This is a genomic window from Ewingella sp. CoE-038-23 (assembly GCF_040419245.1).
Classification (GTDB): Bacteria; Pseudomonadota; Gammaproteobacteria; order Enterobacterales; family Enterobacteriaceae; genus Ewingella; species Ewingella allii.
The window spans coordinates 3279337-3732924 of record NZ_JAZHOH010000001.1; the positions used below are offsets into that span (position 1 = coordinate 3279337).

Here is a 453588-nt window from a genome sequence, read left to right on the forward strand (position 1 = left end):
CCTCCCCTTCGTCATCTTCCTGAATCGGGAACATGTCCCATTTCGACGCCAGCGCCCCCGCGCCGTGTGAGGAAACGCTAACCTGCTTGGCCTGCCCGGCGGCCGTCTGGCTGCTGGCCTTGGCGGTGCCCGAGCTAGGGCCGGGTTTCGAAATATTCAGCGGCGCAACTGACGCCAGCTTGGGCATAGAATTAATGGCAGAGCTCATAACAAACCTCCCGCATACGGCTGGTGCTGGCTTCAACGAAAAACATCACAGTGTGGATCATAAAAGTGCCTGCGCATCTTCGGCCGCAAAGGCGTTCATCATCTCCAGCAGGGTGTCGGCGGCGTCGGTGTCCGACGGCGCGCGGAAAGAACCGGAGGAAGATGAGGAGGAAACTGAGCCGGGTGACTGCGTGCCCAACAGCGGATTTCCGCCGCCGGAAGATGAACTGGTCGGCGACGAAGAGAGGAAAGAGGCATCCGGAATAAACGGCGGAATGGCCGCCGAGGTGGCGTGGGAGCCCATTGGGAATTCTTCGTCAGAGCTGTCGTCATAGCTAAAGGGCGCGGCGCTGCCATAGGTGGGCAGGTCATAATCACTGAGCAGGCTCTCCTCATCACTTTCGGAGTCGCTGTCGGAGTCTGCCGCATCCAGATAGGAAGTCAGCAAGGCGTCGAGCGCACCGGCATCCACCGCCGCCGAGCGAATATTTTCCACCTCGCTGATATCGGTCGGCTTGCCGACAAACATACGCGGCACCAGCACCTGCGGGCGGAACAGGCCGTTGATCAGGGCGTTAATGTCCTCTTTCTCCAGAATGCTGGCCCGCAGCCCTTCTGGCAGTGCGCGGGTTCGGTCGATGATCGCCAACCCGAGGCCGCGCTTCATATCCTTGCCTTGAAACAGACTGCCCTTCGGGTCCATGCCATAGCGCGAATGCTCGTGCTTATCCAACATGTGCGCGGTCTGCATCTGGTCGCGGTGGGGTAAGCTTTTCAATGTGTTGAGATGTTTGACCGCCTCGGGGAAACCGTTGAGCACGTCAAACAGGTGCAGCGTGGCGTGCTGCTGCACCGCCGGTGAATCCAGGTCAAAGCGCATCACGCTTTTGCCGAAACGGCTGGACGGCTTCTGAAGTTTTTCCCCCGATTCCAGCGCAAAAAACACGTTGTCGTCGTTGGCCAGCGCCTGAATATCCATTTTCGAGGTGTTATCTTTCGGGAAGGGCACGCCGTCGCGCACCAGCTTTTGCCGCGAGGAGAGCGACACCACGCCGGTGTCGGTATTTTGCACTTTATCCAGCGCATTGGTGGCGTGGGTAATGCTGAGCGGCGACTCCAGCAGTCGCTTCATAAAGGCTTTTTCATAAGGGGCCAGCGGCTTATCCAAGGCTGGCCCCTGCAAGCGAATGTGCAGGCCTTTGATGTTTTCGCGCGACAGAGATTTGACGGTGGTTTCTGGCGTCAAATCATCCCAACGCGCCCCTTCCGCCAGCATCTGTTTATGGATTTTCTGCCCCATATTGCGGCGCATGGCGTAAGTGACCAGCCGCGCCGCCTGATCCTCACCCTCCGCGCCGACAAAAGCTTTGCCCTCACGCGAGCGCGGCGTGACGCTTTTCAGCCCGCCCGCGTCCTGCGCCGAAGCTTTGCCCTGCTCATCCGAGGCAGACATTTTCCACTCCGACGCCATCGCGCCAGAACCTTTGGAAGAAACGCTCACCTGTTTCGCTTGCCCGGCGGCGGTAAATCCGCTGGCCTTGGTGCTGCCGCTCGGCCCCGAGCTGGAGCCGGCCCCGGAGGTTTTCACCATGGATGGAAGAGGTACAGAACTGATGGCTGAATTCATAAATGCCTCCGGACAAAACGCAGAAGGCGCGAGGCACAAAGCAGAGCCATGCCGCGCGCGCGGGTCTTGGTTATGTGGAGGTCTGGGCGGAAAAGTTCCCCCTTGGCTCAGCGAATCAATCGCGCGAAAGCCAAGGGGAAGAAGCAAGAGAGGCGGGGTTAAGGTTTATTCCAGACCGGGGATGTTCACCCCAAAAATTTGCAGCAGCAGGATGATATTCAGCGCCACAATCACCACGGTGCCAAGAATGGAGATCCCCGCAGTCAGGCGGCTGTTGACGAACTCGCCCATAATGTCGCGACGGCGGGTGAACATCACCAGCGCAATCATCGGCGCGGGCAGCGCCAGACTGAGCACCACTTGGCTGTATACCAAAGCATCGGTGGCATTCACCCCCAGCGCCACCACCACAAAGGCCGGGATCATCGTTACCAGACGCCGCAGCCAGATAGGAATACGGAAGCCCACAAAGCCCTGCATGATCATCTGCCCGGCCATTGTACCGACCACCGAACTGGAAATACCGGAGGCGATCAGCGAGAGCAGGAAGAAGCCCGCCGCGCCAATCCCCAGCAACGGTGTCAGAGTATGGTAAGCCGTTTCGATTTCCGCCACGTCGCTGTGCCCGGCGTGGAAAGCGCTGGAGGCCATGATCACCATGGCGATATTCACCAAACCGGCGATACTCAGGGCAATCACCACTTCGATATTAGAAAAGCGCAGCAGTTTGCGGCGTTCGCCCTGATTCTTGGCGTGGGTGCGATGCTGGGTCAGCCCCGAATGCAGGAAAATGGCGTGCGGCATGACGGTCGCGCCGATGATCCCCACTGAAATGGTCAGCGCCTGCGCGTCCGGCAGCTGTGGGGTGATCATTCCCAGCCCGGCGGCGGCCCAATCGACCGGCACGATAAACATTTCCACCAAATAACACAGGGCGATGATGGCGACCAGCCCGCCAATCATCAGCTCAATCGGCCGGAAACCGCGTTTTTCCACCATCAGCAAGGCATAGGTAATGATCGCCGTAATGCCCATGCCGACCAGCAGCGGCATATGGAATAGCAGAGAGAGCGCCAGCGCGCCGCCGAGGAATTCGGCGAGATCCGTCGCCATGGCCGCCACTTCGCTGACGCCCCACATGCCCCACACCACAGGTTTGGGGAACTGGTCGCGGCACATTTCGGCTAAGTTTTTGTTGGTGACGATCCCAAGCTTGGCGGAGAGCGCCTGAAACAGCATGGCGATGATATTCGCCATCACCACTACCCACAGCAGCGTATAGCCGTAGCGCGATCCGGCCTGAATATTGGTCGCAAAATTCCCCGGATCCATATAAGCGATCGAGGCGATCACCGCCGGACCGGCGAACAGCAACGGCGTCATCAAACCGCTTTTGCGGCCCGACAGCGCGTTATCGATCGCGGCGTTGGTTCTTTCAGTTAAGGAAGAACTCTGGCTTGTTCCACTCATCCTGCACCTACCCTGTTCTTGCTTGTTATTTTTTTGTGTAGTTTTCACCCGGCTGTAACGAATATAGCATTGGCTATACTCTATGGCGCAAGCTTAGTTTGGTGGTTATTAGGGACATTATGTTTCAAAATATGAAAATCCAGAAAATGCGCGAGATTATGAAAATGGAATGATTTTTTTTACCGATGAAATCGATAGGCAATATTTTAAATATGACAGTTAAAAGACAGCGAATAGAATTAAAAAGCCGTTTAGGCGAATCATTTGAATTAAGTCAGCGGGAATATCGGCCTTAAAATGCCAAATCCAACCTGTTCAAATCTTCAATAATTATAGATATTTAGTGATTTTTTGAGTGAAATGATTAGACGCAAAATCTTCACCTTTTCTTAATTGACACCCTTTCACCTCGCAGTTTATTTTCTGCCACCCCATGGCTTATTTATACAGAAAATAACTGCCATCAGGTTTTATAAAGCTTCGCAGAATTACGCTACTTCATTGCATCTATCCCGCTAAAACATGAGGGAGGATGACCAATAACAATAATTTTTTAGTGCTCTTTAGTGATTATTTTCCACTCAGCTACAGAGCGCCTTTTTTACTCACCCGGGAGTACCCTGCCATGCAATTAAAAGACCTTTCGTCACCCGAATTTATCGCAAACCCCTACCCGTTTTACCAAAAGCTGCGCGCCAGCGGGCCGCTGCTGCAGGTTGGGCCAAATACCTTCCTCGCCACCCAATTCGCCACGGTCGACGCCCTGTTCAGCGACAAGCGAATTGGTAAAAGCTATATGGATACCGTGCGTATTCGCTATGGAGACAAAGCCGACAGCATCCCGCTGTTTAGCGCCTTTAGCCGCATGTTCCTGATGCTGAATCCGCCGGATCACAGCCGCATTCGCGGGCTAATGATGAAGGCGTTCAACGTGCGAAAAATCGACTCACTGCGCGAAATGGCGCTCGCAATCGCCCATGAGCTGATTGACCAGATTGAAGACCAAGGCACTTTGGATCTGACCAAGGACTTCGCCTTCCCCCTGCCGGTGCGCATCATCTGTAAAATGCTCGACGTGCCGGTGAGTGACGCCACCAAGCTCGGCCTTGCCACCGGCCTGCTGGTGAAAGCCTTCGATCCCTCAATCAGTGAAGAGGAGATCATGCAGGCCAACGAAGCCTTTAGCGTGCTGGATGAGTACTTCTCGGCGGTGATCCACCAGCGCCGCGAGCAGCCGGGTGATGATCTGATCTCCCTGTTGGTGCATATCAATGACGGCGGCGAAACCCTGACCCACGATGAGATTGTCTCCAACGTGGTGCTGCTGTTCCTGGCCGGGCATGAAACCACCACCAATATGATCAGCAACTCGCTGATTGCCCTGTTCCGCCACCCCGAGCAGTTGGCGCAGATTAAGCACAACCCAGAGCTGCTGACGAATGCCGTGCTGGAGTGTCTGCGCTACGACAGTTCGGTACAAATGACCATGCGCACCGCGCTGGAAGAGGTGGAGATCGACGGAGTTAAAGTGCCGAAAGGGGCGATGATTCTGCTACTGATCGGCGCCGCCAACCGCGATGCCGGGCAATTCGATCAGCCGGAGCAGCTCGACATTACTCGTCGCCTTGGGCGCTCACTGGCTTTTGGCGCGGGCATTCATCACTGCATGGGGCATCGCTTGGCACTGATTGAGCTGGAATCGGCACTCAGCGTCTTGCTGACTCGCCTGCCTAATCTGCAATTGCAGGATCTGGATAATCTGGAGTGGATCCCGCGCGCTAACCTGCGTGGCGTCAGTAAGTTGATCGCCAGCTTCTAATCTTCGAAACCTGTCTTTAAATCATAAAAAAATCCCCCGCAGGCGCTAGCCCTCGGGGGATTTTTATTGAGTAAGCCACCGCTAAGTGGCTTAATTTTATTAGAATTTGATGGAGGCCTGCATGAAGTAAGTGCGAGGTTCACCAACATATTTGCCGCTGTTGTTGTCGGTGGAGCGAGTGAAATAGCGCTCATCAAACAGGTTTTTAATCCCTGCGCCGACGGTCAGGTGCGACCAGCGTGGTCCGAAGTCATACTCGCCGCGAGCATTCCAGGTCATGTAGCCCATGATGTCGCCATATTGGCCATCGGCAGATTCGTCGGTGATATAGCCGTTGCCGGAGTCAGCAGAGCCAGGTGAACGCTGCTTGGACTGCGCGAAGCCGTCCACATTCCACACCCAGCTCCCCACTTCATAACGGGTCCCCACGGTGAAAACCTGGCGGGAGTAGAACGGCAAGTCTTTACCGGCAAACTCACCGTTGACCGAGGTCGCTTTGGTGTAAGTGTATGAACTGTAGACGCTTGCGCCATCCAGTGCATGGCTCAGTTCGCTCAGATCATAGCTCAGCGCCAGTTCCACACCTTTGTGTTTGGTCGCGCCGAGAGAGGTCCAGCCGATGGTGTTGTTGATGTACTGAAGCTGGTTGTCGAAGTCGATGTAGAACGCCGTCAGCTCAGCTTTAACCACGGTATCATCATAGTGAGTACCGATTTCGTAGGTCTTGGCTTTCTCTGGCTCGAGGCCCGGCGCTGGCTGGCCGCCGCTGCCACCACGAGTCAGCTGGAAGTATTGTAAGCTGCCGAAGGAGGTGTTGGCGTTCGCAAACAGCTTCCACGAATCGGTCAGGTGGTACATCACATTGACGGAAGGCAGCGGCTCGCTGTACTGCTTCTCACGCGAGATTTGCAGGAAGCCATCATCAACGTGAGTTTTGATACTTTCATAGCGCAGGCCCGGCGTTACGGTCCAGTTGCCGAAGTTCATCGCATCATCAATGTAGGCCGCGTGAGCTTCGCTGCCGCCGGAAGAGTGCTGGTAGTAAGTGGCGCGTGAATCCGGCGCGGAGTAAGTGGTGCTTGGATCATACCAGCCGGAGCGATAGCCCTTCTCGTCAGAGGTTTCGTTCAAGTAGCGATAGCCGATGGTCACTTCGTGCGCCATATCCCAGAAGCGGAACAGCTGCGAGTAAGTTGGCTCGATAGCGTAAGTGGTGTAGTTACGCGGCGCGGCGCTGAAACGGCTCAGGCCAGCGTTGGCCCCTGCGCCGGTAGAGCCGATGTCGCTGCTACGGAAGCTTTTGGTGAAGTAAGTCAGCAATTCGAACTGGCTGTTGTCTTCCTGATGACGGTATTTGAAGGACATATCCTGACGACGCCCTTCGAACTGGTCAAAACGGCGCACCGACTGGAACGGGTTGTCTTTATACTGCTGCGCGGTCAGGCCGCCCGGCATACCGGCGCTGGCGTTGTAGTAATGGAAATTAGCCAACAACTCATCTTTTTCAGTGAAGTTGTATTTGGTTTTGAACATGAAATCATCGATGTCGGTGTTATCGTTATTTTCGCGATAACCCTGACCATGCAGGCCGGAATAGAGCAACTCCGCGCCTAAGCCGTTATCAGCCGTGCCGCCCACCGAGGCGCTGGTTAAGGTTTTCAAGCCGCCGTGCGCCGCGCCTTCAGTTTGGGTGCTGACATCGCCGCCGAAGGTTTTAGGAATGTCTTTGGAAACGAAGTTAATCACCCCGCCGACGTTCTGCGGCCCGTAGCGCACCGCCGCGCCGCCGCGAATCACATCAATCGACTGGATGTTGCCCATAGACAGAGGTGCCATGGAGAGCTGTGGCTGACCATAAGGCGCCACCGCCAAAGGTACGCCGTCCATCATGATGGTGGAACGCGGGGAGAGGCGAGAGGTTAAGCCACGCACGCCGATGTTCAGAGATATGTCACTACCGCCGGTGCCGTTGTTTTCCTGTACCTGAACGCCCGGCGTGCCGCGCAACGCTTCGCCAATGGTTTCAGCCCCTTTTTCACGGATCTGCTTTTGGTCGATAATAGTCCGCGCGCCAGGGTGATCGAGCACCGCCGTTTCATTGTCGCCGCTGTCTAACCAGTTACCTACCACGGTCACAGAATCCGTTCTGTCTTCCGGCGTGGCGGTTGTCGATGGCGTTGCTGTGGTTGGCGTTTTGGTGTCGGCTGCTGATGCGTAATAAGGAAGTGCGATGGCCACGGCCGTGGCAAGGACTGAAAGGCGGTAACGCGCTGACATATCTTGTTTTTTCCTGTTATAAAAAGTGTTAACTTTAGGTAAAGAACGTATGTTTAATGCTAATTGTAATGAGAATTGTTTGCATTATAATCAGGAGTGTAAGTATTAGTAAATACTGTGTTTTTTGAAGATTTATCCCCATTCAAGCCGCCTTTCAGGAAGACCTCTTATGCTCGCGAAAACATTGCCGGCCCTGCTGTTATTAGGACTGAGTAGTCTGGTGTCTTTTGTTGCTCAGGCTGACCCCATTACGCTGACCGATGTCACCGGCCGGCAAGTGGTCTTACCAAAGCCTGCTGAACGCGTCATCTTGGCCGACTCACGCGCGATACAAGCTCTTCAGCTTGTTCATCCGACTAAGCCGTTCGAGTCAATCATCGCCTGGGACAACGCGCTAAAAGCCAAGGCCCCGGATCTGTTCACGCTTTACCAGAACGACTACCCGGAACTGGCAAAATTGCCGATGCTGGAGAACGCCTACTACAGCGATTTCAGCGTGGAGAAGACCGTTGGTTTGAAGCCTGACTTAATTATTTTTGATGCGGGCGTAAAGAAGAAACTGGAAGAGAGCCGGGTTCTTGAGCAGTTAACCAAGATTGGCGTGCCGGTGGTGTTTATCGATTTCCGCCTGCATCCGCTGACCAATACCGTGCCGAGCATTCGCCTGTTAGGTCAGGCGCTGGGCAATGAGCAGCAAACCGAAGGCTTTTTACACTTCTACCAGTCGCGCATCGACATGATTAACCAGCGCGTAGCGACCCTGACCGACCAGCAGAAGCCAAAAGTGTTTATCGAACGTCACGCGGGCATGACCGGCGAAGAGTGCTGTTTTACCTATGGAAAAGGCAGCTTTGGGGAGTTTATTCAAACCGCGGGCGGGGTGAATCTGGGCAGCGCGCTGTTTGCGGGCAAAAGCGGCACCATTAATCTGGAGCAGCTGATCACCAGCAAGCCGGATGCTTACCTGATGACCGGCGCGGACTGGAGCAGCAGCTTTAAAGAGAGCATCGGCGTGCCTTTGGGCTACAACGCTGACGCCGCGCTTTCGGCGCAACGTCTGGACAAGCTGATGGCGCGCAACGGCGTCAACGTGCTGGATTCCATCAAGCAGCATCGGGTGCTGGCGGTTTATCATCAGTATTACGATAGCCCGCTGAACATCTTTGCTATTGAAGCTATCGCCAAGTTCCTGCATCCGGAGCTGTTCAAAGATCTCGACCCGCAGGCCGATTTGGATATGGTGCATAAAGAGTTCTTGCACCAGCCGTCGAAAGGGCTGTTCTGGCTGGCAGCTAAGCCTCAGTAACTGATTTTAGTGAGCAGAGAGGATTCGGCGAATCCTCTCTTCACATCATCCCTTCGCACTTCTCCACCACAAATTGCACAAACTTATCCAGCTTGGGCACGTCGTTTTTCTTCGGCGCGTAGAGCAAATGAACGGGGCGCGGCTTAGGTAGAAAGTCCTCTAACAGCGTAACCAATTTGCCACTGGCTATTTCATCCTGCACCAGAAAATGCGGCTGCATCAGAATGCCATTACTGGCCAGCGCCGCGTCGCGCAGGGCATAGCCGTCGTTGGATTTCATCACCCAATTATTCGGCCAGGCGATGTCACTCTCCCCTTCGCGCAGGTTCCAGGCAAAGCGCGAATTCCACGTCGAATGGATCAGCAGGCGATGCTGACTAAGCCCCTCGGGCGCGGTGGGCGTGCCGTGCTGGCGCAGGTATTCCGGCGTGGCGCAAATAATCATCCGATAGAGAAACAGCGGCTTGGCCACCAAAGCGTAATCTTTCAAATCGCCGATGCGAAAGGCGCAGTCATAGCTTTCGGCAATCAGGTCCGCCACGCTGTTATTGAGCACCAGTTCAACTCGAACTTTGGGGTAAAGCTGCATGAATTCCGCCACAATCGGCCCGACAATCTCTTTTCCGACGGTCATCGGCGCGCTGATGCGTAATAAGCCCTGCGGCTCATTGTTCAGCCCTTCCATCGCCTCATAGGCTTGGTTGACGTTGGCGATAATCCCCTGCGCTGACTCATAAAACAGCTGCCCGGCGGAGGTCACCATCATGCTACGGGTGGTTCTTTGCAATAAATCCGTTTTTAAAGTCTTTTCGAGGTTATTGATATATTTCGCCACCATCACCACGGACATATCTTCTTTTTTGGCCGCGCCGGTAAAGCTCCCCTCTTCAACAACAGAGATAAATACCTCCATAGCTTTTAGCTTATTCATACTAAACCTCAAGTTAATACTGTTTAAACCTCAGCAGGGTTCACTCAGTTAAATATTTCCTATACCTTGCTGGTCCTAAGACTAATACAGAGTACCGGCCAAGTGGAAATAAGATGTCAATTATTCATGGAGAGAGAAAGAATAATCACGGAGTGAAAAAAACCAAATTACTCAGCATGTTACTCCTCACACTGTGTTGCAGCCTGTACTCTTCTTCTATTTACGCAATGCAGCAATACGCCCTTAATTGTCCGGGCAGAGGGGATATGACGGTCAGTATTACAGATTATGTGATAACGACCCTACTCTGGAGTGAGGGATTTATTGTCGCGCCGCGCCCGGCCAGCTACACGGATAAAAGCGGGGATGTGTTGACGGTGTATCAATTTAGAAATAATGACATGTTGTTGGTCAATAAAATAAAAAACCGCTACTTCTTTATATATCGCGATGAAAATAAAAATCAAAAAGAGGTGGAATGTATAAAAGGCCCCAACCAGCGGATAGTGGTCAAATGGGCCAGCAGTTAACGGCGAGGCTCAATCAAGCCGCCTCGCCCTAGCCTGACTATCCGCGTTTACGCCTCACCGTAATGGTTTCACCCGCCACGCCCCAGTTGTCGGTATCCACTTCGTCAATGATCACAAAGGTGGTTTGCGGATCTTTGTTCAGCACTTTCACCAGCAAATCTGTCGCCCCGGCGATCAGCGCGGCTTTCTGCTCGGCGGTCACCCCTTCGCGGGTAACTTGTATATTAATGAATGGCATAGCCTATCTCCTGTTACCAAACGCCAGCGGTCGAGCCGCCATCGACCGGCAACACCACGCCGGAGGTGAATTTCGCATCCACCAGATACAACACCGCATCGACCACGTCGTCGGTACTTCCGGTGCGCCCGGCGGGTGACAACGAGCGCAGGAATACGCCGTCGCCGCCGCTGTGCAGCGGAGTTTCAATCACGCCCGGCGCCACGGCATTGACCTGCACGTTTTTATCCGCCAGCTCCAGCGCCAGTGACTGCGTCGCCGCGTTCAGACCCCCTTTCACCATTACCGGCAGCAGTGACGGCACTTTACGCAGTGGCTGCACCCCAAGGCTGGCAGTGATGTTGATGATGTGGCCGCTGCGCTGGTTGCTCATCAACTCCGCCGCGCGCTGGGCCGGGAAGAAGAAGCCTTTCAGGTTGGTCGCCAGCAGCGAGTCCAAATCATTGGCGGTGTACATCTGCACCGGCTTGGCGATGAAAATACCGGCGTTGTTGATCAAGATATCCACTCGCCCGAACTGATCCAGGGCGGTGTCAAACAGGCGCTTGGTGGTGTCCGGCAAGGCAATATCCCCTGCCACGCCGAGGAAGTTTTTCGGGTTACCGAGTTTTTGTGCCGCCTCTGCCAAACGCTCGCTGGTGCGGGCATTGCCCACCACATTGTCGCCACGCTTTAAGAACGCTTCAGCCAGTGCAAAACCAATACCACTTGATGCGCCGGTGATCACCACAGTTTGTTGACTCATAACACACTCCTTTAAACGCTAAGTTGGCACTCGGATAAATGCCGCTGTTGACTCACTGCGGCCACTTTACTTATGCGTTCAGGTGCGATAAATAAGGCTAAATGACATTCATTTATTACTTCATGTAATCAATAAGGTGTAACTCACCCATGCAACGCGACTTCGACGACATCATGCTTGGCAGTCTGGAACTGTTCTGTCTGGCGGCGGAAACCGGCGGGTTCAGCAAGGCGGCGACGCAGGCGGGCGTGACCCCGGCGGCGGTGAGCCGGGCAGTATCGCGTTTGGAAGAGCGCCTTGGCGTACGGCTGTTTGTGCGCACCACCCGGCAAATCCGGCTGACCGAGGCGGGCGAGCAGTATCGGGCGCAGTGTTTAGCAGCCCTGACTCTGTTGAAAGACGCCGAAATGTCGCTCAGCGGGCAGCAGTCACAGCCTGCGGGAAAAGTGCGCCTCAGCATGCCGACGGCCTATGCCCATTGGCGAGTCTTGCCTTTGCTGGCGCGTTTTCAGGCACTCTATCCCCAGTTGGCCGTCGACACGCATATCAGCAATCGCAATATCGATTTTTTCGACGAGGGTTTTGATCTGGCGATTCGCGGCAGAGCACCCGCCGAGTCCAATATGATTGCCCGTAAAATCGAGGATGCCGAGCTGATTGTGGTGGCCTCGCCGCACTATCTGGCGAGCGCGCCCGCGCTGAATACCCCGGACGATTTAACTCATCATCACTGTATTGGTTATGAACTTTCCAGCAGCGGCCGCTCCCTGCCGTGGTTGTTCCGCCAGCAAGGGGGAATCAGTGAAAGGGTGATGAATCATCACATCAACTGCTCTGAAGATTATATCGGCGGCCTGACTCTGGCTCGCCACGGCGCGGGGCTGTTCCAAATTTATCGCTTCGTGGCGCAAGAAGATCTCAACAGCGGGCAACTGGTGGAAGTGCTCAAAGAGTTCGGCGGCACCCACCGCCCTTTTTACCTGCTCTACCCTCATGCCCGCTTCCTGCCTCTGCGCACCCGCACTATGGTTGATTTTCTGCTCGCCGCGCTGCGCCACTAATCCCCTTCCCCTCGCCAAACTTCTCTCCCCTGGTGGAGAGAATACCCACATAGTTTATGAATTTTTACCTGTCAAAAAATAACCCATCTATTCCCTGCGCTTTTTGAAGATTTGAGAAGTCCCTCACAAAACATAAATCCCTCTAAAGTTTGTGGAACTGGTGAAAATTTCTTCTCACTCATTGAAGGAAGTCGAACAGCACAAGAAGGCCGTCTGCACCGTTCGACTGGGATCGTTACCGGAGAAAAAGACATAAAGACAAAATGATATTAAATACATGAATTAAATGGAAATAGTCTGAGGTGTGCAATGCGACATAGCCAAGATAAGTGTGCAATGTTTGTTTCGTTCGATGCTGTCGCGGTATCAGGGATCACGGTCGAGGCAATGAAAATTGCCAAGAAGCTGCAAGATCGGGGGTTCCGGTCGTATCTGGATTTGGGATACGACATCAAGATTGATAAGGGAAACTTTAATAAGCCCTATGACGTGGAGCTTTCGATCTATCGCGACGTCTTCACGCTGGTGCGCATCGACGACATCACGTCGATCCCCAATTACGATCTGGATTTTATTGAATACGCCCACAGTGCGCTGATCAGCCAAAAAAGCCCGATCGGTGACAATGAAAAGACCGCGCTGTTACAGACCATCGACCAGACGGCGCGGCTGCTTGCCCAGCGCATCGTGGCGCTCTGGCAGCAGCTGGGTATCAGTAATCTGGTGGTTGAAAACGGCACCCTGCCGGAAAATATCATTTATACCAAGGCGTTATATCTGGCGATTGAACAATACGGCCAGCAGCAAGATTTAGGGAATTTTGTTATCTGGCGCGACCACGACCTGATGTGGAACAGCGAAAAGACGGTGATGAAATATGGCCCTGCGCCCTACTCTCACGCCATTAAGCCGGTAAAATCCAAACACATCACTTATGTCACGCTCAATGATCACCTGAAGCAGAAACTTGAAGCCTGGTGTAATTACGACGTAGACGTCAAAGTGAAGAAAAATACCTATGACTTTTCGCCGCAGAAGGCGCGTTGCAATATTAGAGACCGGTTAAGCGTTCGCGCCGATGATATTTTAATTGCCCGCACCACCCGTATTATTCCGCAAAAACGTTTAGACCGCGATGTCATGCTGGTAAGCCATCTCAATACATTATTCCATAATAGCAACAGCGATCGGCGAGTCTATTTAGCGGTTGCCGGCAATGAAAATGAAAATCACGGTTATTTCCAAGAGCTGGATAAACTGTCTGAAAAACTGAATGTAAAACCCTATATTAAATTTATCGGCGCGCTGCCCCATGAGTGTATGCAGTCAGAAAGCGACGCCATCGCCATAGAAGACTTATATCACTCCTGTGATCTTGTCTCTTTCCTCACCTCTTATGACTACGACAGCTACGGCAACCCAATTGGCGAGGCGGTGAGCCACCGGCGCTGCTACATCACCACCAGCTATGAGTATTACCACGAAGTGTACGGCCAGCACGGCTTCGAAGCCCCGGTCATGGCCATATCCGAGCAGCAGGACGGTTTACCCAACCCTGAGTTTATTCATGATTTATATCAGTTTCTTAACAATAAGGAATATATGGCGCACGTGGCGGATAAAAACTTCGCCTTGGGGCAGCAGGTGCTCTCCAATAATGTGATCGACATTTTAAATGTGAATTAATTTAAAAACCTAACCCATTTCATTCTGGATATTACTCTATTCTGGAGAACTTATGCGCGGCTCAATTTTCGTGTCAGTAGTGCTACCCGTATATAATGAAAGCGACCGTATTGATGAAGTATTAATTTCACTCTTCAATCAGAAAACCAAAGATAACCTGATCACTCACGACAGCTATGAGTTAATTATCGTGGATAATAATTCCACCGATGATTCCGTGGCAAAAATAAACGCATTTAGCGCCAAGAACCCCTCAATGGATATTCATGTCATTGATGAGAAAGTTCAGGGAGTTTCTTCTGCCAGAAAGCGCGGCATGGATTACGCCTCGCTGCGATCTAAAGCCCGCGACAGCCGCCTCGGGCAGAAGCGAAAACACTATATTGTCTCCGCCGACGCCGACTGCACCGTGGACACCTACTGGCTGTATGAGCTGATTAACACCATGGTCAGCCAGCAGGGCGATTTAGGCACCTGTAACTACTATTACAACGCCGAAGATTTCGAAAAACGCCCTAACCTGTTCAACGAAATTAAGAAAACCCTACGCCTGCGCGAATACTCTTTCTCGCTGTTTGGCGGCTTCCCCGACGGTAAAGGCTTTGGGGTCGAGCGCGGCCTGTACGACGCCATTGGCGGCATTGAAATCTTCTACCAGCTCAACAAAGGCCGCTTTGTAGAGCACCTGTCCGACGACTGGGACTTCGGCATCAAAATCATCGCCTACGGCGGCAAGCCGGTCTACGCCAGAAATTCCTATGTCGAAATCAACAGCCGCCGGGTCGATACCATTCTGGATGAAGTGATCACCGGCGTTGCTTACGGCAGCGACGGCATCATTATCATGAAAGACGTGCGCCCGGACGTTGAGCAGCAAAAGCCGACGCTGGTTGACACCACCCCGGCCGAATCCAAACAGGCGTGGGACTATTCGGTGAAGGACTATACGCCGAAAAACATCATTCTGCCCGCCCTGCTCAACCCTTATATCTTGTTAGAAAACAGCGAAGTGCGCGATTTCTTCTCCGGCCCGCTGGCTGACAACCTCTACCGCCGCATTCACGAGTTAAAACATGAAATGCGTATTATCGATTTCAAACCGATCCACGCCTATAAGACCCCGGCCTATCGCCTCTATTTCGAATTCCGCGATGAGATCTTTGCCGCCATGCGCCGCGCGGTCGGCGACGACATTGGCTATCCGCCTGCCCTGCCCGCCTGTTTCGACCAGGTGAAAGCCGAAGACTTCACGCGCTTTGTTTACTACTTCTGCGAAGACCGCGAGTCCGGTGAAGCCCACAACTATTTTGCCAATGGAGGCGTATTCTGATGAACAACGAAGCCCTGAACTCCCTGCTGGATATTGACGAAAACTACCCCGTTCCCTTAGTGAATGAATTTCTGGCCCAGCCGGAAAACCGCGCATTTCTGGAGTATGTCTACAAAGATCCCTTTGGCTGTCACGTCTTCCCCGGCGACATCACCGACTACCCGCTGCCGTCGTTCTTTGCCGATATGGACAGCGACATTAAGAAAGCGGGCAAAATCCACCTCTGGGCCTATATCCCCACCTGCCGCTATCGCTGCCATTTCTGCCAGTACCCGACGGTGATCCTCAACCCGAAAGCCGCCTCCTCGCAGGAGGTATTCCGCGATCTGGTGGACTTCAATATCAAAGAAGCCCTGATGTGGCTGGAGCGCGTGCCGAGCCTCGCCACGGTGGAAGTCGGCGAATTCAATATCTTCGGCGGCACCCCGTCGCTGCTGCCAGAGCCAGAACTGCGCCGCATGATGGCCTTCTACAAAAGCCACTTTAACTTCTCCACCGCCACCATGCGTTTCGAGGGCGAGCCGGGCACGCTGAACAAAGCGTATTTGGCGATCTTAAAAGATCTCGGTTTTAGCAAGATCAGCTTCGGCACCCAGTCCTTCAACGACGAAATCATCACCGCCTGCGGGCGTATGCACTCGGCGGACGAGTGCGTGGAAACCATCTATCAGGCGCGGGAAATCGACATCGACTGGGTCAGCGTCGACCTGATTTACGGCATGCTCGGCCAGACGGTGGATGACGTGAAATATGACATGGAGAAAACCCTCGAGCTGGGGCTGTCCCACGTGGTCTGCACCAAGCTGCACATGGATGAATTCATCAAAAACCGCACCGGCGTCTCCGGCGAGCGCGAAAGCCTGTGGCAGAAAAAGGGGCTGATCAACATTAACAACATGAGCTTCCCCGGCCTCGGCAAGCAGTACCAGATGCGCGAACTGGTGGAGAAATATCTGGCCGATGGCTATACCGAGCACCCGACCATGTACTTCCACCGCAATGATCAGCAGCCGGAAAAATGGAAAGCGCTTATCACCGACCTCGATAAACAGTACCCGGAAGTGGCGATTGGGCTGGGCGGCAGCTCTAAGTCGACCCGATCCGAGGCGATCAACATCACCGGCTATAAGAAGTACAAAGAAGCGCTGAACGAAGACCGGCTGCCCATCGAAGAGAGCCGCGGCTTCTCACCCGCTCAGCGCGAGGTCAACGCCTTCAAGATGGCGCTTTCCACACTAATCCCGGTGGATGACAAGGTGTTCAAGCAGCGTTTCGACGGCAATAGCTTCTTCGAAAACCCGCTGATTAATCGCACCTTGGACAAACTGGTGCAGAAGAAGCTGGTGACGGTTTCTGGCGAAGTCGTGACCCTGACGCCCATCGGTATCACGCTGGTCGAGGCGATTATCAATACCCAATTCACCACCGACGCGGAATAAGGAGCTTCACCATGGCAACACCTTCATCCGCCACCCAGCCGGTTTTCAGCCTCTACTACATTGGCATTGATACCGAGGCGGGCGTCTCCAACGAGCAGTTTGAAGCCTTTGTCCGTGAGCAGGGGGTGAAAATCCCCTGCTATCCCGGCTGGCGCTGGACCCTGCTGCGCGGCCTGCGCGGCGAGCGCGTCGGGCAATATCTGATGCTGTATGAGATGGAGAGTCTGGCGCACCGCGACCGCTATGTCACCGCCACTGGACAGAAAACCGAGGCAGCAAAAGCCTTTTGGCAGCAGCATCCCGAGGCGCTGGAGATTCTGGCGCAGTGGCGCAAGCTCGGCACCTTCAGCCAGTTGCCGACGCTGTTCACCGACTACCAACTGCTGGCAGAAAACGCCAAAAGTGATGTCCCCTACGGCCCCCGCTATCGGGACCAGCCCGGCGAGGAGCCGATTGCGCGCATCATCGGCATTCACAATCTGGCCCTGCGCGAAGGGGTGATGCCGGAGCAGTTCGAGCAGTTTATTGCCGACAATCATCACCGCATTGAAGATTATCCCGACTGGAAGTTCCATTTGCTGAAAGGCGAACGCGGCAACCGGCTCGACCAGTACGTGGTGATGATGGAGATAGCCAGCATGGCCGCGCTGGACGTCTTCTACCCTGAGCCGGACATCGCCACCGACGAGGCGGCGAAGTTCGCCAAGGCGCATCGCGACACCAAGCAGATGTATGAAGAGTGGAAACAGCTGGCCTCTTTTTCCGGCTCGCCGCAAATCTACACCGACTATCTGTGCGTCGCGGAAAGCCTGCCCGCCGAGGAGAGCCGGTCGCTATGACAATCAATCTGCTGAGTCGAGGTGCCACGGAGAATGTCCGTCAGCAAATCGCCACCCGGATGATCTTCTTTCTGGCGGGATTAGGCATGTCAGCATGGGCTCCGTTAATTCCCTTCGTGAAGTCGCGCATTGGCATTGACGCAGGCTCGCTGGGGCTGCTGCTGTTTTGTATTGGCGCCGGCTCGATGCTGATTATGCCGTTTACCGGGCATCTGATTGGCAAATTGGGCTGTCGTAAAATCATTCTGGCCGCCGGTTTGCTGTTAGTGCTGGATTTGCCGCTGCTGACCTTACTCGACGCCCCGCTGCTGATGGGGGCGGCCTTACTGGTGTTCGGCGCGATCAACGGCATCATGGACGTGGCGATGAACTCGCAGGCGATCATTGTCGAACGGGAAAGCGGGCAGGCCAAAATGTCCGGTTTTCACGGCTTCTACAGCATTGGCAGCATCTTCGGCGCGGGCAGCGTCAGCCTGTTGCTGTGGGCGGGCGTTTCCCCTGCGACCGCCATCGGGCTGATTGCGGCACTGATCGCCCTGCTGCTAGTGATCGCTTCGGCAGATTTATTAGCTAAAAGCGAGATCGGCGGCGAGCAGAAAGGCGGCACGCTGTTCGCCCTCTCCCACGGCAAGATCCTGTTTATCGCGCTGCTGTGCTTCTTTGTTTTCCTTACCGAAGGGGCGATGCTCGACTGGTCATCCCTGTTGCTCAATGCCGAGCGCGGCGTGGCGAAATCCCAGGCCGGACTGGGTTACACCCTCTACGCCATCGCCGTGACCCTCGCGCGGCTGTATGGCGACCGGCTGATCAACGCCATTGGCCGCTATCGCATGCTGCTGCTCGGCAGCCTCTGCGCGGTGCTCGGCCTACTGCTGGTGACCACGGTCAATCTGGCGTGGGTGGCTTTCGCCGGGCTGATTTTGGTCGGCCTCGGCATCGCCAACGTGGTGCCCGTTCTGTTCAACGCGGCGGGTAATCAAGAGCATGTGCCCCCCAATCTGGCCTTCCCGGCGGTCACGCTCGTCGGCTATGTCGGCTTGCTGGCAGGCCCCGCGCTGATTGGCTTTATCGCTAAATACTCCAACCTTACGCTGGCCTTCGGCTGCACTATTTTCTGCCTGTTGCTGGTCAGTCTCAGCGCCCGCGCCTTAACGCGCTAATTCAGCCATTTCATCTCAAGAGGACGTTTTTATGAATGAAGCATCTAGCCCGGTTTTCTCCCTGCACTATGTGGGTATCAACCTGAAAAGAGGCGTGGCCTCGGACCAGTTCGAAGCGTTCGTGCGCCAAAAAGGGGTGAACATTCCGGCCTATCCGGGCTGGCAGTGGACGCTGTTGCGCGGGCTGCGCGGCGAGCGCGAGAACCAATATTTGATGGTTTATCAGGCCAAGGATGCCGCCACCTATGCCCGCTATGTCGACAGCAATGGCGAGCAAACGGCGGAAGCCCGCGCCTTCTGGCAGCAGCATCCCGAGGCCGCCAAGCTGATTGCCGAGTGGAAAACCTTCGGCACCTTCGCCGAGCTGCCGACCATTTACACCTACTACAGTCTGGTGGCGGAAAACCAAAACAGCTCGCTGCCCGCTGGCCCGAACTACCGCAACGTGCCGGGGCAGGAGAAAATCGAGCGCATTGTCGGTATTCACAACCTGGCCTTAAAGCCGGGCGTGTCGCCACAGCAGTTTGAGCAGTTCATCAGCGACAACATTCATCGCGTCGAGGACTATCCGGGCTGGAAATTCCATATGCTGAAGGGCCAGAGCGGCAACCGTTTGGATCAATACGCGGTGATGTTGATCATCGAGAGCCTCGAGTCGCTCAACTCGTTCCACCCGGATTTGGACGTTTCCACCGAGAAAGCCCTGAACTTCGTGGCCGAGCATCAGGACACCGAGCAGATGTACACCGAGTGGAAGGAGCTGGCGTCGTTCTCCGGCGCGCCGCAGATTTACACCGATTACATCACCGTCGGCGGCAATCAGGGTTAAGCTTTCAACATACTCGTCGCATAAAAAAGGGCAGCCCCTGGCTGCCCTAATTGCATCTTAAACCTTACGCTTCCAGCCACGCCTTGTAGCGCGCAGGCCACTCCACGGTTGGCGTGCCCGGCTTACCCATGCCAAAACCGTGACCGCCGGAGGAGTAGCGGTGCATATCCACCGGCACGTGCTCGCGCTCGCAGGCGGCAGCCATAATCAGCGTGTTATGCGGGTCAGAAATGGGATCATCCTCAGCCTGCACCAAAAACATTGGCGGCGTGCGCGGAGTAACAAAATTCTGTACCGACCACTCGGCGTTCTCTTGATCCGTGGCCCGCGGCCCGACCAAAATCTTGTGGGTTGAAGTGTGGGTGTAAGGCTTCTCAAGAGTGATAATCGGGTAAATCAGCGCCGCGCGATCGGCATAGGCCGGGGTTCTATCCAGCGCGTCCTGCTCCGGGTATGAGCGGAAATCCGGGCGCGTCGCCGCCAAGCCGAGCAGGTGTCCGCCCGCAGAGAAGCCGAGCACGCTGACGTGCTTTTCGCGGCTGCGCACGATACGCAGCGCGCGCTGGGCGTCCTGCAAAGCCACCACGCTGCCATCATTCCAGCCTTCGCTGGGCAGGCGATAAGTCAGCACGTAGGCGGTGTAGCCGAGTTGGGTCAGCCAGTCCGCCGCGGGCCACGCCTCCTGCCCCATCTCCATACGCTTATAGCCCCCGCCGGACGCCACCAGCACCGCCATCCCGTTCGGGCGTGACGGTTGAAACACGCGCAGCGACGGATGAGTCACATTACTCAGCGCGCCCTTAGCCGACAGAATTTCACTGCCAGACGGCCCACCGCCACCCGGCGGCGTCCCTTTCCATAAAGCAATTTCGGTGTACTGCCCCGACGGCGGCGCGGCCAGAGCGCCCTCTTCCGACGCCGGGTGTTTACGCGCCAGCGCTGACCCCGTGCGTATCGCCACCATCGCAGCGGCGGAACCTACAATAAACTGACGACGATCCATGGATTTCCTAATGAGTGAGGGCAGATATTGACTCTATAACAGCATAGAAAATGGCAGAGATCTTGAAGACTTTATTTCACAGGATCGGGTTATTGTAAGCAGAGCTTTCGGCGGAATAAACGCCAGGAAAAAAGAGAATTAGACAAAGGTTGTTACTAACAAATAGCGCTAAATGCCGGGCGAATGGTGTTCGTTTAATAAGCCAGTGCTTTACTGATTCAAGTACCAGAACCCACCAGATAAGCATGATTGATGAGGGCGAGTTATGACGGTAAAAATGCAGTGGAAGATTCAGCGTAAAAGCACCCTATTCAGCGCCCTGCTGCTGGCACTGAGCAGCGCCAACGCCTTGGCCGAGGACGGGCAAAATACCCCCGGTAAAAATTTCCCGATACTGCAAGACGCCTATATTTTGCAGGCTTTCGACAGCAATAAAAAACCCAATGAAGAGCCAATCACCAGCAGCCTGAAAAACAGCTATTTCTACAGCAACTGTGCCGACGCCGAGCGCTGCGACTCCGCCATTCCGCAGGGCGCGACCATGTTCAGAGCGCCGTCAGGCTTTGGCTCAACGCCGAACAGCGAGTTCCCTCGAGTCGAACTCAGAGCCAAGAGAAACTTCCTCAACGGCGATGAGTTCACTAATACCCAGACCGGCTCGGTGTATATCGTCAAAAACCCCGACACCAAATCTATCATTTTTGCCCAGATCCACGGCGACAAACCGGGCGGCTCGGAGCTGCTGAAACTGCGCTGGCAGAACGGCGACATCGTCGCGGGCGTAAAACCGCATTACGGCGATGCAGAGCAACGCACCACCCTGCTCTCCGGCGTCGTACTCAAGGACAAAATCGATTATAAAATCGAGGCCAAAGGCACTAAAAGCGAGATAAAAGTCACCGTCGAAGCCACGGCAGACGGCAAGACCAGCAAGAAGACCTTCAGCTATCCAAAAGAGAGCTGGCAGGGCATCGAGCTATATTTCAAGGCGGGGAATTATAATCAGGATTCCAGCAGCGACGGCTCCGAAGCCGTGGTCGCTTATGGCGCGCTGGATGTGAGTTATCGTTGATAGCAAATCGAGGGGCAATACTGCCCCTCATACTATTTCGAGTGGCTCCTATTTCACTTCAGCCGTCTTCACATTGTTATCCGTGGTCCAGACGCGGTACTTCACTTCCACATCTTTTGGGGTGTAGACCACGATTGGCAGCTTACTATTGTAGCGAGCGAGGGTCTGGTCGCCGAGGTTCGCGGCGATGAACTTCTTGGTTTTAGTCTGATTCGGGCAGGCCATCATGGTAGAGGCCGGAGAAGAGAGCTGCTCCAGCACCAGATAGTCATAGCCCCAGCCTTGCAGCGTTTTGCTGGTCAGCTTGCCACCCATCATGTGGCGGTTGCAGTCCACTTCTAGGGTTTTGCCAATCAGCAGTTCAACCTTGAAATTATCCTCATTTTCCAGCTTCGGCAGGTAAATCACCTGACGAACCATCCCCTTTTCTGCCTGCGGGTAAGGCGCGACTTTCTCCAGCGGCAGCTTGCTGATATCAGCAGAATCCCCCGTCGCCGCCGCCATCGAATTAGCAGAGAGAGCCATCATCATTCCAGACAGTGCCAAGGCCATGAGTTTCATATTCAATCCCTATGTTTGTGTTCTCTGAGAACCTTTCTCAGATGAAAGAATTACTTTGGTAAGTTTTTTTAGCATAAATGATTGGTTATATCAAAATTCATAGTAGTAATTTTACATAAAGCATTAACCATCGGGATCATGTAAAACCCTTTACCACTTTTTCCCTGTTTCTTTCGCCGGCAAGCACGGTTTTGCTCTAAAACCTCGGGGCCGCAGGCTATCCCGACTATTCTCCCGCCCTCGCCGTCTGTGCAGCAGTAAGCCAAGCCGAAGTCTCGTCGAGTAATAATTCACCACGAAAAAAGTGGGAAAAAGGATAAGAAATGGCAGTAAATGACGCAGCCGATGCAGGGTAAAAAGATGGCCTAATGCCCGTCTGGCGTAATCGATGAATATCAGCGTCATAACGCGGTTCCTGAATGGCGATGACGCTATTCAACTCAAGCCGTGTCCAGAGTTACGCGATGTTTCATCAAGGATGTATCAAGACGGGCAATTATTGTTGCCCGTCTTGGCTCTCAGGGCGATAAGGGTAATAAAGAAGGCAAAAAGATCGAGATAAGCAATCCCCCGGCTTCCAGCTGTCTGGCGTGAATGGTGCCGCCATGCGCCTGACATATCGCGCGGGCAATGGAAAGTCCGAGGCCGCAGCCGCCAGAGTGACGCGCCCAATTGGCACTTTTAGCCTGTTCTACATCCTGCAACCCATCAGTGATACATCACAACTGATAAGTTTGACGCCCCAAGATTACCTCCTGCATCACCCTGTCACAGCTAGTCATCGGTCATATTCTCGTCGTGATAAAACACCAGTACCTGGTCAAACCACTGCCGCATCGCATACATTGGTAACAGACGTTTTTTCGAGAGCGTTCTTGTAGCTCTCTCCACGGCGGGTTATTAGCCTCACGCTGCCTGCAAAAATTGCCGATATGGACGTAGTTATACTTAATGACGAACAAGCTAAAACCTTGCTTAATATTAACTTGTCATCTCAGCCTTAATTCATCCAGACTATCATCAAAAACATCTATCTTTTTTTGTTGTCAGCCAAAGCCATTGAGTACTTTATTTCTTCCCTAAGCTAAATAACCCACTCAAATGTAAACTGGATGAAGTTTCACATACTTAGTCAGACCAATACCTATATGCGACTCGAAATACAGGTTATATATACAGTATAATCATGAGATTTCGCGGGGCGCAAACCCAACGTGCTGGTACCAGGGGCATGAAGATTATCTGTAAAAGAAGAAATTTTAGATACACGGAGACGCTGTTTCTTTTGCTGGTTCGACTCACCTATTCAAGCTTGGCGAAGCTTAGATTTACCTTGTCACAAGCCTTATTATTATCGATAATTATTTATCTTGAGCAGTAGTACTGGAAGGTTGGCATGCTAGACATAAATAAAAGTGATAGAATCGAATATATAGACGGAATTAGGGGTGCAGCTTCACTATCAGTTGTAACTTTTCATTTTTTTTGGGAAAGTTTGGGAGGTTACATTCCTGGGCTTAGAAGTCATTACACTGCTTTATTTCTAAATGGAACGGTAGCAGTGATGATATTTTTCATATTATCCGGCGACTCTCTATCCATATCTTTCTTCAAGGATAGGGATGAAAAGAAATTAGCCCCAATATTATTAAAGAGATATTTTAGACTTACTTTCATTATACTTCTTACAGCTTTAATTGTTTACCTAACAATGAAACTAGGGCTTACGTTCAACAAGCAGGCTGGGGCTATTTTAAATTCTAAAGAATGGTTAGGTAGCTTTTTAAACTTCACGCCCAACATCAACACTGTATTTAGCTACTCTCTTAGCAACGTATATATAAGGCAAGGTGATAATTACAACCCTTTCTTCTGGACAATGAGTGTTGAATTGATTGGGTCCTACTTTCTCCTTCTTTATTTATTTTGCTATAATCACATCAAAAATGCCAACTTAATTTGCTTTGGTATTTATATTTTCCTTGCGATTATTGGCTCTTATATTTCCCTATTCTTCGTAGGCATGTTACTTTGCAGTTTAAGAAGGGATGGATTCCTTAAAACACTTGAGCAAAGAATTGGAACATTGCTGAACTTATCTCTCTTAGCCATATTATTCATCATTTCATCAATAGTTTTCATTAAATATTATTTACAAGGCCATAGCGAGTTGGAGGATCTTTACTTTGTTATATGCCCAGCGATGCTCCTTTTAGTTTACTCGAATAAACCACTCAAAAATATATTGTCGATGAGGTTTTTCAACTTCCTCGGTAAAATATCTTACCCTCTTTATGCAATACATTTTGTCGTGTTAACCACCGTATTTTCAGGCATAATATCCACATATCCTTTAAGTAAATTTCAAATAATGATGCTTGCAGTTTGTTGCATAGTACTTGCCATAATTTTGGCTATCTTTATAGAAATGTGGGAGTATTTATATCTTAAAAGACTATCCGAAGTTATTAAGAAATTGATAAAATAATTTTTTCAGTTTAAAGGGTCGTTGGCAGATTGTGGTCACCAGCGACTGCTGAAAACATCCAATTATTTCATTGGCTATTTGTAAAATAGCATTGGTGACATTTAAAGTATACGCAGGAAAGCCGACCACGGAATTAAACGCAGTATCGACATAAAACAACCATCAGCCATACTTCAATACCCCACACTGACGAAGGTGAGTACTAAAAATAATATCCGTTTAATGTAATAGTCTTATCAGTCGCGATAACCTTATTAGCTAAATCCATATTGTCTTCAATCGTCGCGCATATTGATACGGCAATTGTGGATGTCTCTTTATATAAATTGCTCGGTTGCCGCTTGGATAGGTAGCCTCCCAAATGGAATCATATTTTCCGTCGCCTCCGTACTAATGCCTTGACCCAACAAACTATGCTACGTTGATTTGGACTACGCTCAACCTTGCCCTAAGGAAGTCACTATTGCGCACTGCGTAACGAGATTGAAAACAGCTACAAAAAGCGCAAGTGATAAAATTCCTGCAAGCAAAAAATGAGAGAGTCAGACGGCTCGAATCCAATAATGCACAGTATCAAGTTGATAAATGTTCATAACCGTTAAAGCCAACAGTGATTTTTGCTGAGGTTACCATCCCGCACAAATCCCAATATCGCAAATCTCGAATGGCAAAAGATAGACATGCCACGATAGGTTACATGTATAAATCAAGAGAATACCTAAGTAAGCATGGCTATTGGCGTCGCTCTAAATGACATTGCATGCAGGGTGTCGTGAGAACAAATGGGAAATGGGAAAGCATAGAAAGGGTTCGTCGCTGTGCTCAGCTTTCACCGAATCTTCTTTCCGAGCACGCCAATAAATTGAATTCACAAGCTAGTGATCACGGCACGAATAAGACACTTGGGTTAAAACAGGTTGGAATGAAGCTGACGTAACACTTTGATTTGAAATGGTACGCCCTACAGGGCTCGAACCTGTGACCTACGGCTTAGAAGTTCTAAGAACTATGCACTAAATCATTAACTTACCGCATGAAACCTCGCTCACACGTCCCATCATGCAAAAAGATGACAAACGTTATTAACCTTTGTCATTTCTTATGCGTCCCATCCCTGTCTCACTCCCCTCTGCCTACTTTCTCGATCTGTATTCCAAGAACAAAAACCCACGCTTCACACCCAGTTCATCAAAGCGTACCTTCTCTCTGCGGCGGACAGAACGCCGTGATGTCCTTTTAACGGATGCGCACCCACTTTTTACATGAATGGACTATCGTCAAACTCTTCGGTGGTCGTGTCATTGATCACATGTGTCACCACACCGAAAATCATCGTCTCTTCCCCTTCCCAGTCCCCGCCGTCAATTAGCGTAACCTCATCCGACTGATCTAATGACTCGAGGCACAAAGTAGGGTGGAACCGCATACGCTTCAGAATGAACTCGCCGCAAACCTCAGCAACTACAATACTGCCGTCACAAGGCTTGCGGGCTGAGTCGATTATCAACAATGCGTCCTTTTTAATTCCTACGCGCCAACTGGAAACAGCAGCGCGCATGAGATATTGGCCCGGACTGTCGGACCAGTGACAGGCATCGTTCGGTGTTAATCGCTTGGTTGCATAGTCTGCTGCTGGAGATGGGAAGCCCATGTCAAAGACCTCCGTTTGGATTATAAAGCATGAAAATGCGGTGCTCTCCGTCTCTTTCCGATACATCACGGAATGCGCTGACATATATTTCAATCCACTGGTTCGCCTCCTTCAATTCCCAGCGACAATTCACTTTCTCCAATTCGGCACAGAAATCCTCAGTAGCGACCGTGCGCCGCCCCTTCTCACTGATCTTGATTGCAGCTTTGAATGCTGCGTCAATTTCGTATCGTCTACCCATAATCCACTCCCACAAAATACTGTTTATGCATACAGTATAATCATGAGTTTTTTGGGTTGAAAAGCTCGATTTTGTTTACGACTGGTATGCTGCTGATCGGGAAGGAAAGAAAATTATTTAGGCTGAGCAGGGAAAGTCACCGGCAACTGGGTCACATCAACAGCCCTTACAGCCTTAATGTATTGCATCCATGCTGTTAAAGATGCCTTGTCATCATCGCTGATAATTCCCAGTGATAGTTCAGTTCTCCAATCGGAAGTAACTTTGTTCGCATGCGATATTAACTGTTGGCGAACACTCTCCGCTTGCTGAGCTAGTTGCTCTGGCGTGGGCTTTGGCGCATCATCCCAGCATGGAAGTCCTTGCTCTGTTGAGGAAAGAACCTTTCCCTTTGGAGGCTGAGCGGTAAATTCATCGAATACACTCTCATCGACCTCGGCCCCTTCGTCTGGCCACGTCCCTGCCGCCTCATAAGCATCCTTGAGGGATGTCGGATAAAAGGCCTTTTGTGCTGCATTAAATAAATATGTCATTTTAAATTCCCACCGCTATCCATGAAACGTTTGTCGCCGTGCGGTTCACGCTACCCGCAGTTGCAAGCCATGCTGATGCAAAAAAACTGGTTCGGTCTATAATTTGGCACCCACTGATATTTGCTGCACTTGCATCCGTGCCTGAGCTTGTAATTCCGTAGCACTGTGATGGGAATGGGATTGGGAAACTAGCAACAACGGAGCTTGAGGTGCTAGTTTGCAAATATCCATATTGGATTATTTTCCCATTTGGATATTTTATCCATCCCGCCCCAGCGGTGAAATATGACATGTCAGGAAGTTGTCCGGAGCCATTACCCACATTGGCCAAAGCAGCAGTACCCAGCCCCAATTCCGCCCTTCCCCCTGCTGGAGTTGTTGCTCCTAGGCCGCCGCTGGAAAGTGGGATTGTGTCTGCTGATGTGAACACCTGCCTTACATTAAAAGTCCTAGCCCCTTTCCCTCCGCTACCTCTTATCTTATAAACCATGTAATTGGGATTAGATGATGTATTTGGAAGCACGGTCACCCCGAAATCACCACCATTTAAAAGATAGTCCACCGTAATTGAGATAAAGCTTCCTGAAGGGTAGGTAACGCCTGCTGGTTGGTTCACCCACGAGCTAAAGAGCGAGGCGTAATTCGCCCCAGCCACAAAATCGAACTGCTGCCAATCTAGCGATGGCAGTGCCTGCAGGGGGGCGACTCCAATGCCCATTCCCGTCAATCCAATGCTTTCCCTCGCCTGTAGCTGGGCTGCCCCACCCGATGCTGCAATCTCTGATAGGTTGTTTCCATTTCCTAGGTATTGAGAACTATTTGCTAACTTCAATTTAGTAATGAAATTAGCGACACTTCCGTCATCAAGAACGTCCCGCCCTGATGAATCAGCCACAAACTGTGCAATAGCGGACGCGATAAAAGTGGCCTGCCGCATTGCTTTGTTAACTTCCGTAGACTTAGCAACGCCGCTCTGCCATCCGGTTAAGACGGCAGTCAGCGCGTTATAATCAGCTTGGCTAAGAACGTTCGCGCCTGGGGATGTAGCGAAAGGTTTAAAATCATTGGTTGGCATTCTAACTCCAATAGCCGGCATCAAATCCGGACGTTGCTATGCTGTTAATATCGAAACCGAAAACAGGGTGTTGCGGGTCTACAATATTCAGACTCTTAACGCGTACCCCAGCGGCTTTTACCGTTAACTCACCAGATTTAATGACTTCTATTAATTCTGCTGAGGTGTTTTGTAATCCATTAATGGCGATGGCGTTTATCGTTATCGACATATCCTGATTGTCTATCACCTGCACTTCGATCCCCGTTCCCGCGAAGATGGACTCCATTAAATCCTCAAGCCCCCCCACAGTTCCATCCCACCGATTGATCGCTATCTGGGCTTTTAGCACTAAGCGATAGGTATCATCACTCAGCGAAGTAAAACCGTTATCAGGGTCAAAAGGCCCTTGCCAGCTCCCTTGATCAAATCCCAGCCCTTCCGTATCTAGCGAAAAATAGACATTGGTGATCGGTGTTGAGACTGTTCTCTTTCGTCCTATCCAAATCCCAAGAATATCCAGCTGCTGGCTGGCGGCCTTATCCAAATCAAATTGATCAAGCATGCCTTTTGCAGCGCTTGAGATGTTGGTAAATGGCCGTGTGATTAAATCGATGTGCTGAAAATAGAGGGGCTTTAAAGCGTGATAATTAGTGATCAGGTCAGTGTATTTACTCATCATGCCACCGTGATATTTATATTGGCTATATCACTGCTCGCCGCCTCGTTATAGGCAATGGAGATATTTGACGCTGCCGTTGTGCTTGCGCTCCTGCCGATTGTCAGCGAGTTGATATCGTAATAGCGACTATCACCACCCGACATCACTCCGAGGTTGGCTGGGGAATAGATGCGACTTACCAGTACGTCATCGCCAATTTGGAGAGAATTGATATATTTTTTGACTTCGGCCTTAATAGAATCCCCCACCAATGATGTGTAACCGGCATAAACTGAAAGGCTGATATTGACGAATATGCCAACGTCGGATGGACGAGCAAACCTTATTACTTTTGGTTCCCCATACTTCCCAATAATGCCGATCGCCGTGGTGCCAAAGGTAAAAGTCCCTTGGTCTTTTTTCTTGGCGATCACGGTCGCAATAGCTGTTGAATCTCCTCCACCTACAACGCAACTTATTGAGTGGGGCGGGAGTCCATTTCCATCAGTGACATCAGTGTCGTTCTCGTAGATGCGAACACGCGTTACGCCATTCACTTCAAATAACGCGCCGTCGATACCATCAAGGGTTGTCTGTGAAGGCAGGGCCGTACTCCTCTCCTGCCGTTGCCGCAGCTGTAGGTCTGTTTCAGCGTTGCTGCCGGGCGTGGCTGCCAACGGGTTAATAGCCGTATACCACCCGCGCGTCGGCGTCGCTATCTGATTTATAGTTCCTGCCAGCGCCGCAACATTGCCGCTTTGGCGGCTGATTGCCGTCACCGTCATTGTTCCAGACACATCAATATTGACGTTGACTGGCAGGTCCCATAAGCCGCTATTGGCATCACGTACAGCACCGGCCGTTATGAGCGTGCCTGGTTCCCCTGTAATGACTAAATCAGCCGTGGATTTCGTCGCCGCCTGGCGCGTGATACCGTTGATTTTAACGTTGCTGCTCAATGCCCCGCTTTGCGCCGTTGCCGGGGAAAACGAGTTGTATACGGTGATCATGGCATTATTGGCGTCATGAATTCCCAAGGCGTAAAGGGCGATCATCTGGCCGTCTTTGCTGTCTGGGTCGATATAAGCGTCAGTACCGTAAATCTGTTGGAAGTAACTGGTGATGGTCGAGAGGATTGTCTGGTAATCGGGCGCACTGATCCCGGAGGCGGTCACGGTGGCGGACAGCCCCAGCGTATCGAGATTAAGCATTATGCCTCGCTTGTGAAGGTCGTTGCTCCGTAGATAGTGTCTATGGTTGCCGTGAATGAAACGCGCCGCGTTTTGCCGTCTACAGAGGTGTCAAAGCTGATAATAGAACTGACGCCCTGCGTTTGAAGGATGCGCTGGCGAATAGCCAGGTTGTAGACGTCCGGCGGCTGCTTGCCGAGAACCGATTGTATCCACGGCGTGCCGCTGGTCTGGTCAAGAAACCACTGTCCACGCCAAAGCATAAATCGCGTTTTGACGGCCTGCGCCACTGTGTCCGGCGAGTTAACCAAAAAGGTGTTATCACCCTGCCCGAACGTATAATCACCGTCAGCATCTTCGCGTCGATATCTCATACCGGTTCCCCCGTCTGGCCACCGCCCGTCTGCACGCCGCCGTGAACGTGATTCTGGAGGCTCTTGCCCGCTGCGGTCACGTCGTTGGTTACGCTGATTGGCCCCAGCATCGTCGCGCCGCCACCACTTGCGCCCATGCCTTGGCTAAGCGTGCCGTTTATCGTCACAGCGCCGTTAAACACGATGGTCGGCGAAGTGATTTCGGTACCGCCTTCCGCGCTGGCGGTCAGCTTGCCGGGCGTTTTAACTGTTATGTCATGGCCCGCTGACACTTCAACGAACGCCGCGCCGTCATCGGTACGCAGCTGCGCGGCGGTCATGCTAATGCCGCTGATCTTCTTTGCCTGCGACTGAGGGCCGACAATGGCGAACGCATCCGATAAGGCATGCTGGCGAGAATCAACCGGCTCTTGCACGCCGCCGTTCTGCCACCAGAAATCGATGCAACGGTCAGCGAAAATGACTAGGCACTCATCGCCTGCCTTAACCGGAAAAGTCAGCGTGACGCCGCCGCCGCGCTGGAACACCACAGGCACGTCAACCAGCAGCGCCAAATCGAGTGACACTGGGTTCCCGGCACTGTCAGTATCCGATCCCTTTAGAGCTGGCTGAACGACGCACGTCACCGTATCAGGGTCGAATGATTGAATGATACCGGGCATCGCGACGCGCAGAGTACCCATGATTTCTTTAGCCAAAGCGGTATCAAGGTGCTGCTCGCTACCAAGCTGCGAATTAAGCGGTACTGGCATACTTTTCTCCGGGCATAAAAAAACCCGCTCAAGGCGGGTTTGATTGGTCTTAAATGCATAAACCCACCGAAGCGGGTTAAACTGTATGCAAATTGCTATGTTGTTCTAAAAGTTTCACGGCGATCATTTCAACTTCTTCAACATCATAAATGCTACTGATAGCTGAAACGCGGTTAATTTTTTCTTTCAGCTTGTAGTCGGCCGAAACTCTTAGATAATGATTAGTCTTTAACTTCAGTCCGAGTTTCTTAGTAAGAACAGGATCGAGATTGTGGTCTTTGGAGGCAACCCCATCACAAAGATAATCATAAAACCGCTGGTGAGAACCGCCAGGTAGCTTGGTACCATTTTCGTCATGAGTTGGTATCTTTCCATCGACTACTCGTAACGCTGAATGATACATAGCATAGTAAGCTCTACTGATGGCGTTTCTGGTCCACTGCTCACCAGTATTCTCTAGTGAGCCTTTAGCCAACTCTATAAAACATTCGTAATTTACAGGCATTTATTCGTCGTCCGGTTCGAAATATCCAATGCAATTACTAGACTCAAGACCGTGCTTGATCATCTCATCAATTAGTTCATTGTTTAGGTCGGCTAAAAACTTTGGGTCCTCAGTTTTGACTACAAAACTGAACCCCAGTAGACCGTCACCATCGTCATCCACTAAACTCTTATAAGCAGGCAAATCGTGCCTCTCAGCGATTTCCATTACAAGTTTAGCGACTTCATTGGCAGCTGAAATTTCGTCACCATATTCATGTAAGCGCTCATAAGTTTTTAAAGCATGAGTCGCAGCTTCTGATAGTTGAATTTCCATAGCTTGCGCCATAGCTACCACCTTATCCAACAATTCTAAATCGAGCCAAAATGCAGCAACAACGATAGTATCGCTAATCAAAATTGGGTCTCTAACAACCAAGGCTCTTCTTAATACTTCGAGCTGCTTTGAGTGAAGATTTTTATTACCCACTGAACGCGCATAATTCCCCCACGAGACAACATCAAAAGGAGCTAGTTTCAGTGCTCTCTCAAGAAGCTCGTATCCTTCTTCAAGGTCGCCAGAGACAATTTTAGCTAACCCTTCAATCGAAAGACCCTGATAACGATCAGGAAGTTTTCTGGATTCTGAAACTATCCTTCTGATCTCAAACTCACTAAGCAAGTTCTCACCTTTGATCAAAGATGGGCTTAGCAAATCTATCAACTCGCCAGATTTTGGTTGAGGTGCAATCATTTGATTATCTTAGCTTTCCGTTGCGCGTATCACATAACATCTATGATGTTACGATCTCAAAGTAGGAAGTTGTTTTTTGAATATTGCTAAAAAGTGTATTACCTAAAGGGTAACTCTTCAACTCTGAAATGAATTTACCTGACGTAAAACACATCTAAAACCCTCTCAAAAATGCGCCAAATTGACACATACCACCACACAGTTTCGAAATGCGCCTCTCCACGAGCTTCCTATCGCGCATAAAGGGCATTCAAAAACGTTCACTTTTCGCATGAGTAGTAAAATTAATCGAATCGCTCATTAGCTGAGCACGAAAAGTTCAAGCTTTCCGCGTTCATTCAGCATGGCAGAATCGATTTTTTCTAAAAGCTAAGGCGGGAGTGGCGCGGTTGGCACAACGAGAGAACTTACTTCACCTTCACGCAGTCATAAGACCAGAATTCGCGCGGTTGGTTCATGTTGGTGCGGACGACTTCGACGTTGAGAATGGCTTTGTTGTTTTGCTTGACGTAATCCAGCCCAAGCCAGCGGCCTACCTTCGGATCAGGTAGCATCCACTGATACATGATGTTGGTATAATCATCTTTTGCTTTTAGGAAGGTAAACTTTTGCGTTTCCGGCCTAACGTTGTTGATATGCATGAAACCATCATAACTTGAGGAAAGTGTGAACGGGCCACATTTCATCAATGGTTTTGCTATGTCATCAGCTGCGGCATTTGCAGATAAAGCCAACATAGCCAACAAAATAAATTTTTTCATTACACCCCTGCACTCTTATTCAACGTGCTCGTTGACTGCAATTCAGCAGCTCCTTTAGCGATACAAAGCAGGTCCATATACCAAGCTTGCCCGCGAGTGTCCCCAGTATAGTTGATGCTGCCTACAATGTAATCACCGTCTGTATTAATCGAGGCAGGCTGTGCGCCTGTGATGCCATCCACATAGAAGTTGCCGTTCGTGTCCGTTTCGCGTAGTCGCCCACCGCTTCCCTGCGTGCCAGCGATTTGCTCATTCGACAGCGCAGCGCGATACACAGAGTGCTGGTCGAGGCGGATCAGGCCGCCAAGCTTAATGTTTGGGTTAATCAGGCAGCGCACGTTAACGCCCGCGCCCATCGTCTGCTGGGGCATACCGACAAGGCCGGTATTCGCGTTTAGCACGACAGCCTCGTGGATGTACTTCGTGTGCGGCACGATGTTCACCTGATTGTTTTCGTACCACCAGTTCGCCCTGCACTGCTCTGCAATGTCGTTCATCAGCACGCTAGTTGAGCGAAACACCACGCGGCCACGCGGGAAAACGGTATCGGGCATTTCCGGTATGCTGCCGGCTGTGATGCCGTAGGGTTCGAAAGATTTCATCCCTACAGCAAACAGGTCGGCAAACGTCCAACCGGCGGCCAGCGTCGTTGTAACGCTGGCGTTAAGGTGGCCTTCCCAACTGTCGAGGCATTGAAGCAACACCCACGAGTCGGTGATGTTCTCTTTCCCGGCTATCGTGAAGCGGATATCGCCGTTGAAAATCAGGCCAATATTTTGGTCAGGGTGATCACCGGCGGCATCCTTCAGGCCGTCGTAACCCGCGATAACGCGAACGCGCTTAAACTCCTTCCCCATGATCCGGTTTTGCGTCTCCGGGGAAAGGTTGTAAATTTTGAAGTTGCCGACAAAACCGTTGAAGATGGTGTTCGGCATTTTTTCAATCTCAAACGTCACCTTCAGGTCGGACAGCGAAATGCCGTCGCCATTCTCATCGAGCAGCTGCAACTCAAAGTGGCGCATCCAGTTAAGGCTCATAATTACTCCGTCAGAACGTACAAGTGACTGTTGATACCGAGATCGGTTTTCGTTGGGTATTCCTGAGCAGCATCATCGCAGCCGACCACCAGTTTAAAGCCCAGTTGCAAGTGACTGTATTGCGCGAGCAAATCAACGCCGCTCACCAGCGCAATGCCGGTGACTATTCCGGCATCGTTGTTGTCGAGCAAGTCCAGCACCCAGCCCACGCCCTCGCGCCACACAAGGCGCATGGTGAGGGTTAATCCCGCGAGTGTGGTGCTAAACGTCTGGTTGTCGGGGGACAGTGGAATTTCATTAATATTCACTCACCCTCCGAAGAGACTATTCAGGATGGAAGAATTTGCAGGCTTGGGCGTTTTAACGCCCGAATTCTGCACCGCCGAGGTGCTTACGCCCTCCTTCATGTTGCCCTTGTCGGCAACGCTAATGGATTGCGTTCTGGTGGTGATCACCTCGCGAAGCGTTACCACTGCCATTAAGACGTTTTCGCTGGTCTTATCCGTCGTGACATCCAAGTTTCGGATAAGCATGTTTTGGTATTGCCGCTTCCCGGTGACGACATCAAACGGCTGCCGACTTTGCTGTAAATCGAGGATGTTCTGGTAAGCCTCTTTTGGGCTTAACCCCAAAGAAAGCCCGATAGATGTCGTGTCCAGAAAGCTCGCATCCAGCAGGGATCCACCACCAGAGAATCCTACCTCCATCACCAGCTCCGAAGGGCGACGGTAAGCGTGGTCAGAAATAAACCCCGCCCCCGCCGCGCTGTCGCCGGTATTCGTCGGCACCTCAACCGGATGCTCGGTGATTTCTAGCGCGTCCGAGTGTTTTTCCGAAATCACAACGTCAGGAATGATGATGCCGATACGCCGAGAGCGCTGATGAAAAAGTACGGAAAGAATATCCATTAGCCCGGCCCTTTATACAGTTGCTGATTCGCACGCGAATTAACTATCGTCTGGTGCTGACCTATCTCATTGGCCGTAGCTCGCGGATCGGTCGCACCATAAACCGTGATGTGAGTTTCTTGGTTCAGCGTGCTGCCCGGAAGATTGCTCTTCACTTTTGGCACGTACTGGCGTGTTTCCTTGGGTGCCAGCGCCATGCCGTACTTCTGCACGTTGCCAATTCCCCAGTTATAAGACGCCAGCGTTTTATCCAAATCCCCGCCGTTCTGCTTCATCAGCTGAGCAAGGTATTTGGCTGCCGCCTGCGCTGACTTAACCGGGTCAAAGGCATCGTTGCCACGCAGCCCCAAATCCTTACCTGTCTTCGGCATGATTTGGAACAAACCCTGAGCGCCAGCGCCAGACACGGCGTTAGGGTCGCCAGCCGATTCAGTGATAGCCACGCTTTTCAGTAGCCCCTCTGGCAGCTTATACAGCGCCTCGAGCTTGCTGAATGTTGGCTGAAGCCATCCCAGCAGCGCAGCACCGGCCGTTGTCGGTTTTGGCGCGGTGACGCCTTCGGGCATGGAGTAGTCAGTGCTTGAGTTATTGGCCTGAGCGGCGGCCATGTTCACCAAGCGCAGCAGCGCATCGGTAAAACTATCAGCGAATTTCTGGCTTTTTATCCGGTCAACGGTTTGATTGAACTGGCTGGCAACCGTACCAGACAGGTCGGCGTTTTTAATCTTTCGGGCTGACTGAGCGTGCTGATCTGGCTCCCCGTTCTGCTGCTGGTATTCATACCAACCGCCAGCTTTGAAGCGGCTTTTAATGTCCTGCCAAAGGCCAATCGCCTTCTCGCGCATCTCTTGCGCATTTTTCTCGACGCCCGGCATGGCTGACGGATTATCTTTGCCTTGGGTAAAGAGGTCTTTTCCCAGTTTGGCAACGTCAGACCAGCGACCTTCCTGAATGGCATTAAGCAACTTCCCGATGGTGTCCAGCATTTTCGCCAGCTCACCAAACTGGTGGGTCAGGCTGTCCAACTCCCACTTCGCCGTCCACGTTTTTGGATCGATGCCAAACAGCGCACTAACCTCTTTCGCCAGACCTTTGACGCTTTGCAGTAGCTGATCAATGCCCTTTAGCGCGGCGGTAATGCCCGGCTCCCACTCCGCCCAGTTAATCAGGCTTTTGCCGCCCTCCTTCCACGTTTTATAGTCATCGTAGAGCAGACCCAGCGAGCCAATAAGCAAGGTGATCATGCCAATTGGCGAGGTCAGAAAAGCGCTATTCAGCAGCTTCCACGCCACCAGCAACCCACCGAATGCAGCTATCAGTTTCTGCGTGCCACTGTCGAGGTTGTTAAACCACTGGCGAATATCACCGGCCGCCTGAATCAGCCGGAAGACTACCCGCCCGATGGCGTCGGCCAGCCAGAGGATGCCCTTCACGCCGCGGGTGATGGTGTCTTCTATTTTCGGGAAGTTGTCGAGGATTTGCTTGCGCAGGTTGTCAATTGAACCCGCTAGCCCGTCAGCGAGGTTAGAGCCGATTTTATCCCGCGCCATGCTCGCCATCGCGCTGAAATCGCGCAGCGAGGTCATGAAGTGGTTAGAACTCACGGCAGCCTGATCGGCGTTGAAGCCAATCGCCTTTGCCATGGCAGAGTATTCAGCAGTGAATCCGGTCAGCCCACGACGCATCGCCATCAACGTATTTTCATCAATGCCGAGCATCTGCGCGTACTGATTGGCGCGGTAGTACGGCATCTTGCTAAGCTGCTGGCCAACGCTGGAGAATACGGCGGACATGTCGCGCATATTCCCGCTGGCGTCCCGCGTTTGGACGCCCAAACGATTCAAGAATCCTTCGGCGCCGGGATTGTTGCGCATAAAGCGGGAGAGGCTTTCTAACGAGCCTTGCGCAGCTGCCGCGCTGGATCCGGCTTGCGATGCTGCATACCCGATTGCCTTGATGCCTGCGACCGTTGCGCCAGTGCGCTGCGACGCCCAGTACAAGTCATCCAGACCAGAGGCAATCTTGGCGGTGAACGCCGTCACCGTCAGCGCGGCACCCTCGACCACGGCAGCCATTTTAAAAACGTTCGCCGTTACGCCAGCAATTACGCTGTCGAACTTCTTGGCACCAGCATCATCGATTTGGAAACCGAGGCTGATCAGGAAGTCCTTAATAGTTTCAGCATCCATCGTTATCAGCTCTCCACTGCTCTATCAGCGCCTCGTTGTCAGCGTCCAAATCAAGGCAGTCATTCATAAAGGCGATGTCAGCGAGATCGACCGTGCCGTCCTTCAGGTTTGGGTAAGTGATGTACCCCGCCTTAACGGGGCGCATCAGCCAGTCCTCACCGCCGGGCAGCGCCTCAAGGGTTAATCCGCTGGCGCTTCCTCCGCGCCTTTCGCGGGGAGTTCTCGCAAAAAATTTCCCAGCGAATCACCCACCACGCGCCCCACGATTTGCAGCATGCCGAGCATGTCCAGATCGTCAAACGCCAGCTCGCCGCCTGCAAAAACTGGTACCCAGCCTTTTTGATGTTTGCGCGAAGCCACGGCCAAGCAGGGGTAGATCACCGCGTTGGCGTCGTCGTCGCTCAAATCAGAAAGCGACTGGGCAATTTTCGGCAGCACCTTTTCCATGATGCTAGCCGCATCACCTTTTGCGGCCAGACCTTTGATCGCCTGAAAATCAGAGAGCATGCCGGATAGCACCGGCAGCAATTTACGGGAGACTTTGAACTGGTCGAAAACGCTCAGCTTAGTGATGCGGTATTGCACGCCCTTAATTTCGAATTCCATCGGTTAGAACTCCCCTAACAGTTCGTCAACTTTGCCGCCGTCAAACACCCATGCGACCGTCCCAGCTACTTTCGGGTTATTCCAGTCGGGTTGTTTTTGGAAGGCTGCTGAGCGAATGGTCACTAAGTCACCGGATGCTGAGTTGCGGATAACAAAAACGTTATTGCCCCAAAGCGCGGAAGACTGGCTTTGCGCGTTATAGGCCAAAGACAGTTTTTTATTGACCGGAGAGGTTTTGAGCAGCGTGATGGTCACCGTCCCGGCCTTTCCAGCATGCAGACTGTGCATGACTTCGCCGTCAGAGCCGATAGTCATGGTGTTCTTCGCTTCGGCCATCGCAACGGTGATCCCCTCTTCGGCGTTCTGCGCACCGTAGCCCAAATCAATAATGCCGGTCGGACCGGACATAGATGCCGAAACATCAATAAATGAATAAGTTGGCATTTTTTATCCTTATCGAACGACGTTGATTTGAACGTCTGCGAAGTGAACAGCGCCAGCCAGCTTGCAGGCCACCTGAATAACCGGGGCTTTGCGCTTCTCGCGGTCTGCCTGCGCCTGCGTTGCCAACGGGTTGGCGTAAACGTAATAACCCTTGGTCAGCGTATCGCCCGGACTAACCTGCCCAATCGGTCCACCGTTCCAAACACCCGGCGCAACCAGCCCGTTAGAAACAGCCTGATCCATCGACTGCTCGACGTTGGTCAGCAATCGAGTGACGCCTGATTCGGTCTGAGGGATCTTGGTGGTGCTGGTATAAAGCAGGTTAAAGAGGTTGGTTTGGACGAAGTTTTGCAGCCAGTCGAGGCCATGGCGCTCATCGAAGAAATCGCCGTTAGACATCACGCCCTGCTGAATGATTGCCGTGTCGTTCTGGTAGTAAACGAAGACGTTGGCATCCTTCGCGTCAATGGCATCAGCCTGTGCGACGGTCAGCGTTTCGTAGGTTACCGTCGGCTCTTGCTTGAATTTCAGCGTGATGGTGGTGTTGTTGCCGTTGAAATTCACGGTAAATGCCCGACCGAACGCCGACAACGCCGCATACTTGCTGGAGGATGAATACTGGCAGAACGTGCGCCCATAACTGCCTGCTTTCAGCTTCGACGCAAGATCGGTCGTTGTCGCAGTCACCAGCGTGTCTGGATCCTGAGTGGTCACCGCAAGGATGCGGGAAACGCTCGCTGATTCGATGGCGGTAGCCACAGACAATACGTCGGCGTCCACCAGCGCGTCGGAGTGTGCAATGCCCAAGCCGTACCAGTTGGTAAACTGCAAGACAGCGTTAACAGCCTGCAACAGAGTTTCCGGTGTGCCAGTTTCCGCTGTAGCGATCGTCTTCGCCCAGCGCCCTACGTAAACCTGAGTCGGTGCGGGTGATTGAGAAAAAAATACCGTGGCGGCTTTGTATTCTTCGCTGGTCACGCCAAAGTCGGTACCGATATCTTCGGCACCGCTGTACAGGCGGATGCGCTCGGTGATCGGAATAACCTCGGATGGGCCGAGAATGAGCAAAGCGCCAAAATTGCGCCCCGTTGCCGCCGTCGGCGACATGATGACGTCAACGTTGACGACATTAGAAACAGGTAAGCCCTGTGGCATGGTTTAATCTCCGAAGAAGGAAACAGGTGCTGATAGGAAGGTTTTGATTCCATAGGTGCGGATCAATTTGCGGCGCAAGTAGATGGTCATGTCATAGCGCCGCACCCACTGGTTATTGATCAGCTCGGGTGCCGAGGTGAATTTGGTGTATGACCCCAGCGACAGACCGAGCGCATTGAGCTGCGCGTTGTTTTGGGAAACCTTAAGGCCATCGCGGAACTGTGAGCCGACGCCTTGGCTGCCAGGACCGTAGAACGAAGCCATGCATTCGATTTGCTCATGCTTCCACATCTCGGCGGAATCATCGGTCTGGTTTTTAAAGGCCGGGTTGGCATCGTCAGAAATATCGATAATCCCGAACCCGCACCAGTTTGTTCCCTGAGGAAGTAATGGAGCCTGCGTCGGCGTCCAGCGAGGGCGAACCATTTGGGCTGGTAACCCGGACAAGCCTCGCAACCACTGACTGAGTTTTCGCTCTAATGCCTCGTCGTCATCCGGCGGCTCACCGGTCGGCGTCAACCATCCGGCAGTAGTGGTGTCATTGCTCAATTGGCGTTCCCCCATCAAACGGAAGCAGCTCGCAATGCGCCTGAACAAAACCAGTACCATAAGCTGTATAAGGATCAACAAACGTTACGCGGTAGTCCCGGTTCTGGTACGTCACGATATCCGCATCAATGCCCGTCTGCCCCTGTGTGAGCCGCTCCGTGGTGATAATGAGAATTGCACCTGTTACCACCTGCCCTACCTGCATGCGCCTCGCCTCAAGCGAGCGATCAACGGTCACGACTCCGGTAAAGGTTGACGTTGTCGGCGCATTGGTCGCAAAACCGTCATCGTCAACAGACTGAGCGTTGCGTGTCACGACCAGTGAGAAGTCTGCAAAATCAGGATCGAAGAGGATTTCAGTCACATCAAGATTCGGCATTTTTATTCCTCACGACATAGGTAATGGTGCGGCGATACTGCCCTTGGTCTATCAGCGGCCTGGCGTTCGCGTTGTCTGCAGCATTACCGGCTGCGCGGCTGGCAAGTTCTTTTGCGGCACCTTTTCGCCCCCGAGCGGCACGTGCTTTAAGCGTGCTCTCTGCCAGAGGGGTGAAACCGGTGATGGTCATGTATCGTTTAACGCCATCGGCAGCGATCATCCCGGCTGCATTTAACGCCCGGTCAGCTGCAGCTGCATCTCCCTCAAGAGCTGCAGTCGCGGCCAACTTTAGTTTGTCCACAGTGCGTTCCTGTACTGACTGAACGCCGGGAGTCAGATGAGGGCGCGCCGGTATATTCTGTGCGGGCGAGCCTTTTTCGTTGATATACCCGATCGCTGCGTTCCCGATGCCAGGTTTCTCTCCATCCTCCGGTTCCCGTGTATCAGCCGCCTGAGGAATACCCACCAGAACATCCCGTTTAGTTAATTTCAGAAGCGCAGACAAAATGTCCTGACTCCTGTCAGCTCTCACCGTTAGCCCACTTTTCATAGCTGGATCCCGCCAAAGCCAAACATCGAGATGTATTGCCAGAACTCCGAGCCGTAGCGCGTGTTATTCCAAAAGCCCGCGTCGGGATTTAAAGTGGCGCTGGTGTCATACCCCATGCTCACCTTATCCACAGACTTTGAAGTGAGAACACCGCTGTTGCTTCCTCCTGCACCGCCGACTGCTGCAGATTTGCTGTCGCTCGAGTAGAGCGCCAGATAATGTGCAACGAAGAGCTCGACGATGTAGGGGAACAATTCCGCCATCGCAGAACCATCAATAAGCAGATCTGCAAGGTTGAGGCGGAACTGAATAACAGTCTCAGGGTATTTTGTTGCATCGGAGAACTGGGGAAAGTCGCGTCGAAAATCACTTACTGTCGGTAGATTTCGATTTCTTGCCATCGTTGGCTTCCTCAACAACTGGCGCTTGTAAAGCCGCCAACTGAGCAGTCAGGCTGTCGATCTGCTGGGTCTTTTCTTCGCTGACCGTCTGGAGTTCGACGATGGTTTTATCCTTCTCGGCCAAATGAGCAGTCAGGCTGTCGATTTGAGACTGAAACTCTTTCGTGTCAGCAGCCGACTTTGCTTTACCAGTAATGTCGGCGTGCGCCTTAACGAACCAGTGATCCGCCACAAGATCATCAACAGTATGCTCGCCAGTTTCAAAGCGCTGACTGGCGCCATCTTCAAAATTGAAGTTGAACGGCGTATGAACTCGGATAGTTTTTTTAGCCATGAAATGTTCCTTTAAGCCCCTGACGGGGCTTGGTTTGGGAGTTTAAATGCCGTCCAGATAGGCCATGGTTTCAGGGTATGGCGATTCCACCGCACCCAACTTGCCGTAGTAGGTTGTCAGCTGGTAGATACCGCGATACTGAATCGGTACGTTTTGCAGCGGAACCATCGGGAAGCGGACATATTTCTTATCATTGGTGTAAGCCACCATACGATCGGTACCCCCTACGCCTGCGCCTTCAAGCCATTTCACCGCGTAGATATTTAGCGGTACACCGTTCTGATGGAAGGCGATGGTATTTTGTTGCAGATAGGTCAGGAGCGACTGATTACCGGCATCGGATACGATGCGCTGTGACAGAAGCGCGAACGCCTTTGGTGGAAGGCGCAGATCACGCGGGACCAGGGTATAACCCGAAGCCATCCATGCATCGGTCAGGATCTTGTTGATTGAATCCAAGATTTCCTGATTAGTGGATGATGCCCAGGTCTTTGTTGCATTACCCAGAGAAACGCCGGTGTAGTTGAAGAGACCTTTCACACCCAGCTGGCTGTCGCCCCGATAAACCTGTTCGTCGGTATCCATGTTCCACTTCAGTTGCATGCCATCGAACTTCTGCGTATCTACCGGACGGCCTACTTGGGCAGCGGCGGCCAGTTCGACAACGGTCCAGCCCAGCTCCATCCCCCAGAGAGTCAGTGGGAAACCAGTTTTGGCAATGTCGAGATTCACACCCGCGATAGCGGTGGAGTTCTTACCAATCCAGTTTTTACCATTAGGATTTGGCGTACCCGCTGCGGCAAACGAGCTGTTGGTGAATGAGCTGATGTCATCAGCAATAGAGACGTCTTCGCGCAGTTGAATATCGCGCGACCAGGTGTACCCCGCCAGAGGCATGTTCAGAGTCTGATCGAGGCGCTCAAGTTCGCCGATCAGGAACGCGCCGGTACCGTCTACGGTGGCTTGGTCAAAAGTAAACATAGTTAGCGGTTCCCTTAGATGTTGTAAGCGATTTCGGCATTGCCGGTAGCATCGCCAGCGCCAGTAAATGTTGCGTTTGGCAGTACTAATGTTTCATCGGTGATTGCTGCCCCCAGAATTGCGCCCAGCGGGCTGGCGGCCGTCGGATTGGCATTGCGCACGTAAACCGGTGAGCCTTTAGTCAGATTCACAGCGGTGCTGCCGATGTTCACGGTCATATAGCCGCGCTTCATCACATCACCGCTGAAGTTGCTGGTGTTACCAACCTGACGAACCAGATCCGGCGTCGATGTGGTTGGGTACGGGCGGACGTAAAGCCCGGTAATCACGGTGGCAGGATCTGATGCCACAAGCGGGATAAATTTGCCATCCGCGCTGTCTTTACCGGCGAGACCGTAAAAGCTGAAAGTATTCGCAGCATTCAGGATTACCGGCTCGGTGGTCAGGTCTTGCGGGCGTGAGATAGCCCCGGCGATGCCTACTGGCATCCGGTAGAGGTATGCGGTCATTGATTTACCTTATTTTTTCCAGTGAGCTGCGTAAGCCGCGTTAAGGGCAGCCGGAGAGTTTTTATTAGAGGCGTCAAAGGCGCTGATACGCCCTGAGTTAACAACAGCGTTATTCCGCGCCTTTGCAATTTCGCTGGCGGAAATGAATGTGGCGTCCAGGGTCGCTTTCGGCATTTTGGCAAAGTCTGGCGCAGCGCCAACCAAAGGCATCAGAAGCGCGTGTCCTTCAGTCGTTTTGAATGCAGCATCCATTACTGAACGCTTGAACGATGCCAGCTTGCCACCTTCAGGCAGTTTAACGCCTGGCATGATCAGGTCGGCACGCGAAATGACACCCTGCTGATAAGCCGCATCGGTGGTCATTTTCTTCTTTTCTTCCAATTCGTCAGGATCGTCTGAGTCAGTGGTAGCCGTGCCCGGATTAATCAGCTGCTGCACCAGAAGCGCAAGCGCATCGACTTTCTTCTCAAGCTCGCCTACCGCTGTGCTGCCGCCTTCTCCGTTCTCGTCAGTAGTCAATCCGCCAAGCTCTTTCTCTGGTGGCAGGGGCTGCGCTGGGTTAATAGTAATATTTACTGCCCGAGCCAAATCAAGGCTTGGCTCGATCAGCTCTGCTGGCGCGTTATCAACCAGTTCAGCCAGGCCATCGGCATCCTTGGTTTTAATCGCTCGTTTCAGCTGGCTTAACCAGCCCTGATTTTTGGTTGTCATGAATCTGCTATCTCCGATTGAACAACGAATACCTGCACGCCCGTTGGGTACGCTCGCGCAGTGGTTACCGATAATGGTGTGTTGCCGTGCTTTGCCGGGTCCGCTTTGCTCGTACTCGGCGTCGTAGCCCATGGAGATCTGGTCCTGACCATCCATCACTTTTTGAATGCCCTCGGCGGTTTTGATATGGATATCGCCGAGCATCAAATCTGCCTGATCGCCAGTGCCGCGCCGGACGTTTTGAATATGGCCGTGAGCGTAGTCTTTCCAGTTGCCCGGATTAACCATGTCCTTAGGGTGACCGAGGGTGAATGCCATACCTTCGAATGAGGCCAGCGTTTCTGGACGAAAGACTTCGTCAGCGTCTCGAGTGACGACGATCTCGCCATCCTCGTCGCCGATCAGGCCTTCCAATTCGCTTTCGTCGTATGCCTGCATACCGGTGCGCGCAATGGGTACGTCTTTGCAGAGCAGCGAACCGTCTGCCATTTCGAACCGGCTGTTGCCGATCCGGGAGGTGTAGAAATATTGCATCGTTAATTCTCCGGTATAACCACCTCGCAGTAGCATCTGCAATTGGGGAACTGGCCAGCGTGTCCGGTCATCCCATCAAGCGTGGGGGGATTTGCCCAGTCGACATACTTTCCTTCCATTTTTCTGTGAGACTCACGAACGTCGCCATCATGAGCGGTTCGCCACACATAACCAGGAGAGCCAATTGCAGTTGAGCGAGCCTGCGTCAGAGAGGTTGATGCGCGTCCGACTTCCGTACGGGCAATCAGGCGCGCGCGCGCTTCAGTGACTTCGCCCGTTCGCATGATTTCTTTCGCCAAATCAGCAGAACGTCCCCCAGACACAACAGCCTCAATGGCTTTGTTATGGATTTCGTAGACACGGTCTGCGGCGTTTATAGGGAGGGATTTGAAGAGTTTGATTTGCTCGGACATCATGCTGCGGGTGACCGACCCCGTACTGCTATCCATAATGTCGCGCAGCCCAGCTGAAATAGAGAGTGACCGGTCACGCCACATTGCGTCATCGGAAATTTTCAGCGTTTCAATCAGGCGTTCTGATACCGACTGCGCCCATGGTTCTATCAAATCAGCGTAGCGATCCAAGCGGTCCATGATGTCGGTGACGCTATCATTAGAACCATCGTAAGAACCCTCGACGATGGCTCCGACTGCCTGGGCTATCTGTCGTAATTGCGTTCTTAGCTGCCGCTCCGCCCGCTTCAGGTTCGGTGGTTTCGATGTTATCGAGGTCTTTCTCGCTCGGCGGCGGGAGATCGCTGGCATTATCAATATCCTCGTCGCTTATAGTTCCGCCCAACCCGGTTACACGTGACGTCTCCTGCAGATGTTGTGCACCGGCCTTCTCAGTCATAAGCCCGGCATCAACTGCTTTAACCGTCGCATCAACCACCTTGCCGGCCGTTTCCGCGCGCTCGCCGTCAGGCGTCTGCCACAGCTCATTGAACTCGAAGGAGAAGTCATCGGGCAGTGGCGTTGAGTACATGCTCATGTGCAGCACGGCAAAAAGCTTGCGCACAGGACGGCGCAGCTTTCTTTCCTGCTGAGTGGACACGTTGTCGTAGTAGTTGGCGAGATCAGTGTCGCCGGTTGAGAATCCGGCCGGCGATTGGCCGAACAGCCGGACAAGAGGAATGCCGAACGCGCCGGATACCTGCTGGCCGAACTGCGCCAGCACGTCGCTTAGCCCGGCGAAGGCATACGAATGGGCCTCGAACTTATCCTTGGCGTCCATGATCGTCATGCCTTCGCTGCTCTGGTACTGGCGAATCATGTCCATATGCGCCATCAGCGCTTTAAATGCTGGGTTGTCTTTACCCATCGCCAGCAGGCCGCGAAGCCCTTCAATGCTGTACGTGCGAAGGTGGGCTTTGTAAATCAGCTGGGCCACGCCAGTCGTCGCGGAGTCGAACGCCAGAAGGCGATCAAAACAGCGCTCGATAACTGACATCCCCCAGTCGTTTTCGGTCAGGCGCTGCTGATATGGCAGTGGGACCCCATCAAAACGAATTAGCCGCGAGTGGTGGATCTTCCACGGCGGGATGCCGGTTGCAGACGTCACTACGCGGTAAAACTCAGGCATGCCAAAGTCCGGCCCGATCTCTTTGACGCGCTGCTCGGTCGCTGCGTTGAGCATCCAGCGGTCCATCACCATGATGCCTTTGAAGGAGTCCTTCGCGATTGCCTCGATGCGCAGCGGCGTCGAATAGTTCTGCCCGTCAATCAGGATCACCCCGACCGCGCCGCCGTATAACCGCGCCCATTTCAGCGTGTCGTTCAGTGCCTCCCACAGCCCCATTTCATCCCAAGCGTTGTCGAGCTGCTTCTTGCGGCCGTCTTCCAGCTTTGAGGTGATGGTGATGCCCTTGCGGGTCATGTCGTCAGGAACGGCATCAACGCCAACGCCGACGAGCCATGATGAACGGTAAGCCTGCTCGACCAGCAGCCGGTTACGCGACGTCCAGTTGTTCTTGTAGGTGCTGGCGCCAGACTGGTTCGACTCGTTCAGGCCCAGTCGGGCAACAAAGTTTTCGTAGCTGTCGTGGGTCGGGATGCTTATCGACTCGACAGATTGTGTTTGTGACATGTTCAGCCTCTGCCAAGTTTCGCCCACGTGCCAAGGCCATCCGCGCTTGTGATGTAGCCATCAAGGCCATATCGCACGGCATCCCAGCAGTGGTTGTGTTTATCGACGATGATCGGGAGGATTTCCCCGGTCAGCCGGTCGGTTTTGTAGGAGTAGAGGCGCGCCTCGTCGATCATGTGCTTACAGCGCTCATGGATGACTATCGTTTCGAAGCTGCGAAGGTAAGTGATGCCGTCTTCCACGCTGCCGGGCCATTTCGACGCGGCGTCGATGTTGAAGCCTTGCTGTCCGATGTAGCTGATTGTCTCCGGTCGGCTGTTATCGCCATGAATGGGCCACTTGCGCGCTTCGGGGATTGAGTCGTAGAACTGGGCCATTTGGACCAGCTCGACGCCCACGCCGTAAGCCTCGTACTCGATATACAGTGAGTTATCGAGCATGAAGCAGCGTATGAGCGTGGATGGGTCTTGCGAGAAACCGAAGTCAGCGCCAAAGAAGAGTCGATCTGCCTGAAGGTACAAATCATCGGGAAATGCTTCAACGCGATACTTGCCGGAGAAGATAACCGCCTCGCTAATCGCGCGCGGCAAACCGAGCCAAATATGCTCGTATGCCTCGTAATCGATGCGCTTGCAGTACTCCATTTCCTGCCGCAGAACGTCAGGGAAGAAGGCATTATCCGGATAGTTAACCTGGCGGATGATAGCTCCACCGTCCGGCGGGTCTTCTTCGTGGCGCTTCATCAACATGTACGTTGGATCGGTCGCCTCGCGCGGGTTATAGGAAACCCAAACTTCTGACTTGTTGGCGCGAACGGTCGGGCCGAGGGTGTCCCAGCTGTCTTGCGATACCGTCTGCGCCTCTTCCACCCAGCAAATCTTGATGCCGTACATCGACTTGATGCTCTGGATGTTGTTACGCAAGCCTTTAAACGCAAAACGGGTGCCGTTACGCCCCTCGATTTCGTTGTTTTTTACCTTATAGAAGTGAGCGAGACCGAGCGCATGGATCTCAGCGTCCAGCAGTGCCAGCACCGAATCGTTAATAGAGTTTTGGAACTCACGCGCGCAGAGGATGATCATCGGCTCAATCGCGCCCTGAATAACCAGAGAGCGAGCTATTTCAACCGATTTACCGCCACCGCGACCGCCGTACATCCAGCGCCAGCGCACGGAACCTATCGGCGCGTCGTAAAGTACATCTGTCGCCCAGTCACTACTAAAGGCGTACAGAACACCGTCAATTATGACTGGGCTATCGTTTTTCCCGCGCGCAGCTTCTCCATGTGGGAAGCCCACACGTCGCTCGGGCAATTAGCCGGGGTAACGATGCAAACTTTGCCGTAGCTCAGGCCAGCTAAATCGACGTTGACCTCAGTCTTACTGGCCGCCATATCGATGCCGGTAAGCTGCGCGGCGTTCTTAACGTTGGGCGCGACCTGTCCAAACCTCTTATCGAGTAATGCCTGCTGGGCCGATTTATAAGAAAGCTCCGCCAGATCCTTCGCGTCGAACGTTACGAGCAATGCAGCTTCCTGTCTCAGCTCGCGGATACGGCGGCGAACGTCTGGCCGCTTGAGCAGAGTCGGGGCTTGAGTGTCAGCTCGCGTCGGTGAGTAGCCCGCGCAGATTGCGGCTTCTTTTTGGGTCATGCCGCGCGCAATGTTCTGCGCAAATTGTTCGTGCTGCGGCTTTAGAACACCCTCGTTTTCCGACGGTTCTTCCTGCGCAGCGCTGGCGCTTACTGCGCGGTCGTCATCTAGTGGCGTCTGCTTTTGCGCAGTTTTGCGCAATTCTTTGTGCGCAGTTTTTTGCGCAGAAGGTTTTTTGATGTACCTGCGCGCAGAGGTGTAATTTAGACCTTGCGCTTCACACCATTCTTTAGGGGATATTCCAGTGCTGGCATGATCGGCGAGGTACTGGTTTTGCAGTGTTCCCCAGTCCGGTTTTGCCATGATCGGTACCCTTACTTAATGAACGTCACTTTCGTATTGATTAAGCGGCGAATAAGTCGAGCAGCCTCACGCTCCATATCAGCTATGGTTTCCGGCGTGGCGACCTTGCCTCGATACTTGCGCTCCACTTCTGAAAAAACAGCGTTTACGTCTGCCGTGGACGGCGGTGTAACTTCTAAATTTAGCTTTGCCATTGCAGCCCCCTTTGTTGATAAACCATTATCAGGAGCGTCGCGAAACACGATGCCCCTTGTAATGCGCTATCAGGCTTAGAAATACTTGGCTTTCAACGCCACCAGTTCGGCCTCAGCCTCTTCGCCGAGAACGGCCAAGCCGTGCACCACGAAATTCACAAACTCATCATCGCGCGCCTTGAGCGCTTCCAGCGGAGATAGTGGTTTGACTGTTTCTGCCACAGCGATTGGCGCTGCTGGAGCAGGCTGCTGCTGATTCACATCTGGAATGGTTGAGGTAACAGGCGTGTGATTGATTGGCTGGTCTTGCAGTGGTTCGGACATGGTTACTACCTCTGGTGTTTTGATGTCGGCGGCTGCCGGTTTGAAATAGATGCTTTTCAGCCATGCGAGAAAGCGCTTAATCATTTCTGTCTGGCCTCTTCAATTTGACGAATTCCAGCGAGCTGGCTGTTCGCCTGGTCAATCAAGGTAAGCAGCGGGTCAATCCACAAAACCGCCTGACAGTAAGTTATTCGGCGGGAGGTAGTGGCACTAACAGCGGCTGCAATAGGCTGGCCGGTATTGGCGTGCATTGCGCTGGCACGTAAACGGTCCGCGTAGCCGTACAAGCTGTTAGCAATGTCAGCAGGGATAGGCAGAGCACAAGTCGGCTCGCTCTTGAGAATCGTTCGATATTCAATTTCACGCTCCTGACTCTTTCCCGTTATCTGAACGGCGTATTGCTGCGCGGCGCTGGCTATCTGGTTTGAGCGCTGGAAGTTAAACGCCTGCGTGGCCACTGTCTGCGCCTGCAAGGCGTTATCGCTTTGCAGCTGGCTAACCTTGCCTTTCGCCTCTACAGAAACGCCATAAAAATGGAATGCCAGCGCCAGCAGCAGGCCAATCAGCAAAAAGATAATCAACGTGGCTATCACTGCCGCTTTGTTAACCATCAAGCCCCCAGCATGTCAGCTCGCTCTCTTGGTCGCGGCGCTCGATCTGGCCGAAACAGTTATTCGCGCGGATGTTGCAGTCTTTGCCGCCATCCCGCACCCAGCGCTTTATCTCGGCGCATGCCCCACGACGATCGCCAGCATTAAGCTTGCGATAGAACGTGGAGGGGAAGCATTTGCCGGGGCCGATGTTGTACGGGCAGAACGAGGCAATTCCGGCAATTTGTGGCTGAGTCAGCGGTACGTGGACATTCTTCTTAACCCACGCGATCGCCGCTTCCTGCTCAATCTGGTTCACCTGGTCGCATTTTTGCGCGGTAAGGCGCATACCCTGCGCTACTGGCTTCCCGTCAACGCGCGTGGCGCCGCGACAGATTGTCCAGATGCCTTTTCCGTCCTGATAGGAGTTGAGGCGATTGCCTTCTTTCTCATCGAGGAACTGGCTGAGTATCGCCGAGGCGCTAGCGCCAGAAATTATTAGAGCGATCACAGCCTTGCTGAGCTTGCTTTTAACACCAGGCGAAACGGCCATTACTCACCGCCTAGCGCGCGGGCGCGCCTGCGGTCTTCTTTGATTTTGAAATAGAGGTTGGTCATATACGTCAGCACCGCAACGCTGATGCCTGCCAGCACGCCGATAGCATTCCACTGATCCGGACTAAATGTGTTTAACAGGCCGTTCAGGACGCTACCCGCCGATGCTCCGTATGCAACGACAGTAGTTAATTTGTCCATTTTCATAGTCTCCCCCTCCGGGTTTCCGGTTGGGTGCGTAGTCGGTAGGTATTTAGCGCCGCAGTCGATTTGCGGGAATGGTGAGATAGGTGCTGATTGACTGGGCGCTAAAACGAGAAAAGGCCGCCAATTTGGCAGCCCTAGAAACGCGAAAGCCCCGGCGAGTGCCGAGGCTTAAATGTGTTGTGGGTATTAATATCCCATCGTTAAGCGAAATCTATAACACTTTTGGCAACTTTGCAAGCATCGTGAATGCAAAATAACCGATAAACACACATCAAGCGGCTATCGTGCTACCACTGGTTATTTTTATAAACTGCCAGTCTGCGTGTGACTCTTCCGCATCGCAGTGGCTAATGAGCTGGTCATAAAAAGGTTTCCAGTTAAGCGACCATGTCCGCTGTGGTAAATCGGGAAGCAGCGCATTAATGGCGCGATAGGTGCGCGAAGATGGTGATGCTTTCAGGCCGGTACCATGGCAGCGCGGGCAATCCCTTTCGCCAGGCTCGCTTATCTGCCCCTCAGCCTTGCCCATGAGCGCATAATCGCAAATCAATCCTCCGCCATTAGCGAGAGCAATTGGAGCCACTTTTCGGCGCCCTTTGCATTGAGGGCATCGTGCGTGAGGATCGTCAGCGGTGCGGCAGTAAACATCAACTGCTTGCCCGCACATGATCAGCATGGCTTTTGCCATCTGCCGCCCAGCCACTTTCCCGATTGACTTCGGCGCTATCCGTAATGCCACAACAGCAAGAAGCTTGATTGCCTTATCCCTGCTCTCTTGGTCCTTCATGTGCTTGGCAAAGAACAGCGCAAACCCAAGCTCTGCTCGGGACTGGGCCATTCCCAGTGCAGCCATTACATCGGTACCTGTCAGCGCCGCAGATGCTGTCGCGCGAGATGAATCGCTAATCATCAGGCTTTTCGGGGAAAAATGTTTAACAGCTGCTTCAAGATTCATCTAATTTCTCCAATGATTATCTGACCGGATTCACCCCAAACCTTTGTTACTCGACCGTCCCAAATTCGGCAGTCGTCCACGAAAATCGCATCGAGCAACGCTTTTTCCAGATTGTCTTTATCGGGCTTTTGCTGATGCGGCTTGCCCGCCATGTCAGCCTTTTTCTTTTTGCTCCAACTGGCGGGCATCGGCAAAACAAACGTGACGTGCCAGCCACTCTCAGGCAATGAGATCCCCTTGAGCCGCACCTCATCGCAAAACGCACGGTACCGGAGCACTGGCGGGCGCTGCGCCCAGCGGTCACGCTGTGTCATGCGAGGCTTCGGGATAGGCGTGATCACGTATGTTTTCATCATGCTTCCTTTTTGCGCAGTAGCTGTTTAAGCCAGTTAGCGCCCATAGGGACAACCACCAGGAGGCCGCCGGCGCATGCAACAAAGCCCACCACGGCAAAGAATCGAATTAGCGTCTCTAGCATTTATGCCACCTGCTGATTTCTGAGTTGTTGGTATTCGCAGCGCGCGGGGATTGTCAGGCGAAAGTTGCGCTGATGTGCCCACGCATCGACTTGCTCGAGATACAAGGTCATTTCTCCTGTATCGAGCAGCTTGGTGGACTTCACGTAGCGCGTTTCGCCCATGACGGTTATCGCCTTTGGCGGGCAATACAGGTCTTTGAGGTATTCATGCAGTTGCTCGGCAGTGAACTTGCCTTTTCCGGCCCGCGCCACTTGGCTGGCGATCTCACCGTTCCATTTCCACAGGAGCGCGTTCTGGCTCAGCGAGCGCTTATCGCGCCACTCAACGATGCTGACGCGGTAGCGCTTGCCCGACGCAACCAGCTCTTTGAGAACAGGCCAGAGCTGTGCTTTCGTCGTTTCGTGCAGGCAGAAGTCATCCATCAGATATCCCTCTTCGCGTAAGTGCGTTGTGACGCCGCCGGCTGCGGGCGAACCTTGCAGATTTCGGCTGCGCGGACCTGGTCGGTCGGCATGAAGTGGCCGTTTCTGAATTCTTGGTAAACGGTACCGAGTTCACCAAAGCGGTTTTTGGTCACGATGATTTCAGCGAATGGTGCGGCCGGGCTGTCCGGCTCGTAAACGCCGTCGCGGTAGAGCATGTAAATCCCGTCCGCATCCTGCTCGATTGAGCCGCCGTCACGCAGGTCTGAGTTAACCGGGCGTTTTTGCCCCTTTGGTCGGCTCTCAACGTCACGGTTGAGCTGGCTCAGGGAGATAACGGGCGTTTTCAGCTCTTTCGCCATACGCTTCAGGCTGCCGGAGATATGGGCGATAGCGAGGTCGTTGCGCTCAGCGCGCGGCTTTTTAATCAGGCCAAGGTAGTCGGCCATGATCAGCGAAAGGTTTGGATGCTTACGCTTGAGGCGCTCGGCAATGGCCCTCATCTGCTCAACCGTAAGGTTTGACGCATCAACAACCCAAACTTGCAGCCCTTGCAGGCGGCTAATGCCCATGGAGATCCGCGCCCAGTCCTCATCGTTCATGCGGGAAGGCTTGCGCAGTGAAGATACTGGCATGTTGGACGCACCAGCTAACTGGCGTTCGATAACCTGCTGGGCGCTCATTTCCATGGAGAAAATCAGAACACCGCGCGGGAGGTCTTCCTCGCCAATGCGAACCTTGCTTTCAGCGACGCCCTCGGCAACCTTCAGCGCAAACTCGGTTTTGCCCATGCCCGGACGCGCGGCCACCACGATCAAATCCTCGTTGTTCAGGCCGCCAGTAATTTCGTCCAGCTCGGCAATGCCCGTTTTCAGCGTGTCGGACTCTTCGCCGTTCAGCAGACGGTGTTCAAGTAACTCGCCATACGAGCCGAGCAGCTCATCGATGTGAACTGGCTGTATCTCATCGTGCGAGCGGTTGATGTTCATCACCTGGCTGACGAATTCCTGAATCGTGTCGATCGCTCGTTCGTGGTTGTTCGACGTGGTGATCTGGTCGTAATAGGTTTCCATGAGCCGCTGGAACTGGCGGATCTGCGAGAACTCGCTCACGATGCGCGCATAGCCTTTAAGGTTCGCCGCCGACGGGCATTTGCGCATGGTTTCCATGACGTTTGCGAAGTGCTCTTCCCCCATTGCTTCGGCAATCATTAGCGCGTCGATCAGGCCACGGTTATTCGCTTGCCGCTTAATCTCTTTGAACGTCTCACGGTAGAACGGCACGCTGAACGAATCAGCCTCGAGCGTTGCCAGAACATCGCCAGCGTCGGGGGTGAGTCCGCTCACCATCAGGCCACCGATCACACTCGCTTCGATTTCTTGATTGATCACAGTGTCCCTTCCTTCACGTTGCGCAGCGTCTCAGGCTTCATCAGATAATCGAAATTAGCGCGCCAGCCGAGGCCGTCAGGGCCACCGAAGTGGAATTCCCGTGCATCGGTCAGGAATGCCTCGAAGTAAGCTCTAAAGCCGTCTACGGTCTGTTTAGCGAGGTGGCAGGCTAATTCGCGGATCGCCAGCTCACGGTCGCGGTAAAGCTCGGCTGGCGCCATGCGTCCGTCGGTTACCGCGTTGTAGGTGTCAATCACCGCTTGGCAGTCGATATCAACGCAGGTTTTCTGCCAGGCTTCTGCGTCGGACAGGTAACCGTCGAAGCGATTGACACGGCAGATGTTCATCGGCTTGGCCACGGTGTTATTTCGGCGCTTCCAAGTGCGAACTACCCAGCGAACGACCAACTGCAAGTCTTGCAGGGTGTAGGCGCTGCGAGACTTGGTTTCAGTCAGCAGCACGGCGAACGGTTCTGCAGAACGGCAACTGCCGTCTGTGATCTCGTTGTAATACTCCAGAGCCTGTTTTGCTTCTGCCAGAACTTGCTCTGAAAATTCCTTTCCGTTCTGCCCCTCGGGGGCTTTAGGGGGATCTTGTCTTTCTGTCTTTTGAATAGTGTCTTTTGTGTTTGACTGATTCGGTAAAGACCCCTTTACTGATTCGGTAAAACTTTTCTTTACTGATTCGGTAAAGGTTTTACCAAATCCGTTAACCTTGGTTTTCCAGTCAGAAATGTTCTTGTTCATGCCTACATGACGACCACGTTGAGTGAGCACCTGCATGCGTATAAGCTGATTTTTAGCGGTAGAACATTTTGTCCGGTCCTTGGTTGTCATACGCTCAAACTCTTCGTTGCTGATCCAGTCCATTTTTTTGTTCCAGCCGTAGGTTTTACGCCACACGGCCACCACAATGTGAAGCTGAATCTCGGTTAACCCTGAAGCAAGAACAGCGTCCAGCAGCTCATTAGCAACACGGGTAAACCCATCATCAAGATCGGCCACGCGAGGCTCCTCGCGCTCTTCTTTAGCGCGAAATTGAAGTATTTCAGCAGTGCTATTCATCTGCCTTTTCCTCATGCTGCGCCTGCACCTTGCGCCATTCGGCGGCAAAGCGTTGCTGGAAAGCTTTTGGCGAAGCGCCGATAGGATCGGCAGGCCGGACAAAGTCATAGCGGGTATATTCTCGGGGTTGCGCTGGGCGCTTGTTCTTGTGCATAATGGTTAAAACCTCAGTGGTTTTGAGAAGTGACGGCCGTACTGTTGGCGCAGTGCGGCTTTTTTTTGGCTTAATGAAACCATCCCCCACCTCAATTGAATCCTATTGGCTCAGGCCGCATGCGCTCAGCCTTCATACCTATTTCCGCCAGTGTCTCCATCGAGAACAGATAATCCCGGCGCACCAAGACAGCCTCGGGTGGCGCGAGCTGCAAACCGAGCGCTGCAAGTAACTTGCAGAACTGCTCAATGTGGCCAGTCTTCCAGCGACTCAACGTCGATTCGTCCATCCCAATTTCATCAGCGATAGGCTTTTACCCATGCAGTTGAAGCTGGCGAAGAACTAGCTGTTCCATGTCACGCGGCTTGAGTTTTGGCAGCTCTGAATTGCGCGTTATTGCGTTTGTTTCCACTTATCATCTCCTTGTTAATTAGGGTTATGCGGCATTAGCTGTCTTCCGATGAACGGCGCCACCTCTTGCCAGTTCAGGCCAGATCTTTTGCCAGTCGGTTGGGTGCAGGTTTTGCCGGCTCACCGCCCCCTGAGAGGCTGATTCGATGAGCACGCAAAGTGCGGCACCAAGTTCCTGATTTTTACTAATTGCTTTGCGTAGATAGCCGATGGAAGTTGCGCATTTCACTGCGAACTCTCTTTGCTGCTCTTGAGACAAGGCATTTAGAAAAATGCGTAGCTCTTCCATATTCATTCCTTAGGTAAGGGTTCAATGTGAAATATACCCGTGGGTAATCTTTTTGTCTATACCCACAGGTTATTTACCCATTGGTAATTTTAAGTACGATGTGCACATGACTAGAGAAGACAGAAAAATGATGTACGAAAATCGGCGGGTAAAACTTGCTGAGTACATAGATAGCTTGGGCGTGGGCGGACAAAAAAAGGTCGCTGATGCCATTGGAAAAGATGCAAGCTACGTTTCGCGAATGCTCTACCCTGACGATAAAGCGGGGAGAAAGCGCATTGGTGAAGAGTCTGTTCTGCTTCTTGAAACCAAACTAAACCTTCCTCGAGGATGGTTTGATGGTATTGCTGAAACTCACACAACAATCCCAGATACGATCGAATATGCAGGCGCAGTACGATTGGGTGCTGTGCCTGTCATAGGCGAAGCAATATTGGGAGTTGATGGCATGATTGATATGGTTGAAGTCAGGGCTGGATGGCTTCAAATATATAGCCCTGATCGAGATGCATATGGGCTAAAGGTTAAAGGTGACAGCATGCACCCAAGAATTCAGTCTGGCGAGTTTGTGGTTATTGAGCCAAACACTCAAGTTCACTCTGGTGATGAGGTCTTTGTAAGGACAAGTGACGGCCATAACATGATTAAAATCATGACCAAAACCAGAGATGGTAATTACCAATTATCAAGCATAAATAACGACCACAAACCGATTACATTAGAAAGCCATCAGATCGATAAAATGCACTTCGTTTCAGCCATTGTTAAGGCAACACGTTATATGGACAATGACGAAATGCCTCCCCAGCTCTAGCAATAACTCCTCTCAAATATAAAAAAGCGCCCATATGTGGCGCTTTTTTTATGCCTTTTTAAAAATAAATTACCTGAATTTTCAAAAACATTACCTGTAAACCCCAATTTTGTTTACCTTTGGGTATAGACATAAATATTACCCGTAGGTATATTCACCTCATCGAAACGGCAGGACGCCAACTAAGCAGCACGCGATGAGGTGAGCGATGTAATCACTTCCGGCCCCGAGAGGGATCGACCGCAAATTAGCTCTTTAAGGGAGAAATGATTAAACACTGCCGCCGTCCGCATGAGGCGGCAGTCAATCAGAAGTGGATTTCGGGATGGTGTGAAATGCAGCGTGAGAAAGCGCAACCGCGAGGATCAGCAGCGCGGCACGCCATCGCCCAAAACTACTTATCCATTTAGTTGTGAGGTGAATTTTGAAAAATAAAACTACATTGATTCGGCTGAAAGAGGTCATAGAAAGAACGGGATATAGCAAAGCTTGGATTTATAGACTTATTTCAAATGGGAGTTTTCCAACATCTATAAAGGTAGGAGTTCGTTCGATTGCATTTGTTGAGAGTGAAATTGATGAATGGATATTAGAAAGAATAAAAAAAACAAAGCCTTCTTTTATAGAAAGCCTTGTACCAGAAAGAAGCAAGGATGCTTGGATATCCTGCGTTGATGCGCCACCTAAAAAGTTTCAAACGGTTCTGGTTTACACGCCAAAATTCGAAGAGTTCACGGTTGCCAAATATATGGGAGACATGACATATCGCTGGCATGTAGACAAGTATGGGAAATCGTTTTACTGCCAACCGTCCCACTGGATGATTCTTCCAGAAAGACCTGTCAATTGAAATTGCACACATTAGCGGCACTAAATCTTAAGGCAAGAGATGGTAGGAGAATAGATTGAAAAACATACTTTTCATCGATGATGATACCACGAACGAATTATTGGTAATTCCATATTCATCAATCAGTTACCTTGTAGATAAGGAAAACGACCAGCAAGGAAAATTCACCTTACTGGTATTAAATAGTGGGAAAACGCAAATGCTCGATATGCCAATAAAAGAAGCTACTGAATTGTTCTTCAAGCATAGTTAAATATCACTTCTTGGTTGTTTCTTATTTCCTTTCAGTCCGTACCGATTGCTTACTAACCAGTAAAATTCTGGGTAAATATCATCGTATTTCTTGAAAAATAACTCAGGCGTATCAAGTCCTTTTTGATTGCTCAGAAATGCGAACGTCAATTCTTGGGCAAGCTTCTGGTGCGGATCGTGATTTTCCATCGAGGTTTCCATGTACGAAGTTAAAAACGTAACCATCATTTTTCTTGATGACGATGACTTCCAAGATCCGAATCTTACGATCGGTTCCGGCGCTTTAAAAGCTGAAGTCGATAAGGCATCTCTTTATGCAGAGGTCATGATTTACAAAAACGTCATGATCAAGAACCGTTACGGCAAAGCCGCAAAATTCCCGTTTACTCCTTCTCTGCCGCAGTAAAACAGCAGTAAAGCCCGGAGTACCGCAGCAGTTCGTTGGGCTTAAAAGTAAAGGCGGTGGATAGCTGGGCATCATCCCAGCACACAACGGCATGCCTACTCATTCCCTTACTCATTGTTCGTGCGTATCCGTGGATGCAGATGAGTGGGCATGGCCGTTGTGTCGGTAGCATAAATGGCAATGCGCGGGGTTCCCTACCCCGGATCTGGTTCGACTCCAGCCGCACGACTCTCTAACAACTCTCCATGCTGTGTGTTTGCCCTCGCGCCCCGAGGGCTTTTTTTTTCCATCGCAAAGAAGCCTGCCATTAGCCGCGGGCGTTTTGTCATGGGCCAAAAAGGAGCTGCTATGCAGATCATCCCCAAATTATCCAGAGAACGCCTCGCGGTTTTGCCTGTGGGTACGCCGCTGCGCATTGGCCGCCAGTTGGTGACCTTTACCGGATGCAAAGCTGGCGCCGTGTTCTACAGCGATCAGGCGGGCGTCGAACAGTCATTCACTGAGCAGATGGTCTGCTCGGTGGCAACCGAGGATGTCAGCGCGCAGATGTGCGACTACTGCGGCAAGTTCCGCGCGCCAGCTGATCTGAAAGTCATCCTCGTTGAGCTGTATCGAGGTTCAAAGTCTCACACGGTCTGCAAAGAGGGCTATTGCGCCTACATGTTGCAGATGCAGAAACGCACTAAGCCAGCGCCAGCCGCGCGCGGCGCCAGAGGTAAAACATCATGGAAATGAATGCAGCGAAAAAAGTGCAGTATCGCCACAAGCTGACTGGCGAAGACGTTCGTGTCTGGCAGCGCGATACATCCGGGTGCGGGGTTTTTATTGCTGTTCTGCTGGCGCTGGCCGCCTGCGTCATGATGCTGGTGAATGCGCCATGGCAGTAACTACAGACCCGAAGGTCACAGAAGACCTGATCCTCTCGCTGTGCATCGCACGCCGAATCTCTCCCGCAGACCTTGAGCGCCTGGCTCTCCGGCTTGCACATCTTGAAGCGTATTTAGACGCACAAACCGAAACGGTGAACCAGCATGACTACCTTTCGTGTCATTGATACCGAGACGACATCCCTTGAGGGCGAGGTTGTAGAGATCGCCAGCGTGGATATCGTCAACGGTCAAATCTGCAACCCGCTGAGCGACTTCGTAAAGCCTTCTGAGCGCATCAGCTTTGAAGCCATGGCGCTGCACCATATTACCGAGAAAATGGTCGCAGACGCCCCGCCGCTCAGCGCAGTGATTGATAAGTACCTCGGCGCTGACATCTACGTGGCGCACAACGCCGCCTTCGACCGCGAGATGCTGCCAATGATTATGGCGCCATGGGTTTGCACGCTGAAACTGGCGCGCAAGCTCTGGCCGGAAGAGCCATCCCACGACAACCAGTATCTCCGGTACCGGTTCGGCTTAGAGCCGGACGTACCAGAAGGACTTTATGCGCACCGCGCTCTTTATGACTGCTACGTTACGGCTACCACCCTGCTTTACATGAACAGCCTAGCGAAGTGGAAAATCTCCGAGATGCGGGATATCACGAACAGCCCTTCTCTGCTGCACATCATGAAATTCGGTAAATACAAAAATAAGACCTTTGCTGATATCGCTGCGAAGGACTCGAGCTATTTCCGCTGGTGTTTATCAAATCTGGAACTCAATGAGGACCAGCAATTTACGATGCGCCACCACATGGGAGCGATGTTCTGATGGGTACTCCAGTACTAATCCTCGGCGACTCAGGCGCGGGCAAGTCCTACAGCCTGCGAAACTTTGATCCGGAAGAATGCCTGTTAATCCAGTGCATACCCAAGCTGCTGCCGTTTCGCTCTAAGGGATGGCGTATCAACGGCCAGCCTGATAGCGATGGCGTGCCTCAGCGCGGGAATGTATTCAGAACCGACGACTGGAACGATGTGCAGGACAAGATCCAGCGCATGGTTCTCTCGAAAACTCGCAAGGTGCTCATCATCGATGACTTTCAGGTCGTCATGCAACACGAAAACATGATGCGCGCCTACCAGACTGGCTACACCAAATTCACTGAGATGGCGGATCACGTCTGGCGAATAATCACGGCAGCCACGCAGCTGCCGGATGACGTGCGGGTTTACTTTCTGGCTCACACGGAAGAGAGCGAAGGCAAAATCCGCATGAAGACCGCCGGGAAGATGCTCAACGAAAAGCTGACGCCGGAGGGTTACTTCTCAATCGTTCTGCGCGCCATCAAGAAGGACGGCAAGCACGTCTTTCTAATCAAGGGTGACGACAACGACACCGCCAAGGCACCACCCGACTTATTCCCTGATCTGTCCGAAATGGACAATGACCTCAAAGCTGTGGACGTCGCGATCTGCGACTTCATGTCTGATTCTTTAGGAGCAACAATCTGATGCAACCAATGAGCTTTAAATTCGACGCAGAAGCCGCCAAGAAAGCAGGCGCTGGCATGGGTATTTCTGAGAATGGCGCTTATGAGGGCGTCATTACCTCAGCTATCTATACCTTCGGTAAAGACGGCAGCCAGTCGCAGGGGCTTGAAATCAGCTTTGATTCGCACGGTGCGAAGGCTAACTATCTGCGTATTAACTTCCTCGGGCGCGACGGCGAGCCAACCTTTGGTATGGGCCTAATCTCCGCCTTGCTGTGGTCGGCAGGCATTAAAGAAGCCGCGGCGGTACAAGTTCAGGGGTCTGACGGCCTTGAATGGCATAACCAGGCGCTGGAGGGCAAAAGCGCCGGACTCGTTCTGCAAAAAACTCTCTACACCAAAACCGACGGCGGCGATGGCTACAAGATGGAAATCCGCCAGGTGTTCAAATGCGGCACGCGCAAGACCTACGCAGAGCACGCGGAAAACTCACCGGCCGAGGCCGTGGATAAGCTGGTCGCCCAGCTGAAAGACCGTGACGAACGTGATCCGAACGCTGCCCCAGCGGGCCAGCGAGCCACAAGCGGGCAGGCTCCATCCAACCCATACGCACAGCAGGCCAACCAATCCACGACGTCACGGTTGCAACAGGCGGCAGCTAACCGCCAAAACCAGGCACCTCAGCAGCAAGTTCCTGACTTCGACGACGACATTCCCTTCTGACCGACCCGCCCATCCGGGCGTAAGCGCTGGCAATGAGAAAATACGCTGACAACCACCAATGCAAAACTGCTGCGGAGGCCGTCGAGTACGCCATCGCGCAGTTCGAAGGGTTGAAAGCAGGCAAGCCAGTCCGGCGTTTGGGCTGGCTTTACCTCGATACGCTCGACGAGATGGAGCGGCGGACGGAACTCGATCAGGAATCGAATAAATCAGGCGGTGACCCATGAACGGAGAGAAAGTGTACTGGGACGGCCGGCAGGTTACCTGCCGCTGCCCTGCTTATGATTTTCCGCACCGGTTCAGCGGCGGCCAATGCAACGGCTTCCATATGGCAAAGCACTGTTTCGACAATAGACTGAGCTGCGCCAGCTGTAACTGCCTTCACGCTGGCGGGTGCGACGTGGTCAACGAAACCGAAAGCCCCGCCGAGTGCCTCTACGTGCTCGACTTCTGCGCCGATTACCAAATCAAGTTACCCCACTGATTCATCAAAAAGATGATCGATCACTTAATTTCGCTCAAATAACGAACAGACCGTTACGGCCTGTATTTTCAGGAAATCATCAATGAAAATTTACATTGCCGGGCCGATGACAGGCTTGCCGCAGTTCAACCGACCAGCCTTCCTCCAAGCCGCACTTAATTTGTCATTCCAGAAACATACCCCGCTGAATCCGGCGATGCTACCGGATGGTATGACCGAAGCCGATTACATGGCTATCGGCTTAACCATGCTTCAGCGCGCCGATGCCATCTACCTACTGAACGGCTGGAAGTTCAGCGCAGGCGCCAGAGCTGAACACGCGCTGGCGATGAAATTGGGTTTACAGGTAATCGAGCAGAAGGAAGAACACTTGAGCGCAGGGAGGAAGGGGTGAAGATTGAAAAAACAAAAGACGGCGAAATCATCATTGGGCCAATTGATGATCAGCGGCTCACGCCCGGCCTATACCGTTCCAGAAGCGGTAGTACGCAGCAATTTGGCGATCGCATTGTTCGAGGCGGAAAGGTTATTCAGGAGTGCGATTTCTCACTGACTCCGCCCGAGAAGCACCTTTATGCTTTGGAAATTTCTGGTGTTTGGTTGTGGGTTAATGGCTGCGGTCACTGCAATGACAACGGCGATAAAATGTCTTATCAGGTTTGTGAAGAACATGACCGCTGCCAAGGCTGCAACAAAAAAAGAGCAGATTGCACCGGCATTCCACCGCGAAACGAGCATGACCATGGCGGCGGGATGTGGGGATCCCATGACGATTGTGGTGTCTGGGGTTGGACTTGTCATCCATGCCATGAGCGACAAGAGGCGATAACTCGCGAAGCTGCATTGTCCCGCATCGTTCCGGATGATGAATTCGATGAAAATGACTACGAGTACGAAGATGAGGCCAAGTGCCCTTACTGCAACGCAGAGGTATGCACTGACGAATCTTATGATGCAGACGGCGAAGAGCTGGAATGTGGTGAGTGCGGCCACGCGTTTACCCTTACCGCAAATCACAGCGTTACTTGGACAACATCACGTATCGCGCCGGTGAAGGAGCAACCTCATGACTGAGCCAACCAAAACTCACAGTGAGCTTTGTGTAATTGCGGAGCGTTTCCTCAGGAATAATGGTTTCAAGGTTGCGTTTCATGATCGGTTTATTGCTGGTGTTTCAACGGGAGAACAACCTGACGCAATCGGATTCCGCAATCTCTCCTCCTGTCTAATCGAGGCAAAGTGCTCTCGCGCTGATTTCCTCGCAGATAGGAAAAAACGGTTCCGAGTTAACCCTGAATTAGGCATGGGTGACTGGCGATTTTTCATCTGCGAACCGGGCCTGATCAGCATTGAGGAACTACCAGAAGGCTGGGGGCTGCTAAACGTAAAAAATGACCGTGTCTATAAAATTTGGGGCTGGCCGGGCAATGCGGTTTGGTTTTCGCGGAAACCGTTTCAGGCCAACAAGCAGGCTGAGTGCGATTACATGTACAGCGCGCTTCGCCGCCTGCAAATCCGTGGCCATTTACCAGAAGTCTATGCCGGATTGCCGGTGAAGGAGGCTGTATGACTGAGACAACCAAAATTAGCGTGCCGTTTGTTGTGCAGCTCCTGAAGAGTGACGACAGCAAAACATTAATGGCCAAAGGAGAGCACTCTAAAGAGGCAGTTATTGCCGCTGCGGTTGAGCAGGAAGAAATTGCCCCTGATGACGCAGAGAAATATGCAGCAGGTAAACATGAGGTTAATTGGTATCACACCACCCCGCGCGATGGCTATACAGCTTGGTATAGCCCGAGCAAAGAAGGGGTGCGCGGCTCTTTTAAAGCCACTGTCGTTTACATTTTATGGTGAGCAAAATGACTGAGAAAACTGATATCGAGGCGCTGCGGGATAAGCTCGAACTTGCGCTAAAGGATCTAACCGAGCGCCTGACCGATTGCCACCGGCTAAATTTCTGCATGGATGAGCTAAGCGCATTTACCGCTTTCTCCAGCACTGTTATTGACCAGCTAGAAGAAGAACGCCAGCAGCGAGAAGCGGCAGAAGCAGAACTCGCCGCGGTTCGGGGCCAGAAAGGCCAAATAGCTTTTCGCTACCGGTGGGTGGCAGATGAAGAACATGAAGCGTCACGATGGATGTACGAAGATAGGCCGGAAGAGTTTGATTCCATCATGAAGCTAGAAGGTGCGGAGTGGGAAGAGTTTCGCATTACGCCTGCGAGCAAGCTAACCATAAAGGAAGCTGTTTCTGCCTATATTTCTAAGTCCGCTGGCATCGTCGTTAAGGATGGTGAGTGATATGGCGAAATCAGCAGCAGAGCGCAAAGCCGCGCAGCGGGCGCGCCAGAGTGACGCCGGGGTGCAAAAGGTCGAGGTGGCGCTCGACCGACAAGAAGTCGATATGCTTCGCGAGAACTGCGCACTGCGCCGCCCGGCGCGGGAGCCATACGACATGGACGAGTACATCACCATGCTGATCCGCAAAGACAACGCCGAGTTAAAGGCGCAGCTCGCAGAGCAAGCGAAGCGCAGTTGCAAGAAGTGCGGCGACGCGTTGCCCGGCGATAAACAGGGCTGCGCATTCGTCGGCGAGGGTGCGTGCTGGCAGACGATGGGCTGGCATGAGACAAAACTAACAGCGTGACATGTCACGCAGACATCAGCGAAAAGAAATGACCGCCTTCGAGCGGTTTTTTTTTCGCCCGGAGAAAGTCATGCGACACATCATTCGCGGACAGCCGACGCCAGCAGAACGGCGCGCAGCTCAGGCAGCCTTGCACTGCCACCAGCAGAAATATGGTGAATATGCCCGGCGCAAGAACAGCGAAACCTATCGCGTGGAAGTCGATCACCAAATCATTTCAGTCGAGGTGATGAACCGTAAAGCGTCATACGTGGCTACGGTCATGAATCACCATCGCTCACTATCAAAAATATGCGGGGTACCGGCCTGATGTATCAACTCATTTATGCAGACCCGCCGTGGCGCTATGACAACGCGATCAGCAACGGTGCGGCGGGGAATCATTACAGCACCATGACCTTAACCGACTTAATGCGGCTGCCGATCTGGTCCATCGCTGCCGAAAATGCCGTGCTGGCAATGTGGTACACCGGCACCCACAACGCCGAGGCGGTAAAGCTAGCTGAAGCATGGGGCTTTCAGGTCCGCACTATGAAGGGATTCACTTGGGTGAAGCTAAATCAACTGGCGGAGCAGCATATCAATAAAGCGCTGGCCGCCGGACAGGTCGAAGATTTTTATGACTTCCTAGAGCTGCTGAATACCCAAACGCGCATGAACGGCGGGAACTACACCCGCGCCAACAGCGAGGATCTGCTGATTGCCGTGCGCGGCACGGGATTGGAGCGTGCCAGCGCCAGCGTCAAGCAAGCCTTTTACTCTCCCCTCAGCGAGCATAGCGAAAAACCTGCTGAGGTGCGTTTTCGTCTTGAGCAACTGTATGGCGACGTGGCCCGCATTGAGCTGTTCAGCCGCGGCGATGCGCCGGGCTGGCACCACTGGGGCAACGAATGCCCATTCCCCGACGTGGAGCTGATACCAGCAAGCTCTCGGCCCCTGCCAAACTCTCGCATTTCGTTGGTTAAGGCGCAGGCCGGACATTATCAGGCTGTACAGTCCGGCACACTACGACAAGTCCAGCAGCACCAAATCGACCCTGATATTTTACCGGAAACGACAAACAACGTTTGGCCTGCCGAGGTCCATCAGCTATTTGACCAAGTTACCGAGTCCTCAAGTCTTGACGCGCACCTACAGAACAAGCTGCGCCACCACATCAACCGTTTAAAAATCGATGGCCTATCAATGGCCCAAATCGTTCAAACCGCTGGAACGCTGGCGCGCGCAATGGGAGCGAGATCATGAGAGAAATCATCGTAGATAATTTTGCCGGGGGCGGTGGTGCCAGCACCGGCATTGAAATGGCAATTGGCCGAAGTGTAGATATAGCGATTAATCACGACGAAAACGCAATCGCGATGCACAGCACCAATCACCCTGAAACGTTGCATTACTGCGAATCGGTGTTCGATGTTGATCCGGTTGCAGCGACTGCCGGCCGCCCAGTTGGTTTAGCCTGGTTCAGCCCAGACTGCCGACATTTCAGCAAGGCCAAGGGCAGCGCCCCGGTTAAGAAGGAAATTCGCGGTCTGGCTTGGGTTGTTATTTGCTGGGCCTTGGCTAAGCGTCCACGCGTCATGATGCTGGAGAACGTCGAAGAGTTTAAAACTTGGGGGCCGTTGCTTACAGACGAAAATGGCATGAATCACCCTGACCGATCACGTTCTGGCGAAACTTTTGCTGCATTCATCGCAATGCTAACCAGCGGCGTCGAAGCAGGTCACCCCGCCTTAGAAGAGTGCTGCGAGGTATTGGGGATCAGCACCGATAGTGATGATGCCCGCCGCCTGATTGCTGGCTTAGGTTATGTTGTTGACCACCGCGAACTGCGCGCATGCGATTACGGCGCCCCGACAATCCGCCGCCGTTTCTTCATGGTGATGCGTTGCGATGGTGTGCCAGTTGTCTGGCCGGATGCCAGCCACGCGGATCCGAAGTCGCTGGACGTCCAAAGCGGCAAGTTAGCGCCGTGGCGCACAGCTGCTGAATGCATCGACTGGTCAATCCCATGTCCGAGCATTTTCGAACGTAAGCGGCCGCTGGCAGAGAATACTCTCAAGCGCATTGCGCGGGGCATTCAGCGTTTCGTTATCGACAACGCCACGCCGTTCATCGTGAAGTGCAACCACACCAGCAGCAAGACGTCCTATGACTGCTTCCGTGGACAGCCGTTAGACGAGCCACTACAAACCATCACCAAGAAACACGGTTACGCAGTAGTTACACCACACATCACCAAGTTCCGCACCGGCGCGACTGGGCAGGAATGTGATGAACCGCTGCCAACGATCACGGCTGGCACGTCGGAAAGACCAGGCGGGAATGGTCACGCGTTGGGAATGGTTGAAACGACGCTATCACCTTTCATTGCTGGTGCAGGCGGATCCGAGTATCAGGGCAAGCCGCGTGCCGCTGACGTTCCACTTCACACTGTGATGAAAGAATCACATTCTGCCTTAATCACCCCAACCTTAGTGCAGATGGGTTATGGCGAACGTGAAGGACAGGCACCTCGCGCGCTAGATATTGAAAAGCCAGTTGGCACGGTGACAGCTGGCGGCAACAAATTTGCTGTAGTAGCGCCAGTTATTGCCCGCATCGGACAGACCGGATTTGGCGGCGACCGCATGGCTTATGACGTATGCAAGCCGCTGACCACCGTAACCAGCAAAATTGAGCACCTTCTTGTTGCGCCAGTGATTACGCGGCAATTCGGGAACAGCGTAGGCCATGCTGCCGATGAGCCTAACGGGACAATTACGGCGGGCGGTGGGGGCAAAAGCCAGTTATGCGCGGCTTTCCTCGCGAAGCACTTCGGCGGGAACTACACCGGCCCCGGTGTCGAGCTGAATACCCCAGCACGCAGCGTTACCACGGTAGATCACCATGCTTTGGTAACTTCTAACCTGATCAAGCTGCGCGGTACCTGCAAAGACGGCCAGCCAGTTACGGAGCCAGCACCGACAATTACTGCCGGCGGCCTGCATATTGGCGAGGTCCGGGCTTTCCTACTCAAATATTACGGTAACGAGAAACAAGGCGTCGGCCTTGATGAGTCGCTACACACGGTGACCACCAACGACCGCTTCGGTCTGGTGACGGTAGAAGGCGTCGATTACCAAATCGTGGATATTGGCATGCGCATGCTGCAACCGCATGAGCTATACGCCGCGCAGGGCTTCCCGAGCTGGTACGTCATCGATCAGGATTATCGCGGTACGAAGTATGCCAAAGATAAGCAGGTCGCGCGCTGCGGCAATGCGGTACCGCCGCCGTTCGCTGAAGCGCTGGTCCGGGCAAACCTTCCTGAAATGTGCGCGGGTGCCAAGGAGGTGGCTGCGTGAACGAACTACAACAAGTCTGGCTCGAAGCCTACCGCGGCTATCTCAACGCCGCGTCACCGTTCGGCGAACAGAATACCGGCGAATACAAAGAGGCGCGCGAGCATGCCGATGCTGTTATCTCCAGCCTAAAAGCTCTCAGCGAACCTTCATAACCCCAAATCTGATGGCACGGACACCCATAACTCCGGTCTTTCGACTGGTCTATTTTCCATGGGCGATCGACGTGCTTAACGGTCAATTAGAAGAGAAATATGCCATGGATAAATACCCTCTCAGTATGCAGGAGGCATGCGCATTTATGGGTGTTTCACGGCCCACGCTTGCTCAAATGATACGCACAGGGAGACTTGCCGCCTCACGCAAAGACCCCAGCAAACCTAAGTCACCTTACTTAATCACTCGGCAGGCATGTATTGCTGCCCTTAACAATCCGATCCACACTGTCGCCGTGAGCGAGGGTGGCATGCTAGAGGATAAAACATGTCTATCTTCCGTAGAGGTAAAATCTGGTACGCGAGTTTCTCGCTCCCGGGTGGGCAAAGACTTAAAGAGTCTCTTGGAACAGAGAACAAGAGGGAAGCACAGGAACTCCATGACAAACGAAAATCAGAACTATGGCGAATAGATCGCCTTGGTGATTTTCCAGATGTGAGTTTCGAAGAGGCTTGCTTGAGGTGGTTAGAAGAGCGGGCTGAGAAAAAATCTTTGGATGATGACAAAAGCCGGATGGGATTCTGGCTGATGCATTTTGAAGGAGTGAAATTAAAGGATATTACTGAAGCCAAAATTTACACGGCGATCAGTAAAATGGTTAACCGCCGGGCGGCGGAGAACCATAGACTGCATTCACAGTCATTGGCGAAGAAAGGGATCGAGGCACCAAAACATGAGCGTCAGGCCGTCAGTACGGCGACTAAGGCAAAACACCTTGCCCTGATGAAGTCGCTATTGCGCGCGGCAGAGCGAGATTGGAAGTGGCTAGAAAAAGCGCCAGTGATAAAAGTGCCGCAGGCAAAAAATAAGCGCGTCAGATGGCTCGAACCAAATGAAGCGCAGCGCCTGGTCAATGAATGTCCTGAACCTTTAAAGTCGACGGTGATTTTTGCTCTGGTTACTGGCCTGCGCAGATCCAACATCGTTAATCTGGAATGGCAACAGATTGACATGCAACGCAAGGTCGCATGGATACACCCGGAAGAAAGTAAATCAGGCAAAGCTATTGGCGTAGCCTTGAATGATACCGCCTGCAAAGTGTTACGTGAACAGATTGGAAATCATCAAAAATGGGTTTTTGTTCACACTACGGCGAGTAAACGTTCTGACGGGTCAGCGACTGCTGCGATTAGAAAATTGCGTGTCGATTCGAATACGGCATGGCGATTGGCATTAAAACGCGCCGGAATCGAGAACTTTCGTTTTCATGACCTTAGACATACATGGGCAAGCTGGCTTATTCAGGCTGGTGTCCCGCTGTCAGTTCTTCAAGAAATGGGCGGTTGGGAATCGATAGAAATGGTACGGAGATATGCGCATTTAGCCCCAAACCATTTAACTGAACATGCGAAGCAGATAGATGCCATTTTTGGGGTTTCTGTCCCAAATCTGTCCCACTCGCAAATTTCGGAGGGAACGACTGACAGCTAAGTGATTGTTTTTGAATGGTACGCCCTACAGGGCTCGAACCTGTGACCTACGGCTTAGAAGGCCGTTGCTCTATCCAACTGAGCTAAGGGCGCATTGCAGTCCCGGAAGGGAGCGTTGCGGACTCGGATTATACGGGCAGACCGCGGTGAGTCAATGGCTTTCGAACTCACTGCTTAATGACTGAACAATTTGCCATAACTTATCGATCATTCAGCGCTCTGCCCGTTTTTTAGCTGCAAAATCAATCAGTACTATTTTTCTGAATTGATGGCGGCGGAAATCACGCGGGATGAGGCGTGGTAGGCGATATTTTCATAGGCCGTGAGTTCTGGCATCAACGTTTGCACTATGCCGCGTTTGCCGATAACCGCCGGCTGGCCGATATACACCTTGAGGTTCTCATCCCACGCCGACACGGGATAGACGCTGTTGGCATCCGACAGTATGACGTCCACCAGCCGTGCCGTGGCGGTGGCGATGCCAAAGCTGGTCCAGCCTTTGCCTTGGAGAATATCCCAACCGCCGCCGCGCACTCTATCGTCCATTTGCGCCCAATCTACGTCGCGATCCCCTGCCAGTTCGGCTACCGGGCGGCCGCCGAGGCGTACGGTGCTCCAGGCGACAAACTGCGATTCGCCGTGTTCGCCCAGCACGTAGCCGGTCACGCTTTTTGGGTCGAAGCCGAAGAACTCCCCCACCACGCGCTTCATGCGAGCGGTGTCCAGCGAGGTGCCGGTGCCAAATACCTGACTGTGCGGCAAGCCGCTGGTCTGTTGGATGATTTGCGTAATGACGTCGCACGGATTGGTGATGTTGAGGATGACACCACCAAAGCCGCTGGCAATCACCTGCGGAATGACTTGTCGAACTGCCGCACGCGTCTCGGCCAGCTCTTCCAGCCGGTCTTCGCGCAGCAGGGTTTTCGGCCCGACGGCGATCACCAGCACGTCGGCGTCGTGCAGCTCGGCATAGTCATTCGCCACGACTTTTACCCGCGAAGAGACCAGCGAGGCCATATCACGCAGCTCTAATGCCTGACTCGCGGCCTTGGGCTGGTTTTCATCGAGCAGGACGATGACGTCACACAATCCTTGTGTAACCAGTGAAAAAGCGACATCGGCGCCGACATGGCCCGCACCAACAATACCTACTTTACGTACCATCTTGTTTTATCCTTATTATTTTGATGTTGTGCCCTCTTAAAATAGCTATTTTTTAGCCACAAGTCGTAGCAAAACTGCGGCTATTTTATCGATGAAGATCATTCAACGCCTGACAGCGCCCCTCGCTTCTGCCAAAATAGCGCCATCCCCCTGCATTTACTCATTGATGGATTTACTCCCTAATGTCAGCAAAGATTATTGACGGTAAAACGATTGCGCAGCAGGTCAGAAGCGAAGTTGCGGAAAAAGTAAAACAACGACTGGCTGCCGGAAAACGTGTACCTGGCTTAGCCGTTGTTCTGGTGGGTGAGAACCCCGCCTCGCAAATTTATGTCGCCAACAAGCGTCGCTCTTGCGAAGAAGTGGGCTTCCTGTCGCGCTCTTATGATTTGCCGATGACCACCACCGAAGGTGAGTTGCTCAAATTGATTGATGAGCTGAATAACGACAGCGATATTGATGGCATTTTGGTGCAACTGCCGCTGCCAGCGGGCATCGATAACGTCAAAGTGTTGGAAAGTATTCGTCCAGACAAAGACGTGGATGGCTTCCACCCTTATAACGTTGGCCGCCTGTGCCAGCGCGCGCCGACCCTGCGCCCATGCACCCCGCGCGGTATTGTGACTCTGCTCGAGCGTTACGGCATCGACACTTACGGCCTGAACGCCGTGGTGATTGGCGCATCCAACATCGTGGGCCGTCCAATGAGCATGGAGTTACTGCTGGCGGGCTGCACCACCACCGTCACCCATCGCTTCACCAGAAACCTGCGTCATCACGTTGAACACGCCGATCTGGTGGTGGTTGCCGTCGGTAAACCGGGCTTTATTCCGGGTGAATGGATAAAACCGGGCGCAATCGTGGTGGATGTCGGTATTAACCGGCTGGAAAATGGTAAAGTTGTCGGCGATGTGGAATTTGATGCCGCCGCCGAGCGCGCTTCATTTATTACACCGGTGCCGGGCGGCGTAGGCCCGATGACGGTCGCGACGCTGATTCAAAATACCTTGCAGGCTTGTGAGGAATACCACGACATCAGCGCCAACTAAAAATCTGTAATTGATAAGTCAGGAATACATGGAAACTTTTTATCTCGAAAAACACCCGCACGTTGAACTGTGCGACCTGCTCAAGTTTATGGGCTGGTGTGAAAGCGGTGCCGCGGCCAAAGCCGTGATCGCCGAAGGTCAGGTGAAGGTCAACGGGCAGGTGGAAACCCGTAAACGTTGCAAAATTCTCGCCGACCAACAGGTCGAGTTCGCCAGCAGCAAGCTGGTAGTCAAAGCCTCTGCTGAATAAGCTCGGCTAAGGCAATAAAAAAGCGCGGTGGAGAAATCCAACCGCGCTTTTTTTGATTTTGAGCATTGCCCAGGGGCAAAATGACAAGTAAATAGCCTATTTGCGGCGCCAGGTGGTTCCGGCTGGGCCATCTTCCAACACAATACCCATCTCATTAAGACGATCGCGAGCCTTGTCCGCCATCCCCCAATCTTTGCTGGCGCGGGCGTCGTTACGCTGTTTGATCAGAGCTTCAATCTCAGCCACTTCGTCACCATTGTCTGCCTGAGCGCCAGATTGCAGGAACTGCTCTGGGTCTTTCTCAAGCAGGCCCAGCACGCCAGCCAGCTGCCGCAGTTCAGCCGCTAAGCCATTGGCTGCATTGATATCTTCCGCTTTCAGACGGTTAATGTCGCGCGCCATGTCGAACAGCACGGAGTAGGCTTCTGGGGTGTTGAAGTCGTCATCCATCGCATCACGGAAGCGCGCCACAAAGGCTTCTCCACCGGCAGGTTTTGCAGCAGCGTCAGTGCCGCGCAGTGCGGTGTAGAGACGCTCCAGCGAGGTACGCGCCAGTTTGAGGTTATCTTCGCTGTAGTTCAGCTGGCTGCGATAGTGCGCAGACATCAGGAAGTAGCGCACGCTTTCGGCGTCGTAATATTTCAGCACGTCGCGCACGGTGAAGAAGTTATCCAGCGATTTCGACATCTTTTCGCGGTCAATCATCACCATGCCGGAGTGCATCCATGTGTTCACATACGGGCCGTCGTGAGCACAGGTAGACTGGGCGATTTCGTTTTCATGGTGCGGGAACATCAGGTCAGAACCGCCACCGTGAATGTCAAAATGCTCGCCCAACTGTTTGCAGTTCATGGCTGAACACTCAATGTGCCAGCCCGGACGGCCTTCGCCCCACGGAGAAGTCCAGCTCGGTTCGCCCGGCTTGGACATCTTCCACAGCACGAAATCCATTGGGTTGCGTTTGACGTTGGCTTCAACTTCCACCCGCGCACCGGCCTGCAGCTGCTCGAGATCCTGACGGGAAAGCGCGCCGTAATCAGCATCGCTTTCCACCCAGAACATCACATCGCCATTAGAAGCCACGTAGGCGTGGTTGCGGTCGATAAGCTTCTGCACGATGTCGATGATTTCAGCAATATGGCCCGTGGCGCGCGGCTCTGCATCTGGAGGCAGGATACCCAGCGCGGCGAAATCGGCGTGCATCTCGGCGATCATGCGGTCGGTCAGCGCGGTGAAGCTCTCGCCGTTCTCCGCAGCACGTTTGATAATTTTGTCGTCGATATCGGTGATATTACGCACGTACTTCAGCGAATATCCGGCATAACGCAGGTAACGCGCTACCACGTCAAATGATACGAAAGTACGACCATGACCAATATGACAGAGGTCGTAAACAGTTATCCCACACACGTACATACCGACTTTACCGGCATGAATTGGCTTGAATTCCTCTTTTTGGCGACTCATGGTATTAAAAATCTTAAGCATCAGGCTATTCCGTGTGTTGGGCATAGAAAACGTCAATTGGGGTCATAATATAACGAAAATGATTTCACCGAAACGGCATAAGCCGCCGCAGAGCGGCTTTCTCTGGTCATATTGTTATAAAGTAACACTTAATGTTAGAGAGAAGGCGATTATCCGGCAACCCTTGTTTGTAAAGCGAGCAACTAAAACCCGCGGCTGACGCCTGCTTTTGAGTTGTGGTATAAGAAAAGGCTATATTGGGGGCTCACACTGAGAGCACACATCAACATAAGCAGGATGATTATTATGGTTACCTTTCACACCAACCACGGCGACATTGTTATCAACACCTTCGCGGATAAAGCGCCGGTTACCGTTGAAAACTTCCTGAACTATTGCCGTAAAGGCTTCTATAACAACACCATTTTCCACCGTGTCATCGACGGTTTCATGATCCAGGGCGGCGGTTTTGAGCCAGGCATGAACCAGAAAAACACCGATGCGCCGATTAAAAACGAAGCGAATAACGGTCTGAAAAACACCAAAGGCACGCTGGCTATGGCCCGTACCAATGACCCACATTCAGCTACCGCGCAGTTCTTCATCAACGTCACTGACAACGACTTCCTAAACTTCCGTGGCGAAAACGCACAGGGTTGGGGTTACTGCGTGTTCGCAGAAGTCACCGACGGTCTGGACGTGGTTGAGAAAATCAAAAAAGTAAAAACTGGCCGCAGCGGCATGCACCAGGACGTTCCGCAAGAAGACGTGATCATCACTAGCGTTACCGTTAGCGAATAATCGTCGTCTTAATGGCAACGTTTTTTATTGCAGATATCCATCTGTGCGCACAAGAACCGGCAATTACTGCCGGTTTTCTGCGTTTTTTACGTGAAGATGCGCCGCAGGCCGACGCACTTTACATCCTCGGCGACCTGTTTGAAGCCTGGATAGGCGACGACGATCCCGAACCGCTTCACGCCGAAATCGCCTCCGCGCTCAACGAGTTACATCAGCAAGGCGTGCCCTGTTTCTTCATCCACGGTAATCGCGATTTTCTGCTCGGACGCCGCTTTGCCCGCGCCAGCCTGATGCAGCTATTGCCGGAGAAGAAAGTGCTGGAGCTGTACGGCCGCCGGGTGCTTATTCTGCACGGCGACACCCTGTGCACCGACGACGTGGGTTACCAGAAATTCCGCAAAAAAGTGCATAACCCGCTGATTCAGAAGTTGTTCCTCGCCCTGCCCCTCAAGTGGCGTTTAGCCATTGCCGCCAAAATGCGCGCCAACAGCAAAGCATCCAATAGCGGAAAATCGTTAGAAGTGATGGACGTCAACCCGCAAGCGGTGATCTCCGAAATGGAAAGCCACGGCGTTGAGTGGATGATCCACGGCCACACGCACCGCCCCGCCGTCCACGATGTGCCGCTAGACGGTAAAACCGGGCATCGCGCGGTATTAGGCGCATGGCACGAAGAGGGGTCGATGATCAAAGTCAGCGCCGAGGGCGTCGAGCTTATCACCTTCCCATTCTGAATAAACTGATGAGTAGAGGTTAGACCGGCACGCCGCTGTGGAAGCGGAACTGCTCGTCTGGCGACAGAATTAACTCCGCCTCAACGCGCCCGAAAGACTGCACCCGCTCGCTAATATCTTCCCCCGCATACTGCTGAGCCAGTTCCAGATAATCCGTGAAATGGCGCGCCTCGGAGCGCAACAGCGACGTGTAGAAGCGCGACAGCGTCTCATCGAGATGCGGCGCGATTTTGGCAAAACGCTCGCATGAACGCGCTTCGATATAAGCCCCGATAATCAATCTATCCACCAAAATGTTCAGCTCATCGTGATGGCGCGAATGCTTGATCATGCCGCTGGCGTAGCGCGACGGCGACAGCACGGTATAGGGAATATTGCGCTGCTGCATGATCTCCACCACCTGCTCGAAGTGGTGCAGCTCCTCACGCGCCAGACGGGCGGCGCAGAACAGCAGCTCGGTGCGCTCGACGTATTTGGTCATCAGGCTCATGGCGGTGGCCGCCGCCTTCTTTTCACAGTTGGCGTGGTCAATCAGCATGATCTCTTGATTCTCCAGCGCCACGTCCACCCAGCGCGCCGGGGTTTCGCAATGCAAAAAATCATAAATCGGAGCCAACAAAGCCTGTGTCATAAATCAGTTTCCAGTTCATTTATTTAGGATCGTATCGATACGGATTATACAAATCCCGCGCTGACTTCTCACCATAAAACCAACTGTTTCCGGCGACGCAACCGTTTTCCTTGCCAGTTGAGCGTGATATGATTTGCGGCCTCTGCGCGTTACTTACTGATTATCACAGGAGCATTACCGACATGTCATCCAACGTTACCCCAGCCAAAATCGCGATTGTTATGGGGTCAAAAAGTGACTGGGCGACCATGCAGTTCGCCGCCGAGATCCTCACGACGCTGAATATTCCTTTCCATGTCGAAGTTGTTTCTGCTCACCGCACGCCAGACAAGCTGTTTAGCTTTGCTGAACAGGCGTCTGCCAACGGTTTTGATGTGATTATCGCCGGAGCCGGTGGCGCGGCTCACCTGCCGGGTATGCTGGCAGCTAAAACGCTGGTGCCAGTGCTTGGCGTGCCGGTGCAAAGCGCCGCGCTGAGTGGCGTCGACAGCCTCTATTCTATTGTGCAGATGCCGCGCGGTATCCCTGTGGGTACGCTGGCTATAGGCAAAGCCGGAGCCGCCAACGCCGCGCTGCTAGCCGCGCAAATTCTGGCGCTGCACGACGCGCAGATTGGTAAAGATATCGCCGCATGGCGTCAGGCGCAGACTGACGAAGTGCTGAACAATCCCGATCCTCGGGAGGAAGCATGAAGCCGGTTTGCGTACTCGGAAATGGCCAACTCGGCCGCATGCTGCGTCAGGCCGGTGAACCTTTAGGCATCGCCGTCTATCCCGTCGGGCTGGACGCCGAGCCGGAAGCCGTGCCTTTTCAGCAGAGCGTGATCACCGCTGAAATCGAGCGCTGGCCTGAAACCGCCTTAACTCGCGAGTTGGCAACCCACAGCGCCTTCGTGAACCGCGATATTTTCCCGCGTTTGGCCGACCGCCTGACGCAAAAACAGTTACTCGACCAACTCGGTTTAGCCACCGCCCCTTGGCAGTTGCTGGCTGACGCCGCCGAATGGCCACAGGTATTTTCCCAGCTTGGCGAATTAGCCATCGTCAAACGCCGCGTCGGCGGCTATGACGGTCGCGGCCAGTGGCGCTTGCGTGCCGGGGAAGAGCAGACCCTGCCCGCCGACTGCTACGGTGAGTGCATTGTCGAGCAAGGCATTAACTTTTCTGGTGAAGTGTCACTGGTAGGCGCACGCGGCCACGATGGCAAAACCGTCTTCTACCCCCTAACTCACAACCTGCATCAGGACGGCATTCTGCGCACCAGCGTCGCTCTGCCTACCCCTGACGCCGCGCTGCAACAGCAAGCTGAAAGCATGCTGGCCGCCATCCTCAACGAGCTGAACTATGTCGGCGTGATGGCGATGGAGTGCTTCGTGGTGAGCGAAGGTTTGCTGATCAACGAGCTGGCTCCGCGCGTGCACAACAGCGGCCACTGGACGCAAAACGGCGCGTCCTACAGCCAATTCGAAATGCATTTACGCGCCATTCTCGGCCTGCCGCTGCCTAAGCCGGTGGTCAGCACGCCGTCGGTGATGGTCAATCTGATTGGTACGGATGTCTCCAACGAGTGGCTGAGCCTGCCGCTGGTGAACCTGCATTGGTATGAGAAGGAAGTGCGCGCCGGGCGCAAAGTCGGGCATCTCAACCTCAATGATGCCAGCGCAGAGTTGTTGAAAGATAACCTGAAATCGCTTATTCCGCTGTTACCGGCGGAATACGCCAGCGGCATTGACTGGGCCTTGGCGAAGCTCTGATTGGCACGGCTCCCGCAAGACTGAGGGAGCCGTTTTTATTTCTCGTAAGTCAGTTGCGGTAAATCAGTTGCCGTAAGCTCTGAACAGCGCCCTTCCCCGCAGTAATCTCACGCCCATCCAACCGCCACACAGTGACAGCAAAATCGCGCTGATGAGCGGCACCGACCACCACAGCACCATGTTCGGCTCCCAAGGGAAATCAAACACTTTGCGCGTCAGCAGCCACAGAGCGGCTTCGGCGCCCACGGCGGCGGCAATCCCCGCGACCAGTCCCAACACCGCGAATTCACACCACAGGGTGCCGCGCAGCAGCTTCTTACTGGCTCCCAGCGTGCGGTACACGATCAGCTCCTGACGGCGCTGGCGCATGCCAACCTGAATCTGCGCCAGCAGCAGCAATCCGCCGCACAGCATTACCAGAATCACCATCACTTCCAACGCGCGGCTCACCTGCTGAAGTACCTGCCCCACCTGTTTCAGAATCGAGCCGATATCCAGCAGGCTGAGGGTCGGGAACTGGCGATTAAGCTGGGTGATCGCCTTGGCGTCCCCTTCGTAGCGGAAGCTGGTCAGCCAGCTTTGTGGCTGAGCATCCAGCGCGCCCGGCGGGAAGATAAAGTAGAAGTTCGGCCGCAGGCTGTCCCAGTCCACTTTGCGCAGGCTGGTGATTTTGGCGCTGAAGTCCTGCGTGTCGCCGCTGAAGGTCAGCGTATCGCCAAGCTTCACGCCCAGACGCCCCGCCAGCCCTTCATCTATCGACACTTCGCCAGCCTTCGGCGGCCCGTCTCCGGCCACCAGCGGGTTGTGATCCGGCAAGCCTTGCATCCACGTCAGGTTAAGCTCGCGGTTGACCGCCTCACCGGCGGCATCGTCCGGTTTGATGATATCCGTCGACACCTGCTGGTTAATCTTGGTCAGCCGCACGCGCACGATCGGGTAGAACTCCTCCGGCTTGGTCTGATGCTGGTTGAGGAATTCCGTCACCTGCGGGATCTGATCCTTAGTGATGTTCAGCAGGAAGTAGTTAGGGCTATCCGGCGGCAACTGCTGCTCCCAGCGGTCGAGCAGGTCGCCGCGCAGCACCAGCAACAGCGCCAGCAGCATAAAGGACATGGAGAAAGCCGCCAGCTGGCTGAGCGTCACCCACGGCTGGCGCACCAGACGGTTGATAGCCAGCCGCAGCGGCAGCTTGCCGACGGTGACGCGGCGCAGCAGCAGCAGGCTGCCCCAGCCAATCGCGCCGAGCAGCAGCGACAGAACCACCACGCCGGCCAGCAGTGACCACAGCAAGGTGCTGCCGCCAACCAGCGCCGCCAACAGGCCGACCACAATCAGCAGCATCACAGGAATAAACCAGCGCAGCGGCCAGACATTGGCGACGACGTCATTGCGCAGTACGCGCAGCGGCTGGGTCGCCAGCAGCTGTTTGTAAGGGCGCGCCCCCACTAGCAGGGAGATCACCAACAAAGAGCCCATCGACCAGATCCACGGCCAAACGCCCGACGGCGGCAAGGCGGTAGGCAGTACAGGCGTCAGCATCTTCATCAGCAAGGCTTCGAACAGCAAACCAATCACGCTGCCAGACACCGCCGCCAGCAGCAACACCGCCACCCACTGGCCGATAATCAGTTTTTGCAGCGAACGGCGGCCCGCTCCGAGGGTTTTCAACACCGCCACCAAGTCATAGCGGCTGCGGCAGTAATGGCCCATGGCGACGGCCACGGCGGCAATCGACAGCATCAGCGTCAGCAGCGCCGACAGCAGCAAGAACTGCTGAGAACGCTGCAAGGATTTGCCCAGCGCGCCCTCAGACTCTTCCATGCCGTACCAGCGCTGGTCGGGCTTCAGCAGGCCCTTGATGGCATCGCCGTAGGTCTGAATGTCCTGCGGCGAACCGGCAAACATATAGCGATAGGTCAATCGGCTGCCCGGCTGCACCGCGCCGGTTTTAGGCACGTCCGCCAGATTCATTATCAGGCGTGGCGCAGTCTGAAACGGGTTGAAGCCGGAATCCGGCTCCTGAACAATTTCTCCGGCAATTTTAAAAGTCGAATCGCCGACTTCTAAATTGTCGCCCACTTTCACATTGAGCAGCGCCATCAGGCGCGGCGCGGCCAGCACGGTGCCCGGCTCAGGCTTCACGCCCGGCGGCTGAGTTTGCAAATCGCCATATAGCGGATAGGCAAGGTCGGTCGCTTTGACATCCGCCAGCTGCGGCGTGTCTCCGGCGAAGGTCATGGTCATGAAGCTGAGCTGGCGGCTGACTTTCAGCCCCTGCTTCTCGGCGTCCTGCAACCAGGCTTCGGTAATGGGCCGGGCGGAACGCAGCACGCGGTCGGCGGCGATAAAATCACGGCTTTGCTGACTCAGCCCCTTTTCCATGCGGTCGCTGATGCTGCCCAAGGCCAGCACGCAGGCCACCGCCAGCGTCAGGGCCAGCCAGACGATTAATAGCGAAGGCGAGCGCCACTCTCGCCAAAACCAGCGCCAAATCATGCTTCCTCCCACAATTTTCCGTCACGCAGGCGCAAACGACGCTGGCAGCGCGCCGCCAGTTGCTCGTCGTGAGTCACCAGAATCAGCGTGGTTGCCGCGTCGCGGTTGAGTGAGAAGAGTAAGTCGACGATGCGCTCGCCGGTGGCGCGGTCGAGGTTGCCGGTCGGTTCGTCGGCAAACAGCAGTTTAGGTTTGCCAATAAATGCGCGGGCCAGCGCCACGCGCTGCTGCTCGCCGCCGGAAAGCTGGGCCGGAAGATGGTGCTGGCGTTCGCCCAGGCCCAACTGCTGCAAAAGCTGCACCGCCTGCGCGCGGCTATTGGCGTCAGACTCACCGCGCAGCAGGGCCGGAAGCTGGACGTTTTCCAGCGCGTTGAGCGTCGGCACCAACATAAAAGATTGAAACACAAAGCCGACGTTTTTGGCGCGCAGCGCGGCGCGGCCCTCTTCATTCATGTCGGTCAGAGACTGGCCGAGCAGCTTCACATCGCCCCCGGTACCATCATCCAGCCCGGCTAAAATACCCAGCAAGGTAGATTTACCTGACCCCGACTCGCCGATCAGCGCAATGGTCTGCGCCGGTTTGACAACCAGCTCCACACCGGACAGGATGGTTAACTGACTTTCACCCTGACCGACGTGTTTACTAAGATGATGAACTTCAAGAACGTTTCCCGCTGGCATCTTCCTTTCCTTTTACTTGTATCAATGCTGGTCGCTGCAACGCTGAGTGCTCGCGCCACCGCAGCTGATAAGTTACTGATTGTTGGAGACAGTTTAAGCGCGGTTTATCGCCTTCCGGTTGCCCAATCCTGGCCAACCCTGCTAAATAACAAGTGGCAGAGAGAAGAAGGTAAACCCACCATTATTAATGCCAGTATTAGTGGCGATACTGCGGCACAAGGGCTGGCTCGCCTTCCCGCGCTGTTGAAACAGCATCAGCCGCGCTGGGTGCTGATTGAGCTGGGGGCTAACGACGGTCTGCGTGGTTTTGCGCCACCGGCAATCTCCCAGACGCTGAACCAAATTATCGGCTTGGTGAAACAGGCCAACGCCGAGCCGCTGCTGATGCAAATCCTCCTGCCGCCGAACTACGGACGCCGTTATACTGACGCCTTCTATGGCATTTACCCGGCGTTGGCGAAGCAGAACGACATCCCGCTGGTGCCTTTCTTTATGGAACAGGTCGCCGTGAAGCCAGAGTGGATGCAGGATGACGGTTTGCACCCGGCTCAGGTGGCTCAGCCATTTATCGCTGACTGGATGGCGGACAAACTCGCGCCGCTGGTCAAATAGGCCGAAACCCTAAGTAAACCACAGTCCTGAAAAATAGGGGCTTCTGACAGGTAAAGTTATGCAAAAAGCAGTATTGATCACCGGCTGCTCAAGCGGCATTGGGTTGGCTGCCGCGCACGATTTGCGTCAGCGCGGCTATCGCGTGCTGGCGGCTTGTCGCAAAGCGCAGGATCTTGAGAATCTCCAGCTGCAGGGTTTCGAAACCGTTCAGCTGGATTTGGACGATAAGCAGAGCGTCGAGCGCGCCGCCGCGGAAGTCATCGCCCTGACCGGCAATCGCCTGTATGGCCTCTTCAATAACGCTGGTTACGGGGTTTACGGGCAGCTAAGCGGCATCAGCCGGGAGCAGTTCGAGCAGCAGTTTTCCACCAATTTGTTCGGCACCCATCAGCTCACTCAACTGCTGCTGCCCGCCATGCTGGCCCATGGCGAGGGACGCATTATTCAGACCAGCTCGGTGATGGGCTTGATCAGCACGCCGGGGCGCGGGGTCTACGCCGCCAGTAAATACGCGCTGGAGGCGTGGTCCGACGCCCTGCGCATGGAGCTGCACGGCACGGGGGTACAGGTCAGCCTGATTGAACCCGGCCCGCTGACCAGCAACTTCACGCAGAACGTTAATCAGTCGCAGGCCGATAAACCGGTGAATAATCCGGGCATCGCCAAGCGTTTTACCCTGACGCCAGAGGCAGTTTTGCCGAAATTGCGCCATGCTTTAGAGAGCCCGAAGGCGCGTTTGCGCTATCCGGTGACGCTGCTGGCGCACGGCATCACCGTGCTGCGCCGCCTGTTACCCGGCCGCGTGCTGGATAAAATCCTGCGCGGTAATAGCTAGCGGCAGGGGTTGAAGCTGGCACAAGTGCCCCCATTTAGCTTTTAACATCTTATTATTTATCACAATCTCGGCGCGGCATTGTTTCAACTAGGGACAGGGCTTCACCAAGATAAGAGAGACTGATTTATGCTGGCACAACCTTCGATCATTACTATCAACGAAACCAACCTGCACCAGACGTTGGAACAGTCCATGTCGGTTCCGGTGATGTTTTACTTCTGGTCCGAACGCAGCCAGCACTGTCTGGTGCTGGGGCCGATCCTCGACAAACTGGCCGCCGAGTACGCCGGTCAGCTGATTCTGGCAAAGGTCGACTGTGACGCCGAACAGATGATTGCTCAGCAGTTCGGTCTGCGCTCCATCCCGGCGGTTTATCTGTTCAAAGATGGTCAGCCGGTAGACGGTTTCCAAGGCCCTCAGCCGGAAGAGGTGATCCGCGAACTGCTGCAAAAAGTGTTGCCGAAAGAAGAAGAGTTGAAAGTGGCGCAGGCCCAAGATTTGCTGCAAGCCGGTGATCTGACAGGCGCCCTGCCGCTGCTAAAAGAGGCCTGGCAGCTCAGCCAGCAGCGCAGTGATATCGGCCTGATGCTGGCTGAAGTGCAAATTCAGCTCAACCGCAGTGAAGATGCCGAAGCCGTGCTGGCGACTATTCCGCTGCAAGATAAAGACTCGCGCTATCAGGGGCTTATCGCGCAAATCGAGCTGCTAAAACAAGCTGCTGACACCCCTGAAATCCAGCAATTGCAGCAGCAACTTCAGCAAGAGCCGGGCAACGTTGAGCTGGCGGTTAAGCTCAGCCTGCAACTGCACGCGGTGGGCCGAAATGAAGAGGCGCTGGAACTGCTGATGGCACCGCTGAAGAAAGATCTCGGCGCGGCCAATGGTTCTGCGCGTAAAACGCTGATGGACATTCTGGCTGCACTCGGCACCGGCGATGCGCTGGCCGCCAAGTACCGCCGCCAGCTCTATTCCCTGCTTTACTGATCCCCGCAGAACGCATCACAGCGTCCCCCAGCGCGGCACCCGCCGCGCTGCTTTCCCCTCTATTTAGTTATTCGCCTAAGCTGAATCAATACGACTTCTGAATGTTTTGTGCGACAATCCCCAGTGAGCAAAATATATGCGCTCTGCTCACATGAATTTGTTTTTTCTGGAAAATCTCCAGAAAACAATAGGACACGCAGCCATACCCCAAATAGTTCCAGTTGCAGGAAAGCAACTCACGCCTCCGTAGCTTGAAATATCAAAGGTATTACAGGAGTTCAAACTATGTTGACCGTTATCCCGATTATTGTCGTTCTCGCGCTACTGGTGGTTTTCGCCGGTGTTAAAATTGTTCCCCAAGGCTATCAGTGGACCGTCGAGCGTTTTGGCCGTTATACCAAAACCCTGATGCCCGGCCTGAATCTGGTCGTGCCCTTCGTCGACCGCGTCGGCCGCAAAATCAATATGATGGAACAAGTGCTGGATATTCCTTCTCAGGAAGTGATCTCCCGCGATAACGCCAATGTGGCTATCGACGCCGTTTGCTTTATTCAGGTGATTGACCCGGCGCGCGCCGCCTATGAAGTCAGCAACCTTGAGCAGGCGATTGTTAACCTGACCATGACCAACTTCCGTACCGTGCTGGGCTCGATGGAACTGGACGAGATGCTGTCACAACGCGACAATATCAACGCGCGTTTGCTGCATATCGTCGACGAAGCCACCAACCCGTGGGGCGTAAAAATCACCCGTATCGAAATTCGCGACGTGCGCCCACCGGCAGAGCTTATCTCGGCGATGAACGCCCAGATGAAAGCCGAACGTACCAAACGCGCCGATATCCTTGAAGCCGAGGGTGTACGCCAGTCAGCCATTCTGCGCGCCGAAGGTGAAAAACAGTCTCAGATCCTGAAAGCCGAGGGTGAGCGCCAGTCGGCCTTCCTGCAAGCTGAAGCCCGTGAACGTGCGGCAGAAGCAGAAGCTCAGGCCACTAAAATGGTGTCTGAGGCAATCGCCGCCGGCAGCGTGCAGGCCATCAACTACTTCGTGGCACAGAAATACACCGACGCGCTGACCAAAATCGGCTCAGCCAATAACAGTAAAGTGATCATGATGCCGCTGGACGCCAGCAGCCTGATGGGCTCGATTGGCGGGATCGCGGAACTGTTGAAAGAAACCAAAGGCGGAAAATAATGCTGCAACAGCTTATAGCAAGCCCGCACCTGTTTTGGCTGTCACTCGGCGGCCTGTTGCTGGCAGCAGAACTGCTCGGTGCGAGCGGTTATTTGCTGTGGAGTGGCATTGCGGCGGCGCTGGTAGGGTTACTGACGTGGCTGCTGCCGCTGTCGTGGGAATGGCAGGGTATCAGCTTCGCCGTGCTGACGATGGTCGCCGCGTGGCTGTGGTGGAAGTGGCTCAGCACGCGCCAGAGGCCGGACCGGCAGAATGGCTCGCTGAATCAGCGCGGCCAGCAGCTGGTCGGCATGCATGCTACCGTCCTCGAACCCATGAGTAACGGCTACAGCCGCGTGCGCATCGGCGATAGCACTTGGCGCATCACCAGCACCGCGCAGCTTAGCGTGGGTGACGACGTGGTCATCACCCAGGTCGAAGGCATTACGCTGAGGGTTGAGCCGAGCAACAGCCGTCTCTAAGCTCTCTCAAAGCCATTGGTGCTGCAGCAAGGCGGCAAAAGAGGGAATCCCGATGAGCTGACATCAGTCAGTGATTCGGGTGACCGAAAGCGGCTAACGCAGCTGCGGTGCCAAGGTCGAAGGCATTACGCTGAGGGTTGAGCCGAGCAACAGCCGTCTCTAAGCTCTCTCAAAGCCATTGGTGCTGCAGCAAGGCAGCAAAAGAGGGAATCCCGATGAGCTGACATCAGTCAGTGATTCGGGTGACCGAAAGCGGCTAACGCAGCTGCGGTGCCAAGGTCGAGGGCATTACGCTGAAAGTTGAGCCGAGCAACAGCCGTCTCTAAGCTCTCTCAAAGCCATTGGTGCTGCAGCAAGGCAGCAAAAGAGGGAATCCCGATGAGCTGACATCAGTCAGTGATTCGGGTGACCGAAAGCGGCTAACGCAGCTGCGGTGCCAAGGGCGAAGAGAGATTGTCGATGATTGGGCACGCCGCTCCTTCATCGCCCGGACAGGACTCTGCCATCGCCAGCAGCCGCTGGCGCATCTCGGTTAACTCTTCAATATGTCGACCAATCTCTGCGGCTTTCTCAAGCGTTCGCGCTTTCACATCGGCACTGTGGCGGTCGGGATTGTGGAACAGCGCCACCAGCTCCTGACACTCATCCAGAGTGAAACCCACCTGCCGCGCCTGACGCAGTAGCGTAAGCTCCTCAATATGCTTTTGAGCGTAAGTACGATAGCCGTTATCACTGCGCATCGGCGCCGTCACCAGCCCCTTCTCTTCGTAGAAGCGAATCGCTTTGCTGGTCAAACCGGTTTTCTTTGCCACATCGCTGATATTCATTTTGCCCCCTTGACCTTCACCTTGCTGGAAGGTTTATCCTACCCCTGAATCGAACAAAGGCCAACCAACAGTATCCAGAGGAACTCCCTATGACGACGACCGTTTTACACCTTGAAGGTTTGACCTGCGGACACTGCGTGGCGTCTACGCGCAAAGCGCTGGAAGCCGTGTCAGGCACCACCAAAGTGGACGTTGAGTTGAACAAAGCCGTGGTTGAAGGCTCTGCGCCAACCCAAGAGCTGATCGACGCTGTCGAAGAAGCGGGCTATCAGGCGACAGTCGCTTAACGTCCTGCGCCATCGCCGCTGGTAACTCTGCCCGCGGCGATAAACGTGACTTTCATGCTTTTAATTCGCCTTCCCCCCGAAAATCAAGACTTTCCCCCTGTTCGCTACGTCAGCGACGCGCTAGCATGCCCCTTCACCCTTGCAAGGAGACAACGCCATATGGGCCATATCTTTTACCAGCTTGCCCGCTGGCTCGGTCTGCTTTCTCCCGCGGAATATCACTATCCGGCGATGGATATCCAGCTTCCCGGCGACCGTCATTTGCACCTGGTTGGCAGCATCCACATGGGCACCATGAATATGCAGCCCCTGCCAGATATCTTGCTGAAACGGCTGTCGCAGGCCGACGCGTTGGTTGTCGAAGCCGACATCAGCGAGGCGGAATCGCCTTTCGGCATCGCGGAAGATCTCTCGCCACTTAGCGAGAGGCTGACTGAGCAGCAATATTTGCAGGTGGAGAGACTCTGCGAGGAGTTGGGGACATCTATCTATAGCCTGAATCACCTGCCCTGCTGGCAGGTCGCGCTGATGCTACAAGCCGGTCAGGCCCAGCGCCTTGGGCTGCGCGGCGAATACGGCATTGACTATCAGCTATTGAAAGCCGCACGGCGCGAGCAGAAGAAAATCATCGAGCTGGAAGGCCCGCAGGAGCAGCTCACCCTGCTTCAGCAACTGCCGGACGACGGCCGTTCGCTGCTGGAAGACACCCTGACTCACTGGCACACCAACGCGCGGCTGCTGCAAACCATGATCAGCTGGTGGCTGGAATCCCAGCCCAGCCAAAGCATGGAGCCGCTGCCCAACACCTTCAGCAATGACCTGTACGACGTGCTGATGAATCAACGCAACCTACGCTGGAAGCAGCAACTCAACGCCCTGCCGCCCGGTAAATACGTGGTCGCCGTCGGCGCGCTGCATCTGTATGGCGAAGGCAACCTGCCGGATATGCTGACAGCGGATCGGCGCTGAGTTGGGTTTGTGCCTGAACAAGAACAAAACTCGAGATCCTCAAAATCATTCGAGTCAGATCAAGGCGGCAACTGAGGGAGCCCCTGGGAGCTTACACAAGTAAGTGTCTAGGGCGAGCGAAGGAAGCCAACGCAGAGCTGGCTTGAAGGATAAAGAGGATCAAAAAAGTGGCCAATATTGCTATTGGCCAGTCAAAGAGGAATTTCATTTTATTAGTTATAGCTTCAGCATTTGTCTCTTGCGGGACAGAACACTGGCAGTAGTAGGTTAGCAATCTGTATTGGGTCTTGGCAACAGACATTCGCTAGACTAATATTTAACATTCGTTCAAGAAATACTCTTTATGCTTTACAATCAAAAGATTGAGCAGAGTTATTATTTTTCCGCTAATTAAGTCATCGTGAACGTCTGAGGCATTTTTACCCTCATAGACCCGGTGACTTTTTTTATTGGGATCTTTTGTCGGGGATGGATATGACGCCAGCAGTCAAATTATTGGAAAAAAATAAGGTGGTTTTTACCCTCCACCCTTATGAACACAGCAGTGATGAGACCCACTTCGGTGACGAAGCCGTGCAGAAACTCGGGCTGGATGCTAATCAGGTCTATAAAACCCTGCTGGTTTCACTCAACGGTGACGCAAAAAATTTGGCCGTGGCCGTCACGCCAGTCGCCTCAATGTTAGACCTCAAGAAAGTCGCCAAAGCCCTTGGCGCGAAGAAGGCCGATATGGCTGACCCGCAGATTGCCCAGCGCGTGACCGGCTATCTGGTTGGTGGAATTAGCCCTCTGGGGCAGAAAAAGCTGCTGCCCACGGTTATCGATAGCCCGGCGCAAAGTTATGCCACCATTTTTGTCTCTGGAGGTAAACGCGGGCTTGATATTGAACTGGCTGCGGGCGATCTTTGTACCCTGCTGCGCGGAAAATTTGCCGACATCGCTAAAGTTGACTGACTGTTTCCGCTACTTACTACAAGAATAAAGGCTTAGATAGAGATGACCGACCGTACCGACCTCCCTACCCAACCCGTAGCCAGCGCCGCCAAGCGCACCGCCTTCGGGATACTCGGCGCAATCAGCGTTTCCCACCTGCTCAATGACATGATCCAGTCGCTGATTTTGGCGATTTATCCCCTGCTGCAAAACGAGTTTTCCCTCAGCTTTACCCAGATAGGCATGATAACCCTGACTTATCAGATAACCGCCTCGCTGCTACAACCTATTATTGGTTATTACACGGACAAGCATCCGCAGCCTTATTCGCTGCCGATTGGCATGGGCTTTACCCTCTCCGGCCTGCTGCTGTTGGCGGTGGCGCAGACCTTCCCGGTGGTGCTGTTAGCCGCCGCGCTGGTGGGCACCGGCTCCTCAGTCTTCCACCCGGAGTCCTCTCGCGTTGCACGCATGGCGTCCGGTGGCCGTCACGGTCTGGCGCAGTCGGTGTTCCAGGTGGGTGGCAACTTGGGAAGCTCGCTGGGGCCATTGCTGGCCGCACTGATTATCGCCCCTTATGGCAAAGGCAATGTGGCCTGGTTCTCACTGGCGGCCCTGCTGGGTATCGTGGTACTGCTGCAAATCAGTAAGTGGTATCGCCAACAGCAGCAGATCATCAAGAAGCGCGGTCCCGTGGCGGGCAATATCACCGTGCTGCCGCGCCGCACGGTGGCGATGTCGATGGGTATTCTGCTGGTGCTGGTGTTCTCCAAGTACTTCTACCTGACCAGCTTGAGTAGCTACTACACCTTCTACTTGATTCACAAGTTTGGCGTGTCGATTCAAAACGCGCAGATCCACCTGTTTGTGTTCCTGTTCGCCGTGGCGGCGGGCACCATTATTGGCGGGCCGATTGGCGATAAGATTGGACGTAAATATGTGATTTGGGCTTCGATCCTCGGCGTCGCACCTTTCACCCTGCTGCTGCCCCACGCCAACCTGATGTGGACCAGCATTCTGAGCGTGATCATCGGCGTGGTATTGGCTTCGGCGTTCTCGGCAATTTTGGTGTTTGCGCAGGAGTTGATTCCGGGCAAAGTGGGCATGGTTTCTGGCCTGTTCTTTGGTTTGGCCTTCGGCATGGGCGGCCTTGGGGCGGCGGTGCTGGGCTACGTTGCCGACCGCACCAGCATCGAACTGGTGTATCAGATTTGCGCCTTCCTGCCGCTATTGGGGATTCTCACCGCATTCTTACCGAATATTGAACAAAAGCAGTCCTAAACTTCTGCCTTTATGCTGCCGATACTCCGTTATCGGCAGCACACTCACCTTGCCCACTGAAACATCGCTGTCCAAAACCCTGTGAAATGTCACTTTCATCTCGATTTACATCAAAATCGTTATTTTTTGACATTCAAGGCACATTTTTTTACACATCGGTCGCCGATATGCCATAAAATCATTAACACTCTCTTACACTTTGCACTGACGCATAACTAGAAGGAGTATGGATGCACAACTCTACGCCCTTGATAACCACCATCGTCGGCGGTTTGGTACTGGCCTTCCTGTTCGGGATGCTCGCCAATCGCCTTAAAATTTCCCCTCTTGTCGGCTATCTTGCCGCTGGCGTGCTTGCTGGCCCTTTTACTCCGGGCTTTGTCGCCGATACTTCTCTTGCTCCTGAGCTGGCGGAAATTGGCGTCATCCTTCTGATGTTCGGCGTAGGTTTACACTTCTCTCTCAAAGACTTATTGGCAGTAAAATCCATCGCTATCCCCGGCGCAGTGCTGCAAATCGCGGTCGCGACGCTGCTGGGTATCGGCCTGTCACGCCTGCTGGACTGGGACTTGGCTGCCGGTCTGGTCTTCGGCCTCTGTCTTTCCACCGCCAGTACCGTGGTGCTGCTGCGGGCGCTGGAAGAAAGGCAACTGATTGACAGCCAGCGCGGGCAAATTGCCATAGGCTGGCTGATAGTCGAAGACTTAGTGATGGTGCTGACGCTGGTTTTACTGCCCGCCTTTAGCAGCATGATGGAGAGTGAGCATTCAAGCTTTGGCGCGCTGGGTATGGAACTGGCGATAACCATCGGCAAAGTGATCGCCTTTATGGTGCTAATGATGGTGGTCGGCCGCCGCCTGGTGCCGTGGATCCTCGCCCGCACCGCCAGTACCGGCTCGCGTGAGCTGTTTACGCTGGCAGTTCTGGCGCTGGCGCTGGGCATTGCTTATGGCGCGGTGGAGCTGTTCGACGTCTCCTTTGCGCTGGGTGCGTTCTTCGCGGGCATGGTGCTAAACGAGTCCGAACTGAGCCAACGCGCGGCGCACGACACCCTGCCGCTGCGCGACGCCTTCGCGGTGCTGTTCTTTGTCTCTGTCGGCATGCTGTTCGACCCGCTGATCATCATCCGCGAGCCTCTGGCGGTGCTGGCGACGCTGGGCATTATCGTCTTCGGTAAATCGATCGCCGCCTTCCTGCTAGTGAAAACCTTCGGCCACTCGCGGCGCACCGCGCTGACGATCTCTGTCAGTTTGGCGCAGATTGGTGAGTTCGCCTTTATCCTCGCGGGTCTGGGTATCACGCTCGGCATGCTGTCTGAGCATGGGCGCAATCTGGTGCTGGCGGGCGCGATCCTGTCGATTATGCTCAACCCGCTGCTGTTCACTTTGCTGGAAAAATATCTGGCGAAGACCGAAACAATCGACGATCAGAGCGTGGAAGAAGCTGTCGAAGACGAGAAGCAGATCCCCTTCGACCTGTGCAATCACGCCCTGCTGGTGGGCTATGGTCGCGTGGGTAGCCTGCTGGGCGAGAAGCTTCAGGCCGCGGGCATTCCACTGGTGGTAATTGAGAACTCCCGGCCACGGGTCGAAGCGCTGCGCGAGCAAGGTATCAGCACGGTATTGGGTAACGCCGCCAATCAGGAAGTGATGGATTTGGCCCGTCTGGACTGCGCCCGCTGGCTGCTGGTGACCATTCCCAATGGCTACGAAGCCGGTGAGATTGTCGCCTCGGCAAGAACCAAACGCCCGAATATCGAGATCATCGCCCGCGCCCACTATGACGACGAAGTGCGTTACATCATGGAGCGCGGGGCAAACGAAGTGGTGATGGGTGAACGTGAAATCGCCAACAGCATGCTGAATATGCTGCATGTTGACGTAATGAAAGAAGACGAAAAGCGGCCTTACTGCCCGATTTAACGCCTTTTCGACTAGCAAAAAGCCTCCCATATGGGAGGCTTTTTTATTTCACTCAGCGATAAACCACCACCTGAAACCCTTCGTCTTCCGTCGGCGGGACAAAGTGGCTGGTGATGAAATCAAACTGCTGGTCGGTGGCGGCGAAGTCGTGCTCACCGGCCTGATTGCGGGCGCGGAGCCGGGCTTTGCACACCTCGTCGGGCACGTCGAGATAGTGCAGCTGGTTGTCAGCGCCGGACGCCTCGACAATCCCCTTCATCCATTGGCGGTTTGCTAGCGTATTGGCCGGGAAGTCGAGCACCACTGATATACCGGCTTGCAGCAAGACAATCAGGTGCGGGGCCATGGCGTCCCGTAGCTTGGCCGAGCAGCGCACGTAGTCGGCCACGCTATGCATCTCCTCGGCGTAAAGCCGCGCCAGCCACTGGTCTTCGCTAATAATCACCGTTAACGGGCGGGCAGCAAGCCGGGCAGACAGCGTAGATTTGCCCGAGGCAATTTTACCGCAGAGCAGGTGAAGAGTGGGAGTTTCCGTGGCGGTCTGGGACATGCTTTCCTCGCTTTGCTGCTAGTAAATGAATCAAAAGAGTAGCACGCGCTGGGGCGAAGAGAGCTGAAAAATAAGGCCAGCAAGAGGGCTGGCCTTATTGAGTCAAATCAAGAGCTAAAGCTGCGAAAAGCCACCGTCGACTACCACTTCAGCCCCCAGCATGTAGCGAGATTCATCGCTGGCGAGGAACACCACCGCGTTGGCGATATCTTCGGCCTCCCCCAAGTGCCCGAGGGGAATTCGCGCCGCAATGCGCTGTTTGCCAGCGTCAACTTCAGCCTCTGTACCGCCGCTGCGCCCGTGGATAGGCGTATTCATCGCCCCCGGACTGACGGCGTTGACGCGGATTTTGCGCTCTAATAGCTCTGCCGACCAACTCCGCGCCAGCGATCGCACCGCCGCTTTGGAGGCCGAAAGCAGAGACAGGCCCGGCGTGCCGACCTGATTCAGCCACGAGGTGTTGAGAATTACCGACGCGCCCGGCTGCAACAGCGGCGAAATCGCCTGCATGGAAAAGAACACGCCCTTGACGTTGATATCCATCAGCTCGTCGTAACGCGCCTCGCTGGTACTCGCCAGCGGCGAGCCGAAGGCCACACCGGCGTTGGCAAAAAACGCGTCCAGTCCGCCAAACTCAGCGGATACTTGGTCGTGGATACGGCGCAGATCCTCTGGCGCCAGCACGTCAGCCTGAATCGCCAGAACATCCCCTACCAGCTGCTGTTTAATCTGTTGCAACTTCCCGGCATCGCGCCCGGTGATCGCCACCCGCGCCCCTTCGCGCAGCATTAATTTGGCCGTAGCTAAGCCAATGCCGCTGGTGCCACCGGTGATCAATACGCGTTTATTTTTCAATCTCATACTGTGCTCCCTGAGTGGGTTGGTTTGATTGAGTTGTGAAAGTCGTAAAGCCCCGTGTCGCGGCGTCTATTGCCCCGGCGATATAACCCGGAAAGGCCGCCGACCACTCGCTAGCGATGCCCTGTAATCTCCCCTGCCAGGCGCCCTCGCGGATAAAAGCCTGAGGGATCGAATGACCCGGTTCCACGGTCAGATCGCTCGCCGTGGCGGTCAGCGGATCCTCGGCCCAGTCTTTGAAAAACTCAGCAACCGGATGCGACGCCTGCTCGCCAAACAGCCTGACCAACTGCGCACGGCAGAGATCTTTCAGGTTGCTTTCACTGGTGGTCCAGCGCGTTTTCGCCGGCATTCCCAGAAAGCCGAACAGTGCCGCAGCCTGCTCTGACGCCGAGGCATCGTGAATCTCAGCCATAGGGCCGACGGCTCTGCGTGCTTCCCCTGACAGCCCTTGCTGCCGCCAAAAAGGTCGGGAGTAAACTGCCACGTATTTGGCGTGCGGCGCCATCCAAGTGCCGGTATTGGCCCACTCTCTGGCGACGGATGCTGGCAGCGCGGGGGTGAAACGTAACCAGGATGTCGCGAAATAGGCCGGTGCAGGCCGCGCTCCAGCAGCATGTCGCCCTGCTCTTCTTGCGCGATAAGCTCAATATCAAGCTGTTGTAAAAGCTGTGCCAACTGGGTCTGAAAGGCTGGCCAGACCCACGTAGCGCCGAGATCAAAACGCTGAGTTTCATCTGCGGCGTGCAGCGACTGAATGCGCCCACCGGCCTGATCGCGCCCTTCAATCAGCAGATAATCCACGCCCGCCTGCTCCAAAAGCGCGGCGGCATACATTCCGCTCAGGCCGCCGCCAACAATGGCAACTTGCACCTGTCTCATTGCTTCACCGCCAATGTTTTCTGCCCGGGCAAATGGCCGGTTTTGATGTACAACAGCGCCCCGGCCTTGCCGGACACTAATTCAGGAAAGGTGCCAGCAGGAAGCCGCAGCCAACTGCCCGTGGAATAGGCGCTAGCGCCCTCTGTTATCTCTCCGCCCAGCACCAACAGCTCGGCCCCGGCCACCGGCTCACCGCTAAAAATCGGCTCTCCGGCGGCTAAGCTTTCCAGCCGCACCAGCTCATGCGCACTCTGGTACAGCGGGCAAATTTCACGGCCCTGCCGTTGCTGCCAGCGGCTTGCTTCCAAGGTATTGATGCGCACTCGCTGGGTATCCGCGGCGGCCATCTGCCGCAGTTTGACGAAAATCGTCGCCCCCGTTTTGCTGGAAGGCTGATGGGAAGAACCCGGCGGATTACGCAGATACCAGCCCGCCGGATAGTGCTGCTCCCCTTCGGAAAACACCCCTTCCAGCACCAAAATTTCCTCGCCGTCAGGGTGCGAATGTGTGGGGAAATCTGAGCCCGCGTCATAGCGAACAATGCTGGTGGCCCGCGCCTGTTCTGCGCCAATGCGGTCTAGCATGACGCGGTGAACGCTGGACTGCGGCGAGCTTACCCACTCATATTCATCTGCCGTGACCAGCGCGCGCAGAGAGAGGTCGTGATTGACTAACATGATGCGTTTCCGATAAGAGAGCAGACCGGCGCAGCTAAGCGCCGGAAAAAATTATGCTTTTGGCAATGAGTCGAAGGCGTCCAGCACGTGGGCGGTGTAGGTCAGCGCCGCGCCGGTATTGAGGGAAATCGCCACGGCCAGCGCTTCGACAATCTCTTCGCGCGTCGCGCCGTGTTTGGCGGCGGCTTTAACGTGAACGGAGATACAGCCGTCGCAGCGGGTGGTCACCGCCACCGCCACCGCAATCAGCTCATGGATTTTCGGGTCCAAATGGCCAGTCGCGGAAGCGCCCGCATCCATCTTGACCAGCCCGCGCATAAATTCCGGCGTCAGCTTGGCGAACTCATTCACTTTCCCCAGCAGTTCATCGCGATGTTCATTCCAGTTCAGCAACATAGAAAATCTCTTCTTCAATCAGGCGACGTGACCCATCACGTCCCTTTCGTCGCAGGCATTATTGAAATGTTAAGAGTGTTAAACAAATGAGATAAACTTGCCTTATGGCAAAGAAAAACTATCTTGCTGAAAAAGCTGAAAGCAGAGGATAGCCAGCCGTGGCTTGGCTATTTTCTGAAGAGAGAGTTAGGCGGGGGTGTTTGAGCTTAGTGAGTGCTGATATTCCAGCATCCAGTCATGGAAAATCTGCACTTCGGGGCGACTCAGCGCATGCTCCGACCGCACCATGTAATAGGACCACGTCAGTGACCATTTAAATGATGGGTAGAGCTGAATCAGCTGGCCGCTATCAATGGATTGCTGCACCAGCGCGCGGCGCACGATAGCCACGCCACGCCCGCCGAGCGCCGCCAGAATCACCGCCGAGGTAGAGTTGATATGCAGGCTATTCTGGCTTACATGGCCATAGCCGATGGTGTCCAGTACACCGCTCCACGACGGCATATTGGCGCCGGGATGCGGGGTGTCATCGTAGATAAGCTTCTGTTTATTCAGCCAATCGCAGTCGGCTTCTTGCCCAGCTTTTAAAATCAGCGGGCTGCACACCACCACTGCCTCTTCATCCATGATCCAGGTCGCGTGCAGCCCCGGCCAGTTGCCCGGCCCGCAGCGAATGCCGATATCCGCCTCGCCGTGAGCCAAATCGATATGCTTATCCGAGACGTCGAGGCGTAGGTCGATATCCTCATGGTGTTCGGCAAACAGGTTCAGGCGCGACATCAGCCAGTTCATCACCAGCACCTGCGACGCGGTAACCACAATCACCGAGCGCGCGCGGCGTCCGCGCAACTTCTTCAGGCCGCTTTCGAGCTTATCCAACCCGTCGGTGATCTCTTTCAGCGCGTCTTGCGCCTCAGCTACTACCATCAGCCGCTTTTTGCCAGAACGCGTACGAGTCAGCAGCGGATGCCCTACCCACTCCTCGAGCGAACGCACCAGCTGCCCAACCGCCGCGGGCGTCACGCCCAGCTCTTCCGCCGCCCCGGTAAAGCTGCCGTGTCGGGCCGCCGCTTCAAAGGCGTGTAGCCATTTAAGTCTATTTAAGGAGCGCATCGCAAAATCACCTGCTGATTAGTTATGCCTTCATCCTAGCCCAGAAAACGGCTAACGACATAGATTTTCTTTGTCATCAGGCAATATCTTCTGATTCGTCAGCCTGCTCGCCCCGTGGCAATCTGGGTTCATCGCCGGGCAGCTGAATCTGACAGATGCCTTGTTAATAACTGATTGATAAATAGGAATTCGAGGTCAATATGTCAGCATCATTTGCAGGTAAAAAACTATTAGTCGTCGGCGGCACCAGCGGCATGGGTCTGGAAACGGCGCGCATTGTGTTAGAAAACGGCGGCAGCGTGGTGCTGGTGGGCAATCGTCAGGCCAAAGCAGAAGAAGCGCGCCAAGCCCTGTCATCCCTTGGTCCGGTATCCATTATCGTCGCCGATCTAATGAAAGAAGCCGGTATGAAGGACGTGATGGCGGAAATTAACCGCGACCATCGCGATATCAGCCTGTTAGTCAACGCCGCTGGCGTGTTCTTCCCGAAAGCCTTCGTCGAAAACGAAGAAGCCGACTATGACATGTATATGAACATCAACCGTGCGACCTTCTTCATCACTCGCGACGTGGCAAGAAACATGGTGGCAGCGGGCATCAAAGGCTCAATTGTGAACATCGGCTCCATGTGGGCGCAGCAGGCCATCGGCGCGACGCCATCCTCGGCCTATTCCATGGCAAAAGCGGGCCTGCACGCCCTGACCAAAAATCTGGCACTGGAGCTGGGTCAGAGCGGCATCCGCGTGAATGCCGTTTCGCCAGCCGTGGTTCACACGCCGATCTATGAAGGCTTTATTCCGAAAGAGGACGTGGGCGGCGTAATGAACAGCTTCGACAGCTTCCACCCAATCGGCCGCGTCGGTACGCCGCGCGATATCGCCGACACCGTGGCTTTCTTGCTGTCTGATAAAACGACGTGGGTCACCGGCGCCATCTGGGACATCGACGGTGGCGTTATGGCGGGACGTAACGCTTAAGGTTTAAAAGCAAAAACGCGGCGAGCGCCGCGTTTTTTGTGTGCTTATTGACGCCCTAGCATCAACGCTCCCAGTACGACTCCTCGAGGCTATCTTCGCGCTCCGGCAGGCCACGCGTCAGGCGCGGGGAGTGCTGGTTGAGGACCTGATAGCTTACGCGGTTGGCGTATTTACAGACCTGAGACAGTGAGGAGTAGGTCAGATAGTCGCGGGCGTGCTTGCTGGAGTTTGGCACGCTGGTGCGGTGGAAGCCGTTGGCGGCGATGTCGTGCAGCAGGGCAGACAGCGCGCCGTCTCCAGCACCGTTGGTGTTCATGATCTTCTCCGGCCCGCCCATGTATGGCGCGATGTGGGAGTAAATTTTCAGCGGGTTCTGGCAGCTGTCGCGGCGCATGGCGCGGCTGAATTCATACTGGTTGAACTCGGCAATCGCCCCCGGCAACAGCGGGTGATTCGTCGCGCGCTTGTACTCTTCTTCGGTGTAACTGGCCATAAACAGGCCGTTCGGACCGGCCGTGCAGAGCACCAGATCCACCCACTCCAGCGCCTTATCGGCCGCCATCAGCGGGTCTTTCAAGCCCGTTAGTGCAAAACCTTCATCTTCGTTCATCGCCAAAATAGAGACATTTTCAGCGATGAAGTCGCGCCACGCCTGCGGGTTCTCAGCAATCACAAACTGGGTACCCAAGGTCAGCACCACTGGCACCTGATACTTCTTGGCATAAGCGATAGCCTGCATCGTGGCTTCTGGCATAGGTTCGCCTTCGCTACTGCGCAGCAGGTAGGAAGTCAGCACCAGCGCCGAAGCCCCGGCAATCACGTCCTCCGGCACGCTTTCCTGACGCAAATTGTTCATATGCCCAGGGCTAATCGCAAAGGTACGCTCGCCGCTGTCGCTGATCAGGGTAAAGCAGCGGCCAATGGCGCCATCCACACCTTGCAGGTAGTTCAGATCCACGCGGCTCGAGGTGTTGCACAGGTAGCGATAGGCGTAGCTGCCAATCTGCACGTGGCTGCACATCACGCCGAGCAGCACAGAGCGGTCATCGGCCAGCACCGAGTAGTTGTGCAAAGTGTTGCCGATGGTGCCACCGGCAAACTGATGGGTGATCAGCGCCTGACTCATTAATTCCTGATACAACGCCTCGGCGGTCGCATCGTCGATAACGCTGGACTCGCCGGCCTTCAGGCCATAACGAGCAACGAAGTCTTCGTCTACACGCGCTTCAATATCTACCATCGTCTGATCGATACCGACGATATAAGAAGCCCCTACTTCGCTGTCAGGCATCATGCTCTGCAACATTGAATCACGCAGTAAAGGATCGCGCGCGCTGACAGGGAAATAGTGTTTAGACTTACGTTTACCAGGAAATTTCATTGATGCTCTCTGTGGATCAAAAAACGTTAAAAATGTTGAGTCACTAACTGCTGAAGCAGATCGATATGCTCAGGCTGATCGTTAAGGGCGTCAATATAATGGAATTGCTCGCCGCCTGCGTGCATAAAGATCTCACGGTTCTCTTCTTTAATCTCTTCCAGCGTCTCCAGACAGTCTGCCGCAAAGCCTGGACACATGATCTGAATGTTCTTCACGCCCTGCGCCGGCAAGCCTTTCAGCGTCTCGTCGGTATAAGGCGTCAGCCATGGTTCACGGCCAAAGCGCGACTGGAAGGTCAGCATGATTTTTCCCGTCGGCAGGCCCAGTGCCTGAATCAGCGCCTGAGTGGTGTCGCGGCAACGCTGTTCATAATCGTCGCCCAAGGCCACAAAGCGCTTCGGAATACCGTGGAAGGAGAGCATCAGGCGATCCGGCTCGCCGTGCTCGGCGAAGGAGCGCAAAACGGTGGTTTTCAGCGCGGAAATATAGGCCGGATGCTCGGCGTAGTCGCGAATAAAGCTCAGTGACGGCAGGCGGCGCTTCTCTTTTAACACGCGCGCTACGCCGTCAAATACCGCGGCGCTGGTGGAGCAGGAGTATTGCGGGTAAAGCGGCAGAACCACCATTTTGGTGACGCCCTGCTCCAGCAGTTTGTCGATGGCATCTTCCATGCTTGGCTTGCCATAGCTCATTGCCAGTTCTACCGGAGTGCCCGGCAGGCGCTCGGCCAGTGCCTTTTGTTGGCGGCGGCTAAACACCATCAGCGGCGAGCCCTCTTCCATCCACACGCCTTTATACAGTTTGGAGACGCGCGGAGATCGCAGAGGCAGGATCACGCCGTAAAGGATCGGCAGCCAAATCAAACGATTAGTATCAACAACCCGTGGATCACCTAAAAACTCAGCCAGATACTTTTTTACGGCCTGCGGCGTTGGTGCTTCGGGCGTACCGAGATTGACCAGTAACACACCGAATTTCGTCTGCATCATGCTGAATTTCCTAAATTATTACGGCTCTTGAGCCTGGGTGACTGGAAGCCAAAAATGCGGGCTTCGACTTAACTTTGCACATTGTAACCAAAAAGACGGGGAGCGGAACCGATAACAGCTAATGGCAGAAGTAATCAATACCATTCATTTGATGAATAAAAGTGCGGGAAGCAGAAATAACAAAAGCGACCGGAGTCGCTTTTGTTGCTTCTATTATTTACGACAACGACATTAACCGAGGATAGAAGCCAGCTCTTGGCGCACTTCGTCCACTTTCTGAGTACCGTCGATACGAACGTATTGAGTGTTGCCCGCTTCAGCTTCTTTGCTGTAGTAAGACACCAATGGCTCGGTCAGATCGTGATATTCAACCAGGCGCTTACGCACGGTTTCTTCCTGATCGTCCTTACGGGTGATCAACTCTTCGCCGGTCACATCATCTTTGTTTTCCACTTTTGGCGGATTGAATTTGATGTGATAAACGCGGCCTGAGCCTGGATGAACGCGGCGACCTACGATGCGATCAACGATCAGTTCGTCAGGTACGTCGAATTCCAGCACGTAGTCCACTTTGATCCCAGCGTCTTTCATGGCATCAGCCTGAGGGATGGTGCGTGGGAAGCCGTCGAGCAAGAAACCATTGCGGCAGTCTTCCTGCTGAATGCGTTCTTTAACCAGTGCAATCACTAATTCGTCGGTCACCAGTTTACCGGCATCCATGATTTCTTTTGCTTTCTTGCCGAGCTCACTTCCAGCTTTAACAGCTGCGCGCAACATGTCACCGGTAGAAATCTGCGGAATGCCATATTTCTCCATGATGAATTGCGCTTGAGTTCCTTTACCAGCGCCCGGAGCGCCCAGCAGAATGATACGCATTGCGTAAATCCCCTTGCATGTAATTTTTATTAAAACGTACAAAACGACCAACCATATCATTCTGCTCGCCCTTCCTCAAGGAACAGGCTGCGCGCAATCAAGGTTAAGCCAGCGCCTCCTGGCGTTTAATTCGCAAGGTCTGGGAGATAACGGCCAGCACAATAATGCACCCACCAACAACGGCTTGCAGCGTTGGGGCCTCATTAAGAAACAGGAAAATCCACAGCGGCGCGAGGGCGGTTTCGAGCAGTAAAAATAGTCCGGCGTTAACCGGAGAAACAAAGCGCGTGGAGAGAGAAATCAGCCCCATCGCCAGCGGCATAATCACCGCGCCTTCGACGAACAGCCACAGCCACTGCGAACCGCTGAGCAGCGGAACAGCGTGCAGCACGCCACCGCCAGTGAAGCCCACCACGCAAACCGAGGCCAGCACGCCGCCGATTGAAGGCAAGCCCACGGTGCCGTTTTCCACTTTTGAAGCAAAGATAAAGGCTAGCGCCATAGACACTGCCGTCGCCAGCGCGAAGTAGTTGGCCAGCGGGTCATAGCCCGTCGCGCGACCGGTCATCACGATAGCTACGCCGAGCATGCCCGCGATGGCGGCCATCAGCAGCGATTTATCGATTTTGGTGCCAAAGAACAGGCGCGAAATGATCGCGGAAACAAACGGCGTCGAGGAGATGATCACCAGCACGGTGGCGATGCTGCCGCGATTTAACGCATTAACGAAGCAGGCCGACGCGATACAGAAAAACAGCGTCGACAACGCGTTTTGACGGGTGATCCACGGCATGCCGAGCACCGAGCGGCTCTTCGGCCACAGCAGGTAAACCAGCACCACCAGCCCCCACATAAACAGGCCGCGCAGCATCACAATCATCCATGAGTTATCGATACTCATGAGTCGGATAAACACGGAATCGGTACTCAGAATTATGCCGCCGAGAATACCGATCAGGTTGCCGTTAACTGGGGTAGATTTACTCATTTTTGACTCCAAAGTCGGGCTAAATCGTCGATAACACTGCCAGTGCTATCCACTTGCTGAAAGCGATTGCCCCGCGCCCAGCGGGAAATACGCAAAGTTTGGGTATGCTCGAAATAGCTGCCATTGATCTGTTTGACCTTACGCAGCTGGTCTTCAGACAGCGTCGCCACGGGGAAGCAGGCGAAAGGCAGGCCAGACGCGCTGAGCGAGGTCAGGCGTAGGCCGTTAGCCAGCGGCAGGTCGATTTTCTCGACGCTGGCCACGTTGTAAGGCTGCCAATCCGGGGCCTCCATCGCGGCAATCGCCTCCTGCAATGGCCGCTGAGAGACGGTTGATCCTTCGTACAGGCGCAGTTCGCTGCGGAACAAACAGCTGTAGTGCTCAGGGCGCACGGCAATCAGCGTCAGACCCACGGCCACCGACGCGTGTTTATGCAGCGGCGCGAGGAAAATCGAGCTGTTATTCACCAACTCATCATGCAGACCGGTGGCGAAACTATGCGAACCGTCGACCACGGTTTTATGATTCAAACCATCAAGATCGTTAATGGCCCCGGTATAAGGGTTAACGTGCGTGACCATGTTGACGCCGCTGTTTTGCCCCGGCGCGTCAATCGGCGCGGGTTTGGAGAACAGCAGTTCAATCGGCTGATAGTGGCGATGGGCGGCCAGATTCAGCGACATATTATGTTTATGCAGCAAGTGGGAGAGCATGGCTAAGCCCACACGCACCGACTGCACCAGAAAAATGTCATAATCGCCAAGACGATAGACCGTCGTCAGCTTGTCGCGCAGCACTTCCCGCAGCCGGTTTACTTCCCTGTAATAGTGATCACCGTGCTGTTGCTGCAAGGCGGGAGAGAGAGATGAAGGGTCCATCAGTCGATCAACTCACGCTGGTACAGTAACGGCAGGACGTTGTCGCGAAACACGGATCCCACTCCCACTTCGCAAGGCGGCTTGCGGTAATTCACCCAGGCGATTTCAGCGATCTCCGCGCTGGCGACGGGCTGCCCCACCACTTCCACCTGATAAACATGATTTTCAATCGCCACTTTTTCGAACTCCGCCACGCCGTGGAATAAGCCCAGTGGCGTGATTTTGGCTGTATCAACGTTAAGTTCTTCTTTTAACTCACGACGCAAACAGCTGATGTGGTCTTCTCCGGTCAGCGGCTTACCGCCGGGAGAGATAAAGATGTCAGTTCCGCGCTTGCGCGTTAGTAATAACGCGCGGTCACGGATGATCACTGCCGAACATTTGACGATAGTTTTCATCGGGTTGTCCTTCATTACGCCGCAGCGTGAGTCGCCGTTTTTAACCCCAGACTCAGGGTTTCACCGGAGAGGAATTTAATGATGTTGCGCGCCAGCGGCGTTTTCTCATTCAGATAAGCCAGAATGGTTTCGTCATTCGGCGTCGAGAAGCTGTCACCGAAAATACTCACCCCTTCCAGCGATTTAGTGGAAATACCTAATTGCAGCAGGCGATATTTCACGTCGTCAGAAGATTGAGCGAATTCATAAATTGGCGAGTGGTATTGAATGTCGTATTCATTCATCAGGTTGACCAAGAACTCTTTGGCAACCAGACGCTGCTCGGGGAATTCTTGCTGGTAGTGGGTAATACCGTCGTTAATCACGCTAATATCGTTGCGGCGGCAGAAATCCACTAAATGGGCGTGAATCGCTAATTTCTCGCCGAGTAACACCAGATTTTTACGATGACGCAAAATATCGCTTTCGATATTTTCAATGGCGATGGAGCGGAAAGTCCCGCTGATATCCTCGACGGTGTGTTCCACCACTAAATCGCCAAAGCGATTACGCAGTTCGTCTACACGGTGGGCGAGAATGCCGCGGTGCAGGGAGCAACCGCTGTTGGCAGAGTAAAGATGCACAGGAATACCCTGTAACATTAAATAACATGCGGCCAGCGTGCTATCGCGGCCACCTGTGAACATAACTAACTGCGTTCGTGGAGTCGTATTTGCTGTGGAAGTCGTTGTACCAGAAAGTGAGTTGTTCATAGTCATCCTTATTTTTTATACAGACTTAACCAGCGCGCAAGGCGCAGACTGGCGCACTTACTGAATTATCTTCAGTAGAATTACAGCGCCTGTTAGAGAGATGTGCTTCGGAACGAGGTTGAGACTAATGGGTTTTTTCGGCACAAGAAAATGATATAAACAGACAGTTGAGTTGAATTTTTCTAACAAGGTGTTGATATGGCAAACCTGCCTTCCCTGCGCGCCCTGCACTATTTCAAGCAGGCTGCGACCTTTGAAAGCTTCAGTCTGGCGGCGGAATCGCTGAACGTGACTCACAGCGCGGTGAGTCATCAAATTAAGAATTTAGAGGGCTGGCTGGGCACGCCGTTATTTAAACGCGCGGCGGGCCGGGTCTATTTAACCCGCGACGGTGAGAAATTAAAAAAATGCTGCGATCAGGTATTTGTCGAAATAGAAAATACCTGCCGTGACATTAAAGCCCGGCAGGAAAATAATTTAATTATCTCCTGCGCGCCAAGTTTTTTAGCCCAGTGGCTTATTCCGCGGATTAGCCGCTTTTCGGAACGTCATGAAAATATTGTCCTGACTTTCCAAACGCATACCGATGTTCAGCAAGTCCATGAACAGCGAACAGATATTCTAATTAAGAGTAATGAGAACCAGCTGACCAGCGATATTGAATCAACGCTGATCACCGTCGATTATATCGGCCCGGTCTGTTCGCCGAATTTCCGGTGATGCTGCCAACTTACTGATTTAGTGTATGATGGTGTTTTTGAGGTGCTCCAGTGGCTTCTGTTTCTATCAGCTGTCCCTCCTGTTCAGCTACTGACGGGGTGGTGCGTAACGGCAAAAGCACCGCCGGACATCAGCGCTATCTCTGCTCTCACTGCCGTAAAACATGGCAACTGCAGTTCACTTACACCGCTTCTCAACCCGGCACGCACCAGAAAATCATTGATATGGCCATGAATGGCGTTGGATGCCGGGCAACTGCCCGCATTATGGGCGTTGGCCTCAACACGATTTTACGTCACTTAAAAAACTCAGGCCGCAGTCGGTAACCTCGCGCATACAGCCGGGCAGTGACGTCATCGTCTGCGCGGAAATGGACGAACAGTGGGGCTATGTCGGGGCTAAATCGCGCCAGCGCTGGCTGTTTTACGCGTATGACAGGCTCCGGAAGACGGTTGTTGCGCACGTATTCGGTGAACGCACTATGGCGACGCTGGGGCGTCTTATGAGCCTGCTGTCACCCTTTGACGTGGTGATATGGATGACGGATGGCTGGCCGCTGTATGAATCCCGCCTGAAGGGAAAGCTGCACGTAATCAGCAAGCGATATACGCAGCGAATTGAGCGGCATAACCTGAATCTGAGGCAGCACCTGGCACGGCTGGGACGGAAGTCGCTGTCGTTCTCAAAATCGGTGGAGCTGCATGACAAAGTCATCGGGCATTATCTGAACATAAAACACTATCAATAAGTTGGAGTCATTACCGAATTTCCGCCACCGATTTACTTATCAGACGGACTTCTCCACCCTGCCATTGCTGCACGCCGACACCAAAATTAATGCCTGGCAGGAGTGGGCTAAGAAAACCAATGCCAAAGGCGATTTTATTGCGGGCAAGCATTTCGACAACCTGACGCTGGCGATTCAGGCGGCAAAAAACGGGCTGGGGATCATCATGACGCCGCAGATTCTGGTGAAGAAGGAGCTACAGGATGGCACGGTGATCGCGCCGCTGGGCTTCGCCGAGGTGGATCGCGCCACCTATATGCTGGTGAAAAGCGATCGCAGCCATGAGCCGGAGATCACTGCATTTCGCGGCTGGTTGCTGGAAGAAGCCAGCGGAGGCTAAGCCGTTTTCCTGCATTTAAGAGCAAAAAAAAAGCCCCGTCGCGATGACAGGGCTTTTTATGAGCATCTGAACCTTATGCTTGCAGCAGTTGGTTCATACGGCGGATAAACAGGTTTGGATCTTCCAGCGTGCCGCGCTCGGCAAACAGCGCCTGATCCAGCAGCAGTTCAACCCACTCGCTAAACTGCGCGTCATCGGCCACGTCGGAAGCACGTTTCACCAGCGCGTGGTCTGGGTTCAGCTCGAAGATGTATTTCACTTCTGGCGCTTCCTGACCGGCAGCGGCGAACAGCTTCGCCATCTGGGTAGTCATTTCATCAGCGCCGGTAGTGACAATCGCTGGCGTATCAGTCAGACGGTGGGTCAGACGCACTTCTTTCACACGGTCGCCCAGCAGGGTTTTCACGCGCTCAACGAACGGCTCCAGCGCCTTCTCAGCTTCTTTCTGCTCTTCGCTCTCTTCGTCAGCCAGCTTGTCCAACGTGTCGTCGGCCTTGCTCACGGATTGGAAGACTTTGCCATCAAACTCAGTCAGATAGCTCATCATCCACTCGTCGATACGATCGGACAGCAGCAGAACTTCGATGCCTTTCTTGCGGAACAGCTCAAGGTGCGGGCTGCTCTTCGCGGCGGCATAGCTGTCGGCGGTGATGTAGTAAATTTTGTCCTGACCTTCCACCATCTTGGCAACGTACTCTTCCAGAGAGAGAGTCTGGCTGGAGCTGTCGTTGCGGGTACTGGCGAATCGCAGCAGTTTGGCAATGGCTTCTTTGTTCGCGCCATCTTCTGCCGGGCCTTCTTTCAGCACCAGACCGAACTGTTGCCAGAATTGCAGGTACTTCTCGTTGTCGTCTTTCGCCAGTTTCTCCAGCATCTGCAATACGCGTTTGGTCAGCGCGCTGCGCAGGTTCTGGGTGATGCGGCTGTCTTGCAGGATTTCACGCGAGACGTTCAACGGCAGGTCGTTGGAATCTATCAGACCACGCACGAAACGCAGGTAGTTCGGCATGAACTGCTCGGCTTCGTCCATGATGAACACGCGCTGCACGTACAGCTTCAGGCCGTGCTTGTGGTCGCGGTTCCACATATCCCAAGGGGCTTGTGAAGGGATATACAGCAGGCTGGTGTACTCCTGCTTACCTTCAACGCGGTTGTGGCTCCAGCTCAGCGGATCGCTGAAGTCATGGGAGATATGTTTGTAGAATTCGGTGTACTCTTCGTCGGTGACTTCCGATTTACCGCGGGTCCACAGGGCCTGCGCCTTGTTGATTTGCTCCCAGGTGACGGTGTCATCTTCTTCATTGCGGGTTTCAACTTCAACCGGCAAGGCGATGTGGTCGGAATATTTGCTGATAATCGAGCGCACGCGCCAATCGTCGAGGAACTCATCCTGATCTTCGCGCAGGTGCAGAGTGATTTCGGTGCCGCGATCGGCTTTCTCGATATCTGCCAGAGTGTACTCGCCTTCACCAGCAGATTCCCAGAACACGCCCTCATCTTTGCTCGCGCCAGCAGCGCGGGTGCGCACGGTCACTTTGTCCGCCACGATAAACGCGGAGTAGAAGCCTACGCCGAACTGGCCGATCAGCTGGCTGTCTTTCGCCTGCTCGGAACCGACGGATTGCAGGAAGGCTTTAGTACCTGATTTAGCGATAGTGCCGAGGTTGTCGATCACTTCGTCACGGGTCATCCCGATGCCGTTGTCGCTCAGGGTCAGGGTACGTTTTTCTTTATCGAACGCCAGACGCACGTGCAGTTCGCCATCACCCTCATAGAGTTCAGGCTTGGAGAGCGCGCGGAAACGCAGTTTGTCGGCGGCATCTGAGGCGTTGGAGATCAGCTCACGCAGGAAAATCTCTTTGTTGGAATATAAGGAGTGGATCATCAGATGCAGCAGCTGCTTAACTTCAGACTGGAAGCCGCGGGTTTCTTGTCCTTTCATACTCATCAAATTACCTCAGTTACGCTATTTGAATTGTCATTATGCTGGCAAGCCCAGCCTTACAGGCGGCACATTGGCCAAAATAAAACGCTGAGGAGTAGATGGGGTTATCAGGAGGATAATTCAAGGGAAAAGAGAGCGTTTGGCTTAAAACTGAACCGCCACGCGTGAAATCGCGCGCGTGGCGGCAATTAACAGGTCAGAACTTGAAAGGTGCGCGTCCCGCCAGAGAGTGCGACAGCGTGGTGCCATCCACCATCTCCAGCTCACCGCCCATCGGTACGCCGTGCGCGATGCGGCTCGCCAGCACGCCGTACTGGCCGCACATTTCGGCGATGTAGTTCGCCGTCGCCTCACCTTCGACCGTCGGGTTGGTCGCCAGAATCACCTCTTTCATGCTTTCGCTTTCCAGACGATGCTCTAAACGATCTAAACCGATGTCATCCGGGCCAATGCCGTCCATCGGAGACAGATGGCCCATCAGGACAAAATAGCGACCGGAGAACTGACCGGTTTGTTCTATAGCATGGATGTCAGCCGGGCTTTCTACCACGCAAATCTGACCGTTTTCTTTGCGCCGTGGGTTGGCGCAAATGGTGCAGATATCCTGCTCGGTGAAAGTGCGGCAATCAGCGCAGTGGCCGATTTCAGACATCGCACGCGTTAACGACTGCGCCAGCCGCATTCCACCGCTGCGATCGCGCTGCAACAGTTGGAATGCCATGCGCTGCGCCGATTTCGGGCCAACGCCCGGCAGGCAGCGCAACGCCTCCATTAGTGATTCAAGGAGTGGGCTGGTTTGCATCAGAATGGCATCTTAAAGCCTGGTGGCAATTGCATGCCGCCGGATACAGAAGCCATTTTCTCTTTCTGAGTTTCTTCAATGCGACGCGCCGCGTCGTTGAAAGCCGCCGCGATCAGGTCTTCCAGCATGTCTTTGTCGTCTTCCAGCAGGCTTGGGTCGATTTCCACACGACGGCAGTTGTGCGCGCCGTTAATGGTGACTTTAACCATGCCCGCGCCAGATTCGCCGGTCACTTCTAACTGGGCGATTTCTGCCTGTACCTGCTGCATTTTTTCCTGCATTTGCTGGGCCTGTTTCATCAGGTTACCAATGCCGCCTTTTCCAAACATAATCATCTCTCTTTGCGTCGGGCCGCGGGGATTTGCGGCGTTTAAACAGGGCGAATACTCTCTTCATCAAGCTCGGCGTCGAAGAAACGGCGCAGAGTTTGAATATTGTTATCCGCAATAATCGACTGGCGCGCCTGCGCCAGCTTCTCTTCATATATGGCTTGTCGCCACTCCAGAGGCGTTTTGACCGCCAGATTATCATCTTCTAGCACGGTGAGTTCAACCGGCGTCTGATGGAGTGTCGATAGTGCGTCCGTCAGCACTTTTTGTGCCGAAGGGGAATTCAAGTGGCGCTGCGAAGAGCGCAGATGCAAAGTGATTTTCCCGGCTTCAACCTTTTCACACCACGCGTTCAGGGCCAGTTGCTGAACCAGTTTTGGCATCACCATCTGGTTGATTTCAGCCGCCCAGCCGTCGCGCTCAGTGGCTTCGACCGCCAGACGCGCGGCCAGTTCCGGCGACTTCTCATGCTCCAGCGCGGTGCGCAGCGCCTTGGGCGTCGCCACCGGCTCGGGTGCCTCTTCCGGCTCGTTCAGGGCTTTCCAGCGATAAGCTTCTTCTTTTACGGGCTGCTCAGGTTCTTTCTCTTTTCTGGCGCTGGCCTGCGTTTGCACACGCTCAGTCACCGAAGCTAAACGCTCCAGGGCTGAGTTTGCCGGCCGCGCTTTTCCTGGCGCTGCCGGCTCAGCTTTTTTTGGGGTGGTATTCCCCTGCTGCCTGAGTAGTTGTGTTCGGGCCTGTAACAGTTGCGCCGTGGTATCTGAGATACCTGGCTGCGGCGCGCCTTGCGGCGGCGGTGTTTCTTGCTGAGAAGTTCTGCTTTGCGGCTGGGCTTCTGGCGCAGCAGAAGGCGCTGGCACAGTGGCTGCTGGGGCTACCGACGGCTGGACTACAGGTTCAGCAATCACCACTTTTGGGTGGAAAGCCAAGGCGCGCAGCAGGGTCATCTCGACGCCCATGCGCTTGTCCGGCGCGTAGGCCAGTTCTTTGCGGCCAATCAGCAACGTTTGGTAATAAAGCTGCACATCGGCAGGCGGGATAACCCGCGCCAGCTCGCGCAGGCGTTGCTCAATGGCGGCGTAATGGTTGTCGAGCACCGTGGGTAACAGCTGTACCATAGCGATGCGATGCAGCAACGCCAGCGTTTCCACCAGCAGGTTTTCCCAGTCAACGCCGCGAGAAGCAGCATGCTCCACCTGCGCCATCATCTGCGCGCCGTCGGCGCTCACCAGGGCTTCAAGCACGGCTAGCGGCTGCTCGTCATCCAGCGTCCCCAGCATCTGCGACACGGTTTCGGTGGTTACTGCGCCCTGCCCCATGGCGATAGCTTGGTCGGTCAGGCTCAGGCCGTCACGCATACTGCCGTCGGCCGCGCGGGCCAGCAGTTGCAGAGCGCGCGGCTCGCTGCTGATCTGCTCGGCGGTCAGCACCACGTCGAGCTGCTTGCGAATTTGTTCGACATCCAGCGCCTTCAGGTGGAACTGCAGGCAGCGGGAGAGAATTGTCACCGGCAACTTCTGTGGATCAGTAGTAGCCAGCAAGAATTTGACGTGCGAAGGCGGCTCTTCCAGCGTTTTCAACAGCGCATTGAAGCTGTGACGCGAGAGCATGTGGACTTCGTCAATCAGGTAAACTTTGAAGCGACCGCGCGCTGGCGCATATTGCACGTTGTCCAGCAGTTCGCGGGTATCTTCTACTTTGGTACGGGACGCGGCGTCGATTTCAATCAGATCAACAAAACGGCCCTGTTCGATTTCACGGCAGTTATCACACACGCCGCACGGCGTAGAAGTAATACCGGTTTCACAGTTCAGCCCTTTCGCTAACAGGCGCGCAATGGTGGTCTTCCCCACACCGCGGGTGCCGGAAAACAGATAAGCGTGATGGATGCGTCCGAGCGACAGGCCGTTGGCCAGCGCGGTCAGCACATGTTCCTGTCCGACGACGTCGGCGAAAGTTTGAGGGCGCCACTTACGGGCCAGAACCTGATAGCTCATTAATACCGGAGAAGTCGAGTGGTCGGGAGGGTCATGCTATCACAGCCTCGCCTGGGCAGGCGAGGCTTGTGTCAATCAATGGCCTGGGAAGTCGACCAGGCTGTAGCAGTTGATATTCATCTTGCTCAGGCGCTCTGCACCGCCGAGATCGAACAGATTAATGATGAATGCTGCGTCAGTCACTTCCCCCCCCAAACGGCGGATCAGCTTCACGGTGGCTTCGATGGTGCCGCCGGTTGCCAGCAGGTCATCGATAACCAGGATCTTCTCACCGGCATTGATAGAGTCAGTGTGGATTTCCAGACTGTCAGTGCCGTATTCCAACTCATAGCTTTCGCTCAGGGTTTCGCGTGGCAATTTACCCGGTTTACGCACTGGCACAAAACCCACACCCAGAGCCAAGGCCACCGGAGCACCAAACAAGAAACCACGCGCTTCGGTACCCACCACTTTGGTGACGCCGGAGTCACGATAACGGTCGGCCAGCAGTTGAATGCTGGCGGCATAGGCTGCCGGGTCTTCCAGCAGGCTGGTGACGTCGCGGAACAGAATGCCCGGTTTCGGGTAGTCTTGAATGGATTTAATGCTGTTTTTGATAAACTCTAGCTGCTGTGCGGTAGCTGTCATAATAAGTGCCTGATAAAACTGCTGTTCATACTTAAACGCGAACCAGTAAATGGCTCATGCCTTACAAAAGTGTTTGGCTGTTTAAGGAAGGAAATTGGCGCGCATGAGGGTGCGCGAGATGCCCAAATCTATGCAAAGCCGCTTTAAAAAGCAACCCGCAGCCGGACATGATCACCTTTTTTGTTGCTTTAGGTCAACCACTGGTAAGCGCCACATCATGATAAGCAGCCCGAACATGATACAAAGCAGTAAAACGCGCACCCACCACAGCGGGACAAAATAGAGAGAAATGGCAAACGTAATGAGGATCACCAGCACGGCTTTGCCTTTTGCGCCGGGTGGCAAGGCGCGATGTTCCTGCCAGTGGCGCAGGTAACTGCCAAACCACGAGCGATATAGCAGCCAGTAGTGAAAACGCGGCGACGAGCGAGCAAAGCACCATGCCGCCAGCAGCAGAAACGGCGTGGTAGGTAATAAAGGCAGCACTACGCCCAGCGTCGCCAGCACCACGCATACCCACCCCAGAATGATCAACAAAACACGTTTCATACAATCCTTGTCGACTTGTCTATGTTATCGATGTCGCTATGCCGCCAGTGTAAACAACTGCCTAGGCGCTGCCAAACACCGCGTGCCTTGTATCTGGTGAGCTTCAGGGTAAGCTAATCAGGTCCAACGCGGAGAACCCCTGTGAGCACTGAACAAATATTGCACGCCCTGAGCCAACAAATAGAGGCGCTCGCGCAAGAAATTGAACCTGTCGGCCACGTTTCGGCCCAGCAGGCGCGTTTCGACGTGACGCTGTTCGCCACCAAAGGCACCCGACTGCGCGACTATCTGGCTGAAGTGCGGGTCAATCTTGGCCAGCTGCATCAGGTGGTGGCGGAGAAACGTCAGGCGCAGGTGGCGTTTGTCGCCGAGCGGCTGATCTCCCAAATTACAGCCTTGCAGCGCGAACTGGCAACTCAGGGTCTGCGCAAGACTCACCAAACGCCAGAGCGTAAAAGCCACGACAACTACACCCGGCTGGCAGAAACCCAGCAGTTTGAGCGCCGTTTAATCGCCATGATTGAAGACCGTGAGAGCACCCTTGGGCAGCTTGCCACTTTCAGCGATCAGCAAAGAGTGCAGAAGGAACTGGCCGCGCTGGAAGGTCGATTGATGAGATGCAGGCAGGCGTTAGCCAAAATCGAGCGGCAAATTGAAAGGCAGGAAAAAGGTTTTTGAATGTTTATCACATTTTTTGAAAACTGCAGGCAGGTGGAGACATTTATTATCTATAATCAGTTTCCATGCCTGAGTGATTAAATTTCCTAAAAGGTCCTGGCTGCTGCTTAACTGAGCCACTCCTTACCTGCTTCAGGCTGACTTCGGATCCGTTGAAAACTGTCATTTGAACAAAAACGGATCTTTATTTACATCGCACACTACACTGAACGTTGGCTCCCATGTCTGTCGAAAATGCGCCACCCGAGCTACAACTCGCTGTTGATTTGATCTACTTACTTGAGTGCAATGAAATTGCACCTGAAACCGCGCTCGCCGCGCTTGAGATCGTCAAACGCGATTATCAGGAAAAGCTTAAAGGCAGCTTGAATACGCTGTCTGTGAGTTATTTGTAATTTCGGTCAGAGAATGACTGGAAGAAACAGGGAATGTCTTCAGCACATTCCCTGTAAAAACAGGACTTACACCGCCTCTGGCGGCAAAGGTTCCCCCGGCTGACGCAGTTCCCGCTTCACTTCCTGCACCTCTTCTCCCCCGTTTTTATCGTGTAGATACACTTCCAACTGGTTGAAGGCGATGTTGATATCGTTTTCGCGGCACAGCCTGTCGATGGTGCGGTTGAGTTCGTCCACCGTGTGGCTGCGATCCCCAAGTTCACGCACATAAACCCGTAATTCGTGATCTAAGGTGCTGGCACCAAAGTTAAGGAAATAGACAAGCGGCGCCGGATCGCTCATGACGCGTGAGCTTTCATGGGCGGCTTGCAGCAGGATCTCTTTCACTTTATCCAGATCCGAGCCATAGGCCACGCCGACTTTAATGATGATGCGCGTGACAGTGTCGGACAGCGACCAGTTGATCAGCCTTTCGGTCACAAAGGCTTTGTTCGGGATGATCACTTCTTTGCGGTCAAAGTCGATAATAGTGGTGGCGCGAATACGAATTCGGCTCACCGTGCCCGAGAAAGTGCCAATGGTTACCGTGTCGCCGATACGCACCGGGCGTTCGAACAGGATGATCAAACCTGAAACGAAGTTGGCAAAAATCTCTTGTAAACCAAAGCCTAAGCCCACTGACAGCGCCGCGACTAGCCACTGGAGTTTATCCCAAGAGACGCCAAGCGAGCCGAGCGCCGTCACCGTACCGATCACCGTAATCGAGTAAGTCATGATGGTGGTGATGGCGTAGGAGGTGCCCTGCCGCAGCTGTAGCCGCGACAGCACCACCACTTCCAGCAGGCCCGGCAGGTTGCGAGTCAGCACATAGGCCACAATCACCGCCACAAAGGCCAGCAACAGATTGCCGAGAGTGACCGTCTGCTGCACCACGCTGCCCGCGACATTACTGGAGTAGTGCCACAGCGAAATGCTGTCGAGATAGGAGATAACGGTGAGTAAATCGGACCAAATCCAGTAGAATACGCTGGCGAAAATAAAGAACAGCACCATGGTGGTCAAACGCAGCGACTGCTGGTTAATTTGGTCTAAACCCAGTGGCGCCTCCTCCACTGGCTCACTCCCTTCCGCCCCCTCTTTGGCATTAATGCTTTGACGGCGCGCCAGCGCACGGCGATAAGCCAGACGGCGCGCCGCGACGCTCAAACCACGCAGCGCGCTGAGATAGGTAATATTCCACAAAATCAGTAAATAGAAGCTGTCTATCCAGCGCCCGGCTAGGCGCAGCGTAGTATAGAAGTAGCCCGCGACCATCAGCCCGACCAGCAACAGCGGCGCAATCGCAATGGCCGCCACAATCACCAGCCGCACGCTGTGGGTGTTCTTCTCCCGCCAGCTGTCGCGGAAAATTGGGAACACCAGCACGGCCAGCGCGATTAAGGTCAAGAGGATCACCACCTGACCAATGATGTCATCCACTAGCCCCAGCGGCGCTTTCTCGCCGCGCACCGACCAGAAGATCAGCGGCAGCATCACCAGCGCCAGCCGCACCACCGAGCGCCGGTAATGGGCGCATTGGGTTGCCGAGGTGTTGAAATGGCGTTCGCTGACGCCATTGGGTTTTAGCAGGCGGAAGCAGAAGCCCATCACCAGTATAAAGACCGCCAGACGCTGGGACAGCGCCCAGAGGAAATCGCTGAGTTCGATATCGCACTGCGAGAACCAATAGCCGATGCCGAGGGTCAGCAACACGCCCGGCAGAGTGCTCAGCATGATGATCATCAGGGCGCGCGGCGTGTGCAGCTGGGTGTCGCGCTTGAGCTGGCCGACGTCGCTATTGAGCTTGTCGAGATGCCTTTGCAACGCGCGGCGACGCAGCAACAGCACCAGAATCACCACCAGCAGCGGCACGTTGACCGGCAGCGAATGTAACCCTCCCATCATCAGCTCGCCCAGCGGCATCTTGATTCGCAGCTCGCTAAGTTGGCTTTTGACCTCGCTCGGCAGGGTTTTGATGAAGTCCCAGTTCATCGGCTTGTTACTGCTCACCCAGAAGATCTGTTGGGTCAGCGTCTGGGTTAAGGACTCATTGATACTCAGTAACTGCTGCTGGTTAATTTGCAGATTGATCGCCAGCGAAAGCTGATTTCCCAACTGCTTATTCAACTGGTCCAGCAGCTCGCGGCGCATGTCGACAATCTGATCCAGCGCGTCGCTAATGTCGTCGTTAATCTTCTCTTTGCTGCTGTCCACCACGCCCTGAATGTAGCTATCGCCCTGAAATAACGCGTCGCGCTGCTGGTTGATGGTGAACTGCTCGAGGCGCAAATCGGCAATCTTGGCGCTCATGTCGGTCATCAGGCCAGTCGGCGGAATGGTATTTTGCTGCTGCTGATAAAGAATTCGCGACAGCAGCAGACTGCCCTTCAGCACGCTGATCTGCTCTTTCAGGTCGTGCTCGGCCTGCGAAGAGCGATCGAGCCAGTTTTTGACCGTAATGTTCTTTTGAACCAGCTGGTTACCCTCTTCGGTGGCGGCAATCAGTCGCTGGCTCAGGGTGCGGTTAATCCCCAACTCTTGGGCCACCAGCGGGTCATTTTGAATATTGGAGGTGTCATCCGGCGTTTGCGCCTCTTTGGCGGTGCGCTCGGAGAGGGTCAGGCGTTTGCCATTCACCACCTCTTGCAGCATTTGCGCCACGCGCTCCAGCTGGCCGATGTGCGCATTGGTGAAATCGCGCTGCTTTTGCAGTAAATCTTGCAGCGTGGTGTTGGCTTCCAGACTTTTGCGCTGGTAATCAATCTGCGCGTTGAGCAAGGCTTGCTCTGTCACCAACATGGTCTGCTGGGTGGCGCGCAGATCCTGCTGCCCCGGCGCCATGCCGTTTAGCTGGTTGCGCACTTTCTGGATAGCCAGCGAGTAGTTGTACATCGCGCCCTGCACCCGCTCGGGCTGGGTTTGCAATGAGATAAGCTGGGTGTTAAAAGTGGACAAATCCTCCTGCGAGGATTGCAGATCGTCGAGCGTATCATTCAGGCGATTTTCTAACTGGCGCAGAGAGAGTGTCGCCAGCGACTCTTTGGTCACACCGTCGTTATTCCCGTTTTTCAGCTTATCCAGGCCATCTGCCGCGTTGCGCAATTTGACCGGGGCATCAGCCACCTGTTGGCGCAGCTGCGCCGTATCCTGCTTCACGCGCTCGAGGGCGTCTAAATACTCGAGGGTGTGGACTAAATCCTGCTGCGAAAGTTTCTCGACCGGCGTCAGGCTTTTTTGCTTATTCAGCGCATCAAATTGGTTCTGCACTTCAGAACGAGTAGGCAGATCATTATTAACTGCCGCATTAGCGCATGTAATAAAGGAAAGCGCCAACGACACCAGTAATGTCAAAGTCAGGCCACGCAAAAAAGTCAGCGGAAATAGATAATATGAAGACGAGTATGGCAACGCGGAGGATCGCTTAAACATGGATGCACATTGTGTCGAGAAAGAGAGGTTGATATTAACACTACACTAACAGGTGACACAGAGTTATGAAGTCGGAAAAGCGTGTCAGAATACGTCACAAAATGACAAAAAACTCACAGAATGAAGGGGACGGATTAAGGCGCGGTTTTTGGCAGGAGCAGGCTCGGGCAGAACCTTAGCATTTCAATATAGGTATCAATCAGTTGGGCCGCCTGCCCTTCTAAATCAAAGCTTTCGGGGACGAACAGCCAGTTCTCCATTAATCCAGTAATATAAGCGCGAAGAATAATAGCCGCCTGACGCGGGTGTACATTCTGCGGTAATTCCTCGGCATCAATGCATTTCTGAAGAATACGTTCTATCTTGCCGTAGCCTTCAAGATATAGCGCCTTGCGCGCTTCATGAACTGACGTCATCTCCCCAACAAATTCACATTTGTGAAATATTATCTCCATCAAAGCCCTACGACGGGGATTGTTTACTGTGGCACGTAAGAAATAAATCAGTATCTCGCGCAAAACCCGCAGTGGATTATTGGGAAACTTTGTCTGATACTCTAATTCGAGTAAGTGCATCTGGGACTCACACTCTTCCCAGACCCCATTAAACAATTCAACCTTATTCTTGAAATGCCAGTAGATTGCGCCCCTAGTGACGCCGGCGGCATTGGCAATATCAGTCAGCGAAGTTGAGGCAACGCCACGGGCAGAGAACTCCTGAACAGCAGCATCTAAAATCTGTTGTCGAGTCTCAAGGGCCTGTAATTTGGTTTTTCGTGCCATGGCGTCAGCTTTTGGGGGCGTTTGATTTACATACATTCGGGAATGTATGTAACATAGCACGCACATATTAAAAGCGCAGCAATGGGTTTTAAAGCTTGTGATCCATTGGACAAATTGAAATCGGACACTTGAGGTTTATTTATGAACAGAAACAGAGGGTTAACGCCTCTGGCGGTAGTTCTGATGCTTTCCGGAAGCTTAGCACTTACAGGATGTAATGATAAAGAAGCTCAACAAGGCGCGCCAAAAGCTCCAGAAGTCGGTGTCGTAACACTGAAAACTGAAGCCATGAATGTGACCACCGAGCTTCCTGGTCGTACAGCCTCCTTCCGCATTGCAGAAGTTCGTCCCCAAGTCACCGGCATTATCCTGAAGCGCAACTTCGTGGAAGGCAGTGACATTAAAGCTGGCATGTCCTTGTATCAAATTGATCCTGCGACTTATCAGGCTGCTTACGACAGTGCGAAAGGCGATTTAGTTAAAGCCCAAGCTAGTGCTCAAGTTGCTCGCGTTACGGTTAATCGTTACAAGCCACTGTTAGGCACCAATTACGTCAGTAAACAAGACTACGACACCGCTTTCTCTAACGCAGCACAGGCCGATGCGGCCGTGGTTGCAGCGAAAGCAGCGGTTGAATCTGCGCGTATCAACCTTGCTTACACCAAAGTCACCTCTCCGATTTCCGGTCGTATTGGTAAATCTGCTGTAACCGAAGGCGCTCTGGTGACTAACGGCCAGGCTGACGCATTGGCAACGGTGCAACAACTCGACCCTATCTATGTCGACGTGACCCAATCAAGCAATGACTTCCTGCGTCTGAAGCAGGAACTGGCTGATGGCTCTCTGAAGCAAGCTAATGGCAAAGCGCAAGTTAAGCTGCTGTTAGATAACGGTAGTGAATATAAGCAAGCGGGTACATTGGAATTCTCTGATGTTACCGTTGATGAAACCACCGGCTCCATTACCTTACGCGCAGTGTTCCCGAACCCAGATGACGCATTGCTGCCGGGTATGTTCGTTCGCGCCCGTCTGGATGAAGGTGTAAACAACAACGCATTATTGGTTCCACAGCAAGGGATCACCCGTAACCCGCGCGGTGACGCAACCGCCATGGTTGTTGGTGCAGACAATAAAGTTGAACTCCGCACTGTGACCACGACGCAAGCGATCGGCGACAAATGGGTTGTAACCGATGGCCTGAAATCTGGTGACAAAGTTATCGTGACCGGACTACAGAAAATCAAACCAGGCGTGCAGGTTAATGCGCAGGAAGTCGATCAAAACGCAGACGCTAAGAAACAGGCTGCATCTGATACAGCGCCGAAGTCTTAATAGGAGCCGGTAATTCATGGCTAAGTTTTTTATAGATCGCCCGATATTTGCGTGGGTTATCGCCATCATCATCATGTTGGCGGGGGGATTAGCGATAATCTCGCTACCTATCGCGCAGTATCCAACCGTTGCGCCGCCAGCGATCCAGTTGACGGCTACTTATCCAGGTGCTGATGCACAAACGGTTCAGGACACCGTCACTCAGGTTATCGAACAAAACATGAACGGTATCGACAACATGATGTATATGTCGTCGACCAGTGATTCATCAGGTACGGTTCAGATAACCCTGACCTTTGCTTCCGGTACTGACGCAGATATTGCCCAGGTACAGGTGCAGAACAAACTGCAGCTAGCAACGCCGTTGCTGCCGCAAGAAGTTCAGCAGCAAGGTATTTCGGTAGAAAAATCCAGTAGCAGCTTCTTAATGGTTGCGGGCTTTATCTCCACTGACGGCACCATGTCTCAGGATGATATCGCCGACTACGTGGGTTCAAACATTAAAGATCCTATCAGCCGTACTGCAGGTGTTGGTGACGTTCAGCTGTTTGGTGCTCAGTACGCGATGCGTATCTGGATGGACCCGAATAAGCTCAACAACTTCCAGCTCACGCCGGTTGATGTTATCAACGCGATTAAAGTTCAGAACAACCAGATTGCAGCGGGCCAGTTGGGTGGTACACCACCAGTTCCAGGCCAGCAGCTTAACTCATCAATCGTTGCTCAGACCCGTCTGAAGTCTGCGGATGAGTTCGGCAAAATCATTCTGAAAGTGAATCCAGATGGCTCTCAGGTTCGCCTGAAAGACGTGGCTAAAATCCAGCTGGGTGGTGAAAACTACGACGTGGTTGCGCGCTTTAACGGCCAACCGGCAGCAGGTCTGGGGATTAAACTGGCAACAGGCGCTAACGCCCTGGATACCGCGGCCTCAGTAAAAGCTACGCTTGGAAAACTGCAATCGTTCTTCCCTGCTGGCTTGAAAGTGGTTTATCCATACGACACCACGCCATTTGTTAAGATTTCGATTCAAGAAGTAGGGAAAACCCTGTTAGAAGCCATCATATTGGTCTTCTTGGTAATGTACCTGTTCCTGCAAAACTTCCGCGCAACGCTTATCCCAACGATTGCCGTGCCGGTCGTGTTGTTAGGTACTTTTGCGATTTTGTCCGCGTTTGGTTATTCGATAAACACCCTAACGATGTTCGGTATGGTGCTTGCGATAGGGCTATTGGTGGATGACGCCATCGTGGTGGTAGAAAACGTCGAGCGCGTCATGGTCGAAGAGGGCCTGCCGCCGAAAGAAGCCACCAAACGATCGATGGAGCAGATTCAGGGTGCACTGGTCGGTATTGCCATGGTTCTGTCAGCGGTATTCATCCCGATGGCGTTCTTCGGTGGTTCAACCGGCGTTATCTACCGTCAGTTCTCCATCACCATTGTTTCCGCGATGGTGCTGTCAGTACTGGTAGCAATGATCCTGACTCCGGCACTGTGTGCCACCATGCTGAAACCTATCGCCAAGGGTGACCACGGCGAGAAAAAAGGCTTCTTCGGCTGGTTTAACAAGAAATTCGACCAAAGTACGCATCACTATACCGACAGCGTAGGCAACATTCTGCGCAGCACCGGTCGTTACTTGATTCTGTATCTGCTGATCGTTGTGGGCATGGCATTCCTGTTTATCCGCCTGCCGACTTCGTTCTTACCAGAAGAAGACCAGGGTGTATTCCTGACCATGGCCCAGCTACCGGCGGGTGCCACCCAGGAACGTACGCAGAAGGTGTTGGATGAAGTCAGTAATTACTATCTGACTAAAGAGAAAGCCAACGTTGAATCGGTCTTTACCGTTAACGGCTTTGGTTTCGCAGGTCGTGGTCAGAACACCGGTATTGCGTTTATCAGTCTGAAAGACTGGGCCGATCGTAGCGGCGCTGAAAACAAAGTTCCGGCGATTGCGGCGCGTGCAATGGGTGCTTTCAGTCAAATCAAAGACGGTTTGGTGTTCGCGTTCAACCTGCCAGCTATCGTGGAATTGGGTACAGCCAGCGGCTTCGACTTCGAGTTGATTGACCAGGCTAACTTGGGTCACGACAAACTGACTCAGGCGCGTAACCAACTGCTCGGCATGGTCGCGCAACACCCTGACTTGCTGACGCAGGTTCGTCCTAACGGTCTGGAAGATACGCCACAGTTCAAAGTGGAAATCGACCAAGAGAAAGCGTCGGCGCTGGGCGTTTCACTGTCTGACATCAACACCACGCTGGGTGCGTCAATCGGCGGTAGTTACGTCAATGACTTCATCGACCGTGGCCGCGTGAAGAAAGTGTACGTGCAGGCGGAAAACAAATACCGCATGCTGCCATCAGACATTAACAACCTCTATGTTCGTGGTAGTTCAGGTCAGATGGTGCCGTTCTCAGCCTTCTCTAGCATGAAGTGGGAATACGGTTCGCCACGTCTTGAACGCTATAACGGTCTGCCATCGATGGAAATCCTTGGTCAGCCGGCACCGGGCAAGAGTAGTGGTGATGCCATGGCAATGATGGAATCTTTAGCATCGAAGCTGCCAAATGGTATCGGCTTTGACTGGACAGGCCTTTCTTATCAGGAACGTTTGTCAGGTAACCAGGCCCCTGCCCTGTATGCTATCTCGCTGATTGTGGTATTCCTCTGTCTGGCAGCGCTGTATGAAAGCTGGTCGATTCCATTCTCGGTCATGCTGGTTGTTCCGCTGGGCGTAGTCGGTGCGTTGATCGCAGCAACTATGCGTGGTCTGAGCAATGACGTTTACTTCCAGGTAGGTCTGTTGACCACCATCGGGCTGTCGGCGAAGAACGCAATCTTGATTGTGGAATTCGCCAAAGACTTGATGGACAAGGAAGGCAAAGGTCTGGTTGAGTCGACTCTCGAAGCGGTTCGTATGCGTTTGCGTCCAATTCTGATGACATCACTGGCATTTATCCTCGGTGTTATGCCACTGGTTATCAGTAGCGGTGCAGGTTCCGGTTCTCAGAACGCCGTAGGTACTGGCGTAATGGGCGGGATGATCACCGCAACGCTGTTGGCTATCTTCTTTGTTCCGGTCTTCTTCGTGGTGGTACGCCGCCGCTTTGGTAAGAAGAATGAGGATATCGAACATACTCACGCTGTAGAGCAGCAACCAAAACACTAATCCAGTGTGAAGCAAATTGAAAAGGCCGCGAATAGCGGCCTTTTTTTATTTCAAGACTTGAACCCACGCAGCAACTGGCGCATACTATTTGTTATAGTATAACATAACATTTGAGGTTATTATGAAGCCAGGTATCCATCCTGCCTATCGCACCGTGGTATTCCACGACACCAGCGCCGATGAATATTTCAAAGTGGGATCAACCATCAAGACCGATCGCACCATCGAACTGGAAGGCACCACCTTCCCTTACATTACAATTGAAGTCTCTTCTCAATCTCACCCGTACTACACAGGTAAGCAAAAGGACTTCTCCAAAGAAGGCAGCACCGCGCGCTTCAACCAGCGTTTTGGCAGCTTCCTTGGCAAAAAGAAGTAACAGGTTAGGAGTCAGTCATGCAGGTTTTAAGTTCACTTCGCTCTGCGAAAAACCGCCATCCAGACTGTCGCGTGGTGCGTCGCAAGGGCCGAGTTTATGTGATTTGCAAAACCAATCCGCGATTTAAAGCGGTACAAGGTAAGAAGAAAAAACGCTAAAACGCGACGCTTTGCGCCAACACCTTAATAAAAAAGCCCCGCCGCTTGCCCGGACGGGGCTTTTTCTTTTTTACAGAAATGATGAATCCCTTTCCGCATCAACGGCGGAAAGGGTTAGTGCTTACTTCATGCTGGCGACGATAGTCTCAACATTATGTTTAAAGGCTTTCTCATAGGTGGTCGCCGGACCTTTCGGACCAGACAACGCCTCTGGATAGAGTTCGCCGCCGGCCTGAGCCCCGGTCGCTGCAGCAATTTGCTTCACTAAGCGAGGATCAGTTTGGTTCTCGATAAAGTAGGTTTTCACCTTCTCTTCTTTGATCTGCTTAATCAGCGAGGCAACGCCGCTGGCGCTGGCTTCAGCTTCGGTTGAGAAGCCTACCGGCGCCATAAAGGTGACGTGATATTCGCGGCCGAAATAGCCGAAAGCATCGTGGCTGGTCAGAACCTTACGCTTCTCTTGCGGGACGTTGGCGAATTCGGATTTCGCCCACTCATCGAGCTTTTTCAGCTGTTCGATATAAGCGCCACCCCGTTTGCGGAAATAGTCTGCATCTTCAGGGTCCGCGGCAATCAAGGCGTTCATAACGTTGGTGGCATAAATCACGCCGTTCGCCATGCTGTTCCAGGCGTGCGGGTCAGTGATCTCTTTACCATCATCAACCATCTGGCTGGATTTCACGCCTTCGGAGGCGGTCACCACTTTGCCTTTATAACCTGATGCGGAAACCAGACGGTCGATCCACCCTTCCAGACCCAAGCCGCTGACGAACACGACATCTGAGGCATTGATCTCTTTGCTGTCTTGCGGCGAAGGTTCGAAGCTGTGCGGGTCGCCATCCGGGCCAACCAGGCTATTCACTTTCACGTGATCGCCACCAACCTGGTGAACGATATCCCCCAAAATTGAAAAACTGGCCACGGCGGTGACGGTTTTCGCCATAGCCAGTGGGCTCGACAGCAGGGCAGCTACTGCCAGAGCAACAGGTAAACGTTTCATCATTTCTCCTTTCTTGTGGTACTGCTTAACGGCGCGAGGCGGTCAACATGCCGCCGCGCGTTCCAAATAAAACTGAAATAAAGAATATGGCACTGGCGCTAAGCACGATGGCCGGACCAGCAGGCAGCGAGGCGTAATATGACCACTCAAGGCCAACAATGCTGCTGATCACCCCAATCACCATGGCGCTTAAAATGGTGTGTGGCAGGTCTCGCGCCCAGAAGCGCGCACTCGCCGCAGGCAACATCATCAGGCCGACGGACATCAGCGTGCCGAGGATTTGGAACCCCGCGACCAGATTAACCACCACCAGTGCCAAGAATATCCCGTGGATCGCCGCCAGCCATTTGCCTGCGCTAACGCGCAAGAACAGTGAGTCAAATGACTCAATCACCAGCGCGCGATACACCGCGGCCAGCACTAAGACGGATACGGAGGTGATAATACCGACCATGACGATCGACGGAGAATCAATGGCCAAAATCGAGCCAAACAGCACGTGTAGAAGATCGACACTTGAGCCGCGCAGGGAGACTAGCGTGACGCCCAAGGCGAGCGATCCCAAATAGAAACCGGCAAAGCTGGCATCTTCTTTTAACTGCGTTCGGCGGCTCACCAAGCCTGATAGCATGGCGACGGCCAAACCCGCGATAAAACCGCCGACGCCCATGGCGACCAGCGACATGCCGGAAATCAGATAGCCAATAGCCGCACCGGGCAAAACGGCGTGGGATAAGGCGTCGCCCACCAGACTCATCCGGCGCAGTAACAGAAAAACGCCGAGCGGCGTGGCGCTGATGGAGAGCGCCAAACAGGCAATCAGCGCGCGGCGCATAAAACCAAATTCAATAAAAGGATCGGCAATTAGGTGGAATAACATCATCAAGCAGTAACCCCAGCGGCAAGGGTAAAGGTGTCGTTGGAGACACAGGCGTGGGTCGGATTGGGGAAATGGCTCAGGACGTGATCGGTGGTCCCCCAAATATTACGCTGTGCGCTGAGGTATAAAACGTGCGGAAAATGGCGCGCAACCATGGAAATATCGTGCAGCACGGCAATCACCGTACGCCCTTCCTGGTGCCACTGGGCAATCACCTTCAACAGCAGCTCGGTGGTTTGGCTGTCGATGCCGGTGAAAGGCTCATCGAGCATGATCAGCGGGGCTTGTTGGATCAGCAATCGAGCGAATAAAGTGCGTTGCAGCTGGCCGCCAGACAACTCGCCAACCAGCAAGTGCGCCATGGATGTCATTCCCACGGTTTCCAGCGCCTGTTCCACCCGTTCGCCGGAGCGACGATTAATTCCGCCAAACAGGCCACTTTGCGGCCAGCAGCCCATCGCCACCAGATCAAACACGCTAATAGGGAATGCGCGATCCAGCTCTGCCTGCTGCGGTAAATAAGCCAAGCGCGGGCGGGAAGCAGGCTTGCCTGCCTCATTAAAAGATAAATTGCCGGAAATGGCGGGCTGAAGTCCCGCCAGCGTTTTGAGAAAGGTAGACTTCCCTGCGCCATTGGCACCGATCACGGCGGTGAGCGAACCTTCGCTAAAATTGCCCTCGATGGGCATCGCGACGGCGCGTCGGTCATAGCCGACTTTAAGTTGTGAGACAGAAATCATGGCAGCGAAATAGCCCAATAGATACCGCCCCACAATAGGGCCAGTAAAATGGCAGCAGCCCCGCAACGGGTCACGGCGGAGAGTGTAAATAATGTCTTGTTCATCGATAAACCTCATGAATGTTACAATATAACATCACATGACGTTCAACTATTCAAGACGCAAAGTTGTAATCTTTCGTGTCTTGCTAGCCATTAATAAGATTCAAATCTTCACTCTTTTTTTATTTATCTCTGGCTTAATTCTAACGTAAGGAAAAAGTAATTAAATATTAACCATTCATAAAAAACTTAAAAATCATATAGATAACTCTTCCTTGTTAGGCAAGAATTTTGCCATTGCGTGGGCAAACCTCGCCAAAACATGCGATAATAGAGGAAGGCTATTTTCACATGGGGAACGAGATGAAAAAATTAATCCCTTATGAAATCGATGGGAACAAAGTTTCAACCGAGTATTTGCAAAAGATTATTGAACTCAATCTTTCACAAATAGAAACAGATTTAGTTGGGGATTTGAGTTATTACTCCGAAAATTCTCAATATACACCTGACTCTTTGAAGATTATCTCTATCACAGCTATCGGTAATGATCAGTATTCGATGAGTTATGGATTCAAATGGACTATCTTCAACGCCTGCCTTGACATTAACGCAGATGAGTTCACCACTGAGCGCGTGTCATTTAAAGTTAAAGGCCACGGGCTTGAATTTGATATTATTGATACTGAACGTTCGACTTCCGCTGAAGAACTGTAATTTTAAGTAATGCACTGGTGCATAATTGCCAAAATGAATTATATTTAAATCGTAATGTTTTGAATAAATCTTATCCCCAACATTTATTGAAGAAAGTGTTTATTATTGCTAAATCTCATCTATATTTTAGGTTTAGTTCATAGAGTTCTGTTGTAAGTGATGTACCCGGAAACCACCAAGTTTTGTTGTTTACTCACAGAGTGTTGTCAACACCGAATAAGCCATTACGGAGGGGATGATATGGATGAGTACTCGCCTAAGCGACACGATATAGCGCAGCTGCGGTTCCTGAATGAAAGTCTGTACGATGAAGGGATAGCTACGCTGGGGGATAGCCACCACGGTTGGGTCAACGACCCTACTTCCGCGGTAAACCTGCAACTTAATGAACTGATCGAGCACATCGCTTCGTTTGTGATGAGTTTTAAAATAAAATACCCGGATGATACCCCTCTGACCGATTTGGTTGAGGAGTACCTGGACGATACCTACACCCTCTTCAGTAATTACGGAATAAACGATTCTGACTTACGTCAATGGCAAAAGACCAAAAAACGATTATTCAGAATGTTCTCAGGTGAGTATGTCTGTACCCTGATGAAAACTTAAGTAATACTTTAACCAACACCAGCAGTAATTTAGATAAATAATGAAAAGGTCATGATGAACAAAATCGACTATTTGATGCGTTTGAGAAAATGCACCACTATTGACACTCTTGAACGCGTTATTGAGAAAAATAAGTACGAGCTTTCCGACGACGAACTGGAGTTGTTTTACTCTGCGGCCGACCATCGCCTGGCAGAATTAACAATGAATAAGCTTTACGACAAAGTTCCTGTCGCCGTCTGGAAATTCGTCCGGTAACGTTTCCATACATGACTTCATAGGGCCGTATTTAACCGCGGCCCTATGGTTATTATTCAGACAAAACATTCACTTCCTTTATCAGTTCCAATTATTGAAACTCTTTATTCCCTTTCTTAATCCTTTCTAAAAAAGCCTGTAATAGAAACTGAAAACACTGTTCTGTTTGCGCCGAACGCAAAGGGGCGGGTTTTCGCATCATCGCCACGGTTCGGCTTAAGGTCGGTTGCTGTAAATGGACCACCTTTAATTCTTCATCATTCAGCGTTGCGGTATATAACTCAGGCAAAATAGCCAGTGCCAGCCGCGATCGGACTAACCCATAGAGGGTTTCCTGAAAATCCACCCGGTAATTGATACTCAGGTTCAATTTATGGCTTTCCACCAGCGACGCCACCAATCGGCTGACATTGCCTTTTAGAAAAAGCGCTATCGGTCTTTTGGCCAACTGCCGCCACGGAAGATTGTGCGTTTCTGCTAATAGATCATCCTTGCGCATCACCACCACAAAAGGGTCTTCCAGCAGGGGATAGACCGTCAGGCTGTCCGGCACCGTGCTGTCAGTGGCACCGATACCAAAGTCCAGAGAACCGTTTTCAAGTTCCACCAGCAGGGCGTTATTGGTCAAATCGTGAAACTCAATGCGCATGGCCGGAAAATGTTCGGAAAGCAGCTGCGGAACGGCGGGGAAAAGTAGCGTACTGACGGAAGGCACCAGCCCAATTCTCAACGTGCCGTCACCGCCCTGCTCCATAATCTGCTGCATATCGTCAAACGCGCTGTGAGCGGCGTTCAGCAAACGCTGGGCATGGGGCAAAATGGCAATGCCTTCCTCGGTGAGCGTCACCGCCTGCGCGGTTCGGTTTACCAGCTTCCCGCCTAAAACTGACTCAATTTGGCGCAGCGCGCTGCTCAACGCCGGCTGGCTGATAGCCAAGCGATTGGCTGTTTCGGTAAAACTGCGCAGCTGGGCCAGCGTGACAAAATATTGTATCTGTTTGAGGGATAAAGCAGGCAATCGACGCCAGGGTTCAGACATAGTTTCCCGTGTTCCAGTCAAAAGAAAGTAAACGTTTGCTCAGCATAACCCCATCTTATAACCCGATAAAATAAATCATCTGTCCAAAGCTCTTCACGCTGCCTACATTAGCGCAATGACTTGCCGATATTGGATACTCCTATGACCGTTTCTCCTCCCGCGATCGCCCTGCGCCAGCGCGCCGTACAAGCCGCTTTAGGCAAAATTCCCTTCGACCGCTTACTGCGCAATGCGCGCGTCATCGACATGGTGACAGGAGAGATCCGCGACGCCGACGTCGGGCTAGTCGACCATATGATCGCCAGCGTGCACCCCTGCGGCGAGTTTTTGCAGACAGAAAATGTCGATGACCTTGCCGGAGCGCTGCTCTCTCCCGGCCTTATCGACACCCACGTGCATATAGAAAGCTCCCACCTGCCGCCGGAGAGTTACGCCGAGATCGTAGTCGCTCAAGGCACTACCACGGTTTTTTGGGATCCGCATGAATTAGCCAACGTGCTCGGCGTAGACGGCGTGCGTTATGCTGTTGAATCCAGCCGTGACCTGCCTTTGCGGGTGATTTGCGCCGCGCCGTCCAGCGTGCCTTCTACTCCGGGTCTGGAAATGTCCGGGGCCGATTTCAAAGGGCGTGAAATGCAAACCATGCTGAGCTGGCCGGAAGTCGCGGGCGTGGCGGAAGTGATGGATATGCACGGCGTGCTCAACGCCAGCGATCGCATGATTGAAATCCTCGAAGCTGGCCTGAGCAGCGGCAAACTGATTGAAGGGCACGCGCGCGGCTTGAAAGGCTCCGGGCTGCAAGCCTACCTCGCCGCCGGGATCACTTCTGACCATGAGTTGACCTCCGCCGAAGACGCGCTGGAGAAACTGCGGGCTGGCCTGACTCTGCAAATTCGCGGCTCGCACCCATATCTACTGCCAGAAATCGTCGCGGCACTGAAAACCCTGCCGCACCTCTCTTCGCAAATCACCCTCTGCACGGATGACGTCCCGCCCGATTTCCTGTTGGAAAAAGGCGGCCTGATCGCCCTGATTAAACTACTGATATCTCACGGCTTGCCTGCTGAAGACGTGCTGCGCATGGCGACTTTCAACGCGGCGATCCGCATGCAGCGTGCTGATTTAGGCCTGATTGCCGCCGGACGCACGGCGGATATGATTGTGTTCGACTCGCTGGAGTCGCTCAATCCTTTAGCCGTTTACGTGAGCGGGCAGAAAGTGGCGCAAGACGGCAAGCTGCTGTTCAGTCCGAAAAAAGCCACCGGCGTGACACCGCCGCGCGACACCATGCACATCTCCAGTCTGTCGGCAGGCGACTTTGTGCTGCGCATTCCCGGTCTGAAAAATGGCAAAGCTCGCCTGAGAAACATCAAAGGCGCGCGCTTCACCCAGTGGAGCGAAGTGGTGGTTAACGTGCGCGACGGCGAGGTGCAGATCCCTGACGGCTTCAGCCTGATTTGGGTCAAGCATCGCCATGGCCGCCATGACGCCACGCCGCGCATGGCGCTGCTGGAAGGCTGGGGTGAACTGCGCGGGGCCATTGCCACCTCCTACTCCCACGACTCGCATAATCTGGTGGTGCTGGGCCGAAATCCTGCGGATATGGTGCTGACAGCTAATCAGCTAATAGCTAGCGGCGGCGGCATGGCGCTGAGCCAAAATGAACAACTGCTGGCCCACGTGGCCATGCCGATTGCCGGCATGCTTTCGGATTTACCGGCAGAAGAGTTGGCGGCGCAGTTTAAAAACCTGCGAGATCTGAGTTCCAAAGTCGCCGACTGGGAGCCGCCTTATCGCGTTTTCAAAGCCATCGAAGGCACCTGTTTGGCCTGCAACGCCGGTCCCCATCTGACTGATTTAGGTCTGACCGATGGCGGGTTAAGAGAAATAGTCGACCCGATCCTCGAAATGTGGGAAGACGAGATTTAGCCGTACTGCAACACAGTGATAGCAACCGCAACATCATAAAAAACATAAAGTTTCAGGGGATTTCCAACATGAGTGACAGTTCTGTTAAACAGGCCGCTGCGCCAGCCGGAGAAAGCTGGTTACAGCGTCGTTTTAAACTACAGCAGCGCGGCACCCGAGCTAAAACTGAGTGTCTGGCGGGCATTACTGGCTTCTTAGCCGCCGCCTATTTATTGATTGTCATCCCAAGCCTGCTGGCCGCAGGCGGCATCGATAAAGGCGCGGCCACCACCGGCGTCATTATCGTTTTTGTATTGGGAAGCTTGCTGATGGCGTTCTATGCCAACCTGCCGTTTATGGTCGGGCCGGGCATCGGCGGTTCAGTGTTAGTCGGCATTACGCTGGCCGGGGACGGCATCAGCTGGCCCATCGCGCTGGGCATCGCCTGCTGGTCGGGCATCGTGTTTTTCGTAATGACGGTGCTGGGTCTGCGCGAAGTGGTTACTCGCTCCGTTCCGCAATCCATCAAGCTTGGCTTAACGGCGTCGATTGGTATTTTTGTGGCTTTATTGGGTTTCCGCAATGCCGGTTTGGTAGCCGCGACGGTGAAAACCAACGCTTTAGCCTTGGGTGACTTCACCGCGCCGGGCGCCATTATCGCCCTGCTCGGCCTGTTGGTAGCAGTCGCTCTTCAGGCGCGAAAAATCCCCGGCGCGCTGCTGTGGGCCATTCTTTTCGCTACGCTGATTGGCATTCCTTTTGGCGTCACCCACCTGCCGCAGCAGTGGTTCTCCCTGCCGCACTCCGTCGGGCCGCTGCTGGGTAAAGTCGATTTGATGGGCGCGATTAATATCGCCTTCCTGCCCTTCTTGTTTATCTTCTTCGCGTCTGAGTTTTTCTCCACCATGGGCACCACGCTGGCGGTTGGCGGCGAGGCCGGGTTGCTCGACGAGCAAGGCAACATGCCTAACATTAATCGTCCATTCGTGGTTGACTCTATTGCGGCGGCACTCGGGCCGATTGTCGGCATCCCTGCTGCAACGGCGCTGATTGAATCCTCAGCCGCCGCCGAAGCTGGAGGCAAAACTGGCCTGACGGCGCTGACCGCGGCCTTGATGTTCCTGCTGATGCTGCTGTTTACGCCGATTGCGCTGATGATCCCCAAAGAGGCGACGGCACCGGCATTAATTCTGATTGGTTTGAACATGTTCAGCGGGCTGCGCAAAGTCGATTTGGGCAACTTTACTGATGGCCTGCCAGTTCTGATGATGGTGATGATCACCCTGATTTCAAACAGCTTCGGCACGGGGATCGCCGGTGGCCTGCTGTTCTATGTGATCATCAAAGTCGTGGCCGGGAAAGCCCGTGAAGTGCCGATTGGCCTGTATATTTTGGCGATCCCATTAGCCTATTACTTCGCCACCTTAGTCCATCACTAGCCGCAAAATAAATCTCCATAAGGGCACCTAAAACGTGCCCTTTTTTACGACGACAAAAGCACAAAATCCAAAATAGTCTTGTAGAAATCCAACATATCACCCTAAGATGAAACACCATATCTAGTCATTTATTGACATATGGAATACTACATCTTTGATTATTTACCACATGGATAGGTGATAAACATGACTCGCAACGATAAACAATCCTCACAACACGTCGCCCGCCTCGCAGCAGAAACCCTCAACAACCCCAAGGCCACCGAGCTTGAAAAAAGCCTGGCAGGCTCAGTGCTTTCGCAGGCCAGCTCTAAAAACCAAACCGGTGCCGAGATGGAAGCTATTGCATCCAAAGCTTTAAAAAGCGCCTCCTCAAGTCAGGTCGCCAAAACGCTAGCCGGATCGGTGATTGCTCAAGCCAATAAAGCGCGTTAAGACGCAAAGCTGGGCTAAGTCCCAGCTTTTTTTTGCACGACGAATTCGGCCGATTATTCAGCGATGAATTAACAAAATTGGGGGGATAATAATAAGTGGGGAATGAGCGTAAAACGGCGAGAGCCAGAAATGGTGGAGGCCCTGCCAGCTACATCCCGGCACACACGACACCTGCCATGGCTGCTTCCTTCCGGACCTGACCGAGTTAACAAGTTAGTGTTGCGGGAGAACCAACAGGGCCCCCATTGTCGTTGTTGGCTTCGCGACTCATTGCTGAATAATCGAAGCGGTGGGCATTATCAGTGATGGCCGTGGCAATTGCAAGTTAACCGCCGACAACCGTTGTTTTCTTATACAACCGCCACGGTTACGACCTTTATCCGAGACGGGTTTGCGGCATAATGGCAGTGAAACCCACAAGGAGCCCACCATGTCGGAGACCGATAACTTTCGCCACCGCGTCCTACAGATCATTGCCGCCATCCCCTATGGTCAAGTCACCACTTATGGCAATGTCGCCCAGTTAGCAGGCTCACCGCGTGCGGCAAGGCAGGTCGGCGGCGTACTGCGCAAATTGCCGGAAGGCAGCACTCTGCCATGGCATCGCGTCATCAATCGTCACGGCGAGATTTCCCAACAAGGGGAAGATTTTAAACGCCAGCGCCAGGCCCTGCTCGAAGAAGGCATTGTGTTCGAAGGCGGGCAGATTGATCTGGAGAAATATGGCTGGAAATGGTGAATCCTGGTCATAAAAAAACACCGCCTGGGCGGTGTTTTTCTTTTGCTCGACTGACTCGGTATTAATTAACTATTAATACATTGGCTGAGTCGGGGCTGGAGCGGGTGCTGGAGCACCTGGCGCACCTGGAGGAGTTTCAAGACCCGGTTGGTTAGGGTTGCTTTCTGGCCCTAATCCGGTTGGCTTGGTCGTCACAGGCACTGAGGCTACTGGGACTAACTGCAAGTCAGCTTTGGTACCCTGACCGCGGTTAACCACTTCTTTGATGCTATCCGTAATGAAGGCCAAATGACCATTCACCGTCACCGCCGCACTCAAGATAACGCGTGCGTTTGGCGGGACATCCTGCGGGTTGTAAGGCAGGATAAAGGTAAATGGAGCCTGTTTCCCACCGGTGCGTGCCACTTTCTGCGCGATAACGCGTGAAGGCGCATCAGCCAGAGAAGCATCAGACATAGTTACCGTCAACACAGCATCAGGTGGCAAGGCCACGCGCTGTGAGATGTTAACCGTACCCGACACGTTTGGCCCGGTGATAGCTGGCCCGGACGGACTCGCCGACGTATTGGCGGGTGCTTCCTGTGCTGGTGCTGGGTGCGATGCACAACCGGCCAGTGTGAGAGACAGCGCGGTTCCACCTACAATCTGCCAAAGTTTCATTGATCGTTCTCCTTTTTATTATTCGCTTGTCGACAAGCTCAAATAAACGCCGACTATGAGTAGTGGCTTTAACCACCTTGCGCATTAATCATGGCACAAAAAACTGACCTTTTCCTGTCGCTGACCAAAATCAGCTTCTGAGCCATGCTTTTATCCACTATTATGAATGAGATACCCCATCGTTCCTGATGCTGCACATTGATTTATCAGAGTTTTCCGAGGCGGCAAAAGGCTAACTTTCATGAGGCCACCTATGAGTCAGGCACTACAAAAATTACTGGATCTGCTAGATCTGGAAAAAATCGAAGAAGGGTTGTTTCGTGGCCAAAGTGAAGATCTTGGCTTGCGTCAGGTCTTTGGCGGGCAGGTCGTCGGGCAGGCTCTCTACGCTGCCAAGCAAACCGTGCCTAGCGACCGTGGTATTCACTCTTTCCACAGCTATTTTTTACGCCCCGGCGACAGTAGCAAGCCGATTATTTATGACGTCGAAATCCTGCGCGACGGCAACAGCTTCAGCGCCCGCCGCGTAAAAGCCGTCCAGCACGGTAAGCCGATCTTCTACATGACCGCCTCATTCCAGAGCCATGAAGAGGGCTTCGAGCATCAGAACACCATGCCGGACGTGCCGCCGCCGGAGTCCTTAATCTCCGAATCGGATATCGCCAAGAGCCTTGCTCACCTGATCCCTGAGAAAGTGCGCGACAAGTTTATCGGCCAGAAACCGATCGAAATGCGCCCGGTGAAGTTCCACAATCCGCTAAAAGGCAGTAAAGAAGAGCCACACCGCGCGGTATGGTTTAAAGCCAACGGCGAGATGCCGGATGACCTGCGCGTGCATCAGTATCTGCTGGGTTATGCCTCGGACTTCAACTTCCTGCCCACGGCTCTTCAGCCGCACGGCGTCGGCTTCCTTGAGCCGGGCATGCAAGTGGCCACCATTGACCACTCCATGTGGTTCCACCGTCCGTTCAAGCTGGACGATTGGCTGCTGTATGCCGTTGAGAGCTCTTCGGCATCGGGCGCGCGCGGCTTTGTGCGCGGGCAGTTCTACACTCGCGAAGGCGTGCTGATTGCCACCACGGTGCAGGAAGGGGTGATTCGCCAGCGCGAAATCCCTTAAGTCGGGTTGAAACTGCATCGAAAATACATAAAAAAGGGGCGATATCTCTATCGCCCCTTTTTGCTTTCATCATTATCCGTTAAGTCTTTATCAGCACGCCGGATAGGTTGTTGTGTTTGCTTTTTATTATGTTTCTGTCGGACAGAATTTAGCGCACTACTTTCTTTGAAATCAGACGCTTAACCAATTATTGGTTGTAAGCGTTTTCGCCGTGGCTGTTTACGTCCAGACCTTCGCGCTCTTGTTCTTCAGGCACGCGCAGGCCAACCAGCACGTCTGCCACTTTGTAAGCGATGAAGGCAACCACACCAGACCAAATCAGGGTTACGCCCACGCTCAGCAGCTGGATCCACACTTGGTGACCCATGGTCACGCCTTCGGCATAACCCACGCCGCCCAGAGAGCTGGATGAGAACACGCCAGTCAGGATACAGCCAACGATGCCGCACACGCCGTGAACGCCAAACACGTCACAGGTGTCATCAACCTTGAGCCAATGTTTCAGCGTAACCACGCCCCACAGGCCAGCAACGCCGCCTACCAGACCGATAATCAATGCACCGCCAACGCCTACGGTACCGCACGCCGGGGTGATAGCAACCAGACCCGCGATAGCACCGGAACTTGCGCCCAGCAGTGAAGGTTTGCCGCGCACCATCCACTCAACCAGCGTCCAAGACAGGATTGCACCCGCAGTCGCCATAACAGTGTTGAGGAAGGCCAAAGCTGCGATAGAGCTGGCTGCACTGGCAGAACCGGCGTTGAAGCCGAACCAGCCAACATACAGAATCGATGCGCCAGTGAAGACCATTGGCAGGTTGTGCGGTTTGAAGGCTTCTTTGCCGAAACCGGCACGTTTGCCCACCATGTATGCACCCACCAGGCCAGCAACGGCGGCGTTGATGTGTACAACGGTACCGCCCGCGAAGTCCAGCGCACCATCAGCCGCCAGGAAACCGCCCGCCCACACCATGTGTGCGATTGGCAGGTAAGAGAAGGTCAGCCAAATCACGGTGAAAATCAGGACAGCCGAGAAGCGCACGCGCTCTGCCAGGCCGCCCACCACCAGTGCCACGGTAATACAGGCGAAGGAGCATTGGAACGCCACGTGGATCAGCTGTGAGAAGGTGCCGGTGACGGAATCAAGGCCGATGCCTTTCAGCATGACGTTGCTGAAGCCACCAAACACGGCATTGCCTTCGCTGAACGCGACGCTGTAGCCGTAAAGCATCCAGAGTACGCAAACCAGTGCGAAGGTCACGATGACCTGAGTCAGCATAGACAAGACGTTTTTGGAACGCAGTAAGCCGCCGTAAAATAGCGCCACGCCCGGCACCGTCATGAACAGTACCAGCGCGGTACAGATCATCATGAAGGCGTTATCAGCGCCGTTAGCCACCGCAGGTGCAGCAGCCATGGCAATCGATGGCAACAGGGCAGTTGCACCAAGCCCCATCATCGCGAGAAGTTTTTTCATTGTTAACCCACCCCGTTTCTCAAAAACTGCTGTCTTAAAAAGTGATTAAAGTAATAAGGCCGAATTTACAGTGCTGCTTCGTCGGTTTCGCCGGTACGGATGCGAATAACGCGTTGCAATTCAGCTACAAAAATTTTGCCATCGCCGATCTTGCCGGTGTAGGCCGCTTTGCTAATCACGTCGATCACTTCATCGAGCTGATCGTCGGCAATCGCAATATCGATTTTTACTTTTGGCAGGAAGTTAACGCTGTACTCCGCGCCGCGATATAACTCTGCGTGTCCTTTCTGGCGACCGAACCCTTTGACTTCCGTCACGGTCAGGCCTTGAATTCCTACAGCTGACAGTGCTTCACGCACGTCTTCCAACTTAAAAGGTTTGATCACCACAGTAACCAGCTTCATGTTGCCACTCCTCGAATTAAGAGCCTGCCGCGAGAGGACTCTCGCCGATACGAAAGGGATAAAGCAAAGGCTGTGCCAGAGTTGATCGCGCGGGGCATTCTGGCGTTTTGTGGCTTAATGGCGGGATTTCGGAATCGTCGCAGCGAGGCTGAGAGTCAAAATGGTGCAAATAGCCCAGCCTCCTGCGCACTATTTAAGTGCGCAGCGCTATTTTTCAGTGCAAGGAAAATTTGGCCTAAAGATCGCTGCATGAAGATGGTGCAACGCCAGAGTGCCGGAGTGAGAAATAAGAGGGAAGAAAAGCGCGGTGACCTGAGAGAGTCAGGCCACCGCGAGAGGCCTAGCCGTTTTCAGCGACCGGCTGCTCGTGCTGCGAAGAGGCGAGTTCCTCCCCCACCAGCTGCAACTGATACATTTGATAGTAACGGCCTTTTTCAGCTAACAGCTGGAGGTGATTGCCCTGCTCCACGGCCTGACCGCGATGCAGCACCAGGATGTTATCGGCATCTACAATGGTGGAAAGACGGTGGGCGATGACTACCAGCGTGGTCTGCTGGCGAATAGCCCGCAGCGCGCGCTGAATCGCCTGTTCCGTGCCGGAGTCGATATTGGCGGTTGCCTCGTCAAGGATCAAAATTTCTGGCGCTTGCACCAGAACGCGCGCCATGGCTAACAGCTGCTTCTGCCCCACCGACAAATTGTTCCCCTGCTCGCCGAGACGGGTGTTGATACCATCCGGCATCGCGCGGATCAGCGGCGCAAGCTGCACCACTTCCAACGCGTGCCACACCTGCTCCTCATCGATGTCGCGGCCCAACGTGACGTTAGCAAAAACCGATTCCGCCAGTACCACCGGGTCCTGCTGCACCATGGCGATGCCTTTGCGCAAGCTGGTGTGGGAAAGCTCAGACAGCGGGCGACCGTCCACGCGGATCTCCCCCTGATTCACCGGATAATAGCCCATCAGCAAGTTGGCTAAAGTGCTTTTACCACTGCCGGTGTGCCCAACCAGCGCCGCAAAGCCGCGCGAAGGCACCTGCAAGGAGATATTCTCCAGCACCCATTTATCCGGGCGATAGGCGAAGCTGACATTGCGAATATCAATCTCGCCGCTGCACAGCGGCTTGTCGTCGCTGCCGTACTGCTGCTGGGTACGATCCATCAAATCAAAAATTCGCTCCCCCGCTACAACGGCTTGCTGGTAGATAGACTGCTGCGAGGTCAGCGCAATTAACGGCTCGTTTAAACGCCCAAGGTAGTTAATGAAGGCATAAAGCACGCCGACGCCAATGGTGCCTTCGGCGCTGAAGCCGAATAACAGCAGCAGGCCGCAGAGGATCAGCGACGCGAACAGGCTCAGCAGCGGGCGCAGCAGGAAGCCTTCCAGCCGCAGCGTCTGCATGCGGGCGGCATAGTGGGACTGGCTGGCATTGGCCAAACGCTGCCCAAAGCGCTTCTGCTGGCGGAACTGCTGAATCACGCCCATGCCGTTAATGACTTCGTTAAAACCGTCATTGATATCAGCCAGATAGCTACGAACGCGCCTCACTACCGGCGTGCTGTACACCTGATAGATAGCCATCACGATGAACACCGCCGGGAAGATACACGCGGCGATGGTTGCCAGCCGCCAGTCGAGGCTATACATGGCAATCAGCATGGCGCCAATCAGCGCCACGCTGCGCAGCACGGTCGACACCACGGTGACGTAGAGATCGCGGATCACCTCGGTATCGTTGGTGACGCGGGAGATCAACTGCCCCACCGGCTGAGTGTCGAAGGCGCTTAAGGGCTGGCGCAGGGCGGCGTCCATGACGTCGGTGCGCAGCCTCTGGACCACCCCCACCGCGGCGCGGTTAAACAGCAGCGCCTGATAGTAATGCAGGCCAGCGGCGAGGAATTGCAGCACGATAAAGGTGATGGCCAGCAGGCTGACCATGCCCAGCGGTAACTGGCCCTTCGCCACGTAATTATCAATAAAGTAGCTGATGAGGATCGGCCCGAGCACTTCCGCACCCGCCGCCACCCACAGCATCAGCACGGCAATCGACAGGGGCTTGCTGTAAGGCTTGCCGTAGCTCAAAAGCCTTTTGAGCGTCGGCCAGCTTTTCTGAATTTTAATCATGTTTTATGTCAACCAAACTCGGGGGTTGTTGATCCACAGGAAGGTCATCCACCGGGAGATCGTCCGCAGGAACGTCGTCCAGCGCGGCCTCCAACTGCTGATAGCGATACATTTCGCGATACCAGCCGGGCCTTGAGGAGAGCTGCTCATGGTTGCCGCGTTCGGCGACGGTGCCATTGCTGAACACCAGAATTTCGCTGGCATCCACCAGCGCCGACAGACGATGCGCGCTGATGATCACCGTGCGATCGCTGCCCCAGGTCCGCAAGTTATGCAGAATTTGGTGCTCGGTGCGGCCATCGACGGCGGAAAGCGCATCATCCAAAATCAGGATCTCAGCCTGTAACAGCAAGGCGCGAGCAATGGAGATACGCTGCTTCTGACCGCCAGACAGCATCACGCCGCGCTCGCCCACTTCCGTTTCGTAGCCCTGCGGCAGACGCAAAATATCTTCATGGACGCTGGCTAAACGCGCGGCCTCTTCAATCTCCTGCTGGGTCGCATCAGGGCGGCCCAGCGCGATGTTCTGCGCCACGGTGTCGGAGAATAAGAACGGCGTCTGGCTGACCACCGCCATGCGCCCACGCCAGTCGTCCAGCTGGATTTCTGGCAGTGGCAGGCCGTGGAACTGAATGTCACCCTGCGTGATGTCGAACTGGCGCTGAATCAGAGCCAGCAAGGTGCTTTTGCCTGAACCCGTCGGGCCACACAGCCCCAGCATCTGGCCCGGCTTGAGCACAAAGTCGACGGTGTGCAACGCAGGCTGGCTGTTTTCCGGATAGCGGAAATCGTCAATTTTCACCTCCAGCGTGCCACGCCCTTCCGGCAGAGGCGTTTTGCCATCCACCACGCTCGGCGCTTCCTGCAATAAGCTGCGAATACGGCTGTAGGCGGCACTTCCGCGCTCAACGATGTTGAACATCCACGCCAGCGCCAGCATGGGCCAAATCATCAGGCCAAGGTACATCACAAAGCTGGTGAGCTGGCCCAGCGTGAGATGGTCATGCACCACCATCCAGCTGCCGCCGCCAATCGCCAGCATGTTGGCCATACCGATGGCGACATAAATCGTCGGATCAAAACGGGCATCCACACGCGCGACGTGCATATTCTTCACGCCGGTATCCGCGGCGACGTCGGCAAACTGCGAAGATTGGTGATTCTCAAGGCCGAAGGCTTTGATCATGCGAATACTGGTCAGGCTCTCTTGCGCCTGGTCGTTGAGGGAAGAGAATGCGGCCTGCGCGGTTTTAAAGCGCTGGTGCAATTGGTCGCCATAGCGTTTGATCACAATCGCCATGATAGGCATCGGCACCAGAGAAAGCAGCGTCAGCTCCCAGCTGATTTGCGTTGCCATGACAATCAACACCGCCAGCCCCATCACCAATGAATCCACCAGCGTCAGCACCCCTTCACCGGCGGCAAACACCACGCGGTCGACGTCATTGGTGGCGCGAGCGATCAGGTCGCCTGTGCGATGGCGCAGATAAAACGCCGGATGTTGGCGACTCAGCTGCTTGAAGAAGTTCTGGCGTAGCTCCACCGCCAGCTGATAAGAGGCGCCGAACAGCAGCACGCGCCAGACATAGCGCAGCAGGTACACCAAAATGGCGGTGCCCAGCATCAGACCCAGCCAGGCGAATAAGACGCCGGAGGTCATCTGTTTTGAGGTCACGCCATCAATGACGATTCCAACCAATTTGGGCGGCAGCAGCTGCAAAATAGCGATAATAATCAGCAATGCCACGGCCCCGAGGTAACGTCGCCACTCGCGGCGGAAATACCAACCCAGTTGAGCAAAGAGTCTCACGCAGATTTATCCATATTCTTAAGATTTTTATTATGAAGCAGCGGCAAGAATACCATCCTTAACATGCCAAACAGATGAAACTTTTTTCAAACTGGCCCTAACGCCTCGCCAGCGAAAGCGCCATGTTACAGCGGCAGCTCGGTGGTGGATTTAATCCGCTCCATCGCGAAACTCGAAGTCACGTCGATTAATCCCGGTACACCGTTTACCAGACGTTTGTAAAAGCTGTCGTAGCTTTTCATGTCGGCCACCTGCACTTGCAGCAAATAGTCATACTCTCCGGCCATGCGGTAAAAGCCCAGCACTTCGGGTAATGCTGCCACTTGATCGACAAAATGTTGGTACCAATCGCTGCTGTGGTGCTGAGTTTTTATCAACACGAAGGCCGTGAGATCCAGCCCCAGCTTTTCGTTATCCAGCAACGCCACCCTGCCGCGAATAATACCCTCATCCTCGAGACGCTTGAGGCGTTTCCAGCAAGGCGTGGTGGTCAGGTTCACTGCCTCGGCCAGCACGTTGATGGACTGGGTGCAGTCCTGTTGCAGCATCGACAGCAGCTTGCGGTCAATTTTATCTACCAAGTCGCCTCCCGAGAGAAAATCATTCTCTTTAGGTCATCATTTGTGGGCTAAAGAGTAACTTATTTCTCTGCACAATGCGTTAATCTAAGTGCCATCAACATCTCTTTGCCGACGGACTTCATCATGACTAATGCTTGGGTAAATCACGCCATAAAAGAAATCGACGCCGACTTCCAGCGCTCAGCCGATACCCACTTAATGCGCCTGAGCCTCAGCGATTTCCCCGGCATCGCGCTCTATCTGAAAGATGAAAGCACCCATCCGTCGGGCAGTCTGAAGCACCGTTTGGCGCGTTCGCTATTTTTGTACGGGCTGTGCAACGGCTGGATCCGCGAAAATACGCCGATCATTGAAGCCTCTTCTGGCAGTACCGCCATTTCGGAAGCCTATTTTGCACGTTTACTCGGCCTACCCTTTATCGCAGTTATGCCATCCTGCACCGCGCCGCGCAAAATTCAGCAAATTGAGTTCTACGGCGGGCGCTGCCACTTCGTGGAAAATTCGAGCCAGATCTACGCCGCCTCCGAACAGTTAGCGCGTGAAATGAACGGCCACTATATGGATCAGTTCACCTACGCCGAGCGAGCCACCGACTGGCGCGGCAACAACAATATTGCCGACAGCATCTTCCGCCAGATGTCGCTGGAGCCTAATCCGGTGCCGCGTTATCTGGTGATGAGCGCCGGAACCGGCGGCACCTCCGCCACGCTGGGCCGCTATATTCGCTATCAGGGTTACGACACTGAACTGGTGGTCGTTGATCCGGAAAACTCGGTTTTCTACGACTATTACCATCAGCGCGACCCGAGCGTCACCGCGCAGTGCAGCAGCAAAATCGAAGGAATTGGCCGACCGCGCGCCGAGCCGTCCTTCATTCCGAGCGTTATCGACAGCATGATGCGCGTGCCCGACGCCGCCAGCGTGGCGACCGTACAGTGGCTGGAGGTGGTTCTGGGGCGCAAAGTTGGCGGCTCGACCGGCACCAACGTCTGGGGCGCGCTGCAATTGGCGAAACAGATGCGCGAGAAAGGCGACACCGGCTCCATCGTCACCCTATTGTGCGACAGCGGCGAACGCTACCTGAATACCTATTTCGACCCGGAATGGGTGTCGGCGAATATCGGTGATATCAGCCACTACAGCGCCCAGCTGGCGGGAATTCGCTGAGTTTGTTCAAAAGTGAAAAGGCGACCTGAGGTCGCCTTTTTTGTATCAACGTCTTGTGAATTAGACGATTAACGCTCTTCTAACGGATAGCTGCGGAAGCTCCACAACCCCATGGTTTTCAGCGCGTCGCGGTAAATCCCCTGCTTATCCCCCTGAGAAACGCTTTGCATTTCAGCCAGCGGCTTGTCGATGGCGGCCACGGAAACATACTGAATATCGCGCGGGCCGGTTTCCCAGCTGGCGATGGTGAACAGAGCCTGCGAACGGCGCACGTGGCTACCTGAGCTGACAATCACGGCATGTTTAATGCGATGCTTAGCCAAGGCGTAACGGCTGAACAGCGCGTTTTCCACCGTCGAGCGGGCAAAGTTGTCCTGATAGATGCGTTTGCTGTCGACGCCCTTCTCCACCAGCCACTGCGCCATCAGTTTGCCTTCGGTTTGGTGGTTCTGCGGCACGCCGCCGGTGACCACGATCATCGCGTCAGGCAACTGTTTGGCGAGTTCCAGCGTTTTCTCCAGGCGCTGGATGAGGATTTTATTCATCGAGCCATCCGGGTCCAGCGCGTAACCCAGCGTAACGATTGCCGTCGGCCCGGTGAAGGATTTGGCTTCGTCAGCCGGCAGATGGTCGCGCAGCGGCATGGTAGTGACGTGGTCGATCACCGCGAAGACCTTCTTCAGTTGGTCCACGCGGCCCGGATTCAGCTGCTGCAACGCGGCGAGCTGGGCGTCGGTTCCGGCAGTGTCACCTTTGAAACGATCCCACGCCGCGATGTAACTGTGGGCGTCAACGTCGTCTGGCGCGATGTCCAAAATCTGTTTATACAGGCCCAAGGCTTTATCCACATTGTTGTTATAGATGTACGCGCTGGCGGTGCTGAACAGCAGATCGGCACGGTAAGGCTCTAACTTACTGGCCTGTTGCAGCCTGTCGGCGACAATTTCCATATTGGTTGGCAGCTTGCCGGTAAAGCCAGCGTCGGACACGCGTGCCGGAGATTTAAACGCCGTCAGCGCATCTTGAATCAGAAAATCAACGGTTTGGCGTTCGGAAATATATTGTTGGTAATCAGCCTGTGGCTGAACGGTATCGATGGCCCTGGCGGACACGTTGGCAGAAATCAAAAAAGCTAACGCAAGAGCAACGCGGGTTACTCGTGGAGTAGTGATCATTATTTTATCCTTAAAAGGTTAACTACCTGTCTGGACTATAAATAAAAGCGAAAACAAGAAAAAGACGCGTGGCGGAGAATGGGCGAACTATATGAAAGTCATATGACATTTTTGTGACAGATGCACGCTAGGCAGAAAAAAGCCGGGACAGATAGCCCGGCTGGCTGAAATAACCTTAATATTCGGGGGAATAGGTGAGGTGTGGTGAATGCAGCCAATGTTGTAAAAAGTGGGACACCGCCTGATGTTGGCAATGTCCAATAACTTGTAGGTGTGGAGCCTGCTGTTTGAGGACCGGCAGGGCGTTGCCCATCACCAGCCCCATACCCACGCTTTCCAGCATTTCGCGGTCATTCATGGCGTCGCCGAAGGCCATGCACTCGGCCATTTCGATATCCAATTGCTGGGTGAGAAACGCCAAGGCGCTCCCTTTATTGCTCCCGGCTGGCATGATGTCCAGACAGTCCGCCGCCGAAAAGCATAAATCAATGCGTCCGCCAAAGTGGCTTTCCAACTGTGGCACCAGTTGCAGCAGGACGTCGTGCGGTGCGCAGAAGCAGACTTTGCTGTTGCCGCTGATAGGCAGTTCGGCAAAGTTGCACAGCTGATAGCGGAATCCGCTGAACTCATGGGGGATCAGCAACTTAGGGTCGTCGAGGTCGGTAAACCAACCTTCATCACGGAAAACGTGGCGACTGGCCGGGGTATCCCATTGGGTTCTCAGCAGTTCTTCGGCGCAGTCGTCGGGTAAATCACTGGCGTAAAGGCGATCGCCGTGCAGATTGTGGATGCGCGTGCCGTTGCCGGTAATGAGATAACCCTCCAGGCCGAGATTCGCCAGAATGTCTTTCATCTCAAGGTAGTGACGCCCGGTTGCAAAAGTCAGCGTCATGGGCTTCTCAGCCAGCTGAGCCAGCGTGGCCAGTGTCTTTTCACCTAAACGGTGATCAGGCATTAACAGCGTGCCGTCCATATCAAATGCAGCCAAACGAAACATAACACCTCGCGATTATCCCACCGGGCAGGATGAACAATTTCAGCCGCCTTGGTGTGGAAAGTAAGCAAACTGAGTATGCAACTCGATTTGCGGAAGTAATAGTGAACATTTTAAAAATAGTGTTCCTGATTTAGCTCACACTCCGTGAATTTGCTCCATGTCTCCCGCCAGCCGCTGAGTTATGCTCAAGCCACGAGTTTCTCTCAGAGGGGAGTAGGTGTGGCATGCGTTTGCAAAATCGTCTTAATCAGTTTCAACGGCTGTATGCCAGCGTGGGCAGTCAGCCCGCCACGGTGAATGTCGGCGAGCTGGCGGAAATCTTCTGCTGTAGCGAACGCCACACCCGCACTTTGCTATCGCAATTTCAGCACGCAGGCTGGATAAACTGGCATTCGCAAGCCGGTCGTGGCAAACGCGCCGAGCTACACTGCCTGTATACGCCAGAAAGTTTACGGGGAAATTACTTACAGCAGTTGCTGAAAAACGGTGAACACTCGGCGGCGCTGCAATTTAGCGAAGTCGACCCGAATCATTTAAACGCCCTACTCGCTCCCCACCTTGGCGGCCAGTGGCAGGCCGACGCGCCGACCCTGCGTATCCCCTACTATCGCAGCATGCAGCCACTGGACCCGCAAACCCTGACCGGCCGCGCCGAGCAGCACTTGGCGCATACTTTGCACGCCGGGCTAACTCGCTTCACCACCGGGGATCCGCTGCCCCAGCCTGATTTGGCGCACCATTGGCAAATCAGTAATAACGGCAAAACCTGGTATTTCTTCCTGCGCAGCCAGCTTTATTGGCACAACGGCGAGCCGATCCGTGCCGAGCAGCTGCGCCAGCAGTTGGAGCGACTGCGCCTTTCGCCACGCAGCAGGCACGCCTTCGCCGCCGTAGCGGAGATAAAACTGCCCCACGCGCTCTGCCTGCAATTTGACCTCGAGGTGCCGGACTACTGGCTGGCGCACCGTCTGGCTGATCTTAGCTGTTTGCTGTCTCACCCCGACGATGCCTTCTGCGGCGCGGGGCCTTTCCGTTTAGCCAGCTTTGCCGCCGAGCTGGTGCGCCTCGAGCAGCATGCCTACTACCACTTGCAGCGCCCTTTCCTTGCCGCCATTGAGTTCTGGATAACCCCGCAGCTGTTCGCGCAGCGGGATAATGTCAGTTGCCAGCACCCGGTGCGTATCATGCTGGGGGAGCAGGATGAACTGGCGGATGTCAAACCGGTCAAACGCAGCACCAGCCTGGGTTTTTGCTACATCGCCGCCAATCTGCGTCGGCAGCATTTAACCTCTGAACAGGCGCAAAAGGTGGTGATGATTATCCAGCGCTCTGGCCTGCTCAATAATCTGCCTATTGACCATGACTTGGTGAAGCCGAGCAGTGAGATGCTGCCGGAATGGCCGATCCCCGAGCATCATGCCGATGACGTCATCTTACCGAAAACCCTGAGATTGCTGTTCCACCCGCCGGTCGAGTTGGAGTTTGTCGCGCAGGCGCTGCAAGAGGCACTGCGCGCCGAGAACTGTGAGTTAGAAATCGTTTATCATCAGGGCCGCGTGTGGGATGACGAAAGTGGTATCAATGAGGCCGATATTCTTTTGGGCGACCGTCTGATCGGCGAAGCGCCGGAGGCCACTTTAGAGAACTGGCTGCGTCAGGATATGTTGTGGTCGGGTATTCTGAGTGATGAAGAGTTGGAGCAGCAGGCGCAGCGCCTTAAGACTATTCAACAACTCCCTCTGGCCGACATTCGCGCTGAAGAACTTCGCGACCATTTTTACCATTTGATGAAGCGCGGCACTATTACGCCGCTGTTCAACTATCAATATCAGGTCAGCGCGCCGCCGCGGGTCAACGGCGTACAGCTCACCGCGTGGGGATGGTTCGATTTTTGTCAGGCGTGGATCCCCCCGCCGCTCTCGTGACAGTCTATGATTGATGCTGTTCAGCGATCCCAAAGAAAAGTAACATGAGCCTCATAGAATTTGCCGAAATCGGTGGCAATTGATTCAAGTACAAATGGATAACAACATGAAAAGAGCAGTAGTGGTTTTCAGCGGCGGTCAGGATTCAACCACCTGTCTGATTCAGGCTTTGACGCAATATGACGAAGTACATTGCATTACCTTCGATTATGGTCAACGACATCGCGCTGAGATCGACATTGCTCAGAAGCTGTCGGTAGAACTGGGCGCCAAAGCTCACAAAGTTTTGGACGTGGGTTTACTTAACGAGCTGGCAGTGAGCAGCCTGACCCGTGACAACATTCCGGTGCCGGTGCTGGGCGAAACTGAAGAAAACGGCTTACCGAGCACTTTCGTGCCGGGCCGCAATATTCTGTTCCTCACTCTGGCGGCTATTTATGCTTATCAAGTTCAGGCTGAAGCCGTCATAACGGGCGTCTGTGAAACCGACTTCTCCGGCTACCCGGATTGCCGCGACGAATTCGTCAAAGCGCTGAAACACGCTGTTTCCTTGGGCATCGCGCGCGATATCCGTTTCGACACGCCGCTGATGTGGCTGAACAAAGCTGAGACATGGGCCCTTGCCGATTATTACCAACAGCTGGATTTGATTCGCCATCACACCCTGACGTGCTACAACGGCATCGCGGGTGATGGCTGTGGCGAATGCGCCGCCTGTAACCTGCGCGCCAATGGCCTGCAGCAGTATCAGCAAGACAAAGTCGGCGTTATGGCTAGCCTGAAGCAGAAAACCGGGCTGAAATAATCCGCTCTCTTGGCCGGGCTAACTCTTTAGCCCGGTCGTTCACGCCTTCCTCAGCCTCCTCGCGCCTCTTCCTCTTTCAGCTCTAACTCGCGCAATCTTTCCAACAACTCGCCTTCCAGCGTCAGCGCCTTCTGGGTGCGTAGATCAATGCACACAAAGGTCAGCGTGGCGTCAGCGACGATATCGCCATCGTGGGTGACTACTTGCTCCAGCACGCCGCTGCGGGTATTCAGCTGCTGCAGGCTGCTGTCGATACGCAACACGTTGCCCAGCGTGGCGGGTTTGCGGTAGTTAATGTTGATGTTTACCACGATGAACGCGATGTTATTCTCGCTCATCCATTTAAATCCGCTTTTGTTATCCAGCCACTCCCAACGTGCTGTTTCTAGAAATTCCAGATAACGGGCATTGTTAACGTGCTGATAAACATCAATATGAAAACCACGAACGGTAATAAATGTATGCATAATTGCTTTCCGGCTCCTGCAAAATAGTCATTAAATCCTGACAACTGGTCAGATGTCTTTTGAGATTAGCAGAAGAAAACGGCACTAACCGTGAACAGGTCAGCGCCGCGACTTTCGTCACAATTTCAATCGGTCCTTGTTGCGCTCAAACAGCGCGGCACCAATCCCCGGGACTTCCTGTAGCTGTTCGATTTCCGTGAACTGTCCCAAGTCATCACGGTAGTTAACGATAGCCTGCCCCTTCTTAACGCCAACGCCATTCATCACGCGGGCGAAGTCCTCTGCGGAAGCCGTGTTGATGCTCACCGTGGTGTCGTCAGTGGTCGTGGCCTTCTCCTGCTTAGCCTTAGATGCTTCAGCCTTGCTGGTCGGGGCTTGAGTGGCCGTAGATGCCGTCGTAGTAACCTTACTGGTGGCTGCGGGGGCTGCCTGTAACATAACCGGCAGAGTGGAAAGGCCAAGCGCTAAGGCCAGTGACAGTGATGTAATACCCAATTTTTTCATGCTGTATCCTCCATGTGTTTTCAGCACGGACAGAGTGCAGCAAGTTTATTCGGGCAACAATTGGCAGATTCAAAATGTGGAAAAGGCCGCGAAAGCGGCCTTTGTTTGTTGCAACACGTTGCATAACGCTGCGAGGTTTACTGGAGTTGTGCGCCAGAACCCAGCTTAATTTTTGCTTCCTGACGCAGGTTCGACAGCAGAGCGTCGAAGGTCACGTTAGAAGAAGATTGCTGCAACTCTTGCTCGAAGCGAGCGATTTCATTGTCAGGCAGCTTACCAGCGTTGACCGCCGTCAGCTCAACCAGCACGCTATTGCCCTGATCATCCTGAGACAAACCGTAAACCGGCTGGTCTTTTTGCGGATGAGGCAGCGCATAGACATTCTGCTCGAAAGCCGAAGGCTGTTGTGAACGCTGAACCTTCTGCACGTCGCCGAAACTCAGGCCAGCAGCTTTGAGAGCTTCATCGCCTTTGCCTGCTTTCAGAGCCGTCAGCAGCTTCTCACCGTCCAAACGTGCCTGATCTTCAGCTTTCTGGCGTTTCACCATAGTCACAACCTGCTCTTTCACTTCAGCAAAAGGTTTAACGCCTTCCGCCTTGTGAGCATCAACACGTACCACGAAGGCGCGATCGCCATCCACGGTGATGATGTCAGAGTTGCTGCCCGGCGTACCGTCTTGACCAATCAGGCCGCCATCAAAGATTGCCTGAATGACAGGTTTGAAGTTGATGGCCGCAGGAATAGATTGCTGAGTGAACCAGTCGGTGTGAGTCGCCTTAACGCCAGCCACCTCTTCAGCAGAAGCCAAAGATTCGTTGTCGTTGTTCGCGGCTTCGCTAACTTTCTGCTGCAACGCGTAGTAAGCGTCAGTCGCTTTATCTTGTTTCAGCTTATCAACAATGCTGTCACGAACCTGAGCCAAAGGCTTGATTTGCTCTGGTTTAATATCTTCCAGACGCAGAATGAAGAACCCGCTGTCAGACTTAATCACGCCGGATACCTGACCTTTGGTGGTCAGATTGGCACTTTTAAACTCTGGTAGCGTGGTTTCAGGCTCAACCCAATCCATCAAACCACCCTGCTTACCGCTCAAGGTATCGATAGACTTGGTTTTTGCCAGCTCGGCAAAATCAGCGCCTTTTTTCAGTTCAGCGGCAACCGCATCGGCGTCAGCTTGGTTTTTCAACACGATAACGCTGTAACGACGGCGCTCCGGCTGACCAAACTCGCTTTTATGCTGGTCGTAGTAAGCCGTGATATCTACATCGCTTACTGTCGTTTTTCCTTGCAAAGCAGCAGCATCCATTTCGATGTAGCTCACTTTGACTGCTTCAGGAGAAACGAAGTTGTTTTTGTTCTGGTCGTAGAAAGCCTGCGCTTCGCTGTCGCTAACCTGCTGCTTGGCCGCAAGGGCTGCGGTGTCCAGCGTTGCAGTGCGAACATCGCGCTCTTGCAGCAGCAAGTCTGACATGGCGCTGGTTTCAGACGGCAAAACGAAGTCTGAAGTACCAAATGCCTGTGCTAACTGCTGGCTAACCAATTGCTGTTTCATCAATTTGGCGAAGTTGTCCGCGCTGTAACCCATACCCTGGATACTTTGCAGATACTTGGCATTGTCGAAACGGCCGTCAGTTTGGAATTGTGGGGTCGCCAGAATCGCGTCTTTGATCTGCTGATCGCTAACGGTGATGCCTAGCTTCTTGGAATACTGATCCAGCAAAGTGACGTCAATCAGGTTATTCAGGGACTCTTGACGCAGTTGTTGCATATAACCTTCGCTGCCAGCCAGCGCAGAGAATTGCTCTCCAAGCTGTTGTTGCAGTCGGCTACGCTGGTTTTGCACAGCTTCTTCCAACTGAGCACGTCCGATCTCCTGACCATTCACTTTCGCTGCATAGTCGCCTGAACCGCCGATCAGGTAGTTGCCCACCCCTGTCAAAATAAAGGACAGAATAATCAGGGCCAGAATGATTTTGAGCACGACGTGATTGGCGGCCGCGCGTAAATTGTCCATCATAGTGAGGCAACACTCCGCTGTAATAAAAAAAGCGCATCGAATTCGATGCGCCTTGTATCTTACCTTACCAGCCCGGTGACGTCAGGTTATTGTTTAACAACCAGACCTGAGAGTAAAAGCACCATGCTCGCTTTTGTCACGCAGGTTTGACGCCTGACCTGCAGGTAATTAACCGTTAACGGCGTCTTTCAACGCTTTACCAGCACGGAAACCAGGCACTTTTGCCGCAGCAATGCTGATTTCTTTACCAGTCTGTGGGTTACGGCCGGTACGCGCAGAACGCTCACGTACAGAGAACGTACCAAAACCAACCAGTGCAACTTCTTCCCCTGATTTCAGAGTTTCAGTTACCGATCCCAGTACTGCATCTAATACACGTCCAGCAGCCGCTTTAGAAATATCAGCACCGGCGGCAATTTTGTCGATCAATTGTGACTTATTCACTCTATTCATCCCCTCTTGAAATACTATCGTCACGTCGCATTTTCCCTGCGAATATGACAGCGAAGCTTTTATATCAAGCTTGTCAGGGCTATGCAAGCAACCGAAACCAGTCTTAAACGCGCTGACAACTGACTAACTTAACGACACAAAAAAAGGCTGGCAAGTGGGATTTCACCTGCCAGCCTGAGTTTTATTGAACTGTGATGGTCGAGATCACTATTTTGCCGCTACCGGAAGTGCGCCGAACGCTGGATTTTGCAGAGCAAGATTCAAAACGTCGTCAATACGCTTAACCGGATGGATCTCCAAATCACCTAAAACGTTGGCTGGGATCTCTTCCAGGTCACGTTTGTTGTCATCAGGGATCAGCACTACTTTGATACCGCCGCGGTGAGCAGCTAACAGCTTCTCTTTCAGGCCGCCGATTGGCAGAACCTGACCACGTAAAGTTATTTCGCCAGTCATAGCAACATCGGCGCGAACCGGGTTACCTGTCAGGCAAGATACTAATGCGGTACACATCGCAATACCGGCACTCGGGCCATCTTTCGGCGTCGCACCTTCTGGTACGTGAACGTGAATATCACGTTTTTCGTAGAAGTCAGCGTTGATGCCCAGCTTGTCCGCACGAGCGCGGACCACGGTCAGCGCGGCCTGAATCGACTCTTGCATCACTTCGCCGAGTGAACCGGTGTAGGTCAACTTACCTTTACCCGGTACGCAGGCCGTTTCGATGGTCAGCAGCTCGCCGCCCACTTCGGTCCACGCCAGGCCAGTCACCTGACCTACGCGGTTTTCGGTATCTGCACGGCCGTAATCCACTTTCTGCACGCCAAGGAAATCTTTCAGGTTATCGCCGTTGATTTCGATGTGCTTCAGAGTCTTATCCAGCAGCAGCTGTTTAACCGCTTTGCGACACAGCTTGGACAATTCGCGTTCCAGACTACGCACGCCGGCTTCGCGGGTGTAGAAACGGATAATGCCAATGATCGCGCTGTCATCCACTGTCAGCTCGGTTTTCTTCAGGGCGTTACGCTCAATTTGCTTCGGCAGCAGGTGCTGTTTGGCGATGTTCAGCTTTTCATCTTCGGTATAGCCGGAAAGACGAATCACTTCCATACGGTCCAACAGCGGAGCTGGAATGTTCATTGAGTTGGAGGTCGCCACGAACATCACGTCTGACAGGTCATAATCGACTTCCAGATAGTGATCGTTAAAGGCCACGTTCTGTTCTGGATCAAGCACTTCCAGCAGAGCTGACGACGGATCGCCACGCATGTCGGAAGACATTTTGTCGATCTCATCGAGCAGGAACAGTGGGTTTTTAACGCCAACTTTCGCCATCTTCTGGATCAATTTACCCGGCATAGAACCGATGTAAGTACGACGGTGGCCGCGGATTTCGGCTTCGTCACGCACGCCGCCCAGCGCCATACGCACATACTCACGGCCCGTTGCACGCGCAATGGACTGACCCAGAGAGGTTTTACCCACGCCCGGAGGCCCAACCAGACAGAGGATTGGCCCTTTGATTTTGCTGACACGCGTTTGCACCGCAAGATATTCAAGGATACGGTCTTTGACACGTTCGAGGCCAAAATGGTCGGTATCCAGAACTTCCTGGGCTTTACGCAGGTCTTTTTTCACTTTACTGCGTGAATTCCACGGCACCTGAAGCATCCAGTCGATGTAGCCGCGAACCACGGTCGCTTCGGCGGACATCGGGGACATCATTTTCAGTTTTTGCAGCTCAGCTTCGGTTTTTTCACGCGCTTCTTTCGGCATTTTCGCCGCTTCGATTTTGCGTTTCAGCGCCTCGTGCTCATCAGGTGCATCATCCATCTCACCCAATTCTTTCTGAATGGCTTTCATTTGCTCATTCAGATAGTACTCACGCTGGCTCTTTTCCATCTGCTTTTTGACACGATTACGGATGCGTTTCTCAACTTGTAACAAGTCGATTTCCGATTCCATCATCGCCATCAGATATTCCAGACGCTCAGTGATATCAAACATTTCCAGAACGGACTGTTTGTCACTAAGTTTCAACGGCATATGCGCGGCGATGGTGTCAGCCAGACGGGCTGCATCTTCAATGCTGTTAAGCGAAGTCAGCACTTCCGGCGGAATTTTTTTATTCAGTTTGATATAGCCTTCAAACTGATTAATGGCCGTGCGCACCAGAACTTCCTGTTCGCGCTCGTCCACAGCCGGAGATTCGAGATATTCAGCCTGTGCCGCGAAATGCTCACCGTTGTCAGACAACGTGGTGATGCGCGCACGCTGTAACCCTTCAACCAGCACCTTCACGGTGCCGTCGGGCAGTTTCAGCATCTGTAATATGGAGGCAACGGTGCCTACAGAAAAGAGATCATTAACGCCCGGCTCATCAGTAGAGGCTTCTTTCTGTGCCACCAGCATGATTTTTTTGTCGTGATCCATCGCGGCTTCAAGGCACCGAATCGATTTTTCCCTGCCAACAAACAACGGGATCACCATGTGCGGATAAACCACCACATCGCGCAAAGGCAATACGGGGATTTCAATGCGTTCGGAACGCTCAGGGTTCATAGAGCTCTCTCTTAGTTTAGCTTCCGCCAGGTTAAGGAAATCTCGTGAAACACGAGTCAGACGGGTTTCAGCAAGTCGTTATTGGAGTATATGGGGATGAATATCTGACATTCAACGACAAGAATGCGAGTAAAAAAAAATGGGGGACAAAATCCCCCATTTATTAACTAACCCACTGGAACAGCTGGTGAATTATTCGCCAGATGCTTGCTGTGCCTCGGGTTTGCCATAAATCATCAACGGCTCGGATTGACCCGCGATGACGGATTCATCGATTACCACTTTGTCGACGCTGTCGAGGGATGGCAAGTCGTACATAGTGTCCAAAAGTGCCCCTTCAACGATAGAGCGCAGGCCACGAGCACCGGTTTTACGGATCATCGCTTTCTTAGCAATCGCCACCAGTGCTTCGTCGCGGAACTCTAGCTCGACACCTTCCAGATTGAACAATGCCTGATACTGCTTAGTCAGGGCATTTTTCGGCTCTTTCAGGATCTGAATCAGCGCGTCTTCGCTCAACTCGCTCAGCGTAGCCACTACGGGTAAACGACCGATGAACTCAGGGATCAGACCAAATTTGATCAAATCTTCTGGTTCAGCCTGAGCCAGCAATTGGCCTTCAGTGGCTTTCTCAGCTTTACCTTTGATCTCTGCACCAAAACCGATACCTGTACCGGTGTTAATGCGTTGACCAATCACTTTATCTAAGCCAGCAAAAGCACCGCCACAGATGAACAGAATTTTTGAGGTATCAACCTGCAAGAACTCTTGTTGCGGATGCTTACGACCGCCCTGAGGAGGCACAGCAGCAACCGTACCTTCAATCAGTTTCAACAGCGCCTGCTGAACACCTTCACCTGAAACATCACGGGTGATAGATGGGTTGTCAGACTTGCGGGAAATCTTGTCGATTTCATCGATATACACGATACCGCGTTGCGCTTTCTGTACGTCGTAATCACATTTCTGTAGCAGTTTCTGGATAATGTTTTCAACGTCTTCACCCACGTAACCGGCTTCGGTCAAGGTGGTGGCATCCGCCATGGTGAAAGGAACGTCGAGGAAACGAGCCAGAGTCTCAGCCAACAGCGTTTTACCGCTACCTGTTGGACCGATCAGCAAAATGTTGCTCTTGCCCAGTTCAATACCGTTGTTGGTATCACCGTTACGCAAGCGCTTGTAGTGGTTATAAACCGCAACGGCCAGAACCTTTTTCGCAGGCTCTTGCCCGATGACATAATCATCGAGGTGTTGGCGGATTTCATGTGGCGTTGGCAGTGCGCTGCGTTCGCGATGCGGAGCAACTTCTTTAATCTCTTCGCGAATAATGTCATTGCACAGATCGACACATTCATCGCAGATATACACTGACGGCCCGGCAATCAGCTTGCGAACTTCATGCTGGCTTTTGCCGCAAAAAGAGCAGTACAGCAGCTTTCCTGAACCGTCTTTGCGCTTATCTGTCATCAGTAAACCTCTTCTTTAATATCTGTTTCGCAGGGTGACTGCGGCACGACTATTTTAAACTGCTGCCATATCGTTGACCAATGTCAGTTCCGTCAAAGACGAATTGACGCGTACTTGCAGCAACCAACACTGCGCATACGCGCCACAGCATGACTTAACTATAGACCATCAGTCCGGCAGAAATAAGTCGTCAGACGCGATGGGTAAATACGGAGTCAACTAAACCGTACTCTACAGATTCTTCAGCAGACAAGAAACGGTCGCGCTCAGTGTCACGCTCTATTTCTTCAAGAGTTTTGCCCGTATGTTTCGCCATCAGCTCATTCATACGACCTTTCACTTTCAGGATCTCTTTAGCGTGGATTTCGATATCCGTTGCTTGTCCCTGATAGCCGCCCAGCGGCTGGTGAATCATTACGCGTGAGTTTGGTAAGCAGAAACGCTTGCCTTTCGCACCCGCGGTCAACAGGAATGCGCCCATTGAACAGGCCTGGCCCATACAAATGGTGCTCACATCCGGTTTGATAAATTGCATGGTGTCATAGATAGACATCCCTGCAGTGATCACGCCGCCCGGAGAGTTAATGTACAGAAAAATGTCTTTCTCTGAACTTTCTGCTTCCAGGAACAGCATCTGAGCCACAATCAGGTTAGCCATATGGTCTTCAACCTGGCCCGTAAGGAAAATAATACGTTCCTTCAGCAGACGGGAGTAGATGTCGTAAGAACGCTCACCCCGTGAAGTCTGCTCAACAACCATGGGTACCAGAGCCATGTTCGGTGCAAATTGATCTCGTTCACCACTGTATGACATAACCGTCTCCTAATAGAATTCTCTTTTGGCGCTAGTTAAAACCGATTCTACTTGAGATAGGCATTGATGACTACGCTCAAGCGGCCAAGTCGCCGTTATCACGGCTGACGGTTGTTATCAGTCTGAATTTAGCAGCAAAGCTACCTGGTTTGTATTTAACAATTGGGGGAACGAACACCCCTTTTCAAGCCCGCTGGGAGATTTCTTTCTCTGGCTGCGCATTTTTCATTGATTGGCTTAACAATAGCAGAGCCTGTTAAAGCGGCCTCCACTACCCACTTGCTGGCCTACTCTCTTTGCTTACGTTGATAAATATAGTGCAAAAACAACAGCAAAAAAGAAAAATGTCATCTGTAGAGCATAAAAAAGCCCGCAGTAAAAACCGCGGGCTTTTATGTAGAGCCGTTAACCTCTCGGCAAACGGCTCAATCACCGGCAAATCAATTATGCAGGTTGAGTCTGGTTCATCAGCTCAGTAAAGGTAGTGGCTTTTTCAGTCACTTTCGCTTTAGCCAACAGGGTTTCGACCGCTTGTTCTTCCAGCGCGACGTTACGCATGTTGTTCATCAGCTCTTTGTTTTTGCTGTAGAACTCAACAACTTCAGACGGATCTTCGTAAGCAGAAGCCATCTCTTCGATCAGCGCTTTAACACGATCTTCGTCAGCTTTCAGTTCGTGCTGGCTGATAACTTCACCCAACAGCAGACCTACAACTACGCGACGTTTAGCTTGCTCTTCGAACAACTCACGCGGTAATTCCAGCGCTTGTTTTTCGTTGCCGCCGAAACGTTGTGCAGCCTGACGACGCAGAACGTCAACTTCACCGTCGATCAGTGCAGCTGGAACGTCGATTTCGTTAGCGTTAACCAGACCGTCGATTGCCTGAGTTTTGATGCGGTTACGAACAGCACCTTTCAGCTCGCGTTCCATGTTTTTACGCACTTCAGCACGCAGGCCTTCAACAGAACCATCAGCCACGCCGAAACGTTTGATGAACTCTGGAGTCAGTTCTGGCAGCTCACGCTCTTCAACTTTCTTCAGGGTGATCGCGAACTTAGCCGCTTTACCTTTCAGGTTTTCAGCGTGGTAATCTTCTGGGAAGTTTACGTCGATGACGAATTCTTCACCTGCTTTGTGACCCAACAGACCTTCTTCGAAGCCTGGGATCATGCGGCCCTGGCCCATAGCCAGTACGAAATCAGAGGCTTTGCCGCCTTCGAAATCTTCACCGTCGATAGAACCTGAGAAATCAACAGTTACGCGATCTTCAGCAGTAACGGCAGCGTCAGTTTCTTTCCAGTCAGCTTGTTGCTTGCGCAGCGTTTCCAGCATGGTGTCAACATCAGCGTCGTTAACTTCAACAACTGGCTTCTCAACTTCGATGTTTTCCAGATCTTTCAGCTCAACTTCTGGGTACACTTCGAATTCAACGCTGTAGTTGAAGTCTTCGCCCAGTTTGTACTCACCCGGAATATAGTTAGGTGCGCCAGCTGGATTGATTTTCTCTTTGATGATCGCGTCAACGAAGTTGCGCTGCATCAGATCACCCAGAACGTCCTGACGAACGGAAGCACCGTAACGCTGCTCGATGATGTGTTTTGGTACTTTGCCTTTACGGAAGCCGTCAATACGTACTTTTTTCGATACGTTGACCAGTTCGCTGCTCACTGCTTTTTCAATGCTGTCAGCAGGAACAGTAATAGTTACACGGCGCCCAAGGCCTTGAGTGGTTTCAACAGAAACTTGCATCTTGTTACCTCAAAAAAATTACAGTGCTCGGTCAACTCCAGAAGTCGTTCTCAAGATGAGAAGCGTGGAAAAGAACGAACTTACCTTGAAAACGACTTCTAAGAACCGGGACAGTCCTGATTAAGAACGTAGCCCTGTATTCGAAAGCGTCCCGAAACCATTCCGGAAAAATAAGACGCGACATTATAGCGGCGCATAGACGGCGAGTCGAGGACGGTAATCTACTGCGTGGGAGGAAAACTCGCATTGCGGTCGATCCCTCGGAAAACGTAGTCGATGCAAAGGCTTAAACAACCCTGTCGCCTGCCAGCCACTTATTCTTCTCGTTTAAAACAGAAACGGCCCGCAGGCCGTTTCAGAATTTGCCCCTACTAATACCGCATCTTATGGAGAAAGTTCCAGTGATACCGTACCCTAGAAGGGAATTTTATGATTTTTGGGAGCAAGATCCTTCGCGATTAGGCTAAGGTTCCGGCACCTCGACAAGCAGGCGAAGCTAATACAGTATCCTGTAAGCCTTCCCACTCTTTTTGCGTATAAGTGTGTAATGCCAAGGCATGAACACTCCCCGCAAGCTCCTCTGAAAGTACGCCATAAATCGCTCTGTGACGTGAAAGGAAGCGCTCACCGACAAATTTATCGGACACCACTACTACTTTGAAATGGCTTTCTGAACCGGCTGGGACATTGTGACGATAACTCTCATCAGTTACTTCCAGAAACGCAGGTTCAAACGCTGCAACTAATTTTGCTTCTATTTGCTCGCGAATCATAGCAATCTCCTTACGCCGTTAGCAGGGAACTGCATCCTTACTTGACCATCTGTCACACTATTAAGGATAGGCGGCTTTGCGATTTATTAGTATGTTACAGAAACAAAATTTCTGCTGCGATTGATAAAAAAGGCAATCGGTTTGTCTTACCTAATGGTATTTAGCCATTAATCTGCATTTTAGGCGAAACCATTAGATATCAATAAGTCAGTTTGCTTTAAATTTAATCAAATGTCGCTTTTACCACCAGTCAGGGCTTACACCCAAAAATGGCGATGTTATGATGTAACCACTATCAGTAATCGATCCCATTTTACATCTGGAATCAGATGCATTAATTGAGAACCTAACATGTTGAAAAAAATCATTTTCCCTGTATTAGCATTGTTCATGCTTGCAGGTTGCGCTACCAGCACCAACACCTTAAATATTTCGCCAAAAATCACTCTGCCAACGCAGGATCCTACCCTTCAGGGCATCACTATCAGCATTAATGGTGCTGACCAACGTCAGGATCAGGCGCTGGCTAAAGTGAACCGTGACGGCCAGTTGGTTTCCCTGACCCCATCTCGTGACCTGCGCTTCCTGCTGCAAGAGTCTCTGGAAAAGCAAATGACCGCGCGCGGTTACATGATTGGTGCAGACGGCGCCGTTGATCTGCAAGTGGTGGTGAACAAACTGTTTGCTGACGTGCAAGAAGGCAACCTGCGCTACAACATCACCACCAAGGCTGATATCTCCATCATCGCTACGGCGAAAAATGGTAATAAACAGGTTAAAAACTACCGTTCTACTTACAATGTGCAGGGTGCGCTTACTGCGACCAACGACAAAATCACCAATGCGGTTAACAGCACGCTGGGCGACGTCATCAACGACATGGCTCAAGACACCAGCATTAGTGACTTCATCAAAGCCAACGCCCGTTAATCTTAACCGGCTAAGCTGACTGACTCTTCTGCCCGGCACTGTCGGGCAGAATTGTTTTTACCATTATTTCCCGCCTTCATTTATCATTCCCCAGCGCCTCTACTCTATCGGTCTGCGGGAACACATTTTAATGGTAAGCCAGTACTTCAAAATCTTCACACAGCGCAATACGCTGATATTACTGCTGCTCGGGTTTGCATCCGGCTTACCTCTGGCATTGACCTCGGGCACGCTGCAAGCCTGGATGACCGTCGAGAATGTCGATTTAAAAACCATTGGGATTTTCTCTCTGGTCGGCCAGGCCTACGTTTTCAAGTTCCTCTGGTCCCCGATGATGGACCGCTACACCCCCTCTTTCTTCGGCCGCCGTCGTGGATGGTTAATCCTCACCCAGCTGCTGTTGGTGGCCTCGATTTTCGCTATGGGCTATCTCGATCCGGCGAAAGAGCTGTTCTGGCTGGCTGCGTTGGCAGTACTGATCGCCTTTGCTTCCGCCTCGCAAGATATTGTTTTTGATGCCTATAAGACGGATCTTCTGCCCGCCGCCGAGCGTGGCAGTGGTGCGGCCGTGTCGGTATTGGGCTATCGATTGGCGATGCTGGTTTCTGGCGGGTTGGCGCTGTGGATAGCCGATCGCTACCTCGGCTGGCAACACATGTACTGGTTGATGGCGGGCCTGATGCTGATTGGCGTGGTGGCCACCATTATGGCGCCGGAGCCTGATGTCTCTGAGCCAGCACCTCGTACCATAGAAATTGCAGTCGTAGCCCCTCTCAAAGACTTTTTCAGCCGCAACAACGCCTGGCTGATTCTGCTGCTGATTGTGATGTACAAGATGGGCGACGCGTTCGCGGGGAGCCTGAGTACTACTTTCCTGATTCGCGGCGTGGGGTTTGACGCCGGGGAAGTGGGCTTGGTGAACAAAACCCTTGGTCTGTTAGCGACGATTATTGGCGCGCTGTATGGCGGCATGGTGATGCAGCGCCTCAGCCTGTTCCGCGCGTTAATGATTTTCGGCATTTTGCAGGCCGTTTCCAACGCGGGATACTGGATTTTGGCGGTCACGGATAAGCACATCTACTCTATGGGCGCGGCGATCTTCTTCGAAAATCTGTGCGGAGGAATGGGCACCGCCGCGTTCGTCGCGCTGTTAATGACGCTATGCAATAAGTCGTTCTCCGCCACCCAGTTTGCGCTGCTCTCGGCGTTGTCCGCCGTTGGCCGGGTGTACGTCGGGCCGATCGCCGGTTGGTTTGTCGAAGCACATGGCTGGCCGCTGTTCTATCTCTTCTCCATCGCCGCCGCCGTGCCGGGGTTGCTACTGCTGGCTATCTGCCGCCAAACCCTTGAACACACGCAAAACACCGACGAGTTCTTACCACGCACTCTATTCGCCAGCCATTACCGACTGGCGCTGCGCATCTTAATGGTAGGTTGCTTACTGTTAGCGGCATGGCTGGTGCTATTGATCACCAACTCGCTGGAGTGGACCACCTTCACCTCTCTGCCGCAGAAACTGATCGAAGCCGGGGCTGTGATTTGCCTGTTCGGCATCGCGCTCGGCAGCATTCTCGACTTTGTGGCTCTGCGCCGCCTGCGTCGAGTTTAAGACAGTTCGCCCTTGTCCCTTAAGTCGAATTCTGGCCTGATATATCGGTGTAAATCATGGGTATATCAGGGCTGGCGGGGCGATTCAAGGGCATTGGCGAGGCCAAAACCAAGCTCAAATTAAGTAACATTTCCCTGCGCTGAGATAAACTTCATTCAATAAAATATAATTAATAAGTTACAGCATCTTTCAAATACACTTTTTTTTTACCTGCTTTTTATTTTTAAATTCACCGTATTTATACATTGCGTTAACATTAATTAAACCTACCAAGAACATTACACTTCGCATTAAATATTAAGCATTACTGCTATACCTTGTTTTTACTCACCATAGTGAAAGAAACCCACGCAACATATTGTTGACATTGAGAAATTGTCACTCTCCGTGACATGTGTGACTTCGTTAACATAAAGTGGCAGTGGCCCGCTGACACTTCCTTAAGCGTGTTTACAGTACTGCAACCTTCCCGTAAAATGCCCGCACACATGGAGCGACAATAGAGCCCTGATTTATTGAGGTCGTTAGATGAGACTTAAGAAATACAATAAAAGTATTGGGATGTTGTCCTTATTTGCATCTGCTTTAATGTTAAGTGGTTGCAATACGGCATTGATGGATCCCAAAGGAGCAATTGGACTCGAGCAGAGAACGCTGATACTGACCGCAATCGGATTAATGCTGATCGTGGTTATACCAGTTATTATCATGGCCTTTGCATTTGCATGGAAGTATCGCGCTTCTAATACAAACGCTAAGTACAGCCCGAACTGGTCCCATTCCAACAAAATCGAAGCCGTGGTCTGGACGGTTCCAATTATCATCATTGCCATCCTGGCAACGATAACTTGGAAAACCACTCACGAACTTGACCCGTTCAAGCCTATCGTATCTGACCAAAAGACCCTGACAGTTGAAGTGGTTTCTTTGGACTGGAAATGGTTGTTCATTTATCCAGAACAAGGCATCGCAACTGTTAACGAATTGGTTATCCCTAAAGATGTTCCGGTTCAGTTCAAAGTCACTTCTGACTCTGTGATGAACTCGTTCTTTATTCCTCAGTTAGGCGGACAGATTTACGCGATGGCGGGTATGCAGACTCAGTTGCATTTGATTGCAAACGAAGCTGGTACCTATAAAGGCATCTCGTCAAACTTCAGTGGCCGCGGTTTCTCTGGCATGAAGTTCAACACCATTGCTACTCCTACGCGTGAAGACTTTGACGCATGGGTTGCGAAAGTGAAGAGCGCGCCAAACCAACTGGCAACCACTGACGACTTCAACAAACTGGCAGCGCAAAGTATCGACAACCCGGTTGAATACTTCGCAAGCGTCAAACCTGAATTGTTCAAAGAAATTATTGGCAAATTCATGGGTGATATGAACATGCACAAAGGCCAGACAATGCCAATGCCAGCCGGCACTGACATGAAAGGCATGGACATGGGCGATCATGCTCACGCAGCCGGAGCCGAGGAATAAACGATGTTGGGAAAATTAACACTTGATGCGATCCCGTATCATGAACCGATTATCGTGGTCACCGTTGCCGCGATAATTATTGGTGGCTTGGCCGTTCTGGCCGGCATCACCTATTTCGGCAAATGGAAATATTTGTGGAACGAATGGATCACCTCCGTTGACCACAAAAAATTAGGTATCATGTACATCATTCTGGCCTTCGTCATGCTGTTGCGTGGCTTTGCCGATGCCATCATGATGCGTAGCCAGCAAGTCCTCGCCTCTGCGGGAGAACCGGGCTTCCTACCGCCTCATCACTACGACCAAATCTTTACCGCGCACGGCGTGATCATGATCTTCTTCATGGCGATGCCTTTCGTTATCGGTCTGATGAACGTGGTTGTGCCGCTGCAAATCGGTGCTCGTGACGTTGCATTCCCGTTCCTGAACAACATCAGCTTCTGGTTTACCGCCGCTGCCGTTGTACTGATCAACATCTCTCTGGGGGTTGGTGAGTTCGCGCAGACCGGTTGGTTGGCCTATCCGCCGTTGTCAGGTAAGGAGTACAGTCCGGGTGTCGGGGTCGATTATTGGATATGGAGTCTCCAGATATCCGGTATTGGTACCTTGCTGACCGGTGTTAACTTCTTCGCCACCATCCTCAAGATGCGTGCGCCTGGTATGCCGCTGATGAAAATGCCGGTATTTACCTGGGCTGCGTTGTGTACCAACGTCTTGATCATCGTGTCGTTCCCAATTCTGACCGTAACCGTTGCGTTGCTGACCCTGGATCGCTATCTGGGCACCCATTTCTTCACCAATGATATGGGCGGCAACATGATGATGTACATCAACCTGATTTGGGCCTGGGGCCATCCGGAAGTGTATATCTTGGTTCTGCCAGTATTTGGTGTGTTCTCAGAAGTTACTGCGACCTTCTCCAAAAAACGTCTGTTCGGCTACACCTCACTGGTATGGGCAACCATCGCCATCACCGTGTTGTCGTTCGTTGTTTGGCTGCACCACTTCTTCACCATGGGTTCAGGTGCCAACGTCAATGCCTTCTTCGGTATCATGACGATGATTATTTCTATCCCAACAGGGGTAAAAATCTTCAACTGGCTGTTCACCATGTACCAAGGCCGTATCCAGCTTAACGCTGCGATGCTGTGGACTATCGGCTTCATCATCACCTTCTCTGTAGGTGGTATGACCGGCGTTCTGTTGGCTGTTCCAGGCGCAGACTTCGTGCTGCACAACAGCTTGTTCCTGATTGCTCACTTCCATAACGTTATTATCGGTGGTGTGGTATTCGGTTGCTTCGCTGGCCTGACTTACTGGTTCCCTAAATCCTTCGGCTTCACGCTGAATGAAAAATGGGGTGTGCGTTCATTCTGGTTCTGGATCATCGGCTTCTTCGTCGCCTTCATGCCGCTCTATGCACTGGGCTTCATGGGTATGACTCGCCGCGTTAGCCAGAATATCGACCCTGAGTTCCACCCATTACTGGTCGTGGCAGCTTGTGGTGCAGCATTGATTGCAATCGGTATTCTTTGCCAACTGATCATGATCGTTGTGAGTGTTCGTGACCGCGACCAGAACCGTGACCTGACGGGTGACCCGTGGGGCGCACGTACTCTGGAGTGGGCAACCTCTTCTCCTCCTCCGTTCTATAACTTCGCAGTAGTACCTCAGGTACATGACCGCGACGCGTTCTGGGACATGAAAGAGAAAGGCGAAGCTTATGTTAAACCAGCAAAATATGAAAAAATTCATATGCCACGTAACAGCGGCGCAGGCTTCATCATTGCGATGCTCAGCCTGGTAAGCGGTTTTGCATTAATCTGGGATATCTGGTGGTTGGCGCTGGTTAGCTTCATCGCACTGGTTGTAACCTGGATTGTGAAAAGCTTCGATGAAGATGTTGATTACTACGTGCCGGTTGAAGAAATCGAACGTATTGAGAGCCAACATTTTGAACAAATCAGCAAAGCAGGCTTGAAACATGGCAACTGATACCCTGACTAACCACGACGCAGCCCATGCAGAGCATGGGCACCACGACGCAGGTGAAACCAAAGTCTTCGGCTTCTGGATCTACCTGATGAGCGACTGCGTACTGTTCGCGAGCTTGTTCGCAACTTACGCAGTACTGGTGCACGGGACCGCTGGCGGCCCGTCTGGTAAAGATATTTTTGAACTGCCATTCGTACTGGTAGAAACCTTCTTCCTGCTGTTCAGTAGTATTACTTACGGCATGGCGATGCTGGGCATGACTAAAGGCAGCGTAAAAGCTGTTAACAGCTGGTTGTTCCTGACCTTCCTGTTTGGTCTTGGCTTCATCGCGATGGAACTCTATGAATTCCATCACTTGATTAAAGAAGGCTACGGTCCGGATCGCAGTGGTTTCTTGTCAGCGTTCTTCGCGCTGGTAGCAACCCACGGTCTGCACGTAACTTGTGGCCTGATCTGGATCATCACCATGATGGTACAGGTTAGCCGTCGCGGCCTGACCGCAGTTAACCAAACCCGCCTGATGTGCCTGAGCCTGTTCTGGCACTTCCTGGACGTGGTATGGATCTGCGTATTCACCGTTGTTTATCTGATGGGGGTATTAGCATGAGTCATTCTGCCACTTCCCATGGCGGCGCAAGCCACGGCAGCGTGAAGTCATACCTGATTGGCTTCATCCTGTCAGTTATTCTGACGGTTATCCCGTTTGCCATGGTAATGAGCGATACAGCTTCACATTCGCTTATCATTGGCACGGTGGTCGCATCTGCGATTATCCAGATCGTTGTACATCTGGTTTACTTCCTGCACTTAAGTACTGCATCGGAAGCACGCTGGAACCTGGTGGCATTTCTGTTCACCGCTGTGATTATCTTTATCGTCGTTGTGGGCTCACTGTGGATTATGTATAACCTCAACCTCAATATGATGGTCAGTTAAAGAGCCGAGCTGCACGTGATGATTAAGCAATACCTGCAAGTAACGAAACCAGGAATTATTTTCGGTAATTTAATTTCTGTCGTCGGGGGATTCCTCCTTGCTGCCAAAGGCAGCATCGACTTCCCTCTCTTTCTCGCCACCTTAGTGGGCGTCTCGTTGGTTGTCGCATCGGGTTGTGTTTTCAACAACTTTATTGACCGCGACATCGACAAGATTATGGAAAGAACGAAGAACCGGGTCCTGGTTAAGGGCCTGATTCCGCCGAAAACAACCCTGGTTTACGCTACCATTTTGGGTATTGCGGGCTTTGCGTTGCTGTATATCGGTGCCAATCCGCTGGCGATGTGGCTGGCTGTGATGGGCTTTGTGGTTTATGTCGGGGTTTATAGCCTGTATATGAAACGCAAATCGGTATATGGCACGCTGATCGGCAGCTTGTCAGGGGCAGCGCCTCCAGTTATCGGTTACTGTGCCGTTTCCGGCCAGTTCGATATGGGCGCGCTGATCCTGCTGCTGATCTTCAGCCTGTGGCAGATGCCGCACTCGTACGCGATTGCCATCTTCCGCTTTAAAGATTATCAGGCTGCCAACATTCCGGTTCTGCCGGTAGTGAAAGGCATTTCAGTGGCTAAACACCACATCACCGTCTACATCATTGCTTTTATGGTGGCGACCTTGATGCTGACCTTGAGCGGCTACGCGGGTTATAAATACCTGATTGTGGCTGCCGCCGTGAGCGTCTGGTGGTTGGGCATGGCGCTGAAAGGTTACAAAACCGAAAACGACATCGTGTGGGCAAGAAAGCTGTTTGTCTTCTCGATTATCGCGATCACTTCGCTGAGCGTCATGATGTCTATCGACTTCAACGCCGCTTCGCCGAACAACTTGTTAACCTACGTCTGGTAAGCATGACGCGCTGAGTTCTTTAGCGACATACAGCACAACAATGGCCAGTAGCGATACTGGTCATTTTTTTGAGCCCTCCCCTGCTTTATCCAGTCAGAATTTTCATAACGTTGTGCTTCTGGCCCACTGGCGGCGGTAATATCTGCTAAACATCCAGCAATTTACCGGCACAAGTTAAAGACATTACAATGTCGCAGGTTTTAGTCTTGAGGTAGTAATGAACGATAACCAAATGACCCCGCAGGAAAGCCGGGCGACGTGGGGACTAGGGATAGTTTTCTCTTTGCGCATGCTCGGCATGTTTATGGTGCTACCCGTCCTGACCACTTACGGTATGGCGCTCGCGGGTGCCAGTGAAACACTTATCGGCATTGCTATCGGTATCTATGGACTGGCACAGGCCGTCTTCCAAATTCCTTTTGGCCTGCTCTCCGACCGCGTTGGCCGCAAGCCGCTGATCGTCTTCGGGCTTATCATCTTCTGTATCGGTAGCGTGGTTGCCGCATCAACAGATTCAATCTGGGGCGTGATCATTGGCCGCGCGATGCAAGGCTCGGGCGCGATTGCTGCCGCCGTGATGGCGCTGCTGTCTGACTTAACGCGCGAGCAGAACCGCACCAAGGCGATGGCCTTTATCGGCATCAGCTTTGGTATCACCTTTGCTATCGCCATGGTGCTCGGCCCAATCATTACCCATGCGTGGGGCCTGCATGCGCTGTTCTGGGCCATCGCCCTGCTGACGATTATTGCCATTGTTATCACGCTGTTGGTGGTCCCGGCTCCAGCGACCCACATCCTTAACCGTGAATCGAGCATGGTGAAAGGCAGCTTTGGCAAGGTGTTGGCGAACAAGAAACTGTTGAAGCTTAACTTCGGCATTCTCTGTCTGCACATTCTGCTGATGTCGAGCTTCGTGGTGCTGCCACAAGTGATGGAGCACGCGGGCTTCCCGCCGAGCGAGCACTGGCGTGTCTATCTGGTGACTATGCTTGTCTCCTTCGTGGCGGTCATTCCGGTCATCATCTACGCCGAATCTAAGCGTCACATGAAGCAAGTTTTCATGGGCTGCGTGGCGGTGTTGCTGCTGGCTGAGCTGGTGCTGTGGTATGCCGGTCTGCGCCTGTGGGTGGTGATTGCCGGCATCCAGCTGTTCTTCTTAGCTTTCAACGTGATGGAAGCCATCCTGCCTTCGCTTATCAGCAAAGAGTCTCCGGCGGGCTATAAAGGCACGGCGATGGGCGTTTACTCCACCAGCCAGTTTATCGGCGTGGCCATCGGCGGCAGCTTGGGGGGTTACGTTTACGGAGCGGGCGGTGCTGGCGCAGTCTTCTTGGTTTGCGCGGCGATTGCCGTGGTCTGGCTGATTGTCAGCGCCACCATGAGCGAACCGCCTTACGTCAGCAGCCTGCGCATTACGCTGTCTGAGCTGGCGGTGAAAGACTCGGCCCTTGAAGCACGCATCAAAGCCCAGCCGGGCGTTGCCGAAGCGATTGTAGTGCCGGAAGAACTGAGTGCTTATGTCAAAGTCGACACCAAACAGACCAACCGCAAAGCGCTAGAGCAACTGGTCGCCATTGCCTAATACTTTGATGAGATAATAAAAAAGGACGCTCACAGGGCGTCCTTTTTTGTTTGCGACAGGGCAATCAGTCGCGGAAGTTCTTAAACTGGAAAGGCTGGCCCAAATCACCTTTGCGCACCAGCGCCATCACGGCTTGCAGGTCATCACGCGCTTTACCCGTCACGCGGATTTCATCGCCCTGAACCTGAGTCTGCACTTTGATTTTGCTGTCTTTAATCAGCTTAACAATCTTCTTGGCAACCGCAGATTCAATCCCTGAGTGCAGTTTAGCTTCTACGCTGTAAGTCTTGCCGCTGTGATCCATTTTCTCAGGGATCTCCAGCGCCGCGCCTTCAATGCCACGTTTTGCCAGCTTTTCACGCAGAATATCAACCAGTTGGTTCACCTGAAAATCAGATTCGCTGGCGACTTTGATGGTTTCGTTTTTCTCATTCAGCTCGAAGCTGGCGGGAATGTTGCGGAAATCCCAACGGGTTTGCAGTTCACGGCTAGCGTTGTCGACCGCGTTGAGCACTTCCTGCATGTCGATTTCAGAAACAATGTCGAATGACGGCATAATCGCTTCTCCCTGGGGCTTTAACCCATGTCGTTATGATGATAAGTCTTATGATGGCGTGCATAATACCGCCTTCGCTCATTGAAGCCAAAAATAAGCCGTCGGTTTTTATTAGGCTGGCCGTTAAGATGGTGCCGATGGGCGAAAATATGTGACACACAGCACAGAATGCTATACTAAAAAATACAAATTAATAACAAATTAGAAACATTAAATTCGATTTACTGAGTATGTTAGATCTGATTGCTCAGGAGGCATAATGAAAATTACAGTTCTTGGCTGCGGTGCCCTGGGGCAGCTTTGGCTATCTACCCTGTACCAACAAGGCCATGACGTACAAGGTTGGGTACGCATTCCACAGCCTTTTGTTGCCGTTAACGTGATATCGCCGGACGGCGTGGCGTTCAACCGTAACCTCCCAACCAATGACCCGCAGCATTTGGCCGAAAGCGAACTGCTGTTGGTGACGCTAAAAGCCTGGCAAGTTTCCGGCGCGGTGAGCGCTCTAATGCCGATGCTCAACGACAATTGCATTCTGCTGCTGCTGCATAACGGCATGGGTACCATTGATGAATTACCGGCCAGCCGCCTGTCCATTTTACAAGGGGCGACCACCCACGCCGCACGCCACGAGGGCAATGCCATTCTGCACGTTGCCGCCGGGATAACCCATATCGGCCCGGTATCTGCGCGAGGCGCGGCTTCCAGCCATATCGCCGACGTGCTGCATGACGCCCTGCCCGACGTGGCCTGGCATAACAACATCTACCCTTCTCTATGGAACAAGCTGGCGGTTAACTGCGTGATTAACCCTCTGACCGCCGTACATAATTGTACTAATGGCGACTTGCTGGGATTTAGCAGCGAAATAGAGCAGATTTGCGCCGAAGTGGCGGAAGTGATGGCGATTGAGGGATATCAAACTCACGCAGAGTCCCTGTTGAGCTATGTGTATCAGGTGATCGACACCACGGCCGCCAACCACTCGTCGATGTTGCAGGACATTCGCACTCAGCGTCACACAGAAATCGACTATATTACCGGCTATGTTATCCGCCGCGGGCGCAAGCACGGGCTGACTCTGCCGGTGAACAGTCACTTATTCGATACCGTTAAAAGAAAGGAAAATGGCTATGAGTGTTTCGGTTCTGGTCTGCCTGGCACCTGGGAGTGAGGAAATTGAGGCCGTCACGGCCATCGACTTGCTGGTTCGAGCCGGTGCCAAAGTGACCACGGCAAGCGTAGCAGGCGACGGCGCGCTGGAAATCACCTGTTCGCGCGGCGTGCGGCTGCTGGCCGATGCCCCACTGGTGGATGTCGCCGATAACGACTTTGACGCCATTGTTCTGCCGGGCGGCGTGAAAGGCGCCGAGTGCTTCCGCGACAGCCCGCTGCTGGTGGAAACCGTTCGCCAGATGCACTTTGCCGGTAAAGTTGTCGCTGCCATCTGCGCCGCGCCAGCCCTGGTGCTGGAGTATCACGACTTATTCCCTATCGCCAATATCACCGGTTTTCCAGGGTTGAAAGATAAAATCGCCGCCAACAAATGGTCAGATCGCCGGGTGATGCATGACCCTCGGGTTAATTTGCTTACCAGTCAGGGGCCGGGCAGTTCGATGGAGTTCACCCTAAAGTTGATCGAACTGCTGTTCGACCGGCCAAAAGCGGCGGAGATTGCCGCTCAGCTAGTCATGTCTCCGGGAATTTATAATTTCACTGACGAAGGGGCGCGTGAGTAATCGCTCACTATCGTTTGATGGCATTGAGAAAAGACCATAAAAAAACCCGGCATGGCCGGGTTTTGTTTTTAGCGCGCGATAAGGCTTAAGGGCGGTAAACTTTAACGTTGGTGTAGCCCTGCTCAAGCAGATAGAGCGCCTGTAGGCGGCTCATCACGCCGCGCTCGCAGTACAGCAAGTAGGTTTTGCTCTGGTCCAAATCGGCGAACTGGGTGCTCAACTTGTAGAAAGGCACGGCCTTGATTTCGACATTTTCCAGCTCCAGCGGCTTCTCTTCCGCTTCGTCTGGCGCACGGATATCCAGAAGAATGTCAGTACTTACTAACTCAGCCACGGTTTCGACTTCTTTCACTTCCTGCGCGGCTTGTTCAGCAATCTGGCGAATATCCTGGTTCTGCGCTTCGCTAACCACTTTGTCGAGAATCGAGAAGTCGAACATCTGCTCTTCGGCTTCGATTTTCTCTTTAACGGCTTTCACGGTCGGGCTTTTAGAAATCACGCCGCAATATTCCGGCATGGTTTTAGCAAAGTCTTCAGTGCCAATTTGGCGAGCCAGATTGATGATGTGCTCTTTATCGTGAGAGATAAGCGGACGCAGGATCAGCGTGTCTGTCGCATTGTCGATGAGACGCAGGTTGGTCAGCGTTTGGCTGGAAACCTGCCCCAGCGCCTCGCCCGTTACCAGCGCCTGAACGCCGTAACGCTCGGCGATTTGCGAAGCTGCGCGCACCATCATGCGTTTCAACACCACGCCCATCTGGCCATCTTCGACTTTCTCAAGGATTTCACCCACCACCGGCTCGAAGTCGATAGCGATGAAACGCACTTTGTGTGAGCTGCCAAAACGGTTCCACAGGTAGTAAGCCACCTGCTTCACGCCGATTTCATGGGCTGAGCCGCCAAGGTTGAAGAAGCAGTAATGCACGCGGCAGCCGCGACGCATCAACATATAGCTCGACACGCCGGAGTCAAACCCGCCGGAGATCAGCGACAGAACGTCTTCCTGCGTCCCAATCGGGTAGCCGCCCAGACCTTCGTGACGGCTTTTGATCAGCACCAGCTGGTCGTCGTTGATTTCCAACTTCACGGTCACCTGCGGATTGGTCAGATTAACGCGCGCAGATTCAACGTGTTGATTCAAACCACCGCCAACATAGCGCTCGACGTCGCCGGAGCTGAAGCTATGTTTACCACGGCGCTTCACGCGCACGCAGAAGGTTTTGCCTTCAACTTCAGGGCCATAAGCTTCCAGCGCCTGCTCGAAGATATTGTGCATGTCGGTGTAAGGACGATCTTCCACTTCTTCGACGTGACGAATGCCGGGAATGCGGCACAGCAATTCGATAATCAAGTCGTGTTTACTTTCGTCTTTACTGCGAACTTCGATATGATCCCAGTGGCGAACCACAGCCAATGACTCATCCTGAGGTTTAATGATGTTGCGAATGCTGCTTGCGAGGATCTTAATGAAGCGCAAACGCACAGATTGACTCTTGATGGTGATTTCTGGGAACAATTTAATGATAAACTTCATAGCAGTCTTTTGTTAGCAGTGAGAAAACAGGGAATGAGTGGCTGGATCAGGCTGAAAGCGCCTATTATTGTTAAGCCCAACGCCGACTAACACTAACGAGTAATAGAGCCTGTTGGCATTTCAGCGTTGAATAGCCGTATAGCTTAACGATAATTTTGTTGAGCCAGATTCAGCGGCGCAAAGTATACCACTTTAAATAGGGTCTCTGCGCACAAAACCACACATCGGGTATGACGTCGAGACGGAATCCCGCCAGGGCGATGACTTACATTGCAGCGTCACGCTGCTGCCCAACCTATCTGACCAACGAGTTTGAAAGAGAATTATGCCGAAAAAAGCTGTAGCACCCGCCAACTTTGAAACTGCTCTGGCCGAACTGGAACAGATTGTCTCTCGCCTCGAATCTGGCGAATTGCCGCTGGAAGACGCGCTGAATGAGTTCGAAACCGGCGTGCAATTGGCCCGTCAGGGACAGCAAAAATTGCAACAAGCCGAGCAACGCGTTCAAATCCTGCTGGATAGCGACAATGACGCCCCGCTGACACCTTTTACCCCGGACGCTGAGTGATCTGTCATGGCTGATATTGCACAACAAGCCGAAGGCATTGATTTCAACAGCCAGCTCCGTTCGGCGCAAAAACGTGTCGATCGGGCGCTAACCTCCTACATAGATGCCCAACCTTTTGCCGAGATGCCGCTGGCTCAGGCCATGCGCCACGGTGCGTTGTTGGGTGGAAAACGCCTGCGCCCTTATTTGGTCTATGCTACAGGTCAGCTGTTTGGTTTGCATTTGGACTCACTGAACGCCCCGGCGGCAGCCATTGAATGCATCCACGCCTATTCATTGATCCATGATGATTTACCCGCCATGGATGATGATGACCTGCGTCGCGGTCAACCCACTTGCCACATTAAATTTGGCGAGGCGAACGCCATTTTGGCGGGTGATGCCTTACAAACGCTGGCCTTCACTATTTTGGCCGACGGCCCGATGGGCGAAGTGCGGTTGCAAGATCGCCTGTCAATGATGTCTGAATTAGCCGCGGCCAGTGGTATTGCCGGCATGTGTGGCGGTCAGGCACTGGATTTGGCGGCTGAAGGTCAACAGATCGATCTGCAAGCCTTAGAGCAGATCCATCGCCACAAAACCGGCGCACTGATCCGCGCCGCGGTACGCATGGGGGCGTTAGCCGCGGGTGAAAAAGGCCGCGCTGCGCTTCCTCAATTGGATATTTATGCCCAAGCCATTGGCCTGGCGTTTCAGGTTCAGGATGACATTCTGGACGTGATTGGCGACACCGAAAAACTCGGTAAACGTCAGGGAGCCGATCAGCAACTCGGCAAAAGTACCTATCCCGCACTGCTGGGACTGGATGGCGCACAAGCGAAAGCCAAAGACCTCTATCAAGAAGCGGTCGCGGCATTAGAACAGCTGGCCGCACTTTCTTACAATACGGCACCGCTGCACGCATTAGCCCGCTTCGTGATTGAACGCGATAATTGATATAGCCGGGCCATGGGCGTTGTGACATGGAAGCAACAACGCCCGCGAGGCAGCCTATATGCCGTTGAACTTACTATGAGCAACTCATGAGTCTTGAATTAGCCAAATACCCGACCTTGGCGCTGGCGGAGAATCCCGAAGAACTCCGTTCGCTTCCTAAAGAGAGCTTGCCAAAGCTCTGCGACGAACTTCGCCAATACCTATTGGCCAGCGTCAGCCAGTCCAGCGGGCATTTTGCGTCCGGTTTGGGCACGGTTGAACTGACCGTCGCGATGCACTACGTCTATAACACGCCATTCGACAGTCTGGTGTGGGACGTCGGCCATCAGGCCTATCCGCACAAAATCCTGACCGGCCGCCGCGACAGAATTTCCACTATCCGCCAAAAAGATGGCCTGCATCCCTTCCCGTGGCGCGGAGAGAGCGAGTTTGACACCCTGTCCGTGGGTCACTCCTCCACCTCGATCAGTGCCGGTTTAGGCATGGCCGTGGCCGCCGAGCGCGAAGGCAAAGGCCGCCGGACCATCTGTGTGATTGGTGATGGCGCCATCACCGCCGGTATGGCATTTGAAGCGATGAACCACGCGGGTGACATCAAGTCAGACATGCTGGTGGTGCTCAACGACAATGAAATGTCGATTTCTGAGAACGTCGGCGCGCTGAATAATCATCTGGCACAGCTGCTCTCCGGCAAGCTTTACTCGCGCCTGCGCGAAGGCGGCAAGAAGGTGCTGTCCGGCATTCCTCCAATTAAAGAGCTGGTGCGCCGCACGGAAGAACATCTGAAAGGCATGATGGTGCCTGGCACTTTGTTCGAAGAGCTGGGCTTTAACTATATCGGCCCGGTTGACGGCCATGACGTGCTGGCGCTGGTGCAGACGCTGAAAAACATGCGCGAGCTGAAAGGCCCGCAGCTGCTGCACATCATGACCAAGAAAGGCAAAGGCTATGAGCCAGCCGAGAAAGATCCGATCAGCTGGCACGCCGTGCCGAAATTTGATCCGCTGTTAGGCACGCTGCCGAAAAGCAAAGAAGGGTTGCCGACTTACTCTAAAGTGTTTGGCGACTGGTTGTGCGAAACCGCCGCCAAAGACAGCAAGCTGATGGCGGTCACTCCGGCGATGCGCGAAGGCTCCGGCATGGTGCGCTTCTCCAAAGAATATCCACAGCAGTATTTCGACGTGGCGATTGCCGAGCAGCACGCGGTGACCTTTGCCGCCGGGCTGGCTATCGGCGGCTACAAGCCGATCGTCGCCATCTACTCGACCTTCTTGCAGCGCGCCTACGATCAGGTGATCCACGACGTGGCGATTCAAAACCTGCCGGTGCTTTTCGCCATCGACCGTGGCGGTATCGTCGGTGCCGACGGCCAGACCCATCAGGGCGCGTTTGACCTGTCCTTCCTGCGCTGCATCCCGAACATGGTCATCATGACGCCGAGCGATGAGAACGAATGTCGCCAGATGCTGCACACCGGCTACCACTATCAAGAGGGTCCGGTGGCGGTGCGTTACCCTCGTGGCAACGGAACCGGCGCGGAGTGTACGCCGCTGGCCTCCTTACCAATGGGTAAAGGCATTGTGCGTCGCGAAGGCGAGAAAATCGCCATCCTAAACTTCGGCACCCTGCTGCCAGAAGCCAACGCCGTGGCCGAAAAGCTGAATGCGACGCTGGTCGATATGCGTTTCGTTAAACCTCTCGACGAAGCTCTGGTGCTCGAGCTGGCTTCTAGCCATGAAGTGCTGGTAACGCTGGAAGAGAACGCCATCATGGGTGGCGCGGGCAGCGGCGTGAATGAGCTGCTGATGTCCAAACGCCTGATGGTGCCGGTGCTGAATATTGGTTTGCCGGACCACTTCGTCTCTCAAGGCACACAGGACGAAGTGCGCCGCGACATTGGTCTGGACGCCGAAGGCATCGAACGCCAAATCAACGACTGGCTGGCCTAACCGCCGCCGCATCTCCCCTCTTTAGCTATTTTAAAGAGGGGAGCTTCACACTTACTCCCGCCGTTATCCTGCTCTCCGTCCTGCCTGAACTACACTTATAGCGTGCTATGAATCTGCACAGGTTGTTCTTGAATAAAAACAACAAGCAGGAGGAATGATGCAACGCATTACACTAGGAAAAACCGATCTTGAGGTGTCACGCCTGTGTTTGGGCTGTATGACCTTTGGCGAGCCGGACCGCGGCTCTCACGCCTGGACTCTGCCCGAAGAGAGCAGCCGCCCTATCATTAAGCAGGCGCTGGACGCCGGAATTAATTTCTTCGATACCTCCAATAACTACTCCGATGGCAGTAGCGAAGAAATTATTGGCCGCGCGCTGAAAGAGTACGCCCGGCGTGAAGACCTGGTGGTCGCCACCAAGGTCTACAATGCCGTCACCGGCCTCAAGCCGGGGCTGTCTCGCGCTTCAATTCTGCAATCCATTGATGACAGCCTGCGGCGCTTGGACATGGAGTACGTGGACCTGCTGCAAATCCATCGCTGGGACTATGAGACGCCCATCGAAGAGACGCTGGAAGCACTGAATGACGTGGTGAAAGCAGGCAAGGCGCGCTACATCGGCGCGTCTTCCATGCATGCCCGGCAATTCAAGCTGGCGCTCGAAGTGTCGGCGAAAAACGGCTGGGCGTCGTTTGTCTCGATGCAGGATCAGTACAATCTGATCCAGCGCGAAGAGGAAAATGACATGCACCCGCTCTGCGTGCAGGAGAATATCGCCGTCCTGCCGTGGAGCCCGCTGGCGCGAGGCAAACTGACGCGGCCTTGGGGCGAAACCACGGCGCGATCGGTTTCCGATGAAGTCAGCCAAAAGCTGTATGACGCCACGGATGCTGTTGATGCCAAAGTTGCCGAGCGTCTGGAGAAAGTGGCTGAGGACCACGGCGTTCCGCGGGCGCAAATTGCCTTGGCGTGGCTGTTGGCCAAGCCTGCGGTTACTGCACCAATCATCGGTGCCTCGCGCCCTGCCCACCTTGAAGACGCTATTGCGGCGCTGCAAGTGAAGCTATCGATAGAAGAGATTGCCGAGCTGGAGATGGCCTATCAGCCGCATGAGGCGACGGGCTATAAATAATCGCGGTGAGGGGAAGGCGTAAAAAAGGCGCTGAAGCCAGAAGCTCAGCGCCTTTTCACATTTCAAGTCGGCTTAAAACAGGCCAATCGGCCAGTGATGCCCAACCAAATAGATAATGCCTGCGGCAAAAATCCCGGCGATAACATCATCAATCATGATACCCATGCCGCCATGAACATTGCGGTCGAACCAGCGGATAGGCCACGGCTTCCAGATATCCAGAATGCGGAATACCACAAAACCGCCGACGATCCACTGCCAATCATTGACTGGCAGCGCCATCAGCGTGATCCACATGCCGACAAACTCATCCCACACGATGCTGCCGTGATCGTGAACCTGCATGTCTCTGGCCGTTTGGCGGCAGAGGTAAACCCCGATACAGATGCTGAACATCACCACCAGCGAGTAAAGCTGCCACGGCAGGTAGGTCAGCACGATCCAGAAAGGGATCGCGGCAATCGAACCGGCAGTGCCCGGCCCGTAAGGGAAAAGCCCGCTGCCAAAGCCGGTAGCCAGCAAGTGCCACGGGTTGCGCAGGTTAAGGCGCTTCTTCGCAGCGGCCATATCTCGTTTGTGGTCGCCGGTTTTACCTTTGTAGTTCTCAGGTCGCTTTTTATGGCTAACGGTCACGCAACAACTCCTGCTGAAAAGTGATCAAACCCTTGCCAGTCAAGCTCCACCGGCTCGCCTGAACGCAAGAAGGTGATGCCTTCAGACAGCGGAGCCATCTGGCCGACACAGGTAAAATCAACGCCCAGATGGCTGAGGGCCACGTCCAGTGCGCCACGGTTGATTTCGGGAACGGTGAAGCAAAGCTCATAGTCTTCGCCACCGGTCAGCGCCCATTTCAGCGCCCGATCGCCATCCACGCTGCCCAGAAGTGCTTCTGACAACGGCAACGCGTCTAAGTCGATACGCGCGCCGCAGCCGCTGGCGGTCAGCACGTGTTTAAGGTCTGAAATCAGGCCGTCTGAGATATCAATCGCCGCGGTGGCTAAACCACGCAGTGCCTGACCCTGCAAAATACGCGGCGTCGGGCGAAGGTGGCGTTGCAGCAGAGTGTCGCGATGCTCGGCATTGTCGACGGTCAGCTGATCCAGCAGCAGGGCCAGGCCTGCCGCGCTGTCGCCCAGCGAGCCGGTAACGAAGATCCAGTCACCGACGCCGGCACCGCTGCGCGTTAAGGCGCGATCCATAGGAATCAGCCCCTGAATGGTCAGGGTCATGCTTAATGGGCCACGGGTGGTGTCGCCGCCAATCAGTTGCATACCGTAGTAATTGAGCTGATCAAACAGGCTATCGCTAAAGGCTTCCAGCCACTCGGTGTTCACTTCCGGCAGGGTCAATGCCAGCGATACCCACGCCGGATCGGCGCCCATGGCGGCTAAATCACTGAGATTCACTGCCAATGCTTTATAACCGAGATCGGCCGGATCGATTGTTTTGAGGAAATGAATGCCTTCTACCAGGGTATCGGTACTTACCGCTAATAGCTGCTTTTCAGCGACAGTCAGCAGAGCGCAGTCGTCGCCAATGCCTAACTGAACATCCCGGCGGGCCGTTCTGTACCGGTTGAAGTAGCGAGCTATTAAATCAAATTCGCCGCATGCCATAGTAAAATTCCAGATTGAGTCACCCAATATCATTCGAGCTGGTGCCTAGCTGCGCAAGGAGCAACACCGGCGCGCCTGCCAACTGAATGGTGAGGGAGAAAAATGACTAAGGCCGGATATCCGGCCTCAACAGGTTGGTCAACGCCATGGTAAGCGATGTAACTTCACAAAATCTTCAACCAAACTAAAGGCTGTATGACCAACATGCATTTATTGTTGTGACTTGTGAACGGGCTGTACTGTTACTTTTTGCGGATATGCGGGCCCGCTTTATCCAGTACGCCGTTAACAAATTTGTGGCTATCTTCAGCGCCGAAGGTTTTCGCCAGTTCGATCGCTTCGTTGATGGCCACTTTGTAAGGGACGTCCTGACGCTTGCTCAGTTCAAACAGAGCCAGACGCAGGATTGCTCTTTCCACCTGACCCAATTCGTCGAGCTGGCGAGACAGGTATGGAGCCATCAGCGCATCAAGCTTCTCTGCACTGGTAGCAACACCGGTCAGCAATTCGCGGAAATAGGTAATGTCGACGTCTTTGACATCCTGCTCGGTCAGGAATTCTAATTCAACATCGGCAATGTCGTTTTTCGACAACTGCCAAGAGTAAAGCGCCTGTACGGCACATTCACGGGCGCGGCGACGAGCAGCAGGTTTCACGGATTTCCCCTTAACTAGATTCAGGCCTGGATAGCCTTGATAACATTAATCATTTCAAGCGCGGTCAGGGCTGCTTCAGCACCTTTATTACCGGCTTTTGTCCCTGCACGTTCGATAGCTTGCTCAATACTTTCGGTAGTCAGCACGCCGAACGACACTGGGATCTCGCTGTTCAGCGCAACGCTGGCTAAACCAGAGCTACATTCGCCAGCCACGAATTCGAAATGGGCAGTGCCCCCACGGATGACGGTACCCAGTGCGATAACAGCATCATATTTGCCGCTGTTCGCCAGAGCACGAGTGGCCAGTGGCAGCTCATAAGCGCCTGGAACCCACACTACGGTGATGTTGTCATCGCTAACCTGACCAATGCGTTTCAAAGCATCAACCGCGCCAGACAGCAGGCTGTCGTTGATGAAATTGTTGAAACGGGCAATAGCGATTGCTACGCGCGCGTTCGGCGTGGCTACAACACCTTCGATAACGTTCATAGGTTTTCCTTTAAATGGGTTCAAGAGTTCAGCTTTTGACAGCCCCGGCCCAGCCCAGCCGCAGGGGGGCGGATTCTATCATATTATTACCTTGTCTGGACATGCGATTTATAAACACATTCCGTCAAAAGGCGTGGCAGAGAAGCCGAAGCTTATCTGCCCGATATTTTTGCGACGTTTTTACGGCTCGAATACGTGCCGATTAGTACTGAGGTTTCAGGCGCAGACGCAAATCTGCTCCCACCTGACGCACATCGCTGAGGGTGAATTGTGGCGCATCGGACAGGCTTTGCAAGCCGGGGAGCACACAAAGTGCACGTCCGTTTTCACCCAGTAATTTTGGTGCCATGTAGACGATCAGCTCATCCACCAGACCGGCCTGCAACAGCGCTCCGGCAAGCTCTGCCCCGGCTTCAACCCATATGCTATTTATCTGTCGCTTGGCCAGTTGCATCATCAGCAGCACTAAATCAACCCGGTTATCTCGCCCCGGAACCACCCACTGCTCGGTGGATTCAGGCCAGGTTTGCTCATCGGCGGCAAGGCGGGCCAGCCAAGTATCGCCCGGCTGATTGACCATTTTGTGCCGTGGCGTCACGCGATTTTGACTGTCGATAACAATGCGCAGCGGCTGACGCAGGGACTCCTGCGGATAAATACGCTGAGTGTCGCTATCCAGTTGGTCCCAACGGACGTTGAGTGAAGGGTCGTCCGCCAGCACCGTGGCGCTGGAGCTAAGAATGGCCGAGCTTTGAGCACGAAAACGCTGCACGTCGGCACGCGCGGCGGCTGAGGTGATCCACTGGCTTTCGCCAGACGCCATCGCCGTGCGGCCATCCAGCGACGCCGCCATTTTTAGCTGCACATAAGGGAAGCCGGTGCGCATACGCTTTAAGAAGCCGAGGTTGATGGCTTCGGCTTCGCTGTGCATCAAACCGTGACTGACTTCGATGCCAGTCTGTTGCAAACGGTATAAACCACGCCCGGCGACTTCTGGATTAGGATCTTGCATGGAGGCAACCACGCGCGCCACGCCGGCGGCAATCAGCGCGTCGGCACAGGGAGGCGTGCGGCCGTGGTGGCTACAAGGTTCGAGGGTGACATAAGCCGTGGCGCCTTGGGCTTTTTCGCCCGCCATGCGCAGCGCATGAACTTCGGCGTGTGGCCCACCGGCCTTAATGTGATACCCCTCCCCCACGATTTCGCCATCACGGACGATGACGCAGCCGACGTTTGGATTTGGCGTGGTGGTGAAGCGGCCGAGTCGCGCCAGCTCAAAGGCGCGAGCCATGTATTTTTCATCTGTATGCAATGATTCTGTGGACATATCTATCCTTAATCCTGAAGACGGGCGATCTCTTCGCCGAACTCGCGGATATCCTCAAAGCTGCGATATACCGAAGCAAAGCGAATGTAGGCGACTTTATCCAGCTTTTTAAGTGCATCCATCACCAGATTGCCAATCATTTTGGCAGGGATTTCGCGCTCTCCCGTAGCCCGCAATTGTGACTTAATGTGGCTGATGGCCATTTCAACGTCATCGGAGCTTACAGGCCGTTTTTCCAACGCCTTCAAGATACCGCGGCGCAGTTTGTCTTCATTGAAGGGTTCACGAACGTCATTGCTTTTAATCACGCGGGGCATCACCAGCTCGGCCACTTCAAAAGTAGTAAAGCGTTCGTGGCAAACCAGACACTGGCGACGGCGGCGAACTTGCGATCCATCGCCAACCAGGCGGGAATCGATGACTTTCGTATCAACAGCAGCACAAAATGGGCAATGCATAGCAGTTCCTGATGGCGGTCTTGATGGGGGGTTAGTTTAGCGCGAAGTGGCGCGACAACAAAGGCTGTCGCTACTTTGGTGCACATCGGGTTAAACTTAACCCCTTGTTTGAGCGGGAGGAGCTGCACGTTTCCCCCTTCACCCTATGATTTTACTGGCTCTGAGCAACTCGCTCTCAGAGCGCAAGAAAAGGAACTCACCGACATGACAGGCTATTTTCGCGCAACTTTAGCTGCTTCAGCCCTGCTGGCATTATCAGGTTGTGCCCAACAAGACCCACAAGTGACAGAGCTGCGATCTGAAGTCGGCCAGTTAAACCAAAAATTACAGCGTCTGACCGATTTAGCCAGCGCGCTGGAGCAGCAAACCCTGCTCAACCGCCAGTCAACCGATGGCCTGTATATCCTGCCTGCGGCAAAAAGCGCGGCGGTGGTGAAGAGTGATATTGGTGAGTTAAGCGTAATCCTGACCAATGTTTCTCCAGATGCCAGCGGCGTTCAAGGCCAGCTGCGGATTAAAAGCGTGTCGGGACAGCCACTGCCGCCGTTCACCGCCTCGCTGGACTGGGGACAGCTTGACCCAGTCACTGGCAAGCCTTTGACCGTGGATATGCAAACGCAAAATATCGCCAGCGTCCCGACCCTGCTGCCGAGCGCGGAGCAGGTTATCGACGTGACCTTCCAGAATATTCGCGTCGAAACCCTCGGCTTTGTTCGCCTGCATAATATTCTTGGCCCGGTACAAGCAGTTCAAGAGCCCGCCGCCGCCAAATAACGGCCTTCAGAAAGCATAAAAAAAGCCTCGCAATTGCGAGGCTTTTTCATGGCTGATGCTGAACAGATTAAGGCAGGATCGAAGGCTGATCTGCGCCCTCTTTCTCAACTTTCTGCTGCAACATGTGTTCGCGTTTCATGCCAAGTTTCAGCGCTAACGCGGATGCCACGTAGATAGATGAAACCGTACCGATTGATACACCGATCAACATGGTCAGTGAGAAGCCTTCCAGCAACGCGCCGCCAAAGATGTAGAGCATCAGAACAACCATCAGCGTGGTCGCTGAGGTCATGATGGTACGGCTCAGGGTCTGGGTCAGGGACACGTTCATGATTTCGTAAGAGGTACCGCGACGGATCTTGCGGAAGTTCTCACGAATACGGTCCGAAACCACGATGGAGTCATTCAGAGAGTAACCAATAACCGACATCAGGGAAGCGATGATGGTCAGGTCAACCTCGATTCTGAACAGTGACAACACGCCCATGGTGATGATGACGTCGTGCGCCAACGCGATAACCGCACCCAACGCCAGTCGCCACTCGAAGCGGAAACCAACGTAAATCAGGATACAGATAAGCGCAATCAACAGCGCCATCGCACCGGCCTGAGCCAGATCGCTACCTACGCTTGGACCCACGAACTCAATACGTTTTACTGACGCATTTTTGTCGATGTCGGCGTTGATAAGTCCGATGACTTTGTTACCCAGTTCCTGACCCGCAGTGCCTGACGTTGGCGGCAGACGGACAATAATGTCGCGGCTGCTACCAAAGTTTTGGACCACAGGGTCGGTGAACCCGGCTTTCTCCATTGATGCACGCATGTCATCAAGGTTAGCGGGTTGATCGAGGCTGATCTCAATTACCGTACCGCCGGTAAAGTCCAGACCCCAATTAAACCCGCGAACACCGATGATCGCGATGGAAACGATCAACAACAGACCAGAAATGGCGAAGGCCAAGTTGTCCCAGCGCATAAAGTCGATGACTTTACGGCCGTAGTTCAGTTGTTCAACAGTATATTGTTGCTGTGCCACAACGCACTCCTCAGATAGACAGCTTTTTGATGCGTTTGCCGCCGTAAAGCAGGTTGACGATGGCACGGGTTCCGACGATTGATGTAAACATCGAGGTTGCAACACCGATAGCCGTGGTGATAGCAAAGCCTTTTATCGAACCGGTACCCACCGCATAAAGAATAATCGCCGTGATCAGGGTAGTAATGTTGGCATCAACGATACTGGAGAACGCGCCTTTATAGCCTTCGTGAATCGCCTGCTGAACGGAACGCCCGTTCTTCAGCTCTTCCTTGATACGTTCGTTAATCAGTACGTTGGCATCAACTGCAACCGCAAGGGTCAGTACGATACCGGCAATACCCGGCATGGTCAGCGTTGCCCCTGGCAGCAGGGACATGATCCCAACAATCAGAACCAAGTTAGCCACCAGCGCGGTTGTCGCAATCACACCAAACTTACGATACCAAACCACCATAAACAGAATTGACGCCACCAGACCCCACAAGCAGGCTTCCAGACCCTGGGTGATGTTCTGCATCCCCAAAGTTGGACCGATGGTACGTTCTTCGACAATCTGAATCGGCGCAATCAACGCACCCGCGCGCAGCAGCAGGGAGAGCTGGCGAGCTTCATTCGGATCGTTAACGCCGGTAATGCGGAAGCTGTTACCCAGACGTGACTGGATAGTCGCGACGTTGATAACTTCTTCTTGCTTAGCCAGAATCGAACGGCCGTTCGCATCTTTCTTACCGCTGTCTTTGTACTCCACAAACAGGGTCGCCATCGGTTTACCGATATTGTCCTTGGTGAAGTTAGACATGGCGTTGCCGCCAGCGCTGTCGAGGGAGATGTTAACCTGCGGCTGGTTGTATTCGTCCATGTTGGAGGTGGAGTCAGTGATGTGGTCACCGGTCAGGATCACGCGCTTGTACAAGACAACCGGGCGCCCATCACGGGTATTTTTCACTTCACTGTCGCCCGGCACGCGGCCAGAAGCAGCGGCAGTCGCATCAACGTTGGTGTTAACCAGACGGAATTCCAGCGTTGCCGTCGCACCCAAAATTTCTTTGGCGCGGGCAGTGTCCTGAATCCCCGGCAGCTCAACCACGATACGGTCTGAACCTTGACGCTGTACCAGCGGTTCAGCCACACCCAGTTGGTTTACACGGTTACGCAAAATGTTGATGTTTTGCTGAACGGCGTATTCGCGGGCTTCGCTCAGGCGATCATCAGTCATCACAACGCGCGCGGCATTGTCGCCACTGGCGGTGATGACTAAATCACGGTGACGCGGGGAAAGATAGCTAACGGCGCTGTCGCGAGTTGCGGCATCACGGAAACGCACTTCGACACCATAGTTGTCGAGTTTACGGACCGTGGCGTAAGGAATATTTTTCTCGCGCAGGTCACTGCGCATGCTGTCCATGGTCTGCTCTTGCAGCTTGCTCAGCGCGGTATCCATGTCAACTTCCATCAGGAAGTGAACACCACCACGCAGGTCAAGACCGAGCTTCATTGGCTCAGCGCCCATCATGCTTAACCAGCGCGGCGTTGCTGGCGCGAGGTTCAGAGCAATAACAAATTTGTCGCCCAGGGCGCTGGTGAGGGCTTCGCGAGCGCGCAGCTGTACATCAGTGTCTTTAAAGCGGGCAAGGATTTGACCATTTTCCAGTGCAATAGATTTGCTTGGAATTTTGTCTTGATCTAATACGTTTTTGACTTGGTCCAGCGTTGCAACACTGGCGTCGGAGCCCCGAGCGCCAGTAATTTGAACAGCCGGATCCTCACCATAAAGGTTGGGAAGTGCGTATAGCAGACCGACGATGATCACAACGATCAGCATCAGATACTTCCACAAAGGATAACGGTTTAACACGGCAGTTCCCTTCGGGAAAATCGAAAATTAAAGAGCCTTCATCGTACCTTTCGGCAGAACGGCAGCCACGAAGTCACGCTTGATCATCACTTCAGTAGTGTCGTTCAGCGCGATAACAATGAAGCCAGTTTCAGCTACTTTGCTTACGCGACCGATCAAACCACCGGTGGTCATCACTTCGTCACCTTTACCGATGGAGTCCATCAGTTTTTTGTGTTCTTTAGAGCGTTTCTGTTGCGGGCGCAGGATCATGAAATAGAAAATCAGACCAAAAACGACCAGCATGATGACCAGAGAGTAAGGACTTCCCTGTGACGGTGCGCCGGTAGCTGCGACTGCATCGGAAATGAAAAGACTCATTTAAATTCCCTCATTGTTGTTATGAAACATAACGATATAACGTCTGTTTCTGTTTAAGCGACTCATTTAAAAGCGCCGCCAAAAAGCGACGCCGGTAAATCATTAAATAGAACTCGTCGTTAACACTTCAGGCTCAGAAATTAAGAGGTGGAACCTCTTTCCCTTTACGCTCGTAGAAGTCTTTTACAAACAGCTCTAATTTACCCTCTTCGATAGCCTGGCGTAAACCCGCCATCAGACGCTGGTAATAGCGCAGATTGTGGATGGTGTTCAGGCGCGCACCCAGTATTTCGTTGCAACGGTCGAGATGATGCAAGTAGGCACGGCTGTAATTGCGACAGGTGTAACAATCGCAATGCTCATCGAGGGTCGAGGTATCATCTTTATGCTTGGCATTACGGATTTTCACGATGCCGTCAGTGACGAACAGATGACCGTTACGCGCATTACGCGTAGGCATTACGCAGTCAAACATATCGACGCCACGACGCACGCCTTCGACCAAATCTTCTGGTTTACCGACGCCCATCAGATAACGCGGTTTATCTTCCGGGATCTGCGGACAAACATGCTCAAGAATACGGTGCATGTCCTCTTTCGGCTCACCTACCGCCAAGCCGCCCACAGCGTAACCATCAAAGCCAATATCTACCAGCCCTTTTAATGATACATCTCGTAAATCTTCGTAAACGCTACCTTGAATAATACCGAACAAAGCATTCTTATTATTCAATTCGTTGTGACGATCGCGGCTGCGTTTCGCCCAGCGCAGAGACATTTCCATTGAACGCTTGGCATAGTCCCAATCCGCCGGGTATGGCGTACATTCGTCAAAGATCATTACGATGTCAGAACCGAGATCGTTTTGGATCTCCATCGATTTTTCAGGGCTGAGGAACACCGGATCGCCGTTAATCGGGTTACGGAAGTGCACGCCCTCTTCTTTGATCTTACGCATCGCGCCCAGGCTGAACACTTGGAAACCGCCTGAGTCAGTCAGGATTGGGCCGTGCCAGTTCATAAAGTCATGCAGGTCGCCGTGCAACTTCATGATCTCCTGACCAGGGCGCAGCCAGAGGTGGAAAGTGTTGCCGAGCAGGATCTGCGCGCCAGTGTCTTTCACCTCTTCCGGGGTCATGCCTTTTACCGTGCCGTAAGTGCCCACTGGCATAAATGCCGGGGTTTCAACCACGCCACGTTCGAAAACCAGACGTCCGCGACGTGCGCGACCATCAGTAGTGCTTAATTCGTACTTCACAGTGCCTCCAGCATCAGAGAAACAGTCTGACGCGTAATAAAAAGTAGCTCATGATAGCAACCACGTAACCCGCTACACAAGCCAGCCAGCTAAAGTAGCCAACTCATCCTTCTGCGTATTTTTGCGGGTTTGTGCCAAATTTCTGACACAATCTCGTCACAACCTTCATCACCCACTCACCAGCTTGAAATCATCAAGGCTATCGTCAAACACATCACCTCCCTCCATAGCCCGCCGAATCGAAAACCAATACTCAATCCCCTGACCAAGCGACACCGGATGCTCCAGCGCGAACTGGTAGAAGCCATCCATCACCACGCCGAACCAGAAACCTCCCCCGTAGCGCTTTTCACGCTGAAAGAAGACGTACTGGCCCGGAGCGATGTATGGCTCATATTGCCCGCGATAGACGACGATGTAGTGATCTACTTTGCTTCCCATGGGGAACTCTCACAAAATGCTGTTTATGCATACAGTATTTGGTTTTTTTAAACTGATCAAGTAATGATCTACATGGGGTTAGGTGTTAAACTCTGCAAAACACAAAATCTTCGAAATTTTTCATATGTTTAATCTATTCACTAAATACCTAACTGTTGGCGTTATAAATACCGCAATACACTGGGCTGCTTTCTCAATTGCTGTTTACCTTTTTTCGGTTAATCAGGCTGCGGCTAACTTTATTGCGTTTGCAACTGCTGTCACCTTCTCATTCTTTGCCAATGCTAGTTTTACTTTCAATGCAAAGCCTAAACCAACACGCTACCTTCTTTTTGTGTCTTTCATGGGCGTTTTAAGCATTCTTGTCGGGAAGATTTCTGATTATTACCATATTGAGCCCATTATAACGCTTATCGAGTTTTCACTTGTTAGCTTGGTTTTAGGTTTTATTTATTCAAAATACGTTGTCTTTAGGGAAGATAAATGAAAATTTCTCTGGTAGTTCCTGTCTTCAACGAAGAGGACGCTATACCAATTTTTTATAAATCAGTAAGAGAGTTTGAAGGGCTTAAGCAGCATGATGTTGAGATAATCTTCATCAATGACGGAAGCAAGGATGCTACTGAGTCGATCATAAATTCTTTAGGAGTAGCTGACCCGCTAGTTAAGCCGTTGTCATTCACTAGAAACTTCGGAAAAGAACCAGCACTATTTGCCGGATTGGAACAATCATCAGGCGAGGCCATCATCCCTATTGATGTCGATCTTCAGGACCCAGTGGAAGTAATCCCACTCATGATGGAAAAATGGATAGCTGGAGCCGACATGGTCCTCGCCAAAAGAATAGATAGATCCACAGATGGCAAGATGAAGAGAAAGTCGGCAGAGTGGTTCTATAAACTTCATAACAAAATTAGCAACCCAAAAATCGAAGAGAACGTAGGTGATTTTCGCCTTATGTCACGCGAGGTTGTTGAAAATATCAAAATGATGCCTGAGAGAAACCTTTTCATGAAAGGCGTGCTTAGCTGGGTGGGCGGCAGAACAGATGTTGTTGAATATTGCCGAGCAGAGCGAATAGCAGGAAACTCAAAATTTAACGGATGGAAATTATGGAATCTAGCTCTTGAAGGAATTACTAGCTTCTCTACTTTCCCACTTCGAATGTGGACGTATATAGGTCTTTTTGTGGCAGGCTTATCCTTCCTTTACGGAGCGTGGATGATAATTGATACAATAGTATTTGGAAATCCAGTTCGTGGGTACCCTTCGTTACTAGCGTCAGTTCTTTTCCTTGGTGGAGTTCAGTTAATTGGGATAGGAATTCTTGGAGAGTATATAGGAAGGATATATTCCGAGGTTAAAATGAGACCAAGATATTTAATAAAGGAAAAAAAATGATACATTTCGATTTAAAAAAGGTTTTTTTTGCATTTTTATTTCTTTCACTATTAACATGGTATTACTTTATAGGGTATGGCTACTCTCCTACATCAGACCAAGCATCTGGCATACTAATTGCCAGAGACATTGCAAGAGGGAATATATTATTGCATAACTGGTCTCTTTCCACTGTCTCCTTTTATTTTACCGACTTAATTTGGTACGCAATTTTAAGCTTAATTGGTGTAAGCAATAAGGTTCAATCCGCACTGATGCCAGCAATATTGCTTTCATCTCTGGCATGCGCTTCGGTATACTTAATAGTTAGTAAAAAAAATGCCCCGTGGGCTATATTATTCACCTTCGTCCCAGTTGGTATTTTCTCATCTCAAATATTTAACCTTGCCGTATCGCACATCGGAGCGTATTTATACACTGCTATAGTTTATGTTATTCTTGAAAAAGATGAATTAAAACCAAGAATATATCTAAAAATAATCACTGCTTTCCTGTGTGTTGCAATATTTTTTAGCGATGATATCAGCAAGTACTCTTTCCTGATACCTATTGCTTTATCAACTTCAATATCTTATTTCAATAGAAGAGAGATAAATCATGCAAAACAATTGCTGATAATACTTTTATCGTATGCATTGGCAAAGATTTTGTTTTTATCGGTCGTTTATTTTGGCGGATTATCATTGCCAGGAGTTGGATCACCAAAATTGGCAACAATACCTCAATTCTTAAATAACCTAACATATATAACAATCGGAAGTTTAGATATTTTTGAAGCTAATTTTTTTGGAAAAGAGATAGGCATACTATCAATTTCTAATATAGCAAGGTTTCTGTTCTTAATATTTTTTTACATCTACCTTCTGGTTTCTCTACGTAAAATCAAAGATTATTCAACAGTTGACTCGGCACTTCTTTTGTCATCAGTAATCATGCCTTTGGCATTTATATTTAGCAATATTCCATCCGCAGTTGAGTCTATAAGATATATTGCCCCTTCTTTAATATTTGGCAGCATATTTATTTGCAGAAATTTATGGTTAAGCAAGAGGCACTCTTCTTACCTAGTTGTAATTGGTCTTTTTACGGGCTTTGCAATTTCTGCGAATGCGATGAAAACAGATAGGCATAATCACGAGATCGATGAATTAACTAAATTCGTAAAAGATAATGGCCTTAAAAAGGGTTTTGCGTCTTTTTGGTTTGCCTCCTCTGTTTCATTAAATAGCGATTCCGTTATTTCCCCTGTCGTTTTTAATGAGTCAGAGGGTTCTGTTAAGCCATTCTTGTGGTTATCTAAGATAGAAAATTATGAAGGTAAGAATGATTTTATAATTGCAGATAATCAATCTGACAGAGAGTCTGCATTAAAAACTTTTGGCAATCCAACACGCGAATATCGAATTGGGTCAAAGATAATTATGACTTGGAAAAATGGAGTTAATTTATCTTTTAGCGGCTTTCATGTTAAAACAAACAAATATTACTTCGGTTCAACTGGCGCTGGATATGATGACAAGGTTTGCCCGGGCGGGGATGAGCCGTTTATGGTTACAGGTCCATATAAACCATTAAAAAAAGGTGAATACAATGTTAAAATCCTTATGGATGGTGACGGGCCGATAAGTGGTGATGTTGTTTCTAATGCTGGAAATAAAACCCTTGCCACATTTGAAAACGTTAAATTATTTTCTTTTAATGTGGATAAAACTTATCCAGATGTTGAGGTAAGGATTTATAATAAAAAGGAAAATGGTTGCGTAAAAGAAATTTCCGTCAGCCACTGACTATATAAATTGGCGGCCAAGTTAGCCGCCAATTTAATTAATTATCTGCCATGCCTGAGTTTCCCATTGCAGTATATACAGACCTGCCACTGCCGGTCTGTCCTGTAACCCCGGGGACTGATACAAAAACATTACCTGTTATCACCCATGCGGCATTATCGTTTGTATCAAAGTTAACTCCCCCAGTGCATGTGTTCCATCCGCCTGTAACCTTCTGGTTTCCGATAAAGTTGCCATTCATTGTTATATTTCTGCTATATCTAGATTTAATCGCAAATCCATTGCAACTGCTAAATTGATTGTTTCCCATAAGAAGATTTCTTACATTATATAGAGTCATGCACTCTTGCCCTGCAAAATGTATGACATTAGAATTAAAGCTAAGCCCTAGAACCTCCGTCATATTTATCGCTGATGTGCCTGATACTCTTCCCCCGCTAAAAAATGAATTTGTAATAGTGCCAATAGCTACTCGGTTAATGTCAAGGCAATATCCATCTATATTATCAATAGTGCTATTGGTAATCATTACTGGAAGTCCATTGGATTCCGCACCTGAATCCAACGCTCTGTGGGCTGTGATTTTAATACCGTATGGCCCATAAAACATAACAGTGTTTACCAAATGAAGATCGGCGGTATCTGTTATATTGATAGGTGATTTGACCATATAGCAATCAATAAATGATGGCATTTCATTTATTGGGAATGACGGGGAAACCACGTCTTCGTTTATTGTTATCAAGCTATTAAAAAACCTACACCCATTCCACGTAAAGAAATGCAAATCAGATGCATAAATAGGAGAGTTGTAAAAGCCGCAATTATTAAACTTAAAGTTTCCAACATGTGTAAATGAAATTGCAGCCTTAGAAGGGGTTGTTGAAATATCGCTACTAAAATGTATCCTTTCAAAGATCGTATCCTCTGCCCACTTAGAGGTAGTTCCAGTATTCGCATAAAAAACAGTTGCATCATCATTAATATTTTTATTTCTCCAAAATGTTTTTGCCCCACCGCTACCAACAAAATGCATGTCAGGTTGAATTATGCATGGCGGGTTAAAATAATAACTTCCATACTGAAACTCAATAGATCTTCCGTGTACTTTTTGCGCATTAGCAAGTATTGGTGAGTGGTCTACTGCTACATTATCTGTCACCCCTCCAAACCATTCTAACTTCACATGACTTCCAGCATCCACTCTCACCCAAAAAATACCTGAACTTTTCGAGGAAATGTAGACGCCATCGTCATCTGTAAAACTCCCTTTTTTTGCTCTGAACCACCCTCCCCCTAGAGCCCCTCTCCCAGAGGTGTGCTCTGCTACCTTTACAACTTTGCCATCAAACGCAACTGCCCCTCTCAAATCTGACACTTGCGGGAATTCACCTATAAGCGAGGCCCCATCAACATCAGCTAGCTTTTCCTGAGATACAGCACCATTTACCAATTCAACGCCACCGTTCGCAGCCAGTTGGCTGCGGAGCGATGAATCTCCAACGTTAAGCCATTTCCCAGCCCCCACCCCCCCTGATGATTGTGGAGTTGAATTTGCAGGCACAACCTTCCCTCCAGACGCGAAGGAGCCAGTCCACTTGTAGTATGAATTGTCGGCAGTATTAAAAAGAACCTCATTAGGGTTTGCCACTGTTGCGCCAGTTGTGAAGGTGACACCTTGAAGAGTAACGTATCCAAAAGCATTCATGACTTGCTGAGCAAGGTAATTGATGCCCTCAATTGTGTAGCGCTTTATGCCGAAGCGATCTGTGTATGTCCATTCATTTGAGGTGACGAATTCGTCAATTTTGCCTGCATTAAATTTTAGGTCTTGCGGTGCTTCAGAGGGAATTGTGTTGCTAGTTGGTGTGGTAGCCATATTTTTTCCATAAAAAAAAGCCAACCCAAAGGCTGGCTTGTTGTGGTTGGGATTCTTTCTATTCAGAAATTATATAGTTGTACATTTCGTCACTGTATTCGTTTGCCGTCAGTCCGGTTGTTCCGTCTGAATTTGGCCGCTTTTCGGTGATCACCCATTTTGTTGCATCCATCTCAACCTGTGTTGCGATGATGAACCTTGATGGGGACTGGACGTTAACTCCATCCCATATATTTAATGAGATGTTTGGAACGGGAGCTATAAACCCAAAATCAGTATCTGCCCTTGGGTAAGCTCTTACTCTCTGGGTTGGGGTGCCATTGCCATCCGTAACAACGACAAACATATCACCATCAAATTTAATTCTTTCACTGGTATCAAACTGATCACCCAGCCTTTCGGTTATGTAACCATCCTGCTGGTTAGTGTCGTACATGTCAGAAACCTGAATCATCTCGCCGACATTAACCCACTCACCATCCGCAAGTGCGGTAATTCCGGCTGATATGCGAGAGTAAAGAAGCCTTCTGACCTCTTTAATCGCCCTGTCTCTGGCCTGATATGCGTTCCTGATGTACAGCATGTCAAACTTCTTGGCCTTAACCGGCTCACCCTCAGAAATTACATTCCCCACTATTTTGTATCGAATGAATGCCTGCTTGTTCGTAGTGGAGTTTTTGTACTGAACTTCAACACCATCAAAGCCTCCCGGCAGTGTCATGTCATAGCTAAAGGTAACCCCCTCTGCTTTGGTGTTGGCTCGGTTAAATATCGTTGCTGGGTTTACCTTCTTCTCATCGCGCGTAAATGACAGAACTCCATCATCCCAGTATGCCGTTACGGTTGCCGCGTCGCAGATAGTCTGCACCCTCGCCCCAAGAGATATATCTTCATCGTCAAAGGTGTAATCGAAGTATCCAAGACGCGGGTCTGGAAGCGTTCTGGCGATAGAATACAGCTCATAGATATCAATGCTAGACTCTGGCTGCCTGCCCATCACAAGCCACGTATGCAGCACTGCATCGGCAAATGATCTGGATGGGCGTATGGAATAATCAACCACCCTATTGTCTATGTTGTAGCTGATGGTGTGGCGGGTGATTAAGGCGTTATATTTTCGCTCCCTCTGGCTTGTGGCGTTCTCAGTGGCTGTAACGGTAACGGTGACCAGAGTGTCGTTAGGGTAAGCTACGTTGCTTCTTATTCTGACGCTATGGACAGCCTCAACCGTTAAAACAGAGTGGTCGTTACTGTTGTTGGTTCGCACAAAAGAAACTGCATACCGGCCCTCTCCAGCGGATGGCGTGATTTTGAAGGTGCCATATTTGTTATCGGCATTTTCATCATCATTGCTCAGGCCGAAGTTTAATGTTTCGGTCGTGCCGGGGATTTGAGCATTATTGTCATCAACCTTCCAAATCGTCACGTTAGCCCTCGCCCAATCACCGTGACCAAGCTGAGCATTCAGATGGACCCAGATCTGCGTTCCTGATACCGGAGAAAATGACGGCCCAATACTTAGAGCTTCATTGTCGTTTAGCGTGAAAATTGTGGTGTTAATTACCGCATCTGCCGGCACAACAGCAATGTCGTTGCCGCTCAGGTTGGAGAAGGTGAACTCATAGAAATATTGTGGGTTAACAACCGCGCCGTCACTTGTGGTTACGGCAGAAACCAAATCTGCATATACGGTGATGTTTTTTGTTACTGGGCCAGACACAGTGCCGTAAGTAACGTTTACGACGAATGACACAGAGTGAGGCTTGGTCAGATCATAGAAGTAGTTGAAGTCATCTAGGCGCTTAATCTTGATAAGGGCCTGCCCAGCTGTGAATTGCCCAGAAATCATGCCGGTAGTTGTTGTGGCGCTTTCCACTGGGATATCGCCACTTTCGTTCGGCCCCGGCAACTCCTGTCCATCAATGTCGTCAAACGAGAAGCCTTCGATAATTTGAGGGATAACCTCGCCCGGTTGGTAGATTCGGTATGAAGCGCCCGCCAGCGACCCTAGATTTGATTCAGAGTAACGAACAGATGTAACATCGTATTTGCCAAGCCCGAAGTTCATCCACTCCGTTACTTTCTTGATGTTATTCACATACTCAAACATCGACTCCTGAATAAGGTCAGGGAACGCCCTCACCTGCCCGTAGTTGTCAGGCTTGGCCTCGCCGTTTCTGGCTATATTCGTCTGGCCCTTAAGGCTGTTATTCGGCGATGTCTTTGAGTTGTCAGCAGTAGCGCCAAGGTTTGGCTGCTTAATGAGGGAAGAGAGTATTTTCTGAGTGAATTTGATCGGGTTTAAGTGGTCTAGCGGGTTAAGAAGCGTACCTACCAATCCGCCATTTTTGGGTTGGTCGAATATGCGAATGAAGTCGCCTTCTGCTAGCTCAAAATCAATCTCGTCATTGTCTCCTAGCTTCTTCCCGTTACGCACTATCTCGATGTCCTGATGAAGCCCAGCATCCTCTAACCAAGGCAGGAAACGCGCCCCTGCATCTAGGTTATGCCGCTCTTTTGGCATCCCCGCAATTCTCTGAATCTCGATAAGAGGCATATCGGAAGAACTCCACTTTTGTGAATACTTTTTGAATTGTTCGAAGCTTGTCTAGTCTGACATGCCCATTCTCACCGCGACTGTGCAGGGCCATACCATCGACTATCAGTCCAACGTGCTTAGGGTTTATGCCATCGTAGGCAACAAACATCCCCCCTTCGGGCGGGTGGCTTTCCTGTCGCCAAAAGACAATCTCACCGTCATAGCAAGTAAGAAAATCACTGCCGGATTCGTAGTCATCGGTGTGGTGAATGTTCACGCCTAGCACGTGTCGGTAGTAGAGCGTGATAAGGCCCCAGCAATCAGCACTATCAAAGCTACATGCGCGGTTTACCCACGGCCTGCCAATCATCCGGTCAATGAATTCTTGTTTAAGCATTTTGCAGCCCCGGAAACTCGGTGGTGTTGTAGAGAAAGGCGATGTTGTTATTGATGGGGTTCTTGAGTGTCAGTGAGCACGTGACGTCAGTCTCATTCATGCTCACATCATTCACAAAAAGCGTCCACGGCTTGAGTGGCGTGTTCATTTCCTGAGCGTCAAATCGCTGGTAGGTGCAAGATATTGGCTCAATACGAGAGTATGTGCGCCACAGCTTCAGCTTCTGCTTAAAGTCCTGCGCCAGTCGGCTAAATTTAATAGTTGAATCGATAACAGGAGTGTTGCTCTGTTGGCTCTCTGATATCTCCATGCGGCATGGCGTGTAAACCAAACCAGCAAACGTCTTCGGGTAGACCTGACGATTAACCAGCCGCACATAGCCGAACGATGAGTGATAAAAGGTGATAGTGTCGTAGAGAACCCTGTTAGGTCTTTGAGATTTATACTCTCTGAAGTTCATGGCATCTCCGGTAAATCACGGTTAACAATTTCATCAAGCCATGACCACCAGATAGGAGGAAGCTCAACAATGATATCGTCATATTGATCATCAGGGTTGGTAACGCCTCGTGTAATAACCGTGCCAGTCCATGTGATGATGCCGACGTTATCGCTCGTCTGCACTGGGAAGCCGTCAGCAGTAAAGTGAAGCTCCTGCACCTGAACCCCAGAGCCGCCAAGATTGATCGGCATCGAGAACCACTGATTTCCGTTATCCAGATATCTCGGGCTACGCAGCCACTGCTCAAATGCCCTATCTTCATCACGCTTAAACAACCACGTTAGATTCCATGTGACTTTCAGGTCGTCGGTTAGCTTTTGGTAAATCGGCGCGCCCACTGCCGGCTGGTCAGCGCGAAACCCTACGTCACTGCTTCTGTTTTTGTTCGCCTTCTGCGCCAGCGGTAGCCAGTCAGGGTAAGGAATTGCCATGCTATCTCCGAGCAATAAAAAACCCTCCGTAGAGGGTTATTGGTTTTGGGCGCGACGAGAGGCCGTGGTGTTACTGGTTATCGACTGAGACATAGGTCCGCCAGCGTTCATGTCGGCAATGAATAGGTCAACAGTTATGCCGCCATTGGCGTTAGGCGTCTGCTGCATGTCGACGGTCGCAGGGGTGTAGTTGTTGATGTTCACAATCACACCACCAGAGGAACCTACGCCGCCCAGCAACTCCTTATTGCTTATCACGCTGCCATTGTCGCCGGGTATCATGTACTGCCTGCCGGAAGATGACTGATAGATTTCTGGCATGCCGCCTTCGCCTACTTGGTACATCCCTCCCGCAGACACTGGCCCGCCGTTCTTGCGCTTGCCAGACAACGCCATAACGCCGATTAGAGCAGCCGCACCAATCGCCGCCGCGCCGCCAAACGATGCCACCGACGCCACCAAAGCCGCAGGAGTCCATGCCGCCGTTGTCGTGGCCGCCGCCGCAGTGCTGGCTGTAGTTTGCGTTGCGATTCCAGCTACTTGAGCCGAGGTTGTTGCCGCAATAGCTGACTGCTGAACGGTTGCGCCCATAATCGCCGACTTAGCCTGCTGAATGCCCATGTCAACGAACGTCTGAATGACGCTACTGAGCACAGTATTGGCGAGGCCAAGCATTGCGTCAGATGCCGACTGAGTGCCAGTGATGACGCCGGACAATGCGCTAGATGCGCTCTGACCAAATGCATTTAGCGCGTTAGCTGCAACCTCATTTCCAATGGTTTGCTGCGACCACAGTTGGAACATGGCATCTGTTCGCTCTTGCTCGTACTGCTTGTTGGCAGCGCGACGGAGTTGCAGCCCTTGCTGTTCGGTGATGGTCTTGTTGGCTTCAAACTGCTGGATGAGAGCAAGCTTTTTGGCATTCTCGTTGGCGAGTTGCTGAACTGGATCAACCGTGCCAGCGGCAGCTTGTTGAGGGCTAACCACGGCGCTTGCATTAGCCTGAGAGATGGCGCTTGCATGGTCCTGAGCTAACTTCTCAGACTCTTTATTGAACTGCTGCTGATTGACGATGCCCTCATCAAGCTGACGCTTAAGTTGCTTGGTTGCATCATCATAAGACTTGTCAGCGTTTCGAATCGGATCAGCAGCTATTGCTTCATTAAGGTCTGATTGTTTCTGCTTGGCATCAAACAACGCTCCTGCAAGTTCACCAATTTTCTGCTTCTGCGCTTCCGTTGCTTTCTCTCCGGCAGCCTGCATTGCGTTGTAAACCGCAGCCTCTCTGCTGCTGTCGTCATACTTAAGTGATAGATACCCAAGTTGACGCTGTAGGTCGGCAATCTTCTTGGCACCATCATCAACTGTTTTGTTGCTCTCTTTAGCCTGCTTGTTTCTCTCCGCCTCTGCTTGATTAAGGTCATAATTTGCAGCGGCGGCGACCTCAATTTGTTTAAGTTGAGGGGAATTGTCAGCTACGCCAGCGTTAAACGCATTCTGGCGAGCCTCCGCAATAGCCCTTGTCCTCTTATCGGTAATGGCTAGAAGTTCGTTTTCATCCCTGATGTTATCAAGAACCTTGTCACCGCCAGCGCTTCTTGGAATGACAAGAGCCTTGGAGTTGAACGTGTCCTTTGCCTTAGATGCTAAATCCAAGGCATTGCCAAATTGACGCATCAATCCATCAGCAACCCCTATCTGAAGGTTTTGCTCCTTAAGGACTCCGGTTCCAGCGGCTACCCCACCATTAAACTGGGCCTGTAATTGAGTTGTTTTATTAATGGTCGAAAGATATTTGGATTGTGCGCTTTCCACTTTGGCAGCTAGCTGTATCTGCTCACTTTGTAGTGAGTTTAGATTTTCAACTGCTGAAGAATAAAGGATATTGCCTTTTTCCATCCCAGCAACTGATTGCCTCAACTCTGCCAGCCTTGCATTTACAGACTCTAGCTTCGCTTGATTCTCTAAAAGTTGGTCATTTTGCACGGTGATGGATTTGTTTGCCTTGTCTATCTCAGCCGCCAATTGAACTTGGCTCATCTCCTTCATCTTGGAAATTACGCCATCTAGCTTATCGGCGAAATCTAGGCTTTCTTGCTTTGCCTGCTGAACCTTTTGGAAGAAGTAGAATATTGCGGCACCAGCGATTACTGCCGCGCCTGCCGGGCCGCCGATAAGTGATAGCGCACCTCTAGCTAATCCACCAACTGTTGTTGTCGCTGCTGAAGCCGCCGCAGTTGCGGTTCTAGTTGCTGCCGCTTGAGCGGCTTGTGCTTCTGCAAATGCCGCAGAGCGCTGAATGGCGATCGACTTGACAGCATTAAGATTTTCTAAAGCGAACGCCTCCGCCGCAGAGCCTTTAGCAACGTTATATTCGGCCTGAGCTAGAGCAAGAGATGAGAGTGCAGCTTCTTTGTCTAGCATGGACTTTCTAGCAGTTACTGCCGCAGCTGTTGCCGCAGCCGCTGTTGATTTTGCGGTTGCATTGGCCTGCGCTGCTGCTGCCAGAGTGTCGGCGATCCTTGATTGAGTGGCGAGTGTCAAAGCCCCAACAAATCTGCCACCAAATATCAATGCAGCAGCACCAATAAGAGACGCAACCGTATCTAGATTTTCGCTGAGAGTAATCACTCCCTGATTGAATACATTCAGCGTGGTGTTAACGCTAGATGCTTCTCCGACAAACTTCGTAATATTGTTTGTGGCCACCGTAAAGGCCTGACTCATGGTCATGGTGGTGTTGGTGAATTCTGTGGCGATCTTGTCGCTCTGCTTCAGAAGTCCATTAACAACCACATCCGTTGTCAGCTGGCCTTGTGCCGCCATTGCGCGAAGCTGGCCTATTGTCACCCCAAGAGAATCAGCAAGTGCCACAGCTAATCGGCTGCCGTTCTCAGATATTGAGTTAAATTCCTCGCCGCGCAGAACGCCAGAAGCCAGCGCCTGCGAAAGCTGAATCATTGTTGAGCTTGCTTCTTCTGTGGTGGCACCTGAAACCGTCAGACCCTTGTTTATTGTCTCAACAAGTTTGGACAAATCAGCAGTGCTGGTTCCTGCGCTTCTTGTGGCCCTCTCAAGTCGTCCGTAAAGAGTGGCTGTAGCCTCAAGGCTTGAACGGGTGTCTTGCGATATATCAAACACTCTCTGGGTTACTGTAAACAGATCTTCTGTGGCTCTAACAGAGTTCACCAACTTGTTGCTTACCGTAACCCAAGCATTGCCATACTCTGCAATTTGTTGCACAGATATGGCCGCCGCAAGACCAGAAGCCACTTTAGTCAGAGAGCCTAGTGACTTACTAAGCCCATCGGCGGACCTCCCCGTATTGTTAAGCCTGCTCGTTAACTCTCTCTGCCCTTCGATAAGTCGGCCTAGCTCAAGGTCTACTTCGTATACTAATTTTCCGCCTTGCTGATCTGCCATTTACCTTTCTCCGGGCAATAAAAAACCCCGCCGGAGCGAGGTCTATTTTTTCATGGTTGCTAGGTTAATCAGCCCAGCCGCTTTTGCTGTCTATTGCTGATTCAGACATGGTGTATTTCTTCACCACGTCTCCATTGAATAGAATCGTCAACTCTTTCTTTGTGCCAGTAGCGCCATTGTGGAACAGGCCATAAAACGGAATGAATGACTTACCGCTAACCTTTATTTTTGCGAATGCGTACTTCCAGATTTCATTACCACCATCAGTGAAGTTTACCGACTCAGGCGAACCAAACATCCCTTTAACCTCCGCCTTGGTCGTCTTTCCTTCCACTATTTTGGTCTGAACGCTGGTTTCAGTTTCTTTTTGAAGGTGCTTATTACCAGAAGATGCGCAGCCAGCCAAAATAAGAGATGTTGCAATCAGCACTATCATTGCTATGCGTTTCAATTTGATACTCCATATTTATATTTTGAAATATCTTATCAGATGATTCGTGCAACTTAACGCAAAACTATGCAGCGGCGGCCGCAATCTTCGCAGCTTTCTTGGCAAGATAGTCATCAGCTACTGCATCATATTCTTCGCTCGTAAGCCCTTTCTGGTCTGGATACTTGGCAGCCAGCATGAGCTGAAACTCAGTCATTGAAAGTTGCTCTGCTTCCGTTCGATTCATGCCGAAATGGTTTCTGCCCGCGCTGATATATTCGAAGGCGTTGAACTCGCTTACGTATGATCCTGAGTCGTGGCGCTGAAGCCTGCGAACCTTGGCCTTGCCGATGATGCCGTGAGCTATCAGCGACCGCGCTATGACAATCATGTCGCTGAGTGGCATTGAGCCAGCCAGATAGGTGAAAGCCTTCTTGCCTCGCTTACTTGGTCGCAGCTCACCGATAATTGGCGACAGGTCAGTATCACAACAGGCCTGCATCACATTCATCGCAGAGCTAATGGTCTTCTTGCTGAATTCTGGCTTTAGAACGATTTCAGATAGCCATACCGGCACATGACCGTAGGCCTCAACCGCCCTTGATAGCGTATCGATAACCTCATCGCTGTGCAGTTCGGCAAATGTCTCAACAATCTCTTTCGGCTCGCCAATCTTCGCCATATTGACGAATGAAGGTCGGAAGAAGTAATCGGTTTTCGCGTCTGATACAACCAGCTCGCCTATCTCTTTAAGTGGGGTCATATCGCGCCTCAAATAGTTATCATCGTGGGCATTCGAAAATACCCACTGTGATAATTACGCTGTGATGGTGATAGCGCTGCTGCCAGTTTTAGCGCCGTCGTTGGTGGTGTATGTCATCGTCGCAGAACCCACCGCAACACGAGTCACCAGACCTGACTGCGTGATTGTTGCCTTCGTAGTGTCAGATGAAGACCACGCGCCAGTCTTGTTAGTGGCATCCGCCGGAAGAACGTTCGCGGTTAGTTGCACGGTTGAGCCGACTGCACCGGTAGATGTTGCCGGAGTAACGTTAACGCTGGCTACTGGGACTGGCGCTGTGGTGTCGGTAACGTCAACAGTGTCAGCATCCGCCACTTTGAACTCTGTGGTGAACGTAACGATGTCGTTAGTGCCGCCGTCAGAGCTCAGCGCGGTGATTACCATGTAGCCAACGAAGGTCACAGGGCCATACTCCATGCGCACCCATAATGTAGGCTGGCGAGCCGCTTTGATTTCAGAGTTGTAATACTTGATGAAGTTACCGATGCCGTACTGGTCAAGCTTGTCGTTCTTGCGAACCTCGCCCTCAAAGCTGACGGTGAAGTCAGAGTTGGTGACGATGTTCTCGACATAGCCCTTGGTGTCATCGGCGTCACTGGTTACGGTGTTAGGGCTGAAGTCGAAGCCCTTGCTCGTACCGGCCGCCAATGCTTTCCACTGGGCCTCAGTTGGAACCGTATCAGCACAGCCATCTGCCACCTCTAAAACGATGGCGCGGCCAAATAGCTTGGAATTATCAGTCTGGCAGATAGCCATATTCAAACCTCTTGATGGTTTTTAGGTATAAAAAAAGGCCGCCATCTGGCGACCTGAGAACTTTGTCGGCTGTTATTCGCCGTAGGTGACTGAGAACTGAATCCTGAAAACCATTCGGCCTTCAGTCGTTAAGACAGGTGATGGGAAGCCGCCCATATTTTGGACATGACCGATGCAATCATTAGGCATGGGGTTGGATTGGATGAAGTCGATAATGGCACTCGCCACATCCTCAGCTTGCCCGTTCCTACCCTTCGCGCCAATCACATCAATCAGCACGTAATGGTCAGCGCCAAGGCCTTGCTGGATGGCTGTGCCATTGTTGGGCCGGAACACGACAAAGGCGTCACTTAGCTTCCCGCTATCCGTCCACACCAAAGTCTGTACGGTGAAACCAGTCGTCAGGCCAGAATCAACGAGCCAATCCCTGACGCGGCGATACATCGGAGGATTCATAACTGCATTTCCTTTTTGATGAAGGCATCAACCGATGGTTTTCCACGCTCCGCACCCTTCTCAAGGAACTGAGGTTCACCGCCCGTATCCCAGTAATTACCCTGAGCCACGCCATTCTTTTTGGGTCTTGGCCTCCCTTTGAGTTTGCCGCTCGCCTCGTGCACGTATACCGCATAATTTGCAGAGTAACCTATGCGTCCGGTTATTCTTGTTCCGGTTACTGATAGCTCCCTGAATTGGGAATTGACCAGTGTAGATGTGGCAACTGGCGTTATCGCATCAGCCTCTGAGCCGATGATTATCAAAGCTCCTGTCATCGCCCTTACAGCCTTGCGCCCGGTGATGTCACCAACTACAGCATTAAGCTTCTCTTGGGCCTCTCTTACTCCTTTAACCTTGATTCCCATATCAGACTCCAGTGATGATCCCGTAGTCGTCTGCCGTGCGGTCAAAGGTGTCAGCCCATCTCACGACGTGCATAACCTCATCTGCGCCAGCTTCAACAGGGTCAGGGTTATCCGATGGGCCAATGAGAATGTAATCACCCTTCTCAGCCTCAGCGAACTCAGTCCAGAAAGTGTTCTTGATGTTGATTTCAACACCAATAGAACCAAGCCGCGCCGTAGCATCACCTCCGTAGTCGCAGAGTATTTGCACTGGTGCCGCATAACCTATCGGGTCGCTATTCTCGCCAATCCCTAACTGCTTCCAATAAGTGGCTACAGCTGTGCAGCTCCACCTCATTAAGGCGCTCACAACTGATACTCGCTAAATTGATCTGGGCAGTCACCCTCTGCGCACTTCTTGAACCTGCGAATGGTTACCCTCTTCACATACAACGACCTGATGAAGTCGCCATCAGCTAGAACGACGAATTCAGGTGGCGTCTGGTTGCTGAATCCAAGCCAATCAAAGAAGCGAAATTTATGCTCATCAGGCCTTAGCGTTTCCGCATAAACCTGATTCCCTTCTCCGATGTCGTAGGTCACTTCAACCTCAAGCTTCGAATAGGGGTAACCGATGCAATTTGCCATTACTTTCCTCCACACATGCATCCACCCTTGCCAATCCAGATGCCAGCAAATGAATTCTGCGTTGGGTCTGGCGGTATCAGGGAAGTGGCGCAGCCTTTCTTATCCAGCCCACGAAGCAATGAGAGAGAGCTTTTCCATCTATCGCCAAACGACTGGTATCTGAATGACTGCGAGGCACCTGACGGGGCTGTCTGAGAGCTGATATATTTATCGCCCTGCCCCAGCCCCATCAATCCAAGTAGGTAAAGCTGAATGAGAAGTGCTGTAGATGCCGGATAATTAGCTTCCAAGCACTCCTGAATGCTATTGGCCTGATCAACCAGTGCCTGAAGAACGAAATCGGGAATTGTAATACCAACGGACTGAAGATATTCCTTCGCCTGCTCTATGGTTAACATGACTGACTCCAGAATAAAGCCCTCCGAAAAGGGCATTAAAAAAGCCGCTCAAACTTGGCGGCTTATTCTTCAGGGAAGAGCTTTTCTAGCTCACCTTCCGGCAGTAGCTCGGCTAACTTGTCGGCGCCGAGATTGCCTTTAAACTCAATGCCCAACTCGGTGAGTCGTTCCTGAATTTTTGCTTTCCGATCTTTTGCGGCACTGGATGAATCAGGTGTTGCTGGTTTTAATTCACCGCCAGCCTCTCCAGTCATCAGTCTGACATTTGACGCCAGCGCCGGGTGCAAGGCTTTAAGCTCAATAACATCACCCTGTTTCACGCCGTTCCATGGTCGAATAACTTCATACTTAGCCATGCTAACCCCTTATGCCAATACGGCGCCGTAGACAACACCAGACAGGCCTTGGCTATCTGCGGTGATTTGCAGGCCTTCAGCAGACATGATCTGGAAGTTGTAGTTAACGTTTGGTAGCGGGCGAGGCAATGGCACAACGCCAACCGCCATGCCGACTAGAGGTGAGACCACATCCTGACGGCGCTGATAAGCGAGGAACTCGTTACCTGTCAGTGCAAACGTTGGACGGATTTCTTTGACTGGGGCGAATGGCAGAACAGCTTGAAGCAAGTTTCCACTAATAACGCCGTTGACCACGTATGGCTGTGCCAAGTTTGCCCAGATTTCTGGAGACACCCACATGATGTCGTACTGTGCAATTTTGTTGGTACGTGCCAGAGAGCCGAAAGCGCCTTTACCGAAGAACTCAATCAACTGAGTAGGGGTAGCGCTGGTCAAGTCAATACTTGCACCACCTGCGCCTGAACCAAGATTCAGCTTCTTAGTGTTGCGGTGGTTTTTCAGGCCTTGAGCCTTATAGCCCTGCACTGAAATATTGCCGTCACCATTCAGATAGTAGTTAACGCGTTTCAGGTTGAACTTGCGCATTTTTGCCATCTGGGAGTCGAGAACCAAATCAATCCCAACTGTGCTCATACCGGCTGCGTGACGCCAATTAACGCCATAACCAGCGGTGAACACAGGAATTGGATCACCATCGCTCGCGTACTCTGTGTGGTCGAACGAGAACGGCGCCTGACCATCAATACTGATTGAAACATCATCAGCAATATCGCCGATCACGTTGTACAGTTTGGCTGTTTTACCGACAGGCAGAATCGTTTGGACTGACATGAGGTCATTGACGATTTCCATGCCAACTTCCTGATCGCGCAACTGGATAATCTGACGGTCAATTTCAGCCCAGAAGTCACGACTTAGGCCGTCAACTGCGTTTGCAGCAAGCATATCAGCCGTGAGGTGCGCTCGGTTCGCTGCAATCATCGCGTTGTTTTGCGAGTTCCAGATGTTACGGTGCGCCCACAGCTCATTCCAGTGACCGCCAAGACGACTGTTTGCAGCCAGTGTTTCTTTAGAGAAATACATATATTTTCCTTATTAGGCAGCCGGAGCGGCAGCAACAGTGCCAACGCGCATGCGTACGCGAATGAAGTCGGTAGAGCTTGCTGCAATGGTGGCCTCATCTTGGCTGTAGCCGATCACCGAATCGGTGTCCGCAGTTGCCAAGGTGAACTGACCATTCGCGCCAAGCTTAATCGGAGAGTCTTTTTTGTAGGCGCCCGGCATGCAGAGCAGAGCCAGTTCACGCCCCTCTTCTACGTAGTTGCCCACGGCAGAGTCACCAACAGGAACAGCCTCTCGGATGTTAAGACCTTGGTGGTAAGCGCTGTCGATAATGTAGATTCGGCATTTTAAAGCGGTTGCCTGAGCGAACGCCTCATTGGCATTAATTACTGCGGCGGTGCCGGGCAAAAGAGCAGCGGCGGTGATGCGGGTTTCAGTCTTGTATAAGGACTGCCCGTCGATGTTAACGCGACGATAGCGAGAAGCCATTATCATTCCCCTTAGAAATATTTAGTTGCGTCAGGCGCGCCAGTTTCTGTTTGAGCCTGGCCGCTGTTGGTGCCCAGAGGCGCTGGCTCGCCAAGTTCTTTAAACATGGTTTCCAGTGCTTCACCTGACAGGGAGTTAGCGACAACCTCGCCAAACTTTGCGGCCACTGCGTCGCGCTTAACTTTCTCTTCAGCGCGGCTGTTAGCTGTCAGAGATTCGGACAGTTTATTTTGGTTAGCCTGTAAGGCTTCGACCTTATCAGTGATCGGCTTCAACGCTTCTGCAAAGTTAGCGGCGAGGCCTTTACCGATTTCAGTCACCAGTTCTTGTTTCTCTTCTGTGGTTAAAGGCATATCGCCCTCCGAGTTGGTTGCAGGTTTCTCCTGCGGTTTAAAAATTGATAGGAATTTGTTCGTTACTACGGCTACCCAAGACTCCTGACGGGCAACTTCTGTCCCAGCGTCATCGAAGGTTATTTTTCCGCCTTCGCTCTTGTATCCGTAAATCTGGGCGGCGCCGCCGTTGGTGATAATGACCACTTGCGTGTCGGTAAAATCAGCTACCCATGCATAGTCGTCGCTACCAATTGCGAATCGTTCTTTAGCAGCACGGTCTAATCGACTTTCACGTTCACGATATGACTCACCAATCAGGGCGCCAGTATTGGCTTTAATTGGTGTCGCAAGGTCAGCGTTAACCATGAGACCAACACCCTGCTCTGGTGTTGCCGCCCCAACTTCATTAAGTAGGATGGCGTCGTGGTCCATCTTCACAATGTCTGCAACCCATTTAGCGCCGGTGGCTGCCTGCTCATCGGTTGGCTCGTCTTCGTTCAGGAATGCGGCCATGCTGGTATGAATTGGCGGAACATCTTCACCACGCTCAATGGCTTCAACGCGCTCTAAGAACTCACGCCCCTTTTCAGACTGCTTGGCAACTTCGATATCCACCCACTTTTCTAAATAGACTCGGTTGCCAGCCTTCTTGACGTTGCGGTTCCATGCGCCGATATGGCCCTGATTGATACCCTCTGGAGAGAAGGCTGATACGAATTCGCCATTCAGCGTTGGGTGGCCCAATGGCGCTAACGTCCCCTCTAGGCCCGTATAGTGAGCGTCGATTTGCTCTGCGGTATAAAGACCACCGTTCATCACAACGTTGGCGGGTAGCGTGTAGCTAGGCAGAACCCAGTGCTCTTTGTTGTTGTAAACCTCTCGGCGAATAGACTTGCTATTCACCTTGGTGGTGATGTTGACTTGCATTGTCATTGAGGGACCTCATCACGCCGCAAGAGAGCAGCATTGACATGTTGAACTGTTGGCAGCCATCTTCTTCCATTGGCTATCAAACTCATTTTTGGCTTTTTCGATAATGCTTGAGTTGAGCGGTACGCCCTTGTCATCGACAAGAACCTCAACCTGAGTGCACTTGCAGTTAATGGCATTCGCGCCGGTTGCATACCACTCTCTAATTTCATCAGTGGTGTAGAGATGTCCATGCCTGATTGCGTGTGACTGCCGAGTGGTTGGACTAAGCGCTGAAAAATGCAGAAGCATCACCTTCAGGCCAAGGCTTGATTTGGCATCGTCTGCTTCATCCCATCTGGCGCGGCGAAGAGCTGTAGTTATCTCAGTGCGGGCAATTGTGTTTGCACGGCGGGTTTCTACGCCAACCTGATCGCGAAGATTTCTAGCAACCTCTTTCGGGTTTAGCCCTCGCCCAATGCCATCTGTAAGAACCCTTGCCATGTCGCGCTTAACGTCAGCAGCAAAGCCTTTCATTTCTTCGAATACTCGTGCATATACCAATGCCATTCGGCGCTGATATGGTGAGCTGAGGAGTATGGTCTGAAGGGATTCTTTGGCAGCCAAGTAAACTGCCGATTGCTGGCTGAGGTTCACGTATGCCTGCGCAGTTCCTCTTATCGAAGCAGGATCAATGTAGTCATCGTTAAACCAGAGATTATTTTGCCCACCATCTAGCAAGACCGAATCCACCAGAAGGCTGGAATCATCCAGAACCATCGAAAGAAGATATGGGTCAAGTTGGTAGGTGTATTTGGCATTTACTGAGAGTGTTGCGGGGATTCTTTCTACTGCTGATGCGTATGCTTTACCGATTTGCTTTAATCGCCTGGCGAAGTCTTTCATCGCCTTTCTTTCTAGCGGGTCGAGTCCGGTCGGGTCGCCGTTATCACGCGGCAGTATTGCCGGCTTCTGCTTCCTCATCATCTTCATCCTCTTCTAATTCACCAAGAGGCTTGTCAGCATCGTTTTCGAAACCTGCGGCTGTCCGTATCTCTTCCACGCTGAACACTTCGACACCAGAAGCCAAAGACGTCTGATTAATGGTGCTCATCTTCGCTGCACTATCAAGCTTGTCGGAAGAAGACTGCTCGTTGAGGTCATCCCAAATAACCGCCTTCTCTGGCACTGGGTTGATGATCTGCAAATCAGTTAACTTTTGCGCGAAGTCTTCAATGTCGAATGACAGCTCATTGTTGCGGCGAGACTGGCATCGAGAGTTCATATACTTCTGGTCTTCAGTGCTGGCCCGCTCACCCGTCTGCATTCCTACAAGAACCTTGGCGGGAATGTCCACGCCTGCCGATGCGGTCTGAAGGTTCACGTCGTAGGTTGGTGATGGGTCTGCAACGGCAGTAACCAGAGGCGTGACGCTGGCGCCCTGAGTGGTCAGGAGGACATCGTTACCACGGTTAACCTCTACAGCGGCCTCGTTGAACTTCTCTTGTAAATCAGTGACCGATACGCCATATATCGACGCAAGGTTGTTGAAGTCGATACCGGAGTCAAAGTTGATATTTAGCTGTCTTGCTGCGTTCTTGAGGAATGATTCGCCCGAGCCGCCTTCTACCTTCTCTAAACTCACAAATGCGTTATACGAAGGCTCAAGGAACCCGATAGCATCTTCTGAGTAGTCACCAAGAATGAACACGCGGTCTGGGTGAATCTGGACGCGTCGGCTTGCGCCATTAGGCAGGCTCTCGGTGTATTCCCACATTTTAGGCTGGCCATAAGCCGTGGAGTTGATGTCAGTATCAATCTCGTATGGCTTAAGGGCGCCAGCCCACACGGCTGAAATCTTTGCCAGCCCCTTACCCTTAACAACTGGCAGGTTCCACGCCTTATTGTCACGAACGTGAAGCAAGATTCCAGACCATCGACCAACCAAGCGACGCCCATCGGCCTGACTAAATACTTTCCACAACCGGCTATTGAAAACCTGCTTGATTGATGATTCCCATGGCGTTAAAGGCTTAGACTTATCCTTCTTGTCGCCTTGGATTATTTCGGGGTTAGTCTTCCAGCAGTGAGAGATGATCTTAGTCACGGCGCCATATGCAATGCCGCCGCGTCGATAAAGCTTGTACAGGTCTTCAAAGGTCAACTCTTCCTTGAATCCATACTCACACCATGCGGCACTGCGCTTTGCATCAAGCCCCATGGATGGGTTAACCATTGCCATGCGGGCACGAGCAAGCCGTGCATCACTGATAGCGTGATTCACTGCGAGTTGTAGTTTGTTGTTCATGCTGTGTCCGTTTGGTGGGGTTCAGGCAATAAAAAAGGCCGCCTTGGCGACCTTGATGTATTTTGTAAATTATAGGCGATTGAATGAAATCATAACTGCCCCGTCCGGATCGCATCCTCTGTCTTTTGCTATCTGCGTGAGGATTCTTTTAGCCAAATTCTCAATCGATTCGTCAGGATTTCTTTGAAAGAAACCATGACCCTTGCCTCGCTGCCCATCACGAGTCAAAACTTCATATGAAGCAAACCAGCTTTCCATTTCCTCTCCTTTTTTTTGAAAACTAGATTTAATTTCGGCGGAAAATCTATTTTCTTTAATTTAAAGGAGAATTTAATTTCAACTCACTTACCTTGTAGCCTCTTAGGAATCATCATTCCGACCATTTGAGCTTTGCGCTTAATGTGCCCGTCAAGGCCATATCGAATGCCATCCCAGCAGTGTTCAAACCCATCAGCAAGCTTTGGCAGTACTTCGCCAGTTATGCGGTCAGTTTTGTATGACCACATGCGAGCCTCTAAGGCTACGTTCTTGCAGCGCGGGTGAATGATTATCTCGTCAAACCCACGCAGATGAGCAACGCCGTCTTCAACGCTGCCGGGCCACTTATCGGCGGCGGATATGTCAAAGCCTTGGCGCTTTAGATAGCTAATAGTTTCTGGTCGCGCAGAATCCGCCTTGATGGGCCAGTTACGAACTTCTGGAATGGTGTCATATAGGTCAGCCATATGGTCAAGCTCTGTTTGCTTACCGTACGCCTCGTATTCGATATAGAGACGGTTATGGAGGATGAATGAGCGAACAAGTGTGTTCGGGTCTTTGGCGAAGCCGAAGTCGGCACCAAAGTGAAGTCGATCAGCTTCTTTCCACAGATTTTCCGAGAACTCTGAAATTCGATATTTACCTGCAAGAACCTGCTTATCCGAGTTTTCCAGATATGCGCCTTCCCAAACCCATGCATAGGTCGATGGGTCGAGCCTGCGCATGTCGTTAAGACGATCACCATCGAGAACATCAGGAAACCAAGGGTTATCCGTGTAGTTCATCTCAACGGTTATGCAGTCCTCGCCAGCCTCTTTCCTGAATCTCTTGTCTGTGGCGCTGCCGTCTCGTTCTGGGTTCCATGTCACCCAAACCTCAGAACCTTCTTCACGGACGGTAGGTGTTAGCTTCTGCCATGCAATTTCACTTACAGACTCAGCCTCATCAACCCAGCACAGCAGGATTCGAGCCTTAGACTTGATGCTGTCCAAGTTATGTCGCAAGCCTGCGAAGACATAGCTAACGCTCTTATCTTTTGTGCGAATGTACTTTTCACCAATATCAAAGTGGGATGCCAGCCAAGGAACGCCGAGTATCGCCTGCTTAACTTCCTGCATGCTTGACTCTTCAAGCGAGTTCATGAACTCACGAGCGCAGAGTATTACCCCGGATTGACCATTCATCATTGCCTGATACGCCTTAACGGCCGTCATCATGGCGAAGGTGCGGGTCTTAGCGGAGCCACGACCACCGTGTGAGCAGCGATAACGCTTATTTATGGCAGTGAATAGCGGAGCAAGTTTTGCAGGGATTGGCAGCTGAACGGCGTCACTCATCATTTTGGCTCAACAGGGAGAAGTTGGATAACGGTAGGCTTGGTGGTCATGGTGCCATCTGAAGAGGTGTGGTCAATAATCTGCTTGTCCAAACCTACCAACTTAGCCTTGCCCATTGTTGCGGCCACTGCTGCTGATGACTGAGGGGTTTCAGCACTCAATGCCTTCTGTCTCGACTCTTCAAGCTCGGCCAGGAGTGAGTCAACCGTTACATTGTGCCTCTGCTTAATATCTCCCTGTAATTCAGCCACCCTTGCCGCAATCTTGCCGTTATCCAAAAGTTCTTTGGCCTTACGGTTCACGCTCTCAGGTTTCATCTTGTCAGCAGCATACGCCGTCCGATAAGCCTCTGAAGCATTACCCGTTTCGATGTATGCCTGACAGAAAGCCTCTTGCTTAATTGTCAGACCTGCCATTGTCTATTCCTTCAGGTTTTTTGTTAGCTCTAGAATCAGGAGCGTCATTGCAGTCACTCCCTCTTCGTGATCTTCTTTAATGATGCTGGCTATCTTCTTATGAAGGCTTTCAATCTTTTTTCTTTGCTCGCCTGGAAGCTCAGAAATGACACCCTTCATCATGAAGTAAGTTGCCTGCTGCTCTTTACTTAGTGCCATTTAGAACATTCCTCTATTTCGCGAAGTATCATCCCGTGATTAGGTGACACGCTAGCATTACAAAACCTATATAAAATTCTGTGTATCGCCATTATGGTTGCGCTTGACAGAGCTTTATAAAATCACATATTCGCCAGTTACTACTTCATGGGTGAAGCATTTGCCCGCCAGCCAGTTCCAGTGAAGCACCGCCGCCAGAAATAGAACCCACTTCATCTTTGGCTTCAGGCTTACTTTGTAGGTCAGTGTCGATGTCTTCATTATCTCTCCCTTCCTCTGGTGTTGGCGCGACTTCTACAGGCTTATCAACCACTGGCGCGAAGTGCATGCGAGTCACGGTGTCAGGCTTCAGGTAATTCCATTCACCGCTCTCTGTGGCTATAGCTACGAATCCATTCACTATTTCAGGTTGCTGGCGCGTCATTGCTCCAGTGTAGGTTTCACCTGATTGTGTCTCGACTGTGATATTCCACTTCTGAGTCATTAATGGCTCCAAATAATAAAACCGCCCGAGGGCGGCTTGCTTATAGGCACTCGTTAAGCCTATCTATCAACATTTTCACGTCTTCTTTTTCCCAGACAGCGAACAATTGGTCTTTATCAAAAAACCCATCTCGGTACTCACAATGCAAGTCCATTCTGAAGGAAGATCCTGATTTTTCAGCCTCTATAAGGATGTCGAATCTATCTTCACTTGAATCATCAATAGCATCTGCTATTTGCTGGCTTAGAAAATCTATACCAACGGCGGTATCGCCTTTGATCTCAATGGGCCCGAATGAGCATTCCTCGTATTTGCTAAAGAGCGTATTGGCTGGAAGGTCTAGAAATTCTTTTCTATTGATGATTTTCATTTGCATACCATCGGATTTATTTTTTGTGATTATGCGTTTTATTTTCACCGATTGCAGGTGCCTTGTCATTATCAAGCGCCCGACATGCAGACGCTTTGTAATCACTTCAGGCAGATGTTGGTGATGTAATCTTGCAGCCCGGCTATTTGCTTTGTGGCTGTTCCGATTCGCTCTCTGAGATTGAGATAATCCCGCTGAGCGGAGTCATTAAGTCTGGGGCTGGTTGCATCATCCACGCTGGAGGTGGCGGAGGCGTTTGGCGCTTTGCAGGTAGCGTTGATCCGCAGGCGCTTAGCGCCAGACTCGACATCAGCACGAAGCCTGTCATTTTCAGATTTGGCATCTGCTAGCTCCTTTGCGTATTTGATGTCGAGTTCAGCGGCCAGCTTGTTTCTGGCCGTCATCAGGTCGATGGTGGCTTGGTGCTCTTTTGCCACCTGAGATATTTCGGCAACATCATGCTTGAGCTTTGCGACTTGGCCTTGGTAATAGCTGACGCCAAAGAGCAAGCATGCCATGATAATTATCAGTATGGGGGTTAGTCTAATCTTGCTCACTTCTGCCCCCACTCACAGACTTCCTGCTCAATGGCTCGGCGATTCATCAGGCCCTTCCACTTCTTTTTGCCAGCATAAATCCATACCTTCAGCCCTTCACAGGCTTGGGAGTAATTGCCGGCATTAAGGTTGCGCAGCAGAGATGAGTTTTCGAATGCCCGTGAGCCTACGTTGTAACTGAAGCTGATGAGTGCTGCTTTCTGGTATTCGGTAGCAGGAACCTTTACAGAACGCTCAACAGATTTGGCGAATGGGAGCAAGTCACGGTCTAGCATCCTTTTGCATTCATCAGGCGTGTATCGCTTGCCTTGAATGATGTCTGGTCCGGTATGCCCATAACAAACGGTAGTTATGCCAGCCACGTCCTGATAAGGCTCGTAGCGAACGCCCTCTAAGTCAGATACCAGAATGGTGGCTATCGCAATTGCACCGCCGCCTGACGCAGCAAGTAAGCTTTTGCGCAGTGATGGTGACATTGCCATTACTCACCTCTCAGTTCTTTGCGGCGATCTTCTTTGATTTTGAAATACAGGTTCGTCATGTAGGTGAGTATCGCAACGCTGATACCCGCCAGAACGCCGATAGCATTCCACTGATCCGGACTAAATGTGTTTAACAGGCCGTTCAGGACGCTACCCGCCGATGCTCCGTATGCAACGCCAGTAGTTAGTTTGTCCATTCTCATAGTCTCCCCCTCTCGTTATTCGAGCTGGGCGTGTGGTCATAGGGAATAGAGCCGCCGCCACATGGAGAAAGGGTTTAAGGGTCGCTGATTGGCGTGGCTCTAAATTGAAAAAGCCCCGCAAGTGCGAGGCTAAAGATGCTTGCCGGTTACGTTTATCCGGCGTCAGGGTTACGACCGATTCCTGAGGTAGCAGGTTAGTTGTGTGGTGGCTAAAGTCGCGTTGTTGCCGTCCCCATATAACCCGGCTCAAGGGTTCTGATGTCCCCGATTCATTAGCACTGTCATCTTGTACTTCACCACAACGGAAAGAGCACTTAGCGGCGGTGGGCAACGACGCCACTAATGGGTTGGGATATGACCCCGTCATTAGTCAATGCTCTTACCTGTTGCGCAGAAACTAAAAAGCCCTCACATCTCTGCAAGGGCTTTCATTATGCTTTTCACTCACCGTAACAGATTCACGGATTTCTAGTGTTAGGAAACAATAACACAGGTTCGGGAAAAGTAAATAGTTATCGATAAATTAATGCACAATATTTTCACTCGCTATGCAGTAACCTTCCTTAGGGCGCTATCTGCCCATGCCTCTTCAACCTCCAGCTTAGTGATAAGGGCGTCATAAAATGGCTTAACGGACTTCTTCCATGTGTCGAGACTGATAGCAGCGGTAACTTCGCAAACCGCTCGGTGAGCATCAGTCGATGGGATTCTTTCAAACCCTCGACTCCCGCACCTCTTACAATCATGCTTAACCGGAACGCCCTGCCTCTTAGTTTCTTCCCGATTAATCGCCTGACCACGTCCATTACAATCACTACAGGCTGTAGACACCACGCACTTGCCTTTGCACTCCTGGCACAAAACCCTGACGGTTTCTCTAACTTCGCGATGGGCCTCATATGCCGATGGGATAAAGCCTTCTACTCCCATTTTCACCGAAGCTTTCACAAACTCACGTGATCGCATTGGCATGTGGGATTTATTGCTGAATACATCAGCCTCAATGAACCCCTCTCCCTTACAACATTCGCATGGCTTTTTGCTGGATGCTGCCCGGCAATAATCCATGTACGCATAAGTTGCGAGAGTTTGCGCCACCAGTGGTTTAACATCCGTATCGAGTTTGCGTAAGGCTGCAACCTTGTCGCAAGTTTGTAATGCATAATCTGTTAATAGCGATACGGCGCGTTCTGCGTCGTAGTTGCTAACTCCAACCTTCCCCATGAAAGCGCTGAACCCCATCGGGGCCATAGACTGAACCATTCCCATTGCCGCCATCTGATCTGTGCCAGTAAGAGCATCTGAGCGAGTCGCAGGAGGCATGCCGGTAAAGTTAGCTGTCTTTGCAAAGTGATACTTCACTGAAGATTCTAGGCTCATGACTTTCTCCTTCTAGGATTGGCATCCCATGACTGGATGCCTTTAACTGGCGCTATTTCAGGATTGATAGGGGTGAATAGAGATAGGAGTTTGGTGATTAATTCCTTCATGCTGCCTCCTTATTTTTTACCAAGCATGCTGAATGCTGCTGCCGCCACTCTTGGAACTTGTCCATTGCCAAGGGCTTTAATTCTGTCCACCCGATGGGCCATCCCATGAACCACTCGACCCAGTCCGGATTCAGTTGTCCATTCTGGCAAGGCTCCGACCCATCCGGTAATGGGCGCATCTTTATCGCGCTGGGTAAGTCCGGAGTTCTTCGTAACCTTTCTGCTGGACAGTCTCCTCGGATCGTTGCCTTTGCTGTAGGCCACAATCCACATCCTGTCTCTTTCATGGGGCGCTCCGCAGTTTGATGCTGATAGACGGAACCATTCACAGTCATACCCCATTTCGGCAAGGTCACTAACGACCACGGCAAGCCCTTTTCTTCTAAGTCGAGGTGAGTTCTCCACGCACACGAACCTAGGTCGTACTTCACCGACGATTCTTGCCATTTCACTCCACAATCCTGATCGCCCTCCTTCGATGCCGGCACCAATTCCATTTGCGCTGATGTCTTGGCATGGGAAGCCGCCAGAAATGACATCAACAACTCCTCGCCATGGTTTTCCGTCAAAACTGCACACGTCAGACCAAATCGGGAAAGGTTTGAGAATTCTATCGTTTTGTCGTTGCGCCAAAACTTGTGCGGCGTAGGCATCACGTTCAACTGCGCATACTGTGTTCCATCCGAGCAGGTGGCCGCCGAGTATTCCTCCGCCAGCGCCTGCGAAAAGAGCCAACTCATTCACGAAACCTCCAATTCTGTAATTAATATTTCCAACCGACCGCCCTTCACCACTTCGCAGCGGACCATGCGCACGTCATCAATCAGGCTGTCATCTGCAATTACGCAGGCCTGTGTGAGTGAGTCGAGTGGCGCTTTTAATAGGTTGTCTAGGTCACGCCGGGCGCGTGTTGGTGGATATGCTGAGATTTTTACTTTGAGCTTGCCGGTGAGGTTGTACTGCTGATTTGCTTCGGTGATTTGCTTGATTACTGCTGCTGTGTATTCCCTGCCTTTCTTGCTTTTTATCTTTCGACCTCGAAACACTGAGAAGAGATGGTTGTTTCCGGGCGGCCAGGGTAGCTCTATTCGATATTCACTCATGCCTTCACCTTCCCTTCTGAAAGAAGCACAGCCTGTGTGCGAATGACGCCCTCAAGATGAGCCATATGCGCCTCTCCCGCGTCAGTTAGTCTTGTTCTCCTGTCTATCTCATCGTGACAGCTTGAACAGCACCACGCGCCGAATAGGTCAGCAGGTTTCATTCCGGTTCCGCATATCCCAGCCATTCGGTAATGAGCCAGAACGACGGTTTCGCTATTGCCATTGCAGATGCCGGGCAATCTGACTTGGCACTCACGACCTCTAGCCTCTTTTCTTAGGTTCGCCATCACCCTTCTCCTTCTCAATATCCAGACCATTCATAGCCCACCAATCGCTACAGTCAGCACAGGCGTAAACTTCATCTGGGCTTAGTGGGATGCCGCATCCGGCGCATGTTGGTTCGTCACTCATCGCCGCCACCATCAATCCATAAAAGAAACAGCAGGCAGCAGATGGCATGTGCCAAGTGATGCTCACCACTCTCTTCATCTAGCCGTTCTCCATCCCACCAAGCTGTGATGTGGCGAATTGATGCGTCAAAATACCTTTTCCGCGCATCAGGAACGGTTTTCCAGTTGTCAGGCGCGTACTTGGTAGCCCCAAACTCCAGTACCGATATAACGCTTCTCAGTGCGCTGAATGGGATGAGGCTAAATCTCCATTTCCCTGCATCATGTTTTGTGGTCACGTTTATCTCCACATAGGGTTCTGCCACGTCCAGCTTTGTCGTGGTTCATTGTTGAATTCAGGTAACAAAGCAGAGACATACCAGCCTTTGTAATCAGCGGATAATTGCTTTGAGGTTTGGATGTTTCGGAGGGTGTAGCTGTTGATGAGGTCTTCGGCTTGCTGGGTGGTCATTACTTCGTGAGTAAACCACGTTGATTTAGCCATGGCCTTTCTCCGCGTCTTTCATTATGAGGTAGCAAATCATTGCGGAGCGGAGTGGATTTTCATCTTGATATTCGCACGGGCTTAGCATTCCTTGGCTTGCTGGGTATGCTTTCCGCTTTCCTCTGCGGTACATCAGCAAGCTTATCCCCTGCTCAGCAATAATCGGCCCAGCATCTGCCCATGATGATGTTGGCTCGAATTTTTTCTCCTCTTCGGTATCCCAAATATAATCTGCATAATAGAGATACTTGCCCGGCAAGGACTCTGCCACATGCTGGTTAATCAGGTAGTCGCTCATTGCTGAATAATCTTTCATGCCACTCTCCTTGCTGCCATTGTGCGAAGAACTGGAAGAAGCATTGCGCTGTTCTGCTTGCACTCTTCGAATATTGTGTTGGTGCCTGATGGGCGTTTCTTGCTGAGGAATATCAGGGTGTCCATGTCGGTTACTTTGAATGCTGGCTTTCTCTTCCGATTGGCCTGCCTCTGCATTTCTTTCTCCAGGCCGTACTTAATGAATTTATCCTCATTAAGCCAAAGCGAGCTTCCTCGTCCACTTCCTGAACGGTAGATGTCGCCCAAGTTGATGCAGCGATTAACGAGGTTTTTAGCTGATGTTCTGGATATGTTTAACAGCCGCTCTACATCACTGGCGCTAAAGCTATTATTTTTTTTGCGTAATCGCGAACCATTGCGCGGTGACTTTCGAATCTTTCTTTCTCACAATTCATTATGCTGCCCTCTTGTTGTCGCCATATCTGGCTGACCATTCAATTGCTAATCTGGATTCGTCAGACCACCTGACGCCATGCTCGGTGCCGAAAGCGCTCATCAACTCAATAAGCTCACTCATCTCACCAACGGTCATGCGACTGGTTGATTGCCCCAGCACGACGAAGCCGCCATTGATGCCCGGCGCGGAACGCTGGCCTTTCAGTGATGCTGTAAGCATGTGCTTCCAGTCTTCGGTGTTGAGCTTCTGCCCATACCAAACAACCTGCTCGCTGATGTCAGACAGGCAAGACCAAAGCTTCGCGTTCTGTGATAGAGAGCGCGTGGCTTCCTGTATGGTCACAAAGTAAGGTTTTTCTGGATTAAGCGGAGTGTTGCGGAGGTGGTTTATTGCGTTATTGAGGATTTGTTGGTTTCGTAGTTGGTAGGTTTGTTTGTCCACTTGCCACCTCCAGTGTCCAGTGCTCGTCAGTCTCTCTTATCGGCATCGCACCGGAGGGGGATAGCTCGCAGCGAATGCATAACCTGTTCCAGTAGTTTTGACCGGGCCGAAATCTCTCGACTTCTTTCCGCTCTCCACACCGATAGCATGATTCCATTTTCTGCATCATTCACTCTCCGGTTTAGGGGCGGCGGGGCGCGGCATCCAGTGTGTAATATTTGGCAAAATGAATTGGTTTGCTTGCCAATTTCCAAACAGGAATGCGTAGGTTTTTACGGCATGACCATCCCAGCAGATGTAGATCCCATTGTCGATAGGGCTTCTATCACTGCACTTAATCCACCCATCAGGAACCACCATGTGCTGCTCGGTATGGTTGAGTGGTGGTGTGGTGTAGAGATAGACCTCATCACCTTCATCAACACCTTTATAATCAGGTGGCATGAAATTACCCACCCAACCTGATTCAGCAAGGCCATAAACCTCACCCCTGTCAGTTATCGCCACGGGTTTAGCCTGCTTAGCCGTCAGCGCTATTTTGGCTAGTGATTGCATCTCATCGTTGGACGGGTCAGCTTCGTATGCGTCCATTGCTATTTCAGATAGGCGCTCTACGGTAAATTCTTTAAGCTCTTTCATGGGTTCTCCTGCTCCATTTGGTAAGGGAATCGATTCAGGTATTTTGTCAGTGCAGTGTACACCGGAGTGCACGTTCCCAGTTGATGAACCACCGTGAAACCTCCTGCGTTACGCCTGACATCTAGAACCAGTGATGACATTTCGATGGGGTGATTCATGTCTGAAACGTAGCGGCGCTCAATCATGGACTTCCGCTCTTCGCTTGTTAGCTTCATTCTTCATTCCCCTTTACTCGAATGCCGACATGTTTTATGGCTACGGCTGCGTGCTCTAAGCCAAGGTTGTAGGATAGGTTTGTAAGCTCTTCTTCTGGCAATTTGGTTGGCAAATCAACCTCAATCGCCTGCAGGGATGCCATCCACACCTTGAAGGCTAGCGTTGTGCGAATGCTGCGATAACTGCCGGTTCGGTCTTTCTTGGATGTGTCGTAGTTACATTGATTAATGCACCACGCTTCAAACGCTTCTCGGTTTTTGTCCATCATGATTTCACCTTGATTCCGTTGTATGCCAGAGCGGCCATCGTCTTTTCTTTCGAAATGACTAGCCCATGGTCTTTGGTGATGATTTCCTTAGGAAGAGCAACCTCGATTCCTATGCTTTTTGCCTGCCATCCGCGCCAAGCCCAAAACAAAGCCTCTGAACACGAATGCCCGTCGAAATAAAAATCACCGCCCATGTAGTAGGAATCGCTAGGTGACTTGCCATCGCAAAAATGAGCTGCATTCAGTGCGTCATTTCCCCATTCGTATTCTTGGCATAGCCACTTTTCAAATTCTTCTCTCATGACTTCACCTTCTGCTGGCGGGATTTAATCAGTTGGTAAATTCTGCAGGTTGCTGCAAATGCAAAAGCGATAAACCACACGCCAAATACATAGCGAACCAAGCCCCAACTAATGCCGTAAAAAAAGTTTTGCCATGAGGCAAATGAAAGTAGCGCGACCATAATTACCGCGCCGGCAGTGAAAACCAGGCAACCCAGTAGGGCGTTTTTAAAGCTGAACATATTCTTCTCCTAAAGAAAGGCTTCGTAGCCTTCGTCTCTTGTTAGTGATGCGGCGAAATTACAGCGCAGATTGGGATTTGAGTGGCAGATAAACTACGCGGTAGACAAATGGGATGAATGCAGTGAGAAACTTGTCGAAGCAGTCTTTGCGATAGCCGGTAGCCTCATCAATCATTGCCTCAATCCCATGGCGCGGTGCCTTAGGTAATTCCACTTCGTAGATGCGGCAGAAATTTGTTATCAGCTCATCCTCTTCCATGCAGCGTTCTAAGCACACGCTGAATGATGGGTCGGTGAGCAGGGTCAGAATTACTGATTCTGGTAAACGTGAATTTTCTTCCATCAGAAACCGCCTTGTTTTTTGGCTGACTTCTTCTCATTTTCAGCTGCACGGTTGCGCGCCTGAACCTGATCACAGTCGTAGATAGCTCCATGGCGCTGCTCAACGTGAACCACACCACCTTCTCCATGACGGTTAAGCCTTAGAAGAAGCTCGGTTTCTTGCTGATTGGCGTCTTCGTCATAAGCACCTTCGCGGTAAATTCCCAGCCAGTAGTCGCAGTCCTGCTCTATCTGTCCTGTGTCACGTGAGTCGCTTGGTAAGGGGCGTTTGTTGGTTCGCTTCTCAAGGTCGCGGTTAAGCTGAGTCAGGAGAACGACGACGCAATCCAACTCTTTGGCAAGGTTCTTCAGTCCCTTGGTGATCATGCCGTATGCCAAGTCGTTGCGGTCAGCCTTCTCGGCTTTCATCAACGTCAGGTAATCGACCAGAATCATTCCAACCACACCTCGCTCACGCTTGATACGGCGGCACTCTGAAACGATATGAGCCAATGACAAGCCCGGCGTGTCATCGATGTACAGGTTACCGTTGGTTGCCAAATCAAGCCCCTTGGCAGATGCCAGTGCGAACCGGTTGTCATCGTAGCCGTCGAGATAGAAGTTCTTGCTGGAAACGCCAGAGATTTGGGTGATCATCCGCTCTGCAAGTTGCAGGTCAGGCATCTCAAGGCTGAAGGCTAGTGCCGGTAGGTTCTCGTTGATTGCGCAGTTGATAGCCATTTTGAGATAGAGCGTTGTCTTTCCCATCTTTGGTCTGGCACCAACAACGAACAGCGACCCTTTCACGATGCGCTTAGGCTCAAGCATGTCATCCAGTGATTGAATGCCGCTTGTTAGGCCTATGGCGCTCTGCTCTCCAGAAAGGCGATCACTTACAACATCACACCAGTCCTCGAACACGTCGCTGAACTTACGCAGACCGCGAACACTTCCAGTCTTTGCATGGTCGGTGATTTGGGTGAAGAGACTCTGCGCCGCCTCAAACTTCTCTTCTGCCGTCATGCCGTCATTGGCGTAAAACAGCTCAGTGATTTTATTTGCCTTCTCAATCCCGTAACGCTTCATGGCTCTGTCGCGAACGATTGTTGCGTAGTTCACGATGTTTGCCGCGCTTGGGGTGCTCTTTTGAAGTTGGGCCAGATATCCGAAACCTCCTACTGTATCCAGTTCGCCTTTAGCTTCCAGAGAGTCTGAAACGGTGATCAGGTCGATTGGTCGCTGCTGGGAATTCAAGCTGCGAAGTTCGTCGTAGATGATTCGGTGTGGTCGGTTGTAAAACGATTCAGAACGCAGAGTAGAGAACACTTTCTGGCAGCGGTCGCTCCCATCATCCAGCATCAGGCCACCCAGCACGCTTTGCTCTGCTTCCACACTATGCGGGGGAAGCATCAGGTTATCGGTCATCCTTGTCTCCCTCTCTGACCAGTAGGTAAGTTTCGTCATTCAGGAAGTACTCAAGGCCTTTCTTGTGCCACGTCTTTCCAGAACGCGCATCAGGTCGGTCTTCAAGCATCCAGCGACAGTTTGTTGAGATGTAGCCTAGGTATGCCTTCCAGCTGTCTAGCGTGAATGGCTGCCCATCAAGTTGGCGGGTTATCTTGCTGGCTTTCGACCAGAAGGTGCGAATCAGGTTTCTGCGCTTGTCGCTGATTGCTCTGATGGCTTTCGCTTCAGGGAGAATCTCGTGATAGGCATCAATCACATCTTCACAACTGAATGACGGTTTTTTCTTTTCAGGTGTGGCGGCGGATGATGGAGTCTCTATTACGTTAGTAATAGAGTTATTAGTTAATTCTTTAGTTATGGATTTCCGTTGGATTTCCGTTGGATTAACCACCTCTTGCAGCCTTGCCACAAGCGGCTCTCCGTTGGACTTTTCTTGGATTTCCTTTGGACTAAAAATTGACTGAAACTCATCATATTTGACCAGTGTTATTCGAGTGAAATTGCGCCCGAATGACTCCTTGGTGATCATCCCGTTTCGGGAGAATGTCTCCAACAAACTCTTCACTTTGTTATCTGAAATGCCAGTCTCAGTAACCAGTGTCGGCCGCCCAGTGAGAAACTGACCGCGCCCTATCATGATGCTGCCGATATCAGTTTGAACTTGCTTTGATTCATAGTTGGCTTTCATCACGAAGTGAAGCCACAGGTGAACCGCCTGAGAGTCCTTGTAAAGCTTGCTGTCCATGAATTGTCTATGCATGAGGGCAAACCCCTTACCGGTTGCCTCCGGCCTTACTGTGTCTGGTTGGCGGAACGCCAGTACGTTACTCATGTCGCTTACCTCTCGCTTTCACGTCGCGGAATATCTCCGCAAACTTGCGACCAAACGAAGGGTTGTCATTGCAGACCATCAGTAACTCATCTGGAAGCGCTGCCCGCTGCTGAACTCTCTCAGGGGGCTGGCGTGATTTTCTCTTTTGGTGCATAATTACTCCTGTGAATAGATCCAGTAATTCGCTTAGGCCTCGAAACTGTTAGCGCAGTTCGGGGCCTTTTCATTTGTGGTGTACTCAAGCCATGCACGAGTGCAATCAGCCATGAACTTGAAGTGCTCAAAGCTAATCTTCTTCTCCCCTTCCATGACGAAATCCTTAACCCCACTTGCGGCTAAGTTATCCATCAGTTCTGGGTACTTCTCAGTGCGACGTAGAACGGTTGAATCAGCGATGTTAAGCAACTTAGCCACTACCGTTTGACGGGTTGAGCTAAGCGCTTGGTGAGCCGATGAGAGCAAGTGTCGGCTGATGAATTCAACCGCTCCGCTTTTGCGTGGTTTTGCTAATTCCATTTGTAATACTTCCAGTGTTGAATAATTAGTTGGGTACGTGGTTTATCCGTGGGATTGACCACTGTTGTTTGTTCCCCACATTGCGGCAGGGAGGCTAAGGCTGTTAAAGAGCGTTACTGCTTAGGCGGCCTTCTCAGCTGCCGTTATGTATCGTTGCGGGTAGAGAATTTCCATTTCGCTAATCAAGCCTTTGAAGTAGCGAGAAAGCTTTTCTGCTGTGTCGAGCGAGGTAACTTGGATGCCTCGTTCAATACGGCTTAGGTTTCCGACATCAAGATTGGTGGCTATTGCTACCTCGGCGATTGTCAGGCCTTTCTCTACACGCATTTTTCTCAGTGGGGTTTGCATAATTACCTCCGTTAAATGCGCTATACGCATAATATGCGATAGTTTAATTTTGCGCAAGGCGCTTTGCGGGAAACGCATAAAAGGTTTTTAATTAGGCTATGAAAACTGGCGAAAGAATTAGAAAGCTCCGTTTAGAGCGAAAGATCACATTGCAGAAGCTGGCCGACATGATCGATAGCGATGTCGGAAACCTTTCACGCCTTGAGCGCGGCAAGCAGGGCTTTAGCGAGCCGCTACTGCAAAAGATTTCTGATGCATTGCGCGTCCCATTATCTGAGCTATTCTCTGATCAGGAAGATTCTGATACTGTAAATAACTACAGTGTTAATTCACTTTCCAGATCTGGGAGAGATCATGTGTATAGGGTTGACGTTCTTAATGTTAATGCCAGTGCAGGAAGTGGAAGCGCGGCAGGCGACGTAATTGAAGTTATCAGGTCAATTGAGTACGTTCCAGAGCATGCCAAGGCGTTGTTCGGCAACAGGCCTGAAGGGTCTGTGATGCTAATCAATGTGAGGGGTGACTCGATGACTGGCACCCTTGAGCCTGGAGACCTGATTTTCGTAGACACGAAAGTCAATTTCTTCGATGGGGACGGAATTTACGTTTTTAACTTCAATGGCGACACGTTCGTTAAGCGATTGCAGAAGGTAAAATTTGATCTGAAGGTAATCTCGGACAATAAGACCTACGAAACGTGGTCTCTAAGCAATGAAGAGATTGAAATGCTTCACGTGCAAGGCAAGGTTCTAATAAGCCAGTCCCAGCAGATTAGGCGGCATGGATGAGCTTTCCAAAGCCCATATTGTTTTTCATTACGGCGGCGATTATTTCTGGTTGCGACTCTAAAGCGGATGCTCCTTTTTCAACTCACTGGAATGCGGGCGAGCAACAATACGACTTTAAGTCACTGCCCAGCTTTCAGTCGTTACCGCAAAGTGACGGTAGAAATCTAATCTATGTTACTGCCCCACCCTCAGGCAGCCTTGGCAAAGGAGAATATAGATTTTACTTTAGCGGCAACAAGCTAAATCAGATCATCTATCGAACTTACGATATATCAGGAAGCGATAGCGAGGATTCAGCAAAGGCAAGGTATCAGGAGTTGAAGCTTGAGCTGACGAAGTTATACGGGGTTCCGGTTGGCGTTAATGAGCACGTGTACAACAAGAACTTCGAGTTTTTCCCCTGCATTACTAACAAATATTGTGGCGAATGGTCATCTGAGTTCGCCAATGGAACCACGAAGGCTCTGCTTTCCATAGGCATGGGTAAAAATGGTTCAGGATATGCAGAAGATAGAATCGCCGGCTCTGTTTCCATTGAGTTCAGCAAAAAATAAAATCCCCTCATCACAAGAATTATCCCAAATCACCCGCATTTGCGGGTTTTTTTTGCTTTTTTACCTCTGACGCAAAAAATATTTCTTATTTAAAAACATGAATATGCGTAAAAACACAAAGATAAATTCAATTATGCGTTTGACGCATTTGCGCATAACGCATATATTCAATCCATCGAAACGAAACATCGATACGGCAGAAGGAACTTTGAGCCGTGTTGGACAGGGAGTCCGACTGCTTCTTTAACAATCAGATGGTATGCCGAAAGGTGTACACCAAAGTGCAGTTGGCTTTGGGGTGAGCAGGTTGCGCGATAAGAGATGCGAGCCAAGCCACCTGAGAACAGTTCTAGCCTGCCAGTCGAAAGACGAACGGATGCGAGCGAGCCTCACCAAGCCGTTGGAGTGCGGAAAGCAATAGACCCGCTCACCACCAAAGCTAACTAACTGGAGTAATCCACATGAATGCAAAAGAACGCTGCAAGATGCGCAGAAAGCTTCGTAGAGCTTCTGAGCGTGAAGAATCACAGAAGGACATGAAGTTAGGCAAGAGCATCGCTACGAGCCTCTCAGGGTGTTCCAGTCGAGTTCTCAAGGCAACTATCTCACTCCCATTGAGATGTAAAGAACAGGCCAGCGCTGACAATATTTGCCTCGCAGATGTGGCAATTTTCAACGCTGGGTATCGTAAATCAAATCAAGTAACGGCGAGGTAGGAAATGAAGATTAGTGAAATGCCAGAACAAGTGCAGGTTGTAGCTGCACAATTACTAGCAACAAAACTCGACGAACATCTACTGTTCGCATCTGAAACTCGGACGGAAAAGGCAGAAAAAATCGCCCAAGCCGTCCGGAAAGCATTCGAATCACTTTATGATTAACTATCTAGTGCTGTTGATTCTTTCGTACTCTTCTACAAGCTTTTCGTAGGTAGCGATAACAAACGCACCTTCATTACCACCACCCAACTTTCCAGCCTTAATTAACTCAAGAACGATTTGCTGAGCCGCACCACGTGGAGAACTGGCTGGGTTGATTGTTTCTGACATAAAAACTTCCTTATTTTGACTGTGGAATGAACAGTCTACGATTTTCCTTTGACTGTGGAAAGCAGGGGAACCATGCGCCGGGCATGGATAAATATCCCGGCATTAATACACCTTACCGGAACCATCCCCCATGCGATTAACAAACACTTTAACCGGTGAGACCTTTCTCGTATCGAGGATGGCTAACCAGTACGAGTATGAAATTAAACAGATAGGCACAAGAACCAAATTCCGCATGAATCATGAGCAGTATGCGGCTTATTTGCGCAAGCCTGAGATTGAGAGAGTTGAGGAGGAAGTATGAGTAAGTGGATTGATATCAGTGACGATTTACCGAAGGCCAATGAGTTTGTTTTTGTGGTTCGAAAATGGCGTGATGGAAGCCTTCACACCATCACGGCAAAAAGGAAATCAACCGAAGAGTTAACGGTTCATGAAGATGCAGGAAAGAATGCTTGGTGGGAAAGCAAAGATTCTATTTCAAGTTTCTCGGATTCAACCGTGGTCGCTTGGAGTGTTATTCCTGAGCAGCTACCACCTGCCTTCAACGGTGTAATTCTTCCACAGCAAGACAATAGCAATCGATACCCCCTTCCCTATGCGCATTCACTGAGTGCGCATCGTGATAAGCGCCACTTATCTCCCTCAACTTGTAATTATTAGGCTCACTTCGGTGGGCCGTTTTTTTAACTGGAGATGCTATGAAAAAGACAACGAAAGAGAAGATTTACGAATTTTTAATCAAGTACGACCCAGCCGAGTTTGCTGATGAGCCATCTTCTAGGGAGCGAGCGGAGCACATCGCCAGTGAGCTGGAAAAGATATTAGACAGTGATAAGTAACAGAGCATTTAGTTGCGACAGAGCCGCCTAACCGCGGCTTTTTTAATGGATGTAAAAGCCAGTTCAAGAGCTGGCTCCTACATCAATTAACCAACCAATAAACCGGAGTATCCCATGCATACCTATCAAGTATCGGGGTGGCCTTATGTGGGCTGCTCTGAATCTCTTCTCGACCGTATTTTTCGCAACGTTAAGAACGGCGCTCGCCGCTTAATCGAAATCCTTAACCAGCCGGGAGTTCCTCATGAAGCTTTCGCACTTTAACAAGGCGCAGGAGTTATCACGCTTAGCTCAACTCACTGGCGACTCAAAAAAATGGCGAGTGGCAATGAAACTTCTTCGGAGGGCATTTAAATGAAAACATCAGAAATCATCGCGCTTGAGAAGTTAATCAGCGGATTCACTGAGGTGGATAACGAGCAGGTCTATCAGCGAACTACTGAGCTTGACCGTGATGTGAAGCTTAGCCATATCCGTGGGCTTTTCGAGAAGGCCGGAATTTGCGATTTGGATGTCGTTACGCTTGGCGCAGCAATGGACTCCGTCGAGTTTCAGGAAAAGGCATCAGCGGCTATCTGGGACTTACTCACTATCGTTGCTCAGTATGAGCGAGCACGGATGATTGCAGAGCACAGGGAGGCGGCATGAGTATGAATATCGTTGATTTCGTAAAGAGCCAAGAAAACCTATTCACAGGCTCATTGGCTGATAACTCGGTCACGTGGGGCAAGGAGTGCCAGTTCGCCATTCAAGCTTTCCAGAAGAATGACTCTCTGGCGAAGACTGCCCTTTCCAATCCAATTAGCGCACAGAACGCCATTATCAACGTGGCCGCCATTGGCATAAGCCTGAATCCTGCAAGTAAGTTGGCCTATCTAGTTCCACGAGATGGGACTGTGTGCCTCGATGTTTCGTACATGGGCCTGCTTCATATCGCTCAGGCAACTGGATGCATTCAGTGGGGTCAAGCAAAGCTAGTCCATGCCAATGACACCTACGAATCCAATGGATTGGATACGGCACCAACGCACAAGTACAACGCGTTTGGCGACCGTGGCGATGTGGTAGGAGCCTACTGCACGGTAAAAACCTCTGGTGGTGACTATCTAACGGATGAGATGAGCGTTGCGGATATTCGCGCCATTCAGGAAATCAGTAAGTCTAAAAACGGGCCGTGGAAGACTCACTGGGCTGAGATGGCCCGCAAGACAGTGGTTAAGCGGGCGAGCAAATACTGGCCTCGCGCTACCCGCTTAGACGCTGCGATTCAAGTACTGAACGATGAAGAAGGAATCTTCACTGAGCCAGTGATGGCGCACACTCCAGAGGAGGCCATTCAAGACCAAGAGGCGCAGCGCAAGGAAGAGCTATTCAGGAAGGTAAGTGACCTTTGCGATCAGATGGAACTTGCCGAGGACTTCCCTACGCTAAAAACCATCTTCGCCGAAGCATACAAGGCCACCACGGGGATGAAGCTGCAAAAAGATGTTCAGCAAATCTACACAGAGAAAAAGGCGAAGTTTGAGGAGGCCGCATGACCCAGCTTTACGCAATAGCCAATGAGTACGCCAGCCTTACAGCTCAGGACTTAGACCCTGAGTTTATCGCTGACACTCTTGAAGGGATTCAAGGCGAGTTCGAAGACAAGGTTACTCAGTTGCTGGCAATCATTAAAAACGAATCTGCATATGCCGAAGCCCTCAAGGATGAGGCCAAGAACCTCTCAGAGCGCGCCAAGGTTGCAGAGAACAAGGTTGCCAACATCAAGGCCTACATCGCCACCTCAATGGATACAGCAGGCAAGAAATCCATCCGCGCCGGTCTGCACTCAGTAACCGTTAGAGCTCCAAGCAAAACGGTAGAAATTGTCGATGAAAGCAAGGTGCCGATTGAGTTCTTTGAATTCGTTACCTCCAAGAAATTCGACCTGACGGCAATAAAACATCACCTCAAGGCTGATAAGCCAGTGCCGGGCACTGAGTTAAAGTCAGGAAAGCCTTCACTACTCATTAAGTAAAATCGACAAAAACAGCATCGGTAGCCCATTCGGAGAGATAGATGACCATCAACAGATTCATTGCAAGCGGCAATCTTGGAAAGGATTGCGAAACGCGCAGCACACCAAATGGGAAGCTAATTGCTTCCTTTTCTTTGCCCGTAAAACAGGGATTCGGGGAGCATGAAAAGACTTCTTGGGTTGTCTGCCGGCTGTTTGGCGCTAAGGCTGAAACCCTCCCGCAATATCTCAAAAAGGGAATGAAGGTGACGGTCGAAGGGAAGTTCGTCACAGAAGAATGGACTGACAAAGACGGGAATAAACGCCAAACGCCAACCATCATCGTTGATGACATCGACCTTCCTCCGCGCCAATCGGATGCGCCAAAGCAAGCGCCTCAGAGTGCTCAGCAACCGCAGTCAGGATGGGGCCAGCCAGCGCCACAGCAATCATCCAATGAAATGGACTTCGACGATTCGATTCCGTTCTAACCCTCTTTCAAGGAACACATTATGAGTGAAGTAACTTTTGGACAAGGCCAGCTTGAAGAACTGGCTAAATTCACTGATCCACAGAACGAAATTATCGCCAATCTTGCAAAAGCATTGCTCAGCACAACCAAGCAGAGAAACGAGTTCGCCCAGCAACTATCCGAGCTTCAACTCTCACAGCAAAACATCATCAACTCTCTCGGCATTAAAGGTGATGGCCCATGGAGTAAGTTGGTTATTGAGTATGTGATGGGGTTGGTGGCGGAGCGGGATGGATTGGCTGAAAAGCTTGCCTTGGCAGAAAATATAGCCATTTCATCTGCCAACGATATTGCCTACGCAATATTCAATCTCTCTAACAAAAAGCTCAGCCAACTCAAGAACGGCATTATCGAAAGCACATGTCCGACTGATTCGGCTTTGATTGCCGAACGTAACTTGCGAGACTTCGCCGCCAATCTGTGCGCTGGGAGGAAGGGATGAAACTCAGTAAGGCTCAACGGCAAGCGTTGCGAATGAGATTCGGCGGTAAATGTGCGTATTGCGGATGCGAACTGCCGGAGAAAGGCTGGCACGCCGACCACGTTCAGGCTGTTCTCAGGAAGCTGGATTTTGGGGATAGGCAACCCAATGGAATGCGGAAGATTGTAGCCACCGGCGAGCACTGGAAGCCAGAGAATGACACGAAGGAAAACCTCTTCCCAGCCTGCGCACCATGCAATCTTTTCAAAGCATCGTTCGGCCTTGAAGGATTCAGGGAGCAAATAACTCAGCAGGCAGAAAGAGCGCGTTTGTACAGCGTCAATTTCCGCACGGCTGAAAGATTTGGGCAGGTGCAGGTGACGGAATCACCGATAGTTTTCTGGTTCGAAAAATACCGTGAAGGAATGAGTCATGAGTAACGCACCCACAGCAACACTGTTTTGCAGCAACAAAAAATCAGAGCGAGCAAAGATTGCCGAGTACGAAGCGAAGGGATACGTAGTCGATGAGTCCATCCTTGTTAATCGGAAAGCTGGTGATGGCGTCGTGGTGAAATTGAAGGAGCAACCTCATGACTGAGACAGCCAAAACCCACAGTGAGCTTTGTGTAATTGCGGAGCGCATTAAGGCAGCAATGGCGTCATGTGTGGAAAGCTTCTGCATGGAAGTCGCAGATTCGATCGAAAACGAAATTGGTAGGGGGCTGACTGAACAGGAGCGCCAGCAAATCAGCGAGACTGCTTCTGGCCTTCTGGTTGCACAAGACCAGCTCGAAGCAGAACGCCAGCGGGCTGACAAAGCAGAAAGCTATGCGCGTGAGCGTGATTCTGAAAACGAATCAATAGCATTAACGGTTGGCAGGCTGAGGCTAGACCTCGCCAAACTTCGTGGCAAGCTTGATACCCCTATAGTTATTCCGCCACGAAAAACGGCGAAAGACTATGTTGACGATGAATTTTCTAATGCTGACCTCGCCGCGATTTACAACGCTGCCAGGCTTGAACTCAAAGCGAGAATCAAAAGCGCTGGATTTACGGCCAAGGATGGTGAGTGACACCCAGTAATAACCATCAACTCCGAATAACCCAATAGCCGCGCAACGCGGTTTTTTTACGCCTTAATCCGAGGTATACACCATGAAAACCCACGATTTGAAAATAGCTCCCCAGCATTTCGCGCCGGTATATGCAGGCGTTAAAACCGCTGAACTCCGCAAGAATGACCGTGACTACCAAGTTGGTGACTTACTCAAGCTGCGTGAGTTTTCAGATGGTGAGTACACCGGAAGCTTTGTTATTCGCGAGGTAACGCACATAACTGATGTCGGATTTGTGGCTGAGGGTTATGTGTTGCTGAGCATGGTCCCAATGAAACTTTTAGAGGCTGCATAAATGAAAATTGAAATCGGCGAGAAATGGCTTATCACCAGCGACAAGTATCAGTTCATTCTTCAGGAGAAAGGCATTGCCAAAGAAGGCAAGAACGCGGGCCAAGCGGTGCTGAAGAACACCACATTCTACCCTAAGATTGAGCAGTTAATCTCCTCGCTAATCCTGAAAGAAGTTCGCGCATCTGACGTGCAATCACTCGAAGAAATGCGAAGTGAAATCGAGCGCGTAAGCCAGCAATGCCAGAAAGCTTTCTCGGAGTTAACGTCTGAAGACCTCAATGCAGAGCCAGCCTGATGAAGCCACTCATCAAAGGTGACACCGAGCCAGCGCACTTAGTTGCAGCCCATAAAGCTATAGATGCTCACAGGGAAAAGTACGGAACTGGCAATAAGCATCACCGAAGAATCTACAGCATCAAATACCGCAACAAGAGCTATCAAATCGAAGTCACCAATACCAACAAACATCATCTGGCCCATGTCATTACGGGCCATAGACAGCTAACGAAAGTTCATTATGGAGAAGTGGCATGAAAGATTATTCAGCTATGAGTGACTTTGAAATCAATAAATTGGTGGCAAAGCTCATGGGGCATCAGTGTTATTACGATAATAATTCGTACACCAACGACGGTCTAAATGTAACCGTCACCGGGAACGGTTGGCGAGGTTGGTATAACCCAACAAGAGACATCGATGCCGCATGGAGGATTATCGTCGCTAACAAAATCAACATTGACCATCGAGAGTCTATCAAGTCAGGCGCGATGGCCAGTCAGAGTGGCAGAAAAGAGATTTACGCTGTTGATAAAAACCCGCTCCGCGCTGCAATGATTGTGTTCCTCATGATGAAAGATGAAGCAGTAAAAACTCAGGGAGAAAAGTCATGAAATGGGAAATATTGAAAGGTAGTGAGGATGACTTCGAGGGGTACCATGAAGAAGTCACTCATATTTACTCAACTCGTCGTGGTCGCGCTGTTTCTAATGGTGTCGCACCTAGCCTTGACGGGCATTTGGTTGCCGAGCGACGCCCAATCACCGAGCCAGATGTAAGCCAGCAGGTGACCACTGAGTGGGATGGCGATGGTTTGCCGCCTGTTGGTTCTTTTGTGGAGTGCTTCTCTAAAAATGAATGGAGAAAATGCAAGGTCACATTTGCCGGTGAGCCTGGAAGTAAAACAGAGGCTCTTGTTTTCGATGTAAAAACCACTAGGCCATTTTGGGCTGATGAATTCCGCCCTATCCGCTCACCTGAAGATGTGGCAAGGGAGAGGGCAATAGGTGCTATTGCTGAGCTATGTCGATCATCGGCAAGTAACGGTCATTCATCTGAGTTAATTTACGACGCCATCGCAGCAGGCAATATTCCCGGAGTAAAGCTGGAGTAACCCATGACTCCAGAGCAAGAAATAGCATCCCGCGCAATAGCCAAAAAGATACTCACCGAACGCCGCAGTAAATCCAACAATCTCACCTACCGCCAAATACTCGACAAGCACTCACCAGATGCATATCCATTCGTTCCTGCTAAATATCGAAAGCAGGTATGGATGTGGCTTGCCTGTTGGGTGCGTCGAGTGGCTGATGAAAAATAGCAGAGGTAAGCATGGCAGCCTCAGATTCATTTTTAAAAGTCAAAGAGTTCGCTGCCATCGTCAGGGTGTCGGCGAGCACTATTTATAGAAATCCCCAGAAGTACCATATGTTTAAGGTTGGTGGGGGCTGGCGGGCTAACGAAGATAGCCTTAAAAAGTTTGAACAACAGTCGGCAAATGATAACAATGTTTTCCGGCTGGCTGTTGTAGGCGGTAAGGAGAAAGTGAAATGCCGATCTACAAAAGAGGTAAAACGTACTGGATCGATATCTCAACGCCAGATGGAGCAAGAATTAGGCGCTCTTCTGGAACCGAGGAAAAAGTAAAAGCCCAGCAGCTTCATGACAAACTAAAGCATGAGATGTGGGCAGTTGATAACTTGAACAAAGCGCCTGAGAAGTCATTTGAGGAATTGATGATATTCGCCCTTCGTGATTCTGAGGGGCAATCAGCTTTTGAGAACAAGCAGAATTACGCTAGATATTTCCTTCATTTTTTCTCTGGTAGGGTGATCACTTCCATCAGTGGTGAGGAAATCCTTAACTCACTCCCAACTCATAGCTCCAAGAACAAAAAGCCCATGGCTAATGCGACCAAGAACAGATATCGGTCGTTCATCATGCGAGCATTCTCGATGGCTTTCAAATCTGGGTGGATTGCAAAGCTTCCCCACGTCCCATCACTCAGGGAGCCAAAGGTTCGAGTGAGGTGGATAGAGAAGCATCAGGCTAGAATACTGATTGATAACCTGAGTAGCGAGTGGATGAGGTCTGTATGCTCATTCGCTCTACTGACTGGGGCCAGAAAGGGCGAGATTCTTTCTCTCAGGTGGCCTAACGTGGACTTAAGGAGGAAGGTGGTTGTGATCGCCTCTGAGGATTCAAAGTCTGGAAGGGCCAGACCGTTGCCCCTCAATGATGAAGCCGTAAGCATTCTTAGAAATCTACCAAGGGAAAGTGATTATGCGTTCTCGAGGGATGGAAAAAAGGCTGAGGAAATAAAGAGGGATGAATTTTGCAAGGCGCTTGCCGCATCTGGCATATCGGATTTCAGGTTTCATGACTTCCGCCATACTTGGGCAAGCTGGCACGTTCAGAACGGAACCCCTCTAATGATGCTTAAGGAGTTGGGTGGGTGGGAAAAACTGGAGATGGTCAATAAATATGCTCACCTGAGCGATGAGCATTTGAGGAGATTTAGTGGGATTGTCACATTTTTGGCACACGATGGATTGCCAGAAAAAAACACACCAAAAATATCTCTCGTAAGTTAATGATATTAATAGCTTCTAAGCATGGTAATACGGGCTTTATTTTATCTGCACATCAGAGAAACAGTCTGATGAGGTTACTCCGCGGTGTTATCCGCAGAAAAAGAAAGCCCGAATGCATCGAATGCGTCCGGGCCAATGGTTACTGGCCGACCGCTTCTTGCGGAGCCAGAGGATTACGGTTGATGAACATCGCATCACCGTAACTAAAGAACCGGTACTGCTCCGCCACCGCCTGGTGGTAAGCATTCATGGTATTTTTATATCCGGCAAACGCGGAAACCAGCATGATCAGCGTCGATTCTGGCAGGTGGAAATTGGTCACCAGCGCGTCAATCACCTGATAGTTATAGCCCGGATAGATAAAGATTTTGGTATCGCCGAAGAATGGCGCAATCAGCGCGTTTTCTGCCGCCTTGGCGGCGCTCTCCAGTGAGCGTACTGAGGTGGTTCCCACCGCAATCACGCGCTTGCCGCGCGCTTTACAGGCCAATACCGCGTCGACCACTTCTTGTGGCACTTCAGCGTATTCGGCGTGCATTACGTGGTCTTCAATAGTGTCCACACGCACTGGCTGGAAGGTGCCCGCGCCAACGTGCAGCGTCACAAAAGCAAACTCCACGCCCTTCTCTTTCAAGGCGTCCATCAGCGGCTGGTCGAAGTGCAAACCGGCAGTCGGTGCCGCAACGGCGCCAAGGCGCTCGCTGTAAACCGTCTGATACAGCTCGCGGTCGGCGTCTTCGTCCGGGCGGTCGATATAAGGAGGCAACGGCATGTGGCCGATCTCTTCCAGCAGAGTGAAGACATCGCGATCTTCATTAAATTCCAGCTCGAACAGCGTATCGTGGCGCGCCACCATGGTGGCTTTGATGTTTTCGTTATCGCCTAATAGCAGTTCTGCGCCCGGTTTAGGCGACTTTGAAGCACGGACGTGAGCCAAAATGCGTTTGGAATCAAGCACCCGCTCTACCAGCACTTCAATCTTGCCGCCGCTGACCTTGCGGCCAAAGACGCGGGCGGGGATCACGCGGGTATTGTTGAAGACCAGCAGGTCACCGGCGTCGAGCTTGTCGAGCAGGTCGGTGAAAATGCCGTGCGTCAGTTCGCCGCTTGGCCCGTCCAGCGACAACAAACGGCAGCCGCTGCGCTGGGTCTGCGGATAGCGGGCAATCAGGGACTCGGGGAGTTCAAAAGAAAAATCGGCAACGCGCATGGCTTTTCACTTCAGTTAACGGACAAAAACAGGCGGCTTAGTCTAGTGGTACGGGCCTTTTGCTGCAAGCTTCTACCTCAAGAAAGGCATATCCTGACATGTCATTGATCATGTTTCTTGCATTATACTGTGCGGATGAATTTTTTAGCTCATCTCCATCTGGCCTCACTCGCCAACAGTTCGCTACTCGGAAACCTGCTGGCCGACTTCGTCCGTGGCAATCCTGACTCGCTATTTTCCGCTGATATCGTCAGCGGTATTCGCATGCATCGGCGGGTCGACGTCATGACCGACACCCTGCCGGAAGTGAAAATCGCCCGCAGCTATTTCCGCGATGATTTCCGCCGCGTCGCGCCTATCACGCTGGATATGGTGTGGGACCACTTTCTGTGTCGCCACTGGGCCACGCTCTCGCCGGACATTGAGCTGGAAGAGTTTATCGAAGCTTGTCGCCAAGAGATTGAACCGCAGCTGGATGGAATGCCGGAGCGCTTTATCAATCTGAATCGCTATTTATGGTCAGATCGCTGGATGCAGAGCTATGCCGCGCTGCCCAATATCGGCAATGCCTTGTCGAATATGGCCGCCCGCCGCCCGAAACTCAGCGCGCTGGCTGGCTCATATCACGACCTCGAATTGAATTATGACGCGCTGGAACAACTTTTTTGGCAGTTTTATCCGCAGATGATGCTGCAAGCCAGACAGCAGGAAATTTGACTTAAGGTGAAATTAATCGTGAATCGCGACACAATTCCCTGCAAATCAGCCGCTTATTCATAATAAGATTTGCGACTTACTCCACAGACTGATAGTCGAATACTATCTGATTGATTGGTCTGATGGGGTTTATTCGCTTCCCCCCAGCCTCTATACTGGCTGTCGATTTATACACCCCTAATTCTTTTACCTCACCAATAGGAGTACTTATGGTCCTGGTAACTCGTCCGGCCCCAGATTTCACAGCAGCAGCTGTACTTGGTAGCGGTGAAGTTGTTGATAACTTCAACTTCAAAAAACACACTGCGGGCAAACCAACTGTTCTGTTCTTCTGGCCAATGGACTTCACTTTCGTATGTCCTTCTGAGCTGATCGCTTTCGATCACCGTTACGAAGAATTCCAGAAGCGTGGCGTTGAAGTTGTTGGTGTTTCTTTCGACTCTGAATTCGTTCACAACGCATGGCGTAAAACCCCTGTTGAGAAAGGCGGCATCGGCGAAGTTAAATACGCGATGGTTGCTGACATCAAACGTGAAATTCAGAAAGCCTACGGTATCGAACACCCAGACGCTGGCGTTGCGCTGCGTGGTTCTTTCCTGATCGACAAAGAAGGCGTGGTTCGCCACCAGGTTGTTAACGACCTGCCACTGGGCCGTAACATCGATGAAATGCTGCGTATGGTTGACGCGCTGCAATTCCACGAAGAGCACGGCGAAGTGTGCCCCGCTCAGTGGGAAAAAGGCAAACAAGGTATGGGCGCTTCTCCAGACGGCGTAGCTAAATACCTGTCAGAAAACGCATCAAACCTGTAATTTTTATTAAGCCTCAGGGCTTTAAAAAAAATAACAGAGCAATAACGGTCAGCCTAGCTGGCCGTTTTTTTTTGGGATTTTTTTCCCGCATTTTTCCCGCATAGTCATCACCGTCTTCACATTTATTTCATAAAACTCTGCCCGATCAGTCCTATTCCATCTAACCTAAATACGTCTCATTTTTGCCTGCCACGTGGCGCGATAGATTGGCCTGCGCCTTGCATGGTTTCCTCCGGCAAGAATGAACGTTGTATAGAAAAAAAGCGTTATCACACAAGAACCTGAAGGTTCTGCACAGACAGGGTATCAAACAGGAGTTTATATGTTACTTAAATGGAAAAAGCCGTTAACCATAATGGCATTGCTGGTCAGCGGCTCGCTTCACGCGGCGTCCAACCCCGCGGTAGAAGCCAAAAACGGCATGGTGGTCACTTCGCAATATCTGGCATCTCAGGTGGGTGTCGATATTCTCAAGATGGGCGGGAACGCCGTTGATGCCGCCGTGGCCGTTGGCTACGCTCAGGCCGTGGTTAACCCATGCTGTGGCAATATCGGCGGTGGGGGCTTCATGACGGTGCACCTTGCCGACGGCAAAGACACCTTTATCAATTTCCGCGAAACCGCCCCAGCCGCCGCCAGTGCCAACATGTATCTGGACGCCGATGGCAAAGTGAAAAAAGACGCCAGCCTGTATGGGTATCTCGCCTCGGGCGTTCCGGGCACCGTGCTCGGCATGGACACCGCCCAGCGCGAATACGGCAAGCTGACCCGCGAGCAGGTGATGGCTCCGGCGATTAAACTGGCCCGTGAAGGCTTTGTCCTCACCCGCGCCGACACGGATATCCTCGACACGACGGTAAAACGCTTCAAAGAAGACCCTGAGGCCGCGCGCATTTTCCTGCGCAAAGACGGCACTGCCCTACAACCGGGCGACAAACTGGTGCAAACCGACTTAGCCAACACGCTGGAATCCATTTCAAAACAGGGCCCGGATGCTTTTTACAAAGGTAAAATCCCGGCCGCGGTGGAAGCCGCGTCAAACAAGGGTGGAGGCATCCTGACCGCCGCCGACTTCGCCAACTACAAAGTCACCGAGACGGCGCCAATCACCTGTAGCTATCGCGGCTACAAGTTTGTCTCAGCACCGCCACCAAGCTCTGGCGGCGTGACCATGTGCGAAATCCTCAACATCCTCGAAGGCTATGACCTGAAGAGCATGGGCTTTAACTCAGCGGCGTCCATTCACTATATGACTGAGGCCATGCGCCACGCCTACATGGACCGCAACACCTATCTCGGCGACCCGGAGTTCATCAAGAACCCGATTGATCGTCTGGTCAGCAAAAGCTACGCCGAAGAGATTCGTAAGAAGATTCAGGCAGATAAGGCCACGCCTTCCGAACAAGTTCAGCCGGGAATGGAGCCGCACGAAAAGCCAGAAACCACTCATTACTCGATTGTCGACAGCATGGGTAACGCGGTTTCCACCACTTACACCGTCAACGGCCGCTTTGGTTCCGTGGTTATCGCGCCAGGAACCGGCTTCTTCCTGAATGACGAAATGGACGACTTCACGGTCAAAGTGGGTGAGAAAAACCTCTACGGTTTGGTGCAGGGCACGCGTAACTCCATCGCCCCCGGTAAGCGCCCACTATCCTCCATGAGCCCGAGCTTAGTGACCAAAGACGGCAAGATCTTCATGGTTCTGGGTTCACCGGGTGGTTCACGCATCATCACTATCACCCTGCAAACCGCCCTCAACGTGATTGATTTCGGCATGCCTCCGCAGGAAGCCGTTGACGCGCCGCGTATCCACCACCAGTGGCTACCGGATGAGGTGTATTACGAGCAGCGAGGCGTTTCAGCCGACAGCCTGAACATTCTGGCCAAGATGGGCTACAAGATGGTTGAGCAGACCCCGTGGGGCGCGACCGAGCTGATTATGGTCGGCCTGCCGGGTGCGGTTGGCGTAACGCCGGCTAACTCGGGCAATGACTCGGCTGTGTCGGGCAAAGTGCGTGAAGGCTATCTGTATGGCGCGAATGATGTGCGTCGACCAGCTGGCGCCGCCATCGGCTATTAACCTTAACCTTCATCCTTCGCACCGTATCGGCGTTGGCTGCCTGCCCTCACCTCAGTCACTTACTGATGTAAGCTCCTGAGGATTCGGGCAGTTGCCGCCTTGATACAGCGCGAATGATTTTGGTTAAACATAAATATGAAAAAGCCCCGAGCTTATGTGAGCGCGGGGCTTTTCTTTTAACGGATGTAAGTGCTTGCTTAGCTTTGCGCCGCCAGCTTCTTGCGGTCGTTGCGGCGTTTAAACGCGTAACCGATAAGCAGCACGGCGACCCACACCAGCCCGGCGTAAAGAGACACGCGCGTGGTTGGGAAGTAGCCGATTAAGCCAATGATAAAGAATAGGAAGATAATCGCGATAACCGAGGTAAACACCCCGCCGCGCAGTGGGAATTCCAGCTCGCTCACCTGCTGTTTGCTCAGTTTGCGGCGGAAGGCGATTTGCGAGAACAAAATCATAATCCACACCCACACGGTAGCGAAGGTCGCCAGCGAGGCAATAACCAGGAAGACGTTTTCCGGCATGATGTAGTTGAGATACACCGCCACCAGCAGCGCCGCCATCATCACCAACACCGTGACCCAGGGAATGCCGCGACGCGACACCTTGCTGAACATCTTCGGCGCGTGGCCTTGACCCGCCATGCCGTGCAGCATGCGACCCACGCCAAACACGTCGCTGTTAATCGCTGAAAGCGAGGCGGTGATCACCACGAAATTCAAAATACCGGCAGCAATGGTGATGCCCATGTGCTGGAAAGTCAGCACGAACGGGCTGCCCTGCGTCCCGACCTGATTCCACGGGAAGATAGACATAATCACGAACAGCGTGCCCACGTAGAACACCAGAATGCGCCACGGCACGGAGTTAATGGCTTTCGGAATCGATTTCTTCGGATCTTCAGCTTCTCCGGCGGTGATACCAATAATCTCAATCCCGCCGTAGGCAAACATCACCAGCTGGAGCGAGAGAATGGTGCCCATAATCCCCTGACTGAAGAAGCCGCCGTTGCTCCACAAATTGTGAATGCCGGTCGGCTGCCCGCCGTTGCCGATACCCCAAATAATGATGCCAAAGCCCGCCACAATCATGATGATGATGGTCAGCACTTTGAAGAAGGAGAACCAGAACTCCAGCTCGCCGAAAACTCTGACGCTCATCAGGTTGATGCCACCGATGATAAGCACCACGCTCAGCACCCAAATCCAGTGAGGCACCTCGGGGAACCAGACGCCCATATAGATGCCGAAGGCGGTGACGTCGGCGATGGCGACAATCAAAATCTCGAAGCAGTAGGTCCAACCGGTGATGTAACCCGCCAATGGCCCGAGATAATCCTGCGCGTAGCGCGAAAACGAGCCGCTCTGCGGGTTGTTAACCGACATCTCACCCAGCGCGCGCATGATGATAAACGCCACGATCCCGCCGACCAGATAGGCCAGCAACACGCTTGGCCCGGCTAATTTAATCGCGTCCGCCGAGCCGTAAAACAGGCCGGTGCCGATGGCCGAGCCGAGCGCCATAAAGCGAATGTGTCGGGTAGTCAGGCCGCGTTTTAACTTAGTCGCTGGCGGCTCTTTCTCAACTGATTGCTGCATGTGAATTTATCCAATTCCTTTGTTCATCAAGGCTGATGAGGGACTCAAACCAATGAAAAAGCCACGGAAGGGTTTTCCGTGGCCTGATTGGCGAAACATTCTTCAAACGCAATTATATGACTGAAACGTGACGCCAGTGAACCACCAATGTCATTTACTGATGAGCCGTCACGCTGCGCGGTCCGCTAATCTTGTCGTAAATCCCAGCGAGAACCAGCATCACCAGCGAAGGTGGCAACCATGCCAGGCCCTGCGCCGCCAGCGGCAGATTCGCAGTCCAGGCTGGCATGATATCAGCCAGAGCCGAGGCTTTAACGCCATCCACCAGTCCGAACAGCAGGCTAACCACCATTACCGGTGCCACGATGCGCGTGGTGCTATTCCACCAGCGCAGGGTGAAGCTCAGCACCACCAGCACGATACAAGGCGGGTAAATCGCGGTCAGCACCGGGATAGAAATCTGAATCAAATGGCTCAGGCCCAGATTCGACACCAGCATAGAGAACAGGCCGAGGATAAACACCAGCGAGCGGTAAGAGAGCGGCAGATACTGGGCGAAGAACTCCGCGCAGGCGCAGGTCAGGCCCACCGCCGTCACCATACAGGCGATGAAAATCAGCGCGCCAAGGAAGAAGCTGCCCACGCCGCCGAAGGTGTGTTCGACATAAGCATGCAGAATAACCGCGCCGTTAGTGGCGTCAGGCACCAGCGAGGCGCTATTTTCGCCCAGTTTGAACAGGCTGAGGTAGACCAGCATCAGGCCGACACCGGCAATCAGGCCCGCCAAAATAGTGTAGCGAGTCAGCAGCTTGGCGTCGGACACGCCGCGAGAGCGCGCCGCGTTAACGATAACAATACCAAACACCATCGCGCCCAGCGTATCCATCGTCAGGTAACCATTGACGAAACCGCTGGAGAAAGGCACGTGCTGGTAGGCTTCGGCAGCAGGCATGCTCTGCCCCGCTGGCCACAGCACGGCGGCCAGGCCTAACACGCCCAGCGCGACCATTTTCAGCGGCGCGAGGAAGTGGCCCACGGTGTCCAGCAGGCGGCCCGGATAGAGGGAGATACCAATCACCAGCGCGAAGTAAACGACGCTATAAATGAACAGCGGCAGCGGGCCGTCGCCGGTTAGTGGTGCGATCCCGACTTCAAAAGAGACGGTAGCAGTACGCGGCGTAGCGAACAGCGGCCCGACGGCCAGATAGCAAACCGTGGCCAGCAAAATGCCCGCGGCGCGGCCAATCGGCGAGCTCAGCGCGTCAACACCACCACCCACACGAGCCAGTGCAATCACGGTCATGACCGGCAGGCCCACGGCGGTTATCATAAACCCTGCCGCCGCCCACCAGACTGCGGGACCGGCCTGTAAACCGACCATCGGCGGGAAGATGATATTCCCGGCACCGACGAATAAGGCGAAGGTCATAAAGCCCAACGCCAAAATATCTTTGCTTGATAAACGAGTACTCATGATTGGTGTCGTGTTGCCTGTTCAAATGAATAAAGTGACCGATGCTAACGCCTGTTCTTTCGTTATAACGTCAATGAGCGAGATAACCGCCTGACAATGCCATTTCGAGGAGAGAAAGAAGCCTAAAATGCCTGATGATATGCAGATGAAATGTTGTAATTCAGGAATAGTTCAGCGACAGCGGGCGCTAAGGTAAACGTTTATGTCGTGAAAAGGCAAGCCGAGATCCAAAAAGCAGAGCCTTAGACCAGACTTTTACCAAAAAGCAGTGCATATCACTAAGTCACTAGAGATATGCAAAACATGATATGTATGATTATTCATCAAATTAAGCACAAGATACAGACTATTGCCGCTAAAACTGCGCGAAATCACCAAGAACCGGTCGTTTCCCGCACGTTTATAAGGTGTTAATGAAAGGTTGAGCTACTGATTGGCAGGCTGGGGTAAGCCTCTGGCAGAAAAGAAAAAAGCTGCCCGATGAGCAGCTTTTATTTTTTAACATTTATGCCAGCAGAATATTACTTCGTATCTTTCACTTTGCCCGGCGTAGCGGAACTGGCTGGCACCACCAGACGCTGTGGCAGGGTAAACATAAATCGCGTGCCGACACCCACTTCGCTCATGATATCCAGCTTGGAGTTGTGGTGGCTGAGCGCGTGCTTAACGATTGCCAGCCCCAGCCCGCTGCCGCCCGTCTGTCTAGATCGCGCTTTGTCGACGCGGTAGAAGCGCTCCGTCAGGCGCGGCAGGTGCTGTGGCTCAATGCCCGGCCCGTTATCACTGACCTGAAACTGCGCCCCCAGCGGCGTTTGCTGCCAGCTGACTTCAATGCGCGTGCCAGTCGGCGTGTGGTTCACCGAGTTATACACCAGGTTAGACACCGCGCTGCGCAGCTGATCTTCATTGCCAAACACCTGCAACTTGTCGTTTACGCGGAACACAATCTCGTGGCGACCATTGCTTAAAGTCTGCACCTCGCGCTCCAGCATACCCATCATCAGCGGCATATCCACCTTCTCATTGAGATCAATGTTGGTGGCTGCTTCGATGCGAGACAGCGTCAGCAGCTGTTTCACCAGTCCGTCCATGCGTCGCGTCTGCTCCTGCATGGTGTCTAGCGCCTTGCTGCGGAATGGCTCTTCCAGCTTGGCGTCTTCCATCATCTCCAGATAGCCCTGCAACACGGTCAGCGGCGTGCGCAGCTCATGACTGACGTTGGCGAAGAAGTTGCGACGCGCCCCTTCCAGCTGGCGCATTTGGGTGACGTCACGCGCCACCATCAGCAGCTGACCTTCGGAATAAGGCATCACGCGGAACTCAACGTAGTGCTCATTGTTGAGCTGCAAATTCAGCGCGCGGTTAAATTCTCGGTTCTGAATCCAGCTGCGAAACTCGGGGTAACGCAGCAGGTTGAAGATATGCTGCCCGTTATCTTCCGGCCAGCGGAATCCCAACAAATCCTGAGCCAAGCCGTTACACCAGAAAATATTGCCTTCTTCGGTCGCCAGCACCACGGCATCGGGCAGAGACTCTGCCCCGCTGCGAAAACGTTTGATGAGTTGACCGAGTTCACGCCGACGCCGACGGTTACGCATTTGCATCTGGTTCAACCCATAAAACAGCGGTTCCCAGCTCCAGCGACCATTTGGTGGGGTGATGCTGCGATCGAGCCACAGCCAGTGAGAGAGTTTAAGCTGGTTATAATAGTTCCAGCCCAGCGCCGCCAGCAGCGACGCAAATAGCAGCCATCCGTAATGGCCGAAGAAAATACCGATGATCAATGCTGGCAGACAGAACAGAAACAGTTCCCCCGCCAGACGCTTCCAGGACAGACGTTCTAACACACAGATTCTCCGCTGCGGCGAGCCGAAAGGCCCCTACATACTATACCCAAAATCATGGGGTTACCGAGCGCGGCCTTGCGCCCAGACAACCTGACGTATCAAGGGTATAAATGACTCAGTAACGGGTAGAGAACCGGTAACCCGTTCCACGTACCGTTTGAATCATTCTGTCATGTCCGCTGGTTTCTAACGCTTTGCGCAAGCGACGAATATGAACGTCTACCGTGCGATCTTCAACATATACGTTAGTGCCCCAGACGTTATTCAGCAACTGCTCACGGCTGTAAACCCGCTCAGAATGCGTCATAAAGAAGTGCAGCAATTTGAATTCTGTTGGCCCCATGTCCAGCGCCTGCTCGTTCGCCATTACGCGATGTGAAGAAGGGTCGAGGCTCAGCCCCTGCATGTCGATCACTTCTTCCACCGCCATCGGGGAAATTCGACGCATTACGGCTTTAATACGCGCCACCAGCTCTTTCGGGGAGAAAGGCTTGGTGATGTAGTCGTCCGCGCCCACTTCCAGACCGCGCACTCGGTCTTCCTCTTCGCCACGGGCTGTCAGCATCATGACCGGGATTTCACGCGTTAGGGCTTCACGTTTAAGATGTTTGATAAACTGAATGCCGGAACCGCCCGGTAACATCCAGTCGAGCAAAATAAGCTCGGGGAATGGCTCAATCAACCGGGCAACTGCCGAGTCGAAATCTTCTGCTTCCACTGCCTGATAGCCGTTTTGTTCCAGCACAAAGCACACCATTTCACGGATCGGAGCTTCATCTTCAACCACTAAAATACGTCTAGCCATCGTAGGTCCTGCCAAAAGGTTAGCGATCATTGTTTGATTGCGGAGGGGATTATGCGTCAGTTTTGTGACATTTTTATGAAAATCGCTCAGCAGCCAAACTAAGTGTAGCTAAGCCTTCATTAATGCGTCATGTCGTTGAAATCCGCCTGATTTAGCGAGGACAGCCCCCAGCCTGACGTTTATACTTTGCGGCAAACTGTTGCAGCACACCACCGACGGGAGTTTCATGCGCCTGATCCACACTTCAGACTGGCACCTTGGCCAGTATTTCTTCACCAAAAGCCGTGCCGCCGAGCATCAGGCATTCTTGCGCTGGTTGATAGAACAGGTGGAACGCCATCAGGTTGACGCCGTGATTGTGGCAGGCGATATCTTTGATACCGGCTCGCCGCCGAGCTACGCCCGCGAGCTGTACAACCGATTTGTGGTCGAGCTGCAAACCACCGGCTGCCAGTTGATCGTGCTGGCGGGCAACCACGACTCGGTCGCCACGCTGAATGAGTCCCGCGAGCTGCTCTCCTGTCTGAATACCCGGGTGATTGCCACCGTGGGCGAAGACTTATCCCAGCAGGTTCTGACCTTAAATCATCGCGACGGCACGCCGGGCGCAGTGCTGTGCGCCATTCCCTTCCTGCGCCCGCGCGACCTGATTGCCAGTCAGGCCGGGCAGTCCGGCAGCGACAAGCAGCTGGCGTTACAGGAAGCCATCGCCGCGCACTATGACGCGCTGTATCAGGCGGCGCAGACCGAACGCCAGAAACTCGGCCTGCCTCTGCCGATCATCGCCACTGGCCACCTGACCACCGTCGGCGTCAGCACCTCAGACTCAGTGCGCGACATTTATATCGGCACCCTCGACGCCTTCCCGGCGCAGGCTTTTCCGCCGGTGGATTATGTCGCCCTTGGGCACATTCACCGCGCCCAGTGCGTGGCGAAAACCGAGCATATTCGCTACAGCGGCTCGCCGATTGCCCTGAGCTTCGACGAGCTGAGCAAGGTAAAAAGCGTCTATCTATTGGATTTTACCGGCGACCAGTTAAACAGCATCGACACGCTGGAGATCCCGCAATTCCAACCAATGCAGATGATCAAAGGCTCTTTGGCGGAAATTGAACAGCAGTTGAAACAATTTACCGACGCCGCCCGCGACAAGCCGGTGTGGCTGGATATTGAGGTCGCCACGCAGGACTACCTGAGCGATATTCAACGCCGCATTCAGGCTCTCACCGCCGACCTGCCGGTTGAAGTGGTGCTGCTGCGCCGCAGCAAAGAGCAGCGGCTGAACAGCATTTCTCAGCAGGAAAAAGAGACCTTGAGCGAGCTGAGCGTCAGCGAAGTTTTCGAGCGCCGTCTGGCACTGGAAAGCGAAGTCGATGAAAGCCGCCAAAGCAGAATGCGCACCCTGTTCGCGCAAATCGTAGAACAAGTACAAAGCGGCGAGTCAGCGGAGGACCGCGCACAATGAAAATTCTCAGCCTGCGGCTTAAAAACCTGAACTCGCTGGAAGGCGAGTGGAAAATCGATTTCACCGCCGAGCCTTTTGCCAGCAACGGGCTTTTTGCCATTACCGGCCCGACCGGCGCGGGGAAAACCACCCTGCTCGACGCCATCTGTCTGGCGCTTTACCACCAGACCCCGCGCCTCAACGTGTCGCCAACCCAAAACGAGCTAATGACTCGCCACACCGCAGAATCACTCGCCGAAGTGGAGTTTGAAGTGAAAGGCATTGGCTATCGCGCCTTCTGGAGCCAGCGCCGGGCCAAGAACTCGCCGGACGGCAACCTGCAAGCGCCGAAGGTGGAACTGGCGCTGCTGGAAGATGGCAAAATTCTGGCCGACAAAGTGCGCGACAAGCTTGACGCCATCGCCCAGCTCACCGGGCTGGATTTTGGCCGTTTCACCAAGTCGATGATGCTGTCGCAGGGCCAGTTTGCCGCCTTCCTCAACGCCGACGCCAATGACCGCGCCGAGCTGCTGGAAGAGCTGACCGGCACCGAGATTTACGGTCGGCTGTCCGAGCAGGTTTTCGAGCAGCACAAGCAGGCGAAAAACCAGCTCGAAGGTTTACACCAGCGCATGGCGGGCATTGAGCTGCTTAGCGAAGAGCAGCGCCAGCTTTTGGAAGGCCAACTGGCCGAGGTAAACCAGCAAGAACAGCAGCTTAGCCAGCAGTCGCAGGCGCAGCAGCGCGACCTCAACTGGCTGCAACAGTGGCAGCAGGCGCAGCTCAAGCAGCAGCAATATCAGCAACTGCTTCAGGCCAGCGAGCAGGAAGCCGCGCAGGCCGCGCCGCAGTTACTGCAACTGGCGCAGAGCGAACCGGCGGAAAAACTTCGCCCCCTGCTCAATGACCGCAATCGTCTGCGGCAGGACAATCTGGCACTCAGCCAGCATCTCAAAGAACTGGGCGAGCAGCAGGCCAATCAGCTTCAACAGATGGCCCCTCTGGCGCAGGCCGTCGAGCAGGCCCGCGCGGCTCGCCAGCAGCAGGTTCAAACCCAAGAGCAGCAGCAGAAGCTGATTGACGAGCAGGTGCAGCCGCTGGACAACCAGATTGCCCAGCTAGATAAAACACAGGCAGACAGCCAACAGGCGCTGGCCGACACCCAAAAGCAGGCGACTGAGCTGGCGGCAACCTTAGAACAACTCAGCGCGGATCGCCTGAAGCTGGAGCAGCAGAGTCAGCAGCATCAAGCCCAGCAGGCCACTCTCGCCGCCGCACTGGGCAGCCAGCAAAAGCAGCAGGCCGAGCTGGAACAACGCCATCCACTGACGGCACTGCAGCAGCGCCAGTCGGAGCTGACTCGCCTGCGCCCGGTGCGCCAACAGCTGTTTTCCCTCTCCCAGCAGTATCCGCAAATCAGCCAGCGAGTTGAGCAACAGAGCCAAGAATTTGCCCAGCGTCACGCTGAATTGTCCGCAGCTGAGAAACAGCTGGAGCTGATCCGCCAAGAGTTTAAGCAGCACAAAACCCACCAGACCGACGTCGAAAAACTGCTTGAGCAGGAGAAGCTGATTGTCCGTCTGGAGGCCGAGCGCTCGCGTCTGCAAACTGGCGAAGCCTGCCCGCTGTGCGGCTCGACCGAGCACCCGGCCATTCAGCAATATCAGTCGGTTAAGCCGTCAGAAACCGAGCAGCGGGTGGCGGAAATGCGCGCCAAAACTGAGGCGTTGCACACGCAAGGCACCGAGCTGCGGGCCAAAACCGAGAGCCAGAAAGAGCAGCAGGCGCGGCTGCAAAACCAGCTGGTGCGGGACCAAAACCAGCAAAAAGCCTATCTCGAAAGCTGGCAGCAGCTGAGCGCCCCGCTCAATCTCAGTTTTGAATTACAAGACGCGGCGCAGCTGGAGCAATGGCTGGCGGAGCGTGACCAAGAAGAGCAGCAGTGTCAGCAACTTAGCAGCCAGCATGAGCAGCAAGCGCGGGCGTTACAGCAGGCGAAAGATGCCCTGACGGCGGCGCAGAGCGAGCAGCTCAAAGCCCAGCAGCAGACCGCGTTATTAACGGAACGCTTCACGCTGATGCAAACCAGCCATGCCCAGCAACAGCAGCAGTTGACAAAGCTTCAGCAGCAGGTCGCTGAAGATGGCGAAAGCGTGCAAAAGCTCCGCCAGCAGCGCGTGGCGCTGTTCGGCGAAAAGCTGATTTCTCAGGTACGCGAGCAATTGCGCGCCCAGCTGCAAGCCAGCGAGAATGCCTTGCAGGCCGCCAGCGAGCAGTTGCAAAAATCGCAAGAGCTGCGCGACAGGCTTGCCGGGCAGGTCGCCAGCGCGATCGCCTCTCAGCTGCAGTTGACCGAGCTGTTGCAGCAGGCCGAAAGTGCGTGGCAGCAGGCGCTAAGCACCAGTGATTTCGCCGACGAGCAGGCGGTCAGCCTCGCCCTGCTCGACGACACCCTGCGCCAGCAGTTGCAGCAGCGCAAAGAGCAGCTTCAGCAGAAACTGGCCGAGCATCGCGCCCTGCTGGAACAGGCCAATCTCACTCTCGAGCAGCAGCGCCAACAGCGGCCGGAAACCCTGAGTGAAACCGACAGTGATACCGCGCCGCTGGCCGAACGCCTCGAGCAATTGGCCCAGCAGCTAAAAGCCTTGCAGCAGCGTCAGGGGGAGATCCGCAACCAACTGACCACCGACGTCACGCGCCGTGAGGGGCAGCAAAGCCTGATCGCGCAGATTGCTCAGTCCCAGCAGCTGTGCGACGACTGGGGCTATTTGAACTCGCTGATTGGCTCCAGCGACGGCGCGAAATTCCGCAAATTCGCCCAAGGTCTGACATTGGATCATCTGGTGTATCTGGCAAACAAGCAGTTGGAAAAGCTGCACGGCCGCTACCTGTTGCAGCGCAAAACCAGCGACGCGCTGGAGTTGCAGGTGGTGGATACCTGGCAGGCCGACGCGGTACGTGACACCCGCACCCTGTCGGGCGGCGAGAGCTTCTTGGTCAGTCTGGCACTGGCGCTGGCGCTCTCCGATCTGGTGAGTGACAAGACTCGCATTGACTCACTGTTCCTGGATGAAGGCTTCGGCACCCTCGACGCCGACACGCTGGACACCGCGCTGGATGCCCTCGACAGCCTGAACGCATCGGGTAAAACCATCGGCGTGATCAGCCACGTGGAGGCCATGAAAGACCGCATCCCGGTGCAAATCAAAGTCACCAAGGTGAATGGTCTGGGGGTCAGCCGTCTGAGCAGCCAGTTTAAAGTCTGATTTTCGCCCGTTGAGAACCAACAATGGCTAGCCAACCGCTAGCCATTTGCACATCTATAACCCAGCTTTTCTCACCTTGCGCACCAGCGCGGTGCACCTCTCCTGTTTTAGTCTACTGAAAATGCAGGCTTTTCTGCTTTTGACCAACATGGCACGGCCTGTGCTTAGGGTTATGTATACAAGTTGCGGTACAAGCTGCAACCCCTCATTAACCCGCAAGAGGCCAGTCGATGAAAAACAGCAAACCTGAGTCATCTCTCGTCAATCCCCGCCGCCGCCAACTGATGAAATGGCTGGCGATCACCGGCGGAGCCATGACCCTCGGCGGCATGGTGCCCGCCAGCGCCTTTGCCGCCGATGACGATGAAATCCGTATCGGCTACTGGCCGATTGTTGGCGGCCTGCCTTTTTATGTCGCGCTGGAACAGGGCTTTTTCAAACAGGCCGGGCTGAATGTCAAAGGGGTGAAGTTCGCCAGCGCCCAGCAGATTATCGAAGGCATGCTCACCGGACGCATTCACGGCTGCGCCAACGGCACGGCCACCGGCGCACTGGGGCTTGGCGCAATCACCCAGCCCGACTTGTTCAAAATCATCTGCTCGAACCCGTCGAATCGCACCTTGGTGCTGGACGAATTCTTAGTGCCACTCGACAGCAAGGCCACGTCGATTGCTGATCTGAAAGGCAAGAAAATCGCCTGCGGGCCGGGCATTCAGAACGTCACCATGGCTAAAATCATTCTGGAGAAAAACGGCTTCACCAACCCCTCGGTGATTGAACTGCCGGTCGGCCAGCACGCCCCAGCGCTGGCGGCGGGCCAGATTGATGGCGTCTACACTCTCGAACCTACCGGCACCGTCGGACGCATGAAGCACCTGTCGCGCACGCTGGAAACCGGGGTTATCTCGAAATATGTGCTGGGCGATGCCGATGCCCCGTGGTTTGGCGGCGCGGCGGCGCTGAATACGGCCTTTATTAAAAGCAGCCCGGACGCGGCGAAAAAGTTTATTGCCGCCTATGCCCAAGCCGTGGAGTTCATCCAAGCCAACCCTGACAAGGCCCGCGCCAACATCGCCGGGTATACCAGCATAGAGCCTGCGTTGGTCAGCGAAGTGCCGCTGCCGGGCTTCGTCATGTATCCGCAGCTCAACGGCGACAACCTGAAGTGGTTCCAGAAATTCTATGACGTGTTTACTGAACGCAAGATTTTCAGCAAGCCGGTGGACGTGGCATCGCTGATTTATCAAGGTTAAACGGGGAGAACCGCCATGACTTCACGCTGGTCTACGAAATTATTGCCGCTCATCGGCCCGGTTCTGCTGTTTCTGTTTTGGCAGTTAGCTGTCAGCGCGAAATGGCTGAATCCGGTGCTGCTGCCCTCGCCGGTTGAGACGCTGAGCTATATGTTCCAGTCGTTTTCCGACGCCAGCATGCGCACGGATATCGGCGCGACGCTCTATCGCACGCTGATGTCATTTGCCTTTGCGGCGGTGATTGGCGTGCCGCTGGGGGTGGTATTGGGCAGCAGTGAAAAGGTCTACCGCAGTCTGGAATTCCTCATCGACTTTTTCCGCTCCACGCCCTCTTCGGCGCTTATCCCGCTGTTTATGCTGATCTTTGGCATTACCGACGCCAACAAAATCGCCATCGCGGCCTTCGCGGCGGTGCTGGTTATCCTGTTCAACAGCGCCTATGGGGTGATGAATGCCAAGAAAACCCGGCTGATGGCTGCCAAGGTGATGGGGATTTCGCGCTGGCACATTTTCAAAGACATCATGCTGATGGAGAGTCTGGCGCAAACCTTTGTCGGCCTGCGCACCGGCGTGTCGATTGCGCTGGTAATTGTGATTGTCGCCGAGATGTTTATCGGTGCGGAAACCGGGCTGGGTCATCGCATCATCGACGCCCAGCAAGTGTTCAATATCAAAGACATGTATGCCTCAATCCTGATCACCGGGGCCATCGGCTACCTGCTCAATCTGGCCTTCCTGCTGGTGGAAAAACGTATCGTTCACTGGAGTAGCAAAGCATGACGCAACCTCTCTCACTTCGCGATGACTACAAGGGGCCGCAGCTGCCGCAGTACCCTTCTCGCCCCGACACCCACGTGACTATTCGCGGCTTGTCGAAATCTTTTGCCGGCCAGCCGCTGTATACCGACTTTAATTTGGATCTGCCTCGCGGAAAAATTGTCTCCATTTTCGGCCCTAACGGCTGCGGCAAGTCGACCCTGATGAACATGGTGGCCGGGCTGATCCCGCTGGATCAGGGCGAGGTGCTGTTCGACGGCAAAACGCTGGCGCAAACCACCATCGGCTATGTGTTCCAGAACTACCGCGACGCGCTATTCCCGTGGATGAGCTCGTGGGCCAATATCGCCTATCCGCTGGTGCGCCACGGCATGAACAGGGCCGAGGTGGAGGCGCGAGTGGCGGAGCTGGTGGCCATGTTTGATATCCGTTTTGACCTCAAACGCTACCCTTATGAGCTTTCAGGCGGCCAGCAGCAGACGGTTTGCATCATGCGTGCCTTGGCGACGCGCCCGGAGGTGATGTTCCTCGACGAGCCGTTCTCGGCGTTAGATTTCGAAATGACGCTGTTTATCCGCGACAAGTTGCAGGAAGTACAGATGGCGACCGGCGTGACGATGGTGATTGTGTCTCATGATCTTGAGGACGCGGTATTTCTGGCCGATGAGATCCTGCTGCTGACCCGCAGACCAACTCGCATCGCGGAAATCGTACCTTTCGACCTGCCTCGCCCGCGCGACGCCGAGATCATGAGCCATGCCGAATTTATTCGCGTCAAAGCCCATACGCTGGAAGTGTTTAAACGCGAGATGGCGCTGTAGTGGACTCCTCACTGGCCCCGGCCTGCCGCCACTGGCGCGGGCTGACGCCAAACCAGCGGCGAAATGCCCGCGAGAAGGCGCTGACTTCGGAGTAGCCGAGCAGCAGCGCCATTTCCGAAATCGGCAGCTGCTGTTGCTGTAAATAGTGGGTCGCCAGCTCGCAGCGCACCTTGTCCACCAGCTGAGTAAAGCTTAGGTTCTGCTCGCGCAGGCGGCGCTGTAAGGAGCTGGCCGACAGGCCCATTTTGTCCGCCACTTCATCCAAAACTGGCTCGCCGCGCAGCAGAGCCTGACGCACCCGCGAACGGGCGCTGTCGACGATTGACTGCTGAGAAGGCGCGTCGGCGTTCAGTCGGCGAATGGCGTCTTGCATCACCAGCAGCAGGGTTTGGTCGCGCTCCGGCATGGCGCGCTGCAAATCGCGTTTGGCGATCAGCAATGAGTTGTAAGGCTGGTCGAAGTAGACCGGCGCGTCGAAAATTTTGCAGTGCTCGTGCCACTGGTGCGGACGCGGATGCTCAAAATGCACTTCGCGCGGCGCCCAGCTTTTGCCTAAGCCGTGGCGCAACAGATTGAGGATCATCCCCAGCGTCAGTTCGGCGTCCTGCCGTTTACACAAAATACTGCCGTGGCGCACCTGATAGTCAAAACGGTAGTGATCGCCCTTGTCCACCAGCCGGGTCAAGGTGTTGTGTTGATGAAAAGGAAAGGCGTTCACCACGTTTTGAATCGCGGTCTCTACCGTAGAAGAACAGAGGCCAATGTAGCCAATCAGCCCCAATGACTGGGGTTTGAACTGTCTGCCGTAGTGCAAACCGAAGTTATCGCAGCCCGACTGCACCGCCGCCTCTTCCAGCACCTGACAGTAGTTCGGCAAGCCTAGGCTCAGCGTGGGCTGTTGCAGCAGTTCGGGGTTGATGCGGCACAGCCCGAGCACGCGATCCACATCCGCCCCTTTCGACAGAATAAACTCGCTAAGCCCCGACGCCGCCGCGGCCAGCACGCCGCGATTGCCAGCCTCGTGCTGCCCCAGCGCGCTGAGCGCCCCGTTCAAACCCGGCGTGAAGCCGGTTAGTGGTTGAAGTAAAGGTTCAGTGTGCATGTTCTTCCACTCCATAAGGCAAACAGGTCAGGAAGTTCTGCAAGTTTCGTACCAGCACGGCGGGAAGAACAAATGCAGTCAGGACAGAGACTTAGCGCCGCAGGGCTGGACAAAGCCCCAAGCGGCGCACAGAAAACGTGCAGCTTGCTTCACGCCCGCGCCTGATGTTGCGGCAGGCGTGCGAGATAATCGCGGCATAAACGCAGGCTTTCGGCTTCCCAATCATCCCCCAGACTTTGCGCCATTTCGGTGGTGGCGTGCGATCCGCGCCAAGCCAGCAGCTGGATCCGCCGCTGAACGATCATCGTGGGGATCACCGCCAGATCCGCCTCGCTCAGCGGGCAGACGCGCTGATAGCCGCGTAGCCAGTGCTCGACCCACTCCGAGGCGCGCGGGTGGTGCTCGACAAAGCTGATCGCCGCCGCCGCGTCATGCATATACCAGCCCATGCCGCAGTCGTCGAAGTCGATCACCCGGGTTTCGCCCTCATGCATCAGCAGGTTGGTGAGGCGCAGATCGGCGTGGATCAGCCCGAAGCGTTCGCTGCTTTTGCCATAGTCTTGCAGCACCTGATGAATGTGCCCGATGGTCTGTTCAATCAGTGGGAAATCCTCTTCGCGCAGCCCCGGCGCGTCCTGCCAGCGCCCCCAATGACTCTGCGGCCCAACCATGGTGTCGTGATCCCAGATGATGCGCCGGAACCCTTCGGGTTTGGCCCAGCTTCGGCTGTGTTGGTGCAGGCGTGCCGTCACCTCTCCCAACTGGGCAAAGGCGCGAGGGTCAACCTCGGTGGTCGGCATCTCACCCTCAATCCAGTGGAAAAAGGTGACATTACGGCTTTCGCCGTCGCCCACTGGCAGGGTCTGCACCCGATGACCGTCGAGCGCCACAATCGCCTCTGGCACCATGATGCCGGTATGACGTAGAGCGTCCAGCCACGCCAACTCGCTCTCTATCTCGTCGCGATGGTGGTAATCGCCGCGATGAATGCGTAAGGCAAAACGCTGGCCGCTGTCACCACGCACCAAGAAAGTGGCGTTTTCCGAGCGGCACAAAAGAGACAACTCCCCGCGAAAAGCGGCGTGATAGCGCAGCAGCGCCTCGCGGGCTAACTGGGTCAGGCTGGCGGCATCAAGCGTATCGGACTGTTTAGCATTCATAGTGTTCACTCCGGCAGGTGGCAATCAATCAAATGAATCGGCCTTCAGAATGAGAGCCCGCCGCGTTTGCTGCTTGACCCGGCAAGAGCAAATGTTGACCGCAGACGTTGCAAGCCCGCCAACAGGCAGGAACTTGACTTTAGGGCGCGCGAATCGCCATTCCACGGTCAAGTTTTGCCGTAGTGACCAGCGCATTATCAAAACACTTCCACTACCGGGACGCCCGGCAACCAGAACTTCATCGCCTGTCAGGAGAAATTATCATGTTGAAAACCAATGCCTTTGACGCCGCAGCCAGCAGCAATATTCCGGCTGAAAATCTGGCGATGATTGAGCGCCGCCGCCGCTTGCTCGGCCCGGCCTATCAGCTGTTCTATAAGAACCCGGTGCATCTGGTGCGCGGTGAAGGGGTATGGGTGTATGACGCCGAAGGCCGCCGCTATCTCGACGTGTACAACAACGTGCCGTCGGTCGGCCACTGCCATCCGCACGTACTGGAAGCCCTGGTGCGTCAGGCTTCGACCCTCAACACCCATACTCGCTATCTGCATGAAAATGTGCTGAATTTCGCCGAGAAGCTGGTCGGCACCATGCCCGCCGAGCTGAGTCAGGTGATGTTCACCTGCACCGGCAGCGAGTCTAACGATTTGGCTCTGCGCATCGCCGAAGACTTTACCGGCGGCACCGGGGTGATTGTGACCGAGTTCAGTTACCACGGGATGACCAAAGCCATTGCCGGGCTGTCGGCGTCGATGGGGCCTTACGTCAAGGTAAATGGCGATGCGCGGGTGATCCCGGCGCCTATCCATAACCCGGCCAATCCGGCGGAGGTGGGTAAACGCTTCGCCAATGATATTCGCGCGGCGCTGGCCGATATGCACCGCCACGGCATCAAACCGGCGGCCCTGATGATTGACACCTTCTTTACCAGCGACGGCGGCTTCTTCGACCCGGCCGGGTTCTTGAAAGAGGCGATTGACGTGATCCACGACGCCGGGGCGCTGTACATCGCCGACGAAGTGCAGCCGGGCTATGGCCGTTCGGGGGAAACCATGTGGGGCTTTCAGCGCCACGGCGTGCTGCCGGATATCGTCTCCCTCGGCAAGCCAATGGGCAATGGTCATCCGATGGCGGGCATCACCATTCAGCCGCATATTTTGCAGCGTTTCGGCAGCGAATCGAGCTATTTCAACACTTTTGGCGGCAACACGGTCTCTTCCGCCGTCGGCCTCGCCGTGCTGGAAGTGATTGAGCAGGAGAACCTGATCCCGAGCGTCGGCCGCGCGGGCAAAGCCATTCTCGACGGCATCAGCGCGCTGGCCCAGCGTTTCCCGGCCATCGGCAGCGTGCGCGGCGCGGGCCTGTTTGTCAGCGTAGATTTCGTCACGGCCGACGGCGCGCCGGACTCGGTGACCGCGCTGGCGGTGGTCAACGCCCTGCGAGAAGAAGGCGTGCTGATTGGCGCATCCGGGCCGCACGCCAACATCCTCAAGATTCGTCCACCTTTGGTGTTTACCGCCGAACATGCAGAGGTTCTGGTCGGCGCGCTGGAGAACGTCCTTAGCAAAATGTTCTGAATATCCCTTCAACTGGTTCAGGAGAGCACAATGACATCACAACTTAAACCGACGCTGGGCACGGTACACTTGTGGGCGATTGCCGTCGGGCTGGTGATTTCCGGTGAGTATTTTGGCTGGAGCTATGGCTGGGGCGTAGCCGGGACGCTGGGCTTTCTGGTGACTACGCTGCTGGTCGCCACCATGTACACCTGCTTTATTTTCAGCTTTACCGAGCTGACCACCGCCATTCCTCACGCCGGCGGGCCTTTCGCCTACAGCCGCCGCGCCTTTGGCGAAACTGGCGGGCTCATTGCCGGAATGGCGACGCTGATTGAGTTCGTGTTTGCGCCCCCGGCCATTGCCTTGGCTATCGGCGCTTACCTGAACGTGCAGTTTCCCGACCTCAACCCTAAAGTGGCCGCCTTGGGAACCTATGTTGTGTTTATGGCGCTGAATATTCTCGGCGTGAAGCTGGCCGCGATATTCGAGCTGGTGGTTACCGTGCTGGCGGTGCTGGAACTGCTGGTGTTCATGGGCGTAGTCGCGCCGGGCTTCAGCGTGAGTAATTTTGTGCTCAACGGCTGGGCGGGCGGCGAGCATTTCGGCTTACCGGCGTTTTCCGGCATTTTCGCTGCGATCCCCTTCGCTATCTGGTTCTTTTTGGCTATCGAAGGCGCTGCAATGGCCGCCGAGGAAGCCAAAGATCCCAAACGCACCATTCCCAAAGCCTATATCAGCGGAATTTTAACGCTGGTGGTGCTGGCGATTGGCGTGATGGTGATGGCCGGCGGCGCGGGCGACTGGAGCAAGCTTTCCAATATCAATGATCCTCTGCCGCAGGCGATGAAGATGGTGGTTGGCGAGCACTCCGGCTGGATGCACATGCTGGTGTGGATTGGCCTGTTCGGGCTGGTTGCCAGCTTTCACGGCATTATTTTGGGCTATTCGCGGCAGTTTTTCGCGCTGGCTCGCGCCGGGTATTTGCCTTCCGGGCTGGCGAAACTGTCACGTTTTCAGACGCCGCACCGGGCGATTTTGCTCGGCGGCGTGATTGGCATCGCGGCGATTTTCAGCGACGGATTGATTAATCTGCAAGGCATGTCGCTGACGGCGGCGATGATCACCATGGCGGTATTTGGCGCGATTGTGATGTATATCATGAGCATGCTGAGCCTGTTCCGCCTGCGCAAAATTGCCCCAGAGATGGCACGCAGCTTCCGCGCGCCGGGCTATCCGCTGGTTCCGGCCATTGCGCTGGTGCTGGCGGTGGTCTGTCTGCTGGCGATGCTGTGGTTCAATTTAGTAATTGCCGGGGTGTTCGTGCTGTTTATGGCGGTGGGTTATCTCTATTTCGCGGCCACCAAGGTGCAGCGCAGCAGCGCGCCAAAAGATCTGATGTTAGAGGGGGAGTGAAAAGAAATGGGTCTGCCTTTGGGGTTAGAGCGGCGGAGCCGAGATTGGCGATGGATAGTTGATCGAGACTGACGGGCTTACTAAGGGGTGAGGCGTCCCTGCGGGAACCTCATCCCCTTAGTTTCCCTGATATCGGGCATAACTGGACGGTTAAGAGCTAATTTTTGGTAGGAATAAAGGGTCTGCCGGGGGAATGGCAGACCCTTTTCTTTTTGGGGTGGGTAAGTAAGAAGGATTAGAGTGGCATACGTTCCTGCGGCCACAGCCACGCGGCACCGCGCACGCCGCTGGAGTCGCCGTGGGTGGCTTTGAGGATTGGCGTTTCGCACTCGCCGCCAAATACCCACTGTTTGAGCAGTAAAGGCACGGTCTGGTAGAGACGGTCGACGTTACTCATGCCGCCGCCGAGGACAATCACGTCCGGGTCGAGGATGTTGACCACGTTTGCCAAAGCTTTCGCCAGTCGGCGCTCATAGCGGCCCAGTGCCAGCTCGGCCACGGCGTCGCCTTCATCGGCTAATTTGATGATCTCAGGCCCTTTCAGGCGCTGGGTTGAGAGGCGGAAGTAGTCCTCTTCAAAACCGGTGCCGGAGCAGAAGGTTTCGACACAGCCTGATTTGCCGCAGTAGCAGGGCACTTCCTGCGAGAAACGAATTTCGTCTTCGTCCGGCCAAGGCAGCGGGTTATGGCCCCACTCTCCGGCGTTACCGTTTCCTCCGGCATGGACTTCGCCGCTAAGCGCAATGCCCGAGCCACAGCCGGTACCGATGATCACCGCGAAGACCGCTTTTTTGCCCGCGCCCGAGCCGTCAGTGGCTTCCGAAACCGCCAGGCAGTTGGCGTCATTGGCGATACGCACTTCGCGCTCGAGCAGTTTGGCAAGGTCTTCGTCAAGCTGCTGGCCGTTGAGCCACACCGAGTTGGCGTTTTTCACTTTGCCCGTGAAGGGCGACAGCGTGCCGGGAATACCCAGCCCGACGCTGCCGCGCTGGCCGGTGGCTTTTTCGGCGTCCAGCACCAGCCCTTCGATGGCTTTTAGGGTCTTTTCATAATCATTTCGCGGCGTATCTACGCGCTTGCGAAACAGCTCGCGCCCCTCGTTGGACAGCGCGATCACTTCGATTTTTGTTCCACCTAAGTCAATGCCAATACGCACGGGTGCCTCACTTGGTTTTGTCTGCGATTTCTGGTGTTCAGGTTAATCAGTGTAGAGCCCAGCGACCAGTCTGCGAGAAGATTTCCTAACGACGACCGCCGCTCAATTGGGTATCATGCCGCCCTGCATTCGATAAATCAGCGTACCACGGGTACGCACGGACAGGGATAACATCATGTTATGGTTTAAAAATTTGTTGGTCTACCGTTTGAGCCGTGAAGTCTCTTTGTCTGCCGACGAGATGGAAAAGCAGTTAAGCCAGTTTACCTTTACGCCTTGCGGCAGTCAGGACATGGCGAAGACCGGCTGGGTGTCACCTATGGGTTCACACGGCGGCGACGCGCTGACCCATTCGCACAATGGCCAGATCCTGCTTTGCGCCCGTCAGGAGCAGAAGATCCTGCCCTCTCCGGTGATTAAGCAAGAGCTTCAGGCCAAGATCGAACAGATCGAAAGCGAGCAGCATCGCAAACTGAAGAAAACCGAGAAAGATTCGCTGAAAGATGAAGTGCTGCACAGCCTGATGCCGCGCGCCTTCAGCCGTTTCAGCCAGACCTTTATGTGGATTGATACCGTCAACGGCCTGATCATGGTTGACGCCGCCAGTGCCAAGAAAGCGGAAGATATGCTGGCCCTGCTGCGTAAGAGCCTCGGCTCACTGCCGGTGGTGCCGCTGACCATGGAAAGCCCGATTGAGCTGACGCTGACCGAGTGGGTTCGCTCAGGGGAAACCCCTGCTGGCTTCACGTTGCAAGACGAAGCCGAGCTGAAAGCCATTCTGGAAGAAGGCGGTGTAATTCGCTGTAAGAAGCAGGCTTTGGTCAGTGATGAGATTGCCACCCATATCGAAAATGGCAAGCTGGTGACCAAGCTGGCTGTTGACTGGCAGGAGCGCATCGCCGTGGTGCTGGCCGACGACGGCAGCATCAAGCGCCTGAAGTTCAGCGATGTTATCCGCGAGCAGAATGACGATATCGACCGCGACGACTTCGCGCAGCGTTTTGATGCCGATTTCATCCTGATGACCGGCGAACTGGCGGCGCTGATTCAGAATCTGGTGGAAGCACTGGGCGGCGAAGCGCAGCGTTAATTGTCGCGCCAGGCCCAAAAATAAAGGACGCAATTCGCGTCCTTTTTTCTTTCTGCCGCTGGGCGGTCAGAATTTATTTATTCAGGTATTTGCACAGGTAAGCAGTAGATTCAACCACTTGTAGGTTGAACTCGCTGTGGCCTGGGACATAGAATTTTTCACCTGGCTCGAAGACCTGCCAGTCAGGGGAACCCGGCATTAACACTTTCAGCGAGCCGAGCAGGACGGTCATCTCTTCAGGTTTATCGGTGCTGAAGGTGTACTCACCCTTTTCCATTACGCCGACGCTCGCAGCACAACCGGCACTGTCGCTGTCAAAACCAATCGACTTTACCTTCCCTGCAAAATACTCATTATTTTTCAACATAGATTGGCCCTTCGCGATAATTTTAAGAGTCTCCATATTAGGGGCAGAAAAGCCTCGCTGTCACTGATTATTGTTGGTTTATGGCGGAGTACCGAGGCGTGCCGCAAACGCATGAAAGGGATTTGATTTCACCGGGGCGCAGTGCCATTCTGGACAGTTGTGAATCTGCCCCTTTCCGCCACCGATTGATAGGTCATCTGCATGTCTTTGCCGCTGGAACTCCATCGTTTATTGCCCGCTTTTATTAGCGCGGCGCAGAGTGAGAACTTCTCGGCCGCGGCCCGCCAGTCCGGCGTAACGCCTGCCGCCATCAGCAAAAACATCCGCGTGCTGGAAGAGAAGCTTGGGCTGCGACTGTTCGCCCGCAACACCCACAGCGTGGTGCTGACGGACGAAGGCAAAGCCCTGCTGGCGGAGATCCAGCCACTGTGGCAAGCCCTCGCCTCGACCCTTGAGAATGCCACCAGCCGCGATGGCCAGCCGTCGGGCAGCGTGCGGGTTAGCGTGATCCCAGGATTTGGCCAGTTGATGCTAATGCCGCTGCTGCCGGAATTTCTCAAACGCTTTCCACAAATCAATCTTGACCTCTCTTTGGAGGCACGCGTGGTGAATTTGGTGGCAGAGGGCTTTGACGTGGGAATTGGCAATCGCGTCGATCCGGATAGCCGCCTGATAGCCCGCCAGCTCAGTCCGATGCGCAATATTCTGGCTGCCTCGCCGGGCTATTTGCGGCAGTTTGGTACGCCTTCTGCGCCGAGTGATTTGGCTCATCATCAATGCCTACTGCATCGCAATCCGGGGAACAATCAGATAGTGAAGTGGCCGCTGGCCGAGCCTTTCCAGACCAGTGAGCTACAGGGAAGGATTATCGCCTCGCGGCCGGACTTGCTGATTAATGCCGCGCTGGCCGATCTTGGCATTGTCTGCCTGGCAGACTGGTATGTGAACCCGCATGTGCAAAGCGGCGATCTGGTGCCAGTGTTGGAAAGACATTGGCAGCCAGGCGTGCCGCTGTGGCTCTATTACAGCTCTGCGGATTTACCGCCGAGAGTGCGAGTGTGGGTGGAGTTTGTGCTGGAACACTTTCGCGGCTGACCCACTGAAATTCACGCATAAAAAAGGCCTGTTAAACAGGCCTTTTTCGTATTCAGATTGGGTGTAACTCAGACGATAAGCTCGGCGGCCAATTTGGCAACCAGCACGTTTGACAGCAGAACCGGGATGCCCAGCTTACTTTGCAACAAGTCACCATGATGACGGTGATAGCCAATGCAATCCAGCACCACCACCTGCGCGCCCTGCTCTTCAAGGGCCAGCGCGGCTTCGGTCAGCTTGGCTTCATCAGCCAGATAAGGGCTGGCGACGGCGAAACAGGGCTTTTTCGACAGCTTACGCCACTTGTTGGCCTGCTCCTCAATCTGCTCTTCCACTGGCACCACAATGCCCACCTGATGCGTCCCAACAATCGCGCCCACCAGCGGCGGAATAATCCGGTCCGGCTCAAGCAGCATCGCGGTTTTGGCCTTCAGGCCATGAAACTCGCCGGTGCAAAGCAGCAAAATGGTTTCGCAGCCCAGCTCTTCCAGCCAGTCCACTTTTTCCTGCAAGGCGCGCTCGACGTGCCACGAGCCGAGAGTGACCTGCGTGCCGTCTAACAGGCGCGAAACCAGCAGCGGCTCACCCTGTTCGGGCGCGAAGCGCTGCTCGATTTGTTCCGGAGTCAGCCCGTCGAGCAGGCCGACGTGGGTCACGGCATCTTCAGGAAGGTATTCCATCAACAGCGGCATGATGTCGCTACGTGGTGCCTGACCGATAGTCAGAGTCGCAAAGGAAGTCATCATAATGCTTAATTCCGGCTTTGCAGGTGGCGCAAGCTTCCGTACAGCGACAACAACAGTTGATATTCGTCGGCATCAAAGAACTGACAGGTGCCACGACCAAACTCTTTAGCGACTTCAACGGCAAATTTCGCCGTCAGTGCAATATCGACTTCATGGCTTGCGCCCGTCCCACAGCCCGGAACCACTGATTCAGCCGTAATTGCCACGCCCACCACCGGCACGTCGGTCGCCGTTGAAGGTTGCAGAATGCTGTTCAGGTGGTGCACACCATTGCCATAAGGCGTGATGTCCTGAGTGGTGATTGGGAAAGTCACCGCCGGTTTGCCGCTGGTCATTTCCATAATGCGCAGTAAATCTTCGGATACGCGCAAAATATAACCTTCTTTAACCGTTGGCGAAATCGCAAAACCTTTATGGTTTATGATTCGGTTACCTTTGGTGGTATCGATGGACAAAATCGCGTCCACGCCCGCTACCACTTCGTTGTCATTCATGGTGACGTCGTCGATTGGCGAGTCCATGAAATCCACCGGATCATGAGGTCGAGTCGGCGCATTCGGGCAGATATGGGTGGTGACGATAACGTCACCGGCCAGCACATCGCCTTTACGCTGCATCTCAGCGAGCTTGAGAGCCGCGCTGATAGCCGCGATTGCGCCATCGGCGTCAGACACCACGCCAATGCGCGTCGGACGCGCACCTATGCCGCCTAAGCGACCAATAATCCCAAGCGTTGGCGCACTGCCGCCGCTGATTTTACCGTCGCTGCCCGGCAGCGTGATTTTAACAAAATCAGTGCCGCCTTTCGGGCCATCCGCGCGGTGCGTAGTGGCCGTTACGCCAGAATATCCAGCGAACAAATCCACCACGTCCTGACCACTGACGTACGCGTTATCGATCAGTTCGAACACCGTTAATGTTTGTTGCAAACTCATGGTGCTTTCCTCTTAATACTTCGCGACAGACGCTACGAGAGCGCACATGCCAAAACTGCCGCGATAGCCGTTCATTTCTTTTCACTATTGAATGAAAGAATGAATCAGTCTGTTTTTTACGTTTGGCTTCGTGAGCCCTGGTGTTGGTGCAGTATTCTCGTCGTCTCTCGAGCCAGCCGGTACCCTGGCCGAACTCGAAAGGGTTGGAGTATTATTTAGCCTTGGAGCTGAAAATCGAGTTAAAGAAGCTGTACAGTGCGTCACCGGCAATAAAGCCTGCCGCCAGAATCTCCATCGGCGTGCGGCCCTTCTCACCCCAAATACGGATGATGATGATACGCAGCACGATACCGGTGATAACCGCCCATCCAGCCATAACGCTGTTAATCAGCAAACCGGTCGCCAGCAGAACACCGAGCTGGCGCTTAGGCCCGCCGATAAGCTGAATTAACGCGCCCGGAATGGCCCAAATCATTAAGCTGTATGCAATGCCCGGCTGTGCACCTGCCTGAATCGTCTTGGCGTAGACGCGGGCTACCGGCGGAACCAAATCCTGCGCGAAGTAGCCGATGTGGGCGTACCAGACCACCGGAATAGCAATCACAAAAGCAATCAGTGCGGCGAACAACTGGATACGACGCCCCAGCAGTTCAGCCTGTAAATCTTTGCCATAGCCGCGCAGGATAAATCCGGCTTTCAGGTCAAAGCCCATGTCGGCGAAGGCAGGGCCAGTCGCGGCGGTAAAGCCGGTCAGCACGCAGAGCGCCAGCGGCGGGAAGCCAATCAAGATACCGACAATCAGGGTGATCAGCGCCACGGCAAAGGCCGGGAACCAGCCCGAGTGCATGGCGGCAATGCCGACAATCAACTCATGGAAGAAAGCGGCAAAAGCGGCGTAGACGATGAACGCAATCAGCATGCCGATCGACATTTCGCTGTACAGACCGCCCGCCAGCGCCAGCAACGCGGCAATGGCAATATAACCAAAGGCGCCCAGACCCAGTGCTTTACGCACCTCTGTAGCGGGCTGAGTGAAGCTGGCTTTGGCTTCGGCATTTTTCGCCCGCACCACCTGCACCACTTGAATCAATGACACCAGCCCCGCGCCTACCATCATGCCGTGTGGGATGTACATCGCGTTGAGATCCATGCCCGCCAATGGCTGCGCATAAGCGCGGATCAGCAGGCCGATGCCAAACATGCTCAAGGCCCAGATATTGCCGATAAACGCTGTACCAAAGGCGGCCATCGGGATCTTCAGCATCGCGCCGCCAAGGCCAACTATAACCCCAGCAACCAGCAGCCAGGCTTGACGCCCGCCTTTGTCACCCGCCTTGATAGCTTCTGCGGCGGCGACGCCCGGCGGCCATGCGTTGCTGGCCGGAAACACCTTGGTGTCGAACAACCGGTAAAGCAGGTAGGCGTCCAGCAACATGGCTACGGACACCCCGATAAACATCGGTAAAATAAGCTGCGGCTGCCCCATAACGTAAGGGATAGCAATGGGCATCAGCAGGCTGTTCGCCGCACCAAAGGTGGCGGAAGAGATCACCGTCTGCGCTAAGTTTTGTGTGTGAATAGAACGATAACGTTGAAAGGCCTGCATAGGAATGCGCGCCAACAGCATGGCAAATAACGCGCCGATAATCGACGTGTTAGGCGTCACGCCCAACGTCGTTATCAACTGCACGCCGATGATGGCTCCCAATAAAGAGAGCAATACCATCACAATTAATGTGCCAACATCCCCGAGTGGATTCTGCTTATTATTTTGAAGCTCATGTTGTGCCATAACTGCCCCTGAGATTGGTGCAAATAAACGCGTTATTTTCGCTATTAAGATCCACAGTGCTTAATTGGCAAAAAGTCGCGGTGAGGTATCAGTCTATTGCCAATACTCATCACCCAATTTTTCAGCTAATTGCTGAGTGACGGCCAGCAGCCCCTCTTTGATCCCGGCGGGAATATCCTGACCTTCTTGTGGCGAAGGAAACGATAAACACAGTCCCACCATCTCATTGCGGTGCTTATTGCTAATACTGGTGGCTAATGTACTGATGCCTTGCAGAGTTTCGTTGCAGGCATGAGACACGCCGTTTTCCCGTATCTCCGCAAGGCGAGCTAATAATGCCTCTAAAGTTTGCGGAGAATTGATCGAATTAACACGATAATCCGTGCCAAATCGTTGAATGACATCATCAATACTGTGGCGCGCCAAAATTGCGCGACCAATGGCAGTTTCATGAGCTGGCAGTAAACTCCCCGCCGGTGTCACCACTTGTAAATAGGTTCTGCCGGGGAACATGCGCATGACCATAATGTCGCGCCCCGACAGCATCGAAATATAGCCCGTACACTGCGTCAACTGGCCAAGCTGCGCCATATAAGGCGAAGCGGCATCGACCAAAGGCGCCGATAAATAGTGGCTGGCCACCGACAGCAGTAACTTGCCAATGCGATATAAACGGCTATCCGGATCGCGTTCTAACAATCCCTGCCCTTCCATCGTCATTAATAAGCGCGATGCCGTGCTTTTCGGCAACTTCAGGTGCTCGACCACGTCACTGAACGACAGGCCGGGATGGCCCTGTCGGCTTCCTTGTTGGGAGAATAATTTTAATACCGCAGAAGCGTTTTCTAATGTGGTCATGCTTATAGTTCCGATATGTGGAACCTAGTTCCTATAAGATTGAGTAAAAATTAAATCCGATAAGGAACAGGGTCAAGATGTTTCTTTTTTGTAAGTTAAATAAGGATGATTAAATATGCTTCACAGGGGGTAGGGAGAAGCCTTTTCAGACGATTCAACACGGCTTTCCAGAATAATAAGCCGCATTGAATTTCATTGTCAGAATATTGCATCAATTATGACCAGGGCGGCTTTAACTGATGTCTTCATCTTCATAGCGACGTTTGGAGTCCAAAGCTTCGCTTTCGGTTTCATGTTCACTGATCAAGGTATTGGGTTTCGGATGGTCGGCGCGCAGTTCATACCATGTTTCGGTTTTGCCCGATTCGCCTTTTTCAACCGGCACAATGTAAGCTTTACGTGGATAGGGAGGCTGACTCGGCATAAAAACTCCTTGGACTTGAGTGAATGCATTAACGTGCAGTCTGTTAAGTATAGACACTCAACTGCGCGAGCTACGAAAGCCGGAGTCAGAAGCCTCTGAAAAGCAAAACGGGCCAGCAGGCCCGTTAACTATTAATGACTGAAAAAGCCAGAGACTAGCGCGCCACCGGCGCGGCCAGCGCATCCAAAATAGCGTCGACAATGCTGGCAGGATCTCGAGTGCCATCAATCACAATATGCGCGGCTTCCTGATACAGATTTTCGCGCTCATTCAGCACTTCTAACATCTCTTCAGTGATAGGTTTGCCGGTCAGCGTAGGACGCTGGTCTTCCAGAGGTGACTCTTCAAGACGCTGCGCCAACGTCGCTGCCGGAGAGCGCAGATAAATAACGGTGCCGGTACGGCGCATAAAGGCGCGGTTTTCCGCCGCCAACACTATCCCACCGCCTGTCGCGACCACGGTCTGGGGGGCGCTGGTGCTTTCAAGCGCCTGAGTTTCGCGACGGCGAAAACCCTCCCAGCCTTCGCGCTCAACAATCTCAGCCACGCTGAGGTTTGAGGTTTGCAGCAGATAGCTATCGGTATCGACGAATTTAAAGCCCAACGCCTGCGCCAGCGCGCTGCCTACCGTGGTTTTACCTGCGCCGCGTGCGCCTATCATGAAAATGGGTTGAGTCATTACTGCTGTCCTTTAAGCCCCGGAGCTTCTTTCATCCAAAAGATGAATATTCTGATGAGTGTCGAAACCGTCAAATTGTACTCGCGAGATAGTACAACAAAAAAGCCTCATCAACAGGTTTTTATCACCCGTTAGTGAAGCTTCTAAGATGTGCGGTCTGTTGAATAGCCCGACTGCTGGCGTTCATCGCCTGTGCAGTGGGCATGATACTCATAAATACTGATGGCGCAATATTTGCGAAGAGCAACCCTATTGCCTAGGGCTGATCCCCCCGTTTTATCGTGGCTTACACACGTAAACCAGCGCGGGCGGGAAATTTTTCACTACGCGGATCTTCTGCCAGGTAAAGTAGCGAGAGAGCATTTTTTCGGATAAATGACTGTATTGAAACTGCACCATCACACCGTCATTGGCTTTCAGACGCTGCTGGGCCTGCTGCAAAATCTTCATGCTGATGCGCGTGGGCATTGATAAGAGTGGAAGGCAGGAGAAGATGGCGTCGAAATCCCCCTCCAGAAACTCCGCCGAATGCGCCATCACCTGCAAGCGCGGATCGTCAATCAGGTTAAGCTTATGCACAAAGCTTGGCTGGATCTCAAACGCCTGAAGATGGGCATCGGCCCGCATGTTGCTCAGAATACGCTTGGTCAACACGCCGTCCGCCGAGCCAAGCTCAGCAATCTTAAGGGACTTGGCCCAGTCAATTTGGCTGAGCATTGAGCGACACAACCACGGCGACGACGGCATGAGTGTCCCCATCGTTCGTGGCGAAGAGATAAAATTCTGTAGATAGAAAAATTGATTCTGCAGCGATACCCGGGTGTTTCTGATCGTCAGTTTTGTCGCATTTAGCATGTTTTATAACCCCTGGGAAAGTAGACCGCTATCAGATAGAAAAATTCTTAAGAATTAATTAATTCCTGCATTTATTTTTCAAATTTGACGGGGTTTATAAAGCGGAATAAGAATATTCTCTTTTAAGCCGAGCTTTGGCTTATTCCTTTTTATTACTTTGTAAGAAAGATTAATAAAATAAACAGAAGGACATATAAAATAAAAAAGCCGACTACTTACACAGTCGGCTTTTTGAAGTTGTTTATCGGTTTGATATCACCAGATGGTCTGGCACTTTCTTCTCGCTAAAGCTTAGCGATAAAGCTCTACGCTTGCGCGTTCAAGGCTGGAGTCGCCTGGGGTGCTGACCCCGATAACGCGGTAGTGGCTCGCGCCTTTGTCGGCAGCTTCGGCTTTCAATTGATCTTTAATACTGCCAGGTGCCCCGCTCATTTGGCTGACAGAAACTACGCCTAATGATTGGTAATTACCGCTATCAGCCTGCGCTGAAGTTATTTGCGTCGCTGCCAGAGCAGAGAAAGAAGCGGTAGTGATAATGGCTGCTGCAATAATAGGTAAGATTTTCATGATGCACACCTTTGCTGTTTGCTGTTCTAAATTCGGTTAATTAATTTTTGCGGATGTTTTCCGTTGAATTAATTATCCGCCAGCCAATGCAAGATGACGTAATGCGCCGTAAAGATGCTTAATCTTTGTGACGAAAATGAGGAGAGAATGAAAGCGAAAATTTCAGTGTCAGGAAGCTGCAGGCAATTAAGGATTTTTGATGGAGTTTGATGACGGATATTTACAGCTCGAGAAGCAGATTCGCACAAATCGACGCCCGATGGCAATCGCTGTTATGATTCTTTTTACTTATTTGAGAAGGGAGTTCGTATATGGCTGGAACCAGCCTTCTGGCATTAATCGATGACATTGCTTCAATCCTCGACGACGTTGCCGCAATGAGCAAAGTGGCCGCCAAGAAAACCGCCAGCGTGCTGGGCGATGACTTGGCGCTAAATGCTCAGCAAGTTAGCGGCGTTAAAGCTGACAGAGAGTTACCTATTGTCTGGTCAGTGGCAAAAGGTTCATTGATTAATAAGGCAATCTTGGTGCCGCTGGCACTATTAATCAGCGCGTTTGCCTCTTGGGCAATCACGCCATTGTTGATGATTGGTGGTGCATACCTTTGTTATGAAGGTTTCGAAAAGGTGGCGCACAAGCTATTGCACGGCAAAAAAGATAAGCAGCAAAAAGCGGACGCCTCGCGCGAGGTTAAATCCGACGCTGATATTGCCAAGGTAGAAAAAGAGAAGATCAAAGGCGCCGTGCGCACCGACTTTATTCTCTCGGCGGAAATCATTGTGATTTCTCTGGGAACCGTCGCCGCCGCGCCGTTTATGAGCCAAGTGACCGTGATGGTGCTGATTGCTATCGCCATGACGCTGGGCGTGTATGGTTTGGTCGGGCTGATTGTGAAAATCGATGACGCGGGTTTGTATCTGAGCAAGCTGCGGGGTGAAAACAGCCTAATGAACGGCGTACGCGCGTTTGGCGGCATGGTGGTTAACGCCGCGCCGTTGCTGATGAAAACCCTCTCCGTGGTCGGTACCATCGCCATGTTCCTGGTGGGTGGTAGCATCATCAGCCACGGTTTGCCCTTCATGCACAGTCTGGTTGAAGTGCTTAATCACGGGCATCAGGGCTTTGTCAGCACGCTTATCACCGGTGCAACCGATCTGGCTGTCGGCCTGATTGTCGGTGCCGCCGTGCTGGGCGTCGTGATGCTTGGCCAGAAAATCTTTAAGAAAGGCTAATTAAAAACGCCAATAAAAAGGGCTGCGGTTTATCTCGCAGCCCTTCTTCTTTTATAAAGACAGTTTTATAGAAACAGTCCTACCGGCTAACTTTTCTTGGCAATGATAAAGGCCAAATCCACGGTAAAAGTACCGTCCTCTTGGATCTCAAAGTGCTGAATCACTTCGTCTGACATCGCTTTTTGCAACTCACGGATCGCCACCACAAAGTGCTCTGGAGTGCGCATTCTCTCAACCCAGCTTTTAAACTCTAACTGCGTGCGCCCGGAGGTTAACTCTTGGACTAACAACCCAGCTTCGCTAAACAGCGTCAGCCACTCGCCCGGCGCATAGTTGTGGACGTGCGAGGTATCGCGCAGTTTTTCGATGGTCTGCAAAAAGATGTCTTTCACTGGCTGGCCGGTAGAAGCCAGATCCATCATGATCATAATGCCGCCGGGCTTCAGCACGCGGCGCACCTCGCGCAGCGCCTGACCGACGTCGTGCCAGTGGTGTGCAGAGTAACGGCTAATAATGATGTCGGCACTGCTGTCGGCGAAAGGCAGTGACTCCGCCACGCCCTGCTCGACGCTGATATTGGCTAAGCCTTTGTCCTTCGCCGCCTGACTGACCACTTCCAGCATTTGCGCTGACAAATCATAGGCCACCACCTCTTTTACCGCCTTCGCCGCGACGAAGCTGGCGTGCCCAGCTCCACAGCCTAAGTCGATAACTCGGGCGTCCGAGTGTGACTGCAACACTTTGGCTAATCTTTGTAAATCAGGTCCTTGTGAGTGAACCGCGCTGGTTAAGTAATCCTGCGCCTGTGAACCGAACTGCTTATCGACCGTCTGGCTGTGACTGTTTTTGCTTTCCATTGAGTGCTCCCGTCTGTTTGTTATTGTTGTTTTGCCGATGATGCTGCCTTAGCCAAAATGGCCGTAGAAACACTATAGGTACTGTTTTATACGGGTACAATATGAGCATTTATACTAGTATTAATAACACCCTGTCTGAGTCTTTAATCTGAGTAGCGACGGCGATGAATAACAACGATCCTCTGAATGGCCCGAAGGCATTAGGCGCATTTTTGCGAGCACAGCGCGAGCGTACTTCGCCGCAAGATGTCGGGTTGCCAAGCTCCCCGCGCCGCCGGACCAGCGGGCTGCGCCGCGAGGAGTTGGCGCAAATCAGCGGCATCAGCACCACTTGGTATACCTGGATCGAGCAAGGGCGAGACGTGTCGATTTCCGCCGCGACGCTTGATCGATTGGCGCAGGCGCTAAGGTTGGAGAGTGCCGCGCGCGAATACCTCTTTAGCCTTGCTGAGATCAAAGATCCGCAGGCTAAAATTACCGATAACGCGCCGGACGCACGCATTCGTGAATCCGTGCATCAGCTCAACTGTCCGGGGTATTTGCTGGACAGCGCCTGGAACGTGCTGAGCTGGAACCCGCAGGCCGAGCAGCTTTTCGCGGGCTGGCTGGGGGTGGATTCCCAACCGAACCTGCTACGCTTTATGTTTCTCAATCCGCTGGCCCGCACGCTGGTAGTCAACTGGTCGCAGCGCGCCAAGCGCGTGGTAGCCGAGTTTCGTGCCGAAAGTGCACATTACGCCCATTCAGATGAGATTCGCCAAAGCGTGATGGCGCTGCGCGAAGAGAGTGAAGTGTTCGACCAGTGGTGGACGCAGCAGGACGTGCTGGGCCGCGAAGGGGGAGAACGCCGCTTCCAGCATCCGATTCAGGGCGAAATGGTGTATCGCCAGCAGACCTTCTTCCCGGCGAGCCATGCAGAATTCAAACTGGTGATGCTTATCGAACAGCACTAAGCCCAATTGACGGTTTATCAGAGATATGTGAGGCTGAATTAGCCTATTTCCACATCCCTATTAACGCCCTGACAGGACTCATTCATGCAAATTCGCCAGATCTATCAGGATGACAATATCGAGATCCGTGTCGCCACGGAACTGGAAGCTCAGCTTCATTTCGATGCGATCAGTGACTCTGTAAAAGAAATCGGCGCGTGGGAAGGTTGGTGCACCGAGCATTACGCACTGAAAGATAGCCGCAAATATTTGCTGGAATGTGCAGAAAAGCAGCTTCGCGGTGTGGAATATAACTTCTGCATTTTTGATCGCCACAGCGGGCAAATAGTCGGCGCGGTGAGCGTGAACCGTATCAATACTGATTACAAATTTGGCAATGTTGGCTACTGGATCCGCAGCGGCTTTACGGGTAAATCATTGGCCACTATCGCGGCGAAAGCGGCGGCCTATTTTGCATTTAATGAGCTGGGCCTCACCCGCGTGGAAATCGTCGCCATGGAGGAGAATCTGCGTAGCCGCCGCGTTGCCGAAAAGCTTGGCGCCGTCTCTGAAGGCCTGCACCGCAATCGCCTCTACTATCACGGCCAGCCACGCAACGCCTGGATGTATTCATTAATACCCAGTGACTTAACCGACTGAATAAATTAAAAATTACCCCCTGCGAATAACTAGGATAAGGCATCAAAATGAGCTCTTCTGCACATACTGTTTCAACCGAATGGCTGGCAAAAAACCTCAATGCGCCGGACGTGGTGATCATCGACTGTAGCAAATCCAAACCGGGTATCACGCCGCCGATTGATTTCCACGGTAGGTATCTTGAATCACATATTCCGGGCGCAATTTATGTCGAAGTCGACAGCATTTCTGACTGCACCACCGGCCTGCCGCATATGATGCCAACCGCCGAGGAATTTGCCGCGTCGATGGGCCGTTTAGGCATCGCTGACACCCAAACCATCATCCTTTATGACGAAGGCGATCTCTTCTCCGCACCCCGAGTTTGGTGGATGTTGACCAGCTTCGGTGCGAAAACCGTGCGCGTGCTGGATGGCGGATTTAATGCCTGGAAAGCCGAGGGCCGCCCAACCCAGAGTGGTGAAATTGTTCGCGTCCCGAGCACCTTTAACGCCAAGCTGATTCGCCCGGTGGTGGTTAACTCCCAGCAAGTTATGGACTCATTGGGCAAGGTGCAAATCATCGACGCGCGCTCGCTGGGCCGTTTCAAAGCAGAGCAGCCGGAGCCTCGTCCGGGCCTGCACGGCGGCCATATCCCCGGCAGCCTGAGCGTGCCTTTCACAGAACTGACGCATAACGGCCATTTGAAGTCGCCACAGGAGCTGAAAGCCACCTTTGAGCGTCTGGGCGTTGACCTGAATAAGCCGGTCATCACCAGCTGTGGCTCCGGCGTGACTGCCGCCGCACTGGCGTTTGGGTTGGATTCGCTCGGCGTGAAGGATGTCATGCTGTATGACGGCTCATGGGCCGAATGGGGCAGCATCGACGAAGACTACCCTATCGAAACCCACTAAAACGCGATTGTTCGTGGCAATAAAAAAACCGGACTCTGAGGTCCGGTTTTTTATTGCATGAAGAGATTTAGAGCTGGCTCACGCCAAGCTGCAAGGCGGCATCTCGCATCTGGTGAATCACCTGATACTCCTCGCGCGGCAGCACCGTAAAACCTTTGATAAGCAGCTTTTCGCACAGCACCTGATTCTCAGGAGCGGCGATAGTTTGAGTCACGGCGTGCCGCAAAATGCTGAGCATCTCCGGCGAAGTTGACGCCGAAGTGATCAGCGGCAAACCCGGCGCCGCGGCCGTCTGGCCGATAATGCTCAACCCCTCGACTTCCTGTGGAACATAGCGGCGCAGCAGTTCCAGCGTCACGCAATCTATGGCAGCAATATCGGCACGCCCCTGCTGAACGGCAGCCAGTGAGTGGCGGTGGCCGCCGGTTTCCAGCCTGTCGCCAAAGAACTTTCCATTCTCAGCCAGTGGCGCAATCAAAGCTCGCAGGCTGTTAAAACCTGACTGCGAGTCAGTGCTGTTGAACGCCACGGTCCGGCCGCGAAAATCGGCTAGAGTAGCTTGGCTATCTTCAGCGCGAGCCAGAAGAAAACTGCGATAATAAGGCCCATTACAGCCCGGCGCGCTGTAATTGAAGGTACCAATCAGTTGGACCTGAGGCAAAAACTCGACCAGCGGAAAACCACAGGTCTGGCTAAGCAGCAAATCCTTCTCCTGCCAGTGCCCGAGAAGGCGATCGGGCCATTCAAGTTTAGCGGGAAGAGAGTCCAAACCGGACGCCGCTAACTTATCGCGAAGCGCCTGCCAAAATTGTTCGACGTCATTGAGCTGTACGCCATACATCGGCAATGAAACCAGCATGCAACACTCCTAAATTCAATATTCCTGACGGACCTGTTGCTGATAATCATAGCCGCTGAACGCTTCTGGCGCATCAGGCTGGCCTGGGGCTAAAGGATGAATTTCAACATGAATTGGCTTCAACGCGTGTTCACTCAACCACTGGGAATAGCCTTCCACCAAAAAACCTTCACTACGCCGAATATAGGCTTCTCTTTCAGCCAGATACACCTTACGCAAGGCATACCATGGCAGGCCGGGTAAATCGTGATGCACCAGATGGTAATTGAGATTGAGGAACAATAAACGCCAGGCGAATGCGGCCTCATTCAGCGTCGAACGAGCCTCCGGCGCTTCGTGAGCACGGTGTTCGAAGAAAGAGCGCAGCTTGGTTAAACTCAGCGCCGGGTAACTAACCGCAATGACGAAATAAACTGGCGACAAGCCGCGAAGGCTCATCCAGTACAGCAGCGCTGCAAGCATCACGATATGAATCACCCACATCGCGATGGTTTTTATCTCACCTTTGAACAACGCCATCAGCGCGCCGGAAAGCGTGGCGTAGATATCCAGCAACGGGCCGACAATCATCCGCCCCGGCAGAGTATTGCGCAGCTTAATCACGGCAACAAACCACGCGGGGAATCGCTCCCAGCGCGCGCGGGTAAAGTAGTAACCTTCAGGATCGTCTTCCGGCAAAGTGAGGTGGTCATTGCGATGATGATGCAAATGCGAGTCACGGTATAAAGCGTACGGATACCAAACCGCCAAGGGCAAGGTACCAAACAGCTGGTTCAGCCAGGCTTTGCGGGTCGGATGGCCGTGGATCAACTCATGCTGTAACGACATATACCAAGTAGTAAACAGCACCAATAGAGGTGTCGCCACCCACGCGCCCAGCGTTTGCCAGAAATAAACCACGGCGAACCAACCGCTGTAAACTGTCACCATCAATATCCATGTCGGCATTTCCAGCCGCCACCACCACGCCTGCGAAAGCTGGTGAATATCGGCTCGTTGTCGAGCATGAAGATAATGAGAAGTCGAAGACATAACGGCGCGCCAGAAGAGAAGATGCGGCAATTATCAGGTAGCGGAAAAGGTTAGTTAAGCGACTAATAACGCTTTGATTAGCAATTAAATCGCTAAAGCTGGAGAGTAAATAAACAGTTGTGGGATAGGTTGAGATTGATACACTTCACGCGGGTGCTCAGGATCTTTCTGTTCTGAGCAGCAGTCAAATTGATGTTGTAAGGCGCAGAAAGAGAAAAGCCCCGAATTGAGTAAATCAACCCGAGGCCACTCTTATGCTCCACAACATAAAGGTAGCCTCTTACCCGCCGAAAGGCAAGGCAGCGGAGGCCTAGATGCCACAAAAACTGGTGTTAATCAGTCTGATTGTTATCTGCATAACGCTTATTGCGTTTACGTGGATAACGCGTAGTTCGCTGTGCGAATTACGAGTCAAACAAGGAGACACGGAGGTTGCGGCCATCCTGGCTTACGAAGCCAAAAGGTAAGGCAACCCAAGGGCGAGGCGCGATGCCCCGCCTCTTGGTTGTTGTCGTGCATCGATCTCTGAGCCCCCTTCTACAATCTGCCGGCTAATAGGCTGGCAGACCTTTGAATTAGCCTTGAAGATCTTTCTTTGGTACCTGAACAATCCCGCCCGGCATGCCTTTTCCTGTAAGCAAAAGCTTACTTAAACAGCTAATAAGCTATTGATTATAAAATAAATTATCAAAGCAGAACGGCGAATAACACTTGTGGGATAGCTTGAGATTGATACACTTCGCGCGGGTGCTCAGGATCTTTCTGTTCTGAGCAGCAGTCAAATTGATGTTGTAAGGCGCAGAAAGAGAAAAGCCCCGAATTGAGTAAATCAACCCGAGGCCACTCTTATGCCAGACAACATAAAGGTAGCCTCTTACCCGCCGAAAGGCAAGGCAGCGGAGGCCGAGATGCCACAAAAACTGGTGTTAATCAGTCTGATTGTTATCTGCATAACGCTTATCGCGTTTACGTGGATAACGCGTAGTTCGCTGTGCGAATTACGAGTCAAACAAGGAGACACGGAGGTTGCGGCCATCCTGGCTTACGAAGCCAAAAGGTAAGGCAACCCAAGGGCGGGGCGCGATGCCTCGCCTCTTGGTTGTTGTTGTGCATCGATCTCTGAGCACCCTTCTATCATCTGCCGGTTAATAGCCTGTTAGACCTTCGAATTAGCTTTGAAGATCTTTCTATGCCGCCTCAAAAATGCAGCTCAGCAGGCTTGAGTCCATTAACGAAAAAGCTTACCCGATCAGCTAATAACCTTTTGATTATAAAATAAATTATCAAAGCAGAACGGCGAATAACACTTGTAGGATAGCTTGAGATTGATACACTTCGCGCGGGTGCTCAGGATCTTTCTGTTCTGAGCAGCAGTCAATTGATGTTGTAAGGCGCGGAAAGAGAAAAGCCCCGAATTGAGTAAATCAACCCGAGGCCACTCTTATGTCCCAACAACATAAAGGTAGCCTCTTACCCGCCGAAAGGCAAGGCAGCGGAGGCCGAGATGCCACAAAAACTGGTGTTAATCAGTCTGATTGTTATCTGCATAACGCTTATTGCGTTTACGTGGATAACGCGTAGTTCGCTGTGCGAATTACGAGTCAAACAAGGAGACACGGAGGTTGCGGCCATCCTGGCTTACGAAGCCAAAAGGTAAGGCAACCCAAGGGCGGGGCGCGATGCCCCGCCTCTTGGTTGTTGTTGTGCATCGATCTCTGAGCACCCTTCTACAATCTGCCGGTTAATAGGCTGGCAGACCTTCGAATTAGCCTTGAAGATCTTTCTGTAGCACCTGAGTAAAGGTATCCATCGGGCAGAAACCTTGCTTATCGGTTTCACATCCTTCGATTTGCAAAGTAACACGCTGCGGAGGGTTTTTCAGGCTCAATGGCGTATTGTTGCGGATCTGCTTGGCCGTTGGATAAACGTACTCAATCTTCATCAGATCTTTGTCGGTTTTCTTGTCATGCCAGCGCTGGAACACAACGGCTCCGCTGATCGGCGTGCGTTCATATTGGCCCGGCAAGCTGTAGTCTTTGGTTTTCAGTGCCGCCAGTAATGAAGCGATATTGGAATCATGCCCAACCAGCAGTGCCAACTTGGCTTTTTGCGCCGACTGCTGATCTTCTGACTTCGCATCATCCTTGTTTAAAGCCCCGGCGATGAAAGTGAGCAGCGGTTTTGCGGCATTAGCGGCAATCGCCGGTGAGCCGAAAAGCGTTTCATGGTACATGTTTTTGATGGTTTCCAACTGCGTCCACTGCTCGGAGGTTTTAATTTTCCCCCACGCCACGTCCTTCATTGGGAAACCTTCGTAATACTGCAGCATAAAGGCATCGGCCGCGCCGGTTCCCATACGCAGTGGCCCGGTGATCCCCGGCTCTTTGCCCTGAGTCAGCACAACAGTTGAGGGCTGAGAAGCCAAGTCACACTGTTTATCCTGCTTACACACCTTGGAATTCTGGTAATCCATGATGTTTTGCAGTAACTGATAATTTGGCTTGAGGCGCTGATTCAGGCCATCAATCCCGCCTTCACCGGCGTGCTGATTAATCGAATTCAGCGCGTCGGTTTTAAATTTTTCATTCACCTCGGCGGTGATAATCGGGTTGAATACCGGATCCATTTTGCCGATTTCAACCCGGTTGACCACGCTCAAGTCGCACCCTGGGAAAGCTCCGCTGATAAAGTGTTTTGCGGTATCGATGGTGCGCGGCAGGCTGTTGGCATAGGAGAATACCTGCCCCGCCGTTGGGCATTGCGCTGCCGGGACCAGCTGAGTTTTGGCCAGCCACGCGCGGAAATAATGCCCCATATGCTCTTCGACCTGCCCCCCTTTCGGCGTTAACAGGCCACCTTCAGTTTGCCATTTCGGCCAGGTGTGGGTAGTGGATTCGGCCAGCACATCACCGTAATTGACCAGAGGAGCGCGAATACCGTGACGGCTCATAATCAACACTTGCTGCAACTCCAGTGACGAATTGGCGGCAAAAGATGGGGCAGACATTGGAAGCAAGCAGGCTAATGCTGTCAGTGCTAATACGCGGCGAGATTTTTTCAATGGTTGATCCTCTGTGATTTCCTTGGCAATAGACATCCACCGTGGCCCAATCTATTGTTCAGATTAGTTCCAACGGTGAATTTGCAGCATAGGGGAATACATCACAGCAGAGAGGGATCAAGGTCACATCAATCAGTTAATGTGACACTTTTATTACAGCCTTGTTAGAACTGATAACGCAGCCAGGCAAAAAAGACGTTGCCGTTGTTGTAGGTCCCCGGAATATAGGTCGCCTGGAAGGTTAACTTGTTATAACCCACCGAGGCTAAAGGCAACACAATAGGTATGGGAATATAAGAATAATCATCCCGCGCCGTCACCGCCGCCGTATAACCCAACCCCAAGCGGAAGTTTTTATCTTGCGCCGGTTGCCATATTTTCTCATACCCATAACCGCCTATCGGCTCCCATTTATTATGGGAATCTTTGAAGGCCATTAAATAGATGCCGTGCCAGTCGCCGTTTTCATCATAACGAGAAATACCATAACCACCGCCCCAAGGGCGCTCGTTATATTTATCTGTTTTCTCTTTGTCATAGGTAAGACGGTTGTGCCAAGTAATAACCGGCAGATAGAGATCTTTGTTTGGCGAGTCATTCCAGGTTGTTGAGACGTCATTGGTCCAAGAGTCCCACCAACCCATAAAGCCAGGTCGTTCTGGTGATGTAGCCTGTGCAGCCGGCTCAGCGCCAGCAAAAACGGTCACAGGTAGAATGCAGGATAATATCACTATCCATGATGTAATTTTTTTTGAAATAACCATTTAACTTAATACTCCCTTTATCCAAAGAGCATATTAGCAACAGATGGTTAAATAAGGTTTAAACACCGAGTTGTCGTTTTGTAAGGAAATATTCCAGAATCTAACAATCCAAAAACAGTGAGATAATATTGAGATAAATCCTAGGCTTTAATAACTAAAAAAGCAGAGGCACCTTATAGAAAACGATAAAAATTAACTTATCCATTAAAAAAAAGATGCTGAATAAACAATAAGTAATAACTTAGGATTAATACTATATCTGAATTCTTATCTGCTAGTGCTGTGTTTTTAAGCAAATACTTTTATCGAGCACAAAAAAACCGGAGGCAGAAGCACTCCGGTTTTCATTTTAACTAACCATTAGCCCAGCTGTTTGCGGGCATTACGGAACATGCGCATCCATGGGCTGTCCTCGCCCCACTCTTCCGGGTGCCACGAGTTGCTCACGGTGCGGAATACGCGTTCAGGGTGCGGCATCATGACGGTGACGCGGCCCGATAGGTTAGTCACGGCGGTGATACCGTTTGGTGAACCGTTCGGGTTAGCCGGATAGTTTTCCGTCACTTGACCGTTATTATCCACAAAACGCAGCGCCACCAGGTTGGCATGTTCGAGCTGGGACAGATGCACAGCGTCACGCACTTCCACATGGCCTTCACCGTGGGAAACGGCAATTGGCATACGTGAACCCGCCATGCCCTGCATGAACATGGATGGGCTAGCAGTGACTTCTACCAGACTGAAACGAGCCTCGAAGCGATCGGACAGGTTACGCACGAAGCGCGGCCAGTGTTCAGCCCCCGGGATCAGCTCTTTCAGGTTGGACATCATCTGGCAACCGTTACACACGCCGAGCGCCAAAGTCTGTGGACGATGGAAGAAATCCTCAAACTCTTCGCGCACGCGGTCATTGAACAGCACCGATTTCGCCCAGCCTTCGCCAGCCCCCAGCACGTCCCCGTAGGAGAAGCCGCCGCAGGCCACCAGCGCGTGGAAATCTTGCAGGTCACGGCGTCCGCTAAGCAGATCGCTCATATGGACGTCGATGGAATCAAAACCAGCACGGTGGAACGCCGCCGCCATTTCAACCTGTGAGTTGACACCCTGCTCGCGCAGCACCGCCACTTTCGGACGCGCGCCTTTAGCAATGTAAGGCGCTGCCACATCTTCGTCTGGTGCGAAGCTAAGCTTCACGTTCAGGCCCGGATCGCGATCATGGGTTTTGGCTTCATGCTCTTGGTCGGCGCACTCAGGGTTATCGCGCAGACGCTGCATCTGCCAGGTGGTTTCCGCCCACCAGGTACGCAGCGTGGTGCGGCTTTCGCTGTAGACCGGCTTGTCGCCCTGAGTGATAACAAAACGATCGCCCTGCTCGACGCTGCCCAGATAGTGAGAACAGTCGCCAAGGCCGAATTTAGCCAAGGTTGCTTCAACTGCGCCACGGTCCTCAGCACGAACCTGAATCACAGCGCCCAGCTCTTCGTTGAACAGCGCCGCCAGCGCATCTTTACCCAAGGCGGCAATGTCCACATTCAGGCCGCAGTGGCCCGCGAAGGCCATCTCTGCCAGCGTCACCAGCAAGCCGCCGTCAGAACGGTCGTGGTAGGCCAGAAGCTTGCGATCGGCCACCAGCGCCTGCATGGCGTTGAAGAAGCCGCCCAGCTGTTCGGCGCTGCGCACATCGGCAGGCGTGTCGCCCAGTTGGCGATAAACCTGTGCCAGCGCGGTAGCGCCCAGCGCGTTATGCCCAAGGCCCAGATCGACCAGCAGCAGGGCGGTGTCGCCTTTATCAGTGCGTAATTGTGGAGTTACCGTGCTGCGCACGTCCTCGACGCGAGCAAACGCGGTGATAACCAGAGAGAGCGGAGAAGTCATTTCGCGCTGCTCGTTGCCTTCCTGCCAGCGGGTTTTCATCGACATAGAGTCTTTGCCGACCGGGATAGTGATCCCCAGCGCCGGACACAGCTCTTCGCCGACGGCTTTCACCGCCGCGTACAGGCCAGCGTCTTCGCCCGGATGGCCAGCAGCGGACATCCAGTTAGCAGAGAGCTTCACGCGTTTCAGGTTGCCAATTTCCACTGCGGCAAGGTTAGTCAGCGCTTCGCCGACGGCCATGCGGCCAGAAGCCGCGAAATCCAGCAGTGCAATTGGAGCACGCTCGCCCAGCGACATGGCTTCGCCGTGGTAGCTGTCGAGGCTGGCGGTAGTGACCGCGCAGTCAGCAACCGGGATCTGCCACGGGCCAACCATCTGGTCACGAGCCACCATGCCAGTGACCGTACGGTCGCCGATGGTGATGAGGAAGGTTTTTTCCGCCACGGCCGGTAAATGCATTACGCGCTTTACGGCTTCCGTCAGCTGAATGTTTGCCGCATTTAGGCTGTCGCCCTTGGCTTTCAAGGTGGTGACGTCGCGAGTCATTTTCGGCGTTTTGCCTAACAACACGTCAAGCGGCATGTCGATTGGCTGATTGTCGAAATGGCTGTCTTCCAGAGACAGGTGCATCTCTTCAGTGGCTTCCCCAATCACGGCATAAGGCGCACGCTCGCGCTTACAGATAGCGTCGAACTGCTCAAGCTGGGCCGGAGAGACTGCCAGCACGTAGCGCTCTTGGGATTCGTTACACCAGACTTCCAGCGGGCTCATGCCCGGTTCGTCATTGAGAATATCGCGCAGTTGGAAGCGACCGCCGCGATTGCCGTCGCTCACCAGCTCAGGCATGGCGTTGGATAAACCGCCCGCGCCGACGTCGTGGATGAACAAAATTGGGTTAGCTTCGCCCAGCTGCCAGCAGCGGTCGATCACTTCCTGACAGCGGCGTTCCATCTCTGGGTTATCACGCTGTACGGAAGCAAAATCCAGATCAGCATCAGACTGGCCAGAAGCCATTGAGGACGCCGCGCCGCCGCCCAGACCGATATTCATCGCCGGGCCGCCCAGCACAATCAGCTTAGCGCCGACGGTGATTTCGCCTTTTTGCACGTGGTCAGCGCGGATGTTGCCGATCCCGCCCGCCAGCATGATGGGCTTGTGGTAGCCGCGCAGCTCAGGGCCGTTGTGGCTGTTGACGTTTTCTTCATAAGTACGGAAGTAGCCGAGCAGCGCCGGACGACCAAATTCATTGTTGAAGGCCGCGCCGCCCAGTGGGCCGTCGGTCATGATATCCAGCGCGGTAACGATGCGATCTGGCTTGCCGAAGTTCTCTTCCCACGGCTGTTCAAAGCCCGGAATGCGCAAGTTGGAAACCGAAAAGCCCACCAGACCGGCTTTCGGCTTAGCACCGCGGCCTGTAGCGCCCTCATCGCGGATCTCGCCGCCGGAGCCAGTCGCCGCGCCCGGCCAAGGTGAGATGGCCGTGGGGTGGTTGTGGGTTTCCACTTTCATCAGGATATGAGCCTGTTCCTGATGGAAATCGTACAGGCCGTCTTTGGCGTTGGCGTAGAAACGCCCAACCTGCGAACCTTCCATCACGGCGGCGTTATCTTTATAAGCCGAAAGCACGTGATCTGGCGTGTGTTCGAAGGTGTTTTTAATCATTTTGAACAGTGACTTAGGCTGTTCCTGACCGTCGATAATCCAGTCGGCGTTGAAGATCTTGTGGCGGCAGTGCTCGGAGTTAGCCTGCGCAAACATGTACAGCTCAATGTCAGTCGGGTTGCGCCCCAACGACGTGAAAGCGTTCATCAGATAGTCGATTTCGTCCTGTGCCAGCGCCAAACCCAGTTTGGTATTGGCGGCTTCTAAGGCAGAACGGCCTTCGCCGAGAATATCCACGGACTGCACCGGTGCAGGCTGGTGCTGAGCGAACAGCGCTTCGGCATCTTCAAAACGGTCAAAAAGGGTTTCCATCATACGGTCATGCAGCAGGGCACCCAGTTGACGCCACTGCTCGTCGGTCAGGCTTGTTGCCTGCACGTAGAACGCCAGACCGCGCTCAAGGCGCAAGACCTGAGACAAACCGCAGTTGTGCGCAATGTCGGTGGCTTTGGAAGACCAGGGAGAGATAGTGCCCGGGCGCGGCGTGACCAGCAGCAGGCGGCCAGCAGGAGCATGTTCAGCGAGAGAAGGACCGTACTTGAGGAGGCGTTGTAACTTGGTTTGTTCGTCCGAATTCAGCGGCGCGCTGACGTCAGCAAAGTGTACATATTCGGCATAGATATCACTGACGGGGAGATGAGCATCCTGACAGCGGGACAATAACTTATTAATACGAAAAGCCGACAAAGCGGGCGAACCACGCAGTATTTCCATAATCACAGATCTCTCGTCTTCGAAGCAACTGACCGTAGTGCTTCATTGGGCGCAACAGGGGGAAAACGCGGGCTATTATAAAGAAAGCCGGAGCCTGACGAAACCGTTTGCGTAGCGAATATTGATATATTCACTAACACCTACCTTATCCATGGATATTATGAATAAAGTTGCAGGCTGTCGTTTTGTTGAGCAAAATGCGTCGGCACTGGGAATATAACCATAGTAAGTAGAGAGCATAAGCTCAAAAAAATAATAGCGCCGCAGAGAGATAACTATTTGACGCGCATAAAATTAAATTACTTTCTAGTGGGTCTCGCAGCGTTGCTGATGGCGTTGGCTTTATGGCCGACCGTGCCGTGGCATCGTGGCGAAGGTGACCAACTAGAACAGATAAAGTCTCGCGGAGAGCTGCGCGTAACGACGCTAAATTCTCCGCTGACTTTTTTCAACAGCCCAGACGGAAACCTCGGATTCGACTACGAACTGGCGAAACGCTTTGCCGACTATCTTGGTGTGACGCTTGTCATGTCACCTCATAATAATGTCAACGCGATGTTCAATGATCTGGACAGCAATCGGGCCGACCTGATTGCCTCCGGTCTGATTTACAATGTCGAGCGTCTGAATGCGTATCGCACCGGGCCTGAATACTATTCGGTATCACAACAATTGTTGTATCGCCAGGGTTCCGCACGTCCGAAAACTTTCGACGATGTGAAAGGGTCCCTGACCGTCTCCGCCGGCACCGCCCATGTCGCCACCTTGCAAACCGCGCAGAAAAAGTTCCCGGACCTGACCTGGACCGAAACCGATAAGCTGTCACCTCGCGATCTGCTGCAACAGGTGGCCGACGGTAAACTCGCTTATACCATGGGCGACTCCGTGACCGTGGCGCTGATGCAGCGCGTCTACCCGCGTCTGGCCGTGGCTTTTAACGTCACCGCCGACGAACCGGTCACCTGGTATTTCAGCAAGAAAACCGACGACGACAGCCTGTACGCCGCCATGCTGGACTTCTTCAGCCAAATTTCTGAAGACGGCACGCTGGAGAAGCTAGAGGAGAAGTATCTCGGCCACGTTGGGGAGTTTGACTATGTGGACACCCGCACCTTCCTCAAAGCCATAGACACCACCCTGCCCGCGCTGCAGCCGCTGTTTGAGAAATACGCCGGAGACATTGACTGGCGCCTGCTGGCGGCCATCTCTTATCAGGAGTCGCATTGGGATCCGCAGGCCAAATCGCCGACCGGGGTGCGCGGCATGATGATGCTGACCCGCGCCACGGCATCGGGGCTGGACGTCGATGACCGAACCGACGCCGAACAGAGCATTCAGGGCGGCGCGCTCTATCTCTCACGCCTGATGGACAAGATGCCCACCAGCATTCCGCAGGATGAGCGCATTTGGTTCGCTCTGGCGGCTTACAATATGGGGTATGGGCACATGCTCGATGCCCGTAAGCTGACGGCGGATCAGAAAGGTAATCCGGATAGCTGGCTGGACGTCAAACAGCGCCTGCCGATGCTCAATCAGAAGCGCTACTTCTCCCGCACCACCTATGGGTATGCCCGGGGCACGCAAGCTTATAATTATGTTGAGAATATCCGTCGCTATCAGATCAGTCTGGTGGGGTATTTGATGGAGAAAGAGAAGAAACAAGCGCAGCAGGCGGCGTTGCAGGCTCAACTGGGTGCTGGTTATCCCGCCGTTGAAGCTACACAGGTGCTCGCCGCTGCGCCGTGATTTAGCTCAAATCGGTGGCGTCACCCTGGGCGGCGCGCTGCGCCTGCTTCAACGCCTTTTTCTGGCTGCGCCGCCAACGGAAGAACGCGCTGAGAATGGCCGAACATTCGTCCGCCAACACGCCCGCCTCAATTTGCACCTGATGATTCATACCCGGATGGCCCAGCACGTCTAACAGTGAGCCCGCAGCGCCGGTTTTAAGATCAGTCGCGCCATACACCACGCGGCGAATGCGGCTGTGGATCATCGCCCCGGCGCACATCACGCAGGGTTCAAGCGTCACATACAGCGTGGCGTCCAACAGGCGATAGTTTTGCACCTTCTGCCCGCCCTCTCTCAGCGCCATGATCTCGGCGTGAGCCGTAGGATCGTGATGGCCAATCGATCGGTTCCAGCCTTCGCCAATGACCTGATTGTCCAGCACCAGCACGGCGCCCACCGGCACTTCCCCTTCGTCCTGCGCCTTAAGGGCCAGATTCAACGCGTAGCGCATCCAATCTTCATCGCTGAATTGCTCAGTCACTCTTACCTCTATTACTTTTATCCGGCCGCCATTATAGCGTTCTCACTAACTCTACCCAACCATTGCGGGCACTGCGCGGGAATTGATATTCAAGGAGGGAAATTCAGAGAGGGAAAAGCATCGGGCCGGTTTAACCGGCCCGATATACAACACCGTTATTCGAGCTGCTGAAGCTCGCCCTGCTTGCTGACTCTGAAGCGATGCTCGCAGAAGAACAGCAGCGGGTTGTCCTGCTTGCTGTCGCTGTAACCACTGTAGAGTTTCAGCGGGGAGCCGATGCGTTGCTCGAGCTGCACCACCTTCTCTTCCCCCAAACAGCGCAGCGGCAGCAGCCAACCGCCCTTGCCGCGCGCCATGCGGCTGCCGACTAAACGGATACGCGGTAAGAAAGGAGATGCGTTATACACCTGTTGCACCAGATTTTCCGGTGAACCGGTGATTAACCACACTTCGGCGTCATGCTTTTCAATGTACTCACGCAGTCGTCGCTGCACCACCGGAAACGCCACCACCTTCTGGCGGAACCAGTTCACAAAGCGCAGTTCGAGGTCTTTCAGGTGCGCCTCGCTGTGCCCGAAGGTGATTGACCACAGCAACAGACTCATCGGCCAGCGCGCGGCTCGACCGTGAATCAACATGCCTAAACCGACCACAGGTAACAGCGGCACCACTAACAACAGGTTTTGCGGCATCCGCCACAGCAGGAAGCGCATAAATGAGCCAAACATGTCCTGCTGGTGCAGCGTGCCATCCAAATCAAAAAATACTACTCGCCGATCCGCCTTCGCGCCCAATGCGTTACTCCTCGGGATCGTTGAACCCCATCATCCAGGTGAAAATAAATCCAGCTAATACGGTAATCAATATCCCAGCGAGGTACAACACCACTTTTCCCGACACAATGGTCAGCGCCAGTGGCAAACCTGAGATACCGAAAGTGATCACCGTCGCCACTTTCCAATAACAGATTAGCGCACCGCCGACCGCTCCGCCCAAACATGCGCCGATAAAAGGTCGGCCCAGAGGCAGAGTCACGCCGAAAATCAGCGGCTCGCCGATGCCCAAAATACCGACAGGCAGAGCACCTTTAATCACTTTTTTCAGCCGGGCGTTGCGCGTTTTCATGTAAACGGCGATGGCCGCGCCCACCTGCCCGACGCCCGCCATGGCTAAAATCGGCAGCAGCGGGTTGGAGCCGTGGGCCTGAATCAGCTCCACGTGGATCGGCACCAGACCCTGATGCAGCCCAGAAAGCACCAGCGGCAGGAAGGTTCCGGCGAGAATGGCCCCCACCACCAAGCCGCCTTTGTCGATTGCCAGATTCACCCCGTGGGCGATGGCATCGGAGATAACCCCGCCCAGCGGCTGGAGAATAACAATCGCCAGCGTGGCAGTGACCAAGGTGGTGATCAGCGGATTGAGGATCAGCTCGACCGACTCCGGAAGCCATTGGCGCAGCCGCTTTTCCAGCCAGCACATCAGCGCGACCACGAAGAGTACCGCGATCACCCCGCCGCGCCCCGGCTGGAGTGCTTCGCCAAACAGGGTAATTTGCGCCAGCGCCGGGCTGGAGAGAATGCCCGCCATCACGCCCCCCATGGCCTGCGAGCCGCCAAACACTCGCGCCGCGTTGACCCCCACCAGAATGTTCATGATAGCGAAAATCGCCCCGCCGAATATCCCCAGCAGGCCGAGAATATTGGGGTAATCCAGCGCCAAAGAGCCCGCGATATCCGGCCGCTTGAGCAGGTTGATAATGCCCATGATCAGGCCGGAGGCAATGAAGGCCGGGATAAGGGGGATAAAAACGTTGGCGAGTTGGCGCAAAGCGCCGCTCATCGGCGCCGAGTATTTCGACTTGGCATTGGCTTTGTTTCGCGCAATCAGGTCCTGCGCGGCAGCCGGGGCTGGCGCGCCTGAGAGCAGCTCCCGCATGGCATCCACCACCTTCGCGGCCGCGCCGGGGCCGACCACGAACTGATGCTGTTCGCCCTGCTTGATGTAGCCCTTAACGCCGTCGAGCGTCTGAATGCCTTTTAAATCAAGTAGCTGCTCGTCGTGAACTTCAACCCGGACCCGCGTCATGCAGTTTTCGAGTTTACTGATATTGCTCTCGCCACCTACGCGTTGCAGGATTTGCGTTGCCAGCAGCTGCGTTTTGTCCATTGCCGTCGCCATACCCTTCCCCCATCAGCCTGAAAGCCTTAACCCGCGAGCGCCGCGCGCAGGAATCCGTGGTGCGCCGTCAGCCGCTGAATGGCTTCTTGAGCACTGATATTTGCCAAAATCATCAGAATCGCCGGTTTCACTTCGAAGTCGGTTTGCGAGAGCGCGGCTTCGGCATCGGCCCGCGCGGCGCCCGTGGCTTCCACCACGATGCGGCAGGCTCTGTCCACCAGCTTGACGTTGGTGGCCTTCACGTCGACCATCAGGTTTTGATAAACCTTGCCGTTTTTCACCATAGCGCCGGTGGAAATCATATTCAGCACCAGCTTCTGCGCGGTGCCGGACTTCAAACGCGTCGAGCCAGTCAGCGCCTCGGGGCCAACTACCGGAGAAATCGCCACCTGCGCCTCATGGGCAATCGGCGAATCCGGGTTGCAGGAGATGGCTACCGTGGCGCAGCCCAGCTCCCGCGCGTAACGCAGCGCGCCGATGACATAAGGCGTGCGCCCGGAAGCCGCCAGCCCCACGATGGTATCCGCCGGGGTAATTTGCAGGTTTTTCAGGTCGGTGACGCCCAGCTCTTCGCTATCCTCCGCCCCTTCGACGGCTTTGAGTAACGCCCCCGGCCCGCCGGCAATCAGCCCGACGACTAAGCCATGAGGCACGCCAAAGGTCGGTGGACACTCGGAGGCGTCGAGCACGCCGAGACGCCCGCTGGTGCCCGCGCCGAGATAAATCAGACGGCCTCCGGCTTTAAAGGAGGCGGCGGCCATATCCACGGCCTGCGCGACCTCTGGCAGCACGGCGCGGATGGCTTCCGGCACTTTGCTGTCTTCGTGATTGAAGCTGGCGACCATCTCCAGCGTGGTCATTTCATCAAGGTTCATGGTGGCCGGATTGCGGCTTTCTGAAACGAGTGATCCTAGGTTCATTGGTTGACTCCTGAATTTTTAATTCAAAATATTAATTCATATTTGAATATTTTATTCTTAAAGGCGAGGGAATTTTGCTACCTTAGATAAGATAATGTTCAATTCGTGATGTGCGTAGGTGCTAAGGGAAGGTCCGACAATGAGCAGTATGATCCGAATTCGTCAGCTCTACCCCACGCTGGCGCAGAATGACCGCAAGCTGGCCGACTTCCTGCTGCAACAGCCGGAGAAGGCGCGGCACCTTAGCTCGCAGAAGCTGGCAGAGATGGCCGGTGTCAGCCAGTCCGGGGTGGTGAAATTTGCCCAGAAGCTAGGCTACAAGGGCTTTCCCGCTTTAAAGCTGGCGCTCAGTGAAGCCCTCTCTTCGCCGCAGAATGAAGTGGCGGTCACCGTGCATAATCAGATTGTCAGCACCGACAGTCTCCAGACCGTCGGCGAAAAGCTGCTAGCTGAAAAGTACGCCGCGCTGCGCGCTACGCTGGATATCAACAATGAACAGCGGCTCCAGCAGGCGTTATCGATGCTGACCCATGCACATAAAATCGTGCTCACCGGCATTGGTGCGTCGGGGCTGGTGGCGAAAGACCTAGCCTATAAGCTGTTGAAAATTGGGCTGACGGCCATCGCCGAGCCGGATACGCACGTGCTGCTGGCGACGGTTCAGGCGCTGTCGAAAGACGATTTATTGCTGGCTATCTCTTTTAGCGGTGAACGGCGGGAGATTAATTTGGCGGCAGATGTGGCCCGCAAGAGTGGCGCGCAGGTGTTGGCCCTCACCGGCTTTTCGCCTAATACGCTGCAACAGCAGGCGTCCCACTGCCTGTACACCGTGGCGGAGCTTCCGGCCACTCGCGGTGCAGCCATCTCCTCGACCACCGCGCAGTATTCCCTGACGGATATCCTGTTTATGGCCTTGATTCAGCAAGATAGCGAACGGGCACCGGAGCGGATTAAGCACAGCGAGGAGCTGGTGAAGAAGCTGGTTTGATCGGGATCATTCCACAGCGCGATTGTCATTTCGGCAGGCTCTCGGACAGGTCAAATCTGCTATACTGCGCGGCTTCATCATTACTGACGCGAGAGAGATCATGGCCCTGCTTATCACACACAAATGCATTAACTGCGATATGTGCGAGCCGGAATGCCCGAATCAAGCGATCTCGATGGGTGAGGAAATTTACCAAATTGACAGCGATCGCTGCACGGAGTGTGTCGGTCATTATGATAAACCCACCTGTCAAAGCGTGTGCCCTATCGATAACACCATCATTGTGGACGCGCTGCATACTGAAACCAACGAGCAGCTGTGGGACAAGTTTGTTCTGCTGCATCACGCCGCACAGCTGTAAGGCTGGCGGCGCGAAGCGCACTGTTTTCAGCTTTCGATAATCACCGTGGCACAGGCATAGCGACGCTCATCGGCCAGCGTCACGTGCACGGATTTAACCCCCAGCTCTAATGCCATTTCCGCCGCGCGCTCGTGGAACACCAGCCCCGGCTTGCCCAATGGGTCATTAACCACCTCGAACTGCTCAAACGCCAGCCCATTGCGAATGCCGGTGCCCAGCGCTTTGGCAGCAGCTTCTTTCACCGCAAAGCGTTTGGCGAGAAAGCGCACCGGCTGTTGGTGATTCTGATACAGCGCCCATTCATTAGCGCACAGTATCCGTTTCGCCAGCCGATCTCCGCTTCTCTCCACCACGGCTTCAATACGGGTGATTTCGACAATGTCGGTGCCCAGTCCAAGAATAGCCATTAACGGCGTGCTTCCCGCATCAGGATTTTCATCTCGCGCACCGCGCTCGCTAAACCGTCAATCACTGCCTGCCCGATGATTGCATGGCCGATGTTCAGCTCGTGCATCTCAGGCAGCGCGGCGATAGGCAGCACGTTGTGGTAGGTCAAGCCATGGCCTGCATTCACTTTCAGCCCTTTGCTGGCGGCATAGGTGGCGCCTTTCTTGATGCGCTCAAGCTCGGCAAGGCGCTCGATATCGGTTTTGGCATCAGCGTAAGCGCCGGTGTGGATTTCGATATAAGGCGCGCCAACGGCAACCGCGGCGTCGATTTGGCGGAAGTCAGCATCAATAAACAGAGACACCAAAATACCGGCTTCAGACAGGCGGGAGACGGCGACGGTCATTTTGTCGATTTGGCCCGCAACGTCCAGACCGCCCTCGGTGGTGACTTCTTCGCGCTTTTCCGGCACCAGGCAGCAGAAGTGCGGCTCGATTTCACAGGCAATGCCGATCATTTCATCGGTCACCGCCATCTCGAGATTCATGCGAGTCTGGATGGTCTGGCGCAGCAAACGCACATCGCGGTCGGTAATATGGCGACGGTCTTCACGCAGATGCACAGTAATACCGTCAGCGCCCGCCTGCTCGGCAATAAACGCGGCCTGAACCGGATCAGGATAGGCCGTGCCACGCGCGTTACGTAGCGTGGCGATGTGATCGATATTAATGCCTAACAGCAGTTCAGCCATGACAACTCCAGTAAATAGGTTAAAGAGTTCGCAAAAGGATCGGGTTGATACTGACGGTTTTCCCGCTAATTGGCGCAGTTTACACCCGTATCAGGCGTGACGGGTACCCCAGCGGGCAATTTATTCGGCGGGTGATTCAGGAGTGGCAGTGGGCTTTTTAACTAAAAACTGGCGGAATAGCTCGCGGCTTTTCAACGGCTTACCACCCAGATAGGGCTTCAGCGCCATGCGGGTAAAACGTTTGGCGGCGCGCAGTGTGGCGACGTCCGGGAATTCACGATTCGCCAAGGCTTTGAGGTCGCGGCCGGTGAAGCTCAGGTTGTCGACCACCAAACTGGCGATAAAGCCTTTTTCTTCACGATAGCGATAGGTCATGGTGTCACTCACTTCTTCGCCGCTACCGGCGCAGTGGAGAAAATCAACGCCATAGCCGAGGTTATGCAGCAAAGCCAGCTCGAACTGGCGCAGCGACTGTTCCGGAGAGCCGGTGGCTCCCGCCAGATTTTGCAGGCAGTTGAGATAGTCGAAAAATAGCGACGAGTAGTTAGTTTCTTGCTCGAGAACGCGTGCCACCAGTTCATTGACGTACAGGCCGCTATACAGCATCAAGCCAGAGAGAGGGAGTGCGAGAGAGACCGGCTCAGCGTTGCGCAGGGTTTTGACTTCTCCCCGGCCGCTCCAGCGAACCAATAAAGGTGTAAAAGGCTGCAAGCAGCCTTTTAAGTTTGACCGACGTCCGCGCGCACCCTTTGCCAGAATGCGCACGCGCCCCTGTCCTTCAGTGAAGAGATCCAGCATCAGGCTGGTTTCACTGTAAGGTCGCCCATGTAAAACAAATGCGCGTTGCCAGCCTTCCATAGGCGGGGACCTTATAAATCGTCTACATAACCCAAGCTGCGCAGCGCACGTTCGTCATCTGCCCAACCGGATTTAACCTTGACCCACAGCTCAAGGTGAACTTTCGCTTCGAACATGTTTTCCATGTCCTGACGCGCTTCAATACCAATGGTTTTGATTTTTGAGCCTTTGTTGCCGATGACCATTTTCTTCTGGCCTTCGCGCTCAACTAAAATCAAGCCATTGATGTCATAACCGCCGCGCTCGTTAGTGACAAAGCGTTCAATTTCAACGGTTACCGAGTAAGGCAGCTCTTCACCCAAGAAACGCATCAGCTTTTCACGGATGATTTCTGACGCCATAAAGCGCTGCGAACGGTCAGTAATGTAATCTTCAGGGAAGTGATGAATCGCTTCCGGCAGACGCTTACGCACGATGCTGGCGATAGTATCAACGTTGATACCTTTCTCCGCAGACATTGGCACGATGTCGATGAAGTTCATCTGCTCGCTGAGGAACTGCAAGTGTGGCAGCAGCTTGGACTTGTCGGTCACGTTGTCGATTTTATTGATAGCCAGCAAGACAGGTGACTTCAGATCACGCAGCTTGTTCACTACCATTTCGTCGTCCGGCGTCCAGTGGGTGCCTTCAACCACGAAAATAACCAATTCAACATCACCGATTGAGCTGCTCGCAGCACGGTTCATCAGGCGGTTAATGGCCCGTTTTTCTTCAATATGTAACCCAGGGGTGTCAACGTAGATAGCCTGATAAGGGCCTTCAGTATGGATGCCCATAATACGGTGACGGGTAGTTTGTGGTTTGCGTGAAGTAATGGAGATCTTCTGCCCCAATAATTCATTCAACAAAGTAGATTTGCCAACGTTAGGTCGGCCTACGATGGCGACAAAGCCACAGTAATTTTTTTCTTCGCTCATTCAAGCTCCAGCTGTATCAGCGCTTGTTCCGCTGCCGCCTGCTCGGCTTTTCTGCGACTTGAACCGGTTCCTACAACCGGCTGGCTCAAGCCACTGACCTGGCAGTGGATGGTAAACTCCTGATCGTGTGCTTCACCGCGAACCTGCACAACCAGATAAGAAGGCAATGGCAGATGGCGACCTTGTAAAAACTCCTGCAAACGGGTTTTTGGGTCTTTCTGCTTATCACCGGGACTGATTTCGTCAAGACGACTACGGTACCAGTCAAGAATCAATCTTTCGACATTCTGGATATCACTGTCCAAGAACACGCCGCCGATGAGTGCCTCCACCGTATCCGCGAGAATAGACTCGCGGCGGAAACCACCACTTTTCAATTCTCCCGGCCCTAAACGCAAGCACTCGCCGAGATCAAATTCACGCGCCATTTCTGCCAATGTATTTCCGCGAACCAAAGTGGCACGCATGCGACTCATATCGCCTTCATCAACGCGAGGAAAACGGTGATAAAGAGCGTTGGCGATAACAAAACTAAGGATTGAGTCACCCAGGAATTCTAAACGCTCGTTATGTTTGCTGCTGGCGCTGCGGTGAGTCAGTGCCTGCAATAAGAGCTCCTGCTGTTGAAAAGTGTAGCCCAGCTTTCGCTGTAGCCTGTTTATTACGATGGGATTCATGAGTTACCAATAGATCAAGAATGCGTCAAAAACTTCAGCATACGGAACAGGCCTGCTTCGCCTTAAGCCAATCCAAAGCTGTTTCGTTTGCAGTGGCTCCCTCTATTCTTTTTAAATCTCGTCATTTAATGACCCGTTTAAAAATCGGGGAGCCAACTTTTATCGCTCGAAAGTGTATTCTACAACGTGTGGAAATATATTGCTGCGGAAATAGACCGCAACGAATTAATGAATTCCACCAATGCGGCTCAGGCGAACACCTGTTGGCCACTCACCTTCCTGCTTTTTAAAACTCATCCAAATACCCGAGGCACGGCCCACCAGATTTTTCTCTGGTACAAAGCCCCAATAACGGCTGTCGGCGCTATTGTCGCGGTTATCACCCATCATGAAATAATGACCGGCAGGAACCACCCAAGTACCCATAGGCTGGCCCGGTTGCTGATAATAGGCACCCAGTTGGTCACGCGCGCCAGGAACAGTCAGAATATTATGGGTCACATTACCCAAGGTTTCCTGACGTTCTAACAGGCGAATACCGTCTTGAGGCACATTCTCAGTCGGAGGAATTTCAAAGAAACCGCTGGTGGCTTCACTGCCGCTAGCCTGACCGAAAGTCTGAACGAAGCCGCTCGCTTTACCTTCATCATAAGTCACAGCCAGCGCGGTGCTGCAATTCTGTCCACTGTTACAAGCAGGCTGAACAGTAACCTGTTTGCTGAAGGGATCATAAGTCACGCGATCGCCCGGCAGGCCTACTAAACGTTTGATGTAATCCACACTTGGATTTAATGGGTATTTGAATACCACGACATCACCGCGTTTTGGCTCGCCGGTTGGGATCAGTTTGGTCTGAGTAATAGGATCTTTCAGGCCATAGGCATATTTTTCAACCACGATGAAATCGCCGATTAACAGCGTTGGCATCATTGAGCCTGACGGAATTTGGAAAGGTTCATAGATGAATGAACGCACCACAAATACCACCAGAAGCACAGGGAAAACAGAGGCGCAGGTTTCCACCCAGCCCGGCTGTTTTGCTGCTTTGCTCAGCGTCTTCTCATCGATGGCGCCAGCAGTTTCTACCTTGAGAGCGGCAATCTTTGCCCGGCGAGCCGGGGCAAGTTTGAAACGATCAAGACACCAGATAATCCCCGATACCAGCGTTGCAATCGCCAGAATCAAGGCAAACATGTTAGCCATGCATACTCCTACCGCTCATTGGGGGCTTATTTGCCGTCTTTACCAACATGGAGAATCGCCAGGAATGCTTCCTGAGGTAACTCAACGTTACCTACTTGTTTCATGCGCTTCTTACCATCTTTCTGTTTCTGTAGCAGTTTCTTCTTACGGCTAACGTCACCGCCATAGCACTTAGCCAAGACGTTTTTACGCAGCTGTTTTACGGTTGAACGCGCAATGATGTGGGCACCAATCGCGGCCTGAATCGCAATGTCGAACTGCTGACGCGGGATAAGCTCCTGCATCTTTTCAACCAGCTGGCGACCACGGAACTGTGAGTTACCACGGTGAGTGATCAGCGCCAGCGCATCCACGCGATCGCCGTTGATTAACACATCAACGCGCACCATGTCAGACGCCTGGAAACGTTTAAAGTTGTAATCCAGTGAAGCGTAGCCGCGAGAGGTTGATTTCAGACGGTCGAAGAAGTCGAGAACCACTTCCGCCATCGGAATTTCATAGGTCAGTGCAACCTGATTGCCGTGATAAACCATGTTGGTCTGCACGCCACGCTTTTCAATACACAGGGTGATCACGCTGCCCAGATACTCTTGCGGCATCAGCATGTGACACTCAGCAATCGGCTCACGCAGTTCTTGAATGTTGTTCAGCGCCGGCAGTTTTGACGGGCTATCGACATAAATCACTTCGCCGCCCGTGGTTTCTACTTCGTAGACTACCGTTGGTGCGGTGGTGATCAGGTCCAGATCGTATTCACGCTCCAGACGCTCTTGAATGATCTCCATGTGCAGCAAACCAAGGAAGCCACAGCGGAAGCCGAAGCCCAGCGCGGTAGAGCTTTCTGGCTCATAGAACAGTGAGGCGTCATTCAGGCTAAGTTTGCCCAAAGCGTCGCGGAAGTTTTCATAGTCGTCGGAACTAACCGGGAACAGACCCGCGTAAACCTGTGGTTTAACCTTCTTAAAGCCTGGAAGCGCTTTATCAGCAGGATTACGTGACAGCGTCAGGGTATCGCCAACCGGCGCGCCGAGGATGTCTTTGATGGCGCAAACCAACCAGCCAACTTCCCCGCAACCCAGTGAGTCACGGTCAACGCGTTTCGGTGTGAAAATACCCAGACGGTCGGCGTTATACACCTGTCCGGTACTCATCACTTTAATTTTGTCACCCTTTCTCAGGGTGCCGTTTTTGATTCGAATCAGGGACACAACGCCCAGATAGTTATCGAACCATGAGTCGATGATCAGGGCCTGCAGAGGAGCTTCTGGATCACCTTCCGGCGGCGGAATATCACGCACTAAGCGCTCCAGCACTTCTGGAACACCCAAGCCGGTTTTCGCCGAGCAGCGCACAGCATCTGTGGCATCAATGCCCACGATATCTTCGATCTCTTGAGCAGCACGCTCAGGATCCGCAGCTGGCAGGTCGATTTTGTTCAGAACCGGAACCACTTCCAGATCCATTTCCATCGCCGTATAGCAGTTCGCCAGCGTCTGGGCTTCTACGCCCTGCCCGGCATCCACCACCAGCAATGCGCCTTCACAGGCAGCAAGGGAGCGGGATACTTCGTAGGAGAAGTCAACGTGCCCTGGGGTATCGATGAAGTTCAGGTGGTAGGTTTCGCCATCCTGAGCTTTGTAATCGAGGGTGACGCTTTGCGCTTTGATGGTGATCCCGCGCTCGCGTTCCAGGTCCATTGAGTCAAGAACTTGCGCTTCCATTTCACGATCTGACAGGCCACCGCAGATTTGAATAATACGATCGGACAGCGTCGACTTACCGTGGTCAATATGAGCGATGATGGAAAAGTTTCTTATGTTCTTCATTATAAAGAGTTTCTACCTTGGTATTTCTGAATCATTCGCCATAAAAACACAGCGACGGTTTGTAAGTTGGCTGTCTTTCGCCTGAGTCGCAGCATTCTACATGTCAGGGGCCTGAAAACCTAGTCTCACCGCCACGGAACTCTGGATTATGCACTGATTCCTGTCAGCAAATCCCCCCGTAAATGCAATAAGTTGTAAGCAGTTAGCGAACTGACTCAAATAACCATTTTTCATAGCCACTGGGAGGCTGGGACTTTAGGAAAATGCTCATATACTCACCAGCAAAAAAGCCTTTAAATAACTGTTATAAAAGAATTTATTAGCATTTTATTTTTCACTTTTTTAACTTTTTTGCTTTATTTTTCAATCCGGTTACTAAGGTTAGCATCATGATCAATGAAGGGCGTTTGCTAAGTCAGCACGGCTTTGCCAGAGTCAATTCCTGGATCACCATGGTTCTCGCCACATTATTAATCGTTGGCGGTGCAGTCCAGGTGGTATTTTTGCTTGCTCTGGGAAGGTCAAGCGACGGCGGATTGTATGTCATCACCCTCACGGCGATTTTCAGTATCGCCTTGGGCATCGCTATATTTATTTTCCGGCATATTCTTAAGCCGAAACAAACCTATCAACTGCATGAAAATGGAATTCTGGCGATTAATGAACGGGAGCACAAAAACCGTTTTATTCCCTTCGAAAGAATCACTGAGATATATAGATTCCGAACCGGCAAGTACTCCAGAAAAATACTTAATACTATGGCTTTCCGCGAAGGCAATAGTACTCATTGGCATAAAATAACGCCCAATATTGCTCATGCCGAAAGACTGGTTGAAGTGATCAAAAATGAGCAATTGATGACTAAAGGCCCGCAGGCTCTGAATATTCTGGCCAATGACGGCAGCGTGGTTTTCACTTATCACGCAGCGGCCAGATGCGGCATTCGTCACTTATTTGCTAATAATCTCATGGGGTTAAATGAAAAGAAATTGCGGCTAAGTGCGCGTTTCCTCACTTCTGACGATGGAATTTGTATCCCGGTTGAAGAGATTCAATATATCAGCGGCGGCGCTAACAGCCAGATGATCCACCTGATGGACGGCAACAGGCGCATTCTTTTCTCAGTGTTATATACGTCTCTATTTAACGCCGATCTGTTCATCGCGCTGATTGAGCATATGATTCAAAATAGAATCCCAATCAGAAATTAGCATCAACCTATTGGCAGCAAAAGTGTGGCGATATAAACAAAAATCGCCGCCCGTGGGCAGCGATTTTTTAATCTTTAGCTTGGTATTAAAGCAGAAATTATGGCGCGATATGCGCGTTATCCGTTTGGAAGCGGAATGCGTCTGGCGGTAAGCCAATCTGCAAAATAACCGGCTGATACCCAGCCTGCTTCTCAAGGCTGGTCGCTAACGCGCGGGCCAGCAGAAAACCAGCAACGCCGCCAGTCACCGCGCCTACTACCGAGTAAAGATCACTTTGTGTAAGCCACTGCAACAACCCGCCGCCCAGAATAACGCCCAGTAAAGGGGTCATATAGACCAGAAGCGCGGAGCGAATCAGGTTACCTTCGGTAATACCCAGCTCAACTTTCTGCCCCGGCTGGAGCTGTTCGGCAATATGTACTTGTAGATTATGTTCGGTTTGCGGGCCTAGCTCATTGAGCACGCGCGCACCGCAACCAGAGCGTGAATGGCAGCTGCTACAACCTGCCTGCGTTTCACAACGCAGCTTAGCGATACCGTCCTGCCACGAAACTACTGTGGCCCATTCTTTCAACATATCAAGTACCTAACCTTTAGGGTGTCGCGAACACGATGCTATCGGCAATGCGTTTCGCAGTTGCAGGTGGTAATTCACCAACGACCGTAATTTCATTAGCGTTACGAACTTCTGTCTGCACGGTGCGACGCCCCTGCCGGACAAGCTGCTCTGAAGGGCCGCTGGTGGTGGCATTAACGTTAACTGAGAAACTGAAAAGCCCGTCGGAATATAAGCGTGATTCTACCGCGACAGGGACATTTGGCAAGTTTCTGCGGCTACGGGCGACTTCTTTCACACCGTCAGGTAACCATTTTGGCTGCCAGGTAAAAGTAGCTTTTTCGCCCTCTGGCACGGAGAGAACCGGCGGCAAGGTCGCTTTTTCCAGCCCGGTGAGTGCCCCTTTGACTTCATCATCATCCACAAAGGAGATCACGCGGAACTGCTCTAAGGTTTCACCATCCCGATCCAGAAGATCGACGCGCAGCGGCAGCTTAGTCTCTTCATCAACCCAGATAACATAGCTAAAGCGCGTGCCATCACGGGACACCACGCGAACCACCTGGCTTAAGCGATCGACAGCGCGACCACGGCCAACGGGGATAAAATCGTAGTATTTCGCCAGGCGAGAAAAATCACTGAACACCACGGTCGGCAGTGAATCAACGATATGGTCACCATCGAGGGTAAAAGGCTGAAGCCCGGTCTCGAAGTAACTGATCTCTTTGCCACGCTGGACGATTTCGCGCCGAGGACCGTCCATCAGGACGAGCTGTGCGAGAGGGATATGATCGGAGATAGCATGACGATAGCGATAGGAATCAATTCCCTGCTTCGTGATGCTAATGAAGGCGATTTCATAATTTAGTGACTGGCTCGCCTTGCTCATCTCTTGCAATAACGCCTCGGAAGTAGGTTCTGCCGAGGCGATTGCAGGAGTTAACAGGCTACCGGTCAGTAAACAAACGGCAAACCAAATTTGCTTCATTACTGCGTTTGCATTCCTAAAGACTGAGTTCCGGGTACTTGAACCGCTGCCTGTTGAGGCGTGGCAGTTTCCAACTGAAGTTGATCAGAATGCAATCTACGTTGCAGCTCATAATCCTGCAAAAGAGCATTAATGCGTTTGCGCTGTTCCTGCACGTTTTGCTTGCCATCAAACGAAGTACTTTCACTCGTTGGCACGCCAAAACTCACTGGAGAAGCTTTGCCAATAATAGGCACAGTGTTGAACGCAGGCGTTTCTGGCGAAGCACCAGAAGCGTCAGGCTGGTTGTAGTATTGAACACCAGCGATGACCGCCAGAGAAACGCATGCCGCCACGCCAACTTGCGTCAGTTGGCTCGCCCATGGGCGAACTTTATGCCAGAAAGGCATTTTCTCCCATGAATGAGGTTGCGGTTGCGACTCAGGAACAGCACCAGGAACTAGCTTAGCTGGCTCATTCGCCAACGCAGCAGCAACGCGGTCTGCAATATCAAGATGCACGACATTTCCCATATCACCGCGCATGGTGTCGCGGATCAAGTGATAACTCTGCCAGCTTTGTTGAAGCGTTTTATCATCCGACAGCGAATTCAGCAGTTCGGAATCTAATGCTTCACCATCCATTAGAGCGGAAAGCTTTTCTTTCTGCATGCCTAGTACCCTTCCAGTGTCCGCCATCGTTAACGCTGAATCAGCGGTTGAACTTTATTATCAATAGCTTCCCGGGCACGGAAAATACGGGATCTCACCGTACCCACGGGGCAGTCCATGATGGCGGCTATTTCTTCGTAGCTCAATCCATCTAACTCCCTTAAGGTGATCGCCATGCGAAGATCCTCAGGAAGTGCTTCAATAGTACGGAAAACTATCTGCCGTAACTCTTCTGACAACATCAAATTCTCAGGGTTCGAAATTTCTTTTAATGCACCGCCACTTTCGAAGTTTTCAGCATCATTTGCATCTACATCGCTAGAAGGCGGTCGGCGGCCCTGCGCCACCAGATAATTCTTCGCCGTGTTGACCGCGATACGGTACAACCACGTATAAAAAGCACTGTCGCCGCGGAATGACTCTAACGCGCGATAGGCTTTAATGAATGATTCTTGAACCACATCAGGCACATCGCCTTGTGGTACGTAGCGGGAAACAAGGCTCGCTACTTTATGCTGGTAACGGACTACCAGTAAATTGAACGATTTCTGATCACCTTTCTGGACCCGCTCGACCAGAACCTGATCTGCTAACTGCTCGCTCATCCGAGGTAAAGTCTCCCCAAAACTATCTCCGCGCATAAAGTAGTACTGCCAGCTATCATCATTATATTCCTGAGCAAGTACTGCTTGGAGTTCACATGAAACGTTAAGTTCCACATCGCTTTTGTTTTTTCTATTAAAGTCTCAAGTCCGTGGCTTTTGCCAGGACGTTTAGGCTAACATGAATTTCACTCTTCTTCTGCAAACATCATACGCTATGCAACCTTCATCTGAATTTGTCAGCGATGTCTTGATCATCGGAAGCGGCGCTGCCGGTCTGTCATTAGCCTTGCGGCTTGCCGACCATTGCAGCGTCACCGTCCTTAGCAAGGGACCTTTAAACGAAGGTTCAACCTTTTATGCTCAAGGTGGCATCGCGGCGGTATTCGATGAAACTGACAGCATTAGCTCGCACGTAGATGACACGCTGATTGCCGGTGCCGGTTTATGTGACAAAGAGGCCGTGGAGTTTATCGCCGGTAATGCGCGCCATTGCGTGCAGTGGCTGATAGACCAAGGCGTTCTATTTGACACTGAAACCAACGCCAGCTCCGAAGAACGTTATCACCTCACTCGCGAAGGCGGCCATAGCCACCGCCGAATTCTGCATAGTGCTGATGCTACTGGTAAAGAAGTAGAGACTACGCTGGTAGGTAAAGCAAGAAATCACCCGAATATTTGCGTGAAAGAGCGCTATAACGCGGTCGACCTTATCACCTCCAGCAAGATTGGTTTACCGGGCACTCAGCGTGTGGTCGGGGCCTATGTGTGGAATCGCCAGAGAGAGCAGGTCGAAACCTTCCGCGCGAAAGCGGTGATCCTAGCCACCGGCGGCGCAGCTAAAGTCTACCAATACACCACCAACCCAGATATCTCCTCGGGTGATGGCATTGCCATGGCGTGGCGCGCGGGCTGCCGGGTCGCCAACCTTGAGTTCAACCAGTTCCACCCGACCTGCTTATACCATCCGCAGGCAAGAAACTTTCTGCTAACTGAAGCCCTGCGCGGCGAGGGGGCTTATCTCAAGCGCCCAGACGGCAGCCGCTTTATGCCAGATTTCGACCCGCGTGGCGAACTCGCGCCGCGCGACGTGGTGGCTCGCGCCATTGACCACGAGATGAAACGCCTCGGCGCGGACTGCATGTATCTCGACATCAGCCATCGCCCGCCGGAATTCATCATGCAGCACTTCCCGATGATTTACGAAAAGCTGCTGTCGCTGGGTATTGATCTGACCAAAGAAGCCATCCCGATTGTTCCTGCCGCCCACTACACTTGCGGCGGTGTGATGGTCGACCAACACGGGCGCACCGACCTTGATGGCCTGTATGCCATCGGCGAAGTGAGCTATACCGGCCTGCACGGCGCTAATCGACTGGCGTCAAACTCCCTGCTGGAGTGCGTGGTTTACGGCTGGTCGGCGGCAGAAGACATTATCAAGCGCCTGCCTCACGCCAAGCTGGCCAAACAGCTTCCACCGTGGGATGAGAGCCGGGTCGATAACTCGGATGAGCAAGTGGTTATTCAGCATAACTGGCACGAATTGCGCCTGTTTATGTGGGACTACGTAGGAATTGTGCGTACCACCAAGCGCCTTGAGCGCGCACTGCGCCGCATCATGACCCTCCAGCAAGAGATTGATGAGTATTACGCCAACTTTAGAATTTCCAACAACTTGCTGGAACTTCGTAACTTGGTCCAGGTAGCAGAACTGATCGTTCGCAGCGCCATGGAGCGAAAAGAGAGTCGCGGGTTGCACTTCACTCTCGACTACCCTGACCTGCTCGACGATCCGCAGCCAACCATTCTTCAGCCTTAATAGAGTGGCGACCAGTGCGACGGATCGCGCTGGCTGCCCCTTCACTCAATAATTCAGATAGAAATCAGCGATTAAAGCGCGAAACTCCGGGCTATAAACCCCTTCGCGCTCGCGCAAATCCATCTCTTGAAGACAGGCCTCGGTAGGTTGTTTACAGAGCACTATCAGCAGGCGATTCAGCGGCTTACCGGGGCGATCGCGCACGGCAAGGCGGCTGAAAGTGAACCATCCTGCTTGCTGCGCTTTGGCTTCGAGTTGCAATCCAAGATCATAAGGCAGCACCACGCAGAACTTGCCACTAGGCTGCAAAAGCTTATCGGCACAGTCGAGCAAGGCGGCGTGAGTCAGACTCTCAGTATAACGGGCGGTATTGCGCGCCTCATCGCGGCAAGCCACGGCGGCCTCGAAATAAGGCGGATTGCTGACAATCAGGTCATAATGAGCCGGATGGGATTGGGCGACGAGATTGATATCTTGCGCGAAAACCTGAAGTCTTACGGCCCAAGGCGAAGCCTGAAAATTTTCGGCGGCCTGCTCGGCTGCGGGAATATCCAGCTCGACGGCATCAATCAGGACCGACTCGTCAGTTCTTTGCGCCAGCATCAGGGCGATAAGACCACTGCCTGAGCCGATATCCAGCACCCGAGTGGCTTGCTCAACCGGCGCCCAGGCCCCGAGCAGCACGCCGTCGGTACCGACTTTCATTGCACAGCGATCGTGTGCCACAAAAAACTGTTTAAATGTAAATCCATTACGCCGCATTGGCTGGCTGACCTTGACTTCGTTCACCACATTTTCACCATTAAACCATCAGCAAGACGGCCTGATATCCAGAACTGACGTAGCATAGGGGAAACATTCGGCAAGGAAAAGCCACGCTAGCCGCTTAAATAGGTGAAGATCGCGCCTAACACGTCTATAATCGGCGCCCCAAGTAGAGGTAGACCATGACTGTAACGAATTTTTCCGAACTCGAACTCGATGAACGCCTAATAGACGCCCTGAGCGAAAAAGGCTATAGCCGCCCGACTGTCATTCAGGCAGAGGCCATTCCGCCAGCGATGGACGGACGCGATGTGTTGGGTTCGGCTCCTACCGGCACCGGCAAAACAGCAGCGTTCTTGCTGCCTGCATTGCAGCATTTGCTGGATTTCCCGCGTAAGAAATCTGGTCCGCCACGTATTCTTATTCTGACGCCAACCCGCGAACTTGCGATGCAGGTCGCTGAACAGGCGCGCGAACTCGCCAAGCACACTGATTTAGATATCGCCACCATCACTGGCGGCGTGGCGTATATGAACCACGCCGAAGTCTTTAGCGAAAATCAGGACATCGTGGTCGCCACCACGGGCCGCTTGCTGCAATACATCAAAGAAGAAAACTTTGACTGCCGCGCCATTGAAACGCTGATCCTTGATGAAGCCGACCGCATGCTAGACATGGGCTTCGCGCAAGATATCGAAACCATTTCCGCCGAAGCGCGCTGGCGCAAACAGACGTTGCTGTTCTCTGCAACGCTGGAAGGCGAAGCCATTCGCGAGTTTGCCGAACGCATTCTGACCGAGCCGGTTGAGATCGAAGCCGATCCTTCTCGCCGCGAGCGCAAAAAGATTTTGCAGTGGTACTACCGCGCCGATGACGTCGCGCACAAGACCCAGATGCTGATCCACCTTCTGAATCAAGAAGATGTCACCAAGTCGGTGATCTTCGTGCGTAAACGCGAGCGCGTGCACGAGCTGGTTGCCTGGCTGCGTGAAGCAGGGATCAACTCCTGCTATCTTGAAGGGGAAATGGTTCAGGTTAAACGTACTGAAGCTGTAAAACGCATGGTTGAAGACCGCGTTAATGTGCTGGTTGCCACCGATATCGCCGCGCGCGGTCTGGATATCAACGACATCAGCCACGTGTTCAACTTCGACCTGCCGCTGACCGCAGACACCTACCTGCACCGTATCGGCCGTACTGGCCGTATGGGCCGCAAAGGGACTGCGATCTCCTTCGTCGAGGCGCATGACCATCTGCTGCTGGGCAAAATTGGCCGTTACCTGAATGAGCCACTGAAGCCGCGCGTGATTGATGAGCTGCGTCCGAAGACCAAAGCGCCAAGCGAGAAAACCACCGGCAAGCCGTCGAAGAAGGTGCTGGCGAAGCGTAAAGAGAAGCAGAAAGAAGCGCAGGTGAAATCAAAAGTTAAAGTGAAAGTGCGCCACCGCGACAGCAAAAACGTCGGTAAACGCCGCGTGAAAACTGAAGCAGACAGCAAAGGCAGCGCGAAATAAGCTCCCGAGCTTTCTCTTAAGCATAAAAAAACCGCCAATTAAGGCGGTTTTTTATTATCTCAGCGTTTTAACGTCTCAAACTTACAGACTTTCAGTGAAAGTACGAGTGATCACGTCGCGCTGCTGTTCCGGCGTCAGTGAATTGAAACGTACCGCGTAGCCTGAAACACGAATAGTCAGCTGTGGGTACTTTTCAGGATGCTTCACAGCATCTTCCAAGGTTTCACGGCGCATCACGTTGACATTAAGATGCTGGCCGCCCTCAACGCGAACCGTTGGCTGGAACTCCATCGGCACTTCGCGATACTCGATTTGGCCCAGTTCGCTGACTGCGACAATCTGATCTTCTTCATAGCCCGCTTTTGCACATACGCAGCGCGCTTCTGCTTTCTCGTCGTCCAGCAGCCAGAAAGAGTTTTTCAGTGCTTCATTATTGGCTTTAGTGATTTGAATACCGGTGATCATGTGTTGCCTCCATTAATGGCTACGATACTGTAAACAAGCTGCCGCCAAGGAATGACAGCAATACCTTGCTCCTGATGACCTGTATAACAGTTGGGCACCCCGCGTTCCTTGATAAATATCAACTTTAGCCTTGGGGTGTTAGGCGCCCTGCGGCAAATTTATGTTTTATATCAATTTTTTCCAGCCCCTCCCTTCAATTAATATTGTTAAATATCAATTAAATTTGATCGGGCCTGATACACCCTGCTGTTTGCATTTTGATAACAGGGTAAGGTTTCACTCAAATCCGCTTGCAGGTAAGCTAACGCGATTGAAATTACAAACAAAAGGAGCGCGTTAATGTCCACGACCCTGACATGGCATGACGTCATTGGTGCCGAAAAAGAACAACCCTACTTCATTGATACCCTGAAGTATGTCGCCAGCGAACGCGCGGCGGGAAAAACGATCTATCCTCCGCAGGCTGACGTGTTCAACGCCTTCCGCTCCACCGAACTGTGCGATGTTAAAGTAGTGATCCTGGGCCAAGACCCTTACCACGGGCCGAATCAGGCACACGGCCTCTCCTTCTCCGTTCGCCCGGGAATTCCTGCTCCACCCTCTTTAGTTAACATGTACAAAGAGCTGGCGACTGACATTCCGGGCTTCGAGCGCCCCTCCCACGGCTACCTGCAAAGCTGGGCTGACCAAGGCGTGCTGCTGCTCAATACCGTGCTGACCGTCGAAGGCGGTCAGGCTCACTCCCACGCTAAATTGGGCTGGGAAACCTTCACCGATAAAGTGATAGCAGCGCTGAATGAACATCGCCAAGGCGTGGTGTTCCTGCTGTGGGGCTCACACGCGCAGAAGAAAGGCAGCTTTATTGATACTCAGCGCCACCACGTGCTGAAAGCGCCGCACCCTTCGCCGCTGTCGGCCCATCGCGGTTTTCTCGGCTGCAAACACTTCTCCGCTACCAATGAACTGCTGAAAAAACAGGGGCTGGAGCCGATAAACTGGATGCCAGAACTTCCGGCTTAACTGCTGATTCTGCAAACAAAAAAGGCATCCCGAAGGATGCCTTTCTAACAAAAGCGGGGGCTTATGCCTTGGCTTTTGACACCGCAACCATCGCAGGGCGAAGCAGGCGACCGTTCAGCGTGTAACCTTTCTGCATAACCATCATGACGTGGTTAGGCGCCAAGTCTTCTGACTCCATCAGCGTCATTGCCTGATGCAGTTCAGGATTGAAAGGCACGTGAATGTCGGCAACCACTTCCAGACCAAACTTGCGGACGGCATCCAGCAGTGATTTCAGCGTTAATTCAACACCTTCGACCAGAGCAGTCAGTTCGGCGTTAGATTTATCCGCCATGTCGAGCGCACGTTCCAGGTTATCAATAACCGGCAACAGCTCACCGGAGAATTTCTCCAGTGCGAATTTATGGGCTTTCTCAATATCCAGCTCGGTGCGGCGGCGGATATTTTCCACTTCCGCTTTAGCACGCAGCAAGCTATCACGCTCGCGCTGCTGAGCTTCTTTCAATTGATTTTCCAGTTCTGCAATACGCTCGTCGCGCGGATCAACGACGTCTGCCGCCTCAGTTTCCGCTTCCGTATGCAGCGCTTGCTCCTGATTTAACTCATCAGAGACTTGCTCGTTAGGCGTCTTATGTTCTTTACTACTCATGAATATCTCCGCGTTTTAGCATTAATCTTGCTACTGGGCTTATTATGGGGATCAAAACCGTTGTTTCAAGGTTTGCTTTTAAAGGTTCAGACATAATGCAGGCGTGACAAAAGCCTATTGAGGATAACCACCGCAATGAATAAAAAATTTGAGTGCATAGGCATCGTTGGCCACCCCCGCCATCCATCAGCACTCGCCACCCATGAAATGCTTTATCACTGGCTGGTCTCCAAGGGCTATGAAGTGATGGTGGAACGCACGGTGGCTCAAGATCTTAAGCTGGAAGGCGCACAAACCGGCAGCCTTGCAGATATCGGTAAAAAGGCCGATTTAGCCGTTGTCGTCGGGGGTGACGGGAACATGCTGGGCGCAGCGCGGGTGCTGGCGCGCTATGACATCAAAGTCATCGGCGTCAACCGCGGTAACCTCGGTTTTCTTACCGATCTTGACCCCGATAACGCCTTGCAGCAGCTTGACGACGTGTTAAAAGGGGAATACCTCAGCGAGCAGCGTTTCCTGTTGGAAGCCCTTGTTCGTTGCGAAGACCGCCAATGCCGCGTCAGCACGGCGATCAATGAAGTGGTGCTTCACCCCGGCAAAGTTGCACATATGATTGAATTTGAAGTCTATATTGATGACAAATTCGCCTTCTCACAGCGCTCCGATGGCCTGATTATCTCGACGCCGACCGGCTCTACTGCCTACTCGCTTTCCGGCGGCGGCCCGATTTTAACCCCCACGCTGGATGCCATCGCGCTGGTGCCGATGTTCCCGCACACCCTGTCGGCCAGACCCTTGGTGATTAACAGTAGCAGCACCATCTGCCTGAAATTCTCTAATATCAGCAGTGACTTAGAGATAAGTTGCGACAGTCAAATCGCCCTGCCGATTCAGCAAGGGGAAGAAGTGGTGATTCGCCGTAGTGACTACCACCTCAACTTGATCCACCCAAAAGACTATAGCTATTTCAATACGTTGAGCACCAAACTAGGCTGGTCGAAGAAATTGTTCTGATACCAAAGGCTGCCCCAGAAAAAATATTGCGCCAGGGACTTTACTGTATATAAAACCAGTTTATACTGTATGAAATTACAGGTCTGTTGTTTTGTACAGGAAGGTGATCATGCTGGCGCAATTAACTATCAGTAACTTTGCCATCGTTCGTGAGTTAGACATCGATTTTCACAGCGGTATGACGGCAATCACCGGCGAAACCGGCGCAGGTAAATCCATTGCTATCGACGCCTTAGGTTTGTGCCTCGGCAACCGGGCTGATGGCAGCACCGTGCGTCTGGGGGCTAATCGCGCCGATATCTGCGCGCGCTTCACGCTGGCTGACACCCCTTCTGCAAAACAATGGCTGGCCGACAACCAGCTCGACGAAGGTAATGACTGCTTACTGCGCCGCACCATCAGCGCGGACGGTCGTTCTCGCAGCTTTATCAATGGCACCCCTGTCCCGCTTTCCCAAATGCGTGAAATTGGTCAGCATCTGATTCAGATCCACGGCCAGCATGCACACCAACTCCTGCTGAAACCTGAACATCAAAAACAGCTACTGGATGCCTATGCAGACCAGCCACTGCTGCTGGCGCAAATGCGTCAGGCTTACCAGAACTGGCACCAGAGCTGTCGCCAGCTGGCGCAGTATCAACAGCAAGTCACCGAGCGCGAGGCGCGTCGGCAGCTGTTGCAATACCAGTTAAAAGAGCTGAACGAGTTTGCCCCGCAGGCTGGTGAATATGAGCAGATCGACGAAGAGTACAAACTGCTGGCGAATAGCGGGCAGGTGATGTCACTGAGCCAGAACGCGCTCTATTTGCTGGCCGACGGCGACGATCAAAACGTGGTCAGCCTGCTGTATAGCGCTAAAAGCCAGCTAACCGAACTGGCCGAAATCGACAGCAAAATTAATGAGCTGATCGTGATGCTTGACGACGCCTCCATCCAAATCAGTGAAGCCAGCGATGAGTTGCGCCACTACAGCGAGCGGATGGAAATCGACCCGAATCGCATGTTTGAGCTAGAGCAGAGACTCTCTCGCCAACTGAGTTTAGCGAAAAAGCATCACGTTTCTGCCGAAGAGTTGCCAACTCTGCATCGCCAGCTGTTGGACGAGCAGCAGATGCTCGACGATCACGAAACCAATCAGGCAGAACTCAGCGAAGCCGTTAACCTGCACTATCAGCAAGCACTGAGCATTGCCCAGCAGCTGCATGATAAGCGCCAGTTCTATGCTGACGAGCTGACTCGCCTGATCACCGACAGCATGCAAAGCCTGTCGATGCCACACGGTAAATTTAAGATACAAGTTCAGTTTGTTCCCGAGCATTTAAGTCAGGAAGGTGCCGATCGTCTGGAATTTCAGGTCACCACCAACCCAGGCCAGCCATTACAGGCTCTGGCGAAAGTGGCCTCCGGCGGTGAACTGTCCCGCATCGCACTGGCGATTCAGGTGATCACGGCGCAGAAAATGGAAACCCCGGCGCTGATTTTCGATGAAGTGGACGTCGGCATCAGCGGCCCGACCGCCGCTATCGTCGGCAGACTGCTGCGCCAGTTGGGTGAGTCTACGCAGGTGATGTGTGTGACCCACTTACCGCAGGTAGCGGGTTGTGGTCATCAACATTATTTTGTGAGCAAAGATACCGACGGGGAAGCCACTGAAACCCAAATGAATCGACTTGATAAAAAAGCCAGATTGCAGGAACTGGCGCGTCTGCTGGGCGGTAGCGAAGTCACCAGAAACACCCTTGCCAACGCCAAAGAACTGCTCGCAGCTTAAAAAGCTCAACTTTTTTACGATTCTGCGGTCATACAGGTGCCCTGCAAAGGTTTCAAACTGATGAAAGGTCTATTATCATCGGCATCCTATGCCCTAAAGGAATGTAACGACTATGCGCTGTAAAACGCTAACTGCCGCCGCAGTAACTCTTGTAATGCTGACTGCGGGCTGTTCCACACTGGAAAAGGTGGTTTATCGGCCTGACATCAATCAGGGGAACTACTTGGCTCCTGCTGATGTTCAAAAGATTCATACCGGCATGACCAAGCAACAAGTGGCTTATGTCCTTGGTACCCCGATGCTGGACGACCCGTTTGGTAATGACACTTGGTACTACGTTTTCCGCCAGCAGCCTGGCCATGAAGGCGTGAAGCAACAAACCTTGACGCTGACCTTTAACCAAGCGGGAACGCTGACTAACGTTGATAACAAACCTGCGTTAAGCGACAAGAATTAATCTCCCTCCTGATGCTTGCTGGCAGCAGCCAGAATCCATCCTCGGGGTAAAAAAATAAGGCGCTCAAGGCGCCTTATTTTTTAGACTTTTCTGCTCGCAGACGTCTAAGCTCTTTTGGATCAGCAATCAGCGGCCGGTAAATTTCAATTCGGTCACCGTCAGCGATGATGTCCGCCAGCTTCACGGGGCGACTGTACACGCCAACTTTATTGTTCTTGAGGTCGATATCCTTCCTCAACTCCAATAAACCCGACGCGACAATGGCTTGCTCTACCGTGCTACCTTCTTCCAGCTTCACCGTGCGCAAATACTGCCGTTCAGGTAACGCATAAACCACCTCAACGCAGATCTCAGACACTGTAGACCTCTTTCGCACGCTGGGTGAAAGCCTGAACCATGCTGCCGGCTAGCTCTTTGAATATTTTACCAAACGCCAGTTCGATCAATTTGTTGGTGAATTCGAAATCAAGATTGAGTTCGACTTTGCAGGCCTCTGGGCTCAACGCGGTGAAATTCCAGCCGCCCATTAGCTTGCGGAAAGGTCCATCAACCAATTGCATATCGATGCGTTGATTGCTAAACAGCGTATTGCGCGTGGTAAAAGTTTTGCTGATCCCCGCCTTAGAAACATCAACCGCGGCGGTCATGGAATCTGGGCCTTGCTCAATAATTCGGCTACCCGTACACCCCGGCAGAAATTGAGGATAGGCATCAACATCATTCACTAAGGTGTACATCTGTTCTACGCTGAACGGCACGAGCGCAGAACGACTTATCTGTGGCATATCATTTTCCAAGTATCATAAATCGTACAAATCATACCATTTATCGACCTCGAGACAAAAAACTACCTCGGAGCGAAAGCAACAAAGGCCAAAAAACGCAGGCTGTTACCCCGTGGGGATTTCATTCCCCAATGCTTACAGTATAATAAGTGACACTATGACAAAGAAAAAAGCACATAAACCCGGTTCCGCGACTATCGCGATGAACAAACGCGCTCGCCATGAATATTTCATCGAAGATGAAATCGAAGCGGGGCTTGCTTTGCAGGGATGGGAAGTCAAATCGATGCGCGCTGGTAAAGCAAACATCACTGACAGCTATGTCACATTCCGCGACGGTGAAGCCTTTTTGTTTGGCGCAACTATTCAACCTCTCAATGTGGCGTCGAGTCACATCGTTTGTGACCCTACGCGTACTCGCAAACTCCTGCTCAACAAACGCGAGTTAGAAACGCTTTTCGGTAAGGTCAGTCGCGACGGCTACACCGTTGTTGCACTCTCCCTGTACTGGAAAAACGCCTGGTCGAAAGTCAAAATCGGCCTAGCAAAAGGTAAGAAAGAGCACGACAAGCGCGATGACATCAAAGATCGCGAATGGAAGTTAGACAAAGCACGTATCATGAAGCACGCAAATCGCTAAGCTACTGGCTTAGCATGCAGTTTTTCTGATATACTGCACGACAGTACTTGGGGCTGATTCTGGATTCGACGGGATTTGCGAAGCCCAAGGAGCATGCCGAGGGGCGGTTGGCCTCGTAAAAAGCCGCAAAAAAATAGTCGCAAACGACGAAAACTACGCACTAGCAGCTTAATACCCTGCTCAGAGCCCTCTCTCCTTAGCCTCCGCTCTTAGGACGGGGATCAAGAGAGGTCAAACCTAAAAGAGATCGCGTGGACACCTTGCCTGGGGTGAAAGCGTTAAACCCAATCAGGATAGTTTGTTAGTGGCGTGTCTGTCCGCAGCTAACCGGCGAATGTAAAGACTAGACTAAGCATGTAGTGCCGACGGTGTAGTAATTTCGGACGGGGGTTCAAATCCCCCCAGCTCCACCAAACAAGGTTTCGGTTATCACCAGATAAGGCCGTTACCGCAAAGAAAGCCGCAACCTGAAAGGGTTTGCGGCTTTTTTGTATCTGTAGAAGTCCGAGAAGATCCGACTGAAACCATCATCTCTTGGTATACCAATAAACGTATACCAATTAAGGGAAGATCCTTTCATGGCGCGGACTACACGCCCCATCACCCACACCGAAGTACAAAAGCTAAAGCCCTCGACAAAGACCTAACCCTACGCGGCGGTGACGGACTCTTTTGTTGGTGAAAACCACCAGCAAGAAAATTTGGCGTTTCCGCTACCAACTGCCCAACAGTAACAAATGAACCATCATAAGCCTCGGCGCTTACCCTGCCCTCTCCCTTGCCGATGCCAGAGAAATCCGCGTAGAGAAGTTTGCTATATTAGTCCGTGGGCAAGGGCTTAGAGCTATTTTGAGCACTCCCAATTGCATGCAAAACCATGCGCTCTGTGAGCGGTGACGGCGCGGGGATTAAGGTGATCACCGGCGGCGATGCAGTAGCCATTGATCCGAAATATCGTGATGCTTATTCAACACATATTCCGGCGGTTATTCTGGCAGTAAACAACAACCCGATGCTGTTCAGTGACCGCAGCGGCGGTGTCTCGCGCAGGCGTGTGATCATCACATTCCCCGAGGTGATACCCGCCAATGAACGAGATCCACAGTTGATAGAGAAAAGAGGTCAGGAACTGGCCGTCATTGTTCGCCACCTGATGCAACGCTTTGCCGTTCCCAGTGACGCACGCGAGCTGTTACAGGCACAGCAGAATTCCGATGAAGCACTGGAGGTAAAACGCAGCGCCGATCCGTTGTTAGATTTCTGCGGTTACCTGCTCGCTGTCAGTGCTCCTAATAGCCTCTATATCGGTAATGCGAACATTATTCCGGCTAACCCGCGCAAGTATCTCTATCACGCATACCTGTCGTTTATGGAAGCGCGAGGGCTTCAGCGCCCTAGGAGCCTGACGGCCTTTGGTCGGGCTGTACCGCAAACGTTAAGGGAGTATGAAATTGAATTTTTGAAGCGGAAGACTAATCGGGGAATGCAGACCAACCTCACCTTAAACGATGACAGTGAGGCGGATTGGTTGCCGAAGTGCGAAACTTTATAACTACTCATTTGAACCGGCCTATGCCGGTTTGTTATGACTGAAATGGCGACTGGTCACTTTCAAGTGACCAGTTATGGACAGTTCAGAACAAACCAATCACCACCTAATCGCATGAAATTAAATACAAAAAATGCAAAAGTGAACAGTGTGACCAGTTTTATCCATAAATCTTTTATTATGCTAAATCTTATGAGTCTTGAGCTTATGTCTGGTTAAGTTATTCGACCGGCATAACTTATCCTTGTTTTTCATCCAAAAGCACATGTTTATCATCAAGATACACATGCTATGCACCATCTAAAACAACTCGTCTAACAACAGTAATGCAACTCAGCAATCATAGACATTGTCGATCACTAATGACCTTATCTATCAGTTACTACCAGAGAGATGGCTATGGACAGCGAAGGGTATAATATTTGCGCAACCCTAAATAAGATGCAACTGAGAGAATCGGGCGTTACTTAGTACTCAATGTTGTGGTGAATGCAAGTAGTTGACATATTTTTGGTATGGTATTATCCACTTTGCAACCTCGTCGAATAGCAGCTATTATTTAAACCATTTTAGATGCAACACACTGACTATAAAGAAAATGGCATGAGAAAAATATCTTTGATTTTTAGTGTTATTAAAGAAAAAACTCTTCGAGCATGGTATTGGAAACGGCGTGACAATATTCAATTACCAAAAATAAATGAAGAGGTCACAAATAATTGTCAAATAAATAAACTCATCGGTAATGAGGTAATATTATCGAGAATTTCTTTTCCTGATAAAATTACGAGTAAAAATGAATTACGGGTCAAAAATATAACTTTTAGAAAATGTATTTTCTCTCAGTTAAACATTAATAATTACACATTTAACGGATGTACTTTCATAGATTGTAATTTTAATGGAAGTAAGATTACTGACTGTGAATTTCATAAATGCTCTTTCTCTGAATGTATATTTTATAAAACAAACTTTTCCTCATCATATATTGATCCAACGTCTTTTAAGTTTTCATCGATGTGGCACTGGCATTGGGCAAACGTTAATGCTTGGCTTTTCCAATCTTTATATAAAAATTCAAAAGATATGCATCAGGAGAAATTCGCGATGCAAGCTGATAAAAAATTTCAATTCTATAGGCGATATGAGTATCTGCGTGGACAGAAGCCACAATTAATGAAGTTTTTTAAAAGTCTTTTTTATGACTATATGCTTGGCTATGGTTACGGTATTAAAAATGCCTTAACTCTAACTTTATTTATTGTTACAGGGTTTGCATATTTCATTGAAGGTAACCTCGAAAAATCTGACAATAGTTTCTTTAACGCTTTATATTTTTCTGTTGTTTCATTCACAACTGTGGGTTATGGAGATATAACACCTCACCTCAATATTATTCCAACATCAATTACAATAATCTTTCTTCTTATATCAATGGCATGGTGTGCTGTAGTTACAGCGATAATTGTCAAAAGGATTGTAAGGTGATGTCTTATTTAATCTTAGAGTGTGGCTCTGCGGCACGTGGGGATACAAATACTAACAGTGACAGAGACTTAGTATGTATTTGGTCGGATAACCCACCTAATTACTCTGCCTTCAAAGAAGCATATGGTGAAGTAATGTTTTATTCTCTACATTCTATCAAAAAAATGAGTGCGAAAGGATCTCTTTTCCTAACCCACCTAGATATTGATTCGAAATATATAGATGGTGATAAAAAACTATTTAATTCATTCACCGGTTATCGACCTTTAAAGGAACACGTTAGAGGATCTCTTCTAAATACTGTTAATTTCATCAAGGAAATATGTTGGTATCCGGACATATTAATTGGTAAGCTTTGGTTGTGTGATGTATTATATGTATCGCTCAGAAATTGTATTTATTGTAAAAACGCTTTAAATAACCATTATTTATTTGGTTATGAGAGTGCTATCGAGAAATTACAGCTAACACAAAATAATTTTTCTAGAATGTTACTTCTTCGAGAGGGAAAATATTCTTATAGATGCGGTGACGTTAAAGAAAAAGCGAATCTGAGCATCAATGATATTGAAGAAGTTTGCAGGGAAATACTAGGGGAATCAGTAAAATTTATAACTGGCGGGGTTACAAATTGGGAAAGTTTGCAAAGAAAAGACTATTGGGATGAAAGATTAATTGAAAGAGCTATACTCAATGGTGAATACAATGACGTTTCCTTTTTAGATGAAATAAAACTTCATAATTATAATAAACATTTGATCAAATCGCATGTGGCTAAAATAATAGAATTAAAAAGTAATACTAGAATTTAAATCAAGATAAATGTCACCATAATACCTGTGGAAGCGCGAAATTCTGATGAGAAAAAGTGAATCGCCATAACTAATGTCGAAAAAATTTGACTAGGCTGACCATTTAAGTTAAGGGAGGAAATCTACGCTTCGCTCCTAGCAGACTTCCTAGTGTCAAGTACCACTTAGGAAATGAAGCCTCTGTCACTGCATCCATTTTGTTCTATATACTAGTTAGCAAAGTAGCCAATGATGACCCTTTCAAAATTGGCATTGGTATACGTTTAGGTATACACCACAAATCTGAATTAGAAATTAAGACTTTAAAACAGTAAGTTAGGCAATTACCTCAACTTCCCCCAGCCCAAACAAGGTTTCGGTTATCACCAGATAAGGCCGTTACCGCAAAGAAAGCCGCAACCTGAAAGGGTTTGCGGCTTTTTTGTGTTTGCAGAACACCTTCGCCAAACCCGCTACTCCGGCTGCATTTTCCTGTTCCATCCAAAAGTATCGGCGCAGGGTGCTAACCATTGACGGATTTTGGGATTGCACGACAGCGCCTCGGGTTCGAGTAAGCGTGCTCCGAAATTGGCATGCCGCAGGAAGCGCACGTCCAGGCATTGCTCCAGCTGCCCAGCCAGCAGGGGAAAATCCATAAGGCTGGATAGTCGGGGCCATTTGATCAATTTTCGGTAGCGCAGTTGCTCCGACTCTATGCGCAGGTCATCATTCGGGCGCCACTGAATATTGAACAGCTTGTCATGACGCGATAGGTCGACCAACCAATTCCCGTTAGATGGGATGCGTAACTCCAGTTTCAGGCTTTCAGGCCGCAACTTGTTGCGCTTGTAAAACCAATGCTCAGGCGGTTCGTTGGTTAGGTCGATGGAACACCCGCTATATGGCACCTCGGCGACACCGAAGCTGGCAAACCATTCTGCGACTTCGGGGTGGGTAGAATGGTCGAACATATTTTGCATGCTCCTCAGAAAGTGTCATATAGCACAACAGCTTATGCTCATAGCAGCCGTAATACCCGTAAAAAACATCAAAATTTCCAGTGAGTTCTATATCAATGAACTGAGTCTCAATGAAGATTTTACAAATGGCGGCTCTTTATTTTATAAAGCCTCCAACCAACGTCCGGGAATGCTATCCCACATGGGTCTATTAATTGCTCTAACCTTGGGTGAGGGGTGTGCCGAAACAACGATTTTAACGGGAAGGTGCTCTAATAGCGGTGAGGCCTTCTCGGCTTTACGGCCAACTAATACGACGGTTGAGAGATTGGGTAAAAGAGTTAAAAGATGAGCAAGCTCGGAAAGACCATTTTTGTTTTCGAGGGATGTCATCTTAATCGTACCATTCCAGCCCGGAATAGTATTCCACAGGACAGTACGATGCCGTGGAATGCCCGCCACATTCATAAAATTAAATAAAGCCTCGGCTGTTGAATCATTATTATCTCGGGAAACAAAACCTGAACCACCAAACTTTGGTGAGGTTTTTGGACCAGGTTTTTCTAGCAAAAATAGAATATCCGCTAACTGTCCACCATCATGTGGATCGAAATATGGGAATTCCCATCCCGGATATTTAATCTTTAGCCCTTCAACATACTTTGTGAGCTGTTCAATATGAGGCGCAAACAGCAATGATCTTTTGGCCTCAATAGCCTCGATAGAACGCAAGGAGCGTGGCGAGGAAAAGTTATCAAATCCCATATCACCCTAACCGTTAGTGCAAAGATATCGTCAAATAATACTGTAGCCAGTCATTTCAAAATAGCGATCCTCTGCAACCGCCTCCAGTTCAAAAGTTTTTACTAACACTAAAATGCCGGCACCATTGCTACCCCTATTGCTCCCATCCCCAACGCTATGCCATCCCCCCTCCCCCCGCATATTCACAAACAAATCCCTCTAAAAATCACTACACAGATAAATACTTCTGGGTTACGGCACACAACTTGCTTTAAATTCAATCAGTGGGTTTTACGTTCTACTACTTGTCTTATTCCAGGGGAAATATCGTGAAAAAATACAGTGCAGTGATGTTGGCGTTACTGGGTTCATTTAGTGCGATGAGCCACGCGGAAACCGTGCTTAAGTTTGGGGTGGACCCTTCTTTCCCGCCTTTTGAATCCAAAGCCGCTGACGGCACCTTGGTGGGTTTTGATATCGATTTAGGCAATGCCATTTGTAAGCAGGCCAACGCCAAGTGCGAATGGGTGGAAACGGCCTATGACAGCATTATTCCGGCGCTGAATGCCAAGAAGTTCGATGCCGTGCTGTCGGCCATGGCCATCACGCCAAAACGCAAAGCGCAGGTCAATTTCACCGACGTGCTGTACAACATTCCTAGCGTGTTAGTCGCCAAGAAAGGCAGCACGTTGGATGCCACTGCCGAAGCCTTAAAAGGCAAAGTTATCGGCGTCTCTCAGGGCACCACGCAGGAAACCTACGCCATGGCGGTATGGCAGTCGAAAGGCGTGCAGGTGGTCTCTTACCAGAATCAGGACGCAGTGAATCTGGATTTAGAATCCGGCCGTATTGACGCTACTTTCACCAACGCCGCGGCGGCAGAAACCGGCTTTTTGAAAACCAAGGCCGGAGCTGATTTTGCCTTTGTGGGTAAAACGGTATTAGACCCGCAGTACCTCGGCGAAGGGGCGGCCATTGCGCTGCGCAAAGACGATCAGGCGCATATGGATATCATCAACAAGGCGCTGGCCGGGATCCATGCCAACGGCGTTTATAAGCAGTTAGAGAAGAAATATTTCACCTTCGACGTGTTCAAAAACAACAAACCTTCTGCTTAACCCCTGCCCCCTAATCTCCCCCGCTGGCAGCGAAATTAAACGCGCTGTCAGCAGGTGGCAGATAAGTCAGTTATAACAGTTTTAACCGCGCCGGCGGCTTGAAGGAGAGCCATGCTTCTGCTGTTATAGGCGCAGGTTTTACTACTTACTGACGAAATGGAATGAGACATGACCCAGCTGAACCACTTTGGACAACCCGTCGGCGATGAACTGCCGGGCTGGCAGCCTCGCGAACTCCCGCAACGTATTCAACTGGATGGCCGTTTTTGCCATTTAGAGCCGCTGAGCGTGGAGCGCCACAGCAAAGAGCTATTTGAGGCCTGGCATGCCATCGACGATGGCCGCGACTGGACCTATCTCGCCGTTGAGCGCCCGGCGACGCAGGCCGAGTGCGACACTTTTATCGCCGCCAACGCCGCCAGTAAAGATCCGTTGTTTTACGCCGTGGTGGATAACGCCACGCAGCGCACCATTGGCAGCGTCGCGCTGATGCGCATCGACCCAGTCAACGGCGTGATTGAAATTGGCTGGGTGAACTGGTCGCCGCTGATGAAGCGCAGCAGCCACAGCACCGAAGCCATTTATCTGCTGCTGAAATACGTGTTTGACGGCCTGAATTATCGCCGCTGCGAGTGGAAATGCCATAGCCTGAACGCGCCCTCCAGCGCCGCCGCCAAGCGATTTGGTTTTGAATACGAAGGCACTTTCCGCCAGGCGGTCGTTACCAAGGGCCGCAACCGCGACACCCAGTGGTTCTCGATTTTGGACAGCGAATGGCCAGCGCGTAAGGCCGAATTAGAGCAGTGGCTGAGCGCCGACAACTACGACGCCGACGGCCAGCAGAAACAGCGTTTAGAAGCCTTCAGAAAATAGTCGTTTTAGCGTGAAGGCAGCAGCTGATCGATGTCTTGCCACGCATAAATCAGATTGTCGGAGAGCCACAGAGGGCCGGAATCGGTATAGCGTCCGGCCTCTTGGCCCCCTAGCGCCGTGTAGAAGTTAATGGCGGGTTGATTCCCCACCACCACGCCCAATCCGGCGGCGATAAAGCCATGTTTTTTCAGGCGCTGGGCGATTTCAGTTAACAAACAGCGGCCAATCCCCTGCCGTGCATACTGGGTATCGACATACAGCAGCTTAATCTCGGCCATCTCGCCAAACTGCGGATTGCTCGACTCAGACGCCAGTGTGAACCCCACCAGTCGCCCATCAATCTCAGCCAGCAAAGCAAACTGCCTTGGGGCCGGGTTGGCGAATTTGTCCTGCCAGAAAGCCAGACGGCGGGCTTCATCCAGTGCGTCAAACGCCTCGGCCGGTGCTAATTCACGATAAGTTTCGCGCCATACGGCCACGTGCAGGCGAGCCAGTGCGGCCGCGTCGGATGCTCGTGCATCCCTGATAGCCAGAGTCGTCACAGGAAGATATCCTTTAGTTATTATTGGGTTTGGCTTTCGTCATCGAAAAGTCAACGCGCCAGTATAGACTGAGTCCCTCACTCAAAGGAGACAACAATGTTCACCGGTTTCAATCATTTGACCCTCTCTTGCCGCGATCTTGAGAGAAGCGTGCCCTTTTACCGCGATCTGCTGGGCTTTAAGCTGGACGCCATCTGGGACAACGGCGCGTATCTGTCGCTACCCGGCCTGTGGCTCTGCCTGAGCAAGGAGCAGGTCAAACCGCCGACGCCGCACGAGGAATACACTCACTACGCGTTCAGCATTAGCAGTGAGCATATGGCGGCGTTCAGGCAGAAGTTGCGGGAGGCTGGCGTGATTGAGTGGAAGCAGAACCGCAGTCAGGGCGACTCCTGCTATTTTCTTGACCCGGACGGCCATAAGCTGGAAGCCCACGACGGCAGCCTGCACCATCGGCTGGCCGCCTGTAGAAACCAGCCTTATGCCGGAATGACTATTTTCGACTAGCCGCGTGGCTTTTATGCTCTTGATCGAGCAAGGCTTTTTTGCGCTCAACGCCCCAACGGTAACCCGAAAGCTGGCCGTCGTTTTTCACCACCCGGTGACAAGGGATAGCCACCGCCAGCCAGTTAGCGGCGCAGGCTCCCGCCACCGCGCGAACGGCCTTCGGCGCGCCAATCTTCTCGGCGATTTGCGAATAGCTCGCCGTGCTGCCGAGCGGAATGTCGCGCAGCGCCTGCCAGACGCGCTGCTGGAAAGCCGTCCCACGGATATCCAGCGGCAGGTTCAGCCCGGTTTCCGGCGCATCGACAAAGCCGACGATGGTCGCGATCCGCTGTTCAAACTCAGCATCCGCCCCCTGTAGCACGGCGTGCGGGAAACGCTGCTGAAGCGACTGCACCAGCGCGTCCGGGTCATCCCCCAGCAAAATAGCGCAAATCCCCCGCGCGCTTTCAGCCACCAGAATATGGCCCAGAGAGCACTGGCCGACGGCGAACCACACTTCGACATTTCGCCCGCCGTCTTTGAAAGCTTTTGGTGTCATGCCTAAGGTCGCCGTGGCATTCTCATAAAACCGGCCATCGGAAGCATAGCCAGACTGGTAAATCGCATCCGTCACCCGCCCATCCTGCGACAGGTTCTGTTGCAGGCGTTTGCCGCGCAGGGCCTGCGCATACTCTTTGGGAGTCACGCCAGTATGGGCTTTAAACAGGCGATGGAAGTGGTAAGCGCTGATGCCGACGTCGCTCGCCAGCTGCTTCAGCGGATAAGGCTCGCTGGCCTGCTCTATCAGGCGACAGGCTTGGGCAATGCGCTCGGCGTGGAACTGCGCTAGCGAGATCATACCTTGGCGGCAGCGTTTGCAAGGACGATACCCGGCCTGCTCGGCGCTGGCGGCGTCGCCAAAGAATTGCACATTTTCAGGGTTTGGCTGGCGTGAGGCGCAAGACGGCGCGCAGTAGATGCCGGTGGTTTTCACCGCATAGACAAACTGGCCGTCGGCGGCGGCATCGCAGCTCACCACCGCCTGCCAGCGCGGATCGTTTTGCACATCATGTTTCAGGTTAGCTGACATAACAGACCTCTCTTGTTAGGCGGAGTGAAGCGCATTCAGTGAGGCCAGTCTAGCGCCACGCGCTTTCTCCTCCCCTCCGACTCTTGCTTTTTCATTCTGCACGGGTCGAGGCTGCTCGTCATTATGTCTGTCATCCGACAGCCCTGATATCAGGGCTGTTGGGGTGAAGCTTACTGGCCTGCCGGGCGTTTTACCGCCATTTCTAAATTGCCAAAGTAGTGCGTTTTGATTTTCTCCCAGGTGCCGTCGGCGATGATTTTCGCCAGCCCTTGGTTGAGCAAGGCTTTTACCTTGTCATCGCCTTTGCGCAGGCCGTAGGCGGAGCCGATGCTGAACAGCTTGTCGTCACGCACTTCCGGGCCGGTCAGGGCGAAGTCTTTGCCTTCCGGCTTGTTGAGGAAGCCAAAGGTCACCGCCACGCCGGGGCTGAGGGAGGCATCAAGGCGCCCAGCAATCAGGTCCTGATAGATAGTGTCCTGATCGGCGTAAGCCACCACGTCTACCCCTTTCGGCAGCCAGAAAGTATTGGCATACATCTCCTGAATCGACCCTTGCTGCACCGCCACGCGCTTGCCTTTGAGAGACTCCGGCGTTGGCAGCAGCGGGCTGCCTTTTGGGGCCACCAGTTTGGTCGGGATGTGGAACACGAAGTCGCTGAAATCAATCACTTTACGGCGCTTTTCGGTCGCGCCCTGTGGCGAGATGAAATCGACCTTTTTCGCCATCAGCGAGGGGATCTCGGCATCGAAGCTGCTCACCACGTATTCGCATTTGACGTTAACCGCCTTGCAAATGGCGTTGGTGACGTCAATTTCAAAGCCGCTCGGGTTGCCGCTGGCATCACGGAACTGAAAAGGCGGGAAAGCCAGATCCGCGCCGACGCGCAGCGTCTCACTTTCGGCGTGCGCCATGCTGCTCATCATCAGGCCGAAAGCCGCCAAAACCAGTGTTTTTCTCATCATTATGTTCTCTCTTTCCCAAGGTTATCGCTGTGAATGCCACTGTGAAAACTCTTCGCGCACCGCGCTGAGCATCGCCGGGTCCTGATACAGGTCGACCGCGGTCATCGCCAGCGCCTTGGCGGCCTGTAGCATGGTTTGCAGTCCGGCCGGAGAGCCCGCGGCTTCGGCAAATTCCGGGGTATGCGGCAGCACATCGCCAATGCGCAGATAAGGGTGGATGGCCGCTGTGATCTGGCTAACGTTGCCGATATCAGAGGAACCAATGCCGCCGCTGAGTGGCGGTGGCACCACTTCCACACCCAGTATCTCCAGGTTCTGTTGGAAGAAACCGGCCAGCGTCTGATTGTTATTGCGCTCGGCGTAGGTCAGTCCTTCTTCGATTTCCAGCCGCGCGCCGCTCATGTCGGCCGCCCCTTGCGCGGCGGCAAACGCTTTCTGTTTGACGATAGCCAGCCCTTTGACGGTGTTGGCGCGCATCAGGAATTTCGCCTCGGCATAGGCCGGAACGATGTTGGTGGCGCTGCCGCCGTTGGTGATGATGCCGTGGACGCGGACGTCATCGGTGAACAGCTGGCGCAGGGCGTTAATGCCGACGAAAGTGTGAATCACCGCGTCCAGCGCGCTGATACCGTTTTGCGGCGCCGACGCCGCGTGGGCCGCCTTGCCGTAAAATTTAAAGGTGGCATCGACACAGGCCAGGCCGCCACGCGTCACCATGGTTTTATCTCGCGGGTGGAACATCATCGCGGCGTCCACGTGGTCGAAATAGCCCAGGTTTGCCAGAATAATTTTGCCGCCGCCCTCTTCTTCTGCGGGTGTACCAATCACTTCCAGCTTGCCGGTCAGGGCTTCGCCGCAGGCTTTTAAGGCCAGTGCGGCGGTGATTGACGCCGTGCCAATCAGGTTGTGGCCGCAGGCGTGGCCCAGACCTTCCAGCGCGTCATATTCGGCTAAAAGTGCAAGGGTCGGGCCGGGCCTGCCGCTGTCGAAAGTGGCGCGAAACGCCGTCGGCAGGTCGCCAATGCCCTCTTCAATGCTAAAACCAGCGGCGCGCAGCGGCGCAATCAGCGCGGCGGCGGACTTCACCTCTTCAAAGCTCAATTCAGGATTGGCATGCAGGTTTAGCGCCAGCAGCGTTACCTCATCCGAAAGCTGGTCAACCGCGCCAATCACGCGATTTTTATGTTCTGTTATGGTGCAAAAAGCCATGTTGTTTTCCCTGCCGTGGTGCAAAAAACCAAAAATTATTTTCGCCCGCCGCCATGGACATGCTTCTCAGAGCAGGACGAACACCCTCAGAAATAGGGCTTTTTGCCGAAAGCGTCCAATTGAGCCTTTTTATCTGTTGCGCTTATTAGCCAAAAATTATTTTATGGCTGAGGCATTTCATCAACAAACGGGGAACGGGGCGGCAATGAATGAAAAAGATTGGCTGATTCTTAGGGCGGTCTATCAACATAAAAATATCACCCGCGCCGCCGAGCAGCTTTACACCTCGCAGCCCGCGCTGAGTTATCGCCTGCGGCAAATTGAGCGCAAGTTGGCGATTCGGCTGTTCGCCGACGGGCAAAAGGGGCTGGTGTTTACCGCGCAGGGGGAGTATCTCGCCCAGCACGCTCTGAAGGTGCTGGCGGATTTGCAGCAGTTGAAAATCACCCTGCACAGCATGGAGCGCGGCCAGCAGGGGGAGATCACCCTCGGCGTCTCCAGCAACTACGCGGCTTATCGCCTGCCCGCCCTGCTCAAACAGTTTCAGCAAAGCCATCCCGGCATTCGCGTTCACGTGATGAGTGGCTTTAGCGAACAGATCTTCCAAAAGCTGCTGCGAAACGAAATCGACATGGCGCTGGTGAAGGACGACTTTAGCTGGAAAGAGGGCAAACATTTGGTGGAGGAGGACGACTATTTTTTAGTGAACCGACAGGATTTCGACTTCTCTTTATTGCCGCAAATGCCGCAGATAAAAATCCACCACGGCGCGCACGTCACCCAACTGATTGAGCGTTGGTGGAACGCCAATTTCTCCCATGCGCCGAACATTGCGATGGAGGTCGATAAGCTGGAGGTTTGTCTGGCGATGGTCGAGCACGGGCTGGGTTATGCCATTGTCGCCAGCTACTTACCTCTGGCCGAGCACCTTTATCGCCGCCCGATCACGGTCGATGGCAAAACGGTGAAGAACCGAACCTGGCTGCTTCACCGCCATAATTTGGACACCTCGCCGGTGATGCAGCCGTTTATCCATTTGATGCAAATGGCGCTGCACGACGAGGCGAGAAATTGATTCACAGCAACTAAAATTTAGAGAGTGACGGTGCCGTCAATCAGCGTGCAGGTATTGCCGCCAATCCAAGGCTCGCCGTCGATGTACTCCACCGCTACGCAGCCTTCGCGCTGGCGAATGGTGCCCTGACGCACCTGATAGCGTTCGCCGGTTTGCGCTCCGTCCGGGAAGCCCTGAGACTTCAGCACCCGTGCCAGACAGGCGTTGGCGCTGCCAGTCACCGGGTCTTCAATCAGCACGCCCTGCTCGATAATCAAAGCACGCAGCTCATAATCCGCCGGGCCGTCCTGGTCATGCAGGCCGAAGATCGCCAAACCGTGCATCCCTGACTTATGTACGATCTCTTGCAAGGCCTCCGCGTCAAACTGCGCGGCGAGACAGGCTTTGGCACTCTCCATGCGCACCACCAGCCAACCCAGCCCCATGTTGACCGCCACCGGCACGGCGTCCTGCTGGCGTTTCGCCCCTTTTAAGGCTTTATCCAGCAGCGGCAGGTGCTCTGCCGCCAGCGCTGACAGGCTGGCAGGGGGCGCGCGGAAGGCCAAACCGCCCTCTTCCAGCATCTTGACCGGCACCAGCCCGACGCCGCACTCCTGAATCAAATGACCCGCGTTTTTTGGCTTCAATCCCGCCTCCAGCAGCGAGTGCGCCGTGCCCAAGGTCGGGTGGCCCGCGAACTGGAACTCCGTGTCCGGGGTGAAAATACGCACCCGATAATCCGCCGCCGGGTCGGTCGGTTTAAGCACAAAAGTGGTTTCCGAAAGATTGGTCCAGCGCGCCATGGCGCTCATTTGTTCATCACTCAGGTCGTCGGCGTCGAAGATAACAGCCAGCGGGTTGCCTTTGAGTGGAACAGCAGTAAATACATCGACTTGCTTAAAACGGCGTGTGCGGGTCATGAGAGATCCTGTCTAATTTCAGCGATTAAAAATCCACATTCAAAGCAGTGTTCTATGATTACTGCATCCGAAAGTCAAAAGAGACTTGTATGTCCACCATGCCATTTATGTCTAAAAACAGTGAAAAGAGTACAGCAGTTGACCTGATAGGGGTCGGGATTGGGCCTTTCAACCTGAGTCTGGCGGCGCTGGCAAAAGATTCCGGCAAAGTGACCAGCCATTTTTTCGATGCCAATGACGCCTTCCGCTGGCACCCCGGCATGTTACTGCCGACGGCCACCATGCAGACCTACGTGTTGCAGGATCTGGTGACCACCGTCGCGCCGCGCAGCGAATTCTCGTTTATCAATTATCTGGTGGAGCAGAAGAAAATCTATCGCTTCCTCGCCACCGAGCAGCTGATCATCAGCCGCGATGAGTTCTCTGACTACCTACAGTGGGCCTGCGACCGCATCGACAATCTGCATTTCTCCCAGCCGGTGGACGCCATCGACTTTGACGACGCTGCCGAAGAGTTTGTGGTGCACACCCCGCAGGGCGATCACCGGGCGCGCAACATCTGTCTGGGCACCGGCCACGCGCCCTGGGTGCCGAAAAGCGCCCGCGCGGCGCTGGGCAAACAGTGTTTCCACGCCGCCGAGATTGAGCTGCGCGAGCATGATTTTACCGGCAAAAGAGTGATGATTGTTGGCGGCGGCCAGAGTGGTGCTGACATCGTGCTCAACGCTCTTGACGGCCACTGGGGTGAGTTCGCCGAGCTGAGTTGGCTGTCGCGCCGCCCCAACTTCCAGCCGCTGGATGAGTCGATTTTCACCAATGAGTATTTCACGCCGGAATACGTGGATTACTTCTACACCCTGCCGGAAGAGATCCGCGAGCGCGAGATTCAAACCCAGAAACTGCCTTCGGACGGCATCAGCTACCACACGCTGGAAGCCATCTATAAGCAGCTTTACCACAAGTTTGACGTGCTGCATCAGCCGCGCAATGTTCGCCTGTTCCCGCATCGCGCGCTGGACGCCATTCGCCAGCAGGCTGACGGCAGCTATCGCCTACAGGCGCTGCACGGGCTGGAGAATGTTGAGGAGCAATTCGACGCTGACGTGGTTATCTTGGCCACCGGCTACCGCCCGGCCCTGCCGGATTACCTCGCGCCGCTGCTGGACCGCATTCCCTATGACCGCGAGCAGCACCTGCCGCTGCGGCCCAATTTCAACCTGCAATGGGAAGGCCCGGCCAACAACCGCATTTACGCGGTGAACGCCGGAATCCATAGCCACGGCAGCGCCGAAGGCCAGCTAACGCTGACCGCGTGGCGCTCGGCGAAAATTCTCAACCACCTGCTGGGCGAAGCGCATTACGACCTCAGCCCCGGCCCGTCGCTGGTGCAGTGGTGGAGCGGCAACTAGTGCCGGCCTTTGGCTTTTAGCAGATCCACATAGGCCTGATCGATTAACTCCTGACGGTCTATGTGCAGCTTTTCCAGCAGATCTTCGGCAATGGCCACGCCCTGCTCTTGGGTTTCGTGGTCGGCCAACACCACTTCAAACTCCAGATAGTCGCCGAGATGCTTGACGCGATCCAAATGCAGCCGCGTCTGACCAATCATAAATAAAGTGCGCTGTTTGATAACCCGCCCGGCCGCACCGTAGGCCAGCGTCAGGGTATGGCGTAGCCCGTCGGGATCGGCGGTTTCGGTCAGGGTGTAGAAACTGGTTTTCGGCCCGGACTGATCCGGCCGCTGGTAGAAGATCAGCTCACCGCGATCTGCTGCAATGGTGCGCAGCTTGAGGCGGCCGTGCGGGCAAACAAAGAAAGTATCATCTTGATCAATCAGTGTCGGTAAACCATCAGCCAGTAAGGCAAGCTTTTCATACATCGCTGAAAAATCATCAATTCTGGCTTTTATTTCGACATTTCTGGCCATGCTATCTCCTTAAGAGCATTCCATAAAAGTAAGCCGTTTTACCCTATCATGATGAAACAACAGTGACATCGGTAAGGTTAATCGACGCGGCGCAAATTCTTGATTTTCTCCTTAAGCTTTTCAGGTAATAACCAGATAAACTCGCACTATCGGGTGTCGCGCACCTTTCTCATTACGTCAGTCAAAGGCCGGAGGCCAGCGTCCAGAATGATATGGATTATGTTAGCTGCAGTTGTTGTCGTGTTTATCGTTGGCTATTGGTTCATGACCGCAGATACCCGTAAGGCGAATGACTCCCTTGCCAGCCTGCTAAAAATTAAGTCGGTTTATATCGATTCCATGCTGTTAGAAATGGGCAAGCGCCAGAGCCAGATGTTTACCCGCTCCATCAGCGGCGGCTATGCCGAAGAGATCCGCAAGGCGGCCTATGTGGTGTTTATCTACCACACCTTTATTAAAGACGCTTCGGAAGAAAACGTGATCAAATGGCGCGAAATTCTGATCCGCGCGCACCTGCCGCCGCAGCTCTCCAGCGAGCATGCCGAGCTGGCGCTGTTCTACTTCTCCGAGCTGGATATCGAACCGTTCGAGTTGGCGCAGTTCCGCCGTCAGTACAATGAAACCTATAATCAGATCCACTTAGTCTGAAGCCTGACTCTGGGTTAGTGCAGCGCGAAACGGCCCCTTATATGGGCCGTTTTTGTTTCTGGCACTGAAAAGAGCAATCTCAGTCAGGATGACTCCTCCCGCCGCTGGCAAAATGGTGTCTTGAAGAGAGGGAAAATGAATAACGACAAATTTGATGATTACGCCCGGCGTTTCGAGCAGGTATTTGATTTTATTGAACAGCATCTGGACAGCGCGCTGACGGTTGAACAGCTCAGCGAAGTGGCCTGCTTCTCGCGGTTCCACTTTCATCGCCAGTTCAGCCAGTTCTGCGGGGTGAGCGTCAGCCGCTATATCACGCTGATGCGCCTCAAGCGCGCCTCGTACCGGCTGGTTCAGCAGTCGCCGGACAAGATTATTGATATTGCGTTAGATGCCGGTTTTGAAAACCCGGAGTCCTTTTCCCGCGCCTTCAAGCATACCTTTGGCCTGACCCCCAGCGAGTTCCGCAAGGCACCCGTATGGATGGACTGGCATAAACATTTCCAGTTTCCCGGCATGGAAACCCAGAAGAGGATGGAGAAGATGGACGTAAAAATTATTGAAGTTGAGCCGATACCGGTGGCGGTGCTGGAGCACCACGGCGATCCAATGCGGGTCAGCAACTCGGTGGCGACCTTTATTGAGTGGCGCAAAGCCTCGGGGCTGTCAGATTACACAACGCAAGGCACCTACGGCGTGCCTTATAACGACCCGCTGGTCACTCCGGGCGAGGAGTTTCGCTTTGACATTTGTGGCGAACTCAACCCGCAGGCGCAGGGCAAAGTCCCGGCTAATTCGCAGGGAGTTATCAGTAAAACCCTGCCCGGCGGCCGCTGCGCCGTGGTGCGCCACGTGGGTTCATACGATCGCATCAGTGAAACGGTCTACAACCTGTATCGCCAGTGGCTGCCGCAAAGTGGTGAAGAGCTGCGCGATTTCCCAGTCTATTTCCGCTATTTGCAGCTTGACCAAGAGTTGCCGGAGCACACCCAGCAAACTGACATTCTGCTGCCGCTGAAATAGCCGTTCGCCCAATCATAGGCAAAAAAATAGCGCTGAATTTTCAGCGCTATTTTCTTTTCGACCGCCTTAGCGGAAGACGTTTTCGAGATAACTCGCCAAAATTTGGCGTGAGCTGAAACCGTGGCAGATGCCGTAATAGGCTTCGTTTTCACTGGCGACGTCCAGCGGGAAACGGGTGTAAACCTGACTACTGCGAAAAGAGGCCGTTGGCTCGGCGAAACGTTCACTGCGCTCTTTCAGCGCCGGATGTATCACCAGGGCAGTCCGACCAAACCGCGCTTCCCGGTTCACATACACGTAGTGCTCACCCCGGTGGTAACCGTAGGCTTTATCATCAACAAAATCGCGCTCAAAACCTGAATTCTCTAGAACGCGCGCCACTTCATCTGGCCGTAAATACATGGTTGCTCCTCGCTTCTTTAACCGCAGAGCGACCTTACCGTATTCATCCGCCTGAATAACCACTTTATCCCGAGATTTGGCCTCTTTAGGATTTATCTAAAGCCAATAAAGATAAATTCCCGGCGTTTTACGCTATGGTTTTTCGCCCTCAGACCGAAGGCGGAGCCGCTTTGGCATTGGCCCACAGCCGCAAGGTCATTAACCATGCCAATACCACCATAATTGCCGCCGCCAGATAGATAGACGGGGTGCCCGCGTGCGCGATCAGCAGGCCGGCAATTGGCCCGGTCAGGCCCAAACCGAGGTCGAGAAACGCCGAGTACGTCCCCAGCGCAGTGCCCTGATTCTGCGGCGGTACCTGCTTCACCGCCTCGACGCCGAGAGCCGGGAAGATGAGCGAGAAGCCGCAGCCGGTCAGCAATGCGCCCAGCTGAACGGTGATAGGGTCAGTGCCGAGCCAAATCATCAGCAGGCCCAGAGCTTCGAACAGGAAGGAGGCCAGCGCCACGCGCAGGCCGCCGAAGCGGTTAATAGTATTAGCAAGAATTAGGCGAATGCCCACAAAGCCCAGACTGAACAGGGTCAGGGTGAAAGCCGCGCCGCTCCAGTTCTTCTCCGCGTAGTAGAGAGTGATGAAGGTGGCGATCACCCCGAAACCCACGGTACCGAAGCCAAGGCCCAAACCGTGCAACCACATGCGCCCCAGCACGGCTTTGAACGCAATCCTCTTACCCGTCGTAACAGAAATATCCTGCTTACGGCTCGCCAGCCAGAGGGCCAGCAGCACGGACAACACCAGCAGCACCGCGACGCCGGTCAGGCCAAAATGCGCATTGAGCATCACGCCCAGCGGCGCGCCCACCGCCATCGCGCCGTAGGTAGCGACGCCGTTCCATGAAATCACCCGCGCCGTGTGCATAGCTCCTACCGCGCCAATACCCCACAGGGTGGTGCCGGTGCTGGCAAAGCTTTCGCCCACGCCCAAGAACAGGCGGCCGACGCACAGCATCAGCAGGCTGACCAGCGGATATCCCGCCAGCAGCACCGCCAACATGTAGAACACGCCGCTGATACCACAGCAAGTCAGGCCAAACAGCACCACCTTTTTCGGCCCGAGCTGGTCGGCATAGCGCCCGGCGTGCGGGCGGCTGATGAGCGTTGCGAAGTACTGCACGCTGATAATTAGCCCAGCCAATACCGAGTTAAAACCCAGCGTGTTATGCACAAAGCCCGGCAGCACCGCCAGCGGCAAGCCGATGGTCAGATAGCAGACAAAGGTGAATATCATGAATGACAAAATGCGTTTATTTAATTGCAGATTGGTGCGCAGCGTACTTACTGACATGGGAGAACCCGAACGGAGATCACAGATTGAATATTTATAGGATAAACAGGTTTGGCAGAAGTAGAAATCTAATTGCCGGGGAAAAATGTTATCTGCTGTAAAACCTTTCTCCACTTACAGAAAAGTCTGAGCCACGTCACGCTAAGCCGCGTGGGGACTGGTGCCGCTTCATAGTCAGAACCGCTAATATCGCCGAAAATCGCGGGTGATTCCCCTATGGATCCTTCCATCGCAGCATTTTGGACTATGCTTAAAGTACAGTTCAAACAAGGAGAGCCAAATGTTTAAGAAATCAGAAAAAGTAGAACGAGACATTAATGAGGATGTAACTCTGCTGGCCGATACCCTTGACGAGGTGCTGCAATCTTCGGGCGCTAAATCGAAAGATGAGCTGGAAAAAATTCGCGGCAAAGCCGAAGGCGTTTTACGCGATGCTCGTGCCCGCTTTAACGGCAACAGCAACATTAAGCAGCACGCGATTGACGCGGCTAACCAGGCGACCAACTACGTGAAAGATAATCCGTGGCACGGCGTCGGTGTCGGTGCCGCCGTAGGTATCGTGCTCGGTGTTTTACTGGGTCGCCGCTAAGCGCCTCGGTAAGCAGAAGTAACCTGAGTAGTAAGTAGGACAGGTGCTAATTCCTGTGTCGGGTACCAGCACCTGAGCGGAAGTTGACCCCCTCATTATTCCGCTTAGAAGCGGGGCCTTTTGGCCCCGTTTTCTATATCTATCCTTCTAACATTCCTTTCCGACTATTCTCTTCGCTCCGCGCTCTCAACCAATATCGCCGCTAATTTGTCGACCAACTTATCTGCCTGCTGTTGATTGGGAATATTGGGGAAGCCGATCAGTAAGCCATTTGGCCTCAGCGCATCGCCCTTCTCCCTCGGCTCCACTTGCCAATCTGACAGCGCCTGAATGGCCAGCCCCTGCGAGCGGGCGTGGCGCGCAATGGCAGCATCGTCGAAGCTGGCGGCCAAATTGGCGCACAGCTGGATCCCCCCGGCCTGTGGATTAACCCACAGCTGGTCGCGTGGAAAACGCGCCGCCAGCGCCTGAGTCAAAAAGGCCCGGCGCTCGACGTACAGCTGGCGCATACGCTTGAGATGGCGATAAAAATGGCCCTGCGCGATAAACTCAGCCACGCCGGTTTGCATCAGCCTCGGGCTGGCACAGCCGCGCAAATGGCAATAATCACTGACCTTATCCACCAGCTTTTCCGGCACCACCACATAGCCGAGACGCAACGCGGGGAACATCACCTTGCTAAAGGTCCCGGCGTAAATCACCCGCCCCCGAGCATCGAGGCTTTTCAGCGACGGCAGCGGCTGTCCCTGATAGCGAAACTCACTGTCATAGTCGTCTTCGATGATCCACGCCTCACGGCTGGCGGCCCAGTCGAGTAGCGCCATGCGCCGCGACAGGCTGAGTGATACCCCCATTGGGCTTTGGTGCGCGGGGGTGACAACGGCAAATTTCGCCTGCGGGAAGTGCTGAACGGCGTGGTCGATGTCCATCCCCTCGCCGTCCACCGGGATGCCCATCGGCGTGGCACCCGCCGCGCGGAAAAAGGCCTGCGTCACCGGATAGCCGGGGTCCTCCAGCCAAACGCCGTCCTGCGGCTGCATTAGGCTACCTATGACTAAATCCAGCACCGCCGCGTAGCCCGAGCAGATGAAAACCTGCTCCGGTCGGCAAGAGAAGCCGCGCGACAACTGCAAGTAGGCCGCTACTTCATGGCGCAGAGCGGCATCGCCGTTGAGCGGCGCGTGGCCGAGATCCTCGATTCGCGTATGGCGAATTTGCCGCGCCACGATGCGCGACCAGATAGCGCGCGGGAAAGCGTCAAGCGCGGGCAGGCCAAGTTCCAGAGGAAAAGGCCGGCTATTGGGCAACATCGGGTTAACCGTAAAGCGCGGCGGCTCGGGGACGCGCTCCGGTAAGGGGGAAAGGGTCGGCAGCGACAGGCTGACGCGCGTCCCCGCCTGTCCGCGGCTCTGCAAAAAGCCTTCCGCCATCAGCAGGCCGTAGGCGTTATCCACCGTGGCGCGGGCGACGCCCAGCTCGCTCGCCAGGCTGCGCGCCGAGGGCACGCGCTCTCCGGCCTGTAGCTGATTCTGCATAATAGCCTGCTTAAAGCGCTGATAAATCTGCCGATAGAGTGGCGCGGAGAGCTGGGGATCGAGCTGGAAGGAAGCCGAAAACGCGGACATTCATGGCCCTATCAAAAAGTGATTTTATGGCTCTGTAGTATAGTCCATGCGGCGGCTAAAGTATCTCTTATCAACCCAAGAGGAGATCAACATGACCCAGCTTCGCCTGCCTTACTACCAACTGTCCGCCAGCGTGATGGAACCGATGAAAGCCGCCCTTGGCGCGCTGGAGAGAGGCCCGTTGGACAACATCATCATTGAGCTGGTGTTCCTGCGCGTATCGCAAATCAACGGCTGCGCCTACTGTCTGGATATGCACGCGAAGGCGCTGCGCAAGGCGGAATACCCACAGGGAAAATTGGATCAACTGGCGGGATGGCGTGTCAGCCACGCCTATTCCGAACAGGAGCGCGCGGCGCTGGCATGGGCAGAGAGCCTGACGCTGATTGCTGCCACCGGCGCAGCGGATAGCGATTATGAGCCATTAAAGGCGCAATTTAGCGACGTTGAAATCTCTGAATTGACTTTTGCTATTGGTCTGATGAATGCGTTTAACCGTCTTGCGGTGGGGATGCGTCAATAAATGACCCGTTAATCTCTGCTTAAAAAATAATCTCACCCTCTTCAGCCCGCACCCAGCGGGCTTTGTCATTTTTGCAATAAGCAAAATTAAAATATCTACATATTGTATGGTTGATAATTTAAATCACCACATCTAGTATTCAATTCGTCGGGACGCGACTCAAGCACCGACACCCGCGCCCCCTAACTGCTGAAGCCATCGCCACAGCGACCGGGCAAAAATTGTCTCTGATTTCATTATGGATGGGAATACGAATCATGAGCATTATTATTTACAGCAAGCCAGACTGTGTCCAATGCAACGCCACCTACCGCGCTTTAGATAAGCAAGGCATCGCCTACCAAGTCATCGACTTAACGCAGGATGCGCAAGCACTGGGTCAGGTTCGCGCCATGGGTTATCAGCAAGTGCCGGTGATCGTGGCCGGTGACGACCACTGGTCTGGCTTCCGCCCAGACAAAATCAGCGCATTGCGCCAACTGCAAACCGCGTTCTGAGGCCAGGCGGATGAATCCGTTGGTCTATTTTTCCAGCAGTTCAGAGAACACTCATCGTTTCGTCGGCAGGACAGGTCTGCCGGCGATTCGAATTCCGATTGACCGCCAGCCAGAGAAGTTACGCGTCACTCAGCCCTACATTCTGGTGGTGCCGAGTTACGGCGGCGGCTCAGCCAAGGGCGCAGTGCCCACGCAGGTCATTCGTTTTCTGAACGATGAACACAATCGTTCACTTATCCGCGGCGTTATCGCCGCCGGAAACACTAATTTCGGCGCAGCGTATTGTATTGCCGGTGACATCATCGCCCAAAAGTGTCAGGTGCCTTACCTGTATCGCTTTGAATTACTGGGTACGCCGGAAGACGTTGCAAAGGTTACACAGGGAGTTACTGAATTTTGGCAACGACAGAAATGAGTCTTACCGAGGCAGACACCAGCAGCCCGGACTATCACGCTCTGAACGCGATGTTGAATCTGTTCGATGCCGAAGGCCGTATCCAATTCGACAAAGACAGGCTTGCGGCGCGCCAGTACTTCCTGCAGCACGTGAATCAAAACACGGTGTTTTTCCACAATTTGGCGGAAAAGCTGCGTTATCTGGTGGAAGAAGGTTATTACGAAGCGCAGGTGCTGGATCAGTACGCCTTCGAAGACATTAAGCGTTTGTTTAAACAGGCTTATGCCAAAAAATTCCGCTTCCAGACCTTTCTGGGGGCCTTCAAGTATTACACCAGCTACACGCTGAAAACCTTCGACGGCAAACGCTATCTTGAGCGTTACGAAGACCGCGTGTGCATGGTGGCGCTGACGCTGGCTCAGGGCGATATCGCCCTCGCCGGGCACTTTGTGGATGAGATCATCTCTGGCCGCTTCCAGCCTGCCACGCCCACTTTCCTCAACTGCGGCAAAAAGCAGCGCGGCGAGTTGGTCTCCTGCTTCCTGCTGCGCATCGAAGACAACATGGAGTCGATTGGTCGCTCGGTGAACTCGGCGCTGCAACTGTCCAAACGCGGCGGCGGCGTGGCCTTTATGCTGACCAACATCCGTGAAGTCGGCGCGCCGATTAAACGCATTGAGAACCAGTCCTCCGGCGTCATTCCGATTATGAAGATGCTGGAAGACGCCTTCTCCTACGCCAACCAGCTCGGCGCACGTCAGGGCGCGGGCGCGGTGTATCTCAACGCGCACCACCCGGACATCCTGCGTTTCCTGGATACCAAGCGCGAAAACGCCGACGAAAAGATCCGCATCAAGACTTTGTCTCTCGGCGTGGTTATCCCGGATATCACTTTTGAGCTGGCGAAGAACAATGAAGATATGTACCTGTTCTCGCCATATCACGTGGAGAAGGTCTACGGCGTGCCAATGTCTGAAATCAGCATCACGGAGAAATACCGTGAAATGGTTAATGACAAGCGCATCCATAAAACCAAAATCAACGCCCGTGAGTTCTTCCAGATTTTGGCAGAGATTCAGTTTGAATCCGGTTACCCGTACATGATGTTTGAAGACACGGTGAACCGCGCGAACCCAATCAAGGGTCGCATCAATATGAGTAACCTCTGTTCCGAGATTTTGCAGGTCAACACGCCGACGATTTATGGCGAAGACCTCTCTTATCAGCAGGTGGGGAAAGATATCTCCTGTAACCTCGGCTCGCTGAATATCGCCTCGGCAATGGACTCGCCGGACTTCGGCAAAACGGTAGAAATGGCTATCCGCGCGCTGACGGCGGTCTCCGACATGAGCAACATCCGCTCGGTGCCTTCTATCGATCAGGGCAATCAGGACTCCCACGCCATCGGCCTTGGGCAGATGAACCTGCACGGCTATCTGTGCCGCGAACGCATTTATTACGGTTCCGAAGCCGGTTTGGACTTCACCAATATCTATTTCTACAGCGTGGCTTATCACGCGGTGCGCGCCTCTAACCAGTTGGCAATTGAGCGCAATCAGCGTTTTAAAGGCTTCGAGGATTCGACCTACGCCAGCGGCAGCTACTTTGACAAATATGTCGATGAAGCACAGGCAGAGAAGTGGCAGCCGAAGACCGATCGCGTGCGCGAGCTGTTCAGCGAGGCGGGAATTCACATCCCTACCACTCAAGACTGGGCAGAACTGAAAGCCTCGGTGATGCAGCACGGGCTGTACAACCAGAACTTGCAGGCGGTGCCGCCGACCGGATCTATCTCTTACATCAATAACTCGACCTCTAGCATTCACCCGATTGTTTCACGGGTGGAGATCCGCAAAGAGGGCAAGATTGGCCGCGTCTACTATCCGGCAGCGTTTATGACCAATGACAACCTTGATTACTATCAGGATGCCTATGAGATTGGGCCGGAAAAGATCATCGATACCTATGCCGAAGCCACGCAGCATGTGGATCAGGGGCTGTCGCTGACGCTGTTCTTCCGCGACACCGCCACCACGCGCGACATCAACAAAGCGCAGATTTACGCTTGGCGCAAAGGCATCAAAACTATCTATTACATCCGTCTACGCCAGATGGCGCTGGCCGGGACTGAAGTTCAGGGTTGCGTGTCTTGCACACTGTGATCGATTGAAAGGACTTAAAAATGAGCGCAGTAAAACAATTATTAGTTCCGCAGCCAATTAGCAAAGCCATCAACTGGAACAAGATTCAGGATGATAAAGATTTGGAGGTGTGGAATCGCCTGACCTCCAACTTCTGGCTGCCGGAGAAGGTGCCGCTGTCCAATGACATTCCCTCTTGGGCCACGCTGAGTCCAAAAGAGAAGCAGCTGACTATCCGCGTATTTACCGGCCTGACGCTGCTCGACACGGTGCAAAACGTGGTGGGCGCGCCGACCTTGATGAAAGACGCGGTCACGCCACACGAAGAGGCGGTGTACTCGAATATCTGCTTTATGGAGGCGGTGCACGCCCGCTCGTACAGCTCGATTTTCTCCACGCTGTGCGCCACCTCGGACGTAGACGAAGCTTATCGCTGGAGCGAAGAGAACGTCGCGCTGCAAAACAAGGCGGCGATCATTCTCTCCTATTATGACGGGCAAGATCCGCTGATGAAGAAAGTCGCCAGCGTGTTCCTCGAATCTTTCCTGTTCTACTCCGGCTTCTATCTGCCGATGTACTGGTCCAGCCGCGCCAAGCTGACCAACACCGCCGATCTGATCCGCCTGATCATTCGCGATGAAGCCGTGCACGGCTATTACATTGGTTATAAGTTCCAGAAGGCCTTGGCTTTGGAAAGCGAAGAGCGCCAGCGGCAGATCAAAGCGCAGGCGTTTGATCTGATTCAGGATCTGTACGACAACGAAATTCGCTATACCGAAGAGTTATATGACGACGTGGGCTGGAGCGAGGACGTGAAGAAGTTCCTGCACTACAACGCCAATAAGGCGCTGATGAATCTGGGTTATGAGGCTCTGTTCCCGGCCAGCATGGCGGATGTCAACCCGGCCATCTTGTCAGCCCTGTCGCCAAACGCCGATGAAAACCACGACTTCTTCTCCGGCTCCGGCTCGTCCTACGTGATTGGCACGGCGGTGAATACCGAAGACGAAGACTGGGACTTCTAACGCCGCAGTCTTAGCACCAACAGCACCAACCCCGCGATACACACCGTTGTTCCCAACAGTGGGAACAACGGAATTCCCCATAGATTGACGGTCGAATTCATCAAATAGGGCGCGATGCCCAGCGCAAAGGCGGCGGTGACGATGGCTATCGCCAGCGTAATGGCCGAGCGTTCCAGCGAACGGCTCAGTTCACTGAGGTTTTTGATCTCCACTCCGGCGTGCAGCCTGCCGCTTTTCAGCCGCTGGGTGATCAGCCGCAGGGTTTGCGGCAACTCCTCGCTGGCCTCCACGGCTTCAATACCCAAATTCACCAGACGCTGGCGCGTTGCCTCCGGGGAGAAGCGTTGCAGCATCATTTTTTCCAGCATCGGGCGCAGCGTGGCGACAATATCAAACTGCGGATCCAGCCGGTGCAGCACGCCGTCGGCGGTGATCAGCGCCTTGAATAGCAGCACCAGATCGGACGGCAGGATCAGCTGATGCTCGCGGGCCATCAGCAGGAAATCGGTTAACGCGCCGCCGAGGGTCATCGGGGCAGAAAGCTGCCGGTCAAAGAAGTTCTGCGCCGCCAGCTCTAGGTCCATCAAATCCACCGCGTCGGTGTCGGTCCAGGCCACCAGCGTGTTGACGATCCCCGCCGTGTCGCGCTCCACCAGCGCGTGCAGCAACAGCAGCAGCTGATTGCGCCGCCGCTCGGAGAGGCTACCCACCATGCCGAAATCGATAAAACCGACTTTATCCCCCGCCAGCGCCATCAGGTTCCCCGGATGGGGATCCGCATGGTAGAGGCGCAGATCCAGCACCATTTTCATAAAGGCGATGGCCCCGCGCCGCGCTAGCAGCGGGCGGTCAAAGCCTGCGGCGATCAAATCCGCTGGGTTAGAGGGCGAGACGCCGGGCAAATATTGCTGCACCAGCAGGCGGGGCGAAGAGAATTCGCTGTAGATCTTGGGAATGACGATCTCCGGCCGATCGCGGAAATAGTCGCCGATCTGCCGACAGTTGTAGCCCTCGTGGCTGAGATCTAATTCGTGGTTGAGGGCAATCTCCAGCGTCCTGACAATCTGCTGCGGGCGGAAACGCGCCATCATCGGGCTTTGCTCGGCGGCGGTATCCGCCAGATAGGCCAGCAGGCGCAGGTCGGCCTGAATGGTTTTCTCCAGCTCAGGCCGCAGAACTTTAACCACCACCTCTTCGCCACTGTGCAGCCGGGCTCGGTAGATTTGCGCCATGGAGGCCGCCGCCAAAGGTTCTAAATCAAACTCGGCGAAAACCTGCTGCGGGTCGCCGCCTAAGTCGCGACTCACCTGTTCGCGAATAGCTTCCCACGGCAGAAACTGCGCCTGACTGTGCAACTTGTCCAGCTCATCAATCCAACGCTGGTCGAGCAGGTCGGAGCGCGTCGCCAGTATCTGGCCGAACTTCACAAAGGTCGGTCCGAGGGCCTCCAGCGCGGCGCGCAGCCTCTGCGGCATAGTCTGGATATCAGCCTCATCATTGGTGGCCAGACGCGATTTCACCAAACCGCCTAGCCCTACGATGGCGAGCAGATCCTGCAAACCGTAGCGAATTAAGACCTCGGTGATCTGCTTGAGTCTGGCGCGGTCGCGCACCGTCACGTACATCATTTTCAACATATACAGCTCCGTCCCTGAAGTGTGGTTGCGGCAAATTTCATACTCTCAGTGTAGCGCACCGCGTGGCATAAACGTCGAAATGCTAAAACGAAAAAGGCCCGGTGATTAACCGGGCCTTGGTGACGCACAAGGAGCAATCAGGCGAAGAATTTCGCCAAGACCAGCAGGCCAACCGACACGTTGATTGCGCCACCGATGCGGGTGGCGATTTGCGCGAAGGGCATCAGCGCCATGCGATTGCCGGAGGTCAGGATAGCCACGTCGCCGGTGCCGCCCTGCCCGCTCTGGCAGCAAGAAACAATAGCCACGTCGATAGGGTGCATGCCGATTTTCTTGCCGACAAAATAGCCCGTGCCGACCAGCGCGCAGACCGTGGTCACAATCACGCACAGGTTCGAAATGGTGAAGGCATTAACCAGCTCCTGCCAAGGGGTGATCGCCACGCCCACCGCGAACAGCACCGGGTAAGTCACCGCCGTGCGGAAGAATTTGTACACCGTCATCGACCCTTGTTGAATGGTCGGTGACACGCCGTTCAGCAGTTTGACCACCACCGCCGCGAACAGCATGCCGACTGGCGCAGGCAGGCCAATCAGGCGCTGCCCCAGCATCCCCACCATGTACAGCAGCACCGCCAGCAGCGCGCCGCAGGCCAGCGCGTTGACGTCAGGCTTGCCTTTGAACTCTTCCAGCCCGTGACCAATCAGGCCGTTTTTCGCTGGCATCAGCTGGCCTTCGCCAGTCAGGTGCGGATAGCGTTTACCGATTTGGTTCAGCACGCCCGCCAGCACGATAGCGGTCAAACCACCCAGCATCACGATAGGCAGAATGCGGCCCAGCGCCACGCCCTGCTCCATGTGCAGAATGGTCGCATAACCCATCGACAGCGGGATGGCACCTTCGCCCACGCCACCGGCCATGATTGGCAAAATGAGGAAGAAGAAGGTCTGGAACGGCGGCAGGCCAAGTGCCATGCCCATCGCCAGCCCGGCCACCATGCCGACGATTTCGCCACACAGCATTGGGATGAAGATCCGCAGGAAGCCCTGAATCAGCACCTGACGGTTCATGCTCATGATGCTGCCGACAATAATGCAGCAGATGTAGAGATAGAGAATATTGGTGGATTTATAGAATTTGACCGTCGAGTCGACCACCACGTCCGGCAGCAGGCCGTAGTGCACCAGCGCGGAAGGAATAAAGGTGGCGCAGATTGCCGCTGCGCCCAGCTTGCCGATGATAGGCAGGCGTTTGCCGAACTCGCCGCAGGCAAAGCCGAAGAAGGCCAGCGTCGCCACCATCACCACGATATCGCTCGGCAGTTTGCCATTCAGGCAATCAAGCAGAATCAGCACGCCCGCCAGTAGGAAGAAAGGCAGCGGAATGATCCCTATCTTGTAGTTATCCAAGATATGCCACCAGCGCTCCTTGGTAGAAACGGCCGGGGTTTCCTTCTTTTTCACAACAACGTAGGAATCATCAGTGGTGCTCATAATACTTTCCTCATACTTTAAAACTTCATTAGTAATGAGGATAGAAAATAGCGACCCCGCATCGTTGTGAGGCTGTTCAAATTAAAATCGCTGATTTAAAGGTTGTAATGGTTTTAATGGCGTTAATGTTACTTAGGCTGCAAAGCTTATCAGCTTTGTAGTAAATCGCGCCTTTAGCCTTTTTATTATTGTGGCTATTAAGCCCCGCGGCGCACGGCAGTTGCGTATTTCCTCACAACACCGCGCGATGGGAATGACGCCGCTGAAAACGCCATGTTAGGCTTATTCTCTGTTTACTTGGTGGCTGCCAGAATGCGATTACGATTCACCTTTCAAATAAAGCTCTTTCTCTCTCTGGTGGGTTTTTCCTGCGTGCTTTTGGCGGTACTCGGGCTACTTTTATTCCGCACCGTGGATGAACAACTGCATAAAGATTTGGGCAGCCGCGCCAAAGTGCAGGCTTCGCAAATCGCCCTGATGCCCGGCCTGGCTGAGCGCGTCGAGGCCGAAGACAGCGCGGGAGTGGCAAAACTGGTCGCGCCGCTGCGCGCTAAAAGTGACGCCAGCTATATCGTTATTGGCGATGTGCATGCCGACCACCTATACCATTCGCAGTCGCCGGAACGCCTCGGTAAACCTCTGGTTGGCGGGGATAACGCCGAAGTGCTCGAGGGAAAAACCATTATTACCGTGCGTCAGGGCGGCATCGGGATCTCTTTACGCAGCAAAGCGCCCATTGTGGACGCCAATAATAAAGTCATCGGCATTGTCTCCGTCGGTTACCTGATTTCATACATTGATGACGTGACGGTGAAATTGCTGGCGCAGACCGCGCTGTCCGGCATTCTGCTATTAGCCCTACTGTTCCTCTTCTCATGGTTATTCAGTAAGAATCTCAAGAAACAGATGTTCTGGCTGGAGCCAAAAGAGATTGCGCTATTAGTTCGCCAACAGAAGGCGCTGCTGGAAGCCATTTATGAAGGGGTGATCGCCATTGATCACCAGCAGCGGATTTTGTCCATCAACCACGCCGCCCGTGAGCTGCTGGACATCCGCCAGCCGGAAGACCTGCTGGTCGGCCAGCACATCCGCGACATCATCCACACCGGCGCGGAGTTCTTCACCGGCGACCGCGAAACGCCCAACAGCCATGATGAGGTGACGCGTTTTAATCAGCGACAGGTGATCGTCAACCGCGTGCGCATTGAGCTAGGCCCGTCATCGGAGATCGGCTGGGTGGTCAGTTTCCGCGATAAAAACGACATTAACACCCTCAGCAGCCAGCTCAGTCAGGTGAAACGCTATGCTGACAACCTGCGTATCATGCGCCACGAGCAGCTTAACTGGACGGCGACGCTGGCCGGCCTGTTGCAGATGAAACGCTATGACGAGGCAATGGGCTACATTCAGGCGCAGTCCGAAGGGGCGCAGGCAGTGCTGGATTTTGTTTCAGAGCGCTTTGCCTCGCCGACGATTTGCGGTTTATTGTTAGGGAAATACTCCAGCGCGCGGGAAAAAGGCATTGAGCTGACCTTCGACCCGGCTTGCCAGCTTCAGCGCATGCCCGCCGCGTTGAGCGAGTCAGAGCTGATGTCGATTATCGGCAATCTGATCGATAACGCGGTAGACGCCACGCTGGCCGCGCCGGGGCCGCATCAGCCGGTAGAGTTCTACCTGACTGACCGCAATGACGAGCTGCTGATTGAAGTGGCGGATCAGGGCGCGGGGTTGTCGGCGGAGATCCGTCCGCGTATTTTCGAACAGGGCGCAACCACCAAGCCGCTCTCCTCGGCTGACCAAACCGGCGGGGAGCACGGCATCGGGCTATATGTGGTCGCCAGCTATGTGCATCAGGCGCAGGGCATGATTGAGATTTCAGACAATCAGCCGCGGGGTACGGTGTTCTCACTGTTTATTCCCAATCCGAAACCGCCGGGCAGCAACAGCTAAAATTTGACAGACTGGAACATCGCTAAGTGCACTATTTTAATAAGAAAATCATGACCTACCCTACTTTATGAGCATGTCAGGAAACACGATGAACAAGAGTAGTTTCAACAACGGGGGCAGTATCAATAACGGCAGCGCGCTGGACGTGGTGATTGTCGAGGACGAGCCTTATCTGGCCGGGCTGCACCGTGACTTTATTGAGCAAAACTTTAATCTGCGGGTGGTGAGCATCGCCGCCACGCTGGCGCAGGCCAGAACTCAGCTGCAACTTTACCGGCCACGGCTGGTGCTGCTGGACAACTATCTGCCGGACGGTCAGGGCATTGAGCTTATCGACAGCGCGCTGCTGAAAAGCCTCGACTGCTCCGTGATTTTCATCACCGCCGCCAGCGACATGAATACCTGTAGTCAGGCGATGCGCTATGGCGCGTTTGACTACATCATCAAGCCGGTCTCTTTCCAGCGCCTGCGCAATTCGCTCGAGCGCTTTTTGCAGTTTGTGCATCAGTTGCGCAATGTGAAGGTGCTTGACCAACAGGCCCTCGACAGGCTGTATAACCTGCCCGCCACTGACATGCCCGCAGCCCCTGCGACCAAAGGCATTGAGCCGAATACGCTGGAGCTGGTTCGCCGGGTGTTTATCGCCGAGCCGGACCGCAATTGGTCAGTCGATCAGGTGGTGGAACAGGTAGGAATTAGCAAAACTACCGGGCGGCGATATCTGGAATATTGCGTGGAAATAGGCTTTATCGCGGTGGAAATGCAGTACGGAAATATTGGCCATCCACGGCGACTTTACCGGCTGATATTCCGCGAAGATCAGGCCCCTGTTCATGACTAAATTATCCGGCTCAAGGGCCGGATAATTTTTGCGTCTCACTGACACAATTTCGTTACATTTCGACAGATTCTCCACCGGCATCCGTGGATTATTCCCAGCCGACACATTTTTTCTTCAGCAGATTTCCACCTCTTCTCAGCCTGTTAGCGAAATGACTATTTCACCCAAATGACAAAACCCCTTGAAATATCTCTATCTTGCGCTAACAGAATATTATTCTGTACATAAACCACAAAAACAATACAACAATTAAACCTATAAAAATCAATAAATTGAATCCAATATAATAATTATCTCAGCATGTGGAAATAGTCAAAAAAACCTGTGATTTCATTGCACTAATTCATGCAGAAAACAGCTGATAATTGACGTGAAATAACAAAAAAACCCAACAAAATTTCGCGCCAAATTAGCCACAGGGGAGTGCACCGAGGAATATTATTCAGAAAGATTGAGACTTGTCTCAGACTCTCATTGTGGTAGGGTGTAAACCGTTCGATATTTCCGTACTTTGCGTACTAAGTAGATTCTATAGAGTTCAAACACAACTAGACCCATTTATAGCCGATGGCTATTTCTTTCCAAGGAATGCACATTGCATGACAATTAAAATCGAAGTAAAGAACCTGTATAAGGTATTTGGCGAGCACCCTGAGCGCGCATTTAAGCTGATAGATTCCGGCAAGAGTAAAGAAGAAATATTTGAGAAAACCGGGCTGTCATTGGGTGTCAAAAACGCCAGTCTGGCCATTGAAGAAGGCGAGATTTTCGTCATCATGGGATTATCCGGCTCCGGTAAATCCACTATGGTACGCCTTCTCAATCGTCTGATAGAACCCACCCGCGGTGAAGTGCTGATTGACGGCGAAGACATCGCCAAGATCTCCGAATCCAAACTGCGCCAGGTTCGCCGCAGCAAAATCAGTATGGTTTTCCAATCCTTCGCCCTGATGCCCCATCTGACCGTGTTGAACAACACTGCCTTTGGTATGGAGCTGGCTGGCGTGCCAACCGAGGAGCGCAACCAAAAAGCCCTCGAGTCTCTGCGTCAGGTTGGTCTGGAAAATTACGCTAACTCTTATCCCGATGAGCTGTCCGGCGGTATGCGTCAACGCGTTGGCCTGGCCCGCGCCATGGCGAATAACCCCGACATTCTGCTGATGGATGAGGCCTTCTCCGCGCTCGATCCCCTGATCCGTACCGAGATGCAAGATGAGCTGGTGAAGCTGCAATCCCAGCATCAGCGCACCATCGTGTTTATTTCCCATGACCTCGACGAAGCCATGCGCATTGGCGACCGTATTGCCATTATGCAGGGCGGCGAAGTGGTGCAGGTCGGCACGCCGGAAGAGATTTTGAATAATCCGGCCAATGACTATGTGCGCACCTTCTTCCGCGGCGTGGACATCAGTCAGGTGTTTAGCGCCAAAGATATCGCCCGCCGTCGCGGGACATTAATTCGTAAAACCCCCGGTTTTGGTCCGAGGGCAGCCCTCAAGCTGCTGGAAGATGCAGACCGCGAATATGGTTATGTGCTGGAACGTGGTGAACGCTTTATCGGCGTTGTGTCGATTGACTCACTGAAAACCGCGCTAAAAGCCAATCTTTCACTGGAGTCCGCCCTGCTGGAGTTCCCGGCACCGGTGCAGGCAGACATGCCGCTCAGTGAACTGATTTCTCACGTTGCCGCCGCGCCGTACGCCGTGCCGGTGGTCAATGAGAGCAATAACTATATCGGTATTATTTCCAAAGCCATGCTACTTCGTGCTCTGGACAAAGAAGGGGGTAACGAATAATGAAGCATTCAATTCATAACGATAGCATCGTCCAACACGCGCAGGCAGCCACTCAAGAACTCGATCCGTCCGTCGATCCGTGGAGTGCGGACAACGCCAGCGGTGGTCATGTTGACGCCGCGCAGTCAGCCGCATCGGCACCGACCGATGCGGGCAGCAGCGATCCTTGGGGCGGCGCGTCCGGCGGTAGCGATGCCGCAACCACGACCGCCCACAGCGCGCCGGATGCCACCCATCAGGCGGCGACGCAGGCCAACGACTGGCTGAACGTCGCCCCGGCGCAGCATGACCAGTTCAACATTCTCGACCCGTTTCACACCACGCTCATTCCTCTCGATCGCTGGGTTACAGAGGGGATTGACTGGCTGGTAACCAATTTCCGCCCGGTGTTCCAAGGGATCCGCGTGCCGGTAGACTTCGTGCTCAGTGGTTTCCAACACGGCCTTGAGTCACTCCCGGCCCCTATTGCCATGCTGATTTTTGCTCTGATTGCCTGGCAGATGGCGGGGTTAGGCATGGGTGTCGCCACGCTGGTTTCTTTGGTGGTGATTGGCGCTATCGGCGCGTGGTCACAGGCCATGGTGACTTTGGCGCTGGTGCTGACCTCGCTGTTCTTCTGCGTGCTGATAGGACTTCCGCTCGGTATCTGGCTGGCTCGCAGCCAGCGCGCGGCGAAAATCATTCGCCCCCTGCTCGATGCCATGCAGACCACGCCAGCGTTCGTCTACTTGGTGCCGATCGTCATGCTGTTTGGTATCGGTAACGTGCCGGGCGTCGTCGTGACCATCATCTTCGCCCTGCCGCCTATCGTGCGTCTGACCATCCTTGGGATTAATCAGGTGCCGGAAGATTTGATTGAAGCTTCGCAGTCCTTCGGCGCAAGCCCGAGCCAGATGCTGTTCAAAGTGCAGTTGCCGCTGGCGATGCCAACCATCATGGCCGGTATTAACCAGACGCTGATGCTGGCGCTGTCGATGGTGGTTATCGCCTCGATGATCGCCGTAGGCGGTCTGGGTCAGATGGTGCTGCGCGGCATCGGCCGTCTGGATATGGGTCTGGCGTCGGTGGGTGGTGCAGGTATCGTTATCCTCGCTATTATCCTCGACCGCCTGACGCAGTCGATGGGTCAAGATACCCGCAGCAAGGGTGGCCATCGCTGGTTTACCCGTGGTCCAATTGGCTTATTGACCAAGCCTTTCGCCAAAAAAGCCTAACAGCTCGCTGTTCATCCCGGCGGTTCGCCGCCGGGAGACATAAAAGTTGTACCACTACGCGTTAACGCACCTTCGCCTCATAAAACGCAGTCCACTCTTAAATTATTTAATAAAAGAATAAGGGTTCACTATGCGCACGACACACATCAGAGCGATTGCTCTCTCCGTATTACTGGCGGCACCTGCCGCTTTCGCCGCCGACCTGCCGGGTAAAGGCGTGGTGGTGAAGCCGCTGCAAAGCACGCTTCCAGAAGAATCATTCCAAACCGAACTGGTGAATCGTGCCCTGCAAAAGCTGGGTTATGACGTGCAGCCGACGGGTGAGGTGGATTACAACGTCGCCTACACCGCCATCGCCAGCGGCGACTCTACCTACATGGCGGTGAACTGGGACCCAATGCAGGTCGATATGTATGACGGCGCGGGCGGTGACAAGAAGTTTTACCGTCAGGGGACCTTCATCAGCGGCGCGGCGCAGGGTTATTTGATCGACAAAAAAACCGCCGATCAATACCACATCACTAGCCTCGATCAGTTGAAAGATCCCAAGCTCGCCAAGCTATTTGACGCCAATGGCGACGGCAAGGCAGACCTCGCTGGCTGCGATCCGGGTTGGGAATGCGGCAACGTGATTAGCACCCAGCTCAAGGCTTACGGCCTCGACAGCACGGTGCAGCAGAATCAGGGCAACTATTCGGCCATCATCGCCGACACTCTGACGCGCTTCAAAAGAGGCAAGCCGGTGCTCTACTACACCTGGACGCCATATTGGGTGAGCAACGAGATGAAACTGGGCAAAGACGTGGTATGGCTGACAGTGCCATTCTCAGCGAATCCGGGTTCGAACAAAGATTTGGACACCAAGCTGCCTAATGGCAAGAACTACGGTTTCCCGGTCAACAATGAACATATCGTGGCCAACAAACAGTGGGCCGAAGCTAACCCGGCCGCCGCTAAGCTGTTCGCCATCATCAAACTGCCTCTGGCTGACGTGAATGCGCAAAACCTGCGGATGCACGAAGGCGAATCCTCAACGGCAGACATTCAGCAGCACGTGGATGGCTGGATCAAAGCTCATCAGGCCACTTTCGACGGCTGGATTGCCGAAGCTGCCGCTGCAGCTACAAAATCCTAATTCGCACAGCAGTAATAACAATGACGATAAATCGACCATAAACAGGACATTCTTCTATGCGTAAATCAACTCTCTGGGCGGCCGCCGCCCTGACCACGCTGGCTTCAGCCACCACTTTCGCCGCTGACCTGCCGGGTAAAGGCGTCACCGTCACCCCGATTCAGAGCACCATCAGCGAAGAGACCTTCCAGACGCTGCTGGTCAGCAAGGCGCTGGAAAAACTGGGTTACGACGTTCAGCCAATTCGCGAAGTAGATTACAACGTGGGTTACACCACCATCGCCGCCGGTGATGCCACTTTCACCGCCGTAAACTGGTCGCCACTGCATGACGAAATGTACAAAGCCGCCGGTGGCGACAAGACCTTCTATCGCGAAGGGACCTATGTCAACGGCGCCGCGCAGGGCTATCTGATTGATAAGAAAACTGCCGAGAAGTACCACATCACCAATATCGAACAGCTGAAAGATCCCAAAATCGCCAAGCTGTTTGACACCAATGGTGACGGCAAGGCCGACCTGACGGGCTGTACGCCGGGCTGGGGCTGTGAAGCCGCGCTGAATGAGCAGCTGAAAGCCTACGGTTTGGAAAAAACTGTCAATCACAATCAGGGCAACTACTCGGCGATGATCGCCGACACCATCACCCGTTATAAAGAAGGTAAACCTATCTTCTATTACACCTGGACGCCGTACTGGGTCAGTGACGTGTTAGTGCCGGGTAAAGACGTGCTGTGGATGCAGGTGCCGTTCTCCGTGGTTCCGGGAGAGAAAGACGCCGACACCGCGCTGCCGAATGGCAAAAACTACGGTTTCAAAGTCAGCACTATGCACATCGTCGCGAACAAGAAATGGGCCGAAGCTAACCCAGCCGCCGCCAAATTGTTCGCCATCATGCAGTTACCTCTGAAAGACATCAACGCGCAGAACTCGGCGATGCACGCAGGCCAAAGTTCTGAAGCCGATATCAATAACCAGACCGACGGCTGGATCAAAGCCCACCAGGCCACCTTTGATGGCTGGGTAAAAGAGGCGGCTGCGGCAGCTAAGTCTTAATAGCTTTTCTATAAATGCCTTGAGTTTTCTCGGGGCGAAGTAGGCAGAGGCGCTGAATAATTATTCAGCGCCTTTTTATTTTTCCCCTTCCTCCTCCTCTGCAAACGCCAAAAAGCGTTCGGCGGCGGTGGAGAGGCTGTTTTGCCAGACGCACAACACCTGTCGACGCGGGGCGTTTTCGATAGGAACCGAGATCAGGTCTTTGGCGTGTTGGGCGTGAGAAAGCGGCACAATGCCCGCCGCCAGCGAGCGGCGAACGATGCTCTCCAGCCACTCGATGTGGTCGATTTCAAAGCTGACGTGGCGCGTTATTCCGGCTTCGCTGAAGGCGCTGTCGGTCTGCCGCCTGGCCCCGGCTCCGGCATAAAAATCCACCAGCGGCACCTGGGCCAGCTGGCTAAGCGTGAGCTGCGGGCAAGTGGCGAAGGGATGTGTCGGGCTGAGCAGCGCCACCAGGGGTTCGTCGGCCAGCAGGCGGTTGGGCAAACGGAGCGCGGCGCTGTCTCCCGGCCATAAACCGACAAAAGCCACGTCGGTGCGCAGCTGTTGCACGTCTTCCAGCAGCTTCTCGCTCATCGCGACATACATGCGGATATTCACCCGCGGGTAGCGCTCGGTAAAACTCGCCAGTTGGCCAATAACATCTATCGCGTTAAGCGTTGAAATAATGCCTACGGTGAGAGTGCCGCTCACTTCGCCTTTCAAGGCGTCCATGGTATCCAGCAGGTGGGTTTGCGCGGCGAGCAACTGCTCCGCTGGCCCGATAAAAGCTCGTCCCGCCGCGGTCAATCTCACTTGCCGCGAAGTGCGTTCAAACAGCACGCAGCCTAGCTCCTCTTCCAATTTGGCTATCTGGTGGCTAAGGGCCGACTGCACGGTGTGGCAACGCTGAGCTGCGCGGGTAAAATTCTGTTCTTGCGCCACCGCAAGGGCAAAACGGATCTGTTTGAGGTTCATCGATTCATCGCGAAATGAGATAGTTAAGATGAAAATTATACATTGGTTTACTATTTAAAGCTGGGTGATACTCGCCCTCGCTCAATGTGGCGCAACGCCGCGAATGGGCCAAAACCTGCTTCCCTCTCTAATAATGAAAATAAAATGACTAATTCAACCAAGCACTCCCCTCTCACGCCGGGGCTGATCGTTCTTATGGCGATAGCCACGGGCCTGGCGGTCGCCAGTAACTACTATCCGCAACCCCTGCTGGAGACCATCGCACGCGCCTTTGGTCTGTCAGTCAATCAGGCCGGTTTTATCGTCACCATTGCCCAGCTCGGCTATGCCTTTGGCCTGATGTTTATCGTCCCGCTGGGGGATATGTTCGAGCGCCGCAAACTGATCGTGGTGATGACCGCCCTCTCCGCCGTCGGGTTGTTTATCACCGCCATGGCCCCGACGCTGACCATTATGCTGATTGGTACCGCGCTGACCGGGCTGTTCTCGGTGGTGGCGCAGATTTTGGTGCCACTGGCCGCCACCCTGGCTGAACCGGCGAAACGCGGCAAAGTGGTCGGATTGATTATGTCCGGCCTGCTGCTGGGTATCCTGCTGGCGCGAACCGTGGCGGGCGCGCTGGCGCAGCTCGGCGGCTGGCGTACCGTCTACTGGGTGGCCAGCGCCCTGATGCTGATTTTGGCGGTGATCCTTTGGCGTCGTCTGCCGACCCACAAACAGCACACCGACCTGAACTACGGCCAGCTGTTGAAATCCATTTTTAGCCTTTTCTTCAAAACGCCGGTGCTGCGTACCCGCGCGTTAATCGGCCTGTGCTCCTTCGCCAACTTCAGCATTTTGTGGACCTCCATGGCCTTCCTGCTGGCGGGCCCGGCCTATGGCTATTCCGAAGGAGTGATTGGGCTGTTCGGGCTGGTCGGCGCGGCGGGCGCACTGGCGGCGACCCGCGCCGGGCAGCTGGCAGATAAAGGCAAGGCGCAGTTGACCACCACTTACGGTTTGATTCTTATCTTGCTGTCATGGGCGGCTATCGCCTACGGCCAGCACTCGGTGGTCTCGTTGATTATCGGCATTATCGTGCTGGATTTGGCAGCGCAGGGTGTGCACATCACCAACCAGAGCGTGATTTATAAGTCGATGCCGGAAGCGCGTAACCGCCTCACCGCAGGTTACATGACCACCTATTTCATCGGCGGCGCGATAGGTTCTGTGTTGTCTGCTTCGGCCTATGAGTGGGCCGGATGGTATGGCGTTTCCGCCGCTGGCGTGGTGATGAGTACCCTAAACCTGCTGGTCTGGTGGTCGGGTTACAAGTACAAAATGGCCTGAGACCCAGACGGGCTAAGCCTTGATAAAAACTGACAAACGGGGGCAATCATCACGCCCCCTGATTAGCATGCAAATAATAATGATGGAAATTTATTTTCCTCCGAGGGTGTTATCACTACAGACAGTCTGGTAATGTTTGCCCTATAAATTATTCATGAACGATATACATCGTTGACGCCGCACCGACTGTCCTATGCAAACCCACAGAGTCTTAAAGACGACACTTACCCCGCATGAATCTATGTTCAAGCTGGGAATGGTTGACGGTCCGCCCATCACTATTGGTCATCTCCCTTTCGCATTCCTTTTTGGCTTTGGCGTCTTATTGATGCCCGCTAACTCGCGCCTTTTGGCACTGTTTTCATCGGGCAGGCGTTTAATTTCTGGCTTCTGGCAGGCAGAAAAACATTCGTTGGCTGAGGCGCCATTTGGCCAGCGAAACGTATTACCTTTCGAATAATTCACCGGAGTTATGAATCACACTTATTGCTAAAGCTTTGGTGATTCCTGACATTGATATTACTAATTACGATCGTTACTATGTCAACCGTAACTAATGAGGCTTCTCATATGGACAGCTCGTTCGCGCCAATTGAAAACATGTTAAATATCCGCGCCAAGAAACAGAAAGATTTCCCTTATCAGGAAATTTTGCTGACTCGGTTGTCGATGCACATGCAAAGTAAATTGTTAGAAAATCGCAATAAGATGCTGAAAGCACAGGGTATTAATGAAACGCTGTTTATGGCGCTTCTGACTCTGGATGCTCAGGAGAGCCACAGCATTCAGCCTTCAGAGCTGAGTTCCGCACTGGGTTCTTCGCGTACCAACGCCACCCGTATTGCCGATGAACTGGAGAAGCGCGGCTGGATTGAGCGCCGTGAGAGCGATAATGACCGTCGATGCCTGCATTTGCATTTAACGACGGATGGCGAAGCTTTCATCCAGAAGGTGTTACCGCCTCAACATAAGTGCCTGCATTTCCTTTGGTCGACTCTTGATGCTGATGAACAAAAGCAGTTGGAAATCCTGACTCGCAAATTGTTAACCCGCCTCGATCAGATGGATGTCACCGCGACACAATTTTTCTAATTTCTGTTCAGGTAAACCACACATGTCACTCCAAGCCAGCTGGAGACTCACGCCGCTGTTCGCCGTTCTGTTATTGGCGGGCTGCGCCTCCAGCGATAACCTCGCTCCGCAGTCAACCTTGCTGGATACCCAGCAGTTGAAACTGGCACAACCGAAAGTCAGTTCAATGGCGATCAGTCCGCAATGGTGGCGCAGTCTTAACGACCCGCAACTTGATGCCCTGATGACAACGACATTGCAAAATTCGCCGTCACTGCGTCAGGCCGCGGCTCGGGTCCGCGAAGCGCAAAGCATCCTTGGAGGAGCCCACGCGGCGCAGACCCCGAATATTGATGCTACGGCTTCCCGGCGTCGCGAACGTATTTCAAAAAATACCATCCCGCCTTTCCTGACCAGCTACCCGTCAGCGCCTATCTATGACACCAGTAACGCGCTCGGGCTGAACTTCAACTATGAGCTGGACTGGTGGGGCAAGTTCCAAAATCAGGTCAATGCTGCCAAAGCGCAGGTTGACTCCGCGCGCGCCGAGCAGGCTCAGGCCGCGCTTAATCTGACCAGCTCCGTCGCCTCTGCCTACTATCAGTTGCAGGCGAATCTGGCGGTGCAGAAAGTCTTGAAACAGGAAGTCGACAACAATCAGCGTCTGGCCGATTTGCGTAAAGCGCAGTATCAGGCAGGGATCTACGGCGTGGACGTGCCGCAGCAGATTCAGGCTCAGGCCGACAGCGCCAAACAGCAGCTGATTGAGTCGCAATCCCAGATTGATCAACTGAAACACCAGTTGGCGGCCCTTGCGGGGCAAGGTCCTGACGCGATGAACAATCTGCGCGAAGTGCCGCTTCCTGCCGACGATGCTATCTCGCCGAAGGGTGAATTGACGCTCGACTTGCTGGGTAAACGCCCGGATATCGCCGCGCAGCGCTCGCTGGTTGAGTCCTATTTGCAGACCGTCAAAGCCACCAAGAAAGAGTTCTACCCGAGCCTGACCATCAGCGCCTTCGCCGGATTGAACACCACTGATTTTGGCGGCACGCACCCGAACCTGTTAGAGGCGGCGAGCAAGGCGTGGAACATCACACCGGCCCTCTCCCTGCCTATCTTCCACGGCGGCGAGTTGCGTTCCCAGTTAGCCGGAGACTCCGCGCGCTACGACGAGGCCGTTGAGTCTTACAACCAGACCATCCTGACCGCCGTCCAGCAAACTGCCGATGCCATGACCGTGGCGCAAAGCAGCGCGGCTCAGTTGCAACAAGCCTCTTCCGCCGTGAAGTCGATTGAAGATGTCTATCGGGTGGCAGATGCGCGTTATAAAGCCGGGGTGATTGGCCGCGATGAGCTGCTAACCGGCCAGTCCGCCTTGTTGCAGCAGCAACAGACGCAGTTGAATGCCAGCAGTAATTTGTTGCAGGCGAAAATCAGTCTAATTCGCGAGCTCGGCGGCGGCTATCAGGCCCCGGCAGCGGAAAAAAACCAATAATAAAAACCTAAGCGTGGATGGAGAAAACCATGAGCGATAATGCGGGCATTCAGTCAACGCCTCCGCAGGAGCCGGTTGCGACTAAGCAGCCACACAACAAAAAGAAATCACGCAAAATTGCCTTGCTGTTCTTAACGGGGGTATTTGTCATCATCGCCATCGCCTATCTGATTTACTGGCTGCTGGTGCTGCGTCATTTCCAAAGTACCGATGACGCCTACGTCGCCGGTAATCAGGTGCAGATCATGGCTCAGGTGTCGGGCAGCGTGACCGACGTGAACTTTGATAGCACCGACTACGTCAAGAAAGGCGATACGCTGGTTGTCCTCGACCCAACCGACGCCCAACAGGCTTTCGAGCGCGCCAAAACCGCGCTGGCCAATAGCGTGCGCCAAACGCACCAGTCGATCATCAATGGCCGTCAATATCAGGCTAACGTGGCGTTGCGCCAGACCCAGCTGAAACAGGCTGAAGCTGACCTGAAACGCCGCGTGGTGCTGGGAAACGTGGATGCGATTGGCCGCGAAGAGCTGCAACATGCCCATGATGCCGTCGACACCGCCAAAGCCCAGCTCGACGTGGCCGTGCAACAGTACAACGCCAATCAGGCGATGATCCTGAACACCCCGGTTGATAAACAGCCGCAGGTATTACAGGCCGCCGCGCAGGTTCGCGATGCCTGGCTATCCCTGCAACGTACTAAGGTGGTCAGCCCAATCGACGGTCTGGTTTCACGCCGTACGGTACAGGTAGGTCAGCAAATCACCCCAGGAACCGCGCTGATGGCAGTAGTTCCCGCCAATCACGTGTGGGTGGATGCTAACTTCAAAGAGACTCAGTTGGCGAACATGCGTATCGGCCAATCCGCTACCGTGGTCAGCGATATGTACGGCGACGACGTGACCTATAAAGGCAAAGTGGTCGGGATGGATATGGGTACCGGCGGCGCGTTCTCCCTGCTGCCTGCTCAGAACGCCACCGGTAACTGGATCAAAGTGGTTCAGCGCCTGCCTGTGCGTATTCAGCTCGACGACGAACAAGTGGCGAAGCACCCGCTGCGCATTGGCTTGTCCACGCTGGTGACGGTCGATACTCAAGACCTGAATGGCCTGGTGCTGGCTGATAAAGTGCGTACCGAACCTCTGTATCAGACCACCGCGCTAACGCTGGATCTGGCACCGGTTAACGCCATTATTGCTGATGTGATCAACGCCAATGCTGGCTAACGGCTTCGGAGGCCAACGTGGATAAGAAACCATTAGTCGGCGCGCCGTTAGCCTGGATGACGGTGGCGCTGTCGATGGCCACGTTTATGCAGGTGCTGGACTCCACCATCGCCAACGTGGCTATTCCGACCATTGCCGGCAACCTCGGTGCCTCGAACTCGCAGGGCACCTGGGTTATCACCTCGTTCGGGGTGGCTAACGCCATCTCGATCCCCATCACCGGCTGGCTGGCGAAACGCATCGGCGAGGTCAAACTGTTCCTGTGGTCTACGGTACTGTTTGCTTTCGCATCTTGGCTGTGCGGCATGTCCAACAGTCTGGAAATGTTGATCTTCTTCCGTGTGGTGCAGGGCGTGGTGGCAGGTCCACTGATCCCGCTATCGCAAAGTCTATTGCTGAATAACTATCCTCCGGCCAAGCGAAGTACCGCCTTAGCGCTATGGTCGATGACGGTGATCGTGGCGCCCATTTGCGGCCCGATCCTCGGCGGTTATATCAGTGATAACTACCATTGGGGTTGGATCTTCTTTATCAACGTGCCGATCGGTATCGCCGTGGTGGCCTTGACGCTGAAAACCCTTAAAGGGCGCGAAACGGCAACGCAGATCCGGCCGATCGACAGCGTCGGGCTAGTGCTGCTGGTGCTGGGGATCGGCTGCTTGCAGGTGATGCTCGACCGGGGCAAAGAGCTGGACTGGTTTAACTCCACGGAAATTATCGTGCTGGCCGCCGTGGCGGTGGTGGCGCTCTGCTTCCTGGTGGTCTGGGAGTTGACCGACGACCACCCGATAGTCGACCTGTCGCTGTTCAAGTCGCGAAACTTCACCATCGGCGTGCTCTGTATCAGTCTGGCTTACATGCTCTACTTCGGCGCAATTGTTCTGCTGCCGCAGCTACTGCAAGAGGTCTATGGGTATACCGCGACCTGGGCGGGCCTGGCGTCAGCGCCGGTGGGGATATTGCCAGTAGTGATGTCGCCGATCATTGGCCGCTTCGCCCACAGGCTGGACATGCGTAAGCTGATCACCTTCAGCTTTATCATGTACGCGGTGTGCTTCTACTGGCGTGCTTACACCTTCGAGCCGGGCATGGACTTTGGCGCTTCGGCGTGGCCGCAGTTTATTCAGGGCTTCGCCGTCGGCTGCTTCTTTATGCCGCTGACCACCATTATTCTGTCCGGCCTGCCGCCAGAACGCATGGCGGCGGCATCCAGCTTGTCGAACTTTATTCGTACGCTGGCCGGCTCGATTGGTACCTCGGTCACCACCACCATGTGGGCTAATCGCGAGTCGCTGCACCACGCGCACCTGACTGAAAACATCACGCCGTTCAACCCAGAGGCGCAGCAGACCTATCAGCAGTTAGAAGGGATGGGAATGAGCCACCAGCAGGCGTCGGGTTGGATTGCGCGGGAGATAACCAATCAGGGGCTGATCATCTCGGCTAATGAAATTTTCTGGCTATCCGGCGGAGCCTTCTTGATATTGCTGGTCTTAATCTGGTTTGCCCGACCTCCGTTTGGCGGTGCGGGTGGCAGCAAGGACGGCGGCGGTGCGCACTAAACCGCTGACTGAACAGGCTTTTCGCCAAACAAAAAGGACGCCCTGAGGCGTCCTTTTTTCATGCTTAAAGCAGCGGGATCTGGCGGGGATTAACCCTGATTCTGACGCCACCAGTCGGCCAGCAAGATGCCGGTCGCGACAGATACGTTCAGACTTTCCACTTTACCGGTACCACCGATAGAGATGTTGATGTCACCCTGCTGCCAGGCGCTGTCGGACAGGCCGTCGCTCTCTTCCCCCAGAACCAACACAATTTTGGCTGGCAGTTCGGCTTTGCCGAGCGCGGTGCCTTTGTGGCTGGAGGTGGTGACGATGGTGTAACCCGCTTTACGGAAGCTGGCCAGCACGTCGAGGAAGTTGTCAGCGCTGATGGCTTTAACGTGTTCCGCGCCGCCTTCGGCAGTACGCACCGCAGCACCAGACTCCAGCAGAGCCGGGTCTTGAACCAGCAAACCTTTCACACCGAAGTGCGCGCAGCTACGCATAATGCCGCCAAGGTTGTGCGGATTACCGACGTTTTCCAGCGCCAGTACGCAATCTTTCGCCGGAGCCGTTTGCAGATAAGTGTCTGCATCCAAGCCCTGACGCTTTTTGATCAGGAAGCAAACCCCGCCGTGGTGCTCGGTGCCAGAAGCTTTCGCCAGCTCGTCATCTTCGACCACGTGGTAGGCTTTGCGATTCGCCGCCATCCAGCGCAGCGCTTCGCGGAAACGTGGCGTCACAGACTGCACGAACCAGGCGCGAACAATGGAGTCAGGACGGCTAGCGAACAGCGCCTGACAGGCGTTTTCGCCGTAGACACGGGTCTCTTCCTGACGCTGACGACGCAGCTGCTCTGGGTCGATAAAGCTTTTGCCGCTGATTCCGCCGTGATCCGGAGCTGACTCATCGTCTGGCGCGCGGGAAACGGTTTTCCACGGAGAAGAATACGGGCCGTCATCGTCACGCGTGGAACGCGCAGGACGAGGTGCATCACGACCTGTACGCTGCGGGCGAGCATCGCCACGACGTGCGTCAGGACCGCGTGAATCACCACGGTTATCGCTGCTACGACGCTCATTGCGGCGGGCATCGTCTGGACGGGATCCTTGGCGAGGTTTATCGCCTGGACGTCCTTTATTGTTGGAAGGACGTTTATCGTTATTGCGGTTATCGCCGTCGTCGTCACTGCGGACGTACATCACTTTGACTTTGCCGTTTTTGCCACTGAATGAATCGTTCATTTCTCTCTCCACCTACGCGCAGGGCGCGAAGATTACCTGATGTCTGTGTGCTAAGCCACTTGCTTTGGACCAAAAGCTTAAAACTATCGTATTCATTGAATAAACCACGTTGTTCGCTCGCCCGCATCTCTCCATACTTACAACAAATAAGTAACATATCAGCCCCGCGGTTACCGCTAACAGGTTCGGGTTGATCCGATCCCATTTGAGCAATACAGAGGCTATTTTATGAATACGATTTGTCCATCATGTCAGGCCACTAATCGCCTGCCAGAGGATCGTATCAATGACGGCGCTAAGTGTGGCCGATGCGGCCATGCCCTATTTTCCGGCAGCGTGGTTCATGCAACTGCCAGTACGCTGGATAAATACCTGCAAGATGATCTGCCGGTGGTTATCGACTTCTGGGCCCCGTGGTGCGGCCCGTGCGTGAGCTTTGCGCCGATCTTCGAAGACGTCGCGCAGGAACGTGCCGGTAAAATCCGCTTCATTAAAGTCAATACTGAAGCCGAGCCGGAGCTGAGTGCGCGTTTTCGCATCCGCAGCATTCCTACCATTATGGTATTCAATGAGGGCAAAATGGTCGACTCTCTGGGCGGTGCCATGCCCAAGACGCCTTTCAACAATTGGCTGAATGAATCATTGTAACGCATAAGTCAGAATTAAGCCCTGACCAATGGCCTGCTTGATGCGGGCCATTGGTTTTTATGCTGACAAGAACCTACCACTTGCGGGCAACGGCGATTAGAATAGCCGGTTTTCCACCCGCGGAATGCTTATGTCAGACAATGCCGTTCTTCGCCTGCGTGCGCAGCGTTTAGCTCAATCTACTCGTCCCTTTCTGGCGCGCGGCTCGCGGGCTATTCGCTGCCAGTCCTGCCTGCTGCCGAAACGCAATTGCATCTGCGCCACGCGGGAGATTCATCAGGCCACCAGCCGCTTCTGCTTGGTGATGTTCGACACCGAACCCATGAAGCCGAGCAATACCGGGCGGCTGATCGCTGACGTGCTGCCTGATACCCAAGCCTTTATGTGGTCGCGCACTGAAACCGATCCGGCTTTACTGGAAGCCATTGCTGACCCAATGCGTCAGGCTTACGTAGTGTTCCCGGCCTCTTTCGCCCAGCCTCCGCGCCAGGTCTTTACTGAAATTCCGGCAGACAGCAAGCCGCCGCTGTTTATCATGCTCGATGGCACCTGGACCGAAGCCCGCAAGATGTTCCGCAAAAGCCCTTATCTGGATAACCTGCCGGTGTTCTCGCTCGATGTGAGTGCTAGCTCCGACTACATCCTGCGCGAAGCCTCGCGCCCGGAACTGCACTGCACGGTAGAAGTGGCAGCCGCAGCACTTGAAAAAGCCGGAGATCTGGCCGCCTCGGCTGGCCTTTCGCGCCACTTTACCCACTTCCGCACCCAATATTTAGCCGGAAAACCTCATCATCCGGTGCACCAACTCACAGCAAAAGAACCGGAAAGCTTCTAGAATCAAAAGCATCACGGATTTGAGGAAAGAGAATGAGCCAGCGTGGACTAGAAGCCTTACTAAGACCTAAATCCATTGCGGTATTAGGGGCGAGCGACAAGCCGGGCCGCGCCGGATATCTGATGATGCGCAATCTGCTGGGTGGCGGTTTTAACGGGCCAGTCCTGCCAGTCACTCCGGCTTACCGCGCGGTGTGCGGCGTGCTAGCTTATGTCGATGTCGCCAGCCTGCCCATCACGCCCGATTTAGCCATTCTCTGTACCCGCGCCGAGCGCAACCTCGCGCTGCTCGAGCAATTGGGCGAGCGCGGCTGCAAGACGGTGATCATCCTCTCTTCCCACTCCCAGCAATTTACCGAACTCAAAGCCTGTGCCCAGCGCTACGCCATGCGCCTGCTCGGGCCGAATAGCCTTGGGATACTCGCGCCGTGGCAAAGGCTCAATGCCAGCTTCTCGCCGGTGCCGATCCTGCCCGGCAAACTGGCATTTATCTCTCAGTCCGCCGCCGTGGCTAACACGATCCTCGACTGGGCGCAGCAGCGCTCGGTGGGCTTCTCCTACTTTATTTCCCTTGGCGACAGCCTCGATATTGATGTCGATGACCTGCTGGATTTCTTGGCGCGGGACAGTAAAACCAGCGCCATTTTGCTCTATCTCGAGCACGTCAGCGACGCTCGTCGCTTCCTGTCGGCTTCGCGCAGTGCCTCGCGCAACAAGCCGATTCTGGTGATTAAAAGCGGTCGCAGCACGCAGGCGCAGAAGCTGCTCAATAGCCCGCTCAGTCTGGACGTGGCGTATGACGCCGCCATTCAGCGCGCGGGCTTGCTGCGCGTGCAGGACACCCACGAGCTGTTCTCTGCCGTAGAGACCTTAAGCCACATGCACCCGCTGCGAGGTGAGCGCTTGCTTATTGTCAGTAATGGAGCCGCTCCGGCGGCCATGGCCCTCGACCAGCTACTGGCGCGCAATGGCAAACTGGCGGCTCTCGGTGAAGAGACTCAAGCCGCACTTCGCGCCGCGTTGCCGCAGAGCATTGCCATATCCAACCCTTTAGATCTGCATGATGACGCCACGCCCGAGCGTTATCAGTCAGTGCTTACTTCGCTACTAGACAGCAATGACTATGACGCCCTGCTGGTTATCCACGCGCCAAGCGCCGCCGCGCACGGTACGGTGACGGCTGAGCGGCTAATTGCCACTTTGAAAGGCCATTCGCGCGGCAAGCGCGTGACCCTGCTGACCAACTGGTGCGGCGAATACTCGTCACAAGAGGCGCGCAGACTATTCACTGAGGCGGGGATCCCGACTTATCGCACTCCAGAAGGCACGGTCACGGCCTTTATGCACATGGTGGAATACCGCCGCAACCAAAAGCAGCTGAAGGAGACGCCCTCCCTGCCCGTTGGGTTGCAGCAAAATACCGATGAGGCACACAGGTTAATCACTCAGGCGCTGGCCGAGGGGGCAACCCAGCTGGATACCCATGAAGTTCGCACCATTTTGCATGCGTACGGCATGGAGGTGCTGCCAACCTGGATTGCCAGTGACAGCGCCGAGGCGGTACATATTGCCGGGCAAGTAGGTTACCCGGTGGCGCTGAAACTGCGCTCGCCGGATATTCCGCATAACTCTGAAGTTCAGGGGGTTATGCTCTATTTACGTACCGCGAGTGAAGTCGAGCAGGCCGCTAACGCCATTTTTGATCGCGCCAGGCAGGTTTTCCCGCAGGCCAGAATTCACGGTTTGTTAGTGCAAACTATGGCCAACCGCCCCGGCTCGCAAGAGTTGCGAATCGTAGTTGAGCAAGACGCGGTGTTCGGCCCGTTGATTATGCTTGGCGAAGGAGGCAGCGAATGGCGGCCTGAGAAGCAGGCCGCGGTGGCACTTCCTCCACTCAATCAGGCGCTGGCGCGCTATTTGGTGCTGCAAGCAGTGAAAGGCGGCAAAGTGCGGGCGCACAATGTCTCACGCCCGCTGGACATTCCCGCGCTCAGCCAGCTGTTGGTCAAAGTCTCCAACCTGATTGTTGACTGCCCGCAGATCACCCGTCTGGAGATCCACCCGCTGCTAGCTTCCGGCGATGAACTGAATCTGCTGGATGTCACGCTCCAACTTAGCAACGTCAGCGATATCGGGCCATCCAGACTGGCTATTCGCCCTTACCCTCAAGAGCTGGAAGAGCCGGTCACGCTGAAAGATGGCTCAGGCTGCCTCTTCCGCCCCATCCTTCCTGAAGATGAGCCGCTGCTGAAAGCCTTTATCCTTAAGGTGACTAAAGAGGATCTCTACTATCGCTACTTCAGTGAGATCAACGAGTTTACCCACGAGGATTTAGCCAACATGACCCAAATCGACTACGATCGCGAGATGGCTTTCGTGGCGGTAAGAGATTTTGATGAAAAATCTGAAATCATTGGCGTGACGCGCGCAGTGTCCGATCCCGACAATATTGATGCTGAATTCTCGGTGCTGGTTCGTTCAGATCTCAAGGGACTTGGCCTTGGCAGACGCCTGCTCGAAAAGATGATCATTTACACCACAGAGCACGGAATACAGCGTCTGACAGGTATCACGATGCCGAATAATCAGGGTATGGTGGCACTGGCGAGGAAGCTTGGGTTTGAGGTGGATATCCAATTGCAGGATGGCATCGTTAATCTCACGCTAGCCCTCAATTCTAGCCATAACCTCGCCGCTGAAGGCCATAAATAGGCAAAACATACGCACAATGGGGATTACTAATGGTATTATCGACCGATTGTGCGGTGTACATGTTCTGTCTGTACCGCTATCGCTATTACCTAAAGAGAGAAGAAGCGCACTGTGATGTTGTCAAAATTTAAACGTAATAAACATCAACAACACCTTGCTCAACTGCCAAAACTCCCCCAAACGGTTGACGCTGTACAGACGCTGTACTGCCCAACGGATTTCCGCACAACGCTGCTCGAGGCTATCGCCAAAGCAACTCAACGGATTTATCTGGCCGCGCTGTATCTCGAAAATGATGACGGTGGTCGGGATGTTCTGTCAGCACTCTATGCTGCAAAACAACTAAGGCCTGAGCTAGAAATTTGTATCCTGGTCGACTGGCACCGCGCCCAGCGTGGTCGTATTGGCGATGCCGCGTCCAATACCAATGCCGACTGGTATTGCAGCATGGCGCAGCAGCATCCTGACGTTCTGGTGCCGATTTATGGCGTCCCGGTTAACACTCGCGAAGCTCTTGGGGTTCTTCATCTCAAAGGCTTTGTTGTGGATGACCGAGTTATCTACAGCGGCGCCAGTCTCAACGACGTCTACCTGCATCGTCACGCCAAATACCGCTATGACCGTTACCATCTGATCACCAATGCTGCATTGGCCGATTCCATGGTCGACTTTATGAAGAAGTCGATTCTCTCTGCCAGCGCGGTGCAACGCCTTGATCGCCAGGATCGCCCAAAAAGCATTGAGATTAAAAACGAAACACGCCAGTTCAGGCAGTCGCTAAAAGACAGCAGCTATCACTTTACCGGTACTGCGGGTAATGATGAGCTGACGGTGACGCCAATGGTGGGTTTGGGTAAGCAAAACTCGCTTAATCGCACCATTCACCATCTTATGGCCAGCGCCGAGCAAAAGCTCACTCTCTGCACCCCTTATTTTAATATGCCTGCCCTGCTCGCTCGTAACATCGTCGCCCTGCTGCGCCGGGGTAAACAAGTCGAGATTATCGTCGGCGACAAAACGGCAAACGACTTCTATATCCCGCAGGATCAGCCGTTTAAAATCATCGGCGCGCTGCCTTATCTGTATGAAATCAACCTGCGCCGATTCCTCAGCCGCCTACAGCGCTTTGTCGACAGCGGCCAGCTGATTATTCGTCTGTGGAAAGATGGCGAAAACAGCTACCACTTAAAAGGAATGTGGGTTGACGATCGCTGGCAGCTGATCACCGGTAACAACCTCAACCCGCGCGCCTGGCGTCTGGACTTAGAGAATGCCATTCTGATCCACGACCCGCATCGCGAAATGGTGGTGCAGCGCTCTAAAGAGCTGGATGAGATCCGCGAACATACGCAGATCGTTTCTCATTATATGGAATTGGAAAGCATCCCTAATTATCCAATCAAAGTTCGTAAGCTTATTAGGCGTTTACGCCGAATTCGAATCGACAGATTAATTAGCCGAATTTTGTGATCCGCTATACTAGAAGCCTGATCGATGTGATCAGGCTTTTTTTTATGTCAGGAATATCAGTCATGAAGCTCTTGCTCTCACGCTTACCTGCTGTAGCCCTTCTCATCCCTATTATGCTCTCCTCCGGATGTAGCCATTACGCCAATGACAATTGGACAGGCAAGGACAAAGCTCAGCATTTTATGAGTTCGGCAATCTTAGCCGCTGCGGGCACATCTTATGGTGAACGTCAGGGGTGGAATGATGCTAAAAGCCGGTCTTTCGGGCTGCTATTTTCGGTCGGATTAGGTGCAGGAAAAGAGCTTTATGACAGCCGAGAAGCGGGTACAGGGTGGAGTTGGAAGGATTTTGCCTGGGATATTGCCGGGGCAGCTGCAGGCTATGGGGCTTACCAGGCGATTCATAATTAGAATTGATTCTGCCAGCTATCAATCTAATATCACTATATTTCAGTAAGATAGAAAACGTCGGTCAGTTTGTGATCCACTGGCTTAACAATCGCGCGCTGTGATCACTAAGCCATGACGCAAGAAGCCCCCCGGCTCGCCAGAGCAGGGGGGCTTTTTTGTTTTGCACTTTGCCATTTCCCACATAGCAAAAAACCCCGGCCTTTCGGCTGGGGTTTCTCACTTTATTTGATGCCTGGCAGGTGATGAACCACTGCGTGCTTCACCCTGCGGGCCGCTGCTGCGCAACGTTCAAAAGGCAGCGCCTTTTGTCCTACTCTCTTCTCGAGCAGAGAGCCACCGGAAGGCAAAAAAGCAAAAGCCCCGTACTTGCGTACGGGGCCTTGGCTTTTATTTGATGCCTGGCAGTTCCCTACTCTCGCATGGGGAGACCCCACACTACCATCGGCGCTACGGCGTTTCACTTCTGAGTTCGGCATGGGGTCAGGTGGGACCACCGCGCTAGTGCCGCCAGGCAAATTCTTGTTGTCCCCACCGCATCCTCAGGCTTTCACCCTCGCACGCCATGCGAACCAATCTCGGAACTTCGCTGAAAATCTCGTCTCGTCTCTCAGACCAAAACACCTTCGGTGTTGTAAGGTTAAGCCTCTCGGGTCATTAGTACTGGTTAGCTCAATGCATCGCTGCACTTACACACCCAGCCTATCAACGTCTTAGTCTTAAACGTCCCTTCAGGTGGCTTAAAGCCACAGGGAAGACTCATCTCGAGGCAAGTTTCGCGCTTAGATGCTTTCAGCGCTTATCTTTTCCGCATTTAGCTACCGGGCAATGCCATTGGCATGACAACCCGAACACCAGTGATGCGTCCACTCCGGTCCTCTCGTACTAGGAGCAGCCCCTCTCAATCTTCCAACGCCCACGGCAGATAGGGACCGAACTGTCTCACGACGTTCTAAACCCAGCTCGCGTACCACTTTAAATGGCGAACAGCCATACCCTTGGGACCTACTTCAGCCCCAGGATGTGATGAGCCGACATCGAGGTGCCAAACACCGCCGTCGATATGAACTCTTGGGCGGTATCAGCCTGTTATCCCCGGAGTACCTTTTATCCGTTGAGCGATGGCCCTTCCATTCAGAACCACCGGATCACTATGACCTACTTTCGTACCTGCTCGAGCCGTCACTCTCGCAGTCAAGCTAGCTTATGCCATTGCACTAACCTCACGATGTCCGACCGTGATTAGCTAACCTTCGTGCTCCTCCGTTACTCTTTAGGAGGAGACCGCCCCAGTCAAACTACCCACCAGACACTGTCCTCACCCCCGATCAGGGGGCCGAGTTAGAACATCAAACATTAAAGGGTGGTATTTCAAGGTTGGCTCCACGCAGACTGGCGTCCACGCTTCAAAGCCTCCCACCTATCCTACACATCAAGGCTCAATGTTCAGTGTCAAGCTATAGTAAAGGTTCACGGGGTCTTTCCGTCTTGCCGCGGGTACACTGCATCTTCACAGCGAGTTCAATTTCACTGAGTCTCGGGTGGAGACAGCCTGGCCATCATTACGCCATTCGTGCAGGTCGGAACTTACCCGACAAGGAATTTCGCTACCTTAGGACCGTTATAGTTACGGCCGCCGTTTACCGGGGCTTCGATCAAGAGCTTCTCCTTGCGGATAACCCCATCAATTAACCTTCCGGCACCGGGCAGGCGTCACACCGTATACGTCCACTTTCGTGTTTGCACAGTGCTGTGTTTTTATTAAACAGTTGCAGCCAGCTGGTATCTGCGACTGGCTTCGGCTCCGAGAGCAAGTCTCTTCACCTACGCGCCAGCGTGCCTTCTCCCGAAGTTACGGCACCATTTTGCCTAGTTCCTTCACCCGAGTTCTCTCAAGCGCCTGAGTATTCTCTACCTGACCACCTGTGTCGGTTTGGGGTACGATTTCGTGTTACCTGGAGCTTAGAGGCTTTTCCTGGAAGCAGGGCATCAGCTACTTCACCACCGTAGTGGCTCGTTATCACGCCTCAGGGTTAAAGCAGTCCGGATTTACCAGGACCACACCCCTACACGCTTGAACCGGGACAACCGTCGCCCGGCCAGCCTAGCCTTCTCCGTCCCCCCTTCGCAGTAACACCAAGTACAGGAATATTAACCTGTTTCCCATCGACTACGCTTTTCAGCCTCGCCTTAGGGGTCGACTCACCCTGCCCCGATTAACGTTGGACAGGAACCCTTGGTCTTCCGGCGTGCGGGTTTTTCACCCGCATTATCGTTACTTATGTCAGCATTCGCACTTCTGATACCTCCAGCAGCCCTCACAGGCCACCTTCGACGGCTTACAGAACGCTCCCCTACCCAACAACGCCTGAGCGTCGCTGCCGCAGCTTCGGTGCATGGTTTAGCCCCGTTACATCTTCCGCGCAGGCCGACTCGACCAGTGAGCTATTACGCTTTCTTTAAATGATGGCTGCTTCTAAGCCAACATCCTGGCTGTCTATGCCTTCCCACATCGTTTCCCACTTAACCATGACTTTGGGACCTTAGCTGGCGGTCTGGGTTGTTTCCCTCTTCACGACGGACGTTAGCACCCGCCGTGTGTCTCCCGTGATAACATTCTTCGGTATTCGTAGTTTGCATCGAGTTGGTAAGCCGGGATGGCCCCCTAGTCGAAACAGTGCTCTACCCCCGAAGATGAGTTCACGAGGCGCTACCTAAATAGCTTTCGGGGAGAACCAGCTATCTCCCGGTTTGATTGGCCTTTCACCCCCAGCCACAAGTCATCCGCTAATTTTTCAACATTAGTCGGTTCGGTCCTCCAGTTAGTGTTACCCAACCTTCAACCTGCCCATGGCTAGATCACCGGGTTTCGGGTCTATACCTTGCAACTTGACGCCCAGTTAAGACTCGGTTTCCCTACGGCTCCCCTATTCGGTTAACCTTGCTACAAAATATAAGTCGCTGACCCATTATACAAAAGGTACGCAGTCACCCAACAAGTAGGCTCCCACTGCTTGTACGTACACGGTTTCAGGTTCTATTTCACTCCCCTCGCCGGGGTTCTTTTCGCCTTTCCCTCACGGTACTGGTTCACTATCGGTCAGTCAGGAGTATTTAGCCTTGGAGGATGGTCCCCCCATATTCAGACAGGATGTCACGTGTCCCGCCCTACTCATCGAACTCACAATAAGTGCATTTTTGTGTACGGGACTATCACCCTATACTGTGCGACCTTCCAGACGCTTCCACTAATGCACAAACTGATTCAGGTTCTGGGCTCTTCCCCGTTCGCTCGCCGCTACTGGGGGAATCTCGGTTGATTTCTTTTCCTCGGGGTACTTAGATGTTTCAGTTCCCCCGGTTCGCCTTGCATGGCTATGTATTCACCATGCAATAGTGTGACGTATCACACTGGGTTTCCCCATTCGGGTATCGTCGGGTATAACGGTTCATATCACCTTACCGACGCTTTTCGCAGATTAGCACGCCCTTCATCGCCTCTGACTGCCTAGGCATCCACCGTGTACGCTTAGTCGCTTAACCTCACAACCCGAAGGTGTTTCACCTCGGTTTGCGAGTCTTGAGAGACTCAACACAGGGTACTCCTTATCTCAGTACATCTACGGAGAGATAAGTTTCAGCTGTGTCGTTTCAATTTTCAGCTTGTTCCAGATTGTTAAAGAGCAAAATACTTCGCAGCATACTGTTTCCAATATACTCTGAAGTATTATTTAAAGGCTGTATGGATATGGTGGAGCTAAGCGGGATCGAACCGCTGACCTCCTGCGTGCAAGGCAGGCGCTCTCCCAGCTGAGCTATAGCCCCATACAGTCACTTACAGATACCTTTGATTTACCACTCGTAAAAGAGTTAATTCTTTCTCAGACAAGGCGGAGCCATGCGAAGTTTGCTTACGCAAACGAGTTCGTGGCGACAACGCGGTATGAGGAAGAATTTGGTAGGCCTGAGTGGACTTGAACCACCGACCTCACCCTTATCAGGGGTGCGCTCTAACCACCTGAGCTACAAGCCTATAAAGGTATTTCTGCTCGTTACTTTCTATCAGACAATCTGTGTGGACACTGCACAATGCGTATCTTTAGGTAAGGAGGTGATCCAACCGCAGGTTCCCCTACGGTTACCTTGTTACGACTTCACCCCAGTCATGAATCACAAAGTGGTAAGCGCCCTCCCGAAGGTTAAGCTACCTACTTCTTTTGCAACCCACTCCCATGGTGTGACGGGCGGTGTGTACAAGGCCCGGGAACGTATTCACCGTAGCATTCTGATCTACGATTACTAGCGATTCCGACTTCATGGAGTCGAGTTGCAGACTCCAATCCGGACTACGACATACTTTATGAGGTCCGCTTGCTCTCGCGAGTTCGCTTCTCTTTGTATATGCCATTGTAGCACGTGTGTAGCCCTACTCGTAAGGGCCATGATGACTTGACGTCATCCCCACCTTCCTCCGGTTTATCACCGGCAGTCTCCTTTGAGTTCCCGCCATCACGCGCTGGCAACAAAGGATAAGGGTTGCGCTCGTTGCGGGACTTAACCCAACATTTCACAACACGAGCTGACGACAGCCATGCAGCACCTGTCTCAGAGTTCCCGAAGGCACTAAGCTATCTCTAGCGAATTCTCTGGATGTCAAGAGTAGGTAAGGTTCTTCGCGTTGCATCGAATTAAACCACATGCTCCACCGCTTGTGCGGGCCCCCGTCAATTCATTTGAGTTTTAACCTTGCGGCCGTACTCCCCAGGCGGTCGATTTAACGCGTTAGCTCCGGAAGCCACGGGTCAAGCCCACAACCTCCAAATCGACATCGTTTACAGCGTGGACTACCAGGGTATCTAATCCTGTTTGCTCCCCACGCTTTCGCACCTGAGCGTCAGTCTTTGTCCAGGGGGCCGCCTTCGCCACCGGTATTCCTCCAGATCTCTACGCATTTCACCGCTACACCTGGAATTCTACCCCCCTCTACAAGACTCTAGCTTGCCAGTTTCAAATGCAGTTCCCAAGTTAAGCTCGGGGATTTCACATCTGACTTAACAAACCGCCTGCGTGCGCTTTACGCCCAGTAATTCCGATTAACGCTTGCACCCTCCGTATTACCGCGGCTGCTGGCACGGAGTTAGCCGGTGCTTCTTCTGCGAGTAACGTCAATGCACAGTGCTATTAACACTGAACCCTTCCTCCTCGCTGAAAGTGCTTTACAACCCGAAGGCCTTCTTCACACACGCGGCATGGCTGCATCAGGCTTGCGCCCATTGTGCAATATTCCCCACTGCTGCCTCCCGTAGGAGTCTGGACCGTGTCTCAGTTCCAGTGTGGCTGGTCATCCTCTCAGACCAGCTAGGGATCGTCGCCTAGGTGAGCCATTACCTCACCTACTAGCTAATCCCATCTGGGCACATCCGATGGCGTGAGGCCCGAAGGTCCCCCACTTTGCTCTTGCGAGGTCATGCGGTATTAGCTACCGTTTCCAGTAGTTATCCCCCTCCATCAGGCAGTTTCCCAGACATTACTCACCCGTCCGCCGCTCGCCGGCAAAGTAGCAAGCTACTTCCCGCTGCCGCTCGACTTGCATGTGTTAGGCCTGCCGCCAGCGTTCAATCTGAGCCATGATCAAACTCTTCAATTAAAAGTTCGATTTGCTTCAACTCGTGAAGCGGTGCTCAAAAATTAACTTTCGTAATAATTCAACTAAATGAATTACTGCTTGGTCACTCTTTAAGACTTGATATTTTTTGCCACCGAGGTGGCTGATATCGTCTTGTGAGTGCCCACACAGATTGTCTGATAAATTGTTAAAGAGCAGTGAGTTACGCGCTTTCGCTTGGCAACTCGAGGTGGCGTATATTACGCTTTTCTCTTTCAGTGTCAACCGTTTATTTCACCCGGTTGCCGCTGTTTTTAATCTTTCCGACTCGTTCACTTCGTGATGTTGTTCACGTTGTTCCCTGTCGATGGAGCGGCATTATAGGGAGTTGGGATGGAATGGCAAGCAAATAAAATCACTTTTATTCTGCTTGCCGTTTTTTTATTCACAAAGCCTTATTTCTGAGCTTTTTTGATGAAAACAGGCAGATCAGCAAGGGTATCGAGCACGGCATCCGCCAAGTTTTCGCCCTCAGCCGTGACAGGTTTGCCGCTTCTCACCAGAATTTTATGCCCGACGCCCGCAGCAATACCGGCCTGCAGGTCTTCGATTTTGTCCCCTACTATATAAGAAGAGGCCATATCGATGTTTAACTCGTCTTTGGCGGTCAGGAACATGCCGGGCATCGGTTTGCGGCAATCACAAACTTGAGCGAACTCTTTTACTGAACCTTCTGGGTGATGAGGACAGAAATAGATGCCGTCCAAATCCACGCCGCGATCGGCGAGAGACCAATCCATCCACTCGGTCAGCGTCATAAACTGAGCTTCGGTGAATTTGCCACGGGCAATACCAGACTGATTGGTTACCAGCACCAGAGCAAACCCCATTTCCTTTAATTGCAGGCAGGCTTCGATAACACCGTCTATAAATTGGAATTGGTCTATTTCATGAACATAACCATGATCGACATTAATTGTGCCATCTCGGTCTAAAAAAATTGCTGGGACTGTCTGTGCCACGTGTTTGCTCCTGATAACAACATATATAGGTGCAGTATCGCATGTTTTAGCCCACAGTGAGAGTGCTCCGCTGGTTGACTTAGACGTCTAGACGCCTTAGCATCCACCGCATACTTCTGGTTTAACCAGAGAGTTACTCATTAAAGTCACGGCACAAAAGATAGAATAAGAAGAATATGATTAAACTTTCTAATATCACCAAGGTGTTCCAGCAAGGCACGCGTTCAATCGTCGCGCTGTCGGACGTGAATCTTCACGTTCCTGCTGGGCAGATTTACGGCGTGATTGGAGCTTCTGGTGCAGGGAAAAGCACCCTAATCCGCTGTGTTAATTTGCTGGAACGCCCAACTAAGGGTCAGGTTATCGTTGATGGCCAAGATCTGATGGCATTCTCTGAGAAAGCGCTGACTCGCGCTCGCCGGCAGATTGGCATGATTTTTCAGCACTTTAACCTGCTCTCTTCTCGTACTGTCTTCGGCAACGTGGCTTTGCCGTTGGAGCTGGATAACCTCTCCTCTGGCGAGATTCAAAAACGCGTTAGCGAATTGCTGAAATTGGTCGGTCTGGAAGATAAGCATGATGCTTACCCGGCCAATTTGTCCGGCGGCCAGAAACAGCGTGTGGCTATCGCGCGTGCTTTGGCCAGCAATCCTAAGGTGCTGTTGTGCGATGAAGCCACCAGCGCGCTGGACCCGGCAACCACGCGTTCTATTCTGGAATTGCTGAAAGACATCAACCGCCGTCTGGGCCTGACTATCTTGTTGATCACCCATGAGATGGACGTGGTAAAACGTATCTGTGATCAGGTGGCGGTGATCAGCAACGGCCAGCTTATCGAACAAGATAAAGTTAGCGAGATGTTCTCTCATCCGAAAACGCCGCTGGCACAGCAGTTTATTCAATCCACGCTGCATCTGGATATTCCTGATGACTACGCCGATCGGCTGGTTGCTCAGCCCGCTGCCGATCTGGTTCCTTTATTGCGTCTGGAATTTACCGGCCAGTCGGTAGATGCTCCGCTATTATCTGAAGTGGTTCGTCGCTTCAACATTAACAACAATATTATTAGTGCTCAGATGGATTACGCCGGTGGCGTCAAATTCGGCATCATGTTGACCGAAATGCACGGTGAAGAAGCGAGTACGCAGGCTGCGATTGAGTTCTTGCAGCAGAATCAAGTGAAAGTAGAGGTGCTCGGTTATGTCTGAGGCAATGATGTGGTTAATGGGCCGAGGCATCTGGGAAACCGTTGTAATGACGCTGACCTCCGGCTTCTTTGGTTTTGTACTTGGTTTGCCTTTTGGCGTGCTTCTGTATGTCACTCGCCCTGGTCAAATCGCTGAGAATAAGAAGGTCTATCGCGTCATGTCTGCGGTGGTGAATATTTTCCGTTCGATTCCTTTCATTATTCTCTTAGTCTGGATGATTCCATTCACGCGAATGATTGTTGGGACATCAATCGGTCTGCAAGCAGCCATCGTGCCTTTAACCGTGGGCGCTGCGCCGTTTATCGCGCGTATGGTTGAGAATGCGCTGTTGGAAATTCCTAGCGGTTTGGTGGAAGCGGCTCGCGCTATGGGTGCAACACCGATGCAAATCATCCGCAAAGTCTTGCTGCCAGAAGCACTGCCGGGCTTAGTCAATGCAGCGACTATCACGCTCATCACGCTGGTTGGTTATTCAGCCATGGGTGGCGCAGTGGGTGCTGGCGGTCTGGGCCAGATTGGTTATCAGTATGGTTACATCGGATATGATGCCACCGTCATGAATACAGTATTGATTTTGTTAGTCGTATTGGTTTATCTGATTCAGTTTTGTGGCGACCGCATTGTGAAAGCGGTAACCCACAAGTAAAGCAGCACGGTTCTACCTTAAAAACATTGCGAATAATTTATCTCCCTTATAGAGGAAAGGATATGTCTACAAAATTCAAATCGATTGCAGTTGTCGGCGCGCTTTTGGGAACGCTGGCTCTGGTAGGATGCGGGCCGAAAGAACAAGATCCAAACCATATCAAAGTGGGTGTGATCGTGGGTTCTGAGCAGCAAGTAGCTGAAGTCGCACAGAAAGTGGCTAAAGAGAAATATGGTCTGGACGTTGAGCTGGTAACTTTCAATGACTATGTTCTGCCGAACGAAGCATTGAGCAAAGGCGATATCGACGTTAACGCCTTCCAGCACAAGCCTTATTTGGATCAGCAGATTAAAGATCGCGGCTACAAACTGGTGCCAGTCGGTAACACCTTCGTGTACCCAATTGCTGGTTACTCTAAAAAAATTAAATCCATCTCTGAGCTGAAAGCAGGCGACCAGATTGCTCTGCCGAATGACCCAACTAACCTTGGCCGTTCACTGTTGCTGTTGCAGAAAGAAGGTTTGATCAAACTTAAAGACGGCGTTGGTCTGCTGCCTACCGTTCTTGATGTGACTGAGAACCCTAAAAACTTGAAACTGGTTGAGCTGGAAGCACCACAGCTGCCACGTTCACTGGATGATGACAAAATTGCTCTGGCAGTGATCAACACCACTTACGCCAGCCAAATTGGTCTAACCCCTGAGAAAGACGGCATCTTCGTAGAAGACAAAGAGTCTCCATACGTTAACCTGATCGTTTCTCGTGAAGACAACAAAGACGCTGAGAACGTTAAGAAATTTGTTCAGGCGTACCAGTCTGACGAAGTTAACGCTGCGGCGAATAAAATCTTCAACGGCGGCGCAGTTAAGGGTTGGTAAGTTTCATCAGAGGCTAAATTGCCCCTGATGAGGCAAACTCTTTTCTAAATAAATAACAAGGCGGGCTTATGCTCGCCTTGTTATTTTCCTAATACCTTGCTTCAATAACGCCACATTATTCCCCACTACATAGTACAAAGCAGAGGATATACCATGCGTGCTTTACCTCTCTGTTTGTTAGCTCTCTTGCTAGCTGGTTGTTCTGCGACTCACAAACCGCTGCCACCCACGCCTGAAAAGCCAACTCCGGTAGAACCAAAACCTGTAAAACCAAAACCAGCGCCCGTTCGCCCTGCACCGGTGAAACTGTATAAAGATGCTGAAGCTTTGGTAGGCACACCGTTCCGCGATCTGGGTGAAGTCTCTGGCGAATCATGTCAGGCCGATACTCAGGATTCACCGCCAAGCTTAGCGACCGCCCGTAAGCGCATGCTTACTCGCGCGTCCTATATGAAAGCCAATGCCGTATTGCTGCACCAGTGCCAGATTATTACCGGCGTCCCAGGTTGCCACCAGCAAGCTGTTTGCCAAGGTTCGGCGTTAAACGTTACCTTTAAATGACATCATTTTCGTTCGCCCAAATAGGGACCATTCACTCTCCCTATAAAGAGAAATTCGCGGTGCCGCGTCAGCCTGGCTTGATTGAAGATGGCGGCGGAGAACTGCACTTGCTGCCTCCTTACAATCAGGCTGAAGCCGTAAGAGGGCTGGAAGATTTTAGCCATATTTGGGTGATGTTCATTTTCCACCAAACGATGGAAGGCGGCTGGCGTCCAACCGTGCGCCCGCCTCGTTTGGGGGGTAATGCGCGAGTCGGCGTGTTTGCGACTCGCTCAACCTTTCGGCCAAACCCCTTGGGGATGTCGCTGGTTGAGCTGAAAGGCATTCGCCGTCAGGGGCAAAATGTAGTGCTCGAGTTGGGCAGTCTGGACTTGGTCGACGGCACACCCATTGTCGACATCAAACCTTATCTGCCTTTCGCCGAGAGCCATCCTGAAGCACGCGCCGGTTTTGCCCAGTCGGCGCCTGTCGCCACTATGCCGGTTACTTTCTCTGCCAGCGCAGAGCAGCAACTGCTGCTTAATAGTGTCAAGTACCCTCACCTGCGCCGTTTTATCACGCAGGTTTTAGGTCAGGATCCCCGCCCTGCTTACCGTAAAGGTGAGGAAGTTGAACGAGATTACGCCGTCCATCTGCTGGAATTTAACGTGCGCTGGCGGGTGATTGACGATGTGAACCACGTCTTGTCTCTGGACAAAAACTAAATTTCCATCCCTTCTCTTTTGACAACCCGCAGTCGCTGGTAAACTAAACCACTTTTTCACGTTTTGGCTGCCCACTGGCAGCTCGATTGCAATTAGCAGTGCTAACGGAATCAACACAACATGCGTACAACTCAATATCTGCTCTCCACATTAAAAGAGACGCCAGCCGACGCCGAAGTGATCAGCCACCAGCTGATGCTGCGCGCCGGGATGATCCGCAAATTGGCTTCAGGTTTATACACCTGGTTGCCGACCGGTCTGCGCGTCCTGCGTAAAGTTGAAAATATCGTGCGCGAAGAGATGAATAACGCACACGCCATCGAAGTATCAATGCCGGTGGTTCAGCCCGCAGACTTGTGGCAGGAGAGTGGTCGCTGGGAGCAGTATGGCCCTGAGTTGCTGCGTTTCGTCGATCGTGGCGATCGCTCATTCGTGCTCGGCCCAACGCATGAGGAAGTCATCACCGACTTGATCCGTAACGAGCTCAGCTCTTATAAGCAACTGCCGCTGAACTTCTTCCAGATCCAGACCAAATTCCGTGACGAAGTTCGTCCGCGCTTTGGTGTGATGCGTTCTCGCGAATTCATCATGAAGGATGCTTACTCCTTCCACACCACGCAGGAATCCTTGCAGGAAACCTACGACGCGATGTATGCCGCTTACAGCAAAATCTTCAGCCGTATGGGTCTGGATTTCCGTGCTGTGCAGGCTGATACCGGATCAATCGGCGGTAGCGCCTCTCACGAGTTCCAGGTGCTGGCGTCAAGCGGCGAAGATGACATCATCTTCTCTACAAACTCTGACTTCGCGGCTAACATCGAGCTGGCAGAAGCTGTGGCTCCAGCTACTCCGCGCGCGGCTGCAACCGAAGAGATGCGTCAGGTTGCTACGCCAAACGCCAAAACTATCGCCGAGCTGGTTGAGCAATTCCAACTGCCGGTTGAGAAAACCGTTAAAACGCTGATGGTTCACGCCACCGAAGAGAGCGGCCACAAGCTGGTTGCCCTGCTGGTTCGCGGCGACCACGAGCTGAATGAAGTGAAAGCCGAGAAGCTGCCACAGGTTGCTTCGCCGCTGACTTTCGCTACCGAAGCTGAAATCCGCGCAGTAGTCGATGCTGGCCCAGGTTCTTTAGGCCCGGTTAATCTGCCAATGCCAATCGTGGTAGACCGCACCGTAGCCGTGATGAGCGACTTCAGCGCTGGCGCAAATATCGACGGTCAGCACCTGTTCGGCATCAACTGGGAGCGCGATTTGCCGCTGCCACAGGTTGCGGATATCCGTAACGTGGTTGAAGGCGATATCAGCCCAGACGGCAAAGGCACTCTGCTGATTAAACGCGGGATCGAAGTGGGTCACATCTTCCAACTCGGCACCAAGTATTCTCAGGCGATGAATGCCACCGTGCAGGGCGAAGACGGCCGTAACCAAGTGATGACCATGGGTTGTTACGGTATCGGGGTAACTCGCGTGGTGGCGGCGGCTATCGAGCAGAATCACGACGATCGCGGGATCATCTGGCCAGACGCTATCGCGCCTTTCCAGGTCGCCATCCTGCCGATGAACATGCAGAAATCTTTCCGCGTGAAAGAAGCTGCAGAAACCCTGTACGAAACGCTGCGTGCCAAAGGCATCGACGTCATTCTGGATGACCGTAAAGAGCGTCCGGGCGTGATGTTTGCTGATATGGAGCTGATTGGCGTGCCTTATCAAGTGGTTATCGGCGATCGTAATCTGGATGCGGAAGAGTTGGAATACAAAAACCGCCGTACCGGTGAGAAGCTGATGATTAAGCAAAGCGACATCGTTGAGCACCTGCTGAGCCAAATCGCGCGTTAATTAGCGCAATTCCAGCTTATAGCAGCAATAAAAACGCCCGTCTAAAACGGGCGTTTTTTTATGCTTTGCTTTTAACCGTGAGAACCGAGCAGTAAAATTACGGACAGCCTTTGCCGGCGTCGAATTTAACTTTGTTATCAGCCACGACGGACTTCTGCATCACGCCTTGCTCAGTGGATGGCTCAACGATGAAGTGACCGTCCATTGAAACAAACACCAGCTCATTCGGCTTTTTACGCGCCGCAAGATAGCCCTGCTCCAAGGTTTTGTCATTTGACACTGGGAAAACCTTGCCCGTCGCGCAATCGCTGAAGGTGGCGATATCTTCGCTAAACTGCACCATACCGGTCAGCGCCATTGGCGTTTTCGGCATGTCTTGCTTCGTCGGGGTCAGCTGATAATTAAACTGGGAGACAATCGGCTCGCCGTGGATATCCAGCATCTCCAGATTTTCCCCTTGCGGGCGGAAATAGCGTTTCTCCCCCTTGCCGTCAGTCAGCACCAGCTTGTCGGCGGTACGCGCCCACCTACCATAGCTGGCCAAGGCCAAATCGCCATCCCGAGCGCCTTGGTAAGTTTCCTGCAAAATGTACGTCCCATCCTGTTGTAAGAACAGGGAGGTTTTAATTCCGCTACAGTCAGCGCACGGCACTACGCCGCTGAAGCTCTGCTGCATTGCCTCGAAAGGCTGTTCGTGGTTGCTGGCCAAGGTATGACAACCAAACAATGACAACGAACCCAGCGCCAGCACTGCGCCAATAATTAATTTCTTCACCCTTATCTCCCTTTACATCCCATGTCACTGTGGCAAAAAAGGACCCATTCCACAGTTGAGCCGATCACGGCTGCCGAATCTTCCCACGCAATGCTTTGGTTGCGCCTTTTTTAACTTTTCCTTCTACACGACGAATTTTAGACCCTCTGGTGGGTTTCGTCGCTTTTCTAATCTTTTCAACCACCATCGCCTGCGAAATCAGGCTATTGAGACGAGCCAACGCGGCTTCGCGATTCATCTCCTGACTGCGATACTCCTGCGCTTTAATCACTACCACCCCTTCTGCGGTGATTAGGTGGTGATTAAAGGCCAAAAGCCGCTGTTTGTAATAATCAGGCAAACTTGAGGCTTTAATATCAAAGCGTAAGTGAATGGCGGTGGAAGTTTTATTCACATTCTGACCACCCGCCCCTTGGGCGCGGATGGCGGTTAATTCTATTTCACTGTCTGGGAGTTCAAGCTTTCCGGAAAGAATTTGCACGTCTGCTACCTTACATCTTACTCTGCGGGCGTTTTCCATTCAGAGAATTGTATTTCCAAATTATTCTGAGCGTCAGAAAGCCAAATAGTTCCGTCCTGCAACGTGGCTTGCAAGTTCATGTTGCGATTGGCAAAGGCGGTGAGCTTGGCTAACAGCTCGTCATCAATGAAGCGCACGCTTAAATTGCCGAAGCCGCTGATTTTACTCTCAATCGCCGACCACCAGACTTTTGCCGCGCGCTCGCTATATACATACAGCACCACCTCACGCGACTGGTTGCAGCCTTTCTTCAGGCGTTTCTCATCGGGCAGGCCCAGCTCAACCCACAGCTCAATGCCGTTGTGATCGTTTTTCCGCCAGATTTCCGGCTCATCTTCGGCGCTCAGGCCACGGGTAAAGCTCAAACGCTCATCGGCGTGGCAAATCCAGGCCAGCAGGCGCAGCATCATGCGTTGTTCTGTTTCGGAGGGATGCTGAGCCAAGGTCAGGTTGGCATCGTAGAAGAAATTGCGGTCCATATCTGCAATGTTGATCGCCGCTTTGTAGATCGTCGCTTTTAATGCCATTGAAAACCCCTTGATATTAGACGCACAGTGTACTGTAAAGCGGGCCTTAGCGACCAGTTTAACGCTGGATTAACTCTCTCCCGGCTAAAGAGAAAGCTGCATCTGCTCGTTAATAACTGGCATTCTCCTGTGCTATAGTCGTTTAATACTGAGAGTTTATCTTTCTGGGCTTTCATTAGGGTTAATACCCCAGCGGGATACGCTTTTGAAGGAGGACCTATGCAAGAGTACTGTGAGTCTATACGCCGTAAATATGCTGAGATTGCCAGTGGCGACCTTGGCTATGTGCCCGACGCGTTGGGCTGTGTGTTGAAAGCATTGGACGATGTCGCGGCGAATGCCGAACTGCCGTCTTCTATCCGGGAACAGGCGGCCTATGCCGCTGCTAACTTATTGGTGAGCGATTATGTCGATGAATGATGAGTACCAAGCCATCAATTGCGATGATTACGATAACCTCGAGATCGCCTGCCAGCAAAGCTTAGTTTTGACGTTGAAATTGCGTAACGGAGAGACTATTGAAGGTAAAGCTCAAGATCTGTTGATGCGTAAAAAAGTAGAATATCTGATTATCGACGTGGCCGGTGAGCAACGCGATTTACGTCTCGATCATATCGAAAGCTTCAGCCATCCAAAAATCGGCACTGTGACTGTTAGCATCGAATAACGTTTAATATCAAACAATTAAACGCTTAACGGGCAATCTTCGGATTGCCCGTTTGTATTTCAGCGGCCCGCAACGGCTTTGCGCCACAGGATCTGGTATGCCTGCTGGCCCTGCTCTGCTCGCCCCTGCTGGGTGATAAACAGGCCCGGCGCTGCCACCAACTGCTCATTGTAGAACATCAGCGGGGTGCGCTCTCGCTCCCACGGCGCAACGCCAAGCTCTGGCCACAGCTTTTTCAAACTGCGCCCGCCCTGCCGCCCGACTTTCTCCACCCTCCCCTGAGCCGCAAAACGAATGGTGACGGCTTCGTCAGAAGCGGGAAGCCGCAAACCTTCTAGCGAAGAGTCAGTAAGCATTTCGACAGTTAAACAGCCAAGCCCTTCGGGCAGACTCAGCTCTGTGGCGATATTCCAAGGCACAACCACCTCGCGCAGTGAAGGCAGCGAGGCAGGCAGCAAGTAGAGCCTCTGGCGAAAACGCCTGATACTCAGGGTATTGAGCCTGAACTGGGGCTCGGCGTCGTCACGGCAGATTGCCACCTCATCCCAAATACGCTGGAGCTGCTCCCGTGACGGCATTTTCGCCCCCAGCTGCGCCAGCCAGCGGCGCAGCAGAGCCTGACGACGCGGGGAGGACATCGCCAGCATGGGTTCAATCTGCAAACTGCCGTCGCTGGCCTGCAAAGTTTGCAATGACTCGGCCAAAAGTTCATCCAGCAGTGACTCTTGCTCGGCGCAGAGCGCGGCGCTTCGCGCTACGGCCTCGGGAAAATGCGGCCAGCGCTGATAGAGTGCGGGAAGCACTTCCAGCCGCAGGAAGTTGCGGTCGAATCGCGCATCGCCATTGCTGTCATCTTCAATCCAACTAAGATTAGCCGCCGAAGCAAAGTCTTCCAGCTGCTGGCGCGAAAGTGAGAGCAAGGGCCGCAATAAGCGATAGTGCTGCCGGGACGCGCTCGCCGCCATGGATGACAACCCCGCAGGCCCGCTGCCGCGCTTTAACGCCAGCATAAAGGTTTCGCACTGATCATTTAGATGCTGAGCCGTCAGCAGGCATTCATCGCCCGCAAGGCTGCTGGCGAAAGCCTGATAGCGCGCTTTGCGGGCCGCGGCCTCAATGCCGTCTTGTTGGCTATCCACCCTGACCCGAATGACCTCCAGCGGCACGCCCCGCTGCTGGCAAAATGCCTCACAGTGGCTCACCCAGCTATCGGCAAACTGGCTTAAGCCATGATGAACATGAATCGCTCGCAGCGCCATCTCCGGCCACTGGCTGTCGCGCAGTTTGACCAGCGCGTCCAGCAGCACCGATGAGTCTAGCCCGCCGCTAAAAGCGACGCAGAGCTTGCGCTCGCTGCCGATGTGCTTGATTAGCTCAGCGAGAACCGGGTTTGGCGTGGGAGAGTTCATTAGAGTACTCAACTGAGTTCGTAAAGCTCCAGTGGCAAATCGTCTGGATCGCTGAAGAAGGTGAATCGCTTATCGGTATAAGGATCGACCCGCACCGGCTCACACTCTACTCCGGCGCGGTTAAGCTCGGCGATCGCCACCTCAATGTCATCCACCGCGAAGGCTAAATGGCGCAACCCGCAGGACTCTGGGCGGCTGCCGCGCGCCGGCGGGTTCGGGAAGCTAAATAGCTCGATGGTGTAGTGGCCGTTAAGCGCCAAATCCGCTTTCCATGAATCACGCTCTTCACGATAAACCTCGGACATCAGGCTGAATCCCAGCACGTCGCAATAGAAGGCTTTGCTGCGCGGGTAGTCGGAAGCGATGATCGCAATATGGTGGATCTGGCGTAGGTTGAGCATAAAACTGTCCTGTAAAATTTTGGGAGCACGTTACTCAGGCTGCCCTGCTTCGTCAATAAAAGCCCTCAAATGAGGGCCAGGCAAGGCAATTATTCCGCCGGCAGCTTCAGCACTTTCACCAGATAGCGGCCGTCTTCCGTCAGTTTCGCGCCGTGAATATCGGTTTCAAAGCCCGGATAATGTTCACCAATCGAGCAGAGCATGATCAGGAAATCCAGCACCGCGCGGCTCTCCTGGGTGATCATCTCGCCGGGCATCACCACCGGGACGCCCGGCGGATAAGGCAAGATCATATTGGCCGAGACTTTGCCGATCAACTCTTCTATCTCGCACTCTTCAATATGGCCGCGTACCTGATGCTGGAACATCTCATACGGCGTCAGCATCATCTCTGGCAACACATCAAAGGCTCTGATCATCAAACTCGGCAGATCGTGGTGGCGAATCAGCTTGTGAATGCCCTGCGCCAGATCCTGAATGCGCATGTGGCGGTAAAAATCCGGATCTTCAGCATAGAGATCCGGCAGCATATTCTTCACCCGCAGGTTGAGATCGTAAGAGCGCTTGAAGTCCGTCAGCCCGCGCATCAGGCTCATCGCCTTGGTTTTGTCGATGCCGATGCTGAACAGGAACAGCAGATTATAAGGGCCGGTCTTCTCCACCACCACGCCGCGCTCGTCGAGGAACTTAGCCACCAGCGCGGCCGGAATGCCCTCTTCAGCCAGCTGCCCCTGCTCATCCATTCCCGGCGTCAGAATAGTGACTTTAATTGGGTCGAGATACATGTGGTCGCTGTCGGCATTGGCGAAGCCGTGCCAGTTCTGGTCTGGGTTTAGCGGCCAGCACTCGGCTTCATCAATCTCTTCAGGCTGCCAAATATCGTAGAACCAACCCTCAGTCTCTTCGCGCAGACGCTGGATCTCTTTGCGAAAGTGCAGCGCCCTTTCCACCGAACGGTTGATCAATCGCCGTCCCGGATTGCCGCGCAGCATGGCGGCGGCGGTTTCTGCCGAGGCCACAATGCCGTAATTCGGCGAGGTGGTGGTGTGCATCATGTAGGCTTCATTAAAGGTGTTTTCATCATAATCCCCTTTAATGTGGATCATCGAAGCCTGAGAAAATGCCGCCAAGAGTTTGTGCGTCGACTGAGTTTCATAAATCACTTTCCCCGCAATGCGTTCGCCGCTCATGCCGCTTTTACCGTCGTAAATCGGATGAAAATTGGTGTATGGCACCCATGCAGAGTCGAAGTGAATGGACGGCACATCTAAGGTTTTCTTAATATAATCAGTATTGTAAAGCAGACCGTCATAGGTCGAATTGGTGATCACCGCGTGAACCGGCCAGGTTGCATTCTGGGTAGCAGCGACCTTCTGCTCAATGTTCTCACGCGTGAACTCGCGTTGCGGAATGCCGCCCAGGATCCCATAGGCATTGCGGTTCGGCCGCAGATAAATGGGGATCACGTTGGTCATCATCATCAGATGGGCCAGCGACTTATGGCAGTTGCGGTCAATAAGTACGGTGCTTCCCGCCGGGGCGGCGTACATACCAACGATTTTATTCGCCGTTGAGGTGCCGTTAGTCACGATGTAGCTCTGCTCGGAGCCAAAGGTGCGGGCGATGTACTCTTCCGCCTCAAGGTGCGGGCCGGTGTGGTCGAGCAGCGAGCCTAGCTCGGTCACTGAAATGGAAACGTCCGCCTTCAGGGTTTTCGCCCCAAAGAAGTCATAAAACAGCGTTCCCACCGGGCTTTTCAGAAATGCCGTCCCGGCCATATGGCCCGGTGTACAGAAGGTGTATTTCCCCTCTTCGACATAGCGGAACAGCGCCTTGGTCAGCGGCGGCGTGATGGCATCAATGTATTCGTCGGTATATTGGCGAATGCGATTGGCAATGTCTTCAGCGGCGTTCAAGGCATATTCGAAGAAGTAGATCACCATGCGCATGTCGTTGACGGTGACGTCGAGCGACGAGTGGGTATTGATGAAGCCGTACAGCGGCAGGTACTCGTTTAATTCGTTGATTTCCACACAGAGTGCTTCGCTGTGCTGATCCCAATCGAAGATCGCGCCGCAGATCCGCGCATTGTGCTCGATCAGTTTAAGGAGATCGCTCGGATCCCGTGGATAAATGATTTTGAAGCCCAGGTTCGTCAGGGCGAGATCCAATTCGCGGATCGGCTCATCTTTGTAATAGACGCCTTCGGGGCGCAGGATGGCGATAATATTCATCTGACAAATCCTTCTGGTTTTTATATCTCAGATAATTATAGAAACATGGTTAACTTCGCATGTGTACCTTTTCGCGAATAAGAAATGAAAAATCAGAATGATGGCGTTCGCGGCGGAGGCGGGATGGCAGAAACGAAAAAGGCCGTGCAAGCACGGCCTTTGAAAACAAATTGAGCGTTAGGACTTAGCAGTAGCCGTAAGTCATCAGACGCTGGTAGCGACGGTTGCGCAGTTCTTCATTATTCAGAACATCCAGATCGCTCAGATCAGCTTCCAACTGGGCACGCAGGGACGCGGCCATGGCAGGAACGTCGCGATGCGCGCCGCCCAGAGGCTCAGGGATAACAGAGTCAATCAGCTTCAGCTCTTTCAGGCGTGGCGCAATGATACCCATTGCTTCCGCAGCCAGTGGCGCTTTATCGGCGCTTTTCCACAGGATAGACGCACAGCCTTCCGGTGAAATCACTGAGTAGGTGCTGTATTGCAGCATGTTAACTTTGTCGCCAACGCCAATGGCCAATGCACCACCAGAGCCGCCTTCACCAATAACGGTACAGATAACCGGCACGTTCAGACGGGACATCTCGCGCAGGTTGCGGGCGATAGCTTCGGACTGACCACGCTCTTCTGCGCCCACGCCAGGGTAAGCACCCGGGGTGTCGATGAAGGTGATGATTGGCAGCTTGAAGCGCTCGGCCATTTCCATCAGACGTAATGCTTTGCGATAGCCTTCTGGTGCTGGCATACCGAAGTTACGGCGGATTTTTTCTTTAGTTTCACGACCTTTTTGATGACCAATGATCATCACAGGACGCTCACCTAAACGCGCGATACCACCAACGATAGCTTTATCGTCAGCATAAGCACGGTCACCAGCCAGTTCATCAAAATCGGTGAAGATATGTTTGATGTAATCCAGGGTGTAAGGGCGACGCGGGTGGCGCGCCAGTTGGGCAATCTGCCAGGCACCCAGATCAGAGAAAATCTTTCGAGTCAGTTCAACGCTTTTTTCACGCAGGCGCTCAACTTCTTCGTCCAGATTAATATCCAATTTTTCGTCTTGACGGCTGACTGCAGTCAGCGAGTCAATTTTCGCTTCCAGCTCCGCAATCGGCTGTTCAAAATCCAGAAAATTCAGACTCATAGCATTCCTATTTTAGTCAAATTCCAGTTCCACCTGCTCGGTACCTACAAGCGTTCGCAGATCCAGCAACAGTTTATCGGTCGGCGTTACACGCCACGTTGCACCGAATCGTAGCCGGGCACGCGCATTTTCTCGTTGGTAGTACAGATGTACTGGTATCGTCCCCGATCGGTGAGGTTCCAACGATTGGCGGAGACGGTTTAAAAGCTGGTCATCAATTTGCCTGTCAGTCAGCGAGATAGCAAGACCGCGAGCATATTTTTCACGTGCTTCACTGATGTCCATAACGTCGCGGGCCATCATTTTAAGCCCGCCGCTGAAGTCATCAAAGCTGACCTGTCCAGTGGCGATAAGGATACGGTCTTTTTCCAATAAATGCTGGAATTTTTCTAGCGCTTCGGTGAACAACATTACTTCCAGACGACCGGAACGGTCGTCTAACGTACAGATACCAATGCGGTTTCCCCGTTTGGTAACCATTACCCTCGCAGCGATAACCAAGCCCACTGCGATAGTCATTTTGCCCCGGTCGGTCGGGTGCATATCTTTTAGACGCTGGCCGCCGCCGTAACGCTCAATTTCTTTTAGATATTGCGTTATCGGGTGACCGGTGAGGTACAGCCCGAGCGTTTCGCGTTCGCCGTCCAGCACCGTCTGTTCTGGCCACGGCGTGACGTTGGCATAAGACTTTTCAACCTGCTCAGGGGCTTCGGCCAGTACGCCGAACATGTCCACCTGCCCGATAGCCTCGGCTTTCGCGTGCTGATCGGCAGCCTTCAGCGCATCGCCTAAAGAGCTCATCAACGCGGCGCGGTGCGGGCCGAGACGATCAAAGGCACCGGACATGATCAGCTTTTCAAGAATGCGTTTATTGAGCTTTTTCACATCGGCGCGGGCGCACAGGTCAAACAGCTCTTTGAAATAGCCGCCTTCGTTTCGCGCTTCAATAATGGCTTCGATGGGGCCTTCGCCCACGCCTTTTATCGCGCCAATGCCGTAAACAATCTCACCTTCGTCATTGACGTGGAAATGGTACAAGCCGCTGTTGATATCTGGTGGCAGGATTTTCAACCCCATGCGCCAGCATTCGTCAACCAGACCCACCACCTTCTCAGTGTTGTCCATATCGGCAGTCATTACCGCCGCCATAAACTCAGCCGGATAATGCGCTTTCAGCCATAAGGTCTGATAGGAAACCAGCGCATAAGCTGCGGAGTGGGACTTGTTGAAACCATAACCAGCAAACTTCTCTACCAGGTCGAAGATTTTAACTGCCAGTTCGCCGTCAATGCCACGAGATTTTGCACCATCTTCAAAACCGCCGCGCTGCTTGGCCATTTCGACCGGGTTCTTTTTACCCATGGCGCGACGCAGCATGTCCGCACCGCCCAGCGAGTAACCCGCCAGCACCTGTGCAATCTGCATCACCTGTTCTTGGTACAGGATGATGCCATAGGTCGGCTCCAGCACCGGCTTCAGAGACTCATGCTGCCACTGAATGTCGGGGTAAGACAGCTCTTCGCGGCCGTGTTTACGGTCGATAAAGTTATCTACCATGCCTGACTGCAACGGCCCCGGACGGAACAGGGCCACTAATGCGATCATATCTTCGAAACAGTCGGGCTTCAGGCGTTTAATCAAATCTTTCATACCACGGGATTCGAGCTGGAATACCGCCGTGGTTTCTGAGCGCTGCAGCATGTCGAAGCTTTTCTTATCTTCGAGCGGGATGGCAGCGATATCAATAGGTTCGAGTCCGGATTTCGCGCGACGGGCGTTAATCATGCCCAGCGCCCAGTCGATGATGGTCAGCGTGCGCAGGCCGAGGAAGTCAAACTTCACCAGACCGGCATATTCGACGTCGTTTTTGTCGAATTGGGTGACCGGATGGTTACCCTCGGCGTCACAGTACAATGGCGCAAAATCAGTAATTTTGGTTGGCGCGATCACCACGCCCCCGGCATGTTTACCGGCGTTACGGGTGACACCTTCGAGCTTGCGCGCCATGTCGATCAGCGCTTTAACCTCTTCATCTGCTTCATAAATTTCTGGCAGCTGGGGTTCGGCAGCAAAGGCCTTTTCGAGCGTCATGCCCGGATCTGGCGGTACCAGTTTGGAGATTCGATCGACGAATCCGTAAGGGTGGCCGAGCACGCGACCCACGTCGCGGATAACCGCTTTGGCCGCCATGGTACCGAAGGTGATGATCTGCGAAACAGCCTCACGGCCATACATTTCGGCCACGTGGTCGATAACCAAGTCGCGTTTTTCCATGCAGAAGTCGACGTCGAAGTCGGGCATGGAGACACGTTCTGGGTTCAAGAAGCGTTCGAACAGCAGGTCGAACTCCAGTGGATCCAAATCGGTAATTTTTAAGGCGTAGGCGACCAATGAGCCAGCACCGGAACCACGCCCTGGTCCTACCGGCACGTCGTTATCTTTCGACCATTGGATAAATTCCATCACGATCAAGAAGTAGCCGGGGAAGCCCATCTGGTTGATAACGCGCAGCTCTACGTCGAGACGCTCGTCATATTCCGGGCGTTTCTGCGCTCTTACTTCAGGATCGGGGAATAAGAACTCCAGACGCTCCTCAAGCCCTTCCTTCGATTTGGCGACCAAGAAGTCTTCAGTGGTCATCTCACCGGTCGGGAATTGCGGCAGGAAGTATTCGCCGAGGCGAATGGTCACGTTACAGCGTTTGGCAATTTCCACCGTGTTGAGCAGGGCTTCGGGGATATCCTCGAACAGCTCGCACATCTCATCTTCGCTGCGCATGTACTGCTGCGCGGTGTAATTTCGCGGACGTTTCGGGTCATCGAGGGTGAAACCGTCGTGGATAGCCACGCGGATTTCATGCGCGTCGAAGTCGCCCTGCACCAAAAAACGCACATCGTTGGTGGCCACCACGGGCAAATCACGCTCTGCCGCCAGCGCCACGGCGGCGTGAAGGTAGTTCTCCTCTTCGGCGCGCCCGGTGCGGATCAGCTCTAGGTAGTATCGATCAGGGAAATACTGCTGGTAGAACTCCAGACACTGCTCGACCTGCAGCTGATTGCCGCGTAACAGGAACTTACCTACATCGCCCATTTTCGCGCCGGAGAGCAAAATCAGCCCTTCATTCAGCTCGGCCAGCCAGTCGCGGTCAATGATGGGGCCAGCGGCGCCGTAGCCTCGCTGATAAGCGCGGGAGATCAGTAGCGTCAGATTCTGGTAGCCCTGATTATTCATCGCCAGCACGGTGAGCTGCGCCAGTTCGTCACCCAGAATTTCACTTTGAACGTTAAAGTCGGCACCGATGATCGGCTTAATACCGGCACCGTGCGCCGAGCCGTAGAACTTCACCAGACCGCATAGGTTGGTGAAATCGGTAATGGCTAAAGCTGGCATGCCGAGGGACGCCGCGCACTTCACCAACGGCCCCACCTTGGCTAATCCATCCACCATGGAGTAGTCACTGTGAGTGCGAAGATGAATAAAACGAGGTTCGGCCATATCCAGAGTCCAGAGATGAAGATTGAATGAACGCTTGTCGGAATGACAAACTGACTTAAAACGCTAACAGACTTACTGCCCCAGCGCCCGCCTGACGGGTGCGAAGCTGCGCCTGTGGTGCGGCGTGGCACCCAGCTTAGCCAGGCTTTCGAGATGCACCGGCGTCGGGTAGCCTTTGTGTTTGGCAAAGCCATAATCAGGGAACTGAAGATCCAGCTCAACCATTTCACGGTCGCGCGTCACTTTGGCTAATATCGACGCGGCGCTGATTTCCGCGACTTTGCTGTCGCCCTTCACCACGGCCTGAGAGGCCATAGGCAATTTGGGGCAGCGATTGCCATCTATCAGCACCATATCTGGCGTGATGTGTAGCCCGGCCACCGCGCGCTGCATCGCCAGCATGGTGGCGTGCAGAATGTTTAATTCGTCGATTTCGTCTGGCTCAGCGCGTCCAAGACTCCACGACAGCGCTTTCTCTTTAATTTCAATATAAAGAGCTTCGCGACGTTTTTCAGTGAGTTTTTTAGAGTCCGCCAGCCCGAGAATCGGCTTGGCCGGATCGAGGATCACGGCGGCAGTGACCACGGCGCCCACTAAAGGCCCGCGCCCTACCTCATCCACCCCGGCGATACACAATGCCTGAGGATAAACGAAGATATCACTCATCGATTTGCCAACTCCATCACGGCCTGCGCGGCCTGCTCATCGGCATCCCAGCGAATGCTTTCGTGCAGCGCCAGGAAAGTTTCCTGCAACTGATGGCTCTCTTCTCCACCAGCCAATAAAGGCAAGAGAGCGGCAGAGAGTTTTTCCGGCACACATTCGGTCTGCAGCAGTTCTTTGACGATTTCGCGCCCCGCCAGCAGGTTTGGCAATGAAACGTAAGGCGTTTTAACCAGACGCTCAGCCAGCCAGTAGGTGAAAGGCTTCATGCGATAACCGACAACCATCGGGCATTTCGCCAACATGCATTCCAGCGCCGCCGTGCCTGAAGCCAGCAATGCCGCGTCGCTGGCGATCATGGCGTCTCGCGCCTGACCGTCGAGCAGGTGCGCCGGCAAGTCAGGGGCAATCTCCGCCTTGATGCGTTCGAACTGCTCACGGCGCTTGGCATTGACCAAGGGAACCACGATGTGCAAATCAGGGTACGTCTGTCGCAGTTGGAGTGCGGTTTTCAGGAAATCGGCACTCAGCATTTCGACTTCCGCATGGCGACTGCCCGGCAGCAAAGCCAGACAATGAACGCCATCGGGAATGCCCAAGCGGGCGCGCGCCGCCGGTTTGTCCGGATGCAGCGGCATGGAATCCGCCATGGTGTGGCCGATAAACCGACAAGGAACGTTGAATTTATCGTAAAACGCTTTTTCAAAAGGCAGGAAAGCCAGCACCATATCGGTCGCTTTACCTATTTTGAAAACACGCTTTTGACGCCAGGCCCAGACTGAAGGGCTGACATAGTGAATGGTGCGAATACCGCGCTGCTTGAGACGACCTTCGAGGGTGATGTTGAAGTCAGGCGCATCAATGCCCACAAAGACGTCGGGCTTTAACTCGCTAAAGCGCTGAGTCAGGTCTTTGCGGATTTTCAACAGGCGTGGCAGACGTTCGAGAACTTCCACCACGCCCATGACAGCCAGCTCTTCCATTTCGTACCAGGCTTCGCATCCCTCAGCTTGCATCAGTGGGCCAGCAACTCCCACGAAGCGCGCATCAGGATGGTGTTTTCTTAGAGCGCGAATTAAACCAGCACCAAGAATATCGCCGGATGTTTCACCGGCCACCAGGCCAATAGTCAGAACAGGCTTTTGCATTTTTTACCGCTTATTTGCCAAATTACAGGTTTACCAGAGAGTTAGCCCCTCAGCGAATGATGCCGCGCGTGGAGCGCGCGAAGAAATCGCTGAACGGTTTAACCGCCGGGAACTCTGCTGCAATTTCGGCGATTTCAGGTTGCGCTTCTTCCAGCGTTTTTCCGCTGCGATACAATAACTTGTAGGCATTACGGATAGCGTGCAATGAAGATTTGTCAAAACCACGACGCTTCAAGCCTTCGATATTAATACCAAATGGCGTGGCGTGGTTTCCCTGAGCAATCACGAAAGGTGGAACGTCCTGAGCAACGCCAGAGCAGCCGCCAACCATCACGTGAGCACCAATAACGCAGAACTGATGAATGGCAGTCATACCGCCAATGATGGCGTGGTCGTCAATCTCAACGTGACCACCAAGGGTCGCGTTATTTGCCAGAATAACGCGATTGCCGATAACACAATCGTGGGCAATATGCGCGTTAACCATCAACAGGTTATCGCTACCCACTTTTGTTAATCCACCGCCCTGAACGGTACCACGGTGAATGGTCACGCTCTCACGAATACTGTTGCGATCGCCAACTTCAACGCGTGTCGGTTCTCCCGCATATTTCAAATCTTGGTTAATTTCACCAATAGTAACGAACTGAAAAATGCGGTTGTCGCGACCAATTTTGGTCACGCCATTAAGAACAACGTGTGATTTAAGCTCAGTACCTTCGCCAATCTCAACGTCAGATCCGACATAACAAAAAGGACCGATTCGAACACCAGCACCAATAATGGCACCGTCTTCGACAACAGAGCTTGGGTGAATAAAGGCGGTTTTATCAATCATTAATTAAGACTCCCGGCGACGGGCGCACATCATTGATGCCTCGCAAGCAATCTCGCCATCTACCTTTGCGACACCTTTAAAACGAGCAACGCCACGACGCTCTTTAATGAATTCAACTTCCAGAATCATCTGGTCGCCTGGCAACACAGGACGTTTGAATCGTGCGTCATCAATAGCAGCAAAATAATACAGCTCGCCTGGCTCTAATTTACCTACGCTTTTGAAGGCAAGAATGCCGGTGGCCTGCGCCATCGCTTCAAGAATCAATACGCCTGGGAAGATAGGCTTACCTGGGAAGTGGCCCTGGAAGAACGGTTCGTTGAAAGAAACGTTTTTCACTGCACGTAAAAACTTCCCTTTTTCAAAATCCAGCACGCGATCAACCAGCAAAAACGGGTAACGGTGCGGCAGCAGATCCAATATCTCTTCAATACGCAGAGTATGAGTGTCAGTTGTCAAAATACTCTTCCTGTCTAAAAAACTGATGGCATCAATAACACGGCCTGCTTGATCCCCAAAGAAGATCATTAGGCAGGCCGCAAATAGAAACGAGTGCCGCCGGAAGGTGGCATCCACTGCCAATTTCCAGCAACACAGTAGTCGGTAATTTAGTCTTCTTCGATTTTACGCTCGACAGCTTTTAAGCGCTTATTCATCTCATCGATATTCATTACCAACGCAGCGGTTTTACGCCACACTTTATTGGGCTGTAACGGAATACCGGAGGAGTATACCCCAGGTTCGGTGATTGGTCGCATCACCATTCCCATTCCAGTCACTACAGCCTTATCACAAATTTCCATATGGCCGTTGATAACACTGGCGCCGCCGATTTGGCAGTAACGGCCAATTTTCAGACTACCGGCCATAATCACTCCACCTGCAACCGCCGTATTGTCTCCAATCACGACGTTGTGCGCAATCTGACATTGGTTATCAATGATAACGCCATTGCCGATGATGGTGTCGTCCAGGGCTCCGCGGTCAATCGTGGTGCAAGCACCGATCTCTACGCGATCGCCAATCAGCACGGTACCCAGCTGAGGAATTTTGACCCAGTTACCACGGTCGTTAGCATAGCCGAAGCCGTCAGCACCAATCACGGTACCAGACTGAATCAAGCACGATTCGCCAATTTCCACACGATGGTAAATAGAGACATTGGCCCAAATTTTGGTGCCAGCGCCTAATTTTGCATTCTTACCAATGAAACAGCCAGCCCCAATGACAACATTGTCACCAAGCACAACACCTGACTCGATCACCGCATTGGCGCCAACGGAAACGTTGTTGCCCAAGATGGCGGTGTCGGAGATTACCGCACTGGCGGCAATATCTTTGGCCGGCGCTGGCGTGGTATCTAACAATTGCGCCATACGGGCATAAGTCAGGTATGGGTTTTTAACCACTAATGCCGCAGTGCGGCAAAACGGCAGATCCGCTTCCGTCAACACTACAGCCCCTGCGGCGCAGGTAGCTAACTGTTCACGGTAACGGCTGTTTGATAAAAACGTGATTTGCTCAGAGTGCGCGGAATGCATTGAAGCAATGCCGGTGATGACGATATCGCCATCACCGTGCAATTGTGCATCCAACTGCTGTGCGAGATCAGCCAGTCGAATTGAAGACATGTTTATTTAACCTGTTTCAGCACATCAGCAGTAATGTCTTTTTCATTGCTTGCGTAAGCAACAGCGTTAGCATCAACAACGATGTCATAACCTTGTTTGCTAGCAACAGACTTCACTGCATCCTGGATACGGCTCAGGATTTTGTTACGTTCTTCAGCCTGGCGGCGACGGTTATCTTGTTCAAAAGCCTGAGCTTTTGTAGAGAAATCTTCGCGCTGAGCCATAACGTCTTTTTCAAGCTTGCTGCGATCGCTGGCTTTCATGGTAGAGCCGTCACGCTGTAGTCTCTGCATTTTAGTCTGCAGATCACGTTCTTGAGCTTGCAACTGAGTTGCACGGCCTTTGAACTCGTTTTCCAACTGTTTTGCAACAGCATCACGTGCTGGCATTTGTTGGAAGATGCTCTGAACGTTAACAACAGCAATTTTGTCAGCAGCTTGGACGCTTACTGAAGAAGCCATAACTAAACCGAGGCCGGCGGCATATAACCACTTTTTCACTATAAACTCCTTCCATCACCCGTTGTGCCATATGGCACGATAATTACACAATAAGAATGAGTTTATAAAACAACTTCACGGGCGTTTTGCCCGTGAGCTGATAAAAACTCAAACATTGTAGCCCTCATAGCATTGAGAGCCACGAATGTGTTACCACGTTTTACCGATGTTAAATTGGAACTGTTCCGCTTTATCACCATCGTAATCTTTGATAGGTCGTGCGTAAGAGAACACCAATGGCCCTAATGGAGACTGCCATTGCAACGCCAGACCTGTAGAAACACGGAAGTTGTTCGGATCACTGTAATCAGGAACGCCTGCAGCTTCAGTTTGCGCAGTGTTCTTCCAATTGGTATCCCAAACAGTACCGCCATCAACAAACACAGAAGTACGCACTGAGTTTGAATATTTCTCACTGATAAACGGTGTAGGCACGACCAACTCAGCACTTAACACGGCCATGGCGTTACCGCCGACAGCATCGTCAGAGTTGTTTACAGCACAGTTGCTGTAAGAGGTGCTACCCGCAGCACAGTTATAGTATGCCGCTTTAGGACCGATAGTATTCGAACGGAAACCACGGACGCTGCTTGAGCCACCCGCGTAGAAGTTATCGTAGAACGGTACTTCTTTCCCGCCGATACCATCTGCATAACCCGCGCGAGCACGACCCAGTAATACCCACTGACGGTTTTCGCTCAGAGGGAAGTACGTTGTTGAGTCGAACGTAATCTTGTAGTACTCGTTATCCGAGCCAGGCACTGTCACTTTGCCGTTCAGGCTAGCTTTGGTACCTGAAGTCGGGAAGTACCCACGGTCAAGGTCGTTATAACCCCAACCCAGGTTCGCAAAGAAGTCGTTCGCGCTGAAGTCTGCATCAGACGTGGTATCTGTACCCACGGTGACTGGCGGGTTGATACCCACAGAGTTCAGATAGCGGAACATACTTACCTGCGGTTCCATATTGGACAGGTCGTTATGTACGTAATCCAGGCCCAAGCGCAATGAGTTATTTTCATTGATTGGGAAGCCGAGCGTACTGCCTATGCCATAACTCTTGTTGGTATAGTCAGACAGGTCGGCGTTATCAGCTTTAAAGTCGTTATAGAAGATACGACCGCCCAAGCTCACACCGTCTACGGTGAAGTAAGGGTCGGTAACAGTGAATTCTGTATACGTCTGATAATCGTTTTTAGTTCCGCTGATCCCAACAGAATAACCAGAACCTAACCAGTTATCTTGTTGAACACCGACCTGGAAGCTCACGCCACTCTCGGTGCCGTAACCTACGCCAAAGTTAAAGGTACCGGTGTTACGCTCTTTAACTTTATAGACCACGTCGACCTGATCTGGGGTACCCGGTACGCGCTGAGTATCAACATCAACGGTATCGAAATAGCCTAGACGGTTAAGACGCTCTTTGCCTTTATCAACCAGATCATTACCAAGCCACGCACCTTCCATCTGACGCATTTCACGGCGCAAGACGCTGTCTTTACTGGTGTCGTTGCCTTCGAAGCGAATGTGACGCACATAGAAACGGTTACCCGCGTCTACGCTAACGTGCAGCTTAACGGTTTTGTCGGCATCATTGATTTCAGGCTGAGTCTGTACGCGCGGATAAGCGTAACCATAACGGCCCAACATCTGCTTGATGTCGTTTTCCATTTTGGTGACTTTCGCGCCGTTATACAGCTCGCCTTTGTCGATCTTGGTCAGGCTTTCAACTTCGGCAGAGTGGCCGGCCATATTGCCGTTAACTTCAACGCCTGAAAGCTTGTACTGATCGCCTTCAGTGATGTTAAGGGTAATATAAATGCCTTTTTTATCTGGCGTCAGGCTGACCTGAGTTGAATCGATGTTGAAACGGGCGTAACCGCGATCCAGATAGAAGCTGCGCAGGGTTTCGAGGTCACCCGCCAATTTTTGTTTCTGGTATTTGCGATCGCCCACCACGTTCCACCATGGCACCTCGTCACGCAGCTGGAAGCGAGCAATAAGCTCATCCGTACTGAACGCGTGGTTACCCACGATGTTGATCTGCTGAATTTTTGCAGAAACACCTTCGGTGAAGACCAATTTCAAATCAACGCGGTTACGCGGCAAAGGCGTAACAACAGCCTTCACGGACGCGCTGTATTTACCGACGCTGTAGTAGAAATCTTCGAGACCTTTCTCGATGCTGGTTAATGTTGTTCGATCAAGCGCTTCGCCAACCCGGACACCAGAGGCCTCCAGGTTTTCTTTCAGCATGTCGTCTTTCACAGATTTATTACCTGAGAAAGTGATGCTGGCGATTGTAGGACGCTCTTTGACCTGAACAATCAAGGTATCACCATCACGCAGAACGCGAACGTCCTCAAAGTTGCCAGTGGCAAACAATGCGCGAATAGTATTACTGATGTCGTCGTCGGTGATGGTATCACCAACGCGAACCGGCATATTGAGTAACGCCGCACCGACGGCAACTCGCTGCAGGCCTTCGAAATGAATGTCTTTCACCACGAAACCATCTGCACCGTATACGGTGGCGCTGCCAAACAGCAGCGACGCTATGAGCAACTTTTTGATCGCCATCGTTGTTATGCGTTCTTCCTAACCTAATCCCCAGCCTTAAAGACGGGAGAAATCATTGAAAAGTGCAAGCCCCATTACCATCACCAGCACTATCGCGCCGATACGGTAACTGAAGTTTTGAACTCGCTCGGAAACTGGCCCACCCTTTAGCTTCTCGATAGCTAAAAACACCAGGTGTCCACCATCTAACACTGGCAACGGAAAAAGGTTCACGATACCGAGATTGACACTGATAAGTGCCAAAAACATCAGGTAGTACACTAAACCATATTCCGCCGACATTCCTGCTCCCTGTGCGATTGAAATTGGACCACTCAGGTTATTCAGCTTAACGTCGCCAGTTATTAACTTACCCAGCATGTTTACCGTGAGCTTCATCAGCTGCCAGGTTTTATCCCCGGCCTCATAGAATGCAACAAACGGCCCATACTGACGGATAGTTTTGTACTCATCAGGCAGTGGTATAACTTTGGGCACCACTCCGGCAAATCCTTGTTCCTTCCCTTTGCCTACCGACTTGGAGTCCGGTGTCAGTGTGAGATCAACCGATGAACCTGCGCGCTCAACTTCTAACGCGATAGGTTTGCCCGGGTTATCACGAACCTGCATGGCAAAAGTACGCCAATTCGCCAAAACTTGACCATCGACTTTAACGATCCTGTCACCAGCTTGCAAACCGGCTTTCTGAGCTGCCGAATCGGTTTGCACTTCTGCGAGCACAGATTCTATCTGTGGGCCGCGAGGAATAATACCCAGCGCGACAACGGGATCTTGCTTTTCGGGGTCAAACCGCCATTGTGTTAAATCTAACTTTTTCTCAACAACTTCAGAACCACCGAATTGTGAGACACCTAAAGTTGTCTGATTGTTTCCGATCTCACCGATTAAAGACAAACGAACTGAATCCCAATCAGGCGTTTCGATGCCATCGATTGACTTAAGTTCCATGCCGGGAGAAATATTCGATTGCGCTGCGATGGATTGTGGGGTGACTTCACCAACAACCGGACGCACGGCTGGGACGCCGATAATGAACACCAGCCAATAGGCAAAAACGGCGAAAATGAAGTTAGCGATTGGCCCAGCGCTGATGATAGCGGCGCGCTGCCAAACGGTTTTACTATTGAAAGACTGGTGGCGCATTTCGTCAGGAACGGTTTCGTTACGCTCGTCGAGCATCTTAACGTAACCGCCAAGGGGAATGACGGCGAGAACGTACTCGGTCCCGTGTTTATCCGTGCGGCGCCACAGAGTGCGCCCAAAACCCACGGAGAAACGCTGAACATAAACGCCACAACGACGAGCAACCCAGAAATGGCCAAATTCGTGCACGGTGATTAGCACCCCCAGTGCAACGATAAAGGCGGCCAAACTCCAGAGTATGTTCATCATATTCCTAACGATCCCTTAGAAGACATCCCGTCTCGGACGGATTAATAAACCAGCAGCATTAAGCATGCAAACACCGGCACAGCCGCAGTCAGGCTATCGATACGATCCAGTATCCCACCATGACCCGGTATCAAGTTACCACTGTCTTTTATACCCGCTTCACGTTTAAACATGCTTTCAGTTAAATCCCCCAGCACCGAAGCCAGAGCAGCAATGACTGAACACACCAACAGCGTAGCAGGAACAACATTTAATGGCGCATAACGCCCGAACAACCAGGAAATCAGGGCCGAAGTGACCAGACCTCCGATGACGCCTTCCCATGTCTTACCAGGGGAAACTTTCGGCGCCAATTTGTGCTTGCCGAACAGCTTACCAAACAGGTAAGCCCCAGAGTCTGCGCCCCAGACCAGCAGCATGACATATAGCAGCCACCATGCTCCAGTGTGGTGATTTTCAGCGTAACCGTACTGGCGCAGCGCCACCATACCCCAAAAGAAAGGAACAATGGTCAATAAACCGAAGGCTAAACGTAATATGCGCGATCCGCGCCAAAATGAGGCAGATTTAGGGTAGAAAATAACCAGAACAAAGGCCGCAATCCACCATATAAGGGAAGCCCATAATGAGCCACTCACTTGAGGGAGGTTAATTGGCTGACGATAAGCCGGCATGCTCAGCATCATTGCAATAAGGACAAAGCCACAGAGCACGGCCAGCCAAATGCGCTGACTGCGAGTCTTAAATCCTGAAAGTTGCCCCCACTCCCACGCGGCCAACATACAGATGACTAACGCAACAATGGCAAAACCAAGAGGCGGCAGCATAAACAGTGCAGCGATAACAATGGGGATCAAAATCAACGCTGTGGCGATGCGATACTTCAGCAAAAGTTCTCCCTAGGACGCATTGGCGCCAATAGGTGTAGTGCCCCCGAAGCGACGCTCGCGTTGTGCAAAAGCATTCAGCGCGCCTTCAAAGGTGTTTTCATCAAAATCAGGCCAGAGGACATCGGTAAAGTAAAGTTCTGCATAGGCGATTTGCCACAGCAGAAAGTTACTAATACGGTGTTCCCCACCGGTTCTGATCACCAAATCGACGGGTGCCAACTCGCTCATACAGATAGTGCTATTTAATGCTTCTTCTGTAATTTGCTCAACCTGCAAAGAACCAGCTTCAACTTGACTCGCCAGTTTTTTTACGCCCTGGATAATATCCCACCGACCGCCGTAATTAGCAGCGATGTTAAGCGTAAGGCCGTCGTTATTTTCTGTAAGTGTTTCTGAACGACGGATCCTTTCTTGCAGACGCGCACTAAAGCGGCTGACATCACCGATGATTTTTAGCCTGACGTTATGTTTGTGCAGACTTTTAACTTCGCTGTCCAGTGCACGGACGAACAGCTCCATCAATGCTGAAACTTCCTGAGCAGGTCGGTTCCAGTTCTCACTACTAAAGGCATAAAGCGTCAACGCATTAAGCTGATGGTTGGCCGCAAAACTGACTGCTTTACGGACGGATTTCACACCGGCTTTATGGCCAAAAACGCGCATTTTCCCCTGAAGTTTCGCCCAGCGACCATTGCCATCCATAATAATGGCAACATGGCGTGGCATTGCGCAAGGCGCGTCAGATATCTGTTGCTTTTCGAGGGACATAACGCGTACTCATTTCCTTATTAGGGCAGAACTATGTTAACTGACCGCCAGCGTATTTCTGTGCGCAAAAAAGCCGTGTTCCTGTTCAGGCACGGCTTGCCCTGACTGTTTACCGTTTTTATAGAGTAATCGCATTCAGGTATCGGCACTGAAGGCGCAGTCAGGTGGCGCAGACTATATCATTTCAATGTGATGCGAACAAATTACCGCAATCCGCTATCCGCAACATCATAACGCAAAAGTCTGTAATTTCTGGTGAGCTGACGCACGCGCCGCACGGTCAATTTCCAATACTTCATCAACAGATTGCGGTTCGTTCGCGACAGATTGCTCCATAACTTCGCGATTTATGTTGGCAATGTCGGTAAAGCGAATGTGCCCCGCCAAGAATGCGGCGACCGAAACTTCATTAGCAGCGTTCAATGCCGTGGTGGCTGCTTGCCCCGTCCGGCTGGCTTCGATGGCCAATTGTAAACACGGATAGCGGTCAAAATCAGGCTCGCAGAAGGTCAACGCACCGATTCGGCAGAAATCTAACGCTTCAACGCCGGAATCGACACGATGCGGATAAGCCATCGCGTGGGAGATTGGCGTGCGCATGTCCGGCGAGCCGAGCTGCGCCAAGACGCTGCCATCGTGGTAGCGAACCATAGAGTGAATCACCGATTGCGGATGGATAATGACTTCCATCTGCTCGGCAGAGGCATTGAACAGCCAGCGGGCTTCGATATATTCGAGGCCTTTGTTCATCATGGTGGCGGAGTCGACAGAAATTTTGCGCCCCATAGACCAGTTCGGGTGCGCACAGGCCTGGTCTGGGGTGACGTGGGCAAAGTCTGCCAAAGGTAACTCGCGGAATGGGCCACCAGAGCCGGTAAGGATAATGCGCGATACGCCATTTTCTTCCAAAGAGGCATAGCCAAGCTGCTGCTGAATGCGCTCAGGCAGGCTCTGGAAAATTGCATTGTGTTCACTATCGATTGGCAGAAGCTGGCTGCGGCTTTGGCGAACGGCATCCATGAAGATGCGTCCGCAGGTGATCAGCGACTCTTTATTCGCCAGTAATACCTGCTTGCGCGCTTTTACCGCCGCAAGCGTGGGTAACAGCCCGGCGGCGCCAACGATGGAGGACATCACCTGATCAACTTCATCCAGCGCCGACAACTCACAGGACGCCTTTTCGCCAGAGAGTACCTCTGTTTTTATCCCCTGCTCAGCAAGTATGGTTCGCAATGCTTTGGCAGAAGTTTCATCGGCCATAGAGGCAAAACGAGGTTGGAATTCAATACATTGCTGCGCCATGACGTCCACGTTTTTACCGGCAACCAGTGCAGTTACCTTGAAATCTTGTGGGTTAGCGCGAACGACCGCGAGGGTGCTGCTGCCGACAGAGCCTGTCGAACCAAGGATGGTAAGTTGTTTCATGAAAATACCCGGTAGAACCAGTGCATGATCGCAATGCGCATTAGTCTGAAACCTCTTTGACGGCTTGTCTATGAGATTTAAGCAGCAGGTGGAAAAAGAGAGCGACCACAAAAAATAAAGCGCCGCAAAGGCGGCGCTTGGAGGAAGACAAGTTGTGGATTAGAACTCCATCAACTCGGTTTCTTTCTCGGCTAGTGCGACGTCAATTTTCTTGATGAACATATCCGTCATTTTCTGGATATCATCCTGAGAACGACGATCTTCATCTTCACTGATTTCTTTATCTTTCAGCAAAGCTTTGGTCTTATCGTTAGCGTCGCGGCGTACGTTACGCACGGAAACGCGGCCCTGCTCGGCTTCAGAACGCACAACTTTGATCAGGTCTTTACGACGCTCTTCTGTCAGCGCTGGCAGTGGAACGCGGATAGTGGCGCCAGCAGAAGATGGGTTAAGACCCAAATCAGAGGTCATGATGGCCTTTTCAACAGCGGCGCTGATTGAACGGTCAAACACGGAGATAGCCAGAGTACGGGAATCTTCAACCGTTACCTGCGCTAACTGACGCAGTGGCGTGGCAGAACCGTAGTAGTCGACCATGATGCCGTCGAGGATACCCGGTGAAGCACGGCCAGTACGGATTTTGCTGATATGGTTTTTGAATGCTTCGACGCATTTTTCCATGCGGATTTCAGCATCTTTTTTAATGTCGTTAATCACGTTGCGAACCCTTAAGAACTGGTTACTTGGCAGACCATAGCATTAGTATAGTCCGTGAATACTCATGCCAGCCAAGGCTGGCAAACTTGCTTATGATTTCTTGCCAGCAGTGGCAGGGGGAAGATTATTCACCGCGAGAAATCAGCGTACCTTCGTTTTCACCCATCACTACGCGGCGCAGTGCGCCCGGCTTATTCATATTGAAGACGCGAATTGGCAAGTTGTGATCGCGAGCCAGCGTAAAAGCCGCCAAATCCATCACTTTCAGTTCTTGCTCAAGCACTTCTTGGTAAGTCAGTTGTTCGTACAGCGTGGCGTCTGGATTTTTCACTGGATCAGCAGAGTAAACGCCATCAACTTTGGTCGCTTTTAACACCACGTCGGCTTCGATTTCGATACCGCGCAGGCATGCTGCTGAGTCAGTAGTGAAGAAAGGATTGCCGGTACCCGCAGAGAAAATGACCACGCGATTGTGACGCAGCAGGCTGATAGCCTCGGCCCAGCTGTAGTTGTCACACACGCCGTTAAGCGGAATAGCGGACATCAGGCGAGCGTTCACATAGGCACGGTGTAATGCATCCCGCATTGCCAGACCATTCATCACTGTAGCCAGCATACCCATGTGGTCGCCCACAACACGGTTCATACCGGCTTGTGCCAGGCCTGCACCACGGAACAGGTTCCCACCGCCAATGACCACACCGACCTGAATGCCGAGCTCAACCAGCTCTTTGACTTCCTGAGCCATGCGATCCAAAACGCTTGCATCGATACCAAAACCTTCGCTGCCCTGCAGGGCTTCGCCACTGAGTTTTAGCAGAATACGCTGATAAACGGGTTTCGCATTGGTAGCCATGGTGTCTGTCCTAAGAAGCAATGTGTCGTAATGGGAATCAATCTATACATCATAGCGTTGTTAAAAAGAGACAGCGCACAATGTTATTGGAATTTGGGGCTGGATAAAACGGAACCGCCAATCTTCAGCGGTTCCATTTTAGAGCATCAACTACGAATTAAGACTGTTTAGTCATTGCTGCAACTTCAGCAGCAAAGTCAGTCTCAACTTTAGCGATACCTTCACCAACTTCGAAACGGATGAAGTTGATAACGTCAGCTTTGTGCTCTTTCAGCACTTCGCCAACAGATTTGCTTGGGTCGATAACGAAAGGCTGACCAGTCAGAGAAACTTCGCCGGTGAATTTCTTCATGCGGCCTTCAACCATTTTCTCTGCGATTTCTTTCGGCTTGCCAGACTGCATCGCGATGTCGAGCTGAACTTGGTACTCTTTCTCTACCACTTCAGCAGACACGTCTTCTGGTTTAACGAATTCTGGCTTGCTTGCAGCGATGTGCATAGCAACTTGCTTAACCAGCTCTTCGTCAGCGCCTTTAGCAGCAACCAGAACACCGATGCGAGCACCGTGCAGGTAGCTACCCAGAACTTCGCCTTCCAGAGTAGAAACACGGCGAATATTGATGTTTTCACCGATTTTAGCAACCAGAGCGATACGCTCTTCTTCGAACTGAGCTTTCAGAACGTCAACGTCAGTGATTTTGCCAGCAACAGCGGCGTCCAGCACTTTGTCAGCAAACGCTTGGAAACCAGCATCTTTAGCAACGAAGTCAGTCTGGCAGTTAACTTCCAGAATCACACCGTAGTTGCCTTCGATCTTGGTTTTGATCACGCCGTCAGCAGCTACGTTGCCTGCTTTCTTAGCAGCTTTGATCGCGCCAGATTTACGCATGTTTTCGATTGCCAGCTCGATGTCGCCGTTAGCTTCAACCAGAGCTTTCTTACAATCCATCATGCCAGCGCCAGTACGTTCGCGCAGTTCTTTTACCAGGGCAGCGGTAATATCAGCCATTGTATTTTCCTCGATTATCTCGCTGCAAAAGAGACTTTTGCGGTGAGATATTTCTCGCATTTAAGATAAGCAAAGGGGGCCAATAAAGGCCCCCTAACCAACATATTCAATACCTGGTTAATAAGGGCTCTATACCCGTCATAGTTCGAATTGTTTGTGCGTTGGCTACGTTCGTTCACCCTAGTCACATAGTTATCTATGCTCCCAGGGATTCTCTCTCTTGCCGCCTTCCTACAACTCGAACTATTTAGGGTATATATGGGAGCCTGTCTTATTATTCAGCTTCTACGAAGCTTTCTTCTGCCTGAACAGCCAGATCTTGCGAACGGCCTTCACGGACAGTGGCAGCAACAGCGCTCAGGTACAGATTAACTGCACGGATTGCGTCATCGTTACCTGGGATAACAAAGTCAACGCCATCCGGATCGGAGTTGGTATCAACAATGGAGAATACCGGGATACCCAGGTTGTTAGCTTCTTTGATTGCAATGTGTTCGTGATCGGCGTCGATGACGAACAGAGCATCAGGAAGACCACCCATATCCTTGATACCACCCAGGCTATTTTCCAGCTTCGCAAGCTCACGAGTGCGCATCAGCGCTTCTTTCTTGGTCAGCTTTTCGAAAGTGCCGTCTTGAGACTGAATTTCCAGGTCTTTCAAACGTTTGATTGACTGACGAACTGTTTTCCAGTTGGTCAGCATGCCGCCCAACCAGCGATGGTTCACGAAGAACTGGTCGCAGTTGTGTGCAGCTTCTTTTACCGCTTCGCTTGCAGCGCGTTTAGTACCAACGAACAGGATCTTTCCTTTACGGGAGGAGATCTTCTGCAACTCAGCCAGAGCTTCGTTGAACATTGGAACAGTTTTCTCAAGGTTGATGATGTGAACCTTGTTACGAGCGCCGAAGATGAATGGCTTCATTTTCGGGTTCCAGTAACGGGTCTGGTGACCGAAGTGTACACCGGCCTTGAGCATGTCGCGCATGGAAACAGTTGCCATGATAAAACCTCTATAAGTAGATGCTGGGGTTATGCCTCCACGTATCCCATAACGCCGACCCTGTAGAACGAATTCCCAGAGCACCCCGGCGAATGTGTCGATACGTGTGTGTTATTACTTACGTTAATAAGTACACATATGAGTGAGTGTTCGGCTTTAATCTCGTCCAGTTCCGAAGAGCTGTAGCGGATTGCCGGCGCGCTTTATACCATAATTCACGACCTGACGGCAACTTTTGTTGGGAACTTTAGTTCGCGGAAAATGATAGTTTGGCAGGCAATATCAGGGCTGATACCATAAGTCTAAGCTAATTATTGACGACGTTTTAGCAGAATGAAAGGCGTCAACACAGGATACCCGCAGGATCACCCATGGCAATTTCAATCAAAACCCCTCAAGACATCGAAAAAATGCGCGTTGCTGGCCGTCTGGCTGCTGAAGTGCTGGAAATGATCGAACCTTACGTTAAGCCCGGCGTGAGCACTGGCGAATTAGACCGCATTTGTGCTGATCACATTAATAATAAGCAGCAGGCCGTTTCAGCCTGTCTGAATTATCACGGCTTCCCGAAATCTGTCTGCATCTCGATTAATGAAGTGGTTTGCCACGGAATTCCAAGCGAAGATAAGATTCTGAAAGACGGCGATATCGTGAATATCGACGTGACCGTTATTAAAGATGGCTTCCACGGTGACACCTCCAAGATGTTCATCGCCGGTAAACCGACCATTCTGGGTGAGCGCCTGTGCCGCATCACTCAGGAAAGCCTCTATCTGGCGCTGAAAATGGTTAAGCCGGGCATTCGCCTGCGCACGCTGGGTAAAGAGATCCAGAAATTCGTCGAAGCTGAAAACTTCTCCGTGGTTCGCGAGTACTGCGGCCACGGGATTGGTGAAGTCTTCCACGAAGAGCCACAGGTGCTGCACTATGATGCCGATGACGGCGGCGTGGTGCTGCAAGCCGGCATGGCATTCACTATCGAACCTATGGTTAATGCCGGTGATTACCGCATTCGCACCATGAAAGATGGCTGGACAGTAAAAACTAAAGATCGCAGCTTGTCGGCGCAATACGAGCATACTATTGTGGTCACCGAGAACGGTTGTGAAATTATGACGCTGCGTAAGGATGACACCATCCCGAATATCATTACGCACGACCAGCAGTGATCCCCTTCTGAAGAAGGCGGTTTAAATCTGGTGATCAAGCCGACGCAAGTCGGCTTTTTTGTCTCTTACTGTAAGAATGGGCTGCGCAAAAATGATTGAACATTCACCTGCTGAACAAGATCTTCCCACTCCGCCATCTTCGGAATCTCTTCCCGCGATCCCCCCGCAGCCCGCCTCCCCTATTACCTATCCTGACGATGATTTAACTCGCCAGAGCCTGAAACAGCATATGGAGCAGTTCCAGCTGTGGCTGGCCGATGCCTTTAATGCCGGGCAGCGCGCGGAAGAGCTGGTCGATGCACGCTCCCTGTTTATTGACCACCTGCTACAACGTCTGTGGACCTTTTACGGCTTCGACGATGTGCCGGAAACCGCCATGGTGGCCGTCGGCGGCTATGGGCGCGGCGAGCTGCACCCGCTGTCGGACATTGACGTTTTGGTCCTCAGCCAGCGCCGCCTCAACGACGAGCAGGCGCAGCGCATCGGTGAGCTTATCACCCTGCTGTGGGACTTAAAGCTGGAAGTTGGCCACAGCGTTCGCACCCTCGAGGAGTGTCTGCTGGAAGGCTTGGCCGATCTCACCGTCGCCACTAACATGATTGAATCCCGGCTGATTTGCGGCGACGTCGCGCTGTTCCTCAGCATGCAAAAACACGTTTTCAGCGACGGTTTCTGGCCTTCGCCAACCTTCTTCCGCGCCAAGATTGACGAGCAGAACGAGCGCCACCAACGCTACCACGGTACCAGCTACAACCTCGAGCCGGACATCAAAAGTAGCCCCGGCGGCCTGCGTGATATCCACACCATTTTATGGGTAGCCCGCCGCCACTTTGGCGCCACCTCTCTGGACGAAATGGTGGCCTTCGGCTTCCTCACCAAAGCCGAGCGCAATGAGCTGATTGAATGCCAGAGCTTCCTGTGGCGCATTCGCTTTGCGCTACATCTGGTGCTGCCGCGCTATGACAACCGCCTGCTGTTCGACCGCCAGCTAAATGTCGCCCAACTGCTGCAATATCAGGGGGAAGGCAACGAGCCGGTCGAGCGGATGATGAAGGATTTCTACCGCATGACGCGCCGGGTTGGTGAGCTGAACCAGATGCTGCTTCAGCTGTTTGACGAAGCTATTTTGGCTATCGGGCCGAATGAAAAACCGCGCCCGCTCGATGAGCATTTCCAATTACGCGGCGACCTGATTGACCTGCGCGACGAGTCGCTGTTTACTCAGCGCCCGGAAACCATCATCAGCATGTTCTACCTGATGGTGCGCCACCGCGAAATTAAGGGGATTTACTCCACCACCGTTCGCCTCCTGCGCCACGCGCGTCGCCATCTGAAAACGCCGCTATGCATGATCCCCGAAGCGCGCAGCATCTTTATGTCGATTCTGCGCCATCCGGGAGCCGTCTCCCGCGCGCTGGTGCCGATGCATCGCCACAGCGTGCTGTGGGCCTACATGCCGCAGTGGGGGCTGATTGTCGGCCAAATGCAGTTTGACCTGTTCCACGCCTACACCGTGGACGAACACACGATCCGCGTGCTGCAAAAGCTGGAAAGCTTCGCCGATGAGGCCACTCGCCCGCGCCACCCGTTGTGCGTCGAGCTTTACCCGCGCCTGCCGCAGCCGGAATTACTGCTGATGGCCGCGCTGTTCCATGACATCGCCAAGGGCCGTGGCGGCGACCACTCGATTCTGGGCGCGCAGGATGTCTTGGAGTTCGCCGAGCTACACGGGCTGAATTCGCGCGAAACCCAGCTGGTCGCCTGGTTGGTGCGCTGTCACCTGCTGATGTCGGTTACCGCGCAGCGCCGCGACATTCAAGATCCGGCTGAAATTCAGCAGTTTGCCGCCGAAGTGCAGAGCGAAAATCGCCTGCGCTATCTGGTAAACCTGACCGTGGCGGATATTTGCGCCACCAACGAAACCCTGTGGAACAGCTGGAAGCAGAGCCTGATACGCGAGCTCTATTTTGCTACCGAGAAGCAGCTGCGCCGTGGGATGCAGAACACGCCGGACCTGCGCGAACGGGTCCGTCACCACCGTCTTCAGGCTCTGGCCCTGCTGCGCATGGACAATATCGACGAAGAGGCGTTGCACCGCATCTGGAGCCGCTGCCGTGCCGACTACTTCCTGCGCCACTCGCCGAACCAGCTGGCCTGGCACGCCCGCCACCTGCTGGAGCATGACTCCACCAAGCCACTGGTGCTGGTCAGTCGGCAGGCGACGCGCGGCGGCACGGAGATTTTCATCTGGAGCCCGGACCGCCCTTACCTGTTTGCCACCGTGGCCGGGGAGCTGGATCGCCGCAACCTGAGCATCCACGACGCGCAGATTTTCACTAACCGCGACGGCATGGCGATGGACACCTTTATCGTGCTTGAGCCGGACGGCAGCCCGCTGGCGCTGGACCGCCACGAGGTGATCCGTCATGCCTTAGAGCAGTCCATGACGCAGGCTTATCAGCCGCCGCGTGCGCGCCGCCCTTCGCCAAAATTGCGCCACTTCAGCGTGCCGACCGAGGTCAGCTTCCTGCCGACTCACACCGACAGACGCAGCTACATGGAACTGGTCGCGCTCGATCAGCCCGGCCTGCTGGCGCGGGTGGGGGAAGTGTTCTCTGATTTGGGGCTGTCACTGCACGGCGCGCGCATCTCCACCATCGGCGAGCGCGTTGAGGATTTATTCATTCTGGCGAATGGCGAACGCCGCGCGCTGGACAAAAAAACCCGTCAGGAAATTCAGCGTCGTCTTACCGAGGCGCTCAACCCTAACGATAAAATGTGATACAAAGAATATTAACTTTTTAACACCACTATCAGGAAAGAGAACAGGATGCAGCAACTACAAACCCTAATTGAAGAAGCCTTCGAACGTCGCGCAGACATTACGCCGACAAACGTAGACAGCGTAACCCGTGATGCCGTGACTCAAGTGATCAATAAGATCGACAGCGGCGAACTGCGCGTTGCAGAAAAAATTGATGGTCAGTGGGTAACGCATCAGTGGCTAAAGAAGGCAGTGCTGCTCTCTTTCAGAATCAATGACAACGAAGTGATGGAAGGCGCGGAAAACCGCTTCTACGACAAAGTCCCAATGAAATTCGCCGAATACGACGAAGCGCGCTTCAAGCGTGAAGGCTTCCGCGTCGTGCCACCAGCCGCTGTGCGCAAAGGTGCATTTATCGCCCGTAACGTGGTGCTGATGCCTTCTTACGTCAACATCGGCGCGTTCGTTGATGAAGGCACCATGGTTGATACTTGGGCGACCGTAGGCTCTTGTGCGCAGATCGGTAAAAACGTTCACCTGTCTGGCGGCGTGGGCATCGGCGGCGTTCTCGAGCCACTGCAGGCAAACCCAACGATCATCGAAGATAACTGCTTCATCGGCGCGCGTTCAGAAATCGTGGAAGGTGTGATCGTTGAAGAAGGCTCAGTGATTTCCATGGGCGTTTACATCGGTCAAAGCACCAAGATTTATGACCGTGAAACCGGCGAAGTGCATTACGGCCGTGTGCCAGCAGGCTCAGTCGTGGTTTCCGGCAACCTGCCTTCTAAAGATGGCAAATACAGCCTGTACTGTGCGGTGATCGTTAAGAAAGTGGATGCCAAAACCTTGGGCAAAACCGGTCTTAATGAGTTATTGCGTTCCATCGACTAAACTCAATTTGGCGGGTGAATTTACCCGCTATTTTATTGATGTGATTCCCTTTTATGACGGCCGTTTTTATCATGGGAAACTGTGCCTTAAATCAATGATAATGGCCGTCGTTTCGCTCATTATGACAACTTCCTAGTAGAATCTAATAAAGGTGGCGCTATGTATGACAACCTGAAAAGCTTGGGTATTACGAATCCTGACGACATCGATCGTTACAGCCTGCGTCAGGAGGCCAATAACGACATTCTGAAGATCTACTTCCGCAAAGATAAAGGCGAGTTTTTTGCTAAAAGCGTGAAGTTTAAGTACCCACGCCAGCGTAAAACGATCGTGGCCGACAATGCGGGCCAAGGCTATAAAGAAATTCACGAAATCAGCCCGAATCTTCGCTATGTCATTGATGAGTTAGATCAAATCTGTCAGCGCGATCAGGTTGAAGTCGATCTGAAACGTAAAATTCTTGATGACCTGCGTCATTTGGAATCCGTGGTGGCAAACAAGATCACCGAGATCGAATCTGATCTGGAAAAACTGACCAGCGGCCGATAAGTTTCGACTCCCGCCGCGTTCGGTTGATATAAAAAAAGGTCAGGTGAATAACCTGACCTTTTTTATTGCCGCTGCGACATGAAAGCTTATTTAAGCAGCTGGCCCCATTTTTCAGCCCAAGGAACCGCCACGGTTTCCGGCTCGGCGGTTTCCATGGCATCAATTTCCAGCAAATCGCCAAGACGCGATGCGCCCTGCTCTTGCAGCAAATCATCCATTTTATGGCCGCCGCCGCAGAAGTGATCGTAGCTGCTGTCGCCCAGAGCAATTACCCCGTAGCGCAGTTCAGGCTGATAACCGACGGTGTCGCGGATAGCCTCAAACAGCGGCTTGATGCTGTCCGGCAGGTCGCCCTGTCCGGTGGTAGAGGTAATGACCAGGGCAAAATGGTGACGATAATATTGCCAGGCTTCCAATGTGCCTTCTTCGAACAGTTTCACCTGATGCCCTTGCTTCTTAAGAACAGTTTCAGCCTCTTCTGCTACCAGCAGCGCATTGCCGTAAACGGTGCCGACAAAAATACCAATCTCAGCCATGGTGTAATTCCCTCGTTAATCTAAAAGTCATTAAAAAATTGTTAGATATCCTGACCGCAGTCGGCAGCAAACTCAACCCTTTCAAGTGCAGGGACACGCGCCAGCCAGCCGAAACGTTCTACCAAACTTTGCCAGCGATTATCCCACTTGGCGGTGATCTCCAGCATCTCGCCAGTCACCGGGTGAGGCAATTGCAGATGGCTGGCGTGCAGCATTAAGCCGGGGCAGCCAAAGTGCTCGACCATGCCGCGGTTTTGCTTCAGGTCGCCGTGGGCGCTGTCACCCAAAATCGGATGGCGAAGGTGAGTCATATGGCGGCGCAGCTGGTGCTTGCGGCCGGTCTCCGGTTTAAGCTCAACCAAGCTGTAGCGCGCCGTGTCGTAACGCCCAACCGGCACGGGCATCTCCACCTGAGCCAGCACGCGATAGTGCGTCACGGCAGGCTGAGGGGCTTTGTCAGGGTTGGCGAACTTATCGGCAATCTTGTCCAGCTCTTCGGTCAAAGGATAATCCAGCGTGGCGTCTTCAGCCACATAGCCGCGCACCACCGCGTGGTAAGTCTTATTCATTTGGCGCGTTTCGAGCTGCTGCGACAGCAGTCGGGCGACCTCGCTGGAGAGTGCGAACAGCAGCACGCCCGAGGTCGGCTTATCCAGTCGATGCACGGTAAACACATGCTGACCAATTTGATCGCGCAACGTTTGCATCGCAAAAACGGTTTCATGTTTGTCCAGCCAGCTACGATGAACCAACATGCCAGCGGGCTTGTTCACCGCCACCAGATGCTCGTCCTGATACAAAATTTCCAGCATGTCAGTCTTCTATATTCAGCAAATCGTCCAGACGCTGCAGCTCAGCCAGCAGGGAGTGAGCCTCAGGCAAGGCGACTTCGAAATAAGGCGTAATCGCAAAGCGGGTCGGTAAATCGGCTTCGGCGGCCAATAAAGCAAACATCCTTGGTACCAGCACCCATTGCAGCCACTGCTCGGCATTCATGGTGTCGACGGAGAAAGGCTCAACGCTGTCAAAGGCTTCCGCCTCGGGTGGCACTTCGCTCCACAGGTCCAGCCGACGCATAGCCTGTTCAATATCGTGTAAAATATGGCGAACCTGATTTTCTGTACTTTCTGAACTCATCGCACTCTCTCTGCATTCATTATTCGTGGGCGTCAAAGGCTCTCACAAAGTGGCAAAGCATAGCATTGAAGCCGTAAGGCCCCAACTGCCAGCTATGCCCCTTCTAAGCTTATCGCTAATTCTTATCTATAGGTTTTTCATACTGGTACTTAGCGTGGTCTGCGGGCAAAATAATCCAACTTTACATAACTTGACGCTGACTATGCCTGCCCAACACTCTAAAAAAGCCCACGCCACCCCGGCTAAAGCGATGATTGCCTCCGTCACTGGCTACGCCATGGATGGTTTCGACCTATTAATTCTCGGATTCATGCTGCCCGCCATCGCCACAGAGCTGGGCCTGACCTCATCTCAAAGCGGTTCACTGGTCACCTGGACGCTAATAGGTGCCGTGCTCGGCGGCGTGATTTTCGGGCCTATCAGCGATCGCTTCGGGCGAATTCGCGTCCTGACCTTCACGATTTTGATGTTTTCCCTGTTTACCGGCCTGTGCGCTATCGCTCAGGGGTACTGGGATTTGCTGGCCTACCGCACCTTGGCGGGCGTTGGTCTGGGCGGAGAGTTTGGCATTGGCATGGCGTTAATCGCCGAGGCGTGGCCCGCAGAGAAACGCAACCGGGCTTCGGCTTACGTCGGCATGGGTTGGCAGCTTGGTGTCTTGCTTGCGGCATTCCTGACGCCGCTGCTGCTAGGTGTCATCGGCTGGCGCGGCATGTTCTTGGTCGGCTTACTGCCTGCCCTTGCCTCCTTCTTAATTCGCCGCACCATGGGCGAGCCAGAGGAGTTCGTCAAACATGCCAGCAGCACGCCGACGGAATCGCTGTTCAGCCGGGTCAAATTGCTGTTCAAAGATGTACCTACCACCAAAGCCAGCATCGGCATTCTGATCCTCTGCTCGGTGCAGAATTTTGGCTATTACGGGCTGATGATCTGGATGCCAAGCTACCTGTCGAAGAACTTCGGCTTCTCGCTGACCAAATCGGGCCTGTGGACCGCCGTGACGGTGATTGGCATGACGTTCGGCATCTGGCTGTTCGGCGTGCTGGCGGATCGTTTCCCGCGCTGGAAAATCTTCCTGATTTACCAAATCGGCGCGGTGCTGATGGTGGTGTGTTATGCCCAGCTCACCGATCCTACGGCGATGCTGTTCGCCGGTGCGGTGATGGGGATGTTCGTGAATGGCATGATTGGTGGCTATGGCGGTTTGATATCAGACACTTACCCAGTCAATGTCCGCGCCACGGCGCAAAATATCTTGTTTAACGTCGGGCGAGGCGTGGGCGGTTTCGGGCCACTGGTGATAGGCATGCTGGTGTCGCAAGTCTCCTTCACCGCCGCCATCAGCTTGCTGGCAGCCATCTACCTGTTGGATATCTATGCGACTTTATTCTTGCTGCCAAAACGCCAAGGTAAAGAAGATGCGCTGGGCGCTATTGGGTAAGTTATTGGCAAATAGGCACTGAGAAGGCAACTGCCTGAGCCGCTGAACAGGGCTTGGGCAGAGAAATGCGCGGTTAAAACGAGAAGATGTTGAAAGCAGAAGATAGAGACAAAAAGTTGGGGGCACTGTTTGCACAGTGCCCCCGGTTCGTTTTATAGCAATCCAGCTACCTAAGTGCTCCCTGCTCAATCCCTGAAAACTTTTCCTTTGGTTATCCTAACCAGCCATCCTTTGCATCGTCCAACTTTCATCCTGACGAGTCTTCCTAATATCTTCCTGATATTGATCCTTTAGTCTTCCTGACCCACTCGTTATCCTTTCCGAGCTCTCAATCTCCGTCCTGGAGGTGTCCCTTGTTTCGTCCTGAAACATCCTAGCATGCTCCGATGCTGTCCTGACTCGTCCTGAGCCTATCCCCTACTTTATGAAACAGCCATCATCCTAATGTTCTGTCTCATGTCATCCTTCGACACAGTTAGAATCGTCTATTTTGTGACGTCGAACAAGGTAGCTTGTGAGACAAATGATAGCTAAGTAACTATCACTCAAGGGCAACCACAACCTAAATCATTGTTATTTAAAGGTTGTGGTAATGAGCTGGAGAAATAGCGCGAACGATTAAACGACATATCTTACAGGCCGTGTGAGAGATCTCTCACACGCTTGTGAGCCAATTTGCTTGAATCAACTCGCTGACTTAATCCGGAAAAGCAGGAGAAAGCCCTGCTAAAAACTCTGACAACGTAGGTGCCAGCAGAGTTCGCTTCTTGCTACCAAACTGTTCCAGCACCACCTCGCCGCTAACATTGCACAGCGAAACCATGCTCATTTCGGAGTCAGTGGTAGCCAAGAAAATGGTCGGTGTGAGTTTTAACCGCTTCTGAGTCACCAGATGGCCAATCAGGTTTTCTTGCAGACGAGTGAAGTCTTCCGGGCTCCAAACCTGCAGCAGAGTCAGGCGCTGGTCCTGCCATTTAGCCGACATATCCCCGGCGAACTGGGTGGTATAAAACGCGTGAGCTTCGGGGCGCAGCTGCAAGTCGAGCGCGCGCTCGACGTTGGCTAATGTCTCTTCAGGGCTGAAAACCTGGGTCAGCCAGTAGACGGCGGTGTCGCTGCTTTTCACTACGCAGGGGGAGTCAACGCCCAGCAGATCCTCGCTCGACGGCGGGAAACCTGTCTCTTGCTGCCAAAAATCCACATAACGCTGGGTAAACTCACGTAATGCTACAGAAACATCTGAAGCCATAAATTCTCTCATCTTCATACCGGGCTAAGTTAAACTAGCGTGAAAGGTTTTCTCATATTCTATTGTACCCAGAACTTAGACTAAGGTGACAGCATGTCCTTATATCAGGATAATCCCGCCCTCTCGCAGCTGACATTGGGCAAATCAACGCCTTATCGCGACCAGTATGACGCGTCGCTGCTGCAAGCCGTTCCGCGCAGCATGAACCGCGAGCCTTTGGGGCTGTTCCCCGACAATTTGCCGTTTCACGGCGCGGATATCTGGACACTCTACGAATTGTCCTGGCTCAACGACAAAGGCTTGCCGCAGGTGGCGGTAGGTGAGATTAGCCTGAATGCCAACAGCATTAATCTGATCGAATCCAAAAGCTTTAAGCTGTACCTGAACAGTTTCAACCAGACCAAATTCGCCAGCTGGGACGTGGTGTTAGAGACATTAACTCGTGATCTCAGCGCCTGCGCCGAAGGGGACGTCAGCGTCACCCTCACTCGCCTTGAAGACGTGGAAGGCAGCCCGGTTGGCCGTTTTGCCGGTGAGTGCATCGACAATCAAGACATCACCATCAACAGCTACGAATTCAGCACCGATTATCTGGCACAAGCCGCCGGCGATGAGATGGTCGAAGAGTCGCTGGTCAGCCACTTGCTGAAATCCAACTGCCTGATCACCCATCAGCCCGACTGGGGCTCGGTGCAAATTCAGTATCGCGGGCCGAAAATCAATCGCGAAGCCTTGCTGCGCTATCTGGTTTCTTTCCGCAATCACAATGAATTTCATGAGCAATGTGTTGAACGCATCTTCAACGACATCATGCATTTCTGCACGCCTGAAACATTAGCGGTTTATGCTCGTTACACCCGTCGCGGCGGTTTAGACATTAACCCGTGGCGATCCAACTTCCCGTTCACGCCTGCAACGGCTCGCCTTGTCAGACAATAATGCGAGATGCCGCTCAAGAACTAACCTAACAGTCAGCTTGAGTTGGTAAAAGCCGGAGGACGAGGTTACTGTTAATTCTGAAGGCGTTACGCGGCGTATCTCATCGCCACGGCGCCTTCGGAATCAGCTAAATATTCCTGCCATCAGGATCCGGCACGCCGCAAAAAGCGAGATCCCAAAAATCATGTGCAGCCTTTCTGCCGGCAGAAGTGAATACCGCCCATCGGGCGTAAAGGAGCAACTTTGATCACACATATCAGCCCGTTGGGCTCAATGGATTTGTTGTCGCAGTTGGAAGTCGACATGCTCAAACGCACTGCGAGCAGCGACCTGTACCGCCTGTTCCGCAATTGCTCACTCGCCGTGCTCAACAGCGGCAGCCAGACTGACAGCAGTAAAGAGCTGCTCGATCGCTACGAAAGCTTCGATATCAACGTGTTACGGCGCGAGCGCGGCGTGAAGCTGGAGCTGGTAAATCCGCCAGAAGATGCCTTTGTCGATGGCCGAATTATTCGTTCTCTGCAAGCCAACCTGTTCGCCGTGCTGCGCGATATCCTGTTTGTAAACGCGCAGATCGCCAACAATAATCGTTTCGAAAACTTCGACAAAGAGAACTCCGTCCACCTGACCAACATGGTGTTTTCTATCCTGCGTAACGCCCGGGCGCTGCATCTGGATGAAGACCCTAACATGGTGGTTTGCTGGGGCGGTCACTCTATTAATGAAGTGGAATACCAGTATGCGCGCAACGTCGGCAGCCAATTAGGCCTGCGCGAACTGAATATCTGCACCGGCTGTGGGCCGGGCGCGATGGAAGCCCCAATGAAAGGCGCGGCGGTAGGCCACGCGCAGCAGCGTTATAAACTCGGCCGCTTTATCGGCATGACCGAGCCATCAATCATCGCGGCAGAGCCACCTAACCCGTTGGTTAATGAACTGATTATCATGCCAGATATCGAAAAACGCCTTGAGGCGTTCGTGCGTATAGCGCATGGCATCATCATCTTCCCTGGCGGCGTGGGCACGGCCGAAGAGTTGCTGTATCTGCTGGGTATTCTGATGAATCCGGAAAACAGCGACCAAGTGCTGCCACTGATTCTGACCGGGCCGAAAGAGAGCGCCGACTACTTCAACGTGCTGGACGCCTTCATCAAAGACACGCTGGGTGAAGAAGCCCGCAAACACTACACCATCATCATTGATGATCCGGTGGAAGTGGCGCGCCAAATGAAGCGCGCGATGCCATTGGTGAAAGAGAATCGTCGCAACAGTGGCGATGCTTACAGTTTCAACTGGTCGATTCGTATCGCGCCGGACCTGCAAATGCCGTTTGAGCCGAACCACGAAAACATGGCCGCGCTGAATCTCTACCCGGACCAGCCACCCGAAGAGCTGGCCGCCGCGCTGCGCCGAGCCTTCTCGGGGATTGTGGCAGGTAACGTGAAAGAGTTCGGCATCCGTGAAATCGAGAAACATGGTCGTTTCAAGCTGCACGGCGACCCGGCATTAATGAAGAAAATGGACAGCCTGCTGCAAGGTTTCGTCGCCCAGCACCGTATGAAGCTGCCGGGCAGCGCCTATATTCCTTGCTATGAAATCTGCGCCTGACGCTAAGTGACGCGCAGATTTAAGGGAAACGTAGGGCGGCGCGAGTCGCCCTACTTATTGATGGAATCAATCTGACTATGGCTATACATCTGCTAATTATTGACGCGCTGAATCTCATTCGACGCATCCATGCCGTTCAAGGCTCCCCTTGCTTACTGACCTGCCAAAACGCCGTGGGTCAGCTAATTCAACACGTGCAGCCCACCCACGCCGTGGCCGTGTTTGATGAAGACGATCGCAACGACAGCTGGCGTCACCAGTGCCTTCCCGATTACAAGGCGGGCCGCTCCCCCATGCCGGAGAACCTGTTTGCCGAGATGCCGAGCCTGAAAGAAGGCTTTGCCGCGCGCGGCGTGGCCTGCTGGCACTCCGCGGGGAATGAAGCCGATGATTTGGCCGCCACGCTAACCGCCAAGGTGGCGGGGAGTGGGCATCAGGTGACCATCGTGTCGACCGACAAAGGCTACTGCCAGCTGCTGGCGCCTAATGTGCAAATCCGCGATTACTTCCAAAAGCGCTGGCTTGATATGCCTTTCGTGCAAGAGACGTTTGGCGTATTGCCGCAACAGCTCACCGACTATTGGGGGCTGGCGGGCATTAGCAGCAGTAAGATCCCCGGCGTTCCCGGTATCGGCCCCAAGGCGGCGGTCACGCTGCTATCGCAGGCCGGAAGCTTAGACGCGCTGTATGACAATCTCGAGGCTGTACCAGAGAAGTGGCGGACCAAACTGCTCGAGCATCGCGATTTAGCCTATGCCTGTAAGCGCGTCTCCACGCTGCAAACTGATTTAGCTCTCAGCGGCAACCTGCAACAGCTGCGTTTGCCTGGCTGATGCCGCGCCAATAAAAAACGCCGGGCTGCACCAGCACCGGCGTTTTGCGCACTATTGCCTGAAAACGGCCTCAGGCCAGAGAGCTAATTAATGGTCGCGCTCATCGCGACGCCCACCCACGGCGGACCAGAAGCGGCGCACGTGCACCGTCACTTCTTCACGGTCGTGGTAGAGCTGCTTGGCGTGGATCTCAGCGTTGATGCCGTTTTCTTCCAGACGCTCTTTGATACGTTCGAGAATGTTTGACACTTCCTCATAACGCTTTTTCATTGGCAGCTTCAGGTTGAAAATAGTTTCGCGGCACCAGCCGTTAATCAGCCAGTCACACATCAAAGCCGCGACTTTCGCTGGCTTCTCAACCATGTCACACACCAGCCAGTAGTTTTTGGTACTGGTCGATTTGTAGCGGAAACCGTCTTCACGCAGGTGAATAACCTGCCCGGTGTCCATCAGGCTAGGCGCCATCGGGCCGTTATCAATCGCCGTCACCATCATGCTGCGCTGCACTAACTGGTAAGTCCAACCGCCGGGACAAGCTCCGAGGTCTACCGCGTACATGCCGCTGGCGAGACGCTCATCCCACTCATCCGCAGGAATAAAGACGTGGAACGCCTCCTCCAGTTTGAGGGTTGAACGGCTTGGTGCCTCGGATGGGAATTTCAGACGCGGAATGCCCATATAGAATGGCGAGTTGTTGTTACTGTAGGAATAGCCGACGTAGCAGCAGCCCGACGCAATAAAGAATACGTGGACTACCGGGCGCAGAGGGTTCTCCTTTTTGCCCAAAATGCGCTGTTCGCGCATGGCGGAACGCAGCGGCACGGTAAGCTTACGGCAGAACTTGGTCAGCTCTTTGCTTTCATTGGTGTCAGGCACTTCGACACGCAGTTCGCCGCCGTTAGTGATAACCCCGTGCAGCATACCGACGATAGGCGATACGCGATCTTCCGGCGGCAGGTCTTTCAGCAGCTCACCCACGACGATCAGCTGGCGAGCGAAAATCAGCTCGCGGAAAGGCAAGTCGCGCGCCAGACGGTCGGCGTCTTCCGGCTGATAGCATTCGAACAGCACATAACCACTGTCTTCTTTCACGCGGGCAAAGCCGAAGATTTCCATCTGGGCGGCTTTGGCGGTAATTTCGGCCGCACACTCTTTTTCGAAACCAGAGCGGCAGTAGAGAGCAACTTTATTCATGGCGTTTTGCCTTATTATTCAGACGCAAAGCGCCGATCAACATCAGTATCCAGCCGATCAGGAAGAAGGTTCCACCGATCGGAGTGACAAACACAAATAACCTTAAATGCGACAGCGCCAGACAGTAGAGACTGCCACTAAACAGCACTGTTCCTAGCGCCAGGCAGGCGCTGCTCCAGTAAAACCACAGGTTGCGCTGGCGCTGCATTGCAACACCAAGCACCAACACGGCCAGCGTGTGCACACTCTGGTAGGTTAAACCGGTTTGAATCCAGGCCATTTCGGCCGGTCCGAGAGATTTACTCAATATATGTGCGCCAAACGCACCAAAGGCAACATAGACAAAGCCGCTGATGGCGGCAAAAATCAACATTGAACGACTGGTCATGGGACGTTACCTGTTCTCGTTGTTAGTGGGTGATTCACGTTCAAGCCTGATCGTATCGAAAGCGTAGTTTTTCTTGTTCACTCGCCGCCCGTGCGAGTATCCACTGACGAAAGGCGGCTATTTTACCCAGTTCTGCCTGACTGTCATGACAAACCAGATAAAAAGCATTTTTACTGATTAACACCTCGTTGAAGGGGCATACCAAACGCCCTGCTTCAATCTCGGTTTGCGCCATCACGTTGTTAGCCAGCGCAATGCCCTGCCCGTGAACGGCGGCCTGCACTACCATGGCGCTATGGCTGAAAATCGGCCCTTGCTGCACATTAATATGCTGCAAACCAAGCTGTTTGGTGTAAGCCAGCCAGTCGCGACGAGAAGCATCATGCAGCAGCGTGTGGTGCGCCAAATCTTCCGGCAGCTTCAGCGGTTTATCGCCGAGGAGCAGCGAAGGCGCACAGACCGGCAGCAGATATTCGGCATACAAACGTTCGGCGCGCAGCCCCGGCCAGTTTCCCCGACCGTGGAAAATCGCCACATCCACGTCGTCGGCCAGTTTATCCTCTTCACGGTCAACGGCTTGAATACGAACGTCAATTCCCGGATAAGCTGAGTTAAAGCCAGACAAACGCGGAACCAGCCACTGAATAGCAAAACTTGGCGGCAAACTGACGGTCAACGCGCCTTTAGCACTTCGTGCCTGAAGCTTACGGGTAGCTTCGTTAAGAGCAGAGAATATCTCTTTGATATCCAGATAATAACTCTGGCCTTCTTCGGTCAAGAGCAGCGAACGATTGCGGCGACGAAACAGTTTTAAGCCTAAAAAGTCCTCAAGTGACTTGATCTGGTGGCTTACTGCCGCTTGCGTCACAAATAGCTCTTCCGCCGCTTTAGTAAAACTAAGGTGGCGTGCCGCTGCGTCAAAAACGCGCAGAGAGTTGAGAGGTGGTAAACGTTTTGACATTGAGTGGATACTTATTATTCGCCGGTCAGCAAAGCGCTTCACCGTGGATTTTACTATTAGTTTTTTTAATCCGAGACATTATAAATTGTCCGTTGAGGATGTACAGGCAAAAACCTATAGTGGCGCCACTTCCTAGGCCGGAACGAAAAGTAGATTGGTATGAGGATGCTGAAATACTTTTGGCTTGTGGTTGTGATGTTGTGTTTGCAATTGTCTGGCAATCCGGACGCGTAGCTTAAATGCTACAAATTTTCACTTCCTGTACATTACCCTGTCTGTCCAAAGTGATTTTTTAGCACCGCATTTTGCGGTGCTTTTTTTTGCCTGTCGATAGCATTCTGCGCCAACGCGCAACCTTTACAGATCCCTTGCGTTTTAGCCTTTTAAAAGTACCGACACTATAAAATAACAAAACCGGCAGCATCCGAAGATGGCCGGTTTTGTCGATGGGCATTTTCATGCCACTTTCAGCAAGAGCGCTTCCCGTATTGGAAAGACTCGACTAAGGATTAGTTACCTTTAGCCATCTCTTTCACTTCAGCTTTGTTGATCTGCTGTTTGTTGCCATACGCATCGGTATAGCTGATCATACCTGTATCGTCATCGGTACTTGGCTTCCCTTCTGCAACGATTGTACGACCATCATTGGTATGCATAACATAGTTGCTTGAACACGCAGCAAGAGTACAAGTCAGCAGTACGGCTGAAACTACGGCGGCGATCTTTTTCATCATAGACTCCTTGTTATACCCAAAGTTTTTGGCACTGCTGAAAACAACGTTACAGCGCCAAGTACGAAGGGGATAGATTAAAATGCTTTAGTTGCCAGATAAGTCATCTGACTAATTCTTCTAGCCTTCGTAATTCAGCATAACAAGCTTCTGGTATATTTCCACGGTAACCATTCCTAAAATGAATAAATGCGGAGTACCAGCGGGGATAATTTTCATGTTTTTCAGCCGATTTAAGAGATTTACTTCACTATGACTGATTTCGACTTCTCCTCTTTTCGTGATAATTTTCCGTCACTTACGCACGGGCAGTGCTATCTGGATAGCGCCGCAACCGCGCTGAAGCCGCAAAATGTAATAAATGCAACTTTGGAATTTTATTCTCAAGAAGGCGCGACGGTTCATCGCAGTCAGCACCGTGCTGCTCAGTCTTTGACCGAAAAATATGAAAAAGCGCGGTCGCGCGTTGCGCGTCTGATCAATGCGCCGACAGCAGAAAATATCGTCTGGACCCGAGGCACCACCGAGTCAATTAATCTGCTGGCGCAGAGCTATTTTGCTCCGCGCCTACAGCCCGGCGATGAGATTATTGTCAGTCAGGCCGAGCATCACGCCAACCTGATCCCCTGGCTGATGCTGGCAGAACGCTGTCAGGCCAAGGTGGTGACATTACCTCTTAACGCCCAATTTATGCCCGATGCCGAAGCCCTGCCCGCGCTGCTCAACAGCAAAACGCGTCTGGTGGCGATTGGGCAGATGTCCAACGTGACCGGAGGCATACCCCAGCTTGAGCGCATTATCACTTTGGCCCATGCCAGTGGAGCTCTGGTGGTGGTGGACGGCGCGCAGGGCGTGGTTCACAGTGCGGCGGACGTGCAGGCTATGGACATCGACTTCTATGCTTTCTCTGCCCATAAGCTCTACGGCCCGACCGGCATTGGCGTGCTGTATGTTAAAACCGAGCTGCTTGAGGCGATGCAGCCCTGGCACGGCGGCGGGAAAATGCTCACTCAGGCCTCCATGCAGGGCTTTACGCCGCAGAAGGTTCCCCAGCGTTTCGAAGCAGGCACGCCGAATATCGCGGGCGTTATCGGCTTTGACGCCGCGCTTGAATGGCTAGAAACTATTGATACGGCTGGCGGCGAAAAGTACGCGCAGCACTTGGCTACGCTGGCTGAACAGCAATTGGCGCTATTGCCGGGTTTTCGCAGTTTCCGCTGCCAAAACGCGTCTATATTGGCTTTTGATATTGCCGGCGTGCATCACAGTGATTTGGTGGCGCTGCTGGCCGAGCAGGGTATTGCGCTGCGCGCCGGGCAGCACTGCGCACAGCCTTTAATGGATGCGATGGGGGTCAGTGGCACATTACGCGTCTCTTTCGCGCCTTATAATACGCAAAATGATGTCGAACGCCTGATCGCTGCGGTGAAGTACGCCTTGGAGCTACTCGCCGATTAACCCATTGATATTAAGCCGAATAAAGAGAATTAACATGTTAGCGCCCCATCCTTTTGGACATGAGATCCCCCCCCAGTCGCTGTCCGAGACATTCTCCGGCCTGCGCCAGTGGGAGGATCGTTATCGCCAGCTGATCTTATTGGCGAAAAGAGTCCCCGCGCTGGATCCCCAGCTGAAAACTGCCGACATCGAGCTTTCGGGTTGTGAAAATCGGGTATGGCTGGGGGGCGAACTGGCGGAAAACGGCGGGATGCATTTCTACGGTGACAGCGAAGGCCGCATTGTCAAAGGCCTGCTGGCGGTAATACTGACCACGGTGGAAGGCAAGACGCCAAAGGAGATCCTGGCGAGTGACCCTCTGGCGCTGTTCGACACCTTGGGGCTGCGCGAACAGTTAAGCACTAGCCGGGCCAGTGGCCTTTCCGCTCTGGCCGAAGGCGTCTTGGCACTGGCTCGCCAACACGCCTGACTGACCGGCTTTACGCCATAACACAGCCTTAAGCGGCGGTCTGCTGGCGCTGCGCCTTAGCCATCATCTTCTTCAACACGTGCGATACGGCAACAAAGCCGAAGGTGGCGGTCACCATGGTGGCGGCACCAAATCCTGAGGCACAGTCCATTCTCTTCGGCCCTTCTGCCGTGGCCCGTGACGCGCAGACGCTGCCGTCGGCCTGCGGGTACATCAGCGGCTCACTCGAGAACACGCAGTCAATCCCCAACTTGCCTTTGCTGTTTTTCACCACGCCAAAATCGTTCTTCAGGCGCTCGCGCAATTTTGCCGCCAGCGGGTCTTGAATGGTTTTCGCTAAATCCACGACCGCGATTTGGGTTGGGTCGATTTGCCCGCCCGCCCCGCCGGTGGTCACAACCGGGATTTTGTAGCGGCGGCAGTAAGCCAAAAGTGCGGCTTTGGGGCGCACACTGTCAATCGCATCAATGACGTAGCTGTAATCGCGATTCAGCATTTCCGCCACGTTTTCGGGCGTAATGAAATCATCAATACAGGTGACTTTACACTCAGGATTGATCGCCAAAATACGCTCGGCCATGACTTCCGTTTTCGACTGCCCGACATTCTCACGCAGCGCGTGAATTTGGCGATTGGTGTTGGTTACGCAGACATCGTCCATATCAATTAAGGTGATAGCGCCAATGCCGGTACGCGCCAGCGCTTCGGCGGCCCATGAACCCACACCGCCGATCCCAATCACACAGACGTGAGCCTGAGAGAACAGCGTCAATGCCTGCTGGCCGTAAAGGCGCGCAGTGCCGCCAAAACGCTGTAAATAGGCATCGGAGTAAGCTGCTGTCATGACGGATTAACCTCTGTGCTTGCTTTAAAATTCAAGGGAATGGCTTCTGAATCAGAAAAACAAAGCAGCCCGGAGGCTGCTTTTGATGGACTATTTTAACTCAATTAGGCGCGAAGCCGAAATAATGCTACTTCAACAAGAAGGAACCACCGTTGCTGCTCGCCGCCGGAGCCGGAGCCAAGGTGGTCGCCGGGCCGGATGACGCGCCTGCGGCATTATAAGCAGTAAATAGCGGCTGTCCGCTCTGTGCTGATTTCAGCACCCACACGCGACCATAGTGATTGTAGAAGCCCGCCGAGTGGCCTGCATCCGGGCCAATCCCTTGATACATATCGAAATGCTGGCCTTTAATTGCCCCGCCGACATCCAGCGCCACCATCAAGCGCATATGGTATTTGCCGGTGAATTTGCCTTTGTTGTCCAACTCAGGCACTTCCGCCAACAGGGTGGAACCTGCCGGGATTAGCGAACGGTCAGAAGCCACAGAAGCTTTGGCAATTAACGGGATACCGCTCGCACCGCGAACTGGCGTGAAAGGTTCTGGCTTGAAGAAAACGAAAGAAGGATTCTGCTCAAGCAGCTCGCGAACTTGCGCTTCGCTATGAGTATCGGCCCATTGACGAATCGCCTGCATCGACATGTTTTCACGCGCCACTTCGCCACGGTCAATCAGCACTTTGCCGATACTGCGGTAAGCATGACCGTTTTTGCCGGCATAGCCAAAGAAGGTCAATGGGCGACCATCGCCATAATCCACATAACCACTGCCCTGAACTTCCATCATGAAGTTGTCCATCAGCGAGTTGGTGTAGGCAATGACATAGTTATCGCTTAGCGCGCCGGAGTAGATTGAAGCGCGATCAGGCAGGCGCCCGCGTTTTGGCGGCATGCGATATAAAGGATATTGGAACTCACCCTGACGGGTGTAGCGCGCCTGCAGCACCGGCGTGTAGTAGCCGGTCAATTGCACGTTACCGAAGTTGTCTGCGCCTTCCATCTGATAAGCGCTGATGCCGTATTGGCTCAGCGTGCGGGTATCAGCACCGGCGCGGAGCCACTGCTCCACGGCCTGAAAAGTCGTGTTATTTCTGCCGTATAGCGTGGAAGAGGCGTATTGCACTTCCATCACCTGACTAGCGTAATCTTTGGCATTCACCGGTTTGCCTGTGGCGTTCGGCTCATTAACATACTCGAGCGCATTTTCCAGTCGACCATCTTTATACTGCTGCCCGCGATCGGTCGGTCTGGATGAACAGCCCGCCAATATCGCGATGACCAGACCACTCAGCAGATATTTACTCCAACGTCCTTTCATTATTGCCGCGCTCTCTTGCTTTCAGGGGGAAACTACCGCCAAAACGATAACAAAGGCCCTATCAGAAAGGAATTGCCACCATCGAAAAAAATGAATTCGATCGGGCTGTTTAAAAAGCCATCAGAGTGTATAAAAAGCAGTTAAACAGGCGGTTTATCACATTAATTTGGAAAAAAGGGTTGCACGAAATCTCACGCAGCGTATAGTTCGCCCTCATCGGACGCGGGGTGGAGCAGCCTGGTAGCTCGTCGGGCTCATAACCCGAAGGTCGTCGGTTCAAATCCGGCCTCCGCAACCAACTTAATGCAGATGTAAAAGCTTAAGTGGAATCAAAGACTTACCGATGAAGCAGTACAGCAATGACGGACGCGGGGTGGAGCAGCCTGGTAGCTCGTCGGGCTCATAACCCGAAGGTCGTCGGTTCAAATCCGGCCTCCGCAACCAATTGCAGTATGGATGGGAAGTAAAAAAAGCAGTACATTGTAGTGACGGACGCGGGGTGGAGCAGCCTGGTAGCTCGTCGGGCTCATAACCCGAAGGTCGTCGGTTCAAATCCGGCCTCCGCAACCAACTACAAATCAGCATAAAAGAAAGAACAACAGACACCTTAACGGGTGTTTTTTTGTTTCTGGCGTCTGGAAATTCTTTCAGCCGATCAAAAAAGGCCAGCGATGTTCTCCACTGACCTTCTTATTCTTAAAGCCTTAGCCCATCACCTTCTGACCGACATGCCGCCATCGGCAAAATAGGCCTTGATGCCCGCCAGTATGGACTCCGCAACCTTCTGCTGGAAGTGGCTGGTCTTCAGCTTGCGCTCCTCTTCCACATTACTGATAAACGCCGTTTCCACCAGAATGGAAGGAATGTCTGGCGCTTTCAGCACTGCAAATCCGGCCTGATCGACCTTGTTCTTATGCAGATGATTGATTTTGCCCATGCGCGTCAGCACCTCTTTACCAAACTTCAGGCTGTCGCTGATGGTGGCGGTCTGCACCAAATCGAACATGGTGTGGTCGAGATAGCGGTCGCCGCTTTTACTCACGCCGCCGATTTGATCGGACTCATTCTGCGTCTGCGCCAGAAAACGCGCCGCGGCGCTGGTCGCCCCTTTGGTCGATAAGGCGAAAACCGAAGATCCACGGGCGGCACGGTTGGTGAAGGCATCGGCGTGAATCGACACAAAAAGGTCTGCCCGCAGCTTTCTCGCCTTAGCGACCCGGACTTTCAAAGGGATGAAGACGTCTTCGTTGCGCGTCATGTGCACCTTCATGTTCGGCTCGCGCTGAATCAGTTTCTGCAACTTGCGGGCAATCAGCAGAACGATATCTTTCTCACGGGTCTTATATTTGCCGATGGCACCGGGGTCTTCCCCGCCGTGCCCGGGATCGAGCATGATGATCAACGGTCGCTCGCGCCCCGCTTTGCCATCTTTGGCCGTCTCCGGCGGCAGGGTTCGCGCCACATCGCCCCTGTTGTAATCTTCCAGCAATGCCAATAGCGGATCATCCTCCGCGCTCACTGCCCCCTCTTGCGGGTAGAGATCCACCACCAAGCGGTTGTGAATTCCGGCAACCGGCTTGAGGGTGAAAACGTGCGGGTTAATCTGCTTTTTCAGCTCCATCACCAGCCTGATCGTCGTTTTATCAAACTGGCCTACTCTGGCCTGTTTGATAAAAGGATCATTTTGCTGGATCTGCTTACCTACGCCCTTAAGCACGCTATTGAGGTGGACACCTTCAATATCGATAACCAGCCGATGAGGATTGGTGAGAGTGAAATGCTTATATTTCAGCGGGGTACTGGACTCTAGCGTCAGGCGAGTATAGGAAGAAGCGGGCCAGACGCGCACGGCAACCACTTGTGAACTGGCGGCAAAACCCACCCGGCTGACGCTGAGCATCCACGAAGCAGCTACGCTTTGTAACAGGCGTCTTCGGCCAAAATTGTGATTATCGTCAGTCATGCAGTCTCAAAGGTAAGGGCTCAAAATGAGCAAAAAACAAAACAGCCAAAAAGGCTCAATAGGAAAATTCTAACGAATCGACTCTGCCCTGTCATTCATAAACGGGATTGGCTAAATTTTAAGCTTGTTGATGCTTTGTGAACAAAAAGAGAGATTTCTTACTTGCCACATCGGCATAAAAGAATAAAAATACAGAAATTACGAATAAAAATTCAAATGAGGTTTTGCCGTGAAGGAACGTAGTACTGAATTGGTTCAGGGTTTTCGCCACTCGGTTCCCTACATTAATGCACACCGTGGCAAAACGTTCGTTGTCATGCTGGGCGGCGAAGCCATTGAGCATGAGAACTTTACCAACATCGTCAATGATATCGGGCTGTTACACAGTCTGGGCATTCGTTTGGTGGTGGTTTACGGCGCTCGCCCGCAGATTGATGAAAATCTGGCGGAGCATAATTATGAACCTATCTACCATAAGAATACCCGCGTCACCGACGCCCGTACCCTCGAATTAGTCAAGCAAGCGGCGGGTTTATTGCAGCTCGACATCACCGCCCGCCTCTCCATGAGCCTGAATAATACGCCACTTCAGGGCGCGCATATTAATGTGGTCAGCGGTAACTTCATCATCGCCCAGCCTTTGGGGGTCGACGACGGTATCGACTACTGCCATACCGGCCGTATTCGCCGTATTGATGAAGAAGCGATCCACCGCCAACTCGACAGCAACGCCATTGTGCTGCTTGGGCCGGTTGCCGTTTCCGTTACGGGTGAAAGCTTCAACCTGACCTCCGAAGAGGTGGCGACCCAGCTTGCAATCAAATTGAAAGCAGAAAAAATGATTGGCTTCTGCTCGTCTCAGGGCGTGATCGACGAAGACGATAATATTATTTCGGAACTGTTCCCGAACGATGCGCAGGCTCGAATCGACACCATGGAAGCCAGTGGCGATTATCAGTCCGGCACCGTGCGCTTCCTGCGTGGGGCAGTCAAAGCCTGCCGCAGCGGCGTGCGCCGTAGCCATCTGATCAGCTATCAGGAAGACGGCGCCCTGGTTCAGGAGCTGTTCTCCCGCGACGGTATCGGTACGCAAATCGTGATGGAAAGTGCCGAACAGGTGCGCCGTGCGACAATTAACGATATCGGCGGCATTCTTGAGCTGATTCGCCCGCTGGAGCAGCAGGGTATTTTGGTGCGCCGCTCCCGCGAGCAGCTAGAGATGGAAATCGATAAATTCACTATTATTGAACGCGATAACCTGACCATCGCCTGCGCCGCGCTCTATCCGTTCCCAGAAGAGCGTATTGGCGAAATGGCCTGCGTGGCGGTGCATCCCGACTATCGCAGCTCGTCACGCGGCGAAATGCTGCTGAAACGCGTCGCCAGCCAGGCGAAGCAAATGGGGCTGGATCGCCTGTTTGTGTTAACCACTCGCAGCATCCACTGGTTCCAGGAGCGCGGTTTCCAGCCGGCTGAAGTAGACGTCCTGCCAATCCAGAAACAGGAAATGTACAACTATCAGCGCCGCTCCAAAATTCTGCTGACCGAGCTTTAAAGCAGGGCTTACACTAGGTTAGTGATAAAAAATAACGGGGCTTCTCACGCGTAGAGAAGCCCCGTTTTGTTTTTACTACTCAGGATTGAGAGAGGACGACTCGCCCTGTTCGCTCAGCCGTTCCGCCAGCCCGCTGCGGCGGCGAGTTCGCGTGCGGGTCGCGATGTTGAACACCTTCTCACTGGCATAAAGCGACAACTGCTTTTTAGCTCGGGTAATGGCGGTATAGACTAACTCACGGGTTAGCACCGGCAGGAAATGGTTAGGCAGCACCAGCAGCGTGTGGTCAAACTCAGAGCCTTGAGACTTATGCACCGTCATGGCGTAAGCCGTTTCATGGGCTGGCAAGCGGCTCGGCTGCACGGATTTCACTTCACCGCCCGGAAGCTGGAAGTAGACCCTCAGCTCGCCACTTTCGCTTTGCAAGGCGATACCGATATCACCGTTGAATAACCCCAGCGCACTGTCATTTCGGCTGATCATCACCGGCCTGCCGGCATACCATTTCCCCGCCAGCACGGCAGGTCGGCGGATCAGCCCTTTGCGATTTAGCAGTTGTTCGATGCGCTCATTCAGCCCTTTTACGCCAAACGGTCCTTCGCGCAGCGCGCATAGCACTTGAAAACGGCCAAAGTCCTGCAAAATGCTATCCGGCGATGCGCTGTGTCTGACGCCTTGGAGATAAGGAAGATAGCCCGCCAAGCAGGCATCGAGCAGCGGCTGGAAATCCTCAGTTTCATTGAGCGGATATCCCGTCACGTCCGGCAAGCCTTGCGCCAGCACGGCAGACGCGGCGGCGCTCTCCCCTGCATTGACGGCTTTCGCCAACTGACCAATACCCGACGCCGAATCAAACCGATAGCTGCGGCGCAGCAGGCACAAGCTATCGCGCACGCTGGCGGCGTTAGCCACTTCGGTTGGCGCTACAGGGCAGCCGGTCAAATAACTCAGTTGGGTGGCGCGTTCTGCGCTATACCCCTGCTCTGCAAAGCGGCAGATATCTCCCAACACCGCCCCTGCTTCTACCGAAGCCAACTGGTCACGGTCGCCAAGGAAAATCACTCGCGCCTGCGCGGGCAGTGCTTCAATCAGCCGCGCCATCATCGGCAGGTCAACCATTGAGGCTTCATCCACCACCAGCACGTCAAGGTGCAGCGGATTCCCACGGTGGTAACGCATGCGCTGGCTGCCGGGCTGTGCGCCCAGCAATCGGTGTAATGTCGAGGCTTCAGCCGGGAAAGCGGCGCGCTCGGCTTCGCTAAGAGGTAAACGCAGACTGGCCTGCCCCAGAGAGTCGGTCAAACGCGCTGCCGCCTTGCCGGTGGGCGCGGCGAGTTGAATGCGCAGTTTCTGCTGCGGATAGAGCTGAACCAGCGCGGCCAATAGCTTGGCAACCGTGGTGGTTTTGCCAGTTCCAGGCCCGCCGGAAATGATTGAAATCCGCCGGGTAGCCGCCACCGCCGCCGCAACTTTCTGCCAATCAATCTCGGCTGAGTCTGAGTGACCAAACAGGTCATCCAGAATCGTTTTAAGCCGCGTTTCATCCACGGTCAGTGGTGAAATGAGCGAGGCATCCAGACGTTTTTCAGCACTGAAGAAATCGGCGACCTCGCCCTCGCTCTGCCACATTCGCTGGAGATAAAGACGGTTTTCCTGCAAGACCATCGGCGTTGGCTGGCTGCCGTCGCTGACAGCTGCGTGGCGGTTTAATAGTGTCAGCCACTGCTCGGTATCCGGCTCACCGGCTGTTTTCCACAGCTCGATAGCTAGCTGCGGATAACGACTGTCAAACAGGGAATCTGGGCTGAGCTGGTCCAAATGCAGGCACACGTGGCCACTCCCCGCCTCGCTGCTCAGGCAGGCGGCCGCCAGCATTAACGCGGCATATTCAGTCTCTGCCTGCGTCCCGCCAGCTATCATGCGGGCAAACTGCACGTCCAGTGACCTGAGCGCGCCTTGCAGCAAGGCTTGCTCAAACAGAGCATCTACTGCTGAACCATTTTTCACTGTCACCGAGGTGTTCATAGCTGCCCCTCCAGCATTCTGGCCTGTTCCAGCATGGCTTCATCAGGGACAAACTCACCTCTAAATAGTTGGTCGAGGCATTCGACGAACTCCTGCGACGGGCGACGGCGGAAAACGCCATTACCCGGATGCTCCGGATCCACGCCGCGCAGGAACAGATAAATCACACCACCAAAATGGCGCTCATAGTCATAATCGGCCAGCCGATGGCCTAAATAGCGATGGAGCGCCAGCGTATAGAGCTGGTATTGCAGGTCATAGCGGTGCTCAGCCATCGCACTTTCCATCGCTTCTTCGGTATAAGCACTACTGTCATCACCCAGCCAGTTGGACTTGTAATCGAGCAAGTAAAAACGCCCTTCCCAGAAGAATACTAAGTCGATAAAGCCTTTGAGCATGCCCTGCACCTGCTGGAAGTTAAGCGACGGGCAGCGGGCGGATAAACTGTCGAAATGTTTCACCACGGCGTTGAGTTGCGAAGCCTGAAGCAAGCTGTCGATAGGCAAGTAGAACTGCAATTCAGACTGCAATTTACCTTGGTCAATCGCGCTGAGTTTCATCTGCGGCTCACCGAGCGGCGTGTTTAAAATGGCTTCAATCCAGGCTTTAAGCACGGGTAGCCACTCAGCATCTAGGCCCTGAGCTGTTAGCTTTTCCGTCAGCCACTGGTCATCAACTTCTGCGTCAAAGGCGATTTCTTCGAAAATGCTGTGCAGGAAGGTCCCGGGCGAAGCACCGCGCGGAAACGTGTGGGCGTTCATTTGTGGCTCAACGACCTCTTGCTGCTCACCCGCAGCTTCAACATCTAGCTTCGGCAGCAGGTCTTGCGCCAACGCCGTGCCGTGCTGCTGTAGGCCGGAGTAACTGGTGATGCGCCAGCTGTCTTGAATTTGGCGTTTCATTTGGCGTGCGGAAAGTGTTTTTAGCTCATCGCTTGGCGCGGCCCACGGCGTTTGCTCTGGCGATTCAATAGCGGAGAACACCACATCCTCATTGCTAATGCTACTGAGGCAGGCGACTAACCCTGCGGCGTCGGCAGCCTGAGCTTTCTGCACCAAATAGCCCATCGCCCCGAGGTGTAAATCGGTATCGCCCTGCTTTTTGCGGTTGCCTTGCATCAAAGGCGCAATGCCCACGCTACAGTGGTAAACCGAACGCGTCAGCGCCACATAGAGCAGACGGAGATCCTCCGCCAGACGCTCCTCTTCGGCCAACTCTTTACTTTGCTCATCACTGTTGAGGTCTAGCATGGCCGAAAAGGTGCTGCGGTCGTGGTACAAGCCTTGCTGCTGCTGGCGGAAATTACTGATAAACGGCAGCCAGACCAGCGGATACTCCAGACCTTTGGACTTATGAATGGTCACCACCTGCACCAAGTGTTTATCGCTCTCCAGCCTTAATTGTTGGCTCTGCGATTGGCGATCCGGGGAGGCGATTTGCTGCGCCAACCAGCGCACCAGTGCGTGCTCACTATCAAGCTGGGCGGCGGCTTCCTGCAACAACTCGCCAAGATGCAGTAAATCGGTCAGTCTTCTCTCGCCCCCGGTTGCCGCCAGCAGGTTCTCGGCCAAATGACGATGAGCAATCAATGACTTAAGCATGGGCAGCACGCCGCGCCGCGCCCAGCGCTGGCGGTAGCCGTCAAACTCGTCGACTAAGGCATCCCAGGCCCGCTCATCTTTGCTCAAGTTATCCAGCGTCAGGGCATCAAGGCCGATGATGCCGGTGGCCATGGCACTGCGCAGGGTGCGCTCGTGTTCAGGAGTCAGCACCGCCTGCAACAGCCACAAAATGTCCTTGGCTTCAGCCGTTTCGAAAACGCTGTCGCGGTTGGAGAGATACACAGAAGGAATGTCGAGCGCGCTGAGGGCATCGCGGATCAGCGCCGCCTCTGCCCGACTGCGTACCAAAACGGTAATATCGGACGCCTGAACCAGACTACGTTCACCCTTGGCATTCACCAGCCACGCCTGTTGATTTTGCCCGGCAGTCAGCCAGTCGCGAATCTGCGCCGCGCACTGGCGCGCCATCAGCTGTTGGTAATCACTTACTCCAACTCCTTCCCCCTGCTGCAACCAGAAATGCAAAGCAGGTTGGCTCTGCCCATTTAGTTCAAAGTCGAGCGGGGTATTTTTCCCCGCCGGAGAGACCTGAATAAAAGGAATTTGGGAGAATACGAACGGGTTATTCAGCTGGGAAAACAGGTGGTTAACGCCTTTAACCATGCTTACTGATGAGCGCCAGTTGGTGTCCATAGTGTAGTGAGCACTAACTTCAGAACGAGCGCGCATATAGGTAAAGATATCAGCGCCGCGAAATGCATAAATCGCCTGCTTTGGGTCACCGATAAGCAGCAACCCGCACTGGGGCTGGTTGATATAAAGGCGCTGGAAGATGCGGTACTGCTGGGGGTCCGTATCCTGGAATTCGTCGATCATCGCCAACGGATAACGGCTGCGAATAGCCTGTGCTAACAGCTCTACGCCAGGCTGGTGCAGCGCGGCGTCAAGGCGGCTCAAGAGATCGTCAAAGCCTAGCTCGGCGCGCTGGCGCTTCTCTTTCTGAATGGTGAAACGAATTTCGCTTAATGCTCGCGCAATAATCAAATCGCGCAGCGTCAGAGGCTCGGTGAAGATGGCGTCTATGCTGTCGAAAACGCCGTGCTGCGGAGCATTGCCTTTCTTGGTTTTTTCCAACAGCACCGACTGTCTAAAGCGCTCAAGTTCCTTCGGCAACTGGTAGTCTTCAGTGGCTTGCGCCGCCCATAACCCGACGTTTTCGAGCCACACCGGCAGATATCGTGAGCTATAACTGCGTTTATCGACCCCGGAGTCATTAATGATAGCGGCGATATCAGCCGATGCCGCCAGCCATTGCTGCTTGATGCTGTTAATGCGTTCGAGTATCTGCTGGTGACGCGTCTCAATAGTTTCGTCCTCAGCCGGCGGCTGGCGGAGCTGGGGCATTTCACCATGCAAATAAGGCGATAAGTCACTGAGTAAGGCTTCCGGCCCGCTCCACTCCTGCGAAATCACGCGCGCGATGTCCAGTGGCAGCGGATAGCAATGGCGACGCCAGAAGTCGGCGCAGGCCTGACGGCGCAAAGGTAACTCGTCTTGAACTAAGGTCTGTTCAAACAGAATGCCTGACTCGAATGCGTTGTGAGTGAGCATTCGCTGGCAAAATCCGTGGATGGTGTAAATCGCGGCTTCATCCATCTGCCGTTCTGCCGCCAGCAAAATATGGGCTGCCGAAGCTAAATCCTCGATTTGCGCCATCAGCGACATCATCATCGGGTTGTCGCTCTGGCCCCGCACGCAGGCAATTCTTAGCTCATGAATGTTGCTGCGGATACGGCCACGTAGCTCCTCAGTAGCCGCCTCGGTAAAGGTCACCACCAGAATTTCTTCCACCGTCAAACTGCGGGGAAAAGCGGCCTCCTTGCCCAGCCCGAGCAATAGCCGCAGATAAAGCACGGCCAGCGTGAAGGTCTTGCCCGTGCCCGCAGAGGCCTCAATCAACCGTGCTCCGGTGAGGGGCAGCGTCAGCGGTTCAAGCTTCTGCGGGATAATCTCTGTCATTGACTGTTTACCTGGTGAGGAAATGTTTTCTGGATTGAAGACGTGTTCGGGTAGGTTTTAAACCCGGCCGGTTTGGCATAATCAGCCGTTTTCGCGTCATTGCCTGACACTTGCGAAAGCATCGCTAGGCCGTTCATTTTGATCACCGCTTTATGGAAATAATCCGCCAACTCCTGTTGGGTCAGGCTCTTAATAACCGCCAGCACCTTGTCGCGCGTATTAAAGTCGCTTTCTCCACGGCTGAAATCATTGCCTAAGCGATCGGCCTCTTCATCAAGCGTTTGCGGACGCTGCTGCATCTCATTAATCAGCGCCTGTTTGTACTGCGCAAATTCGTCAGGCTTCATGGCACGCAGCCGTTTTTCCGCCTGAGGATAAAATGCCAAATAGCGCTGATAAAGGTACTGTGGCTGCTTGCTGTTGCTTTGCAGCAGGAAGCCAATCCCCCACTGCTTGCCGACAGGGATTGGGAAGGCAAACACGGCATACCCCAGCTGCTCCTGAGTGCGTAATTGGCTGTAGAACCAAGGCTGGATAATCTGGCCGAGCAGCGAGCTGTAGGCCATGCTCTGCACTTCATCATAGCCAGTCGGAATATAGACCGCCGCCAGCGCGCAGTCCGTGCTGCTACCCTGACGCTGAATATTGACCTTCTGCGGTTTTTTGATTTCAACATGGCTGCCGCGCCACCACTGAGAACCGTGTACTCCCACTTTATTGACGATAGCTTCTGACATGGCCTTCACTTCAGGCTCAGTCATGTTGCCAATCACCATAATCTCCACTGCGGCGTTATGGATAAGGCTCTCGCGGTAGGCGTTGATTTGCTCAAGGGTGATGCCCTTGACTAGCTTTTCACGCTCTTCTCGCTCGGTATAAGGGATGCGGGAAACCAGCTGGACGGGTTGCAGGGCCAACTCAAAGGCCTTGCCTTTATCCGCTGACGCTAAACGTTCCAGATACCAGGACTTAGCCTGATCAAGCTGTTCTTGGGTCGGTTTGAAATCCGGATAGCTGTCCACCAGCTTGCTAAGCAATACCGGCAAACGCTCGGTAAAGCCAGTGGCTGCAAACTGCAATCCATTGTCTGGCGAGGTGGAGAAGCTAATGCCGCCAATAGAGGCCTGATAGCTCAGTTGGTCAAAGGCCACGCCGGTCAGATAGTCCGTCAGGCCATACAATACCTGGTTTTTAGCATTATCCAGCGCCTGAGCGTTGCGGAACGACACCATCACATTGGCTTTGGGCTCTTGCGAAAAATAACGGCTTGGCATGTAGAAAACGCGCAGGCCTTTTTTCTCCACCACCAGCTTAGGTTTGGTCTGGTCGCCCTGCTTATTCACCAACGCCAAAGAGTCAGGAATGTAGGGGTTCAGCGCAGGCAGAGAGAGCGAAATTTGCTGGCTCTGCTGCTTCCATTGTTCAAAGGTCGCGGCGGGGAGCTTATCAACCTGATAAGGCGCATTCACAAAATAGGCCACTTTATTGTGGGGTTCATCAGGGCTGATGTACCAGTAACGAGCATTCTGTGGTGTCAGTTGATCAAGGCGGGCAGCGATAGCCGCAGGGTCAAACTGGTCGGTTAAATATGGCGAATCTAAAACGTGCTCGACAGGCACTCTGAGCATGGTATCAACCAGCCACTCGACATAATCCATATCGCGAGTTAACGCCGGATAACGATAATCCAATGCCATGACGTGCGCGATTTCGTCGAAATACTCTTTTTTGATCCCCTGCTGACGCATCTCATTCAGATAGCTAAACACCGCCGCAATCACTCTGTCGCGCTGAGCCAGCCCTTTATCCGTAAGGGAAATTGAGATATTGAACACGCCCTGATTGCGATCCACCATAGGATCCGCCCCGGCATTAATTCCATCAGCCAGCCCCTCTTTCTGTAACCAGTCCGATAAGGTGTTAGGGCTACGGTTGCCAATCAAATAACTGATATAGGTGTCAGTTTTACTGCGGAAAGCAGCGCTGTTGTTATCAATGGCAAATTCAATGCGCAGCTGTTTACGCGGCTGGGCCGGAATGAAATGAATAATCTCACCCTTTTGCGCCTCAGTAAGCGTCGGAACAGTAATGGCCGGGACGCTGGCGTTGTGGTTGCCAATTTTACCAAAGGTGTCTGCGGCCAGCTGGGCCAGTTCGGGCAAGGGTTTATTGCTATAAATCACGGCCACCATCAGATTAGCCGAGTAATAACGATGATAAAATGCCGTAAGCTCATCGTGTAATTTACTCCCTGGCTTATCTTTTAGCGTATCAAGGTTGCCGCCGGAAAAACGGGCGCTAGGGTGAGCAGGGTTTAGGGTTTCAGCGCGAACTTGCGCCATACGCATGCCGTCTCGGGAACGCGCCATGGTCAGCTCGGCATTGACCGCGTTACGTTCACGGTCGGCATTCAATGGGTCGAGCAGCGGCTCGGCAATGGCGTCCGCTAATCTATCAACCGCGGGCTGTAGCGCGTCATTTTCAACCTCAAGATAAAAAGCCGTGCGGTAGGAGGCGGTGCTGCCATTGTGGCTGCCACCGTGCTTTTTCAAAAACTCAGACAGGCTTTCCGGCTCGGGATACTTTTTGGAGCCCATCAGCAGCATATGTTCGGTGTAGTGTGCCAGACCGAGTTGGGAGTCGGGATCTTCTAAAGATCCCACGGGAATCGCTAACGCAGCCAGAGATTTACTGGCTTCGCTGTCGGAAACCAATAGCACCGTCATCCCATTATTCAACGTGATCGCCTGATACTGACGCGGGTCGTTCTGACTCTTATTGATTGCTTGTGCATACGGCTGCCAGTCAGTCGCACACCATGCTGCCGGTATCCAAAAGACTGATAACAACAGTAACCCTGAAACACGGGTAAGCTGTTTTAACATTGCCACTCTCCCCCAATAAGGTAAATTTTTGAACTCATGCCACTATGCCAGATTGTGTCGGGCTAGGGGCAAAAGGAAGCGTTCCGCTTCACGGATAATAATTTGTAATTTTTGCGTATCTAACTGACGGAACACCCGCTGAATATAAGGATCGGCACCTTCTCCCGGCACGCGAATATCCCCCTGCCATGCCTGAAGTAACTTGTTGCGCGCTTTCTCAAGCTTTTCCTCATCATGACTTACCGTACCAGTATCTTTATCAAAACACTGCGATAACCATGCCCAGCCACTTTTGTTGAGTAAAAACAAAGGTTCAGACATCCCCTCCAGATACCCGTTAATCAAATCCTGTAGATGCTGCGTTGCTCTGTCAGCTGGCATCGCGGCAAATCGCCATGCCGTGGCACCGCGACCATACATCCGACTGTCGCCCTTGCCACCGGCGGCGCAATAGGCCAAGTGTTCAATCCACAATAACAGACCGTCTCTGGCCAGCAAGGCCGCAGGACGCCAGCGCAGCAGCCCATTGTCTTGTACCTGATGTAGCCAACCCGTCAGTTTGATATCGCCCACGGACAAATCCAGCTCAACGCTGCCGTACTCCTGTCTTTCGCTGCGCACGGTGTCGGCTAATTCAGTCATTTCTTCCAACTGCTTCTGCCAGTAAATTTCACCAAACGGGCCGTACGGCAGGCCGCCGGACGCACGAACTCGGGTAAAGAGTTGTGCAGGATCCCGCTCTTCAATCAGCGTGTTGAGAAGTTGGGTGTTGAACTGGTAACGGTCAAGATTGTCCAGAATGAAAGGCTCTTCATCCGACAGTTCGGTCTCTTCCAGCACGAAACTCACATTGAGCCTCATTTGGAAAAAGGCCTTGATAGGGTGACGATAAAAACGCAGCAAGTTTTCTAGCGTCACTTCAGTGGTTGCCACTGGCTCTAAAGGTTGGTTGAAATCCAGAACGTCATCACCCTTTCGGCTGGCCGCAGGCAGCCATTCTGCCGCAAAGCTTTGATGTTCGTTACCGGCCTCGAAATTAGTGGCGTCGAAAGGCGTGCGCGGATGCCAGCACAGCAGATGCTTTGTGACGCGCTCAGCACTTTGATCCGCCGTTAAGCCTTCATCACCGTCGAGACAGTAACTTTGGCCGATGTACTCCAACAGCTCTGTCACCAGCACCGAAGGGTAGCGCTCGCTGTTATCCTGAATTGAGCGCCCAATATAGCTAATGTAGAGATGATCCTGAGCCGAAAGCAGCGCTTCAAGGAACAGATAACGGTCATCGTCCCGGCGGCTGCGATCGCCCCTTTCCACTTTCTGCGCCATCAGATCAAAACCCAGCGGCGGCAGCGTTCTTGGGTAAATGCCATCATTCATTCCCAGCAGGCATACCACTTTGAAGGGGATGGACCGCATTGGCATCAGGGTACAGAAGTTAATCGGGCCGGCCAGAAAACGCTGGCTGATGCGCTCTTGATCGAGTTTTGACGCCAGTTCATCACGCAAGATAGATAACGGGACAAGATCTGGATATTGAGCAGCAACGCCGTGGCTGAGAACTTTTTGCCACTGCTGCTCAATCAGTGCCAATGCCACTTCGGTTTCCCCTTCGGCGGAGAAGAATGTGCTAAGCAGTTCCTGACACAGAGGCAGCCACTCGCTGACGCTGCGCGGCTTGGATAAGGTTATGCGCCACTGGCTAAGCTGCATCAGCAACTCGGCTAAATGCCCGGCCAATTCGGCGGCCAACCCGGTTGATTCATCATAAGGTAAGACGCCCTGCCACTCTCCCGACTGGCTATCCATGGCGTAGCCCAGCAGCATGCGGGTCAAACCAAAGTGCCAGGTGTGCTGGCCAGTCGCGGGCAGTGACAGCTCACGGACGTTGTCGTCATCCAGCCCCCAGCGAATCCCAGATTCCCCGACCCACTGGCGCAAAAGTCGCAGTCCATCTTCATCAATGGAGAAGCGCGAAGCCAGCGCGGGGACTTCCAACAGCCCGAGAACTTGTTCGGCAGTAAAGCGGCTTTGCGGTAAATCGAGTAGGGAGATAAAGGCTTGCAGCGCGGGGTGAGCCTGACTTGCTTTACGATCCGACAGGGCAAAGGGCAGATAGCGCTCTGCTGGCGCATTACCAAATACCGCCTGAATATAAGGCGCGTAGCTGTCGATATCCGCCACCATGACGATAATATCGCGCGGGGTAAGCGCCGGGTTTTCAGCCATCAGCGCGAGCAGATTGTCATACAGAATCTCAACTTCGCGCTGCGGACTGTGGCAAACATGCAGGCTTAGGGAGCGATCCTTTGGATTCAACACCCTCTTTTGGTCACTGCTGAGCAGGGTTTCCGGCGTCATCCCTATGATGGCATGGTCCTCTAATTCCAACATATCTTGCTGAACGGCATGGAGTAGAGAGCCATCTCCCACGTCAACGAAGGCGTGGACTTCCTGAATATCGTCCACCTGCGACAACAGGAACATGTGGTCGCGCCCAAGCTTGCCCCATGAAGCCAACAATGGATTACTCAGGTTCTGCATGCCGTCATCATTAAAGAGCTGAGCGGCTTGTGCCGGCTCACGGAACAGAGAAGCATCTTCCAGCTTTTCAAGATAGTGGCGTCGCTTGCGGCTTTGCAGCCGGGCGAGAAAGGCGTAGTTCTGGATATCACCCCAATAATATTTGCACGGGTTGGTGAACATCAGATGAATATCAATATGCTTGCCTAACGCCTGTAAGGCCTGCAAATAGACCGGAGGCAATGCAGAGATCCCGCAGATAAATACGCGAGAAGGTAAGCCCGCCGGAGTGAATTTGGCGTTTTCCAGCTGGGAAATGAAGTTCTGATACAGGTTGGCACGGTGCCATTCCGGCTGTTGCAATTCTTGGGTATAGGCACACAGCGCGCGCCACAGGGAGGATTGCCAGCGCTGCGCCTCATCAAGCCCTTCCACCTGTCGCTCGCTTTCCCATGCTTTAAGCCATTCGGGACGATAAACCAGATATTGGTCAAAAAGGTCAGCTACCCGGGCGGCGAGCTGATGGATTTTGCGTTTGTCTTCGTCGTCATCTAAATAGTGGCGCAGCGAGGCAAAGTCCTCTTCACCCAATTTCTGCGGCAATAGCCACATGAGTTTCCATGTCATCGCGTCCTTGCTAAAGGCGCTCTCTTTGGGAATGCCCGGTAAGACTTTAGTGAACATGTCCCAAATAAAGGTCGCGGGCAGCGGGAATGCGATGTTCGCTGCGATACCAAATGTCTGCGCCAACTCCATTTGCAGCCACTGCGCCATGCCTGGGCTTTGCACCAGAATCACTTCTTGGCTGAAAGGATCGGCGAGCGGGCGCCCCTCAATTAGCGCCGTGGTCAGCGTTTTCAGAATATCTAATTGGTTTGAGTGATAAACCGTAAACATTGGCGCTTCCTTGAGGAAAAAAGACGAATTTATATGTGCATTTTTGAAGATTCAGCAGACTACTCTAACCAGCTTAGAACCTAATGAAAACCCGTGACCTAGGCCGATTGGCGTCATAAGACGGGTTCGCTATCTGAATCACACAATATTCTTGCCGCACGGGCGAGATATCCAGCAGGGGCTTGTACCTGAGTCACTACGCTTCGGCACCCGCCGAGCTGATTTGCCACAGTTATCTGGCTTTGCCAGCCAGCCGCCAGTGGATAACCTTTGCCGCTAACAGCAAAGACCTCGAGCTGGGCGTGTGCCTCAGACTTTGCCTGTCTGAACTGCCACTGGCGGCTAAAGCCATTGCTCAGTGATTGGTAATATTGCAACAGCGCCAATAAAGAGACTGCGAGTAGCAAAGTCGCTATCAGCGCCTCTGGCAGGCTAAATCCCTTTTGCATTGTTATCCTCTCTTGCATCTTCTTCACAATAATCAGGCTCTGACTCAGGGCAGAAATCTAACCAGCCCTGCGCAATTGCGGCAAATCTGCGGCTGCCGTTCGGCGAACCCAGCATCCTCGCCTGCTGATAGACCACCAGCGGTCGCGTGTGGTTATCAGTTGTGCCCTCCCCCTTGAGCAAAAAAACGCCTTGGCGCAGGGAGGGACGAACACAGCTACGTAAGCTCTGCGGCGGCTGGCCGGGAATGTGGATATCAGCATGCTGGCACTGCCATTGATTGCTCGCTGAAGCTTGCCATGATTGGTTAAGTCCCCAGTTCAGTGAGGATTCGGCCTGCTCGCGCGCTTTTAGATAGCGATGCTCATGGCCAGTGAGTGTCAGGCTATCCGCCAGTTGCTGCCCAAGGTTAGTCAAAACGATAATCCCCAGGGACATCATCATCATTACGCTGAGCATCATGGCGCTGCCTCTCTGCCGCTGAATCCGCCATCCTGATACCATCATCTCGCCCGCCCTGCCACCCGGGTTTCAACCCGGCGATGCACCGTCGGCGTCTCGCGCCAGTGTGCAGTAATATTAATAGTAAACAATGAATTGCCACGTAGAGTTAGCCGCTTTGTGACGTTGAAATCGGTCACTTTGACTTCGGCGGGATCCAGCAACTTCTCCCAACTACTCCCTTGGCAGCTCGCGGCACCTCGCTGGGTTTCAATGGCGCCTGCGCGTAAGCGATAGGCAAAGTATTCGGCATTGTCATTGCCGGCAGGCTCCCAGCGGCCATTACGATTGAGGTCATAGGCGATGATGATGCAGGAATGTGCGGGCTCTCCTGTGCTTTGCCCAAAAACCGTGGCGCTCCCTCTGCATTCCCCATTACAAAAGCCGGAGCGACGCAGATCTTTCTCGAGATTAGAAACCGCGCTTCTCAGTAATTGGTCTAATTGGAAGTGATGACTAAGGTTTTGGCTGCGCTGGCGCAGCAAAGGATAAAGCTGCGCCGAACTGAGCATTAGCATGCTGCCGATACTCAAGGCCATCAGCACCTCTGGCAGAGTAAAACCGCGCTGTTTCAGACGCATAGTGATATTCCCAATATGGCTTTGCCTTCACTGCATATTCGAAGTCTGCCTCTGGCAGAAAGAATAATGCGCAGGCTGCCGGCAGAATTACGCAGAGTAATATGCCCAGCCTGAGCAGCATTGCGGATGCCATAAAAGCCCATCACCTTGTGGGTAAAATCGGCAATTTCCACCTCGGCATCAATAATGCGAAAGTGCGGCGCGGGATTAACTGCGTCACAGCGCACAGGCTTGTTTCCCTGCCCCACGCAGCCTCCGCTCCCGCCGATAACCCATAAAATAACAGAGCGGTTATAAGCATTCGCCTCAGCCTGCAGTTCAGTCAGGTATGAACGTAACCTTTGGGCATGCTGTTCCAGTACCAGCGATTGCTGATAGGCCCGCCAGCCCTGTAGCCCCCATAAGCTGCACATCGCAATAAGCGCGATCACCACCAGTATTTCAATCAGCGTCATGCCCCGCTCTTTTACTTCGTTGGTCATTTCCATGAGGCGAGTTTATCCAGCCATTTTCTCTGCGCTACGGGTAAGCCACTGATCTCCAAGAAACCTCGAGAAAATATTCTGCAAAAATCATCAATCACAAGGATTTTGCGTGAAGCCTCGCAAACTTGAATAGCGGGTGAAAAAATACCGGATACCGGCAGAAAAAAAGTGTAGAAAAGCGTCCAGGAAAGATGGCGTTAAGGGAGGGAGTTAAAAAAGGGAGAGTGAGTTTCCCGCCAGCGGGGAGCTGGCGGGAATAACGCGAGGTTAGATAGCGACCGGCGCTTTAATCGGTGGGTGAGGGTCATAACCCTCAATAGCAAAATCGTCGAACTCGTAATCAAACAGTGAGGCCGGCTTACGTTTGATAACCAGTTTCGGCAAGGCACGGGGTTCGCGACTCAGTTGCAAATGAGTCTGTTCCATGTGGTTGCTATAGAGGTGAGTATCACCGCCTGTCCAGACGAAGTCACCCACTTCGAGGTCACACTGCTGAGCCACCATATGCACCAGCAGAGCGTAACTGGCAATGTTGAATGGTAGGCCAAGGAAGACGTCGCATGAGCGCTGGTATAGCTGGCAAGAGAGCTTGCCGTTAGCCACGTAGAACTGGAAGAAGGCATGGCAAGGCGCCAAGGCCATCTGATCCAATTCACCGACATTCCAAGAGGAAACAATGATGCGACGAGAGTCAGGATCTTGCTTCAACTGTTTGATGACGTTGCTTAACTGATCGATCTGCTTGCCATCGGCCGCGCCCCAAGAACGCCACTGTTTGCCATAAACCGGGCCAAGATCGCCATTCTCATCTGCCCACTCGTCCCAAATGGTGACGTTGTTTTCACGCAGATAAGCAATGTTGGTTTCGCCTTTCAGGAACCACAGCAGCTCATGAATGATAGAGCGCAAATGGCACTTCTTGGTGGTTACCAGTGGAAAGCCATCTTGCAGATTGAAACGCATCTGATGACCAAAAATTGACACCGTACCCGTACCGGTACGGTCAGCTTTAGGTGTGCCCTCATCGAGCACCTTCTGCATTAAATCCAGATACTGTTTCATGTTACCTCAAGATAATTGTTTCTGCGGGCGACGGTAGGCCCAGATCATCACGATGACACCAGCGATAACCATCGGCAGCGAAAGGATCTGTCCCATGCTGATGAAGCCGTCGAACAGCCCCAGCTGAGCGTCCGGCTGGCGGAAGTGCTCAACGATGCTGCGGAATGCGCCGTAACCAATCAGGAATAGACCTGAAACAGCACCCATTGGGCGTGGCTTACGGATGAACAGGTTGAGAATAATAAACAGCACTACGCCTTCCAGCAGCAGTTCGTAAACCTGCGAAGGGTGACGCGGCAGAACGCCGTATTGGTTGAGCAGCGGCTGCCATTGCGGGTCAGCGGAGGCAATGGCGATATCTTCCTGACGCGAGCCAGGGAACAGCATTGCCCAAGGCACCGTGGTCACGCGGCCCCACAGTTCGCCATTGATGAAGTTACCCAAGCGCCCTGCACCGAGACCAAATGGGATCAGCGGAGCAATAAAATCTGAAACCTGGAAGAAAGTGCGTTTTGTGCGACGCGCAAACCACAGCATCACCACGATAACGCCAATCAAACCGCCGTGGAAGGACATGCCGCCATCCCAGACTTTAAACAGATAAAGCGGGTTTTCGAGGAACAGTGGCAAGTTGTAGAAAAAGACATAGCCGATGCGGCCGCCGAGGAAGACGCCTAAGAATCCGGCATACAGCAGGTTCTCAACTTCTTCTTTTTTCCAGCCACTGCCCGGCTTGTTGGCACGGCGCACGGCCAGCCACATTGCGAACACGAAACCGACCAGATACATCAAGCCATACCAGTGAAGTGAAACCGGTCCTAGCGAGAAAATGACCGGATCAAACTGGGGAAACGCCAGATAGCTATTGCTCATCTATCACCACAAGTAGTTTATTGTTTTATACCCTTCATACTTCGGGTGCAGGTGTGCTCGTTGCCTTCCTGCAACACGACGTACACAGATATCGCCCGGTTAGGGGTCAGCAGGTCGCGGATCATAGCACAGGCAATATGAGCCACGGGCAAACACGGCTGGAAAAGTTCTGTAAAAAAACGTCTCATTACCGCCAGTTTAATACTGACTGACGGCTGGAAAAGCAGTGATTTAGCGCCTTAGGGCTATTTACCGCCGCGAATCAAACCGCCTAAACCTCGGCGTTCCATAAAGGCTGCAGTCATATGTCGCACATCAGTGGTGAACTGGGCTTCAAGCACCCGGCGCGCCAACTCTTGAGCATCCGCCAGCTCAATACTGCGCAATAAATATTTAATTCTTGCCACACTGCGGCCGTTCATACTGAGGTTGCGGTAGCCCATGCCGGTCAACAGCAGCGCGCCCATTGGGTCGCCCGCCATTTCTCCACAGAGGCTGATTTGTAAACCCGCCGCTTCGCCTTCGGTCACAATCTGCTTCAAGACACGCAGCATTGCCGGATGCAGACTGTCATACAGACCCGCGACCCGCGTGTTGTTGCGATCGACGGCTAACAGGTACTGAGTCAGGTCGTTGGTACCAACCGAGATAAAGTCGACCCGACCTGCCAGCGATGGCAGCATGAAAATCATCGAAGGAACTTCGATCATCACGCCAATTCGGGTTTTTGGAAGATCGTAACCCAACTGCTCCTGCACTTCGCGCCCCGCGCGGTCGATCAGGCGGCGCGCTTCGTCAATCTCTTCCAGGCTGGTGATCATCGGCAGCAAAATACCGAGATTGCCGGTGGCGGCATTGGCACGCAGCATGGCACGTACCTGTATCAGGAAGATTTCAGGCTGGTCGAGGGTAATGCGGATACCGCGCCAGCCGAGGCAAGGGTTCTCCTCGCTAATTGGCATGTAAGGCAGCTGTTTGTCTGAACCGATGTCCAGCGTACGCAGCGTCACCGGCTTGCTTGGGAACAGCTGGAGCATGCCCTGATACTGCGCTACCTGCTCCTCTTCAGAGGGGAAACCGCTCTGCAGCATAAAGGGAATTTCAGTACGGTAGAGACCCACGCCGTCGACACGGCTGCCAAACAGTTTCTCGTGGTCGGCGCTCAAACCGGCATTCAGCATCACCTGAACGCGCTCGCCGGTTTTCATCGCCGCGGGCTGTTCTACGTCATACTCGGCGCGCTGGCTTAGCTCCATCTCTTCGCTAATCAGGCGCTTATATTCATTGACCAGCACGGGTTCCGGGTCGATCAGCAACTCGCCGCGATAGCCATCCACAATTAATTGGCGCTGGCTGAGCAACGAAGGCTGAATATCGGCCCCCATGATGGTCGGCACACCCATGGCGCGCACCAAAATCGCGGCGTGCGAGTTAGCCGCGCCGTCGCGTACCACCACGCCAGCAAGGCGATCCTGAGGCATTTCCGCCAGCAGGGTTGCCGTCAGCTCATCGGCCACCAGAATGAAACGCTCTGGCCACGTCGTATTGCCCTGAATGGTGTCATCAAGGTGGAACACCAGCCGCTGGCCGAGCGCGCGCAAATCGCTGCCGCGCTCGCGCATATAAGTGTCTTGCAAGCTGGCGAACTGCGCGGCGAACTGCTCGACCACTTTCTTAACCGCCCACTCGGCCACCGCGCCCTTGTCGATCTCAGTGAATAAATCACGTTTGAGGCGCGCGTCGTTGAGCAGATGCGAGTAGAGGTCGAAAATAGCCGCGCTCTCTTTTTGCGCGCTGGCGGTGAAACGCTTACTGAAGCGGCGGAACTCGGCTCCGGCTTCTTCCAGTGCGCGGGTCAGGCGTTCGCGTTCACGCACGGTGTCCAGCGTGGACGCCATGTAGACTTGGTCAAGCGAAGGCTGGGTGCTGTCCTGCCAGCCAATGCCGATAGCTACACCCGGCGAGGCGGCCAGCGCTTTGACGCGAGTCTGGCGAAAGCGGCCATAGAGAACGTTGAGCTGCGCTTGCGAAAGTATCCCTGCCAGCTGGTTGGCCAGCGTGACCATAAAGGACTCTTCACCTTCGTCGAACTGCCGATGCTCACGCTGCTGGATAACCAACACGCCAAGCAGCTGACGACGATGAATGATCGGGACGCCGAGGAAGGATCTGAAAAGATCTTCTTTAACCTGAGGAATATATTTAAAACTAGGGTGGCTCTGAGCGTCGGCGAGGTTGATGGGTTCGGCAAGCCGCCCTACCAACCCGACGATCCCTTCGTCAAAGGCTAGCGTGATAGTGCGCCCGCGAGGTTTTTTCAAACCTCGCGTCGCCATCAGGTAGTAGCAACGGCGGTCATTATCAGCGAGATAAACGGAACACACTTCTGTGTCCATCGCCAGGCAGGTTTCATTGACCAAAACGTCCAGCGCATCATTCAGGCTGGACGCCATTGCTACCTTTTCAACAATTTCTCGCAAACGCGTGAGCATCTCTTTGCGACTTAGCCTCTTTTCCGACGGTAAGCGGGCGATGTCCGGGGCACGGGGATCTCCTGTATTGGCATCACAGTCGTGGAGAACTCTTTCATTACGCGGCGGTAAACATCACGTTTGAAGGACACGACCTGACGCACCGGATACCAGAAACTCACCCAGCGCCAGCCATCGAATTCTGGCGTACTGCTGCGCTGCATGTTGATGTCCGCATCATTACACATCAATTGCAGCAAGAACCATTTTTGCTTTTGGCCGATACACACCGGCTTTGTATCCCAACGCACCAAACGTTTTGGCAATTTATAGCGCAACCAGTTGCGGGTCGAAGCCAGAATACGTACGTCTTTTCTGCTGAGACCTACCTCTTCAAACAGTTCACGGTACATGGCCTGTTCGGCGGTTTCGCCAGGGTTGATGCCCCCTTGCGGAAACTGCCAGGAGTGCTGGCCGTATCGTCTGGCCCATAAAACTTGACCCTGCTTGTCGCAGATTACGATACCAACATTCGGGCGGTAGCCATCATCATCGATCACCGGACTACCTCAATAACTTCAAATCATAGATGTCTTGATTGTTTCATACTACCAACAGGCGGTAAACCACTGCTTACCCCCTATCTTCACGAATAAAAATGGGATAACTCACAGAGAATGGCAAAGTTATAAACAGAAGCTCGCCATGTCGTGCGATTTTATTCACTTTTTCTGTGGATAGATGTGTGAAGAACTTCATAGCAAGAGGGGTAAAACTATTTTTAGCTTTTTCTTACCCTCAGATGACAGTGATATTAAAGATATATATTTCATGTAATTAAAAGTAATTCACAGCTTCTTCACTGGGTTTACTCAGCCCTTAATGAGTAACAGCGATCGCTATTGGCGAAAGATCCATCAACGCCGTTTTTATCCACAGAGAAAGTCGCTACTTTGTCCAATTATGGGACAAAAAGACAAAATACCCCCTCCGTCAAGCCTGTAAATCGAACCAGTGATCGGAATAAGCTGAGGTTATCCAGAAAATCTGTGGATAACTAGGGGGAAGATCCTGTTCATTGTCACCCGCAACTGTGGATCAACTTTATATTATCCCTCGCGCGATCGCGGCTATGCGGAAAAAAAAGCGCAATAAATCATGCTATTATTCGACCTATCCACGGGTATAACTTTTAATTCCCGATGTGATTAAACCTGCGTATGAAAATTAACCAATAAATCTGAGACTTGCTGTATGTCGATTCCATTTCCTATGACAGAACCTCCCAAGGATGAACAGAGCCTGCTGGCGCGCGCCCAGTCCCTGGCTGGTTACTCACTGGGTGAACTGGCTGCCCGGGCTTCTTTGCCTATTCCTCCTGATCTCAAGCGCGAGAAGGGTTGGGTCGGCATGCTGCTTGAGGTCTATTTAGGGGCGATGGCGGGCAGTAAGCCGGAGCAGGACTTTGCGGACATCGGCGTCGAGCTAAAAACCATCCCCATCGACGCACAGGGTAAACCTTTAGAGACCACTTTTGTCTGCGTCGCGCCCCTGACCGGCAACAGCGGCGTGACGTGGGAAAATAGCCATGTCAGACATAAATTGGCGCGAGTGCTGTGGATACCGGTCGAAGGCGAGCGGCAGATCCCGCTGGCAGAGCGCCGCATTGGTGCGCCTCTCATCTGGAGTCCTTCCGAAGAGGAAGAGCAGCAACTGCGCGAAGACTGGGAAGAGCTGATGGATTTGATTGTTTTGGGCAAGGTCGAAACCATAACCGCGCGTAAAGGCGAATTCTTACAACTTCGTCCCAAAGGGGCCAATAGCAAAGCCCTGACGGAAGCCATTGGTGAGTTTGGGCAGCCGATCATGACCCTGCCCCGTGGCTTTTACTTGAAGAAAAGCTTTACCGGCCCTCTGCTGGCTCGACATTTCCTGCTTTAAATCAGCCTTATTGATCTATACGAAATAAAACGCTTTTTTTTCAACGGTCGTCTGGCCCTTTTGCTAGGCTGTTGACTATCTTTATTTACAGCCCATTACTTAGAGGAATAATCATGAAAAAAGGCTTAATGATAATCAGCGCTGCGCTGATGGTTGTCGGTTTGGCAGGGTGTGCCAGCGATTATGTCATTTCCACCAAAGACGGCAGTATGATCCTGACCGATGGCAAACCTAAGCTGGATAAATCTACCGGCCTGCTGAGCTACACCGATGATCAAGGCAATGAGCGTCAGATCAACAACGATAACGTGAGTCAGGTGATGAAACGCTAATTAACATGAATTGCCAGCGGCCCTTTCCGCTGGCCTTTTAGGCGCTCTTGCCATTTTCTGCCTATCTCCGCTGCCGCACTTCCCCCACTCGCACCGCTTGTATATAGTCAGTTAACACCCGTTTTGTGAAGATAAGTCAGTTGAGGCGCTTTTATCGGCCTGACATTCTCAGAGAGTAAGGAAGACCGGCAATGCAATATCACCGTATACCCCATAGTTCTTTAGAAGTGAGTCTACTGGGACTCGGCACCATGACCTTTGGTGAACAAAACAGCGAAGCCGATGCCCACCAACAACTGGATTACGCCGTGGCGGCGGGTATCAACTTTATTGATACTGCAGAAATGTACCCCGTGCCACCGCGCCCTGAAACTCAGGGGCTGACCGAGTCTTATATTGGTAGCTGGCTGAAAGCGCGCGGCAATCGCGAGAAAATCATTCTCGCCAGCAAAGTGTCCGGGCCTTCACGCAATAACGATAACGCCATTCGCCCGGCACAGATGCTGGATCGCAAGAACATCCGCGCCGCAGTGGACGCCAGCCTGCAACGTTTGAACACCGACTATATCGATTTGTATCAGGTGCACTGGCCGCAGCGCCCAGCGAACTTCTTCGGCAAACTGGGTTATCAGTACAGTGAAGACAGCACTCCTGTCACTATTTTGGAAACGTTAGAAGCGTTAAACGAGCAGGTTCGTGCCGGGAAAATCCGCTATATCGGCGTCTCCAATGAAACACCTTGGGGCGTGATGCGCTATCTGCAATTGGCCGAAAAGCACGACCTGCCGCGCATTGTGTCGATTCAAAACCCGTACAGCCTGCTGAATCGCAGCTTTGAGATTGGTCTGGCGGAAATCAGCCAGCACGAAGGCGTTGAGCTGCTGGCCTATTCCAGCCTGGCGTTCGGCACTCTGAGCGGCAAGTATCTCAACGGCGCTAAGCCTGCCAACGCGCGTAACACGCTGTTTAGCCGCTTTACTCGCTACTCTTCGCCGCAGTCTGAACTGGCGATTGCCGAATACGTCGCGCTGGCTAAGAAGCACAATCTCGACCCGTCACAAATGGCGCTGGCCTTTGTTCGCCAACAGCCATTCGTTGCCAGCACCCTGATTGGCGCCACCACGCTGGAACAGCTGAAGACCAACATCGACAGCCAGAACCTGACGCTGGACCAAGAAGTGCTGAACTCGCTGGAAGAGATCCACAAACGCTTCACCATTCCTGCACCTTAAGTCTGAACGATGGGCACAAAAAAGGGCGCCGAGGCGCCCTTTTCTTTTATCTGTGACTCATTATGGCGCGCGGCGCTTTTGCGCAATCTGCCACGCCCAGAGCGCGATAATCGCCAGAGCAAAGACGACGCCGAAGCCGACACCAATGGCGAGAACCGGCGCACCGGCCATCACCGCCAGCGAATACAGCCCGAGCATCAGCAGCATCGCGGTATTCTCACCGAGATTCTGCACCGCAATCGCGTTACCTGCGCCGACAGACGCCTTGCCGAGATGCTGCAATAAGGCATTCAGCGGCACCACGAAGAAGCCGCCCAATATCCCCACCAGCACCAACAGAATATACGCATTCAGCATCTTGGTTTGCAGCGTGAACACCACCACCGCCACGCCGATAGCGATACCCGCAGGCAGACAGCGTTTCACCGTTTTTAGCGTGATGAGCTTGGCCGCCGCACCGGCACCGAACACAATACCAATCGCCACCATGGCGTTAAGCAGGGTCGGGGTTTTGTTATCCGTAATGCCTAGCGCCACCGGCACCCACAGCACCAGCAGGAAGCGCAGCGTCACGCCCGCGCCCCAGAACAGGCTGGTGCCGACTAATGAGAAGCGCGTTTCAGCATCTTTCCACAGGATACGGCAGGCGCGGAAGAAGGTGCCGGTCATCGCCGATAAGCGCCATGACTGGCCCGGACGCGCGGCGGCCAGCTTTGGAATGAACCAGTTAGCCACCACGGCTAAGCCGTAAGTCAGCACACAAACGCCCAAGGCGGCCAGCACGTTCCAGTCGGCCAATGCCCCACCGGCCACGGAACCCAGTAGGATAGCGGCGATGGTCGAACCTTCCATCAGGCCGTTAGCTTTTACCAACTGCTCGCCTTCGGTGATTTCGCCCAAAATGCCGTATTTGGCTGGCGAGTAAGCCGCCGCGCCAATGCCCACCAGAGTGTAACCCAAGAAGGGATTTAGCCCGACGCAGATCACCGCCGCCCCCGCCAATTTGAGGATATTGGCGAACATCATCACCCGGCCTTTGGCAAAACTGTCGGCGAACTGGCCGACAAAAGGCGCGAGAATGATGTAAGTGGCGACGAAAGCCATTTGCAGAATAGGCTGGCTCCAGTCGGGGTAAAGCTGTTGTTTAATCAACGCCAACGCGGCAAACAGCAGCGCGTTATCGCCAAAGGCTGACAAAAACTGGGCGACAATTACCGCGACCATACTGCGCGACATCAGCGGAGATTTGGCGGCTAAAGGCTGATTCATTCTTGGGGCTCCGGTTTTTCTGCCATCTCTCGCAGAGTGACAAAATCTGGTTTACCGCTGCCAAGCAGCGGTAAGGCTTTCACCACGCGAATATCGCGCGGCACGGTAAGTTCCGGCAGCCCAAGTTCGCGGGCGGCTTTGGATAAGGCGTCACGACGTAATTCTGCATCCGTTGTGAACAGCACCAGCGCCTCGCCCTTACTGCTATCGGTGCGCGAGGTCGCCGCATGCTGCCCATCAGGTGACGCCTTCAGCGCCAACTGCTCCACACTTTCCAAAGAGACCATTTCACCGGCCAACTTGGCAAAACGCTTAACGCGGCCCTTGATGGTGCAGAAGCCCTGCTCATCTAAGGTGACAATATCGCCGGTGTCATACCAGCCGGGCTGGATCTCGCCCTCGGCGTTCTCGGCCTGCGGTTTTTCCAACACGCCCGGATTTTCTACCCGCAGGTAGCCTTTCATGATATTTGGCCCGCGCAGCTGCAAGCGGCCGCCCTCTTCAATCCCCGGCACCTTGATCAGTCGCGACTCCATGCCCGGCAGAATACGGCCAACAGTTTTAATTTTGGTCGCCATCGGCACGTTAATCGACACCACCGGGGCACACTCGGTCACGCCATAGCCTTCAAGAATGCGAATGCCGAACTTGTCCTGCCAGATTTGCTTGGTGCCTTCAGACAGCTTCTCAGCCCCCGCTACCACATAGCGCAGGCGCGCAAAGTCATAAGGATGAGCGAAACGGGCATAGTTACCGAGGAAGGTGGAGGTGCCGAACAGCACGGTGCAGTTCTGGTCATAAACCAGCTCCGGCACGATGCGATAATGCAACGGACTTGGGTAGAGGAACACGCGTGCGCCGGTCATCAGCGGCGTTAACAGGCCGACGGTCAGGCCAAAGGCGTGGAACAGCGGCAGTGACGACATAAAACGGTCACGCGGCGTGAAGTCTGCAATGGTGCGGATCTGCTCGACGTTGGCCAGCAGACTGGCGTGGGAGTGCACCACGCCTTTCGGATTGCCCTCGGAGCCGGAGGTGAACAGCACCAGCGCGGCGTCGTCGGGTTTCTGCGGCAGCATGGCCCGGCTTGGGAAAATCAGGTGGAATAAAATCCACAGTTTGTCTTCTTTGGTGACGGTATCTTTTAAGTCTTCGAGATAGACCCATTTCGCCTCAGGCACGTTCTCCGGCAAATGAGTCAACTTGCCCTTTTCCAAAAACTGGCGCGAGGTGATGATGGTTTCAATGTTTGCCGCTTTCATAGCGCTTTTGATGCCCTTCGCGCCAGAGGTGTAGTTGAGCAAAGCAGGAATACGGTTGCGCATCGAGGCGCCGAACAGCGCGGCGGCCATAATGGTCGCGTTGGGCAGAAGCATCCCAACGTGCTCGCCCTCGCGGGTAAAGCGTTGCAGGATGCGGCTTACGCCAAGGGATTTCTTCAGCAACCCCTGATAGCTATCTTCTTTAAACGCGATATCAGCAATGCAGGGTTTTCGGCGGCCGTAGCGAGTTTGAGCTGAAAGCAGCGCCTGATAGAGCGTTTGCGGCTCGCGGGTCGTCATCCGCGCGTCCATCATAATGTCGTGCAGCTTTTGCCCGGCCAGTACGCGGCGGTCGCGGGCGCGCGGGGCTTCAGGCATAGACACCTGCTGCGGCGGTAAAACGTTGATAGTGATTTTTGGGAACCAGCGGATTTTAAAGCTGCCGAACAGGCGGCCAAACGGCGTGTACTCCGCGCCATCAATGCGCACCGGCAGCACCGTGGCCTGCGACTTCGCCGCCACAAAGGCCGCGCCGTCATAAATTTTCATCAATGAGCCGGTCACCGTAATGCGCCCCTCGGGGAATACCACCACCGGGCGACCTTTCTCCACTTCCCGCACCAGCCGTTTGATTGCCATCGGCTTGGTCGGGTCCAGCGGCACGAAGTCCACATACTGCTTCAACCACTGCATATACCAGCTGTCGGTAATATCCGAATAGACCGCAAACACCGGCTTAACAGGCAGAAACAGCACCAGCAGCACGCCATCGATAAATGACACATGGTTTGGCGTTATCAGCAGCTTAGGGTAATTGAAATTGGGGTGAGCCGGGGTCACCGACACGCGAAACGCCAGGCGGAATACGATACGGAAAAGAGCGAAAAGAAATCGATACATCAGTGCCATCTCCTTATGAGCCATCCCTGAGTCTAAGAAAAAAAAGGTTATAGAAACAGCATACTATAGGAGACGGAGATTTGACGAAGGTAGGGAAGAAGTTTAAGACTTTGCGAGGTGTGCCCATATTACAACCGAATTTTGGCAAAAAAAAACCTACGCATCCGCGTAGGTTGGTGCAAATTTAATCGGTATCAACATACAGTGTACGCTGATGATTCACCAATCAATACCTCTGGGACGTTCAATTTATCCGCTTTGGCCGATCAACAGCCAGCAGCCAATCGCAACATAATCACGCAAAGTGTAACCAGTGGTGAAAAACTGCCTGAGTTTAGCCATTCATGAAACATCAGGCAGTTACCTCATTTTTTGAACATTTATCTCACCATTTCGGTGCAGAAATCCGTCATTTCGACCTCACTTATGCCGCGCTACTTCCACCAGACAGCTCATGGCGTTTGGCCCCTGTGTCAGCCGCGAGGTGCCGATGTCTAAGGTCAGCACGTTGGGATTCCCCGCCTGCTCGGTTTCTTGCCACGGGCCGCCAAATCCCGGATCGAACCAGGCTCCGGTCGCCATCAGCACCACGCCGCGCGCAATACCTTCATTCAGCTCCACGCCCGCCAGACAGCTGCCCCGCGCGTTGAAAACTTTGACCTGATAACCCTTTTTCAACTGCCTCGCGGCGGCATCGGCGGGGTGCATCAGCAGCGTCTCTTTGCCTGCAGTCTTGTTGCTCTGCGCCAGAGGGGATTGATCCATCTGGCTGTGCAGACGATCTTTAGGCTGAATGGAAATCAGGTGCAGCGGCCAGGTTTTTGCCGTCTCCGACCCCAGCCATTCCACCGGCGGCCGCCATTCAGGATGGCCAGCGAAGTCGTCATAGCCATAACCGGCGATTTTCTCGGAGAAGAGCTCAATCTTGCCACTTTGCGTCGCCAGCGGGTTGGCGCGCGGGCTTTTGCGAAATTCTTCGAAAAACACATAATCCTGCTGCGGCATGGGCAGTTCGACCGAGCCGCGCTGCCAGAAAGTGTCGAAATCCGGCCATTGCGCTCCCGTCCCCTGCTGCGCCGCGCCGCACTGCTGGTAAATCTGCCTCAGCCAAGCATTCTCATCGCGCCCCAATGTAAATTGCTCGCGATAGCCCAAGCGTTCAGCCAAATCGGCGAAAATGTCGATGTCATTGCGCGCCTGATGCCGTGGCGCAATCGCCTGATGCATCGCCAGCACGTAGCGATCGCGCGAAGAGCCGCCAATGTCATTACGCTCAAGGGAAGTGGTGGCGGGAAGGACAATATCGGCCATGCGCGCCGCCGCGGTCCAGACGTTGTCCTGCACGATAATGGTATCCGGCCGCTGCCAGCCTTCTACCAGCCGATTCAGCTGCTGGTGATGGTGAAAGGGATTGCCGCCCGCCCAGTGCACCAGATGGATGTCGGGATAATGAGAGGTTTTGCCTTGAAACTCATAAGGCTGGCCCGGATTAAGCAACATGTCGCTGATGCGTGCCACGGGAATAGATAAGCCCGAGGGGTTCGGTCCGGTGCTGACGGCAGGCCCCGGCGTGTCGAAACGCGGGTTGCCGACGCCGTTCATTGAGCCGTGACCAAAGGAGAAACCGCCGCCCGGTAGCCCAACCTGTCCGAGCATCGCCGACAGGGCAATCATCATCCAATAAGGCTGCTCGCCGCGATGGGCGCGCTGCACCGAGTAGGCACAGGTAATGAAACTGCGCACGCCAATCAGCTGTTGCGCCAGTTTGGCGATGCATGCAGCGGGGATGCCAGTGATCTGGCTGGCCCACTCCGGCGTCTTCTCCACGCCGTCGCTTTTACCCTGTAAATAAGCCTCCAGCTGGGGATAGCCCACGCAGTGCGAGGCGAGGAAGGCATCATCCTGCGCGCCAAGCCTTTGAATTTCAAAAGCCAGCGCCATCATCAGCGCGGCGTCGGTGTTGGGCCGAATCGGGATCCACTCGGCGTTGGCAAACTCTGGGCAGTCATCGCGCATCGGGCTAATGTTGACGATCGGCGTGCCCTTTTTCGCCAGCTGCTCCAGCGCCGGTTTGAGAGTGTGCGCCACCGCCCCGCCCGACGCCACTTGGGCATTTTTCAGCGCTAAGCCGCCAAATGCCAGCAAGATCTCGGCATTATCCACCACGCTCGGCCAAGTCGTCACCCGGCCAGTAAGCGGCGTGAAGGTGCCGATAATGTAAGGCAGGAAGAATTGCGCCGTCCCCCAGCTGTAGTTCCCCTCCTGATCCACCCCGCCGCCGCCGGTAAAGTAGAAACGCCGCACCAGCGAACGCGCGTGGTGCAAACGCCCCGCCGACGACCAGCCGTAGGAGCCAGTGAAGATCCCCGCCGCGCCATATTTTTCCCGCACCCGGCGGTTCTCTTCCGCCACCAGATCCAGCGCCAGATCCCAATCCACTTCGACAAAGTCCTCCTTGCCCCGCAGCGCCCGGTTGCTGTGCTCACGCTTTTGCAGCCAAGAGCGCCGCACCGCCGGTTTGCGAATGCGTTTGTCGGAATAGACCAGAGGGATGATGGAGTCCAGCATTGGCGAGGGATCGCTGTCTGCGATGTGGGGTTCACAGCGGATCAGGCGTCCATCTTCAACAACGGCGGTGTAAGCCCCCCAGTGGGCCAACTGTGGGAATCGGCGAATAGTCATTAAGGGTTTCTGTCTCGGGAGTAGGAGTTTCAGGGGAAACATGCACTAGTTTGGCGTTCAGTTCAACGCCGAGAACTTTTTTGGGCGGCTGCCCAAGCCCGCCTTAAGGTCAAGACCGTGGGCTCGCCGCCCACGGTCTTGACCTTGAAGTTGAATTTGCCCCGTCAACCTTTGACCCAGATCACATGCTTACCATCCCATGGCCTTGCGGCCCGAGTCATTTTCCGTAAAACTGATAGTGTAAGCGTTTACCCTCACACAAATTTTGGACGTGTAATGGCTACCATCAAAGATGTTGCAAGACTGGCGGGTGTTTCCGTCGCCACGGTTTCTCGCGTAATAAATCATTCGCCAAAGGCGAGTGACAGCTCGCGGGAGGCGGTGCTTAGCGCCATGCAACATTTGCAATATCATCCGAATGCCAATGCACGCGCCCTCGCACAGCAGTCTACGGAAACCCTTGGTCTGATCGTGGCCGATGTTTCTGACCCCTTCTTTGGCGCGATGGTGAAAGCCGTCGAGCAGGTGGCTTACGCCACCGGCAACTTCCTGCTGATTGGTAACGGTTACCATAATGTGGATAAAGAGCGTCAGGCGATTGAGCAACTGATTCGCCATCGCTGCGCGGCATTGGTGGTTCACGCCAAGATGCTGCCGGACGACGAGCTGCAAAGCTTAATGAAACAGATCCCCGGCATGGTGCTGATTAACCGAACCCTGGCAGGTTTCGAGCAGCGCTGCGTGGCGCTGGACGACCGCTACGGGGCATGGCTGGCGACCCGCCATCTGATTCAAAGCGGCCATCAGCGGATTGCGATTTTATGCTCCAACCACGGAATTTCGGACGCCAGCGATCGCCTACAGGGCTATCTGGACGCGCTGCAAGAACACAATATTCCGGTGGACGACAAACTGATTGCCTACGCCGAGCCGGACGAGATTGGCGGCGAGCAGGCGATGGCGGACTTACTGGGGCTGGGGCGCAGCTTCACGGCGGTGACTTGCTACAATGACTCGATGGCGGCAGGGGCGCTGTCGGTGCTGAGCGACAACAGCATTGATGTGCCGACCGATATTTCACTGGTCGGTTTCGACGATGTACTGATTTCCCGCTACCTGCGCCCGCGTTTAACCACGGTGAGATATCCGGTAGTGGCGATGGCCAATCAGGCGGCGCAGCTGGCATTAGCCTTAGCGAACAACCAGCCGCTGCCGGAAACCACCCACATGTTTAGCCCGACGCTGGTGCGCCGTCATTCCGTCACCAGCCCGGCGAGCTAAGCCTTAAATCAGCTCCAGCGCCAGCAATTCCTCAATGGTTTGGCGGCGGCGGATCAGGCGCGGTACGCCATTTTCAAACAACACTTCTGGTAACAGCGGGCGGCTGTTGTAGTTGGAAGACATGGACGCGCCGTAAGCGCCAGTGTCGTGGAACACCAAATAATCGCCAATTTCCACCTGTGGCAGCGCGAAGGTTTCTACCCCGCCCCCCGCCTGCTGGGTGAACACGTCGCCGGATTCACACAGCGGACCGGCGATCACTGAGTCAATCAGTGGCGCATTGCTGATGTCGCGGCCATCGGCGGGCAGCAGGGAAATATGGTGGTAGCTGCCGTACATCGCCGGGCGCATTAAATCGTTGAAACCGGCATCGCACAGCACGAAGTGGCGGCTGCCCATATTTTTGGCGGCACGCACCTGCGCCACCAGCACGCCGGATTCGGCCACCAGGAAGCGGCCCGGCTCAATTTCCAGATGAACGGCATGGCCCAGATGTGCAGCAATCTGCTCGCGGGCGCGGTTCCATAAGCCGTAATAATGCTCGGTATTGATGGCTTCTTCGCCGAAACGGTAAGGAATCGACAGGCCGCCACCGGCAGAAATGGCGTCAATATCATGCCCGGTTTCAATCACCTGACGCACCATGGCGTCGCACACTTGCTCCAGATGGCCGTAGTCCACGCCGGAGCCGATGTGCATATGAATGCCCACCAGCTTCAGGTCATAACGTTGAATCTCCGCCAGCGCCTGCGGCAAATCGCCGAACCAGATACCGTGTTTACTGTTCTCGCCGCCGGTGTTGGTTTTCTGGCTGTGGCCGTGACCAAAGCCCGGGTTAACGCGCAGCCAAACCGGGTGCCCGGCTTTCTGGCGGCCAATCTGCCCCAACATATCAATAGAACCGGCGTTAACCGGAATATCCAGCTCGGTGACGCGGTCTAGCGTCGGCTGGTCCAGCACGTCGGCGGTAAAGACAATTTCGCTGGCTTCGCGGCCCGGCTTAAAACCGGCCAGCAGCGCACGCTCGATTTCCCCCAGAGAAACTGAGTCAACTTTCACGCCCTGCTCGCGCATCAGGCGCAGAATATGGATATTGGAGCACGCCTTCTGAGCAAAACGGATCACGTCGAACTGGCGCAGCTGGCTGATACGCTGAGTGATGATCTCGGCATCATAAGCCCATACCGGGCAGCCAAATTGTTGGGTCAGTGCCAGTAAATTAGCGGCGTTCAGAGCAGTAGAAGTGTCGTTTAAGGCGCGTGGCATACAAGATCCTGAAGTCTGAAGAAGCGAAAGTTAACCTGAGTATCCCGCACTCGGCGACTGCTTAAAAATATCTATTTCGCACCATTCTATTCATTTATGATATGGATATTCCTCTCCCACGGAGAAGCCAATGCCCGCCATTTCCCTGCGCCATATCGAAATTTTCCACGCCGTGATGACCACCGGCAATTTGACCGAGGCCGCCGCGCTGCTCAACACCTCGCAGCCCACGGTGAGCCGGGAATTGGCGCGCTGCGAGAAGCTGCTCAATCTCCAACTTTTCGAACGGTTGCGCGGCCGCCTCTACCCGACGGTGCAGGGGCTGCGGCTGTTTGAGGAGGTTCAGCGTTCCTATTACGGGCTGGATCGTATCGTCAGCGCGGCGGAGGGCATTCGCCAGTTCGAGCAGGCGCAGCTCTCCATTGCCTGCCTGCCGGTGTTCAGCCAGTCGCTGCTGCCCGCCGTGTGTAAGCCTTTTCTGGATCGCTACCCTGACGTCAGTTTCAACATCGTGCCGCAGGAGTCGCCGCTGCTGGAAGAATGGCTTTCTGCGCAGCGCCACGACCTTGGGTTGACGGAGAATACCCATACGCCCGCGGGCACCGAGCGCCAGCCTTTGCTGACCTTAAACGAAGTGTGCGTGCTGCCCGCCGACCACCCGCTGGCGGCGAAAAAGCGACTGACGCCGCAGGATTTCGCCGGGCAGAACTTCATCAGCCTGTCGGCGACTGACAGCTACCGCCAGCTGCTGGACGCGCTGTTTGGCGAGCATCAGGTGGCGCGCCGTCTGGTGCTGGAAACCCACAGCGCCGCCTCGGTGTGCAGCATGGTGCGCGAAGGGGTTGGGGTATCGATAGTCAACCCACTCACCGCGCTGGACTATGTGGAGCGCGGCAACAGCGGCATGGTGATCAGAGCGTTCAGCCTGCCGGTGCCCTTCACCGTCAGCCTGATCCGTCCGCTGCACCGCCCCGCCTCGGCGCTGGTTTCAACCTTTATCGAGCACTGTCATCAGCAGGCCCTGCGTTTTCCTCAGCGTTTACAGGCGGTAATGGCGCATGAATAAGGCGCAACCTTGACTTGTAAATGATAATCATTATCCATAACATGCTGGCAACTTGTGATTTACCCGGTTATGGGATGATGAGGATCGTCATGAAAAAGTTACTGTTTTTAGCCACCTTGCTGCTGGTCGCCTGCGCCCAGCACCCGGCGTCGCCCAATTTGGCCTCCAGCAGCATTAAAGACCTGCATACCGGGGAAACCCTCACGCCGCAGCAGCTGTTGGCGCGACTGGCGAAACACCCACGGGTGATTGTCGGCGAGAAGCACGACAACCCGGCGCATCACCAGATTGAAGCCTGGCTGGTGGAAAACCTGCCCGACCAGCGCCCGCAGGGCAGCGTGCTGATGGAGATGCTAACGCCGAGCCAGCAACCCGCCGTCGAGAGCACCAAGCGGCTGTTGCAAACCCAGCCGGACCTGTCGGCGACGAAGGTAGCGGAACTGCTTAAATGGCAGAAAGGCTGGGATTGGTCGATGTACGGCCAAGTGGTAATGCCAGCAATCAAAGCCCCTTATCCGCTGCTGGCGGCGAATCTGGATCGCAGCGAAATCATGGCTTTCTACCAGAAACCGGCCTTCCCGGCGGGAGCCAACAGTGCGGATCC

At 53.1% G+C, this 453588-nt stretch carries 469 protein-coding genes, 6 tRNA genes, 3 rRNA genes, 2 other RNA genes, 8 pseudogenes and 1 other annotated feature (2 of these 489 cut by a window edge); of the genes and pseudogenes, 206 read left to right on the plus strand and 282 right to left on the minus strand.

Annotation, left to right across the window (positions count from 1 at the left end; translation table 11 throughout):
- The 3 genes from V2154_RS15490 to V2154_RS15500 all read right to left on the minus strand — a co-directional run.
- Positions 1-208, minus strand: partial view of a hypothetical protein gene (locus tag V2154_RS15490; RefSeq protein WP_353502958.1) — the 5' end (the start) only. 1352 nt of this gene lie to the left of the window's left edge; 208 of the gene's 1560 nt are visible here — the first part of the coding sequence; the start codon lies at positions 206-208; its stop codon lies off the left edge, out of view.
- 57 nt (positions 209-265) lie between these two features.
- The gene (locus tag V2154_RS15495) at positions 266-1834 is read right to left on the minus strand and encodes a hypothetical protein (RefSeq protein ID WP_353502959.1); all 1569 of its coding nucleotides are present in this window, start codon (positions 1832-1834) and stop codon (positions 266-268) included.
- 165 nt (positions 1835-1999) lie between these two features.
- Positions 2000-3304, minus strand: coding sequence for an Nramp family divalent metal transporter (locus V2154_RS15500; protein WP_353502960.1), 1305 nt, complete (start codon positions 3302-3304; stop codon positions 2000-2002).
- A 625-nt stretch (positions 3305-3929) separates the two neighbouring features.
- Here V2154_RS15500 and V2154_RS15505 point away from each other — a divergent pair.
- Positions 3930-5123, plus strand: coding sequence for a cytochrome P450 (locus V2154_RS15505; protein ID WP_353502961.1), 1194 nt, complete (start codon positions 3930-3932; stop codon positions 5121-5123).
- Between the two features lie 99 nt (positions 5124-5222).
- Here V2154_RS15505 and V2154_RS15510 read toward each other — a convergent pair whose 3' ends face one another.
- Positions 5223-7400 carry a TonB-dependent receptor family protein gene (locus V2154_RS15510; RefSeq protein ID WP_353502962.1) on the minus strand — a complete coding sequence of 726 codons (2178 nt, stop codon included), beginning with the start codon at positions 7398-7400 and terminating at the stop codon, positions 5223-5225.
- A 169-nt stretch (positions 7401-7569) separates the two neighbouring features.
- Here V2154_RS15510 and V2154_RS15515 point away from each other — a divergent pair, with 169 nt between their 5' ends.
- Positions 7570-8706 (plus strand): ABC transporter substrate-binding protein, encoded by a 1137-nt coding sequence (locus V2154_RS15515; RefSeq protein ID WP_353502963.1) that lies wholly within the window; start codon positions 7570-7572, stop codon positions 8704-8706.
- 40 nt (positions 8707-8746) lie between these two features.
- On the opposite strand, the gene V2154_RS15520 is transcribed toward V2154_RS15515, so the two are convergent.
- On the minus strand, positions 8747-9637 hold the full coding sequence (locus V2154_RS15520; protein ID WP_353502964.1) for a LysR substrate-binding domain-containing protein: 891 nt from the start codon (positions 9635-9637) through the stop codon (positions 8747-8749).
- A 113-nt stretch (positions 9638-9750) separates the two neighbouring features.
- On the opposite strand from V2154_RS15520, the gene V2154_RS15525 reads away from it, so the two are divergent.
- On the plus strand, positions 9751-10167 hold the full coding sequence (locus tag V2154_RS15525) for a hypothetical protein (RefSeq protein ID WP_353502965.1): 417 nt from the start codon (positions 9751-9753) through the stop codon (positions 10165-10167).
- A gap of 37 nt (positions 10168-10204) precedes the next feature.
- Here V2154_RS15525 and V2154_RS15530 read toward each other — a convergent pair whose 3' ends face one another.
- Both V2154_RS15530 and V2154_RS15535 read right to left on the minus strand, forming a co-directional pair.
- Positions 10205-10405, minus strand: coding sequence for a tautomerase family protein (locus V2154_RS15530; protein ID WP_353502966.1), 201 nt, complete (start codon positions 10403-10405; stop codon positions 10205-10207).
- A gap of 13 nt (positions 10406-10418) precedes the next feature.
- Positions 10419-11150 carry an SDR family NAD(P)-dependent oxidoreductase gene (locus V2154_RS15535; protein ID WP_353502967.1) on the minus strand — a complete coding sequence of 244 codons (732 nt, stop codon included), beginning with the start codon at positions 11148-11150 and terminating at the stop codon, positions 10419-10421.
- Positions 11151-11299: 149 nt separating this feature from the next.
- On the opposite strand from V2154_RS15535, the gene V2154_RS15540 reads away from it, so the two are divergent.
- The 7 genes from V2154_RS15540 (at position 11300) to V2154_RS15570 (ending at position 19494) form a co-directional block, all read left to right on the plus strand.
- The gene (locus tag V2154_RS15540; protein WP_353502968.1) at positions 11300-12211 is read left to right on the plus strand and encodes a LysR family transcriptional regulator; all 912 of its coding nucleotides are present in this window, start codon (positions 11300-11302) and stop codon (positions 12209-12211) included.
- 336 nt (positions 12212-12547) lie between these two features.
- On the plus strand, positions 12548-13897 hold the full coding sequence (locus V2154_RS15545) for a glycosyltransferase family protein (protein WP_353502969.1): 1350 nt from the start codon (positions 12548-12550) through the stop codon (positions 13895-13897).
- Positions 13898-13949: 52 nt separating this feature from the next.
- On the plus strand, positions 13950-15227 hold the full coding sequence (locus tag V2154_RS15550) for a glycosyltransferase family 2 protein (protein WP_353502970.1): 1278 nt from the start codon (positions 13950-13952) through the stop codon (positions 15225-15227).
- Positions 15227-16666 carry a radical SAM protein gene (locus V2154_RS15555; protein ID WP_353502971.1) on the plus strand — a complete coding sequence of 480 codons (1440 nt, stop codon included), beginning with the start codon at positions 15227-15229 and terminating at the stop codon, positions 16664-16666. The genes V2154_RS15550 and V2154_RS15555 overlap by 1 nt, the downstream gene beginning before the upstream one ends.
- 11 nt (positions 16667-16677) lie before the next feature.
- Positions 16678-17505, plus strand: coding sequence for a hypothetical protein (locus tag V2154_RS15560; protein ID WP_353502972.1), 828 nt, complete (start codon positions 16678-16680; stop codon positions 17503-17505).
- Positions 17502-18665, plus strand: a complete 1164-nt coding sequence (locus V2154_RS15565; protein ID WP_353502973.1) for an MFS transporter — start codon at positions 17502-17504, stop codon at positions 18663-18665. Before V2154_RS15560 ends, V2154_RS15565 begins: the two co-directional genes overlap by 4 nt.
- Positions 18666-18696: 31 nt before the next feature.
- Entirely contained in the window at positions 18697-19494 is a 798-nt protein-coding gene (locus tag V2154_RS15570; protein ID WP_353502974.1) for a PLP-dependent aminotransferase family protein, read from the plus strand.
- Between the two features lie 64 nt (positions 19495-19558).
- Here the strand turns inward: V2154_RS15570 and V2154_RS15575 are convergent, their stop codons facing one another.
- Entirely contained in the window at positions 19559-20497 is a 939-nt protein-coding gene (locus V2154_RS15575) for an alpha/beta hydrolase (protein WP_353502975.1), read from the minus strand.
- A gap of 265 nt (positions 20498-20762) precedes the next feature.
- Between V2154_RS15575 and V2154_RS15580 the strand changes: the two genes are divergently transcribed.
- The gene (locus V2154_RS15580) at positions 20763-21569 is read left to right on the plus strand and encodes a polysaccharide lyase family 7 protein (RefSeq protein WP_353502976.1); all 807 of its coding nucleotides are present in this window, start codon (positions 20763-20765) and stop codon (positions 21567-21569) included.
- Between the two features lie 48 nt (positions 21570-21617).
- Here the strand turns inward: V2154_RS15580 and eco are convergent, their stop codons facing one another.
- Both eco and V2154_RS15590 read right to left on the minus strand, forming a co-directional pair.
- Positions 21618-22130 (minus strand): serine protease inhibitor ecotin, encoded by a 513-nt coding sequence (eco, locus tag V2154_RS15585; protein WP_353502977.1) that lies wholly within the window; start codon positions 22128-22130, stop codon positions 21618-21620.
- A gap of 518 nt (positions 22131-22648) precedes the next feature.
- A pseudogene (locus tag V2154_RS15590) lies at positions 22649-22798 on the minus strand (ATP-binding protein); the annotation flags it as partial.
- 728 nt (positions 22799-23526) lie between these two features.
- Here V2154_RS15590 and V2154_RS15595 point away from each other — a divergent pair.
- The gene (locus V2154_RS15595; RefSeq protein WP_353502978.1) at positions 23527-24618 is read left to right on the plus strand and encodes an acyltransferase family protein; all 1092 of its coding nucleotides are present in this window, start codon (positions 23527-23529) and stop codon (positions 24616-24618) included.
- Between the two features lie 1258 nt (positions 24619-25876).
- On the opposite strand, the gene V2154_RS15600 is transcribed toward V2154_RS15595, so the two are convergent.
- The 44 genes from V2154_RS15600 to V2154_RS15815 form a co-directional block, all read right to left on the minus strand.
- On the minus strand, positions 25877-26269 hold the full coding sequence (locus V2154_RS15600; RefSeq protein WP_353502979.1) for a HumD family translesion DNA polymerase: 393 nt from the start codon (positions 26267-26269) through the stop codon (positions 25877-25879).
- Between the two features lies 1 nt (position 26270).
- Positions 26271-26510 carry a DNA polymerase V gene (locus V2154_RS15605; RefSeq protein WP_353502980.1) on the minus strand — a complete coding sequence of 80 codons (240 nt, stop codon included), beginning with the start codon at positions 26508-26510 and terminating at the stop codon, positions 26271-26273.
- A gap of 113 nt (positions 26511-26623) precedes the next feature.
- The gene (locus V2154_RS15610; RefSeq protein ID WP_353502981.1) at positions 26624-27043 is read right to left on the minus strand and encodes a tail fiber assembly protein; all 420 of its coding nucleotides are present in this window, start codon (positions 27041-27043) and stop codon (positions 26624-26626) included.
- Between the two features lies 1 nt (position 27044).
- Positions 27045-28118, minus strand: a complete 1074-nt coding sequence (locus tag V2154_RS15615) for a gp53-like domain-containing protein (RefSeq protein ID WP_353502982.1) — start codon at positions 28116-28118, stop codon at positions 27045-27047.
- A gap of 1 nt (position 28119) precedes the next feature.
- Positions 28120-28776 carry a baseplate wedge 1 family protein gene (locus V2154_RS15620; RefSeq protein ID WP_353504010.1) on the minus strand — a complete coding sequence of 219 codons (657 nt, stop codon included), beginning with the start codon at positions 28774-28776 and terminating at the stop codon, positions 28120-28122.
- Positions 28776-29972, minus strand: a complete 1197-nt coding sequence (locus V2154_RS15625; RefSeq protein WP_353503892.1) for a baseplate J/gp47 family protein — start codon at positions 29970-29972, stop codon at positions 28776-28778. The genes V2154_RS15620 and V2154_RS15625 overlap by 1 nt, the downstream gene beginning before the upstream one ends.
- On the minus strand, positions 29969-30322 hold the full coding sequence (locus V2154_RS15630; protein WP_353502983.1) for a contractile injection system sheath initiator: 354 nt from the start codon (positions 30320-30322) through the stop codon (positions 29969-29971). Before V2154_RS15630 ends, V2154_RS15625 begins: the two co-directional genes overlap by 4 nt.
- Entirely contained in the window at positions 30319-31074 is a 756-nt protein-coding gene (locus V2154_RS15635) for a Gp138 family membrane-puncturing spike protein (RefSeq protein ID WP_353502984.1), read from the minus strand. The genes V2154_RS15630 and V2154_RS15635 overlap by 4 nt, the downstream gene beginning before the upstream one ends.
- A 76-nt stretch (positions 31075-31150) precedes the next feature.
- A complete protein-coding gene (locus V2154_RS15640) occupies positions 31151-31579 on the minus strand; it encodes a hypothetical protein (RefSeq protein WP_353502985.1) in 429 nt (142 codons plus the stop codon).
- Positions 31580-32311, minus strand: a complete 732-nt coding sequence (locus tag V2154_RS15645) for a hypothetical protein (RefSeq protein WP_353502986.1) — start codon at positions 32309-32311, stop codon at positions 31580-31582. It abuts the gene before it with no gap.
- Positions 32312-32718: 407 nt separating this feature from the next.
- Positions 32719-33048 (minus strand): hypothetical protein, encoded by a 330-nt coding sequence (locus V2154_RS15650; protein WP_353504011.1) that lies wholly within the window; start codon positions 33046-33048, stop codon positions 32719-32721.
- A 23-nt stretch (positions 33049-33071) separates the two neighbouring features.
- Complete coding sequence (locus V2154_RS15655) at positions 33072-34109, minus strand: baseplate hub protein (protein WP_353502987.1); 1038 nt, start codon at positions 34107-34109, stop codon at positions 33072-33074.
- 2 nt (positions 34110-34111) lie between these two features.
- Positions 34112-34417: a phage baseplate plug family protein gene (locus V2154_RS15660; protein ID WP_353502988.1), complete on the minus strand. Its 306-nt coding sequence runs from the start codon at positions 34415-34417 to the stop codon at positions 34112-34114.
- Positions 34418-35017, minus strand: coding sequence for a phage baseplate protein (locus V2154_RS15665; protein WP_353502989.1), 600 nt, complete (start codon positions 35015-35017; stop codon positions 34418-34420).
- Positions 35017-37206, minus strand: a complete 2190-nt coding sequence (locus V2154_RS15670) for a transglycosylase SLT domain-containing protein (protein WP_353502990.1) — start codon at positions 37204-37206, stop codon at positions 35017-35019. Before V2154_RS15670 ends, V2154_RS15665 begins: the two co-directional genes overlap by 1 nt.
- Positions 37196-37351 (minus strand): DUF6889 family protein, encoded by a 156-nt coding sequence (locus V2154_RS15675; protein ID WP_278879049.1) that lies wholly within the window; start codon positions 37349-37351, stop codon positions 37196-37198. Before V2154_RS15675 ends, V2154_RS15670 begins: the two co-directional genes overlap by 11 nt.
- Before the next feature lie 35 nt (positions 37352-37386).
- Positions 37387-37812: a phage tail assembly chaperone gene (locus V2154_RS15680; RefSeq protein ID WP_353502991.1), complete on the minus strand. Its 426-nt coding sequence runs from the start codon at positions 37810-37812 to the stop codon at positions 37387-37389.
- 3 nt (positions 37813-37815) lie between these two features.
- Positions 37816-38256, minus strand: coding sequence for a phage structural protein (locus V2154_RS15685; RefSeq protein WP_353500910.1), 441 nt, complete (start codon positions 38254-38256; stop codon positions 37816-37818).
- A 9-nt stretch (positions 38257-38265) separates the two neighbouring features.
- Positions 38266-39411: a DUF3383 family protein gene (locus V2154_RS15690; RefSeq protein ID WP_353502992.1), complete on the minus strand. Its 1146-nt coding sequence runs from the start codon at positions 39409-39411 to the stop codon at positions 38266-38268.
- A 3-nt stretch (positions 39412-39414) separates the two neighbouring features.
- The gene (locus V2154_RS15695) at positions 39415-39960 is read right to left on the minus strand and encodes a phage neck terminator protein (RefSeq protein ID WP_437342007.1); all 546 of its coding nucleotides are present in this window, start codon (positions 39958-39960) and stop codon (positions 39415-39417) included.
- Entirely contained in the window at positions 39950-40339 is a 390-nt protein-coding gene (locus V2154_RS15700; RefSeq protein WP_353502994.1) for a head-tail adaptor, read from the minus strand. The genes V2154_RS15695 and V2154_RS15700 overlap by 11 nt, the downstream gene beginning before the upstream one ends.
- Positions 40326-40889: a hypothetical protein gene (locus V2154_RS15705; RefSeq protein ID WP_353502995.1), complete on the minus strand. Its 564-nt coding sequence runs from the start codon at positions 40887-40889 to the stop codon at positions 40326-40328. The genes V2154_RS15700 and V2154_RS15705 overlap by 14 nt, the downstream gene beginning before the upstream one ends.
- Entirely contained in the window at positions 40886-41290 is a 405-nt protein-coding gene (locus V2154_RS15710; RefSeq protein ID WP_353502996.1) for a DUF4054 domain-containing protein, read from the minus strand. The genes V2154_RS15705 and V2154_RS15710 overlap by 4 nt, the downstream gene beginning before the upstream one ends.
- Entirely contained in the window at positions 41256-41624 is a 369-nt protein-coding gene (locus V2154_RS15715) for an STY1053 family phage-associated protein (RefSeq protein WP_353502997.1), read from the minus strand. Before V2154_RS15715 ends, V2154_RS15710 begins: the two co-directional genes overlap by 35 nt.
- Before the next feature lie 42 nt (positions 41625-41666).
- On the minus strand, positions 41667-42605 hold the full coding sequence (locus V2154_RS15720) for a DUF2184 domain-containing protein (RefSeq protein ID WP_353502998.1): 939 nt from the start codon (positions 42603-42605) through the stop codon (positions 41667-41669).
- A gap of 14 nt (positions 42606-42619) precedes the next feature.
- On the minus strand, positions 42620-43114 hold the full coding sequence (locus V2154_RS15725; protein ID WP_353502999.1) for a structural cement protein Gp24: 495 nt from the start codon (positions 43112-43114) through the stop codon (positions 42620-42622).
- 9 nt (positions 43115-43123) lie between these two features.
- Entirely contained in the window at positions 43124-44359 is a 1236-nt protein-coding gene (locus V2154_RS15730; protein WP_353503000.1) for a DUF2213 domain-containing protein, read from the minus strand.
- A gap of 2 nt (positions 44360-44361) precedes the next feature.
- Complete coding sequence (locus V2154_RS15735) at positions 44362-44952, minus strand: phage head morphogenesis protein (protein WP_353503001.1); 591 nt, start codon at positions 44950-44952, stop codon at positions 44362-44364.
- Positions 44953-44971: 19 nt separating this feature from the next.
- Positions 44972-46444, minus strand: a complete 1473-nt coding sequence (locus tag V2154_RS15740; RefSeq protein WP_353503002.1) for a DUF1073 domain-containing protein — start codon at positions 46442-46444, stop codon at positions 44972-44974.
- A 2-nt stretch (positions 46445-46446) separates the two neighbouring features.
- Positions 46447-47601 (minus strand): PBSX family phage terminase large subunit, encoded by a 1155-nt coding sequence (locus V2154_RS15745; protein ID WP_353503889.1) that lies wholly within the window; start codon positions 47599-47601, stop codon positions 46447-46449.
- An 86-nt stretch (positions 47602-47687) separates the two neighbouring features.
- Positions 47688-48398: a terminase small subunit gene (locus V2154_RS15750; protein WP_353500899.1), complete on the minus strand. Its 711-nt coding sequence runs from the start codon at positions 48396-48398 to the stop codon at positions 47688-47690.
- Positions 48399-48409: 11 nt separating this feature from the next.
- The gene (locus tag V2154_RS15755) at positions 48410-48592 is read right to left on the minus strand and encodes a hypothetical protein (RefSeq protein ID WP_353500898.1); all 183 of its coding nucleotides are present in this window, start codon (positions 48590-48592) and stop codon (positions 48410-48412) included.
- A 75-nt stretch (positions 48593-48667) separates the two neighbouring features.
- The gene (locus V2154_RS15760; protein ID WP_353500897.1) at positions 48668-49000 is read right to left on the minus strand and encodes a hypothetical protein; all 333 of its coding nucleotides are present in this window, start codon (positions 48998-49000) and stop codon (positions 48668-48670) included.
- Positions 48997-49527: a hypothetical protein gene (locus V2154_RS15765; RefSeq protein ID WP_353500896.1), complete on the minus strand. Its 531-nt coding sequence runs from the start codon at positions 49525-49527 to the stop codon at positions 48997-48999. Before V2154_RS15765 ends, V2154_RS15760 begins: the two co-directional genes overlap by 4 nt.
- Complete coding sequence (locus V2154_RS15770) at positions 49520-50059, minus strand: lysozyme (protein WP_353500895.1); 540 nt, start codon at positions 50057-50059, stop codon at positions 49520-49522. The genes V2154_RS15765 and V2154_RS15770 overlap by 8 nt, the downstream gene beginning before the upstream one ends.
- Positions 50059-50268 carry a class II holin family protein gene (locus V2154_RS15775; protein ID WP_353500894.1) on the minus strand — a complete coding sequence of 70 codons (210 nt, stop codon included), beginning with the start codon at positions 50266-50268 and terminating at the stop codon, positions 50059-50061. The genes V2154_RS15770 and V2154_RS15775 overlap by 1 nt, the downstream gene beginning before the upstream one ends.
- Positions 50269-50539: 271 nt before the next feature.
- On the minus strand, positions 50540-51223 hold the full coding sequence (locus V2154_RS15780) for an antitermination protein Q (protein ID WP_353500893.1): 684 nt from the start codon (positions 51221-51223) through the stop codon (positions 50540-50542).
- Complete coding sequence (locus V2154_RS15785) at positions 51220-51576, minus strand: RusA family crossover junction endodeoxyribonuclease (protein WP_353503888.1); 357 nt, start codon at positions 51574-51576, stop codon at positions 51220-51222. The genes V2154_RS15780 and V2154_RS15785 overlap by 4 nt, the downstream gene beginning before the upstream one ends.
- Before the next feature lie 125 nt (positions 51577-51701).
- Positions 51702-52124: a NinB/YbcN family protein gene (locus tag V2154_RS15790; protein ID WP_353500892.1), complete on the minus strand. Its 423-nt coding sequence runs from the start codon at positions 52122-52124 to the stop codon at positions 51702-51704.
- A complete protein-coding gene (locus tag V2154_RS15795) occupies positions 52124-53512 on the minus strand; it encodes a replicative DNA helicase (protein WP_353503887.1) in 1389 nt (462 codons plus the stop codon). Before V2154_RS15795 ends, V2154_RS15790 begins: the two co-directional genes overlap by 1 nt.
- Positions 53512-54579, minus strand: a complete 1068-nt coding sequence (locus tag V2154_RS15800) for a replication protein (RefSeq protein ID WP_353503003.1) — start codon at positions 54577-54579, stop codon at positions 53512-53514. The genes V2154_RS15795 and V2154_RS15800 overlap by 1 nt, the downstream gene beginning before the upstream one ends.
- Complete coding sequence (locus V2154_RS15805; RefSeq protein WP_353503004.1) at positions 54572-54733, minus strand: hypothetical protein; 162 nt, start codon at positions 54731-54733, stop codon at positions 54572-54574. Before V2154_RS15805 ends, V2154_RS15800 begins: the two co-directional genes overlap by 8 nt.
- A 91-nt stretch (positions 54734-54824) precedes the next feature.
- Positions 54825-55040 (minus strand): CII family transcriptional regulator, encoded by a 216-nt coding sequence (locus tag V2154_RS15810; RefSeq protein ID WP_353504012.1) that lies wholly within the window; start codon positions 55038-55040, stop codon positions 54825-54827.
- A gap of 129 nt (positions 55041-55169) precedes the next feature.
- A complete protein-coding gene (locus tag V2154_RS15815; RefSeq protein ID WP_353503005.1) occupies positions 55170-55433 on the minus strand; it encodes a Cro/Cl family transcriptional regulator in 264 nt (87 codons plus the stop codon).
- A 130-nt stretch (positions 55434-55563) separates the two neighbouring features.
- Between V2154_RS15815 and V2154_RS15820 the strand changes: the two genes are divergently transcribed.
- From V2154_RS15820 to V2154_RS15835, 4 genes and pseudogenes are all read left to right on the plus strand, one after another.
- Positions 55564-56247, plus strand: a complete 684-nt coding sequence (locus V2154_RS15820) for a S24 family peptidase (RefSeq protein WP_437342038.1) — start codon at positions 55564-55566, stop codon at positions 56245-56247.
- Between the two features lie 424 nt (positions 56248-56671).
- Positions 56672-56860, plus strand: a pseudogene (locus tag V2154_RS15825) (helix-turn-helix transcriptional regulator); the annotation flags it as partial.
- 54 nt (positions 56861-56914) lie between these two features.
- Positions 56915-57097, plus strand: a pseudogene (locus V2154_RS15830) (DUF551 domain-containing protein); the annotation flags it as partial.
- 55 nt (positions 57098-57152) lie between these two features.
- A complete protein-coding gene (locus V2154_RS15835) occupies positions 57153-57350 on the plus strand; it encodes a hypothetical protein (protein ID WP_353503007.1) in 198 nt (65 codons plus the stop codon).
- On the opposite strand, the gene V2154_RS15840 is transcribed toward V2154_RS15835, so the two are convergent.
- Entirely contained in the window at positions 57347-57538 is a 192-nt protein-coding gene (locus V2154_RS15840; protein ID WP_353503008.1) for a hypothetical protein, read from the minus strand. The genes V2154_RS15835 and V2154_RS15840 overlap by 4 nt on opposite strands.
- A gap of 10 nt (positions 57539-57548) precedes the next feature.
- On the opposite strand from V2154_RS15840, the gene V2154_RS15845 reads away from it, so the two are divergent.
- From V2154_RS15845 to V2154_RS15935, 19 genes are all read left to right on the plus strand, one after another.
- A complete protein-coding gene (locus tag V2154_RS15845) occupies positions 57549-57755 on the plus strand; it encodes a hypothetical protein (RefSeq protein ID WP_353503009.1) in 207 nt (68 codons plus the stop codon).
- 348 nt (positions 57756-58103) lie between these two features.
- Complete coding sequence (locus tag V2154_RS15850) at positions 58104-58490, plus strand: hypothetical protein (RefSeq protein WP_353500887.1); 387 nt, start codon at positions 58104-58106, stop codon at positions 58488-58490.
- On the plus strand, positions 58481-58642 hold the full coding sequence (locus tag V2154_RS15855) for a hypothetical protein (protein WP_353500886.1): 162 nt from the start codon (positions 58481-58483) through the stop codon (positions 58640-58642). Before V2154_RS15850 ends, V2154_RS15855 begins: the two co-directional genes overlap by 10 nt.
- 144 nt (positions 58643-58786) lie before the next feature.
- On the plus strand, positions 58787-59458 hold the full coding sequence (gene exoX, locus V2154_RS15860) for an exodeoxyribonuclease X (RefSeq protein WP_353503010.1): 672 nt from the start codon (positions 58787-58789) through the stop codon (positions 59456-59458).
- Positions 59458-60141: a DEAD/DEAH box helicase family protein gene (locus V2154_RS15865; protein WP_278879009.1), complete on the plus strand. Its 684-nt coding sequence runs from the start codon at positions 59458-59460 to the stop codon at positions 60139-60141. The genes exoX and V2154_RS15865 overlap by 1 nt, the downstream gene beginning before the upstream one ends.
- Positions 60138-60842, plus strand: a complete 705-nt coding sequence (locus tag V2154_RS15870; RefSeq protein ID WP_353503885.1) for a single stranded DNA-binding domain-containing protein — start codon at positions 60138-60140, stop codon at positions 60840-60842. The genes V2154_RS15865 and V2154_RS15870 overlap by 4 nt, the downstream gene beginning before the upstream one ends.
- A gap of 32 nt (positions 60843-60874) precedes the next feature.
- Positions 60875-61069: a hypothetical protein gene (locus V2154_RS15875; RefSeq protein ID WP_353500884.1), complete on the plus strand. Its 195-nt coding sequence runs from the start codon at positions 60875-60877 to the stop codon at positions 61067-61069.
- Positions 61066-61326 carry a hypothetical protein gene (locus tag V2154_RS15880; RefSeq protein ID WP_353500883.1) on the plus strand — a complete coding sequence of 87 codons (261 nt, stop codon included), beginning with the start codon at positions 61066-61068 and terminating at the stop codon, positions 61324-61326. Before V2154_RS15875 ends, V2154_RS15880 begins: the two co-directional genes overlap by 4 nt.
- Before the next feature lie 82 nt (positions 61327-61408).
- Complete coding sequence (locus V2154_RS15885) at positions 61409-61720, plus strand: DUF4406 domain-containing protein (RefSeq protein ID WP_353500882.1); 312 nt, start codon at positions 61409-61411, stop codon at positions 61718-61720.
- Entirely contained in the window at positions 61717-62400 is a 684-nt protein-coding gene (locus V2154_RS15890; RefSeq protein WP_353500881.1) for a hypothetical protein, read from the plus strand. The genes V2154_RS15885 and V2154_RS15890 overlap by 4 nt, the downstream gene beginning before the upstream one ends.
- Positions 62393-62896 carry a hypothetical protein gene (locus V2154_RS15895; protein ID WP_353503011.1) on the plus strand — a complete coding sequence of 168 codons (504 nt, stop codon included), beginning with the start codon at positions 62393-62395 and terminating at the stop codon, positions 62894-62896. The genes V2154_RS15890 and V2154_RS15895 overlap by 8 nt, the downstream gene beginning before the upstream one ends.
- Positions 62893-63180, plus strand: coding sequence for a hypothetical protein (locus V2154_RS15900; protein ID WP_353500879.1), 288 nt, complete (start codon positions 62893-62895; stop codon positions 63178-63180). The genes V2154_RS15895 and V2154_RS15900 overlap by 4 nt, the downstream gene beginning before the upstream one ends.
- A gap of 5 nt (positions 63181-63185) precedes the next feature.
- Positions 63186-63626, plus strand: coding sequence for a hypothetical protein (locus V2154_RS15905; RefSeq protein ID WP_353500878.1), 441 nt, complete (start codon positions 63186-63188; stop codon positions 63624-63626).
- Between the two features lies 1 nt (position 63627).
- A complete protein-coding gene (locus tag V2154_RS15910) occupies positions 63628-63972 on the plus strand; it encodes a hypothetical protein (protein WP_353500877.1) in 345 nt (114 codons plus the stop codon).
- A 70-nt stretch (positions 63973-64042) separates the two neighbouring features.
- Positions 64043-64282 carry a DUF4060 family protein gene (locus V2154_RS15915; RefSeq protein WP_353500876.1) on the plus strand — a complete coding sequence of 80 codons (240 nt, stop codon included), beginning with the start codon at positions 64043-64045 and terminating at the stop codon, positions 64280-64282.
- Positions 64282-65217 (plus strand): MT-A70 family methyltransferase, encoded by a 936-nt coding sequence (locus tag V2154_RS15920; RefSeq protein ID WP_353503012.1) that lies wholly within the window; start codon positions 64282-64284, stop codon positions 65215-65217. Before V2154_RS15915 ends, V2154_RS15920 begins: the two co-directional genes overlap by 1 nt.
- Positions 65214-67316 (plus strand): DNA cytosine methyltransferase, encoded by a 2103-nt coding sequence (locus V2154_RS15925; protein WP_353503013.1) that lies wholly within the window; start codon positions 65214-65216, stop codon positions 67314-67316. Before V2154_RS15920 ends, V2154_RS15925 begins: the two co-directional genes overlap by 4 nt.
- The gene (locus tag V2154_RS15930; RefSeq protein WP_278878999.1) at positions 67313-67468 is read left to right on the plus strand and encodes a hypothetical protein; all 156 of its coding nucleotides are present in this window, start codon (positions 67313-67315) and stop codon (positions 67466-67468) included. The genes V2154_RS15925 and V2154_RS15930 overlap by 4 nt, the downstream gene beginning before the upstream one ends.
- Before the next feature lie 328 nt (positions 67469-67796).
- Entirely contained in the window at positions 67797-68960 is a 1164-nt protein-coding gene (locus tag V2154_RS15935; protein WP_353503014.1) for a site-specific integrase, read from the plus strand.
- A gap of 15 nt (positions 68961-68975) precedes the next feature.
- On the opposite strand, the gene V2154_RS15940 is transcribed toward V2154_RS15935, so the two are convergent.
- Both V2154_RS15940 and V2154_RS15945 read right to left on the minus strand, forming a co-directional pair.
- Positions 68976-69052: transfer RNA gene (locus tag V2154_RS15940), tRNA-Arg, on the minus strand.
- A 159-nt stretch (positions 69053-69211) separates the two neighbouring features.
- On the minus strand, positions 69212-70123 hold the full coding sequence (locus tag V2154_RS15945) for an L-lactate dehydrogenase (protein WP_353503015.1): 912 nt from the start codon (positions 70121-70123) through the stop codon (positions 69212-69214).
- Positions 70124-70305: 182 nt separating this feature from the next.
- Between V2154_RS15945 and folD the strand changes: the two genes are divergently transcribed.
- A complete protein-coding gene (folD, locus tag V2154_RS15950; protein WP_353503016.1) occupies positions 70306-71172 on the plus strand; it encodes a bifunctional methylenetetrahydrofolate dehydrogenase/methenyltetrahydrofolate cyclohydrolase FolD in 867 nt (288 codons plus the stop codon).
- Between the two features lie 28 nt (positions 71173-71200).
- Positions 71201-71422 carry a ribosome-associated protein YbcJ gene (ybcJ, locus tag V2154_RS15955; RefSeq protein ID WP_034792243.1) on the plus strand — a complete coding sequence of 74 codons (222 nt, stop codon included), beginning with the start codon at positions 71201-71203 and terminating at the stop codon, positions 71420-71422.
- 96 nt (positions 71423-71518) lie between these two features.
- Here ybcJ and cysS read toward each other — a convergent pair whose 3' ends face one another.
- Positions 71519-72910: a cysteine--tRNA ligase gene (gene cysS, locus V2154_RS15960; RefSeq protein WP_353503017.1), complete on the minus strand. Its 1392-nt coding sequence runs from the start codon at positions 72908-72910 to the stop codon at positions 71519-71521.
- Positions 72911-73195: 285 nt separating this feature from the next.
- Between cysS and ppiB the strand changes: the two genes are divergently transcribed.
- Together ppiB and lpxH are read left to right on the plus strand one after the other, a co-directional pair.
- Positions 73196-73690 carry a peptidylprolyl isomerase B gene (gene ppiB, locus V2154_RS15965; RefSeq protein ID WP_034792247.1) on the plus strand — a complete coding sequence of 165 codons (495 nt, stop codon included), beginning with the start codon at positions 73196-73198 and terminating at the stop codon, positions 73688-73690.
- A gap of 11 nt (positions 73691-73701) precedes the next feature.
- Positions 73702-74424 carry a UDP-2,3-diacylglucosamine diphosphatase gene (gene lpxH / locus V2154_RS15970; protein WP_353503018.1) on the plus strand — a complete coding sequence of 241 codons (723 nt, stop codon included), beginning with the start codon at positions 73702-73704 and terminating at the stop codon, positions 74422-74424.
- A gap of 19 nt (positions 74425-74443) precedes the next feature.
- Here the strand turns inward: lpxH and V2154_RS15975 are convergent, their stop codons facing one another.
- Positions 74444-75055: a MiaE family protein gene (locus V2154_RS15975; RefSeq protein WP_034792250.1), complete on the minus strand. Its 612-nt coding sequence runs from the start codon at positions 75053-75055 to the stop codon at positions 74444-74446.
- 182 nt (positions 75056-75237) lie between these two features.
- On the opposite strand from V2154_RS15975, the gene purE reads away from it, so the two are divergent.
- Entirely contained in the window at positions 75238-75747 is a 510-nt protein-coding gene (gene purE, locus V2154_RS15980) for a 5-(carboxyamino)imidazole ribonucleotide mutase (RefSeq protein ID WP_034792251.1), read from the plus strand.
- Positions 75744-76808 (plus strand): 5-(carboxyamino)imidazole ribonucleotide synthase, encoded by a 1065-nt coding sequence (purK, locus tag V2154_RS15985; protein WP_353503019.1) that lies wholly within the window; start codon positions 75744-75746, stop codon positions 76806-76808. Before purE ends, purK begins: the two co-directional genes overlap by 4 nt.
- A 63-nt stretch (positions 76809-76871) precedes the next feature.
- On the opposite strand, the gene ybbP is transcribed toward purK, so the two are convergent.
- Both ybbP and ybbA read right to left on the minus strand, forming a co-directional pair.
- Positions 76872-79304, minus strand: coding sequence for a putative ABC transporter permease subunit YbbP (gene ybbP / locus V2154_RS15990; protein ID WP_353503020.1), 2433 nt, complete (start codon positions 79302-79304; stop codon positions 76872-76874).
- A complete protein-coding gene (ybbA, locus tag V2154_RS15995) occupies positions 79301-79987 on the minus strand; it encodes a putative ABC transporter ATP-binding protein YbbA (RefSeq protein WP_154145576.1) in 687 nt (228 codons plus the stop codon). Before ybbA ends, ybbP begins: the two co-directional genes overlap by 4 nt.
- On the opposite strand from ybbA, the gene tesA reads away from it, so the two are divergent.
- The 5 genes from tesA to V2154_RS16020 all read left to right on the plus strand — a co-directional run bounded on the left by tesA (position 79958) and on the right by V2154_RS16020 (position 84073).
- Positions 79958-80599 carry a multifunctional acyl-CoA thioesterase I/protease I/lysophospholipase L1 gene (gene tesA, locus V2154_RS16000; protein ID WP_353504013.1) on the plus strand — a complete coding sequence of 214 codons (642 nt, stop codon included), beginning with the start codon at positions 79958-79960 and terminating at the stop codon, positions 80597-80599. The genes ybbA and tesA overlap by 30 nt on opposite strands.
- 58 nt (positions 80600-80657) lie before the next feature.
- On the plus strand, positions 80658-81434 hold the full coding sequence (locus V2154_RS16005; protein ID WP_353503021.1) for an SDR family oxidoreductase: 777 nt from the start codon (positions 80658-80660) through the stop codon (positions 81432-81434).
- A 126-nt stretch (positions 81435-81560) separates the two neighbouring features.
- Positions 81561-82418 (plus strand): co-chaperone YbbN, encoded by an 858-nt coding sequence (locus V2154_RS16010; protein ID WP_353503022.1) that lies wholly within the window; start codon positions 81561-81563, stop codon positions 82416-82418.
- Between the two features lie 285 nt (positions 82419-82703).
- Positions 82704-83612: an SPFH domain-containing protein gene (locus V2154_RS16015; protein ID WP_034792258.1), complete on the plus strand. Its 909-nt coding sequence runs from the start codon at positions 82704-82706 to the stop codon at positions 83610-83612.
- Positions 83612-84073, plus strand: coding sequence for an NfeD family protein (locus tag V2154_RS16020; protein WP_353503023.1), 462 nt, complete (start codon positions 83612-83614; stop codon positions 84071-84073). Before V2154_RS16015 ends, V2154_RS16020 begins: the two co-directional genes overlap by 1 nt.
- A gap of 419 nt (positions 84074-84492) precedes the next feature.
- On the opposite strand, the gene cueR is transcribed toward V2154_RS16020, so the two are convergent.
- A complete protein-coding gene (gene cueR / locus V2154_RS16025; RefSeq protein ID WP_100937446.1) occupies positions 84493-84900 on the minus strand; it encodes a Cu(I)-responsive transcriptional regulator in 408 nt (135 codons plus the stop codon).
- An 89-nt stretch (positions 84901-84989) separates the two neighbouring features.
- On the opposite strand from cueR, the gene V2154_RS16030 reads away from it, so the two are divergent.
- The 5 genes from V2154_RS16030 (at position 84990) to ybaL (ending at position 90292) form a co-directional block, all read left to right on the plus strand.
- A complete protein-coding gene (locus V2154_RS16030; protein WP_485903613.1) occupies positions 84990-85187 on the plus strand; it encodes a cation transporter in 198 nt (65 codons plus the stop codon).
- 159 nt (positions 85188-85346) lie between these two features.
- Entirely contained in the window at positions 85347-86156 is an 810-nt protein-coding gene (locus tag V2154_RS16035; protein WP_353503024.1) for a TraB/GumN family protein, read from the plus strand.
- Between the two features lie 474 nt (positions 86157-86630).
- Positions 86631-87110, plus strand: coding sequence for a Cys-tRNA(Pro)/Cys-tRNA(Cys) deacylase YbaK (ybaK, locus tag V2154_RS16040; protein ID WP_353503025.1), 480 nt, complete (start codon positions 86631-86633; stop codon positions 87108-87110).
- Positions 87111-87152: 42 nt separating this feature from the next.
- Positions 87153-88370: an MFS transporter gene (locus V2154_RS16045; RefSeq protein ID WP_353503026.1), complete on the plus strand. Its 1218-nt coding sequence runs from the start codon at positions 87153-87155 to the stop codon at positions 88368-88370.
- Between the two features lie 230 nt (positions 88371-88600).
- Positions 88601-90292: a YbaL family putative K(+) efflux transporter gene (gene ybaL, locus V2154_RS16050; protein ID WP_353503027.1), complete on the plus strand. Its 1692-nt coding sequence runs from the start codon at positions 88601-88603 to the stop codon at positions 90290-90292.
- A 52-nt stretch (positions 90293-90344) separates the two neighbouring features.
- On the opposite strand, the gene V2154_RS16055 is transcribed toward ybaL, so the two are convergent.
- The 7 genes and pseudogenes from V2154_RS16055 to V2154_RS16085 all read right to left on the minus strand — a co-directional run bounded on the left by V2154_RS16055 (position 90345) and on the right by V2154_RS16085 (position 94768).
- On the minus strand, positions 90345-90842 hold the full coding sequence (locus V2154_RS16055) for a P-loop nucleotide/nucleoside kinase family protein (protein ID WP_353503028.1): 498 nt from the start codon (positions 90840-90842) through the stop codon (positions 90345-90347).
- A gap of 114 nt (positions 90843-90956) precedes the next feature.
- Positions 90957-91703 carry an SDR family oxidoreductase gene (locus V2154_RS16060; RefSeq protein WP_353503029.1) on the minus strand — a complete coding sequence of 249 codons (747 nt, stop codon included), beginning with the start codon at positions 91701-91703 and terminating at the stop codon, positions 90957-90959.
- Positions 91687-92208, minus strand: coding sequence for an FAD-dependent oxidoreductase (locus V2154_RS16065; RefSeq protein ID WP_353503030.1), 522 nt, complete (start codon positions 92206-92208; stop codon positions 91687-91689). Before V2154_RS16065 ends, V2154_RS16060 begins: the two co-directional genes overlap by 17 nt.
- A gap of 194 nt (positions 92209-92402) precedes the next feature.
- Positions 92403-92582, minus strand: a pseudogene (locus V2154_RS16070) (NAD(P)-binding protein); the annotation flags it as partial.
- Positions 92579-93259, minus strand: coding sequence for a cupin domain-containing protein (locus V2154_RS16075; RefSeq protein WP_353503031.1), 681 nt, complete (start codon positions 93257-93259; stop codon positions 92579-92581). The gene V2154_RS16075 and the pseudogene V2154_RS16070, both read right to left, overlap by 4 nt.
- A gap of 51 nt (positions 93260-93310) precedes the next feature.
- On the minus strand, positions 93311-93655 hold the full coding sequence (locus V2154_RS16080; RefSeq protein WP_353503032.1) for a carboxymuconolactone decarboxylase family protein: 345 nt from the start codon (positions 93653-93655) through the stop codon (positions 93311-93313).
- Between the two features lie 186 nt (positions 93656-93841).
- Positions 93842-94768, minus strand: a complete 927-nt coding sequence (locus tag V2154_RS16085; RefSeq protein ID WP_353503033.1) for a LysR substrate-binding domain-containing protein — start codon at positions 94766-94768, stop codon at positions 93842-93844.
- A gap of 200 nt (positions 94769-94968) precedes the next feature.
- On the opposite strand from V2154_RS16085, the gene V2154_RS16090 reads away from it, so the two are divergent.
- A complete protein-coding gene (locus tag V2154_RS16090; RefSeq protein WP_353503034.1) occupies positions 94969-95745 on the plus strand; it encodes an SDR family NAD(P)-dependent oxidoreductase in 777 nt (258 codons plus the stop codon).
- A gap of 61 nt (positions 95746-95806) precedes the next feature.
- Here the strand turns inward: V2154_RS16090 and V2154_RS16095 are convergent, their stop codons facing one another.
- The 7 genes from V2154_RS16095 to V2154_RS16125 all read right to left on the minus strand — a co-directional run bounded on the left by V2154_RS16095 (position 95807) and on the right by V2154_RS16125 (position 101941).
- A complete protein-coding gene (locus V2154_RS16095) occupies positions 95807-97126 on the minus strand; it encodes an inosine/guanosine kinase (protein WP_353503035.1) in 1320 nt (439 codons plus the stop codon).
- Between the two features lie 26 nt (positions 97127-97152).
- Positions 97153-98115, minus strand: coding sequence for a ferrochelatase (hemH, locus tag V2154_RS16100; protein ID WP_353503036.1), 963 nt, complete (start codon positions 98113-98115; stop codon positions 97153-97155).
- Positions 98116-98346: 231 nt separating this feature from the next.
- Positions 98347-98991, minus strand: coding sequence for an adenylate kinase (gene adk, locus V2154_RS16105; protein ID WP_353503037.1), 645 nt, complete (start codon positions 98989-98991; stop codon positions 98347-98349).
- A gap of 103 nt (positions 98992-99094) precedes the next feature.
- Positions 99095-99979, minus strand: a complete 885-nt coding sequence (locus tag V2154_RS16110) for a DMT family transporter (protein ID WP_353503038.1) — start codon at positions 99977-99979, stop codon at positions 99095-99097.
- Positions 99976-100857, minus strand: coding sequence for a DUF6024 family protein (locus tag V2154_RS16115; RefSeq protein WP_353503039.1), 882 nt, complete (start codon positions 100855-100857; stop codon positions 99976-99978). The genes V2154_RS16110 and V2154_RS16115 overlap by 4 nt, the downstream gene beginning before the upstream one ends.
- Complete coding sequence (locus V2154_RS16120; RefSeq protein ID WP_100937457.1) at positions 100857-101255, minus strand: NUDIX hydrolase; 399 nt, start codon at positions 101253-101255, stop codon at positions 100857-100859. Before V2154_RS16120 ends, V2154_RS16115 begins: the two co-directional genes overlap by 1 nt.
- Before the next feature lie 14 nt (positions 101256-101269).
- Positions 101270-101941 (minus strand): hypothetical protein, encoded by a 672-nt coding sequence (locus V2154_RS16125; RefSeq protein ID WP_034792312.1) that lies wholly within the window; start codon positions 101939-101941, stop codon positions 101270-101272.
- Positions 101942-102205: 264 nt separating this feature from the next.
- On the opposite strand from V2154_RS16125, the pseudogene V2154_RS16130 reads away from it, so the two are divergent.
- The 3 genes and pseudogenes from V2154_RS16130 to V2154_RS16140 all read left to right on the plus strand — a co-directional run.
- Positions 102206-102721 (plus strand): annotated as a pseudogene (locus tag V2154_RS16130) (LysR family transcriptional regulator); the annotation flags it as partial.
- Between the two features lie 56 nt (positions 102722-102777).
- Positions 102778-103475, plus strand: a protein-coding gene (locus tag V2154_RS16135; protein WP_103215986.1) for an IS1-like element IS1A family transposase whose coding sequence is annotated in 2 segments (ribosomal slippage) — positions 102778-103027 and positions 103027-103475 — 699 coding nt in all. Because the reading frame shifts where the segments join, the coding sequence is not laid out codon by codon here.
- A gap of 13 nt (positions 103476-103488) precedes the next feature.
- Positions 103489-103854: pseudogene (locus V2154_RS16140) on the plus strand (LysR substrate-binding domain-containing protein); the annotation flags it as partial.
- A 73-nt stretch (positions 103855-103927) separates the two neighbouring features.
- Here the strand turns inward: V2154_RS16140 and htpG are convergent.
- The 6 genes from htpG to V2154_RS16170 all read right to left on the minus strand — a co-directional run bounded on the left by htpG (position 103928) and on the right by V2154_RS16170 (position 110103).
- Positions 103928-105796, minus strand: a complete 1869-nt coding sequence (gene htpG, locus V2154_RS16145) for a molecular chaperone HtpG (RefSeq protein WP_353504014.1) — start codon at positions 105794-105796, stop codon at positions 103928-103930.
- Positions 105797-105995: 199 nt separating this feature from the next.
- Complete coding sequence (gene recR, locus V2154_RS16150) at positions 105996-106601, minus strand: recombination mediator RecR (protein ID WP_353503040.1); 606 nt, start codon at positions 106599-106601, stop codon at positions 105996-105998.
- Positions 106601-106930 (minus strand): YbaB/EbfC family nucleoid-associated protein, encoded by a 330-nt coding sequence (locus V2154_RS16155; protein ID WP_353503041.1) that lies wholly within the window; start codon positions 106928-106930, stop codon positions 106601-106603. The genes recR and V2154_RS16155 overlap by 1 nt, the downstream gene beginning before the upstream one ends.
- A 41-nt stretch (positions 106931-106971) precedes the next feature.
- On the minus strand, positions 106972-108927 hold the full coding sequence (dnaX, locus tag V2154_RS16160) for a DNA polymerase III subunit gamma/tau (RefSeq protein ID WP_353503042.1): 1956 nt from the start codon (positions 108925-108927) through the stop codon (positions 106972-106974).
- Positions 107581-107645 (minus strand) — a sequence feature (DnaX frameshifting element). It overlaps the preceding gene by 65 nt.
- A gap of 75 nt (positions 108928-109002) precedes the next feature.
- Positions 109003-109554 (minus strand): adenine phosphoribosyltransferase, encoded by a 552-nt coding sequence (gene apt, locus V2154_RS16165; protein ID WP_353503043.1) that lies wholly within the window; start codon positions 109552-109554, stop codon positions 109003-109005.
- Positions 109555-109725: 171 nt separating this feature from the next.
- Positions 109726-110103: a DUF454 family protein gene (locus V2154_RS16170; RefSeq protein ID WP_353503044.1), complete on the minus strand. Its 378-nt coding sequence runs from the start codon at positions 110101-110103 to the stop codon at positions 109726-109728.
- A gap of 141 nt (positions 110104-110244) precedes the next feature.
- On the opposite strand from V2154_RS16170, the gene priC reads away from it, so the two are divergent.
- Positions 110245-110781 carry a primosomal replication protein PriC gene (gene priC, locus V2154_RS16175; protein ID WP_353503045.1) on the plus strand — a complete coding sequence of 179 codons (537 nt, stop codon included), beginning with the start codon at positions 110245-110247 and terminating at the stop codon, positions 110779-110781.
- A 221-nt stretch (positions 110782-111002) separates the two neighbouring features.
- A complete protein-coding gene (gene rsmS / locus V2154_RS16180; protein WP_072009902.1) occupies positions 111003-111176 on the plus strand; it encodes a pleiotropic regulatory protein RsmS in 174 nt (57 codons plus the stop codon).
- Between the two features lie 66 nt (positions 111177-111242).
- Here the strand turns inward: rsmS and mscK are convergent, their stop codons facing one another.
- Together mscK and acrR are read right to left on the minus strand one after the other, a co-directional pair.
- Positions 111243-114644, minus strand: a complete 3402-nt coding sequence (gene mscK / locus V2154_RS16185) for a mechanosensitive channel MscK (RefSeq protein WP_353503046.1) — start codon at positions 114642-114644, stop codon at positions 111243-111245.
- 134 nt (positions 114645-114778) lie between these two features.
- Positions 114779-115426 carry a multidrug efflux transporter transcriptional repressor AcrR gene (acrR, locus tag V2154_RS16190; protein WP_353503047.1) on the minus strand — a complete coding sequence of 216 codons (648 nt, stop codon included), beginning with the start codon at positions 115424-115426 and terminating at the stop codon, positions 114779-114781.
- A gap of 141 nt (positions 115427-115567) precedes the next feature.
- Here acrR and V2154_RS16195 point away from each other — a divergent pair, with 141 nt between their 5' ends.
- The 4 genes from V2154_RS16195 to ykgO all read left to right on the plus strand — a co-directional run bounded on the left by V2154_RS16195 (position 115568) and on the right by ykgO (position 120467).
- Entirely contained in the window at positions 115568-116758 is a 1191-nt protein-coding gene (locus V2154_RS16195; protein WP_353503048.1) for an efflux RND transporter periplasmic adaptor subunit, read from the plus strand.
- 16 nt (positions 116759-116774) lie between these two features.
- Positions 116775-119930 (plus strand): multidrug efflux RND transporter permease subunit AcrB, encoded by a 3156-nt coding sequence (gene acrB, locus V2154_RS16200; protein ID WP_353503049.1) that lies wholly within the window; start codon positions 116775-116777, stop codon positions 119928-119930.
- 121 nt (positions 119931-120051) lie between these two features.
- On the plus strand, positions 120052-120309 hold the full coding sequence (locus V2154_RS16205; protein ID WP_353503050.1) for a type B 50S ribosomal protein L31: 258 nt from the start codon (positions 120052-120054) through the stop codon (positions 120307-120309).
- Positions 120310-120326: 17 nt separating this feature from the next.
- Entirely contained in the window at positions 120327-120467 is a 141-nt protein-coding gene (gene ykgO, locus V2154_RS16210; protein WP_072009903.1) for a type B 50S ribosomal protein L36, read from the plus strand.
- 121 nt (positions 120468-120588) lie between these two features.
- Here ykgO and V2154_RS16215 read toward each other — a convergent pair whose 3' ends face one another.
- Genes V2154_RS16215 through V2154_RS16225 form a run of 3 tightly spaced genes read right to left on the minus strand, consistent with a single transcriptional unit; the run spans position 120589 to position 123087 of the window.
- A complete protein-coding gene (locus tag V2154_RS16215; RefSeq protein WP_353504015.1) occupies positions 120589-121467 on the minus strand; it encodes a metal ABC transporter substrate-binding protein in 879 nt (292 codons plus the stop codon).
- 25 nt (positions 121468-121492) lie between these two features.
- Complete coding sequence (locus tag V2154_RS16220) at positions 121493-122350, minus strand: metal ABC transporter permease (RefSeq protein ID WP_353503051.1); 858 nt, start codon at positions 122348-122350, stop codon at positions 121493-121495.
- Complete coding sequence (locus tag V2154_RS16225; protein ID WP_353503052.1) at positions 122350-123087, minus strand: metal ABC transporter ATP-binding protein; 738 nt, start codon at positions 123085-123087, stop codon at positions 122350-122352. Before V2154_RS16225 ends, V2154_RS16220 begins: the two co-directional genes overlap by 1 nt.
- 404 nt (positions 123088-123491) lie before the next feature.
- Between V2154_RS16225 and V2154_RS16230 the strand changes: the two genes are divergently transcribed.
- From V2154_RS16230 to V2154_RS16240, 3 genes are all read left to right on the plus strand, one after another.
- Entirely contained in the window at positions 123492-123845 is a 354-nt protein-coding gene (locus V2154_RS16230) for a hypothetical protein (protein WP_353503053.1), read from the plus strand.
- A 240-nt stretch (positions 123846-124085) separates the two neighbouring features.
- On the plus strand, positions 124086-124454 hold the full coding sequence (tomB, locus tag V2154_RS16235; RefSeq protein WP_353503054.1) for an Hha toxicity modulator TomB: 369 nt from the start codon (positions 124086-124088) through the stop codon (positions 124452-124454).
- A gap of 54 nt (positions 124455-124508) precedes the next feature.
- The gene (locus tag V2154_RS16240) at positions 124509-124712 is read left to right on the plus strand and encodes an HHA domain-containing protein (protein WP_034792706.1); all 204 of its coding nucleotides are present in this window, start codon (positions 124509-124511) and stop codon (positions 124710-124712) included.
- Positions 124713-124803: 91 nt separating this feature from the next.
- Here the strand turns inward: V2154_RS16240 and V2154_RS16245 are convergent, their stop codons facing one another.
- A complete protein-coding gene (locus V2154_RS16245) occupies positions 124804-125751 on the minus strand; it encodes a LysR family transcriptional regulator (protein ID WP_353503055.1) in 948 nt (315 codons plus the stop codon).
- A 141-nt stretch (positions 125752-125892) separates the two neighbouring features.
- On the opposite strand from V2154_RS16245, the gene V2154_RS16250 reads away from it, so the two are divergent.
- From V2154_RS16250 to V2154_RS16260, 3 genes are all read left to right on the plus strand, one after another.
- The gene (locus V2154_RS16250; protein WP_353503056.1) at positions 125893-127680 is read left to right on the plus strand and encodes an adenine deaminase; all 1788 of its coding nucleotides are present in this window, start codon (positions 125893-125895) and stop codon (positions 127678-127680) included.
- A 68-nt stretch (positions 127681-127748) separates the two neighbouring features.
- Positions 127749-129098, plus strand: coding sequence for an NCS2 family permease (locus tag V2154_RS16255; RefSeq protein WP_353503057.1), 1350 nt, complete (start codon positions 127749-127751; stop codon positions 129096-129098).
- A gap of 186 nt (positions 129099-129284) precedes the next feature.
- A complete protein-coding gene (locus V2154_RS16260) occupies positions 129285-129533 on the plus strand; it encodes a hypothetical protein (RefSeq protein ID WP_353503058.1) in 249 nt (82 codons plus the stop codon).
- Positions 129534-129672: 139 nt separating this feature from the next.
- On the opposite strand, the gene ffs is transcribed toward V2154_RS16260, so the two are convergent.
- An RNA gene (gene ffs, locus V2154_RS16265) (signal recognition particle sRNA small type) lies at positions 129673-129769 on the minus strand.
- Between the two features lie 194 nt (positions 129770-129963).
- Here ffs and V2154_RS16270 point away from each other — a divergent pair.
- Entirely contained in the window at positions 129964-130272 is a 309-nt protein-coding gene (locus tag V2154_RS16270) for an MGMT family protein (protein ID WP_353503059.1), read from the plus strand.
- 72 nt (positions 130273-130344) lie between these two features.
- Here V2154_RS16270 and V2154_RS16275 read toward each other — a convergent pair whose 3' ends face one another.
- Positions 130345-130932, minus strand: coding sequence for a YbaY family lipoprotein (locus V2154_RS16275; RefSeq protein WP_353503060.1), 588 nt, complete (start codon positions 130930-130932; stop codon positions 130345-130347).
- Positions 130933-131185: 253 nt separating this feature from the next.
- On the opposite strand from V2154_RS16275, the gene tesB reads away from it, so the two are divergent.
- Entirely contained in the window at positions 131186-132052 is an 867-nt protein-coding gene (tesB, locus tag V2154_RS16280) for an acyl-CoA thioesterase II (RefSeq protein ID WP_034792352.1), read from the plus strand.
- 187 nt (positions 132053-132239) lie between these two features.
- On the opposite strand, the gene amtB is transcribed toward tesB, so the two are convergent.
- The 5 genes from amtB to V2154_RS16305 form a co-directional block, all read right to left on the minus strand.
- Entirely contained in the window at positions 132240-133529 is a 1290-nt protein-coding gene (amtB, locus tag V2154_RS16285) for an ammonium transporter AmtB (protein ID WP_353503061.1), read from the minus strand.
- A 65-nt stretch (positions 133530-133594) separates the two neighbouring features.
- Positions 133595-133933 (minus strand): P-II family nitrogen regulator, encoded by a 339-nt coding sequence (gene glnK, locus V2154_RS16290; RefSeq protein ID WP_009639071.1) that lies wholly within the window; start codon positions 133931-133933, stop codon positions 133595-133597.
- Between the two features lie 340 nt (positions 133934-134273).
- The gene (locus tag V2154_RS16295) at positions 134274-136058 is read right to left on the minus strand and encodes a SmdB family multidrug efflux ABC transporter permease/ATP-binding protein (protein ID WP_353503062.1); all 1785 of its coding nucleotides are present in this window, start codon (positions 136056-136058) and stop codon (positions 134274-134276) included.
- Positions 136051-137868 (minus strand): SmdA family multidrug ABC transporter permease/ATP-binding protein, encoded by a 1818-nt coding sequence (locus V2154_RS16300; RefSeq protein ID WP_353503063.1) that lies wholly within the window; start codon positions 137866-137868, stop codon positions 136051-136053. Before V2154_RS16300 ends, V2154_RS16295 begins: the two co-directional genes overlap by 8 nt.
- A gap of 125 nt (positions 137869-137993) precedes the next feature.
- Positions 137994-138449, minus strand: a complete 456-nt coding sequence (locus tag V2154_RS16305; RefSeq protein WP_034792362.1) for an Lrp/AsnC family transcriptional regulator — start codon at positions 138447-138449, stop codon at positions 137994-137996.
- Positions 138450-138572: 123 nt separating this feature from the next.
- On the opposite strand from V2154_RS16305, the gene V2154_RS16310 reads away from it, so the two are divergent.
- The gene (locus tag V2154_RS16310) at positions 138573-139616 is read left to right on the plus strand and encodes a PLP-dependent cysteine synthase family protein (protein ID WP_353503064.1); all 1044 of its coding nucleotides are present in this window, start codon (positions 138573-138575) and stop codon (positions 139614-139616) included.
- Positions 139617-139684: 68 nt separating this feature from the next.
- On the opposite strand, the gene V2154_RS16315 is transcribed toward V2154_RS16310, so the two are convergent.
- Both V2154_RS16315 and cof read right to left on the minus strand, forming a co-directional pair.
- The gene (locus V2154_RS16315) at positions 139685-140791 is read right to left on the minus strand and encodes an ElyC/SanA/YdcF family protein (protein WP_353503065.1); all 1107 of its coding nucleotides are present in this window, start codon (positions 140789-140791) and stop codon (positions 139685-139687) included.
- A 175-nt stretch (positions 140792-140966) separates the two neighbouring features.
- On the minus strand, positions 140967-141788 hold the full coding sequence (gene cof / locus V2154_RS16320; protein ID WP_353503066.1) for an HMP-PP phosphatase: 822 nt from the start codon (positions 141786-141788) through the stop codon (positions 140967-140969).
- 224 nt (positions 141789-142012) lie between these two features.
- On the opposite strand from cof, the gene V2154_RS16325 reads away from it, so the two are divergent.
- Complete coding sequence (locus tag V2154_RS16325) at positions 142013-143713, plus strand: SgrR family transcriptional regulator (protein WP_353503067.1); 1701 nt, start codon at positions 142013-142015, stop codon at positions 143711-143713.
- A gap of 106 nt (positions 143714-143819) precedes the next feature.
- Positions 143820-144518, plus strand: coding sequence for a 7-cyano-7-deazaguanine synthase QueC (queC, locus tag V2154_RS16330; protein WP_353503068.1), 699 nt, complete (start codon positions 143820-143822; stop codon positions 144516-144518).
- Between the two features lie 50 nt (positions 144519-144568).
- Here the strand turns inward: queC and V2154_RS16335 are convergent, their stop codons facing one another.
- From V2154_RS16335 to bolA, 9 genes are all read right to left on the minus strand, one after another.
- Entirely contained in the window at positions 144569-144985 is a 417-nt protein-coding gene (locus V2154_RS16335; RefSeq protein WP_353503069.1) for a YbgC/FadM family acyl-CoA thioesterase, read from the minus strand.
- A gap of 117 nt (positions 144986-145102) precedes the next feature.
- Entirely contained in the window at positions 145103-145489 is a 387-nt protein-coding gene (locus tag V2154_RS16340; RefSeq protein WP_353503070.1) for a ComEA family DNA-binding protein, read from the minus strand.
- A 137-nt stretch (positions 145490-145626) separates the two neighbouring features.
- Positions 145627-147507, minus strand: a complete 1881-nt coding sequence (gene ppiD, locus V2154_RS16345; protein ID WP_353503071.1) for a peptidylprolyl isomerase — start codon at positions 147505-147507, stop codon at positions 145627-145629.
- Between the two features lie 168 nt (positions 147508-147675).
- Complete coding sequence (gene hupB / locus V2154_RS16350) at positions 147676-147951, minus strand: nucleoid-associated protein HU-beta (protein ID WP_034792380.1); 276 nt, start codon at positions 147949-147951, stop codon at positions 147676-147678.
- Between the two features lie 216 nt (positions 147952-148167).
- Entirely contained in the window at positions 148168-150522 is a 2355-nt protein-coding gene (lon, locus tag V2154_RS16355) for an endopeptidase La (RefSeq protein ID WP_353503072.1), read from the minus strand.
- A gap of 192 nt (positions 150523-150714) precedes the next feature.
- A complete protein-coding gene (gene clpX / locus V2154_RS16360; protein ID WP_034792384.1) occupies positions 150715-151989 on the minus strand; it encodes an ATP-dependent protease ATP-binding subunit ClpX in 1275 nt (424 codons plus the stop codon).
- Positions 151990-152179: 190 nt separating this feature from the next.
- The gene (clpP, locus tag V2154_RS16365; protein ID WP_034792385.1) at positions 152180-152803 is read right to left on the minus strand and encodes an ATP-dependent Clp endopeptidase proteolytic subunit ClpP; all 624 of its coding nucleotides are present in this window, start codon (positions 152801-152803) and stop codon (positions 152180-152182) included.
- Between the two features lie 444 nt (positions 152804-153247).
- On the minus strand, positions 153248-154552 hold the full coding sequence (gene tig, locus V2154_RS16370; RefSeq protein ID WP_353503073.1) for a trigger factor: 1305 nt from the start codon (positions 154550-154552) through the stop codon (positions 153248-153250).
- Positions 154553-155010: 458 nt separating this feature from the next.
- Entirely contained in the window at positions 155011-155325 is a 315-nt protein-coding gene (gene bolA / locus V2154_RS16375; protein WP_353503074.1) for a transcriptional regulator BolA, read from the minus strand.
- A gap of 351 nt (positions 155326-155676) precedes the next feature.
- Here bolA and V2154_RS16380 point away from each other — a divergent pair, with 351 nt between their 5' ends.
- From V2154_RS16380 to V2154_RS16415, 8 genes are all read left to right on the plus strand, one after another.
- A complete protein-coding gene (locus V2154_RS16380) occupies positions 155677-156255 on the plus strand; it encodes a lipoprotein (protein WP_353503075.1) in 579 nt (192 codons plus the stop codon).
- A gap of 130 nt (positions 156256-156385) precedes the next feature.
- Positions 156386-157864: a muropeptide MFS transporter AmpG gene (gene ampG / locus V2154_RS16385; protein ID WP_353503076.1), complete on the plus strand. Its 1479-nt coding sequence runs from the start codon at positions 156386-156388 to the stop codon at positions 157862-157864.
- Positions 157865-158392: 528 nt separating this feature from the next.
- Positions 158393-159346 (plus strand): cytochrome o ubiquinol oxidase subunit II, encoded by a 954-nt coding sequence (gene cyoA, locus V2154_RS16390; RefSeq protein WP_034792398.1) that lies wholly within the window; start codon positions 158393-158395, stop codon positions 159344-159346.
- Between the two features lie 3 nt (positions 159347-159349).
- The gene (cyoB, locus tag V2154_RS16395) at positions 159350-161341 is read left to right on the plus strand and encodes a cytochrome o ubiquinol oxidase subunit I (RefSeq protein ID WP_353503077.1); all 1992 of its coding nucleotides are present in this window, start codon (positions 159350-159352) and stop codon (positions 161339-161341) included.
- The gene (locus V2154_RS16400; protein ID WP_034792403.1) at positions 161331-161948 is read left to right on the plus strand and encodes a cytochrome o ubiquinol oxidase subunit III; all 618 of its coding nucleotides are present in this window, start codon (positions 161331-161333) and stop codon (positions 161946-161948) included. Before cyoB ends, V2154_RS16400 begins: the two co-directional genes overlap by 11 nt.
- A complete protein-coding gene (locus V2154_RS16405) occupies positions 161945-162277 on the plus strand; it encodes a cytochrome o ubiquinol oxidase subunit IV (RefSeq protein WP_034792406.1) in 333 nt (110 codons plus the stop codon). The genes V2154_RS16400 and V2154_RS16405 overlap by 4 nt, the downstream gene beginning before the upstream one ends.
- Positions 162278-162295: 18 nt before the next feature.
- Positions 162296-163183: a heme o synthase gene (cyoE, locus tag V2154_RS16410; RefSeq protein WP_034792408.1), complete on the plus strand. Its 888-nt coding sequence runs from the start codon at positions 162296-162298 to the stop codon at positions 163181-163183.
- A 217-nt stretch (positions 163184-163400) separates the two neighbouring features.
- The gene (locus tag V2154_RS16415) at positions 163401-164765 is read left to right on the plus strand and encodes an MFS transporter (RefSeq protein ID WP_353503078.1); all 1365 of its coding nucleotides are present in this window, start codon (positions 163401-163403) and stop codon (positions 164763-164765) included.
- 64 nt (positions 164766-164829) lie between these two features.
- On the opposite strand, the gene V2154_RS16420 is transcribed toward V2154_RS16415, so the two are convergent.
- Positions 164830-165321: a YajQ family cyclic di-GMP-binding protein gene (locus V2154_RS16420; RefSeq protein ID WP_034792410.1), complete on the minus strand. Its 492-nt coding sequence runs from the start codon at positions 165319-165321 to the stop codon at positions 164830-164832.
- Between the two features lie 259 nt (positions 165322-165580).
- On the opposite strand from V2154_RS16420, the gene panE reads away from it, so the two are divergent.
- Entirely contained in the window at positions 165581-166495 is a 915-nt protein-coding gene (gene panE / locus V2154_RS16425) for a 2-dehydropantoate 2-reductase (RefSeq protein WP_353503079.1), read from the plus strand.
- Positions 166455-167060 (plus strand): protein deglycase YajL, encoded by a 606-nt coding sequence (gene yajL, locus V2154_RS16430; protein WP_353503080.1) that lies wholly within the window; start codon positions 166455-166457, stop codon positions 167058-167060. Before panE ends, yajL begins: the two co-directional genes overlap by 41 nt.
- Before the next feature lie 85 nt (positions 167061-167145).
- On the opposite strand, the gene thiI is transcribed toward yajL, so the two are convergent.
- Positions 167146-168594, minus strand: coding sequence for a tRNA uracil 4-sulfurtransferase ThiI (thiI, locus tag V2154_RS16435; protein ID WP_353503081.1), 1449 nt, complete (start codon positions 168592-168594; stop codon positions 167146-167148).
- Positions 168595-168919: 325 nt separating this feature from the next.
- Here thiI and xseB point away from each other — a divergent pair, with 325 nt between their 5' ends.
- From xseB to V2154_RS16455, 4 genes are all read left to right on the plus strand, one after another.
- The gene (xseB, locus tag V2154_RS16440; RefSeq protein WP_154145607.1) at positions 168920-169162 is read left to right on the plus strand and encodes an exodeoxyribonuclease VII small subunit; all 243 of its coding nucleotides are present in this window, start codon (positions 168920-168922) and stop codon (positions 169160-169162) included.
- Positions 169163-169168: 6 nt separating this feature from the next.
- Positions 169169-170098 (plus strand): (2E,6E)-farnesyl diphosphate synthase, encoded by a 930-nt coding sequence (gene ispA, locus V2154_RS16445; protein ID WP_353503082.1) that lies wholly within the window; start codon positions 169169-169171, stop codon positions 170096-170098.
- An 86-nt stretch (positions 170099-170184) separates the two neighbouring features.
- The gene (gene dxs, locus V2154_RS16450; protein ID WP_353503083.1) at positions 170185-172047 is read left to right on the plus strand and encodes a 1-deoxy-D-xylulose-5-phosphate synthase; all 1863 of its coding nucleotides are present in this window, start codon (positions 170185-170187) and stop codon (positions 172045-172047) included.
- 157 nt (positions 172048-172204) lie between these two features.
- The gene (locus tag V2154_RS16455; RefSeq protein WP_353504016.1) at positions 172205-173179 is read left to right on the plus strand and encodes an aldo/keto reductase; all 975 of its coding nucleotides are present in this window, start codon (positions 172205-172207) and stop codon (positions 173177-173179) included.
- Positions 173180-173251: 72 nt separating this feature from the next.
- On the opposite strand, the gene pgpA is transcribed toward V2154_RS16455, so the two are convergent.
- The 6 genes from pgpA to nrdR form a co-directional block, all read right to left on the minus strand.
- The gene (pgpA, locus tag V2154_RS16460; RefSeq protein ID WP_353504017.1) at positions 173252-173746 is read right to left on the minus strand and encodes a phosphatidylglycerophosphatase A; all 495 of its coding nucleotides are present in this window, start codon (positions 173744-173746) and stop codon (positions 173252-173254) included.
- 62 nt (positions 173747-173808) lie between these two features.
- Positions 173809-174795, minus strand: coding sequence for a thiamine-phosphate kinase (gene thiL / locus V2154_RS16465; RefSeq protein WP_353503084.1), 987 nt, complete (start codon positions 174793-174795; stop codon positions 173809-173811).
- Positions 174796-175037: 242 nt separating this feature from the next.
- The gene (nusB, locus tag V2154_RS16470; RefSeq protein WP_034792428.1) at positions 175038-175451 is read right to left on the minus strand and encodes a transcription antitermination factor NusB; all 414 of its coding nucleotides are present in this window, start codon (positions 175449-175451) and stop codon (positions 175038-175040) included.
- Between the two features lie 20 nt (positions 175452-175471).
- Complete coding sequence (gene ribH / locus V2154_RS16475) at positions 175472-175942, minus strand: 6,7-dimethyl-8-ribityllumazine synthase (RefSeq protein ID WP_353503085.1); 471 nt, start codon at positions 175940-175942, stop codon at positions 175472-175474.
- A gap of 202 nt (positions 175943-176144) precedes the next feature.
- On the minus strand, positions 176145-177254 hold the full coding sequence (gene ribD / locus V2154_RS16480) for a bifunctional diaminohydroxyphosphoribosylaminopyrimidine deaminase/5-amino-6-(5-phosphoribosylamino)uracil reductase RibD (RefSeq protein ID WP_353504018.1): 1110 nt from the start codon (positions 177252-177254) through the stop codon (positions 176145-176147).
- A gap of 23 nt (positions 177255-177277) precedes the next feature.
- Positions 177278-177727 (minus strand): transcriptional regulator NrdR, encoded by a 450-nt coding sequence (nrdR, locus tag V2154_RS16485; protein ID WP_353503086.1) that lies wholly within the window; start codon positions 177725-177727, stop codon positions 177278-177280.
- Positions 177728-177931: 204 nt separating this feature from the next.
- On the opposite strand from nrdR, the gene V2154_RS16490 reads away from it, so the two are divergent.
- On the plus strand, positions 177932-178501 hold the full coding sequence (locus V2154_RS16490) for a DUF3251 domain-containing protein (protein WP_353503087.1): 570 nt from the start codon (positions 177932-177934) through the stop codon (positions 178499-178501).
- Positions 178502-178568: 67 nt separating this feature from the next.
- On the opposite strand, the gene secF is transcribed toward V2154_RS16490, so the two are convergent.
- From secF to V2154_RS16515, 5 genes are all read right to left on the minus strand, one after another.
- Positions 178569-179480 carry a protein translocase subunit SecF gene (gene secF, locus V2154_RS16495; RefSeq protein ID WP_051899533.1) on the minus strand — a complete coding sequence of 304 codons (912 nt, stop codon included), beginning with the start codon at positions 179478-179480 and terminating at the stop codon, positions 178569-178571.
- Positions 179481-179550: 70 nt separating this feature from the next.
- Positions 179551-181398 (minus strand): protein translocase subunit SecD, encoded by a 1848-nt coding sequence (secD, locus tag V2154_RS16500; protein WP_353503088.1) that lies wholly within the window; start codon positions 181396-181398, stop codon positions 179551-179553.
- A 27-nt stretch (positions 181399-181425) separates the two neighbouring features.
- Complete coding sequence (yajC, locus tag V2154_RS16505; RefSeq protein WP_034792440.1) at positions 181426-181758, minus strand: preprotein translocase subunit YajC; 333 nt, start codon at positions 181756-181758, stop codon at positions 181426-181428.
- A gap of 133 nt (positions 181759-181891) precedes the next feature.
- Positions 181892-183016 (minus strand): tRNA guanosine(34) transglycosylase Tgt, encoded by a 1125-nt coding sequence (gene tgt / locus V2154_RS16510; protein ID WP_353503089.1) that lies wholly within the window; start codon positions 183014-183016, stop codon positions 181892-181894.
- Positions 183017-183184: 168 nt separating this feature from the next.
- Entirely contained in the window at positions 183185-183457 is a 273-nt protein-coding gene (locus tag V2154_RS16515) for a hypothetical protein (RefSeq protein ID WP_353503090.1), read from the minus strand.
- 124 nt (positions 183458-183581) lie between these two features.
- Here V2154_RS16515 and V2154_RS16520 point away from each other — a divergent pair, with 124 nt between their 5' ends.
- Genes V2154_RS16520 through V2154_RS16530 form a run of 3 tightly spaced genes read left to right on the plus strand, consistent with a single transcriptional unit; the run spans position 183582 to position 186645 of the window.
- On the plus strand, positions 183582-183944 hold the full coding sequence (locus V2154_RS16520; protein ID WP_353504019.1) for a GtrA family protein: 363 nt from the start codon (positions 183582-183584) through the stop codon (positions 183942-183944).
- Positions 183941-184858 carry a glycosyltransferase family 2 protein gene (locus V2154_RS16525; protein WP_353503091.1) on the plus strand — a complete coding sequence of 306 codons (918 nt, stop codon included), beginning with the start codon at positions 183941-183943 and terminating at the stop codon, positions 184856-184858. Before V2154_RS16520 ends, V2154_RS16525 begins: the two co-directional genes overlap by 4 nt.
- A complete protein-coding gene (locus V2154_RS16530; protein ID WP_353503092.1) occupies positions 184855-186645 on the plus strand; it encodes a hypothetical protein in 1791 nt (596 codons plus the stop codon). The genes V2154_RS16525 and V2154_RS16530 overlap by 4 nt, the downstream gene beginning before the upstream one ends.
- 37 nt (positions 186646-186682) lie before the next feature.
- On the opposite strand, the gene V2154_RS16535 is transcribed toward V2154_RS16530, so the two are convergent.
- The 48 genes from V2154_RS16535 to V2154_RS16765 all read right to left on the minus strand — a co-directional run bounded on the left by V2154_RS16535 (position 186683) and on the right by V2154_RS16765 (position 219250).
- Complete coding sequence (locus V2154_RS16535) at positions 186683-188524, minus strand: tail fiber/spike domain-containing protein (protein ID WP_353503093.1); 1842 nt, start codon at positions 188522-188524, stop codon at positions 186683-186685.
- Between the two features lie 58 nt (positions 188525-188582).
- Positions 188583-191081: a host specificity factor TipJ family phage tail protein gene (locus V2154_RS16540; RefSeq protein WP_353503094.1), complete on the minus strand. Its 2499-nt coding sequence runs from the start codon at positions 191079-191081 to the stop codon at positions 188583-188585.
- Positions 191029-191460, minus strand: coding sequence for an NlpC/P60 family protein (locus V2154_RS16545; RefSeq protein WP_353503095.1), 432 nt, complete (start codon positions 191458-191460; stop codon positions 191029-191031). The genes V2154_RS16540 and V2154_RS16545 overlap by 53 nt, the downstream gene beginning before the upstream one ends.
- Positions 191453-191920 carry a DUF1833 family protein gene (locus tag V2154_RS16550; RefSeq protein WP_353503096.1) on the minus strand — a complete coding sequence of 156 codons (468 nt, stop codon included), beginning with the start codon at positions 191918-191920 and terminating at the stop codon, positions 191453-191455. Before V2154_RS16550 ends, V2154_RS16545 begins: the two co-directional genes overlap by 8 nt.
- On the minus strand, positions 191917-192393 hold the full coding sequence (locus V2154_RS16555) for a hypothetical protein (protein WP_353503097.1): 477 nt from the start codon (positions 192391-192393) through the stop codon (positions 191917-191919). The genes V2154_RS16550 and V2154_RS16555 overlap by 4 nt, the downstream gene beginning before the upstream one ends.
- A gap of 36 nt (positions 192394-192429) precedes the next feature.
- Positions 192430-195816 carry a tape measure protein gene (locus V2154_RS16560; protein WP_353503098.1) on the minus strand — a complete coding sequence of 1129 codons (3387 nt, stop codon included), beginning with the start codon at positions 195814-195816 and terminating at the stop codon, positions 192430-192432.
- Between the two features lie 64 nt (positions 195817-195880).
- Positions 195881-196267: an SEN1984 family lipoprotein gene (locus tag V2154_RS16565; protein WP_353503099.1), complete on the minus strand. Its 387-nt coding sequence runs from the start codon at positions 196265-196267 to the stop codon at positions 195881-195883.
- 64 nt (positions 196268-196331) lie between these two features.
- Positions 196332-197009 (minus strand): DUF6246 family protein, encoded by a 678-nt coding sequence (locus V2154_RS16570; RefSeq protein WP_353503100.1) that lies wholly within the window; start codon positions 197007-197009, stop codon positions 196332-196334.
- 54 nt (positions 197010-197063) lie between these two features.
- Positions 197064-197804 (minus strand): Ig-like domain-containing protein, encoded by a 741-nt coding sequence (locus tag V2154_RS16575; RefSeq protein ID WP_353502633.1) that lies wholly within the window; start codon positions 197802-197804, stop codon positions 197064-197066.
- Positions 197805-197876: 72 nt separating this feature from the next.
- Positions 197877-198260 (minus strand): phage tail termination protein, encoded by a 384-nt coding sequence (locus V2154_RS16580; RefSeq protein ID WP_353502634.1) that lies wholly within the window; start codon positions 198258-198260, stop codon positions 197877-197879.
- A complete protein-coding gene (locus V2154_RS16585; RefSeq protein ID WP_353502635.1) occupies positions 198257-198667 on the minus strand; it encodes an HK97 gp10 family phage protein in 411 nt (136 codons plus the stop codon). The genes V2154_RS16580 and V2154_RS16585 overlap by 4 nt, the downstream gene beginning before the upstream one ends.
- A gap of 1 nt (position 198668) precedes the next feature.
- Positions 198669-199016, minus strand: a complete 348-nt coding sequence (locus V2154_RS16590) for a hypothetical protein (protein ID WP_353502636.1) — start codon at positions 199014-199016, stop codon at positions 198669-198671.
- A complete protein-coding gene (locus V2154_RS16595; RefSeq protein WP_353502637.1) occupies positions 199013-199294 on the minus strand; it encodes a hypothetical protein in 282 nt (93 codons plus the stop codon). The genes V2154_RS16590 and V2154_RS16595 overlap by 4 nt, the downstream gene beginning before the upstream one ends.
- Positions 199294-199692, minus strand: a complete 399-nt coding sequence (locus V2154_RS16600) for a DUF7370 family protein (RefSeq protein WP_353502638.1) — start codon at positions 199690-199692, stop codon at positions 199294-199296. The genes V2154_RS16595 and V2154_RS16600 overlap by 1 nt, the downstream gene beginning before the upstream one ends.
- Positions 199693-199754: 62 nt before the next feature.
- Entirely contained in the window at positions 199755-200048 is a 294-nt protein-coding gene (locus V2154_RS16605; RefSeq protein WP_353502639.1) for a hypothetical protein, read from the minus strand.
- Positions 200049-200057: 9 nt separating this feature from the next.
- The gene (locus V2154_RS16610) at positions 200058-201134 is read right to left on the minus strand and encodes a major capsid protein (protein ID WP_353502640.1); all 1077 of its coding nucleotides are present in this window, start codon (positions 201132-201134) and stop codon (positions 200058-200060) included.
- 12 nt (positions 201135-201146) lie between these two features.
- Positions 201147-201602, minus strand: coding sequence for a gp53 minor capsid family protein (locus V2154_RS16615; protein WP_353503101.1), 456 nt, complete (start codon positions 201600-201602; stop codon positions 201147-201149).
- 11 nt (positions 201603-201613) lie between these two features.
- Entirely contained in the window at positions 201614-202870 is a 1257-nt protein-coding gene (locus tag V2154_RS16620) for a hypothetical protein (RefSeq protein ID WP_353502642.1), read from the minus strand.
- 12 nt (positions 202871-202882) lie between these two features.
- Entirely contained in the window at positions 202883-203833 is a 951-nt protein-coding gene (locus V2154_RS16625) for a phage minor head protein (RefSeq protein ID WP_353502643.1), read from the minus strand.
- On the minus strand, positions 203796-205154 hold the full coding sequence (locus tag V2154_RS16630; protein ID WP_353502644.1) for an anti-CBASS protein Acb1 family protein: 1359 nt from the start codon (positions 205152-205154) through the stop codon (positions 203796-203798). The genes V2154_RS16625 and V2154_RS16630 overlap by 38 nt, the downstream gene beginning before the upstream one ends.
- Positions 205155-205223: 69 nt before the next feature.
- The gene (locus V2154_RS16635; protein WP_353502645.1) at positions 205224-205412 is read right to left on the minus strand and encodes a hypothetical protein; all 189 of its coding nucleotides are present in this window, start codon (positions 205410-205412) and stop codon (positions 205224-205226) included.
- 83 nt (positions 205413-205495) lie between these two features.
- The gene (locus V2154_RS16640) at positions 205496-206749 is read right to left on the minus strand and encodes a PBSX family phage terminase large subunit (RefSeq protein ID WP_353503997.1); all 1254 of its coding nucleotides are present in this window, start codon (positions 206747-206749) and stop codon (positions 205496-205498) included.
- On the minus strand, positions 206749-207165 hold the full coding sequence (locus V2154_RS16645; RefSeq protein ID WP_353502646.1) for a terminase small subunit: 417 nt from the start codon (positions 207163-207165) through the stop codon (positions 206749-206751). Before V2154_RS16645 ends, V2154_RS16640 begins: the two co-directional genes overlap by 1 nt.
- A gap of 3 nt (positions 207166-207168) precedes the next feature.
- Positions 207169-207363 carry a hypothetical protein gene (locus V2154_RS16650; protein WP_353502647.1) on the minus strand — a complete coding sequence of 65 codons (195 nt, stop codon included), beginning with the start codon at positions 207361-207363 and terminating at the stop codon, positions 207169-207171.
- Positions 207364-207508: 145 nt separating this feature from the next.
- Positions 207509-207847, minus strand: a complete 339-nt coding sequence (locus V2154_RS16655) for a hypothetical protein (RefSeq protein WP_353503102.1) — start codon at positions 207845-207847, stop codon at positions 207509-207511.
- A 40-nt stretch (positions 207848-207887) separates the two neighbouring features.
- Positions 207888-208217 carry a hypothetical protein gene (locus V2154_RS16660; protein WP_353502649.1) on the minus strand — a complete coding sequence of 110 codons (330 nt, stop codon included), beginning with the start codon at positions 208215-208217 and terminating at the stop codon, positions 207888-207890.
- Positions 208218-208318: 101 nt separating this feature from the next.
- Entirely contained in the window at positions 208319-208774 is a 456-nt protein-coding gene (locus V2154_RS16665) for a lysis protein (RefSeq protein WP_437342008.1), read from the minus strand.
- Positions 208771-209256 (minus strand): lysozyme, encoded by a 486-nt coding sequence (locus V2154_RS16670; RefSeq protein ID WP_353502651.1) that lies wholly within the window; start codon positions 209254-209256, stop codon positions 208771-208773. The genes V2154_RS16665 and V2154_RS16670 overlap by 4 nt, the downstream gene beginning before the upstream one ends.
- Positions 209256-209459, minus strand: a complete 204-nt coding sequence (locus V2154_RS16675; protein ID WP_353502652.1) for a class II holin family protein — start codon at positions 209457-209459, stop codon at positions 209256-209258. Before V2154_RS16675 ends, V2154_RS16670 begins: the two co-directional genes overlap by 1 nt.
- A gap of 546 nt (positions 209460-210005) precedes the next feature.
- On the minus strand, positions 210006-210839 hold the full coding sequence (locus V2154_RS16680; protein ID WP_353502653.1) for an antitermination protein: 834 nt from the start codon (positions 210837-210839) through the stop codon (positions 210006-210008).
- A 119-nt stretch (positions 210840-210958) separates the two neighbouring features.
- The gene (locus V2154_RS16685) at positions 210959-211693 is read right to left on the minus strand and encodes a DNA cytosine methyltransferase (RefSeq protein WP_353503103.1); all 735 of its coding nucleotides are present in this window, start codon (positions 211691-211693) and stop codon (positions 210959-210961) included.
- On the minus strand, positions 211690-212052 hold the full coding sequence (locus V2154_RS16690) for a RusA family crossover junction endodeoxyribonuclease (protein ID WP_353503104.1): 363 nt from the start codon (positions 212050-212052) through the stop codon (positions 211690-211692). The genes V2154_RS16685 and V2154_RS16690 overlap by 4 nt, the downstream gene beginning before the upstream one ends.
- Positions 212049-212339, minus strand: coding sequence for a DUF1364 domain-containing protein (locus tag V2154_RS16695; RefSeq protein WP_353503105.1), 291 nt, complete (start codon positions 212337-212339; stop codon positions 212049-212051). The genes V2154_RS16690 and V2154_RS16695 overlap by 4 nt, the downstream gene beginning before the upstream one ends.
- Complete coding sequence (locus V2154_RS24920; protein ID WP_437342009.1) at positions 212314-212541, minus strand: protein NinF; 228 nt, start codon at positions 212539-212541, stop codon at positions 212314-212316. The genes V2154_RS16695 and V2154_RS24920 overlap by 26 nt, the downstream gene beginning before the upstream one ends.
- Positions 212456-212740 (minus strand): dATP/dGTP diphosphohydrolase domain-containing protein, encoded by a 285-nt coding sequence (locus V2154_RS16700; RefSeq protein WP_353502657.1) that lies wholly within the window; start codon positions 212738-212740, stop codon positions 212456-212458. Before V2154_RS16700 ends, V2154_RS24920 begins: the two co-directional genes overlap by 86 nt.
- A gap of 2 nt (positions 212741-212742) precedes the next feature.
- A complete protein-coding gene (locus tag V2154_RS16705; protein ID WP_353502658.1) occupies positions 212743-212946 on the minus strand; it encodes a hypothetical protein in 204 nt (67 codons plus the stop codon).
- The gene (locus V2154_RS16710) at positions 212939-213262 is read right to left on the minus strand and encodes a phage protein NinX family protein (protein ID WP_353503106.1); all 324 of its coding nucleotides are present in this window, start codon (positions 213260-213262) and stop codon (positions 212939-212941) included. The genes V2154_RS16705 and V2154_RS16710 overlap by 8 nt, the downstream gene beginning before the upstream one ends.
- Positions 213263-213676: 414 nt before the next feature.
- Positions 213677-214120, minus strand: a complete 444-nt coding sequence (locus V2154_RS16715; RefSeq protein WP_353503107.1) for a recombination protein NinB — start codon at positions 214118-214120, stop codon at positions 213677-213679.
- Entirely contained in the window at positions 214074-214289 is a 216-nt protein-coding gene (gene ninD, locus V2154_RS16720) for a protein NinD (protein WP_353503108.1), read from the minus strand. The genes V2154_RS16715 and ninD overlap by 47 nt, the downstream gene beginning before the upstream one ends.
- Entirely contained in the window at positions 214286-214759 is a 474-nt protein-coding gene (locus V2154_RS16725) for a DUF551 domain-containing protein (protein ID WP_353503109.1), read from the minus strand. Before V2154_RS16725 ends, ninD begins: the two co-directional genes overlap by 4 nt.
- A 211-nt stretch (positions 214760-214970) precedes the next feature.
- Entirely contained in the window at positions 214971-215243 is a 273-nt protein-coding gene (locus V2154_RS16730; protein WP_353503110.1) for a phiTE_015 family protein, read from the minus strand.
- Positions 215240-215545 (minus strand): phiTE_015 family protein, encoded by a 306-nt coding sequence (locus tag V2154_RS16735; protein ID WP_353503111.1) that lies wholly within the window; start codon positions 215543-215545, stop codon positions 215240-215242. The genes V2154_RS16730 and V2154_RS16735 overlap by 4 nt, the downstream gene beginning before the upstream one ends.
- A complete protein-coding gene (locus V2154_RS16740) occupies positions 215542-215766 on the minus strand; it encodes a hypothetical protein (RefSeq protein WP_353503112.1) in 225 nt (74 codons plus the stop codon). Before V2154_RS16740 ends, V2154_RS16735 begins: the two co-directional genes overlap by 4 nt.
- Before the next feature lie 58 nt (positions 215767-215824).
- Entirely contained in the window at positions 215825-216109 is a 285-nt protein-coding gene (locus V2154_RS16745; protein WP_353503113.1) for a hypothetical protein, read from the minus strand.
- A complete protein-coding gene (locus V2154_RS16750; RefSeq protein WP_353503114.1) occupies positions 216109-217512 on the minus strand; it encodes a DnaB-like helicase C-terminal domain-containing protein in 1404 nt (467 codons plus the stop codon). The genes V2154_RS16745 and V2154_RS16750 overlap by 1 nt, the downstream gene beginning before the upstream one ends.
- The gene (locus V2154_RS16755) at positions 217502-218386 is read right to left on the minus strand and encodes a DNA replication protein (protein WP_353503115.1); all 885 of its coding nucleotides are present in this window, start codon (positions 218384-218386) and stop codon (positions 217502-217504) included. The genes V2154_RS16750 and V2154_RS16755 overlap by 11 nt, the downstream gene beginning before the upstream one ends.
- A 186-nt stretch (positions 218387-218572) precedes the next feature.
- Positions 218573-218902: a hypothetical protein gene (locus tag V2154_RS16760; protein WP_353503116.1), complete on the minus strand. Its 330-nt coding sequence runs from the start codon at positions 218900-218902 to the stop codon at positions 218573-218575.
- A gap of 120 nt (positions 218903-219022) precedes the next feature.
- Positions 219023-219250, minus strand: a complete 228-nt coding sequence (locus V2154_RS16765) for a helix-turn-helix domain-containing protein (RefSeq protein ID WP_353503117.1) — start codon at positions 219248-219250, stop codon at positions 219023-219025.
- Positions 219251-219348: 98 nt separating this feature from the next.
- Between V2154_RS16765 and V2154_RS16770 the strand changes: the two genes are divergently transcribed.
- The 4 genes from V2154_RS16770 to V2154_RS16780 all read left to right on the plus strand — a co-directional run bounded on the left by V2154_RS16770 (position 219349) and on the right by V2154_RS16780 (position 221473).
- Complete coding sequence (locus V2154_RS16770) at positions 219349-220038, plus strand: XRE family transcriptional regulator (protein WP_353503118.1); 690 nt, start codon at positions 219349-219351, stop codon at positions 220036-220038.
- Positions 220035-220592, plus strand: coding sequence for a hypothetical protein (locus V2154_RS16775; protein ID WP_353503119.1), 558 nt, complete (start codon positions 220035-220037; stop codon positions 220590-220592). The genes V2154_RS16770 and V2154_RS16775 overlap by 4 nt, the downstream gene beginning before the upstream one ends.
- Positions 220593-221053: 461 nt before the next feature.
- Positions 221054-221308, plus strand: a complete 255-nt coding sequence (locus tag V2154_RS24965) for a transcriptional antitermination N peptide (protein ID WP_496350368.1) — start codon at positions 221054-221056, stop codon at positions 221306-221308.
- 3 nt (positions 221309-221311) lie between these two features.
- Positions 221312-221473: a hypothetical protein gene (locus V2154_RS16780; RefSeq protein WP_353503120.1), complete on the plus strand. Its 162-nt coding sequence runs from the start codon at positions 221312-221314 to the stop codon at positions 221471-221473.
- On the opposite strand, the gene V2154_RS16785 is transcribed toward V2154_RS16780, so the two are convergent.
- A complete protein-coding gene (locus V2154_RS16785) occupies positions 221474-221641 on the minus strand; it encodes a hypothetical protein (RefSeq protein ID WP_353503121.1) in 168 nt (55 codons plus the stop codon).
- A 300-nt stretch (positions 221642-221941) separates the two neighbouring features.
- Between V2154_RS16785 and V2154_RS16790 the strand changes: the two genes are divergently transcribed.
- The 19 genes from V2154_RS16790 to V2154_RS16880 all read left to right on the plus strand — a co-directional run bounded on the left by V2154_RS16790 (position 221942) and on the right by V2154_RS16880 (position 229713).
- Entirely contained in the window at positions 221942-222304 is a 363-nt protein-coding gene (locus V2154_RS16790) for a hypothetical protein (RefSeq protein WP_353503122.1), read from the plus strand.
- Between the two features lie 38 nt (positions 222305-222342).
- Positions 222343-222483, plus strand: a complete 141-nt coding sequence (locus V2154_RS16795) for a hypothetical protein (RefSeq protein WP_353503123.1) — start codon at positions 222343-222345, stop codon at positions 222481-222483.
- Positions 222484-222597: 114 nt separating this feature from the next.
- A complete protein-coding gene (locus tag V2154_RS16800) occupies positions 222598-222747 on the plus strand; it encodes a protease FtsH-inhibitory lysogeny factor CIII (RefSeq protein WP_353503124.1) in 150 nt (49 codons plus the stop codon).
- 90 nt (positions 222748-222837) lie between these two features.
- Complete coding sequence (locus V2154_RS16805) at positions 222838-223131, plus strand: hypothetical protein (protein WP_353503125.1); 294 nt, start codon at positions 222838-222840, stop codon at positions 223129-223131.
- The gene (locus V2154_RS16810) at positions 223128-224021 is read left to right on the plus strand and encodes a recombinase RecT (protein ID WP_353503126.1); all 894 of its coding nucleotides are present in this window, start codon (positions 223128-223130) and stop codon (positions 224019-224021) included. Before V2154_RS16805 ends, V2154_RS16810 begins: the two co-directional genes overlap by 4 nt.
- On the plus strand, positions 224018-224500 hold the full coding sequence (locus tag V2154_RS16815) for a siphovirus Gp157 family protein (RefSeq protein WP_353503127.1): 483 nt from the start codon (positions 224018-224020) through the stop codon (positions 224498-224500). Before V2154_RS16810 ends, V2154_RS16815 begins: the two co-directional genes overlap by 4 nt.
- Positions 224501-224541: 41 nt before the next feature.
- Positions 224542-224970, plus strand: a complete 429-nt coding sequence (locus tag V2154_RS16820) for a single-stranded DNA-binding protein (protein WP_353503128.1) — start codon at positions 224542-224544, stop codon at positions 224968-224970.
- Positions 224971-224991: 21 nt separating this feature from the next.
- The gene (locus V2154_RS16825) at positions 224992-225453 is read left to right on the plus strand and encodes a hypothetical protein (RefSeq protein WP_353502681.1); all 462 of its coding nucleotides are present in this window, start codon (positions 224992-224994) and stop codon (positions 225451-225453) included.
- A complete protein-coding gene (locus V2154_RS16830; RefSeq protein ID WP_353502682.1) occupies positions 225450-225872 on the plus strand; it encodes an HNH endonuclease in 423 nt (140 codons plus the stop codon). The genes V2154_RS16825 and V2154_RS16830 overlap by 4 nt, the downstream gene beginning before the upstream one ends.
- On the plus strand, positions 225865-226032 hold the full coding sequence (locus tag V2154_RS16835) for a hypothetical protein (RefSeq protein WP_353502683.1): 168 nt from the start codon (positions 225865-225867) through the stop codon (positions 226030-226032). Before V2154_RS16830 ends, V2154_RS16835 begins: the two co-directional genes overlap by 8 nt.
- Positions 226025-226507 (plus strand): hypothetical protein, encoded by a 483-nt coding sequence (locus V2154_RS16840; RefSeq protein ID WP_353502684.1) that lies wholly within the window; start codon positions 226025-226027, stop codon positions 226505-226507. Before V2154_RS16835 ends, V2154_RS16840 begins: the two co-directional genes overlap by 8 nt.
- 82 nt (positions 226508-226589) lie before the next feature.
- Positions 226590-226844, plus strand: a complete 255-nt coding sequence (locus V2154_RS16845; protein ID WP_353502685.1) for a DUF3850 domain-containing protein — start codon at positions 226590-226592, stop codon at positions 226842-226844.
- Positions 226845-227138, plus strand: a complete 294-nt coding sequence (locus tag V2154_RS16850) for a DUF5405 family protein (protein WP_353502686.1) — start codon at positions 226845-226847, stop codon at positions 227136-227138. It begins immediately after the preceding gene.
- The gene (locus V2154_RS16855; RefSeq protein ID WP_100935370.1) at positions 227138-227377 is read left to right on the plus strand and encodes a DUF4060 family protein; all 240 of its coding nucleotides are present in this window, start codon (positions 227138-227140) and stop codon (positions 227375-227377) included. The genes V2154_RS16850 and V2154_RS16855 overlap by 1 nt, the downstream gene beginning before the upstream one ends.
- Positions 227374-227733, plus strand: coding sequence for a phage protein NinX family protein (locus V2154_RS16860; protein WP_353502687.1), 360 nt, complete (start codon positions 227374-227376; stop codon positions 227731-227733). Before V2154_RS16855 ends, V2154_RS16860 begins: the two co-directional genes overlap by 4 nt.
- Positions 227730-228233, plus strand: coding sequence for a hypothetical protein (locus tag V2154_RS16865; protein WP_353503129.1), 504 nt, complete (start codon positions 227730-227732; stop codon positions 228231-228233). Before V2154_RS16860 ends, V2154_RS16865 begins: the two co-directional genes overlap by 4 nt.
- A gap of 3 nt (positions 228234-228236) precedes the next feature.
- Positions 228237-228440 (plus strand): hypothetical protein, encoded by a 204-nt coding sequence (locus tag V2154_RS16870; RefSeq protein WP_353503130.1) that lies wholly within the window; start codon positions 228237-228239, stop codon positions 228438-228440.
- A gap of 11 nt (positions 228441-228451) precedes the next feature.
- Complete coding sequence (locus tag V2154_RS16875) at positions 228452-228766, plus strand: helix-turn-helix domain-containing protein (protein ID WP_353503131.1); 315 nt, start codon at positions 228452-228454, stop codon at positions 228764-228766.
- Positions 228670-229713: a tyrosine-type recombinase/integrase gene (locus V2154_RS16880; protein WP_353503132.1), complete on the plus strand. Its 1044-nt coding sequence runs from the start codon at positions 228670-228672 to the stop codon at positions 229711-229713. The genes V2154_RS16875 and V2154_RS16880 overlap by 97 nt, the downstream gene beginning before the upstream one ends.
- A 139-nt stretch (positions 229714-229852) precedes the next feature.
- On the opposite strand, the gene queA is transcribed toward V2154_RS16880, so the two are convergent.
- Positions 229853-230923 carry a tRNA preQ1(34) S-adenosylmethionine ribosyltransferase-isomerase QueA gene (queA, locus tag V2154_RS16885; RefSeq protein ID WP_353503133.1) on the minus strand — a complete coding sequence of 357 codons (1071 nt, stop codon included), beginning with the start codon at positions 230921-230923 and terminating at the stop codon, positions 229853-229855.
- A 135-nt stretch (positions 230924-231058) separates the two neighbouring features.
- On the opposite strand from queA, the gene V2154_RS16890 reads away from it, so the two are divergent.
- From V2154_RS16890 to ggt, 3 genes are all read left to right on the plus strand, one after another.
- Positions 231059-231640 (plus strand): ACP phosphodiesterase, encoded by a 582-nt coding sequence (locus V2154_RS16890; protein WP_353503134.1) that lies wholly within the window; start codon positions 231059-231061, stop codon positions 231638-231640.
- Positions 231641-231849: 209 nt separating this feature from the next.
- Positions 231850-232452, plus strand: a complete 603-nt coding sequence (locus V2154_RS16895) for a peroxiredoxin C (RefSeq protein WP_353503135.1) — start codon at positions 231850-231852, stop codon at positions 232450-232452.
- 322 nt (positions 232453-232774) lie between these two features.
- Positions 232775-234535, plus strand: coding sequence for a gamma-glutamyltransferase (ggt, locus tag V2154_RS16900; RefSeq protein ID WP_353503136.1), 1761 nt, complete (start codon positions 232775-232777; stop codon positions 234533-234535).
- Positions 234536-234732: 197 nt separating this feature from the next.
- Here ggt and proY read toward each other — a convergent pair whose 3' ends face one another.
- The 4 genes from proY to phoB all read right to left on the minus strand — a co-directional run bounded on the left by proY (position 234733) and on the right by phoB (position 240256).
- Complete coding sequence (proY, locus tag V2154_RS16905) at positions 234733-236130, minus strand: proline-specific permease ProY (RefSeq protein WP_353503137.1); 1398 nt, start codon at positions 236128-236130, stop codon at positions 234733-234735.
- Positions 236131-236284: 154 nt separating this feature from the next.
- On the minus strand, positions 236285-237604 hold the full coding sequence (gene brnQ / locus V2154_RS16910) for a branched-chain amino acid transport system II carrier protein (RefSeq protein ID WP_353503138.1): 1320 nt from the start codon (positions 237602-237604) through the stop codon (positions 236285-236287).
- A 521-nt stretch (positions 237605-238125) separates the two neighbouring features.
- A complete protein-coding gene (gene phoR / locus V2154_RS16915; protein ID WP_185689390.1) occupies positions 238126-239451 on the minus strand; it encodes a phosphate regulon sensor histidine kinase PhoR in 1326 nt (441 codons plus the stop codon).
- Positions 239452-239566: 115 nt separating this feature from the next.
- Positions 239567-240256 carry a phosphate response regulator transcription factor PhoB gene (phoB, locus tag V2154_RS16920; RefSeq protein ID WP_034792463.1) on the minus strand — a complete coding sequence of 230 codons (690 nt, stop codon included), beginning with the start codon at positions 240254-240256 and terminating at the stop codon, positions 239567-239569.
- A 226-nt stretch (positions 240257-240482) separates the two neighbouring features.
- Between phoB and sbcD the strand changes: the two genes are divergently transcribed.
- The 5 genes from sbcD to V2154_RS16945 all read left to right on the plus strand — a co-directional run bounded on the left by sbcD (position 240483) and on the right by V2154_RS16945 (position 247817).
- On the plus strand, positions 240483-241721 hold the full coding sequence (gene sbcD / locus V2154_RS16925) for an exonuclease subunit SbcD (RefSeq protein WP_353503139.1): 1239 nt from the start codon (positions 240483-240485) through the stop codon (positions 241719-241721).
- Positions 241718-244966 (plus strand): exonuclease subunit SbcC, encoded by a 3249-nt coding sequence (sbcC, locus tag V2154_RS16930; RefSeq protein WP_353503140.1) that lies wholly within the window; start codon positions 241718-241720, stop codon positions 244964-244966. Before sbcD ends, sbcC begins: the two co-directional genes overlap by 4 nt.
- Positions 244967-245196: 230 nt before the next feature.
- Positions 245197-246219, plus strand: a complete 1023-nt coding sequence (locus V2154_RS16935) for an ABC transporter substrate-binding protein (protein WP_154145615.1) — start codon at positions 245197-245199, stop codon at positions 246217-246219.
- A 15-nt stretch (positions 246220-246234) separates the two neighbouring features.
- Positions 246235-246999 (plus strand): ABC transporter permease, encoded by a 765-nt coding sequence (locus V2154_RS16940; protein ID WP_353503141.1) that lies wholly within the window; start codon positions 246235-246237, stop codon positions 246997-246999.
- The gene (locus tag V2154_RS16945; RefSeq protein WP_034792474.1) at positions 246996-247817 is read left to right on the plus strand and encodes an ABC transporter ATP-binding protein; all 822 of its coding nucleotides are present in this window, start codon (positions 246996-246998) and stop codon (positions 247815-247817) included. Before V2154_RS16940 ends, V2154_RS16945 begins: the two co-directional genes overlap by 4 nt.
- Here V2154_RS16945 and qhpR read toward each other — a convergent pair.
- Together qhpR and V2154_RS16955 are read right to left on the minus strand one after the other, a co-directional pair.
- The gene (gene qhpR / locus V2154_RS16950) at positions 247795-248919 is read right to left on the minus strand and encodes an AraC-like transcriptional regulator QhpR (protein ID WP_353503142.1); all 1125 of its coding nucleotides are present in this window, start codon (positions 248917-248919) and stop codon (positions 247795-247797) included. The two genes, V2154_RS16945 and qhpR, sit on opposite strands and share 23 nt — an antisense overlap.
- Positions 248920-249068: 149 nt before the next feature.
- On the minus strand, positions 249069-250079 hold the full coding sequence (locus V2154_RS16955) for a phosphotransferase enzyme family protein (protein ID WP_353503143.1): 1011 nt from the start codon (positions 250077-250079) through the stop codon (positions 249069-249071).
- A 263-nt stretch (positions 250080-250342) separates the two neighbouring features.
- On the opposite strand from V2154_RS16955, the gene V2154_RS16960 reads away from it, so the two are divergent.
- Together V2154_RS16960 and eat are read left to right on the plus strand one after the other, a co-directional pair.
- On the plus strand, positions 250343-251656 hold the full coding sequence (locus V2154_RS16960; RefSeq protein ID WP_353503144.1) for an aspartate aminotransferase family protein: 1314 nt from the start codon (positions 250343-250345) through the stop codon (positions 251654-251656).
- 30 nt (positions 251657-251686) lie between these two features.
- Positions 251687-253051 (plus strand): ethanolamine permease, encoded by a 1365-nt coding sequence (gene eat / locus V2154_RS16965; RefSeq protein WP_353503145.1) that lies wholly within the window; start codon positions 251687-251689, stop codon positions 253049-253051.
- Between the two features lie 235 nt (positions 253052-253286).
- Here eat and mak read toward each other — a convergent pair whose 3' ends face one another.
- Positions 253287-254207, minus strand: a complete 921-nt coding sequence (gene mak / locus V2154_RS16970; protein ID WP_278879219.1) for a fructokinase — start codon at positions 254205-254207, stop codon at positions 253287-253289.
- Between the two features lie 175 nt (positions 254208-254382).
- Between mak and rdgC the strand changes: the two genes are divergently transcribed.
- Positions 254383-255297 (plus strand): recombination-associated protein RdgC, encoded by a 915-nt coding sequence (gene rdgC / locus V2154_RS16975; protein ID WP_034792478.1) that lies wholly within the window; start codon positions 254383-254385, stop codon positions 255295-255297.
- A gap of 73 nt (positions 255298-255370) precedes the next feature.
- Here rdgC and ppnP read toward each other — a convergent pair whose 3' ends face one another.
- Positions 255371-255664: a pyrimidine/purine nucleoside phosphorylase gene (gene ppnP / locus V2154_RS16980; protein WP_034792479.1), complete on the minus strand. Its 294-nt coding sequence runs from the start codon at positions 255662-255664 to the stop codon at positions 255371-255373.
- A gap of 201 nt (positions 255665-255865) precedes the next feature.
- Here ppnP and V2154_RS16985 point away from each other — a divergent pair, with 201 nt between their 5' ends.
- On the plus strand, positions 255866-256759 hold the full coding sequence (locus V2154_RS16985; RefSeq protein WP_353503146.1) for a LysR family transcriptional regulator: 894 nt from the start codon (positions 255866-255868) through the stop codon (positions 256757-256759).
- Positions 256760-256827: 68 nt separating this feature from the next.
- Here V2154_RS16985 and V2154_RS16990 read toward each other — a convergent pair whose 3' ends face one another.
- From V2154_RS16990 to V2154_RS17025, 8 genes are all read right to left on the minus strand, one after another.
- A complete protein-coding gene (locus V2154_RS16990; protein WP_353503147.1) occupies positions 256828-257505 on the minus strand; it encodes an AroM family protein in 678 nt (225 codons plus the stop codon).
- Between the two features lie 5 nt (positions 257506-257510).
- Entirely contained in the window at positions 257511-258440 is a 930-nt protein-coding gene (locus V2154_RS16995) for a DUF1177 domain-containing protein (protein WP_034792482.1), read from the minus strand.
- Between the two features lie 211 nt (positions 258441-258651).
- The gene (locus V2154_RS17000; RefSeq protein ID WP_353503148.1) at positions 258652-260232 is read right to left on the minus strand and encodes an OPT/YSL family transporter; all 1581 of its coding nucleotides are present in this window, start codon (positions 260230-260232) and stop codon (positions 258652-258654) included.
- A 93-nt stretch (positions 260233-260325) separates the two neighbouring features.
- Positions 260326-261090, minus strand: coding sequence for an IclR family transcriptional regulator (locus V2154_RS17005; protein ID WP_353503149.1), 765 nt, complete (start codon positions 261088-261090; stop codon positions 260326-260328).
- A 232-nt stretch (positions 261091-261322) separates the two neighbouring features.
- Positions 261323-261514 (minus strand): YaiA family protein, encoded by a 192-nt coding sequence (locus V2154_RS17010; RefSeq protein WP_353503150.1) that lies wholly within the window; start codon positions 261512-261514, stop codon positions 261323-261325.
- A gap of 154 nt (positions 261515-261668) precedes the next feature.
- Complete coding sequence (gene aroL, locus V2154_RS17015) at positions 261669-262193, minus strand: shikimate kinase AroL (RefSeq protein WP_353503151.1); 525 nt, start codon at positions 262191-262193, stop codon at positions 261669-261671.
- Between the two features lie 276 nt (positions 262194-262469).
- Positions 262470-263048 carry a class I SAM-dependent methyltransferase gene (locus V2154_RS17020; RefSeq protein ID WP_353503152.1) on the minus strand — a complete coding sequence of 193 codons (579 nt, stop codon included), beginning with the start codon at positions 263046-263048 and terminating at the stop codon, positions 262470-262472.
- Between the two features lie 291 nt (positions 263049-263339).
- On the minus strand, positions 263340-263615 hold the full coding sequence (locus V2154_RS17025; protein ID WP_353503153.1) for a YdgH/BhsA/McbA family protein: 276 nt from the start codon (positions 263613-263615) through the stop codon (positions 263340-263342).
- A gap of 311 nt (positions 263616-263926) precedes the next feature.
- On the opposite strand from V2154_RS17025, the gene V2154_RS17030 reads away from it, so the two are divergent.
- Positions 263927-264847 carry a DUF808 domain-containing protein gene (locus tag V2154_RS17030; RefSeq protein WP_353503154.1) on the plus strand — a complete coding sequence of 307 codons (921 nt, stop codon included), beginning with the start codon at positions 263927-263929 and terminating at the stop codon, positions 264845-264847.
- A gap of 86 nt (positions 264848-264933) precedes the next feature.
- Here V2154_RS17030 and V2154_RS17035 read toward each other — a convergent pair whose 3' ends face one another.
- Positions 264934-265704: a class I SAM-dependent methyltransferase gene (locus tag V2154_RS17035; protein WP_353503155.1), complete on the minus strand. Its 771-nt coding sequence runs from the start codon at positions 265702-265704 to the stop codon at positions 264934-264936.
- 164 nt (positions 265705-265868) lie between these two features.
- On the opposite strand from V2154_RS17035, the gene V2154_RS17040 reads away from it, so the two are divergent.
- The 3 genes from V2154_RS17040 to sseA all read left to right on the plus strand — a co-directional run bounded on the left by V2154_RS17040 (position 265869) and on the right by sseA (position 268189).
- On the plus strand, positions 265869-266657 hold the full coding sequence (locus V2154_RS17040) for a helix-turn-helix transcriptional regulator (protein ID WP_353503156.1): 789 nt from the start codon (positions 265869-265871) through the stop codon (positions 266655-266657).
- Positions 266658-266741: 84 nt separating this feature from the next.
- Positions 266742-267296: a GNAT family N-acetyltransferase gene (locus V2154_RS17045; RefSeq protein ID WP_353503157.1), complete on the plus strand. Its 555-nt coding sequence runs from the start codon at positions 266742-266744 to the stop codon at positions 267294-267296.
- A 47-nt stretch (positions 267297-267343) separates the two neighbouring features.
- Positions 267344-268189, plus strand: a complete 846-nt coding sequence (sseA, locus tag V2154_RS17050; RefSeq protein ID WP_353503158.1) for a 3-mercaptopyruvate sulfurtransferase — start codon at positions 267344-267346, stop codon at positions 268187-268189.
- 67 nt (positions 268190-268256) lie between these two features.
- Here the strand turns inward: sseA and V2154_RS17055 are convergent, their stop codons facing one another.
- Together V2154_RS17055 and V2154_RS17060 are read right to left on the minus strand one after the other, a co-directional pair.
- Positions 268257-269048 (minus strand): phosphate/phosphite/phosphonate ABC transporter substrate-binding protein, encoded by a 792-nt coding sequence (locus V2154_RS17055; RefSeq protein WP_353503159.1) that lies wholly within the window; start codon positions 269046-269048, stop codon positions 268257-268259.
- 15 nt (positions 269049-269063) lie between these two features.
- On the minus strand, positions 269064-270080 hold the full coding sequence (locus V2154_RS17060; protein ID WP_353503160.1) for a fatty acid desaturase: 1017 nt from the start codon (positions 270078-270080) through the stop codon (positions 269064-269066).
- A 314-nt stretch (positions 270081-270394) separates the two neighbouring features.
- Between V2154_RS17060 and V2154_RS17065 the strand changes: the two genes are divergently transcribed.
- The 3 genes from V2154_RS17065 (at position 270395) to V2154_RS17075 (ending at position 271737) form a co-directional block, all read left to right on the plus strand.
- A complete protein-coding gene (locus V2154_RS17065; protein WP_353503161.1) occupies positions 270395-270547 on the plus strand; it encodes a Hok/Gef family protein in 153 nt (50 codons plus the stop codon).
- A gap of 441 nt (positions 270548-270988) precedes the next feature.
- Positions 270989-271141 (plus strand): Hok/Gef family protein, encoded by a 153-nt coding sequence (locus V2154_RS17070; protein WP_353503161.1) that lies wholly within the window; start codon positions 270989-270991, stop codon positions 271139-271141.
- Positions 271142-271584: 443 nt separating this feature from the next.
- Positions 271585-271737, plus strand: a complete 153-nt coding sequence (locus tag V2154_RS17075; protein ID WP_353503161.1) for a Hok/Gef family protein — start codon at positions 271585-271587, stop codon at positions 271735-271737.
- Positions 271738-271845: 108 nt separating this feature from the next.
- Here the strand turns inward: V2154_RS17075 and agp are convergent, their stop codons facing one another.
- The 3 genes from agp to purL form a co-directional block, all read right to left on the minus strand.
- Positions 271846-273141 (minus strand): bifunctional glucose-1-phosphatase/inositol phosphatase, encoded by a 1296-nt coding sequence (gene agp / locus V2154_RS17080; protein ID WP_353503162.1) that lies wholly within the window; start codon positions 273139-273141, stop codon positions 271846-271848.
- A gap of 164 nt (positions 273142-273305) precedes the next feature.
- Positions 273306-273905, minus strand: a complete 600-nt coding sequence (gene pagP / locus V2154_RS17085; RefSeq protein ID WP_353503163.1) for a lipid IV(A) palmitoyltransferase PagP — start codon at positions 273903-273905, stop codon at positions 273306-273308.
- Positions 273906-274265: 360 nt separating this feature from the next.
- Entirely contained in the window at positions 274266-278159 is a 3894-nt protein-coding gene (gene purL / locus V2154_RS17090) for a phosphoribosylformylglycinamidine synthase (RefSeq protein ID WP_353504020.1), read from the minus strand.
- A 276-nt stretch (positions 278160-278435) separates the two neighbouring features.
- Between purL and mltF the strand changes: the two genes are divergently transcribed.
- Positions 278436-279902, plus strand: coding sequence for a membrane-bound lytic murein transglycosylase MltF (mltF, locus tag V2154_RS17095; protein WP_353503164.1), 1467 nt, complete (start codon positions 278436-278438; stop codon positions 279900-279902).
- Between the two features lies 1 nt (position 279903).
- Here the strand turns inward: mltF and tadA are convergent, their stop codons facing one another.
- From tadA to murQ, 4 genes are all read right to left on the minus strand, one after another.
- Positions 279904-280425: a tRNA adenosine(34) deaminase TadA gene (gene tadA / locus V2154_RS17100; RefSeq protein WP_353503165.1), complete on the minus strand. Its 522-nt coding sequence runs from the start codon at positions 280423-280425 to the stop codon at positions 279904-279906.
- Positions 280426-280580: 155 nt separating this feature from the next.
- Entirely contained in the window at positions 280581-281219 is a 639-nt protein-coding gene (gene yfhb, locus V2154_RS17105; RefSeq protein ID WP_353503166.1) for a phosphatidylglycerophosphatase C, read from the minus strand.
- 4 nt (positions 281220-281223) lie between these two features.
- Positions 281224-282591 carry a PTS transporter subunit EIIC gene (locus V2154_RS17110; RefSeq protein WP_353503167.1) on the minus strand — a complete coding sequence of 456 codons (1368 nt, stop codon included), beginning with the start codon at positions 282589-282591 and terminating at the stop codon, positions 281224-281226.
- Positions 282592-282629: 38 nt separating this feature from the next.
- Positions 282630-283523, minus strand: a complete 894-nt coding sequence (gene murQ, locus V2154_RS17115; RefSeq protein WP_353503168.1) for an N-acetylmuramic acid 6-phosphate etherase — start codon at positions 283521-283523, stop codon at positions 282630-282632.
- A gap of 139 nt (positions 283524-283662) precedes the next feature.
- Here murQ and V2154_RS17120 point away from each other — a divergent pair, with 139 nt between their 5' ends.
- On the plus strand, positions 283663-284511 hold the full coding sequence (locus tag V2154_RS17120; RefSeq protein WP_353503169.1) for a MurR/RpiR family transcriptional regulator: 849 nt from the start codon (positions 283663-283665) through the stop codon (positions 284509-284511).
- Between the two features lie 100 nt (positions 284512-284611).
- Positions 284612-284872 carry a YfhL family 4Fe-4S dicluster ferredoxin gene (locus tag V2154_RS17125; protein ID WP_154147826.1) on the plus strand — a complete coding sequence of 87 codons (261 nt, stop codon included), beginning with the start codon at positions 284612-284614 and terminating at the stop codon, positions 284870-284872.
- Between the two features lie 26 nt (positions 284873-284898).
- On the opposite strand, the gene acpS is transcribed toward V2154_RS17125, so the two are convergent.
- The 7 genes from acpS to lepA all read right to left on the minus strand — a co-directional run bounded on the left by acpS (position 284899) and on the right by lepA (position 291491).
- The gene (gene acpS / locus V2154_RS17130; protein ID WP_034792539.1) at positions 284899-285279 is read right to left on the minus strand and encodes a holo-ACP synthase; all 381 of its coding nucleotides are present in this window, start codon (positions 285277-285279) and stop codon (positions 284899-284901) included.
- Positions 285279-286010 carry a pyridoxine 5'-phosphate synthase gene (gene pdxJ / locus V2154_RS17135; protein WP_353503170.1) on the minus strand — a complete coding sequence of 244 codons (732 nt, stop codon included), beginning with the start codon at positions 286008-286010 and terminating at the stop codon, positions 285279-285281. The genes acpS and pdxJ overlap by 1 nt, the downstream gene beginning before the upstream one ends.
- 120 nt (positions 286011-286130) lie before the next feature.
- The gene (gene recO, locus V2154_RS17140; protein WP_353503171.1) at positions 286131-286868 is read right to left on the minus strand and encodes a DNA repair protein RecO; all 738 of its coding nucleotides are present in this window, start codon (positions 286866-286868) and stop codon (positions 286131-286133) included.
- A gap of 11 nt (positions 286869-286879) precedes the next feature.
- Positions 286880-287785: a GTPase Era gene (gene era / locus V2154_RS17145; protein WP_353503172.1), complete on the minus strand. Its 906-nt coding sequence runs from the start codon at positions 287783-287785 to the stop codon at positions 286880-286882.
- Positions 287782-288462: a ribonuclease III gene (rnc, locus tag V2154_RS17150; protein ID WP_034792549.1), complete on the minus strand. Its 681-nt coding sequence runs from the start codon at positions 288460-288462 to the stop codon at positions 287782-287784. Before rnc ends, era begins: the two co-directional genes overlap by 4 nt.
- Positions 288463-288687: 225 nt before the next feature.
- On the minus strand, positions 288688-289665 hold the full coding sequence (lepB, locus tag V2154_RS17155) for a signal peptidase I (RefSeq protein WP_353503173.1): 978 nt from the start codon (positions 289663-289665) through the stop codon (positions 288688-288690).
- A gap of 26 nt (positions 289666-289691) precedes the next feature.
- Complete coding sequence (gene lepA, locus V2154_RS17160; RefSeq protein WP_353503174.1) at positions 289692-291491, minus strand: translation elongation factor 4; 1800 nt, start codon at positions 291489-291491, stop codon at positions 289692-289694.
- A gap of 389 nt (positions 291492-291880) precedes the next feature.
- On the opposite strand from lepA, the gene V2154_RS17165 reads away from it, so the two are divergent.
- Complete coding sequence (locus V2154_RS17165; RefSeq protein ID WP_353503175.1) at positions 291881-292702, plus strand: DUF308 domain-containing protein; 822 nt, start codon at positions 291881-291883, stop codon at positions 292700-292702.
- Positions 292703-292799: 97 nt separating this feature from the next.
- Here V2154_RS17165 and rseC read toward each other — a convergent pair whose 3' ends face one another.
- Genes rseC through rpoE form a run of 4 tightly spaced genes read right to left on the minus strand, consistent with a single transcriptional unit; the run spans position 292800 to position 295501 of the window.
- On the minus strand, positions 292800-293279 hold the full coding sequence (gene rseC, locus V2154_RS17170) for a SoxR-reducing system protein RseC (protein WP_353503176.1): 480 nt from the start codon (positions 293277-293279) through the stop codon (positions 292800-292802).
- Between the two features lie 16 nt (positions 293280-293295).
- On the minus strand, positions 293296-294246 hold the full coding sequence (gene rseB / locus V2154_RS17175; protein ID WP_353503177.1) for a sigma-E factor regulatory protein RseB: 951 nt from the start codon (positions 294244-294246) through the stop codon (positions 293296-293298).
- Positions 294246-294896 carry an anti-sigma-E factor RseA gene (gene rseA, locus V2154_RS17180; RefSeq protein WP_353503178.1) on the minus strand — a complete coding sequence of 217 codons (651 nt, stop codon included), beginning with the start codon at positions 294894-294896 and terminating at the stop codon, positions 294246-294248. The genes rseB and rseA overlap by 1 nt, the downstream gene beginning before the upstream one ends.
- 29 nt (positions 294897-294925) lie before the next feature.
- A complete protein-coding gene (rpoE, locus tag V2154_RS17185) occupies positions 294926-295501 on the minus strand; it encodes an RNA polymerase sigma factor RpoE (RefSeq protein WP_034792729.1) in 576 nt (191 codons plus the stop codon).
- A gap of 214 nt (positions 295502-295715) precedes the next feature.
- Between rpoE and nadB the strand changes: the two genes are divergently transcribed.
- A complete protein-coding gene (gene nadB, locus V2154_RS17190; RefSeq protein WP_353503179.1) occupies positions 295716-297317 on the plus strand; it encodes an L-aspartate oxidase in 1602 nt (533 codons plus the stop codon).
- A 45-nt stretch (positions 297318-297362) separates the two neighbouring features.
- Here the strand turns inward: nadB and trmN are convergent, their stop codons facing one another.
- On the minus strand, positions 297363-298079 hold the full coding sequence (trmN, locus tag V2154_RS17195) for a tRNA(1)(Val) (adenine(37)-N(6))-methyltransferase TrmN (RefSeq protein WP_353504021.1): 717 nt from the start codon (positions 298077-298079) through the stop codon (positions 297363-297365).
- 185 nt (positions 298080-298264) lie between these two features.
- Here trmN and srmB point away from each other — a divergent pair, with 185 nt between their 5' ends.
- Positions 298265-299596, plus strand: coding sequence for an ATP-dependent RNA helicase SrmB (gene srmB, locus V2154_RS17200; protein ID WP_353503180.1), 1332 nt, complete (start codon positions 298265-298267; stop codon positions 299594-299596).
- Between the two features lie 81 nt (positions 299597-299677).
- Here srmB and grcA read toward each other — a convergent pair whose 3' ends face one another.
- A complete protein-coding gene (gene grcA, locus V2154_RS17205; protein ID WP_353503181.1) occupies positions 299678-300061 on the minus strand; it encodes an autonomous glycyl radical cofactor GrcA in 384 nt (127 codons plus the stop codon).
- A gap of 339 nt (positions 300062-300400) precedes the next feature.
- Between grcA and ung the strand changes: the two genes are divergently transcribed.
- Positions 300401-301081: a uracil-DNA glycosylase gene (gene ung, locus V2154_RS17210; protein ID WP_353503182.1), complete on the plus strand. Its 681-nt coding sequence runs from the start codon at positions 300401-300403 to the stop codon at positions 301079-301081.
- 61 nt (positions 301082-301142) lie between these two features.
- Here ung and grpE read toward each other — a convergent pair whose 3' ends face one another.
- Positions 301143-301730: a nucleotide exchange factor GrpE gene (gene grpE / locus V2154_RS17215; protein ID WP_353503183.1), complete on the minus strand. Its 588-nt coding sequence runs from the start codon at positions 301728-301730 to the stop codon at positions 301143-301145.
- A gap of 135 nt (positions 301731-301865) precedes the next feature.
- On the opposite strand from grpE, the gene nadK reads away from it, so the two are divergent.
- The 3 genes from nadK (at position 301866) to bamE (ending at position 304972) form a co-directional block, all read left to right on the plus strand.
- Complete coding sequence (gene nadK / locus V2154_RS17220; RefSeq protein ID WP_353503184.1) at positions 301866-302744, plus strand: NAD(+) kinase; 879 nt, start codon at positions 301866-301868, stop codon at positions 302742-302744.
- Positions 302745-302853: 109 nt separating this feature from the next.
- Positions 302854-304515 (plus strand): DNA repair protein RecN, encoded by a 1662-nt coding sequence (recN, locus tag V2154_RS17225; RefSeq protein ID WP_353503185.1) that lies wholly within the window; start codon positions 302854-302856, stop codon positions 304513-304515.
- A gap of 112 nt (positions 304516-304627) precedes the next feature.
- Positions 304628-304972 carry an outer membrane protein assembly factor BamE gene (gene bamE, locus V2154_RS17230; RefSeq protein WP_353503186.1) on the plus strand — a complete coding sequence of 115 codons (345 nt, stop codon included), beginning with the start codon at positions 304628-304630 and terminating at the stop codon, positions 304970-304972.
- Positions 304973-305045: 73 nt separating this feature from the next.
- On the opposite strand, the gene V2154_RS17235 is transcribed toward bamE, so the two are convergent.
- Positions 305046-305330: an RnfH family protein gene (locus tag V2154_RS17235; protein WP_353503187.1), complete on the minus strand. Its 285-nt coding sequence runs from the start codon at positions 305328-305330 to the stop codon at positions 305046-305048.
- Complete coding sequence (locus tag V2154_RS17240) at positions 305323-305757, minus strand: type II toxin-antitoxin system RatA family toxin (RefSeq protein WP_353503188.1); 435 nt, start codon at positions 305755-305757, stop codon at positions 305323-305325. Before V2154_RS17240 ends, V2154_RS17235 begins: the two co-directional genes overlap by 8 nt.
- 157 nt (positions 305758-305914) lie before the next feature.
- Between V2154_RS17240 and smpB the strand changes: the two genes are divergently transcribed.
- From smpB to V2154_RS17270, 6 genes and pseudogenes are all read left to right on the plus strand, one after another.
- Entirely contained in the window at positions 305915-306397 is a 483-nt protein-coding gene (gene smpB, locus V2154_RS17245) for an SsrA-binding protein SmpB (protein WP_185689359.1), read from the plus strand.
- A 49-nt stretch (positions 306398-306446) separates the two neighbouring features.
- Positions 306447-306810, plus strand: a transfer-messenger RNA (tmRNA) gene (gene ssrA, locus V2154_RS17250).
- Between the two features lie 165 nt (positions 306811-306975).
- Positions 306976-307228: pseudogene (locus V2154_RS17255) on the plus strand (integrase arm-type DNA-binding domain-containing protein); the annotation flags it as partial.
- Positions 307229-307286: 58 nt separating this feature from the next.
- Positions 307287-307949 (plus strand): annotated as a pseudogene (locus tag V2154_RS17260) (primase-like DNA-binding domain-containing protein); the annotation flags it as partial.
- Between the two features lie 600 nt (positions 307950-308549).
- Complete coding sequence (locus V2154_RS17265; protein WP_353503189.1) at positions 308550-309434, plus strand: ion channel; 885 nt, start codon at positions 308550-308552, stop codon at positions 309432-309434.
- Positions 309434-310246, plus strand: a complete 813-nt coding sequence (locus tag V2154_RS17270) for a hypothetical protein (protein WP_353503190.1) — start codon at positions 309434-309436, stop codon at positions 310244-310246. The genes V2154_RS17265 and V2154_RS17270 overlap by 1 nt, the downstream gene beginning before the upstream one ends.
- Positions 310247-310698: 452 nt before the next feature.
- Here V2154_RS17270 and V2154_RS17275 read toward each other — a convergent pair whose 3' ends face one another.
- Both V2154_RS17275 and V2154_RS17280 read right to left on the minus strand, forming a co-directional pair.
- Entirely contained in the window at positions 310699-311196 is a 498-nt protein-coding gene (locus tag V2154_RS17275; RefSeq protein WP_353503191.1) for a hypothetical protein, read from the minus strand.
- A 150-nt stretch (positions 311197-311346) separates the two neighbouring features.
- A complete protein-coding gene (locus tag V2154_RS17280; protein ID WP_353503192.1) occupies positions 311347-311949 on the minus strand; it encodes a uracil-DNA glycosylase in 603 nt (200 codons plus the stop codon).
- Between the two features lie 308 nt (positions 311950-312257).
- Here V2154_RS17280 and V2154_RS17285 point away from each other — a divergent pair, with 308 nt between their 5' ends.
- Both V2154_RS17285 and V2154_RS17290 read left to right on the plus strand, forming a co-directional pair.
- The gene (locus tag V2154_RS17285; RefSeq protein ID WP_437342010.1) at positions 312258-313046 is read left to right on the plus strand and encodes an ABC transporter substrate-binding protein; all 789 of its coding nucleotides are present in this window, start codon (positions 312258-312260) and stop codon (positions 313044-313046) included.
- Positions 313047-313214: 168 nt separating this feature from the next.
- Positions 313215-313919: a GNAT family N-acetyltransferase gene (locus V2154_RS17290; RefSeq protein WP_353503193.1), complete on the plus strand. Its 705-nt coding sequence runs from the start codon at positions 313215-313217 to the stop codon at positions 313917-313919.
- Positions 313920-313924: 5 nt separating this feature from the next.
- On the opposite strand, the gene V2154_RS17295 is transcribed toward V2154_RS17290, so the two are convergent.
- Entirely contained in the window at positions 313925-314461 is a 537-nt protein-coding gene (locus tag V2154_RS17295; RefSeq protein WP_353503194.1) for a GNAT family N-acetyltransferase, read from the minus strand.
- Positions 314462-314557: 96 nt separating this feature from the next.
- Here V2154_RS17295 and fos point away from each other — a divergent pair, with 96 nt between their 5' ends.
- Complete coding sequence (gene fos, locus V2154_RS17300; RefSeq protein ID WP_353503195.1) at positions 314558-314968, plus strand: fosfomycin resistance glutathione transferase; 411 nt, start codon at positions 314558-314560, stop codon at positions 314966-314968.
- Here the strand turns inward: fos and ada are convergent.
- The 3 genes from ada to V2154_RS17315 all read right to left on the minus strand — a co-directional run bounded on the left by ada (position 314955) and on the right by V2154_RS17315 (position 318208).
- Positions 314955-316037, minus strand: a complete 1083-nt coding sequence (gene ada, locus V2154_RS17305; RefSeq protein WP_353503196.1) for a bifunctional DNA-binding transcriptional regulator/O6-methylguanine-DNA methyltransferase Ada — start codon at positions 316035-316037, stop codon at positions 314955-314957. The two genes, fos and ada, sit on opposite strands and share 14 nt — an antisense overlap.
- Before the next feature lie 170 nt (positions 316038-316207).
- A complete protein-coding gene (locus V2154_RS17310) occupies positions 316208-316999 on the minus strand; it encodes a transporter substrate-binding domain-containing protein (protein WP_353503197.1) in 792 nt (263 codons plus the stop codon).
- A gap of 21 nt (positions 317000-317020) precedes the next feature.
- Entirely contained in the window at positions 317021-318208 is a 1188-nt protein-coding gene (locus tag V2154_RS17315) for a M20 family metallopeptidase (protein WP_353503198.1), read from the minus strand.
- A gap of 205 nt (positions 318209-318413) precedes the next feature.
- Here V2154_RS17315 and V2154_RS17320 point away from each other — a divergent pair, with 205 nt between their 5' ends.
- The gene (locus V2154_RS17320; protein ID WP_353503199.1) at positions 318414-319283 is read left to right on the plus strand and encodes a LysR family transcriptional regulator; all 870 of its coding nucleotides are present in this window, start codon (positions 318414-318416) and stop codon (positions 319281-319283) included.
- Between the two features lie 17 nt (positions 319284-319300).
- Here the strand turns inward: V2154_RS17320 and V2154_RS17325 are convergent, their stop codons facing one another.
- Entirely contained in the window at positions 319301-320182 is an 882-nt protein-coding gene (locus tag V2154_RS17325; RefSeq protein ID WP_353503200.1) for a PhzF family phenazine biosynthesis protein, read from the minus strand.
- An 89-nt stretch (positions 320183-320271) separates the two neighbouring features.
- Between V2154_RS17325 and V2154_RS17330 the strand changes: the two genes are divergently transcribed.
- Positions 320272-321591 (plus strand): lysine N(6)-hydroxylase/L-ornithine N(5)-oxygenase family protein, encoded by a 1320-nt coding sequence (locus V2154_RS17330; protein WP_353503201.1) that lies wholly within the window; start codon positions 320272-320274, stop codon positions 321589-321591.
- On the opposite strand, the gene V2154_RS17335 is transcribed toward V2154_RS17330, so the two are convergent.
- Positions 321588-322109 carry a class IV adenylate cyclase gene (locus tag V2154_RS17335; RefSeq protein WP_353503202.1) on the minus strand — a complete coding sequence of 174 codons (522 nt, stop codon included), beginning with the start codon at positions 322107-322109 and terminating at the stop codon, positions 321588-321590. The two genes, V2154_RS17330 and V2154_RS17335, sit on opposite strands and share 4 nt — an antisense overlap.
- 207 nt (positions 322110-322316) lie before the next feature.
- Between V2154_RS17335 and V2154_RS17340 the strand changes: the two genes are divergently transcribed.
- Together V2154_RS17340 and V2154_RS17345 are read left to right on the plus strand one after the other, a co-directional pair.
- Positions 322317-322757: a DUF1198 domain-containing protein gene (locus tag V2154_RS17340; protein ID WP_353503203.1), complete on the plus strand. Its 441-nt coding sequence runs from the start codon at positions 322317-322319 to the stop codon at positions 322755-322757.
- A gap of 135 nt (positions 322758-322892) precedes the next feature.
- Positions 322893-323780: an AraC family transcriptional regulator gene (locus V2154_RS17345; protein WP_353503204.1), complete on the plus strand. Its 888-nt coding sequence runs from the start codon at positions 322893-322895 to the stop codon at positions 323778-323780.
- Positions 323781-323846: 66 nt separating this feature from the next.
- On the opposite strand, the gene V2154_RS17350 is transcribed toward V2154_RS17345, so the two are convergent.
- The gene (locus V2154_RS17350; RefSeq protein WP_034792632.1) at positions 323847-324182 is read right to left on the minus strand and encodes a DUF2002 family protein; all 336 of its coding nucleotides are present in this window, start codon (positions 324180-324182) and stop codon (positions 323847-323849) included.
- A gap of 148 nt (positions 324183-324330) precedes the next feature.
- Positions 324331-325527 (minus strand): MFS transporter, encoded by a 1197-nt coding sequence (locus V2154_RS17355; RefSeq protein WP_353503205.1) that lies wholly within the window; start codon positions 325525-325527, stop codon positions 324331-324333.
- A 280-nt stretch (positions 325528-325807) separates the two neighbouring features.
- Between V2154_RS17355 and V2154_RS17360 the strand changes: the two genes are divergently transcribed.
- The gene (locus V2154_RS17360; RefSeq protein ID WP_034792638.1) at positions 325808-326116 is read left to right on the plus strand and encodes a DUF883 family protein; all 309 of its coding nucleotides are present in this window, start codon (positions 325808-325810) and stop codon (positions 326114-326116) included.
- Positions 326117-326280: 164 nt separating this feature from the next.
- Here V2154_RS17360 and pdxR read toward each other — a convergent pair whose 3' ends face one another.
- Positions 326281-327741: a MocR-like pyridoxine biosynthesis transcription factor PdxR gene (gene pdxR / locus V2154_RS17365; protein ID WP_353503206.1), complete on the minus strand. Its 1461-nt coding sequence runs from the start codon at positions 327739-327741 to the stop codon at positions 326281-326283.
- A 91-nt stretch (positions 327742-327832) separates the two neighbouring features.
- Here pdxR and V2154_RS17370 point away from each other — a divergent pair, with 91 nt between their 5' ends.
- The 5 genes from V2154_RS17370 (at position 327833) to nrdF (ending at position 332324) form a co-directional block, all read left to right on the plus strand.
- Positions 327833-328264 (plus strand): carboxymuconolactone decarboxylase family protein, encoded by a 432-nt coding sequence (locus V2154_RS17370; protein ID WP_353503207.1) that lies wholly within the window; start codon positions 327833-327835, stop codon positions 328262-328264.
- 257 nt (positions 328265-328521) lie between these two features.
- Complete coding sequence (gene nrdH / locus V2154_RS17375; protein ID WP_353503208.1) at positions 328522-328761, plus strand: glutaredoxin-like protein NrdH; 240 nt, start codon at positions 328522-328524, stop codon at positions 328759-328761.
- 10 nt (positions 328762-328771) lie between these two features.
- The gene (nrdI, locus tag V2154_RS17380; protein ID WP_034792650.1) at positions 328772-329176 is read left to right on the plus strand and encodes a class Ib ribonucleoside-diphosphate reductase assembly flavoprotein NrdI; all 405 of its coding nucleotides are present in this window, start codon (positions 328772-328774) and stop codon (positions 329174-329176) included.
- Entirely contained in the window at positions 329158-331320 is a 2163-nt protein-coding gene (gene nrdE, locus V2154_RS17385) for a class 1b ribonucleoside-diphosphate reductase subunit alpha (protein WP_353503209.1), read from the plus strand. The genes nrdI and nrdE overlap by 19 nt, the downstream gene beginning before the upstream one ends.
- 20 nt (positions 331321-331340) lie before the next feature.
- Complete coding sequence (nrdF, locus tag V2154_RS17390) at positions 331341-332324, plus strand: class 1b ribonucleoside-diphosphate reductase subunit beta (RefSeq protein WP_034792655.1); 984 nt, start codon at positions 331341-331343, stop codon at positions 332322-332324.
- Here the strand turns inward: nrdF and V2154_RS17395 are convergent.
- A complete protein-coding gene (locus V2154_RS17395) occupies positions 332321-333961 on the minus strand; it encodes an ABC1 kinase family protein (RefSeq protein WP_353503210.1) in 1641 nt (546 codons plus the stop codon). The two genes, nrdF and V2154_RS17395, sit on opposite strands and share 4 nt — an antisense overlap.
- 137 nt (positions 333962-334098) lie before the next feature.
- Positions 334099-335454, minus strand: a complete 1356-nt coding sequence (locus V2154_RS17400; protein ID WP_353503211.1) for a 2-hydroxycarboxylate transporter family protein — start codon at positions 335452-335454, stop codon at positions 334099-334101.
- A gap of 312 nt (positions 335455-335766) precedes the next feature.
- Between V2154_RS17400 and V2154_RS17405 the strand changes: the two genes are divergently transcribed.
- The 6 genes from V2154_RS17405 to proX (V2154_RS17430) all read left to right on the plus strand — a co-directional run bounded on the left by V2154_RS17405 (position 335767) and on the right by proX (V2154_RS17430) (position 343445).
- Positions 335767-337404, plus strand: coding sequence for an ATP-binding protein (locus tag V2154_RS17405; protein WP_353503212.1), 1638 nt, complete (start codon positions 335767-335769; stop codon positions 337402-337404).
- 121 nt (positions 337405-337525) lie between these two features.
- Positions 337526-338245, plus strand: coding sequence for a response regulator (locus V2154_RS17410; RefSeq protein ID WP_353504023.1), 720 nt, complete (start codon positions 337526-337528; stop codon positions 338243-338245).
- A gap of 599 nt (positions 338246-338844) precedes the next feature.
- A complete protein-coding gene (proV, locus tag V2154_RS17415) occupies positions 338845-340041 on the plus strand; it encodes a glycine betaine/L-proline ABC transporter ATP-binding protein ProV (RefSeq protein WP_185689337.1) in 1197 nt (398 codons plus the stop codon).
- Positions 340041-341255 (plus strand): glycine betaine/L-proline ABC transporter permease ProW, encoded by a 1215-nt coding sequence (gene proW, locus V2154_RS17420; RefSeq protein WP_353503213.1) that lies wholly within the window; start codon positions 340041-340043, stop codon positions 341253-341255. The genes proV and proW overlap by 1 nt, the downstream gene beginning before the upstream one ends.
- 130 nt (positions 341256-341385) lie before the next feature.
- Positions 341386-342390, plus strand: coding sequence for a glycine betaine/L-proline ABC transporter substrate-binding protein ProX (gene proX, locus V2154_RS17425; RefSeq protein ID WP_353503214.1), 1005 nt, complete (start codon positions 341386-341388; stop codon positions 342388-342390).
- A 56-nt stretch (positions 342391-342446) separates the two neighbouring features.
- Positions 342447-343445 (plus strand): glycine betaine/L-proline ABC transporter substrate-binding protein ProX, encoded by a 999-nt coding sequence (proX, locus tag V2154_RS17430; protein WP_100937552.1) that lies wholly within the window; start codon positions 342447-342449, stop codon positions 343443-343445.
- Positions 343446-343520: 75 nt separating this feature from the next.
- Here proX (V2154_RS17430) and V2154_RS17435 read toward each other — a convergent pair whose 3' ends face one another.
- Complete coding sequence (locus V2154_RS17435) at positions 343521-344402, minus strand: LysR family transcriptional regulator (RefSeq protein WP_353503215.1); 882 nt, start codon at positions 344400-344402, stop codon at positions 343521-343523.
- A gap of 144 nt (positions 344403-344546) precedes the next feature.
- Here V2154_RS17435 and V2154_RS17440 point away from each other — a divergent pair, with 144 nt between their 5' ends.
- The 6 genes from V2154_RS17440 to emrB all read left to right on the plus strand — a co-directional run bounded on the left by V2154_RS17440 (position 344547) and on the right by emrB (position 351088).
- Positions 344547-345731 (plus strand): MFS transporter, encoded by a 1185-nt coding sequence (locus V2154_RS17440; RefSeq protein ID WP_353503216.1) that lies wholly within the window; start codon positions 344547-344549, stop codon positions 345729-345731.
- Positions 345732-345972: 241 nt separating this feature from the next.
- Positions 345973-346191 (plus strand): hypothetical protein, encoded by a 219-nt coding sequence (locus V2154_RS17445; RefSeq protein WP_353503217.1) that lies wholly within the window; start codon positions 345973-345975, stop codon positions 346189-346191.
- A gap of 110 nt (positions 346192-346301) precedes the next feature.
- Positions 346302-346823 carry a transcriptional repressor MprA gene (gene mprA, locus V2154_RS17450; RefSeq protein ID WP_034792674.1) on the plus strand — a complete coding sequence of 174 codons (522 nt, stop codon included), beginning with the start codon at positions 346302-346304 and terminating at the stop codon, positions 346821-346823.
- Positions 346824-346845: 22 nt separating this feature from the next.
- A complete protein-coding gene (locus V2154_RS17455; protein WP_353503218.1) occupies positions 346846-348300 on the plus strand; it encodes an efflux transporter outer membrane subunit in 1455 nt (484 codons plus the stop codon).
- Positions 348301-348329: 29 nt separating this feature from the next.
- Positions 348330-349526 carry a multidrug efflux MFS transporter periplasmic adaptor subunit EmrA gene (gene emrA, locus V2154_RS17460; RefSeq protein WP_353503219.1) on the plus strand — a complete coding sequence of 399 codons (1197 nt, stop codon included), beginning with the start codon at positions 348330-348332 and terminating at the stop codon, positions 349524-349526.
- Between the two features lie 17 nt (positions 349527-349543).
- Positions 349544-351088, plus strand: a complete 1545-nt coding sequence (emrB, locus tag V2154_RS17465; protein WP_353503220.1) for a multidrug efflux MFS transporter permease subunit EmrB — start codon at positions 349544-349546, stop codon at positions 351086-351088.
- An 89-nt stretch (positions 351089-351177) separates the two neighbouring features.
- Here the strand turns inward: emrB and V2154_RS17470 are convergent, their stop codons facing one another.
- Positions 351178-352311 carry a tRNA/rRNA methyltransferase gene (locus V2154_RS17470; protein ID WP_353503221.1) on the minus strand — a complete coding sequence of 378 codons (1134 nt, stop codon included), beginning with the start codon at positions 352309-352311 and terminating at the stop codon, positions 351178-351180.
- Between the two features lie 228 nt (positions 352312-352539).
- Between V2154_RS17470 and trxC the strand changes: the two genes are divergently transcribed.
- The 5 genes from trxC (at position 352540) to V2154_RS17495 (ending at position 358385) form a co-directional block, all read left to right on the plus strand.
- The gene (gene trxC, locus V2154_RS17475; protein WP_034792689.1) at positions 352540-352959 is read left to right on the plus strand and encodes a thioredoxin TrxC; all 420 of its coding nucleotides are present in this window, start codon (positions 352540-352542) and stop codon (positions 352957-352959) included.
- A gap of 130 nt (positions 352960-353089) precedes the next feature.
- The gene (locus tag V2154_RS17480; RefSeq protein WP_353503222.1) at positions 353090-353794 is read left to right on the plus strand and encodes a tRNA-uridine aminocarboxypropyltransferase; all 705 of its coding nucleotides are present in this window, start codon (positions 353090-353092) and stop codon (positions 353792-353794) included.
- A gap of 32 nt (positions 353795-353826) precedes the next feature.
- Complete coding sequence (locus tag V2154_RS17485; RefSeq protein ID WP_353503223.1) at positions 353827-356505, plus strand: bifunctional acetate--CoA ligase family protein/GNAT family N-acetyltransferase; 2679 nt, start codon at positions 353827-353829, stop codon at positions 356503-356505.
- Positions 356506-356619: 114 nt separating this feature from the next.
- Positions 356620-357975, plus strand: a complete 1356-nt coding sequence (pssA, locus tag V2154_RS17490; RefSeq protein WP_353504024.1) for a CDP-diacylglycerol--serine O-phosphatidyltransferase — start codon at positions 356620-356622, stop codon at positions 357973-357975.
- A 62-nt stretch (positions 357976-358037) separates the two neighbouring features.
- The gene (locus tag V2154_RS17495) at positions 358038-358385 is read left to right on the plus strand and encodes a YfiM family lipoprotein (RefSeq protein ID WP_353503224.1); all 348 of its coding nucleotides are present in this window, start codon (positions 358038-358040) and stop codon (positions 358383-358385) included.
- Positions 358386-358781: 396 nt separating this feature from the next.
- On the opposite strand, the gene rrf is transcribed toward V2154_RS17495, so the two are convergent.
- From rrf to gmhB, 6 genes are all read right to left on the minus strand, one after another.
- Positions 358782-358897, minus strand: a 5S ribosomal RNA gene (gene rrf, locus V2154_RS17500).
- A 121-nt stretch (positions 358898-359018) separates the two neighbouring features.
- A 23S ribosomal RNA gene (locus V2154_RS17505) occupies positions 359019-361925 on the minus strand.
- 206 nt (positions 361926-362131) lie between these two features.
- Positions 362132-362207: transfer RNA gene (locus tag V2154_RS17510), tRNA-Ala, on the minus strand.
- A gap of 131 nt (positions 362208-362338) precedes the next feature.
- Positions 362339-362415, minus strand: a tRNA-Ile gene (locus V2154_RS17515).
- A gap of 71 nt (positions 362416-362486) precedes the next feature.
- Positions 362487-364029: ribosomal RNA gene (locus tag V2154_RS17520) — 16S ribosomal RNA — on the minus strand.
- Together the 16S, 23S and 5S rRNA genes with 2 tRNA genes alongside form the textbook arrangement of a ribosomal RNA operon.
- 413 nt (positions 364030-364442) lie before the next feature.
- Positions 364443-365009, minus strand: coding sequence for a D-glycero-beta-D-manno-heptose 1,7-bisphosphate 7-phosphatase (gene gmhB, locus V2154_RS17525; protein ID WP_353503225.1), 567 nt, complete (start codon positions 365007-365009; stop codon positions 364443-364445).
- A 176-nt stretch (positions 365010-365185) separates the two neighbouring features.
- Between gmhB and metN the strand changes: the two genes are divergently transcribed.
- The 6 genes from metN (at position 365186) to proS (ending at position 370845) form a co-directional block, all read left to right on the plus strand.
- A complete protein-coding gene (metN, locus tag V2154_RS17530; protein WP_034792752.1) occupies positions 365186-366217 on the plus strand; it encodes a methionine ABC transporter ATP-binding protein MetN in 1032 nt (343 codons plus the stop codon).
- Entirely contained in the window at positions 366210-366863 is a 654-nt protein-coding gene (locus tag V2154_RS17535; RefSeq protein WP_034792754.1) for a methionine ABC transporter permease MetI, read from the plus strand. Before metN ends, V2154_RS17535 begins: the two co-directional genes overlap by 8 nt.
- A 62-nt stretch (positions 366864-366925) precedes the next feature.
- Positions 366926-367741 (plus strand): MetQ/NlpA family lipoprotein, encoded by an 816-nt coding sequence (locus V2154_RS17540; protein WP_034792756.1) that lies wholly within the window; start codon positions 366926-366928, stop codon positions 367739-367741.
- 153 nt (positions 367742-367894) lie between these two features.
- Positions 367895-368302, plus strand: coding sequence for an envelope stress sensor lipoprotein RcsF (gene rcsF, locus V2154_RS17545; RefSeq protein ID WP_353503226.1), 408 nt, complete (start codon positions 367895-367897; stop codon positions 368300-368302).
- Positions 368299-369006 carry a tRNA (N6-threonylcarbamoyladenosine(37)-N6)-methyltransferase TrmO gene (gene tsaA / locus V2154_RS17550; RefSeq protein WP_353503227.1) on the plus strand — a complete coding sequence of 236 codons (708 nt, stop codon included), beginning with the start codon at positions 368299-368301 and terminating at the stop codon, positions 369004-369006. The genes rcsF and tsaA overlap by 4 nt, the downstream gene beginning before the upstream one ends.
- Before the next feature lie 120 nt (positions 369007-369126).
- Positions 369127-370845, plus strand: a complete 1719-nt coding sequence (gene proS / locus V2154_RS17555; protein ID WP_353503228.1) for a proline--tRNA ligase — start codon at positions 369127-369129, stop codon at positions 370843-370845.
- 97 nt (positions 370846-370942) lie between these two features.
- On the opposite strand, the gene nlpE is transcribed toward proS, so the two are convergent.
- From nlpE to V2154_RS17570, 3 genes are all read right to left on the minus strand, one after another.
- Entirely contained in the window at positions 370943-371620 is a 678-nt protein-coding gene (gene nlpE, locus V2154_RS17560; protein WP_353503229.1) for an envelope stress response activation lipoprotein NlpE, read from the minus strand.
- Between the two features lie 64 nt (positions 371621-371684).
- The gene (gene arfB / locus V2154_RS17565) at positions 371685-372101 is read right to left on the minus strand and encodes an alternative ribosome rescue aminoacyl-tRNA hydrolase ArfB (protein ID WP_034792763.1); all 417 of its coding nucleotides are present in this window, start codon (positions 372099-372101) and stop codon (positions 371685-371687) included.
- A 17-nt stretch (positions 372102-372118) separates the two neighbouring features.
- Positions 372119-372667, minus strand: a complete 549-nt coding sequence (locus tag V2154_RS17570) for a YaeQ family protein (protein ID WP_034792764.1) — start codon at positions 372665-372667, stop codon at positions 372119-372121.
- A gap of 219 nt (positions 372668-372886) precedes the next feature.
- Between V2154_RS17570 and V2154_RS17575 the strand changes: the two genes are divergently transcribed.
- Together V2154_RS17575 and rof are read left to right on the plus strand one after the other, a co-directional pair.
- On the plus strand, positions 372887-373087 hold the full coding sequence (locus V2154_RS17575) for a YaeP family protein (RefSeq protein WP_034792765.1): 201 nt from the start codon (positions 372887-372889) through the stop codon (positions 373085-373087).
- A complete protein-coding gene (gene rof, locus V2154_RS17580; RefSeq protein ID WP_353503230.1) occupies positions 373074-373334 on the plus strand; it encodes a Rho-binding antiterminator in 261 nt (86 codons plus the stop codon). The genes V2154_RS17575 and rof overlap by 14 nt, the downstream gene beginning before the upstream one ends.
- Before the next feature lie 59 nt (positions 373335-373393).
- Here rof and tilS read toward each other — a convergent pair whose 3' ends face one another.
- The 20 genes from tilS to rpsB form a co-directional block, all read right to left on the minus strand.
- Positions 373394-374743 carry a tRNA lysidine(34) synthetase TilS gene (gene tilS / locus V2154_RS17585; RefSeq protein ID WP_353503231.1) on the minus strand — a complete coding sequence of 450 codons (1350 nt, stop codon included), beginning with the start codon at positions 374741-374743 and terminating at the stop codon, positions 373394-373396.
- A gap of 8 nt (positions 374744-374751) precedes the next feature.
- Positions 374752-375144, minus strand: coding sequence for a VOC family protein (locus V2154_RS17590; protein ID WP_353503232.1), 393 nt, complete (start codon positions 375142-375144; stop codon positions 374752-374754).
- 89 nt (positions 375145-375233) lie between these two features.
- Positions 375234-377378, minus strand: coding sequence for a lysine decarboxylase LdcC (locus V2154_RS17595; protein WP_353503233.1), 2145 nt, complete (start codon positions 377376-377378; stop codon positions 375234-375236).
- 184 nt (positions 377379-377562) lie between these two features.
- Positions 377563-378522: an acetyl-CoA carboxylase carboxyl transferase subunit alpha gene (gene accA, locus V2154_RS17600; protein WP_100936851.1), complete on the minus strand. Its 960-nt coding sequence runs from the start codon at positions 378520-378522 to the stop codon at positions 377563-377565.
- Between the two features lie 12 nt (positions 378523-378534).
- Positions 378535-382017, minus strand: a complete 3483-nt coding sequence (dnaE, locus tag V2154_RS17605; RefSeq protein ID WP_353503234.1) for a DNA polymerase III subunit alpha — start codon at positions 382015-382017, stop codon at positions 378535-378537.
- A 72-nt stretch (positions 382018-382089) separates the two neighbouring features.
- On the minus strand, positions 382090-382683 hold the full coding sequence (gene rnhB / locus V2154_RS17610; protein ID WP_154147248.1) for a ribonuclease HII: 594 nt from the start codon (positions 382681-382683) through the stop codon (positions 382090-382092).
- Positions 382680-383828, minus strand: coding sequence for a lipid-A-disaccharide synthase (gene lpxB / locus V2154_RS17615; RefSeq protein ID WP_353503235.1), 1149 nt, complete (start codon positions 383826-383828; stop codon positions 382680-382682). The genes rnhB and lpxB overlap by 4 nt, the downstream gene beginning before the upstream one ends.
- Before the next feature lie 49 nt (positions 383829-383877).
- Positions 383878-384666 (minus strand): acyl-ACP--UDP-N-acetylglucosamine O-acyltransferase, encoded by a 789-nt coding sequence (gene lpxA, locus V2154_RS17620; RefSeq protein WP_353503236.1) that lies wholly within the window; start codon positions 384664-384666, stop codon positions 383878-383880.
- 3 nt (positions 384667-384669) lie between these two features.
- A complete protein-coding gene (gene fabZ / locus V2154_RS17625) occupies positions 384670-385125 on the minus strand; it encodes a 3-hydroxyacyl-ACP dehydratase FabZ (RefSeq protein ID WP_034792780.1) in 456 nt (151 codons plus the stop codon).
- Positions 385126-385274: 149 nt separating this feature from the next.
- Positions 385275-386297 carry a UDP-3-O-(3-hydroxymyristoyl)glucosamine N-acyltransferase gene (lpxD, locus tag V2154_RS17630; RefSeq protein ID WP_353503237.1) on the minus strand — a complete coding sequence of 341 codons (1023 nt, stop codon included), beginning with the start codon at positions 386295-386297 and terminating at the stop codon, positions 385275-385277.
- Between the two features lie 2 nt (positions 386298-386299).
- A complete protein-coding gene (skp, locus tag V2154_RS17635) occupies positions 386300-386797 on the minus strand; it encodes a molecular chaperone Skp (protein ID WP_185689321.1) in 498 nt (165 codons plus the stop codon).
- A gap of 150 nt (positions 386798-386947) precedes the next feature.
- A complete protein-coding gene (bamA, locus tag V2154_RS17640) occupies positions 386948-389374 on the minus strand; it encodes an outer membrane protein assembly factor BamA (RefSeq protein ID WP_353503238.1) in 2427 nt (808 codons plus the stop codon).
- A gap of 36 nt (positions 389375-389410) precedes the next feature.
- Positions 389411-390766: a sigma E protease regulator RseP gene (rseP, locus tag V2154_RS17645; RefSeq protein WP_353503239.1), complete on the minus strand. Its 1356-nt coding sequence runs from the start codon at positions 390764-390766 to the stop codon at positions 389411-389413.
- Positions 390767-390807: 41 nt separating this feature from the next.
- Positions 390808-391656, minus strand: a complete 849-nt coding sequence (cdsA, locus tag V2154_RS17650) for a phosphatidate cytidylyltransferase (protein ID WP_353503240.1) — start codon at positions 391654-391656, stop codon at positions 390808-390810.
- A 9-nt stretch (positions 391657-391665) separates the two neighbouring features.
- Entirely contained in the window at positions 391666-392424 is a 759-nt protein-coding gene (gene ispU / locus V2154_RS17655) for a (2E,6E)-farnesyl-diphosphate-specific ditrans,polycis-undecaprenyl-diphosphate synthase (RefSeq protein ID WP_034792792.1), read from the minus strand.
- A 228-nt stretch (positions 392425-392652) separates the two neighbouring features.
- Positions 392653-393849, minus strand: coding sequence for a 1-deoxy-D-xylulose-5-phosphate reductoisomerase (gene ispC / locus V2154_RS17660; protein ID WP_353503241.1), 1197 nt, complete (start codon positions 393847-393849; stop codon positions 392653-392655).
- 159 nt (positions 393850-394008) lie between these two features.
- Complete coding sequence (gene frr / locus V2154_RS17665; RefSeq protein ID WP_353503242.1) at positions 394009-394566, minus strand: ribosome recycling factor; 558 nt, start codon at positions 394564-394566, stop codon at positions 394009-394011.
- 124 nt (positions 394567-394690) lie between these two features.
- On the minus strand, positions 394691-395422 hold the full coding sequence (pyrH, locus tag V2154_RS17670) for a UMP kinase (protein WP_034792800.1): 732 nt from the start codon (positions 395420-395422) through the stop codon (positions 394691-394693).
- 157 nt (positions 395423-395579) lie between these two features.
- Positions 395580-396431: a translation elongation factor Ts gene (gene tsf, locus V2154_RS17675; RefSeq protein ID WP_353503243.1), complete on the minus strand. Its 852-nt coding sequence runs from the start codon at positions 396429-396431 to the stop codon at positions 395580-395582.
- 274 nt (positions 396432-396705) lie between these two features.
- Complete coding sequence (rpsB, locus tag V2154_RS17680) at positions 396706-397431, minus strand: 30S ribosomal protein S2 (protein WP_013574193.1); 726 nt, start codon at positions 397429-397431, stop codon at positions 396706-396708.
- A gap of 371 nt (positions 397432-397802) precedes the next feature.
- Here rpsB and map point away from each other — a divergent pair, with 371 nt between their 5' ends.
- From map to V2154_RS17700, 4 genes are all read left to right on the plus strand, one after another.
- Entirely contained in the window at positions 397803-398600 is a 798-nt protein-coding gene (map, locus tag V2154_RS17685) for a type I methionyl aminopeptidase (RefSeq protein ID WP_034792806.1), read from the plus strand.
- Between the two features lie 91 nt (positions 398601-398691).
- On the plus strand, positions 398692-401382 hold the full coding sequence (gene glnD / locus V2154_RS17690) for a bifunctional uridylyltransferase/uridylyl-removing protein GlnD (RefSeq protein ID WP_353503244.1): 2691 nt from the start codon (positions 398692-398694) through the stop codon (positions 401380-401382).
- A gap of 48 nt (positions 401383-401430) precedes the next feature.
- Positions 401431-402255, plus strand: a complete 825-nt coding sequence (gene dapD / locus V2154_RS17695; RefSeq protein WP_034792809.1) for a 2,3,4,5-tetrahydropyridine-2,6-dicarboxylate N-succinyltransferase — start codon at positions 401431-401433, stop codon at positions 402253-402255.
- A 159-nt stretch (positions 402256-402414) separates the two neighbouring features.
- Entirely contained in the window at positions 402415-402804 is a 390-nt protein-coding gene (locus V2154_RS17700) for a DUF3461 family protein (RefSeq protein ID WP_034792811.1), read from the plus strand.
- Between the two features lie 86 nt (positions 402805-402890).
- On the opposite strand, the gene V2154_RS17705 is transcribed toward V2154_RS17700, so the two are convergent.
- Genes V2154_RS17705 through V2154_RS17715 form a run of 3 tightly spaced genes read right to left on the minus strand, consistent with a single transcriptional unit; the run spans position 402891 to position 404477 of the window.
- On the minus strand, positions 402891-403340 hold the full coding sequence (locus V2154_RS17705) for a flavodoxin (RefSeq protein ID WP_353503245.1): 450 nt from the start codon (positions 403338-403340) through the stop codon (positions 402891-402893).
- A gap of 41 nt (positions 403341-403381) precedes the next feature.
- Positions 403382-404152 (minus strand): tRNA pseudouridine(65) synthase TruC, encoded by a 771-nt coding sequence (truC, locus tag V2154_RS17710; protein WP_353503246.1) that lies wholly within the window; start codon positions 404150-404152, stop codon positions 403382-403384.
- 1 nt (position 404153) lies between these two features.
- On the minus strand, positions 404154-404477 hold the full coding sequence (locus tag V2154_RS17715; RefSeq protein ID WP_353503247.1) for a YqcC family protein: 324 nt from the start codon (positions 404475-404477) through the stop codon (positions 404154-404156).
- A 202-nt stretch (positions 404478-404679) separates the two neighbouring features.
- Here V2154_RS17715 and V2154_RS17720 point away from each other — a divergent pair, with 202 nt between their 5' ends.
- Entirely contained in the window at positions 404680-405918 is a 1239-nt protein-coding gene (locus V2154_RS17720; protein ID WP_353503248.1) for an MFS transporter, read from the plus strand.
- A gap of 697 nt (positions 405919-406615) precedes the next feature.
- Here the strand turns inward: V2154_RS17720 and syd are convergent.
- Positions 406616-407167, minus strand: a complete 552-nt coding sequence (gene syd, locus V2154_RS17725; protein ID WP_353503249.1) for a SecY-interacting protein — start codon at positions 407165-407167, stop codon at positions 406616-406618.
- Between the two features lie 93 nt (positions 407168-407260).
- Here syd and queF point away from each other — a divergent pair, with 93 nt between their 5' ends.
- The 3 genes from queF (at position 407261) to xni (ending at position 410547) form a co-directional block, all read left to right on the plus strand.
- The gene (gene queF, locus V2154_RS17730; RefSeq protein WP_353503250.1) at positions 407261-408106 is read left to right on the plus strand and encodes an NADPH-dependent 7-cyano-7-deazaguanine reductase QueF; all 846 of its coding nucleotides are present in this window, start codon (positions 407261-407263) and stop codon (positions 408104-408106) included.
- A 243-nt stretch (positions 408107-408349) separates the two neighbouring features.
- Positions 408350-409714 (plus strand): nucleotide 5'-monophosphate nucleosidase PpnN, encoded by a 1365-nt coding sequence (gene ppnN / locus V2154_RS17735; RefSeq protein ID WP_353503251.1) that lies wholly within the window; start codon positions 408350-408352, stop codon positions 409712-409714.
- Between the two features lie 77 nt (positions 409715-409791).
- Entirely contained in the window at positions 409792-410547 is a 756-nt protein-coding gene (xni, locus tag V2154_RS17740; RefSeq protein ID WP_353503252.1) for a flap endonuclease Xni, read from the plus strand.
- 87 nt (positions 410548-410634) lie between these two features.
- Here xni and rlmM read toward each other — a convergent pair whose 3' ends face one another.
- The 4 genes from rlmM to V2154_RS17760 form a co-directional block, all read right to left on the minus strand.
- Positions 410635-411741: a 23S rRNA (cytidine(2498)-2'-O)-methyltransferase RlmM gene (gene rlmM, locus V2154_RS17745; protein ID WP_353503253.1), complete on the minus strand. Its 1107-nt coding sequence runs from the start codon at positions 411739-411741 to the stop codon at positions 410635-410637.
- Positions 411734-412129: a DUF423 domain-containing protein gene (locus V2154_RS17750; protein WP_034792830.1), complete on the minus strand. Its 396-nt coding sequence runs from the start codon at positions 412127-412129 to the stop codon at positions 411734-411736. Before V2154_RS17750 ends, rlmM begins: the two co-directional genes overlap by 8 nt.
- 40 nt (positions 412130-412169) lie before the next feature.
- Positions 412170-413090: a transcriptional regulator GcvA gene (locus tag V2154_RS17755; RefSeq protein WP_034792832.1), complete on the minus strand. Its 921-nt coding sequence runs from the start codon at positions 413088-413090 to the stop codon at positions 412170-412172.
- Between the two features lie 509 nt (positions 413091-413599).
- Positions 413600-413821: a YgdI/YgdR family lipoprotein gene (locus V2154_RS17760; protein WP_034792834.1), complete on the minus strand. Its 222-nt coding sequence runs from the start codon at positions 413819-413821 to the stop codon at positions 413600-413602.
- Between the two features lie 252 nt (positions 413822-414073).
- Between V2154_RS17760 and csdA the strand changes: the two genes are divergently transcribed.
- Positions 414074-415279 (plus strand): cysteine desulfurase CsdA, encoded by a 1206-nt coding sequence (gene csdA / locus V2154_RS17765; RefSeq protein WP_353503254.1) that lies wholly within the window; start codon positions 414074-414076, stop codon positions 415277-415279.
- A gap of 34 nt (positions 415280-415313) precedes the next feature.
- Positions 415314-415748, plus strand: coding sequence for a cysteine desulfurase sulfur acceptor subunit CsdE (gene csdE / locus V2154_RS17770; RefSeq protein WP_353503255.1), 435 nt, complete (start codon positions 415314-415316; stop codon positions 415746-415748).
- Between the two features lie 28 nt (positions 415749-415776).
- Here csdE and tcdA read toward each other — a convergent pair whose 3' ends face one another.
- Positions 415777-416592, minus strand: coding sequence for a tRNA cyclic N6-threonylcarbamoyladenosine(37) synthase TcdA (tcdA, locus tag V2154_RS17775; protein ID WP_353503256.1), 816 nt, complete (start codon positions 416590-416592; stop codon positions 415777-415779).
- A gap of 127 nt (positions 416593-416719) precedes the next feature.
- A complete protein-coding gene (gene mltA, locus V2154_RS17780) occupies positions 416720-417907 on the minus strand; it encodes a murein transglycosylase A (protein ID WP_353503257.1) in 1188 nt (395 codons plus the stop codon).
- A 221-nt stretch (positions 417908-418128) separates the two neighbouring features.
- Between mltA and V2154_RS17785 the strand changes: the two genes are divergently transcribed.
- From V2154_RS17785 to V2154_RS17795, 3 genes are all read left to right on the plus strand, one after another.
- Positions 418129-418205: transfer RNA gene (locus tag V2154_RS17785), tRNA-Met, on the plus strand.
- 69 nt (positions 418206-418274) lie between these two features.
- Positions 418275-418351: transfer RNA gene (locus tag V2154_RS17790), tRNA-Met, on the plus strand.
- Positions 418352-418400: 49 nt separating this feature from the next.
- A tRNA-Met gene (locus V2154_RS17795) sits at positions 418401-418477 on the plus strand.
- 142 nt (positions 418478-418619) lie between these two features.
- On the opposite strand, the gene amiC is transcribed toward V2154_RS17795, so the two are convergent.
- Positions 418620-419870, minus strand: a complete 1251-nt coding sequence (gene amiC / locus V2154_RS17800) for an N-acetylmuramoyl-L-alanine amidase AmiC (protein WP_353503258.1) — start codon at positions 419868-419870, stop codon at positions 418620-418622.
- A 229-nt stretch (positions 419871-420099) separates the two neighbouring features.
- Between amiC and argA the strand changes: the two genes are divergently transcribed.
- On the plus strand, positions 420100-421425 hold the full coding sequence (gene argA / locus V2154_RS17805; protein ID WP_353503259.1) for an amino-acid N-acetyltransferase: 1326 nt from the start codon (positions 420100-420102) through the stop codon (positions 421423-421425).
- Positions 421426-421500: 75 nt separating this feature from the next.
- On the opposite strand, the gene recD is transcribed toward argA, so the two are convergent.
- The 12 genes from recD to rppH form a co-directional block, all read right to left on the minus strand.
- Positions 421501-423450: an exodeoxyribonuclease V subunit alpha gene (gene recD, locus V2154_RS17810; RefSeq protein WP_353503260.1), complete on the minus strand. Its 1950-nt coding sequence runs from the start codon at positions 423448-423450 to the stop codon at positions 421501-421503.
- Complete coding sequence (gene recB / locus V2154_RS17815; protein WP_353503261.1) at positions 423447-427031, minus strand: exodeoxyribonuclease V subunit beta; 3585 nt, start codon at positions 427029-427031, stop codon at positions 423447-423449. The genes recD and recB overlap by 4 nt, the downstream gene beginning before the upstream one ends.
- Entirely contained in the window at positions 427028-429916 is a 2889-nt protein-coding gene (gene ptrA, locus V2154_RS17820) for a pitrilysin (protein WP_353503262.1), read from the minus strand. The genes recB and ptrA overlap by 4 nt, the downstream gene beginning before the upstream one ends.
- A 42-nt stretch (positions 429917-429958) precedes the next feature.
- Positions 429959-433333, minus strand: coding sequence for an exodeoxyribonuclease V subunit gamma (gene recC / locus V2154_RS17825; protein WP_353503263.1), 3375 nt, complete (start codon positions 433331-433333; stop codon positions 429959-429961).
- Between the two features lie 113 nt (positions 433334-433446).
- On the minus strand, positions 433447-433800 hold the full coding sequence (locus V2154_RS17830) for a prepilin-type N-terminal cleavage/methylation domain-containing protein (RefSeq protein WP_353503264.1): 354 nt from the start codon (positions 433798-433800) through the stop codon (positions 433447-433449).
- The gene (locus V2154_RS17835) at positions 433766-434287 is read right to left on the minus strand and encodes a YgdB family protein (protein WP_353503265.1); all 522 of its coding nucleotides are present in this window, start codon (positions 434285-434287) and stop codon (positions 433766-433768) included. Before V2154_RS17835 ends, V2154_RS17830 begins: the two co-directional genes overlap by 35 nt.
- A complete protein-coding gene (locus V2154_RS17840; RefSeq protein WP_353503266.1) occupies positions 434284-434862 on the minus strand; it encodes a prepilin peptidase-dependent protein in 579 nt (192 codons plus the stop codon). Before V2154_RS17840 ends, V2154_RS17835 begins: the two co-directional genes overlap by 4 nt.
- Positions 434853-435350 carry a prepilin peptidase-dependent protein gene (locus tag V2154_RS17845; RefSeq protein WP_353503267.1) on the minus strand — a complete coding sequence of 166 codons (498 nt, stop codon included), beginning with the start codon at positions 435348-435350 and terminating at the stop codon, positions 434853-434855. The genes V2154_RS17840 and V2154_RS17845 overlap by 10 nt, the downstream gene beginning before the upstream one ends.
- 264 nt (positions 435351-435614) lie before the next feature.
- Positions 435615-436409 carry a thymidylate synthase gene (thyA, locus tag V2154_RS17850; protein ID WP_353503268.1) on the minus strand — a complete coding sequence of 265 codons (795 nt, stop codon included), beginning with the start codon at positions 436407-436409 and terminating at the stop codon, positions 435615-435617.
- Between the two features lie 6 nt (positions 436410-436415).
- Positions 436416-437282 (minus strand): prolipoprotein diacylglyceryl transferase, encoded by an 867-nt coding sequence (lgt, locus tag V2154_RS17855; RefSeq protein WP_353503269.1) that lies wholly within the window; start codon positions 437280-437282, stop codon positions 436416-436418.
- A 245-nt stretch (positions 437283-437527) separates the two neighbouring features.
- Positions 437528-439774: a phosphoenolpyruvate--protein phosphotransferase gene (gene ptsP, locus V2154_RS17860; protein ID WP_034792869.1), complete on the minus strand. Its 2247-nt coding sequence runs from the start codon at positions 439772-439774 to the stop codon at positions 437528-437530.
- Positions 439775-439785: 11 nt separating this feature from the next.
- Entirely contained in the window at positions 439786-440313 is a 528-nt protein-coding gene (rppH, locus tag V2154_RS17865) for an RNA pyrophosphohydrolase (protein WP_353503270.1), read from the minus strand.
- Positions 440314-441007: 694 nt separating this feature from the next.
- Here rppH and mutH point away from each other — a divergent pair.
- The 3 genes from mutH (at position 441008) to V2154_RS17880 (ending at position 443258) form a co-directional block, all read left to right on the plus strand.
- Positions 441008-441694, plus strand: coding sequence for a DNA mismatch repair endonuclease MutH (gene mutH, locus V2154_RS17870; RefSeq protein WP_353503271.1), 687 nt, complete (start codon positions 441008-441010; stop codon positions 441692-441694).
- A gap of 113 nt (positions 441695-441807) precedes the next feature.
- Complete coding sequence (locus V2154_RS17875) at positions 441808-442026, plus strand: YgdI/YgdR family lipoprotein (protein ID WP_353503272.1); 219 nt, start codon at positions 441808-441810, stop codon at positions 442024-442026.
- Between the two features lie 191 nt (positions 442027-442217).
- Positions 442218-443258 carry an NADP(H)-dependent aldo-keto reductase gene (locus V2154_RS17880; protein ID WP_353503273.1) on the plus strand — a complete coding sequence of 347 codons (1041 nt, stop codon included), beginning with the start codon at positions 442218-442220 and terminating at the stop codon, positions 443256-443258.
- 60 nt (positions 443259-443318) lie between these two features.
- Here V2154_RS17880 and lplT read toward each other — a convergent pair whose 3' ends face one another.
- From lplT to V2154_RS17895, 3 genes are all read right to left on the minus strand, one after another.
- Positions 443319-444527 (minus strand): lysophospholipid transporter LplT, encoded by a 1209-nt coding sequence (lplT, locus tag V2154_RS17885; protein WP_353503274.1) that lies wholly within the window; start codon positions 444525-444527, stop codon positions 443319-443321.
- Positions 444524-446689, minus strand: a complete 2166-nt coding sequence (gene aas, locus V2154_RS17890) for a bifunctional acyl-ACP--phospholipid O-acyltransferase/long-chain-fatty-acid--ACP ligase (protein WP_353503275.1) — start codon at positions 446687-446689, stop codon at positions 444524-444526. The genes lplT and aas overlap by 4 nt, the downstream gene beginning before the upstream one ends.
- A gap of 420 nt (positions 446690-447109) precedes the next feature.
- Entirely contained in the window at positions 447110-449371 is a 2262-nt protein-coding gene (locus V2154_RS17895; RefSeq protein ID WP_353503276.1) for a molybdopterin guanine dinucleotide-containing S/N-oxide reductase, read from the minus strand.
- A 276-nt stretch (positions 449372-449647) separates the two neighbouring features.
- Here V2154_RS17895 and galR point away from each other — a divergent pair, with 276 nt between their 5' ends.
- Positions 449648-450652, plus strand: a complete 1005-nt coding sequence (gene galR, locus V2154_RS17900) for an HTH-type transcriptional regulator GalR (RefSeq protein WP_353503277.1) — start codon at positions 449648-449650, stop codon at positions 450650-450652.
- A gap of 3 nt (positions 450653-450655) precedes the next feature.
- Here the strand turns inward: galR and lysA are convergent, their stop codons facing one another.
- Positions 450656-451918 (minus strand): diaminopimelate decarboxylase, encoded by a 1263-nt coding sequence (gene lysA / locus V2154_RS17905; protein WP_353503278.1) that lies wholly within the window; start codon positions 451916-451918, stop codon positions 450656-450658.
- A gap of 130 nt (positions 451919-452048) precedes the next feature.
- On the opposite strand from lysA, the gene V2154_RS17910 reads away from it, so the two are divergent.
- Together V2154_RS17910 and V2154_RS17915 are read left to right on the plus strand one after the other, a co-directional pair.
- A complete protein-coding gene (locus V2154_RS17910) occupies positions 452049-452984 on the plus strand; it encodes a LysR family transcriptional regulator (protein ID WP_353503279.1) in 936 nt (311 codons plus the stop codon).
- 89 nt (positions 452985-453073) lie between these two features.
- Positions 453074-453588 carry the 5' portion of a ChaN family lipoprotein gene (locus V2154_RS17915; protein ID WP_353503280.1) on the plus strand. Its footprint extends 322 nt past the window's final position, so the window shows 515 of its 837 coding nt (coding positions 1-515); it begins with the start codon at positions 453074-453076; its stop codon lies beyond the right edge, outside the window.

Bases quoted from the DNA above. Each gene is read 5' to 3' on its own strand.
- V2154_RS16820 (WP_353503128.1), top strand. From the start codon at position 224,542: ATGACCATCAACAGATTCATTGCAAGCGGCAATCTTGGAAAGGATTGC.
- proW (WP_353503213.1), top strand. From the start codon at position 340,041: ATGAAGCATTCAATTCATAACGATAGCATCGTCCAACACGCGCAGGCA.
- ggt (WP_353503136.1), top strand. From the start codon at position 232,775: ATGTTACTTAAATGGAAAAAGCCGTTAACCATAATGGCATTGCTGGTC.
- V2154_RS16015 (WP_034792258.1), top strand. From the start codon at position 82,704: ATGTTGACCGTTATCCCGATTATTGTCGTTCTCGCGCTACTGGTGGTT.
- bolA (WP_353503074.1), bottom strand. From the start codon at position 155,325: ATGATTCGCGAGCAAATAGAAGCAAAATTAGTTGCAGCGTTTGAACCT.
- V2154_RS15610 (WP_353502981.1), bottom strand. From the start codon at position 27,043: ATGACATATTTATTTAATGCAGCACAAAAGGCCTTTTATCCGACATCC.
- V2154_RS17395 (WP_353503210.1), bottom strand. From the start codon at position 333,961: ATGTTGAAAATGATGTACGTGACGGTGCGCGACCGCGCCAGACTCAAG.
- queA (WP_353503133.1), bottom strand. From the start codon at position 230,923: ATGCGCGTTGCCGATTTTTCTTTTGAACTCCCCGAGTCCCTGATTGCC.
- V2154_RS16765 (WP_353503117.1), bottom strand. From the start codon at position 219,250: ATGCAAACCCCACTGAGAAAAATGCGTGTAGAGAAAGGCCTGACAATC.
- V2154_RS16595 (WP_353502637.1), bottom strand. From the start codon at position 199,294: ATGGCAAATTGCATCGGTTACCCCTATTCGAAGCTTGAGGTTGAAGTG.
- tesA (WP_353504013.1), top strand. From the start codon at position 79,958: ATGAACTTCAAGAACGTTTCCCGCTGGCATCTTCCTTTCCTTTTACTT.
- brnQ (WP_353503138.1), bottom strand. From the start codon at position 237,604: ATGAGTACTCGTTTATCAAGCAAAGATATTTTGGCGTTGGGCTTTATG.
- V2154_RS17370 (WP_353503207.1), top strand. From the start codon at position 327,833: ATGACCCAGCTTCGCCTGCCTTACTACCAACTGTCCGCCAGCGTGATG.
- V2154_RS16995 (WP_034792482.1), bottom strand. From the start codon at position 258,440: ATGAGTTTGCAACAAACATTAACGGTGTTCGAACTGATCGATAACGCG.
- ppnP (WP_034792479.1), bottom strand. From the start codon at position 255,664: ATGTTGAAAAATAATGAGTATTTTGCAGGGAAGGTAAAGTCGATTGGT.
- V2154_RS16755 (WP_353503115.1), bottom strand. From the start codon at position 218,386: ATGAGTAACGTACTGGCGTTCCGCCAACCAGACACAGTAAGGCCGGAG.
- V2154_RS15640 (WP_353502985.1), bottom strand. From the start codon at position 31,579: ATGCCTGTAAATTACGAATGTTTTATAGAGTTGGCTAAAGGCTCACTA.
- rseA (WP_353503178.1), bottom strand. From the start codon at position 294,896: ATGCAGAAAGAAAAGCTTTCCGCTCTAATGGATGGTGAAGCATTAGAT.
- V2154_RS16840 (WP_353502684.1), top strand. From the start codon at position 226,025: ATGACTGAGACAGCCAAAACCCACAGTGAGCTTTGTGTAATTGCGGAG.
- secF (WP_051899533.1), bottom strand. From the start codon at position 179,480: ATGCGCTGGGACAACTTGGCCTTCGCCATTTCTGGTCTGTTGTTGATC.
- proX (WP_353503214.1), top strand. From the start codon at position 341,386: ATGCGCACGACACACATCAGAGCGATTGCTCTCTCCGTATTACTGGCG.
- V2154_RS17700 (WP_034792811.1), top strand. From the start codon at position 402,415: ATGTATGACAACCTGAAAAGCTTGGGTATTACGAATCCTGACGACATC.
- V2154_RS15575 (WP_353502975.1), bottom strand. From the start codon at position 20,497: ATGGATCGTCGTCAGTTTATTGTAGGTTCCGCCGCTGCGATGGTGGCG.
- V2154_RS17275 (WP_353503191.1), bottom strand. From the start codon at position 311,196: ATGTTCGACCATTCTACCCACCCCGAAGTCGCAGAATGGTTTGCCAGC.
- V2154_RS16085 (WP_353503033.1), bottom strand. From the start codon at position 94,768: ATGCGCTCCTTAAATAGACTTAAATGGCTACACGCCTTTGAAGCGGCG.
- V2154_RS16260 (WP_353503058.1), top strand. From the start codon at position 129,285: ATGACTCGCAACGATAAACAATCCTCACAACACGTCGCCCGCCTCGCA.
- V2154_RS16855 (WP_100935370.1), top strand. From the start codon at position 227,138: ATGAAGCCACTCATCAAAGGTGACACCGAGCCAGCGCACTTAGTTGCA.
- V2154_RS17715 (WP_353503247.1), bottom strand. From the start codon at position 404,477: ATGAGTTCAGAAAGTACAGAAAATCAGGTTCGCCATATTTTACACGAT.
- V2154_RS16875 (WP_353503131.1), top strand. From the start codon at position 228,452: ATGGCAGCCTCAGATTCATTTTTAAAAGTCAAAGAGTTCGCTGCCATC.
- V2154_RS16215 (WP_353504015.1), bottom strand. From the start codon at position 121,467: ATGAAACGTTTACCTGTTGCTCTGGCAGTAGCTGCCCTGCTGTCGAGC.
- V2154_RS16405 (WP_034792406.1), top strand. From the start codon at position 161,945: ATGAGTCATTCTGCCACTTCCCATGGCGGCGCAAGCCACGGCAGCGTG.
- V2154_RS16650 (WP_353502647.1), bottom strand. From the start codon at position 207,363: ATGGCACTAAGTAAAGAGCAGCAGGCAACTTACTTCATGATGAAGGGT.
- V2154_RS15510 (WP_353502962.1), bottom strand. From the start codon at position 7,400: ATGTCAGCGCGTTACCGCCTTTCAGTCCTTGCCACGGCCGTGGCCATC.
- sseA (WP_353503158.1), top strand. From the start codon at position 267,344: ATGAGCTCTTCTGCACATACTGTTTCAACCGAATGGCTGGCAAAAAAC.
- V2154_RS15905 (WP_353500878.1), top strand. From the start codon at position 63,186: ATGACTGAGAAAACTGATATCGAGGCGCTGCGGGATAAGCTCGAACTT.
- V2154_RS16170 (WP_353503044.1), bottom strand. From the start codon at position 110,103: ATGAAACGTGTTTTGTTGATCATTCTGGGGTGGGTATGCGTGGTGCTG.
- V2154_RS17165 (WP_353503175.1), top strand. From the start codon at position 291,881: ATGATCAATGAAGGGCGTTTGCTAAGTCAGCACGGCTTTGCCAGAGTC.
- V2154_RS15850 (WP_353500887.1), top strand. From the start codon at position 58,104: ATGCAGATCATCCCCAAATTATCCAGAGAACGCCTCGCGGTTTTGCCT.
- V2154_RS16225 (WP_353503052.1), bottom strand. From the start codon at position 123,087: ATGATTTCTGTCTCACAACTTAAAGTCGGCTATGACCGACGCGCCGTC.
- V2154_RS16985 (WP_353503146.1), top strand. From the start codon at position 255,866: ATGTCTTTGCCGCTGGAACTCCATCGTTTATTGCCCGCTTTTATTAGC.
- cof (WP_353503066.1), bottom strand. From the start codon at position 141,788: ATGTTTCGTTTGGCTGCATTTGATATGGACGGCACGCTGTTAATGCCT.
- panE (WP_353503079.1), top strand. From the start codon at position 165,581: ATGAAAATTACAGTTCTTGGCTGCGGTGCCCTGGGGCAGCTTTGGCTA.
- V2154_RS17320 (WP_353503199.1), top strand. From the start codon at position 318,414: ATGAATGAAAAAGATTGGCTGATTCTTAGGGCGGTCTATCAACATAAA.
- accA (WP_100936851.1), bottom strand. From the start codon at position 378,522: ATGAGTCTGAATTTTCTGGATTTTGAACAGCCGATTGCGGAGCTGGAA.
- ispA (WP_353503082.1), top strand. From the start codon at position 169,169: ATGGCTGATATTGCACAACAAGCCGAAGGCATTGATTTCAACAGCCAG.
- V2154_RS16055 (WP_353503028.1), bottom strand. From the start codon at position 90,842: ATGTCCCAGACCGCCACGGAAACTCCCACTCTTCACCTGCTCTGCGGT.
- V2154_RS15880 (WP_353500883.1), top strand. From the start codon at position 61,066: ATGAACGGAGAGAAAGTGTACTGGGACGGCCGGCAGGTTACCTGCCGC.
- V2154_RS16960 (WP_353503144.1), top strand. From the start codon at position 250,343: ATGTTGAAAACCAATGCCTTTGACGCCGCAGCCAGCAGCAATATTCCG.
- V2154_RS16220 (WP_353503051.1), bottom strand. From the start codon at position 122,350: ATGATGTTATTCCACCTAATTGCCGATCCTTTTATTGAATTTGGTTTT.
- V2154_RS15670 (WP_353502990.1), bottom strand. From the start codon at position 37,206: ATGGATGCTGAAACTATTAAGGACTTCCTGATCAGCCTCGGTTTCCAA.
- V2154_RS16575 (WP_353502633.1), bottom strand. From the start codon at position 197,804: ATGGCTATCTGCCAGACTGATAATTCCAAGCTATTTGGCCGCGCCATC.
- V2154_RS15875 (WP_353500884.1), top strand. From the start codon at position 60,875: ATGAGAAAATACGCTGACAACCACCAATGCAAAACTGCTGCGGAGGCC.
- V2154_RS16940 (WP_353503141.1), top strand. From the start codon at position 246,235: ATGACTTCACGCTGGTCTACGAAATTATTGCCGCTCATCGGCCCGGTT.
- V2154_RS16005 (WP_353503021.1), top strand. From the start codon at position 80,658: ATGCAAAAAGCAGTATTGATCACCGGCTGCTCAAGCGGCATTGGGTTG.
- V2154_RS17345 (WP_353503204.1), top strand. From the start codon at position 322,893: ATGAATAACGACAAATTTGATGATTACGCCCGGCGTTTCGAGCAGGTA.
- V2154_RS17240 (WP_353503188.1), bottom strand. From the start codon at position 305,757: ATGCCACAGATAAGTCGTTCTGCGCTCGTGCCGTTCAGCGTAGAACAG.
- V2154_RS15580 (WP_353502976.1), top strand. From the start codon at position 20,763: ATGACGGTAAAAATGCAGTGGAAGATTCAGCGTAAAAGCACCCTATTC.
- V2154_RS15515 (WP_353502963.1), top strand. From the start codon at position 7,570: ATGCTCGCGAAAACATTGCCGGCCCTGCTGTTATTAGGACTGAGTAGT.
- tomB (WP_353503054.1), top strand. From the start codon at position 124,086: ATGGATGAGTACTCGCCTAAGCGACACGATATAGCGCAGCTGCGGTTC.
- V2154_RS15765 (WP_353500896.1), bottom strand. From the start codon at position 49,527: ATGGTTAACAAAGCGGCAGTGATAGCCACGTTGATTATCTTTTTGCTG.
- V2154_RS16125 (WP_034792312.1), bottom strand. From the start codon at position 101,941: ATGTTCACAGGTGGCCGCGATAGCACGCTGGCCGCATGTTATTTAATG.
- nadB (WP_353503179.1), top strand. From the start codon at position 295,716: ATGCAACCTTCATCTGAATTTGTCAGCGATGTCTTGATCATCGGAAGC.
- queF (WP_353503250.1), top strand. From the start codon at position 407,261: ATGTCCTTATATCAGGATAATCCCGCCCTCTCGCAGCTGACATTGGGC.
- V2154_RS17045 (WP_353503157.1), top strand. From the start codon at position 266,742: ATGCAAATTCGCCAGATCTATCAGGATGACAATATCGAGATCCGTGTC.
- V2154_RS16570 (WP_353503100.1), bottom strand. From the start codon at position 197,009: ATGACCCCACTTAAAGAGATAGGCGAGCTGGTTGTATCAGACGCGAAA.
- V2154_RS16845 (WP_353502685.1), top strand. From the start codon at position 226,590: ATGAAAACCCACGATTTGAAAATAGCTCCCCAGCATTTCGCGCCGGTA.
- csdE (WP_353503255.1), top strand. From the start codon at position 415,314: ATGTTAGCGCCCCATCCTTTTGGACATGAGATCCCCCCCCAGTCGCTG.
- lepA (WP_353503174.1), bottom strand. From the start codon at position 291,491: ATGAAGAACATAAGAAACTTTTCCATCATCGCTCATATTGACCACGGT.
- yajC (WP_034792440.1), bottom strand. From the start codon at position 181,758: ATGAGTCTTTTCATTTCCGATGCAGTCGCAGCTACCGGCGCACCGTCA.
- V2154_RS15615 (WP_353502982.1), bottom strand. From the start codon at position 28,118: ATGCCAACCAATGATTTTAAACCTTTCGCTACATCCCCAGGCGCGAAC.
- nadK (WP_353503184.1), top strand. From the start codon at position 301,866: ATGAATAAAAAATTTGAGTGCATAGGCATCGTTGGCCACCCCCGCCAT.
- V2154_RS15665 (WP_353502989.1), bottom strand. From the start codon at position 35,017: ATGGATATTCTTTCCGTACTTTTTCATCAGCGCTCTCGGCGTATCGGC.
- V2154_RS17120 (WP_353503169.1), top strand. From the start codon at position 283,663: ATGAGCAGTATGATCCGAATTCGTCAGCTCTACCCCACGCTGGCGCAG.
- V2154_RS16835 (WP_353502683.1), top strand. From the start codon at position 225,865: ATGAGTAACGCACCCACAGCAACACTGTTTTGCAGCAACAAAAAATCA.
- V2154_RS16520 (WP_353504019.1), top strand. From the start codon at position 183,582: ATGTTTAATCTATTCACTAAATACCTAACTGTTGGCGTTATAAATACC.
- V2154_RS16810 (WP_353503126.1), top strand. From the start codon at position 223,128: ATGAGTATGAATATCGTTGATTTCGTAAAGAGCCAAGAAAACCTATTC.
- V2154_RS17720 (WP_353503248.1), top strand. From the start codon at position 404,680: ATGCCTGCCCAACACTCTAAAAAAGCCCACGCCACCCCGGCTAAAGCG.
- dnaE (WP_353503234.1), bottom strand. From the start codon at position 382,017: ATGGCCGAACCTCGTTTTATTCATCTTCGCACTCACAGTGACTACTCC.
- V2154_RS17575 (WP_034792765.1), top strand. From the start codon at position 372,887: ATGCAAGAGTACTGTGAGTCTATACGCCGTAAATATGCTGAGATTGCC.
- V2154_RS16725 (WP_353503109.1), bottom strand. From the start codon at position 214,759: ATGAAAGAGCTTAAAGAATTTACCGTAGAGCGCCTATCTGAAATAGCA.
- V2154_RS15645 (WP_353502986.1), bottom strand. From the start codon at position 32,311: ATGATTGCACCTCAACCAAAATCTGGCGAGTTGATAGATTTGCTAAGC.
- grcA (WP_353503181.1), bottom strand. From the start codon at position 300,061: ATGATCACCGGTATTCAAATCACTAAAGCCAATAATGAAGCACTGAAA.
- ybaL (WP_353503027.1), top strand. From the start codon at position 88,601: ATGCACAACTCTACGCCCTTGATAACCACCATCGTCGGCGGTTTGGTA.
- V2154_RS17360 (WP_034792638.1), top strand. From the start codon at position 325,808: ATGTTTAAGAAATCAGAAAAAGTAGAACGAGACATTAATGAGGATGTA.
- V2154_RS16020 (WP_353503023.1), top strand. From the start codon at position 83,612: ATGCTGCAACAGCTTATAGCAAGCCCGCACCTGTTTTGGCTGTCACTC.
- V2154_RS16490 (WP_353503087.1), top strand. From the start codon at position 177,932: ATGACAGGCTATTTTCGCGCAACTTTAGCTGCTTCAGCCCTGCTGGCA.
- V2154_RS15550 (WP_353502970.1), top strand. From the start codon at position 13,950: ATGCGCGGCTCAATTTTCGTGTCAGTAGTGCTACCCGTATATAATGAA.
- V2154_RS16830 (WP_353502682.1), top strand. From the start codon at position 225,450: ATGAAACTCAGTAAGGCTCAACGGCAAGCGTTGCGAATGAGATTCGGC.
- emrA (WP_353503219.1), top strand. From the start codon at position 348,330: ATGAGCGATAATGCGGGCATTCAGTCAACGCCTCCGCAGGAGCCGGTT.
- amiC (WP_353503258.1), bottom strand. From the start codon at position 419,870: ATGACTGACGATAATCACAATTTTGGCCGAAGACGCCTGTTACAAAGC.
- V2154_RS15630 (WP_353502983.1), bottom strand. From the start codon at position 30,322: ATGAGATATCGACGCGAAGATGCTGACGGTGATTATACGTTCGGGCAG.
- V2154_RS16605 (WP_353502639.1), bottom strand. From the start codon at position 200,048: ATGGCTAAGTATGAAGTTATTCGACCATGGAACGGCGTGAAACAGGGT.
- lgt (WP_353503269.1), bottom strand. From the start codon at position 437,282: ATGAGCAATAGCTATCTGGCGTTTCCCCAGTTTGATCCGGTCATTTTC.
- V2154_RS17480 (WP_353503222.1), top strand. From the start codon at position 353,090: ATGTCAGACAATGCCGTTCTTCGCCTGCGTGCGCAGCGTTTAGCTCAA.
- V2154_RS15500 (WP_353502960.1), bottom strand. From the start codon at position 3,304: ATGAGTGGAACAAGCCAGAGTTCTTCCTTAACTGAAAGAACCAACGCC.
- V2154_RS15760 (WP_353500897.1), bottom strand. From the start codon at position 49,000: ATGATTAAGCGCTTTCTCGCATGGCTGAAAAGCATCTATTTCAAACCG.
- map (WP_034792806.1), top strand. From the start codon at position 397,803: ATGGCAATTTCAATCAAAACCCCTCAAGACATCGAAAAAATGCGCGTT.
- V2154_RS15805 (WP_353503004.1), bottom strand. From the start codon at position 54,733: ATGCACAAGAACAAGCGCCCAGCGCAACCCCGAGAATATACCCGCTAT.
- ampG (WP_353503076.1), top strand. From the start codon at position 156,386: ATGGTAAGCCAGTACTTCAAAATCTTCACACAGCGCAATACGCTGATA.
- pdxR (WP_353503206.1), bottom strand. From the start codon at position 327,741: ATGTCCGCGTTTTCGGCTTCCTTCCAGCTCGATCCCCAGCTCTCCGCG.
- galR (WP_353503277.1), top strand. From the start codon at position 449,648: ATGGCTACCATCAAAGATGTTGCAAGACTGGCGGGTGTTTCCGTCGCC.
- V2154_RS17065 (WP_353503161.1), top strand. From the start codon at position 270,395: ATGCCACAAAAACTGGTGTTAATCAGTCTGATTGTTATCTGCATAACG.
- V2154_RS24965 (WP_496350368.1), top strand. From the start codon at position 221,054: ATGAATGCAAAAGAACGCTGCAAGATGCGCAGAAAGCTTCGTAGAGCT.
- tsaA (WP_353503227.1), top strand. From the start codon at position 368,299: ATGACATCATTTTCGTTCGCCCAAATAGGGACCATTCACTCTCCCTAT.
- clpX (WP_034792384.1), bottom strand. From the start codon at position 151,989: ATGACAGATAAGCGCAAAGACGGTTCAGGAAAGCTGCTGTACTGCTCT.
- V2154_RS16045 (WP_353503026.1), top strand. From the start codon at position 87,153: ATGACCGACCGTACCGACCTCCCTACCCAACCCGTAGCCAGCGCCGCC.
- proX (WP_100937552.1), top strand. From the start codon at position 342,447: ATGCGTAAATCAACTCTCTGGGCGGCCGCCGCCCTGACCACGCTGGCT.
- queC (WP_353503068.1), top strand. From the start codon at position 143,820: ATGAAAAGAGCAGTAGTGGTTTTCAGCGGCGGTCAGGATTCAACCACC.
- V2154_RS15560 (WP_353502972.1), top strand. From the start codon at position 16,678: ATGGCAACACCTTCATCCGCCACCCAGCCGGTTTTCAGCCTCTACTAC.
- V2154_RS15505 (WP_353502961.1), top strand. From the start codon at position 3,930: ATGCAATTAAAAGACCTTTCGTCACCCGAATTTATCGCAAACCCCTAC.
- V2154_RS17030 (WP_353503154.1), top strand. From the start codon at position 263,927: ATGGCTGGAACCAGCCTTCTGGCATTAATCGATGACATTGCTTCAATC.
- clpP (WP_034792385.1), bottom strand. From the start codon at position 152,803: ATGTCATACAGTGGTGAACGAGATCAATTTGCACCGAACATGGCTCTG.
- V2154_RS15910 (WP_353500877.1), top strand. From the start codon at position 63,628: ATGGCGAAATCAGCAGCAGAGCGCAAAGCCGCGCAGCGGGCGCGCCAG.
- rof (WP_353503230.1), top strand. From the start codon at position 373,074: ATGTCGATGAATGATGAGTACCAAGCCATCAATTGCGATGATTACGAT.
- V2154_RS17535 (WP_034792754.1), top strand. From the start codon at position 366,210: ATGTCTGAGGCAATGATGTGGTTAATGGGCCGAGGCATCTGGGAAACC.
- V2154_RS15845 (WP_353503009.1), top strand. From the start codon at position 57,549: ATGTACGAAGTTAAAAACGTAACCATCATTTTTCTTGATGACGATGAC.
- amtB (WP_353503061.1), bottom strand. From the start codon at position 133,529: ATGAAAAAACTTCTCGCGATGATGGGGCTTGGTGCAACTGCCCTGTTG.
- rdgC (WP_034792478.1), top strand. From the start codon at position 254,383: ATGTTATGGTTTAAAAATTTGTTGGTCTACCGTTTGAGCCGTGAAGTC.
- V2154_RS17405 (WP_353503212.1), top strand. From the start codon at position 335,767: ATGCGATTACGATTCACCTTTCAAATAAAGCTCTTTCTCTCTCTGGTG.
- adk (WP_353503037.1), bottom strand. From the start codon at position 98,991: ATGCGTATCATTCTGCTGGGCGCTCCGGGCGCTGGTAAAGGAACTCAA.
- V2154_RS16895 (WP_353503135.1), top strand. From the start codon at position 231,850: ATGGTCCTGGTAACTCGTCCGGCCCCAGATTTCACAGCAGCAGCTGTA.
- V2154_RS15680 (WP_353502991.1), bottom strand. From the start codon at position 37,812: ATGGAATTCGAAATTAAGGGCGTGCAATACCGCATCACTAAGCTGAGC.
- V2154_RS16310 (WP_353503064.1), top strand. From the start codon at position 138,573: ATGACTAATGCTTGGGTAAATCACGCCATAAAAGAAATCGACGCCGAC.
- rseC (WP_353503176.1), bottom strand. From the start codon at position 293,279: ATGTTGAAAGAATGGGCCACAGTAGTTTCGTGGCAGGACGGTATCGCT.
- V2154_RS17595 (WP_353503233.1), bottom strand. From the start codon at position 377,378: ATGAATATTATCGCCATCCTGCGCCCCGAAGGCGTCTATTACAAAGAT.
- V2154_RS17315 (WP_353503198.1), bottom strand. From the start codon at position 318,208: ATGGCTTTTTGCACCATAACAGAACATAAAAATCGCGTGATTGGCGCG.
- ada (WP_353503196.1), bottom strand. From the start codon at position 316,037: ATGTCAGCTAACCTGAAACATGATGTGCAAAACGATCCGCGCTGGCAG.
- V2154_RS16400 (WP_034792403.1), top strand. From the start codon at position 161,331: ATGGCAACTGATACCCTGACTAACCACGACGCAGCCCATGCAGAGCAT.
- V2154_RS17000 (WP_353503148.1), bottom strand. From the start codon at position 260,232: ATGGCACAACATGAGCTTCAAAATAATAAGCAGAATCCACTCGGGGAT.
- cyoE (WP_034792408.1), top strand. From the start codon at position 162,296: ATGATTAAGCAATACCTGCAAGTAACGAAACCAGGAATTATTTTCGGT.
- sbcD (WP_353503139.1), top strand. From the start codon at position 240,483: ATGCGCCTGATCCACACTTCAGACTGGCACCTTGGCCAGTATTTCTTC.
- V2154_RS16745 (WP_353503113.1), bottom strand. From the start codon at position 216,109: ATGGAAGAAAATTCACGTTTACCAGAATCAGTAATTCTGACCCTGCTC.
- V2154_RS15535 (WP_353502967.1), bottom strand. From the start codon at position 11,150: ATGAGTCAACAAACTGTGGTGATCACCGGCGCATCAAGTGGTATTGGT.
- rpsB (WP_013574193.1), bottom strand. From the start codon at position 397,431: ATGGCAACTGTTTCCATGCGCGACATGCTCAAGGCCGGTGTACACTTC.
- pssA (WP_353504024.1), top strand. From the start codon at position 356,620: ATGTTGTCAAAATTTAAACGTAATAAACATCAACAACACCTTGCTCAA.
- purK (WP_353503019.1), top strand. From the start codon at position 75,744: ATGAAGCCGGTTTGCGTACTCGGAAATGGCCAACTCGGCCGCATGCTG.
- ppiB (WP_034792247.1), top strand. From the start codon at position 73,196: ATGGTTACCTTTCACACCAACCACGGCGACATTGTTATCAACACCTTC.
- dxs (WP_353503083.1), top strand. From the start codon at position 170,185: ATGAGTCTTGAATTAGCCAAATACCCGACCTTGGCGCTGGCGGAGAAT.
- ung (WP_353503182.1), top strand. From the start codon at position 300,401: ATGTCCACGACCCTGACATGGCATGACGTCATTGGTGCCGAAAAAGAA.
- hemH (WP_353503036.1), bottom strand. From the start codon at position 98,115: ATGATGCAGACGAAATTCGGTGTGTTACTGGTCAATCTCGGTACGCCC.
- V2154_RS16740 (WP_353503112.1), bottom strand. From the start codon at position 215,766: ATGTTCAGCTTTAAAAACGCCCTACTGGGTTGCCTGGTTTTCACTGCC.
- V2154_RS16655 (WP_353503102.1), bottom strand. From the start codon at position 207,847: ATGACTCAGAAGTGGAATATCACAGTCGAGACACAATCAGGTGAAACC.
- ptrA (WP_353503262.1), bottom strand. From the start codon at position 429,916: ATGTTAAAACAGCTTACCCGTGTTTCAGGGTTACTGTTGTTATCAGTC.
- V2154_RS15605 (WP_353502980.1), bottom strand. From the start codon at position 26,510: ATGGGTAGACGATACGAAATTGACGCAGCATTCAAAGCTGCAATCAAG.
- V2154_RS16255 (WP_353503057.1), top strand. From the start codon at position 127,749: ATGAGTGACAGTTCTGTTAAACAGGCCGCTGCGCCAGCCGGAGAAAGC.
- V2154_RS24920 (WP_437342009.1), bottom strand. From the start codon at position 212,541: ATGAAGAGAGTGGTGAGCATCACTTGGCACATGCCATCTGCTGCCTGC.
- V2154_RS17880 (WP_353503273.1), top strand. From the start codon at position 442,218: ATGCAATATCACCGTATACCCCATAGTTCTTTAGAAGTGAGTCTACTG.
- V2154_RS17125 (WP_154147826.1), top strand. From the start codon at position 284,612: ATGGCCCTGCTTATCACACACAAATGCATTAACTGCGATATGTGCGAG.
- V2154_RS16535 (WP_353503093.1), bottom strand. From the start codon at position 188,524: ATGGCTACCACACCAACTAGCAACACAATTCCCTCTGAAGCACCGCAA.
- lepB (WP_353503173.1), bottom strand. From the start codon at position 289,665: ATGGCTAACATGTTTGCCTTGATTCTGGCGATTGCAACGCTGGTATCG.
- V2154_RS17270 (WP_353503190.1), top strand. From the start codon at position 309,434: ATGTCTTATTTAATCTTAGAGTGTGGCTCTGCGGCACGTGGGGATACA.
- V2154_RS17290 (WP_353503193.1), top strand. From the start codon at position 313,215: ATGACCCAGCTGAACCACTTTGGACAACCCGTCGGCGATGAACTGCCG.
- V2154_RS17070 (WP_353503161.1), top strand. From the start codon at position 270,989: ATGCCACAAAAACTGGTGTTAATCAGTCTGATTGTTATCTGCATAACG.
- V2154_RS16730 (WP_353503110.1), bottom strand. From the start codon at position 215,243: ATGATGGACAAAAACCGAGAAGCGTTTGAAGCGTGGTGCATTAATCAA.
- V2154_RS17340 (WP_353503203.1), top strand. From the start codon at position 322,317: ATGATATGGATTATGTTAGCTGCAGTTGTTGTCGTGTTTATCGTTGGC.
- sbcC (WP_353503140.1), top strand. From the start codon at position 241,718: ATGAAAATTCTCAGCCTGCGGCTTAAAAACCTGAACTCGCTGGAAGGC.
- V2154_RS16010 (WP_353503022.1), top strand. From the start codon at position 81,561: ATGCTGGCACAACCTTCGATCATTACTATCAACGAAACCAACCTGCAC.
- V2154_RS15690 (WP_353502992.1), bottom strand. From the start codon at position 39,411: ATGCCACAGGGCTTACCTGTTTCTAATGTCGTCAACGTTGACGTCATC.
- V2154_RS17110 (WP_353503167.1), bottom strand. From the start codon at position 282,591: ATGGACAAAACGCAGCTGCTGGCAACGCAAATCCTGCAACGCGTAGGT.
- V2154_RS16530 (WP_353503092.1), top strand. From the start codon at position 184,855: ATGATACATTTCGATTTAAAAAAGGTTTTTTTTGCATTTTTATTTCTT.
- V2154_RS15840 (WP_353503008.1), bottom strand. From the start codon at position 57,538: ATGGAAAATCACGATCCGCACCAGAAGCTTGCCCAAGAATTGACGTTC.
- V2154_RS15945 (WP_353503015.1), bottom strand. From the start codon at position 70,123: ATGGTACGTAAAGTAGGTATTGTTGGTGCGGGCCATGTCGGCGCCGAT.
- V2154_RS17830 (WP_353503264.1), bottom strand. From the start codon at position 433,800: ATGCAAGAGAGGATAACAATGCAAAAGGGATTTAGCCTGCCAGAGGCG.
- V2154_RS16060 (WP_353503029.1), bottom strand. From the start codon at position 91,703: ATGAGATTGAAAAATAAACGCGTATTGATCACCGGTGGCACCAGCGGC.
- cueR (WP_100937446.1), bottom strand. From the start codon at position 84,900: ATGAATATCAGCGATGTGGCAAAGAAAACCGGTTTGACCAGCAAAGCG.
- V2154_RS16240 (WP_034792706.1), top strand. From the start codon at position 124,509: ATGAACAAAATCGACTATTTGATGCGTTTGAGAAAATGCACCACTATT.
- htpG (WP_353504014.1), bottom strand. From the start codon at position 105,796: ATGAAAGGACAAGAAACCCGCGGCTTCCAGTCTGAAGTTAAGCAGCTG.
- nrdH (WP_353503208.1), top strand. From the start codon at position 328,522: ATGAGCATTATTATTTACAGCAAGCCAGACTGTGTCCAATGCAACGCC.
- V2154_RS16780 (WP_353503120.1), top strand. From the start codon at position 221,312: ATGAAGATTAGTGAAATGCCAGAACAAGTGCAGGTTGTAGCTGCACAA.
- phoB (WP_034792463.1), bottom strand. From the start codon at position 240,256: ATGGCTAGACGTATTTTAGTGGTTGAAGATGAAGCTCCGATCCGTGAA.
- mprA (WP_034792674.1), top strand. From the start codon at position 346,302: ATGGACAGCTCGTTCGCGCCAATTGAAAACATGTTAAATATCCGCGCC.
- V2154_RS15540 (WP_353502968.1), top strand. From the start codon at position 11,300: ATGCAACGCGACTTCGACGACATCATGCTTGGCAGTCTGGAACTGTTC.
- V2154_RS15755 (WP_353500898.1), bottom strand. From the start codon at position 48,592: ATGGCAAAGCTAAATTTAGAAGTTACACCGCCGTCCACGGCAGACGTA.
- V2154_RS15715 (WP_353502997.1), bottom strand. From the start codon at position 41,624: ATGGCTAAAAAAACTATCCGAGTTCATACGCCGTTCAACTTCAATTTT.
- pyrH (WP_034792800.1), bottom strand. From the start codon at position 395,422: ATGGCTACCAATGCGAAACCCGTTTATCAGCGTATTCTGCTAAAACTC.
- V2154_RS15700 (WP_353502994.1), bottom strand. From the start codon at position 40,339: ATGCCGAATCTTGATGTGACTGAAATCCTCTTCGATCCTGATTTTGCA.
- proY (WP_353503137.1), bottom strand. From the start codon at position 236,130: ATGCAGCAATCAGTTGAGAAAGAGCCGCCAGCGACTAAGTTAAAACGC.
- metN (WP_034792752.1), top strand. From the start codon at position 365,186: ATGATTAAACTTTCTAATATCACCAAGGTGTTCCAGCAAGGCACGCGT.
- V2154_RS16825 (WP_353502681.1), top strand. From the start codon at position 224,992: ATGAGTGAAGTAACTTTTGGACAAGGCCAGCTTGAAGAACTGGCTAAA.
- V2154_RS16735 (WP_353503111.1), bottom strand. From the start codon at position 215,545: ATGAGAGAAGAATTTGAAAAGTGGCTATGCCAAGAATACGAATGGGGA.
- V2154_RS17445 (WP_353503217.1), top strand. From the start codon at position 345,973: ATGTTCAAGCTGGGAATGGTTGACGGTCCGCCCATCACTATTGGTCAT.
- V2154_RS16610 (WP_353502640.1), bottom strand. From the start codon at position 201,134: ATGTATTTCTCTAAAGAAACACTGGCTGCAAACAGTCGTCTTGGCGGT.
- V2154_RS16860 (WP_353502687.1), top strand. From the start codon at position 227,374: ATGAAAGATTATTCAGCTATGAGTGACTTTGAAATCAATAAATTGGTG.
- V2154_RS17310 (WP_353503197.1), bottom strand. From the start codon at position 316,999: ATGATGAGAAAAACACTGGTTTTGGCGGCTTTCGGCCTGATGATGAGC.
- eco (WP_353502977.1), bottom strand. From the start codon at position 22,130: ATGAAACTCATGGCCTTGGCACTGTCTGGAATGATGATGGCTCTCTCT.
- V2154_RS15935 (WP_353503014.1), top strand. From the start codon at position 67,797: ATGTCTATCTTCCGTAGAGGTAAAATCTGGTACGCGAGTTTCTCGCTC.
- V2154_RS15685 (WP_353500910.1), bottom strand. From the start codon at position 38,256: ATGCCAACTTATTCATTTATTGATGTTTCGGCATCTATGTCCGGTCCG.
- ispU (WP_034792792.1), bottom strand. From the start codon at position 392,424: ATGTCCCTCGAAAAGCAACAGATATCTGACGCGCCTTGCGCAATGCCA.
- V2154_RS17590 (WP_353503232.1), bottom strand. From the start codon at position 375,144: ATGCTCAACCTACGCCAGATCCACCATATTGCGATCATCGCTTCCGAC.
- purE (WP_034792251.1), top strand. From the start codon at position 75,238: ATGTCATCCAACGTTACCCCAGCCAAAATCGCGATTGTTATGGGGTCA.
- V2154_RS16420 (WP_034792410.1), bottom strand. From the start codon at position 165,321: ATGCCGTCATTCGACATTGTTTCTGAAATCGACATGCAGGAAGTGCTC.
- V2154_RS16585 (WP_353502635.1), bottom strand. From the start codon at position 198,667: ATGGGAATCAAGGTTAAAGGAGTAAGAGAGGCCCAAGAGAAGCTTAAT.
- aroL (WP_353503151.1), bottom strand. From the start codon at position 262,193: ATGACTCAACCCATTTTCATGATAGGCGCACGCGGCGCAGGTAAAACC.
- V2154_RS17835 (WP_353503265.1), bottom strand. From the start codon at position 434,287: ATGATGGTATCAGGATGGCGGATTCAGCGGCAGAGAGGCAGCGCCATG.
- rseB (WP_353503177.1), bottom strand. From the start codon at position 294,246: ATGAAGCAAATTTGGTTTGCCGTTTGTTTACTGACCGGTAGCCTGTTA.
- V2154_RS16630 (WP_353502644.1), bottom strand. From the start codon at position 205,154: ATGAACAACAAACTACAACTCGCAGTGAATCACGCTATCAGTGATGCA.
- ybbP (WP_353503020.1), bottom strand. From the start codon at position 79,304: ATGATTTGGCGCTGGTTTTGGCGAGAGTGGCGCTCGCCTTCGCTATTA.
- V2154_RS16750 (WP_353503114.1), bottom strand. From the start codon at position 217,512: ATGACCGATAACCTGATGCTTCCCCCGCATAGTGTGGAAGCAGAGCAA.
- V2154_RS16785 (WP_353503121.1), bottom strand. From the start codon at position 221,641: ATGTCAGAAACAATCAACCCAGCCAGTTCTCCACGTGGTGCGGCTCAG.
- V2154_RS15570 (WP_353502974.1), top strand. From the start codon at position 18,697: ATGAATGAAGCATCTAGCCCGGTTTTCTCCCTGCACTATGTGGGTATC.
- nrdR (WP_353503086.1), bottom strand. From the start codon at position 177,727: ATGCATTGCCCATTTTGTGCTGCTGTTGATACGAAAGTCATCGATTCC.
- V2154_RS16275 (WP_353503060.1), bottom strand. From the start codon at position 130,932: ATGAAACTTTGGCAGATTGTAGGTGGAACCGCGCTGTCTCTCACACTG.
- V2154_RS17755 (WP_034792832.1), bottom strand. From the start codon at position 413,090: ATGTCAAAACGTTTACCACCTCTCAACTCTCTGCGCGTTTTTGACGCA.
- recD (WP_353503260.1), bottom strand. From the start codon at position 423,450: ATGAACACCTCGGTGACAGTGAAAAATGGTTCAGCAGTAGATGCTCTG.
- V2154_RS16625 (WP_353502643.1), bottom strand. From the start codon at position 203,833: ATGATGAGGAAGCAGAAGCCGGCAATACTGCCGCGTGATAACGGCGAC.
- V2154_RS16115 (WP_353503039.1), bottom strand. From the start codon at position 100,857: ATGGACCCTTCATCTCTCTCTCCCGCCTTGCAGCAACAGCACGGTGAT.
- V2154_RS15820 (WP_437342038.1), top strand. From the start codon at position 55,564: ATGTACGAAAATCGGCGGGTAAAACTTGCTGAGTACATAGATAGCTTG.
- V2154_RS15750 (WP_353500899.1), bottom strand. From the start codon at position 48,398: ATGGCAAAACCGGACTGGGGAACACTGCAAAACCAGTACCTCGCCGAT.
- V2154_RS16230 (WP_353503053.1), top strand. From the start codon at position 123,492: ATGAAAAAATTAATCCCTTATGAAATCGATGGGAACAAAGTTTCAACC.
- V2154_RS16205 (WP_353503050.1), top strand. From the start codon at position 120,052: ATGAAGCCAGGTATCCATCCTGCCTATCGCACCGTGGTATTCCACGAC.
- V2154_RS16615 (WP_353503101.1), bottom strand. From the start codon at position 201,602: ATGGCTTCTCGCTATCGTCGCGTTAACATCGACGGGCAGTCCTTATAC.
- tesB (WP_034792352.1), top strand. From the start codon at position 131,186: ATGAGTCAGGCACTACAAAAATTACTGGATCTGCTAGATCTGGAAAAA.
- rlmM (WP_353503253.1), bottom strand. From the start codon at position 411,741: ATGAATAAAGTTGCTCTCTACTGCCGCTCTGGTTTCGAAAAAGAGTGT.
- dapD (WP_034792809.1), top strand. From the start codon at position 401,431: ATGCAGCAACTACAAACCCTAATTGAAGAAGCCTTCGAACGTCGCGCA.
- V2154_RS15705 (WP_353502995.1), bottom strand. From the start codon at position 40,889: ATGAAAAGTGGGCTAACGGTGAGAGCTGACAGGAGTCAGGACATTTTG.
- ninD (WP_353503108.1), bottom strand. From the start codon at position 214,289: ATGATGCAGAAAATGGAATCATGCTATCGGTGTGGAGAGCGGAAAGAA.
- rcsF (WP_353503226.1), top strand. From the start codon at position 367,895: ATGCGTGCTTTACCTCTCTGTTTGTTAGCTCTCTTGCTAGCTGGTTGT.
- V2154_RS17495 (WP_353503224.1), top strand. From the start codon at position 358,038: ATGAAGCTCTTGCTCTCACGCTTACCTGCTGTAGCCCTTCTCATCCCT.
- V2154_RS17055 (WP_353503159.1), bottom strand. From the start codon at position 269,048: ATGCTGGTTTCATTGCCGATGTATGGCGTACAGCTCAATGACGTCGAA.
- V2154_RS16775 (WP_353503119.1), top strand. From the start codon at position 220,035: ATGAGCTTTCCAAAGCCCATATTGTTTTTCATTACGGCGGCGATTATT.
- V2154_RS15655 (WP_353502987.1), bottom strand. From the start codon at position 34,109: ATGAGCCTTAACTGGATGCGCCACTTTGAGTTGCAGCTGCTCGATGAG.
- tcdA (WP_353503256.1), bottom strand. From the start codon at position 416,592: ATGACAGCAGCTTACTCCGATGCCTATTTACAGCGTTTTGGCGGCACT.
- V2154_RS17440 (WP_353503216.1), top strand. From the start codon at position 344,547: ATGACTAATTCAACCAAGCACTCCCCTCTCACGCCGGGGCTGATCGTT.
- V2154_RS15720 (WP_353502998.1), bottom strand. From the start codon at position 42,605: ATGTTTACTTTTGACCAAGCCACCGTAGACGGTACCGGCGCGTTCCTG.
- V2154_RS15865 (WP_278879009.1), top strand. From the start codon at position 59,458: ATGGGTACTCCAGTACTAATCCTCGGCGACTCAGGCGCGGGCAAGTCC.
- V2154_RS16110 (WP_353503038.1), bottom strand. From the start codon at position 99,979: ATGAGTAAATCTACCCCAGTTAACGGCAACCTGATCGGTATTCTCGGC.
- V2154_RS16380 (WP_353503075.1), top strand. From the start codon at position 155,677: ATGTTGAAAAAAATCATTTTCCCTGTATTAGCATTGTTCATGCTTGCA.
- V2154_RS15545 (WP_353502969.1), top strand. From the start codon at position 12,548: ATGTTTGTTTCGTTCGATGCTGTCGCGGTATCAGGGATCACGGTCGAG.
- V2154_RS15975 (WP_034792250.1), bottom strand. From the start codon at position 75,055: ATGACACAGGCTTTGTTGGCTCCGATTTATGATTTTTTGCATTGCGAA.
- V2154_RS16850 (WP_353502686.1), top strand. From the start codon at position 226,845: ATGAAAATTGAAATCGGCGAGAAATGGCTTATCACCAGCGACAAGTAT.
- V2154_RS16550 (WP_353503096.1), bottom strand. From the start codon at position 191,920: ATGAACTTCAGAGAGTATAAATCTCAAAGACCTAACAGGGTTCTCTAC.
- V2154_RS15710 (WP_353502996.1), bottom strand. From the start codon at position 41,290: ATGGCAAGAAATCGAAATCTACCGACAGTAAGTGATTTTCGACGCGAC.
- V2154_RS17350 (WP_034792632.1), bottom strand. From the start codon at position 324,182: ATGTATTTACGGCCAGATGAAGTGGCGCGCGTTCTAGAGAATTCAGGT.
- apt (WP_353503043.1), bottom strand. From the start codon at position 109,554: ATGACAGCTACCGCACAGCAGCTAGAGTTTATCAAAAACAGCATTAAA.
- V2154_RS17020 (WP_353503152.1), bottom strand. From the start codon at position 263,048: ATGCTAAATGCGACAAAACTGACGATCAGAAACACCCGGGTATCGCTG.
- V2154_RS17330 (WP_353503201.1), top strand. From the start codon at position 320,272: ATGTCCACCATGCCATTTATGTCTAAAAACAGTGAAAAGAGTACAGCA.
- V2154_RS16555 (WP_353503097.1), bottom strand. From the start codon at position 192,393: ATGGCAATTCCTTACCCTGACTGGCTACCGCTGGCGCAGAAGGCGAAC.
- xseB (WP_154145607.1), top strand. From the start codon at position 168,920: ATGCCGAAAAAAGCTGTAGCACCCGCCAACTTTGAAACTGCTCTGGCC.
- exoX (WP_353503010.1), top strand. From the start codon at position 58,787: ATGACTACCTTTCGTGTCATTGATACCGAGACGACATCCCTTGAGGGC.
- V2154_RS15775 (WP_353500894.1), bottom strand. From the start codon at position 50,268: ATGAAAATGGACAAATTAACTACTGTCGTTGCATACGGAGCATCGGCG.
- grpE (WP_353503183.1), bottom strand. From the start codon at position 301,730: ATGAGTAGTAAAGAACATAAGACGCCTAACGAGCAAGTCTCTGATGAG.
- aas (WP_353503275.1), bottom strand. From the start codon at position 446,689: ATGTATCGATTTCTTTTCGCTCTTTTCCGTATCGTATTCCGCCTGGCG.
- thiI (WP_353503081.1), bottom strand. From the start codon at position 168,594: ATGAAGTTTATCATTAAATTGTTCCCAGAAATCACCATCAAGAGTCAA.
- nrdI (WP_034792650.1), top strand. From the start codon at position 328,772: ATGAATCCGTTGGTCTATTTTTCCAGCAGTTCAGAGAACACTCATCGT.
- acpS (WP_034792539.1), bottom strand. From the start codon at position 285,279: ATGGCTATTCTTGGACTGGGCACCGACATTGTCGAAATCACCCGTATT.
- V2154_RS17075 (WP_353503161.1), top strand. From the start codon at position 271,585: ATGCCACAAAAACTGGTGTTAATCAGTCTGATTGTTATCTGCATAACG.
- V2154_RS16670 (WP_353502651.1), bottom strand. From the start codon at position 209,256: ATGGCAATGTCACCATCACTGCGCAAAAGCTTACTTGCTGCGTCAGGC.
- V2154_RS15520 (WP_353502964.1), bottom strand. From the start codon at position 9,637: ATGAATAAGCTAAAAGCTATGGAGGTATTTATCTCTGTTGTTGAAGAG.
- V2154_RS16315 (WP_353503065.1), bottom strand. From the start codon at position 140,791: ATGATCACTACTCCACGAGTAACCCGCGTTGCTCTTGCGTTAGCTTTT.
- V2154_RS16805 (WP_353503125.1), top strand. From the start codon at position 222,838: ATGAAAACATCAGAAATCATCGCGCTTGAGAAGTTAATCAGCGGATTC.
- acrB (WP_353503049.1), top strand. From the start codon at position 116,775: ATGGCTAAGTTTTTTATAGATCGCCCGATATTTGCGTGGGTTATCGCC.
- mutH (WP_353503271.1), top strand. From the start codon at position 441,008: ATGTCGATTCCATTTCCTATGACAGAACCTCCCAAGGATGAACAGAGC.
- smpB (WP_185689359.1), top strand. From the start codon at position 305,915: ATGACAAAGAAAAAAGCACATAAACCCGGTTCCGCGACTATCGCGATG.
- V2154_RS16645 (WP_353502646.1), bottom strand. From the start codon at position 207,165: ATGGCAGGTCTGACAATTAAGCAAGAGGCTTTCTGTCAGGCATACATC.
- V2154_RS15920 (WP_353503012.1), top strand. From the start codon at position 64,282: ATGTATCAACTCATTTATGCAGACCCGCCGTGGCGCTATGACAACGCG.
- V2154_RS17895 (WP_353503276.1), bottom strand. From the start codon at position 449,371: ATGACTATTCGCCGATTCCCACAGTTGGCCCACTGGGGGGCTTACACC.
- ybcJ (WP_034792243.1), top strand. From the start codon at position 71,201: ATGGAAACTTTTTATCTCGAAAAACACCCGCACGTTGAACTGTGCGAC.
- rnc (WP_034792549.1), bottom strand. From the start codon at position 288,462: ATGAATCCCATCGTAATAAACAGGCTACAGCGAAAGCTGGGCTACACT.
- V2154_RS16680 (WP_353502653.1), bottom strand. From the start codon at position 210,839: ATGAGCCTAGAATCTTCAGTGAAGTATCACTTTGCAAAGACAGCTAAC.
- V2154_RS16945 (WP_034792474.1), top strand. From the start codon at position 246,996: ATGACGCAACCTCTCTCACTTCGCGATGACTACAAGGGGCCGCAGCTG.
- V2154_RS15800 (WP_353503003.1), bottom strand. From the start codon at position 54,579: ATGAATAGCACTGCTGAAATACTTCAATTTCGCGCTAAAGAAGAGCGC.
- V2154_RS15855 (WP_353500886.1), top strand. From the start codon at position 58,481: ATGGAAATGAATGCAGCGAAAAAAGTGCAGTATCGCCACAAGCTGACT.
- V2154_RS16865 (WP_353503129.1), top strand. From the start codon at position 227,730: ATGAAATGGGAAATATTGAAAGGTAGTGAGGATGACTTCGAGGGGTAC.
- tsf (WP_353503243.1), bottom strand. From the start codon at position 396,431: ATGGCTGATATTACCGCTGCCCTGGTAAAAGAACTGCGCGAACGTACT.
- ispC (WP_353503241.1), bottom strand. From the start codon at position 393,849: ATGAAACAACTTACCATCCTTGGTTCGACAGGCTCTGTCGGCAGCAGC.
- lon (WP_353503072.1), bottom strand. From the start codon at position 150,522: ATGAACCCTGAGCGTTCCGAACGCATTGAAATCCCCGTATTGCCTTTG.
- cysS (WP_353503017.1), bottom strand. From the start codon at position 72,910: ATGCTTAAGATTTTTAATACCATGAGTCGCCAAAAAGAGGAATTCAAG.
- qhpR (WP_353503142.1), bottom strand. From the start codon at position 248,919: ATGCACACTGAACCTTTACTTCAACCACTAACCGGCTTCACGCCGGGT.
- V2154_RS16155 (WP_353503041.1), bottom strand. From the start codon at position 106,930: ATGTTTGGAAAAGGCGGCATTGGTAACCTGATGAAACAGGCCCAGCAA.
- V2154_RS17325 (WP_353503200.1), bottom strand. From the start codon at position 320,182: ATGACCCGCACACGCCGTTTTAAGCAAGTCGATGTATTTACTGCTGTT.
- recO (WP_353503171.1), bottom strand. From the start codon at position 286,868: ATGGAAGGCTGGCAACGCGCATTTGTTTTACATGGGCGACCTTACAGT.
- ybaK (WP_353503025.1), top strand. From the start codon at position 86,631: ATGACGCCAGCAGTCAAATTATTGGAAAAAAATAAGGTGGTTTTTACC.
- V2154_RS16800 (WP_353503124.1), top strand. From the start codon at position 222,598: ATGCATACCTATCAAGTATCGGGGTGGCCTTATGTGGGCTGCTCTGAA.
- V2154_RS17265 (WP_353503189.1), top strand. From the start codon at position 308,550: ATGAGAAAAATATCTTTGATTTTTAGTGTTATTAAAGAAAAAACTCTT.
- V2154_RS15565 (WP_353502973.1), top strand. From the start codon at position 17,502: ATGACAATCAATCTGCTGAGTCGAGGTGCCACGGAGAATGTCCGTCAG.
- V2154_RS15735 (WP_353503001.1), bottom strand. From the start codon at position 44,952: ATGGACCGCTTGGATCGCTACGCTGATTTGATAGAACCATGGGCGCAG.
- dnaX (WP_353503042.1), bottom strand. From the start codon at position 108,927: ATGAGCTATCAGGTTCTGGCCCGTAAGTGGCGCCCTCAAACTTTCGCC.
- V2154_RS17400 (WP_353503211.1), bottom strand. From the start codon at position 335,454: ATGAGCACCACTGATGATTCCTACGTTGTTGTGAAAAAGAAGGAAACC.
- V2154_RS16325 (WP_353503067.1), top strand. From the start codon at position 142,013: ATGCGTTTGCAAAATCGTCTTAATCAGTTTCAACGGCTGTATGCCAGC.
- V2154_RS15900 (WP_353500879.1), top strand. From the start codon at position 62,893: ATGACTGAGACAACCAAAATTAGCGTGCCGTTTGTTGTGCAGCTCCTG.
- V2154_RS17910 (WP_353503279.1), top strand. From the start codon at position 452,049: ATGCCCGCCATTTCCCTGCGCCATATCGAAATTTTCCACGCCGTGATG.
- V2154_RS16455 (WP_353504016.1), top strand. From the start codon at position 172,205: ATGCAACGCATTACACTAGGAAAAACCGATCTTGAGGTGTCACGCCTG.
- folD (WP_353503016.1), top strand. From the start codon at position 70,306: ATGTCAGCAAAGATTATTGACGGTAAAACGATTGCGCAGCAGGTCAGA.
- V2154_RS15885 (WP_353500882.1), top strand. From the start codon at position 61,409: ATGAAAATTTACATTGCCGGGCCGATGACAGGCTTGCCGCAGTTCAAC.
- bamE (WP_353503186.1), top strand. From the start codon at position 304,628: ATGCGCTGTAAAACGCTAACTGCCGCCGCAGTAACTCTTGTAATGCTG.
- V2154_RS16090 (WP_353503034.1), top strand. From the start codon at position 94,969: ATGTCAGCATCATTTGCAGGTAAAAAACTATTAGTCGTCGGCGGCACC.
- V2154_RS16545 (WP_353503095.1), bottom strand. From the start codon at position 191,460: ATGCTTAAACAAGAATTCATTGACCGGATGATTGGCAGGCCGTGGGTA.
- syd (WP_353503249.1), bottom strand. From the start codon at position 407,167: ATGGCTTCAGATGTTTCTGTAGCATTACGTGAGTTTACCCAGCGTTAT.
- V2154_RS16640 (WP_353503997.1), bottom strand. From the start codon at position 206,749: ATGAGTGACGCCGTTCAGCTGCCAATCCCTGCAAAACTTGCTCCGCTA.
- V2154_RS17760 (WP_034792834.1), bottom strand. From the start codon at position 413,821: ATGAAAAAGATCGCCGCCGTAGTTTCAGCCGTACTGCTGACTTGTACT.
- V2154_RS17280 (WP_353503192.1), bottom strand. From the start codon at position 311,949: ATGGGATTTGATAACTTTTCCTCGCCACGCTCCTTGCGTTCTATCGAG.
- ykgO (WP_072009903.1), top strand. From the start codon at position 120,327: ATGCAGGTTTTAAGTTCACTTCGCTCTGCGAAAAACCGCCATCCAGAC.
- V2154_RS16035 (WP_353503024.1), top strand. From the start codon at position 85,347: ATGGGCCATATCTTTTACCAGCTTGCCCGCTGGCTCGGTCTGCTTTCT.
- V2154_RS17335 (WP_353503202.1), bottom strand. From the start codon at position 322,109: ATGGCCAGAAATGTCGAAATAAAAGCCAGAATTGATGATTTTTCAGCG.
- V2154_RS16065 (WP_353503030.1), bottom strand. From the start codon at position 92,208: ATGGCGCCGCACGCCAAATACGTGGCAGTTTACTCCCGACCTTTTTGG.
- V2154_RS15555 (WP_353502971.1), top strand. From the start codon at position 15,227: ATGAACAACGAAGCCCTGAACTCCCTGCTGGATATTGACGAAAACTAC.
- csdA (WP_353503254.1), top strand. From the start codon at position 414,074: ATGACTGATTTCGACTTCTCCTCTTTTCGTGATAATTTTCCGTCACTT.
- V2154_RS17455 (WP_353503218.1), top strand. From the start codon at position 346,846: ATGTCACTCCAAGCCAGCTGGAGACTCACGCCGCTGTTCGCCGTTCTG.
- V2154_RS17470 (WP_353503221.1), bottom strand. From the start codon at position 352,311: ATGAACGATTCATTCAGTGGCAAAAACGGCAAAGTCAAAGTGATGTAC.
- V2154_RS17705 (WP_353503245.1), bottom strand. From the start codon at position 403,340: ATGGCTGAGATTGGTATTTTTGTCGGCACCGTTTACGGCAATGCGCTG.
- thyA (WP_353503268.1), bottom strand. From the start codon at position 436,409: ATGAAACAGTATCTGGATTTAATGCAGAAGGTGCTCGATGAGGGCACA.
- ppiD (WP_353503071.1), bottom strand. From the start codon at position 147,507: ATGATGGACAATTTACGCGCGGCCGCCAATCACGTCGTGCTCAAAATC.
- murQ (WP_353503168.1), bottom strand. From the start codon at position 283,523: ATGAACCTAGGATCACTCGTTTCAGAAAGCCGCAATCCGGCCACCATG.
- eat (WP_353503145.1), top strand. From the start codon at position 251,687: ATGACATCACAACTTAAACCGACGCTGGGCACGGTACACTTGTGGGCG.
- cyoB (WP_353503077.1), top strand. From the start codon at position 159,350: ATGTTGGGAAAATTAACACTTGATGCGATCCCGTATCATGAACCGATT.
- acrR (WP_353503047.1), bottom strand. From the start codon at position 115,426: ATGGCACGAAAAACCAAATTACAGGCCCTTGAGACTCGACAACAGATT.
- V2154_RS17025 (WP_353503153.1), bottom strand. From the start codon at position 263,615: ATGAAAATCTTACCTATTATTGCAGCAGCCATTATCACTACCGCTTCT.
- V2154_RS16415 (WP_353503078.1), top strand. From the start codon at position 163,401: ATGAACGATAACCAAATGACCCCGCAGGAAAGCCGGGCGACGTGGGGA.
- V2154_RS16710 (WP_353503106.1), bottom strand. From the start codon at position 213,262: ATGAAAGATTATTCAGCAATGAGCGACTACCTGATTAACCAGCATGTG.
- rseP (WP_353503239.1), bottom strand. From the start codon at position 390,766: ATGATGAACATACTCTGGAGTTTGGCCGCCTTTATCGTTGCACTGGGG.
- lpxH (WP_353503018.1), top strand. From the start codon at position 73,702: ATGGCAACGTTTTTTATTGCAGATATCCATCTGTGCGCACAAGAACCG.
- V2154_RS16270 (WP_353503059.1), top strand. From the start codon at position 129,964: ATGTCGGAGACCGATAACTTTCGCCACCGCGTCCTACAGATCATTGCC.
- V2154_RS17035 (WP_353503155.1), bottom strand. From the start codon at position 265,704: ATGGAAAGCAAAAACAGTCACAGCCAGACGGTCGATAAGCAGTTCGGT.
- V2154_RS16120 (WP_100937457.1), bottom strand. From the start codon at position 101,255: ATGAAAACTATCGTCAAATGTTCGGCAGTGATCATCCGTGACCGCGCG.
- V2154_RS16600 (WP_353502638.1), bottom strand. From the start codon at position 199,692: ATGTTAACCATAGAGCAGGCGAAGGAATATCTTCAGTCCGTTGGTATT.
- V2154_RS16075 (WP_353503031.1), bottom strand. From the start codon at position 93,259: ATGTTAGTCAATCACGACCTCTCTCTGCGCGCGCTGGTCACGGCAGAT.
- V2154_RS15595 (WP_353502978.1), top strand. From the start codon at position 23,527: ATGCTAGACATAAATAAAAGTGATAGAATCGAATATATAGACGGAATT.
- recR (WP_353503040.1), bottom strand. From the start codon at position 106,601: ATGCAAACCAGCCCACTCCTTGAATCACTAATGGAGGCGTTGCGCTGC.
- lpxD (WP_353503237.1), bottom strand. From the start codon at position 386,297: ATGTCTTCAATTCGACTGGCTGATCTCGCACAGCAGTTGGATGCACAA.
- glnK (WP_009639071.1), bottom strand. From the start codon at position 133,933: ATGAAGCTGGTTACTGTGGTGATCAAACCTTTTAAGTTGGAAGACGTG.
- tilS (WP_353503231.1), bottom strand. From the start codon at position 374,743: ATGAACTCTCCCACGCCAAACCCGGTTCTCGCTGAGCTAATCAAGCAC.
- V2154_RS16815 (WP_353503127.1), top strand. From the start codon at position 224,018: ATGACCCAGCTTTACGCAATAGCCAATGAGTACGCCAGCCTTACAGCT.
- mscK (WP_353503046.1), bottom strand. From the start codon at position 114,644: ATGTTTAAGCGATCCTCCGCGTTGCCATACTCGTCTTCATATTATCTA.
- V2154_RS16935 (WP_154145615.1), top strand. From the start codon at position 245,197: ATGAAAAACAGCAAACCTGAGTCATCTCTCGTCAATCCCCGCCGCCGC.
- V2154_RS16250 (WP_353503056.1), top strand. From the start codon at position 125,893: ATGACCGTTTCTCCTCCCGCGATCGCCCTGCGCCAGCGCGCCGTACAA.
- V2154_RS15725 (WP_353502999.1), bottom strand. From the start codon at position 43,114: ATGACCGCATACCTCTACCGGATGCCAGTAGGCATCGCCGGGGCTATC.
- rnhB (WP_154147248.1), bottom strand. From the start codon at position 382,683: ATGAGTGATATCTTCGTTTATCCTCAGGCATTGTGTATCGCCGGGGTG.
- pgpA (WP_353504017.1), bottom strand. From the start codon at position 173,746: ATGGCCGCTGCGAAGAAGCGCCTTAACCTGCGCAACCCGTGGCACTTG.
- V2154_RS15495 (WP_353502959.1), bottom strand. From the start codon at position 1,834: ATGAATTCAGCCATCAGTTCTGTACCTCTTCCATCCATGGTGAAAACC.
- mltA (WP_353503257.1), bottom strand. From the start codon at position 417,907: ATGAAAGGACGTTGGAGTAAATATCTGCTGAGTGGTCTGGTCATCGCG.
- V2154_RS15815 (WP_353503005.1), bottom strand. From the start codon at position 55,433: ATGGAAGAGCTACGCATTTTTCTAAATGCCTTGTCTCAAGAGCAGCAA.
- recB (WP_353503261.1), bottom strand. From the start codon at position 427,031: ATGACAGAGATTATCCCGCAGAAGCTTGAACCGCTGACGCTGCCCCTC.
- V2154_RS15780 (WP_353500893.1), bottom strand. From the start codon at position 51,223: ATGAATCTTGAAGCAGCTGTTAAACATTTTTCCCCGAAAAGCCTGATG.
- recN (WP_353503185.1), top strand. From the start codon at position 302,854: ATGCTGGCGCAATTAACTATCAGTAACTTTGCCATCGTTCGTGAGTTA.
- pagP (WP_353503163.1), bottom strand. From the start codon at position 273,905: ATGGTTATTTCAAAAAAAATTACATCATGGATAGTGATATTATCCTGC.
- V2154_RS16515 (WP_353503090.1), bottom strand. From the start codon at position 183,457: ATGGGAAGCAAAGTAGATCACTACATCGTCGTCTATCGCGGGCAATAT.
- V2154_RS17750 (WP_034792830.1), bottom strand. From the start codon at position 412,129: ATGACCAGTCGTTCAATGTTGATTTTTGCCGCCATCAGCGGCTTTGTC.
- V2154_RS16660 (WP_353502649.1), bottom strand. From the start codon at position 208,217: ATGAAAATCATCAATAGAAAAGAATTTCTAGACCTTCCAGCCAATACG.
- srmB (WP_353503180.1), top strand. From the start codon at position 298,265: ATGACTGTAACGAATTTTTCCGAACTCGAACTCGATGAACGCCTAATA.
- lpxB (WP_353503235.1), bottom strand. From the start codon at position 383,828: ATGCAAAAGCCTGTTCTGACTATTGGCCTGGTGGCCGGTGAAACATCC.
- V2154_RS16990 (WP_353503147.1), bottom strand. From the start codon at position 257,505: ATGATGACTTCCTTTGCGACTCTGACTATCGGTCAGGCACCACGTAGC.
- V2154_RS16295 (WP_353503062.1), bottom strand. From the start codon at position 136,058: ATGATTAAAATTCAGAAAAGCTGGCCGACGCTCAAAAGGCTTTTGAGC.
- V2154_RS15620 (WP_353504010.1), bottom strand. From the start codon at position 28,776: ATGAGTAAATACACTGACCTGATCACTAATTATCACGCTTTAAAGCCC.
- V2154_RS16760 (WP_353503116.1), bottom strand. From the start codon at position 218,902: ATGGAATTAGCAAAACCACGCAAAAGCGGAGCGGTTGAATTCATCAGC.
- V2154_RS15790 (WP_353500892.1), bottom strand. From the start codon at position 52,124: ATGGATGACTTCTGCCTGCACGAAACGACGAAAGCACAGCTCTGGCCT.
- era (WP_353503172.1), bottom strand. From the start codon at position 287,785: ATGAGCGAAGAAAAAAATTACTGTGGCTTTGTCGCCATCGTAGGCCGA.
- V2154_RS16245 (WP_353503055.1), bottom strand. From the start codon at position 125,751: ATGTCTGAACCCTGGCGTCGATTGCCTGCTTTATCCCTCAAACAGATA.
- trxC (WP_034792689.1), top strand. From the start codon at position 352,540: ATGAATACGATTTGTCCATCATGTCAGGCCACTAATCGCCTGCCAGAG.
- ptsP (WP_034792869.1), bottom strand. From the start codon at position 439,774: ATGCTCACGCGTTTGCGAGAAATTGTTGAAAAGGTAGCAATGGCGTCC.
- V2154_RS17540 (WP_034792756.1), top strand. From the start codon at position 366,926: ATGTCTACAAAATTCAAATCGATTGCAGTTGTCGGCGCGCTTTTGGGA.
- V2154_RS16890 (WP_353503134.1), top strand. From the start codon at position 231,059: ATGAATTTTTTAGCTCATCTCCATCTGGCCTCACTCGCCAACAGTTCG.
- V2154_RS16795 (WP_353503123.1), top strand. From the start codon at position 222,343: ATGAAAAAGACAACGAAAGAGAAGATTTACGAATTTTTAATCAAGTAC.
- pdxJ (WP_353503170.1), bottom strand. From the start codon at position 286,010: ATGGCTGAACTGCTGTTAGGCATTAATATCGATCACATCGCCACGCTA.
- tig (WP_353503073.1), bottom strand. From the start codon at position 154,552: ATGCAAGTTTCTGTTGAAACCACTCAAGGCCTTGGGCGCCGTGTAACT.
- V2154_RS17010 (WP_353503150.1), bottom strand. From the start codon at position 261,514: ATGCCGAGTCAGCCTCCCTATCCACGTAAAGCTTACATTGTGCCGGTT.
- V2154_RS16080 (WP_353503032.1), bottom strand. From the start codon at position 93,655: ATGTTGCTGAACTGGAATGAACATCGCGATGAACTGCTGGGGAAAGTG.
- rpoE (WP_034792729.1), bottom strand. From the start codon at position 295,501: ATGAGCGAGCAGTTAGCAGATCAGGTTCTGGTCGAGCGGGTCCAGAAA.
- V2154_RS16580 (WP_353502634.1), bottom strand. From the start codon at position 198,260: ATGAATCCTCCGATGTATCGCCGCGTCAGGGATTGGCTCGTTGATTCT.
- V2154_RS17435 (WP_353503215.1), bottom strand. From the start codon at position 344,402: ATGAACCTCAAACAGATCCGTTTTGCCCTTGCGGTGGCGCAAGAACAG.
- V2154_RS17485 (WP_353503223.1), top strand. From the start codon at position 353,827: ATGAGCCAGCGTGGACTAGAAGCCTTACTAAGACCTAAATCCATTGCG.
- V2154_RS16955 (WP_353503143.1), bottom strand. From the start codon at position 250,079: ATGAATGCTAAACAGTCCGATACGCTTGATGCCGCCAGCCTGACCCAG.
- V2154_RS16335 (WP_353503069.1), bottom strand. From the start codon at position 144,985: ATGCATACATTTATTACCGTTCGTGGTTTTCATATTGATGTTTATCAG.
- V2154_RS16620 (WP_353502642.1), bottom strand. From the start codon at position 202,870: ATGACAATGCAAGTCAACATCACCACCAAGGTGAATAGCAAGTCTATT.
- truC (WP_353503246.1), bottom strand. From the start codon at position 404,152: ATGCTGGAAATTTTGTATCAGGACGAGCATCTGGTGGCGGTGAACAAG.
- V2154_RS16695 (WP_353503105.1), bottom strand. From the start codon at position 212,339: ATGGCGAACCTAAGAAAAGAGGCTAGAGGTCGTGAGTGCCAAGTCAGA.
- V2154_RS16540 (WP_353503094.1), bottom strand. From the start codon at position 191,081: ATGCCTCTTATCGAGATTCAGAGAATTGCGGGGATGCCAAAAGAGCGG.
- V2154_RS15785 (WP_353503888.1), bottom strand. From the start codon at position 51,576: ATGAAAACATACGTGATCACGCCTATCCCGAAGCCTCGCATGACACAG.
- V2154_RS17845 (WP_353503267.1), bottom strand. From the start codon at position 435,350: ATGGAAATGACCAACGAAGTAAAAGAGCGGGGCATGACGCTGATTGAA.
- V2154_RS16790 (WP_353503122.1), top strand. From the start codon at position 221,942: ATGAGTAAGTGGATTGATATCAGTGACGATTTACCGAAGGCCAATGAG.
- trmN (WP_353504021.1), bottom strand. From the start codon at position 298,079: ATGCGGCGTAATGGATTTACATTTAAACAGTTTTTTGTGGCACACGAT.
- ybbA (WP_154145576.1), bottom strand. From the start codon at position 79,987: ATGCCAGCGGGAAACGTTCTTGAAGTTCATCATCTTAGTAAACACGTC.
- V2154_RS16195 (WP_353503048.1), top strand. From the start codon at position 115,568: ATGAACAGAAACAGAGGGTTAACGCCTCTGGCGGTAGTTCTGATGCTT.
- glnD (WP_353503244.1), top strand. From the start codon at position 398,692: ATGATTGAACATTCACCTGCTGAACAAGATCTTCCCACTCCGCCATCT.
- proV (WP_185689337.1), top strand. From the start codon at position 338,845: ATGACAATTAAAATCGAAGTAAAGAACCTGTATAAGGTATTTGGCGAG.
- V2154_RS15895 (WP_353503011.1), top strand. From the start codon at position 62,393: ATGACTGAGCCAACCAAAACTCACAGTGAGCTTTGTGTAATTGCGGAG.
- V2154_RS16770 (WP_353503118.1), top strand. From the start codon at position 219,349: ATGAAAACTGGCGAAAGAATTAGAAAGCTCCGTTTAGAGCGAAAGATC.
- V2154_RS16560 (WP_353503098.1), bottom strand. From the start codon at position 195,816: ATGGCAGATCAGCAAGGCGGAAAATTAGTATACGAAGTAGACCTTGAG.
- bamA (WP_353503238.1), bottom strand. From the start codon at position 389,374: ATGGCGATCAAAAAGTTGCTCATAGCGTCGCTGCTGTTTGGCAGCGCC.
- V2154_RS15525 (WP_353502965.1), top strand. From the start codon at position 9,751: ATGTCAATTATTCATGGAGAGAGAAAGAATAATCACGGAGTGAAAAAA.
- V2154_RS15600 (WP_353502979.1), bottom strand. From the start codon at position 26,269: ATGGGCTTCCCATCTCCAGCAGCAGACTATGCAACCAAGCGATTAACA.
- V2154_RS15925 (WP_353503013.1), top strand. From the start codon at position 65,214: ATGAGAGAAATCATCGTAGATAATTTTGCCGGGGGCGGTGGTGCCAGC.
- V2154_RS15530 (WP_353502966.1), bottom strand. From the start codon at position 10,405: ATGCCATTCATTAATATACAAGTTACCCGCGAAGGGGTGACCGCCGAG.
- V2154_RS17355 (WP_353503205.1), bottom strand. From the start codon at position 325,527: ATGTCAGTAAGTACGCTGCGCACCAATCTGCAATTAAATAAACGCATT.
- V2154_RS17005 (WP_353503149.1), bottom strand. From the start codon at position 261,090: ATGACCACATTAGAAAACGCTTCTGCGGTATTAAAATTATTCTCCCAA.
- rsmS (WP_072009902.1), top strand. From the start codon at position 111,003: ATGTCTGTCGAAAATGCGCCACCCGAGCTACAACTCGCTGTTGATTTG.
- V2154_RS16690 (WP_353503104.1), bottom strand. From the start codon at position 212,052: ATGAGTGAATATCGAATAGAGCTACCCTGGCCGCCCGGAAACAACCAT.
- V2154_RS15915 (WP_353500876.1), top strand. From the start codon at position 64,043: ATGCGACACATCATTCGCGGACAGCCGACGCCAGCAGAACGGCGCGCA.
- lplT (WP_353503274.1), bottom strand. From the start codon at position 444,527: ATGAATCAGCCTTTAGCCGCCAAATCTCCGCTGATGTCGCGCAGTATG.
- V2154_RS17040 (WP_353503156.1), top strand. From the start codon at position 265,869: ATGAATAACAACGATCCTCTGAATGGCCCGAAGGCATTAGGCGCATTT.
- V2154_RS16675 (WP_353502652.1), bottom strand. From the start codon at position 209,459: ATGAGAATGGACAAACTAACTACTGGCGTTGCATACGGAGCATCGGCG.
- V2154_RS16030 (WP_485903613.1), top strand. From the start codon at position 84,990: ATGACGACGACCGTTTTACACCTTGAAGGTTTGACCTGCGGACACTGC.
- ribH (WP_353503085.1), bottom strand. From the start codon at position 175,942: ATGAACGTTATCGAAGGTGTTGTAGCCACGCCGAACGCGCGCGTAGCA.
- fos (WP_353503195.1), top strand. From the start codon at position 314,558: ATGTTCACCGGTTTCAATCATTTGACCCTCTCTTGCCGCGATCTTGAG.
- xni (WP_353503252.1), top strand. From the start codon at position 409,792: ATGGCTATACATCTGCTAATTATTGACGCGCTGAATCTCATTCGACGC.
- cyoA (WP_034792398.1), top strand. From the start codon at position 158,393: ATGAGACTTAAGAAATACAATAAAAGTATTGGGATGTTGTCCTTATTT.
- V2154_RS15635 (WP_353502984.1), bottom strand. From the start codon at position 31,074: ATGCCAGTACCGCTTAATTCGCAGCTTGGTAGCGAGCAGCACCTTGAT.
- V2154_RS15675 (WP_278879049.1), bottom strand. From the start codon at position 37,351: ATGCGCCCCGTTAAGGCGGGGTACATCACTTACCCAAACCTGAAGGAC.
- V2154_RS16095 (WP_353503035.1), bottom strand. From the start codon at position 97,126: ATGAAATTTCCTGGTAAACGTAAGTCTAAACACTATTTCCCTGTCAGC.
- lysA (WP_353503278.1), bottom strand. From the start codon at position 451,918: ATGCCACGCGCCTTAAACGACACTTCTACTGCTCTGAACGCCGCTAAT.
- yajL (WP_353503080.1), top strand. From the start codon at position 166,455: ATGAGTGTTTCGGTTCTGGTCTGCCTGGCACCTGGGAGTGAGGAAATT.
- proS (WP_353503228.1), top strand. From the start codon at position 369,127: ATGCGTACAACTCAATATCTGCTCTCCACATTAAAAGAGACGCCAGCC.
- V2154_RS16880 (WP_353503132.1), top strand. From the start codon at position 228,670: ATGCCGATCTACAAAAGAGGTAAAACGTACTGGATCGATATCTCAACG.
- V2154_RS16635 (WP_353502645.1), bottom strand. From the start codon at position 205,412: ATGGAAAGCTGGTTTGCTTCATATGAAGTTTTGACTCGTGATGGGCAG.
- V2154_RS16705 (WP_353502658.1), bottom strand. From the start codon at position 212,946: ATGGCTAAATCAACGTGGTTTACTCACGAAGTAATGACCACCCAGCAA.
- recC (WP_353503263.1), bottom strand. From the start codon at position 433,333: ATGTTTACGGTTTATCACTCAAACCAATTAGATATTCTGAAAACGCTG.
- V2154_RS15770 (WP_353500895.1), bottom strand. From the start codon at position 50,059: ATGGCCGTTTCGCCTGGTGTTAAAAGCAAGCTCAGCAAGGCTGTGATC.
- V2154_RS16340 (WP_353503070.1), bottom strand. From the start codon at position 145,489: ATGAAAAAATTGGGTATTACATCACTGTCACTGGCCTTAGCGCTTGGC.
- V2154_RS15650 (WP_353504011.1), bottom strand. From the start codon at position 33,048: ATGTTGGCTTTATCTGCAAATGCCGCAGCTGATGACATAGCAAAACCA.
- nrdF (WP_034792655.1), top strand. From the start codon at position 331,341: ATGAGCGCAGTAAAACAATTATTAGTTCCGCAGCCAATTAGCAAAGCC.
- V2154_RS15730 (WP_353503000.1), bottom strand. From the start codon at position 44,359: ATGCAATATTTCTACACCTCCCGGATCGGCAACAGCCGGTTCGAAATG.
- V2154_RS16525 (WP_353503091.1), top strand. From the start codon at position 183,941: ATGAAAATTTCTCTGGTAGTTCCTGTCTTCAACGAAGAGGACGCTATA.
- V2154_RS16870 (WP_353503130.1), top strand. From the start codon at position 228,237: ATGACTCCAGAGCAAGAAATAGCATCCCGCGCAATAGCCAAAAAGATA.
- thiL (WP_353503084.1), bottom strand. From the start codon at position 174,795: ATGGCATGCGGCGAATTTGATTTAATAGCTCGCTACTTCAACCGGTAC.
- V2154_RS15740 (WP_353503002.1), bottom strand. From the start codon at position 46,444: ATGTCACAAACACAATCTGTCGAGTCGATAAGCATCCCGACCCACGAC.
- V2154_RS17570 (WP_034792764.1), bottom strand. From the start codon at position 372,667: ATGGCATTAAAAGCGACGATCTACAAAGCGGCGATCAACATTGCAGAT.
- lpxA (WP_353503236.1), bottom strand. From the start codon at position 384,666: ATGATTGATAAAACCGCCTTTATTCACCCAAGCTCTGTTGTCGAAGAC.
- V2154_RS17060 (WP_353503160.1), bottom strand. From the start codon at position 270,080: ATGTCTTCGACTTCTCATTATCTTCATGCTCGACAACGAGCCGATATT.
- V2154_RS15745 (WP_353503889.1), bottom strand. From the start codon at position 47,601: ATGTACGGCGGTCGCGGTGGCGGTAAATCGGTTGAAATAGCTCGCTCT.
- V2154_RS17840 (WP_353503266.1), bottom strand. From the start codon at position 434,862: ATGCGTCTGAAACAGCGCGGTTTTACTCTGCCAGAGGTGCTGATGGCC.
- V2154_RS17875 (WP_353503272.1), top strand. From the start codon at position 441,808: ATGAAAAAAGGCTTAATGATAATCAGCGCTGCGCTGATGGTTGTCGGT.